This is a genomic window from Bifidobacterium sp. wkB344, assembly GCF_003688305.1.
In the GTDB taxonomy this organism is placed as follows: Bacteria; Actinomycetota; Actinomycetes; order Actinomycetales; family Bifidobacteriaceae; genus Bombiscardovia; species Bombiscardovia mizhiensis.
Window position 1 is genome coordinate 1 of record NZ_NPOQ01000024.1, and the last position, 389,556, is coordinate 389,556.

Sequence of the window (389,556 nt, forward strand, 5' to 3'; positions counted from 1 at the left end):
TCCGGTACGGCTACCTTGTTACGACTTAGTCCCAATCGCGGACCTCACCTTAGACGGCTCCCCCCCAAACGGGTTGGGCCACCGGCTTCGGGTGCTGCCCACTTTCATGACTTGACGGGCGGTGTGTACAAGGCCCGGGAACGCATTCACCGCGGCGTTGCTGATCCGCGATTACTAGCGACTCCGCCTTCACGGAGCCGGGTTGCAGGCTCCGATCCGAACTGAGACCGGTTTTCAGGGATCCGCTCCATGTCACCATGTCGCATCCCGTTGTACCGGCCATTGTAGCATGCGTGAAGCCCTGGACGTAAGGGGCATGATGATCTGACGTCATCCCCACCTTCCTCCGGGTTAACCCCGGCGGTCCCCCGTGAGTTCCCACCATAACGTGCTGGCAACACGAGGCGAGGGTTGCGCTCGTTGCGGGACTTGACCCAACATCTCACGACACGAGCTGACGACGACCATGCACCACCTGTGAACCGGCCCCGAAGGGAAACCGCGTCTCCGCGGCCGTCCGGCACATGTCAAGCCCAGGTAAGGTTCTTCGCGTTGCATCGAATTAATCCGCATGCTCCGCCGCTTGTGCGGGCCCCCGTCAATTTCTTTGAGTTTTAGCCTTGCGGCCGTACTCCCCAGGCGGGATGCTTAACGCGTTAGCTCCGACACGGAACCCGTGGAACGGGCCCCACATCCAGCATCCACCGTTTACGGCGTGGACTACCAGGGTATCTAATCCTGTTCGCTCCCCACGCTTTCGCTCCTCAGCGTCAGTGACGGCCCAGAGACCTGCCTTCGCCATCGGTGTTCTTCCCGATATCTACACATTCCACCGTTACACCGGGAATTCCAGTCTCCCCTACCGCACTCCAGTCCGCCCGTACCCGGCGCCGATCCACCGTTAAGCGATGGACTTTCACACCAGACGCGACGAACCGCCTACGAGCTCTTTACGCCCAATAAATCCGGATAACGCTTGCACCCTACGTATTACCGCGGCTGCTGGCACGTAGTTAGCCGGTGCTTATTCGAAAGGTACACTCACTCTCGCTTGCTCCCAATCAAAAGCGGTTTACAACCCGAAGGCCGTCATCCCGCACGCGGCGTCGCTGCATCAGGCTTTCGCCCATTGTGCAATATTCCCCACTGCTGCCTCCCGTAGGAGTCTGGGCCGTATCTCAGTCCCAATGTGGCCGGTCGCCCTCTCAGGCCGGCTACCCGTCGAAGCCTTGGCAGGCCATCACCCCGCCAACAAGCTGATAGGACGCGACCCCATCCCATGCCGGTAAACCCTTTCCCACACCATCATGCGATGATGCGGAGCATCCGGCATTACCACCCGTTTCCAGGAGCTATTCCGAAGCATGGGGCAGGTTGGTCACGCATTACTCACCCGTTCGCCACTCTCACCAGACAGCAAGCTGCCTGGATCCCGTTCGACTTGCATGTGTTAAGCACGCCGCCAGCGTTCATCCTGAGCCAGAATCAAACCCTCCACAAAAAACCATGAAGAAGGCCGAAACAGCCCACATCAATAATTGACGGGCCAGCTTCCATAAGGAGGAAACCAACCCACGAAAAACCCCGACACCAATTACACGCTCCCACGAAACCCCACAACAGGGGAAGGCACCGGACTGGCAATCAAAAAGCTATAAGTAGCACAAACACGCTCTTGAGTTCTCAAACCACCACCACACCAACAGCTCCAAGCCCTCCGAAGAGTTCTCATCACTGCCGGGCAGCAAGAAGTAAACTTACACGAACTTGGGTTGTCCCGCAAATTGGCATACTGAAATCACGGTGGAACCCAATGATTTCGCGGTTTCTACGGCGTGTCGGTTTTTGCCGACCAAGCCCCGCTCAATTGGCCTTCACCTATCCAGGAGCCCCGCGCACTCTTCAACGAGGCTCAAACCAATATCTTCAATTACTCATATTAGTAGATTTGGTTCTCCTCAAGAGGTATTTCTATCATGCGGATGAGCGCGTGCAGCCAGGCTGCGGTTCCTGCTTACTCACGCGCTACAAGCAGAGTGCTTTAACCGTTGCTGCGAACCGTTCTGGCTCGTCCCATTGTGGGCAGTGCCCTGACCGGTTAAAACGGATGAACCGATGCGGGCTCTTCAGTCCATCTGCAAACTGCTTAACCAGACTGCCAGGCAGATGACGGTCATATTTGCCGCTGATGAAATAAACAGGAGCCGCAAAAGAGGTTTGCCCGCTGAAATCGACCTGCTCCAACTCAGCATCCAAGCGTGCCCGTGATTGAGCCACCCCCTTAGCATGGTTGAGCAGTCGCGACCAGTTGTAGTAAGGCGAGCGCAGGTAAGTCATGATCCGTTCCAGAGATCCAAACAGCATGGCAACCCCGCCACGAGACAGCAGCTCATCGAGCATCAGCACCACGTCAGCAGCCCCACTCTCTCTGCTGACGATCGAACCGAGCCGGGAGCCCCAACTCTGTTGCCCCCAACGCCGTCTTAACCGAAGAGCGGCCCGCATGCTGACAACCTGTCCAAGACCGATATAACAGCGAACAAGCGAGGGATACCGCTTCACCATCTCCAGTCCCAGGACGCTACCCCATGAATGACCGATGAGGATCAGGGAATCCTGCCCGTAGACGTGAAGAAGCTCAAGCACGAATTGGTGAACGTCCTCAACCATCGAATCGATGGTCACTATCTCGTCAGGTGCAAAAGGATGGTAGGACAGCCCACTACCTCGCTGATCCAGGTTGATGAAGCGGAAATCGCGCTCCAAGGCTGCGTTGTAGCGCATGGTCAGCGGAATGCAGGCATCGCCCGGACCGCCATGGAGGTAAAGAATGATGGGAGCACAGCGAGGGGCTGGATTCATCGAGAAAACAAAGCGTGCGCCATTGATCTGCGTACCATATAATCGGGAGCTACTGGGAAATACCGCGATGCGACCAGTCATGGAGTCATTTTATCGGCATCTTTTCCGGCCTGTGTTGAATCACGTTCAACAAGCTCAAAACCTGTGGTATAAGTACGCACAGGGCCCGCATATCCGTTGATCCGCTCTATCAGCATGCTGACCGCCACCCGGGCATAGTCGTCAATCAAAGGATCAATCGTCGTCAAAGCAGGGTTGGAATAGCTTCCCTCTGGAGTGTTGTCAAACCCCACCACCTGAATATCATCTGGAATCGAACGACCTCTTTTTTGAACTTGATGCATCACTCCATAAGCAACCGCGTCGTTCAAGCAAATGATTCCATCGACATCGGGATGGTCATCCAGAAGGAAATCGGCTGCCTTAATCCCCTCGTCGGTCATCAGGCGTGGCAGGCTGACAATAAGATTGGAATCAACCTCCAGTCCGCGCTCCTCAAAAGCTTGGATATATCCCCTGACTCGGAGTTCCTGAGTCCCTTCCACCGCAGAAAAGACCGATCTGCGACTGTACTTGGCTGGCGCCCCGACCAGAGCCAAGCGTCTGCAACCCGCGTCAAGAAGCCGCCCCGTTGCGAATCGCTCTGCCTCAGTATTCGGCATGGTGACAAAGTCTGCCTTGCCATATGGGCGATAGTCCCCGGTCATCACCAGTGGGTAGGTCTGCGAGAGCAAAATGCCCTTGTCGCGCAAGGGCCGCTCAACGAAGAATATCCACCCATCTGCGGCTAGATGGTAAGTCTCATCGATAATGGTTCGAATACCCGACCCGCCAGAGCTATAGGTACTGACTACCACACCATACTTACGTTCACGGGCGGTTTCTATCACCTTGTCAGCCAGATAGGCCCCAAAGGGCTGGGTGAAATCGAATATTCCCAGCCCTAGGATGCCTGTTGCTCCTGTCTTGAGCGATCTGGCTGACATGTTGATCTGATAGCCCAATTTGGTCATGGCTGTTTTGACACGTTCCCGGGTCTCGGGACGCATACTGCCTGAATGATTCAACACATTGGAAACGGTCTTTATGGAGACGTTCGCCTCTTTGGCCACATCCTTGATGGTCACTCGTCTCCGCATTGCCGCTCCTTATGGATGCAACGATTACTCCCTATTCGAGAATATACGTGCCCCCCGCCGAAACGACGAGGGGCACAAGCGGAACATGCGAGGAAGACCTATTCTTTAACGGCACCAGCCGTCAGCCCGCTTACCCAATACTTCTGCAGGAAAAGGAAGGCCAAGACAAGAGGAATGACAGAGATAAAGGCTCCAGAGGTAATCAGGTTCCATACCTGCTCCGACCCTGAGCCCGCATTCGACTTGGCCTGCCACTGGGTCAATCCCACTGTAATCGGGAAAAGCTTGGTATCGGCAAGCACAACTTGCGGAAGAAAATAGTTGTTCCAGCAGTTGACTACGGAAAGCAGGAAAACCGTGGTTATGGCCGGGGTCATGATGGGCAGAGCCACCTGAATGAAGGTTCGGATTTCCCCGGCTCCATCAACCCTGGCCGCCTCCAGCATTTCGTCTGGCAGCGATCCCGTGCAGTACACGCGCATCAGGTATGTGCCGAACGGTGACAGCAGCGAAGGCAACAGAACCGCCCAGAGAGTATCGTTCATTCCTATCTGCGACATCAGAATGAAAGTGGGGATGACCAAGGCAGTGGTCGGAATCATCAGGGCGCCCAGCACGATATCGAAATAGGCATTTCTGCCGGCAAACCTGAACTTTGCGAACCCGTAACCGGCCATGACCGAAATAATGGTGGCCCCCAGTCCTCCGACAAAGGCATATAGGAAGGAATTCAGCAGCCATCGCCAATATATGCCCCCTTCGTAGGTGCTGAGCTCCTTGATATTGTCGAAAAGCGCGAAATGCTTGTCGAACCAAAGGGATCCACCCGTACCCATAAACAGTCCGGAATTGGATTTTGTCGCGGCCACAACCAGCCACCACACAGGCATCAGGAAATAGATGATGCATACGATCAACAGAAGATTCGAACCCACGCGATGTGGCTGGGCGATTCTACGAGCCGCATCCTTTTCCTTTAGCATGCTAATCCCCTAACCCAGACTGCTTGCGGGTAACCCGCATGAATATCACACTGAAAATAACGACCAGAAGCCCCAAAGCGAATGAGATCGTTGCCGAGTAGTTAATCTGGTTGTAGTTGAAGGCCAACGCCTGAGCATACATATTAGGCGTGTATTCCGGGGGTATGGCCGAGTTGGCATTATTGCGCAACACCATTGGCTCCGTATAGAACTGCAAGGTCCCAATCAACGAAAAGATCGTGACCATGACCAACGAGCTGCTGATCATAGGCGTTTTGATCCGAACAGCTATCTGCAGCTCCGAAGCGCCATCCAACCTGGCGGATTCGTATAGATCATGCGGTATGGCCCTCAGGGCAGAGTAGAGAATTACCATGTAATACCCTGTCCACTGCCATGTGACCATATTGACCAATGCTCCGAATATGCCGTTTGTACTTAAAAAATCCGGTGGTTGACGGCCGAATAAGGCAAAGATCGAAGTAAACGGACCCAGGTTCTTCGAGTAAATGAATCCCCACATCAGCGCCCCGATGACCACCGGGATGGCGTAGGGAAGGAAGAACAGAAGCCGGGAAGCAGATGCTAAGCGAGTCATCATGGAATCGATGACCAAGGCTAGAATCAGCGCCAAGCCAAGTTGAATCGGCACCATGACCAACGTATAGATCACGACCCTGCCCATGCCTTTAAGGAATATAGGGTCCGAGAAAGCCCGTCGATAGTTTTCCAAGCCGGTGAAAACACTTCCACGCACTTGCGTGTAGGTGAAAAGGGACACGTAAAAGGCATAAACTAGTGGGACGACCAGAAATACAATAAAAACGATGCCGAAAGGCAACGTGAAGAACCAACCCCACACATTATCCTTGCTCAGCCGGCGACGCCTTTTGGCAGACACATATTTTGCTGACATGATTTATCCTCCCGGGGGGAGCGATCAGCTCCCCCCATGAGATCCGACCAGACTTACTGAGATACCTTGAATCCTTGCTGCTTGGCATAGTCGCTTAGCGTTTGCTGCAAGGAATCCAGGCTCGTTGAAACATTCTTCCCATCTCGGAGAATGGCGGAAAGTGTCTTGGTCTGCTCGTCATTGGCATATGTTTGGAACGGAAGGAATTGATAGCCCTTGTACCCCTGAGCCACCGGAGCAATAATCTTGTTGATCTTTTGGTTGCCGAAGAACGGCTCCTGCCTATCCAAGAAGGCTGCCGAGCTGAGTTTCTTGGTCCATGTAGGATACAGGCCGCTGTCATTGACCGCGATATCCTGTGCGGCATCATCCCCAAAGAGCTCCATGGCCACCTTCGCTGCAGCCTCGGTATGCTTGGCCTGATCAGTCACAGCCATTCCCGAACCGCCGCAATTGACATCAGGATCTGACTGGTCCCAAACAGGGGCTTTGGCAATCTGCCATTGTGATCCCTCCTGCACTCCGCTGACACCATTGAGGTATCCGACCAACCAAGAGGCATGGATGATTGTCGCATAGGAACCGTCGACGTTCTTCTTATTCCATTCTGCGGTGTCTGTATCGTCCGTCGCAACAATGTCATCTTTGGCTAGTTTCTGCCAGAAGGAGACGACTTTCTTTACCTTGTCGGAATTAATCTTGATACCGACATTTTCAGGATCATTGGCTGAATACTTAAAGACTTTAGCGCCGTTCTGATCGTAGTAGGCGTAGTTGAACAGCGTGCCATTAGGCTGCCAGTTGCCTATATGTCCTGTGTAACCCTTCTGCTTGAGCTCACGTCCTGCTTGTTCATACTCATCCCAAGTCGTTGGCGGCTTGACCTGATACTTGTCGAAGATATCCTTGCGGTAATACATGACCACAGGACCCACATCCACCGGCACTCCGTAGACTCCTTTAGAACCTCCCAGTTGGACATCCTTCCAAGCGCCTGCTGTGTAATTGCTCCGGATCTTATCTACGCCGAACTTCGACAGATCCACCAAATGCTTTTCCACACCTGACGCGAATTGCGGCATAACCGCATACTCGAGCTGAATCACATCGGGAGCACCAGACTTGGCCTTAATGGTGGTGTTGAATCGAGAGTATGCCTTGGCAGACTGATCGGCGCTGGTCCAGCAGACCTGAAGATCATCATGTGTTTCGTTGAAGTGATCAACCAGCTTGCCGAATGCAGGGTACCAAGCCCACACAGTCACCTTTTCGGCATTGGGCTTTTTAACTGTATTGCGGCATTTGGCAGTATCGTTGGCTTTGGCATCGTTATGCACCTGGGATGCCTCGTTATTGGACGAGCCAGAGGGCGACCCGGGAGAACCGCAAGCTCCTGCTGCCAGCGCCATCACAGCTACCAGTACCGACGCACCCATGAGTCGTGCTGTTTTCATCTTTTCTCCTTTTTGAACTGTGCCGCCCACTTCCTTGTTGGGCGACAAACCTGATTCATGCGAACAACAGCATCGTCCAGGACACAGGAGGAAGCGTGACGCATCCCTGCCTGCCATTGTTTTCGATGACTGCGGTCCTGTTCCGGTAAGGGACCACCCTTTCTTGTTTCTGAGCCGTATTCGCGGCTTGTGAATCATCATCATGGAGGGTAAAGGCTTCGACCTGTGAATATGAGGCACTCTCGCCGAGATCAACGGTAAATTGATTGTCGCCTTTCACCGAACGATTGACGACGAACACCGCCAGCGTGCCGTCAGAGCGCTGAACAGCTACAGCATTGACATCGGCCACCGTGCCGTACTGGTTGGTATGGTGCTCAGAGCCTTCCAGCGGTGCAGACAATACCGTGCCACCTTTGGCATACCTTGCAGCATAAGCAAATGGATAGAAAATCGTCTGCCTCCAGGCGTCCCCGCCTGGTTCCGTCATGATGGGAGCTATGACATTTACCAATTGTGCCAAAGAAGCGGACCTAACAACGTCTACATTTTGCAGAAGGGTGATCAGCAGGTCGCCGAAGACGACGGCATCCATGACAGTATATGTGTCCTCAAGAAGGCGGGGAGCGATCGGCCAGTTGTCGATACCCTCTGGATTCTTCGATTTCTCCCCATCCTGATACCACACGTTCCATTCATCAAAGGAGATATAGACCTGATGATCACTATGCCGTTCGGCTTTCACAGAGTTGATCACTGCGGATACATCCCTGATGAAGGAGTTCATATCAACCCCGGAAGCCAGAAAACTCTCCATATCGCCATTGTGAGGCTGGTAATAGGCATGGCAAGAGATGAAATCCACATAATCATAGGTATGTTCCAGCACTGTTCGTTCCCATTTGCCAAACGAGTCCATGGCATGGCTGGAAGAACCGCAGACGACCAAATCCAGATCCGGGTCAAGCTGCTTCATTCCTGCTGCAGTCTTGGCCGCCATCCTGGCATAATCAATCGCATCGCAATGGCCTAGCTGCCAGGGACCGTCCATCTCATTGCCCAAACACCACATACGGATGTTGAAAGGCCGGTCTGCTCCATTCTGGCGTCGCAAATCCGACAGAGCTGTTCCAGAGGGAATGTTGCAGTACTCCAGAAGATCCAAGGCTTCTTGGATCCCCTGTGTCCCCAGGTTCACAGCCTCCATCAGCTCATTGCCGCCGAGTTCGGCAAGCCAGTCCTCCATCTCATGCAGGCCAAACTGGTTGGTTTCAGTGGAATGCCATGCCAGATCAAGCCGACGTGGCCGACTGGCAGGGTTACCGATTCCGTCTTGCCAACGGTAGCCTGACACGTAGTTGCCGCCAGGATATCTAATGGTCGAAACGCCCAGTTCCTTGACCAGATCGATGACATCCTGCCTGAATCCGTGACCATCGGCTCTCGGATGGTCAGGTTCGTAGATCCCCGTATATACACACCGACCAAGATGCTCAACGAATGAGCCGAATAGCCTATCATCGACCGTCGCTAACTGATACCTCCCATCCACATGCATATACGACCGTCTCTGACGGGTTTGCGCCATAGATTCCATTCCTCTGTTACCTCCATACCGAACGAAGCGAAACAACGTTGTCTTAAAGCCGGGAACCGATGCCAGTGCATCAGCGCCCTGATATTTAATACAACCTTGTACTTCTTAACTGACAATGTACTCTATATACGATTGCCTGACAAATCAAGTATTCTGAACTACTCTTTTCCTAACATACAGTGTTCAACATTTGAGTAGCCGCTCAAATGGATACTAACGTTGTATCTATTTTTTGCCTGCCACAGACGCAGTCATCTCGGCGGTAAGATCGCCCCTTCCTTGCGCCCATAATCACTGCCATATTCTTAAATATGAGAACGTTATCTATATGAAACAGAGCCTCTATAGAAATCGCATGTTTTATAGGTTTTATGAGTCGATAGAAGCATATATTTGACGATAGAACGTTTTCACAATATGCTGTTTTTAGTCGCGTCGATGATATGCCAGCGACGGACATTCACCAGGCAGAACCCGCGATTAAAGGGAAGGGGGCCTTGCACATATCAACGCACCCAGCCGATTATGACCTCGCCGTTGAGGATCAGACGGCCAATGCGTGAACAATGTAGTTCTCAGCATCACTCACTCGGATCCTGAACTATCCGAATCGAGCGATTGCTTTGCATTCCGATGGAAGAAACACATCATGGGAAAATATCAGACACTTCTAGCATTAACGGCGAGCGCGGGTCTGCTGATCGGAGCATGCGTTCTGCCGGCAGCCTACGCCGATGAAGCCAAACCAGCGCAAGTCCTCCAAGTCGATATGGGCAAGACAACCGGGAATTTCCTCGGCGGAGCTTCTGGAACCCTGTACGGTTTAGGCGACGAAGGATCGCCGACAGATGCCATTCTCGACGGCGCCCGTGTGGAAAATTCCTCACAGAAACCGCCAACGGGCTCCCAACACCCCAGCGGGGACGCCCTGGCCTTGGAGCGCCAGTTCTTTGCCAATGGAGGACAAGAACTGGCCGTATACATGCAGGATTATTACCCAGATTGGTCCTATAACCATGGTTCACGCCCGGGAGATGACCGATCATATGTAACCAATGTGCCTGTCAGCGATCCCAGATATGGCACCTACAGCGATCAGTCCAATGGACGTTGGGATTATAGCGAAGTCGTCGAAATCGTCGTCAATAAGATATTGTCCCAATCAGAGCATCCCGACCAATACACCTTCATCCCCTTCAACGAGCCAGACGGAGGCAACTGGTACTACACGGGCGATGATGCCCAGAACCCGCTGTTCAAAACAACTTTCCTGAACGACTGGGACGCGGACTACCAACTGATACAAACCATCTGGCAACAATACAAAACCGGCGAAAAACCAAGCAAGGTGCGCCCCACAGCAGCGCACGCCCGCATAGCCGGCCCTGGGGACTCATCCTTCAGGCAGAATAGATCAGCAGCTTTTCTGCGCCACACCAAGGAAGCGGGAACCCTACCGGATATCTTCGTCTGGCATGAGCTGGGCAAAGAAAGCCTGCAGAACTATCGCACCCACTACGCGAATTACCGTGCTTTGGAACACGACATCGGCGTGCCCGCCAGAAAGATCAACATCACCGAGTACGGAGAGCTACGCGACATGTCCGTACCTGGTCAACTTGTGCAATGGATGAGCATGTTCGAGGACACCAAAGTCCAGGCCGAGACCGCTTACTGGAACTATGCAGGCAACCTATCAGACAATATGGCCAATGCCAATGCTGCCAATGCAGGCTGGTGGCAGTTCAAATGGTATGGAGACCTGAGAGGAGATCAAACTGTTCAGGTGGATTCCGATCACCGCGACAAAATCGACTCGCTCCAAGGCATCGGGGCATTGGATACCGCCAACCATAAGGGAACAGTCTTATACGGAGGCGCCAACGACGAGAACGCCGATCAGGTGAAGAATACCGGAGCCAACATTCCAGTGACCGTGCAACTGACGGGATTAGACAAGGCAGGGTTTAGCTCCACAGTGGATGTCGAAGTGCGCGAGAATGCTTTTACGGGGCCAGACGGCATCGCTGCAACCCCCCGCGTGGTCAATACGCTCTCAAATGCTCAGGTACGCAATGGCACACTCGATGTCACCACGACCAGTGTGGACCGGTATGCCTCATATCAACTCGTCGTCACGCCACACCAGGACCGGTCACTTCGCACAGACGACCAATTGGGCCGAAATCTCCAAGTCACAGAAGCTGAACGGACCAAATTATCCGGCGGCGCCCGTGCTTATGACAAAACACCTTCGGGCAATGGGTGGAGCTACTTCATGACGTCCGGCAACGGTGATGTCGGCAACTTCAAGGATGGGGCCACAGCTGACTGGGAAGTCCAAACCCCTGCTGACGGCAAATACAGGCTGCAGGTAATCAGCGGAAACACAGGATTCCCAGGGACTAATAAGGTCAGCGTGGACTCCAAAGCCGTTGGCGAATTGGACTATCACTCCGAACTCGCCATGAAAGATGCCGCGAAATGGCTCTACAGGGGAAGCACTCAGCTGGAGATGAACCTTACTCAAGGACGACACATCATCAGTATCCATGGATCGACGGCCTTGGATAACACTCTTGACAAGTTCCTCCTTTACAGGATTCCCGAGGATCGCGATGGAACCAGTGATGCCGTAGACTACCCGGCTACGCAATTTCGCCTTGCTGGCGGAGCCTCGCTCGATTTCTCCAATGAAGGCAGTCGCGGGTTCGCCGAACTTCGATCAGGCCATGCTCATGCCTTCATCCACGGCTGGTCCCAGGGATACCACACGATCAAACTCGTCTATCGGACCGCCAAAGGAACACCGATTGCCCTGAACATGAATGGAAAAAACCTCCCGGGAATCACTGCCGCCTACTCAGGTCTGCAATCGACCAATCTTGAGGTGGCACTGAGTGAAGGCATCAACAGTCTGGACCTTTCGGGAACAGGCGTGAGTCTACGCGATGTTCAGGTCGCCGCATCCAAGGATCTGCGTCACTCTGCCATCTCCCTTCAGGCAGAGGATCAACAATTGAACGGCGGGGCGAGCGCGATCACTGAGAATTCGTCCAATGCCGAAAACCACCAATACGTGATCGGCCTGGGAAATCAGTTCACCACTGCTGAAAGCGGCCCAGCCGGATACGGCGATCGCACCCGTGTAGTGGTTGAAAATAGCAACAACAGACCAAAGGTGAATACGCACAATCCCGGCATCATGACCATTCCGGCAGGCACGGTTCCTCGTGGGGACTATATGGTGGCCGTCAGATTCTCCAACGATGCCTTCATCGGCAGACACGACTATAACCCGCAAATCGTGGACCTCGGACTGCAAATCCGCCAGGGGGATGGCCACGGCCCCGAACTTGCCAGAGGTTCGTTTAGGTATACCTATTCCGACAGAAGCTTCTTGAACCGTTCGCTGCAGGTATCCACGAATGGAGGGGCCCTATCACTGGGGAACTGGGATCCGGCTGGAACGGGCAGAGGCGCTGTCTCCTGGGGAGTGGCACCGAATATCGACTCCCTGATTTTCTACCCTGAAATCATCGGGACGCCGACATCCGAAGACCTAGAGTCCCACCCATCAGAACCAGGTTCAGTCACCATCCATGCCCCCGGTCTGGCTCAGGGCCGAATGACACTGCGTAAGGGCCAGAAATTGCAGTTGACCGCCACAGATTCGCAGAGATCATCTGATGCCGCCATCACCTGGTCCACATCGGATCCACGCATAGCAACGGTAGACCCCCAAGGCATGCTGTCTGCCCTTGAGGTTGGCAACTGCACGATCACAGCAAGTTCCGGAAGTGCCAGCTCGTCCTTCCGTCTTCAGGTGATTCCGGCGACATCCGCAGATGCGTCGACCGCGAACAATTCAAAAGCTAAGCCTAGGTCGAGCGCGAAAACAGCAGGACAAAAAGGTCAGGAATTCCGACTTTCATCCACAGGGTCTGCAGTTACGCTCATCCTCCTTACAACCATCGTGCTTGTAGGAACTTCCGTTCTGACTTTCATGATGGTCCAGCATTCTCACGGCAAACAGTCATGACATACTGTGCATGCTGTGAGGCTTGGTCGAATTAACGGCTTTCCTGTGGCCATTGCCCAGTGCGATAGCCACAGGAAGACCGGCATCGCCGGCAGACACACTTACAACCCGACAGAAACGACACGCTTAATTGACTCGATAACGTTTTCAAATTACTCTGTGTTTTAGGGATTGACCTTCGCGGTCATAGGGATATGAACATTCTCCAAGACCACAGAGAGGCGATCAGCAAATAAGCAGGGAAGGTTGTTTGCGGTTATCGGTCACCACGATCTCCACCGACACCCGACTTGGCTGTAATCATATGGCAGAGGACATCATGACACATGACTTTCAATGGGGCAATAATCGTCTATCCTTGTTTTTCCATTGGGATGACGACGCTCCAGTCAGCATAGGTCGGATTACGTCGGATGACGTGGACATGAGGATCGACGACAATCTGCCCCTTGTGGAGATCATGGCCGCTGGCTTCGGTCATTGGATTGCCTGCGAAAGGCTGGTCAGCACTTCAATCGGGGCTGGCATGCGATACGTTTCTCATCATTCTGACAAATCTGAAAACGGTATCAATTCGTTGCACGTACAAATGGAGAATCGTACCGCCGGTCTTCAAGCTGACGTGACCTATCAACTTCCTACGAATCAGACCATGTTTCGGACCTTTGTAACAGTGACCAACATCGGAAACCGCCCGATCAGCCTCGAATCAGTCACCAGCTGGGTCAGCCTGTTCGGATCCACGCCCGGAGAGCAGCAAGATGCAAGCAGCTGGAAACTTCTTCACGGCGCTTTCGCCTGGTTGGGCGAAAATCGCTGGCGCTCTGAAAATACCGAGGATCTCTTCCCTCAGCTCTCTCAGGAGCTGACCGGCAACAATCCACGCAACGAGTACAAAGCAATCTCCACAGGCACCTGGTCAACTGGTCGCCAGGCTCCGCTCGCGGTCCTATGCAACAAGAGCCATACAGCCACTTGGATTTTCCAAGTCGAGCACAACGGAGCTTGGCGATGGGAGGTTGGCGACTATACCGTCGATGGATACATGGCTTTATCCGGACCCACAAATGAAGATCACTCTTGGTCAAAATGCCTTGCGCCGGGACAAACCTTTACATCCGTACCAGCCTCGGTCACTCTGGCCTCCTCCTTTCAACCGGCCTACGATTCCTTGATCGCTTATCGGCGGACTTTCGGCACGCACGTGGCCAAGGACCAACATCCACTAGTGGTTTTCAACGACTACATGAATACCATCAACGGTGACCCGACCACAGAGAAGCTGCTTCCACTGATCGACAGCGCAGCTGAAGTGGGCGCCCAAGTCTTCTGCATCGACTGCGGCTGGTATGACGATTCCGGCGATTGGTGGCCTTCAGTGGGCGAATGGAAACCCTCCACGACGCGCTTCCCGGGGGGATTCGCCGAGGTGATTGATGCCATCGTCTCGCGTGGCATGGTTCCCGGCCTGTGGATGGAACCCGAGGTCGTGGGCGTGCGCAGCCCTATCGCCGCCGCACTGCCAAACGCGGCCTTCTTCCAACGCAATGGTCGACGTGTGGTCGAACAGGACCGTTATCTACTCGACTTTCGAACTGATGAGGCTCGCAAGTACATGGACTCGGTAATTGATAGGCTTATCGGCGAATTCGGCATCGGCTACTTTAAGTTCGACTACAACGTCTCTCCCGGAGCAGGCACCGACAATAAAGCCGATAGCCTGGGAGATGGACTTCTAGGTCACAACCGGGCCTACTGTGACTGGTTGGATGCTTTGCATGAGCGTTACCCAGACCTGATTCTTGAGAATTGCTCCTCGGGCGGCATGCGCGAAGATTTCATGCAGACCAGTCACTTCCGTGTCCAATCAACTTCGGATCAGCAGGATTATCGTCTCTATCCACCGATTGCAGTATCCTCACCGATGATGACCGTGCCGGAGCAGACGGCCAACTGGGCCTATCCCCAAGCTTCCATGAGCCTGGAGGAGATCGCCTTCAACCTGAACACCAGCATGCTGGGCAGATTGTTCATTTCGGGCTTTCTCAATGCCATGGATGAGGACCGGCGCAACCTGATCGCCCAGGCCGTACGGACCTACAAGCTTCATATACAGCCCATCGTTTCCAGAGCCGTTCCTTTTTGGCCCATGGGACTGCCCGGATGGACAGACAAGGCATTGGCCCTCGGTCTTCGCTATGACCAGAGCGCACTGGTGACGGTGTGGGCTCGAGACCCCGCCGGCAAAGAAAGCAATGTGGTTCTATCCTTGCCTGATTTCGCCGACTCAGCCGTTGACGTTCATACCATCTTCCCCACAGGCGAACGCTTCGCACCATGGAAAATCCTTTGGGACCAGAACAATGCCAAGCTGCGTTTGCAAGCGCCAGAGCGTCGATTCACGTCCCGAACCATATTGATCACGAGAAAGGAGGCCCAAGGTCAAAGTCGTCTTTAAGGAATTACCGGCAGGCATCAACACCTACAAACCGGGGGTTTCCGAGTAGCCATTCATGATGGGCAGAAGGTTCTACGAAGGATCGTGGAACATAGGAAAGGAATTTCAATGAAGATATTCAACACAACACGAGTCGGAGCGGCCATCGCCCTGACGGGTGCAATGGTTTTCTCTCTGGTCGGGTGCTCGAATCCCTCGACTGGCAGCAGTGACAGTGCCGATACAAGCTCTAAGGATTACTGGCCATCGGCAACGCAGAAACTCGACGGGGTTCAGCTGAAAATGTGGGTGGCTCAGAACTCCAACAAGATTCCGCTGAAGGTGGTCTCGAACTTCGAGAAGGCTACGGGTGCCAAAATCGATGTCCAGACCATTCCTGATCCGTACGAGCAGAATGTCCAGACGAAGATCACGACTGGAGATACACCCGACCTGGCCTTCTGGCAGCCCACCAAGTCCATGCTGGCTGGTTTTATCGCCCAAGATAAGCTGCAAAAGCTCGATAATGCACCTTGGGTGAAGAACTACACCCAAGGCATCGCCGATGCAGGTGGCGTGGTGGACGGCACCCGTTATGCGGCTCTTTTCTCCACCCCACCGGTTGAGGGCGTCTTCTACAACAAGGAAGTCTTCAAGAAGGCCGGCATCACCGAGACACCTAAAAACTGGAACGATCTAGTCGAGACTGCCAAGAAGATCAAAGCGGCCAATGTCCCCGGCGTGAACTCCCCCCTGTTCGAAATGGCAGGCTCACAATGGGGTACCCAGTATGCGGTATCCGTCCAACTGGCCGAGGCGGCTCAGAACGGCCTCTGGGACCGCATCAATACCGGAAAAGAGAAGTTCACCGACAAGACTGTTCAGACCGCAGTCGACAACTACAAGCAGCTCTTCGATGAGGGTCTCTATAACAAGGACGCGGGATCAGCCAAGGACACCGACCAGGCTGCAGCGCTCTGGGACGGCAAGACCGGAATGATCATCCAGGTCAATTCGCTGTTCAACGCCGTGGCTGCTCTGGCCAAGAATGATAAACAGGCCTTGGACGAAAGAATCGGATTCTTCCCCATTTCCAAGGATGGGAATGTCGGAACCATCATCCCCGAACAGAACAACGCGCTGGTGGCCTTCAAGAGCAAGGACAGCAAGAAGGAGGCCGCCGCTCGTCAGTTCATTAATTACTGGATGAGCACCGGATACGCAGACTTCGTCAAAGACCAGAAGATCATCTCCGTACTGAAAGGGGTTAAGTCTCCTAATTCGGTTCCTCAAGCCTTGATTGATTCCGCAGCTGCGATCAAGACCGGCGTAGGCTCCATGCAGTCTCTGGCCATAGCCAATCCTGACCTTTACATCAATTTGGCCGATATGGTCAACGGCACGAAGTCGCCCCAGGATGTGACCAAGGCGACCCAGGACCAGTTCGCTCAATTGGCTAAAGCACAGGGGGCCAAGAACTTCTAAAGGCTCCTGTCTTTGTCCTGCTTCCGGCAGCTGCTAGCACCAAGGCAACAGCCGGAAGCGGTCATCATGCACGACATCGGATGGGCATCAGGGCCGGCGCTCCTGATCCTGATGCCCATCTCATGGAAGGAAAAGCAGATAAGTATGGTAAACCATGCAACCGAGGGGGTCACACCTCACGGAGGGCGAAGAAGGAACAGATCGATCACCCCCGTCAATCCCATCAAAACGCTTATGAAGCAGAACTACCCGCTGCAATTCGTCATTCCGGCATTTGTGGTTCTGCTGATCTTCTTCTTCATTCCGACGATCATGAATTTCATCTACGCCTTCACCAACTGGTCGGCCTTTGGCAAGACGATTGATTTCAATGGGGTACGCAATTTCGTCGATCTGTTCCGCTCGGGCACCTTGATGCGAGACCTGCGCATCACCCTGGTCTACGCCATTCTCGTAGCCATATTCCAGAACACCTTCGGGTTGATCCTGGCGGTCTTTCTCGAAGAAGACACCCGCCTCAACAGGTTTGCTCGTGTCATGTTCTTCGTTCCAGTCATCATGTCGGCCCTGGCGGTCGGCTACATATGGCAGGCAGTGCTCAAATCTGACGGCGCCCTCAATCAGATACTATCCTTCTTCCTGGGACGGACAATCGACCTGGCTTGGCTGGGTAACACCACATGGACCATCGTTCTTGTCGCAGCAATCCACGGATGGAAATGGATGGGCTTGTCCATGCTGATCTTCCTGGCCGGACTCAAGACCATCGATTCGGACGTTCTGGAAGCTGCAAGCATCGATGGCGCCAGCAAAAGCCAGATATTCTGGAAGATCAAGTTCCCGCTGCTGGCTCCGGCATTTACTTTCAATGTCGCCACATCACTCCTGGGCTCCATGAATGGCTTTGACATTGTCCAAGCGACTACAGCAGGAGGACCTGGCGGATCTACGGAAATACTGAACATCTTTATTTGGAGAACCTTCGGTCAGGGACTCTACTCGCAGTCGACAACCATGAGCCTGGTTCTGTTTGTCATGGTGATGATCATCGCCATCCCCCTGATCATCTACCTGCGGAGAAGAGAGGCAAAGATCCTATGACATCGGCAACCTACACGCCGGATACGGCCACCCAGGCCCAAAGCAACACAACCATGAACAAGCGATCCAAAGCCGGCACCATCGTCCATGCAGTACTGGTGGTTCTGGTCATGCTGATACTTCTGGGTGTCCCTTTCTGGCTTCTCATTGTTACAGCCGGCAAAAGCCAGGCCGAGGCGATCCGCCCCACAATGAGCCTGCCCAGCCATTGGCAGCTTTTACAGAACTTCTCGACTGTCATCACCGATGGCAAAATGATCAAGGCTTTCTTCGGATCGGTGATCGTAACGGTGCCCTCGGTCTTCCTGGCTCTCTTGCTGGGCTCCATGGCATCCTGGGTACTTGCCCGTCGAGCCACCAAGCCAATGACGGTGGTGTATGCCCTTTCCATCTCTGGCCTTGTCCTGCCGCCGGCAGTGGTGACCGTTATGATGCTGCTGAAGATCATCGGCCTGTCAGGAACGGCTCTCGGAATGATCGGGGTCTACGTCGGAATCTACCTGTCTACGGTCATCTTCTTCGTCACTGGATTCATCCGGACGATACCGATCTCTCTTGAAGAGGCCGCACGCATGGACGGGGCCAGTCCTATGCGGATATTCTTCACGATCATCCTCCCCCTCCTGGGACCGACGCTTGCCACAGCAACCATTCTGGTCACCCTCTATATCTGGAACGACGTCTTCTACTCGCTCTTCATACTTTCCGGCAAGATGGATCTGCTACCGCTGAACCTTTACAACGTTGCCTCTGCAGGTCTGTACTTGAACAACTGGCATCTGATCTTCGCCTACATCATTCTGATGAGCCTGCCGCTGCTGATCATCTTCGCACTGGCACAGCGCAAGATCATTTCAGGCATCACCGGTGGAGCAGTGAAGTAGACCGAATGAGGAGGCCGGAAGCCGACGGCAGGGTATCAGCATGACACCGCCCGCGTCCGGCCTCCTCATGTACTATGAAGTGGCCGGAAGTCGACGGCAGTGGCAGTCGGCCAAAAGAACGGACGAACAGATGCCGGTTCGTCAGTCTGATTCTGCGGGTATGCATGAATTCCATTCGATGGTCAGGCATAAGGCGGCATATGGGTATGGGAGTTGCTATGGCTAGGACGGTCGATCACAATAAACCGGCATCCATCAAAGATGTCGCTGTCCTGGCCCAGGTTTCGGTTCCTACTGTGTCCCGGTATCTCAACAGCCCAGAACGGGTCAGCAAGGAAAAACGCGACAGAATTGCCAAAGCTGTGAAGCTCCTACGCTACCGCCCCAATCCTATTGCCAGAGCCTTGGTTAAGGAACGGACCAAAACCATCGCTGTTCTATCGACGAATACCACCCTGTTCGGCCAATCGCAGACCATCTTCGGCATCGAGGAGAGAGCACAAAAAGCTGGATACACATTGAATATCGGAGTTCTGAGCCCAGAGGCGGGCGAGCAGTCGCGCCAGCGCATCCAATCGATTCTGGACCAGAATCCGGCAGGCATCGTGCTCCTTGATTACGATCAGGTTAGCGACGATGCCTTCGCCTACGTTAACAAGGATCTGCCCATCATCCTCATTGCCGGCAACCGGAAATCGGATGTCACTCAAATTTCCATGCAGGAGCGCGACGGAGGGTATGCGGTAACCTCCTATCTGTTGGGGTTGGGACATAAAACCGTGTATCACGTCAGTATTCCCGGTGGTGCTGGCGGGTACAGCCGCCTAGCCGGTTGGAGATCCGCCTGTGAGGATGCCGGAGTGCCGGCGCCAGCACCCATAAAGGCTGATTGGGATCCTGAGTCCGGCAAGCGCATAGGGTCAGCCTTGGGACGAAAGCCTGAGGTCACCGCCATTTTCGCAGGCAATGACGAGATCGGCATGGGCATCATCCGAGGCCTCAACGATGTGGGCCGACGAGTGCCCGAAGATGTATCAGTGGCAGGCTTTGACGATCACCCCATTGCCAAGATCTGGAACCCCTCTCTGACGACGATCCACCAGGATTTCTTCAAGGCAGGGGAAAAGGCCTTTGATCTACTGAAAACGGAAATCGACGACATTGATCAAGGACGCGGCCGGACTGCTGACTGGAACAAGCTGGTGGAGCTGCCAGGCCACCTGATCGAACGCGAATCGACCGGAATCTTGAAAGCAGAGTGATTTCTGGGATCAGAAAACCCGTTCTCATGACATAGGCCTTTATGAGCGCCGGATTTGCGATTCCTTCCTCTAGGTGCCGGTCACATATGGCATTGCATATACGTCAACATAGATCGCAAATCAGATCAGGTTATGCGACAAATTCGACAATTCACGCATGCACTGCCATAAAAAAGCTCATGAATGATTGACTGGAATCGTGGCATAAAGGCGTGTCGATGCAGCTGAAGGTCGCTCGCCCACCCAGGAGGCGGATCACAGCTCAAATGCTCCGTCTACTTCGTGACCGGTCCATAGTCGTGACCGGGTGAAGCTTCGGCAGAGAACGGAAGAAAGTAGCGAACATGCTCAACATTAATCTGAGCGATGTGGTCGCCGTACTCAAGTCGCTGATTCCGCAGTTGACGGTCATCGGCGTCTTTCTGATACTGGCACTGCTGATCACAGTCGCAGTGAACAAGCACACCGTCAAAAACGTAGCCAACCGGAAGATGATCCACTCCCAGTCCTGGCTGGTGGCCTTTGTAGCTGTCGTTGTGGCTCTGGCGACCATGCTTCTAGGACCCCTGTCCAACCTGATCACCAAGTCCACCAGCAAACATGAGCTACAGCCTGCGACGGTGACTGCAGCCAGGAATTTGGCCAAGAATATCCAACGCGAGTCAATCACCCTGCTGCAGAACACCGATCATGCGTTACCTCTGGAAGAGCAGAAGGTCAACGTCTTCGGCTGGGCCTCGACCAACCCCGTCTACGGCGGCACAGGATCCGGCTCCATGTCGGCCGATAATCCCACCACCAGCCTGCTCGACGGTCTTCACCAGTCAGGTTTGAAGACCAACACTGAGCTGTCCGACTTCTATAAGCACTACCGTGCCGACCGACCGACCGTAGGCATGTTCGCCCAGGATTGGACACTGCCGGAACCAGACGCTACAAAATATTCCAAGAAGCTCATGGACAATGCTGCGCACTTCTCCGATACCGCCATCGTCGTCATCGGCAGAGTCGGCGGAGAAGGTGCCGATCTTCCGATGAACATGAAAGCCAAGGGCATCACTTACCATGACAACGATAAATCTGCTCCCGATTTCAAAAACGGCCAGAGCTTCTTGGAGTTGTCCAAGCCCGAGAAGGACATGATCGCCAAAGTTACCGGTACTTTCGACAAAGTCGTTCTGGTCTACAATGGCGCGAATGCGTTCAATCTGAACTTTGTGGGTCAATATCCCCAGATCAAGTCCGTCCTCTGGTGCCCGCCCCCGGGGCAAGCTGGATTTACGGCTTTGGGCGAAGTAATCAAGGGCACAACCAACCCTTCGGGAAGGACTTCAGACACTTTCGTGCGCGACCTGAGCGCAACACCGACTTATCATAATTTTGGTTCATTCACATATACCAACATGGATGACCATCAGGCTACCTACACTGGATTCACTGGCAAGCCACAGACCGTTACTCCCACTTTCGTCAACTACAACGAGGGCATCTATGTCGGGTACAGGTTCTGGGAAACAGCCGCCAAAGAAGGCCTGATCAACTACGACCAGATGGTCCAGTACCCCTTCGGATATGGCCTGTCATACACGAGCTTCACCCAGCGTATGAGCCCCATCAAACACGACAACGGGAAAATCTCTTTCGATGTGACAGTAACCAACAAAGGTGCAACGAGCGGCCGTGACGCAGTCGAAGTCTACTTCGATCCGCCATACACCGATGGCGGCATCGAGAAGGCCAGCGCAAACCTGATCTCCTTCAAAAAGACCAAGGTCCTAAAGCCTGGAGAGAGTCAGACCATTCCTATCTCCTTCAAGGATGAGGATATGGCCTCTTACGATGCCAACCAGGAGAAGGCCTACGTACTCGATCAGGGGAACTACGAAATCTCGATCCGCTCTGATTCCCATCGACCCATTATGTCGGACGCTATTGCAATCAACAAATCCGTCATCTACAACCAGAGCAATCCACGTTCAGTCGATAAGGTCGCGGCAACCAATCATTTCGGCGATTTGAAAGGCAACGTGACCTACTTGTCGCGTGCTGGTCATTTTGCCAACTATGCAGAAGCCACAGCAGCGCCAATGAGCACTGACATGCCCGAGCAAGCAAAGGCCAGGTTCCTGAATAATGACAATTATCATCCCAAGAAGCTGGATAAGGCCGATGACGCAATGCCCACAACGGAAGCCCGCAACGGCATCAGGCTTTATCAGCTGCGCAACAAATCCTATGACGACCCCATGTGGGAAAAGCTCCTGGACCAGCTCAGCGTCAAGGACATGGATAGCCTGATCGCTATGAGCGGGTATGGGACACAACCGGTCAAAGGCATCGGCAAGATCGAGCTAACTGATGCCGATGGACCTGCTGCGCTGAACAACAACTTCACTAAGGTCGGCTCTCTGGGCTTCCCGTCTTCAACTTCCATGGCCTGCACCTGGAATCCGGATCTGGCCTCTGAATATGGCAAGATGATTGGCACCATGGCCCATGACATGGATGTTTCCGGCTGGTATGCACCAGCTTTCAACATCCACCGCAGCGCCTTTGCCGGCAGAAACTTCGAATATTTCTCAGAGGATCCGCAAATCAACGCCGTCATGGGCTCCAACGAAGTCGCCGGAGCCAAGTCCAAGGGTGTCTATGCGTTCATGAAGCACTTCGCTCTAAACGAGCAGGAGACCAACCGCCTCAACATGCTAGCTACCTGGATCAACGAACAGACCATCCGCGAGATCTACCTGAAGCCCTTCCAAATGGCTGTGGTCAATGGCGGCGCTCAGGCTGCGATGAGTTCACTCAACTACATCGGCACAACCTATGCCGGAGCCTATGCGCCACTGATGAAGGATGTGCTGCGTGGCGAATGGGGCTTCCGCGGCATGGTGCTGACCGACTACTTCGGCGTCTACGGATATCAGAACGCCGATCAGCTGATCCGCAACGGCAACGACGCTATGCTGGCTACCACGGATGTAACCAACCACGTCAAGGACAAGAGCGCCACCTCGGTCAAGGCCATGCGCCAGGCTAGCCACAACATCCTCTATACGGTCGTGCACAGCTACAAGTACGCCAATGGCGACCCCAAGGTGCAGACCCCTGCCTGGCAGATCGCCCTCTACGTGGCACTGGTTGTGCTGGCCCTGATCTTCCTGGCCCTGGAGTACCTGGCCTTCAGAAGGTTCAAGGCACGTCGCAGCGCTGTGGATGTGAGCACCTTGAGCGATCTGGCGGACGACGCCCGGCAGACCCGCGCCCAGGATCCGGCCAGCATGGAGACCACACCGTCCGAGGACAGCTCCGACCAAGGGCCGACGGCCTGATCCTCCATCTCTGTTGATCTGCTCCTCGGCGGACGGACCTATGCACCGTCGGCCTAGGAGCGGATCGACACCCCCGTTGACGCCCAGGCAGCATTCATGCCAGGAAAACAACAGGTTATGCAACCCGCTCGAGCAGGCCTCGGCAGTCGGGGAATAATGAAATTCAGTACCAGTCCGAGGCCGATTGTGGAAGCAACGAGGGTTCCCGCCACAGGATCAGCCCCGTCACAGAGAGGGAACACTATGGAAGTCAAGGATCTGACAGTTCTGGAACGGGCATCGCTGCTCTCCGGAAAATCCACCTGGGCAACCCGTGCCTTGAAGAGGGCGGGCATCCCGAGCATGGTCCTGAGCGACGGCCCGCACGGCCTGCGCCGCCAGACCGGATCAGGGGACAATCTGGGCATGGGCAAGTCCAAGCCCGCCACCTGCTTCCCTACAGCCGGCACTGTGGCCTGCTCATGGGACCCGGAGCTGGCCAAGACCATGGGCCAGGCGCTAGGCAACGAGGCCAGAAGCCTGGGCGTCAACATGGTCCTGGGTCCGGGTATGAACATCAAGCGCAACCCCCTGTGCGGCAGAAACTTTGAATACTATTCCGAGGACCCCCAGGTGGCCGGTCATATGGCTGCAGGCCTGATCGAAGGCATCCAGTCCCAGGGCGTGGCCGCCACCCCCAAGCACTTCGCCATGAACAGCCAGGAGCTGCGCCGCCAGGCATCCGACTCCGTGGTGGACGAGCGCACCATGCGCGAGCTCTATCTGACCGGATTCGAGATCGCCGTGCGCCAGGCCCATCCCTGGGCCATCATGACCTCATACAACATGGTCAACGGCACCTATGCCAACGAGAATCCCCACCTGCTCAAGGACATCCTGCGCAAGGAGTGGGGCTTCGACGGCATGGTGGTCTCGGATTGGGGCGGCTCCAACAGTGCAGTCGCCGCAGCCGCCAATGGCTCCTCCCTGGAGATGCCTCAGGCCGGATATGACTCCGTACGCCAGGTTGCCAAGGCCGTGCAGGAGGGTCGCCTGGACGAAGCCGACCTGAACGCCCGAGCCGAAGAGGTGGCGCGGCTGGCCAAGCTGACCTACCACTCTGACATGGATCCTGATGGGAACCTGACCGCGGATCAGATACGGGACCACCATCAGGTGGCACGGAGCATCGCCGAGGGATCCGCTGTCCTTCTGATCAATCGGGAGGGACGCCTGCCACTGGCCGCCGGCACTAGGATCGCTCTGGTCGGGGATATGGCCAAAACCGCCAGGTTCCAAGGATCCGGATCCTCAAAGGTCAACGCAGCCAAGCAGGAGAGCATGCTGGACCTGCTCAGGCAGGGCAACGGCGACGGACTGGAGCTGGCCTCCTACAGCCAGGGCTACGAACGGCATGGCGAGAAGAACCGGTCTTTGATCGACCAAGCCGTGGCTGCGGCTGGCCAGGCTGACGTGATTATCGCATGCGTGGGCCTGGATGAACGCAGCGAATCCGAGGGCCTGGACCGCTCCCACATGGACATTCCCAGCAACCAGGTCGACCTGATCAAGGCCCTTGGTGCGACGGACAAGCCCCTGGTGGTCGTCCTGGTGGCAGGCTCCCCCGTCACCACCGACTGGATCGACCAGTGCGATGCCGTCCTCTACATAGGGCTGTCGGGGCAGGCTGGAGCCTCAGCCACCCTGAACATCCTGACCGGCCGAGTCAACCCCTCCGGCCACTTGGCGGAAACCTGGCCCAAGTCCTATGCCGACTGCCCCAGCGCCGACTGGTACCCCGACCCTGCCCACGAGTCGATCTACCGGGAGGGTCCCTTCGTCGGCTACCGCTACTACCTGACCGCCGACGTAGAGGAGCGCTTCCCCTTCGGCTACGGCCTGTCTTATGCGCACTTCGCTTACGCCGATCTGACCGTGGACGACAAGGGAGTCACCTTCACCCTGACCAATGATTCGGACAGGCAAGGTGCCACCGTTACCCAGCTCTACGTCCAGGCGCCCAAGGGTGGTGTGCTCAGACCGATCCGCGAGCTGAAAGGCTTCAAGAAGGTCAGTCTGGAGGCCGGCCAGTCAACCCAGGTCCGCATCGACTTTGATCAGACGACCTTCCGGCACTTCGATTCGGTCAGCAACTCCTGGCAGGTCGAGTCCGGGGACTGGACCATCATGATCGGGTCCGACGCGCGCACGATGGAGCTGAGCGGACACCTGAGCGTCCAGGGCACCGTCGACCCGCAGAGTCCCGACCCTGCCTTGGGCGCCTACCTGACCGGCCGGGTCAAGGAGGTCGACGATGCCGCTGTGACGGCCCTCTTCGGCCACCCGGTGGTCCGACAGGGCGCTGTCAGCACCTTCGGTGTCAACGATCCGCTCTCATCCTGGAAGGACTCAAGAAGCGCCTTGGCCAGGTTCGTGGCCAACTTCCTCGCCAAGAGCGAGAGCCGCCACGAGGCCAAGACCGGCAACCCCGACCTGAACACCCTCTTCCTGCTCAACATGCCCCCCAGGGCCATGGCCAAGATGACCAACGGGCTGATCGACACGGCCATGGTCGAGGCCATCGTCCGCATTCCCAACGGCCACCTATGGAGGGGGCTGGGCGGATTCATCGCTGGATTCTTCAGGAACATGGCTGCCAACCGCAGGACCGGAAAGGAGCTCAATCATGAGTGATCAGCACAGCCAGCAGGCCGGACAGCCGGCCCAAGGGAAGACGACAACGGCCTCGCAGTGGGCGATCGTCCGCTGGTGGCGGCGGTTCAGCGACCGGCACACCACCCTGGCCCAGTTCATCGTCTTCTTCATCCTGTCCAACGGGGTCACCGTCCTGCAGCTGGTGCTCATGCCCGTGCTCAAGGCCATCTTCAACGGCACCTCCCTGGTGGGCACCAACTTCCAGATCTGGCGCATGGGGACCGTCGGCGGCAAGCCCTACTACCTGTTCGACTACGCAGCCGGGTCCATCGGCCACGGCGGAGGGGGCGGCCTGGCCTACTTCCTTGCGGTGGAGATCACCCTGCTGATCGCCCAGATCATCAACTTCTTCCTCCAGCGCAACATCACCTTCAAGTCCAACTCCTCGGTCTGGAAAGCGGCCTTCTGGTACCTGGTGGCCTACGTGATCATCACCATCATCGCGGCGGCGCTGCAGGGCTGGTACAAGGACCCCATCTACGGCTTCTTCCAGCACACCCTGAACTGGGGCAGCCTGGGGACCACCATTGCTGATCTGGTCACTATGATCATCAACTCGGCCATCTCCTTCTGGGTCTTCTTCCCTATCTTCAAGGTCATTTTCCGTCAGGAGCCCACCGAATCAGAGGCGAGCGCCCAGTAAAATTCCGGCCCCACTCCCCCGGCTGTCAATGAACCGGCATGCATCGGCAGCCAGAGGGGCGGGGCCTTTTCCTCAAACCCATCATGTACAGTGGTCGCATACAACGGGCGCCGACGGGATTACGGCAACCCCGCCGACAACCCCGCCGACCCATTCTTTTGCGAAGTGATCGTTCATGACAGCTGACCGACCGGCCTCCACGAGCCCGCCCGTTCTCACCTTCATCGTCCCCGCCTACAACATGGCCCAGCATCTGCCGACCTGCCTGGATTCGCTCCTGAGCCGGGAGGGGGACGATCTGGAGGTCATCGTGGTCGACGACGGATCCACCGATGCCACAGCGCAGGTGGTGAAGTCATACCAGGCACGCCACCCGCACACTGTCCGCCTGATCAGCCAGACCAACAAGGGCCACGGCGGCGCGGTCAACACGGGTCTGGCAGCCGCCCGGGGCAGTTATATCAAGGTGGTCGATGCCGACGACTGGGTGGATCCGACCTCCCTGAGTCTGGTTCTGGACCAACTGCGCAACCAGTCGCGACGTTCGAATCCGGTGGACATGGTGGTCACCAACTATGTCTATGAAAAGGAAGGCCGCAAGCACAAGCGGGTCATCAACTTCCGCAGCGTCATGGACCCGGGACGGGTGCTGGACTGGAACCATCTGCGGCGGTTCGGGCTGGCCCAGTACATGATCATGCATGCCCTGATCCTACGCACCGAGGTGCTCCGCCAGGCCCACACCCGCCTGCCCGAGCACACCTACTACGTGGACTTCATCTACTCCTATCAGCCCCTGCCCTGGGTGCACACCCTGCTCTACCTGGACACGGATTTCTACCGTTACCACACCGGCCGTCAGGGCCAGTCAGTGCAGACCTCGATCATGATCGCCCGGGTTTCACAACTGCTGCTGGTCAACGGGCTCATGGCTGACTCCACGCCTGAACCAGGGACGGTTCCCCGTGGACTTTATCGTTATATGATCCACTATCTGTCCATTAACTGCGTAGTGACCTCGGTCTTCCTGATTCTCTCTCGCAAGCCCAGCAACTACCGAAACAAGGACATGCTCTGGCGAAGGCTGGAGCACCGCTCCCCCGTCATCGCCTCCGACGTGCGCTCCACCCTGCTCTGCAGGATGATCAACATGCCGGGCAGGCCGGGCCGCTTGGCCATCCGTCTAGGCTATAAGGCCGCCGAAGCCGCCATGGGCTTCAACTGATCGCCCACCCGCGGCAGGAGTACACAGAGGCTGAACCAGTGATGTTCGGTCCGCAGGGTCATCTCGCCCTGATAGCGGTGGGCTATGTGCCGAATGGACTTGACCCCGTAGCCATGCAGGCCATCCTCAGTCCTGGTCTTGGTGGTGGCCAGCTCGCCATTGCCTTTCCAATTCAAGGGCGATGCGAAGTAGTTTTCAATGCGAATCACCACGAATTGTCCCCGGGCATACAGGGCCACCTTGATCAGGCGGCGGTCGGGTTCCTCAACCTTCCTCAAAGCCTCAATGGCATTGTCCAAGGCGTTGCCGAAGAGGGTGGAGACATCCATGGGCGACATCCCCTCCAAGAGGGAGCCCTCGGCCACCATGGTCAGGGTGATCCCCTCTTCGGAGCAGATGCGCTCCTTGGTTGACATGACCACGTCCAGGATGGGGTTGCCGGTGTGCTGCTGCGACCCGTACCGCCCGACCGCAGCCTCCAGCTCTTCGAAATCCTGGGACTTGCGCTCAGGGTCCATCTGCGAGCGCAAGGCGGCGATCTGATGCTTGAGGTCGTGGGCGAGCCTGCCCATGGCCTCCAGATTTTCCTTGGATCGTATGTACTCCCGATGCTGGCTGTAAGCCCGGGCGTTGATGGAGGCCAGCTCGGCGCTGGTATGGCTCTCCCGCAGCTGTTCCTGCTGGGCGTAGAGCATGGCGAAGCCGCACAGATCCACCAGCGTGCGGATGTAGAAGACCTCCAGGCCGACCCGACCGGAGAAGGGGGTGTTGGTGGAGACGAAACTCAGGTTGGACATGGCGAAAGTAACCACAGCGATGACTGCAGCCATGAAGACGCTGCGTCCTGGCACAGAAGGCTGGGCATTAGCGAAGTTGCGCCGTTCCGCCACCCAGGCCAGCAGCCCTACGCCGCCATAAATCAGCACCAGCAGAATCAAGGATGCCGGGTCGTACAGGCTGTGGCTGGAAGGACGCATGAAGGAGTCCAGCTGCCAGTGCAGGGAGGCAACCAGCTCGGCCAGGACGAAGGCACGGGCCAGCAGATAGGCCCCATCCAACGGCCGCAACCCCGAAGCCAGCATGATGATGCCATACATACAGGCCACGGCCAGGCACATGCTGATGATCCAGAAGGCGATAGGCAGGGTGCCGGCCCAGTATTGGACCCCGATGAGCACGGCCAGACCAGGCAGAAGCACAACCGTCATTCTCAGGCGTGAGGTCCGCACGCCGATGGCCAGCAGATAGACCAAGCAACCCAGCCACTCGCTGATGCCCGTATAGAGCCGGGGGATGTCGGGCAGGGCATTGAGGATGTGGGTGCTGGTCATGGCCGACCTGCCACATAGGCGGTCAAAGCCGTCATGAAGGCCTTCTTGCGGGGTCGGCTGACCCGTAGCCGCTGGCCGGTAGACATGATGCAGTCCTGGTCCTCCATGCCCGTCACATGGGCTAGGTTGACCAGGTAACAGGAGTTGGAACGGAAGAATCCTTGCTGGTCCAGCTGGCCCTCCAGGCTTTTCAGCGTGCTGTTCGTGGTCAGTGAGGAATCCAAGGTGTGAATGACGCTGCTGTGGCGGACGGATTCGATGAAAACGATGTCCTTGAGGGGGATCCTGGTGGATCGGGCACCCTCGGTGATCAGGATGGACAGGTCCACGCGGCCGCGCACCTGGGCGATGGACCGGTCCAGCTCCTGGGAGAAGGCGAACCAGGGCAGGGGCTTAAGCAGATATGAGAGAGCGCCCACCTCATAGCCATTGATGGCGTATTGGGGGGCGGAGGTGATGAAGACGATGACCACCGACTCGTCACGGGCGCGCACCCTGCGGGCCACTTCGATTCCGTCCATAGGGGTCATCTGAATGTCCAGAAGGAGGATGTCATATACGGGTCGATAGCCATCCGCAAAAGCCTTGCCTTCGGTGAAGACGCTGACCGTCAGTTCTTCCTGACGTTCCTTGCGGTAACGGCTCAGGTAATTGACCATGGTCCGACAGCTGATGGAGTCGTCATCCACCACTGCGATTCTGATCATCCTGGCACACACTCCTTACCCCGTCGACCAAGGACCCATGGCCGCCGTTATCACCGTTCTTCAATGATATCGGAGATGTCCGCATGGCAGACCCCGCTTACCTGAAGCCGAACGCTGGCAAGCAGGGGGGTTGGCTTGAAAAATCAAACAAGTTTGAACTACTCGTTTTGTACGTTGCGAATGAATTCTCACTTGTGGACGGGAACGATTAGAGTCGAAACATGTCTACCTTCGCACCCTCTTCGTCCTGGAAACCCTCCACCTGGCTGGCCCGTCTGATGCTGCTGATGGCCGCGGCCGCCTGGGGGGCCGGATACACCTTCGAAAAGGTTGCCATGGAGACCCTGACCGTGCGCTGGCTGATGGGCATTCGCATCCTCTGCGCCATCGTGATCATGACACCCTTTTTGCTGCCCCGGCTGCGCAGAACCGGGGCCATACACACCCTGGTACCGGGGCTGATTCTGGGGGTCAGTTACTGGGCGGCCTTCAGCCTGCAGATGATGGGGCTGACCACCATCGCTCCGGGCCGCAACTCCTTCCTGACGGCCACCTACTGCATCTTCGTGCCCTTCCTGGTCTGGATCATGGCCCGCCGACGGCCGGCCCTGCGGCACTTCGTCGCGGCCGCCATCTGCATCCTGGGCGTGGCTCTGATCTCACTGCCGGCCCAAGGCGGGGGACAGGGGCTGGTTCTGAGCACTGGCGACCTGCTGACTCTGGCCGGCGCCCTGCTCTACGGGGTCAACCTGGTGATCACCGGTTTCCTGACCAAGAAGTTTGATGCCCCCACGCTGACCTACCTGGAGCTCCTCTTCGGCGGCATGCTCTTCCTGGTCTGCGCGCTGATCTTCGATCCCTTGCCCACTGCGGCCGACTTCACGCCCTCGACCCTGGGTTCCATGATGTATCTGACGCTGATCTCGACCCTGATGGCTCAGAACTTCCAGAACATTGCCTTCTCCAGGGTCCCCGCCGCCCAGGGTTCGCTGATCCTGTGCTCGGAGAGCCTGTTCGGCATGCTGGTCTCGGTACTGGTCCTGCACGAGGAGCTGACGGCCACCCATCTGCTGGGCTTCGCCATCATCTTCGCCGCCATCATCCTGTCCGAGGTCAGGCTTCACCCACGCCGGTCGTCGGCGGATTCCTCTGCACCTGTGTCCTCCTCCCGATAGGCTGCCCCAGGCAAGAGGTCATAGGGCATCTGCCGCTTGATCAGGTAGAAGACCAGCAGGAGCAGGGCCAGGATGCGCGTCGCAGTCTGAACCTTGCCGGTCCAAGGACCGAAGACAGCCAGGATGACTGCGGTCCGGCACAGATAGAAGAAGAAACGGGACCAGCCATGCCGCTGCTTGGTTTCGACGGTCATATGGGTGAAGGTGGCGCCCAGCGTCCGTCCCCGGCGGGGCAGGGGTATGAGCAGTTCAAAGATCAGCAGCATGCCCAGATCAACCACGGTCCCGAACACATCCAGAGCGGATGGGGCGATCAGCAATCCGCCAAAGCGATAGTGACCATCCAGCTGATAGGCACCCAGGCGATGGACCGCATAGGTCACGCCCATCCCCAGGGACATGGACAGGATGGTGGCCAGAAGCAGATCCAGAGCCAGGGAGACGGCACGATGTATGAACCCAGGGTTGGTGACCAGCTGGGCAGCGTCAGCCTGACGAGTAGGAACGAGCTTGTTGGCCACCATGGCCACCAGGTAGCCGATCAGAGCGCCTGAAGTGTTCCAGATCAGGTCGTCCACATCGAAGAGACGGTAGGCGCAGCCCACGATGCCGAAAACCCCGGTCAGCTGGGCCGTTTCGATGAAGAGGGAGACCAGGAAGGCAACCGGCAGGGCCAGGATGAAGCGCCAGCGGAAGACCCGCCCCATGATGAAGCCCAGAGGCAGGAAGAAGGCCACATTGAGCAGGATCTGCAGCATGGCCATCCGCCCGCCTGTGCTCAGGTCGGCCAGGAACTGCATGGGATTGAGCTGGGGGGTCAGATGATGGGTGGCGCAGAAGGCGGCTCGGTCGTCGGGCATGGGCCAGAGAGTGAAGAAGACCAGGGCCAGCAGATATAAGACGGTCAGGTAGGCCGCCATGGCGGCTGTCAGCCGGAGTCGGTGATAGCGGTTGTAGATCAGGGCAAGGATGGGCAGGGTCAGGATCAGCGAGGCCAGGGGCCAAAAGACCAAAGATATGCCGAAGGAGCCGCTGAAGTAGTCCAGGTATGTCGAGAGCACAATTCCAGTCTAAATCGCGCTTAAGCCTATCGCCCGATTGACTGCGCCGACGAAGAGCTCAGTCGTCGCCCAAGGTTACGTGGATGCCGCCAACCAGGGAGCTGACCAGGTTGTAGAGAAAGGCGAAAATGGTAACCAGAGCCACTACTAAGACAATCTCGAAGATAGAGAAAATGGTCACCGAACTCAGCACCGTCCCCAAGCTCAGCACCTGGCCCAGGTCGAAACCACCCGCATCTAGGCCTGTCTTGGAGATGACCTGGGTCAGGTTGTCAAAGAGTCCCATAGCGTTGAGCAGAATCCAGAGCAGGGCGGCGGCCACCACCTGAATGATGGCCCCGGCGATGGACAGCAGGAAGGTGACCTTGGCCACCGACCAAGGTTCCAACCGGGTCAAGGACAGCTGCATGCGCCGGGCCCGAGGCACGTGAGGACGCGTCGTCGAAGGGGCTTTGACCGGAGCAGCGGCAGCCGAAGCTGTGGTTCTTGCGGAACGCCCTGATGCCGTCCTGCCGGCAGCAGAAGCCGGGGGAGTGGCCGATGAGGGTTGGCGGGACTCGCCCTTTTTGGATTCATCAGCCTTGGTCTTGCCGGTTTTGGGTTTTGCTGTACCCTTCTTACCGGTACCGGCCTTGGCCTGCTTTTGATCATCCTGGCTCATCGGCACTCCTTGATCCTTGCATTCATCAGTCCGCGCATACCGCCGCAGGACCTGGACGACTTCTTACGAGGCTACCAGTCTTGTCAGACTGGTAGCGGACCTGCTCAGTCCTCCTGGGCCAGACCTTGGCCGTCGCCGGTTCCGGTGGTGGCGATGGGCTGATCCTTGGCCGCCAGGGGAGCGGCAGAAGCCACGTCAACCTGACCGCCATTCTCCTCTTGGTCGTCACGCTCGGCATTGCGGGCGATGGAGAGAATCTCGTCACCCTTGTCGGGCTTGGCCAGGGTGACCCCCTGTGTGTTGCGGCCGGTCCGCTTGACCTCGGCCACATCGGAGCGGATGACCTTGCCGGACTTCATGATGGCCATGATCTGATCGTCCTCGTTCACCACCAGGGCGCCGACCAGGGATCCCCGGCCCTCCACCATGGCGATGGCCTTGACACCGTAGCCGTTGCGGCCCTGCAGGCGGTACTCGCTCAGGGCGGTCCGCTTGGCAAAGCCCTCATCGGTGACCACCAGTAGATCATCCTCGGACTCCTTGGCGATCACGTCCATGCTCAGCAGTTCGTCGCCGGGACGGAACCGCATGCCCTGGACGCCGGCGGTCTGCCGTCCCATGGGCCGCAGAGTGGAGTCGTCGGCCGGGAAGCGCACGCTCATGCCCTTGCGGGAGACCAGGATGATCTCGTCGTCGGCATTGCAGAGGGCAGCGCCCACCAGCTCATCGCTCTGGGGCACCTCCTGTCCCTCCTCGTCGGTGACGGTGCCCAGCTCCATCAGCCGCACGGCGATCAGGCCGCCCTGACGGGGTGAATCATATTCGGTCAGGCGGGTCTTCTTGACCCTTCCGGTCCGGGTTGCCAGAACCAGATAATCGGCATCATCGTAGCCATGCAGGGAGAGGACCTGTTCGATCCGCTCGCCCGGGCCCAGCTGGAGCAGGTTGGCCACATGCTGCCCCTTGGAGTCGCGGGAGCCCTCTGGCAGTTCATAGGCCTTGAGCCGGTACACCCGGCCCTTGTTGGTGAAGAAGAGCAGCCAGTTGTGGGTGCTGGTCAGGAAGAAGTGGTCCACCACGTCGTCCTCGCGCAACCTGGCCCCGCGGATGCCCTTGCCACCGCGGTGCTGGGCCCGGTACTCATCGGCCTTGGTCCGCTTGACGAAGCCGGAGTGGGTGACGGTGACCACCACCTGCTCATCAGCGATCAGATCCTCCACGTTCATCTCACCCGAGTAGGGGACAATCCGAGTGCGCCGCTCATCGCCGTACTTGTCGACGATCTCGTCCAACTCGTCGCCCACGATGGTGCGCTGGCGTTCGGGGTGGGCAAGGATGTCGTTATAGTCGGCGATCTTGCGCATGAGATCCTCATGCTCGTCCAGGATCTTCTGCCGTTCCAGGGCGGCCAGACGGCGTAGCTGCATGGCCAGGATGGCATCGGCCTGGACCTCGTCCACATCCAGCAGCTCCATCAGGCCGGTGCGTGCTGTCTCCACGTCCTTGGAGGCGCGGATCAGGGCGATGACCTGGTCGATCATGTCCAGGGCCTTCAGATACCCCTGCAGAATATGGTCGCGATCCTCGGCCTCACGCTTCAGATAGCGGGTGCGCCGCTCCACCACATCCAGCTGGTGGTCCACCCAGTGGCGGATGAAGGCATCCAGGCTCAGGGTCCTGGGGACCCCGTCCACCAGGGCCAGCATGTTGGCCCCGAAGGTTTGCTGCAGCTGGGTGTGCTTGTAGAGGTTGTTGAGAACCACCTTGGGCACGGCATCGCGCTTGAGCACCAGGACCAGGCGCTGGCCGGTACGGCCCGAGGTCTCATCACGCATGTCGGCGATGCCCTGGATCTTGCCGTCGCGCACAGCCTCGCGGATGGAGGAGGCCAGCCGGTCGGGGTTGACCTGGTAGGGCAGCTCGGTGACCACCAGGCACATCCTGCCGCGGATCTCCTCGGTGTTGACCACGGCCCGCATGGTGATCAGACCGCGTCCGGTCCGGTAGGCCTGCTCGATGCCCTTGTGGCCCAGGATGGTGGCGCCGGTGGGGAAGTCAGGCCCCTTGATGATGGCGATCAGGGCGTTGAGCAGCTCCTCCTTGGAGGCCTCGGGATGCTCCAGGGCCCAGTGCACGCCCTTGGCCACCTCGCGCAGGTTGTGCGGGGGAATGTTGGTGGCCATGCCCACGGCAATGCCGGCTGATCCGTTGACCAGCAGGTTGGGGAAGCGGGAGGGCAGAACCGTAGGCTCCTGGGTCTTGCCATCGTAGTTGGGGATGAAATCGACCGTGTCCTTGTCGATGTCACGCACCATCTCCATGGCCAGGGGGGCCATACGGCACTCGGTGTACCTCATGGCGGCCGCCGGGTCGTCGCCAGGGGAGCCGAAGTTGCCCTGACCGTCCACCAGCGGGTAGCGCATGGACCAGGACTGGGCCAGACGCACGATGGTGTCATAGATGGCTGAATCGCCGTGGGGGTGGTACTTGCCCATGACATCGCCCACCACGCGCGAACACTTATTGTAGCCACGGTCGGGCCGGTATCCGCCGTCGTACATGGCGTAGATGACCCTGCGGTGGACCGGCTTCATACCGTCGCGGACATCGGGCAGGGCCCGCTCCACGATCACGGACAGGGCGTAGGACAGGTAGGATTCCCGCATCTCCTGCTGGAGGTCAATGGGCTGTATCCGCTCGCCTTGGAGAAGGCCATAATCAGTGCTATCCATCTCCTGGGGGCTGAGTGGCTCGCGAGACCCGTCGGGCAGGTTGAGGCCGTCCTGGTCCGAGCTGTTGTCGTTGTTGTTATCGTCTGCCAAAATCGATCCTTAGCTCAAATGGTGAAAAGGGAGAGGCGTCCGTCTCAGGCGTCGATGAAGCGGGCGTCGTGGGCGTTGCGCTGGATGAACAGACGCCGGGGTTCGACCTCGTCGCCCATGAGCATGGTGAAGGTTTCGTCGGCCTGTTCGGCATCATCGATGTGGATCTTCTTGAGGATGCGGTGTTCCGGGTCCATGGTTGTCTCCCAGAGTTCCTGGTAGCTCATCTCGCCCAGACCCTTGTAGCGCTGGATCCCTTCGCCCTTGGGCAGCTGTCGGCCTGAGGCCTTGCCCTCGGCCAGGACCCTATCGCGCTCGGCATCGGTATAGACGAAGCTGTGGGGCCCCTTGGTCCACTTGAGCCGGTAGAGCGGGGGCATGGCCACGTAGACGTAGCCGGCCTCGATCATGGGCCGCATGTAGCGGAAGAAGAGGGTCAGATTCAGGGTGGCGATATGGGCGCCGTCCACATCGGCGTCGGCCATGATGATGACCTTATGGTAGCGCACCTTGTCGATGTTGAAGTCCTCGCCGTATCCGCCGCCCACAGCCGTGATCAGGGATTCGATGGTGTCGGACTTCATCATGCGGTCCAGACTGGCCCGCTCCGTGTTGAGGATCTTGCCGCGCAGGGGCAGGATGGCCTGGGTCATGGGGTTACGGCCCTGGATGGCCGAACCCCCTGCGGAGTCGCCCTCCACGATAAAGAGCTCGCACTCCTCGGGGTCGCTGGACTGGCAGTCCTTGAGCTTATCGGGCATGCCGGCCGTCTCGAAGATGGACTTGCGGCGGGTGTTCTCACGGGCCTTCTTGGCCGCGATCCGGGCCCGGGAGGCCTCCATGGCCTTCTGGATGATGGACTTGGCCTCGCTGGGATGGGCGTCAAACCAGTCGCTCAGCCTCTCGGTCATGACCCGCTGGACGAAGGTCTTGGCCTCGGAGTTGCCCAGCTTGGTCTTGGTCTGGCCCTCGAACTGCGGGTTGGTCAGCTTGACGGAGACCACGGCGGTCAGCCCCTCGCGCACGTCATCGCCTGAGAGGTTGTCATCCTTGTCTTTGAGGATGTTTTTGTCCCGGGCGTAACGGTTGATCATGCTGGTCAGGGCCGCGCGGAACCCCTCTTCATGGGTGCCGCCCTCGGTGGTCGCGATGGTGTTGGCGAAGGTGTGGACCGACTCTGAGTAGGCGGTGGTCCACTGCATGGCCACCTCGGCGGAGATACCCAGCTTCAGGTCCTCGGCCTCGAAGTCGATAACCTCGGCCTCCACAGGCGTGGCCTTCCTGACCTTGACCAGGTAGTCCACATAGTCCTTGATGCCGTTGGCGTACTGGTAGCTGACGGACTGACCCTTCTGCTCCGGGGTCTGCTCCTCACCAGCCACCTCGTCACCGGCCTGGTTGTTGGGGCGCAGATCGGTCAGGGTGATCCGCAGACCCTTGTTGAGGAAGGCCATCTGCTGGAAACGACTGCGCAGGGTCTCGAAATCGTAGACCGTGGTCTCGAAGATTTTAGGATCGGCCCAGAAGGTCACTGAGGTACCGGTGCCCTCGTCCGGCCCCATGGCCTGATCCTTGGACAGGGGAGCCGTGGGCTTTTGGTTACGGAAACTCTGATGCCAGTGGTAACCCTGACGGCGCACCTGGACGTCGATCCGGGTAGAAAGGGCATTCACCACGGAGATGCCCACGCCGTGCAGGCCGCCCGAGACCGCGTAGCCGCCGCCACCGAACTTGCCGCCGGCATGCAGCTTGGTCATGACCACCTCGACGCCGCTCTTGCCCTCGCCTGGCACCTCGTCCACAGGAATGCCGCGGCCATTGTCATCCACCCGGATGCCGTTGTCGGGCAGGATAGTGACTTCAATATGGTCGGCGTACCCGGCCAGGGCCTCGTCGACCGAGTTGTCGACGATCTCGTAGACCAGGTGGTGCAGACCCCTGGGGCCCGTCGAACCGATGTACATGCCGGGACGGACGCGAACCGCCTCCAGTCCCTCCAGCACCTTCAGATCGCTGGCGTCGTAATGCTCGGGGGAGAGCGAGTCGTCCAGCTGCGCGTCGTCCAGCTGATCCTGGCCCGTCATGCCATCATCCTGAGGCTTGTCCTCCTCATGCTCCCGGCCCTCTTGCGGGGTCCGGGACGGGTCAGTGTTGAGATCTGCCACGGATAGTCCTTTCTGCACCCCCATCGTCGGCCACTGACGACAAAGCAGCTTCCGTTCGTGGTCGAGCGGGGGATCGAGTCATGGTCACCAGGTTCCAAATCGTCCATAAAGGGGCCTTGGAAGCGTTTGACCCTATAACCTATAGATTACCAGCGCTAGGGGACTTTAGGCTTACAGAAAGCTGGGAAGACGGTATTCGCAGATTATGGGTTCATCCGTAGGTGTCGCGCACACCTCGGCCGGGTGGATCGAACCGTGACCGGCGGAAGCTGTAGTTGTGGGGGCCGGTCACCCGGATCTGCTTGACCGGCATGCCCAGACGCTTGACAATGGTCGCCTTGAGCTGGGGGACCAGGTAGGTCAGCTGAGTGGCCCAGACCGTGGTCTGCGCCTGGATGACCAGCACGCCCTCCCGGTAGGAGACCACTCTCGAATGGGCGGCGATACCGGGGCCCACCACACTGTCCCACTGGTTGCGCAGCCTGGCCACCTTCAGATGGCTGGTCCACCCGCTTCCGGCAGCCAGGCTGGTCACCACTCCGCCCAGTTTGGCTGGGTCGCGGCCCGGCTTGCCGAATGCATACCAGGCCTTACGGGAGTCATCCTCCCGCTGCCGACGAGTGGCCGCCCGTCGCGTGCAGCCCTCGAAGACCAAGGCCGGCAACCGACGCTGGTCCAGGTGCAGGGTCTCAACCATGGGTGCCTTCATGACAGGTCGTTCCCCTCCGGCCCATCCGGCATATCCGAGCCGCCATCGACCGTTCCCCTTGTTCGCCGTAGATCCTGCATGGCACTGGCGATGGCCGGATCCTGAGCGGCCGGATCGGATGGCTGCGAGGGCCTCAACCTGGACACATCCACCAACCTGGCGCCCTGCAGGGAGGGAATATCGCTATCGGCGGCCACGGTGATGAGCACCTGGTCCTGCTGGCGGGCAAAGTCGAGAATCTGATCCCTGCGGCCCCGATCCAACTGGGCGAAGACATCATCCAGAATGACGATGGGCTCCAAGGAGCGACGATCCTTGACCACCTGCAGCAGAGCCAGTCTCAGAGCCAAGGCCAGGGTCCACATCTCACCGTTGGAGGCGAACTCCCGGGCAGGCATGCCGTTGAGAGTGAAGGCCAGATCATCGCGCTGGGGACCGATCAGATTGGTGCCCCGGGCCACTTCTCCCGGATATATCCGCTGAAAGTGACGACTGACTGCTTCGGCGACCTCGGGACCGGTCTGTCTATCGGATCCGATCTCCTCCAGGGAGGGCCGGTAGGTCAATCGGGCATCCTGATCAGGGCCTGCCAGCCGGCCATACAGATCACTGAAGGGCTGATTCAGGGCCTCTACCAGAGCCGCCCGTCGTCGACTCAGATCCAACCCGGTACGAATAAACTGCCCGGTCCATACCTCTAGGCCGGACAGTGCTGCGTCACGCCCATCGCCTGAAGGGTCACGGCCCGCCTGGGAGAGCTGCTTGAGCAGGGCGGCGCGCTGCCTGGCCACATGGCGAAAATCCTGCCGAACCTGGAAGTAATCGGCATCGAGCTGGCTGCCGGCCTGATCCAGCACGGCTCGCCTGGCTGCCGGCTCTCCGGAGACCATCAGCTGATCCTCAGGGCTGAAGGTCACGCAGGGCACCCGGCCTACCAGGTCACGCTGATAGAGGGAAGGCCCGCCGTTGATTCTTCCCCGATTGGCCCCCTTGGCGGCAATGGTCAGCTCATAGTCGGTGGCGGTTCCGTCCTGCTCCAGCCTGGCCCTGATGGTGGCCTTGGACTGCCCACGCTCTACCAGGGGCAGTGAGGATGAGGTCCTATGGCTGCTGCCAGTGGACAGGACCTCGACGGCCTCGACCAGGTTGGTCTTGCCCAGACCGTTGCGTCCCGCCAGAATGGACACTCCGGGCTCCAGATCGAGGACGCAGTGCTCCCAGGAACGGAAGTGATCCAGAACCAGACGGGAGATGTGCACGGCGATCGTTCCTCGAACCTACCCGGATGTCAGTTGTTGAAACGCATGGGCACCAGCAGGTAACGGTAGTCCATGGACTCCTCGGAATCCTGCTCCTGCTGGCCGTTGAACTCCACGGCTTTGACCGCCGAGGTCATTTTGATACGGACAAAGGGCTCAGCGATGGCGCCCAGCCCGTCAATCAGATAACTGGGATTGAAGGCCACCGTGATGTCTTCGCCATCCAGATCAGCCTGCAGAACCTCATGGGCCTGTGCTTCGTCAGCCGTGCCTGCGCTCAGGGTTACCTCGTTGCCGGAGAAGACCATGCGAATGGGGGCGTTGCGTTCGGCCACCAAGGCCACGCGCTTGATGGCGTCGATCAGATCCTGCCGGGCGATGACCGCCTGGATGGGGTACTCATCCGAAAAGAGGCGATCCACGGCCGGGAATTCCCCGTCGATCAACTGGGTGGTGGATATCTTGCCAGCGTTTTCCACGCCCATGATGGTGGGGTTGTCAGCCTCGTAATCCATGGTTACGTTCTGGTGCTCGTCCAGGGAGCGGGCGATGTCGCGCAACAGAGAGCCGCGGATCAGCATCGAGGTGGAGAAATCAGCGTCGCGGGGAGTCCAGGTGAAGCTCGAGCGGGACAGTCTGAAACGGTCGGTGGCGGTCATGACCACCTTGTCCCCGTTGATCTCGGTCTTGACACTGGTCAGGACTGGACGGCTCTCTTCCCGGGAAACAGCGACGATGGACTGGGAGATGGATTGGATAAAGGTTTCAGCATCCACCTGACCCATGGGCTCGGGAACGGCAGGGAGGTCGGGATACTCGCTGTCAGGCATCAGCTGCAGGGAAAAAGTGGATTTACCCGAGGTGATGGTCATTTTGGATCCCTCGGTTGATAGGTAAGTCTTCTCTGATGGCAGGGATTTGGTGATGTCCGCCAGCAGTTTGCCTAGCACCAGGGCAGTTCCGGATTCGTCGATGCCTGCCTCGATGTGGTTTCTCGCTGAAACCTCGTAATCGAAGGCAGAGAGCTTCAATGTTCCGTCAGAGGCCTCCATCCTGATGCCGGCCAGAATAGGCGAAGCTGGTCGGGAGGGGATGATGCGGGTGGTCCAAGCCACTGCATCCGAGAGTGCGGATGAATTCACTTCAACTTTCATGGGGGCCTTCTTGTCGACGAATGAACTGGACTCATTCTATCGAATAGGTCAGGTGATGTGGTTGGAGTGAAGAGATGTGCTTGAGTGTGATGGTGACTATTGCATAAATATACATAGAGTCATCGTAATAAGCTCGGTGGATGGTGTGGATAAGTTCCCAGATCCTTGCAATGCGGTGGATAGACCTCATTGAAGCGATGTGGATAAGTGGTGAGATTGATGTGAGTAAGAAGTCGAGTTATCCACAGGAGCGGATTTTTGCTTAGTTATGCACAAAACTGATGTGGTTATTCGCTGAAGATCCACCACTTGTCCCCGGAAAATCGGTGGGTTATTCCCAAGGTTTGCCCACATCCGGGGATAAGTAGGTGGATATCTTTTTCTGTCGATCCACACTAGGGTCTGCGTGTCGCATCAATTCTGAGGTTGTTTGAGCCGAACAGTCAGCTCCATGACATAGTTGTAAATCTCCCGCTTTTCCTGCATCTCGTTGGAGATACGCGTGTAGGCATGCATGACTGTGGTGTGATCGCGGCCGCCGAAGACCTCGCCGATGTCTACCAGGGACATGCTGGTCATTTCCCGTGCCAGATACATGGCAATCTGCCGGGCCAGGGCGATGTTCTTGGTGCGCGTACGGCCGACGATATCGTCAAAGGTCAGATGGAAGTACTTGGCCACCTGGGAGATGATGTCAGTGGGCTTGATCTCTACGTCCGTGGAGAAGAAGTCCTGCAGGGTCTGTTCAGCCAAGGCCGTGGTGACTGGCTGGTTATTGAGGCTGGCCACGGCTGTGACACGAGTCAGAGCCCCCTCAAGCTCTCGGATGTTCTCGGTGAAGCGTTCCGCGATCAGATCCAGGACCTCGTTGGGAATGCTGACCCCGTTCATGGAGGCCATCATCCTCAGAATGGCCACCCTGGTCTCCCGGTCTGGCGGCTTGACATCCACGGTCAGGCCCGAGTCAAAGCGCGAGATCAGTCGTGATTCGAAGCCTTTCAGGTTCTTAGGGGCCACGTCCGAGGCGATGACGATGCGCTTGTTGGCATCATGCAGAGCATTAAAGGTGTGGAAGAACTGGTCCAGGGTGGCTTCCTTGCCCCCCAGAAACTGGATGTCATCGATAAGGAGCACATCCACCTGCCGGTAGCGGCGATTGAATTCCGCGATCTGGCCCGAGCCTTGGGTGGAATTCTGCAGGGCGTCGATGAACTCGTTGGTGAATTCCTCCGAGTTGACATATCGGACCTTGAGCGAGGGATCCTTGACCAGGGCATAGTTGCCGATGGCGTTGAGCAGATGGGTCTTGCCCAGGCCCGAGCTGCCATAGATACACAAGGGGTTGAAGTCCTGGCCAGATCCTTCGGCAACGGCCAGGGCCACGGTCCGCGCGAAGCGGTTGGAGTCGCCTGGGACGAAGGTGTCGAAGGTGGCATTCTTGTTCAGGTGGGTCTGTGGGTCGCGCTCCACCCGGTTCTGGTTCATGGGGAAGCGGGGCACGGTAAAGGCGGGCCGGGATGCGGTCCTCTCCGCCTCGCTCGGCTGGTCAGCATCAGCGCCTGCTGTTGGCCTCATAGCGGGGGAGGGCTCGGACAGCTCGGCCTGCATATCCAGGGTCATGGGCACATAGGTGCCTTCGTGGAAGTCATTGACGGAGACAATCGGAGACTTGGAGGTTTCAGCAGTCTCGGTCCGCCAGTTCGAATGGGCCTCTGAGTCGGAAGAGGATTGGTTGGCGCCAGCCTGACGCTGGTAGTCGCCATAGGGATCCTGAGCAGGACTGGGGACTTGGCGGAACTCGCCGCTGCCCGGGGCGGAGCCCGCCATGGCGGATGTGCGTTGGTCACTCTGCTGATCGGCAGCCATCTGCTTGGCCATCTGCTCTGGGTAGACGATTTTGATGGCCGGGAACATTTCCTGGTTGGTGACCAGTTGCAATGCACTGAGGACGGGCTGACTGAGAGGCCCCTGAATTGCTTCCTGCGTAGCCTTGGAGGAGACCCGTAGAACGATGGTGGTGCCGAAGACCGCCTCGGGGGTGATGTCCTCCAGCCAGCCCTTGTCCCTAGAGGTCAGTGAGCTGCTGTAGCGGAGCACCTGCAGGACCGAATCCCAGATTCTCTTGGCCTGGGCAGCGGCATCCAGCGGATCCTGCGCCATCAGTGTGCTCCTCTCTTCTCGACGACGGATTGTCCCGTTCTTCATGCTTCTCTCAAAGTCGACAGTAGCCCATTGTTACACCGACTTTGCGCGGTTATCCACAGGATAGCGTGTTGTATCTGCGGCGAATGTGAATAACAGTGATGTAATTTGTGGATAAGTGAGGGGCCTCTTTCTCCCACCATGACAGGGTTTGCACGGGGTAAGTAGCAGTGCTCACGAGTTGGATGACGGAAGCCTGTTTGACTCCGTCCCGGCTCATGTGTACCGTGATATAGCTTGACTCATAACGAGCCGTACTCGAGTATGTCTACACACGGGAGCAACGAATTATGAAGAGGACATTCCAGCCCAACAATCGCCGTCGTCACATGAAGCACGGATTCCGCGCTCGCATGCGCACCCGCTCCGGTCGCGCTCTGATCAACCGCCGCCGGGCCAAGGGTCGTCGCACCCTCTCCGCCTGAATCGGATCCTAATTCCTTTTCAGAAGGTGGAACGGCTGAGGAGCCACCGGGAGTTCACGGCGGTGCTCAGGCGACGCCATCGGGTCAGCAGCCGGGATCTGGTCATACATTATTTGATACCCGGATCTGACCGGACGGTGATCCCGCTGCCGGCGACATCGGTTGCGAGCGAAGGGCGGCATGACATCCTGCCTACAGGCAGACGCCGCATGGGGCTCGCTATATCCAAAAATGTGGGCAAGGCGGTGACCAGGAACAAGGTCAAGCGCAGATTCAGGCAACTTGCCGGATCCAAGGAGGACCTGCTGCCATCCTCCTGTGATCTGGTCATGCGCGCCAAACCCAGCGCTGCTACAGCCACCTACCAGCAGTTGGAGGAGCAAGTGGACAGGCTCTTCCGTGACCTCATGCGCAAGAGCGGAAAGACTGCCGACGGTCTCGATGTACAGGGACAGGCAGATCCGCAGCTGGCCGGGTCAAAGCGTCAACCGGTTCAAGGGCTGGAAGTCAGCGAAGGAAGTAGGGCATGAGCGGCCTGGCCTCCCGGGCTCTGCAGGGTGCAGTCCGCTGGTATCAACGCCACATCTCACCCTTGTCGCCGCCTAGGTGCCGTTACTATCCGACTTGTTCCCAGTATGCTTTGACTGCCCTGCAACGGTTCGGGGCCTTGCGTGGAACTATTCTGGCCGTTCTGCGGCTATTGCGTTGCACGCCCTTCAACAACGGCGGAATCGATGACGTGCCCCGGAGATTTTCCATCTTCTATCGATTCTCGTGGTCCAAGGCCCATGAGGAGGCCCGGCTGACCCCCATGGCCCCAGACAAGGAGACGGCCTGACAATGTTCCAGAACAACGACACTTTCACTTTCGATACGGGCATATACGGCTTCTTCTATAAGATCCTGTACCCCATCGAGTGGCTCATGACCTACATCATGACCTACTGCCACAAGTTCCTGACCCTGATCGGGTTCCACAAGGGTCCCGGCGTGGCCTGGGCGCTCTCGGTAGTGATGCTGGTGCTGGTCGTCAACCTGTGCGTGTTGCCGCTCTTCATCAAGCAGCTGCGATCCATGCAGAAGATGCAGGCCCTGCAGCCCAAGCTGATGAAGATTCAGAACAAGTACCGTAACAAGAAGGATCCTGCCAGCCGAGAAGCCATGAGCCGGGAGACCATGAAGGTCTACCAGGACAATCATGCTAACCCCATGGGATCCTGTCTGCCCGCACTGGTTCAGGGCCCGGTCTTCATGACCATGTTCTACGTGCTGTCGGCTGTGCCCTTTATCGCCCGGGGCAAGCGGGCACCTCTGGGAGCCTTCAACAGGCAGGTGGCGCGAGAATTCGAAGAGACCACCTTCTTTGGGCTGCGGATTTCGGACAACTTCATGTCTGCCCAGGGTGCGGGTCGCATAGTCATTGTGGTCTTCATCGTGCTCATGTGCCTGGCCATGTTCTACTCGCAGTTCCATAATGTTCGGCGGAACATGCCCAGGTCGGCCATGCAGGGACAGCAGTACAAGATGCAGCAGATGATGGCCTTCATCTTCCCGGTCATGTACATCTTCTCGGGTATCTACTTCCCCTTCGCTGTGCTGATTTACTGGCTGACTAACAATCTTTGGAATCTGGGCCGAACCCTCTTCCAGGTCCGCCATATGCCTACGCCGGGCTCGCCTGCTGCGGAGAGCAAGGAGGAGCGGGATCACCGCCATGAGAATGCCCGCCGCAAGCGCCAGGGGCTGCCCTCCCTGGAGGAGGAGCAGTTGATGGAGGCCAAGCGGCTGGAAGAGGAAGCCCGCAACAACAAGAACGTCTCCCACCAGCGTTCTCAGCCCCATCGCAAACGTCGCGGCCGTTGATGCAGCTAGTAGCAGTGGTGGCCGACGTGGTGACCTGGCTTTCGGTCGGGCGGATACTGGAGTAGTCTGCAATCATCACATCCGTGTATCCTCAATACTGGACACTCGATTGGTGACCAGGAATCCAGTGGGCCTGAGGTTATGAATCGGATGTAAACGCGTGTAAGGAGAGCATAGATGTCTCAGTCTCTGGACCAGGGAAAGACCATCGAGCAACTCAATGAGGAGGCGGATGTCGCCGCCGACTATCTGGAGGGGTTGCTGGACATCGTCGATTACGAGGGCGATATCGAGATGGGGGTGCGCAACCACCGTCCGACCGTGCAGATTGTGGCTGACGACGATACGGACATCAAGCATCTGATCGGCAAGGATGGCGAGGTAGTCGACGCTCTTCAACAGCTGACGCGGCTGGCCGTGCAGCAGAAGATAGGGGAGCGCTCCCATCTGATCGTGGATGTGGACGGCTTTCTACGGCGCAAGCGTGAGCATCTTCGCGAGCAGGCCCTGGATGTGATCGATGAAGTTCGTGAGACCGGTGAACCGGTCAATATGAAGCCCATGAACTCCTTCGAGCGCAAGATCGTCCATGACATGGTTCGCGAGGAGGGTCTGAAGTCACGCTCCCACGGTGAGGAGCCTCACCGGTACGTCACCGTCTACCTGAAGGCCAAGAACGAAGACGAGGACCTGCCTGACGACGTTGAGGACGAGCCAGTCGGGTATGACGTCCTGCGGGACGCTGATGACGCTGATCAGGTCGAGGATTCGGCTGACTACAGGGCTGATGACGATCCTGCTGACGCGGACAGGGAGTGACAGTAGAGCCAAGTAGAGCTATGCTCCGATGAAGTATTTGTGATGTCGGCCTTTTTGGATTGCTCCATTGTTTGGTGCGGCCATACTGTGTAAGTCCGTTTTGTTATCGGTCTGTGTTGCGCTATTCGGCAGGTATGTTGTCTTGTCTGGCTCATGATGGTGCTTAGTTTGCCATGCTGCTTAATTCGGAATGCTCTTGGTTCGTGATCCTCTATAAGAGGCTTCCTTCTATGCTGTTTCCGTTAGGATATTGATGTGTGCCTTTGACGCTCTTTTGTGGTTGAAAACCATACGTTGGTAAATGGGCTGCCTTCGGAGTCCAGAGGTTTTCGATTCTGACAGGGTGAGATGCCGCTTGATACGAGATACAAGACAGTATGACGCTGTCAAGGTCTGTGGCTGTGATTAATTGTGTGCCGAATACAGATGTAAGGAGTTGAAATGGCTGTTGTGGATGATGAGCTGAACAATAGTCCCCTTTTGAAGCAGGTTCTCGGCGATGCTTTAGTACCCATGCAGCGTTTTCACGACAAGCTCCTACGTGAGGGCGTGGAGAGAGGCATCATTGGCCCCCGCGATGAAGACATTATTTGGGAGCGGCATATACTCAATTCAGCTGCCATTGTGCCTTTTGTGCGTGAACGATTGACTACTGATGGTCAGACAGCGACAGTGGCAGATATAGGTTCCGGTGGGGGCTTCCCTGGTATTGTACTGGCTGCGTGTCTTCCGCAGTGCACTGTGGTACTTGTCGAGCCAATGGAGCGGCGTGTGCTCTGGTTGCAGGAAGTCATTGATGAGTTGCAACTGGTTAATGTGTCAGTGCTTCGCAAACGTGCAGAGGATCTGGCTCCGCAATCCTCTCATGCATCAAATCGGCACAACAAAAAAGGTTCACATAGCCACCGTCATGGTCGTCGCCGAAGCGAGGAAGTGTCTAGTTCCGTTTCTGGCCACTGTTCTTCGACTTTGGTCACCACCAGGAATGGTGACAGTCAGCAAGTTGCGAATGAGACCGAATCCTCGGCTGTGATGGGCGGAGCAAGTCCGGTAAATATGGATTTCGCGCCTTCAGTTCCTCAGAATTTTGATGTCGTGACCTGTCGGGCTGTAGCACCTATGACCAAGCTCGCTGGGTGGACTCTACCTCTCTTGAGGTCAGGAGGTCAGCTTATTGCTCTTAAAGGTCGTTCGGCGCAAAATGAGCTTGATAAAGCTGCTAAAGAGATAAAAAAATATCATGGAGTGAATCCACGGGTTCGTCAAGCCCCTGTTGCACCCGGTCTTGAGGACACTCACGTGGTTCTTGTGGACAAAAGCTAAAGCACGATATTGATAGGACACAATTTAATGACTTCGTTGTCAGCGTCTTTGCTCAACAGCGAGATAAGACTCTGCTAAATTAGAGAATAAATTATCAATTCCTAAACAGAGCTGTGTCGAAACTGACCAGGAATGACCGATTCTGTCTACTAGATCGAACCTGCATTTGCCGGACTGCAACTGAACTGTCTGCCACCTAATCGGAAGGGATGACTTGCTCAGTTAAGGGGAGTACAAAGTATGTTTGAAATCCTATATGACTTTCTTAAGAATGGTTTGCAGTCCGAGGCTTTTAACAACTTTGATCCTCCAGTATCTAATCTGTCCGCAGAGCAAAGCCATCATAAGTCACATATGAGTATAATATTTGAAATAGTAAAGCTTGTTTTATTTGAGATGAAACACATCGCCCCGTCTCTTCCGACTGCTTTGCTATAAGGCTTATTTCATACTGGTTTTGTCTTTCAAACATTGTTGTGCCGATTGTATAGGGTTATAGCTTAGAACGGGATATACCGCCAACTTTAGGATGCTTAATTAGCCAACCCTGGTGATGCCTTCCTTTGATACTCAGTGACCTAAGAATTTACCTGTTTCATGTGCTAATTTGTCTTATTTACGCCCGCCCTGCAGTTTCTATTTACAGGTTCACATTGCATAAGTGCAGTTTGGTTTGTCTAACCTGTGTGTTGATCTGCGTTGTATCTTCATTAATACTCATAGAGCGCTGTCGATCTTTGCAAATGTATAAGCGAGTGCTTGATTAATCGGTTATTACAACCAGAAGTAATTTCTAAATCGGTTTCAACGCTGACTATGCCTTTTTGATGTCGGGTATGGAGGAATAGCTGAATTGAGCACAAGAGGCCATCCCCAGTTTCTAGTGCGTGCACTAAAGATAGTTTCACGTGAAACATTGCCTAATCAACATCTGTTTTAGTGTGTGGCATGTTGCGCGCTTCGCCACTTATAGTGTTACAGATTCACCCATTCACAAAGAGCTGAGGGTATGTTATATACGAGTAAGTCCACACAAGACGGCTATATCCTTCAGCATCTTGTATCTGACATTATTCTGCCTTGCTACTCTGAGTGGATGACTCCTAACTAGAGATCAGATGCATTGTTTCACGTGAAACCATTGACATGGAATTCAATAATCTTGATCACGGGTATTTGAGTATAAATGAAAGGGAATCACGATATCCTCTATATTTTAATTAGGAATGGTCCTTGAACTTTATTTTAGCTATTTTCTTTCAACCATATTCTCATGGAGTATAGGTGGAACACCTATCAGTATATTGATGCCAGTTCCTTAACAATGTAACAGCTTAAATTCATAATTTTGCGACCAGTGCTGTCTGCTCAATACGTGGTAGTCCTTGCTTGCGCATAAACCTCCTTAGAATGCAGAGTGGGCAGAACTGTGACACCGAACTGTGTAAGCTAACAAGCAACAATGAGATGGAACTTCCTGAACAATTGAGATGTTTCACGTGAAACACTATCTTGCAGTACAGTTGTATAAGGATTTGTCTATGAGTTTAATTAGACATTTGTAGCAGTGTTATTAAGACTTCTCAGTAGATGGACTAATCATTGATAATAACTATGAATAATGCTTCGTGCTGATGAGGCGTAGTTAATTTATTGATTCGCGGTTTTTAAAGTTATGCACAATTGAGACCTGACAAATGAATTATCCACATTGTGTTTTGTGGGTCATGATGTGGTGCAGGAAGAGGCAGAATTGTCAATAATCACAAGGCAAAGCTAATAATTTAAGGTGAGGGTCGGTGACAGATCCGGTATTGGACCTATCCACACTTATCCACAGTTATGAACAGAGACTGTGTGTAACCAGCGATTGGTTCTGACATGTCCAACTAGGACGGGAAAATTGATTTGTTATCAAAAGGAGGATGGTTCGTGACCGCATCGAAGAAGGTGAAACCCGTTTCGAGAAATACCTCGGATATCGGTGAGCAAGGTACGCCGAACGCATCAGGTATGGAATCGGCAACAGATATTCTGAATCGAATATTCGCTGACGGGACAGGTTCGGTGTCAGGTGCGGAAATGGCAGATCTTTCTGCACGCTATCAGGCTTTACGCCAGGCTGAATTCCCTCACCCTTCAAAAACTCGCTTCATCGCCGTTGCAAATCAAAAGGGCGGGGTAGGGAAGACCACAACTACAGTTAATTTGGCATGCGCCTTTGCTGAATTCGATCAGCGTGTGTTGGTCATCGATATGGATCCACAAGGCAACGCTTCTACTGCATTGGGAGTAGCTCATGAGTCCGGGACTCCATCAACGTATGATGTACTTGAAGGCCGTCTTGGGATTGACGACGTTAAGGTAGTTTCCCCTGAATTCCCCAATCTTGAGGTTGTCCCATCTTCCATTGACTTAAGTGGAGCTGAGCTGGAAGTTGCGGATATGCCCAACCGCAATCAGCTAATGAAAAAAGCAGTTGCTGACTATCTTAAAGTCTGCCATCAGCATTATGACTATGTTCTCGTTGATTGCCCACCTAGTCTCGGATTGCTAGTTCTGAACGCCATGTGTTCAGTCAATGAGGTATTGATCCCAGTACAAGCTGAATACTATGCGCTTGAAGGACTGCAACAGCTACTGCATACCATAGGGCTTGTTCAGCAAAGCTATAATCCTTACCTTGTAATCTCGACAATGTTGTTGACGATGTACGATAGGCGAACACTGTTAAGCAAAGAAGTGTTTGATCAGGTCAAGGAACATTATCCAGAGATAGTGCTTAATACGACCATTCCGCGTTCAGTCAAAATCTCTGAAGCTCCCAGCTTCCGGCAAAGCGTTGTCACCTACGACCCTAAAGGAGCCGGTGCTATTGCTTATGAGGAGGCAGCGTTAGAAATCGCCCAGAGATCCAACCAGGTACTGGAACATATTGCCAATAGAAGACAGGGGGAGTGAGGACATGACAAGCCGTTCACGGTTAGGCAAGGGCTTGGGGGCTCTATTCCCCGCTTTGCCAGGTGAAGATGATGAAAACAATGCTGACAATAATAGTCGGCGACAAGATAACAAAGTACCAAATTCAAGCAATAAGCAGCCGATTTTTCAAGGTTTGGGTGCGGAATCAAATGGACAAAAGCGCCTAGAGAAGGACGACACAACAAAAGGCAAGGCAAAATCAGAAAGAAGTACTCAGCATTCGGATCGTGCTGGCTCAGAGCTAGCGGATTCCGCAAAGTCCTCCAAGAGTGGTCGTAAACGTACCAACGCAGGACAAGAGCGAGTCAGTATTTCCAAGTCAATCGCCGACGATGTTTCACGTGAAACATTAACGTCGAAGAGGACCACCAAGCGTCGGTCTGTTCCCTCCATCAGCAGCTTGGAACACCCTAGTGATTTATTCTTTGGCCCTACGACGACGAATGTTTCACGTGAAACATCGTCGATGATGAAATCGAGTGATGCTGTCGACGATAGGACAAAAGAGGCTCGGCAAAGCGTTAACCGTGCAGTTCCTGTTGGCAATGATACTGAGCTAAATAAGGCAGAAGGCAATACCCAAGAGAAGCTGGAACCCGTCCAAGGCGGGTACTTGGCTGAAGTGCGTGTGGACGATATTAGGCCCAACGCACAGCAACCGAGACAGATCTTCGATGAAGATGAACTGTTGGAGCTGTCTCGCTCTATCAAGGAAGTTGGTGTATTGCAGCCGATAGTGGTGCGAAGATCGACTCTTGCAGACTATCCAAGAACAACTGGAGATAAAACAACCTCAGTTGTCAGCGCAGGCAGTAAATCAAAAGCTGTTGACGCTAAGACCGGTGAAGAGCGATCGGGACAGCATTTAAACCAGAGAGACGTGAATCTGCGGCAAACAACTCATTATGAAATCATAATGGGTGAGCGTCGTTGGCGTGCTACTAGGTTGGCTGGCCTAGATACCATACCTGCAATTGTTAAAACGACGAGCGATGACACCATGTTGCGTGATGCCTTGCTCGAGAATCTCCATAGAGTAGCTCTTAATCCTCTGGAAGAAGCAGCAGCTTATCAGCAAATGATCGATGAGTTCGGCTTGACTCAGGACGGCTTGTCTAAGTCAATTTCTAAGTCCAGACCTCAGATCACCAACACACTTCGCTTGTTGAAGTTACCCCCCAGTGTTCAGAAAAAAGTCAGCTCAGGTGTGTTGTCAGCTGGACATGCCCGCGCCTTGCTTACTTTACCGGATGAAAAGTCCATGACTGCTTTGGCAGATAAGATCATCGCTGAAGGATTGTCGGTAAGATCTACCGAGGAACTTGTCGCCTTGCAGACCGGACAGGCGAAGAAGAAAGCAAAAAAGCCTAGAGTAAACGCCTGGGCCGATAGTCCTGTACGCCAGGATCTGGAAAGTCACTTTGATACGAAGGTGGCTATTAAGGGGACTAAAAAGCACGGGAAAATAGAAATCGTATTTTCTTCGCCTGAAGATATGGACCGTATTGTTGGCATTCTCTTGGAGAAGGATCAAACCCCAAATAATGGCAATCGTTCGGGCGATAAAGGCTGGGTTTGATCCTATTCTTAGAATGCGACTGCAGGGGTCGCTTAACCAAACACTGCCGATAAGGCGAGCGATTGCTTCATAGCTCAAACAGGTCCCGTATGAGCTGATGAGCAATCGCTGCATTTGTCTTAAGACCAGAATGATTAAACCATCATTAGTAAGTGCCAGTCACTGTCCAGATATATCTGTGCTGAAAGGCTGTGCGCAATATACCTATGTTGGCAGACTGTTCGGTTCTGAATAACTGCTAACTGATCAGCCAAGTCGTGTTGTCGGTTAACTACATCCGGTCCGATCGGTATCTCAACTGGTTAGCTGTCATGGGTGGATGAGTGCGCCCAAGTGTGGGACATGTGGTGAGTCGTTGACTAAGCTGGTTATCTAGTTGGGCGTACTGGAGTGGTTGCTTATGTCTGCGCTGTGTGCCGGCTAAGAGGTAAGTCTCCGCTTAGATGTGGTTCTAGAGGAAGCAAGGTTCCTTTCCTGACAGGGGAGTAGCATACCTAAGCTAGCAAGGTCTGTAGGATTTTCGACGCGGCGTTGGGGGGGGGGCTGGGTTCTGTAATGTCTCCTTAGCAGAGAGTAGTTATATCAGCAGGAGACGGTAGAAAAAACTGTAGGGTCAGTGATGTTTCTGTTAAGCGGGCTATTTCGTCGTAACCAATAGACAATTAAGTGCAACTGAATAGGCTGCTGAAATAGTCGATAAACGAAGTGCCTGGCAATCTTAAACTGCCAGGCACGTAAATTCTTGTTTGCAGGGCGTATCAGGTCTTAGCGGTTATCCAAACTCGTAAGATACTCTTGGGCATCCAAGGCTGCACGGCAACCCATGCCAGCAGCAGAGATGGCCTGACGATAGACTTTGTCGGTTACGTCACCAGCGGCAAAGACTCCGGGTGTGGAGGTCTTGGTTGAACCGCCCTTGACCAGGATATAGCCGTCCTGATCCAGGTCGACTTGTCCATTAAAGAAAGCAGTCTGGGGGGTGAATCCGATGGCAACGAAAACTCCATTTGCTGGAATATTTGACTGCTGGCCAGTTGCTGTGTTGCGCACATCCAAAGAGGTTACACCGCTACCGTCACCGTTGATCTGCGTGACGACCGAATCAAGAAGGAAGTTGATCTTGTCATTGGCCTTGGCTCGGTCCACCATGATTTTTGAAGCGCGGAAGCCTTGGCGACGGTGAATCAAGGTGACAGAAGAACCGAAACGGGTCAGAAAGTCTGCGTCACTCATGGCAGAGTCTCCGCCGCCAACGACCACAATCGGCTTATTCTTGAAGAAAAATCCGTCACATGTGGCGCAGTAGGAAACACCTCGCCCAGAAAACTCGCGCTCTCCAGGAATCTCCAATTTTCGATATTGCGAACCAGTGGTGATAACGACTGCTCGAGTTTGGTATTCTTCACCGCCATCGGTAGTGATCCGTTTGATATCTCCACTCAAGTCAACTGAGACGACATCGTCGTACTCGATCTGAGCACCAAAATGTTCGGCCTGCTCGCGCATCTGATCCATCAGATCCGGACCCAATACCGCTTTTGGGAATCCAGGGAAATTCTCTACCTCTGTCGTGTTCATAAGCTGACCGCCGGGCGTTAGGGCACCAGCAATCACAAGTGGAGCATATCCGGCTCTGCCAAGATAAATGGCGGCTGTGTAACCTGCTGGTCCGGACCCAATAACAATGGCATCATGAACAGTTTGCTTCATAACGCTACTGTATCCATGCAGGATGACCGGGTCACACGCGGTGGGCGAAAAGGGCGCTACTTATCTCACAGTAGGTCTGTTTCTGACAGAAGCAGGTTATTCTTAAACTATGGAGAAAACCGTGATAGTGGCCATCGTAACCAATCTTGGGACGATTCTGGTGCTGATCTGGTTTATGCTCCGAGTTGATCGGTTACTGCGGGAGCATCCTAGTCATCAAACAGATGATAAGAGTGAGGATGACAGCTGGCATAGCTGGCGTTTTTGGAATCCTCCAAGCTCTGATGACAATGAAGACGAGTTGGACGCAGATTCTCCGGTAACAGATAAAAACCTTGTCGCTGATGATGACATGCCATTTAGGTCTACCGACCGGTATGCATCCTCAACTCAGGAAGAACTTGGTGAAAGTTCCTCGCGCGGATCGAACAAGAGCGAGGAAAGCAGCAGAGATGAGTAAGGCATATTGAGCAAGGCCGAGGACTGCCCAATTGTGGTAAGTAGGGTGCGGTTTTAATCGCTTGTTTGATCTTATGAAGTATGGCCTTTGAACAAGGATGGATCCCCTTGGATATATTAATCCACTGATTTGCAGGGTATCTAGGGTCTTTTATCTATGAGCCTTAGAGCGAGCGGGGACGGGGGCAAACCGAGTCAGCAAGATGGCTCAATAAATGAAATCTGATAGGAAGATGTGTTCTCAGCGAGGAGGATGAACAAATCGGGGCAAATGAACCGGGATAACTATGCCGGTGACCGAATGATAATTTGCAGGTGAAGACTCAACCCTCGCTCGAAGTTCTTGCTGGCATAGTTGAAATGGATTGATTCTCGACGCTATAAAAGCAGCAAAACCTACATGCAATTACGCGTACTTTGATAGAAAAACTTGGTATAATATCTTCAGCAAAATCAGGCAGCATCCGTAGTGATTGCAATCCTGCGGGGGTTGTCTTCTTTTTCAGTCGACCATTTCTTTATTCGACTCGCACTTTTAAGGTGCAGGATTCGCTGTCGGTCATAGGCCGTTATACCGTGTGAGACTCTCGCTGGAGTTCGTGCAGTAAGTTGATCACCCAGAATGTTTCACGTGAAACATTGGATACCGACCGCGATTGCATTCAAGGGTGTGAACGAATACCGTGGTTTCCTGTGAGTTGAGTCTCGGAGGACGACCAGTCATTGCAGCATCGGCAATCCATTGGTCTGCGTCGATTTTGCAAATCGGTTTGGTTGACAATATAAAACCGTGATCTGACTGAACATGCCCTTCGATCAATATCGGCTTTGGCTGAGTAGCAAAACAGAAGTGGAGAGTACATCAGAATTGGGGAGCTGGGCATATCGAATAGAAGGCGAGAAATAATCGATGATGAGTGGCGAACAATGAACCACTGCCATTGTATGGCTGGGAAAGAATGCTAATGAGAATCTGGTGCCCGCCCTGTATGCTATCTGCTGTGCCTGTATTGCAATCGGCGTATATTGCAGATCCGCCTGACGCATATTGTACAAATTGCACATCATGCATCAGGCGGACCTTGTACGTGCTGGCCGAACGATAGGCAGAACCAAAGGGGCTTTAAGGTCTCAATCGGTTCGCTTTTGATTCAAAACTGATTGAACCAATGCCGTGTATAGCTCTGGCAGATTGTAGCCAGCGGCCTGGGCTGACTGTGGCAGAAGCGATGTGTCCGTCATACCGGGCGCCACATTGGACTCCAGGAATTGCGGCTGACCTTGGGCATCAACGATGAAATCAGTTCGTGAAATATCGCGGAGCCCCAGAGCCCGGTGAGCGGTCAGTGCGGCATCGCTGACAGCCTGTGTGGTCTTGGCATCCAGTCGGGCTGGAACATAGAACTCTGTCGGGCCAGGTGTGGAACGAGCCTCGAAGTCGTAGGTGCCTGAGGGAGTCCAGATTTCAAGCGGAGGCAGAACCAGTGGGTGTCCGTCAAACTCGAGGATGGACACAGAGACCTCGGTGCCCGTGACAGCCTGTTCAATCAGGGCTACATCACCGTAGGCAAAGCAATTGATCAGCGCCTGAGTGAGCTGGCTCTGTTCAGTCACCATGGTGCAACCCATGGCTGAGCCACCCATGGTGGGTTTGATGAAGAGTGGAAGTCCTAGCGAACCTAGAAGCATATCAATAACGGGTTCGACACCCAGCTCGCGGAACATGGACTCTGGCAGCGTCACGGAATGCGGAGTGTGCAAGCCGGCCATGCGGACGACGTTCTTGGCGATGGGCTTGCTCCAGGCGGTCCGGGAGGCCTTGGCCCGGGATCCGATGTAAGGCAATCCGGCCATTTCCAAGACGTCACGGATGGAACCGTCCTCGCCGTTGGCGCCATGCAGCAAAGGCCAGACCAGATCAGGGCGGGTCGACTCGTCGGTCAGGTAGGGAAGGAGCGAGCCATCCATGTCGTGGACGTGGACTGTCCAACCGGCCTCCTCCAGGAATCCCTGAACTCGATGACCCGAGCTGATGGAGACATCGCGCTCATGGCTGAGGCCACCACAGATCACCAGAAGCGACTTATCTGCACGTTTGGTGGCCTTGCTGGCCAGGGAGGTGACATCGTCCATGGTGACTGGCGTGGCCTCACGGATGGAGCGATGTGAGGCCCGCCTGGCTTTTTTGGCCACTTCGCTGGCACCTGTGGCTGAAGTGGTGGCCGCAGTGCTGGTCGGGCTTGCGACCGTGGTCGTCTTCGTGCTCGCGGTTGTCTTGGCCTTGCCGGTTGCCACGGTTTTGCCGCCGGTCTGCTGCCGAGGTGTCTTGCTGTGCTTGGCCGCCATGATTCAGCCCCTTTTCTTGTCGTTGTCAGGCTCAAACAGCCGGACGGTGGCGAGTTCGTTCTCGATGACTGTGGACAGTCTGCGTATTCCTTCCCGGATCCGATCGGGGGTGGGGTAGCAGAAGGACAGGCGCATATGATCCGCGCCCTCCCCGTTATCGTAGAAGGCTGTGCCTGACACGTAAGCCACCTTGGCGGTGATCGCTCTGGGCAGCATGTCCTTGGCGTTGAGCCCCTGGGGTATCTTCAGCCAGATGTAGAAGCCACCCTTGGGCTTCAGCCATGAGCAGTAGGGCAAATATTCCTTCAAAGCTTCATCCATGGCATCGCAGCGTTCCTTGTACATTCCCCGGTAATCGTTGATCTGCGATTTCCAGTCGAAGTTGTCCAGATAGGTGGTGATGGTCATCTGGCTCATGTTGGAAGGACAAAGGATGGCTGACTCGTTGGCCAGAACCAGCTTCTGTCGGATGCCAGGAGGCGCAACCATCCAGGCCACGCGCATGCCCGGGGCGATGATCTTGGAGAAGCTGCTCAGGTAGACAATGCCCTCGGAGTCGTAAGAGCGCAGGGCCGGATAGGTCTGCCCGTCGAAGGCCAGTAGTCCATAAGGATTGTCCTCGACAATAAGCACATGGTACTTTCTGGCGATCTCGATGACTCGCGGCCGCCGCTCGACACTCATGGTGGCGCCGGCGGGATTGTGGAAGTTGGGTACAGTGTAGAGGAATTTGACCGCTTTGCCTTGACGGCGCTGCTCAAGAATGGTCTCCTCCAGAGCCTCGGGAATCAGTCCGTCTCCGTCCATGGCCACGTTGACCACATCGACTTGGAAGGACTGGAAGACACCCAAGGCGCCCACATAGTTGGGTGCCTCAGCCAGCACCACATCGCCGGGATCGCACATGATTCTAGTGATCAGGTCCAGTCCCGACTGGGAACCGTTGACGATGACCACGTCATCCGGCTGAACGTCCTTAATGCCTTCCAGCTCCATGATGGGCAGCACGTCCTCGCGCAGATGGGGATCGCCCTGTGCTGACCCATACTGCCAGGCCACCTGGCCCTTGCTCCGTAGCATGTCGCCAAGCTGGTCGGCCAGTTTATCGAAAGGCATCCGGCCCAGGTAGGGCATGCCGCCGGCCAGGGAGACCACCTCGGGTCGATTGGCCACGGCGAAGAGGGCACGAATTTCGGAGGCGCGCATCTGCTCGGCTCGTGCTGCATAGGAGCTATACCAGGGATCGTTCTTGATGACCTTGGGTGCGATATTGGGATCATCCGCCATGACTGACTTCCGCCTTCCTGCCGCCGTTGTCTAAGGAAACTGTATTACCTGCAAGGGCTTTGTTGGAGGAAAAATCCAACACATTACCATTTCGGTACACCCATGGTCGGAACCCCGCCTGGGATTCCTTCCCATTTTCCAGGAACTTTCAATCCTAGCTGCTTTCAGGATCGGCAACAGCAAGACAGCCGCAAGAATGGACTGCCAAGTGCTCCAGCCAGGGACGTGTGGAGGACCTGCTTAGAAGGCCTGGACGGACGTGAAGCGTAGGGAGTTGCCCGGCATGCCGTCCATGGGCACCCAGACGACCAGATCCTGGGTCGTGACCGGCTCACGCAGGGTGACCTGGGTGGTGCCCGAGGGATCGAAGCTGAAGTCGGCCAGCGGCTGCCCCTGGTTGGGCTGGGCCGCTGTGGAGTTCGCGTAGATCTGGGCATGGCCGCCGCTCTGGGGCATGACGATGGTCAGGCGGGAGACTTCCTCCGGCTTGGTCAGGTGCATGTACCATCCGAAGCCCTGCAGGCCGGCGGGCTTGTTCAGGAAGAGCTGCCGATCCGACTGATAGGCTGTGGTGTTCTTGGGCTTGGGCGGATTGGGAACCTTCTTGGCCACCTTGTCAGCATGGCTGACCTTGTCGGTACTGGCCTTGGCCTTGCCGTTGGTCTTGGCCTTGCCATTGTTGGAAGTTGTCGCCTCCTCGCCCCCATCAGTCCCACCGGGGAAGGGGACGTTGGACATGACCGGCCAGCCGCCCTCCTCCTTGCCGACGTTGGGTCGGGAGCCGGAGATGGTCGAGATCGCCCACACCAAGGCCACTACGATGATTGCGGCCGCTACGGCAATGACTACGGAGCGAGTCGTGAAACGGCCGAATAGACGCGTGTCGGCCATATCTGTCTCGTCATCCAGATCCTCGTCCTGGCTATCGTCCGGAAGTTCCGAATAGGTCACCGGCGCTGGCATGGAGTGAATTTCGGGCGTAAAGCTGGGGGGCAGAGGCTCCATGACCGTGGTCTGCTGCTCTTCTTCGTCAAAATCGAGCTTCTTGGAGGATCGGGGCGCTCGTTCAGCATCCTGATTCGAGTGATCATTCTGCCGCTCTTCGTATGCCAGATCGGTCGAGCTGCCGGCCACGCGTGCATGGGTTCTGTCGTGTGCCTCGGCGTCATCCTCGCGCCGGGCATGTGTACTCTGTGAGGGGGGCCGGCTGGATGCCGCCCTGGCCTGACGACCGCCGGTCTCATCACTTTTCTGGTCGCTGGACTTGTCGAAGTCCCACTGGGAGAAGCCGCGCTCCACGGGGTTGTCGGCGGTCACGCCGCTGCCGCTGATGGCCTCGGGCGGCCGATGTTGATCGTCTCCAACGGTCGGCATCCGCCCGGTCACTGCCTTGGACTCCTCGTCATTCAAGGCAGCGGGCCTGGCAGTCGTCGTCCTGAGTGCGCTCACATCCATGGCCGCGGTCTTGCGGGAGCGGCTGCTCAAGGAGCGCAGCCGTTGACGTTCGTCGAAGAGCGAGAAGAGGTCGGTGTCCGTGTCTTCGGGATTGAGCATCTCGATTTCGCTCCGGCCGGGGAAGAGCAGTTGGTTGGTCTTCCAGTGCGGCTCATGATGGGTCACAGTCTGTGCGGCAGGCAGGGCTGAGGAGGTCAGCCCATCGGGCAGGGGCAGCACATCCTTGGGATCCACCGGTCTCAGAGCCACGGTCTCGATGGATGCGCGGCCGTCCATCTCGGGCCAGATCAGATCGCTGTCGGTCAGCTCCTCAGGAGGGATCCAGGGGCTGAGCAGTGCCGACAGCTCAGCCAGGGTGACCAGGGGCACCGGCTTGGCCCCCTGATCATCAGTCAGTCCCAGTCCACGCATGCAGATGATCCTGAACTCCCCGGGTGTGTGCTTGGGGAGCGCTTGCAGGCTGGGCTGTCGTCCGTCTTGGTCGGGTCGGCGGGTCAGCATGGCGTAGAGCACGCCAGCCAGTTCGCGTATGGCATGCTCCTCGTCAGCCAATCCCGTCTCGTTCGGGACTGACGGGTGCGCAATCATGGGCGAGATGGGGGCATCGGCCAAGGTGATAGAGGCCGGCGCCAGCCTGATGGTACTGGTTGAGACGGCATAGTCGACCATGCCGGCGGCATGCAGGGTGCGCATGGCCTCGGTGACCTCACCCATGATGGTGCCTATGGCCCGATCGCTCAGCGTCTCGCCGGCGGGCCCGTGCATATAGTCCCTCAGGGACATGCCGGCATCGGGAGCGGTGACGATCAGGGAGACCCCGTCCCTGGTGTGCAGCTGGTAGACCGGAGTGAATCGGCGGTCCTTGCTCAGCGCCAGGCCGGAGGCGTTGACGTTGATCAGATCCGTGCAGGTCGAATCGCCGGCGATAAAGAGCTGGCAGTCCCTGTCCAGCACCTTGTCCTTGGCCCGCCAGACGCTCAAGCCGTTGGCACGGCGGAGCAGGGTGACCAAGGTGTATCTGCCGAGGATGGTGTCTCCGATATGCGCGTTCATGCTTGCCGAGCTCTCATCAGAAGTGGGGCGTCGCCTGTGGTTGGCGACGCCGTGGTGGACCGTGCTGTTCCTAGGCACAATCCTAACGGGTTGCGGGGCCGGAGGAGCCGGAGGGGGCCCGGCCGTCGCGGATTCTCCATCAGTGCCGGGCTCGCGGGTCTCTTCGAAGTTCTCCAGAGCCGCGTCCATGCCAGGCTGGGTGGAATCAGGAGAGGAGGAGTGCACCACCCTGACCGAGCGGTCGGCCAGCCGGGAGGGCCGTCCCTCCAATGCATCCAGGCTGCGGACCGGGTGCCGGGCCGTTCTGCCCAGACGGCGGGCCAGGTCGACCATGAGCTGGGTGAATTCCTCGGTACGCAGCGCAACCAGGGTCACGGCGTAGATGGCCGCTGTCAGCAGGGTGATGACCACGCAGATACAGAGCGCCTGCACCCAGCTCATGTGGCCCTGCCGGTCCTGGACCCAGGCGCCGACCAGGCGGGTCAGCGGAGTCTTGACCGTCAGGGAGGCTGCCAGAGCCAGGCCCGCCGCCAGGAAAGCCTTGGCGTACGTGCTGAGAATGCGCCGACCATCCAAATAACCCTGGAAGGGCCTGCGCAGCATGCCCGCCAACATGGGGAAGCTGAGGATGTTGCTCAGGGACAGGCTGAGTCCCACCAGGGCCGCCCAATAGCGGGGAGGGGCCAGACGGATGGATGCCAGGACCAGCACCACCTGGATGGTGTTGGAAACGGCCGCGAAGATGAAGGGATGCCGTCCGTCCTCGAAGGCGTAGAAGGTGCGCTGAATGAGCAGGAAGGCGCTCATGGGCACCAGCCCCAGGGACAGGCCTATCAGGGGCCCCGAGATCAGGACCGCCTCGTGGACGCCCACAGAGGGTAGCAGGGCACGGGTGATGGGCACAGGAATGGCCAGCATGACCGCAGTGAAAAAGAACATCATCAGCCCGACATTGCGCAGGGCCTGGCTCAGATCCTCGCGGGCATCCCCAATGTGGCCGTCCGAAACCGCCTTGGACAGCTTGGGGAAGATGGCCGTGCTGACGGAAACGGCCACCAGGGAGTATGGCAGGATGAAGAGGGTGTAGGCGTTCTGGTAGGAGCCGTTGCCGGCGATGTCCAAGGGGTTACCCTCCAGGGGGGCGCCATTGTTGATGCGGGCGTTGATCACGTTGGCCAGCTGGTCGATGACCACCACACCCATGCTCCAGGCGGCCACCGAGCCCATGGATCGCAGGCCGATGCCGCGTAGGCCCCAGCGCGGTCGGTAGCGGAAGCCGCTCATGATCAGGGGGATGAAGAGGACAAACGCTTGGAAGGCCACCCCTAGGGTCCAGGCTCCGGCAGTCAGAGCCACCTTGCCGTTGTCCCAGAAGCCGACCGGCTGGCTGCGGGCGTTGCCGAACAGGAAAATGAAGACCAGGAAGCCAAGGCAGCTGATCAGATTGGCGCCCACCGAGCTCCAGGCGTATGCGGTGAACCGGCCTTTGGCGGCCAGGATCTGACCCAGGACCGTGTAGAGCCCGTAGAAGAAGACCTGGGGCATGCACCAGAGGGTGAAGGAGTTGGCCAGAGCGCGCTGCGCGGGGTTCCACTTGGAGTTCAGATAGATGGTGGTCAGCACCGGGGTGCCCAGCATCAGCAGCAGGGTCAGCAGGGCCAAAAGGACCATGGCGACCGTGATCAGCTTGTTCAGCCGGTCAGCTGCGTCCCGCTCTTTGAGGGTGCGCACGATCTGCGGAACCAGGACGGCGTTGAAGATGCCGCCCGAGATCAGGGTGAACATGACCTGAGGGATCATGGCGCCGGTCTGGTAGGCATCGGCTGCGATCCCGGTGGTGCCGATGGCGGCTGCCAATAGGATGGTGCGGATCTGCCCGGTCACCCGGGAGGCCGCGGTGCCCGTGGCCATGATGGCGGAGTTGCGCCCTACGGAACTCATTCGTCCGGGTCCTTCGTGCGGTGGAACTGCCGCCAGAGCCCCAGGAGCCCAAGCAGTACGGCGAAGACAATGATGAGCAGGCCGCTCATGTCGCTCAAACGCAGATTGCTGGTGATCTGAGCCCGGCGCATCTGACCGAAGGGACGGCCCTGGCTGTCCAGCAGGCCGATGTCCACGTTGGCCCTGCCGGCCGTCGCCACTCTGACCTTAAAGGTCACCTGGGCCTCGGAGCGGGCGGGAATGACCACATCCGCCATGCGCGAGGTGACGATCTCCATGGAATCGGTGCGGGCGCTGATACGGGCGTGGACCGGGTAGGGATGGCTGTTGCTGACGGTGACAGGCATGGAAGCCGTCTCGCTGACCACGTTCAGGGACTCGCTGGGCGTGATGCTGATGCCATCCAGGAGCCGGCGGGATATGGCACCTGCCTGATCGGCCAGGCCGGCGGCGTTTGCGGTTCCGCCCAGGGACTTCAGGGCTAGATCGTCGTGGGTGGCGGTCAGCCGGTTCAGCCACTGGTGTGGATCCTTGGGCTGGCGTGCGGTGGTGTCAGCATCCTGTCGGGCCAAGGCCTGGCTGTCGGCCTTGCCGGCCGTGGCGCTGGCAGAGGGCTTGGCGGTCTGCTGATCGTCGGCCAGAATGGAGGAGGCGAACCGGTCGATGTCCGCCCTACTGGCGATCAGGGAGTCCAAGGTGGCTGCCGAGCTGTCGCCATGCTTGGCGCCGCCCTGACCATCATCGGCTTCGAGGGCCTTGAGCAGGCCAGATGAGCCGCCGGTGAAGTCGGGTGCTCGCATCAGATTGTCCATGGGTTCCAGATGGATCCAGGGAGCGTGCTCCAGCTCGGTCATGATCCTGTCCGCCTGCTGAGTGTCCTGATCGGCATCGAAGCAGACCAGGAGGGAGCGTTCGGCGTAGGGCTGTTCCATCTGATAGAAGGCGCTCTGGGCCATGAAGCGCGCCGTCTGTCCTGCCTGGGTCTGCTCCCCGGTGGCTCGGGTGGAGCTGGGGTTGCCCCTGGCCAGGTTGCTGAGTTCGCGCTGGGCCGACAGGACGGTCACCTGTCCGGCCTGGGTGTCGATGGTGTACTTGCCGGTGTGGGCGGAGGTGCCGGCTCCCACCTCGAAGCCTTGCGGGGCAATGACCGTCTGGTAGCCGGCGCGGCGGGCTGCGGCGATGGATTCCATGGTCCATTCCTGCTTGCCCTGCCAGGCGTATGTGCCGGAAGCGGCATCAGGATAGAGCTTGGTTGCGGTCTGGGCGTTCCAAGACTCAGGAGTGACCCCGGCCTTGGCATAGCGATCCTGGTTCTGGGAGGCGTATCCGGTGATGTCGAAGTCGGCTGGCTGAATCAGCCCCTGGATCTTGGGGCGGTTGGCGAAGGCTGACAGGTAGACCGGATCGCCCAAGGCCTGCAGGGACCCGTGCTTAGCCAGCAGCTGGCTCTGATCTTCCTGGCGGCGGCTCCCTTGACGGGTCAGTGTCACGCTCTGGTCTTTATCCTTGCCCGTGCCTGACTCGGATTCGGCACCGGGCTGGGTCATCAGCGCTGTCATGGTCTTGTCGTCAATATTCCAGTCCGAGGAGATCAGCGGCATGACCATGGTCAGCGACAGGGCGGGGGTGCCTGCAGTGGGCAGGCCATCCCATGTCCGGGTTAGAAAGGTGAACACGTCGCCCAGAACCCGATTCTGACCGTCGCTTAGGGAAAGCCGGATGGGTTTGGGCCCCCAGCTGGTCATCTTCTTGATCGCATCTTGATCAGCCGGCACATTGACTGCAACCTCAGTGCTCTGCCCGGCCGGGATTGTCGGTACGGTCTGTGTACCCAGCACGTCCGGGGTGGGGATGCGGGCGTGGCCTTCGGACCAGGCCTGCATGTCGGCCCGGGAGCTGAAAGAGTACAGGGCGCTGGTGGACACGCTCAGATGGGCATTTTCCATGGGCTGGTTCGCGGTGTTGGTCACCGTAGCGCGCAGGGCATAACCGGATTTGTCGGTTACCACAGGCGTCGACCAGCGCAGAGCCACCTCGGCCGAGTTCTGATGACTGGGGGCAGCCAGGGCCGGTGTTGAAAGCCCAGGGGTCATCACCAGGGCTAGCAGAAGGATGATCGCCGGTAGGATTCGAGCCCACCGGGCCCATCGGTTGAAGGCATGGGTGCGCTGGCTGGTGCGCCCGCTCGGGCGCAGGGGGGTCTGGATCATGGCTGTTTTTTGTACTTCCTCGCGTAGAGCCAGGCTATTTTACGCTCATTAGGGTAACTGAGCACCGAGGTCAGGTCGGAAAAGTCCACCCAGATGGCATCTTCGGCCTCATGATCAGGGTCGCCCTCCACGCTCAGGGATCCGCCGATCATCCGCAGGACGAAATGGTGGACCAGCTTGTGGACCCGTTGGTTGGTTCCGGTGAACCAGTAGTCGATGGTGGCGATGGAGTCGGTCACCCTGCCCAGTATCCCCGTCTCCTCGTGGACCTCGCGCACGGCCGTCTGCTCGGGTGTTTCCCCCTTCTCGATATGCCCCTTGGGCAGGCACCATTCCAGGTGGCCCGAGCGGGAGTGCCGGGCGATGATGGCCACCCGGTCGTGTCGGTCGAAGATCAGTCCACCCGCTGAATACTCGCGCACTACGGGCAGTTCCTGGGCATCCAGGGAGGCAAAGGTGGAAGGTCCTGAGGCATGCTTATGCCGAGGCATGAGGGCAGGCGTGGGTATGTCATCCTCGGTCTGTATGCGCTCGCGAACCCGCGGATCCAGACGTTCGCTTACGGTTTCCACAAGATGGTCCTGCCCCTGCTGTCCGCGGGCATGGGTGCCCGCAGAGTCGGCGCTATGTGCAAGCATGCGCGCCATGTCCGCGGGCGTAATCATACTCCAACTCTACGTAAGGTAATGTGCAGGTGGGGTAACGGTATGCTAGTAGGCGCATCAACTCCGTAGGAAAGGGTGAGCGTGGATTTCCAAGTCTGGCCGGAGGCCATCGAGCTCGGGCGCCTCTTCGCCGAGCAGGGATATGAACTGGCGTTGGTAGGGGGTCCTGTACGCGATCTGCTCCTGCACCGGCCCTCCCACGACCTGGACTTCTGCACCTCGGCCCGGCCCGAGCAGTTCGAGCCCATCCTGCGTCACTGGGGGTCGGGCTTCTGGGATATGGGGCGCAAATTCGGCACCCTGGGTGCGCTTCGGCGGCGTCCAGACGGCACCGAGGTCAAGGTGGAGGTGACCACCTACCGGCGAGACACCTACGATCCCGACTCCCGCAAGCCCGAGGTGGACTATGGGGACAACCTTGAGGGCGACCTTTCACGGCGTGACTTCACCGTCAACGCCATGGCCCTGCGGGTGCCCGACCTGGTCTTCGTAGACCCCTACCGGGGGGCCAACGATCTGGCCAAGCAGGTGCTGCGGACCCCGGTGGATCCGCGCCAATCCTTCGATGACGACCCCTTGCGGATGATGCGGGCCGTGCGGTTCGTGGCCCAGTTGGGATTCACTATTGCACCGGAGACAGCTGAGGCCATCACCCGCATGACCGATCGAATCAGCATCGTTTCGGCCGAGAGGATTCGCGACGAGCTGACCAAGCTCATGCTGTCCGACCACCCCGTCCAGGGCATCGAGGCCCTGGTGCAGTCCGGCCTGGCTGACATCGTTCTACCCGAGGTCCCAGCCCTGCAGCTGGAGATCGACGAGCATCACCGGCACAAGGACGTCTTCGAGCACACCCTGATGGTGGTGGACCGGGCCATCGCCCTGGAGACCGGACCTGACGGACCTGTGCCCGCTCCGGACCTGACCCTGCGTCTGGCCGCCCTGCTGCACGACATCGGTAAGCCTGCCACCAGACGCTTTGAGCCCGGTGGCAAGGTAAGCTTTCATCATCACGACGCGGTCGGGGCCCGGTTGGCCCGCAAGCGCCTCAAGGCCCTGCGCTTCGACCACCATCTGATCGCTGACGTCTGCGACCTGATCTCCATGCACCTACGTTTCCACGGCTATGTGGACGAGCGGTGGACCGATGCGGCCGTACGCCGCTACGCCCGGGAGACCGGTCCGCTTTATGAGCGGCTCAATCGCCTGACCCGGGCCGATGCGACCACCCGCAACAAGCGCAAGGCTCAGGTCTTCTCCTCCGCCATGGACGAGTTGGAGGACAGGGTGGCTCAACTGCGTCGGCAGGAGGATCTGGATGCCATCCGGCCTGACTTGAATGGACAACAGATCATGCAGATTCTGAACCTCAAGCCGGGACCGCAGGTGGGACGCGCCTATCAGCACATGCTGGACTACCGCCTGGATCAGGGCCCGGTCGACCAGCAGACAGCCGAGCAGGAGCTGCGGGACTGGTGGCAGAGCCAGGACCAGGGCCAGGCCTGACCTGCATTCTGCGGGTTCGGATGTCCGCATTATATGTGGAAGGTGCCTGCATGGTCATCAGGTGCCAGACTGGTATTAGCTGTGATTGTTGTACGGCCCGGACTGTTGCTTACTTGTGTGAAGTGTTCATGCTGCCTGTCGCGCGGGCTTGCTTTTGGCGGCTTTTGGCGGCTATGGCGGCTCCTGCAGTGAGTAGTCCTGTGGCAAGTAGAAGGAGCATGCCGTCGCCTCCGGTCAGGGGCAGGCTGGCGATGGGCAGGTACCGGTAGGTGTTGCCCTTGTCGGTTTCCTGCTGTTTGCCGTCCTGGGTCCAGTCGATGGCCACGGGCGCCAGCCCCGGCGTGTAAGGGGGAGTGGTCACCTTCCAGGTGCCGTCGGGGCTGGGCTTGAGGTCCTTGCCTGCGGCGAGGCACGTGCCCTGCTCCTGATTCTGGCCGAAGCATACGCTGGTGGTCTGCGGCTCTCCGGGGAAGCTGACCGGTCCCGGCCGGCTGGCCGGCCAGGCGTTGGAGGGGGCACGCCCCAGCTGACCGTTGCCGTTGTTTCCCCAGGTGTAAAGCTGGCCGTCGGAGCCGATGGCTGCGGAATGATACCATCCCAGGCCGGATTGTTTCCAGGCGAATCCCTTGGGCGCTCCCTGGGGCTTGCTGACCAGGGTCGGCGTCTGCCGGTCGGTGGTGGTGCCGTCGCCCAGCTGGCCGCTGATGTTCCATCCCCAGGCGTACAGGTTCCCATCGGATCCGGAAGCTACAGAATCCCCGTCGCCTAGGCTGGCTTGTGCCCAAGTGAATCCATTGGGCTTCGCGATCTGAATTGGCGTCTGCCGGTTGGTGGTGGTGCCGTCGCCCAGCTGGCTCTCGGAGTTTCTTCCCCAGGTGTAGAGGTTGCCATCTGAGCCGATGGCTGCGGAATGATGTTCGCCTAGGCCGGTTTGTTTCCAGGTGAATCCTTCTGGCGCTCCTTGGGGCTTGCCGATTTGCACTGGCGTCTGCCGGTTGGTGGTGGTGCCGTCGCCCAGCTCGCCATACTCGTTGTTTCCCCAGGTGTAGAGGTTGCCGTCTGAGCCGATGGCTGCGGAATGCCAGCCGCCGAGGATGACCTGTTTCCAGGTGAATCCTTCAGGAGCGTCTTGGGGCTTGCCTATCAGGACTGGCCTGTTCTGGTTGGTGGTGGCGCCGTTGCCGAGCTGGCCGTACTCGTTGTACCCCCAGGTGTAGAGGCCGCCGTCTGAGCCGATCGCCGCGGAATGAAAGCCGCCTAGGCTGACCTGTTTCCAGGTGAATCCTTTGGGTGCCCCATCGGGCTTGTTGACCAGGACTGGCCTGTTCTGGTTGGTGGTGGTGCCGTTGCCGAGCTGGCCACTACCATTGTCCCCCCAGGCGTACAGGTTGCCGTCGGAGCCGATGGCTGCGGAATGCCAGCCGCCGAGGATGACCTGTTTCCAGGTGAACCCGTCCGCCGCCCCTTGAGGCTTGTCGACCAGGGTCGGCCTGCTCCGGCTGGTGTTGGTGCCGTCGCCCAGCTGTCCGTCGTCGTTGCCTCCCCAGGTGTAGAGGTTGCCGTCTGAGCCGATGGCTGCGGAATGGTTGTAGCCCAGTCTGATCTGGTTGAATCTGATGCCTCGCTGTGCGGGCGGAGTCAGGGTCACCTCGGTGCCGCCGGTCTCGGGCCCATGGTCCGGGCTGATGGACCAGTGTTGCGTGTCCTCCCTGGTCCAGTGGGCGGTCAGGGTGGTGTCATGGGTGACTGGCTGGCTGAAGTCGTAGGCGACATCGCCTTGAAACCAGCCGTCGAACAGGCAGCCTTCGGCCCTCGGGTCCGGGTATGGGCGTTCCGCCTGCCCGTCCTGGGTGACGGACTGGCTGGGGGGCATGCCTGTGGGGGTGGGGCAGGAATCGTTTTTGGAATTGAAGCCGACTTGGTATTGGGGGGCGATGTACGTGTATTGCAGGTGATCGTCCGGCTGCGGCCCGTTCCGGCTCCAGCCGACCGTCACGTCCACGCCCCCCGGCTCATGCTTGGGCGTGGATACCTGCCAGGTGCCGTCTTGGTTGGCCGTGATCCCTGTGGCCTTGGCCTGGCCGAACAGGACGCTGGTGGGCGTGACGGCGCCGGGGAAGTTGACCATGCCCGGCCTATTCCAGCTGGTGGTGGTGCCGTTGCCCAGCTGGCCGTTGCCGTTGACTCCCCAGGTGTAGAGGTTGCCGTCCGAGCCGATCGCTGCGGTATGGTTGCATCCTGGGATCGTGTATTTCCAGGTGAACCCGGCGGGTGCGCCTTGGGGCTTGCTGACCGGGATTGGCCTGCCCCGGGTGGTGTTGGTGCCGTCGCCCAGCTGGCCGTTTTCGTTGCTTCCCCAGATGTAGAAGTTGCCGTCCGAGCCCAACGCCTCGGTATGCCAGTCGCCCAGGTTGACCTGTTTCCAGGTGAACCCGGCGGGTGCGCCTTGGGGCTTGCTGACCAGGGTCGGCGTGTGCCGATCGGTGTTGGTGCCGTCGCCTAGCTGGGTTCTGTAGTTCTGCCCCCAGGTATAGAGGTTGCCGTCCGAGCCGATTGCCGCGGAATGCTGCCAGCCTATGCTGACCTGTTTCCAGGTGAACCCGGCGGGTGCGCCTTGGGGCTTGTTGACCAGGGTCGGCGTGTGCCGGTCGGTGGTGGTGCCGTCGCCTAGCTGGCCGCTGAAGTTCCATCCCCAGGTGTAGAGGTTGCCGTCCGAGCCTATAGCTCCGGAATGATTGCAGCTAAGGCTGGCCTGTTTCCAGGTGAATCCTGCGGGTGCGCCTTGGGGCTTGTCGACCTTGATCGGCCTGGTCTGGTTGGTGGTGGTGCCGTTGCCCAGCTGCCCATACTGGTTGTTTCCCCAGATGTAGAGGTTGCCGTCCGAACCGAATGCTGCGGTACTCAAGTCGCCTAGGGTGAATTGTTTCCAGGTGAATCCTGCTGGCGTGCCTTGGGGCTTGTCGACCGGGGCCGGTGTGTTCCGCTTGGTGGTGGTGCCGTCGCCCAGCTGGCCGCGGCCGTTTTGGCCCCAGATGTAGAGGTTGCCGTCCGAACCGAATGCCGCAGAATGGTCCCAGCCTATGCTGACTTCTTTCCAAATGAACTTTTCTGGCGTGCCCTTGGGCTTTTTGACATGGACTGGTGTGGACCGGTTGGTGTTGGTGCCGTCGCCCAGCTCGCCTGCGCCATTGTCTCCCCAGGTGTAGAGGTTGCCGTCCGAGCTGATGGCCGCGGAATGAAGGCCGCCCATGCTGAGCTGGCTGAGTCTGATGCCGCGTTGTGCGGGCGGGGTGAGAGTGACCTTGGCGCCCCCGGCTATGGGCCCTTGGCTGGGGCTGATAGCCCAATGGCCGTCTCCCTTGGTCCAGTGGGCGGTGAGGGTGATGCTACCGGTGACGGGCTGGGTGAAGTCGTAGGCGACGTCGCCTTGGAACCAGCCGTCGAACAGATATCCGTCCCTGGCGGGGTCGGGGCTGGGCCGACTGGCCTGGCCCCCGTCGGGGATGGTCTGCCTACCAACGCTGCCGCCGCCTGCCGTGTCGAAACTGACCGTCCAGGCTGCGGAGGACCGGGCCTGGACGGCATCAGCATCGCCGGCAGTGTCGAGCGTGGGTGAGGAAGGCATCGGGGTCGTGTGGTTCAGGGGTGAGGACGTTGGCAGGGGCGAGGACATTGGTGGGGAGGAGGACGGTGATACGGCCTGCGGGCTATCATCCCCCTGCTGTTTGTCCAGGGTGGTGGGCGTGGCTTCTTCGGGTGGACTGCCGGTACTCCCGGCCAAAGCGGGTGTACAGGACAGGGCTAGGAGAAAGGCCAGGGCTGCTGCTGCCATGCCCGAACGCTGACGCATGATGAGTCGACCCCCTTCTTCGCAGAGCCTGCTACAGCATCCCCCGGACATCGCACTCAAAACTGTAGCAAAAAGCTGTACTAAGAAACTGTATCAAGTCCCCAAACACCCACGACCCCAAGGTGTTACACCTACTACCATACCATGCGCGCAAACGCCTCGCTCCCTGGGCGGGATGCCAGGCCGGCAACATAGCTGCGGTGTCAGGCCTTGGGAGCCTTGGGCAGGTTCTTCAGGGAGGATGGGTCAGCCAGGCAGCCCTTGATGGCTTTGATGTTACGGCCTACGACAGAGGTGCTGTCCTCGTCGTTCAGATCGGTAAAGGTTGCCCCGATGACCACATCGATCAGATCGGCGCTGCGGTCGTCCATGACCAGAACGGCATCGTTGAATTGGGATCCCACCGTGTAGCCGCGGTCAATGGCCGAGGCACCGAAGCGTATCTGGGTGCGCGCTGTCTCGGTCTTGCCCGGATAGTCTGCCACATCCTGCATGTTGAATCCCCGATTGCGCAGGGCCGACGCCAGAGCAGTGGCCAGACCGGACTTGTTGGTTCCGTTGAGCACCCGCACACGGATGTCGGGGTGGTTGACCAGCTTGGACTTGTCGGGCGGACAGGGCACAGCGACCCCATAGTTGGGCTTGGCGATGGTGGCGTGTTTGGCGGTATGCCCGATGGATCCGAAGATGATCAGACCACAGATGACCAGGATGACCACCAGGGCGCTGACGGCTATAGTGAAGACCATCTTCTGCCGCCGTCGTACGAACTGCCTGCGGGCCTCGCGTTCGTCGAGTGGTTCGGGATTCGTCATGTTGCCTACTCTACTGTCCATGGGTGACTCGCAGGGGGACCATCCTGGGCAGAACTGGCGAGTCAGCCTCAATGATTCTGTCTACGGCATTCTGCTCCCGCCAGAGTCTTATCAGTGTAGCCGCCTGGTCCAAGTGAGGAACCATGGCCACTACCGATGGGCCGGATCCCGAGACGAAAGCTGGCCCTGCCCCTGCCCGCCGGGCCAGATCCAGAGCCAGGAGCGAGCGTGGGTGAAGAGCACAGGCGGTTTTTTGCAGGTCGTTCAGGTCGCCGGGGGCGGGGCCGATCGCGTCGAAGGCCTTGTATACCTGGGCCGTGCTCAGCTGGTCTTCATAGGCGCCGACCAGCAGGCGGCCGGTCAGTCCGGCATTGCGCAAACTTCGAGCCTCCGCACCTGTCGGATCCAAGGGCTCCAGAACCTGGCCGAAACCCGAGCCGTGGCTGAGGCCACCATGCAGGCAGAAGGGCAGGTCTGCGCCCAGCCCGGCGGCGATCCCATCCAGATCAGCTGCGCCCAGCCCGAGCTCCCAGAGCCGGTTCAGGCCCAGCATGGTTCCGGCTGCATCCGTGGATCCCCCGGCCAGCCCGGCGCCCACCGGTATCCGCTTGATGATGCGGATGTCCACATCCGGCTGATGCCCGGTGGCCTGGGCCATGGCTAGGAGGGCCTTGACGGCCAGGTTTGCATGGGGATCAGCGTCATTGTCGGTCAGATCGCCCAGATGCTCGCCCTCCATGTGCAGCCTGAAGCCGCTGCCAGGCTCTCTTGGGCGCAGTTCCACTCTGTCCAGGATGCTTACGGCACTGTAGATGGTGTCCAGGCGGTGACGGCCACCCCAATCCGCCCGGGCGGGTCCGACCCGAAGCAGCAGGTTGATCTTTGCCGGGCAGTCCAGGGCGATCCCCTCCCTGCCGACGGCCGGGCTCACGCGGCCACCTCGCGGCCGGACCGCTCCAGGGCGGCGAATTCCGCAATGGTCATGGTCTCTCCGCGCCGGCTCGGATCGATGCCCGCCGCCTTGAAGGCTTCGGGGGGCACCAGGCCCTTAAGGGCAGCATGCAGGGTCTTGCGGCGCTGGCCGAAGGCTGCGTCGATCAGAGCGAAAACCCGAATCCGCGTGCGCTCGTCCTCGCCGATGTGCCCTTCCTCGTTACGGACAAAGCAGACCAGTGCCGAGTCGACATTGGGAGCAGGCCAGAAGACGTGACGCCCGATCCTTCCCGCTTGGGCGGCACGGCCGTACCAGGCCAGCTTCAGGCTGGGGGCGCCGTAGACCTTGGAACCCGGGCCAGCCGTCAGACGGTCCGCCACCTCCTTCTGGACCATGACCAGGAACCGGTTCAGATTGGCGAACCGGGCCAGGAGGGTCAGGATGATCGGAGTGGCTACGTTGTAGGGCAGGTTGGCTACCAGGGTCAGGTCGGCGCTTCTGCCCGCCTCGCCTGCCAGCTGAGGGGTCAGGGTCAGGGCATCCCGGTTGATCACGGTCAGCCGGTCCAGGGCTTCCGGCATGCGTTCGCTGACGGTCTGAGGCAGACGCCGGGCCAGTCCGGAGTCGATCTCGTCGGCGGTCACCAGGCAGCCCGCCTCCAGCAGCCCCAGGGTCAGGGATCCCAGACCTGGACCCACCTCCAGAACGGACTGACCGGGTTTCACCCCTGCCAGGCGGACGATCCTGCGGACAGTGCCTGGATCGATAACGAAGTTCTGGCCCAGACGCTTGGTGGGATGGATGCCCGCTTGGTCGGCGATGCGTCGGATATCGGCGGCACCCAGAAGGCGGTCGCTCTCGCTTCTAGTGTTCATGTCGGTTCGTTGCTCGTGAATGTAGTAGGAGGTCAGTACCAGTTGTACTGCTCGGAGTGGTGCCAGGCCGTGCTGGGGTTTCCGTATCGTTGGGCGATATACCAGAGGCCCCAGTCGATTTGAATGGCAGCATCGTCACGCCAGTTGGCACCGAATTGACTCATTTTAGAGCCCGGCAGGCTTTGGGGGATGCCGTAGGCACCGGAGAGGTTCTCGGCATCCCATTGCCATCCTGACTCCTTGTTCCAGAGTTTCACCAGGTCATCGAATTGCGAACCTGTCCATCCGCGCTGGGCGGCTGCACCCGAGGCATAGGCTTGGGCTATACCGGGTTCTGCATGCCAAAGGCCGCCTGGAGAGGGGCTTGGCGATGGCGGCGGGGCTGGTGTGTTTTCGGCCTGGCTCGGGGGGGCTGGCTTGGGCGTTGTATTCGAGCCTGATGGCTGCGATGCCTGTGGTGGCGTGGCAGTTGTCTTTCCCGACTGCGCATCCTTGCTCGGCGAGGCGCTTGGGGAGGAAGTGTCCTTGGCATGATCGGACCCCTTGTCCTTGGACTGCTGCCCGCTGCTCTGCCCCTCCTTTGGCTTGTCAGGGCCGACGGCCACCACCTGATCCACTGGCATGGCCACGGTCTCCTCCTTGACGACCTGCTCCGATTCTGCCTGTCCGTCCACATAGGTGACCTGGATGGTCTGCAGACGCTGGCCGGCTACGCCTTCCTGTCGGATCTGGGTCTGGCCTGGCGCCAGGTTCGGGTCGACCACGGTACGTGTAGCAAAGGCCAGGGGGATGGTCTTCTGGGTGTTCCCGTGGGTGACCCGACGGACACGCAGCACGGTGGCGCCCTGGTCGTGCTCCACGCTGACCCGGTCCTCCTTGCCCAGCACGATGCCCTTGGAGTCCAGGATGGAAGCGGCTGGGAGCTTGCCGTCGGGGGCCACCGAGGTCTTCCCGTCAGCTATGACCGTGACCGGCCCCGCCTGGTTGATGACCAGACCGCCGGTCAGCTGGTTGTAGACGTTGCCTATATCCACGGTGACCTTCATGGCCTGCTTGCGGTTCTCCTCGAAGAATCCCAGCAGCTGGTCCATGCTGGTGGCTGTGGTCCAGAAGGGCACCCGCTGGCCCTGGATGACGATGGTGGTCTGATAGGCGGAACGCACAGTGACTGCTGCATGGTTGTTCAGCTGACCTCCGGAGGTGGAATCGACCAGGTCGTGGGTCTTGACCTTGATTCCCTGCTGGTGCAGCAGGCCGTCCACGCTGTAGGCGTAGGTGGTCACCGTTTTGGTCTGCCCGTTGACGCTTAAAGCCACGCTCTTGCGTGCAGTGATGCCGAAGGTCAGGACCATGGCCAGAACGACCAGGAGCGCGCAGGAGGCCACGCGGATCCTTCTGAGCATGACAAAACGCCGCGGCGTCCAGCGTCTGGCCATGTGCTCGCCTCCCCGTTCCTGCCTTGTCTGTACCTGGCAATTCTAGCGGCGCGGGCATGGAGCCAAGCCAGACAATCCGCAAGGTCGGGCAAACATCCACATTTGTTACAGATAGGTGGCAACAAAAAAGCCGACCTGGCCGTCATCGGTCAGTCGGCTTCTCAAGACCCGGGCCCTGGGCCGACGGATCAACGTCAAGAGGACGGGAATGAAGGGGAATGATCCCGTCCTCGAATACGAACGGAGATGGTTGGGGAAAAAGCTCCGTTCGTACTTCGGAGAACGAGCCTCCGAAATGACTTACTCGAGGGAAGTATTTGTAATTATCCAGGTAATGTCCATTATTATAGCCTGTCCCGAGACAAAGCTGAATATGTGGAATAGGGGGGTTCATTCCTGGCGTAGAGCCTCCTGTCAGAGTCGAACTGACGACCTGCCGCTTACAAGGCGGCTGCTCTGGCCAACTGAGCTAAGGAGGCGGTCCCGGTGGTCCATTACAGCTCCGATACAGCTTCGGGCCGCGGTACGGAATGATATCGTACCATCACCATGCCAACAAGGGGACGCTGGACGCGAAATTTCTCTCGCCCTGCCAGGTTCAGTCCAGCGAGCGCGGTTGGCCGGAGGCGCCGATGGCGGGCATGGCGCCCTTGACGCCCACCTTGGACTGGTCCAGGCCCAGAGCCTTGAGCAGGCCCGAGCGGTAGTCCAGACCTGCTTGGGACAGGTTGCCCAGCTCCCAGTAACTGCCGTTGATGCGGACCGTGGGCGTGGTCATCTGCCCCTTGTTGGACCCGGAGGGATTCCAGAGCTCCTTGCGCAGGGGGGTGTAGGTGTCCATGGCCTTGATCCAAGCCCGGTAGTGGCCCTTGACCGCCTGGTCAGCAACCTTGGGATCAACCCCGGCCTTGATGGCCTGTTGGCGGATCTTGTCGTTGCTGATGGGGTGGTAGTCGGACTCGTCCGGCTGGAAGTCCTTGGCGTAGAGATTGGCGATGAAGGGCAGCAGGTGGTCCGGATCGTGCTGGGCCACGTAGATGGTGGCCGTGCCCGTCCTGGTCGAGTAGTTGTCGGTGGAGGGCCTGTCCATGAAGCTCATGGGATAGATGACCAGGTTGATCTGCCCGGCATCCACCAGACCGGTCAGGGTGGAGTCCAGTCCGCGATGCAGGGCGCCGCAGCCCGGGCACATGAAGTCCATGTATATCTCCACGGTCGGAGCCTTGGCCACCGGTTTGCCCAGCCCTTGGGAGCTGATCAGAAAGCCGCCCTGGTCATTGGCGGCCGAGGGCTTTTCCTTGACCTTGGCGACGGCCTGACGAGCCTGCTCCAGGTCCTGGGTCTTGACCGGGCGATGGCTGCGCCAGTACAGGAATCCGCCCAGAGCGATCAGCGCGACGAGCGCCACGGTGACGATGACGCCGATCATGGTCTGCTGGCGGCGTTCCTTGGCCTCCTGGAGCCGACGGGCCTCTTCCTGGGCCTTGAGCGCGGCCTTGCGGTTCTGCTTGCCCTTGGACATGACCTGGATCCTTTCCTTGGCGTACTGAGCATAGTGTAGCCGCCAGGGGTGGAGCGCGGCCTTAGGCGCGCAGGAGGTGGATGGGGGCCCAGTCCATGGAGGGCTGGGCGATCAGCCCGGCCAGGAGGACGGCAATGATCAGCAGCCAGATCAGGAGCAGGATCCACCTGCGGCGGGGGTTGCCTGGCGCCGTGGGATCCTGGCGGCCCATGGGGATGCGACCCGCCGCCAGCCGCAGGACCATGTTGCCGCTGTTGGCTTTGGGGGCTGAGCGGTTCTGCGTCGGCAGGGTCGTCAGCAGCCAGCCTGCCAGCGTCGCCAGGGCCATGGCCAGTCCGCCGGCGGACAGCGGCCTGGCCGCTGGCAGGGGGAGGGCCAGCAGGTGCTCGCCCAAGGTCAGGCCTGCGCGGACGGTGGTGAGGGCGCCCGCCCAGGTCAGCGGCAGAGCGACCAGAACCTGGACAAGGATCATGCCCGGCAGGCGCAGTAGGGCGGCCGCCAGGCCCTTGAGCAGGTGCCAGGGGAGGGCGGCCGCGTTAAGTAGACGGTCGGTGCTCCGCCGAGGGCCGTCGCGGCGCAGCTCGCGTTCGATCTGGGCTTTGATGCTCCATCCGGCAGTGCTCAGGGCCCAGAGAAGGATTCCGGCGGTTGCCAGGGCCGAAACCGGAGCCAGTGCTGTCAGCAGGGCAGGAAGCATTCCCAGCATGACCAGGCAAGGGGTTCCGGCCTTCAGGTAGCGCAGGCGTCGCATCTGGGCAGGGGGCTGGTCTCCCAACCAGTGGGCGTTTGCGTCATTGCCGTATCCGCTGGGCAGGGGCTGTGCCGGCGGTAGGGGATCCTGAACGGTAGTTGTTTGGAGATCTTGACGATCGGCTACAGGCTGGAGATCCTGCCAGGTCTGCGTTTGCTCCTGCTGATCCTGGGCTGCTGGAAGGGGATTCAAAAGGCTGGTGGGCTGTTCCGAGTCGGGCATAAGGGTCGTCTGCTCATCGGTGCCGTTATCTGTCAGAGGTCGTGACCAGGCCGTCCGCGGACTGTCTGGATCAGCCTGGGTGATCGGCGGCATGGGCATGGTGGCCGGCTCAACGACCTTGGTGGGCGCGTCGGCCTGCTCGTCAGCCTCCGAAGAGTCGTCGCCAAAAGGGCGCATCGCCCCCTGACCGCCCTTGTCGGGTTCCTGGTCGTCTTGCTCACCCTGCCAGGCCTGCGGATCCATGGCGTCCTGGCCGATGGCCTCCAGGAGTTCCTCGGGCGTGCAACGCGCCCCCCGGTCGGGGGAGAGCGCCGAGCGCAGGGCTCTCATGGTGCCCACGGGCAGCCCAGACAGGTCAGCGTTGCCCGAGGCTTCACGCTCCAGAACCGCCATCATGGGTTTGTCGCCGAAGACCGCCCGTCCGGTGGCCGCATAGGCCAGGACGGCGGCCGTGCTCCACCAGTCGGTTCCCTGATCGGCCTCGGCTCCGTCGATGATTTCCGGAGCGATGAAGCCGGGGGTTCCCATGACCAGCCCGGTCCGGGTCACATGGCTCTGCCCCTGGCCCATGGCGATGCCGAAGTCCACCAGCACTGGGCCCGAGACCGAAATCATCACATTGGTGGGTTTGATGTCCCGGTGGACGATGCCCGCCTGGTGGACGGCCGCGACGGCATCGGTCAGTTTCCGTGCCAGCCGTTCCAGGTCGTCGCCCCGATAGGGGCCGTTGACGGCCACGTCGTCGCGCAGGTTGCGCCCTTCGATCAGTTCGGTCACGATGAAGGCCAGGGCATCATCAAGTTCCATATCCACGATCCGGCAGACGCCCGGATGACGGATCCGTTGCAGGGCCAGGGCCTCGCGTCGCAGGCGCTCGCGGGCCGAGGCGCGGTCGCGTTCGTCGGAGCTGTCTGGAGATACCTGCTCATCCTCCTCCAGGGATTCCCGCAGGATCTTCATGGCGTAGTCCTGGCCCCCGCCATCCCGTGCGCGCCAGACAGAACCCATGGCGCCGCCGCCCAGGGGCTCAATCAGGGTGTAGCCCCCGACCAGCCTTCCCGGCTTCAGATCCAATCCCTCAAGATCGCTCATATCTCCATTGTGCTCCGACTGCTTGAAAAGGACCTGATTGTTGCCTCCTGCTGTTTCGCGTCCTCGGTCGCTGGGAATCTGGGAGCCTGATCGGAGCCATCGGCATAATGCGTAAACAGGCGTTGATACAATATTATCGGTGGGAAAACATCCAAAACAGCAGAAAGAAGGGGCTTCGTGGAAGCTTCGCGCTTTGAAAAAGGATCTGAGGCCTTGGCCGCTATTGACGGCAAGGGTGGTCAGGCCGTCATTGATTCTCTCCAGGATATAGCGCCGGACCTGGGCCGCTGGATTGTCGAATTCGCCTTTGGCGACATATACACCCGGAAGGGACTCGATCTTCAGCAGCGTGAGCTGGTCACCATAGGCAGCCTGGTGACGCAGGGTGATACGGCTCCGCAGTTGGCCGTTCACATACAGGGAGCCTTGAATGTGGGGCTGAGCAAGGCGGCCGTGGTCGAAGCCATACTCCAATGTGCTCCCTACGTGGGATTCCCGCGGGTCATCAACGCGATCAACGTGGCCAGGACGGTCTTCGAGCGCGATGCCAAAGATTCCGACAAGCCCGAGGATTGAGTCGGCAAGGGTTCACAGGTCGAATTCAGACCCTGGTGTATAGTGGGCATTGGCTCAAGGGAGAGTTTCTCTTAACCACAAAACAGAAAACCGTCGCATGGCCATACCGATGTCGGTGTTGACCCCGGGACGGAAACCACAGTGAACATCAACCCCTTCACTACGGATCGTTCGGCACGTACCTGCCGATGAAAGGATGAATAATGGCAGAAGTGGTATTCGACCACGTCACTCGTATCTACCCGGGCAACGATGAGCCCTCGGTCAGTGACCTCAGTCTGGACATTAAAGACGGTGAATTCCTTGTTCTGGTAGGGCCTTCCGGCTGCGGAAAGTCCACCACCCTGCGCATGCTGGCCGGCCTGGAGGAGGTCAACAAGGGCCGCATCATGATTGGCGACAAGGACGTGACGACCATGCAACCCAAGGATCGCGATATCGCCATGGTCTTCCAGAACTACGCCCTTTACCCCCATATGACCGTGGCCGACAACATGGGCTTCGCTCTGAAGATCGCCGGCACCCCCAAGGATGAGATCCGCCAGCGGGTGGAGAAGGCCGCCGAGGTGCTGGATCTGACCGAGTACTTGGACCGCAAGCCCAAGGCTCTGTCCGGTGGTCAGCGTCAGCGTGTGGCCATGGGGCGCGCCATTGTGCGTCAGCCCAAGGTCTTCCTGATGGATGAGCCTCTGTCCAACCTGGACGCCAAGCTGCGTGTCCAGACCCGTACCCAGATCGCCGCCCTCCAGCGTCAGCTCAACGTCACCACCCTGTATGTGACCCACGATCAGACCGAGGCGCTGACCATGGGCGACAGGATCGCCGTCATCAAGCTGGGCGTCCTGCAGCAGGTGGGTGCGCCTACCGAGCTCTACGATCGGCCCGAGAACGTCTTTGTGGCCGGCTTCATCGGCTCGCCCTCCATGAACATCAACATCCACCCCGTGGTCAACGGGCAGGCCAAGATCGGCGAGGACACCATCAGCCTGCCGCGCGAGGCTGTCGACAAGCTGACCCCCGACGACCAGGGCAAGATCGTCGTAGGTTTCCGTCCCGAGAATGCTGCTCTGGCCGGTGCCGACGAACCGGATGCCTTCTCTCTGAAGGTGGCCAACGTGGAGGATCTGGGCTCCGACGGCTACATCTACGGCAACATTCTGACTGACAACAGCGCGGCTGAGCAGGCCACCGTCATGTCCGATCAGAACAAGCTGACCACCATCCGTGTCAACCCGCGTGACCTGCCCAAGGTGGGCGACGTGGTCAAGATCCACATCGATCCTGAAAAGATGCACCTGTTCTCCCCGGCCAGCGAGCTACGGCTGAACTGAGTATTCCTGTGGCCCTGCGGTTCGGCCACGGTTTCCCGCCGACCCGCAGGGCCCGTATCGATTATTGATCATCTCCTTTCCTTGTTGACCGGGTGACCAGGAGCCCCGCGCGGCGCATCCGTGCGGGGCTCTTCCCGTATAGGATGGGCGGCGATGGGATGGATGAAGCATGACTAGCGTGAACATCAACCGGGCAACGGCCTCCTCTCTGGACCCTCGTGCCCTGAAAGCCACCTCGATAAAGACCACGGCCGATCCCTCCTCCGAGCAGGAGCCGGCCGCCCTGCATATCACGGCCACCAGCTCCAACCCCAGGATGTTCACCCTGCCCTGGGAGCGGCCTCTGGCCACCTGGCCCCGGGATCTGCTGGCCAACCTGCCCCGAGGCATATCACGGCACGTGGTGCGCTTCGTCCACGTGGGCGACGATGTCTACGCCATGAAGGAGATCACCCAGCGGGTGGCCGAGCGTGAGTACGAGCTCCTGCGCAAGCTGCAAAAACTGGAGCTGCCCACGGTCAATCCCATAGCCGTGGTCACCGGTCGGCACACTCGCGAGGGCGAGCCCCTTGAGGCCATGCTGGTCACCCAGCACCTGAAGTTCTCGCTGCCCTACCGTGCCCTCTTTGCCCGCAACCTGCGTCCGGACACGGCCGAGCGGCTGATCGATGCTCTGGCGGTTCTTCTAGTAAGGCTTCATTTGGCCGGCTTCTACTGGGGCGACGTCTCCCTGTCCAACGTGCTCTTCCTGCGCGACGCCGATGCTTTCTCGGCCTTCCTGGTCGATGCCGAGACCGGCGATCTGCACGCCAGCCTGACCGACGGTCAGCGCGAGTACGATATCGACCTGGCCAGAACCAACATCATCGGCGAGCTCATGGATCTGGATTCGGGCAACCTGCTGGCCGGCGAGGTGGACGAGGTCGGCGTGGGCAACCGGCTGGTGGACCGCTACCACTCCCTCTGGAGCGCCCTGACGGACGTGGACAGCTTCGATCCGGACGAGATGTGGAAGATCGAGCGCCGCGTCAACCGGCTCAACGATCTGGGCTTCGACGTGGACGAGCTGGAGATGAAGACCGAGGAGGACGGCAACCGGGTGCTGGTGCGCCCCAGGGTGGTCGATGCCGGCTATGCCTCCCGCAAGCTGCTGCGGCTGACCGGTCTGGATGTGCAGGAGAACCAGGCCCGGCGGTTGCTCAACGATCTGGATGCCTACCGGGCATCCACCTGGCGGCAGGGCGAGGACCTGGAGATTGTGGCCACCGACTGGATGCGCGAGGTCTTCGAGCCCACCGTGCGCATGATCCCGCCGGAATACCGCTCGCAGATCGAACCGGCCCAGTTCTTCCATGAGGTGCTGACCCACCGCTGGCTGATGGCCGAGAAGGCCGGCCACGACGTGCCCATGGCCGAGGCCGTGCAGAGCTACATCAGCGAGTCCCTGCCCGAGTACCGGCTGGACTCCGAGGACATGAAGACCATCAACGAAGAGGCCGATGCCGGGGTGGTCGATGACGAGATGAGTTGGCAGGACGCCCATGCCCAGGCTGGTCAGAGTAAGCAAACTGCCCGTGATCAGACTGACAAGGATGCAAGTGGCCATGAGGAGGGGGGCCATGACGCAGCCAACAGTGGGATGACTGGCCAAACCAGTGTTGGAGGCCAGACCGGAGCGGGCGCCCAGAAGGATCGTGACCGGGCAGGCGGGGAGGTGCCGTCGCAGCCGGCCTTTGAAGACGCCAATGGCGGCCGAAGCTCGCTGAGATCGGTCTACGCCCCTGGCAGCCTGGATGCGGCTGCCGACGAGGACGATCAGGATGATGCGGTCTGGGCCTCCAGTTGACTCTTGGGTTTGTGCGGCACCGGTCTGATGCATGCTGGCTGAGGCGCGCAGGCTGTTGCCGCTTGGGTCTGCCCGTCTTCAGATTGCCGGTGCCTGTCTGGGGCTATTTGGCTTGGCTGGCGGACCGTCGGCGTGCCATGGCTACGGCGTACAGGCTGATGCCGGCCGCCACCGAAGCGTTCAGGGATTCCACCGAGCTGGAGATGGGGATGGAGGCCAGGGCATCGCAGTTCTCTCGGACCAGGCGGCTCAGTCCCTTGCCCTCGGAGCCCAGGACCACCACCAGCGGATCGGTTTCGAAGCCTGTCTCGCCCACTGTGGTGGTGCCCGCGCCGTCCAGGCCGACCGCATAGTAGCCGCGCTCCTTGAGTCCTTGAATGGCCTTGGTCAGATTGACCACACGGGCCACGGGCAGATGGGCGGCGGCCCCGGCAGACACCTTCCAGGCTGCGGCTGTGACCGAGGCGCTGCGACGCTCGGGCAGAACCACCCCCGAGGCTCCGAAGGCCGCGGCTGAACGGATCACTGCCCCCAGATTCTGTGGGTCGGTGACCCCGTCCAGGGCGATGAACAGCGGGCGGGCGGCAACCCTGGTCGCTTGGTCGGCCCCTTCCAGGGCGGCCGCGTGTTTTTCGGCCCTGTCGACCAGGCTCTGCAGGGAGGCGTACTGGTAGGGCTGCACCTTGAGGACCACGCCCTGGTGGTTGCCGGACCGGGCGATGCGGTTCATCTCCAGACGGTCGGCTTCCAGCAGGTTGAGTCCCTCCTGTCCTGCCAGCCGCACGATCTCCCTGGTCCTGTCGTCGTGTTCCATCCGGGCGGCCAGATAGAGCTGGCTGGCCGGGACTCCTACGCGCAGGGCTTCCAGGACGGCGTTGCGGCCGATGACCAGGTCGTCGGAATCGGAGGTGAACCGGTCGGCCCGGCGGCGGGCCGCCAGGCGTGGGTCGGCCGCCTGTCTGCGCTGGGCCGCCTGCCGGGCCTTGTAGGCCTTGTGGTAGACGCGATCCTCGGCCTTGGGGGTAGGCCCCCGGCCGCGCAGTTTGTTGCGGTGCTTGCCGCCCGAACCCTTGGTCGGGCCTTTCTTGTTAGCCATGTCTTCAGTGTAAAGGCAGGCGGGAACCGGTTGGCTGTCTGTCAGTCTCAACATCTGCAGGGTGAAGACACGCTGTACCTTTATCGTTCAGGCCGCGCAGACCGGCCGTGCGGGTCATCCCAGAGCGGCTACCTGATCAGGATCTGGGAACTCCATCCACTCGACCGGGGACTGTCCCTTCGATGCCGGGGTGACGGCGATGTGGGCCATGGATGACCGGCCTGAAGCCCCATGCCAGTGTCTGACGCCAGCCGGGCAGAAGACCACATCGCCTGGTTCCAGTCTGCGCGGCTGATGGCCTTCCTCCTGCTCCCACCCTTGCCCGGCGGTGACGATCAGGAGCTGGCCATGCGGGTGGGTGTGCCAACGGTTGACGCATCCGGGTGCGAAGGTCACATTGCTGGCTGAGCATTCCGCGTCCGGATCGGTCAGGGAGCGCAGCCAGACATGGCCGGTGAAGTTGGGTCCGTCTGCCGAATCTCCCAATGGATAGGGCCCTGAATCCGGCTCAGTCCCGGCTTTAGATGGGGTTGCAGCGGTATCCTGGCTCTCGTCGTCGCTGTCGCCCTCACCATAGACCTCCTTGGCCAGGTCGAAAGCCGACCATGCCTTGGGCCATCCCGCATAGAAGGCCAGGTGGGTGATCAGCGCCACCATTTCAGTGCGGGTGACGCCATTGCCCTTGGCCATGGCCATATGGCTCTTCAACTGGGGGAAGAGCCCCATGCTCATCAGGCCTGCGCAGGTGATCATGCTGCGGTCCCGAGCCGAAAGTTCGTCCTCGCGGGACCAGACCTGGCCGAAGAGCACATCGTCGTTGAGGTGGGCGAATTGTGGTGCGAGCCGACCGAGTTGGTCGTGGCCCGCCGTTTGTTTGATTGCCATGGGTTGATCTCCTTGCCGTCATCTTGGCCGGGTCATTCCGGCAGGTTCAGCTATACCCCTTCGAGTGCGCTCGAAGTCAAGGTGATGGCGGAAGCGGCTGCTGGCAGTCAGCCCGAGACGTCGGCCTTGTAGAAGTTGACGTAGGAGCGGGAAGGGGTCGGACCGCGCTGGCCCTGGTAGTGGGAGCCGTTGTGCTTGGATCCATAGGGGTACTGTGCGGGCGAGGAGAGCTGGAAGAAGCACATCTGGCCGATCTTCATGCCAGGCCAGAGCTTGACAGGCAGGGTGCTCACGTTGGACAGCTCCAGGGTGATGTGCCCTTCGAAGCCCGGATCGACGAACCCGGCGGTGGAGTGGGTCAGAATGCCCAGACGGCCCAGGGAGCTCTTGCCCTCCAGCCGTGCGGCCAGCGTCGAGTCCAGCTTGACGTACTCCCAGGTGGATCCCAGAACGAACTCGCCTGGATGCAGGATCCAGGGTTCGTCCTTGGGCACCTCGAACTGCTCGGTCAGTGCGCCCTGGTCCTCTGCCGGATCCACGTAGGTGTACTGATGGTTGTTGAAGACCCGGAAGTAGCGGTCCAGGCGCACGTCCACGCTGGAGGGCTGGACCATGGCAGGCGTCCACGGGTCCAGATTCAGGTGTCCTGCCTGGTGGGCATCCAGGATGTCATGGTCGCTGAGCAACATGCCTAGGTATCTCCTTCAGGTTCGTTGATCGAGGGTCTCTCCTCTGACGGGAAACTATCCGGAATCCAGTCTAACCGGCCCTATGCCCGCTTTCTGACCTGGCCGGATTCACAGAGAATTTTCAGATAACACTATCGTCACTACAAGGTAGTTGTTCTTTACTATAGATATCGGCTCAAAAACCGAACGGGCGGTTGACCTCCGTCCGACAACTGATTTCCCTTTCTTCTCTCTCGCCCGGCGGTGTTCAAGCACCGCCGGGTTCTCTTCATTTTGGGGGAAGGATCAGTGCGCCGACGTTTCACGTGAAACCACCTGGCCAATGGCTCGATTGAGTTCGATGAGGCTTATTGCAGGACAGCAGGGCATTCGCAAAACCATGAGACGTCTAGTGTTTGATCGGGCCGGGCTTCTGTTCCTTGAGCTTCCATCTCCTTTGGATTTGAGACTCAAGGTCGGCTAATCTCCAAGATGGGCTCGAAAGTTCCGGGCACTCGCATTCTCTGGTTCAGATTCCTCTTCTCTGATGTCTGTATAAATTGTGTTTCGGTGTACGGCCCGAGTCGTAGGCACAGAATTGAAGACAGGAGCTGAAGATATGAAGATATGGAAGAACCCCCGTCAGTTATGGCTATGACGGGGGTCCTCCACCGGGGGGAGGGGCGGCGATCTTCTTGCCTTCGGCGGCTGAGGGAAGAGGGGGACTATCACAATGCCGAAAGCAGTCCGAACTCCGCTTCCTCCCCGGTTCGCGCGGCCGGGTGCCGGGCCTGGACCTGACCCATTCCCAAGGCTGGGAAGAGCGGACCGGGCCGTGCGGCTATCCGACCAAGTATGTGTGGGTCACACCAGCCTTACTCCTGGGGAGCCTTGGCTGACATGGCCTTGTGGAAGACGGCCACGATGATCAGGGCCAGCAGGGCGGCCAGCGCCATGACCCAGAACATGTTGGCCACCTGGGCCTGGATGCCGGTCTTGACGCCCGCCAGTGCATGCGACCCGAATTGGGGATTGGCCATGAGTCCGCTGTAGACGGCCATGCCGATGGAGGCCGAGGTGTTCATCATCAGATCTCCGATGCCGATGCCGCGTCCGTTCTGATCCACGGGCAGGGTGGCCGAGAAGGAGTCGTAGAGGGGCGTGTAGGACATGGTGATGCCGGCGATGAAGACCGAGGCCAGCGCGGTCAGGACCCAGAAGCCCGAGGTGAGCATCAGGGCCGAACCTGCAGCTCCGGCGATCATGAGCAGGGCAGACAGGATCAGCATGGGCAGGCGTCCCATGGCGTTCATGATGACTCCGGACAGGCAGCCCACCAGGGTGGCCACGATGTAGACGATGGTCAGGCAGAGGGAGACCTGGCTCAGGGAGATTCCGTAGATGCGGTCGCCGATCACGTTGTAGATGGGCACGCAGGCGAAGTTGAAGAAGTAGAAGACGAAGAGGGCCAGCAGGACAGCCATGTAGGCGCCGTTGGTCACGAACCCGCGGCTCAGGAAGGGGTTGGCGCCCTTCCAGACATAGCCGGCGAAAATCAGGATCAGGATGGCCAGCACTCCCAGCATCCAAGTGGCCGGGAAGGAGAAGTAGACGGCCACGAACCCGGCGATCAGCGCGAACAGGGCGATGCCGAAGACATCGATGCGCTCGCCCTTAATGCCGGTGTCAGGCGTGTATTTGAGCACCGGAGGGATCAAAAGAACGGAGACCAGCGGCACCAGGAAGAGGTAGCGCCAATCGATGGAGGTGATCAGTCCGCCAGCGAAGATGCCCACGGCAGAGGATGCGTAGTAGACAGCGTTGAAGATGCCCAGATAGAAGGCGCGCTCCTTGTCGCTCAGGTATTTCATGGCCATGACCAGGAAGACCGAGCCGGCCACCTGGCCACCCGCGGTCTGGATCATGCGGGCCAGGACCACGGCCCAGAAGTTCGATGCGCCGAAGAAGCCCAGGAGGCTGCCGATGATCAGGGCGCCCACGCCGAACAGGGTCATCTTCCGGGGGGAGATGTAGTCGCAGAGGGTTCCGTAGAGCATGCAGACCACGCCCAGGACGATGCCGGGCAGGGTGCTGATCAGCGAGGCGTTGGCGGACATCCCCAGGGAGTCGCCCACGTTCTGGAAGACCAGGTTGAAGGCCTGGATCATCAGGGTGCCCAGCAGGAAGATGGTCAGCATGCCCGGCAGGGCCCGCTTGGTGCTGCGGCGGTTTTCGTCCACGGTCGCTTCGGTAGCCTCGGTGGTGATGGATTCGCTCATGACTGCCGTCCTTCTATCGTTCGCTCTCGGTCTTGCGCACCAGGGTCAGAAGCCTGTCCATGAAGCGCCGGGTGAACCGCTCGGCGTCGACTGACAGGGCCACCTTGGTGTTCTTGACCGTGTCCAGAAGCCTGCTGGGGTCGCCGATGGTGCGGGCCCGCTGTGGCCCCTCGGTCTCGACCATCAGGTTGGTGGCGAAGGTGGTGACCAGGCTGGGGTCGATGGCCACGGCGGCGGCCAGGGGGTCGTGCAGGTTGCATCCGCCCAGGTAGACCCCGCTCTCCTTTTCGCTGATGTCGATGTAGTAGTCGGTCATGTCTGCCAGGAAGCGGCCGGCGCTGGTGCCTGTGGCGCGCAGGGCCTCGGTGTCCTCGCGGCTCATCAGCGCCTGGGTGGTCACGTCCAGGCCGACCATGGTGATGTCTGCGGTGGTGGCGAAGACCCGGTTGGCGGCCTCGGGATCCTGGTTGATGTTGGCTTCCGCGAAGGGTCCTACGTTGCCCGGCTGGGTCAGCGTGCCGCCCATCATGACAATGCTGATGCGGTCGACGATGTCGGGGGCCTTTTCCAGGGCGGCGGCGATGGTGGTCAGGGCGCCGGTGGGCACCACGACCAGCTCGCCCTTGGGGTAGCGGCGGACCGCGTCGATGATGAAGTCCACTGAGCTCTGCTGGCTGGCCTGCCGGTCGGTGCGTGCGGGGATTTCAATGTTGCCGGTGCCGTTGGCCCCGTGGAAGATTTCGGAGTCCGGCGGAACGCTGAAGGATTCGGCCGTGCTGGGGTGATCGATTCCCTTGAAGACCGGGATGTCCTCCCTGCCATACATGGCCAGCAGCCGCAGATCGTTGTCGACGCCTTGGTCGAGCACTACGTTGCCGTAGGTGCCGGTGATCCCGATCAGTTCGGCGTCTGGGGAACCCAGGACGTAGGACAGGGCCAGCGTGTCATCGATGCCAGTGTCCAGATCCAGGATGATCTTGCGGACGGTTTCCTTGCTTGCTGACACGTTGGTCTCCTTCCCAGAAGGATGGGCAGCCCCAACCCTCTGCTTACCTATGTCGTGCCTTCCCTAGGCTGATTCGTTACTGCCGTGAAACAAACAACCTGTTTGATGTAACGTTTCATCAAACTGTACGGAGCTAAACTACCTGCGGCTCGGAGGCTTGTCAAAGTGCGTCGCGGGGTGTTCGCCATCAGGGCAGAGACCTGCAAATCCATCGGTGATGTCTGCAGCTGCGAGTGGCCGGCCGCTTTTCCGCGCAACCGACGATAATGAGGGTATGACTTTAGCGACTCCTGAACGGTATGCGGCAATGCTCGATGCGGCCAGACGGGGGTCCTACGCCTATCCCGCCATCAATGTGACCAGCACGCAGACTCTGAACGCGGCCCTGCAGGGGCTGGACGAAGCACAGTCTGACGGGATCATCCAGGTCTCCGTCGGAGGTGCCGCCTACCTGTCCGGACAGCGCCTGGCCGACCGGGTGGCTGGCTCCATCGCCTTTGCCAAGTTCGCCCACGAAGTGATCGCCCGCTATCCAAGCATCACCGTGGCCCTGCATACGGACCACTGCGCCCCGCAATACCTGGACGAGTGGGTGCGTCCCCTGCTGGCCTACGAGAAGGACCAGGTGGCTCACGGTCAGGATCCGCTCTTCCAGTCGCACATGTGGGACGGTTCCGGCTTGCCCTTGCGGGAGAATTTGGCCACGGCGGCAGAGCTGCTGGAGCAGTCCCGCGCCGCCCACACCGTTTTGGAGATCGAAGTGGGAACAGTCGGCGGCGAGGAGGACGGTCACTCGGCGGCTATCGACCAACGGCTCTATTCCTCGCCCGAGGATGGCCCCAAGGTGGTCGATGCCCTGGGTCTGGGTGAGCGCGGCCGCTACATGGTGGCCTTTACCTTCGGCAACGTGCATGGGTCTTACAAGCCCGGTGTGGTCAAGCTAAGGCCCGATCTGCTGGGGCAGATCCAGGCCAGGACGGCCAGAGCCATATCCGATGGGGAAGTTGGCGGTATCCCCGCCCCGGACGCCCCTGCCGACAAGCCCTTCCTTTTGGTCTTCCATGGGGGCTCTGGCTCGCAGCCGGAGGAGATCGCCTCGGCTGTCGCTCACGGAGTGGTCAAGATGAATATGGACACCGACACCCAGTACGCCTTCACCAGGGCTGTGGCCGGGCACATGTTCGCCAACTATGACAAGGTCCTCAAGGTGGATGGGGAGGTCGGCGAAAAGAGCGAGTACGACCCTCGTTCCTGGGGGCGCCAGGCCGAGGACGGGATGGCGGCTCGTGTAGTCGAAGCCTGTCAGCAGCTGGGCAGTGCAGGACGGGCCATGAGATGATTGGTGATTTCCTATCCGAGGAGGGCCCTGCGAGCGGGGAACTTACGATCGGCTGCTGAGCCGTCGGGCCTTCTGATGCCAGGGTTGGTGCCTGGGTCGGTCTGTCTTCCGCTCCATACGTGGGGTTAGGCTCGTCTATGGATGGTCTGCCTTTGTTTTCCTTGGATGGCGACCAGCGGATAAGGAGCATCGTATGCCTGGAATCGTGATCGTCGGGGCCCAGTGGGGCGACGAGGGCAAGGGCAAGGCTACGGATCTGATCGGCGAGCACATGGACTACGTCGCCAGGTTCAATGGGGGCAACAATGCCGGCCATACCGTGGTTGTGGGCGATCAGGAGTACGCCCTCCATCTTCTGCCCTCGGGGATCATCCACCCGGCCATCACCCCAGTCATCGGCAACGGCGTCGTGGTCGACCCGGCCGCCCTCTTCGAGGAGATCGATGGGCTCCAGTCCCGCGGCGTTGATTGCAGCCGGTTGAGGATCAGCGAGTCCGCGCACATCATCGCTCCCTACCATCGGACTTTGGACAAGGTGACCGAACGCTTCCTGGGCAAGCACAAGATCGGTACAACAGGCCGCGGGATCGGCCCGGCCTATGCCGACAAGATCAACCGTGTGGGCATTCGCGTGCATGACCTGTTCAATGTCGACCACCTGCGCGACAAGGTGGAGGCCAGCCTGCACCAGAAGAACCAGATGCTGGTCAAGCTCTACAATCGTCGGGCCATCGAGGTGGAGGCCACCGTTGAAGAGCTGGCGGGATACGCCGAGCGGCTCAAGCCCTACGTGGCCAATACCTCGTTGATGCTCAACCAGGCCCTGGAACAGGGCAAGAACGTCCTCTTCGAGGGGGGGCAGGCCACCATGCTGGACGTGGACCATGGCACCTATCCCTTCGTCACTTCATCCAACTGCACAGCCGGGGGCGCCTGCACCGGCACCGGCGTGGGCCCGACCAAGATCGACCGGGTGGTCGGCGTGGCCAAGGCCTATGTGACCCGTGTGGGGGAGGGGCCCTTCCCCACGGAGCTGGACAACGAGCAGGGCGAATGGCTGCGCCGTCAGGGTCACGAGTACGGGGTGACCACCGGCCGCTCCCGCCGCTGCGGCTGGTTCGACGCGCTTGTCAGCCGCTATGCAGTGCAGATCAACGGCCTGACCGACATCGTGCTGACCAAGCTGGATGTCCTCTCCGGCCTGGAGACTATCCCGGTCTGCGTGGGCTACGACATCACCCGCTCCGACGGCTCCAGGGTCAGGGTGGATCAGATGCCCGTGGACCAGGCCGAGTTCCAATCCGCCCAGCCGGTGTACGAGGAGCTGCCGGGCTGGCGCGAGGACATCTCCGGCGCCAAGAGCTTCGAGGAGTTCCCGACCAAGGCCAAGGACTACATCCACCGCCTGGAGGACCTGTCCGGCTGCCGCATCTCGGCCGTGGGCTCGGGTCCGGGCCGCGACCAGATCGTGCAGATCCATTCTCTGATCGACTGAGGAAGATCCATGAGTTTGGCCCTGTCTGCCCGCCTTTCCCGGGGCGGTCAAGAGTCGGGTTCAGCGGCGTGAGTCACTGGCCGCTGATTTTAGGTGCGGGCCCCATGGTCTCCCTCAGTATGAATGTGGCTTTAGCAGTAATACGGCGGTGGGGCAGTTTATTTCCATTGGCCAAGCGAATAGCCATTTGTGCAGCTGTCCGGCCGTAGGCGTTTGGCTCATGACGCACTGTTGAAATGCCTAGGGGGCCGGCCAGTTCTCTGTCGTCAAACCCCACCACTGATATGTCATCCGGTACCCGAATTCCCAAACGGCGGAGTTCATGGACCAGGCATATGGCCACTTCGTCGCTGATGCAGCATACTGCTGTCGGGCGTGGGGCCAGTGCCAGAATTGCACTGGCTGCCAGCTTGCCGATGTCTCCTTGGTAGGGGATTGCAATCTCGTAGTCGTCTCTTCTGGGAATGGCTCCCTCTTCAAGCCCAAGGTGGTAGCCAGTTATGCGCTGGTCGGCATCCCAGACGAAGTCCTTGTTGAATTGTGTCCGTTTGAGATATGCGATGTTGGTATGACCGATGGCGATCAGGCGGCGAATTAGATCCCTGGTAGTGGTGACTTCATCGACTCCGATTGATGCATTACTGTAGCGGTCATCCAAATGCATGGTGTTGACACCCACGATGGGCATGCCGGTGCTGCGCAAGGTCTGCCCCTCTTGGTCGGTAAGGGCGAAGGACGAGATGATCATGGCATCGGCGTTGCGCTTGACTGGCATCGAAGAGAAGAATTCAGCGCGTTGTTTTTTATCTGCTACCCGATAAGACAGCAGGTCATACCCTTCTTCGCAGAGTGCTGAATAGACTCCTTCAGCAAGTTCGGAACTGTACCATCCTGAAAGGTGATTACCGACAATCAGCGCTATTCTGCCTGTCTTACCGCTGCGGAGCCTTGATGCTTCCTTTGAAGCGGTGAATCCGAGCCTTGCGCTCGCTTCAAATACTTTGGCTCTGGTGTTGTCTGAAACACGGTTCTTGCCTTGGAGCGCTCTGGAAACCGTTGACGCAGACACCCCAGCTTCCTTGGCTACATCATAAATAGTCGGCTCTCTCATCTCTTACGCCCCTTGGTTGGTGTCACAGTATGTCGCAGTGTTAGTACAACCGATTTTACAACGGTAACTTCTGATGAACAGAGACGATCAGAGCCGGCCAATGCCGCAATCAGTCATTGTTGTGGTTGGTGAGTCATCGGCAAGCATCCAGAAGGATCGATTTGACATGTGAGGAAGTGTTTTATACACTGTGTGCAACCGATATTACAAATCTATCAATATTAGGAGGATAGGTCACAGTTTATCATTTATTTAACATGAATAAAATCGGTTTTACATGTTCATCAGTGTTGTGAACATTTGAGGAGTAGAAACAATGATGAAATCAGTGATTAAGCAAGGTGGTGTGGCCCTGCTTGCAACAGGAATGATTCTTTCGCTTGCAGCGTGTGGGCCAGGTTCCACTGGCTCATCTGAGAGTAGCAATGAGCCGTCTTCAGTCAGTACGGATATGGGCTCGAAGTCGTATGAGCTTAAACTCTGGGACGGCGCAGGGCTCAAGACAGTAGACGATGCGCTCATCAAGGGGTTCCAGAGCAAATACCCTAACATTCATATCAAGGCAAACTATGATCCGGACAATGTTTCGGCTCAAAATGGACCGCGTGTCATCTCTTCCACCGATGCTCCGGATATAGCGCGCCTGACGGATGTCAACACTGCGGTCAGCGGTCACCATGTGATATCCCTCGAACCGTATGTAAAAGCATACGGATGGAAGGTCCCCAAGTCCCAAACGCAACTGTATAGGGCTGATGCCAAGGGCAGACTCGGTGATGGCGACTTATATGCGCTGCCCAATTCCTATTCGGTTTCAGGTGTGTATGTCAATACCAAGCTGACGGCTAAGGCAGGAATTGCCGATCTTCCCCGCACCTTGGATGAATTTGAATCGGATATGGGCAAAGCTAAGGACGCAGGCCTCATTCCTATGATGACCTATGCGAAGGACGGCGGGACATCATTCGCTTTCCAAGCGATGATGACCAACACTGACTCGGTGCAGTCGGTGCAGGACTGGATATTGCAAAAGCCAAAAGCTGATTTCAGGACCAAGGGTTCAAAGGAGGCGGCGCAAAAACTTCAGGATTGGAATAAAGAGGGGTATTTGCCACAAGGGGTCAATGCCATCGATGCTTCCACCGCCTTAAGCAGATTCACCGCCGGCGAGGGTGTGTTCTTCCCCAGTGGAAACTGGAATTTGGCAACGGTGGCTAAAGCCATGGGTGACGATGTGCAATTCATTCCCTTCCCGGCGAATTCTGCCAATGAGCAGCCAAGCATTGCAGCCAATGCGGGAAGCTTCTTCGGAATTCCTAAGAACTCCCGAAACAAAGACGCAGCAGCCTGCTTCCTCAATTACACGCAGAGTGATGAAGCCCGGCAGATCATAGCGAATGTCAGCGGGTACTACCCGAAGACAGTCGAGGGCCAATCCCTGCCCAAGGCGCAGAGTGCTCTTCAGCGCAGCATGTTTGACTATTACAAGGATGTTTTCGATTCGGGCAGATCGACTGACTTCATCAACAACGCCACAGCTGGAATCCAGTCAAGTGGGTTCATTCCCAATTTCCAGCTCTTGCTCGACAACAGTCTTACCGCTCAGCAGTTTACGGAAAAGATTCAGCAGGAGTATAGCCAAGAGGTGCGGCATTGAGCACGCATCTCACAAATCGGCGGCGCGCGAGGTCGGTATCGGCCTCGCGGGCTGCCGATGCCCTCCCGGCTCGTGGCAGGAGTCTGAGCTCCACCCTGGCAGGTTGGTTGTTTCTGCTTCCCGGGCTGGCCTTCTACCTGGTCTTTGTGTTCTGGCCGATTATCCAGACTGCCTGGTATTCCTTCTATGACTGGAACGGAATTGATGCCAGCACTTGGGTGGGCGTGAAGAATTTCGTCAAGGTCTTCACTGATCCTGTGTTGCTGGGAAGTATAGGGCACTCGTTCTACCTGGTTATCTTCTTCTCGTTGATACCCATTGTTTTGGGAATGATCATCGCATCCTTGATCCGTGATATTCGTGCCAAAGCTGTCAGCACTTTTGCTCAGGTCTGTCTGTTTTTGCCTCGTGTCATCCCTGGAGCGGCGGCGGCCGTGGCTTGGACCTGGATGTTGGCACAGGACGGCATCGTCAATCAGATGCTCAGTGCAATGGGGCTGGGGGAGCACGCCACCTCATGGTTGGGCAACCAGCACACCGCGCTGACGTCAGTCGGCGTTATTGGTTTCTGGTTGCAGCTGGGCTTCTGCGTCGTGCTGCTATCGGCCGGCATCGGAGGCATCGATAAATCCTTATATGAAGCGGCCAGTATTGATGGAGCAGGTTGGTGGAGCCAGCTCTGGCATATAACGCTGCCTGGGTTGCGCGGACAGATCGCTGTCTGCCTGACTATGACGGTTGTGGCAGCTCTGGCCAGCTTTGACGTGGTCTTCATGGCCACTCAAGGAGGTCCTGGCTACAGCACGATGGTACCTGGCGTCATGGTATATCGCCTGGCCTTTACGCAGAACCGGGTCGGTCTGGCTTCTGCGCTCGCCCTGGTGCTTATGGTGCTCGTGCTGCTTGTGGTGGGCCCGCTCCAGCGACTGGTGCAGGGAAAGGAGGAAGCGTGAAACAGTCACTCTCTGTGCGTGTGCTCGGGAACCTCACCCTGGCCGTGACTATCATCTTCTCAATACTGCCCTTTGTCAGCATGTTCTCGGCAGCCGTACAACCGCAGGGTTCCATGCCGCACGGGATCCAATTCACGGCACACCCTCATTGGGAGAACTTTGCAGCTGCCTGGAAGGTAGCGAATATCACCCCCTTGCTGATATCTAGTGCAATCCTTGTCCTCGTTGTAGTGCCGGTTGTGCTCATTTGCTCGGCAATGGGCGGTTACGCCATGGGTTCTCTCCATGTGAAGGGTGGATGGATCGCCTATGGCCTGCTCTTTGTCGGTCTGACTCTGCCCTTCGAAGTGCTCGTTACTCCTCTTTACTATGAAATCCAATCCATGGGGCTGCTCAATACCAGATGGGCGCTCATCTTGCCGATGATCGGGCTCAATATGCCATTTGGCATGGTCTGGATGCAAGCCTATTTCTCGCAGATGCCCAAGGATCTGATTGAGGCGGCAAGTATCGACGGTGCTAACCATTTCAGAATCTTCCGCAGTATTCAATTACCCTTGGTCGTTCCTGCCCTGTCTTCATTGGGCATACTGACCTTCTTGGCTACATGGAACCAATTCCTTCTTGCCGTCGTCCTCATTGACGACCCAACCAAGCGGACTATGGCCGGTGCGTTGCAGTCTTTCGTTGGTCAGTATTCCACTGATGTGGTCCTTTTGAATGCGGGCTCTCTGTTGATCATGGCGCCGACAATGATACTGTTCATTTTCCTGCAAAGATACTTCATCAAGGCCATGCTGGATGGATCGGTAAAGGGCTGAGAGTCGTGACAATAGATAACATGCATGATCCGGACTGGTGGAGGTCTGCCGTCGTCTACCAGATTTATCCTAGGTCCTTCCGAGATTCCGACAATGACGGCATAGGGGACCTGCAAGGCATTGAGAGTGGGCTGGAGTATCTGGCTGATCTTGGTGTGGATGCAATCTGGCTGAGTCCCTTCTATCCCTCTCCTATGGTCGACGGTGGTTATGATGTAGCCGACTATAGGGATGTGGATCCCCAACTGGGCACGCTGGCGGATTTTGATTCGATGATGGAGCATGCCCATTCCCTCGGCATCAAGGTCATCATCGATATCGTGCCTAATCATTGCTCGAACCAGCATCCCTGGTTCAGGCAGGCCTTGGAAGAAGGACCTGAATCTTCCATGAGATCCAGGTTCGTCTTTCGGCGAGGACGTGGGAGACATGCCGAGTTGCCGCCGACCAATTGGCGTTCTGAATTCGGCGGCAGCGCCTGGGAGCCCTGCGGATCCGGTTGGTATTACCTTCATTTGTTTTCCAAGGAACAGCCTGATTTCAACTGGGACAATCCAAGCGTACGGGAGGAATTCCTTTCGGTTCTTCGATTCTGGAGCGACAGAGGGGTCGATGGTTTCCGTGTGGACGTATCGCATGGGTTGGCCAAGGACCTTCATGATCCTCTTCGTGACAGACCGGATCCGGAGGTCATGGCGCCTATGAGCGATGACGGCAGCGATCCATTGTTCGACAGAGATGAAGTCCATGAGATTTATAGATCGTGGCGGACGGTCTTGAACCAATACGATCCTCCCCGCATGGCCGTGGGGGAGTCCTGGACTCCTATCACTGACCGGGTCTTTGCATATGCACGCTCGGATGAGCTTGGATCGGTCTTCGATTTCTCATTAGCAAAGGCTTCTTGGAATTTGGATGAGTATGCGTCAGCCATAACCAGGACATGCCGCGGTTTCAAGAAAGTCGGAGCCACGCCCAGCTGGGTCCTTGGCAATCATGATGTCCCAAGGCTGGCTTCGCGGTTGGCTCTGCCCAAGGGTGCCGATGAACTCGCTTGGGTGGCTTCGAATGGAACTGATCCCGTCGTTGATCGCGAGGTCGGGTTACGGAGAGCACGGTCTGCCGCGATGATCATGCTGGCTCTGCCGGGAACCGCATACATCTATCAAGGCGATGAGTTGGGGCTGCCGGAAGTCACCGACCTTAAGTCGACAGATATCCGCGATCCTCAGTGGGAACGATCCGGGCACCGAATCAAAGGGAGGGATGGATGTCGTGTGCCGATTCCATGGACGAGCGAGCATGACAAATCCTTCGGCTTCAATAAGGGTGCTGCCCCATGGCTACCGCAGCCTGCTTGGTTTGATGACTACTCCGTAGAGTCTGAAATGCGATCGGACAAGTCGGCTCGTTCCCTGATTAAAACGGCTCTGGCTTTGCGCAGCAAGTGGGTCGAAGATGATATGAATGTGAAGGTTAACGTTGTTGATGACGGGCTGACCCACACCTTAGAACTAATCTTGGCTTCCGGCTTGAGGAGCATGACTAATTTTGGTAGGTCGTCGGTGAGGTTGCCGGTCTCGGCCAAGTGTTTGTTGAATAGCAGTGTCGTTGAATCAGTAAATGGAGCGGTTTGGCTCGCGCCTGATGCCACGGTCTGGTATACGACAAAGATATGCGAGTGACAGATACGTGATGACGGATGTCGGCATAGAAAGGATGGGTATGCGTTCGCAGCTGGCAGGAGATCCATTGGGGCTGGCGCTCGTCAAATCCAGCGTAAGCAGGTCGATTAATGCTGAAAATCCCCGTGGCGAGAAAGGTCGGGGAGCCATGTCAGCAGGAGAGCTTGGCCCAGGCAGGAAGGGCAGCCCCTGCATCAGGAATCTGGAGCCAGGTTCGTCTGTGGTATTGGCTGATATTGAAGGTACAGGGGTCATTAATCATCTGTGGTTCACAGTGGCGGATAGAACAAGTGATGCGGATCGATATGTTCTGCGTGATCTTGTGCTGAGGATTTACTGGGATGATGAGCAGACTCCCTCGGTTGAGTGCCCCCTGGGTGATTTCTTCTGCTGTGGCTTTGGCCAGGTCTGTCGAGTCAACTCCCTGCCCATACAAGTGGTGCCGACAGGAGGGATGAACGCCTACTTCCCCATGCCGTTTGGCAGACACGCCCGTCTCGTTTTGGAAAACCAGCATGTGAATGTTGTGCCTGCCTTGTTCTACCAGATCGATTACTCGTTGCAGGACGATCCGCTGCCAGCGAGTACGGGGTATTTCCATGCCCAATGGCGCAGGCAAAAAGTAACTGTTCCTGGACAGGACTACGTCGTTCTGGACGGGGTCCGGGGCAGAGGCCAGTACATTGGAACCTATCTGGCCTTGAGTGTGCTTGAACGCTACTGGTGGGGAGAAGGTGAATTTAAATTCTATATCGATGGGGACGAGGCATATCCAACGATATGCAGCACTGGTACTGAAGATTATTTTGGAGGAGCTTGGAGTTTTGCCGTTTCAAGCGCTGAAGGGACCAGTGAGCAGACATACTGTGCGCCCTTCTGCGGGTATCCCTTCTATAGCAACCATGATTACTCGATTCGCAATCCCTATCACAATGATGATTGCCCTCCAATGCGGGGGTTGTATCGGTGGCATATACCAGATCCGATCCGATTCGAACAAGATCTACGCGTCACTTGGCAACAAATTGGGTCCGGGTTCCAAGGCGCTTTTGAACGAAGCGATGATGTGTCCACAGTAGCCTATTGGTACCAGTTGGAACCTCATGGCGATTTTCCTGCTCTTCCCTTAGCACGTGATCGATGGCCGCGTTGACGCGAAGGAAGAGCGCTGGAGAATAGAATCGCTGTATGGCACATGCTTTGTCTTCTGCAGACCATGGTTCTGGTTCCTTGGGCGGTCTGGAATCTCTGCCATATGTTCTGAGCTTTCCCCAGGCCCTGGGTACAGGAATCATCATCAATACGGCAAAACTGGTGCCAGCCGAGCTTCATAAGAGAATGGCGGATCTGATAGAGGATTATGAGTCGGCGCTTTCCCGATTCCGTAGCGATTCGTTGCTCGCTTCCATGGCAAAGGCTGATAATGGCGGAGAATTTGTTTTTCCTTCGTACTGCTGTCCTCTTTTTGAATTGTATGACCGGTTTTATGCCTTGACTGAGGGGCGGCTTGACCCTGCCGTGGGTGCTGACCTGGTGGCACTTGGTTACGGTCCGGATATGAGTTTCGTTATGCAGGCAGGCGCTTTGGGAAAATTGGGGCGCATACATGGTCGTCCAACCTGGGCTCATGATGTTCGGCGAAACGGAGCGACCTTGATAACGGCAGGTCCGATCCACCTGGACTTCGGGGCGATAGGCAAGGGGTTTCTAGTTGATCTGTTGGGCGCCTTCTTGGCGGATGCTGGCGAGTATGTGATCGATGCGGGGGGCGACATGGGGGTGCAGACGTCAATTCCGATCACTGTTGCCATGGAGGATCCCGATGATCAAGCAAATGCGGTGGGTGTCGTCTCGCTGTCATCGGGTGCTTTGTGTGCTTCGGCTCCCAGTCGCAGGCATTGGACCTCTCGCTACGAAAGGGATGGTGAAGCTGGTCTTATCAGTCTCCACCATATTCTCAATGCAATTGACGGTACGCCCGTGCGGCAGGTTCTTGCTACATGGACGCTTGTTGGTTCTGGCTCTTTTCCCGTTGCAGTTGCGGATGGACTGGCGACGGCTCTATTCCTGATGGATCCGTCGGTTCTGGCGCTTCATGTGGATTATTCCTGCGCTGTGCTTCGTTCGGATCGACGGTTCATCGTCTCATCCGCATTTCCTGGTGAGGTGTTCACCAACTTAGATAGTCATCCTATAGCGTCGCGATGAATCTGCCGTTTCGCATATTGGACTATCAGGCACCAATTCAGGTAGTCGGATTTATGGTCAGAGACATTGCGGATGGTGGTTTCATCTGCTGGAAGACGATGGAAGGAGGTTCGCTGCGATGACGTGGAAGTATAGTACGGCAAGTGTTAGTGCCCTGTCAGTTCGAATTATTAGCCCGTCTTCGCAGGCGGACTGATTCGTCGATCTTCGGATTGCGCGACCCCGCCGGAAGGCAGGGCCGCTAAGTAGATCAACTTCATCTCACCGGATCCTGCTCATGTCGGGATCTTTTCATAAATGCCGGTTAGACAGTTAAAGAAATCGGCTGGAGAGAAAGAGATGATGGTGATGGAGAAACACACAAACGAAGTGGAGAGTCCGAGCGCGGCGAGTAGACCAGCAGTCTCTCGTAGCTCGGTCCGCACAGTCATCGGGGCCTCCATGGTCGGCACGGCCATCGAGTTCTACGATTTCTACGCTTACGGGACGGCTTCGGCCAACTATTTCCCCAAGCTTTTCTTCCCGAAGACAGATCCGACTGTGGCCCTCCTGGCCTCCCTGCTGACCTTCGCCATCGCTTTCATTGCGCGGCCACTGGGATCCTTGATCTTCGGACACTTCGGGGACCGTCAGGGACGCAAGACCACGCTCGTGGTCTCGCTGCTGACCATGGGCTGTTCCACAGTTCTGATCGGCGTCCTGCCCACCTATGCCACATGGGGACTCTGGGCTGTGGTGGTCCTCTGCCTCTGCCGGTTCGTGCAAGGTATCGGCCTGGGCGGCGAGTGGTCTGGCGCGGCCTTGGTGGCCACCGAGAACGCCCCGGAGGGCAAGAGGGCGCTCTACGGCTCCTTCCCTGAGCTGGGCGCCCCCATCGGCTTCTTCCTGGCCAATGGGACCTACTTCCTGTTGGAGATGTTCTGCACCCCCGAGCAGATGCTGAGCTGGGGCTGGCGTGTGCCCTTCCTGCTCTCCGCCATCCTGGTGGTCGTAGGACTGGCCGTGCGCGTCTCCATGCAGGAGACCCCTATCTTCCAGATGGCCCTGGATCAGCAGAAGGTCGTCAAGACCCCGCTGTTGGAGGTCTTCCGCAAGAGCTGGCGCCAGGTGCTCCAGGCCACCTTCCTGGTCGCGGTCACCTACACCCTCTTCTATACCCTGGCTACTTGGTCCCTGGCCTACGGTACCAAGCCCAAATCCCAGGGCGGCGGCGGACTGGGCTTCACCAACCAGGAGTACTTGCTCATGCTCATGGTCTCCATCCTGGTCTTCGCCCTTTTCATCGTGCTGGCTTGCGTCTATGCGGACCGCATCGGCCGTCGCCGGGTGCTGATCGGCAGCTCCGTCATGCTGGTGGTCTTCAGCCTGGTCTTCCCCTACCTGCTCATGGCCCATCACAACACCTTCCAGGTCATGGTCTTCCTCTGCGTCGGGTTCGCCCTGATGGGCATTGCCTTCGGGCCCATCGGCGCTTTCCTGCCGGAGCTCTTTGACGCCAACGTGCGCTACTCGGGTTCCGGTATCGGTTATAACTTGGCGGCCATCGTGGGCGCGGCCTTCGTGCCTACCATCGCTACCTGGCTCTCCTCCCATTGGGGAGTGCGCTCGGTCGGGCTCTACCTGGCCGTTATGGCGGTCTGCTGCCTGGTGGCAGTGCTGACCTGCCACGAAACCAAGGATGTGGACTTCACCAAGTAGTTTTCGTTTTCTCCTGTAAGATTCATGGGAATCTCAACAAGATGGCGGCCTTAAGAGGCCGCCATCTTTTCTGCGATCCACCCTGGTCTTGATTGACATAGTAATGCCTAATCGTTTATACTGAACAAGCTATCTAAGCGTTTAGCTACCTGAGCAAGGAGGTTCAGATGAGATCGCGGTTGACGATGGTGGTAGCCGGAATAACGAGCATTGCTGCTATGGTTTCCTTGGCTGCATGTGGCCGTACAGCTGATTCTGGAGCAGAAAAGGACAACACGGCAGTATCTCATATCGGTGACTCCAAGGCCAGTGGTCAATTGACCATTTGGGCCATGGGCAACGAGGGTGAGAAGATGAACAGCTTCGTAAAGAAGTTCGAGCAGCAGAATCCCGATGTAAAGATATCCGTCACTTCCATTCCTTGGTCCAGTTACAAGGACAAGTTCCAAACGGCCATAGCAGCAGGTACTGGTCCGGATGTAGCCATGATGGGCAACACTGACATGGCTACCTACTCAAAAGCATTGTCCGCGGTGCCGGCTGACCTTGACATGAGCGATCTGAATGCCGGGCTTAAGGCCAGTGGCAAGGTCGGCAAGACTCAGCTTGGAGTGCCCATGTATGTTGACACCCGAGTGCTGTATTACCGTACCGACATTGCCAAACAGGCAGGCTGGGATCATGCCCCAAAGAGCTGGGATGAGCTCAAGGCTATGTCCAGCGATTTGAAGAAGGCCGATGGAGTGAAGTACGGATTCTTCATGTTCCCTACAGGGACTGACAGCTTCCAAGGCATGTCGCCTTTTGCCTTCTCGGATGGGGCCCAGTTTGTCAGCAAGGACAATAAGGCTTATACCTTCGACACTCCCGAGTTGAAAGACGCTCTGAAGTACACGACCAGCCTTTTCAAGGATGGGCTAGCGGATGTGAATGCTGATGTTACCCCAGGTTCCAACATGCAACAGTTCGTCTCAGGTGCAACACCGATGATGATCGAGGGCCCAACGGCTGCTGGTCAGATTGAGGAGCTTGGCGGGCCAGGCTTCGCAGACAAGTACGCCACTGCTGTGGTGCCTGCCAAGAAGTCGTCAACCTCTTTTGTCGGGGGTTGCAATTGGGCGGTTTTCAAAACATCGAAGAACAAGCAGTCAGCCTGGAAGTTCATCCAGTGGTTTGCACAGCCGCAGACCCAGGTTGATTGGTATAAGGCTACTGCCGATCTTCCCGCCTCAGGCAAAGCATGGAAAGACAAGGAACTTGCAGGTAATGCCAAGCTGCAGGCATTCGAAGAGCAGCTCAAGCATGTTCACTCCATGCCAGTCACCTTCACATGGGGCGAGATGGGCAAAACCGCAGATACCATCTATGAGAAAATGAACAGGGGAACCGTATCCGTCGAGGATGGTCTTAAGGAGTTGCAGCAACAGGCTGACTCCATAGGGACAGGAATGTAGCTCTGCTATGAATTCTTCGTCGCGTATCCGTGCAGAACGAAGACGATCCATGAAGGTGAGCGGGTCGTCGATGAGACTCGCTCGCCGCAGAAGGACTCTGGTCGCCTGGGGGTTCTCGCTGCCGTTCGTGATTGTCTTTGCTATATTTATGCTGATTCCTTTGGCTACTTCGCTGGTGATGTCGTTTACTGACATCACTGCCAGGGATATCCAAACACCCTTTAACGTCAACTTCATGGGGCTGAGCAATTACTTTAAGTTGTTCCGGGACCCCAGGTATTTGCATTCCCTAGGGACTACAGGCATATTCGTGGTTGTCGGGCTTCCGCTGACCATGGTTGTTGCCCTAGCCTTCGCAGTTGCGCTCAATAAGGGGCTCAAGCATGTCAACGCTTTCTTCCGTGCCTTGTTCTATGCTCCCGTGGTTGCAAGCACTGTGGCAGTCTCAGTGGTGTGGCGCTACATCCTGCAAAAAGATGGTCTGCTAAACACCCTTCTTGCAATTATCGGAGTCCAGGGCCCTGACTGGCTGCATGATACCAGGACGGCCCTGCCGGCCTTGATGGTCATGACCCTATGGCGGAACATGGGCACCCTGATGATCATCTTTTTAGCTGGTCTGCAGGCCATACCTGAAGAGGTTCTCGAAGCCGCAGAGATGGATGGCGCATCGGAATGGCGCAAGTTTCGCAGCATCACCCTTCCTCTGCTCCGGCCCACTCTTCTTCTTGGCGCCGTCCTGCAATCGGTGCTTTACCTGCAGTTCTTTGAAGAATCCTTTGTCATGACCCAGGGAGGTCCTTTGGATTCAACCCTTTCGGCTTCCTATTACATCTATGAAAAGTTTGGATTCGGGCAGTATGGTATGTCGTCGGCGGCAAGCTATGTGCTCTTCGCCATCATCGCCTTGGTGAGTCTGCTCCAGTTCAGAATTCTCAAGTCTGAGGATTAGGAGGGGAATATGTCAACCGCTGCAGTAACGATGTCGCCGGAAATATCAGAGAACAAACCGAGTCTATGGACGAGATTTCGAAAGGCCCATGGCATTACCTATGTAGTTCTTTCTCTGGTCGGCATAATCTGGGTCTTTCCCTTCTTCTGGATGGTTCTGGGGTCGCTCAAGACTCAGCGTGAAATTATGGCAGTACCGCCTACACTCTTGCCTAAAAACCCAACCCTGGGCAATTTCACGCAGTGGTTTACTCAGCTTCATTTCGGCAACTATTTTATTAACAGTCTTGTAGTGGCCGTGGTGACGATGCTGGGTAACCTGGTCTTTTGCTCCATGGTCGGGTATGCGCTGGCGAAGATCGACTTCGCAGGCAAGAACGTGCTCTTCCTGCTGGTCATGGTTACGCTGATGGTACCAAGTGTCGCTACTTTTATACCTTTGTTCGTGATCATTTCGAACCTGCATATGCTCAATAGCTATTTCGCGCTCATTCTGCCTTTCCTGACTCAACCCATTGGTGTGTTCCTGATGCGTCAGTTCATGCAGAGTATCCCTGATGCCCTCTTGGAAGCTGGTCGGATAGACGGAGCGGGTGAGTTGCGGATCTTCTTCCAGATAGTTTTGCCGCAGTGCAAGCCGCCTTTGGCCACGCTTGCCGTCTTGACTTTCCTATCTTCTTGGAACAACTTCCTATGGCCCTTGGTTGCTGCCCAGTCCAACAAAATGTACACCTTGCCCGTTGCTCTGTCTCTGTATTCCACGGGGCAAAATGCGACCAACTACAGTGTTCTGCTGGCTGGAGCCGTCCTTGTGGTCACGCCTATCCTGCTGCTGTTCGTCTTCCTTCAGAAATACTTCATACAAGGTGTGACCATGAGCGGCATCAAGTAAACATCAATTACCAGTTACAGATACAGAGAGGGAAGCAGCCTATGACAGGTGCCTTGCAATTTCCAGATGACTTTATCTGGGGGGCTTCCACGGCCGCTCATCAGGTCGAGGGAAACAATATCAACAGTAATTGGTGGGTTCGCGAGCATGCTGATGGGACTGACATCAAAGAGCCGTCAGGAGATGCCTGCGATAGCTACCATCGGTATGATGAAGATATATCACTATTGGCAAATTCGGGTTTGCAGATGTACCGATTCTCCATTGAGTGGGCTCGGATTGAGCCGGAGGAGGGTTGCTTCTCCCAAGCTGAGCTGATGCACTATGCCCGGATGATCGAATCTTGCAGGGCGCATGGCGTGGAGCCCATGGTGACCCTTCACCACTTCACCGTTCCAAGGTGGTTTGCTGCCAAGGGTGGTTGGAGCAATCCCTCCGCGCCGGACCTATTTGTTCGTTACGTTCGTTTTGTTCTTCCGATCTTGGATGGAGTCACCTGGATCTGCACTATCAATGAGCCCAACATGGTGGCCATGACTCAGGGAGGGGAGACCGGAGAGGATATGGCCGCTTCCTCCCTTCCGGAGCCGAGCGAGAAGATAGCGCGTATCATTCTGCAGGCCCATCTTCAGGCTTCTGCTCTGCTCAGACAGGACAAATCCAAACGTGTGGGCTGGTCAGTTGCTGCTCAGGCCTTTCACGCCATGCCGGGCTGTGAGCAGGAAACGAGCGATTACGCCTATTGGCGCGAGACTTTCTTCTTCGAGCATGCGGCCGGAGATGACTGGGTCGGTGTGCAGGCCTATCTGCGTACATTCATCGGCAAACATGGACCGCTGCCGGTCCCTGCAGAAGCTGAAAAGACTAAGAACGGGTGGGAATACTTTCCTCCCGCCTTAGGCATTGGCGTGCAGACTGCCTGGAATCTGACTGGCGGCGTTCCGGTCTTCGTGACTGAGAATGGTCTGGCCACTGATAGTGATGCCCGCAGGATCGACTACACTCACGATGCTCTTTTGGGTCTCAAGAAAGCCATGGACCTGGGGATTGATGTTTTGGGTTATCTTCACTGGTCATTGCTCGACAACTATGAGTGGGGTTCATACGATCCAACATTTGGTCTTATCAGCGTGGACCGCAAGACATTCAAGCGAACTCCCAAGCCTTCTTTGACTTGGCTGGGTCAGGTCGCCAGGACAGGTATGCTCAACGTCCCTCGTCCCTAGGAGCCGGACCGGTGGTGGCTCTGTCGATGATATGAGTCTTGACCTGTGTGTGCGGTTCGGTTAAGGGTGAGCCGTTGATGAGCTGCAGGGCCTTTCTGGCGGCCTCGGCTCCTATGTCTCTGGCCGGCTGGGCTACTGAAGACAAGCCGGCCAGAGCGGCCACATCCGAGGAGTCGAATCCCATGATCGAGACGACGTCGGGCACCCTGATCTCAGCCTGGCGCAGTTCAGACAGAAGAGCCAAGGCGCAATCGTCAGACCAGGCGCAGATGGCCGTGGGGGCTGGTGTCATGGAGGCGATCCGATCCGCTGCTGTCCTGGCAGGATGCTCCCTGTCCGGATCCATGGTGAGTACTCCGCAGTCTACCAAGTGGTAGCGGTCGATGGCTTTCTTGTAACCGATAATGCGCTGGTTGGCGCCCCAGGAGTACTCAGGCAAAGGGTTGAATCTGTCGAGAAAGCAGAACCTTGTATGGCCCAGTGATGCCAAGTGTTGCACTGCTTCAATTTCGGATTCGCAATCGTCTATACGGATGGATCCCTGACTGAACGATGTGGCACCTGAGTGGATCGCGACGATGGGCATGTCCAATTCTTGAAGGGCCTTGGTCTCCTTTTGCGCCAGAGTGAAAGAGACCACGATAATGGCATCGGCGTTGCGCTTGGCGGGAAGATTCCTGAAGAAAGCGGCGCGCTCCTCACTTGTTCCGGCTCGGTAGATGAGCAGATCGTAGCCATGGGTGCTCAGCACATCATAGACGCCTTCCTGAATGTTCCCATTGAACCAACCGGTTATCTGTTCTCCTATCAGCAGGGCGACTCTTTTGGTCTTTCCACTGACCAGTGCGGCAGCTGATTTCGACGCTGAGTAATTGAGCCTGGCCGCAGCCCTCAACACCCTTTTGCGGGTTTCAGGGGCGACATGAGGCTGATTACGCAGGGCTTTGGATACTGTGAAGGTCGACACGCCCGCTTCCCGAGCCACATCCTTGATTGTGGCTTGTCTGCTCATGAATCCTCCAGTAGTCCGAGCGAAAATGGCAAGCATATTATTTCCACCTTCGTCCCAGAATCAACGATCGTTTCCGGAGCAGAGATGCAAAGTACTCACTGCATACTATATTAGGCTTATCTAAACGATTAGGTAACACTGTTGGTTGCCGAGCTCAGGAGGACGGATGGACAACAAGGTTCAACTCATTACATATGCAAACAGGTTTGGAGGCGATACCCTGGCCTCCTTGACCAGAGTGTTGCGTACGTATTTTGACGGCGTGTATCAGGGAGTCCACATCCTGCCCTTTTTCACCCCCTACGATGGTACTGATGCAGGCTTCGATCCCATTGACCATCGTCAGGTGGATCCAAGGCTAGGCACTTGGGACGATATAGCGGAGCTGAGCCGATCGCACAAAATTATGGTTGACGCTATTGTCAATCACATGTCCTCGAAGTCCGAGCAGTTCCGGGAGGTCATGGCCAAGGGGAAGGCGAGCCCGTATTATTCGATGTTCTTGACCATGTCTTCAGTCTTTCCTGATGGGGCTGACGAAGAAGATCTGGCACGCATATATCGGCCGCGCCCGGGCCTGCCTTTCACCCACTATACCTGGGCAGGTGAAACCCGGCTGGTCTGGACTACTTTTACTCCACAGCAAGTTGACATCGATACCGATTCGTCCCAGGGATGGGCGTATCTGACATCTATACTTGATCGTTTGGCGGCCAGCAATGTCAGCTACATCCGTTTGGACGCCGTCGGATACGGAGCCAAGCAGGCGGGCACCAGTTGTTTTATGACGCCCAAGACTTTCAACCTCATCACTCGTATCAAGCAGGAAGCTGCCACTCGGGGTTTGGAGACTTTGATTGAGGTCCACTCCAATTATCGCAAGCAGATTGATATAGCCTCTAAAGTCGACAGGGTTTACGATTTCGCCCTGCCGCCTCTGCTGCTGCATTCGATCTTCACCGGAGATATCGCGGCACTGGTCCATTGGATCGAGGTCAGACCAATCAATGCGGTCACTGTCCTGGACACCCATGATGGGATCGGAGTGATAGATATCGGCGCTGACCAGATGGACCGTTCCCTGAAAGGGCTCGTGGATGATGCGGCCGTGGACCAACTGGTCCGGATAATTCACTGTAACACTCACGGCCAATCGGAAGCTGCTACTGGAGCTGCTGCCAGCAACCTGGACCTGTATCAAATCAATACGACCTATTACTCGGCATTGGCTTGCCATGACAGGGCCTACCTGGCTGCAAGAGCCGTTCAGCTCTTCCTTCCGGGGGTGCCTCAGGTTTATTATGTCGGGGCGCTGGCCGGCGCCAATGACATGGATCTGCTAGCGAGAACCCGCAATGGACGAGATATCAATAGGCACTATTACACCGAAGAGGAGATTAAGCGGAATCTGACTAGGCCGGTCGTTCGCTCCTTGAACGCTCTCTGTCGATTGCGCAATAAGCTGGATGCCTTCAATGGCACATTCTCTTATCAAATCGATGCGGCGCGTAGCGTGCTTCATCTTGTCTGGCAGGGGAAGACCAGTAAGGCTGAACTGATCTTCTGCCCATCCGCCGCTGTCGGCACCTTCCCGGCTCTGCGTGACCGGACGGAGACAGTAGGGAAAAACGGCAGAAGTGTCAACCCCCAATCGTCAGGCGACGATCCCTCTCTCGCCACCTTGGTCTGGTCGGATGCTCAGGGTTCGCACCTATGTCGTGATTTGTTGACAGATCTGGGCGAGTAATCCTTTTAGCCCTTTTCCTGGCATGGGGGGGGCTGAGATTGATTTTTCGTCACGTTATGTCAGAGCGGCTTCAAGGTAGGCGTATTCCCAGCTGGTCCGGAGTTGCTTGATGGTCAAAAGTAGTGCGGAAAATTGTGCGTCATTTTGTCCAATTGCTCGCAAGCGAAAGTGAATAGTCCATATTGTGAACCCGTCCGGCGCTCCGCTCTGTAATGGCGATATGGTGCCAGTACTTGGCTCCTGCGGGGAGCTGATTGATGCGAAACAAATGGAGAGGAGGCTTTCAGCGATGACTGCACAGTTCAATTGCTTCTTGGTATTGCTACGAATTATTAGCTCGTCTTCGCTGATGAGCTGATTCGACGCAGACTCGGATCCTGTCAGCGTAGGCAGGATCCGTAATCGCGATTTTCCGACAATAAGATTCAACATCCTGCCGATGGCGAGATTCAAGTTAGCTGATGAGGCCATACCTGTTCGTGTCGTGAATGTTGACCAATTGATTGTCGGAAAGGAGATGACGCGTATCGGAGCGGCTGATAGCCGCTTTTCGTCCGAACAATGAGTCGTGGAACTTATGTCAGCCATGTCACGAGTATGGTTGAATGCACAGAAGGTGCATCAGGCAGTTCGATTTCGGCAGACGGACAAAATCCTGCGTTGGGATCGATGAATAGCATCCACTGACTGGAATCAAGTCGTAGAACAATTATGCGTGAAGCGGTTGTAACCGCACATAAAGGAGTGTAGATAATGGCAGCACAGATCTGGTATGAGAAGGATGGGGACCTTTCGGTTCTGGATGGCAAGAAGGTGGCCATCATCGGCTACGGTTCTCAGGGACATGCTCATGCGCTGAACCTGCGTGATTCCGGTGTGGACGTTGTGGTCGGCCTGCGCGCCAACTCCAAGTCGGTGCCCTTCGCCAAGGAGCAGGGTCTGGAGGTCAAGACCGTGCCCGAGGCCACTAAGGAGGCCGACATCGTCATGATCCTGGCCCCCGACCAGTACCAGCGCAACATCTGGCGGGACGACATCGAGCCCAACATCAAGGAGGGTGCGGCCGTCGCCTTCGCCCACGGGTTCAACATCCATTACGGCTACATCAAGCCCAGCGCCGACCACCCGGTCTTCATGGTGGCCCCCAAGGGCCCGGGCCATATCGTCCGTCGTGAGTATGTCGCTGGCCGTGGCGTGCCCGTGGTCGTGGCCGTGGAGCAGGATCCCCGCGGCGACGCCTGGGACATCACCCTGGCCTACGCCAAGGCTCTGGGCGCCCTGCGCGCCGGCGCCATCAAGACCACCTTCAAGGAAGAGACCGAGACCGACCTCTTCGGTGAGCAGGATGTGCTCATGGGTGGTGTCAACCACCTGGTCGAGGCTGGCTTCGAGGTGCTGACCGAGGCTGGCTACCAGCCCGAGATCGCCTACTTCGAGGTCTGCCACGAGCTCAAGATGCTGGTCGACCTGATGAACGAGGGTGGTCTGAACAAGGCCCGCTGGTCCTGCTCCGACACCGCCCAGTACGGCGATTTCACCTCCACCGTGGTGGATGAGTCCACCAAGGACAGGATGCGTCACCAGCTGCAGCGCATTCAGGACGGCTCCTTCGCCAAGGAGTTCATTGATGACCAGGATGCCGGCGCCCCCAAGTTCAAGGAGCTTCAGGAGAAGTTCTCCCACGAGAAGATCGAGGAGGTCGGCCCCAAGCTGCGCGCCATGTTCTCCTGGAACAAGGACGTCAAGGATGCCGACGAGGCCCAGTCCTTCACCGGCAAGATCGCCCGCTCCCAGGTGCAGTGACCTCTAGGTTCTGAGCATCAGCTGCCATTTTCCTGACATCGCCGCAGACCAGCATTCGATATGAATCTGGTCTGCGGCTTTTTTTATTTGAGGCATCGGGGTTCAGCGTCGAGCCCGAGCTGCATGGTTCGTCGATCCGTACGGTAGTGGAATGCCTGCTGTTCGTACTTGCTCATACTGAGAATCTATTGTTATTGAATCGTTATTCTTTTCAGGGACAGCGGCTAATCGCGGATGTCAGAATGGATTTTGGCATAGGTGCTGATGTGATGATCAATCCTGAGTCATGACCCATCTATGAATACTTGTCGTGTGGACTCAAGGGCAGTCATCGAAGCCAAGCCAGCAGTCGGCATGACACTGCAGGCGGGATTGCGATATCCCGATGAGCCAAAGGTGGTGGAGCGCATGAAAACAATGAAAACATTGGTGTCGGTCATGGTGACCCTGCCGATGTTGCTGTCCTTCGCAGGAGGTACGGCATACGCCCTTGAGCGACCCGACGTAAAAGGGCAGGAAGCCGGATCACTGACCCCGGTTGCCTCCTATGACTTCAGCCAGGGAAACTTGTCGGATTCGGTCAATGGCTATGCCATGACCCTTCACGGCGGGGCATCCATCGGGGCCTTCGGAGACCGAAACGGGAACGAGGCGCTGAATCTGCAGAATGGCCAGTCGGATGCTGCAAAAAACGTTCAATATGCTCAGCTGCCTTCGGAGATCTTCGGATCAATAGGCAACGAGGCGACCATCGACTTCGCTGCCAAGTCGAGGCATGCCGACGACGGCAATTACTTCTCGCTGGCTATCGGCAAGGATGCTTCGCATTACCTTTTCTTCTATCTGAGCAAAACCAGCGCCAAATTGGCTGTTGCGGACAACGGCTGGCACAATGAGCCCTCCTTCAAGGAGCAGCTGGACAACAATGACGGAATATGGCATGACTTCCGAATCATCATCAAGGATGATTCCATGGCCCTGCTCAGGGACAATAAGTTGGTGGGAATCAAGACCAAGACGGGCATCAAGCTCTCCGATCTGGGGGGCTCCACCACCTACATCGGCAAATCCTTCTATCAGGGCGATGCCTATTGGAATGGCGCTATTGATGACCTGAAGATCTACAAGGGGGCCGATCTGGTCATGCCGACTGGGATAACCGTGACCGGAACCGGCCTGGTGAACGGATCCCTGGCCTTGACGGAGAACGATGAGCGGCAGCTGACCGCAACAATCACGCCTGAGAATGCCATCAGCCAGGAGGTGAGCTGGGCCTCGTCCAATCCCTCTGTAGCCACGGTCGATGCCAAGGGCAAGGTCAAGGCTGTGAAGGCTGGAACCAGCACCATTACCGCCACCAGCCGGGCTGGTGGACTGGTCAGTTCAGTCGACGTAACCGTCAAACCCTTGGATCCGGAAACGGCCGCCCAAGATGATGTGGATGCTCTGATCGCCGGGATCCCGTTCCAGGCGACGGGGAACCTGCCCTTGCTGGCCAAGGGACCCCGACATGATGCTGACGTCACCTGGACCTCTTCCGATCCTGGTCGCATCAGTCCGACAGACAGTAATTACCAGGCACCAGCCAATGGTGCAGCCGACCCCTATCGGGGCGCCGGAATCGTCACCCGACCCTCTTATGGGCAGGGCGATTCCAAGAAGGTCAGTCTGACGGCCACCGCCAAGGTGGGTAACGGGCGCACCGTATCGCGCAGCGTCGATGTCGTGGTCAAGGAAAAGCCACGGTCTGCGCCGAATGTCGGGTACGCCTCGGTCACTTTTCTCTCTGACGCGGACAAGACCGGAGGAAAGATCGGCGAGGCTCTGTATGAATCGGCGACCTCCACCGAGCGCAATGACTTCTTCTCCTTCAGCCCCATCAACAATGGCGACCCGGTCATCACTTCCAAGACGGACACCACCGGCCTGCGCGATCCATATGTGCTGCGCTCGCATGATGGCGACGAATACTATATGATCGCCACCGATTTGAAGGTCTCACGCCAGGGCTGGGGTCAGAACCAGCAATACGGCTCGTTGAAGATCGAAGCCTGGAAATCCAAGGACATGGTCAATTGGACGCGGACCAACGCCGAGGACGGTTCGGATGCAGGCATCGTCGTCAACTCCCCCAACCAGGGGATGACCTGGGCTCCTGAGGCATTCTGGGATGACGCGCTGAACGCCTATGTGGTCTTCTTCTCCTCAAGGGCCTATACCGACGGCTCACGCTCGACGGCCATCAACGGGAAGAAGGGTTCCCCGTACAACATCGTTCGCTATGCCATCACCAGGGACTTCAAGACCTTCACTCCGGCCAAGGACTGGCAGGACACCGGATACTCGCGCATTGACTCCACGGTTTTCAAAATCGGCAGCTACTACTACCGAATGACCAAAAACGAGGAGAACGGTGCCGCAGGATCCTACGTAGTGGATGGCAAGTCCACCTTCCTGGAACGGTCGAAGTGCCTGACCTGCACCACGTCCAGCTCGGATCCCGATGCTGATGAGACCAGCACCTGGCGGTTGCTCGACCAGCGGCTGCTTCCCTTTGAGGGGCCGGAATCCATAGCTCTGAACAAGGATGACGTCAACCAGAACGAAGCCGGTGACGCCATGGTCATCATGGCTGATTCGGGGGGTTATCAACCCTTCATGACCAGCAAGACGGATCTGAGCAAAACAGACTGGTCCCACAGGCTTTCGCAGACGCCGGGATGGTTTACTCAGAAGAAGCCCGGCAAGGGCGTCACCGGGTATGTCACGGATGATGGCATGCCCACCCCGAAGAGGCATGGGGCTTTCGTGGCTGTGCCTCGGAATGTTCTGGAAGCCATGCATCGGTACACCACGGCCAATCCCTCACATCTGGAACCGGTCGCCTCTACGACCCAGGCTGATTATGCCCCGGACAGCCGCAAGCTGAGCGTGACCGTCAAGGCCGAAGACCAGGGCGATGTGGCTGGCACCGTGAGTATCACGCAAAGCCCGGCATCGCGGCTGAGTCAGTTTTGGACGACCGATGTGCAACTGGATGCCGATGGGAAGGCGACGCTGATCGTGCCGGATGAGGTTTCCGGAGAGATCAGGATCGATTATCAGGGGTACACCGACAAACTGGTCAAGCCATCCTCGACCAAGGTGACCGGGCTGGTCGCCAAGGCTGCAGACAGTGGCGGGCCTGGCCCATCCGACACCCACCTCTCCCAGACATCGCCCATTGAACAAGTCAAGGCAGGTGGTGCTGGGTCGGTTTCACCAGAGCCAGGGCTTTCTCAAACAGGTGCATCTGTTGGCGTCATTGCCTTGGCTGCGCTCGCATGCGCAGTCCTGGCAATCTGCTGGTTGCGATCGGCCGGGTATAGGTCGGCATCCAGGCACTGACTGCTAGACCGGCTGTCCCTATGGGTTTTCGAGGGACGGCCGGCATTGGCAGTCCAAGACAAGAGGCTCCTGGAGCCAGCTGTTCCGGGAGCGTTCAAGAGCCACCGCAATGATGTGGTGGCATTACACAGGAAGAGGCCCGTTAATGAACGGACATGGAAAGAGGGCCCTGGGGCTGCTCCTAGGGTGTGTAACACTGGCATCGGGGTCGTTGCTGCCCCTTGCCGCATCGGGTGAGGAGACGGAGAAACCGCTAATCCATTATTCCTTCGACGCTGCCCCCAGCGGCCGGACCATAGCCAACGAGGGCTCTGACGGTCACAGTGACGCCACTCTGGAAGGCGATGCTTCCGTCAAGGATGGCCGCCTCGTGTTGACAGGCACCCAGGACGTGGTCATTCCCACCGGTGCCTTGAAGGATAAGCAGGACCTTACCGTTTCGATCTGGCTGAAGAATGATTCCGGCTCCATGAATACTTCAGCGGCCTACATAGGGAACGCAGATACCGCCAAAGGGTATTTCCTGCTCAACCCATCCAACCCTGCGGGGCGGGTCAAGGCGGTAATGACCACGGCGACCGCCAATCAGCCCAACCAGTCCCCATGGGGCACCGAAGTGGGTCCGGGATCCACCGGGGCTCCCTCATCCGGCTCCAAATCCACTGACGACATGGCTCTATACACCACAGTCATCAGCGGCTCCACAGGAACGATGAGCTCCTATCTCAATGGCGCTCCGCTGGGTTCTTCCTCCTACTCCATACCCCAAGGTGGCCTCGGCAATTACGGGGATCTGGTCGCCTACCTGGGCAAATCCTCCTATCCCGATCCCAAGAGCAGGATCGAGGTCGATGATTACGCCATCTACGATCAGGCCATGGATTCCGCTGGGGTCAAGGGGCTCTATACCAGCCAGGCCTTGGAGAAGGTCATGCCGACGGTAGCGGTCCCTGCTCAGGCGAGTGAGAACTTCACCCTTCCCACGGATCTCTCGGGCGTGCATCTGGACTGGGCATCCTCTTCAACGGCCCTGGTCGTGGCCGATGATGGGACGGTCACTGTCAACAGGCCTGCTCCCGGGCAGCCGGATGCGCAGGTGACGCTGACGGCCACTTTCAGCCTGAACGGGGTCACTCGCACCAAGGCCTATCAGGTTTTGGTTCCCCATCTTCCGAGTGATCAGGAGCAGGCGCAGGCTGATCTGGATGCCGTGGGCATCGAGAATGCCGACGATGTGCGAACCAATGTTTCCATACCTACGGTCGGGGAGCATGGTTCCTCCTTCACCTGGTCCGTCAAGGATCCGGGAACGGTCGGTGCGGTGATCGTCGATGGCGTCAACGGCTCTTCCAAGACTGTGAAGATCAACCGTCCCGCCGCTGGCAAGCCGGCTGCAACCGTGGTCCTGAGCTTGGAGGTCAGGCATGGCGACAGCAGGCTGGTCAAGGAGTTCACCCTTAAGGTGCAGCCCATGCCTGCCGACAACTCCAAGGATCAGGCCTATGTCTGGGCATTCTTCACCGGCGAGGGCGTCGGCGGCGAGAAGATCAGCCTGGCTGCGTCCAAGGGCAACAATGCCTTGGACTGGAACACGCTGAACAACGGTTCGCCTCTCTTCACCTCCAGCAAGGGCGAGCAGGGACTTCGTGATCCCTTCATCATGAGGTCCAAGGATGGTGACAAGTTCTACATGCTGGCCACCGATCTGAAGATATCCGGACGTCCCAATGCACCCGGAGGGCTGAGCGGTTTCATGGGTGCCCAGGCCAACGGATCCAAATACATTGAGATCTGGGAGTCGGATGATCTGACCCACTGGTCCCAGGAGCGGCATGTCAAGGTGAGCACCGACTATGCCGGGAACACCTGGGCGCCTGAGGCCTATTACGATGCCGAGATCGGCAAGTACGTGGTCTATTGGGCCTCCAACCTGTATCCGGGCACTGATCCGGCTGAAAGGACCGCGCTGACCTACAACCGGATGATGTATGTCACCACTGACGATTTCATCAACTTCTCCAAGCCCCAGGTCTGGATTGACGTAGACCGCAGGGGTCAGCCCGGCTCGGGATCCATCGATGCCACCGTGCAGAAGAAGGATGGCACCTACTATCGCGTCTACAAGGATGAGAAGACCATGACCCTGCGTCAGGAGAAGTCCAAGGACCTTCTGGCCAAGGTTGCCGGATCCTATCCCACTGCCGCATCCGGTGACGCCAACGGCTGGTCTCTGGTCGGGGAGCGCATCGGCGGCGGACAGGCCAACGGCTACGGCGGTACTTTCAGCGCCGGCGAAGGCCCATCCCTTTTCCGGGCGAACGATGGGGATGTCAACGGATACCAGTACTACCTCTTTGCGGATCAGCCCAATTACCACGGTGGTCCCAACCACTATGTGCCGATGGCCACGAACAATATATCCAAGGCCGATCAGTGGAAGGTGATCGGCGACAAGATGCCCGAGGCCAACTTCCCGACCAATACGGACGGCGGCAAACCACGGCACGGCACTGTCCTGCCAGTGACCAGGGCTCAGTATCAGAAGGTCCTGGAGGCCTATGCGCCCCATGTGGCGGTCGCCTCGGTTCCGGCCATGTCTGTAGAGACGAAGGTCGGTCAGGATCCCACGCCGAATCTTCCTGCCCAGGTGGAGCTGACCAAGGCTGACGGAAGCAAGGAGCAGGTGAAGGTGGCTTGGGATGCCGTGGATCCGTCCGCCTACAGCCACCCCGGAACCTTCCGAGTAAGCGGCATCGCCGCGGATGCTTCTCGGATGCCCGTGGAGGTCACGGTCAAGGTCCTCTCCAATGACGCCAGCCTCAAGTCTTTGACCGTGGCCGGCCAACCAGTGAATCTGGCGCAGGCCTTGGCGGGTACTGCCACGCTGGCGCTCGCCGACCTGCCTGGACTGACTGAAGCCGACATCGCCGCTCTCGCCAAGGACGATCAGGCTACTGTCGCCTTGACCTTGGATTCTTCTGGATCAGCTGAGAGGATGCTGACGATCACGGTCACAGCAGCCGATAAGGCCACCACAAGGACCTACAAGGTTAAACTGACCCAGATTCGCAGCGCCCAGCCTGCACCCGACAAGGACAACAGCCAGAAGCCGGGGCATTCATCAGCCGGCAATTCATCCGGCAATTCTTCCGGCAATGCGAACCCGCAGGCACAGGCCCGTCCCTCCCTTTCCGCCACAGGTGTGGACCTGTCGAAGGTTCCAGGCCTCCTGCTGGCAGCAAGCCTGGGTCTGGTTCTCATTGCCGTCTGCAGGTTCTTCGTCCGTCGACAGGGGTCGGCATCAGCCATGGATGGAGATGAGCGGAAGTGAAACGATGTGGAAGAATGATCGCCTGGATGATGGCGATTCCGACCGCCTTGGCCGGGTTGGCTTTCATCCCTGCAGCAGCAAGCGCTGTTGAGAGCCTGCCCACCGACGATTTGCTGGCCGAGTACTCCTTCGCCAGCAAGCCATCGGACGGGCACACGGTCGCCAATACCGCCCCTGGCAGCGCCTTTGGCGAGGCCCAGGTGCAGAACCCGGGAGACGATCTGTGGAAGGATCAATCCCTGGTTCTTTCCGGTGGGGACTGGAGCGGAGGGGGCAGCTGGGTTCGGCTGCCTGCGGATCTGCTTTCAGACAAGTCCTCCGCTACCGTCCAGATGGAGGTCAAGGCGGATCCCGACATGCTCAAGAGCTTCCACTTCATGTGGAACATCGGCAACGCCTCCAACCAGGAATACCTGTTCAGTTCCCTCAACTGCGCCTTCGGACGCCAGCCCCTGGTGGGCATCAAGGCGAAGGGGATCGAGCATCTGGTCCAGTCGGGCTCCTGCGCGGTCCGGGCCGACCAGTGGATGTCGGTGACGGCCACCTTGGACGGGTCGGACGGCATGGCCAGGCTCTATGTCGATGGCGAGGAGGTCGCCTCTGGCAAGGTTCCCGTCACCACTGCCGACATTGGCGACCAGAGCCTCAACACCATCGGCCACTCGCCTTGGAAGGATGTGAATTTCAAGGGCCAGGTGGCCAACTTCCGCGTCTACGGCAGGGCTCTGGACGCTGGACAGGTCAAGAGCATCAGCACTGTCGACGCCAACATCCACAGGAGCGAACTGGTGGACGGACGCATCGATGCCCTGGACTTTCATGACCAGAGCGTGGACGGCGACTACCTGGCACTTCCCACAGCAGGAGGCACGGTAACCTGGTCCTCATCGGATCCTTCGATCATCACTGATACAGGTATGGTCAACCAGCCGCCCTCCGGCGCTCAGGATCAAACGGTAACCATGACGGCTACCACCACAGTGCGTGGATTGACCGGCAGCAAGAGCTACCGCATCACTGTAAAACCGAGTACGAAGACCAAGGCCGAGAGGTTGCAGGAGGCGGCTGACGGTTACGTCATTCCGCCCCTGATCGCCTCGGGCACCAAGCTTCCTGGGGCTCCGGATCATACGACGCTGCAGCTGCAGGCCGCTTCCGGCATCTCCATCCATGACGGGGGCCTGGTCTCCATAGCTGGCGACAAGCCTGTCTCTGGACGGATCACTGCCAGAATCACCGCTGCAGGAATTGCCGACCCCATTGTCAAAGACTTCGAGGTGAAAGTTCTTCCCAAGTCGAAGGCCAGCACCCTCCTTGCCTACGACCGTAATGCGACCTCGGCGGATACAGCCAACAACGGCGATATCGCGCACAGCATGCATCTGGCCCTCAAGGACGAAGCCTCGGGGCGGTACCAGCCCTACAACGGCAACTATGGCATTTTCTTCCCGCTGGGTTACGCCTCGCAGCCCGTCAACCAGAATACCAGGGACTACGCGCGCAGCCTGAAGGATCCCTCGATTTTCATGATGGGGGATGGGTCCTACGGAATCCTCTCCGTGCGCACCAATCGGGGGTCGGATGTGCCGGACAGTCCTGGCCGCCTGCTCTTTGCCCGGTCCGCTGACTTGCTTGCCTATGAGGAGAGCCCGAACTCCGCAGGTCTGATTGACCTGGGCGAAACCAACGGGGTCAACAGCCCCTATGGGGTCTACGATACGGCATCCAAGACCACCATGATCGGGTGGTATGACGACAACGGAGTGCCCAAGTACACCAGCTTTGCTGAGCTCAAGGACAAGGATTCCGTGCATGGGCCTGTCCATGTCGGGCGGTTCGCCACGGTCGGCGGCAGTCAACCGGCGTCAGAGGTTCAAGGTATTGATGACTATCGCCACGGTTCGTCCATGGTCATTGACCAGGACCGTGTCAAGGCCCTGCAAACCCGATTCGGCCGTCTGACCAACACCGGCGTGGATGGTTTCAAGGACATCACCGTGACCAAAGGGAGTTCGGCTGACGGATTGAAGCTGCCGAAAACCGCTCGACTGACCTATTCCGACGGTTCCACGGGTTCGCTGCCCATCAGAGACTGGGATACCTCGCATCTTGACTTGGACAAAGTCGGGGAATATGAGGTCGCCGGCACCATCGGCCAGACCTCCTACAAGGTTCCTTTCGCCGAGGAGCGCGCTGATCCCTCCATCTACAAGTGGCAGTGGAAGCGGCAGGTGGACGGCCACGAACGGGTGGACACCAAGTACCTCATGATCGCCACCAATGACATTGAAGGAGACTGCACCTGGCAGCATGGCAGTCCCCATATGCCTCTGCGGATGGCCGATGCCATTGCCGATCTGGCTGACACCCCTGGCCAGGATTCCGGGTTGATTGATGCCAACGGGTACAACGCCAAGGAGCATATCATCCTTAAGGCGGGGGATCCCGATGCAGAGGGGCAGCCGATCATGCACAGCTTCTGGGCGCCTGAGATTCACGAGATCAATGGCAGGCTGACAGTCCTGTTCATGGCTGGATACGGAAACCAGTGGACCAATGGCAAGGCGGTTTATATGCAGCTCAAGCAGGATGCCGGAGGTCATGATCTCGACCCGACCGTCGCTTCCAACTGGGAGCGGCCGCGAGCCGTGACTCGTTCCGACGGGCGCCCTCTGGCCCTTGCCGCTGATGGAAGTGTCGGCATGTCCTTGGATATGAGCTACTTCCAGGATCAGAAGGGACAATCCTATTACGTCTGGCAGCAGCTGGGGGCCACCTATTTGGCCAGGATGAATCCTGCCGACCCTGCTCATGTCACCACCGACCCGGTGAGGATTGTCGCTCCTGATTATGCTTGGAACGCCACAATCGCCGAGGGGCCCAATGTAACCCTGCACCAGGGCAAGCTCTATCTCATGTATTCCGGTTCCTCGGTCGGCAAGACCTACACCACCGGCATGGCTGTGGCCGACGGGTCGGGCAATACCGACCTGACCAATCCAGCCAGTTGGAGCAATCTGAACTACCCCATCCAGAACTCCGGCATTTTCAACGGAAAGTGGCAGCTGGGCACGGGCCATGGCATGTGGAGCGAGGACGAGGACGGCAATCAGATCTACGTCTTCCACGCATACGCCAACAGGACGGATGGCTACCGCAACTATTCCGGGCGGGATACTTTCGTGCGCCGAGTCCATTGGGCAGCAGATGGTCTGCCCGTGCTGGACATGGATGCGAATGAAGAGCTCGCCCACCCTGATGTGAAAGTCCGGGTCAAGGTGGTTAATTCCTCGGTCAAAGTCGACAAATCCGGTCTTTCTGCTGCCTTGAAGAAGGCCGATGGTCTGGACCAGGGCAAATACGAGTCCGGGTCCTGGCTGGCTTTCACTGCGGCTCGAATGCAGGCACAGGCTGTCTATGACGATCCCAATGCCGACCAGGCGGCAGTTGATCAGGCGCTGAAAGGTCTTCAGGAGGCTATCAAGGCCCTGGTTCCCCTCAGCGGACCGGGCGGAAATGGAACGCAAGGCGGCAGTCTGGGACAAGGCACCAGTCTGATCTCTGCCGGTGTCAGCGGAAATGGTCGTCACGACCCTGGCCATGATGCATCAGTCGGGAGCGGCGGTTTGTCCTCCACCGGAGCGGATGTCGCTGCAGTGAGCCTGGCGGCCTTGCTTATGGTCTCGCTGGCCTTGATGGTGGCCATTCCGGTCAGAAGGTCGAAGCCATCGTCGTTGGCCTAGGCTTGGGCTTGGCCTGATGGCGCCCCGCGGATGGAACAGATCATCTGCGGGGCGCCTTCTGCTTCAGCGGGCGGATTCGGCGCCGGACACGTCCATGTCCTTGAGGCGCACGATCTTGGTGTGGTTGACGAACTTGAAGCCCAGGTAGAGGACCAGGACCAGAACCACGCTGAAGTAGGTCATGGCCATGTGCGACCAGTTCAGGCTGAGCAGGGAGGGGATGTCCTGTCCGGCGATGACGATGACGCAGAGTACCATGGCCAGGACCGGGCCCAGCGGATAGAGCTTGGAGTGGTACTTGAGCTCGCTCAGGTCGTGCCCCTGGAGCTTGAAGGCCCTCCGGAAGCGGAAGTGGCTCAGGGCGATGCCGATCCAGGCGATGAAGCCGGTCAGTCCAGTGGCGGTCACCAGCCACATGTAGAAGGACTGGCCGAAGATGCTGGAGGCGAAGGTGGCCAGGGACATGCAGACCGTGGCTACCAGGGCCGCCAGGGGGATGCCCCTCTTGGTGGTCCTGGCGAAGATGGCCGGGGCATAGTGGTCCTTGGCCAGTCCGTAGAGCATGCGGCTGGAGGCGTAGGCCCCGGTGTTGACGGCCGAGAGGATGGATGTCAGCACCACCGCGTTCATGACGCTGGCCGCCGAGGCCAGGCCGGCCCGCTGGAAGACCAGGGTGAATGGCGACATGGCGATGTTCCCGTCAGAGGCTCCCAGGAGGTTGGGGCTGGTGTAGGGGATCAGGGCAGCGATAACGAAGATGGACAGCACATAGAAGAGCAGGATCCGCCAGAAGACGTCGTTGATGGCCTTGGGGACCGCCTTGCCGGGGTTCTCGGACTCGCCAGCGGTCACGCCTACCACCTCGGTGCCCTGGAAGGAATAGCCGGCGATCAGGAAGACGCTCATGATGGCCGGGAAGCCTCCCACGAAGGGGGCGTCCTTGTAGGTGAAGTTCTTCAGGCCGACCGCCGGCTGGAACATGATGCCGCAGATCATGGCCATGCCGATGACCAGGAAGACAATGATGGTGGCCACCTTGATCAGGGAGAGCCAGAACTCGGTCTCCCCGAAAGCGGAGACTGTCAGGGCGTTGATCAGGAAGACGATGACCAGGACCAGCAGGCTCCAGATCCATCCCGGGGTGTGGGGCAGCCAGTACTGGATCAGCAGGGCGGCGGTGGAGATGTCCACGGCACCCGAGATGGTCCAGTTCAGCCAGTAGTCCCAGCCCATGGCGAAGCCCAGGGCCGGATCCACGTAGCGGGCGCTGTAGGCGGCGAAGGATCCCGACACCGGCAGGTGGGTGGCCAGCTCGCCCAGGCTGGTCATCAGGAAGTAGACCATGACGCCCATGGCTATGTAGGCCAGAAGTCCGCCGCCGGGGCCGGCTGTGGAGATGGTGGAGCCTGAGGTCATGAACAGGCCGGTGCCGATGCAGCCGCCCAGGGCGATCATGGAGATGTGGCGGGTCTTGAGGTTGCGCTTGACGCTGCCGTAGCCATGATGCTCTTGCCCGGCCCGGTCGGATTGATTGGTGTTCGACGCTGCATTGCTGGTGTTCTGCGTCATGATCCTCCTCCTTTTGGCTGGGCGACGCACCGGGGAGTCCGGGGTCGTGCTGAAATTGCGATTCCTGATATGCCGGCTGGATGCCGGAACAGATTCATATGGCCGGGTCCTTGAGCCGGTCCTCGAACGCTTAGGGAGTCTATGCCATTGGTGTGGCTTTCCAGCTCCCATGGTCATAATGTGTCATGCTAGTTGACAAATCTTTCATAGCGATTCCGGATCCCCGCTCAAATCCATCTCCTTCAGGGGAACGATACGGGTATGGTATCGGATCTTGTAGCCCAGGTAGAGCGCAAGCACCAGGGGCACGCTGATGTAGGTGACGCCGATCTCCTGCCAGTTCCAGTTGACGAAGGCCTCGATGTTCTGCCCGCCGATGACGATGATGCACAGAATCAGGGCCAGGATGGGCCCCAGGGGGAAGAGCTTGGCATGGTAGCGCAGCTCCTCAACCCGGTGGCCCTGGACCACCCAGGCGCGGCGGAAGCGATAGTGGCTGAGTGCGATGCCGATCCAGACGATGAAACCGGTGAGCCCCGAGGCGGCCACCAGCCACATGTAGATCCGCTGGCCGAAGATGCTGGCGGCAAAGGTGGCCAGGGAGACCACCAGGGTGGCGACCAGCGAGGCCATGGGGATGCCATGACGGGTGGTGTGCCCGAAGAAGGCCGGGGCGTAATGGTCCTTGGCAAGGGCGTAGAGCATCCGGGTGGAGGCGTAGACCCCTGAGTTGGCGGACGAAAGGACCGAGGTCAGGATGATGGCGTTCATGACGCTGGCTGCCGAGGCCAGGCCGGCCCTCTGGAAGACCAGGGTGAAGGGCGACATGGCGATGTCCCCCTCGGCGGAGCTCAGCAGATTAGCGCTGGTGTAGGGGATCAGCGCGGCGATGACGAAGATGGACAAAATATAAAAGAGCAGGATCCTCCAGAAGACGTCATTGATGGCCTTGGGAACCGCCTTGCCGGGGTTTTCGGACTCGCCAGCCGTGACGCCGATCAGCTCGGTGCCCTGGAAGGAGAAGCCTGCAATCAAAAAGACGTTGAGGATGGCGGGGAATCCGCCCACAAAGGGGGCATCCTTGTAGGTGAAGTTGCCTAGGCCCACGGCCGGGCGAAACATGATGCCGCAGATCATGGCCAGACCGATGGCCAGGAAGACGATCACTGTCACTACCTTGATCAGGGAGAGCCAGAACTCGGTCTCGCCAAAGGTGGACACGGTCAGGGCGTTGATCAGGAAAATGACCACCAGGACCAGCAGGCTCCAGACCCATCCTGGGGTGTGGGGCAGCCAGTACTGGATCAGCAGGGCGGCGGTGGAGATGTCCACAGCCACGGTGATGGCCCAGTTCAGCCAGTAGTTCCAGCCCATGGCGAAGCCCAGTGCCGGATCCACGTAGCGGGCGTTGTAGGCGGCGAAGGAACCGGAAGTGGGCAGGTGGGTGGCCAGCTCGCCCAGACTGGTCATCAGGAAGTAGACCATGAGGCCCATGGCTGCGTAGGCCACCAGCGCGCCTCCGGGTCCGGCCTTGGCGATGGTGGAGCCGGAGGTCATGAACAGGCCCGTGCCGATGCAGCCGCCCAGGGCGATCATGGTGACGTGTCGGGTCTTGAGGTTGCGTTGGACCCGGTCGTCGGATGCGGAGGGGTCGTCTTTCCCGCCCTGCCTGGTCGCCATGACTGCTCTTCTCCTCGAACTGACCTGAGAGCCCTATGACGACGGTTCCGGCCGGTTCCGCTCAGGCGGAATCCAGGCTGGTTGCCTGTCTGTGACACTGCACATAGCGCTCCGCAACATCTGGTTGCGACAGTCCCGGACCTGTTCGACCCGGGCCCAACGGGTCGGATGGGCGGATCCGAACCGTTTCGGCCGGACTTCCTTTCGCCGGGAATAGGCGACACCGCACTGTCTGATCCCGGTTACTGATAGGTTCGGCGACCTCTTCAGTGGCTTTGCAATTACGGGTAAGCATAGATGGATTCTCAGACAAGCAGAAATGGCTACCATCGTCTTAGGCAAGCGAATCGATGGTTGCCTGTCCGTGGCCGCCTTGCTGGGCGATCCCGGCTGTGCCGGTTGATGGCGTTAGGATGGGCGGGAATTCGCTAGGAAAGAAGGCAGTGACTGATGAAGGTCGACGATATCAAGATAATCGGCAATATCGGGGCGGGCACCATGGGGCATGCCACGGCGCTTCAGTTCGCCATGCGCGGCTATCCGGTACGGCTGGTGGACTCCAGCAGCCAGGCCCTGGACCGGGGGAGGGGACTGATCGAACATGATCTGGATACCTTCATCGGTGCTGGCCTGATCTCCAAGGATCAGAGGGAGAGCGTGCTGGACCGGATCCAAGAGGACACAGATTACGGCATTCTGGCTGATGCCGACTTCGTTGTCGAATCCGTCTTGGAAGACATGGAGGTCAAGCACCAGGTTTGGCAGCAGGTGGAGGCCATAGTTGGCGAGCAGACCATTCTGGCCACCAACACCTCGGGTTTAGGGCCCACTGAAATTGCCTCGGTGCTGCGTCATCCGCAGCGGTTCCTGGTGGCCCACTTCTGGAATCCCGCCCAGCTCATGCCCCTGGTCGAGGTGGTGCCGGCTGCGAACACCGACCAGGGCGTGGTGGATACCACGGTCGAGCTTATGAACCGCATCGGCAAGCATGCTGTGGCGCTGTCCACGGAATCGCTCGGATTCGTGGGCAATCGCATCCAGGCGGCTGTTATTCGGGAGTGCTTGAATATCGTGGAACGGGGCATTGCCACCCCGCAGGCCGTCGACGAGATCGTCACTTACAGCCTGGGCCGGCGATGGAGCATTCTTGGGCCCATCGCCAGCGCTGATCTGGGAGGATTGGACGTCTTCGACAACATCTCCAAGTACCTCTACGACGATTTGGACAACCGCCCTGGCGAGGATCCGGTGTTGAAGGCCAAGGTCCAAGCAGGGCAGCTGGGCGCCAAGAGCGGCCAGGGATTCTACTCTTGGCAGGGGGCCGAAAGCCACGCCATGATCGCCGACCGCGACAGGCGGTTGCTGGAGGCGCTGGTCGCTGACCGCAAGAAGGGTGACGACCGCTGAATCCTCCCGTTTATATCACTGTCGCGCTCGCCGCTGGGTCAGCTGGTAGGCCGTCAGAAGGACGATCAGCCAGATGGGCCCGGCGATGACGGCCACCCGGTAGCTGGACGAGAAGCACATGAGCACCACGATCATGGCCAGGAAGGCCAGGACCGCCCAAGGGGTCACCCGCGCAAAGGGCAGCTTGAAGTGCAGGGCGTTCACAGCGCTCTCACCGGTCTTGCCCGCCAGGTCGCCCGGCCCCTCGCCTCGTGCCACGGCACGCCGGAAGAGCATCTCGGTCACCATGATCATTGACCAATTGATGATGGCCGAGATCGTGGCGATGCTCATCAGATAGTTGAAGGCGAACTGGGGCCAGAGGAAGACCACGACCACGGCCAGGGCGATGATGCAGGCCGAGGTCAGCACTCCTGCGTAGGGCACGCCGCCCTTGGACAGGCGGCTCAGGTACCGGGGGGCATTGCCCTGCCGGGCCAGGGAGAAGAGCATGCGGGAGTTGGAGTAGAGAGCCGAGTTGTAGACGCTCATGACCGCCGTCAGGCAGACGAAGTTGAGGATGCCTGCGGCCGCGTGGACTCCCACCGAGTCGAATATCTGGACGAAGGGGCTGACGACCATCCCCTGCGCGTTCGGCTTGCCGATGGCATTCCAGGGAACCACGGCCATGATCACCCCAAGCGTCAGGATGTAGAAGACCAGGATCCTCCAGATGATGGCATTGGTGGCCTTGGGGATGGTCCGACGGGGATCGGAGGCCTCTCCGGCGGTGATGCCGATCAGCTCGGTGCCGCCGAAGCTGAACATGACCACCGCCAGCGACATGAGCAGACCGGTCCACTGGCCATTGGCCCCGTGCCGCATGAGTCCATTGGGCAGGAACCCGCCGCCTACAGTGAACCAGTTGGCGAAGGAGGCCCGCAGTCCGTTGGCCGTGGGCAGGGCCAGGATGATGACCGCCAGACCTCCGATGATCATGGCGACGATGGCCGCGATCTTGATGATGGCGAACCAGAACTCGAACTCGCCGAACTTGCTGACTCCCATCAGATTGGCGGCCGTGATGACTACCAGGAAGAAGGCCGCAGAGACCCAGGCGGGGATTGCCGGGAACCAGAAGTTGACGAAGGTGCCCACCACGGACAGCTCAACCATGGATACCAGCACGTAGTTCATCCAGTAGTTCCACCCAGAAACGAACCCTGCCCGCTTGGACCAGTAGCGGGTGGCGTAGTAGCTGAAAGCGCCGGACTTGGGGTCTTCCACGCTCATTTCGCTCATGGCCCTGACGATCATGAAGATGGCCAGACCGCCTATCAGGTAGGCGATGATGATGGCCGGCCCTGCCAATGAGATGGATTCCCCGGACCCGTAGAAGAGTCCCGTTCCGATGGCGCCGCCCAGCGAGATGAGCTGGATGTGCCTGTTCTTCAGGGTTTTGCGCAGATCCTTGCTCTGCGACTCCTTGGGTTGATCCATGGGGATGTCATTCCTTAGGTGGTAGTGGTCAGCTGAATGTGACCGGCTGACAGGGCCAACCCTATAGGAGCCGGCCCAAGCGGAATGAGCATGCCTTTGCATTGTGGAACAGAAGCGTCCGTCATATGAGACGGTCAATTCACCGGATGGTGACCGTCAGGTCCTACCATGGGCGTCGGTGCCTGCCGTCTGCTCCCGGTTATCGACACCTCTGTGGTATTGCTGTCCTACCGGCCTTGATGGGATGCCCCTTTCTGGACGGCGATAAGTAATGGGTTGTGAAGACAAGGAGGTGCAGTCGCATGAACCGTACGGGCAATGGCCCTTTGGCACAGCAGAATCAAGGTGACAGCGCCTCGGCAGGCGACGGCATGGAACGCGGTCTGAGCAACCGTCATGTACAGTTCATCGCCATCGGCGGCACCATCGGCACCGGGCTCTTCCTGGGGTCGGGCAAGTCCATAGCCCTGACCGGTCCCTCCATCATCCTGGTCTACATCGGGGTGGGGCTGATCATGTACCTGCTCATGCGGGCCATTGGCGAGCTCATGTATCGCAGCCCCGTCCAGCACACCTTCATCGCCTTCATCAGCCGCTACCTGGGCCAGGGGTGGGGGTCCTTCGCCGGCTGGTCCTACTGGATCGTGCTCATCCTGATCGGCATGTCCGAGCTGACTGCCGTGGGCACCTACTTCGTCACTTTCTTCGGCACCTTCGGCATTGATCTGAGTGCCTGGCGGGGTCTGATCGAGCTCTGCTTCCTGGCGGCCATGGTGTGCATCAACCTGATTGCCGTGCGGGTCTTCGGGGAGACCGAGTTCTGGTTCTCCATGATCAAGATCACTCTGATCCTGGCCATGATTGCCACGGCCGTGGTCATGGTCATCACAGGCTTCCACTACCCGGCCGTCCACATGCCGGGACAGGATCGGATCAGCCCGGCCGGCCATGCGGGCCTGGACAACATCACCACCGGCTTGAGCCTGGCGCCCAACGGGTGGATGGCCTTCTTCATGAGCTTCCAGATGGTCTTCTTCGCCTACGAAATGATCGAGTTCGTGGGGGTCACCGTCTCCGAGACCCAGAATCCCCGCAAGGTCCTGCCCAAGGCTATCAATCAGATCATCCTGAGGGTGCTGATCTTCTACGTGGGCGCCCTGGTTGCCATCATGCTGATCGTGCCCTGGCGCTCCTTCCGGCCCAACGCCGACGGCAGCTTCACCTCGCCATTCGTCATGGTCTTCCGCTACGCCGGGGTCGACTGGGCGGCCGCCCTGGTCTTCTTCGTGGTCATCACGGCAGCCAGCTCCTCGCTGAATTCCCTGCTCTATTCCGCCGGTCGTAACCTCTTCCAGCTGGCCGCCGCCGGCCACTCTCCGGTGATGCGCAGCCTGCATACGATTTCACGCCGCGGCAAGGTGCCTGCCCGGGCCATCATCCTGTCTGGGGTGTTGATCCTCTTATCCCCGGTGCTGCATTTGTTGCCCGGCTTTGAGAACACCTTCGTTCTGTTCACCTCCTGCTCCAGCGCGGTCATCATCTTCATCTACATCCTGACCCTGCTTGCTCACCGTCGCTACCGGACCAGCCCGGACTTCATGCCTGATGGATTCATCATGCCGGCCTACCGGGTGACTGGAGCCGTTGCCATCGCCTTCTTCGTCCTGATCTACCTCTCGCTCTTCCTGGCTTCCGATACCCGGTATCCGGCCATACTGGGATTGGTCTGGTTGCTGGTCTTCGGCGGCATCTGCCTGTGGAAGCATAAGGGCGAGCCGAAGTCGGTCGACTGACCATCAGCGAGCGTGGGCGCATTATATGGCCTCAAAACACTATAAACAAGTCTGTTTTTCCACTTGTGCTTGGGCTAGATTGATTTTCGGTACTTGTCAAATCGGCCTTCGTTTCTCGCAGGTTCGATAACGAGGGACTGACGAAGGAGATCATCGCCCATGGTTGCACAGGTCGGCAGGACGCGAATGGCCAGGATCACTGGCTCCCTGCTCTCATGCCTGCTGTTGGCTCTGATATTCCTATTCCTGCAGATCCCGCAGTCGGCCATGGCGGCGAGCGGAGCCACGGATTATGACAACTGGACCCAAGTGGCTGGCTCCGTGTCCCGTCAGCTGGATAGAGGGTGTGAGGACTACGCCCGGGGGGATCATGCCGGGGCGGCCTCGCAGTTCATGGGGGCCTACAACGTGGGCTACGTGGGTTCAGGATTTGTCTCGGTTGTGGAGTCGACCCTGGGGCAGGACAGACGTAACGCACTGGACGGGCAGTTCCAGGCCCTGCAGAGCCAGGCCTACGCCCCTGATGCCGGGCAGGCCCTGACCCAGGGCAGTGAAAAGCTCAAGGCCGACCTGGCTACTGCGGCTACCCAGCTGGATGCCACACAAGGGCTGGCCAATCCCCGTGCCTATGCCAAGGCCCAGCAGGAGCAGATCAAGGCTGACCGTCGACGGCTGGATGCGGCCAAGAAACATCGGAACACCGGCAAGGGCAATCGGACCTGGACCCAGGTGGCCCACGAGATGATGCCGATTCTCGATCAGGCGCTCGCCCAGGCATCCAAGGGACAGGGCCAGGCGGGATCCGATCTGGTCAACAAGGCCTATTACCAGTATTACGAAAAGCTGGGCTTCGAGAAGAATGTCATGAACGCCATCAGCGGCAACAGGGTCTCCCAGGTCGAGTACCAGTTCAAGGAGACCCGGATGGCCATGGTGGCGGGCAAGCCGGCCAAGACCCTGGTGAACGATCTCAAAAGCATGCTGGTCGAGGACGCCGCCATTCTGGATGGAGGCGCCGCGGATCAGGTCAATGGGTGGACGTCCTTCCTGACCTCCGCCTTCGGCCAGGCCTTCGTGGTCCTGCTGCGGGAGGGTCTGGAGGCCATCCTGGTGGTGGCGGCCATCATCGCCTACCTGGTCAAGTCCGGTCATAAAGACAAGGTCCGGCACATCTACTGGGGCATTGCGGCAGGTCTGGTGGCCAGCGGGCTGGTGGCTCTGCTCTTCACCCTGCTCTTCAACGGGAACGGCCCCCAGCAAGAGATCCTGGAGGGCGTGGTGGCTCTGGTGGCCATGCTCATGCTGCTCTACACCAGCAACTGGATGCTGTCCAAGTCCTCTGTGGAATCCTGGAACCACTACATTCAAAGCCGGACGGTGGCCGCTATCTCGAAGGGCAGTGTGATCTCCCTGGCCCTGCTTTCCTTCCTGGCGGTCTTCCGCGAGGGGGCTGAGACGGTCATGTTCTACCAGGCCATCTTCGCCATGGCTCCTGGTGGCTCACGGGAGATTTGGACCGGTTTTGCGGCTGCCGCCGTGGTCCTGGTCATCGTTTTCGTGCTCATCCGCTTCACCTCGGTCAAAATTCCCATCCGGCCCTTCTTCATCATCACCAGCCTGCTCATGGCGGTTATGGTGGTCATTTTCGCCGGGGGCGGCGTCCATGCCCTGATCGAGGGCGACCTGGTGCCGGCCACCTACCTGCCAGGTGTGCCCACCAGTGACTGGATCGGGCTGTATCCCTACACGCAGACCATAGGCGCCCAGATCCTGGCGGCCCTGGTCGTGGTCGTGCTAGCAATTGTGTCGACCCGCCGCCTGCACAAGCAGGAGCAGGCGCAGTCGAATCAGGACTCCGGCGGGTCGTCGTCGGCAACCGTCCATCAGACGGAAGCCGAGCAGGCCGCCGAAGGGGCTGTGCCCTCTGAGGTCACGGCATCCATGCAAACATCAAAGAGCGAAGGACAATCATGAAGAAGAGACAATTGACCGCCCTGGTCGCGCTGGTGCTCTCAGGCACCCTGGCCTTGGCGGGGTGCGGCTCCAGCGGGTCAGGCACCCGTGAGGCTCCCGCGCCTGAGGCTTCTGGCTCCTCCCAGTCCTCGGCGGGCAAGGGGGCCGGGTTCGAGGAGATCCCCATCCCGCCCGACGATCAGCAGAAGGGCCCCCTGAACATCGGCACGGTCTTCTTCCAGCCCATCGACATGGAGCCCGCCTCCATGGGTCTGAAGGCGGCCGATGCCAGCCTGCATTTGGAGGCTGATATCCACGCCCTGGCCAACAACAACCTGGGATATGCCAAGGGTGAGTTCGTTCCGGATCTGACCGTCAACTACACCATCCAGAACAAGGATGATCCCAACGATAAGCAGTCCGGCACCTTCATGCAGATGAACGCCTCGGATGGCCCGCATTACGGAGCCAACATCAAGATGGAGAAGGCCGGATCCTACAAGCTGACCTATTCCATCGACTCTCCTGAGAAGAAGGGCTGGATGCTGCACGTCGACCCGGAGACCGGCGTGAAGGGGCACTTCTGGACCGAGCCTATCGTGGTCAGCTGGGACTGGGACTACACGCCCCACCAGTGGTAAGCTGCTATGCACCATGCTTGAGCAATTTGTCACGGTCTTGCCGGGGACACTGGCCCCGGCCCTCTTGGTCATGATTTTCAGCGTGCTTCTAGGGGTGGGCGAGGGCCGCGATCGGCCGCGTTCCTCCTCCTGGCGGCTGATTGGCCTGGGGGTTGGCGTGCTGGGAGCGCTAGTTTTTGCCCTCCTGCGCGCCACCGTGATCATCAACCGGCGAACCATGGTCAACTACCCGACCCTGGTAGCCTGCGTTCTGACCGATCTGGCGGCTATTGCGGTGGTGCTGGTCGCCGATCGGCTGGTTTCAGACTGGCACCGCCGCCCTTGGGCCATGGATCTGGCCAACGCCCTGGCGGCCCTGGCCATAGCCCTGACCACCTTCCGTGCCCTGCCCGATGTCATCCTGCAGCTTACGGCTTTTGTGGAGCCGGGGGAGCCGGTGATGACCTCGGCCATGCTTCTGAGGGCCCTGGGCTTCCTGCTTGGTCTGGCTGCCGCTGTGATAGTGGCTGCCATTCTGAGGACCATGCATACTTCCTGCCCCCGGATAGCCTTCCGTCTGGCCGCCCTACTCATGGTGGTCTTGCTGCTGCTTCGGCACGGCGTAGCCCTGGTGGCCCTGATGCAGACCACCGGCCTGGTTCTTCTGCACGGCTGGGCCTTCCGGGTCATGGCCCTGGGATACAACGCCGACCTGATCCTGGTTCTTGCCCAGGTTCTGGTCTTCATCATTCCAGTCTTCGCCTGCCTGGTTGCAGGCTGGCGCATGCCGGTGACCGGAGCTTCTACAGCCGACGACCGCAGTCACCGGGCCTTCCGCCGAAGGGCCCTGGCATCAGCGGTCTGGAGCCTGGTGGCCATGATCGGTGTCACCCTGGCCCTCACGGTGGGTACTGCCAAGGCCCACCAGGTGCCTGTGCTCTCGCCTCCGGAGAAGTATTCCTTGACCTCCGATACGGCCACCATTCGTTTCTCCCAGGTGGAGGATGGCCACCTGCATCGATTCAGCTACCGGGCCAAGGATGGCACCGAGATGCGCTTTATCATCATCCGCAAGAATGGCGCGGCCTACGGAGTCGGGCTGGATGCCTGCGAGAACTGCGGGGATGCGGGTTATTACGAAAAAGACGGCAAGATCATCTGCAAGAAGTGCGACGTAGCCATCAACCTGGCCACCATCGGGTTCAAGGGCGGCTGCAATCCCGTTCCCTTGCCTTACAAGACCGGCCGGGGCGCCATACTGATCAGCACCGCCGATCTGGATGCGCTGTCTTCGCACTTCAAGAGCTGAAAAAGGGAAGGAGCGGTTGGTATGTTCTTCATGCGAATGATGCTGCGGTCATTCAGCCGCCAGTTCGGGCGAAGAATGCTCATTGCCGTCACGGTCTGCCTGTCGGCCTGCGTGGCTACGGCCATGCTGGGGGTGGTCTTTGACGTTGGCGACAAGCTCAACGCAGAACTGTCCACCTACGGATCCAACATCACGGTCCAGGCCAAGGCTGATGCCGTGGTCTCCGACCTCTACGGCGACCAGGAGGGCGGCCCATCAGGCGACGAGTCAACGCCGACAGCCTTCCTCAAGGAGTCCCAGGTGCCCAAGATCAAGACCATCTTCTGGGCCTACAACATCACCGACTTTGCCCCCCGCCTGGATCTGCGCGGCACCGTAGACCAGGTCGGCGCCCCCCTGGTGGGCACCTGGTTCGGCCGGACCGTCAAGGTAGACAGCGGCGAGAGCAGCACCGCAGGTCTGAAAGGCCTTCGGCCCTGGTGGAAGGTTCAAGGACGCTGGCCCAAGGACGAGGCTGGGTCCGGCGGCAGGACCGAGGCCATGATGGGCAAAGAGCTGGCTGCACGACTGGGTGGCCGTCAGGTCGGCGACCAGGTCAAGGTGGGTCTGGATGGTAAACAGCAGACCGTCACCATTGTGGGCATCTTCGACTCCGGTGATGCTGATGCCTCCTCCCTCTACCTGCCCACCAAGGCGTTGCAGGAGATGTCCGGCCTGACCGATCAGATCGATCAGGTGGAAGTCAAGGCCCTGACCACGCCCGAGAACGACCTGGCCCGCAAGGCCGCACGAAACCCAGCTGCCCTCTCCCAGGACGAGTGGGAGACCTGGTACTGCACGGCTTATCCGTCCTCCATCGCCTACCAGATCGAGGAGGCCATCCCCGGGTCCATGGCCAAGCAGGTCAGACAGGTGGCAGCCCTGCAGGGCGATGTCCTGCAGAAGACCCAGGCAGTCATGATCCTGATGACCGTGCTCAGCCTGCTGGCGGCAGCCATCGCCGTGGCCAACCTGATGGCGTCCTCCATAAGCGAGCGGTCCTCGGAGTTCGCCCTGCTCAAGGCCTTGGGCGCCACCGATGGGGCCGTGTCCAGACTGGTGCTGGCCGAGACGGCCCTGATCGCCCTGGCCGGAGCTCTGGTCGGCGCTCTGCTGGGTTCCGGCGTGGCCCAGATCGTAGGCAGGGTGGTCTTCGGCTCGGGTATCACCATGAGGCCCATGGTCTTTGTGCTGGTCTTCGTGCTGCTGGCCCTGACCGTGCTGCTGGCATCCATCTCGTCCATCAGATCGATTCTGCGGCTTCGGCCGGCGGAGGTGCTTCATGGCCGCTGATCGCCATACAAGCCATATGACCAATACCCGCATGTTCCTGACCATGCTCTTTGGGGCCGTCTTCCGTCGTCGGGGCCGGGCCCTGATGGCTGTTGTAGCCTCCCTGGTGGGTGCGGCCACCCTCTTCTGCCTGGCGGCGGTTTGTATCGAGGCTCCCAGGCAGATCAACCAGGAGATGCGCTCCTACGGGGCCAATCTGGTCGTCTCGCCCATTCAGGGGGGCAACCGGTCCGGCTCCGGCATCGAACAGGGCATGGTGGATCACACCACCCACATGGTGACTGCCAAGGCCCCGGCCCGGTACGCCACCTATCGATATGAGACGGTGCAGGTCAATGCCGGCGCCCGCGAGATGGCCGGCATCCACCCCGACCAGGTGCGTCAGCTCAACCGCCACTGGAGTGTTGAGGGATCCTGGCCGCAGTCCGGTTCAGTCATGGTAGGGCGGGATCTGGCAGATTCACTGGGGCTGACCACCGGCAAGCAGATAACTATTGGTTACCCCGCTGGAAAGGTCACCGCCACAGGCAAGGCCGGGGGGCAGGGTCGTGACTTTCGTGTGGGAGGCATTGTCGATACTGGCGGTTCTGAAGATCGGATCATTTACGCCGACCTGGCTGACCTGGAGCTCCTGACCGGGGCCAAGCGGGGCACTGATGTCATCGAATACTCGGTCAACACCATGACTTCGGGGCTGAAGACCATCGCTGCCAGCATCAACGACATGACCTCCATGGGGGTCAAGGCTCGACCGGTCACCAGGATCACAGCAGGCGACAGCCACACCATCGCCATGCTCCAGTCGCTCTTCTGGCTGGTTTCGGTGGTGGTGCTGGTCCTGACCTTTGTTGGTGTGGGGACCACCATGGCATCCATCGTCTCCCAGCGGCGCAGCGAGATCGGCCTGCGCAAGGCCCTGGGTGCCTCATCGCGGGGGATAGCCATGGAGTTTTTGGCTGAGTCGGCCTGCTACGGATTGGCTGGAGGCCTGATCGGTACCGCCCTGGGCTATGGCTTCGCCCGGTTGCTCTGCCTGTCCGTCTTCCAGCGGCCGCTGGGCTTCAACTGGTGGCTGGCCCTGGGCACGGTACTGCTGAGCGTGGCCATATCCATGATCGCATCCATCCGGCCGGTCCTCCGGGCTTCGCGTATCGACCCGGCCCTGGTTTTGAGGGAGGAATGACAATGACGCAGGCAAAGGCGAGCGAGTCCCAGTCGGGCGGCGACATGCTGCTGGATCTGGACCATGTTTCCAAGATCTACGGCGATCTGCACGCCCTGGATGATCTGAATCTGAGCGTCCCGCAGGGTCAGTGGCTGGCTGTGGTGGGGTCCTCCGGCTCAGGCAAGACCACGCTGATGAACATTCTGGGCTGCATGGACACGCCCAGCCGGGGCTCGGTCCGCCTGCAGGGGCGGCCGTTGGAGGATCTGAGCCAGTCCCAGCTGGCCGATGTGCGCAAGAACGTGATCGGTCTGGTCTTCCAGAAGTTCTACCTGGTTCCGCATCTGACCGCCCTGGAGAACGTCATGGTGGCCCAGTACTACCACTCGGTGGTGGACGAGGACCAGGCCATGAAGGCCCTGGATCGCGTGGGTCTGGCGGATCGAGCCCGACACCTGCCCAGCCAGCTTTCGGGCGGCGAGCAGCAGCGGGTCTGCGTGGCCCGGGCGCTGATCAACGAGCCCAAGCTGATTCTGGCTGACGAGCCCACTGGCAACCTGGACGAGGCCAATGAGCGGATTGTGCTGGACCTCTTCCGGCAACTGCACGACCAGGGGACCTCCCTGATTGTGGTCACCCACGATGCCTTGGTGGCCTCGTGTGCTCAGCGGGAGATCATGCTCAACCACGGTGTGCTGGCCGGCGAGCAGTGGAATGATGAGGAGGCCAAGCGGGCCTACCTGGCAGCCGGAGGTCGTCCGGCCTTCAGTGGGGCTCCTGGCGACACCGGGGACCAGGATATTCCCGTGGGCTTCCATGACCCCACTAAGATGGCCAAGACCGGCGGCTCCCTGCCGGAATCAGCTGCTGGTGCAGAAGGAGGGCGTTGAGATGGCCACAAGCAAGTCTCGGGGACTAGTCACGGCCTCGGCAACATTGGCGACCCTGGTGGCGGTCGGCTCCCTTCTAGGCGGTTGCGGAAGCCAACAGGCCAAGCCCATGGACGACGAGTTCGCAGGATCGAGCGCCGAGTCCAGCTCTGCTCCAGGGTCAGCGGAAGGATCAGGTGAGGCGGGCGAGGGCAAGCCCACGGCCATCTCCCGCGATGGACTGCCGACCGCTCCTGCTGATACGGGCAACTATCATGACGGCACCTACGCTCTGACGGGCAAGTACGGCCATGACGGGGCTGACAGCATCGATGTGGATCTGGACCTGTCGGGAGGCCAGGTGACACGGGTCCAGGTCCGGGGACATTCGGACTCGCCCATTTCACGTGGTCACATGGAACGCTTCGCTCAGGCTGTGCCTGGTGTGGTTCAAGGACGCCCGCTCAAGGACCTCAAGGTGCAGAAAGTGGCTGGGGCCAGCTGGACTTCAGATGCCTTCAACAAGGCCTTGGACCTGGCACGGCTGGAGGCTTCGGCGGAAAAATCTTCCTGAAAACTGGGCTGTATGGTGGCGGAAACAAAAAGGGGCGAGGATTCAACTCCTCGCCCCTTTTCAGGCCTTTATGCTACCGATCCCACCAGGGCCGCAGCGGATAGGTGTCCGTGCCGGTCTCAGGATCGGGCTTGATGCACTGGAACTGGTGTATCTGAATGTTGTCGAGCTCGAAGTTGAGCCGCGCGCCGGCCATGTACAGGCCCCAGAGCCTCGCCTTGGGCGCGCCCACCATGGGCTTGGCCTGGTCCCAATGCTCCTGGAGATTCTCGGTCCAGTGCTTGAGGGTCAGCGCATAGTGCTGACGCAGGTTCTCCTGGGTGATGACCTCGAAGCCGGTGTCCTGGATGGCCAGTTCGATTTCAGCCGGGCTGGCCAGCTCGCCGTCGGGGAAGATGTAGCGGTCGATGAAGCCGCCGGCCCGCTTGTGGTCGTGGGAGTTGGTGCGGGTGATCTGATGGTTGAGCAGGATGCCGCCCGGACGCAGCTTGTCCATCATCTCCTTGAAGTAGGAGGGGTACTGCTTGTAGCCCACGTGCTCCATCATGCCGATGGAGCAGATTCCGTCGAATCCGGACTCGGGGACGTCGCGGTAATCCATCAGCCTGACCTCGGCCAGATCCTGCAGTCCCTCCTGGCGAATCCAGTTCTGGGCCCACTCGACCTGCTCCTCAGCCAGAGTCACACCGATGACGTGAATGCCGCGGCGAGCTGCTGCGATCTCCATGGAGCCCCAGCCGCAGCCCACGTCCAGCAGACGGTCACCCTTGTTCAGGTGCATCTTGTCCAGGACCATGTTGAGCTTATGCCACTGAGCATCCTCCAGGCTGCCGTCGGCCTTCTCGAAGACGGCGCAGGTGTAAGTCATGGAGGAACCCAGGAAGAGCCGGTAGAAGTCGTTGGACTGGTCGTAGTGGTAGCTGACGGTGGCTGCGTCACCCCGGCGGGTGTGGGGGCGGATGCCTTCGGTCAGTCGCTTGGCCAGGGAAGGTCCTTCGATGGCCGGCGGCTCGGGCACGCGCACTCCGTGTGAGAAGACGGCCGCAGCTGCCCGGGCCAGCTCCATCTTGCTGGGGTGCTTGACGAAGTGCTTGAGCCCCATCAGTTCCTTGAGGACCTGGTAGGGGTTGCCTGGCAGCAGCTCGGGAGAATCCAGATCACCCTGCAGGTAGGCGCGGGCCAGACCAAGGTCGTTGGGATTTTCCGTGATGTAGTACATGGCACGGGAATTCTTGACTTCCAGATGCAGCGGCGCCTGGTCCTGCCCGAAGACCGACCCGTCGAAGGCGGTCACCTGCACAGGCGCGTCAGGGGTGAGGAAGAGCCCAATCATCTCGGCTACAGTCATCTTGCTTTTGGCCATGAAGCCCCCTTGTGTGACCCGGACATGACCGAACATGGCGGGTCTGGTAGTTAGTGGATACAAGTACTGTCTTCACCCTACCCCTGACACTGGTCCCTATCGGTGTCATGTTCGGTGAATTATTCCGCATGGGAAACCTTGCCTGGGTACAGACTCTTTGGTAAGGCTGAACATGGAGGCGAGCAGGAAATGACCAGCAGCGGATCAGCGTCGGCCCGGGCAGATGAGGCCTGGATTCAGGACACGCTTGCCAGGTTGGGACATTCGCGCTTCCGCGCTGGATTCTCTTTATCGGCCAAGGATCGCGCCTACGCCCGGGCCAAGGGCAGGGATACCATCGACCGCCATGCCCATGAGATGCTGGCCAAGCGTGTGGGGCCTGCCAACCCTTTGAAGGACGGCAAGCAGACCCCCTACCGCGGGCATCCGGTCTTCACAGCCCAGCATGCTACGGCCACCTGCTGCCGCGGATGCATCGAGCGCTGGCATCACATCCCGCGCGGCCGTGCTCTGACCGATGTCGAGGTGGATGCCCTAGCCAGACTGATCATGGCCTGGATAGAGCGCGACTTGGTCAATCATCCGGTCCGATAAATTACAACCGCCGGGTTTTGGCCAATCGAGCACGAGTTTCCAGACACGGCTCTTCTCTTTCATGATGATGGATAGGTTTACTCCCAGGGCGACGCAATAGTGCCGCGGTCCATATATTGGCCTTGCAGAAGCTTGAATTGGGGCTTGCGCTTAGGGTGTTTGAAGTGGTTGATGAGTGTTTTTACTGCCGTTTCAGTGACAAGCTGAACATCATTCTGCCAGGCCGAAAATGGCATATAGAGCGCATCTGACATCTGTTTTTCGCATGAGACCAATACTGAATATTGCTCCGGAATGGGTATGTGTCTGATTTCCATGAGGTGATGAAAGACCAGGGTTGCAGATTCATTCTGGATGATATAAGCGGTTGTCCCTTCCTGCATGGATAGGATACCATCAAGCTCGCTTTCGATTTTTTCCGTATCAGTGGTACAAGTGCGGATGCTGAGATTGAGGCCAAGGCGTTGGGAAGTCTTGTTGGCAGATTGGATAAATCTAAATGTGTCATTGAGTTCCTGGTCCAGAATGGGCTGGGGCAGGGTTATCAGGCAGATGTTGTTATGACCTTCAGACGCAAGCTTCTCGACCATGCTAGATGCTGCATGTCCGAAATCCGTGTCGACAACATCCAGATTCATCCTGTCATCGGGAACGCCAAGACAGACAGTCGGTATTCCTGACTTGGCAGCAAACAGGATTCGAGGGTCTTTCCTCCGCACATCCAGAAAAATGAGGCCATCCGCCTTGTGTGACTGGCAGACATTGGCTGTGGCCGTTCCATCCGGGTCGTTGACGATGAGCATATCGTAACCTGCGCTGGTCGCCGCCTTTGAGAGCCAATTGATATAGGCGCCCCTGGCCAGCTCGAAGTATGCACCTTGTCGGTTGCTGGTGATGACACCTATAGTGTTCGTTTTGGAGGTTGACAGACTTTGTGCGGAATGATTGGCCACATATCCTAGCTTGTCCATAGCTGCTCTGACTTTGGCTTCTGTTTCTTTCGAGACTGATCGAAAGCCAGTGAGAACAAAGGAAACGGTTGTTTTCGAGACGCCTGCCTCTCTGGCCACATCATTGATGGTGGACACTGTGCCGTTCCTTTCAACCATTTTGGGATTACCATTCATGATATCCCGCGGGCTTAGATAAGTCTTGCTTCAGAGCTGAAGAATGCTCGATTCCAGAATGGTGATTTGCTTAGGTTTCTGCAGTGGTATATAGTGATGTAAACCGGTTTGTAAAACCGGTTTACATAGTGGTTGTAAATCTTACTTCCACAATGAAGACTGAGCGGAATACTCAAGGAGGAGTTTATATGCAAAGGATAAAGTCGGCGATGATCAAAACGGCGGCACTGGTGTGCGTCTGTGCTACTACCTTTGGGGTGAGTGCCTGTGGTTCCTCGTCAAAAGGGGCTGGGGAAAATGATAAGACTATACAATTCTGGGACGACTGGACACGTCATACCAATGGATCTGAGTTCGATAAGCTGGTCAAATCCTGCGCTCCGGAAGGGTACACCATCAAGCGACAGTCCATTGCCACATCCGATTTGCTTAATAATCTGACTACTGCCGTCAAGGAAGACAATGGCCCAGATGTAGCAGTGATTGACAACCCCATGATTCCTTCGGCAGTTGATGCTGCCTTGGTCGCCGGCGGGGATGAAACCGGTCTGAAAGCAACGGGCTATGATGCCAACTTAGAGGCGCCAGGGATTGTAAACAAAGTGACCTACGGAGTTCCACTCGGTGGATCCAACACATTAGGCCTTATTTATAATCCCAAAATCATTAGTGAGGCAGGAGTCGATGTCTCTAGTATCCATGATTGGGATTCGCTGAATAAAGCAATTGAGGCTGTGGTTAATTCCGGTCATAAGGGAATTGCATTTTCCGGGATATCCGGTGAAGAGGGCGTATTCCAATTTTTGCCCTGGTTCTGGGGCGCCAAGGGCGATTTGAAGCATCCGGATTCACAGGCACGGACTGATGCTCAGAATCTGCTTGCGGGCTGGATAAAGAAGGGTTGGGCCCCCAAGTCCGCAACCACCGATACGCAATCGGCTGCTTGGGATCTTTTCCTTGCCGGAGACTATGGTTTCGTTGAAATTGGCACTTGGATGCAGGCAGAGGCTGACAAGGCAAATGCCAAAATGATCCCCATCCCCGCCAAGGACGGCGGTGTGGCCCCGGTCCCCACTGGTGGTGAATTCGCCATGGTGGCAACACACAAGAAAAATGCCAAAGAGCATTACGACAAGGCAGTAAAAGTGATTTCGTGTTTGTCTGAGCCTGACAAACTCTTCAAGGTTAATAACGCATTGAGCAATCTTTCCGCCAAGAAGAGCGTGCGTAGCCGCCAGGTAAAGGAGAACGCCGGACTAGCTCAGTGGGAAGCTTCAATCGAGAAAGCTCAGGGCCGTACTTCCGATCTCGGTCTTAAGTATGAAGAGACTTCCGCTTCTCTATCTGAATCCCTGCTGAATGCTCTCAACAAGCAATGAAGTGAAGCAAACATCCTCGGCGGTATCGGAGGTCTGATTGACTCCCGTACCGCTGTGGATTGGATATTGAAGACGTGTGTGAAAGGGACGGGACTCCATGGAACACGAATCGAGTGAAATGAGCGAGCTGTCAAGACGAACGAATCGTCGTAGTGGCATACTTCGCAGATTAGACGGGCGGATAGCGGCGATCGGATTCGTGCTGCCTTTGATTGTCTACCTATTAATTTTCTATGCAGCGCCACTCATCCAGAACATATCGATGAGCCTGCATCGTTATACTCGACGCACTTTCGTTACCGGCGATGCTCCGTTCGCTGGGCTGGATATTTATCGTGAGGTGATCACTTCATCTGAATTCTGGCCTGTGGTTCTGCAGACTTTGATCTTTGTGGTGGTTTCGCTGGTCTTCCAATATGTTATCGGTTTGGCTCTTGCGGTATTTTTCAACGATAACTTTAAATTGTCGGGACTTTTACGTGGCATCATGCTTATCCCCTGGCTCTTGCCTTTGATCGTTTCAGGGACCACATGGCAATGGATGATGAATCCGGATAGCGGAATTCTCAACAAATTTCTCGCCTTATTCGGTATTGCTCCAATTTGGTGGCTGCAAGCAGATCATTCGCTGTGGGCGGTAACCATTGCCAATATCTGGCTTGGCATTCCCTTTAACTTGGTCATTCTTTATTCGGGACTGCAGAATATCAGCGCCGATCTTTATGAGGCTGCCGCCTTGGACGGTTGCAATGCTTGGAACCGATTCTGGAATATCACGTTTCCGCTGTTGCGGCCGGTCACATCCATCACTCTGCTGCTCGGCTTCGTATACACCTTGAAGGTTGTAGACGTGATCTGGGTGATGAGCATGGGCACAGGAAGCTCTAAAACTCTGGCGACGTGGGCGTACTCCATGGCCTTCGGCAAGGGAACTTCTGCCACGATCAAGTATTCGCAGGCGGCGGTGTTGGGCAGCATCCTGATACTGGTCGCCCTGGTGTTCGGTTTCATCTACCTATGGGTGCAGAAGTCTCAGGAGGAGAACTGATGATGCACAGACATTCTGGTCTCAAAACTGCGCTGGGAATATTCTTCACGGCTATTATGCTGTTCCCCGTTTACTGGATGGTCAATATTTCTTTCACCGCAAAGGGGTCCATCAGATCCGGTGACCTGTTTCCGAAGGATTTCACTCTGGATAATTACGCCAGAGTGCTTGATATCCAGCTGCCTAATCTGGCCACCTCGATCATCCTGGCCCTGTGCTGTGTGATTTTGACCTTGCTCATAGCCTTGCCCTCGGCATATGCCCTATCGCTATTGCGTGTACGAGGCTCAAGAGTGATCAGTTTTCTGTTGATTGTTGCACAAATGATTCCCGCTGTTGTTGTAACACTGGGGTTCTATGAGATCTATAACAAGATCGGCCTGCTTGATACGATTCCCGGGCTGGTGCTTGCGGATTCAACAATTGCCGTTCCGTTCGCGGTTATGCTCCTGACTTCATTCATGGAGAGCATTCCCATATCCCTCTTGGAGGCAGCAGAAGTTGATGGCGCGACAAAGATGAGGCGGTTCATTAGCATCGTCATCCCACTGTCACGCAATTCCATTGTTACTGTCAGCCTGTTCGCCTTTTTGTGGGCATGGTCGGACTTCCTCTTTGCCAGTACTCTGGATGGTGGAGGCAGCAGGCGACCGATAACCTTGGGTCTATATGCCTATATCGGGGCTCAGACACAGGAGTGGGGACCGATGATGGCGACTGCTGTTCTCTCATCGATTCCGGCGACGATATTGCTGGTCTTTGCCCAGAAATACGTAGCGGCAGGGGTTACGGCAGGAGCTGTTAAAGACTGAGTTTGCGCAACCATGACGGATGGCACAAAGGAGACAAGGTGTACGAGGATTTTCAAATTGGACAGGATTACTTGGTCTGGACCGGGGACGGAGAGACGATACGTATTGAAGCCTGGGGACGGAACAGCGTTCGGGTAAGAGCCACTCGAAATGATGCCTTTAATCCTCATGATTGGGCTCTGCTGCCCAAAGACAAGGTGGTTGAGGCGAATCAACGCACGATAGATTATCAACACAAAATTGAGAAGACATCTGACGAGTCCTGCAGTATAAGTCTTGACCAGAATAAGGGAGAAGCGACACTGACCAATGGCTCCATCATTGTGAAGGCACGGTCATCTCATCATCATGTTGGAAGCGTTGGCTATGAGGTGTTCAGGTGCGAACTGAGTTTCTGGGACGACAAGGGGCGATGCCTGTTGCGCGAGGCCCCAGCAGGCGGGTCTCTGATGCTCAAAGCCAGACAGTATGAACCAATAGCTGGCGGGAGTTATGGTCTGAAAGTTTCGTTCATTTCGTCGCAGGATGAGCACCTGTACGGTATGGGGGAATATCAGCAGAATATCTTGGACATAAAAGGGTGTACTTTCGAGCTCGCTCATCGCAATTCTCAGGCCAGCGTGCCCTTTGTTGTTTCTTCTGCCGGGTATGGTTTCCTCTGGCACAATCCGGCCATCGGAAGGGCCGTCTTTGGAAAGAACAGAACAGAATGGGAGGCGCGCTCTAGTGATCAGATTGATTACTGGATCACCGCTGGTGACGACTACGCGCAGATCGAGTCACAGTATGCGGATGCCACCGGTCATGCCCCTGTTATGCCTGAATGGGGTCTGGGATTTTGGCAGAGCAAGCTGCGGTATTGGAATCAGGATCAGGTAATAAAGGTCGCGCATGGTTTTAAGGAAAGAGATATACCCTTGGATCTCCTTGTGGTCGACTTCTTTCATTGGCCCCACATGGGTGACTACAGGTTTGAGGATGAGTTCTGGCCGGATCCGGCAGCCATGGTCAGGGAGCTGGATCAACTAGGCATCAAACTCATGGTGTCCATATGGCCGCAGGTCTCGATCACCTCCGAGAATTTCGTTGAAATGAAGAAGCGGAATTACCTCACCAGCACCGAGGCAGGTTTGGACTTGGACATGATGTTCGAAGAGCCTAGCGTCAATTATGATGCGACCAACCCTGGTGCTCGGGAATTCGTTTGGAACCTCTGCAAGAAGAATTACTGGGATAAAGGAGTTCGTGCTTTCTGGCTGGATGAGGCAGAACCAGAGTATGGAGTATACGACTTCCGCAATTACCGGTACAGTCTCGGTAGTGATCTGAATGTAGGCAACATATATCCTCAGCTGTATAACAAGGGCTTCTACGATGGACAAGTAGCTGAGGGCGCCAAGGGACAGATCGTCAATCTGACCAGATGCGCCTGGGCGGGTTCGCAACGGTACGGATCACTGGTCTGGTCAGGTGATGTCGGTTCTACTTTTGAAGATATGCGCTCGCAGATCACCTGTGCCATACATATGGGAATGGCTGGCATTCCTTGGTTTACCACGGATATGGGTGGTTTCCATGACGGTATTGTCGATACGGAGGACTTCCGTGAGCTCCTTTCCAGATGGTGTGCCTTCTCATGTTTCCTGCCTGTGATGCGCAACCACGGTGATCGTAGCCTTCATTCTGCAGATGGCAAGGAGAGCGTGAAAACTGCTGGTGGATGCCGTCGTTCGCCATCAGGTGCCGACAATGAACCTTGGAGCTATGGACCGCAGGTTGAGCAGGTCTTCCGCAAGTTCATTAAGGCCAGGGAGGTGATGAGACCCTATACTCGAAGTCTCTTCCGGGAGGCGCATGAATGCGGTCTTCCTTTGGTTCGGGGGCTGTTCTTCGAATTCCCTGGAGACAGGATGGCGGCGGATATATCGGACGAATACATGTTTGGTCCCGATCTGCTGGTGGCTCCCGTCGTCGAAGCAGGTGCCAGGGCGAGGAAAGTCTGGTTGCCTGGTGATGAGGGTCTTCGTTGGCGTAACCTGCACACGGGTGAGGAATTAAGAGGTGGCCAAGAGGTACAGGTTCAGGCTCCGATTGATGTTATCCCAGTATTCGCGCGTGACGGGAAAGACCATGGACTCCTAGGTCTGGTCTAGATGAAGACTTTCCGTTCTTGTCTGAAGAGCAGAAAGAGCCGGCAAAAGCTGTGCTCCTCAACATCGATTTTGCTGAAAACAGTGGTAATGGGTATTTATATCTATGATTGGTGAGATCAAATTCGCGGATAAAATCGGCTGGTGGGCCACAATGGGAAACCATTCCTTGCCCACCAGCCGAATGCTGCGCTCGGCGCCTTCTCCAGATGCTGGCGATGCAAAACCCTTATCTTCATCCCGATTATCGGAAGAGAAGATAGCATCCTGTCTTCAATTTGGACTCAACTCCCACAACCTGAGCTAGTAGACGTTCCTCCGCCTTGAATGCGGTAGCTACTTCTTGTTTTTGGCTCCAGAGCGGGGAATGCCCAGAAGTTTGCGAGTCTCGGCAACCAGCTTTTTCGGTGTCTTGCGCACGCCGCTCTCTTCGGCATCCTTGATGATGGTCTTCACGTCCAGGTCGGGGTTATGGTCTTGTGTGGCCACCAGGTCGCGTGCCTCCTGCCGGTTGAGCACGGTGGGCAGGGTGCCGGGCATGGGGCGCCGGGCGGTCTCCGCCAGGAAGAGCACGGTGATCAGACCGCAAGTTGAGGTGAACATGATCCAATAGGCGGGTGCCAGGGACTTGCCGGTCGCGGTCACCAGTCCCTCCATGATGACAGGCGCGGTTCCGCCGAAGACGGCCACGGCCAGGTTGTATGACAGTCCCATGCCGCCGTAACGGGAAGCGGTGGGGAAGAGGGCTGGCAGGGTGGAGGCTAGGTTGGCCACGAAGAAGATGACCGGGATGGCCAGCAGAACCAGTCCACCGAAGACGGCACCCGTGGTCTCGTGCTCCAACAGTCGGAAGGCCGGCAGAGACAGGCATAGTCCGGTGATGGCTCCCATGAACAAGACCTTCTTGCGGCCAAAGCGGTCGGAAAGAGCCCCGGTGATGGGGATGCAGCAGGCCACTAGGAGCAAAACCGGCAGGGAGAGCAGGTTGGCCTGGGCCGTGTTGTAGTGCAGAGTGCCCGACAGGTAGGTGGGCATGTAGGCGGTCAGCGTGTAGCTCAGGGTGTTGGCCGCTGCTACCAGGATGAAGGCCATGAGTAGTTCCCGCCAATAGCCCCGGATCAGATCCAGCAGGCTCTTGTGCTGGCTCTTGGTCTTCTCGTCGCTGGCATCCTGGGCCTGACGGAAGGCAGGGGTGTCCTGGACCTTGGCCCGGAAGTAGACTGCGATGGCGGCCAGCGGCAGGGCAATGATGAAGGGGATGCGCCAGCCCCAGGCCAGCATGGCCTGCGGGGAGATGGAGAACTCAAGCAAAGAGACCAAAGCTGCTCCGAAGGCGTAGCCCAGGTAGGATCCCACGTCCAGCAGGGAGGCGAAGAAGCCGCGGTGCCTGTCCGGCGAGTATTCAGTGACCATGGTCGAGGCGCCCGCGTATTCGCCGCCGGTGGAAAAGCCCTGGATCAGCTTGAGCAGGATAAGAAGAATAGGTGCCAGGGGACCGACAGCTGCATAACTGGGCAGAAGACCGATCAGCAGGGTGGCTGCGGACATACTCAGCAGGGTAAAGGCCAGAATACGCTGGCGGCCGACCTTGTCGCCCAGCTGGCCCAGGACCACGCCGCCCAAGGGCCGAGCGATGAAGGTGACAGCGAAGACACCCAAGGAGAAGAGTCGTTGCACGGCATCGGATGCGTCGGACAGGAAGACACGGCCGATCGTCACTGCCAGGTAGCCGTAGACCCCCACGTCGTACCATTCCATGAAGTTGCCGACCACGGTGCCGGCGATGGCCCGCTTGAGGGTGGACCTATCCACCACGTTGATGTCGGTCAGATGCAGGCGTTCGCTCCAGCCCCGATGGGGTTTGGGATTTTGCTTACGGGCCTTACGCTTTGCCGCGGCCTGCTGCTTCTTCAGTTGCTTGGCTGCCTGTCGATCTCGCTGTTTCTGCTCGTGCTGGCCGCTAGCTGCAGCCGAAATTTTATCGTCCTCTGCCATTGTTCCTTCTCCGGCCATTAGGCCGTTGTTCGTTTCTCCCGCCCTTGTGATTTCCCTGTTTGCCTCTTCCTTTAGCGGTTTTCACAAAAATGCCATAAATACACAGCTTACCACGCAGTTTTCTTCACGGTGGAAGGTTGCAACTGCGCTACTGAACCTGGTAGTTAGTATTGCTGATCAACTAAATGAGGACAGGTACGAAGATGAGGCCGTCGTAACTTGTTTCTGGTGGTCGCAGTTCAGAACTTTTTTGGCTGTTGTCGTGTACGTAGTGGTATATTCAGCTTGTCAAGAACATCGCAGGGGAACGAAAGGGGTAATGATGTCTGCTTTCGCTAAAAGTTTGTTTAATGCCCTGCCCCGTATCGCGGGGGGGGGGTAGGCCATAAGCTAATCCATAATTCATGCATTCTCCTCCCTGATGCTTACCCAAATCAAGGAGACTGAAGAATGGGTTACAAAGAAAATATTGCCGCTCTCGCTTTTGATCACAGTGATGATGTCAATGTTGCTTACGGCAATGCCAAAAATCAGCTCAATATGATTCGTACGGCTAATTTGGAAGGGCCGGACAGAATTTTACCTGATGACTTTTCGCAGCAACTGACTAAGCTCAATACCTCCTTCAACCAGCAACTTCCCGATAAGCGTTCTGCAATTGAAGCAGAAGAGAAGAAACTGAAAACACAACATCTTATCTTCCTGCTTGTCAAGATTGCATTGATTGTGCTGGGCCTTTTGTTCCTTGTGAATGAGAATCTTCGAGTTCTTGGTCTCATAATGGTCATCGCTGGCATAATTTGCCACTTCGTTTTCAAATCAATTGATGCAAACAAATCAGCCGATCTCCTTGCTGAGTGGAATGGGTTCTTCGACGGTTTTGTCGACTCCATTGGGCACGGTGAAACACTGCATTCGCCTTCTACTGGTCTTTTCAAGAAGATTGATGATCTGTTTCTCAAGAGCCTTGATGATAATGCCCGTGGCTTTGAACAGCAGCAGCGACAGATGCAGAAGAACATGGAGGCTCAGGCTGAACAGTCTCGGCGTGCTTTGGCCGCACAGGCCGCGCAGACGCAGGCTATTCAGAAAGGCATGGCTGACATGAGCAGATCGATGCGGCGTCGTTGATGCATCATGCCTTCTGTTGATTCGGAGATCGTGTGCCCCGGCTGCGGGGCACCACTTTCGGCTTCGAGTAAGCAATGTCCTTATTGTGGAAGACCTGTTGTTCTAACCTCATTGAACTTTAAACAGGTTCGTCGAGCCACTTACAAGGACTCGGCACGATTCCTCGATAAGTACCAGGAGGTGCTGAAGGATTCGCCCAATGATCCGAAAGTGCTGGCTTCATTGGGGTATGTCCTTTTTGATAGGGGCCAGTACCAAGAAGCTACTGAGAACTTGGAAAAGGCTGTAGAAAATGGTTCCAACGATTCCGATGTTCTTTTCCATATTGCATTAAGCAGGTTCAAGTCTCAAAAACCGTTCAAGATAAAGCTCAAAGAGGCGGAGTCAATAATGGCGACTCTGGATTCTGCGATTGAGATGAATCCACATCCCCAGTATCTGTGTGCAAAAGCAATATTGATCAAACGACTTTTTGAGCAGCGCTACATCAGGTATTCACAATCATCCAAGGAGGTGATGGAAGCGGCCAAGCAAGGAGGACTGACTGATTCCGACAGCCAAGAGATGAATGAACTGTTGATGAAGTGACGATCGATGCTGAATTTTGTGATTCGGGAAAGGTGTGAATAGGAGTGAGTTTCGAAGACTACAGCGTTGCCATAGATAGGCGTAAGGATACGGCTATGGAGATCTGCGGCATTTTCGACGAGGATGAAGTGGGCAGGGTGGAACCGGTTTCCTACATCCAGCAAATGAACGGTCATATGATGATCACGGTCTGGATGTTCGGAAATAAAAAAATATACTCCGCCATGTTCGAACTTCAGCCTGATAGGGCTGGAGACGCAACGCCTCCTGGTCGCACTTTCTTTGACGTGTATCGGTTCAAGAACATAGTCGATATTCGAGTGGATGACTTTGGGTGCGTCATCAGCATGCGAACCGGGAAAAAGCTGGAACTGAAGTCAAACAGTTATGAAGGCTCAGAGTCCTTCTTGAATTCTGCCCATGGTCTTGTGAGTCTATGGGACGAGTATGACGACTGATTGCTGCTTGACCAGGTAATGGATACGGGTTGAACAGTGCATAAGAAAAAGGGGTGTACAGATGGCTGTATTCAAGCGCAACTCCAATGAAGCCGCTTTTGCAGGCGGTGAGAAGCACTTTGTCGACGTCATCAAGAACCGTTCAGATAACGACACACTCATATTCAAAAACCCCGAAGAAGACTTCAACAACGGGACCACATTGGTGGTAGGTCCTGGAGAAAAGGCCATCTTCGTCTATCAGGGTACGATCGAGCAAATTTTCGATCCAGGTAGTTATACCCTGACTAGTGCCAATTATCCTTTTATATCCCGTTTGAGGAACAGTCTGTCCGGCGGAGTCTCTTCGTTCCATTCGCTGGTCTATTTTGTTCGTACAGCGACCAGTAGGGAAATCAAGTGGGGCACACAGACACCTATCAAGGTCTACGACAAGGCTCTTGGTGACCAGTTCCAAGGGATTGGCGTCGAAACTGAGGTGAGGGCAAGAGGCGCTTATCGCATCAAAGTTGACGACTGTGGCATTTTTCTTACTCAATTGATCGGCAATAACTATGACCTGACCGATCAGGAGTCGATTACCGACTACTTCCGCAACCAGTTCCTTGGCCACATCGTTTCTATCTTGACCACTGAGCTGACCAAGTGGGAGGGGCCCCTAATCTCGGTGCCTGCCAATGCTGTAACCTATGCCAAGACAATAGAGGATGAAATCGCGCCTATTGCTGCTGAATACGGCATGAAAGTACTGAACTTCAGCATTTCCGCAATTGACATTGTCGACAATGAAGCCAGACAGGAAGCCCAGGAGCTGGTATCCAAGAACCGCGAGCAGTTCTATGGGCGTATGGCCCAGGGGCAAGGCGAAGCGGCATATGCGCAGGGCCAGCAGTCTGCGTATGAGACTTATGGCACCAACTATCAGCAGGCTCAGGTTTTGAATGCCATGAATGGTGCCGCGTCCAATCCTGGCTCTGACGGTGGAGCTCTCCTAGGGGCGGGTATGGGATTGACCATGGGAGCCGGCATGGGTCAGGTCATTCCCAACATGGTCAATCAGACGATGGGACAGGCACAAGCAGCTCCTCAACCGGCCTCCGTCGACCCTGTAGAGCGGTTGAGCAGACTGAAGGAAATGCTGTCAAAAGAGCTTATTTCCCAAGAGGAGTATGAGGCTAAAAAGGCCGACATACTCAAGGAAATGTAGGTGACTTGAATGAAGTATCTAGTTTCGATTTTTGCAACGGTCCTGACGCTCATAGGTTGTGCGGCTTTCATGGCCGAAATTGGTACCTATGGCTTTGCCCCTCCCGCTCAGTGGATAGTGATGCTCTTCCTGTTGCTGTTCACTATTCTGTGCTGGGTGGCTCAGTCGCGTAGCGATGAAGATGCTGCATTGAGGAACGAAAATCTTTATTACCGGCTGATAGCTGAGAATGTGGTGTTTCCGGCTGTTGGTTATCTGATTCAGGGTATTATCGCGATTTTCTACTTTTCAGCTTGGAATGCCCCCTGGTGGTCCGGGAACCTCACCTTGAGGCACATATTGCCCAGTGGATTCTTTGTCCCCCTTCTGGTCGAAGTTTTGCTCACCATCGTGGTCATTTCCTTGTGGGTCGGCAATATTACTGCCAACGTACATACGGTTCGTCAGCAGGTCATGAGGGATGAGAAGGTCGCCAATCGTGCACAGCTGAAATCTCAGGTGCTCTTCCTTGATTCGTGTTTGGACCCGAATGACAAGGAGGCGACTGATATCAGCAGTCAAATTCAGCGTAAGGTCGAATCCCTGCCTCTGGTGCCCGACGCGGCGACTGGCCTCTTCTATTCCCGGGCCATCAATGAAATTCAAGAAGCTACGGCTAAGGGCAGTGTAGATCTTCCTACTCTTCAACATATTCGAGACACGCTCAACAGAGTGCGCTGATAATTCTCGTCACACGAAGCGTCTCATACAATTTCGTGAGGCTCCGAGATGCCTGTTAGCGGAATCGTGACCCCGGATTATGCAGTGTGCATAATTGTGCATAGCGGGAACAGCTGTCATGGCTTAAAAAGCGAAGAGAACCCGACCGTCTTCAGGGACACGCCATAATGGGTGAACCTGCAGGACGGTCGGGTTCTTTGTTCTTAGGAAGAACCTAGCTCCTATCAGGCCTTCAGGAAGTCAGGATCAGCAAAGGCGGGGTTTGGATAGGTGTAGAAGCCTTGTCCAGAGTCCTTGCCGGTCTTGCCCTCGTCCATCATCTTCTGGATCTTATCCATGAAGGGCTTGAAGTCAGGGTTGTCGCCCTGCTGCTCCTTGGTGATGTTGAAGGCGGTCCGCAGCCCCACAACGTCAAAGATGGCAAAGGGTCCCATGGGGGCGCCCGTGCCGATCATCCAGGTCTTGTCCACGGTCTCCGGATCTGCAATGTCGTGGCCCCAGAGGTGGGCGGCTGCGTTGAGCAGGGGGATGAGAAGGGTGTTCAGGACGTATCCTGGCTGCTCCTTCTTCAGGACGATGGGAACCATGCCGATTTCCTTGGCATAGTCCACGATCTCGTTGAAGACCTTGGGGTCGGTCTGCTCGGAGCCCATGATCTCTGCGGTGTTGTTCAGCCAGACCTGGTTGGCGAAGTGCATGTTCAGGAACTTGTCCGGCCTGCCCGTGTCGGGTGCGAAGGTGCTGGGCACGTAGGTGGACGAGTTGCTGGTGAAGATGGTGTCCTTGGGCGCCAGTTTGGCCAGGCTCTGGTAGAAGTCGTGCTTGATGGAAGGCTTCTCGGGGACGGCTTCGATGACCAGGTCAGCGTTCTTGACGGCCTCGGCCATGTCCGAGCTGTACGACATGTTGTTCAGGCCTGCGTCGAACTGCTCATCAGTGGCGTTGATATCGTGCTTGTAGGAATCCCGCAGGTTCTTGACGCGCTCCTCTGCTGCCGCCACAGCCTGGTCGTTGATGTCGTAGATCGTCACTTTCTTGCCTTTGAAGGCTGATTGATAGGCGATCTGGCTGCCAAGCACCCCGCCGCCGGCAACCGTAACATTATGAATGTTCGTCATAGAAACCTCTTTCATTCGTGGTATCCATCCTCGGATACGCTCTTCCATAGTAGAGCCAGGTCTTGAACGGGGCCTGGCTCACAGATTCGACAGACAGACGATCAGGCCTTGAGGAAGTCCTCATCCTTGTAACGCGGGTTCGGATAGTCGTAGAATCCGTGGCCTGCGTCACTGCCGGTCTTGCCCTCGTCAAGCATCTTCCGGACCTTCTCCAGGAAGGGCTTGAAGCCGGGGTCGTCGCCTTTCTGTTCCTCAATGATGTTGTAGATGGTCCGCAGGCCGACCGCGTCGTAGGCGCCGAAGGGGCCAACTGGCGAGCCAGTGCCGATCATCCAAGTCTTGTCGATGGTTTCGGGGTCTGCTATGTCGTTGCCCCAGAGGTAACCGGCATCCTCCAGGAAGGGAACCAGCAGGCTGTTGAGGATGTACCCGGGCTGCTCCTTATGGAGAGGGATGGGAACCATGCCGATTTCCTTGGCATAGTCCACAATCTCGTTGAAGATGTCGGGGTCGGTTTGGTCGGAACCCATGATTTCGGCGGTGTTCATGCGCCATACGTGATTGGCGAAGTGAAGGCAGAGGAACTTAGTCGGACGACCGGTGTCGGCAGCATAGGTGCTGGGCACGTAGGTGGAGGAGTTACTGGCGAAGATGGTCTTCTCGGGGGCTACCTTGGCCAAGCTCTGGTAGAAGTTGTGCTTGATGGAGGGCTTCTCGGGGACGGCTTCGATGACCAGGTCGGCATTCTTGACGGCGTCAGCCAGGTCCGCGCTGTAGCTCAGATTGTTCAGCCCAGCGTCGAACTGCTCGTCGGTGGCATTGATGTCCCGCTTGTAGAGGTCGCGACGGTTCTTGATCCGCTGCTCAGCCGCTGCAATGGCCTCATCGTTGATGTCGTAGACCGTGACTTTCTTGCCCTTGAATGCTGATTGGAAGGCGATCTGGCTACCAAGCACCCCACCGCCGGCCACCGTAACATTCTCAATGTTCGTCATGAGAAACTTCTTTCATTATCGGGCGCCCCGCATTGGACGCAATGCTCATTCTAGTGGAGAGACACAGGCCTGATAGGAAGGAGTTTTGTGCCAAAAATGGCTATTTTCTAGGGAAATTGGGGTGAGCTCAGTTCCTTGCCGGTTGTAGATAAATATGTTGCATTGCTCACATGGCATTGCCCATATGGAGCGGTCCTGCCCGAGCTTGGCGCAACATCCGGGCAGCGAACCGCGCGCTTGCTACACGCACGATTCGCCTGCGCAGATGGCATTCAGAGAATCTGGCAGAACTCGATGGTCTCCTGGTTGGGGCCGATGACGTTGAAGTAGCGGATTCCGCGCTGCCAGAAGGTGGGAATGGACTGGATGGAGTCCTCTCTGATCTTCAATCCCATCTCCAAGGCATGCTCGTAAGCGGCATCGATATCTGGTGCGTCCAGAGCCCAGTGGTTGATGGCTCCGGTGCGCATGGGCGCAGGCTCGCCCTCCCAGGTCTCGATGGTTAGATGGCCCAGACGCAAAAAGGCGCAACGGTTCTCTCCGTTGGGGTAGATGCCGACCAGCTCGAACCCGAGTTTGTTGGTGTAGAAGTCGATGGTCTCGTCCAGATCGCGGGCGATCATGCCCGAGTGCTGAAAGTCAGTGGTGAAAGCCGACATGGTTTGCATAGTGATGCCTCCTCCTTCAAGGTAGGTGCTTGATAGCATGTTAGGGCCGTTTCAGAAGTTCTTGTCAATTCGGGAACGTGACCAATGCCTTGGTTATTTCACCAATCTTGCCTTCCATGAGCTCAGGAACTTGTTCCAGTTTCAGTTCGTGACTAATTAGGTCACTTATATTCAACCGCTCGGATCTTAGGAGACTGATGGCATCCATGCAGGAGAGGGGATTGATGAAGGATCCTTTTATAGTCAGTTCTTTCTGGTAAATATCATACGTGTTCATTGTGAAGTGGGCATCGGGAGCGCCCACCCCGAACATGAGGACCTGGGCGCCGCGCCTGCAAGCTTGGATAGCCTGGGCCTGTGTGGCTGGAAGGCCAACGGCCTCCACGACCAGATCGTAGGCCTCAACAGGCAGAGTCTCGCAGTCAGTCTTGTACGTGGCGTGGATGTTGCTCAAACGTCCGCCCAAGGCCAGTTTTTCAGCACTGATGCCAGCTAGATCCACCTGGACCAGGCCATAGCATTGAAGAATCTGGGCGAAGAGCTGTCCCATGAATCCGTCTCCGATAACTAGTGCCTTCTGGCTGGGTCGTAATTCCATGAGATTTACACCGTGGACCGCACAGGAGATCGGTTCCATCAGGGATGCTTCTCGCAGCCCGACGTCATCGGGTACTTTGTAGACCACCTCAGTAGGAGCCGAGAAGTATTCCGCCATTCCCCCGTTCCGGGTTACACCGATGGCTGATAAGTTACTGCAAAGCCCGGGTTTTCCACTTCGGCAGTAATTGCACTGGTGGCAGTAGATGTTGGGATCCACGGCCACTTCATCCCCAACAGCTAGCCCGGTTACTTGGTCTCCGACGTACTCAATTCGGCCTGAATTCTCATGCCCTAGAATGATGGGCGGATCAGCTTTAGCTGAACCAGGAAGACCCAGATACAGATCACGGTCGGTGCCGCAAATACCCGCATAAGCAGTGCGGATTAGGACTTCTCCGCTGCCAATGTGGGGCGTGGGCACATCCTCCAGGTCCAGTTCTTGTGGGTTTTTTAGAACAAGTGCTTTCATGACTCATCCCCAGGTTCCTGTGCTCCGGGTTGTGCGTTGTCGGCAGCTTCCTTGAAATCGGGTAGCTCTATCTGGATTTTGACATCCTCCTGGTGCCCCTGGGCTGCCCTGTCGAAAGCCTCCTGGGCCTGATCCATTCTGTAGGTTCGGGAGATGAAGGGCGTCAGGTTAATTTTTCCTGCTGAAACTAGATCAATGGACTTCTGATAAACATTGGCATACCTAAAGACGTTCTCTATACGGGTCTCCCTGGCCTGGACCTCGGTAATATCCATAGGGACGATTCCTTCGGCTGGGATGCCGACGATAACGGTAGTGTTGCCCGGCGCTCCCAGTTTCCAGAGCTCCTGATAGGCATTGAGGTTTCCAGATGCTTCGAAGACACGGTCTGCTCCCCATCCGTCTGTCTCATCCATGACTCGGTCCAGAAGGCTGTCTTGGTTGATGTCCACAGGAATGACTCCAGGGATTTGGGCAGCTAGGTTCAATTTAACGCGGGATGAGTCGGACACTAGGACGCGTGCGCATCCCCCGGCCATAGCCGAAGCCGCCGTCATCAGTCCAATGGTTCCTGCTCCACTCACTGCTCCGGTGTCGCCTGGTTTTATCCTGGCCTTGGTAGCAGACCACATTCCTACTGAAAGGGGCTCTAAGAGGGCTCCTTCCGCGTAGGACATATTCTCTGGCAACTTGTAGGTGAAGGCTGCGGGGTGAACAATTTTTTCGCAGAGGCAGCCATCAACGGGCGGAGTTGCAAAGAAACGGACAGAGGGGTCAATATTGTATAGTCCCAGCTTGGAGGCTTTGGAATTCATATCAGGGATTCCGGGTTCCATCGCCACCTTATCGCCGACCTTGAACCCTTTGACCCCGGGTCCGACTTCAAGAACAGTCCCTGAGGCCTCATGTCCGATGATCATCGGTTTTTGCACCACGTACTTGCCCACTCTGCCGTGTAAGTAGTAGTGCAGGTCCGAGCCGCATATACCAACGGTATGAGGAGCTATGAGCAATTCGCCAGATCCGGGTGCGGGTGGATCGGGGACATCCCGCACCTTGATGATGCCTTGTTTCTCTAAAACGACCGCTTTCATTTGCTGCTCCTTTAACCGGGCTAAAAAGGGGGTTGGATTTATATCGTCATTGACAACTTGCTTCCATACTATGCGTCACTGATGGGATGAATATATTGCCCTATACCCAATAGTGGTATTATTTTGACTTCTCATCTGATCTGCGGGGGGAGCGTAGCGCGAACAGGCTTTCGATAGCTTTGTTGCACTTGATAGTGTCAGATTGCAACGGAGGTTTACGTATACATGAGAGACAGCGCAGTTGATCGTGGGGCCCTTGAGGTTGTGGTGCCACGGGGAGATGAATCAATCCGTTGGCTGGAGCATGGCTACCCGTCCGCTCTGGCCCGGTGGCATTATCACCCGGAAATTGAAATTCATTTGATCAGAGAGAGTAGAGGCTACATGATGGCCGGTGACGGCATGGTCTCGTTTTCTCCAGGGCAGGTCTCGCTTTTGGGAAGCAATGTGCCACACAATTGGATTTCTGATCTGACTGCAGGCACAGTCATCTCGCATAGGGACGTGGCTTGTCAGGTTCATCCCAACCGTATCCAGGCTCTTGCACGGATCTTTCCTGAGGCTGGCCAGATTTCAGCTCTCCTGCAGCGGGGGCATCAGGCGATTGTGCTTTCCGGCCAGTCCGCCGTCCGTGTGGCCACGATACTGACCGACATGGGGAATCACCGTGAACTTGACCGCCTGATTGACCTCTTGGAGATATTCAGAGTCTTCGTGCAAGCTCCGAGCAACGAATGGTCCACCATGGTCACTCCGGGCTATGAGCCTGATGCTTCGGTAGATATGGCTAACCGGATCAATCAGGTTCTGGCCTATATCAATTCACATATTTCGGGTCAGATCAGCCTGAACGAGGCTGCAGAGGTTGTCTCGATGAGCCCATCGGCTTTCTCCAGGTTCTTTAAGAAGGCCGCAGGGATCAACTTTTCCGACATGGTCCGTAGGTTGCGCATCTCCCGAGCATCCCGCCTCCTGGTCACGACCGACTTGCCCATTGCCAGTATTCGAGCTCGAAGCGGATTTGGCAATGTTGCCAATTTCAATCGTCGGTTCAAGCAGGAGATGGGAACGACACCAAGAGCCTACCGGCAATCCCATCGGTACTGAGTTGACCAGCTTTCGATTCTGTTTGCATGGTTCGGCATTGTCAGATATTTACCAGGAGCCTACGGAATCATAATTTTGCTTATAGCAGGGGAGGGGCCGCTTGGACAAGCGCTTTTCAGCCGACCTTGATCGGCCTGCAAGTTGAGGATCTAACCAACCAATGATACTTATTTGTCAAATATTAATGCTGTCTTGCCTTTTTAGGCGTCTTGAAGAATAGGTAGGCACTGCGAATGAGCCATATTATGAAAGTCCTTTCAACGCCATATCGGAATCCGAGCCGCTCTGCTTACGCCAACGAAGTGCATCTGCCTTCATTCGCCATGTTGAGCATAGGGCATCAGCGATCAGGAAGGCTCATGCCATTACCGGATAAGCAGGCTTAATTGTTGAGTTTGCGGTAAGCGTCACGCATGCCACCGTCCATGGCATCGTCCAAGACGGCCGATTTCGTCGCTGACATCGTCATCTATTGAAATGAACAGATTGCGTCCGAATGATGGATATCGCTTGGGCGTTCGCGTCCTGGTGCTCTAGCATCATGGCCATGGAGAAAACGACATCACTGAAGCCTTGGTTGCCCAAGGGTGCCTTCTTCTATGTCGATGCCCGATGGCGTTGATGTTTTAGCCGGTTCTTCTTCTGATTCCTATATTTACCTCGGTGCTTGAGGTTGCTCTTTTATTATCTGCGGACATGTTGCCATAGGAAATCCGTATCCTTGGCCTGCTCAATCGGCACCGGGTGGGGTTTCACTGCCGTTTCCAAACCGCAGTATCTGAACTAGGAAGTGCCCTAATGACTATCAACGTAACTATCGAATCACGCCGATTCTCCAGCGACCTCGATGCCCTGGCCATCTATCACCGGCTGCGCACCAGATACCAGGAGGATCAGCTCTTCCTCCTGGAGTCCCTGAGCGGCCCCGATCCAGACCGGAACCGCTCGGTGATTGGCTTCGAGGCGGTGCTGACCGTAAGCGTGACAGACCACGTCATGACCATCGACCCTTTGGGCAATCCTCAGCTGACAGGAATCCTGAGGCCCTTTGACCGGATTGAGCAGGGAGTGGTCCATCTTCCGGTCTCCGGCATCCAGGAAGTCTTTGCAGTGCTGAGGCGGCTAGAATCCTCCTTCGCTATCAGCGGCGACCACGAAGGCCCCTTCGGGATGGGCTGGTTCGGTTACTTCGGGTATGACACCATCTTCATGATCGAGGATCTGGAGGAGCGCATACCAAGGGACGCGGCCTTGCCGGTCATCTCGTTGACTCTTTATCGGGGAATCATCACCTTGGATCTGAAGGCTGGCGGCTACTGCGCCACTTTGATTCATGCTGAAGAGGGTTCGGCCGAGTGCGGCATGCCAGAGGGCGGGGAAAATCTGCGAGAGCGCGGATCTTCTACACGGTCTGGTGCACAGATCCAGAATGCGGCAATTGAAAGCGGCGGGCACGGTCATGGATTCGCGTCGTTGGAAGAGGTGGTGGAGCTGCTCAATTCCGACGCATTGTCGGAGCAATCTTCTGAATCGCATGCTGACCAGGGTGGCATACAGGATGGCATAGGGCCGGACTATCCATATAAGGCCCATGACACGATTGACCGAGACCTCTTCTATCGGTGGTTTGCCAAGGGCAAGGAGCACATAGCCCAGGGAGATGTGTACCAGCTCCAGCTCGGGCATGAGATCCAAGTGGATTCTCATATCCCGCCCTTCCAGGTCTACCAGCGACTGCGTCGGCAGGACCCGTCCCCTTATATGTACTATTTTGTGACTCCCCAAGGGGTACATGTCATCGGCGCCAGCCCCGAGCTCTTCATCGGGCTGACCCCCGATGGTGACATAACCCTGAGGCCCATCGCCGGAACTGTCGGCAATCCCGGAGATGGAGAGGCCCGCCAGGCGGCCATCAGGCAACTGACCGGCGACCCCAAGGAGCGGGCCGAGCACCTGATGCTGGTGGATTTGGGGCGCAACGACGTAGCCAGGTGCTGCACACCCGAATCCTTGGAGGTGGACCGGCTGATGACCACCGAGGTTTACTCCCACGTCATTCATATGGTCTCGGATGTGGTCGGTCGAATCCGGCCTGGCCTGGACAAGTACGACGTCTTCTCGGCCGCCTTCCCCGCCGGCACCATGACAGGAACCCCCAAGGTGCGCGCCGTGGAGATCATCGAGGAGACCGAGGTCAGTTCGCGCGGGGTATATGCCGGAGCGGTAGGCTTTCTCGGATTTGACGGTCAGGTCCTGACGGCGCTGTGCATAAGGACGGCCTCCTACCATTCGGGCAGGTATCACCTGCGCGCCTCGGCCGGAATCGTCGAGGATTCTCAGCCGGAAAGCGAATGGCAGGAAACCATGAAGAAGATGAGTTCGGCCTATCTGGCCATCACCGGAAAGGAACTGGCCCATGAGAGTCTTGCTGGTTGATGCCTTCGACAGTTTCGTCTATGTGGTCAAGAACTACGTGGACCTGTTGGGCGCCGATACGACCATTGTCCGGGTGAACCACCTTGCCGAGGTGGACCCGCTCACCTTCGATGCGGTCATCCTAGGCCCCGGACCGGGCCATCCAGAGGACTGCGGCTACCTGGAGCTCCTTGACCGGGTTGCAGGACGGAAGCCGGTATTCGGCATCTGCCTGGGCATGCAGGCCATCGCAGTACATGCCGGAGCCCAGGTGGTCAGGGCCTCCAGCCGCCAGCACGGTAAGGTGAGCCGGATAAGAAACGACGGGAGGGGCTGCTTCACAGGGTTGCCCGACACCTTTGAGGTGACCAGGTACCATTCCCTGGTTGCCGATGAGACCTCGGTCGGGCAGGTCGCCGATCTGGAGATCAGTGCTCGCTCGCTTTTGGACGGGTATGTGATGGGCCTAAGACGGGGTAGATCGCTCATGGAAGGTGTCCAGTTCCACCCCGAGAGCATCGGCAGCCAGTATGGTCACCAGGTGATTGGCAACTTCTTCCGGGAGTACTGCGGCTAATTCGACAGGGACTGTCTCATCAGAACCGGACCGGGTTGTTTTCCTTGCAATCTGCTTTGCAACAAGCAAGTCCTGTGACCTGTCTGCGTAAGTCCAGCAAATGCTGCGGCGGATTCGATTTGGCAGCCCGTGACCTGACACTCACACGGTCAGGGAAACTTGTGCGACCGCTTTCTGAACTCATAGGTCAGGGAAGACAGAGGTGGGTGGCCGCACGCGTGTGAGGTTCGGCGGTCAGGACATTTCGCTGCGGCCCTGGCGCCAATATCCCATGAAAGAGACGTTGCGCCGGTCCATTCCTCGGTCTCTGACCAGCATGCGCCTCAGTTCGCGGACAGTGGCTGCCTCTCCGGCGATCCAGGCGTACAGGTCGTCGGCATGAATGGAGGCATCCGCCTGGGCGGCATCGGCAGTCTCCCAGAGCAGCTCCTTATCGATATCGACCTCTGTGAATTCCTTGGGGGCTTCAGCGGCTGCGGCCGTAGGTGAATGGATCGGCAGGTCCTCCATGAGGCTGCGCATGGCTTCGATAAGGGCATGCCCATGCCCGGATTCGTCGCAGGTCGTCCAAATGACGCGGATTCCTGCGTGCTCGGGCAGCGGAAGACGATCCTCTTCGGTCGGGACTTCGATCAATGCCACCCCGTCACCCTGCCAGTGGTCGCGGATCAGGCTGTCCATTATGGCCGCGATGGCTGGTACTGCCGTCTCGTCGCCTACCAGGAGAAGATGTCTGGATTGCCCCGGGTGAAAGTCCATCCCCGCAACCGGTTCTCCGGCCTGTGCATTAGGGCCGATGATGATGGCCTGGTCGCCAGGTTTGGCAGCCTCTGCGAAAGCTCCAGCCGGGCCGGCATGATCGTGGATGACGAAGTCCACATCGATTTGCTCGCTCCCCGGCCTGACCTTGCGAACCGTATAGGTGCGCAGGGGATTGCGGCGCTCTGCGGGCAGGGCTCTCCACTTTTGGTACCAGGCAAGCGGATCTTCGGGGGACGCTTCGAAGAATGAAGGGGCCGGAAGTGAACCGTCTGGGAGGGGCAAGAGGATTTTGATTCGTTCATCGTACCCAGCATCTGCAAAATTCTGTAAATCTGGTCCCTGAAAGACGATTCGTTTGAAATGGGGAGAGAGCGTCTCTGCTCTGGCTACGGTGACGCGGAAGGGGATCAAGGGTACAGGACGACTGGCTTGGTGTTCCATGGCTGGCTCTCTTTCGGTTGGGGTTTATGGGTTGACCTGGACGTCAAGTTGTCTGAGGATGGGACTCCGTTCAGGTTGTCACGGCTCGTGAGTCGGTGGTTTTGAGGCTTTCTGGTTGGGACGTTGGTGGTAGTGATGTGGAGAGCAGGACGAAGGGGTTTACGTCAAAGGTTTTACATCATTGGATTGTTTGATGTCGTCCTGTCGAGTCATTCCAGTGTACGTGTACATTACAAGCCCCGCCAGAGTGGGCTTCGAGGCTATGGAGGGGCGCTGGTGTCATCAGCGGGGTGCCGGTGGATTCATCCTTCACCATGGTGGATGCGATGTCGAATACTTCCGTGACCAGGCTCTCGGTCATGACCTCGTCGGGAGCGCCCAAAGCGACCCTCCTGCCATCCTTGATGGCCAGGATCCAATCCGAATATCTGGCGGCCATGTTCAGGTCGTGGAGAACCATGACCACCGTGACGCCCTCCTGCCTGTTCAGGGTGCTCAGCAGGTCAAGCACCTCAAGCTGGTAGGCGATGTCGAGGTAAGTGGTCGGCTCGTCAAGAAGGAGTATGTCGGTCTGCTGGGCGAGGGTCAGGGCAATCCAGGCGCGCTGGCGTTGGCCTCCGGACAGGCGGTCGATTGGACACCCCGCCATATCGGTCAGTCCGGTCAGGGCAAGGGCCCGTTCCACCGCCTTTTCGTCCTTGGTCGTCCACCGTTCGACGAAGTGGTGGTGGGGGTATCGGCCGCGAGCGACCAGGTCGGCGATGGTGATGCCGGCGGGTGCTGACGGGTTCTGCGGCAGCAGCCCCAGAATCGTTGCAACCTTGCGGGTGGGGATGCTGGTGATGGGCTCTCCATCCAGCATGACGGCCCCCGAGGCCGGTTTCAGTATCCTGGCCATGGCCTTGAGGAAGGTTGATTTTCCGCACCCGTTGGGTCCGATGATGGACCCCATCGTGTGTGGGGGTATATCCAGACTCAGGTCCTCGATGACCGCACGCCCGCCATAGGTGAGGCGAAGGTGCGAGGCGGTCAGCCTATGCGCGCTGCTCCAGGAGTCGTGTGCCGGGGGTGACGTCATGATGTTCAGAGCTCCTGTCTGCGGGTCATGAGGACCATGATCAGGATGAGGACGGGCCCGCCCACAATGCTGGTGATGATGCCGACCGGCACCTGGGTTGTGGGCAGATGTTGGGCGACGATGTCGGACCCCAGAACCAGGCAACCCCCCACCAGGCCCGACTGGGCAAGGACCGATGCTCCCCGACCGACCAGGACCGCGGCGATGGGGCCGGAGAGGAACGAAACGAAGGAGATGGGACCGGTGGTCGCCGTTGCGACAGCCAGGAGCAGCACACCCACGATGATCACCTCGAACTGGACACGGCTTACCCTGACTCCCAGTCCGGCGGCCATCTCCGGTCCCAGCTGCAGTGTGCTGACATTCCTGTCGAGTGCCAGCAGGAGCACGGCGCCGACCAGGGTTGTTGTTGCCAGTATGGGTAGATCGGACCACTGGGCATCGGCCAGGCTGCCCGTCAGCCACCGGGTTGCTGCCTGGATGTCCCATTGGTTGCTGCGAATCATGAGCCAGGAACCCAGAGCATTGAACCCTGCGGCCACTCCGATTCCGATCAGTATCAGCCGGGTCGGGTCGAACGAACCGCGCCAGGCCAGGGCCATGACCAGGAGGGCTGTCAGGAGACCGCCCATGACCGCCAGGCAGGCCAAGGGCATGCCCGACAGGCCCAATACGACAATGCCGAAGATGGCGGCCGTGTTGGCTCCTGCCGTGATGCCGATGATATCCGGGCTGGCCATCATGTTGCGCAGGAGGTGCTGGAAACCAATTCCGGCCATGCCGAATGCGATGCCGGCGGCGCAGCCGATCAGTGCCCTGGGCATGCGGAGTTGGAGCATCACGAATCTGGTCCCCTCGTCCCCCTGCCCCAGGAGTGCTCCAATCAGGTCGTTCATGGAGTATGTGCGATGTCCCAGAGCCAGGTCGGACAGCGCGAGAGCAACCAGGAATATCACAAGCAGGATGGTGACTGCCAGTGAACGAACGGTATGGGTCCGTCGTATCCGTTGCAGGTCGGTCATCGCATCGGGTCTATGCGATTTCTGAAGGAGGCAAGCATCCATGCCTATACCTCCGCGGTTCTTCTGCGCCCGGCCAGAATCACGAATACGGGAGCCCCAATCAGTGCCGTGACGATGCCGACCTCCACGTCGGATGGGCGGGTGATCATCCTGCCCACCACGTCGGCGCCAACCACCAGGAGGGGTCCGATAAGGATGCTCAGAGCCATGATTCGCCTGTAGTCGGGTCCTATAAGCAGTCGTGCCACATGGGGGACCACCAGTCCGACGAAGCCAATCGGACCCGCCAGTGCCGTACAGGAGGCGCAGAGGAGTATCGCCGCAAGCCAGGCCAGGCTGCGGACACGTCCGACGTGCATGCCCAGTCCTTCGGCCATCTGGTCACCCAGGGTCAAGGCGTTGATTCCGGGTGTCAGACAGAAAGCGAGTATCAGGCCAAGGGCGAGAAGAGGCAGGACCGGCATCATGAGATCGAACCGGGCGCCGGAGATTCCGCCCACCTGCCAGAAGCGATAAGAGCTGATGACATTGATGCGCGGCAGAAGGATGGCGGAGGTAAGGGACCCCAGTACCGAGCTGATTACGACGCCGGCCAGGGTCAGCCGCAGTGGAGAGGGGCCGGATGGGCCCAGGGAGCCTATGGCCCAGACGACCAGTGCGGTCGTCGCACTGCCCAGCAGCCCCACCCAGACATACTGGGCCGGGGTCGATAGGGAGAAGAAGGCTATGGAGCAGACAATCGCCAGGGCCGCCCCCGTATTGAACCCCAGAATCGACGGGTCCGCCAGTGGATTGCGAGATATGCCCTGCATCAGGGTCCCGGCCACCCCGAGCCCGGCACCGACCAGGAGGCCGAGGACGGTGCGGGGGATTCTCAGGCGGATGGCCGAGGCTGCGATGTCATCCGAGGAGGCGGACAGGGCGTGGAGGATGTCGGAAGGGCTGACGGAGCGGGAGCCGAAAACCAGGGACAGGGCGCAGACCATGACCAGGCAGACCGCCAGAATCAGCCCGGACAAGACCATGGGCCCGTTTCCGTTGCGATGCATGGTTGCTCGCCGACCGCATGTATGCGCCACCTCCCCCTCTTTCATCCCCTCACCTGCGGCCTGATCAGACCTTGGCGGCAGCCTCGCCCAGAAGTTGGGCGTAGGTGTCGGTCGTCTTCTGGATGGACAGGGCCGAGGGGTCAAGGGCATTGGCCATCTCGCCGTCACTGTCGATGACCACGACGGATCCGCGCTCAACTGCGGGAATCTTGGAGAGGAGAGGGTCCTTGCGCATCGCTTCAAGCAGGTCCGGGGTGCCGTAGGTAACGATGATGTCGACATCCTTGTACCTGTCGGCATGCTCGGAGGAGATCTCCTTGTAGAAGTTCTTGGTGCCCTTGGAGTCCTCCTTGATGGACTCCGGAGTCTCCAGGCCCAGGTCGTTCAGGAATTGCGGCCGGGCGTCGGAGGTGGTGTAGACGCTGAACTTAGAGAGCTTGGAAGCATCGAAATACATAACTGCCGCGGTCTTGCCCTTGATGGCCGGTTGGGTCTCTCCGGCCTTTGAGATGCGCTCCTCCAGGTCGGATATCAGCTGCTTGCCCTTTTCGGGTTCTCCGATGGCTTTGGCTGTGGACGTGATGACCTTGCGCCAGGGGTCGCCCCAGGCAACCTCTTGATAGGCGATTGTCGGCGCAATCTTGCCCAAGGTGTCATACTGCTTCTTGGTCATGCCGGAGAGCAGGCCGATGATTAGATCGGGCTTGGACGCGGCGATGGCCTCGACATCGATGCCGTCCGATTCGTCATGCAGTTTGGGCATATTTGCATCGTCCACATGCATGGCGTCTAGGGCATCCTTGGTCCAGGTCAGGTATCCTCCATCGACGGTCTTGCCGAAGGCATTCTTCTGGATGCTGACTGGCACGACCCCCAAGGCGATGAGGTTGTCGGGAGTGGCCCATCCGACGGTGGCGATGCGCTTGGGCTTGGAAGGTATCGAGGTGGTGCCGTAAACATGATCGATCTTGACGGGGAAGGAGCCTTGCCCTTCCGAGGCCTTTGACTGGCTGGACTGGCCTGCCTGCGAGCCAGATCCGCAGGCGCCGAGGAAGAATAGGGCGCTTGCCAGTATCAGGATGATTGCGATAGTGCGCTTGAATCGAGTTAGGGAAAGGAATGGTCGAATGTGCATGTGGTTCCTTTGATCGTGCTGTCGAATTGGCATGGTGCACCAGAGCCAGACACCAGATGTAGCATTGGCGCGACGGGAAGAAAAGAGTTGATTTCCCTGGTTGCATGTGTTAATTAGCGCGCTGCGAAAACGAGGAGACGGCAAGGAAAAGACGAGGGTTGGCTCAGATCGGCACCTTTATAGCCTTCGTCGAAACCATCTAGCAAAACCCTTGCTTTGCTGGCCTCTTGCTCTGCCGGCTGGCCGCGGATCCAGTCGGATGTCAAGGTTCGGCCGACGCAGGGTTCCGACTGCTCCAGGTCTTTCAGACCTTCACCCTTCACAGTGCCTTCCTTGGATTGCAGCAGGGCTCTGCTCGTTCCTTTATCTTTCTTTATTTTCGCTCTTTAGTCTGGCTCCTGCCACAAGGAAACGAATAGGAGCTGACCATGCGTTACATATTGAGGACCGAGGGGCTGACCAAGGTCTTCGGCCACAGACAGCGGGCCGTCGACCAAGTGTCCCTGCATGTTCCTGAGGGCGGAGTCTACGGGCTCCTGGGCCCAAACGGGGCCGGTAAGTCCACCACACTGAAAATGGTCACAGGCATGCTGCACCCCACTGGCGGATCCATGATTCTTGACGGACATCCCTGGTCGCGCCGGGACCTCTACGACATTGGCGCCCTGATCGAGCAGCCGCCCATCTACCCCAATCTGACGGCCCGTCAGAACCTCAAGGTGCGCACAACCCTGTTTGGCCTGCCTGATGAGCGGATCGACCAGGCGCTCTCCATTGCCGGACTGAGCGACACAGGCTCCAAGAAAGCTGGGCAGTTCTCACTAGGCATGAAGCAGCGCCTGGGGATAGCCAACGCCATTCTGACCAAACCTCGTCTGCTGATCCTGGACGAGCCCACCAACGGGCTGGATCCGCTGGGCATCGAGGAGCTGAGGGGAATGATCCGCAGCTTCCCGCAGCAGGGGATGAGCGTGATCGTCTCAAGCCATATCCTCTCCGAGGTGTCGATCCTGGCGGATCATATCGGCATCATCGCGGACGGTCGCCTGGCCTACGAGAATGAGCTGCACGCCGGGGAGGACCTGGAGGGGCTGTTCATGGACGTGCTCAGGAGGTCACGATGAGCAACATGAATGCCAACCAATTCGTCCAGCAGGATACGGCTGAAAGAGTCAGAACCAGGGGCAACGGCATCCCCTTTGGCAGGATCCTGGCAGCGGAGATCATGAAGGGCCGGTCGGCCGCGCCCAGGCGGATGGCCTTGGCTTTCCCTCTGGTGCTCATTGTCATCGTGGCTTGCTTCGCGTTCGGGCTGCATGTCTGGATGCCCTCCTGGGTCAACTACTGGTATGTCCTGCTCCTCCCAGCCATGACTGCTCTGATAAGCGTTGCCGTGGCCAACATCGACGGGAAGCAGCGGTGGAGGACCACTCTGGCTCTGCCTGCCGCGCCTGTTCTGGTCTGGTGGGCCAAGATCGTCTACTGCCTGCTTCTGATCGGCATCGCCACCCTGCTGGCTCTGGGTCTTTCGGCGCTCATGGTCGCCGTCTCCGGGGTCGGGGGACCGTCTGTAGTCGACTTCGTAGTCAGCGCCCTGATGCTGGTCTTGGCCTGTTCCTGGATGATACCGGCGGGATTGGCGCTGACCGCCCGGTTCGGCGTTCTGATTGGGTTCGGCCTGCCTTACATGGCGGACCTGCTGGTCTCGATCACCTTCTGGGGAAACCAACGGCTATGGCCCTTCCTGCCGCCCGCCGCCATGATCAACCTGCCGGTGCCCTTCATGAAGGTCATGCCTGATGGCGTGCCCTTGGAGACCGAAGACAACAGCCCGATCAAGGCTGCCTTGTCTGTCTTCGGTGGGCAGAGCCTGACGGCCTTGGTGGCCTGTCTGGTCTGGTTCCTGCTCCTGTCCGTCCTGACGGGAATCTGGTTCTCGCGGAAGGAGACCAACTGACATGACTAGGATGACAGTCGGCCGGGTTGTGGCCTCGGAAATCGTACGGTTGCACGGATCGGTGCTTATCGCTATCCATGTCATCTGTGGCCTGGCGGCCGGGCTCGCCTGCGGCGCTTACTTCGCCGCAGCCCCCTATGATCCTGGTCTGGAGACTGATGCCTTCTTTCAGGTCTTGGGTGCCCTCATGCCCCTGATGGTCGCCATTGTCGTTGCCATGAACATCGAAACCGAGCGGGAGGCCGGCGACATGGCCAACCTTCTGGGGGTTCCCAGCCGCCGACTGGGTCTGGCAGCCAAGATCCTGGTGCTTTGGCTTCTGGGCCTGCTGGCTCTGGCCCTGGCGGCTCTGGCTTTTTGCCTGCCCATGGCTATGGTCGGCGGACTGGATGCGCCAATCTCGGCCCTAGCGCTCGCCACCCTGGGCATGGCCGGTGGTTCCCTCTGCCTCTACCTTTTCTCCATGGCCCTGGCCCTGCGCTTCGGTAGAAACACGACTATCGCTATTGGGGTCCTCGGCACCGGAATATCCATCAGTTCCCTTGGCGGCCTCTTCAATGGTCTGTACAGCCATACCCTGTCAGGTGTTGGCAGCACCCCCGGAATCACCCGGTGGATACCATTCACTTGGCCTACCAGGTTCGGCTCCCTAGGAATCGAGCAGGTACTGGCCTTGACCATGCCGGGAGGTGAGGGTCTGCGTGCTTCAATCGGCGTGACGGCTCTGGATAATCTGATTCCCTGTCTGGTCTTCACCCTGACCCTGGGCTTGGCCCTCCTGCTCTGGATCGGCAGGTTCGAGGATCGTCGCAAGGTCAGCGATTAGACTGGGTCGCAGGGCATCCGGTCCGCAAGAAATCAGGCTTGCAAGAATCCCGGCCCACAAGGCGTTCATTCTCAAAAGTGGCTGGGCCGAGTCGGCAAGCGCAGAAAAGGAGCCAATCGTGGCTGACGTGCACGCCGAAGGTTCCCCAGGGGACGATAGGCATAGGGCATCCATCCTGGTGGTGGACGACGATCCCAGGATCACCACCCTGCTGATGGCCGCTCTGTCCAAGGACGGCTATGCCGTGACTGCGGTCAACGATTCCCGGGAGGTCGTGAGGATGGACCTGTCCTCGGTCGACCTGATCCTCTGCGATGTCATGATGCCTCACTTGGACGGCTTCGCTCTGTTGACCTCCATCAGGGAACGGGTGTCCTGCCCGATTATCTTCCTGACGGCCAAGACCGACGAGGACAGCGCGGTCCTGGCCTATGGCCTGGGGGCTGACGATTACATACGCAAGCCTTTCGGCATTGCCGAGCTCCGAGCCAAGGTCAGGGCGAGGCTGTCCCAGGGCAGTCGGCGTGGGCGTCCGCTCCTGCGTTTCGGCTCCTTGGACATGGATCTTCAGGCGCGGCAGATCAGGGTGGACGGGCGCAACGCCAATCTGACGGATGCGGAATACCGCATATGCGCACTGCTGGCCGAACATCCAGGGCGGGCCTACGCGCCCATGCAGATATGGGAGGCCTGCTTGGCCGCTGAGGATGACCCGGCCGCTGAGGATACGGACAGCGATGCCACGGCTGCGGTCAGAGTCCATCTGAGCAATGCCCGGCGCAAGCTCAAGGCCCTGGGGGTGGACCCCATCAGGACCATCTGGTCGGTGGGTTACCAATGGGCGGCCTGACCGACGGCGTGCCCGAAGCGCCGGGGGAGCAGAACCCCGACGGCAAGGGCCGGCCAAGCCGCAAGGGAATGCCCATCGTTCTGCTGATCATCAGATACTTTCTCTACGTGCTGCTGATTCTGGCTCTGCTGTTCGCCGGTATGTATATGGTCTGGATAAACCTGGGGACCAGGGGTGACTTCTTCTGGGCCAACTATGGCGAACAGCATCTGGAGGAGGTGGGGCACTCCATCGGCCGTTCGACTGCTATTGACGAATCCATGATTCCCGCTGCTTACTGGTACCGAACCTATGACCATCAGGTGCATCCCACGGGGGGAGATATGAAGGGCGGCATGGCCAGCGAAGCCGACCAGCTGGCGGCCGACCACTGGGAGCACAGGGCATCCATGCCATCGGAAGAGCGGGAGAAGAAGACGGGACGGCCTCTCGCCACTCGTGCAAGGCCGAATGCGACCTACCTCGTCTATGCCACAGCCGATGGGCGGCCATGCGTCCTGGCCTATCGGATCCAGCCGCAGTGGGTATCGAGGCAGGCCCGGGACCGCTATCCCAATCCCCAGAATCTTCTGCTGGTGTCTTGCGGGGCGGTCCTGCTGATCACCCTCCTGCTGATCGGGTTGCGGGCGGCCCATGTCATATCGTCCAAGCTCAAGGTTTTCAACCAGGTGGCTGACGACATAGGGCGGCAGGATCTTGACGCATCCCTGCCCCGCAGCAACGTGCTGGAGATCAACCGGGTGCTGGGGTCCTTCGATAGGATGCGCGCCACGTTGAAGGAATCCCTGGAGAAGACCTGGATGGCCCAGGAGTCCCAGCGTCGGCAGGTGGCGGCCCTGGCACACGACCTGAAGACGCCGCTGACCATCATGCGAGGCAATGCAGACCTGCTGGGGGAGACCGGGCTCAGCCGGGAGCAGCAGTCCTACCTGGACTCCATCGAGGATGCCATCCGTGAGATGGCTGACTATGCGCAAGCCATCAGCCAGGGTTCCGTGGGCACGGCTTCAGGGCGATCCGGGGTCATGGCGGTTGCTTTGAAAGATGCGGTCAACAACCAGGCCCAAGGCTACCTGAATGCCCGGAGTCTGCGGCTTGAGCGGGATGACCGTCTAGGTTCCGACACCGGTCAGGTTTCCGGTGACGCGGCTGACCTTACCCGAGCGATCATGAACATCATCGCCAACGCGGCCGACTACTCGCCGGACCATGGCTTGGTGACGCTGACCTGGAGGCTGGAGGGTGGTCAGGAGGGCGGGCGAGCCTTAGTGGTGACGGTGCGTGACCGGGGTCCAGGTTTCAGCAGCCGGGCTCTGGCCCATGCCACGGAATGGCTCTATCAGGCTGACAGCAGTCGGCACGGCTCCAGCGGTCACCATGGCATCGGCCTGGCTGCAGCGCGGTCGACTGTGGAAAGTGCAGGAGGCCGCCTAATCCTCGCCAATGCAGCCAGTGGCGATGGCGCAGCAGTCACTGTATTTTTGCCAGTGCAGTGAATTCAGCGGAGCTGATACCGGTCACAGCAAACTCGGTGTCCAGTTAAGAATTGCACAGTGGTAAAGATTAGCAAATAGTGTTAATCGTGGGCCAATAATTATGAAAACATCAATTGTTTAGCAATCGCTTTAGTAATTGATTACTAAAGTTCACCATTCTTTGGCAGATCTGTATGTTACAGATAACAGAAAGTATCAATCTGTAGGGATCTGCATGTAAAAATCAGATGACGCTGAACAGAGCGATCTGTCGCTGGAGTAGGCGATAATAGCACAGGGAAAAAGAAATGAATCCCGAGGTCAAACATATTCTATAGCGAAAGCCTGATCGACGGCAAAACGGTGGTTTCGGCTTGCATCAACGGCAGACACATAGGCGAAGAGGCCTGTCTACTGCAAGACAGCAGGCATCAGCGCAGGCAGTCATACCCGATCGGAGATGCCGATGCCCGTATGACGCCTACGCAGCTGTATGAAATTGAAACTATTTGAGATGACCGGAGGAGCCTCGAGATCGTCGTCAGGGCCTGGCATGAAAATACCGTAATACGGTTCAAAACGCACGGCCGACATGGAATATAGGTGCCGTATCCTCTTCTTTCTTTTTGTATCATCCTATCTGGTATGAGAAGCTCAGAGCGTACGTCATGTATCAGCCCACGCCCACTCGTTTAGGCTATTAACCAGCGGTCTGATGCCCGGTCCGGCTCCTTAAGCCCGTAGGCGATCAACATCGTCGTGATCATATAGTCATCAAAAAACAGATAGCTGATTGACTGTGCGGAACAGCGAGGGTCATGTCTTGACAATGAGCAATTCCAAGATTTATTCCCGCGTGCCCTGTGTAAGGTTCACGTGCTGTACTCCCAGCTAAACTTTACTGCTAGATATCCCGTGGTCAGTCTAGTAATGACTGCATATCATGCTGGAAACCAAGCAGCCAATAAATGTCATTAAAGATATCTTTAGAGGGCAAGACGATAGTTTGAATCGTCTGTTCCTTTGTTGAGGTGAGAACCTTGCTGCCGGTGGATCGTATTTTCCGCGCATATTTATATATAGCCAAATTATTCACATTGGTATCAAGTTTATTAACAGCAATACATATAGGAGAGTAGGATTGGCAGACAATATTTTCCAAAGGAAACCATTGATAGTTCTATTGGCCAAAACCATGATTCTATTTGACGAAGCGATTGATTTTATTCTCTGTGCCGCCATGACTATTGTCTGCTCCGGGGAATTGGCATGAATGACTTGTGCGACGAGCTCCTCGTTTTTAGCGTCTAAATGGTATGTTTTTTCGTCAAGCAGCATGATCGGCCGCCTTATGGACAACAGCCTTGCCAGGGCCAAGCGATAGCGTTCACCGCTACTCAGCAATACACCGCGTTGCCTACTGGGGTATCCAATCCATCGAAGGTGTCTCTCACTTTGGCGTGAGGTTCACCTTATTTAAGGCATTCCAGCAGCCTTCATCGGATACGCCGTTCTTGTTCATCGCCAAATTCGTTCTGGAAGAACCGGAATATATGGGGGCATCTTGTTCTACATAGCCGATCAGAGAACGTACATAAGAGGAGCTGAGAGTTGAAATATCAATGCCATTAAAGAGAACATGGCCATGATTTGGCTTATAGAATACCTTTATAAGGGCCAGCATGGTTGATTTGCCTGCTTCGGATGGTCCGACTATCGCGTAGACGACGCCGCCTTTCATATGCACACCCGCTTCATTCAGTTGGAGCCCGCCACGATTGTTCCGTGCGTCATCATACGGAATATCAGCATGGTCAAGATCGATGTCAATCTGATCGGAGTTGGTGACCTTCCTTTGGACCCTACTGGATACTGCTCATGCTGATGTCGCATCTTCGGTTGGCATTCTCATTATCGCTTGAATGCTGGAGTTCGCGCCCAACGCTCTGAACAGTCTGCTATATGTCGAAGAAAGTGTCGCCATAGGCGTGAGCATCATTTCTAGGTACATAGAAAAGTTACCAGTTGCTGAACAGTCATCACTCCTTTGGCCACTTGGAAAGCGCCGATTCCCGATACAACCATCAGGCACAACTGCATTAAGGCCATTCCTGATGGCCATATCAGTGACTGCTTCTTTGAAATTAGACGACCGGATGTGCACGCTTGCCTAGCTTCTCGCCGATTTTATTGGTCTCACGCTCCGTGGCGTCGAAAACCCTGATCCTTTTCAAACTCATCAAAGCATCAGTGGCTGCAGACGTCATATCTCCTATGGCCGTTTGAGCCCCTCTGGAGCAGTCTCGTAATTTTCCGGATAAGACTACCAGTAAACCGACGGTAACAAGACAGGTCGAAAGAGAGATAACGAACATGACGGGACTGATTATGACCATTCCCACACACGCGCCTATGAACACTAGTAAAGTGCCAAACACTTCTGGCAATTCATCGGTCAGTAATCGCTTCAGTTCATTAGTATCAGATGAAATAATAGAAATTACGTTGCCTGTATGCGACTGGTCCAGATCTTTGAACGGCAAATGCAGAATATGCATTACTAGAGACCGTCTCATATCGTTCAACAGCAGGTAAGCGTCAAAAGAAGTGATTGCTGCGCCGGACAGAAACACTCCTGCCAACGCTATTAGAGGGGCACTGCGGATCGCATGTTATGCTGCACGCGTCCAAGAATGACATTGACAAGCTGTGGCTGAGCCAGATTTAAGAGGGCGCTCGCTATACTTAGCAGACTAACCGTGAATAAAACACCCTTATGGATTTCAAAAGGCGTAGCACGTCTATCAAAGATGCGGTTTTCTCATTACTATTCCGCTTGTGTGGCGACATTTTCGTCCTTTGTTGGGGGTGGTTACTCACCGACTGCACGTGATATGACCCTCACAGAATCCTCGGAACGCGCGCACAGCGCCTGCACGCCTGTGACGAGGGCGCCTACGACAATAGCGAGGAGTGCGATGACCGCCCAATATCCCCATTGAACGCTTATCTTTGCGCTTCCCAGATATCGTTGCAGCATGAAGGCGGTGCCGCAGGTGCTGAGCAGTGTGATGACGAAGGCGAGCAGCACCGAGGTGACCATCGAAATGAGACCATCGAGGGCTCCCAAAATGCGCAACTGTCCGGTACTGGCACCGGATACGTATGTCAGCGCCAGATCCAGGCGTCGCCCTCGTGCGGTGATCATCAGTCCGGAGATTGCGCCCACCAAAGCGATGATGAGCGCAGGGCCGAGCATGGCCATCAGGTTCGTCAGCATGTGTGGGTTCACGTTCATGGAATGGCCGTTACTGGCGAAATTCTTGAGGCTGTCGGTCAGCGTATGCAACACACCAGAGAAAGTCATGAGCAACGACAAGCCGGCCGTCATGGGAATGATGGTCGCGTTCTGTCGTTGGATCCTCCCAACGGCCTGCTGCCTAGCGAGTTTCCAGGTGCTGAATGGCAGGGGGAGAAGATGCGTCCATCCTTTGGTGAACCAGTGCATGACATAGGGAGCCAGAACAGCCAATGCGAAGATCAGGAGGAACATGCCTCCCATGGAGAACCCAATGAATCCTGTCACCCTGGACTCTATGGGATTCCTGCCGGAAATGTGCGTGGCGAGCTCGCCAGAGTCTATCTTGCGTGTAGCTGTCCCCGGGATGATGAGCGCGCATATCGCTCCCACGAGCAACGATGCGCCTAGCAGAACACGGAATGCGTTCACTTGTCTCGGCGGGTTTTGTGACTGCCGAAGCGCCTCTATCGGCCTGATCTTGGATAGTGTGCGCACGGTCAGCACTGTGCCTGCAAGGACGGCGACTCCGGCAATGGCCAACCCAGTGCCGATGGATGCCAGCAGCTGGGTTGCTTGATACGTCAGTTTCAGCTCGAATGCTCTGGCCAGGAGGTCGAACAGATATGGTGCTGCCAGCGGCGTCAGGAGGGATGACGCTACTGCTGCCAAGATGAATAGGACGATGATGATAGCCAGATTCCCGAAGAGCAGCTGCCAGGGCGTGGCGCCTTGAAGGACCAGCAATGCTAGTTGGTGCCTGCGCTGGTTCAGAGCTGCGGTCACGACCCACAGCATCACGAACACGGCTATGACCACGCTGAACAGCATTGCTGGGCCGGAAAGGTTGGCGCCTAACCCGGCATCCGGTCCGTGGTAAGCGGCATCAATAGCCCTGCGCGCGGCGACGATAGTGCACACAGCGGTCTGGGAAACGATTAGTGACAGCCATACGCCGGCCCATACGGCCGGGGCTGCTTTCAGATCAGAGAGTGCGCCCCTCATATGCGGGCCCCGCTCTCCGTATCAGCGTTCAGCACGTGGCCATCACGGACCTCAACGATCTGGTCGCACTGTCCGGCTACCTCTCCACTGTGGGTCACTATTACTACGGTCCTGCCCGCATCCATAGCCAGGCTTTTGAACACCTGCATGACCTTGGCGCCAGATTCCTGATCCAAGGCTCCAGTCGGCTCGTCGGCGAAAATGATATCTGCATCGGAGAGCAGCACTCGTGCAAGCGCGACACGTTGCTGCTCTCCGCCTGAGAGCATCGTCACGCTCCTTTTTTTCTCGTTTGCCAATCCGAAGTACCGCAACATCTCATCCGCTTTTTGCTTGGGGAGTCGACGGCCGCGCAGGGTGAATGGCAGCGCGAGGTTCTCCTCCACCGTCATGCTCGTGATCAGGTTGTAGGATTGAAACACGAATCCCAGATGCCGACGCCGAAACCGAGTGAGCGCGGACGCTCGCATACGCGTGATGTCATGCCCTAGAAGGGAGATGCTTCCGGATGTCGCACGTTCCAACCCCGAAAGGCAGTACAGCAAGGTGGACTTTCCGCTGCCTGAGGGGCCGACAATCCCCGTGATTCTTCCGGGCTCAGCATGGAAGTCGACATGGTCGAGGATGGTGATCGAATCATCCTTCCTCGGAGTCACCGTCATTGTCAATCCATTTGAACTCACTGAAGCACCACTCATCACCGTTCTCCCATCATCGCCGTTCTCGCGACTTATAAATCTTCATCAGAATATTGCTATGGATGCCATACAAGGATGGCGCCCATAGACTTACATGACTGTTGTCCCTGCCGTCATCAGGGCAAAAATGACAGCCCATGCCATTTTGGTGAATGCGTCATCGCAGTGGCATATTTTTGTGGATTAGCTGCAGGTCCATCAACTCCAGATATTATCATGCCCACCGCCGTGGCATGCAAATATGCTGACGCCGCTATGATGAGCGGCTTCATCATTCATGGCGATATTACTATTCTGCAGATCGATAATGTTGTGCATTTTGTCCGTCTCTCTCCTCTCTTTCTCGTGTTTAGTGCTATTTCCAATGGTGTCTCCACTGAAAGGATCGTTAGGGCAGACGGCTGGCAAGAACTACCATGGTTGGCCTATAAGACTATTTACTGCTCAGATAACGCCAGCTGAGCCTGTCGAATAATCACAAGAGGGTCTTAAATAGGATTCTCAGGGCAGATAAGGGTTTTTATGCCAGATGAGCCCAAATTGATTAAAGCTTTTCTAATGAAGATCTAGTATTTTTTTTGGGGGGGGGGATTCGGCAACTAGGGCGCTGCCAAGTTAAGTGCAGCAAAGATACCGTCTCTGTCATGAGACAGGCCTGAGAATGCATACTGAAGCAAAGGCCTTGACGACTTCGGCCGTGTTTATGTATATTATTGGTTCAACTTGGCAAGCATCCACGCAGCGTTTTGGTCTGGCCGCCTCTGATTTCTTCCAACGGGCCTCTGAAGCGTTGACTACTCCGTGGCATAAGCAGGAGAGTGGCATGACTGGGTTGACCAGCGATCCCAAGCATGAGAAATCGACAGATACCGGCGTGATCCCGACTGCAGGGCAGGGCCATGAGCAGAGGCGCAGAGTGAATGGCCCCGTCCTCAAGGACCCTTCTATAGTAGGTGTCGATCAGGTTGCCCTTGCTCTGAATGTGGACCCCGACCGGGGCCTGGATGAGGCCGAGGCGGCGCGTCGGCTGGACAGGTTCGGTCCTAATGAGCTGGCTGGAGCGCCTCCCGTTCCTGCATGGAGGGAATTCCTTCAACAGTTCAAGGACCCCTTGGTCTATCTGCTTCTGGCAGCCACGGCCATTTCGTTGGTGCCCTGGGTGGTGGAACGCTCACATCCGGCATCAGGAGGCGGGGAGCCCCTGCCCTTTGATGCCATCGTCATCATGATCATCCTCATCCTTAATGCCGCCCTGGGGTACGCTCAGGAGGCTAAGGCCGAGCGGGCTGTGGATGCTCTGGCGAGCATGACGGCCCCGCACGCCTCGGTGCTGCGATGCGGCCGGGTGGTCAGCCTGGAGACCAGCAGGATCGTGCCTGGTGATGTAGTAGTCCTGGCTGAAGGCGATTCGGTCGGCGCCGACGGAAGACTGTTCCAGGCCGCGGGTCTGCGCGTGGCCGAGGCATCGCTGACCGGCGAGTCGCTGCCGGTGGGCAAGCGGCCCGGTCGGCTTGACCAGCCCAAGGCTCTGGGTGACAGAACCAACATGGTCTTCAACGGCACCGCAGTGACCCAGGGGAACGGGCGCATGATCGTCACCTCTACTGGTATGGACACCCAGGTCGGGAAGATCGCCGACATGCTGGCTGATACCCAGGAGGAACCCACGCCCCTACAGAAGGAGATGGCCCGCGTCTCCAAGCTCCTCGGACTGGCCGTCTGCTTGATTGCCGCCCTGGTTTTGGCTGCTTTGGCCCTGATGGAAGGCTTTCAGACAACCCAGGATCTGATTGATTCCCTGCTCATGGCCGTATCTCTGGCCGTAGCTGCTGTGCCGGAGGGGCTGACGGCCATCCTGACTGTGGTTCTCGCCCTGGGCGTGCAGCGCATGGCCAAGCATCATGCCATCGTCAAGAAGCTCAGCTCGGTGGAGACCCTGGGATCGGCATCAGTCATCTGCTCCGACAAGACAGGAACTCTTACACGCAATGAAATGACCGTTGAACGGGTGGTCGTCCCCTCGGGGCAGGTCAGGCTCACTGGCACCGGGTACGCTCCGGAGGGAACCATGCAGCCGTTCGAGGCCAGTGGGTCAGATGATCAACAACTGACAGATACCATTGGTTCATCTCTGGCTGAGGCAGTGGAAGAGACCCTGATGGTCGGGGCCATCGCCAACGACGGAGACCTGCATTGGCAGCCGGTCGAGGCCGAACCTGATTCCCAGGCCCAGTCTGGATCCGGGCAGGGTCACTGGCAGAGCGTCGGCGATCCCACGGAGGTTTCGCTGATTGTTGCCGCCCGTAAAGTCGGCGCTGATGCCAAGGCTGATAGCTACCGTCGTCTGGCCGAGATTCCTTTCACGTCCGAGCGCAAGCTCATGTCGGTTCTGGCTGCCCCGAATGATGACAACGAAAGGGAATCACGTCTCTTCTGCAAGGGCGCTCCCGACGTGCTGCTTGGCCGATGCGACCGGATTCTCGATGGCGGCCAGGTCAGACCTATGACCAGTGCCGATCGGGAAAGGATACTTGCTCAGGTCAGCAGTCTCTCGGCGGATGCCTACAGGACCTTGGGACAGGCTTTCCGGCCTGTATCCGACCAGGAGCTGTCGGCGCTGGCCGAAGCTGACGCGGGGGAGTGGCCGTCAAGCACGGTCGGGACGGATCAGACGGACCGGTTGCCTGAAAAGTCTCAGCATGCTCCTGCAATTCGCTTGTCTGCCGACAAGGTGATCCAGGAAAGCACCCATCTGGAGAGCAATCTGATCTGGACGGGCATGGTCGGCATCATCGATCCGCCCCGAACCGAGGTTCGCCATGCGGTGGATCAGGCCCATAAGGCCGGCATCAGAACGATCATGATCACCGGCGACCATCCGCTCACCGCAGCCAGAATCGCAGGGGACCTGGGCATCATCAAGCCTGGCCAGCCCGCCTGCACCGGCGAGCAGCTGGATGCCATGGACTCGGACCAGCTTCGGGAGACCACCTCCAAGGTCTCCGTCTACGCCCGCGTGGCCCCCGAGCACAAGCTGAAGATCGTCGAATCGCTCCAGGACCAGGGCAAGGTCGTGGCCATGACCGGCGACGGCGTCAATGATGCCCCTGCTGTCAAGACCGCAGACATCGGCGTGGCCATGGGCATCACCGGGACCGAGGTCACCAAGGAATCGGCCAAGATGATCCTGGCGGACGACAATTTCGCCACCATCGTCCAGGCCGTGCGAGAGGGCCGGGGCATCTTCGACAACATTCGCAAGTTCCTGCGCTACCTGCTCAGCTCCAACATGGGCGAGGTCTTCACGGTCTTCGGCGGCGTGGTCTTCGCTGGTCTTCTGGGCATATCGCAGCCCGGCATGGCGGGCGTGACCGTGCCGCTGCTGGCCACCCAGCTGCTCTGGATCAACCTCCTGACCGACGCGGCGCCCGCGCTGGCCATGGGCGTGGATCCGCAGACCGACGATCTGATGGACCGCCCGCCCCGATCCGTCAGCGACCGGGTCATCGACCGGGACATGTGGGTTGACATCATCTACATAGGCCTGGTCATGGCCCTGGTCACCCTGATCGGCATGGACATGCACCTGAGCGGCGGCCTCTTCACCGACAGGTCCGTCCAGGCGATCGGCCACGAGGCGCAGATCAGGGAGGCGCGGACCATGGGCTTCACCATCCTGGTCTTCGCCCAGCTCTTCAACGCGCTGGCCTCCCGCTCCTCCCGCAAGTCGGCCTTCCAGGGGCTCTTCAGCAACCCATGGCTCTGGGGCGCCATCGGCATCTCCATCCTGCTGCAGCTCCTGGTGATCTACGTGCCCTTCCTGGGCGAGGCCTTCGGCACCGTCCCCCTCCAGCCCCAGGCCTGGCTGGAGTGCATCGCGCTGGCTTCCCTGGTCCTGATCGCTTCGGAGCTGCGAAAACTACTCAACTGGGCGGTCAGACGGATACGGGCATGAATGCTTATTCCGATGCGGTGATTGGACTGGACAATGCCGCATCGGGATTGTCTCCTATGGCCTCATCCGTGGCTCGAACCTGTTCCTGCACCTGTCCCCGCTTATCCGCATACTGGCAAATATGGGGAACGATGAGCAACAGCATGCAATGGATGTTTTGTCATATTGGTGCGCGGTTGAACTGTTCTCGCCACAAAATTGGAGGGATAACCAGCTCATTGCTTTATCCTCCTCCCGCAACGACGACCAAAGGGTAAGCGTTTCTGAGCAGGAGCGACTTCCATGGAATGACATTCATGCTGATCTTCTCATCGGGCCGGTTGACAATGAGCATCGTTCCTATACAAACCTCTATAACGACCTGCAGAGCAGGAAAATATACCGGTTGCAGACAGACATGAACGCCCGGCTGACCAAACCTTTCTCATTCGCAGAGGATACGGAGAACTGGCTGCACGCACAGGCGGTCAGATCAGGACTCGACGAACAGACTATAACCGGTCTGCTTGGGGAGACGAACCAGCTATGGCTAGAGGTGGCTAAGCAGCCCGGCCCTCTGCCGGCAGGTACTGAACTGACGGATTCCATGATTTCGCGCCTGCTGCAGGTGGTGGAAAAGCTGTCAACAACGGCCAATCGGCCTGGCTCAGCCTGTGCCGTTTACCGCAAGGACTATGACCGTCGATTTGCGCGTCGCCCCGTCCACCAGGCGGTAAAAACCGACGAGAGCTCGGAGCAGCAAGAAGCGGTGGGACAACAAAATCGGTGGCTTAAGCATGAACGTTTTCGAATAGCAGTCGGGCTTTCCCAGCGTGTAGTCACGAATGCGCTGTTGAAGGCCGCCAAGCTTGTTCGAGAGCTCTCGCCAGCCGAGGAGACTGCTCAGGACGAGGTGTTGCAGGAGCTAGCCCATCGGCAAAGCAGGCGCGCTGGCGGTCCTTCTACCGTGGCTTCCCTTATGGAGTTCTGCGTAGGGGATGATGGCTATCTGGTCCCAAGATCATTGACGCTCTCTCAATATGCCAAGGCGGTTTCCTGCCTGTTCAATCATGAAGGCTGGCCTGATTGCCCGGCTGGGTGGCCGCATATCGAAGTATTTGACGATACGGAAAGCAAACTCAAGTCCGAATTCAATCGTCTGGCTGGTGAAGACTCTGGGGACGAAGCAGGCCGACCGATGTACAAGGCAGGTCCGGTCGGCAGATATGAGATCGAAAGCCTCATTGAGCATGTAGCGGATAGGATGGGACTGGATGACCGCGCGGTGAGTAGCTCTCCTCTTTTCGCTCACGCTGACGGCTCGCCTCTCATTAGGGATTATGTCAATTGCCATCTGGAAGCCAGCTCAGAATCGTTAAATGGCGAAATGATGGATTCCTTTTTCCTTGACGATCTTGAGGACCTTTATCAAAATGGGCCTGACATATTTTCTGAGCCGGTCAGACAGTATCTATCGATTGGTCATCCTCGACGGTTTAATCTGCAGAAGGACCCTGAGGGGCATCTGGTGGGCGACTTTACGGAACCTGCCGGCATGCCATTCGGACGATGGCCGAGTGCTTCCAATCAATTTCAGTCAACAGGTCAGCAGCTGGCCATCAATCAAATACGGGCGGCCCTGGAAGGATATGGCAGCTCTTCGCTGCTAGGTGTCAATGGCCCTCCTGGAACCGGCAAGACCACCCTGCTCAAGGATGTGGTAGCCGAGATTATTGTGGCCAGGGCTCGGCGGTTGGCAGGATTCTCCCGCCCCCAGGATATTTTCACATCCCGGAGGCTGGCCAGAGCAACTTCAGACGAGGACAAGGACTATGTCTACTGGACGCTTGATCCGTCGGTGACCGGTTTTGAGATTGTCGTTGCTTCCAGTAACAACAAGGCTGTTGAAAACGTCAGCCAGGATCTGCCCAGTGCCGATGCCATAGACGCCGAGTGGGAAACCTATCTTGACAGTGAATTCAAACAGGTTCCCTGTGGGTTCGCTTTTCGAGACTTTGCCGGGCAAATTGCCGATCGCAGGAGTCAGGATAAGGGGAGCGGCCCTGCAAATGCCTCATCCGCTTGGGCTCTTATATCGGCGGTCTTGGGGAATATGAGCAATAAAAACCGATTCCTATGGCCCTTCAAAAACGAGTTTATCTATAAGTCATTGAAATACATGCCAGGTGAAAGAGGCAGTAGGACCGATTGGGCAAAGGCCAGGAACGACTTTAATGTTGCGCTGAAGAAGGAAGAGAGCATCCGCGCCAGGAAAACTGCCCAGTACAACCTTATGCGTTCTTACTCAGACCTGTGCAATCAGCGATCCAATCTGTCAGCCGAGTTGAAAACCCTCAATGAACAACTTCATGGCATGAAGGCAAGCCGCTCAAGGTATGTCGGACAGGTTCAATCAATGGAGCGACAGATGTCGGATGCTGGCCAGGCTGCCAATAATGCGCGAGCTGCTTGGGAGCAGGCTGATAGCATTTGCCAGGTTCACTTGTCTTACTGGAAGTCGCATCCTCTAAGGTCGTTTTTCCACAGCTACGAAAGGCAGCAGGATGAGCTTCAGGTACGTACTGATCTGGAGCAGGCGCGTCGTGCGAAGCAGCATTTTGATGAGCAGGCCAGCAGGGTCCATCAGCGGTTGCAATCCTTCTATGGAGGGTTGGAAGTCGGTGATCGGAAGTTAGGGGAATGCCAAACACAGATTGCGAATTTGACCAGGCAACTTGCTGCCCTTGAACAGCAGATTGCTGAGGCCGAGCAGATTCAGTGGCCCAGGCCAGACATTGGCGATGATCATGTTGTGTGGATGGACCAGGAATGGAGCAAGGCGCGGACTGAGGTCTATATCAAGGCGCTGGCTCTTCATCAGCAGGCCGTCATGGGTGCTGCCCACCAGTTCATGTGCAATCTTTCCCTGGCTTGCGCTGTGATGCAGTCGAATGGTTTTACGGATGACGAGAGGCTGGTGGCTTGGCAGACTTTCTTCCTGGTGATCCCGGTCGTCTCCTCGTCCTTTGCATCAATATCCAGAATGTTTTCGGGGATAGGCAAGGAGGCGCTCGGCTGGGCGATTGTGGATGAGGCCGGACAGGCCCTGCCCCAGGCTGCTGCCGGTCTGTTGCAGCGCGTGAAACATGCGGTTGCGGTCGGAGACCCAATGCAGCTCCAGCCTGTGGATACCATGCCCAAGCCAATGCGAGAACTCCTGGCGAGCACCCATCACCTCCAGCGTCTGGGCCTGGAGTCCGAAAACATGCAGGCTTTGGTTGATTACCAGACGCCTTGCGGTCTGCTGGACGAGACCGATGACCACTGGCTAGGGATGCCTCTGGTGGTGCATCGGCGCTGCGATGAGCCCATGTTCTCCATATGCAACGATATGGCCTACTCCGGCAGGATGGTTCGCGTAGGGCCGGAGCATCAGCCATGTGCCTATCCGTCCGGGCCTCATGCGGGAGATGAGCTGCCGACCTCCTGCTGGTACGATGTGCCGCCGAATTCCGGCGAAACCGGGAGAACGCAATGGAGGCCGCAGGAGGGCTACGAACTACACAAGCGTCTGTGCGGGCTCTTCCGGGGCGGGATCGACCCCACCAATATTCTGGTCATCGCTCCGTTCAGGGCTGTGGCCAACCAGGTGCGTGACACCTTCGCGGATGCCTTGCGGCAATGCACTGGTTGCAACAGCAGCGAAGCCAACCGGCTGGCATCAAGCCAGGCCGGAACCGTCCACACCTCCCAGGGGCGGGAAGCCGACGTGGTCTTCATCGTTCTTGGCAGCAGGGCCGGCAAGCGTGGAGAAGGCTCTCGTTCATGGGTTAACGGGTCGCCCAACCTGCTCAACGTCGCTGTGTCGCGAGCCAAGCGCCGTGTCTACGTAGTCGGCAATCTCTCTGATTGGAAGAATGGAACCTATACGTCCAGGATTGCCAAGGACCTGCCGGTGGAGGCGAGTGCGCAAGTTTGAGTGAGTTGGAATGCAAATAAGTTAAATCTCGAAGCATCCGCATTTGATTGCAGAGCGATATATGTGTGTCATTCTTGCGGAGAAAAATAGAGTCGGTTTGAGAATGGGGAGGTTACCTTGTGATGGGATACAGGTTTCCAATTGTCAAGAGCCTCTATCTATATCTCATAACTTAATCAATGGATATCTGATCTAGCAAAGGGTTGCTCGGTGTAAATACAGGGATGGGACTCAGGTGGTGATCTATCCCCGTAATGACTTTAGTGTCGGGAAAGCACAACGCGAGCATTAATCGCGTGATCCTGTTCTCTCAAGGGAAGTTCAAGAATTGTCCATCAGGGCAACTGATAGCCGAGATTGTATGACAGCAGGGCTCCTCGTTTATGTACTCTGGGTGTATGAGTGAGTGTTCAAAGTTGTATCCTCCATTGCTTCAGGATGAACCCATCAGGTTCGTTGCTGACGATCGATATGGCCGGGGCGAGTACGTGCGGAACCTCGCATTAGGTTTGAGGCGGTCCACGGGGCCATGCCCTCTTGTTGTCGGTATTCAGGGTCCGTGGGGGTCGGGCAAGACTTCATTGAAGAACATGCTTGTCGAACAGCTTGTTGCGGCTCCTTCTGATAAGGTGAAAGGACAAAAGCAAGAACAAGAAAAAGTTATAGTTGTAGAGTTCGAGCCTTGGATGTACTCAGGTAGTGGTCGGCTTGTGTCCCTGCTATTCAGACAGATCTCCTATACAATATCGGGTTGGCAGGGCATCGTGAAACGCCATATTGCAAAGGTGAGCAAGACCACCTCAGACATTGCCGATTTCATGTCTGATATGGATGTCGCTAGTTTGCCGGCAGCGAATAAGACAATTGCGAAAGGGTTCAAAGAAGTTGCGGAAGTTTTGGACCCTAGCAGCAAGGATGTTGAAAGTCTCTCAAAACAACGTCGGAAGCTGCAGAAGAAACTGAATAAGTCGGCGACCAGGATCATCGTGTTCATTGATGATTTGGATCGCCTGATGGATGACGAGGTCACAGATGTGATGCGTGCTGTCAAGGCTGTGGGCGATCTGCCATATATGACGTATGTGCTGCTGTATGACAGGGATTCCGTCACTAGGTCGCTGGATAAGAGCTGCCACGGTAAGGGCGATGAATACTTGGAAAAGATAGTCCAGGTTCCTATTGGACTTCCCGAGCCCGTAAAAGAAGTTGTGCTGGACCGGCTGAAAGATGAGCTACACAATATCGTTGGTGAGCAGGATACCCCTCGCTCCTACGGAGGGTCCAGCGATAGTTCGTCCCGAATGCGAACTATCTATGAATCCTGCGTAATTCCATTTGTCAACAACATGAGGGATGTCAACCGTTTGATAAATGAGTTCAGTCTGCGTTATCAGGTGCTGAAAGATGATGTGGAGACGGAAGATCTGCTTGGCATCACCAGTCTGGAGGTGTTCAATCCCGACCTGCACGAGTGGATCATGGCGAGTAAGAACCAACTGTGCAATCCTGGATACCTCGAGCAGTTTGGCCACGATTTATATAATTCCATGGAAAGCAATAATGAGCTCGAAGAGTACATGGGAAGTATGCCATCGAGCAATACGCGCGCCAGGGAAAGAAACTTACAGGCCGTCGAATCCCTGTTCCCCAGAGTCGGATATGCAGTCGAAAAGGTCCGTGTTGCGGAAGATCGGCTTTTTTCACGGCTTTGGGGATATCGGAGCATATTCAAGGCTGAGCATTTCGACGCTTATTTCCGGCTTTCCATAGGCAACGGCCTCCTTCATGAGGATATCTATAAGAAGCTGCTGATCGACGATCCGTTGGACGAAACAGCCTTTAACCACGAACATTGGTATATCGTCAGTGACGAATATTTTGCCGGTAAAGCAGGGAAATACGCCGAATTGTTAGGTGCTGAACGCTGTGCCAAGATTATGAAATATTGTCTCGATCTCGAAGCAAAGTTCTACGAAGGCCAAGTTGTCACAAAATGCATATCACTTGATGTCGCGCTTAGTTTAATGCGTGCCGAGTCTACCGATGACTATATTGAAGCTATATTGAATACAATTGCAAATTCAAATTCTCCAGTGTCGATGTGGGTAGCGGCAGTATTGGTTATGGAGATGCAGGACAAACTTTTCCCCAAGCATCATCTAACAGGAAATGATACGGCTGGGAACAAAAATAATATCGATTGGCTGGCTCAATCTGTTAGTCGAAAATTTACATTTGAGGCAGGCGCCAAAGCACAGATATGGAAGAATAGTTTTAAAGCATTAAGCAATAAGCTCAAGCATCAAGAATTCAAATTGCCGAGTAAGCCGCTGTCTGGCCCCTTTATGCTAGCCTATGCGGAAATAATTCCAATTATATTTGATGATGACGATGACAAATATATAGCTTTTAAAGTATTCCATCAATTGGTGACAAATAACATATTTGTTGAATATGTGCTCGAAGCATTGACTCAAGAGTCTGAATCTGGATATGTCTGGGTTAGTCCGCTATTGAAATACCTACTTACTCCTGAATTGTGTCGGTCTTTTATAGATTCTTGGAAGGAGAATCCTGACTCCTGCAATGCGAGGGATATCGCAGCTTATGAACTGGCTTCTGGTAGTGGTGGTCTGGATGGTTCTGGATCCGAGTCTGTGCTTGTGCCTGCGGATAAGGTGAATGGGCTCATTCATCAGTGGATGGGGAGTAAGGCCGAGTAACGATTCCTGCCAAACTCGTTATATGCGAGGTGTCAATAAGGAACCAGAGGGCGTGCAGATCATTGAGAGTATTGGCGTTGAGTCCGCAGGTGAGGCTGATGGTCTCCTGGTGCCAGCAAATAAGTTTGGCGTCAACCTCGGTTATGAACCATCTAGATGCCTGTTCCGGGGGTCGATGTGACGCATATCAGCTTGCGCGGAATCAAGTGACTCAGTGGGTTCGGCCAGCACGATCGGTTTATGTGGAAGTTCTATTCATTAACATGTGAGCCAAAATCTAATTCCAGGTCTTTTCTGGCTCGCGTGGTGCTGTCTGTGCCATTTGTCATCTAATACGTAGATTTTGTCACCTTGCAGTATTAGAAGACAGTTGAATTTTAATGAAGTAGACAATTTGTCTGCGGCGTAATCGGCATTATAAATAGTATAAGTCACAAATAGTATAAGAGTGAATTTATTATTTAGTTCTCTGAGGAAAACTGGATCGTGTTTTGCGTTTTGTGGACATCGGTGGTGATGGTGCATGTGCGGCACAGGCTAGATGATCCAGTTTTCTCTCGGTCGCGGTGGATTGGAATATAAAATATAAGAATACGCCATCGCTATCTTGTGCGATTTGGTTATGGCCGAATCAACGGGCTGTGAAACATCGCTTCGGGGTGCGTGTCAAGTCGAATATAAACTGCGATAAACAAATGTAGAAAGCTGGTTACGTCGTTAAACCAGGTAGAAGTGTATTAGTTGAAGTTGTGTGTTTCAGTTTCGGATTCAGGAGGAAGATATAGGGCAAGGCGCAGGTTAAAGCTCATATGGGAAACGGATAGTTTAGGTAAAAACCACCCAAGGCATATATAGGTGAGTTTTGCGATTGGCTACCTCTCTTTCTATTTAAGCGTTCCCGCATACTCTGTATGCAGTAGGTAAGCTGTGCAGAAAGCTCATGTTAAGGCTTGTGAAACAGAATTAGTTATTCGTTATAAGAATGAAGGGCAAGCTGATGGACCAAACTCAATTCATCACAAGTTGAGTGACAAATCCAAAGTGCCCCCCGTGGGACTCGAACCCACAACCCACGACTTAAAAGGACGCTGCTCTAACCATTGAGCCAGAGGGGCAACAGCTCAACACTACATGTTTGTTCTCGATTTTTCCAGTTCGCGGCAAGCCGGTTCTCGGGCGAAGCAAGACCGAGAACCCGTACAGATCAACGAAGAATATCAACTTGAAACGCTACCTTTCCGCCCACTTAAGAAGGCTGTTGGGATGCGTGGGGGAGGGGTGGGGCAAACTCTGAACCTGCCGACGGGAGCCGTGCCGGACAGTAAACCAACCTGTCTGTCAAAAGCTTCTGCCAAAGCGTAGAGTGGCTTCCTACCCGTTGCGCAGTGAGTCGGACCATGTTTTGCCATCTGCAGATGGCGAAGTGGCGGCCGACGTTGATTCCCCGTATTCGGATTGAAAGAATCATCTCTGCGAGGCGACCTCTTGTCCTCGCAAGTGCGCTGAGGGAGGGAGCTCCGACGAAACATCCGGCTCAATACGCATCGCCGTATGTGCAGAGCGCCACAGGCTCATACTGGCATTCACCCGTTTGCAAGAGTTGGATACTGCTATGAAGCATGACACCAATCTTTCGGGCCAGAACGAGCCTTTCCCCATCCATGCATTAGGTCTGTGCAAGCAGGTTTCACCCAGGAAAGGGGAGGCTATAACTCTCTTGGAGAATGTGGAGTTCACTGCCTCCTGGAAAGCCATGACCGGGATTGTAGGGCCGTCGGGGAGCGGCAAATCAACCCTGCTCTATTGTCTGGCTGGTCTCGAACCCGTCAGCTCGGGCCAGGTGGAAGTCCTGGGTCGGCGCATCTCTGCTATGGGGCCTGCAGCGTCAGCGCGGTTCCGCCGTGCGCACCTGGGCTTCGTTTTCCAGTCCTATAATCTGGTGCCTTCGATGAGCGTGGAGGACAATCTCAAGCTGCCCTTCATTCTGCGCAAGACCCGCTGGCCGGAGGATCAGGCGGCCAAGCTGCTGGACAGATTGGGCATCAGGGGACTGCTCAAGGTCAATGTGACCCTCCTGTCAGGGGGCGAGCAGCAGCGTGTGGCTCTGGCCCGGGCGCTGATTTCGGATCCCGATATCATCTTCGCCGATGAGCCTACTGGCGCCCTTGACCAGGAGACCGGCAACGCGGTCGTCAATGAGCTCGCCGCCTTCGCCAATAGGCCTGGCCACGCAGTGATCATGGTTACCCACAGCCCGGAAGTCGCCTCCCGTTGCAACACTCTGGTGCATCTGTGCGACGGTCGCATAGCCACAGCCGACAAGGTTCCCATGCCGAAAGCGGGCATCTGATGCGACTTCTTCTGCGAGATTTCAAGAATGCCCCCCTGGCTTGGTCTGGCGTCATCCTCGTGCTGATCGCCTCGCAGACCATGGTCGGCCTGCTTGCCATGATGCTCTCTTCAGCCAAGGCCCTGGGCGATCTCCCCGGCATGGCCGAGCAAGGCCGCACTGCCTACCAAAACTTGATGATCCCCTTCGTGGCTCTTCTCGTTGCCACAGTATTGATCGTTCTGCAAGTAGTTTCGTCGGTGATCAACCAGCGCAGACACAACCTCGCCCTCCTAGCCCTGCAAGGTGCCACGCCCTGGCAGTTGACCTCACTGACCTGTCTGCGGGTGTCCATCTTGGCGCTCGCGGCCAGTGTAGTCTCGCTGGCGGCTTCTTTGCTGCTGGCCCGTCCCCTCTACGCCTGGGAGACCTCACAGTTCCTGATCGGCAGGCAGCCTTTCATCGCCAGCCACCAGCTTGCTTCCTGGGCAGCAGGAACCTCATGCGGAGTACTGGTGGCCTTGATCGGCACGCTGCTGACCATCCGAACCATCAGCAGGATCAGTCCCGTGGAATCTCTGCGTGCTGCAATCATTCCTCCCAAAACAGCGGGTTCTATTCGTCGTATCGCCGCTGCCTTGTGTTTGCTGGCAGCATTGGTAGTCATGCTGATGCCGATTATGCAAGCGCGGACCATGCCTGATGAGCAACTGGTCCGTTTGCACACCGCGGCACCCATCCTGCCTATCGCCATGGGAAGCACTTTCGGTTTCATACTCCTTCTCGTCGCAATCTGTTTGGCAGGTCCCTCCCTGCTGGGCACGGTCACCAGCGGCTGGACTAGGCTCGTCGCTCTTCGCCAGCCTTCATGGCTGGTTGCTTGTCGGCAAGCCAGTGCCCGCATGCGCAGTCTCAGCTCCACGGTCATACCTCTTATTGTGGGGGTTTCATTGCTGATGATGACTGATTCCTTCTATCAGACCAGCGCTGATTCCAGTCGTCTGCTGCCTCCCAACCTGGATGTCAGCAGCTCTGATTTCTCCATGCTCATTACCCTTCTGGGCCCCGCACTGGTCGTCACGCTGGCTGGAGTGTGCGCCGGATACCTGATTTCAGCCCACGGTCGAAGCCTGGATCTGTCCCTCATCTCGATTGCTGGCGCGGACCCGAACCAACTTGAAATCATGTCCGCTCTCGAAGGGTTCATCATGGCGACTACCGCCGTATTGATATCCTTCACCTCCAGCCTTCTGCCGGTCATGGCCTACGCTGCCGGATTCCGCAAGATCTTTGGCGCTGCCAGCATTGGCATACCTTGGGCTCACTGGGTGCTGGTCTACCTGCTTCTGACTTCGGCGGCATCACTGGCTTCCTGGGTCACGGTGCGCAAATCAGTAGGTCGTTCCCCTGCCGGTGTGATAGCACAGTACACTGGCGAATGAACCTGGGGATCCTCGGCATGACAGCGTGAGGGGGCGCGATGATGGGTATAGCAACCAACCTATTCGAGCTATTGAGCAATCAACGCTTGACTAGGTTCGTCATGCCTCTGCTGAGCCTGGTGTATACGCTTCTCTATGTCAGTGCCCCCATGTTTCCTCCAGTCTGGGCCGAGAACATTCCTTTGCCCGTTTGGAAGACGGCCATCGGCCTGATCGGACTCCTGTGTTCCTGCCTGCTGTACTGGAGCAGACAATTTCCCCTGCTCATCACGACCATAGAGACCCTGCTATACCTCGGCCTGTCATTTGCCACCTCGGACGATAGCTTCCTAATACCCCTGGTAGGCGCTCTCTATTTCTGTGTCTGCTTATCGTCAGCATCTAGGATTGCGGCAGGCGTGGGTGAGTCAGTTGTGGCCGTCAGTCTGGTCACCGTCAGCATGCATGCCGGGCACATGCTCTTTCTGGAATGGTCGGCCAGGATGGCTGTCATCATGGCGGTCGCGGCCGTTGCCGTAGCTGTCAGGTTTTACCGGATTCGACGCGAGACGCAGCAGCGTGAGGAGCAGGAGCGGATCCGCTCTGAGATGCTTGCCAGGCAAAGGGATCAGGCTATATCACGTGCCCAGGTGGCAGGGGAGTTGCATGACAGCGTGGGCCATGACCTCACCACGATCATCGCCCTGACCCAAGGATTTGCTGACTCGCTTGAGATCGAAGAGCTGCAAGAGGTGCTTAAGGACATCAATCAGGTTGCCAGGGATGGATTGGCCGACACTCGACAAGCCGTCCGTACCCTTGTCCAAGAGCATGATGCGCTACCTGAAGAGTCCGATGATGATGGGCGCAGGTTTGGTTCCAGGCTGCACACGCTCGACGAACTCGACACCGTAATCGCCCATGCCCGCGCAGCTGGTCTGGCTGTCGTGTCTACCGAAACAGGGCATCAGCGGCACGATCCCAGACAGGACAACCTCTGCTTCATCATCAGCAGGGAGGCCATCACCAACACGCTCCGGCACGCCTCAGCCCCGAGCACCATCGTCATTTCCCGCGACTATGGGCAGGACGGCACCCTCCGCATCACCATCCACGACGATGGGCATGGGAATAAGCATGGGCCAGCCTTGGGCGATCAGCAACCGGCTATTCATGATCATCAAGGAGTGGGCCTCAAACAGATTGGCGAGCAATGTCGACTGATGGGAGGGAGTCTGAGCTGCGGACTGGGCAAGAATGGAGGATGGACAGTAGAAGCCGTTCTGCCTGGCACTAGTGAGAAAGGGGGCAATGCTCATGATTGACCTGATGCTGGTCGATGACCTTGCGCTCCTCCGCAAGGGGTTGGTACGCATGATCGAGGCCGACCACGATCTACAGGTCGTCAGACAAGCCTCCAACGGTCAGGAGGCAGTGACCATACTTCGAGAGATGAAAGCAGCCGCACAGCCACTTCCTCGAGTGATCCTGATGGACGTTCGCATGCCGGTGATGGACGGCATCAGCGCTACTGCGGTCATTGCCAAGGAATTCCCCGAGATTCGTACGCTGATCCTGACCACCTATGACGAAGACGATTACGCCTTCACCGGTCTGCACGCAGGTGCCTACGGCTTTCTGCTCAAGGACGTATCCACCAGAGACCTGCACCGAGCCATTCACGCAGTGGCCGATGGGGACGCGGTGCTCACCCCCCGTGTCACAGCAGAGCTCATCAACCGCGACAGAGCCTATGCCCGGCATGAGGTCAGTGATCCGCAGGCCAGACAGCAGCTGGATAAGTTGACCCCCAGGGAGTACGAGATAGCCGGGCTCATCGCTCAAGGGCTCTCCAACCAGGAAATAGCCCAGCGTCTCGCTCTCGAAACTACCTCCGTCCGGCGCTACGTAAGCCGCATACTCGACAAGACCGGTCTGCGAGATCGTACGCAAATTGTCATCACATGGTTTCAGGCCGGAATGTCTGGCTGACGATCCCTGACCAGCTATTCAGGGAATTGGGACGAGAAAAGCAGGAAGAACAATAGATTTCAAAGTGACGTTTTCGTTGACCTGATAAAGCTGAAGCTAAGGACTAAAGCCCAGAACTTCAGTTTGGATGAACTTTTATTGGACCTTTGCCGAACAATCATTACACATTGTGATTCTTGCTGTATTGAGTTCCAACTATTGAGTTATGCACGCCATGTCCTGGCGACACTTGTTTGTTTTGGAAACCCCAGTTCCGTTGAATGCTGCTCTTGTAAGCTGAAGCACAAAGGGTGGCCAAGCACTCGACAGAGGAGGTGGATTATGAGAATCCATCTGGTGAGGTTGGACCGGCCGGGGGCGGTGGATGCCGAAATGATCTGGGAATATCTGCAGGCCTGCCGTTCTCAGCCTCAGGATGAAGCGGCTGGTCTCGGCCCCTTCGAGGACTGCCACAGCCTGGATGAGGTTCGTCGGTTTGGTCTGCCGGAGGTGGCTCGTCAGGCGCGTGGTGATGATCTGCCGCCGGGGTTTGTGCCAGCTCTGCAGTTCGCCGCCATGGACCCCAGCGGCAAACTGGCGGGGATGATTCAGCTGAGGTTGCAGCTTACGCAGGCGCTTCTGCGAGTGGGCGGCAACATCGGCTATTCAGTTCGTCCGGATTGTCGCCGGCTGGGCTATGCCGGGCTGATGCTGGATGAATGTCTTCGACAAGCTGCCACTCTGGGCATGAGTAGGGTCCTGATTACTTGTTTTCCGTCGAATCTGGCCAGCCGCCGGACCATCCTTTCGCGTGGGGGGCAACTGGAGAATGTGCTCCCCAGCAGATCTGGTCAGCCAGTAGAACGGTATTGGATTGATTTGTCTACGAAACGAACAGATCGGTAAACGCAATCTTGGATGCAAAAGCAGCTTTCATGTAATTGCTTCCTGGCTAGGCTCTCTGCAATGATTTTCTCCGGCTATGACGTATATGCGCATCCAGAACGCGAACTTATTTTAAGCTTATTTTGAGCGAATGCCGGTTAGTGTATATTTTGTTTTTATGCACATTCCGTGCATTATGTACGACGGCAAAGGAACCGCCATGGGACAAACAGCTTCGACACAGAAACCATCCGATAAGCCGCAAGACATTGCTGTCAGCTTTTTTGCCCTGGCATTAATTCTCGCTCATGTTATATCGTTTGTCACCGGTTCACGGTTCTGGGGTTTATGCACGTACCCAGCAGCTTGGCTGATAATGATTATCTTCATGGTGATAAGACACTGGCTGCGAAACAGTGAAGGCTAGCAACATTCGAGATAGCCAATACACGAAAAGGGCGAAATAGTGGGTTCCGTCGATAACTTGCAGAGTTTCGCATCATCGCCGTCGCTGTTCGTTCGCGCGGTCTACTGTTGTCGGCGGTCAACCTCCCCACTGGTGAGCATGAGCCTGGGGAACAAGCATCGCACTTTTCTCAATATCCGCTTTTGCTGATACTGGTATGACTTCTCTTACCAAAGTGCCGATTGGGAACAAAGTAGATGTACCCGTCCGCCCCTTGGTGGCCCGCTTGATAAATGGGAATATGCTGTTCCAGCTGCAGGTAAACCAGTAGTGGAATCAGTGTTTGTCAGTACGTGCTCTTGGACGCCATAATTTGTGGGACGGTGGCGGTTTTATGTCTGATCCAGCTTGTATTTTATTAGAAAATGCCTGAAATTCTGGGCTCATGGGTGAGGAAAGAATATGGATTAATAAGCTATCGTAGTTGAAGCAGATGGTCTCATGGCAAAGACTGTCGGAGCCAAAAATCACCAGAATATGCTGGGCCGGAATTTGAACTGATTCTTTCCCCTGCCTGCCCAGACTCAGCAAATTGAAATGGTCATGAATAGGCAAGCAACAATAGACGACACAACCCGCGCTTTACCACATCAGTATTGACGCTGAAAGGCTCTGGAATGGGCAATATCGAAGTAAGCGTATCGAACCTTACTGTTCGAATAAAGAACAAAACAATTCTCTCTCATCTTTCATTGGAGGTTGAAGAAGGGGCCTTCCATGGGGTCATCGGGCCAAATGGCGCTGGAAAGACAACCTTGTTCACCGTCTTGGAAGGACTGCAAAAACCGGTTGAGGGAACGGTCTCCGTTCTGGGCAAGACGCCCTATCCACGCAACTTGGCCCTGCTCCGCCAAATAGGCATCCAGCCTCAAAAGTCGTCCTTCTTCCCCAAAACGACGCTCCTTGAGCACCTTACTGCAGTGGCCGATATCTACCAGGTGCCCCGGTCGCGTGTGGACGATCTTATTGATGCATTGAAACTGGATCATGTGGCATCCAACAAGGTTGAATCATTGTCCGGCGGCGAACAACAGAGACTGGCCATCGCCACGGCTGTCGTCCACCATCCTCGGCTGCTCTTTTTGGACGAACCCACTGCTGCCCTCGATCCTGAGTCACGCCATGACCTTGTGAGCCTGCTCAAATCCAGTCAACAATTGGCCGCCACGGTTCTTTATACAACGCACCATCTGGACGAGGCGGAGCGGTTGTGCAACGTGGTCTCGATCTTGGCGGATAAGCATATTCTCGTGACGGCCAGTCCTAGCAAGCTTATTGCGCAAGCAGAGATGGAATCGACCATTCTTCTTCCGAATGCCTTGGATCAGGCCGATCATGTAGCCCGTCTCGTGGGAGCTGACTATGTAAAAGCCACACCCGACGGTCTAACAGTTCGCACCAGGGATACCGGAGTTACTTTCGCGAAATTGGTTGATTCAGGGATCAATACAAGCCAGGCGCAAGTCAAGGATGGGCGTCTGGAGGATGTCTACCTTCGCCTTCTCGAAAAGGAGAACGTCAAATGAACAGCTTCAAAACTCTATTCAAGTTGATGTTCCACTACGATATTCGTGACTGGTCCACTTTGGTTTTCACCTTTCTCTTTCCTATAGCCTTGTTGCTGGTCCTGGTCCTGTCTTTTAAGAGCTACGTTCCTGGAGTTGATATTGCCAGTCAAATCAGCGCCAATGTCATTGCGTTTGGTGCGGCCTACGTGGGTATTTTTGCCGGTGCTTCGCACCTTGCCCTCTGGCGCGAGAATGGCATGCTTCAGACGGTTCGCAATTTTCCTCTATCCTGGAATGTGGTTATCCTCTCCCAGGCTGTTGTGGGTATCGTCGTCCTCCTGGCGCAGGCTGTAGTGCTTGTCATCTTGGGAATGGTCATGGGAATGAGGCTGAAACCGACGTTTTTGTCGGGATTGCTTCCCTTGGTCCTGGGTTATCTTTTGTTCTTTTTCCTGGGTGTCATTATCGCCATGATAATTTACTCCATCGCAGGGGTATCCATCCTTGCGAACATCATTATTCTGCCCCTAGGCTTCATTGGCGGAGCTATGATGCCGCTCAATATGTTGCCGTCCTGGGTGCAGACCATCGCCCCCTATACGCCCCTATATCACATGAGGGAGGCCTTGTCGATGATGCTGATTGGATCGGGCACCTGGCCTCATGCCTGGCTCGGGATTCTATACCTGGCCGTGGGCTGCATGACCTTAGGGCTTGTTTCCATATACGGTTTTCGCTGGAAATAATACTGCTGGCGGTTATGCACCGTATCCCAAAACACTTCTCGTTTCTTGAATGGTAGTTGTGGCCTCGGTTTAGGGTAATTCCTGCGCGAACCTTTCTTCGCTGCCTGCAGCCGCCTCGGATATAAGAAGGATCTTGAGCATACGCTGACCCGTCAGTGTGAAAGAGACCGATAGATTCCTCGTGTCTTAGCGCGTCTGTGGCATTCTTCTGAGAGAATGGCGTGTATGGTCTGGCTGATTGTCCTGATATGGGTGCTGGTGGTGGCGGCATTCATCGTATTCGTCATGCGTCTGGCGCTTGGCGAGTCCCAGGACCGTGCCTTCTCCCAGTCTCTGAATGAGCGCGTGCACAGGGCCGCCCGCCGTCAGCAGGAGCGAGAGAATCAGCTGCCGCGTGTAGCAGGGGGGCACCTGTCTTTCGCCCCTGGATCGGGCGAGGATGCATCAACCGCTGAAGATTCCGAACATCCCTATCCGGTCTATGTCAATTCCTCCTCCGTGGTGGAGGTTCGAGGCATGCTGGCCTCCGATTCCACGGTCGAAATAAATCTGCCCCCGCCACCGAGCAACGATTCCACATCGTCGGTCAACCCGAGACAACAGAAGAATGCCGCGCAGTTGGCTTCTACGGCCTCTGGGCCTCCAGCTCCCAGGAGCTCCACCCTGCGATCACCCAGCCTTGAGCCTTCGCGTTCGCAGCGACGGGAGCCTCAGTCCACCACCTCCGACGTCATTCCAGCAGTCAAGAGCGGTTCGCAGGCGGGAACGAGCTATCCAAGCGGAAAGTGATCGCTGGTGGTGACCGTCCGTGTCCCTTTTCGCCTTTAGGCTGGTACCTATGACAACACAGCAGCTCCTTATTCTTATCGCGGTGCTGATCGTCCTGGTGCTGGCGGTGGTCGGCATTCTGGTGGCGGTCCGTAAACGCCGGTCCCAGGGGGATTCCACGCGCTCCGACAGGGTGCAAGAGCCTGATGCCTCCCCAGCGGATTCGCATGCATCGGGTGCTTCCCCCAATCCGGACACTTCTGCGGGTTCCGGCTCAGTCGATTCAAAGGAGTCCAGCCAGCCGTCCTCGGTTGAGCAAGCGGCATCGTCGGCGCAGGAGGAGCTGGCTCATCCGGAGGCCTCTGCATCCCGTATGACCAGACTCAAGGCCAGGCTGGCCAAGAGCCCCAACCCCTTCGGCAAGGCCCTTTTTGCCATTCTGACCAAGGACCATCTGAGCGAGTCCGACTGGGAGGATGTGGAAGACACCCTGCTCATGGCGGATGTGGGCGCCGAGGCCAGCGAACAGCTGGTGAAGCAGTTGCGTGACGATGCCCGTATTACCGGGCAGAAGGACCCTGCAACAGTGCGTCGTGGTCTTCGTCAGCGCCTGATCGATCTGGTCGACCCCAATATGGATCGAACTCTGGTGGCTGCCCGACCTCAGGCCAACAGGCCGTCGGTCATCATCATGGTAGGTGTCAACGGCACAGGCAAGACCACTACGGCGGGCAAGCTGGCCAGACTCTTCGTGGCCGATGGCAAGTCGGTGGTCATGGGTGCCGCCGACACCTTCCGTGCCGCCGCCGCTGACCAGTTGGAGACCTGGGGCGGCAAGGTGGGTGTGCCCGTGGTCCGCAGTGACCGCGACGGCGCCGACCCGGCCTCTGTGGCCTTCGAAGCGGCTGAACGGGCCAAAAATGATCAGGCAGATGTCCTCATTGTGGACACAGCCGGCCGTCTGCAGAACAAGGCCAATCTGATGGATCAGCTGGGTAAAATCCGGCGGGTGATCGAGAAGAACCTGCCCGTGGACGAGGTTCTGCTGGTCCTGGATGCCACCACCGGGCAGAACGGGATGATCCAGGCTCAGGTCTTCGCCCAGGCCATCGGGGTCACGGGCATCGTCCTGACCAAGCTGGACGGCTCAGCCAAGGGCGGCATCGTCGTTTCGGTCCAGCGTGAGCTGGGTGTGCCTGTCAAGCTGGTTGGGCTGGGCGAGGGACCCGACGATCTTGCCGTTTTCGACCCCGAATCCTTTGTCGACGGCATTCTGGGAGACGAATAGTCCGGCCGTTCGGCTGGTCATAAAGTGGTCATCCAATAGTCACTCGCAGGTAATGCGACGGTGACCTGACCGTCATCCTCTTCCTGTTTGATGAATCGGGAAGTGGAAGAGAATCTGACGTAGGCTGTCCGGAGGGAAGCCCTCTTTATTGGGGACTGCCCGTCCGGATGGGGAAAAGAGAGGTGTAGGCATGGATTCTGGAAATGCTGCATGGATGCTGGTAGCGGCATCCATGGTTTTCCTGATGACTCCAGCGGTGGCTTTCTTCTATGGGGGTATGGTCCGAGCCAAGGCTGTGCTCAACATGATGATGATGTCCACGTTGGCCATTGCCGTGACGGGCGTTATTTGGGCCTTCTGGGGCTGGTCGATTTCCTTTGCAGGCAAGGATATCGGTGGCATCTTCGGCGACCCAGTCACCGGCTTCCTGCTCAAGGATACGGTCACGGCCAAGGATGGGGTCTTCACCTCGCTTGATTCCGCAAACGCTGCCTACCCGCACACGGTGGACATCGCCTTCCAAGCCGCCTTCGCCATGATCTGTGTGGCCCTGATCTCGGGAGCCCTGGCAGAGCGAGTCAGAATCAGCACCTGGATGATTTTCGTGGCCCTCTGGGTCACCTTGGATTACGCGCCCATGGCCCACATGGTCTGGAATCACGGACTGCTGGCTGCCGATGGACCCATCTCCAACGCCATTGGAGCCCAGGCACATGACTTCGCAGGCGGTACGGTCATCCACATCAACGCGGCAGTAGCAGCCCTGGTCATTGTGCTCATCATCGGCAGGCGTATAGGCTTTCCCAAGGAGTCCATACGCCCCCACAATGTGCCCATGGTCATGCTTGGCGCCTTCCTGCTCTGGTTTGGATGGTTCGGTTTCAATGCCGGTTCTGCCTTCGCCGCCAATGGCACGGCTGGATATGCCTGGGTCTCCACGACCATGGCCGCCAGCGCTGCCACCCTGGGCTGGCTCTTTACTGAACGGATCCGTACTGGGCATTACACCGCCATGGGTGCTGCATCCGGCATGGTCGCTGGCCTGGTGGCCATCACTCCAGCGGCCGACGTGGTTTCCCCGCTCTGGGCCATGGTCATCGGCCTCCTGGCTGGTTTCGTCTGCTGCCTGGCCTGCGGGCTCAAGTTCCGTTTCGCCTATGACGACTCCTTGGATGTGGTAGGCATCCACGGTGTGGGTGGTTTATTGGGCACGCTGCTGATAGGCTTCTTTGGTACCGGCACGGGCTTCCTGGCCGGCGGCAATTTCCGGCAGCTGCTGGTTCAGTTCCTGGTGGCGCTGATTGCGATCATCTACGCAGCTGTAGTAACCGGTGTGATCGCCTTTGCACTGGAGAAGACCATTGGTTGGCGAGTCAGCAAGGATCAGGAGGTCATCGGCGTCGATCAGAGCGATCAGGGTGAGAGCGCCTACGACTTCGGGTCCATTCTGAACTGATCAGAAAGGAAGGCAGCATGAAACTCATTACCGCCATCGTTCAGCCCGGGCGGCTGGATCAGATTAAGCAGGCCCTCAACGAGGTCGGTGTGCACGGCATGACCATCTCGTCAGCCCAGGGCTATGGTCGGCAGGGCGGCCATAAGGAGGTCTACCGGGGCAGCACTGTCAAGGTGGACCTGGTTCCCAAGGTGCGCCTGGAGGTGCTGACCGAGGATCGCCGTGTTGACGAGCTGGTCGACACCATCGTCCAGGCTGCCGCCACCAACACCGTGGGCGACGGCAAGGTCTGGGTGCAGACCCTGGATTCGGTGGTCAGGGTCCGTACCGGGGAGACCGGCGTCGACGCCATCTGAGGCAGCCACCCGCTGACCAGTTTCGGCAGGATCCCGTCGCTGTGACCGATTTCATGGTCCGGCAGTCGGGGTCCTGCTTTTTCTATGTTTTTTCAGGCTTGGCTGGCCTGGTCGATTGTTCCCATCCAGACATCGGTACGCGTTCTCAGGCCATTGCAGATGGCCCTGACGCCGATGAAGAGGACATTGAGCACGGCCCAGAGCATGGCTATCCGCCAGGTGGGTGTCCAGTTCACAGCCAGAGCAGTCATGCCCAGCAGGCCGATCACGTAGATTACAGCCGTCAGGGAGCAGGTGGCTGCCAGGTAGCGATAGTCCCCAGCCCCGATCAGGATCCCGTCCAGTGCCCACATCCATCCGGCTACGGGCATGAAGACCCCTTGGACGATCATGCCCACGGTGATCAGCGACCTTATGGCTGGCGTTGGGCTAAACAGGGGAGCGGCGAAGAGGCCCAAGGCGATCATGACCAGTCCGACCAGCACTCCCATGGCCATGCCGGCCTTGGCTGACAGATCGGTCATGACCCTTGCCCGTGACCGCTGTCCGGCACCCAGCTCGGTGGCTACCAGTGATTGGCCGGCGATGCCTACGGCGTCCAGCATGTTCAGGCCGAAGTTCCAGGCCGAATTGACCCCCTGGTAGGCGGCCAACACCTGCTCGCCCAGGTGAGCCGCAGCCACCACGGTCATAAACAGGCAGACCCGCAGGGCCAGAGTCCGCAGGAAGAGCGGGAAGCCGTCGCCCATGCTGGCCGCCATGCCTGAGAGCCGGGGCCGCAGCTGGGCGCCTTCCCGACGTGCCCAGACCAGGGCGGGAATGGTCAGGAAGAGCCCCATGGCCCACTCGGCGATCAGGGTGGCCACGCCCGAGCCCAGAATGTCCATGTGCAGGCCGAAGACCAGAAGGACCTCCAGGGCGGTGTTGAGTATGGCGCCCGACACGGCGGCCACCAGGGTGATCTTTACCTTTTGCAGTCCCCGGAAGATGCCGTTGGCCGCGTAGACCAGGAGCATGGCCGGGAGGCCGAAGACCAGAGCGTTCAGATAGGTCTGCGCTGCCTGCAGGACCGACCCGCGGGCTCCCATCAGGCTGCAGATGGGCCGACTCAAAGCCAGGAGAACGGCACAAACGACCAGGCCGATGACGAAGGCCAGCCACATGCCGTCCACACCGGCCTGCATCCCCTCCCTGCGGCGGCCGGCGCCCATGAGTCGGGCCACCTGGGAGGTGGTTCCGTAGGCCAGGAAGATGCACAGGCCCACGGTGGTCAGCACCACGGTGGATCCGATGGAGAGCCCGGCCAGGGCCGAGTCGCTGATGTGGCCCACGATGGCGGTGTCGATCATGACGAAGAGCGGGGAGGCGATCAGCTGGCCGAAGGTGGGTATGGCCAGTCCAGCGATGGTCCGGTAGGTCGCCCGCCGTTCTTCCGGCGTGATTGATCCGGTCTTGGTTTCGGTGATGTTCCTCTGGCTGCGCATGGACGTCATGCTAATGCTCTGGGCTGAAGACACAACCTCTGGAAGTCAGTCCGTGGACGCCTTGCCGGTAGACGCCATATCACCAAACAGGCCCGAGTGCAAGCTGGATTGATGATGTGGAAGACTGTCCCCAAGTTTTACACAGAGTTATACCCATGAGGTGGATAAGTTGCGCACATGTCCTCTAGGACACGCCTTGAATGTGGATAACTTATTTTTCTATGCACATGCAGAGGCGACTCTGTGCTGCACCGGGTGGCTCGGTGCCTCCTGGTGAATGCCTTGGGTGAAATCCTCCTCTGAGGGCTGTTAAGGACGGTCTTCTTCGTAGAATCGTGGCTATGGCTTCCGACGACTACACCGACTACACCCATCCCGAACAGCATCCCACCGATCATGCACAGACCGGCCGTGACATGCTCTTCGACCGGGTGCCCCCGCATGACGACGATGCGGAGATGGCCGTCCTGGGCGGCATGCTCATGAGCAAGGATGCCATCGGTGAAGTCAGCCAGATGATCGACATATCCGACTTCTACCAGCCCAAGCACCAGACCATCTACGAGGCCATCGTCACCCTCTTTTCGGCCTCCCAGCCGGTGGATGCGGTTCTGGTGGCCAACGAGCTGCTCAAGTCCGGCGACTTGGAGAAGGTGGGCGGCACTGACTATCTGCACTCCTTGGTGGCCTCAGTCCCGACAGCCGCCAACGCCACCTACTATGCGGAAATCGTCCACCAGCGGGCCATCCTGCGCAATGTGATCGCTGCCGGCACCAAGATCGCCCAGCTGGGCTACTCGGCCGAGGGCTCCCAGGCCGAGGACATCGTCAACCTGGCCCAGGCCGAGGTCTACGAGATGAGCGTGGGCAGGGTCCGTCAGGATTACGAGGCCATCGGGCCGGTCGTCCATGACACCCTGGACCAGTTGGACAAGTTGCAGAACGGCGACATGGAGCGGGGCGTGCCCACCGGCTTCAAGAGCATCGACGACGTGACCCAGGGCCTGCAGCCCGGGCAGATGATTGTGGTGGCCGGCCGCCCCGCCATGGGCAAGTCCACCCTGGGCATCGATTTCGCCCGTGCCGCGGCCCTCCACAACAACATGACCACGGTGGTCTTCTCCCTGGAGATGAGCAAGAACGAGCTGGCCCAGCGCATCATCTCGGCCGAGACTGACATCCCCCTGGTGGCCCTGCGCCGGGCGGACGACATTACCCCTGAGCGCTGGAACACCCTGAACACCTTCTGGAGCAGACTCCAGGACGCCCCGCTCTTCCTGGACGATTCGCCCAACATGAGTCTGATGGAGATCCGGGCCAAGTGCCGTCGGCTCAAGCAGACCAACGACCTGAAGCTGGTGGTCATCGACTACCTGCAGCTGATGACCTCGGGCAAGCGGGTGGAGTCCCGTCAGCAGGAGGTCTCCGACTTCTCGCGCGCCCTGAAGCTGCTGGCCAAGGAACTGGAGGTCCCGGTGGTGGCGCTGAGCCAGCTCAACCGCGGTCCCGAGATGCGCAACGACAAGAAGCCCATGCTCTCCGACCTGCGTGAGTCGGGATCCATCGAGCAGGATGCCGACGTGGTCTTCCTGGTCCACCGGCCGGACTTCTACGATAAGGAGGACCGCCCGGGGGAGGCCGATATCATCCTGGCCAAGCACCGCAACGGCCCCACCGACACCTTCAAGCTGGCCTTCCTGGGCGAGAAGTCCAAGTTCAAGGACATGCCCCAGGACTACCAGCAGGGAGGGGTCTGAGATCATGCATTCCACGGATTCCAAGGCGCAGCCTGCCGATCAGCCTGGTCGTCCTCGTCGGCCGTGGCGCTCCCTCCTGGCCCTTCTGGTCGGCAAAGCGGTGCGCCTCGTTTCGCGTCTATCCCATCACGGCGGTTCGGCCCTGCCCGGCAAGGTGGTGGAGCGGATCGATCCGGGCTTCCTGGCCAGGACCCTATCGGGACTGCCCCGTGGAGTGGTTCTGGTCTCAGGGACCAACGGCAAGACCACCACCACCCGGATGGTGGCCTCCATGCTGGAGTCCCTGGGCCTCAAGGTCTTCACCAATCCAACCGGGTCCAACTTCACCCGCGGCGTGGTCTCGGCCTTGGTCTCTACGCTGGGGCTGTCCGGTCGGCTGAATGCCGATATTGCCGTCCTGGAGCTGGACGAGGCCTATGCGGTCCACTTCGTGCGACAGGTCAAACCCCGCTACGCCCTCCTGCTCAATGTCATGCGTGACCAGCTGGACCGGTTTGGGGAAATCGATACTACTGCCCGGCTGCTGGGTCAGGTGGCCCGGGCCACCAGGGGCACAGTGGTCCTCAACCGTGAGGATCCGCGCATCGCCAGCCTGGCCGCCCAGACTCCGGCCCAGACCGGTGTGGCCTACTTCGGGCTGTCAGACGATCTGCTGACCTATTTCCCCACCGATGACGACATGCATGCCTCGGATCAGGATGCCGATGGTGCCGCTACGGCCAGCACTTCCCGCCCGGTTCGCCCAGGTCACCGGCTGCCAGCCGAGGTGACCCTGGAACGGGTCATGGACCACAGGGCCGCCTTCCGCCTAGACGGTCGGCTTTTGGAGACCGATCTGCGTCTGGAGGGCGTCTACAACCTCTACAATGCGGCCGCCGCCCTGGCGCTGGTGAGGGTCGTCTTGGAGGATAGGGAACCTGATGATGCAGCGCTTATGGATGCCCTGTCCAAGGTGACCCCCGCCTTCGGCCGCGGGGAGGTTATTACCTACCAGGGCGCGCCGGTTGAGCTGGTCCTGGTCAAGAACCCCATGGGCTTCCGACTGGCCCTGACCTCCTTCGACTCTGCCGGCCAGGACACCATGATCGCCATCCGCGACGAGTATGCGGACGGGCGCGACATGAGCTGGCTCTGGGATGTGGACTTCACCTCGCTCAGAGATGCCGGCGTGGCCATGGTATCCGGCACCCGGGCCTATGACATGGCCCTGCGCCTGGCCTATGACCAGGTGCCCACGGAGGCGATCGAGACCGACCTGGATCGGGCGCTGACATCCTTCCTTGAGGTGCATCCCGGCCGACCCAAGCGAATCTACTGCACTTACACATCCATGCTCCGGCTCCGGTCCGCCCTCGGCAGGATCACGAGCGTGGACGATGCCGGGGTGGGCGCATGAGCGAGCAAATCAAGAGGAGCGAAGGAATGCCGCAGACGCAGGATAAGGCCAAGGCCGTGGGAGACCATCCGCCGCTGCAGATCCTCTCCCTCTACCACCGTGACATGAACATCTATGGGGATTCGGGCAACATTCTCAGCGTGACCCGCCGGGCTGAACTGTACGGATTCCGTCCCATGGTCCGCTATTACGACCCTGGCGATGCCTGGCCGGAGCGGATCGATATGATTCTGGGCGGCGGCGGTCAGGACCATGGCCAGGAACGGATCATCGACGACCTGCGGGAGCGGAGCGGACTTCTGCGTGATCTGGCCGGCCAGGATGTGCCCATGCTGATGATCTGCGGGCTCTATCAGCTCTTCGGACATTATTTTGAGACCTCCGACCATGAGCGCCTGGAGGGGGTCGGCATCCTTGACGTGCATACCATTGCCAAGCCCGAGCGGATGATCGGCAATCTGGTGGAACAGGCAGAGGACTTCGGCAGGGTGGTCGGTTATGAAAACCACTCTGGCCTGACCTACCTGGGGGAGGGGGCCCATCCACTGGGCATGGTGACCGAGGATGGCCGCGGCAACAACGGCAGGGACCACACGGAGGGTGCCCGATGGAAGAAGGTCATCGGCACCTACATGCATGGGTCGCTGCTGCCGAAGAACCCGGCCATTACGGATTTCCTTATCGAGGGTGCAGCCGACAGGCGGTACGGCCAGGACACCTTCGCCCAGATGAAGACTGCCATGGACGAGAAGAGCCGGAGCGAACTGGAGCGTCTGGATTCCCTGGCTGATCAGGCCAGCCGTATCGCTGCCTCCAGGCCCAGATGAAGAGGAACCTTAGGTTCCGTCTGCGGGTCCTGCACAGATTTTGATGAGTGATCGTAGGGTAATGCCAGGGGAAAGATGTTGCGGTTCCTCTTGCCACGGTGTCGAATCGGATTGGTCAATGATAACCAGCTAGACTGTAAACAGAGACGGCCGCTCGTCTCTTGGCGGTCTAAAGGGCCCGGTACTTCAAGGGCGTATGAATGCTGGGAGGCATATCATGTCGGATTTGCATATTGGTGATGGATTGCACAAGGTGCTTCTGGCTGGCATCGGAGCGCTGGCCACAGGCGTGGAGAAGGGCCAGGAGGTCATTGACAACCTGGTCAAGAAGGGCGAGCTGACGGTCGAGCAAGGGAAGATTCTTAATACTGAGCTCAAGCGCAACAAGCAAAACCGTCCCGCTCCAGCACCCGCACCTGCTCCTGCTGACAATGCACCTGCTGCTCAGGCCCCGGCTGCTGGCGCGCCCAGGTCTGCGACTCATGTTGCTCCTGCTCCCCGCCGTCCCGACCATGAGCCTCTGGCGCCAATGCCGGATCGTCGGTCCGGGTCCATCCCCATCACTTCCAATGATCCCATCGCAGGTCAGCAGGGCTGAAAGCAGTCAATTACTGTCAGCGTCGGTCGTTTGCGCCGGAATGTCTGCCGCTGGTCGGCCATGCGGATAAAGGACACAGGTGAGTGGTGAGTATGGATGCCATGAACGGACATGATGCCCCGGTACAGACCATTGGCCTCTTCGGAGTCGGCACGGGAGAGCGGCAAGGGGCAGCAGGAAGGATTCGTCACAGGCGTGGGAGGGCTCGCCGACTGGCCGAGATGATCCGCATCGTCAACCGGTTCGACATCATCCACGGCCTGACCCCGGTCACCATGCGCCGCATGTTCGAGGCGCTTGGGCCCACTTTCGTCAAAGTGGGCCAGATTCTCTCCATGCGTTCGGAAATTCTGCCGGAGGCCTTCTGCCGTGAGCTCTCAAAGCTGCGCGCCGACGCGGATCCCATCCCTTATTCTGTGGTGACCGGAACCCTGGCCGCCGAGTATGGCCGTCCGCTCGACCAGATTTTCTCCTCCATAGACCCTGTTCCTCTTGGGTCAGCCTCCCTGGCGCAAGTGCATCGGGCCCGCCTGGTCAGCGGTGAGGATGTGGCCGTCAAGGTTCAGCGCCCAGGGATCCAAGAGACCATGGCCCAGGACATTGACATTCTGCGCAGCATGGTCAAGTGGGCCTCCCGGTTCGTCCGCAGCACCCAGGTGATTGACATCCGTGGGGTGGTCGAGGAACTCTGGGAGACCTTCCAGTCCGAGGTCGACTTCCAGCAGGAGGCCGCGAATCTGGCTGAATTCAAGGATTTCTGCGACGCTTACGCCTACATCGACTGCCCGAAGCCCTATCCCGAGCTTTGCACCAGGCATGTGGTGGTGATGGAGTACATCGACGGGATATCCCTCTCACGGCCTGCACAGCTGGTGGCCCAGGGCTATGATCTGAAGGAGATCGGCACCAAGCTGGTCGACAACTATGCCACCCAGATCATGGACCGGGGCTTCTTCCACGCCGATCCACACCCCGGCAACATCATCATCCGTGATGGTTGCATAGTGCTGATCGACCTTGGGATGGTCGGCCGCCTGGACAAGGTGACCAAATCGGCTTTGAAGGACATGATTTTTGCAGTAGGCCGCGAGGATTCACCGGCCCTGGCCCAGGGACTGCTTCGCTTCGCCGGTACGGGAGAGGCCAGGGCCGAGGACTACCCGTATCTCCTGGCCGACCTGGATGCGGTCGTCCAGCGATTCGGCAAGCTGGATCTGGCCGATCTGGACATCGCCGAATATGTCAACGCCGTTATGAAGCTGGCCGCCCGGCATGGCATCAAGGTGCCGGGGTCGGTCACCATGGTGGCACGCTGCCTGGTCACTCTTGAAGGGCTCCTGGACGAGTTCCTGCCCGAGGCCAATATCGTGCAGATCATCACCGATCATGTCGTTTATAGCCAGGGCACAGGATCCATCCTCAAGGAGGAGACCCGGAAGCTGGGCATCCAGGGTGACCTGGCCCTGCATGGGCTTTTGGGTGCCCTGGCTGAGTCCCAGACCGCAACCAAGATGCTGACCCGGGGCCAGTTGCGCGCCAATGTGCAGCTAGTGGGTTCCGAGGAGCCTCTGCAGCAGCTGTCCGACATGGTCAACAGGCTGACCATGGCCCTCATTGTCGTTGGCCTCTATGTGGGCTCTTCGATCGTCTACTTTGCCCGCATCAAGCCGGTGGTCTTCGGCATCCCGGTGGTCAGCATGCTGGGCTATGTGGTGGCTTTCGTTCTTTCGGTCTGGATAGTCCTGGACATCCTGATCAAGCACCGGGCCCTCAAGCGTCGGCGACGCAACGGCGAAGCCTAGGCTGAGAGCCCGTTCATCCTATATGGATATAGATACTGTCTGATGCTGAATCAGCCGGCGAAGTCCTCTACGGTTTCAGGGGATTCGTGGTTCATGAAGGCGGATTTGCCGGTGTCCATGGCACGCAGCCGGTCCATCTCCTGGTCGGTTAGCTGGAAGTCCCAGATGTCGAGGTTCTCGCGCATGCGCTCGCGGTGGGTGGTCTTGGGGATGATGATGACCCCGTCCTGAACCAGGAAGCGCAGTGCCACCTGGGCTGCGGTCCGGCCGTGCGCTTGCCCGATTTCGGTCAGGGTCGGATTGGTGAACATGCCCTGACGTCCCTCAGCGAAGGGTCCCCAGGATTCGATCCGGGTGCCGTACTTGTCCATGTAGGTGCGTTCCTGGGGGCGCTGGTGGAAGACGTGGGTCTCCAGCTGGTTGACGGCAGGGACGATTCTGTTGAACTTGACCAGGTCCACATAGCGGTCGGCATAGAAGTTCGAGACGCCGATGGCCCGCAGGACCCCCTGGTCATAAAGGTCCTCAAGGGCGTGCCAGGCTGCGTAGTAGTCGTTGAAGGGCTGGTGGAGGAGGACCAGGTCCAGGTGGTCCGTGCCAAGCTTCTTCATGGACTCCTCGACCGAGGCCTTGGTCTTGTCGTATCCGTAGTTGGTGATCCAGACCTTGGTGGTCAGGAAGACCTGGTCGCGGTCGAGGCCGCTCTGGGCCAGGGCATCTCCAACGGCTTGCTCGTTTCCATAGGCCTGGGCCGTATCGATGGCCCGGTACCCGGTCTCCAAGGCATCCAGGACTGAGCGGCGGCACTCGTCCAGGTCGGCGATTTGGTAGACGCCGAAGCCTTCCATGGGCATGAGGACGCCGTTGTTGAGCTTGACGGACGGGACAGTGGTGGAAGAATCATTCTGCATGGTTTCTTGCTTCTTTCTTGACAGATTGCTTGATTGGGCTGGCTGAGGGGCAAAGCATGCCTCTACGATCTGCCGATTCAAGGATAGGAACTTGAAGCAGCTTGAAGTCAAGCCAGCAAAGCGCGTTCGATCCCCTGCGATGCTAGCGTGGACAGTGAAGTAGCTGATGGCTGGAGGCGATGATGGGGTCCAAGGCACGATTGGCCGGCAAGGTCGCACTGGGTCTGGGATTGGGGGTTTTGGGGGCCTGGAGCTGGGCTCTGGCTCCCGGCCTTTCGGTGGTTGCGGGCCGAAGAAAGCCTGTAGGCCTGTCCTTGCACCCCTATGCGCACAGGGGTTTGCACGACGCTGGCTCGGGGATGGAGACGACCAATCCCAACCCTGGTCAGACCGCCTACCTGCACCGTATCCATGACTGTCTGAAGATTATGCCCGACAGACCTTTGGGTAGGCACGCCTCCGTTCCGGCCAAATCCCACCGGTTGGTGGCGCCCGAAAATTCGCTGGCTGCCTTCGAGGCGGCCTGCAGGGCCGGTTACGGGATCGAGCTGGATGTCCATCTCAGCCGGGACGGTCAGGTGGTGGTCATCCACGATGGAGACCTGCAGCGGGTGGCGGGCGTCAATCGAGCGGTGGCTGATTTGACCTACGATCAGCTGCAGAGGATTCCCCTGTGCCCAAGCCCTGTCCAGGCTTTTGAGTCGGGCAAAGAGATTCATGACTCTGCCGACCACGACGGTGATCCCGAAACGGAGGGCGAGGACGGGGACGTTGACGATCCAGAAGTGCAGCATGTGCCTCTGCTGTCCGAGGTGCTCGCTCTGGTGGATGGCCGGGTGCCTCTGGTCGTCGAAATCAAGATGGACCGGGGCCTGGATCGGGAGCTTATGCGCCGGACCGATGCCCTCCTGTCCAGGTACCAGGGCCCCTATGTGATTGAATCCTTCAACGTCCTGGCCCTTGCCTGGTATCGGGTTCACCACCCTGGCATCACCAGGGGGCAATTGGTCGCTCCCTACCACGGTCGGGTGGATTCCTGCTCCTCGGCTCTGCGCTGGATGGCCGGTTCCCTTCTCTTCAATTGGCTGGGGCGGCCGGACTTCGTGGCCTGCGAGTGGCACAGTGGGCACTCACTGCCCATGCGTTTGTACCGGTTCCTAGGTGGAACGCCTATCGCCTGGACCGTCCGCTCCGAGCGCGCGCAAGAGGCTGCCAGCCCCGACTTCGACGGCATCATCTTCGAGTCGTATCTGCCCGAGAACTGAACCAGCTATACAGGCCTGAGGCCGCAGCGGCCAGGCCTATCGCCCAGAGGGCCGTGATCAGGAAGTAGCCGTAGGGGAGAGGCACAACGCTCATGTCTATCTGGTCGGACAACTGGTGGAAGATGACGGCCAGCACCCCCGCCATGGCCAGGGCTGAAAGAAGGATGGCCGAAAGAGCATCGATTACTGACTCCCAAATCGAAGAGCAGACCAGAGTTCCACGTGAAACACCGGCAGCCTGCATTCTACGATTCTCCTGGCGACGCTCATTGACTGCGATGGCGCATGCCTGGATCAGAAATATGGCCGTCAGGACGATGGCCCCGCTCGCCATCTGGGGCATGGCTCGCTGCACTTTCTGTGACCTTTGGATGTCGGAACGAATGTACTCCTTCTTGGTGCAGGCCTTGATGCCCTTGCTGTCCCATGAAGCGTTGAGCTTACTGATCAAATCGTTTGTCTGGACTCGGGGAGCGGTTCTGACCAGGGTGGTCAACCCACTGTTGTCGGGAGCCAGTTGCGACAGGCTGTCATCCATGATCAGGTAGTCGCCTGTCTGACCTGTCGGTGTCATGTCAACAATGGCGGTGATGGTCAGCGTGTGACGCTTTTCGTTTTTGTCGATTAAGGTCAGCGTGCGTCCGAGGGGATTCTTTTCCTGACCGTGGCCTTTCGATATGACGGCGACCTTACCTGGTCCCAGGTCTGCAGCCGAGCCTGTGATGAAAGCAGGACTGATCGTGTCAAGCGCCTTACCGCTTTTGTTGATGTGCATGGCGCTTATGAAAGGTGCATCGCTTTTGCTGTCTGTGTTACCTGCTCTTCTCCAAGATTCTTTGCTGTAGGTGACGGCGGATCCTACATCTGCGGACGAGCGAAGTTGCCGGTCCAAATCCCTGGTGTCTTTGGTATCTGTTGTGACCATGACTTCGGCAGCAACCGGCTTGTTTCGGCTGAGGGATAATTGCGCCCAGCTGGACCTTCCTAGGGCTATCAATCCGGTCACGATGACCAGCATCAGTATGATCGGCACCGCGATGGCGGTGGAGCTCCGATTTTCCTTCCGCGCCCTTTGCCGCGCCAGGAGACCTGCACCTCGGAAAGCCAGTTGGAAGGGGATGCCGATCAGGTTGGCGCACGCCGGAACCAGGACAGGAGCCAGGGCACCGATGATGACCAGCAGACAGCCGGTCGTGGCCAGGATCTGGATTTCAATGTCCATGCCATTGAAGCGGTGATAGACCATGGCCAGTCCTCCAGCCAGGCCAGCCAGGGCGATTATCAGGCGAAGAGGGCCAATTGATTTGGTTCCCGACCGATTTTCTGAGTCCTGCAAAGCCTCGATGGGAGAGATGGCGGTAATCCTTCTGGCGGCGAACCAGGTTCCTAAGAGGCCTGCCAGGAGTATCCCAGCGAAGGCGAAGATAATTCCCATGAGGTGGGGATGTGCGGTCATTTCCAAGGCTTCAAGACCTGAGTTGATCAGGGACTTGGCAAATGCGGGTACCAGCAGGCATCCCGCCGAACTGCCCAAGAGGGCGGCCAAACCTACAGGAATCATGAATTCCAACAAGGAGATGAATCTAACCGTCCTGGGAGAGGCGCCTGAAAGCCGCATCATGGCATACTCGCGACGACGGCGCTCGATCAGGAACCCTACAGAAGTGATGACGAGGAAGATGGAGACGAATCCGCATATGCAGGCGTACATTATGGATATTTGTGTAGCGCTGTCTCGTAAAGACAGGGTCATAGCGCGGTCATAGGAATTCATTGCGCGTGTATCTGGCATCCCGTCGCCCTTCCGAGCGGCAATGGCTACCTGGGCCCAGGCGCTGGTAAGGACCGAAGCGGCGATGACCGCCAGGACCATGACCGTGTAGGAGGACCGATGCTCATGCAGAAAGGATCGCACTAGGGAGGCCAGACCAGGAGTGCGTGCCTTGGTTCGATCTGCGGTTTGCGAGCCGCCCCCACCCATCGGTCCTGAGGTCCCGGTTTCTGCCAGTGATCCACCTAGGGAAAGGGAATTGCCCTCCATAGCGTGCTCCTTTCTCGCCCTTGAATGCTGCCGCTGTTCTTATTGCAACACCGGGAGATAGCCCACTCAGGGTGTTTTCAGGGTCAGACCAGGGGAGAACCAGGGTGGCAATGAGCGATTGTGTGCTTGGCGTAGGGTACGAGAGGGCAGGAAGAGCACGGACGGAATGGTCGCCCTGCCAAGTGCCATTAGCAAGGGCTGTCACAGAAAGCGATTGAAAAAAGGACCCGAACTGTGCAAAGTTCGGATCCTCGGCAGATTTGGGGTTTGTGCCCCTGTCAATTTAGTGGCTCAGTCGATGACGCCGTAAAGGCGGTCGCCGGCATCGCCCAGGCCTGGCACGATGTAGGCGTGCTCGTTCAGCTTCTGATCGACTGCGCAGACCACCACCTTGAGGTTGATGGAGGGGTCCATCTCCTCCTTGAGGCGGTTCAGGCCCTCGGGAGCGGCCAGAATGTTGATGGAGGTCACGTCCTTGGCGCCGCGCTCGGCCAGGTATTTGGTGGCGGCGATCAGGGTACCGCCGGTGGCCAGCATGGGATCCAGCAGGAAGCACTGACGGCCGGAGAGATCCTCCGGCAGGCGGTTGGCGTAGGTGATGATGTCCAGGGTGTTCTCGTCGCGCTTGAGACCAAGGAATCCGACTTCGGCCGTGGGCAGCAGCCGGGTCATGCCGTCAAGCATGCCCAGTCCGGCGCGCAGGATGGGAACCACCATGGGGCGCGGGGAGCAGAGCTTCTTGCCCACCATGGGAGCAACCGGGGTCTCGATGGGGTGATCCTCGATGTCCAGATTGCGGGTTGCCTCGTAAGCCTCAAGCATGACCAGTTCGCTGATCAGCTCGCGGAAGGTGTTGGAAGGAGTGTTTTTGTCCCGCAGTACGGTCAGCTTGTGCTCGATCAGCGGGTGTTCCAGTACGTGAAGTTCCATACCTCTCAGCGTAGCTCAGCGGGTCGGCTTCTGGTAGCGACCGGCAAGCCATGCTGTCTTTGATTTGGGAATGGAAATGAAAACGCCGAACCATGCAAGCGCCTGTCGGCGCAAACGCCGCTCGCAGCGGCAACAAACGGAGCCCGGGGCTTAGCCATGGTCCGGCGCAGTCCCCATTGTAGGGCATGCCGGGTCTTGATTGTGCTCACGGCGCGCTTACGCTTCCGGCTTGAAAGGGTGGCGGGTTCTACTCCAGCCGTCCTCGCCGCCAGAGTGATGCGCCCCGCATGAAGTCACGGGCCGTCTGATTGAGGGAGTTGACGGTGCGCTGTGCTGCGTCCACCTCCTTGGCCTCCTGACCGTCCAGCTGCCGGCTCTGGGCATCCCGGATGGTGGTCTTGATGCCGCGGGCGATCACGTCGCAGAAGGCTCCGGCCCGTTCCAGGGCTATGGCGAAGTCGCCGGTGAAGGCTCCGGAGAGGATGGAGTCGGCGGTTCGAATGATGTCGTCGGCCTCTGGGGCTTGGTCGACGCCGGCTATGGCTGATGCAGCGGTGTCGGTGGGTTCGCCCAGCCGCCACAGCCGACTGATTCCATCAGCGTCCTTACGCATCCAGCTGCGAAGCATGTAGAGCCGCCATAGGATGCCGGGCAGGGAGTCGGGGTCGCTATCGCTCCAGAGCTCGGCCACGACATCCACGCCCTCGCGGTCCACCAGGGTCAGAACCCGTTTTACGATGACGGGGTCGGCGCTGTGGTGGACCCGGTCCAGCAGGGAGGCGGCCGAAACGTGGCTCATCTCGCTGATCTGCTGCGGGTCCATGCCTCCGGAGAGCTGGTCGGCGATGGCCGGATCCAGCTGGCCTGGGCGTGAGGGTCGGGATGCTCCGGTGCCGGACGCCACGAATCCCGTGCGGGAGGATCGGATTGAGGATGAGCCGATTCTGGAGTTGCTGTCAGTAGACAATGGGAGTCACCTTCTGTATGTCGATGATGGTCGGATGATTGGGGTCGCCGGTCAGACTGAGGACGACGGCGTTGCCGGTGGGCATGAAGGGGGAGTCGTCAGGCAGCCGTTTGGACAGCGATCCGCTGGAGCACAGCCCGCGCAGCTTTTCGAAGATGCCGCCCAGAACCGGGCGATGCATGCAGATCATCGTGGTTCGGTTTCCTGTCAGCAGGTCGGCCATCTGCCTGTCCAACCAGCTGTGGGCCTGTTGGGGGCGGCGATGGTAGGAGGACTCCGTCAGGCAGGCCACCATCTCCATGGGCAGGCCTACCTCGTCGGCGTAGGGTCGCAACGTCTGCACACAGCGGATCCAGGGGGAGGACAGGAGGTGGTCGGGCGCGAAGCAGGCCAGCTCCCGAGCCAGGGCGTAGGAGGTGCCGGCGCCCCTGGGGGTCAGAGGACGATTCGCGTCCTTGCCTGTCCACTCCTTGCGTGCCACTGCCTTACCGTGGCGGACGATGATCAACTGACGAGCCCGGATGCCGCCCTGCTCCACCCGAACCACGAAGGCATCCAGTATGGTTCTGTCGCTGGGGTGGGTCAATAGTTTGCGGGCTTCGGAGGCTCCGACCCATCGTATCTGGTCGACTTCCCTGGAATCAGGCCGGTGGATGGGCCCCAGCAGTGCGCTCTGACCGGAGGCGTGTTCCGAGTCGGTCAGCGTGGCCATCCAGTAACAGATATGTTTGAGCCTGCCGCCCTTGCCGCCCCGGCGTCGGCCCTCGTTGTTCAGGGGATATTCGGCATCTCCCAGGTATGGCCCCAGCCGGACAAGACAGCCTGTCTCCTCGCCCACCTCGCGCACGGCTGCCCGCATGTGGGTCTCACGATTCTCCAGCTTGCCCTTGGGCCAGCTCCAGTCGTCGTACTTGGGGCGATGGACCAGACAGAGCTCCAGCTCGTCAAGGTCGGAGCGTGGGCTGGCTCCCGGGGCCGCCCGGCCGTCGTCGCTGAATTTCATCCATCCCTGGAAGCTTGTGCGCCACCGGTAGAGGATGGCTCCGGCTGCCTCGACCGTCCTGCTCATGGCCGGGTGCCATCCCAATCGTCTGCCTTGGCGGCAGCCCTGCGGGCCTGGAGGCGTATCATCATCGCCTGGCCCTGGGGGTTCGTGCGTGACGGTCGATCAGGTACTCCTGCGAGTCGACCAAAGGCTTGCCCTGGTCATCGCGGCTGTGGCGCACGTAGGTGCCGTCGGGCTGCATGTGCCAGGAGCTGGTGGTGTCGGCCATCTGCAGATCCACATAGTCGATCAATCCCTGCACCTGCTCGGGCGCAGTGATGCGAACCAGCGCCTCCACACGGCGGTCCAGGTTACGGTGCATCAGATCGGCAGAACCTATCCAGACCTCAGGTCCGGCCAGGGGACCCTCGCCGATCTGAGGGCCTTGGGAGTTGGCGAAGGCGAAGATGCGGCTGTGCTCCAGGAATCGTCCCAGGATGGAGTGGACTCGGATATTCTCGCTCAGTCCGGGCACACCTGGTTTCAGGGAGCAGATGCCGCGCTCCACGATGTCGATGCGAACCCCGGCCTGGCTGGCTCGATAGAGGGCGTCGATGATCTTTTCGTCTACCAGGGAGTTAACCTTGATCCGTATCCACGCAGGCTTGCCGTTCAGGGCGGTCTCTTCCTCACGGGCGATCCGCTGCAGCAGCCCGGAGCGGACCGTGCGCGGGGCTACCAGCAGGCGGTGGAAGGAGGACTTGGGTGCGTAACCTGACAGCTGGTTGAAGAGCCGAGTCAGATCCTGTCCCACCACCGGGTCGCAGGTGAGCAGACCCAGGTCGGTGTATTGGCGGGCGGTCTTGGGGTTGTAGTTGCCGGTGCCTACGTGGCAGTAACGACGCAGGCCGTCCTGCTCCTGACGAACCACCAGGGAGAGCTTGCAGTGGGTCTTCAGCCCCACAATGCCGTAGACCACATGGACGCCGGCCCGTTCTAGCTGACGAGCCCAGGCGATGTTGGCCTCCTCATCGAACCGGGCCTTGATCTCGACCAGGGCCAGGACCTGCTTGCCGGCGTGTGCGGCATCCACCAGGGCATTGATGATGGGCGAGTTGCCCGAGGTCCGGTAGAGGGTCTGCTTGATGGCCAGCACTCGCGGATCGGCCGCCGCCTGTTCCAGAAAGGCCTGAACCGAAGTAGAGAAGGAGTCATAGGGGTGGTGAAGGAGGATGTCATGCTCGCGGATGGCGGCGAAGATGTCCTGGGCCTGGCTGGATTCCACCTCGGCTATCTGTCGGTTGGTAGTGGGAATGAAGGGGCGAAACTTGAGGTCGGCCCGGTCGATGGACTGTAGCTCGAACAGAACCGTGCAGTCCAAGGGGGCAGGCAGCCGATAGACCTCCTCCTGGTTGACCCGGAGCTTGCTGGCCAGCAGCTGGGAGAGGAAGGGAGAGGCGGAGTCGGAAATCTCCAGGCGGATGGGCGGTCCGAACCGCCGCTGCAGCAGTTCCTTCTCCATGGCATTGAGCAGGTTCTCTGCGTCGTCCTCTTCTACGTCAATATCTTCGTTGCGGGTGACGCGGAAGGAGCGGGCCTCTTTGATGATCATGCCTGGGAAGAGGTATTCCAGGTGGGCGATGATCAGGTTCTCCATGGTGATGAACCCGTAGCGCTCCTCCCGGCCCTCTTCGTCGGTCAGATCGTCCACAGGAACCAGACGGGAGAGGTTGTCGGGAATCTTGACGCGGGCGAAGTGGGTCTTGCCTGAGGTCGGGTTCTCTACCAGGACCGCCAGATTCAGGGAGTTGCCTGAGATATAAGGGAAGGGGTGGGCCGGGTCGACGGCCAGCGGGGTCAGGACCGGAAAGACCTGGTTGCGGAAGAACTTGGTGAGCCGTTCCTGCTCTTGGCTGCTCAGCTGTGGCCAGCTCAGAAGGATGATGCTTTCGGCGGCCAGATCCGGCAGGATGTGGTCGATGACATAGTGGGCATGCTCGTCTTGGAGCTTATGCGCTTGTTCGGAGATGGCCCTCAGTTGCTGACGGGGGCTCATCCCGCTGGCGGCCGTCACAGCGATGCCAGTGTCCACGCGACGCTTCAGACCTGCCACGCGGACCATGAAGAACTCATCGAGGTTGCTGGCAAAGATGGCGGCGAAGTTGGCGCGTTCCAACAGGGGCACGCTCTCGTCTTCGGCCAGTTCCAGCACGCGTTTGTTGAACTTGAGCCAGCTCAGTTCCCGGTCAAAAAAGCGATCCTCAGGCAAGGGCGAGACCGGGTGATCCGAGTGCTTGGATACGTGCCGTGCCTGGCCGTCGGTCTCGGCAATATGCTCCGCGATCTGGCTGCGTAGCAAGGCCTTGGAGGGTGCGTCAAATTTCTGAACCATACCATAGCACTTTATTCGCAGGTGCCGTCCTCTGCAATCGTTGATAACGCTTGTGGATAAATAGGAACGGCCCCCCGCAGGAGGCCGTTCCCACAAGGTCGGTCCAGATGGAATCTCTGCACAACATCATCGTTGCAACGGTCAAGTCTTATACACCCGTTCAACGTATCGGTCCTAGTGGCCATACACTTTGTGGGCTTCCGTATTCTCGAACCGTCCTTGTATATGCCATTATGCCAGTTTTCAGGCCGCTGGCAAGCATACCTGGCAGTTGGGGCGAAGAAAGTGGTCTGCTTGGTTTTTTGTGCGATTGCGTGCATTACGACAGGCTGAATACGCCAAGTTTGGAGGAATCTGTTGCTTCCCTGTGATTATCTGAGGCCTTTCATGGATACGGGCTCAAAAATACTGCAGTTTCAGGCGTGTCGTAACCTCGATGAATTCGTGCACAGTGAGGACGAAGCGATGTGGAGGCATAGGGTCATTCGACCACATAAGCCCGAGGGGCTGGTGCCGATGCCAGGGGGCGGATGTACTGGTAGCCATGACAGCAATGAGCATAGGCAGACCGCCGATGATGGTAAAAGACGGCATAAAAGGGCGAGAGCCTGACTGGGCCCCGCATTCTTTAAATTCAGTTGGGTTGCCTACTGAACACCGACCAGGGAGAGTGATGGGCGCGGTCCGACAGTTTGATTTTCCAGGATCCTCAGGATCGGATCGCTTGCAAGGCGAGGATGCCGTTCAGTTCAAGCAACCCATCCTGTCCGATCGGCGGATTGCGGGTGATGATGCTGAATATGAGTCCGCCGTGACCGGTCTGGTCTTTCTCTCGGCATCTGGAGGAATCGGGCTGACAACCATGACGGCTCTGATGGCCAAACAGCTTCGGGACATGGCCTTGTCATGCGCTCTGGTGGATCTGGACCTGGATGGCGGAGGGATGGATGTCCTGGTCGGCATCGAGGGGGCGCCTGGCATGCGGCTTGGGCGAATCCACGCGCCCCTGGGCCGGGTGGATCCTCAGGCACTTCGTGAAGAACTGCCGATCTGGGATGGCATCCCGCTGCTCAGCAATGATCCTTGGAGTGCCCCGCCACAGGGCTGGTGGGACCTGGATGCGGCAGTCAGCGCAATGGCTGGATTCGCTGATCTCTTGATGATTGATGCCGGTCGGGGCCAGGGTCTGGGTAATCTGCGCTCGCTGAAAGGGTTGCCTTCGCTGTTGATGGTGGACATGACCGTGCTGGGCCTTGCACGGGCGAAGGCCCTTCTCCACGCTCTGAACGGCCGAAGAGGTTCTGGTGATCGCGTCCAAGACAGTCCATTGATTTCATGCAGGCCCCCCATGGCTCTGATTGGCATGATGCCCACACAGCACCGGGTCAGTCATGGCGTCGACCCGGAACAGGCGGAGGATTTTCTGGGCCGATCGGTGGACGTGGTTCTTAAGCCGCAACCGAAGCTGTCGGCATCCGTTCTGGATGGACGTGGCCTGGAACGGGTGCCGCGTGCCTACGCACGTGCCCTTCATCCTTTGGCTGAGCGGATCGCAGGCATGATCGTCGTCGGGGAAAGAAAAGGAGAACGGATCTCTTCGCGCGAATCGGTTCGGTCTGGGGCTGTCAAATGATCATAGGAAGTGGGAAAAGCAATGAAGATCCATTCCCTGACGACGATTCTGATCAGCCGCCCTCTTTCGGGTACTTGGACGGGCTGACGAACGATCCTGCGGTGACTGACATCGCAGTGACCGGTCAGGGCAATGTCTGGATCGACCGAGGCGCGGGCATGGAGGAGGTTCTGCTTCGACCTGGATTTGCAGGCCCTCGAGCTGTGAGGGACTTTGCCGTGCAGCTATGCGCTCAGCTAGGACGTCGCCTGGACGATGCCCGGCCTATGGCTGATGCTTCCAGCAGGGAGGGGATCAGAGTCCACGCCGTGCTGGCCCCACTCGTTCCCGAGGGTGCCGCCATTTCCATCAGATTGCCCAACAGACATCCGCCAGGGCTGGAAGAGCTGGCGGCTGCCGGGCTGTGTCCCGCCAGCTGGCTCTTCATCCTTCGGGCGCTGGTGGTCAATCGGGCCAGCATTCTGGTAACCGGAGGCACGGGTGCCGGCAAGACCACACTCCTACGGGCCCTGCTTGGTATGTGCCCGCAGGAGCAACGGCTGGTCGTCGTGGAGGAGGTCCGTGAGCTTGGACGTATCGCCGGCCACAGGAATATGGTTTCCCTGGCTGCCAGAGAGTCCAACGTTGAAGAGGCGGGGGGTGTGGGGCTGGTCGATTTGGTCAAGGCCACACTGCGCATGCGGCCCGATCGGATCATCCTGGGCGAGTGTCGGGGTGAGGAGATAGCTGATCTGCTGCGGGCTTTCAATTCCGGTCATCGGGGTGGCATGGCAACGCTGCATGCCGACAATGTGGAACGCGTCCCTGCCAGGCTGGCGACCCTGGGGTTGCTGGCGGGGTTGCAGCCGAGGGCCCTGGCTGCTCTGGCGCAGGGGGCGTTCGATGCTGTTATCCATCTGGAACGTTCCGGCGGCCACAGACATATCGCTCAAATTGGTCGACTGACAACTGCAGCCGATGGCCGGCTTCTTGGGGAGACCGTCTGTACATGGACGGGCCGAGGGGCCGCTATATATGGAACGGCTTGGTCGAAGTTCGCCAGGCGGTGGGGCATTGTGACCAGCGCCCAGGCGAGCGCTCCGTAGTTGAGGTGGATTATGAATGATGAGACCGTGGCCTGGCTGGCTGCAATGATGACGGCTATTGCCTGTCTGGTCTTGCTTGCGCCTAGCGGCAGCGCAGCCGCACGACTGAAGGCCATGTCAGTCAGGCCCTCGAGGCAGTCGGATCGACCCGGTCTGGCGGTGCTGGTCACTTCCCTGCTGGCCTATGTCGACAATGGAGGCGGTCTGGTAGAGGCTTTCGAGGAGGCATCCGGGCGGCGGTTCGCCACCCAGGAGGTCACACGGGAACGTGTCATGGTCATGTTGGAGAACCGATGCTTGCCTCAGGAACGGGGGCCGACTTTGACAATTATGGCTCAGGCTCTGATGGCCTGCTATGGGCTCAGCGCCATCCTGGGCTGCCGGGCTTCTGATGGGCTGCGGACCGTGGCAGCTATGCAGAGGCGGCGGGCGGCTCTGGATGAGGCCAGAGAAAAAGCCTTTGCTGTGCCCAGGGCCACGATCCGCCTCCTGTCGACCTTGCCGGTATTGACCATCATCATGGGGGAGTTCATGGGTGCGCGACCGTTGTCCTTCCTATGTCGCCCAGGCCTGGGAACTATATGCCTGATCCTTGGGGTGGCCTTCTATGTTCTCGGTCTGGTTTGGATACATCTGCTGATGAACGATCTGGGCAGGGAGGATCTATGGATCTGAAACCACTGATTGCCGCTCTGTCGACCATACTGGCCTTGCTGTTGGTGGAATCCGACGGCCCGGGTGATCGATTAGCCGATGAGCAGGTCTCCACGCCATCCTTGAGCCTGGTATTGGCCTTGTTGGGAGTCGCTATTCGCCAGGGGGCCTCCCTGCCCAGGGCCTTGGGTGTGGTTGGCGGGCTGCTGCCAGGTCCTTATGGGCTTCGGATGGTTCGCGTGGCTCACCTGCTCGGACGTGGCAACGGATGGGAACTGTCCTGGTCGGGAGCGATCGGGGATCCTGATTATGGGCAGTCCATGCGAGTCCTGGCTGACTGTCTGGAGCCGTCCTGGCGTTTGGGATCATCACCTCTGACGCGGATCGAGACGACCTTGCGCCAGTTGGATCACCATGCACGCAGCGTGCTGGCCCGGGCCACGGCGACGATAACCGTCAGGCTGCTGGTGCCGACCGGGCTGTGCATTCTGCCGGCCTTCGTGCTGATCGGAGTCATCCCCTGCATTGCGGCCTTCGTAGGCGGGATGTCCTGAGGGCATGGAGTCCATACTGACACAGTTGTCCACAGGCTGCCGATGCAGGTCCACTCGTCCACATGCATCTGACAAGGAGACAGAGAGGGTCTGGAACGGGCAGAGTGAAAGGTATCGGATGCCGATTCTCTGAGGAACGGCCATTCGCCGGGGCGGGGAAGACGAGGAAAGGCAAAGGTGAGAACGATGACATATTCACAGGAGGTTGCGACGGTCTTCCATCTGCAGACCAGACAGGCAGGAGGGCAATTGGTGCCAACTGAGACATGGCCTGCTACCAGTGCCGGATCCCGGTGGTTGCAAAGAATGAGGCAGCGTTCCAACCGGTTCATGACGGCTCTGTACATTCGCATCAGCCAAGCTATGGACTCTGCAGCGAGTGCTCTGCGTGCGCGGATGGGTGTGGTGCTGGCCAGGCCTGAATCGGGGGCCATCACTGCTGAATACGCCGTGATCATGGTGGCAGCTGCCACGTTGGCTGGCGTATTGCTGGCCATCGTCAAATCCTCTTCCACGCGTACTTTGCTGATGGGTTTGGTGAAGAAGGCGCTCAGTGCCGCTGGCTGAAAGACGGTCCGAGTGGAGACGACGGTGGCGATCCGATAACGGTACTGTAACAGCCGAGTTCGCCATCGTTCTTCCCGCCGTCATGGTTCTGGCTCTCTTACTGCTGACGCTGACCCAGACGATCAGAACCGGCATGGTTTGTCAGGATGCGGCTAACGCGGCTGCCAGAGACCTGATCGTCACCCGGGGCAAGGGTGACCCCCAAGGGCTGGTGCATCGGATGGTCGGTCCGCATGCCCAAGTGAAGTTGAGCCCATCGGACGGGCAGACGGCAGTCAGGGTGTCATGCCCAGTGGCTTCCGGCCCCATGGGCGTGCTGCCTGCGCAGGTCCATGGCGATGCCGTGGCCATATTGGAGGAATGAGTCATGTTCGGACATGTCAGGAGGACGCGCGTGGAGCGTACCGGTTCGTGGCTAGGAGGTTCGGATCCTGGCTCTGGTACGGTTTTGGGCACCATGCTGATGGCTCTGGTTGGCCTGGGTCTGGTTCTGGCCGCCCTGCTGGGCAATCTCATGATCTGTCGGACACATGCACGCACCGGTGCCGATGTCTCGGCTCTGGCTGCAGCTTCCGCCCTGGACGAAGGGCAGGCGCAGCCCTGTACTCTGGCTTCCCGGGTCGCCCGTCTCAACCGCGGGGTCCTGACAGACTGCCAGGTGGATGGGAGCGACGTGAAAGTCTCGGTGGGGGTAGACACCGGAGTCTCGATGATGCCGCGTCTGGTCCAGTCGGCCCGGGCAGGGCCTGAGCCCTGTGAATGAGAAAAGGAAGCGTGGTCGGAAGCCTTAGGAAGGAAAGCGAACGTGTCTAAAGAAATGGATAGCCTTAAACCATGGCACTAGCACTCTATCGGCGGTATCGGCCTGACACTTTTGACGGCATCATCGGTCAGAAGCAGGTCACCGTGCCCCTTACCCGAGCTCTGGATGAGAACCGGTTGACCCATGCCTACCTCTTCTCCGGTCCCAGGGGATGCGGAAAGACCAGCAGTGCCAGGATTTTCGCCCGCTGTGTCAACTGCGCCAAGGGACCAACCAGCCATCCCTGCGGCGAATGCGACAGCTGCAGGGATCTGGCCACGGGAGGTCCCGGTTCCATCGACGTGGTGGAGATTGACGCCGCCAGCCATAATGGCGTTGACGATGCAAGGGAGCTCAGGGAGCGGGCAGGCTTTGCCCCTGTGCGTGACCGCTACAAGATCTTCATTTTGGACGAGGCTCATATGGTCACCCAGCAAGGATTCAATGCCCTGCTGAAGATCGTCGAGGAACCGCCGGAACACGTCATGTTCATCTTCGCCACCACAGAGCCGGAGAAGGTGATTGGCACCATCCGCTCCCGCACCCATCATTACCCCTTCCGTCTCGTGCCCCAGGAAGTCATGGGGCCTTATCTGGAGGGCATCTGCAAAAAGGAGGACATCAAGGCCGAGCCTGGTGTCCTCAAGCTGGCCATGCGGGCTGGAGGCGGATCGGTGCGTGACACCCTTTCTGTGTTGGATCAGCTCATGGTAGGCGCTGACGAGCACACCATCACCTATGATGCGGCTGTAGCTCTGCTGGGGTTCACTCCTGCCGCACTGATCGGCGAAGCTGTGGATACGCTGATCAACCACGATGGTGCTGGTCTCTACGGGGTCATTCAAAAGGTGGTCGTCGGCGGGTTCGAGCCCCAGCGCTTCGTTGAGGATCTGCTGGCCCATGTCCGCGACCTGCTGGTGCTCAAACTGGCGGGGGACCGGGCTGAAAGCGTGCTGAGCGAAGATGGCGACGACGACCAGGTGGCCGATCTGCGTCGGCAGGCGGATGCTTTGGATCTGCAGGTCCTGACCAGAATGGCCGACATCATCAATGATGCGCTGGCGGGAATGAACGGGGCCACTTCACCCAGGATGCGCTTGGAGCTGTTGGCCGCCAGGCTGCTGGCAATTGGCTGCGGACCTATGGAGCAAGCAACGGTTGCAGGGGGAGCTTCCACCGGTGGTGCGGCCCCGGCGCCCGCCCGCAGCGGGTTCATTGGCGCTGACAGGTCTCAGCAGAACGGTCGGCCGTCCAAAGCATCACAATCTGGTCGTGCTGACGGTGCTGTTCGCCCTGAACAGTCTGGCGGGGCGGGTTCGTCGTCTGCTGCGACATCCGCCACCTCGGCGGGGTCGCGGAACATGGCAGGTTCCCATTCCGATTCTCCCGCTGAGGGAAGGCAAGAAGGCGAAGGGCGGCCTGATCATTCCGGCTCTGCCCAACCCGAGCGCAAGGAAGTCCCCTCCTCGCCGGCTCGACAGCTGGTGGCGCAGCATGATGCTTCGCGCGGACCGGAAACAGAGATCCCGACCGGCACAGAGCTGGACAAGCGCTGGGATGCACTGGTGGCTGCCCTGCCGGATGAAGTACGCCAGTATGTGGTGCGGGATCGTGTGCCTACCGTGGCCATGAAAGCAGACCCATCGGGCCGCCAGCGACTGTCTATGACCTTTGACCGTCCACTCAGCCAGCATGCTTTCGCCATGGCTGTGGCTGCACAGTCGGTTGATGGGGAGACCAAGGTGCCGCGTATCGTCATGGTCCGCGCTCGCCAGGAGTTCGGACAGTCCACCATGATTGCTCCATCGGGGACGGCTGCCAACGGCGAGACTGTGGAGTCCGTCAACAGGATGTCTCCCCAGCGTCGTGCAGAGGTCAAAAAGGAGGTGGCGCTAGCGCGAGCCGGTTTGGCCACCATGAACCTTGGAGCGGCGGTTATGCCTCATGCGGCCACGGAACAGGGGCATGCCCCTAGGGAGATGACGGCATCTGCTGGTCATGAGGGTGGGACTGGAGCATCGGCATCGGAGGGGAGGTCCACCTCTGGAGAAGCTGCAGGAGACGGGAACTCCGACGACGCTCACCACCCAGTCGGCGGTCCGGTCCAGTCGTCTCCGGAACCGTTGCCGTCGGCGGGCTTTGGCTCCACTGCTTCGACGGTATTGCCAGACGATGATCCCTGGGCCCACCCCATGCCAGGGACTCATGCGAAGCAAAAGGTCTGGCAGCCCGGTGAGGGCAGCGACGGATCCAATGGTCAGAAAGACCATGAATCCAAAAAAGTAGCTCTGCCGGACATGACCGATGACACGGATCCTTGGGCCGTGCCCGCTTCCGGAACCAGCGCCGCAGCCTCTGCAGTGTCCTCCGACAGTCAAGGCCATGAAGCTTCTCAGTCGGTTGATTCATCCGGTCAGGGAGGCGTCTCGAGCGCCACCTCGGCTCCGACATTGGGAGCTGGATCGGTTTCCGGTGAAGGGGCCATGGCGACTGGCGCATCAACCTTGTCGGATGCACAGAGTGACGATCACGGTTCCGATGCTGTCGGTGGCTCGGATGGCCCCCAGACAATGGCAAAGGTTACCGGAGCTGAGGGCAGGAGAGTGCCAGCAGGCTTCGCTGGTCCGTCCTCCAGTGGTTCCGATCAGGATGGGGCCTCGCCTGCTGCAGTCTCCTCCCAGGCTTCAAGGCCGTCAGTGGATCCCGAGGACGATGTCTATTCCATGGACGATGCCAGACTCGGGGCGGACAATGCCATGAACCAGGATGAACTGACCAAATTGTTCGACGTGACCAAGGTGGAGGACTTTGCTGCTGACGACCCCCAGAATCCGATCAACGTCCAAAAGCGCCGGCAGGAACAGGCGCAGCGACAGGGAGGTGAATGATGGCTGCTACCTATGATGGAGCCATTCAAGAGCTGATCGATGCCTTTGCTCAACTGCCGGGCATCGGTCCCAAGGGTGCGCAGCGCATCGCCTTCTACATTTTGGGAGCCGATCGGCGTAGCGCTCAGGATTTGGCCGATGCTATCGTCGCCGCCAAGGAGAAGGTTCGGTTTTGCGAGATCTGCGGCAATGTCTGCGAGACCAGCCCATGCCCTATCTGCCAGGATCCGCGTCGTGACCGCAGCATCATCTGCGTCGTCGAGGAACCCAAGGATGTCATGAGCATTGAGCGGACCGGAGAATATCGGGGCCTTTATCATGTCTTGGGCGGGGCCATCGACCCTATGTCCAACGTCGGGCCTGGCGATCTGCGCATTCCCGAGCTCTTGAAGCGGTTGGGGACGGATCAGGTCAAGGAGGTCATGCTGGCCTTGGACCCCAACATCGAAGGCGAGGCCACCACCACCTACCTGGGAAGGCTGCTGGGCCCTCTGGATCTGCGGGTCACCAGGTTGGCCAGCGGTCTGCCCGTCGGCAGCGATCTGGAATATGCCGATGAGATCACCCTTGGCCGGGCGATATCCGGCCGCCGCGATCTGTAAGGCCTGCGGTCACTGATTCGCGGCTTCCCCGGCTGCCGTCAATGTTTCGCATATTGGTGGAGGGGGTCTGATAGAACGGTGTCGTTCGTATAATCCATGTAATCAACATGTTGCAGATGATGGTCTAGTGGCTTAACCGTCGCGGGATGGAACAGCAGTGGCACTTATCGTTCAGAAGTATGGCGGGTCCTCGGTGGCGGACTCGGACTCCATCAAGCGTGTGGCCAAGCGCATCATTGACACCAAGCGCGCTGGCAATGACATCGCTGTGGTGGTTTCCGCTATGGGGGACACCACTGACGATTTGATTGACCAGGCCATGGATGTGGATTCCAATCCTCCTGCCCGAGAGATGGACATGCTCATGACGGCGGGTGAGCGCATCTCCATGAGCCTGCTGGCCATGAGCATCCATGCGCAAGGCGAGCGCGCCCACTCCTTCACCGGTTCGCAGGCAGGATTCATGACCGATGCCCGCTACGGCGCAGCCCACATCCGCCATGTCCGACCTCAGCGTGTCATGAAGGCCCTGGACCGAGGCGAGGTGGGAATTGTGGCGGGCTTCCAGGGGGTCAACCCCGATGGCGACGCCACTACCCTGGGTCGTGGCGGCTCGGATACCTCGGCTGTGGCCCTAGCCGTGGCACTCAAGGCGGATGTCTGCGAGATCTATACCGATGTGGATGGCGTCTTTACCGCCGACCCGCGCATTGTGCCCACCGCCCGTAGAATCGCCCGCATTTCATACGAGGAGATGCTGGAGATGGCGGCCGGCGGATCCAAGGTGCTGGCCTTGCGCTGCGTGGAGTATGCCCAGCGCTTCCGCATGCCCATCCATGTGCGCAGTTCCTTTTCCCATCGTCCAGGCACGCTGATCATGCCCGACGATGTCGATGCTGACAAGATTCCCAATTTGGAGACCGGCCAGCTGCCGGATCGCCCCGCCGCACGCGCTGACAAGTGACGGGATATGACGGAAGGAAGGACATGACCAACGGCGAATCCATGGGTGACCTGTTCCCGGACCTGAATGGCCCTGAGTCACCCATCATCTCAGGGGTTGCCCACGACCGCAGTGAGACTCAGGTCAGTCTGCGTGCTGTGCCCGACCGACCTGGCGTGGCCGCACAGCTCTTCACCATCCTTGCCGAGGGCGGCATCAACATCGATATGATCGTCCAGGCTGGGGCGGCTACCGGCACCGTGGACATCTCTTTCACGCTCCCGTCCGCTCAGGCTGATCAGGTGGTCCCCATGCTGGATGACTCCCGCGAGCAATTGGGGTTCCGGTCAGTGGACATCAATCCCGAGGTGGGCAAGGTGACCCTGGTGGGCGTAGGGATGAAAACCCATTCGGGCATCACCGCCACCTTCTTCCGGGCCTTGAGCGACCGACATATCAACGTGCTCATGATCTCGACCTCCGAAATCCGCATCTCCGCCCTGGTGCCCATCCAGGATCTCGACGAGGCGGTGCGGGCCATCCATACGGCCTTCCACTTGGATGCCGATCAGGTCGAGGCGGTCGTTTATGGCGGCACGGGTCGCTGAGCGAGAAGGAGAGAGCAATGACGGATAAGGCTGATTTGGCGAACAACGGACGTCGTGGCATCAATGTAGCCGTTCTGGGCGCCACAGGTCAGGTAGGCATGGTCATGCGCCGCATGCTGGACGAACGGGACTTCCCGGTGGCTGACTTGCGATTCATGGCCTCGTCCCGGTCTGCCGGAGAGCAGCTGCGCTGGCGTGACAGGACCATCACGGTCGAGGATGTTGAGCAGGCCGACCTGAGCGGGATCGATCTGGCCATCTTCTCTGCCGGTGGCTCGACTTCAGGAACCTGGGCTCCTCGCTTCGCTGAGGCCGGGGCCTACGTGGTCGACAACTCCTCCCATTGGCGGATGGATCCCGAGGTCCCCCTGGTGGTGTCTGAGGTGAACCCCGAGGACCTGGATCTTATCCCCCGGCGGATCGTGGCCAATCCCAACTGCACCACCATGGCCTGCATGCCGGTGCTGAGCCCCTTGGCCAAGGCATACGGTCTGCACCGCCTGATCGTCTCCTCCTACCAGGCCGTGTCGGGGGCTGGGCGTGCCGGCGTCCTTCAGCTGCGCGACGAGGCCAAAACCGCCGTGGAGCAGGGCGCTGACCGGCTGGTCTTCGACGGATCGGCCATCGAGTTTCCCCCGCCCACCAAGGTGGTGCGCACCATTGCCTTCAATGCCGTACCTTGTATAGGCGACTTGGTCGATGACGGCAGCGGGGAGACCGACGAGGAGCAGAAGCTGCGCAATGAGAGCCGCAAGATCCTGCACCTGCCTGATCTGGCCGCCTCCTGCACCTGCGTGAGGGTAGGGGTCTTCACGGCCCACGGTATGAGCATCAATGCCGAGTTCGAGCACGATGTGACCCCTGATCAGGCCCGTGACCTGCTGTCCAAGGCCCCCGGAGTAAGTCTGGCGGAAATACCCACTCCACTGGACGCAGCCGGCAAAGATCCCAGCTTCGTGGGACGCATCCGCCAGGACCAGGCCGTGGAAGGCAAGCGGGGATTGTCTATGTTCGTGGCCAATGACAATCTGCGCAAGGGCGCTGCCCTCAACGCCGTGGAGATCGCCGAGCTGATCGTCCGCAAGCATTTCGCCGACAGGATCTGAGATGACCGCTTTGTCTGTGGGGCACCGATTAGACTGGAGACCATGACCAGATCTTCCCAAGAAGTGCAGCGGCAACTGGATCGGATCGTGGCCCTGGGCTATCCGGATGTGGCGGACATCAGCGCCGCCGCCTTCAGAGCCTTGGCCCAGCCCCTGATCTCCGCGCTGGAGTCCACTGAGCTGGGCGAGCAGATCCTGCTCATCCCTACCAGGGAGCTGGTCTCGCCCGAGTCGCTGATCGCCCGGACCAGCATCAATCGCATGGCTGGTTTCACCACCATGCCCCCGCGCGACATTGCCAGCTTTCTGCCCCAGAACGGGTTCGAGCCGCCCGAGGGTCCCTTTTACATCGTCCTGGAGCCGCATACCGGGACCTGCTACACCAACCGCGAACCCGACGTGGCCCGCAAACTGATCGACTCCGACGACCGCCTCCCTCTGACCTTGGAGGAGGGGCTGGCCATCGCCACCCAGCATCCCGACTGGCTGGCGGTCAAGAACGGCTTCAACCTGCTGGGGTCCCACAGCGCCGATGGGCGCGTGCCCAGCATCTGGATGAGCCAGAACGCCCCCCGTCTGGGTTCGGTCTGGCCCAACTCGCGCCACACCTGGCTGGGTAACGCCTACTGCGAGGGTCGCCGCGGCGTCTCCCTCTTCCAGTGAATCTCTTCCGCTGAATCTTATGAATCGTATGCAGTGAGCACTCTGTCAGCGCTTGCATCGCGTGGTCTTTGCATTCTTGGCAACCTCGCCAATTATGCCTGACTCCGCGCGCTCGCCTTCCGCTGCGTCGTAATGCGGACCCGGACCGCATGTCCCGGCCCTCCTCCGGTAAGATAATGACACCCCCGGTACGGTTTCAGCCTGCCCGAACACCTATAGCCGGGTGACATTGTGGTTTCCGACGAACGAAAGAAGGAGGAGAGATGGATCAGGATCGTGCATCCGTGTTTGATCTTGCGGCCCAGGCCGCGGCGTCCAATGGAGGGAACAACGACCTGCTGCTGCCTCCCCCCAGGTTTGTGGGTTCGCCGCAGAAGCCCAGCGCCATGCCCTACACCAAGTATGTGGCCTACAACAAGCAGGTCCCCTTTGACTATCCGCAGCGCACCTGGCCGGGCAAGACCCTGAAGCGGGCGCCTCGCTGGTGCTCGGTGGATCTTCGCGACGGCAACCAGGCCTTGGTCGATCCCATGGATTCCGAGCGCAAGCTGAGATTCTGGAATCTGCTGATCTCCATGGGCTTCAAGGAGATCGAGGTGGGCTTCCCCTCGGCCTCCGAAACCGATTATGACTTCATCCGCCTCCTGATAGAGCGCGAGCTGATCCCTGACGACGTGACCATCGTGGTCCTGACTCAGGCCCGCGAGCATCTGATCCGCCGTACCTATGAGGCCCTGCGTGGAGCCAAGAGGGCTGTGGTCCACTTCTACAACTCGGTCTCGGTCCTGCAGCGGGAGGTCGTCTTCCACAAGGACAAGGCCGGCATCAAGCAGCTGGCCACCGACGCGGCCGAGCTCTGCCGCTCCCTGGAGGCCGATGCCGGGGGCACCGATCTTTCTTACGAGTACTCGCCCGAATCCTTCTCTGGCGCAGAGCCTGAGTACTCCCTGGAGGTCTGCAACGCGGTCATCGACGTGATCCGGCCTACGCCGGAGCACCCCATGATCATCAACCTGCCCAACACCGTGGAGATGACCACCCCCAACGTCTTCGCCGACGAGGTGGAGTACATATCCACCAACCTCAAGGACCGGGATGCGGTGGTGCTCTCCCTGCACCCCCACAACGATGAGGGCATGGCTGTGGCAGCCACCGAGCTCAGTCTGCTGGCCGGGGCCGACCGGGTCGAGGGCTGCCTGCTGGGCAATGGCGAACGCACCGGCAATGTCGACATTTGCACGGTGGGGCTGAACATGCTGGTCCAGGGGATCGACCCCCAGCTGGACTTTTCCGACATGCCCGGCATCCGTCGGACGGTGGAGTACTGCAATCAGATCGCCGTCTCCGAGCGTCACCCCTATGTGGGCAACTTCGTCTTCACAGCCTTCTCTGGCTCCCACCAGGACGCCATCAAGAAGGGTCTGGATGCCAGGCAGCAGGCGGCTCTGCGTGCCAACGCCAACCCCGACGACTTCCTTTGGCTGGTGCCCTACCTGCCCATCGATCCCAAGGATGTGGGCGGCAACTACGAGGCCATCATCCGGGTCAACTCCCAATCGGGCAAGGGCGGCATGGCCTACCTGCTCAAGGCCAACCACCATCTGGATCTGCCCAAGCGCCTTCAGGTGGAGTTCGAACGACTGGTCCAGAGCTATGCCGACAGGACCAAGCGCGAGGTCAAGGATGCCGACATCTGGCGGCTCTTCAAGGACGAGTACCTGCCCGTGGAGGCCGGCGGAAGCGTGGTCGGCGGCGAGTCCATGGCTGATCAGCGCGACGAGACCCTGCAGCAGTGGGGACGCTTCAAACTCCTGAATGTGGCAGTCACCTCCGGCGAGGACGGCTCCGACACTGTTCTCGATGCCACCCTGCTGGACCGGGGACTTGCCCCAGGCGATCCTGAGGAGCGCCGTCGTGTTCAGGGGCATGGGAACGGTCCTATTGCGGCCTTCCTGGATGCACTCAAGTCCCTGGATCAGACCGTTTCGGTTCTGGATTACGCCGAGCACGCTATGACCGCAGGCACGGATGCCCTGGCCGCCTCCTACGTGGAATGCCGGGTGGGCGAACCGGCCAGGTCCCGGGTGATCTGGGGCGTGGGCATCGATTCGTCCATCTCCACCAGCTCCCTCAAGGCCATCATCTCGGCCCTCAACCGCTTCCAGCGCGGCTAGCGGTCATAGGGGATAAAAAGCAACCCCAGACCAGCTAGACCAGCCTTACGGTCCGATCCGAGCGCAGCTGATTCGTCCGGATCGGACCGGTCTGTCCGGACAGCCTTACTGTTGGGATGACTCTGACCCGGAGTTGCCCTCGGTGGTTCCGCCGTTGCCGCCTTCGGCCCCGCCTCCATTGCCTGAGCCCGAGCCGCTGCCGGCTCCTGACTCCTCCTGCGGGACTGTCTGCTGCTGGTTGCGCTGCTGAGGCACGTATTCATAGTTGTAGTTGCGCCTGGGCGTATAGGAGTAGCTCGGCTTATACCCGGTGCCCCAGCTGCCGTCCGGTCCGCCGATCTTGCCATGGTCCTCGGCCGCAGGGAAGCGCTCCACCGGGCTGTTGCCCAGGGCCGACTTCATGTACTGGGTGAACAGCTGGACCGGATAGAACTCGTTCTGATAGACATCAGGCACCTTGAGGGCACTGCCATCCTGACCTTGGTTCCAGACGGCGAACGTGGTCAGAAGCGAGGGGGTGAATCCGATGAAGGAGATGGCTGTCTGATCGTTGGCTGTACCTGTCTTGCCGGCGATGGGCCGGCCCAGGGAACGTGCGTAGGAGGCGGTGCCGTACTGAACCGTGGTGGTCATGGCTTTCTGCAGCAGGGCCACCTGGTCGGCATTGAAGACCTGGTCCGACTGGATGGCCGCGGTGTAGAGCTCCTGATCCTTGGCGTCCTTGACCTGGGCCACCAGATGCAGCAGGGGTCGCTTGCCCCCGTTGGCCAGAGTGGCGTAGCCCTGGGTCACGTCATAGACCGAAAGAGCATCCAGACCCAGGGTGTCGAAGGTGGTCGTGTCGTCGATCTTGCCGGTGATGCCGGCCGTATGTGCCAGCTGGGCCGTCTTCTGGGAGGTCACGTGCTCGCCCAGATCCATGAAGACCGTGTTGACCGAGTTGGCGAAGGCCGAGTAGAGGTTGATGTACCCGTAGCTGACCTGCCCGGCATTAGCGACGGACTTGCCCACGCTGGAGAAGGTGCGTGGAGAGTTGCCGTTGAAGACCGTGTTGAGGCTGACCCCATCCTGGATGGCCCCTAACAGGGTGTAGGCCTTCATGGTCGAACCCACCTGGAAGGTGGCCTGGTCCACATTGTTGAGCTGGTGGGTCAGATAGTCGTCCCCCGCGTACAAGGAGATGATGGCACCGGTCTTGGGATCGACCGAGAGCCCTCCGGTCTGCAGGGTGGGTGGCTGGTGCTTGTTGCCGGTGGTTGGACTGGCCACCTGGAACATCAGATCCTGTTTGTCTTTCTGAATGGTGGTGATGATCCGGTAGCCGCCCGTGTCCAGGTCGTCTGCCGTGAAGGGGGCCTTTTTGCCGGAGGACAGCTCGTTGCGGACCATGCGCAGCAGGTAGCCGTTGGGCCCCTGGTAGACGTTCTCTGGCGAGTACTTGATGGTCTGCGGCATCTGGGCGCCGACCCGGTCTTTGTGGCTGATGTAGTGGTCCTCTTCCATGATGCCCAGCACCCGGTGGAAGCGCGATTCGGCCTGCTTGGGGTTGATCGCCGGATCCCAGGAGGCCGGGGCGGGGATGATGCCGGCCAGCATGGCCGACTCTGGCATGGTCAGGTCCTTGGCGTCCTTGCCGAAGTAATTCTGGGCGGCGGCCTGGATCCCGTAGGCGCCGCGGCCGAAGTAGATGGTGTTCATATAGTTGCACAGGACCGTGTCCTTATTCTCGGTCCTGGAGATCTTCAGGGAGAGGATGGCCTCGCGCAGCTTGCCCTTGTAGGAGGTGGTCTCGCCCAGATAGTAGCGCTCGGCGTACTGCTGGGTGATGGTGGATCCGCCCTGTCGGGTGCCCTTGGTCACGTTGTTGAGCAGGGCCCGGCCGATGCCCTTGAGGTCGATGCCGTTGTCCTTATAGAAGGAACGGTTCTCCGAGGCGACCACCGCATTGCCCACATACTTGGGAAGGACCGTGCAGTCGATGATTTCCCGATTCTGGTCGGCGTAGGTTCCGATGGGGGTGGTGCCGTCCGCATAGTAGACCGTGGTCTTTTGCGCCAGGGCCTGCTTCTCCGGCGGGATGATCTCGGTGGTCGGCTACAGGTAGGCGAAGGCCGCCGCCCCGGCGACCAGCACCAGTCCCAACAGGGCCAGGATCCACTTAAGCACACGATGTGACTTGCGACGTCGTCCCCGGCGGGGCCCGTTACCCCGGGGGTTCCGGTCGGCATGCCGCGAGGTGGGGATGTCGGTGCGATTGCCGCCCCCGCGCGACCCGGACTGGGCCCTGCGGGTGGGCGAGGTCGAACTGACTGAACGAGTCTGATTGGCCATGCCAACCACGCTATCCGGCAGGGCTGAAAACTGTTCGACCTAGGGCTGAACGTTCATCATTTTCGTACGTTTGTGCCCTCCCTGGAGGTCTGTCCTGCCGGCTGGCACGCATATGAGGCTCCATTCCATCATGCAATCCACCGGGAGAAGGTATGCTTAGGTTGGAAATAACTCAGTAAATCAGAGGAGTTTGTATGAGCATCCGTGTAGCTATAGCGGGCGTGGGCAACTGCGCTTCCTCGCTGGTACAGGGAGTCGAATATTACAAGGACGCCAAGGATGATGACAAGATCCCCGGCATCATGCACGCCAACTTCGGCGGCTACCGCATTCGTGACGTGGAGTTCGTGACCGCCTTCGACGTGGATTCCCTCAAGGTCGGCAAGGACCTGAGCGAGGCCATTTTCGCCTCGCAGAACAACACCTACAAGTTCTGCGACGTTCCCAACAAGGGCGTGGAGGTCCTGCGCGGGCCGACCGGCGATGGACTGGGCGAGTACTACAGCAAGATGATCACCGAGTCGGACGCCGAGCCCGTGGACGTGGCCCAGGTTCTGCGTGACAAGAAGGTCGATGTGCTGGTCTCCTACCTGCCCGTCGGCTCCGAGCAAGCTGACAAGGCCTACGCCACCGCCGCCATCGAGGCCGGGTGCGCCTTCGTCAACTGCCTGCCTGTCTTCATCGCCTCCGACCCCGAGTGGGCCCAGAAGTTCCGCGATGCCGGCCTGCCCATCGTGGGCGACGACATCAAGAGCCAGGTTGGCGCCACCATCACCCACAGGGTCATGGCCCGCCTCTTTGAGGACCGCGGCGTGCGTCTGGATCGCACCTACCAGCTGAACGTGGGCGGCAACATGGACTTCATGAACATGCTGCAGCGCTCCCGCCTGGAGTCCAAGAAGGTTTCCAAGACCCGTGCGGTCACCTCCATCGTTCCTCACGATATGGATCCCCACAACGTCCACATCGGTCCCTCCGACTATGTGGCCTGGCTGGATGACCGCAAGCTGGCCTTCGTGCGCCTGGAGGGCACCACCTTCGGCGATGTCCCGCTGAATCTGGAGTACAAGCTGGAGGTCTGGGATTCGCCGAACTCGGCCGGCATCGTCATCGATGCCCTGCGTGCCGCCAAGATCGCCCTGGACCGCCATCTGGCCGGCCCGGTGCTGGCGCCCAGCTCCTACTTCATGAAGTCCCCCGCTGTCCAGCATGAAGACAACGAGGCCCGCCAGCTGGTCGAGGATTACATCGCCGGCAAGGTGGAGGGCGACGAGAGCGCCCTGGATGCCGATGTCAAGGCCGCCAAGGAGAACGGCAAGGACGTCTGGCACGCCTGAGCCCGCAGATTCTGCCTGATTGATGTCTGGGGCGCCTCTTCCAAGGTCGCCCCGGAGGCATGAATGGCAGATGCTTGGTCTGGAAAGAGGCCGGCCGCTTTTCATAGGCGACCGGCCTCTTTGTATTCTGACTGGAACAGCGGCTTCGGATTTGCTGGCTCAACCTGGCGCCGAGTTCTTCAGTCTCAGACTCCCTTCAAGGATTCCCTCTGAATTGCCCCTGGAAGATCGTCAGGAGTGCAATCAGGGTTTCAGTCCTTGGTATGGCCTACCAGGGGAGCGATCCGTTTGTCCCAGGCATCCAGAGCTGAATTGATGACCTGGTGCATGTCGTAGTAGGCGTAGGTACCCAAGCGGCCGCCGAAGACCACCTTCGGCTGCTGGGCTGCCAGTTGCTTGTACTGGGTGTAGAGGGCGCGGTCGTCGCCCGTGTTGATGGGGTAGTAGGGTTCGTCGCCCTTGCCGGCGAATCGGCTGTACTCCTCCCAGACCACGGTGCGCTCATGGTTCTGCCGGTCGTAGCGCTCGGGGTTGAAGTTCTTGAACTCGATGGCGCGGGTGTAGGGCACGTCAGGATCCGAGAAGTTCATGACCGGGCAGCCGAAATGGTCGTCCTCGTCGTAGCGACGCTCCTTGAAGTCCACGGTCCGCCACTTGAGCTCGCCCAGGCGGTAGTCGAAGTAGCGGTCGACCGGGCCCGTGTAGACCACGGGGACTTGCCCCACTAGAGCATCCCTGTTCCAGGGCTGGGAGTCGTCGAAGAAGTCAGTTTTCAGGCTCACCTGGATGTGCGGGTCGTCGATCATCCGCTCGAACCAGGCCGTGTAGCCGTCCTTGGGCAGGCCCTCCCAGGTGTCCTTGAAATAGTGGTTGTCGTAGTTGAATCGCACTGGCAGCCGCTTGATGATGGAGGCGGGCAGCTGGGAGGGGTCGGTCTGCCACTGCTTGGCCGTGTAGTTCTTGATGAAGGCCTCATAAAGGGGACGGCCGATCAGGCTGATCCCCTGGTCGTTCAGGTTGCCCGGGTCGGTTCCGGCAAGTTCGCCAGCCTGCTCCCGAATCAGTTCCCGAGCCTGCTTGGGGGTGTAGTGGGCGTGGAAGAACTGGTTGATGGTGCCCAGGTTGATGGGTAGGGGATAGACCTCGCCCTTGTGGGTGGTGTAGACCCGATGGGTGTAGTCGGTGAATTCGGTGAAGCGATTGACATACTCCCAGACCTTGCGGTTGGAGGTATGGAAGAGGTGTGCGCCGTACTTGTGGATTTCGGCCCCCGTCTCCTCATCCATGTAGGAGTATGCGTTGCCGCCGATGTGGTCGCGCACGTCGATGATCCGCACCCGGGCTCCACTGTGCTCGACCGCCTGCTGGGCCACGGTCAGGCCAAACAAGCCAGCGCCTACAATCACCAAATCAGCATCCATGTCAGCCATTCGTCTTCAGCCATCCATCCCTTGTCGCTGTGATGCCGGGGTGCCTATTGTCTGTTGTCAGGGTCCGGCATGATCCGTGATCAACCGCTGGAGTACGGCGATCCTGTTGTTTACATGCTAGCGGACGGGCCTGGTTGGGGAAACGGCGGGCGGTGATGTCGACTCAATGCGCACCTGGCATGGAGGGCTCGGTGCTTTTCAGTGGACAAGTGGAGTCTGTCTGCTATCATGGTGACTTGCTCTCACGTGGCGTTATGTCACCCAATCCCCCCAGGGCAGGAATGCAGCAAGGGTAAGTGGCCTCTGGCGGGTGCGTGGGAGTTTTTCATAGATGTCCTGCCTGGGTTGGCTGAAGTCGTGAAAACAACGCGTTTGTCGGACCAGGTGTCGGCTGTCGACCCAGGGGTTGGTTAGAGTCTTGAGGTATGACCAACATGCACAAGCAGGGCGAAGCACAGGAAACCTGGTACCGGGATCCGAATGAGCAAACCGAAGCGGACGGCAGTCATGTTGACCGGGATCCTTTGACGTCTCGCCCCCGGATTTCAGCCTTGGTTCTGTGCCTGGTCGCCGGTCTGGCCTGCCTGGGTCTGACGGCTCTGGTCTGGTGGGCAGCTGTGTGGACTGTGCCTGGGCAGACCTATGATGACATGGCCCTGACCAACTTCCGCGGCTTCCTTGATCAGACGCCCCTTCTCGAGGCTTACTTGGGACTGTTCGCCATGCCTTATGTGACAGTGGTGATCTGCCTGGTGCTGGGCCTTGTAGCCCTGGCGGTTGTTCTGGTCAGGCGCCGGTGGTGGCTGCTCGGCCAAATCGCCGTTTATGCTCTGGTGGTCTACGGGGCGGCGCGTATACTCAAGCGCTTCCTGCCTCGCCCAGTGTTGATCCATTCTCAGGCTTCCACAGCCAATTCTGCCCCCTCAGGTCACACCATCCTGGCTTTGGCGGTGGTCCTGGCCCTGCTCTGTGTGGTGCCGCGTGTTTGGAGGGCCCCGGTCGCCTTGGTGGGGTTCGCCTTTGACCTGTCTGTGGGCTGCTCGCTGGTGCAGGGAGGTTGGCACCGACCCTCAGACGTGGTCATGGGCATGCTTATTCCGGTCGGTCTCTGTCTTATTGCTCTGGCCGTCACTCGCGGCACCGGGATGGACGTTCCTGGAACCAGGATGTCCTCGGCTTCGATCCAGATTGTCGCCACCTTGATGCTGGTAGCAGGGTTCCTGGGGATGCTCTATGCCTGCTATGTCATTTGGCAGGTCAGCCCTGGTCTGGAGATCGGCGCCCGGTGGACGGCCTACGGGGTTCATTGCTCGGCCGTCATAATGATGGCCTCCCTTCTGTCGCTGACCTTGGGGCTGGTTTTGGCGCTGAGGCAGGTTACGGCCTCGCCACTGACCAGAATGGGCCTTGTCGGTCGGCCCCCGGCTCCTCCTCAAAATGACTGAAGCCAGTCGCTGAGCATACTGAACGTCTCTGATTCATCCACCATGGACCCCAGGGATCCACACCCATGCACAATGACCCCTTGATTTGCATGGTGACGGAACCTCGTGAGTAAGATGGCGTGCGAAAGACCACAATATAAGGAGAGGCCATGGCATCCGGCAATAAGCTCGTCATTGTTGAGTCGCCAACCAAGGCAAAGAAGATCGGCGGGTACCTGGGCAAGGGCTACACGGTCATGGCCTCGGTGGGCCATATCCGCGACCTGGCCCAGCCATCGCAGGTCCCGGCCTCCCAGAAGAAGGCCTACGGCAAGTTCGGCGTAGACGTGAACGATGGCTTCAAGCCCTACTACATCGTGGACGACAAGAAGAAGCACACGGTATCCGAGCTCAAGAAGGCGCTGAAGAACGCCGACGAGCTCTACCTGGCCACTGATGAGGATCGGGAGGGGGAGGCCATTGCCTGGCATCTGGTGCAGACCCTCAAACCCAAGGTGCCGGTAAAGCGCATGGTCTTTCATGAGATCACTCCCGAGGCCATCAAGGATTCGCTCAAGCACACCAGGGACGTGGATGCCCACATGGTCGATGCCCAGGAGACCCGCAGGGTTCTGGATCGGCTCTATGGCTACGAGCTTTCACCGGTGCTCTGGCGCAAGGTGGGTCCGGGGCTGAGCGCCGGGCGTGTCCAGTCTGTGGCGACTCGGCTGATTGTGGAGCGTGAGCGTGAGCGCATGGCCTTTGTCAAGGCCTCCTACTGGGACCTGCTGGCGCGCCTGGTGCAGGAGGATGCAGGGGAATCGGCATCGTCAGGCGGTTTTCAGGCGCGGATGATCAGCCTGGGCGAGCAACGGCTGGCTGTGTCCAAGGACTTCACCTCCAAGGGTCAGCTGACGCAGGCTGCAGCCAAGGAGCAGGTCCTGCAGCTGGATGAGCAGCACGCCCGAAGCCTGGCTGAGACGCTGAAGAATCAGGACTTCACGGTGACGGGTATGGAGACCAAGCCCTACCGGCGGCGTCCCCAGCCCCCCTTCACCACGTCTACCCTGCAGCAGACGGCAGGCAACCGACTGGGCATGAGTTCCCGGGCCACCATGCGTGCTGCCCAGGGGCTCTATGAGAACGGGTTCATCACTTATATGCGTACCGATTCGGTCACCCTCTCCCAGGAGGCCATTGCTGCTGCCCGCAAGGGGGTCGAGCGTGAGTATGGGGCCGAATACCTGTCGGCCGAGTCCAAGCAGTATGTAACCAAGACCGCCGGCGCCCAGGAGGCCCACGAATGCATCCGGCCAGCCGGTTCCACCTTCCACAGGCCTCAGGAGCTGGCCGACCGTCTGGCCCCTGACCAGCTCAAGCTCTACACCCTGATCTGGCGGCGCACTCTGGCTTCGCAGATGGCCGACGCCACCGGGTCCACAGCCACCATTCGCCTGTCGGCGCAGGCGGGCAAGGAGGGCACAGCCCTTTTCCAGGCTTCAGGCACCGTCATCAAGTTCCCTGGCTTCCTCAAAGCCATGGGTGCAGGCTCTGAACAGACTGATGAGGATTCTTCCCTCCCTCCGGTTCGGCAGGGGGACGTGCTTCGTGCCGCCTCCCTAGAACCTGAGGGGCATGAAACCCAGCCGCCTGCACGCTACACCGAGGCCTCCCTGGTTAAGACCCTGGAGGCCAAGGAGATCGGCAGGCCTTCCACCTATGCCAGCATCATCTCGACCATCATCGATCGCGGATACGTCTACGAGCGCGGCCGTGCCCTGATCCCTTCCTGGCTGGCCTTTTCGGTAGTCAGGTTGCTGGAGACCAATTTCCCCAAGTATGTGGATTATCAATTCACGGCGCAGATGGAGAACGGCCTGGATATGATCGCCCATGGCAAGGAGCGAGGCAAGGACTGGCTGACCCGGTTCTACTTCGGCTCGGGCCCTGGCGCCGCTCAGAACGCTGACCAGGCCCATCAGGGCTTGCAGGAGCAGGTGGCCCAGTTGGGAGACATCGACGCCCGCAAGATCAACACCATCGAGATAGGCGATGGCCTGCAGGTGAGGGTCGGCCGCTACGGACCCTATCTTGAGGATACGGCTGACCTGGATGCCGACGGCAATCCCAAACGCGCCTCGTTGCCACCAACCATGGCTCCGGACGAGCTGACTGTGGCAGCGGGACATGAACTGATCGCTGCCAACGCTGGCGGTCCCCGTCAGCTGGGTAAAGATCCGGAGACCGGCGGTCGGGTCGAGGTGCGCAAGGGTCGATTCGGGCCCTATGTGGCCCTGATCAGCCCCGAAGAGGAAGCGGCCGAAGAGAAGAAGCCGACTGGTAAGACTGCACGGACGGCCAAGCGAACAGGACCCAAGCCCAAGATGGCCTCGCTCTTCAAAACCATGGATCCAGACACGGTCACCCTGGAGGATGCCCTGAAGCTGCTCAGCCTGCCCAGGACGGTGGGCAGCATCGAGCTGACCGATGCCAAGACGGGAGCAACCAGCCAGGCCACCGTCACAGCCAGCAATGGCCGCTATGGCCCCTATCTGACGGCCACCAAGGCCGACGGTGGTACCGAGACGCGTTCGCTGACCGACGAGGGGCAGATTTTCAGCATTGACCAGGCCGGGGCCAAGGCGCTCTTCGATCAGCCCAAGTACGGCAGACGTTCCCGGAGCGCGGCCAAGCCCCCTCTTCGTGAGCTGGGTACGGACCCTGACAGTGGCAAGCCCGTCACCATCAAGGACGGATTCTACGGTGTCTACATCACCGACGGGCAGACCAACAGGACCCTACCCAAGCAGTACACGGCCCAGTCCATCGAACCGGAGGTGGCCTTCCGTCTGCTGGCAGAGAAGCGCGCGGCCGGACCCACAAAGCGGCGCGGCCGGACCACTCGCAAGTCGACCGCACGAAAGTCGACTGCTCGCAAATCGGCCGCTCGCACCCGCAAAACCACAAAGAAGGCCAAGGCCACCAAGACTTCCAAGAGTACGGAGCATCAGGCATGAGTGATGGTTTGTTCATTTCCTTCGAGGGCGTGGATGGGGCAGGCAAGACCACCCAGGTCCAACGAGCACACGACTATCTGCAGGAGTGCGGCCTGCGGTCCCAGGTCACCCGCGAACCAGGCGGCACCCCGGTAGGATTGACCATTCGGGAACTCGTTCTGCATGGCTTGGCCGCCTTTCCCTCGGTTGCCGTGACCGGGGGCACCGATGTGGTTGACGCCTCCGACGATCTGGCCCCCAGGACCGAGGCTCTGCTCTATGCGGCGGATCGGGCTGAGCATGTGGCCCAGGTGGTGCGTCCGGCTCTGGATCATGGAGACATTGTGCTCTGCGACCGGTATCTGGATTCCTCAGTGGCCTATCAGGCCGGAGGCCGTGATCTTTCGGCGGATGTGATTCGTCGGCTGAGCCTGTGGGCCAGTCAGGGTTTGCTGCCCAAGCGCACCTACCTGCTGGATGCGGACCCGTCTCAGTCCAAGTCGCGTCTGGATCATGAACCGGATCGGCTGGAGTCGGCTGGTGAAGACTTCCAGCAGCATGTGCGTCAGGCATTTTTACAACTGGCTAAGAATGAGCCCGACCGATTCCTGGTTATCGACGCCACCCAGTCCATCGACCAGGTCTGGCAGATCATCCAAGATGATTTGGACAAGCTGATTGAGGGACGCGAGCCTGATCTGCCGCAGGTCGACGATGAGAATGATGACGCTGACGCTCAGGACGATGCCGACGACGCCGACGATGACGAATCGACGGCAGGATATGAGGACGATGATCAGGCTGCGGATACGCCCGATCAGGCACCAGAGGCTGATGATGAACAGGACGATCAGTCTATTGATGCGGAAACAGTCGGCGGGGATGCCGATGGCGATTCGATTCCTGTGGATTCCCCAGCTCGCTGGCTGCTCCGGTCCCGGCTCCTGCGGAAGACCCGATGAGTGTCTGGGGCGCCATTGTGGGCCAACAGCCCACGGTCGATCTGCTCAAGCGGACGGTGGCCGCTCAGGCGCAGGGTCATGACGAGGTAGCACAGTCCTGGCTGATCTGCGGCCCTCCTGGATCAGGGCGTTCCAATCTGGCCCGGGCTTTCGCGGCGGCCCTGATCAGTCCTGACCAGGGACTGAGCGACCAGCCCACCCGCGTCACCCAGCAGGTCTTGGCTGGAACCCATCCGGATGTGACCATACTGTCCACCAACAAGGTCACTATCGGCATCAACGAGGTCAGGGAGCTGATCATGACCTCGGAGCAGATGCCTTCAACCTCGCGTTGGCGGGTCATCATCATTGAAGACGTGGACCGGATGCTGGAGCGGACCACCAACGTGCTGCTCAAGGAGATCGAGGAGCCGGCTGAGCACACCATCTGGCTCCTGTGTGCACCCAGTGCCCAAGATGTGTTGCCCACCATCCGCTCACGGACCAGGGTGCTCAACCTGGCGGTGCCGTCCAACACTGCTGTGGCCGATTTCCTGACCGATCAGGTGGGTGTGGACCGGCCTCTGGCCGCCAAAGCCGCCCGCTTGGCTCAGGGACATATCGGCATCGCTCGTCTCTATGCCACCAAGAGTCAGGTTCTGGCCGACCGCGATGAGTTGGTGGTAGGTCTGCTGGGTCTGCGGCGCGCCTCGGATGCCGTGATCCTGGCCGCTCGGGTGGTTGATGCGGCCCGCGATCAGGCCACCGCCACCGTGGACGATGAGGTGGCCAGGGACGAGCGCGAGTTTCGGCAGATCAACGGACTCAGGGACAAGGAGCGTATTCCCCGGCAGCTGCGCGGGGCCTACCATGCCTTAGGGGGCAAGGATCAGGTCCGTCGGCGGGTCACCAGACTGACCCGGGATGTGCTGGACCGCAACCTGAGCACCCTGGCCAGCGTCTATCGGGATGTGGGCGTCCTGCAGAACGGCGCCGAGGAGAAGGCCGGCTTGGTCAATCTGGAGAATCGGGCGGCAATTGCCGATCTGTCCGTCAGACTCTCCAGGCAGGGGGCTATCGACCGCATTCAGCTGATCGCCCGAGCTCGCAGGAGGCTGGCTGCCAACGGTTCGCCGCTCTTGGACTTCGAGGCTCTTTTCTGTACCCTGCTGGTCTGAGTGCAAACCCAAGGGTTCATCAGGCGAAAGTGCCTGGTGAGGTCATGTCGCTGCTGCCGATCCTTGGCGACCAGGTTGATTCCCTGCACTCCAGTGCCGGCGGCAGAGCCACGTGGGATGGCAGAATGGACTGTCCCTTGGCGTCTACCAGCCTCAGGGCCTCCTGGACGATGCCCTCCAGGGGGGTCTTGACTGCGGTCACGGTCGGACTGCTGACCAGGCAGGCCGGGCTGTCCACGAAGGCGGCCACCTTGACTTGGTCAGGAACCCGGAAGCCCAGTTGGTTGCAGGCCATCAGAGCGCCCAGAGCCAGCGAGTCATCCCCGCAGATGATGGCATCGGGACGGTCGTTTCCCTCGCTGAGCATGGTTATGACGGCGTCGTGGCCGCGCTGCATGCTGCATGGACCGAACTGGATCCAGTCCGGCTGAGGAGTCATCCCCAAGGTGTTGGTCAGGGTGGAGAAGGTCGTGAAGAGTTCGGTGGCTGCGCTGGTGCTGAGTTTGCGGCTCAGATAGGCCACGGCGTGCGCGTTCTGTTCGGCCAGGTGGGCGATGATCAACCGCATGGAGGCGGCCTGGTCCGTGCCGACCCAGCTGGTGTGGTAGGAGACCGGCCTGCCGCCGACCTGAACGATGGGCAGCCCGGATGGCAGGTCGGCGGGCATGCCGACCGGATCGTCGTCCGGCGAAGGAACGACGATGATTCCTTCGACCTGTCGGGCCGCCATGGATCTGATGGCTGCCTCGCGCTCCTGGTCGCCCCTGACGGATATGACCAGCAGGTAGCGACCCTGTTCGGTCAGCCTTCTGCTGAGCAGATCCAGGATGGACCCGTCTAGGACTGCAGAGGTGCCGCACAGAACCAGTCCTATGGTTCTGCTGCGATCCGAGCGGAGCGCGCTGGCAGCAAAGTTGGCCGAATAGTTGAGCTTCTCGGCCGCAGCTCTGACCCGGCGGCTGATGTCGTCATTCTTGCGTCTATGGCCGGAAAGGACGCGGGACACAGTCGCCGTCGAAACTCCGGCCAGAGCTGCGACGTTGGCAATGGAAGGCTTATTGTCCGCCGTGTTTCCCATTGGTTCCCTCGAAGGTCCTCTCCACGGATGTCGGCTGCGGCTGGCGGTGGCGTTACTCGGCCTGGGTCAGCTTGGTGACCAAGGAATCGGCCACGGACTCGGCATCGTCGCCATCGACGGTCACGGTGACCTTGTCGCCCTTGGCGATGCCCAGGCTCATGACCATCAGAATGCTGCCGGCGTCCACGGGATTGCCCTCGCCCTTGGCTATGGTGACCTTGCATCCACTGGATGCGGCAGCCTGCGAGAATTCCGAAGCGGGCCTGGCGTGAATGCCTACCGGGTCGGTGATGACGGTGGAACGTTGTGCTGTTGCCATGATGACCAGCTCTCCTGAAGATATGGCCGGTCTTGTCGAACCGGCATGTCGAGTGATGAATACGCTGGTTATCTTACCACTGCACAAAAGGAATTACAGAAAACGATTACCGTTGAAAAACAGATGAATATGTGTATACTGAACATCGTTGCTTAAAGAACGTTTCCACCGCCGTTGTGGAGCTCGCCTCAGGGGGCGGCCTACACGCAGTGGCCAGGCACTAAGGAGTGCGACATGGAGATCCAAGGCGTGGGCATTGGCCGCGGCGTTGCCGTTGGCCCGGTTATCCATATGGCAGCCGGACTGGATGTGCCCGGTGATGAGACTAGGCCTGAGAACCTGACAGCGGATGCTGAATTCGGCAGGGTTGAATCCGCTCTGGCATCGGTCAACGAGGATCTGCTTGCACGCGCCAAGGCTGCCCAGGACGGGCAGGGGGCCAAGGATGCCGCTCCGATACTGACTGCTCTGGCACAGATGGCCCAGGATCCGGCCCTGAAGACTTCGATCCGATCCCTGCTGGACGGTGGCAAGACCGCCGAGCGATCCGTCTATGAGGCTTTCGCCGACTTCGAAGGCAAACTCCAGGCCATCGGCGGCTACATGGGGGAGCGGGCCAACGATCTGCATGACGTGGGCCAGCGTGTCATCGCCAATCTGCTCGGCGTACCGGCCCCGGGCGTGCCGGAAAGCGACAAGCCATTCGTCCTGGTCGCCCCTGACCGGTCCCCGGCCGACACCTCCAGCTTGGACATGACCAAGGTGCTGGCCATCGTCACCATCGAGGGCGGTCCGACCAGCCACACCGCCATCCTGGCCCGGTCCAGGGGGATCGTCGCTGTCGTAGGCGCCCAGGACGCAGCAGGGCTATCCGACGGACAGACGGTCATCGTCGATGCCGCAGCCGGTAAGGTGACGGCCGATCCCACCTCGGAACAGATCGCGAAGGCTGAGCAGGCCCGTCGTGAGGCTGATCAGGCCAAGGCTTTGCGAGGCCGTCCCGGTCAGCTCAAGGATGGAGTCAAGATCCCTCTCCTGGCCAATGTCGGTAAGCCCGCCGATGCTGATCCTGCCCTGGAGTACGGAGCCGAGGGCGTCGGACTCTTCCGCTCGGAGTTCCTCTTCCTGGGCAACGAGCAGGCGCCCGGCGTCGACGAGCAGGCCAAGGCCTACCGTGCTCTTCTTGAACGTTTCCCCGGCCGCAAGGTGGTCATCCGCCTGCTGGATGCCGGCGCCGACAAGCCGCTGCCCTTCCTGACCCAGGCCGACGAGCCCAATCCGGCCCTGGGGCTGCGTGGTCTGCGCACACTCAAGGTCCACAGCCAGGTCCTGGAGGACCAGCTGGAAGCCTTGGCCCGGGCCGATGCCGAGACCGATGCTGACCTGTGGGTCATGGCGCCCATGGTTGCCGACGAGCACGAGGCCGACTACTTCGTCCGTCTGGGCAAGAGCAAGGGGCTCAAGCGCGTGGGCGTCATGGCCGAGGTTCCCTCGATCGCCTTGATGGCCGACAAGGTGGCCAAGGTGGCCGATTTCGTCAGCATCGGCACCAACGATCTGACCCAGTACACGCTGGCCGCCGACCGCACACTGGGTTCGGTCGCCTCCTATCAGACCGCCTGGCATCCTGCCGTCCTCAGGGCCATCAAGCTCATCGCTGACGCCGGCCAGGCCAATAACATGCCTGTCGGAGTCTGCGGCGAGGCTGCTGCCGATCCGGACCTGGCCGTGGTTCTGGCGGGCATCGGCGTGACCAGTCTGTCCATGACGCCGGTCGCCCTGGATGATGTCCGCGCCGAGCTGGCCAAGCACACCATGGACGAGGCCAAGGCGCTGGCCGCCAGGGCTCTGGACGGAGAGTTCTATCATCCCCAGGGGTGGTGAGCAGTCGGCCGGATTCACACAAATCCACCGGATCCGGTGCAATCGAGCAAGTCAAACAGCACGAGCAAGGAGCAGACATGACGGATTTCCAAGCCTTCCTTCCCGACACATCCTTTGCCCTGGATGTACCGGCGACTGACTGGCGGGATGCCATCCGCAAGGCGGGCGACAGGCTGGTGGCCTCCGGGTTCACCACCGATGCCTATACGGATCAGATGATCGAGACCGTCGAGAAGATGGGCCCCTACATTGTTATCGCCCCCGGTCTGGCTCTGGCCCATTCCCGCCCTAGCGAGGCGGTCCTGGGAACCGGCCTGAGCTGGGTAAGGCTGTCCACGCCTGTCGAGTTCGGCAACAAGGCCAACGATCCGGTCTCCCTGGTGATCGGTCTGGCCGGACGGGATGAGCAGGAGCACCTGCAGGTGATGTCCGCCATCGCCGGTGCGCTGACCGACGCGAAAAAGACCCAGCAACTGGCCAAGGCCGGCACCCCTGACGAGGTCCGCGCCATTCTTCAATCGTGAACAAGAAGCAGTAAGAGCAAACAAGGAACAAAGGAGCAACTCATGGATATTCTCTGCGTATGCGGCAACGGCATCGGCACCTCGGTCCTACTCAAGGTCAACGTTGAGCAGGTGGCATCGGAGCTGGGCATGGATGTGACCGTGACCACCTCCGACGCAGGTAGCGCCAAGGGCACGGCCAACATGAACGACCTGGTGTTGACCTCACCTCAGCTGGCACCCGAGTTGGAGGGGACCACCACCCCGGTCGAGACCGTCCAGAATTTCATGGACAAGGACGAAATCAAGGGCATCCTGGAGCAGTACGCCGACTGATGCGCCCGGCGGGCATTCATCATCGCCAGGCCGATGGGACGCCCGCTCTTTCGAGTTGAGAACAAGAGAGAAATAGTAAGGACCAATAATGAATGTCTTCCTTGCGGTGCTGAACTTCATCAGCCAGGAGATTCTGAATGTGCCCGCCTATCTGATCGGCATTGTGGCGGCTATCGGCCTGATCGCCCTGAAACGGAGCGCAGGCCAGGTCATCTCGGGTGCCCTCAAGGCGGCCATGGGCTATCTGATTCTAGGCGCCGGCGCCACTGTGGTGACCAACGCCCTGGATCCCTTCGGCAAGCTGGTCTTCAAGGCCACTGGCGCCCACGGGGTCGTCCCCACCAACGAGGTGATCGTGGCCCAGGCCTCCAGCCAATTCGGCGCGGCCTCCGCCTACATCATCGTGCTCAGCTTCATCGTCATGATCCTGCTGGCACGGTTCACCCCACTCAAGTACGTATTCCTGACCGGCCACCATATGGTCTTCATGTCCACCCTGCTGGCCCTGGTCCTTTCGATCGGGTTCGGTAAGGGCAACAACCTGCTCATCGTGCTGATCGGCTCCCTGCTGATGGGCGTGATCATGGTGGCCATGCCAGCCTTCGCCCAGCCGTACATGAACCGGGTGACCGGCAGCGACAAGCTGTCCATCGGCCACTTCAACACCTTGGGCTACGTGGTCTCGGGCGCGGTCGGCAGCGCTGTGGGCAAGAAGTCGCGTTCCACCGAGGACATCGACTTCCCCAAGGGGCTGAGCTTCCTGCGTGATTCCATGGTCTCCACCACCCTGCTCATGGTCGTCCTCTACCTGGTCTTCGCTGTCTGGACCGCCTTTGTGGTGCCGGCCAAGGCCGCCTTCGCCGTCTTCCCGTCACATCCGGCCAACTGGGGAGCCTTCTTCATGGCCGCTTTCGCCCAGGCCTTGCAGTTTGGCATCGGCGTGAGCATCATCCTCTACGGCGTCCGCATCATCCTGGGCGAGCTGGTGCCCGCCTTCCAGGGCATCGCCAACAAGGTGGTCCCCGGCGCTCGTCCTGCCCTGGACATCCCCCTTGTCTTCCCCTACGGTGCCAACGCATCCCTGATCGGCTTCCTGTCCTCCTTCGCCGGTGGTCTGGTGGCTCTGGTCATCATCGCGGTCTGGCTTGGGCCCGTCTGGGGTCTGGCCCTGATCCTGCCGGGCATGGTGCCCCACTTCTTCGATGGCGGCGGTGCCGGTGTCTTCGGCAATGCGACCGGCGGCCGTATCGGGGCCGTGGTCGGCGGCTTCATCAATGGTCTGCTGATCACCTTCCTGCCGGCCATCCTGATGACGGTTCTGGGCAGCTTCGGCCTGTCCAACGCCACCTTCGGCGATGCGGACTTCGCCTGGTACGGCACCGTGGTCGGCAAGCTGGCCCAGTTGGGTATCCCTGCCGGTGCCGTGGTCCTGGTGGTCCTGGCTGTGGTGATCTTCGCCCTGGCCTGGATCTGGCAGGTCAAGGTGGTCAACACCGGATGGATGCCTGCCACCAAGCATGCTGAGTTCATCGCCAGTGTCGAGGCTGAAGAGAAGGAGGCCAAGGCTCAGGCTCGTGCAGCCGCCAAGGCCGCCCGTGCCCAGGCCAAGGCCACCGAGGCCGCCAAGGCCGAATAGGCATGTGCAAGCGCGCCCTACAGGCGCCAGGAGAAAGGTACTGTTGATTCCTTTCTCCAGACCAGCCTAGAGCCGCTCGGATCATTTCCACTTGGAAGGGTCCGGGCGGCTCTTACACTTTTTGCGCAGGTTGGTGTGCTTGATCATCTCAAATATCTTCCACGGATGAACTTGACCCCGTCACTGGAGCGGGCGAGAATCGAACCATGAGGATTATCACAGATTTCGGCACCATTCCCGATCGGTACGCCAAGCGCGCCCCGCAGTCCCTCACGCGCAAGGGACGTCCTGTAGTCTCCTTCCCCTTCCGGCTTGAGGATGTACCCCGGGAGGCTCGCTATCTGCATTGGATGCTGGTGGATCCTGATTCCGTGCCCGTGTGCGGCTTCCCATGGATCCACTGGTCACTGGCCAACCTGCCCATCGAGGCCTTGCACGCCTTGCAGTCTAAGGGAAACGAAAGCACCGTTCTGGCGATTCCGGAGGACTTCTCAAGAAATCTGCCCAATCTGATCCCCGGCGTGCCCCAGGGCCGGACATCGGCTGCCTCACCCTTGGTCATGGAGGAGGAGATCGCCGACGATCCTGCCGTGCTCATGCGCTACAACGGCCCCACCCCTCCCGATCGGGTTCACGACTATGTGCTGTCGGTCTGGGCCACAAAGGAGGCTCTGCCGAATCTGGAGGAGGGATTCTGGCTGAACGCCCTGGTTCATGCCGTTCATTCCGCCCAACCTGTGGTCGCGGCGGCCCGTGCCTGGCTGCCAGCTGATGCCTGAGCGCCTGGCTTAACGGACGCATCTGCTGGTATTGGGACGGTCTAGCACTAGAGTGAGGCCATGCCCAAAGTGCGCAGATGGCCGTCATCCCTGCCTGTGCACGCAGTCGGTTGGAACGGCATCCTCCGGCATTCGGACTGGTGATGACAGTTGACCGCAATCAGACAAAGGAAGACGCTTATATGCCCTGCACCACGCTTCTGATAGGTAAGCATGCCAGTTACGACGGATCCACCATCATCGCCCGAAATGAGGATTCAGCCAACGGGGAGTTCCGTCCCAAGCGCTTCGTCCTGGTCACTCCCGACCAGCAGCCACGGCACTATCGCAGCGTGATCAGCCACTTGGAGATGGATCTGCCCGAGGATCCCATGCGCTACACCTCGGTGCCCAATGCTGTGCTCGACCAAGGGCTATGGGCCGAAGCGGGCGTCAACAGTGCCAACGTGGCCATGTCAGCCACTGAGACCATCACCACCAATGAGCGTGTTCTGGGTGCCGATCCGTTGGTGGAATTCACCCCCTCCCAGGGCCATCCGGGTGATGAGGGCTACTTGGCCGAGGTACCCGGGGGCATCGGCGAGGAAGACCTGGTCACCATTGTTCTGCCCTATATCCGCTCGGCGCGGGAGGGTGTCCTGCGGCTGGGCTCCCTGCTGGAGCGTTACGGCACCTATGAGATGAACGGCATTGCCTTCAGTGATGTGGACGAGATCTGGTGGATGGAAACCGTGGGCGGCCATCACTGGATCGCCAAGCGGGTGCCCGATGACTCTTATGTGACCATGCCCAACCAGCTAGGCATTGACGAGTTCGATCTGGATGACGCTTTTGGGGAGCAGACCGACCACCTCTGCTCGGCCGACCTGCGGGAGTTCATCGCCGACAATCACCTGAATCTTGCTGTGGAGTCGGTCTCGCCCTTCAATCCGCGCGATGCCTTTGGATCCCATAGCGATTCGGATCATGTCTACAACACGCCCCGGGCCTGGTATATGCAGCGTTTCCTCAACCCCTATGACGAGATCTGGGACGGACCGGATGCCGATCATGCCCCCACCAGCGACAACATCCCTTGGTGCCGTCAGCCCGAGCGGCTGATTACCGTGGAAGACGTCAAGTATCTGCTCAGCTCCCACTACCAGGGCACGCCATACGATCCCTATGGGCGGACCGGCGACGAGCACACCAAGGGGCTCTACCGGCCCATCGGCATCAACCGCAACGACCAGCTGGCCCTGATCCAGCTGCGCCCCTATCGGCCTGAATCCTGCCGGGCCATCCAGTGGATGTCCTACGGGTCCAACGCCTTCAACGCCCTGGTTCCCTTCTATGCCAATGTGGATCGGACGCCCGACTATCTGGCCAACGCCACTGACCGGGTCTCCACTGACAGCCTCTACTGGTCCGACCGGCTGATCGCCGCCCTGTGCGATTCCGAATTCGCAGGCACCTCGGCGGCTGTCGAGCGTTACCAGCAGAGCGTAGGAGGCGAGGGCCACCGGCTGATCGCCGCCGCTGACGAGCAGGTGGCACGGCTGGAGGGTGCTGACCAAGGTACCGACAACGCCGAGGTGCGCCAGGTGCTGGAGGCCGCCAACCAGGACATGGCCGACCGTCTGCGCAAGGAAACCGATGATCTGCTTGGCCAGGTGCTGTATACCGTCAGCATGGGCATGCGCAATGGCTACCACCTGTCCGACAACTGAGCCATCCGAATCTACAAGGACCGCAAAAGAAGGAGAGCCCCATGACCGACTTCGACGATTACGTCAGACCATACGGCCTGTTTGACAAGATCGATGCCTTCGGCTATTTGAAGGATCTGCAGGAGCATCCGGATATGCCGCGCAAGCATGGCCGAGTGCTGCTAGTCACCGCAGATACCCCGCTCAAGGCATCACGTGGTGAGGGCAAGACCACGACTACCATCGCCCTGATTGATGCCCTGCGCGCCCAGGGAGTGGATGCCGCAGCTGTCCTGCGTCAACCCAGTATGGGCATCACCGCAGCCGGGTCCAAGGGTGGCGCCTCCGGTGGTGGCAAGTCTTCGCTGACGCATCCTGAGCTGGTGGATTGGGGTTTGTGCGGGGAGATGGCGGCTATCGAATCCGCACAGAACCTGTTGGTCTCCTTTGCTGAGAAGGCTGTGGACGAGGGTCGGCTGGACACCGTCCTGGTGCCCCGGGTCAGCGAAGTGCCTTCACGGTCCCTGCGGCAGATCACCGTGGACCGAGGCAAGGGCGATCTGCCCGAGCGGACCGTGCTGACGCCAACCTGCGAGCTCATGCAGATCGTCGTGCTCTCCCGGAGCATGGAGGAGATCGAACGGCGTGTGGCAGCCATGGTTGCGGGGACCCTGGACGGTCGCCCGGTCACCTTTGGTGAGTTTGTGGACCTGTGGCGGATCACCGGCATCCTGACCGATGCGGTCAAGCCTGCCTTCACTCAGACTTTGGAAGGTTCACCGGTATATGTGCATGGCGGGCCTTTCGCCAACGTCTCCATCGGCATCCCCAGCCTGGTGTCCGTGGAAATGGCCTGCGCCCGGCACGACGTGGTCGTCGTCGAGGCCGGTTATGGAGCTGATGCCGGTGCCCAGAAGTGGCTGGACATCGCCGCCCGTGAGTATGGGGCCCAGTGGCCTGCCGCCGCGGTGGTCGTCACCCGTGCCACCACCTGGAGGGACGATCCCAAGCTGAGCTGGCGCTATCCCTTCCATGTGCATCGTCTGGAGGGACTGGGCATCCCCACCTTCCCGCTGATCAACCTCTGGGAGGGCGAGGACGACCAGGTGGATTCCTTGCGGGAGACCGCCGACGGTCTGGGCTTCCGCAGGCCCATCGCGGGCAACCTCTTCCGTGACGGAGGCAAGGCCCTTGAGCCTCAGTTGGACGATCTGATCAAGGCCTTGCAGGAGCCTGCGAAGGCCCGGGCGGATACAGCCAGCCTGCATGATATGTCCGTGCCGGATCGGATTCGCTGGATCGCCCAGAGCGCCTACGGCGTGCCGGATGATCGGGTTATTGAGCGTGAGGGCTTCCAGGACAGTCTCCAGGCGGCCTCCGACCTCTGCAACAAGGCAGGCATCTCCCTCGAGGATCTGGTGGTGGTGGCGGTCAAGTCGCCGGCCACCATGACCGACGATGACCGGGCCGACCAGGACAAGCGCACAGTCACTCTGAAGAAGGTTGAGGCCCATACGGGGGCCGGTCTCCTGCAGGTGAACCTGACCACCTCCCTGACCACGCCCATGCCCAAGATCGTCTGAGCGGGCTATGCATGGATTCTGCAGACCTGTGACGCGCCGTGTTGCGGGTCTGCAGAAACCGTGTATAGTATCTACTTGGCTCTTGAAAGTGCCCTGCCCCTATAGCTCAGTTGGCTAGAGCAGCTGACTCTTAATCAGCGTGTCCGGGGTTCGAGCCCCCGTGGGGGCACAGAGTCAACGCCCAGCAATCGCAACGGTTGCTGGGCTTTTGCATTGCTCTGCGAAATCTTCTGAAAAGCAATTTTGTGTGACGTCTGTGTGACAAAAGTCCCGACCAAAGAAAAGTGCCGCCGAGGCAGGGTGTAAAACCTGTTTGCTAATCATTGAGTGCGTTTCTCAAATCTCCCGCCCGCTGTTTTTCCCGGCCACCGATCTCAGCTCTGGCGTGACATTCCCTGCCTGCTTGGTATGGAAGTCTGCACAGCAGTCGGTCATTCCTGACCTGTAGAAGAGCACGTGAATCTTGTGCTTACGGATCAAGCAGGCAGATGTGCCGGCGTGTGGGAGCGGCTTCAAAAAACTGCCAAGAGTGTGAAATCTGTCTGGGACATGGAATCCATGCGTGGTTTTCAATGCGCCATGATCTGCAGTGGTTGGGATAAAATACGGATGCCGGTTGAAGTGCGGTCGTGTTGATGGTGACACGCGGTTGGGTCTGGCGCTATATCGGATTTCAATGAATCACTTGAATCAATGGAGATCATGAGCGCTTCTCGGCCTAGTGCCATCACCTGTTTTTATTGAATGATGCCCGTGTCTTGGCCCCCTGTATGACCGGTTGGGGAAAGGGTGCCACGGCGGCATTGAGAGAGGGGTGAAGGGTCGAATGGAATATTCGCTTATGACCAAGCTTGCCGCAGAATGTGTCGGCACCGCCATATTGATGATCTTCGGCAACGGCGCCGTTGCCGACGTGGATCTGGAGGGCACCAAGGGCCACCATTCAGGCTGGCTGACTATCGCCATGGGATATGGCTTCGGAGTCATGTTTCCCGTGCTCATGTTCGGCGGGGTGTCCGGAGCTCACATCAACCCAGCCATGACTCTGGGACAAGCCGTCATCGGCATCTTCCCCTGGAGCCTGGTTCTTCCTTATATCCTGGCGCAGCTGATCGGTGCGGCCCTGGGTCAGCTGGTCGTCTATGCCTGCTACTTCCCGCACTACCGCCTGACCAAAGACCCTTTGCCGATTTTGGGCACCTTCTGCACCACTGACGCCTCGGGTTCACTGGTCAACTACTTCATCAATGAGTTCTTTGGCACGCTGGTGCTGGTCTTGGGAGCCCTCTGCTGCCTGCAGGGCCCATGGGGGTCTAAGGGGTTGGCCGCTGCCTCCATCGTTGTCGGCTTGATCGTCTGGGGACTGGTCACCTCTCTGGGTGGTCCTACCGGCCCTGGCTTGAATCCTGCGCGTGACCTGGTGCCGCGCTTCCTGCACTGGATTCTGCCCGTGCCCAACAAGGGGGACTCACGCTGGGGCGAGGCTTGGATTCCAGTGGTGGCACCCATCATTGGTGCCATTGTCGGAGCCGTGATGTTCAAGGTCCTCTTCGCCGCCTGATCAACAGGTAGCTTCAGGGTCCCGGGCTTCCTCTGGGAGGCCCGGGACCCGGCAGTTGAACACGCAAGTATAGACATCATATTGTCATGTTGTTATAATGTTTGCGAAATTCGATGTTGAAACTTCCGGAGGGAGGCATTCTCCCACGATCATTCGCTACGAAGCGGATGGGCTTCATCGTATGCGAGGAGGCAAATTGCTGGACGAGTATTTCCCGGAAGGCACCGTCATGTACAGGGATGGCGTGGCCGATTGGGTAGAAGCAGTGGATGTGGTTACTGCTCCGCTGGTTGACCTGGGAAGGATCAAGCCCTCTTATGTCGAGGCCATCAAGGCTTCGATACGCAAACCAGGTGGCACCTATATTGATCTGGGACAAGGCATCGCCATGGCCCACGCCAGGCCAGAGGCAGGCGTGGTGACCACATCCCTATCGGTGCTGAAGGTTGGCAGACCCTTTCTGCTGGCCGATTCACAGGACCACCCAATCAGCACGTTCTTCTGTCTGGCCGCGCAGGACTCGAACAGCCATTTAAGCCTGATGCAATCGCTGGCGACCTTCCTGAGTGACGGCAGGAATCAGGAACGGCTGGGCAAGGCCGCGAACGTTGACGAATTGAGGACGATTCTCAAGGAAGAAAGGTAATCAATATGAAGATTCTGACGGTTTGCAGCACTGGACTGGGGTCGAGCTTCATCACCCAGCTCAACATTGACAAGGCCTTGAAAGAGCTTGGTGTGACCGGTGTCGAGACCGACCATAGCGATTTGGGCTCTGTCAACAAGGGCGATGCCGATGTGATTTTTGTCGGGCGTGACATCGCTGATGCTGCCAAGGATCTGGGAGACGTGGTTGTTCTGAACAGCCTGATCGATATGAATGAGATCAAAGAAAAACTGGCCGAGGCTCTGAAGCGCCACGGTGTGGATGTTCCCCAAGGAGGGCAGGCGGCATGAACGGTGCGTTAAAAGTCCTTTTGGACATCTTCCGACAGCCTGCCGTCATCGTCGCGCTGATCTCCCTGATCGGCCTGACCCTGCAGCGCAAGTCTGCTACGGACGTCATGAAGGGAACTGTTAGGACGTTCGTGGGTTTTCTGGTTCTGACCGCAGGCGCAGGCGTGGTCACTAATGCCTTGACGCCTTTCGGAGATATGTTCCAGCATGCCTTCCATGTTCAGGGCGTTGTCCCCAACAACGAGGCCATCGTCGGCACAGTCCTGGTCAAATACGGCTCTATCGCTGCTCTGATCTTCTTCTTCGGGATGATCGTCAACATCCTTCTTTCAGCTACCTCATATTTCAAATATGTGTATCTGTCGGGCCACGTAGCCTTCTATATGGCCACGATGATAACCGTCATTTTCGTCACAGCCGGATTCCCCACCTGGCAAACCTTGCTTTGGGGATCCATCGCCCAGGGGCTGGTTGTGACTCTTTCCCCTGCAATTGTGCAGCCCTTCATGAAAAAGGTCACTGGCACCGATGATGTGGCCCTGGGACACACTGGTGGCTCGGGCATCGCTCTGGGTGGTCTGGTGGCCACGCTCACCCGCAGTAAGAAGCATCCCTCCAAATCGACCGAGGAGATCAACTTTCCCAAGAATCTGGGCTTCCTGCGCGATACCACGGTCATCGTGGCCCTGTCTATGGCCGTGATCTATGTGATTGTGGCACTCTTCGCAGGTTCTGCTTATATTGAGAGCAAGCTCAGCGGCGGACAGAACTTCATCGTCTATGTGATCATTCAGGCAGCTACTTTCTCAGCCGGCGTCTATATCATCCTGGCGGGTGTTCGTGTGGTCTTGGGCGAGATCGTTCCAGCCTTCAAGGGCATCAGCGAGCACCTGGTCAAGAACGCCAAGCCTGCCCTGGACGTTCCCGTCACCTTCACCTTTGCTCCCAATGCCGTTCTGATCGGGTTCCTGTCCAGCTTCGTCGGCGGCATCGTAGGCATGGCCATCCTGGCTTTGGCTGGTACGACCGTCATCATCCCCGGCGTCGTGTCTCACTTCATGACCGGCGGTGCCACAGGCGTGATCGGCAACGGCGCAGGCGGGCGGCGTGGAGCCGTTCTCGGTTCCTTTGTCAACGGACTGGCCATCACCTTCCTGCCCTACCTGCTCCTGCCGGTGCTGGGCTCCTTGGGCAAGGGAGCCGCCACGTATTCTGGTCCCGATTTCGGCGTTGCCGGTCTTTTCCTGGGGTATCTCGATAAGGCAGGCGGACAGATTGCCATGATTGTGGGAATCATTGTCGTACTGATCCTGGTCTATGTGGTTTCCTACTTTATGAACAAGCGCAAGAAGGCCATTTCGGCCGCTGCTGATGTAGCTGACAAGGCCAAGGCAGCTGCCTAAGGACGAAACCTGATCCTGTCTGAAGTAGACAGAGAAGAGATGAGCATGAAGGGCCATGGTGCTCGATGGGCTTTTCGCAATCGAAACCATGGCCCCTTTGCCACAGCCGGATTTTTCATCTTGGTCTGCAGCAGTGCGTAAAGGCGAAGCTTGTACTATATCGTGGAAGATGACAATCCTTGGTTGGCGCGTATGGTGGGATTGCAATTCATGAATGCAATGAAGTCGGGTGGGGGGTCGGTTCTGCAATGGTAGATGGAATTCCCAAGTATGTGTCCGTACGAGACCATTTGCGCGGAAGCGTCAAACGTATGAAGGATGGGGCGCAGCTGCCTACTGAGTCCGAACTCTGCGCACGGTACAAGGTCAGTCGCATCACGGTTCGCCATGCCATAGAAGATCTGATTCGAGAGGGGCTGATCGTTCGCAGCCAGGGCAAGGGAACCTTCAAGCTGAAGTCGCCCGCTTCCTCCCGTGAGGTGATCAACGGTCGCATCAGAGGATTCTGGCGCCAACAGCATGATCTGGGCAGAACGGTCAAGACCCGGGTACTGGGTGACAGGATCGTCAAGAATGCCGACATTGCATCAAAGCTGGGTCTAGAGGCTGATGCGGACCTGATCGAGCTGGAGCGATTGCGCTATGTCAATGGAGACCTGCAGCAATACGTCTGCACCTACCTGCCGAATGCCCAGTTTCCGGAGATACTTGAGCATGATTTCTCCGATGGATCCCTCTATGACTTCATCGAAGGTCGATACGATGTCAGACTCGCCAGGAATGAGGTTGTAGTTCGCATCGAGAATGTCGATTCACGGATCGCCGGGTACTTTCATGTGGACAAGGGTCGACCCGTGCTGGCTATGGACTCCACCGTCTTCGACGGATTCGGCTCGGTGGTGGCATTCGGTGTGGCGCTCCAACCGCCTGCATATTCCGAAATAGAGTTCGTCATCAACGGCGTGCCGGACTCCAGGTAATCTCCAGGTAATGTTGTCTGCTCCGGGAGGTCGGCAACGGCATCTGGCAATGACCATGAATGTTTGTCTGCCCTTGTATGGACTTTCATGTCGGTGCTCGAAAATTTCGGTCCGGTTCCTGTCTGTGTGTCATGCTTGTCGCGCTTGAACGGTTCACCCTGCCATGGATATGATTGACCATATATGCCCGATTCCTCGCAATGAGTGCATCGGAGATGGGAAGGCAGGTACGACCATGGGGCGTCTTCAAGGCAGGAAAGAGCGCGAGCCGTTTGTGCTCGAGCATGCCAGTATCGCGACCGGTGATGAACAAGGCACGGTCCAGAAGGATATGTCTGTTCTGGTGTCCGCGGACGGCCGGATAGAACAGGTCTGCACGACCCCGCTGGCCTACGTGCCTTCCGGATATCACCGGATCAACGCCACGGGCAAGTTCGTGGCACCTGGACTCATCAATGCCCATACCCATCTCTTTGCTGATGGCAAGCCCCTGTCTGGAGGTACAGATCTGTCGCCGCGTGTGGTCGACGCTGCTTTGAAAGTGGTGCACAGCCCCGCCGGCAAAGTCCTTATGGATGCCAGGATCAAGGGCAATGTCTCCACGCTGTTGAACTCGGGCGTGACGACCATTCGTACCCTGGGTGATGTGGGCTATGAGGCGGTTCGTCTGCGTGACAAGATTGATGCAGACGAGCTGACCGGCCCGCGCATGCTGGCTGCGGGCCCGCTCCTGGCGATTCCCGGGGGGCATGGAGATCCCTTCATTGCCCTATCCTGCTCCTCTCCTGAAGAGGCCAGGCGTCGGACCAGGGAGAACCTGGACCATGGGGTCAATGCCATCAAGGTGGCTGCGACCGGTGGCGTGACCGATGCAACCAAGCTTGGCGAGGCTGGCAGCCCGCAGATGACCGAGGAGGAAATGGCCGCCGTCTGCGATGAGGCTCATGAGTTTGGTGTGCTCGTCGCTGCGCATGCTCAGAGCCCGGAAGGAGTTAAGGCCGCCCTCAAGGCAGGCGTGGATACCATTGAGCATGGCAGTGCTCTGGATGACGAGATGATTGGGCTCTTCCTTGACAATCCGCGCTCGCTTCGCGGCTTCTCTGCCTTGGACCCCACGCTGTCCGCCGGGTTGCCGTTGGTCAAGATCAGCCAGCAGGAGCTGGGAATCAGCGACATAGTTCGTGGCAACTCCGAGCTGGTCGTCGACGGCATGGTCAAGAGCGCCAAGCAGGCTCATGAGAACGGCATTTCCGTCGGCGTTGGCACCGACACCGGCATGACCTTCGTGCCCCAGTACGGCACTTGGCGAGAGCTTGACTATCTGGTGCGGTACGCGGACTTCACTCCGGCACAGGCCTTCCACGCCGCCACCCAGGTCAATGCCCGAAACCTGGGCTTCGACAATGTCACTGGCTCGGTCGACACGGGCAAGGATGCGGATCTGATCGTCCTTGACGAGGACCCTGCCAAGAATGTGCGGACCCTGGCTGATCCCAAGCTGGTCATCGTTCGCGGCAAGCCGGTCTGGCGTCCTGAGGTCAAGCACTTCGAGGAGATCGATCGCTTGCTCGACAGCTTCTGACCGTTTGTCTTGGGGCCATTCAGAGGTCTGCAATAGTTTGGCTCGCTACCGGTTCCCTGATGACCGGATGGTATGTAAGCATGTCGGTATGCACAAGGAAGAACCGAGAGTGGACCAGGTCGGCCAGACCAAGGTCGTAGGAAGGTTGGCGCCTTCGCCGACTGGGCGAATGCATCTGGGCAATATCTATGCATGTTTGGCGGCCTGGCTTGGTGTCAGGTCGCAAGGGCCTGGCGGGGTTCTGCGGCTTCGCATCGAAGATATAGATACGCCGCGGGTCGTCAAGGATGCTGATCGTTGGATCATGGATGACCTGGCTTGGCTGGGATTGGATTGGGATGGTGAGGTGGTCTACCAGTCCCAGCGCGTCGATGCCTACAGTCAGGCACTTCAGCAGCTGGAATCACAGCGACTAATTGGCGGGCAGCCCTTGATTTATCCCTGCTTCTGCTCCCGTGCCGACATCCGAGCGGCATCGGCGCCGAATGAAGGCGATGGGTTCATCGTCTATCCGGGCACCTGCCGAGGACTTTCCCCCCAGGTGGTCAGTGAAAGGCTCGCTCGAGGGCAGAGGCACAGCCTCAGGATTGCAGTCCCTGATCAGCTTGACGAGTCGGATGCCATCTGTCGCTTCGACGATCTGATCTTTGGCCCACAGTCCTTCAACTTGCCCAGGCAGGTCGGCGATGTGGTCGTCAGACGTTCGGACGGTTTGGTTTCCTACCAGTTGGCGGTGACGGTGGATGACCTGGCCATGGGCGTCAATCAGATTGTGCGAGGGAGGGACCTGCTAAGGTCTACAGCCATTCAGATGTGGATCAGGTACCACCTGCAGCCGCAGGCTCCTCGTGTTCAGTACGCCCATTTACCGCTGATTGATGGTGTAGACGGCAGACGGATGTCCAAGCGCTTCGGATCGCCGGACCTGGGGTCGCTTAGAAGAGATGGTTGGTCGGCCAGGCAGGTGCTGGGGGTCTGTGGCTGGCTCCTGGGACTCTTGGAACGGCCCAGACCTGCCAGTGCGCAGGAACTGCTCGATGGTTTCACGTGGAACACACTGGCCGCTGACCGCAGGGACCGGCAACTGGACCTGAGCGAGCTGAATGTTTCTGTCGCAAAGCCAAGTCTGTAGGTTTTTCGATCCTGAATTCGCCGCTGGTTTCCGACATGTGCGTTCTTCCGCGCTTGTAGGCTTGCCAGTATGAGCCACTGGCTACCATGGCCTCAGTCAAAGCTTCCGGATTTTTAAGGAGGTAGCAGGTCATGGTCGCCTATATGGACCACAAGGATCTGGGTAATCGGCAGATCAGCCAGGAACGAGCCGGGCAGATTGCGGATGGAGTCAAGCGCGTGGCTGAAAGAATAGCCAAAGCAGAGGACTCCGCCGGTCGAAAAGAAGGTTCGGTGACGCTGCTGGCGGCCACCAAGACCCGTGATGTGGGCGAGATTATGGCGGCCATTGATGCCGGGGTGCGTCGGATCGGTGAGAACCGTCCCCAGGAGGTCACCGCCAAGGCCCAGGGATTGCTGGAACTCTGTCGGGACAGGGGACTGGCTCTTGGCACCGATGCGGCAGACAATGATTCACCCAGCGTGGGCTTCCATCTGATCGGGCAGCTCCAATCCAACAAGATCAATAAGATCCTGCCATATGTGGACACGGTCGAGTCGGTCGACGGGACCTCGTTGGCTCGGAAGTTGGCCACGCGGGCACTGGCTGCGGGCAAACCTGTGGGCATCCTCCTGGAGGTCAATGAGTCCGGCGAGCAGGCCAAGTCGGGATGTGCCCCCGACCAGGCCCTGGATCTGGCCTATGAGCTGGCTGCTATGGAGGGGATTCAGCTCAAGGGCCTGATGACTGTCGGCGCACACGTGGACGACGAAGCCGTTATTAGAAGCGGATTCGCCCATCTGCGCGGCCTGCGTGACCACATCAGGGATTCGGGGGAGACAGGCACCGACACCTGCACCATGCTGTCCATGGGCATGACCGGGGACATGGAGTATGCGGTGGCTGAGGGGTCGACCGAGGTCCGTGTAGGCACAGCCATCTTCGGACCGCGGGCTTTTATCTGACCAGCTGCTGCCTGTTTCGGAATCCGAACCTATCAAGCGGCCCGGCCTGGGTCTAGACTGTGCCCTATGAGAATCGCGCGTTTTTCCTACAAGGACACCCCACGATACGCCTTCGTGCAAACTGACAAGCAGGACGGCAAGGACTACCTGGTCGAGCTGAGCGGCTACCCCCTGACCGGCCAGCAGGTCGAGCCCACCGGCAAGCGCTACCCCCTGGACGATGAAGATGTGCGGCTCCTGGCCCCGGTCATCCCCTCCAAGATCTACGGGGCAGCCAAGAACTATCGCGCTCATGCCGCCTACATGGCCGAGCACGGCCAGTCTTCGAATCCGGAGCCTCCAGAGAAACTCATGCTCTTCATGAAGCCGTCCACCTCGGTCATCGGTCCTGACGATCCCATCGTCAAGCCTTCTTACAGCAATGACATGAACTACGAGCCGGAGGTTGCCGTCGTCATGGGCAGGATGGCCAGGAAGGTGAGCGTCAACGAGGCCATGGACTATGTGCTGGGCTACACCTGCGTCAACGACGTGACCCTGCGCGATCTGCAGAAGAATGATCCTATGTGGACCCGTTGCAAGGGCTTTGACACCGCCTGCCCTCTTGGCCCTTGGATCGAGACGGATCTGGACTATCGAGATGCGAGGATCTCCTTCAAGCTCAACGGGGAAGAGGTGCCTGAGGTCAGCGGTACCACTGCTAACCTGATCCACTCCATTCCTGAGCAGATCGCTTTCATCTCCAGCTTCGCCACCCTGCTGCCCGGCGATGTCATCATGACCGGGACCGCGCACGCCTCTGGTTCGCTGAAAAACAGGGACGAGGCCACGGTCCAGGTAGAGGGAATCGGCTACCTGCGCAATGTGGTCATTGACGAGTAGCCAGTACCTGGAGAAAGAAGCAATATGAAAACTTGAGTCGAATAGGCTCAAGTTTGGGAATAGGCGTCCTCCTTTCGCTGTTGTAGAAAACAGATGAACCCGTGATGGGGTCTGGTCGAGTGGTTCGGCTGGCCCCGCCGAAGAATGTTGGAGGATGCTCTATGAACGAAAACTTCACCACGATGGCTCAGCAGGCCATAGGCGATGCTATCCAGTCGGCCTCGGCGGCCGGCAACCCCCAGGTGGATGTGCTCCACCTGCTGGACTCTCTGCTGCGTCAGCAGTCCGGTGTGGTGCCTGGGCTGATCCAAGCGGCCGGTGGTGACAGCCAACGGGTCGGCGCCGAAGTCCGTCAGGCCTTGGTGGCTCTGCCGTCAGCCAGTGGATCCACGGCCTCACAGCCCGATGCCAGCCGTCAGCTCAGTGTGGCTTTGGCCCAGGCTGAGAAGGAAATGCAGGCCATGGGGGATGAGTACGTCTCCACCGAGCATCTGCTCATTGCCATCGCCCAGGGTCCCTCGCAGGCCGCTGATATTCTGAACCGGAACGGTCTGCAGGCCGATACCCTGCGCAGGGCCGTGCCCCAGGTGCGCGGCGGCGCCAAGGTGACCAGCCCCGATGCCGAAGGTACCTATAAGGCCCTGGAGAAGTACTCCACCGATCTGACCGCTCAGGCCAAGGAGGGCAAGCTGGACCCGGTCATCGGCAGGGATCAGGAGATCCGTCGTGTCATGCAGATCCTGTCCCGGCGGACCAAGAACAACCCTGTTCTCATCGGTGAGCCCGGTGTGGGCAAGACGGCCGTGGTCGAGGGTCTGGCCGAGCGCATTGTGGCCGGCGACGTGCCCACCACCCTGCAGGGCAAGAGACTGATTTCCCTTGATCTGAGCTCCATGGTGGCTGGCAGCAAGTACCGTGGCGAATTCGAGGAGCGCCTCAAGGCCGTTCTCAACGAGATCAAGAGTGCCAACGGCCAGGTCATCACCTTCATTGACGAGATCCATACCATCGTCGGTGCTGGTGCCGCCGAGGGGTCTATGGATGCGGGCAACATGCTCAAGCCCATGCTGGCCAGGGGTGAACTGCGCCTGATCGGCGCCACCACCCTGGATGAGTACCGGGAGAACATCGAGAAGGACCCGGCTCTGGAGCGCCGCTTCCAGCAGGTCTTCGTGGGTGAGCCCTCCGTGGAGGACACCGTGGCCATCCTGCGTGGCCTCAAGCAGCGTTACGAGGCCCACCACAAGGTGACCATCGGGGATGATGCCCTGGTAGCGGCAGCTACGCTGTCCAACCGGTACATTTCTGGTCGTCAGTTGCCCGACAAGGCCATCGACCTGGTTGACGAGGCCGCTGCCCACCTGCGGATGGAGTTGGACTCCCAGCCTGAGGAAATCGACGAGCTTCAACGCCGCGTCACCCGTCTGGAGATGGAGGAGATGCAGCTGAAGAAGGCTGATGACCCGGCCTCCAAGGACCGTCTGAGCAAGCTGCAGGCCGAACTGGCGGACTCCCGTGAGAAGCTGGGCGGCCTCAAGGCCCGTTGGGAGAACGAGAAGGCCGGCCACAACAAGGTCGGCGACCTGCGTGCTCAGCTGGATGCAAAGCGGGTCGAGGCCGACAAGGCCACCCGTGAGGGCGACCTGGAGAAGGCCTCCCGCATCCTCTACGGGGAGATCCCTGGCATTCGCAAGCAGCTGGCCCAGGCGGAGAACGCCGCCGAGCAGGCCAAGAACGCCGCCAATGATGCGGGTCCTGATGGGGCTGACATCGCCGGAGGTCCGGCCCAGGAGCCCATGGTTCCTGACCATGTTGATGCGGATTCCGTGGCGGAGATCGTCTCTGACTGGACCGGCATCCCTGTGGGACGGCTCATGGAGGGCGAGAACGAGAAGCTCCTGCATATGGAGGACTACCTGGGCAAGCGGGTGGTCGGCCAGCAAGAGGCCATCCATGCGGTATCCGATGCGGTCCGGCGCTCGCGTGCCGGCATCGCCGACCCCGACAGGCCCACCGGATCCTTCATGTTCCTGGGCCCCACTGGCGTGGGCAAGACGGAGCTGGCCAAGGCTCTGGCCGACTTCCTCTTCGACGACGAGAAGGCCATGGTCCGCATCGACATGTCAGAGTACATGGAGAAGGCCTCGGTCTCTCGCCTGATCGGCGCTGCCCCAGGCTATGTGGGCTACGAGGAAGGTGGACAGCTGACCGAGGCCGTGCGTAGGCGGCCCTACTCGGTGGTCCTCTTCGACGAGGTAGAGAAGGCCAACCCGGAGGTCTTCGATCTGCTTCTGCAGGTTCTTGATGACGGCAGGCTGACTGATGGCCAGGGCAGGACGGTGGACTTCAAGAACACCATCCTGATCATGACCTCAAACCTGGGCTCGCAGTTCCTAGTCCGGGACGACCTGGACGAGGAGGGTAAGCGCAAGGCCGTCATGGATGCTGTGCACGCCAACTTCAAGCCTGAGTTCATCAACCGGCTGGACGATCTGGTTATCTTCCATCCGCTGACCCGCGACGAGCTGGGCTCCATTGTGGACATTCAGGTCAAGCAGGTGGCCCAGCGGCTGACCGATCGGCGCATCACCCTGGATGTCACCGACTCCGCTCGGGAGTGGCTGGCCAACATGGGCTATGATCCGGCATTCGGTGCTCGGCCCTTGCGTCGTCTTGTGCAGACCGAGGTGGGCGATCAGCTGGCCAGGATGCTGCTGGCTGGCAAGGTCCACGATGGCGATACAGTCCTTGTGGACCAGACCGGTGGCGACCATTTGGAGCTGACTGCTTGGCCCACCGAGAATCTGGTCGATGACTCGGTCACGGTCGACGATGTAACGGCTGATGGCGATGCCGATGCTGATGCTGATGCCGACAATGGCGGACGTGATGGTGGTCGTGGCCGTCATGCCGCTCGTGGCGACGATCAGGGTCAGGCCCAGTCTCGCTGAGATCAATGAGGGTCGGCACCTGGGATCATCCCCGGGTGCCGACCCTTTTGGTATCACCTACTGTGCTTTATAAATTCAGTCCATAGCGGTCGCCGGATCCCGGCCCTCTTGCATGGATTCCCACTGGCTGTCGACGATGACTTGGGGGCGCCGTGCCGCAACTGTCGGAAGTTGGTCCGTGTCGATCAGGGCAAGGTGCAGCCAGCGACGACGCAGGTGCCGCAGCCGGTGCAGGCGACGAACGTTGAGCATGGCCAGAATGGTGGACAGGGCACCTGTTACTGCCGCGATCATGGGGTTGAGCATCCAACCAAGGAAGGGTTGGCAAATTCCGGTGGCGACGATCAGGGCGATGATGTTATAGACAGTGGACCAGGTCAGGTTCTGCCTGATGACCTGGGTTGTGGCTCGGCTCAGCTCGATGGCCCTGCCGGTTCCGTCCAGGTCGCCCTGGTGCAGGATGAGATCCGGTTGCATCGGGTCTGTACTGTCCGCGTCTGCTTGAAGCTGGGGACCCAGAGCGATGCTTACTCGGGCCTTGTCTGTCAGCTCGTGGTCAGCGGTTGTTGCAGCAGCCAAAGCCACTAGGCTGGTTCGGCCCCGTTCCCGGCTGGAGGTGGCGTTTTGACCCGTACGATCCGCGGGAACGCCCCTGCTGGTTCGGGTCAGGTCGTGATTGAGCCGATCCATGCACTCGCGTTTGCGCTCAGGAGTCAGCTGGGTGATCAACATATCCACGCCCGCCTGGCGGGCTGCACGCTCAATCCTGTCGTCCGGTTGGCGGCTCCCATCCAGGATCAGGCTGCTTACCCGCAGGGTGCGTAGATGGGTAGCGGTCCGGGTCAGGGATTCCGCGTGGACGCCCTGGCCTTCTGAGTCATCGGGGTCCAACAGAGAGGAGTCGTCCAGGATCAGGGTCCGCACCCGGCCCAGGCGGTTCATGGCTCGTGGCGAGGTGAAGAGCAGACCGTGAGCCAGGCCCGTCTCCAGGCTGGTTCGGAAGGCCATGGGGATGGTCATGGCTGCGACGGCGGGGCAGGCGATGGTTAGTACGCAGACGGCATTGCCTACAGCGTGGGCCAGGTGGGGTTGCGGTCCCAGCATGAGCCAGAGCATGAAGATCCAGACAGCCAGGATCATGATCATGGCGATGGCTGTGTGGACAATCCGATCCATCCTGCGCATGTCGGGGGATCGTTCGACCAGGGCCTGGGGGATGATCTTTGCGAGCCTGGCTGCGTAGGTGTTGTCGCCGACGGCATCAACGCGGATGGACAGGCGACCTTCCAGAATCTTGCTGGAGGCAAGGATCCGGTCGCCGGGTCCGCATGGCCGGGGTCTGTCGCCGCCTGTCAGCTCGCTGTCGTCCACCAGGGCCGACCCAGATTCCACAACTCCGTCAGCAGCGGGCCGTTCACCTGTGCGGACCAGAAGCAGATCGCCTGGGCGAATGCGGTCACGTGCAAGGATCTGGGCGGGGACTGACTGCGGATGCTCGGGATCGGCCACCAGGCCTGAATCTGGGCGGATCTCCGTCAGGTGGTTCAACGAGGCTACCAGGGAGGCTTCCATTCTGGTGCCGATGACCCGAGCCAGCAAGAGGAGGGTGATGACCACGCCGACCAGATCGAAGTAGGGGGATCGGGAGCCCTCCGGCAACTGGGATCCGGCCAGGCAGGTGACCAGGCTATACAGGTAGGCCAGGCTTGTGGCCAGCATGGCCAGGAGGTCGGGGCTGCAGCGGTGCTCGGTCATGGCCTTCCAGCCGTCCATGAGTATTCCCCGGCCGCAGTAAAACATGACTGGGGTTATCAGAATAGCCTGCACCCAGGGGCTGGTCAGCCAAGAGGGGAGTAAATCGGGGCCGAAACGATCGAACAGATCCAGAACCAGGACGGGCGCGGTGAGCAGGGCGCTGACGATGGTCGGCCTGAGCAGACGATGACTGCGGGAGTCCAGATCGGCCCCCCACCGGCCCCAATCCTCGGGATCGTGCCAGGGACGGTTGGCAGGAGAGCCCGCGCCTGCATTCTGGTCACGGACATGAGCCGACGGCATGAGGAAGTACCAGATGATCAGCCAGGTGACCGCACAGGCCACGACCAGATCGGCTATCGCCAGGAAGATATCGATACCCACGGATCTCCTTCGGTCTTGCTCCAACCCCTTGATATTCTCTATTCTGCCCGTCGTCGCGGCTTGGCACTGGCTTCAAGGCCGATTCCTTGCGGAAAAAACGAATTTTCGAACTACCGTCGACAGCCTGTCGGGCCGACACAGCCTTGGGGTCCAACGTTGGGGGTTTACTAGAACATATGTTCGATTCTACGTCATCGGTGGTCATGGTGGTGCTTCTCCTGCTGATCGGTATGGTTCTGGGAGGGTTGGCTGGGTATGTGCTGGGTCGCACCCAGGGCCGTAGAGCCGTCGGTATGGGGTCTGATAGCCAGGTGGATGAGCTGCGCTCGCAGCTGGATCAGGCCCAGGACCGGCTCCGTGGATCCGAGGCGGCCTTGGTGGAGGCGCGGACCAAGGTGGATGGTCTGAACCGCGAGCTTTCCTTTGTCAAATCCCAGCTGGCCCAGGCCCAGCAGGCCGAGCAGATCAGAATCGAGCAGGAGCGTCGCCGTGCCCAGGCTCAGGAGGAGGAGAAACGGCGCAGGCAGGCTCAGAATTTGGAGGAGGAGAGCAAGGTGCTCTCGGCCTTGGCTCCTGTACAGAAGAATCTGGATGCCCTCCAGCACAAGGTGGCCCAGATCGAGGAGGGCCGCAAGCAGGAGATGGGCTCCCTGGGGCAGCAGCTGAAGAGTCTGGGTGAGCAGCAGGGGAGGTTGGACAAGGAGACCAGCTCCCTGGCTTCGGCCCTGCGCAACAACAAGGTGCGCGGCGCTTGGGGCGAGGCTCAGCTCAGGAATATCGTCGAGTCGGCGGGGCTCTTGGAGCATGTGGATTTCGACACCCAGGTGGTGGTTACCGCCTCGGATGGCCGCGTTCTGCGTCCCGACATGGTGGTCCACCTGCCCGGTGGCAAGACCATCCCCATTGATGCCAAGGCCCCCTATTCCGACTACCAGCGGGCCTGCGAGATCCCGGACACTGCTTCGGATGACGAGTTGCACCGCCGGGACGAGCTGCTCAAGGCACATGCCCGGGCCCTGCGCGAACACGTCAAGGCCTTGGCCGACAAGGAGTACTGGAACGCCTTCGAAACGGCCCCGGACTTCGTGGTGGCCTTCATTCCCAACGACTCCCTTCTGCAGGCCGCCCTGGAGGTGGACCCCACTCTGATGGACGATGCCTTTGCCCAAAAGGTGGCCCTGACCTCGCCGGTGACCCTCTGGGCTGTGCTCAAGTCGGTGGCCTACGCCTGGCAGCAGCAGAACCTGTCCGAGGACGCCCGCACTCTCTTCACACTCACCCACGAGCTCTATGACCGCTTTGTGGTGCTGGGCGATCGGGCCAATAAACTGGGGCGCTCCATCACTGCCACGGTGACCGCCTACAACAAGTTCGCCTCCTCATTGGAGTCGCGGGTTCTGGTCACTGCCCGCAAGTTGCAGCAGATGGATCCTGCCAAGGTCATCGATTCGGTCGACATGATCGATTCCGATAAGGGCAACATCAGGGAGCTGACGGCTCCGGAGGTTCTTTCCGACCAAGGGCAGTGAGTACCGCTTAGGGGCCTCCGGCGCTAGTCTGATAAGCATGAACGAGGCAACGAAGAGACAAGAGGGTTCACCCTTCAGACCCACCGGGTCGCCGGATCTGATTGGGCGCGAATCCGAAACGAACCTGCCTGAGCCTGTCGACCAGCTCCGTGTGCTCCTTGCCCAGGAGATCGGCGGGCGTCCCTTCACCGAGCTCAGCGGGGTCACCTTCCACCACCGCGGAGCTGAACTGGCCGGTCATGTTCTCTTGGACACCCTGGAAGATGCAGGATATTCGGTCGACGACTTCGATGCGGTCGGGGCGCTGACCGCTGCAGCTGTGCCACTGGCTGATGCCATGCTCCATGCCGCGGCTTCACGTGGTCAGGATCTGGACGCTTTCGTCATGGACTTCGTCTACCCCTCCATCAAGGGCCCATCCATCGAGGGCAGGCGTGTCATCCTATTGGATGCCTGGCTGGGCCGAAAATCCTACGTGCAGACTTCATCCCTGGTCACCTTGGACAAGAACAACGAGCTCAATCTTGACTGCGGGATCATCCAGCGCCAGGGAGCGAAGACACTGGCCATTGCCTCGCTGGTGGGCGGCCGGACAAACGGCAGCATTCAGGTGGTCGATCCGGTGGACGGATCCCGGCAACGGCTGCCTTTCATCTGCGCCTACCAGGAGGATCAATTCGTCGGCGCGGCCGACGATTCCCCGGAGCGATCATGAGGGAACCTGACCCGGTGACCCGAGCGGCCATGGCCTCAGATGAGCCAGTCTTCCGACAGGTGGGTGTCGGCCCCTGGCAGGAGGAGCATCCTGGGCAGCCCCTGCCGACGGATCCGCGCTATGACCGCACACTGCTGGATCAAGGGGATCGCCGTAATGTCCTGGACCGATACCGTTATTGGAAGGTCGAGGCCATTCGGGACGACTTGGATCGCAGGGGTCGTCATGAGTTCGAGGTGGCAGTGGAGAACTGGACCCACGACTTCAATATTGGCTCCATGGTTCGTACAGCCAATGCCTTCGCCGCCAGCAGAGTCCATATCGTCGGACCTCACAAGTGGAACCGCAAGGGCTCGTTGATGACCGAGCTCTATCAGCACGTGGTTCACGATCCCGACATAGCAACCATGACGACTACCCTGCGAGAAGAAGCAGTCAGACAGGGAGAGTCCATGCCCCGTATGATCGCCATCGACAACGTCCCCGGGGCCGTTCCCATGGAGACCTACCACTTTCCCCGTCGCTGCCTGCTCATGTTCGGCGCCGAGGGACCAGGGCTGTCCGAGAAGGCCTTGGAGCTGGCGGACGATGTGGTTTACATCTCCCAGTTCGGATCGGTGCGCTCCATCAACGCCGGGGCTGCGGCTGCCGTGGCCATGCACTCCTGGATCAGTCAACATGCGGAGGTGGCGGGTCCATGATTGTCATCGACTCGCTGACCAAGCGCTACGGCTCCCACAAGGTACTGAACCGTGTCTCCTTCACGGCCAAGGACGGTCGCGTCACTGGGCTTGTGGGGCCTAAAGCCGCCGGTAAGTCGACCACTCTGCGCATCGCGCTGGGGCTGGTTCGCCCTGATGTAGGCAGGGCCTTGTTCGATGGCCATCCTTTCGTCCGGCTCACATCGCCCATGCGGCCGGTGGGGGCGGTATTGAATCCGCGCAAGACCCATTCTGCTTGCAAGGTCAAGGATCACCTGTTGGCCTTGGCTGCAGTCAATAGCATTGATCACCGTCGAGTGGACCAGGTACTGGAGATGGTCGGCCTGCAATCGATCGCGGACAGGCCGATGGGCTCCCTGTCTCTGGGGATGAGTCAGCGGCTGGCCCTGGCTACAGCCCTTCTGGGCGACCCGCACAACCTGGCTTTGGATGGGCCCCTTGACGGTCTGGATTCGGAGGGAAGCGAGTGGGTGAGGGGCATTTGGCGCAGTCTTGCCTCACAGGGCAGGGCAGTCCTCCTAAGCTCCCGTAAGATTAACGAGATGGCGCAAATCGCTGACGATCTGGTCATCATTGCCAAGGGGCGGATCCTCGAGAGGACGACCGTGGCCCGGTTCATCGGCGAACACTCCCGTGACTCCATTTATGCGGTGACGCCGCAGCCTGACCAATTAAAGGCCGCCCTGGCCACGGCTGCCGGAATCAGCATTACCCGTTTGCCACCGGACAAGAACTGTCCGCCGGATGCCGCCCGTTTCCGCATCCAGGGTGCGCCCCTGGCTTCCACAGCCTCGATTCTGGCCCAGGAGGGTGTGGTGCTCTATGAGTTCCAGCAGGAGGAAGTTTCGCTGGAACAGGCCTACAAGAGCGTCATCCACGGCAGAAGGGATGTGCGGCCATGAGTATCGAAAACGGTCGCCGAGCCCGTCGGAGTCGCCGAGATGTAGCCGCAGAACCTGATTACGCAACTCCACGGCATGGTTCCGCCTTTACCCGCTTGCGTCGAACCCCGGGGCTGTCCTTCCTGGATTCGCGTCGTCCGTCCGGTCAGCTGACACTTTCCGGGTCGATCCGAGGGGAGCTGCGCAAGATGCTCTCCCTACGCTCGACCTGGGCCCTGCTGCTGATCGTCATGCTGCTGCAGCCCTTGAGCACCGGCCTGATGGCTCGTGCGACCCGGATCTGGGCTGGCCCGGACCGGCAGATCGATGACCTTCCAGCCCGCCTCTTGTCTGCCTCCAGTGACGTTTTCTGGCTGTCCGTTGCTTCTGGCCTCTTCCCGGGTGTGATCGTGGCGGGCATTCTGGGGGTTCTGGTCCTTACGCGTGAGTTTTCCGGCGACACCATTGAGAGCACGCTGACAGCCAATCCTCGTCGAGGCATGGTCCTGATGGCCAAGGGCCTTGCCCTAGCCTTGCTGACTTGGTTGGCGGCACAGGCGGGCCTGTTGCTCAGCTGGCTCCTGGCCACTCTGCTTCTGCCAGGCAAATCTGGCGCCTTGCCGGCCTCCAAGCCTGGGCTGCCGCTGATTGATCTGCTGGGCGGTCCACTCGTGCTGGTCCTCTTTGCTTTGATGGGTCTGGGTCTGGGAGCCTTGAGCCGATCCAAGGCCGGCGGGATTGGCCTGTTCCTGGGGCTGACCGTGATCCTGCCGCTGGTTCTGGGCCTCATGTGGGGGTTGATCCTTCATGCCGGCTGGCTGCAGACCCTCTTCAGTCTGACTCCTGCCGGTCTGCTGGGCACCTTCCTCTCAGGTTTGGGCTGGGCGTCAGAGGCAGGCGTCGGATGGTGGCCAAGCTGGTGGCAGGCGGGCCTGATCATGGTGGTCTGGACGGCCCTGTGCTGTGCTCTGGGAACCCTGGTCTTTCGGCGCACAGACATCGGTTGACCCCGTCTTCTGCGTGTCATAGAGCACCCATATGATAAGTGGTATGCCAACTTTTACACGTGAAGAGATCAAGCACTTGGGTGATTTGGCCCGAATTGCCTTGACCGATCAGGAGGCCGACCGCCTCAAGGGCGAGCTCAACGTGATCGCCGATTCCATCACCAAGGTTCAGGAGGTGGCCGGCGATGATGTGCCCCCCACCGCCAATCCCATTCCTCTGGAGGCCTACCTGCGTCCCGATGAGGCTGAAGAGCCGCTGACCCAGGAGGCTGCCCTTTCGGGTGCTCCGGTCACCGAGTCGGGCATGTTTGTGGCCCCGCGCATTCTGGGTGAGGAGTGAGACGATGAGCGCACAGGAAGAATTGGTCAAGCAATCCGCCTCCGACATGGCCGCACAGCTGCGGTCGGGGCAGGTCTCCAGCCGTGAACTGGTCCAGGCTCATCTGGATGTGATCGAGGCCGCCGAGCCCAGCATTGATGCATTTCTGCAGGTCAGCGCCGATCAGGCCCTGGAGCAGGCCGACGCCTTCGACCAGCGACTGGCTCATGAAGGAGCCGAGGGGCTGCCGGAACTGGCCGGCGTGCCCATCGCCATCAAGGACATGATCGTCACCGAGGGTATCCCCACTACGGCCGCCTCCAAGATCCTTGAGGGATGGGTGCCGCCTTACGATGCCACTGTGATCAAGAAGCTCAAGGCCGCAGAGATGCCCATTCTGGGCAAGACGAACCTGGATGAGTTCGCCCAGGGTTCTTCCACTGAACACTCGGCCTTCAAGACCACGCACAACCCCTGGGACACCGAGCGGGTTCCGGGCGGTTCAGGCGGCGGCTCGGCCTCGGCTGTCGGCGCCTTTGAGGCTCCGCTGGCCTTGGGCACCGACACCGGCGGGTCCATTCGCCAGCCCGGATCCCTGACCGGTACCGTGGGTGTCAAACCCACCTACGGCGGCGTCTCCCGGTTCGGGGCCATCGCCATGGCCTCCTCCCTGGATCAGATCGGTCCGGTTTCCCGGTCCGTGCTGGATGCGGCCCTGCTGCAGGAGGTCATCGGTGGCTATGACCGCCGAGACTCCACCTCCATTCCCAAGCCGGTTCCCCCTCTGGCCCAGGCTGCTCGTCAAGGTCAGAAGCGCGACCTGAAGGGTCTCAAGGTGGGTCTGGTCAAGGAGCTGGGTGGCGAGGGTTATCAGCCCGGCGTCGAGGCCCGCTTCAACGAGGCTGTCTCACTGCTGGAGTCCATGGGTGCCGAGGTGGTCCAGGTCTCCTGCCCGCACTTCCCTTACGCGCTGGCCGCCTACTACATCATCATGCCCTCCGAGGTCTCCTCCAACCTGGCCCGTTACGATGGCATGCGCTACGGCCTGCGGGTCATGCCACCTGAGGGTGTCCCCCAGACGGCTGCCAATATGATGGCTGCCACCCGTGAAGCCGGGTTCGGTGACGAGGTCAAGCGCAGGATCATCCTGGGCATCTACGCCCTGTCCGCCGGTTACTATGACGCCTGGTACGGCTCGGCTCAGAAGGTCCGCACCCTGGTCATCCGCGACTTTGAGAAGGCCTTCGAGCAGGCCGATGTCCTGGTCTCGCCCACGTCGCCGACCACGGCCTTCCGCTTCGGCGAGAAGATGGACGACCCACTGGCCATGTATCTGAACGACGTAGCCACCATTCCGGCCAACCTGGCCGGCACGCCGGCCATGTCGATTCCCGCCGGGCTCAGCGACGACGGACTGCCTGTAGGCTTCCAGTTCTTCGCCCCCCAGATGCGCGACGAGGTCATGTACCGGCCTGCCGCCGCTCTTGAGGCGGCCCTGGAGGAGCAGTGGGGCGGGCCTATCTCCCGGAAGCTGTCCACTCCCTGGCTGGATGGTCTGGCTCAGGATTCGACCAAGTAGGCATCGGAAGGAAACGGAATCACAATGGCTGAAAAATTGATGAAGTACGCCGATGCCGTGGCCAAGTACGACCCGGTGTTCGGCCTGGAGGTCCACGTCGAGCTCTGCACCAACACCAAGCTCTTCTGCCCAGCTCATATCGAGTTCGGCGGCGAGCCCAACACTCAGCTGACCCCTGTCTCCCTGGGCCTGCCCGGCAGCCTGCCCGTGGTCAACAAGACCGCCATCGACTATGCGGTCAAGCTGGGCCTGGCCCTGCGCTGCAAGGTCAACGAGTGGAGCCAGTTCGCCAGGAAGAACTACTTCTACCCGGACATGCCCCGCGACTATCAGATCTCCCAGTATGACAAGCCCCTGAATGGCGAGGGCTACCTGGATGTGGAGCTGGATGACGGCAGCATTTTCCGCGTGCCCATCGAGCGGGCCCATGTGGAGGATGACGCCGGCAAGAATACCCACGTAGGCGGCGCAGACGGCCGCATCGAAGGCGCCGACCACTCCCTGGTGGACTACAACCGTGCCGGTGTGCCCCTGGTCGAGATCGTGACCAAGCCCATCGAGGGCGCCGGGGCACGGACCCCCGAGGTGGCCGGGGCCTATGTCCGGGCCATCCGCGACATCGTCCGGGCCTTGGGCATCTCCCATGCCCGGATGGAGCAGGGCAACATGCGCGCCGATGTCAACGTCTCCCTGCATGCCGGGCCGGACGCTCCTCTGGGAACCCGGTCGGAGACCAAGAATGTCAACACCTTCAAGGGCATCGAGAAGACGCTGACCTACGAGATCCGCCGTCAGGCCGCCCTGCTGGAGTCTGGTGGGGAGGTGCTGCAGGAGACCCGCCACTGGGATGAGTCCACACAGACCACTGCCGGCGGCCGGGTCAAGACCGATGCCAACGATTACCGCTACTTCCCCGACCCTGATCTGGTCATGGTCCATGTGACCAAGGACCATATCGAGGAGCTCAAGGCCCAGATGCCTGAGATGCCGCGCGAACGTCGCGCCCGCCTCAAGAAGGAGTGGGACTTCACCGACCGTCAGATGCAGGACGCGGTCAACGCCGATGCTGTGGATCTGATCGAGGACACGGTCAAGGCAGGCGCCACGGCTGCCGGAGCCCGCAAGTGGTGGCTGGGCGAGATTTCCCGCGAGGCCAATGCCCGCGGGGTCAGCCTGCAGGAGCTGCCCATCTCGGCTCAGGATGTCGCTGATGTGGAGCAGCTGATTGCTGACGGCAAGCTCAACGACAAGCTGGCCAAGCAGACCGTCTCCGGCGTCTTGGCAGGAGAAGGCAAGCCCGCCGAGGTCGTCAAGAAGCACGGTTATCAGGTGGTCTCGGATGACGGGGCTCTGGACGCAGCCGTCGATCAGGCCCTTAAGGACAACCCGGACATCGTGGCCAAGCTCAAAGGCGGCAATATGAAGCCCATGGGCGCTATTATCGGAGCGGTCATGCGGGCCACCAAAGGTCAGGCCGATGCCAAGGCAGTCAGCAAGATCGTCATGGAGCGCATCGCTAAGTCCTGATCAGGCCCGGTCCGCCGACCTGATTCCATCGGGTTCAGACCGGCGGACCTGCCCGGCTTCTCATGGTTTTCCCAGGGGCGAGGGATTACAATTGATTGCCATCGCAAGGTGGCGATCATGGAGGTGACGTGATGTCTATGAGCGGCAGGGGCAATGACCGACCGCAAACGCAAGCTGAGAGACCTGACGACGTGGCGAGCCGACAACTGCCCGACCGAATCGAGATCCCCTATATCCGGGGCGAGATGTTGCACCTGCGTCCGGCGGTCATCGCCGATCTGACGGCAATGGATCAGCTGGAGGCCTTCTACAATTCCACCGGCATCACCGGTAAGGGACCTAGTGCCGAACGAGCTGTGGTCAACGCTTGGGTGCGTAGGTCGGTGGCTTGGTCCAAGGGTCTGGCTGCCCGTGATTCCGGCGTGGGCGACCCCGAATCCCGCCGCACCCTGGCTTGGGCCATGGTCACTGATGCGGACACCGACCAGGATGGCTCGCCCGATGCCGATGCCACCAAGGGAGTCATCGGCATGATCTTCCTGATCGATGTGGATGGCTGGTCACGCTCAGCCAGGATCCAGGTGGTCCTGGGCAGGCACTTCCGCGGGCGCGGCTACTCCCGCGACGCCATGCCCAGAATCATGACTTACGGATACGCGGCTGCTCCTACGGGTCTGGGCCTGCACCGGATCTGGGTGGCTGTGCCCGAGAAAAACACACGCTCCATCTCCGTCTATCAGTCCCTGGGATTCATGATTTCGGGTACTTCCCGTGATGCGCTCTGGGACGCTGAGAACGGCAAGTATCAGGATCAGATCGTCATGGATGCCCTGGTCGACGAATATGATCCCATCCGTTCTTTGAATGCTTTCGGCATGCATGTCATCCGTGAAAATCCTGGCGTGGCCGAAGCCCTTGTTGCACATGGATACGCTGCGGATGAGGATGGCGGCATAAGCGGGTCCGAGGAGTCCACTCCGGCAGCTCAGGATTCGCAGGTATCAGGTGACCGGTCCCATCTGTCCCCGAAGGGTGACCCGCATTCAGAACAATCTGCTCAAGGCCATGCAGGACCAGATAGCAGGAATGATGACAAGGCAGTTCCCGGTCGGAAGGACGATGAGGATGCGGGGAAGGAGTCCGATTCCGACGAATCCGTTGCCGATCAGTCCGATGAGGAGCACACGGCCTCGGACTGGGCCTATGGGTCGGCTGAGACCAAGCGATCCAAACGCGCCTGGTGGCGTACGCTTGGCCATGGCCGTGATCGCGCGAATGGAGGTAGTCGATGAGTGCTGAGGATCTCGACAACTACGAGACCAACGCCGAACTGGCCTTGTACCGCGAGTACCGGGACGTGATCAAGCTGTTCACCTACGTAGTCGAGACCGAGCGGCGGTTCTACCTGGCCAACAAGGTGGACTTCAACGTCCGGTCCGCTGGTCAGGACGTCTACTTCGACGTCCGGTTGACCGATGCCTGGGTCTGGGATGTCTACCGGTCCAGCCGGTTCGTCAAGAACGTCCGCATCGTTACCTTCAAGGATGTCAATGTGGAGGAAGTGCAGAAGACAGACATCGATATCCCCGATTCGTTGGGTTAGGCATCGTGCAAGGGCGAGCATCATCACGTTTGTTCCACGCAATGGCGGGAATTCGTGTGGGAAGTCGATCGGAAACCTGGGTTTATGAAAGGCCCGGGTACAGTAATAATGATTTCATACGTTTTCAGGAGGATGGTATGGAGCACAAGCAGTCTGTAGTCGTCATCGGCGGTGGCCCCGCCGGCTTGACGGCAGCATGGGAGTTGGTCAAGGACGGCGGCGATAAACAATATGATGTCACCGTTTTGGAAGCTACTGAGCAATTCGGTGGTATTTCCCGCACAGTCCGGCACAACGGCAACCGCATGGACATCGGCGGACACCGGTTCTTCTCCAAGGATGACCGGATCATGGACTGGTGGAGGGAGGTTCTGCCCCTGCAGGGCGCGCCCTCCTATGACGATAAAAAACTTGGCCGCCATCACGATCTGGAGCCCGGTGGCCCCGACCCGGAAAAGACCGACCGGGTCATGCTCAAGCGTCATCGCGTCTCCAGGATTTACTGGAACCACCACTTCTTCGACTATCCCATCTCCTTGACACTCAACACACTCAAGGCCATGGGCTTCAAGCTGACCATGCAGGCCGGGTTCAGCTATCTGAAGTCCGTCGTCCACAAGCTGCCAGAAGACAACCTGGAGAACTTCTACATCAACCGCTTCGGTCGCAAGCTCTACTCCATGTTCTTCGAGGGCTACACCGAAAAGCTCTGGGGCCGCCATCCCCGTGAGATTAGTGCTGACTGGGGTGCCCAGCGGGTCAAGGGGCTCAGCATCATGGGTGTGCTCAAGAATGCTGTCCAAAAGCTGCTGCCCAAGAAGCGCGATGCCCATCAGGTCGAGACCAGCCTGATCGAGGAGTTCTGGTACCCCAAGCTGGGTCCAGGCCAGCTTTGGGAGACCGTGGAGCGTCGCAACGTGGAGCACGGGGTCCACGTGATCACCGATGCCCGTGTGATCGGACTGACCCAGAGCGAAGGCCACATGACCGGTGTGATCTATCGCAACGCTGATGGCAAGGAAGTGACCCTGCAGGCTGATCAGATCATCTCCTCCATGCCCATCAAGGACCTGGTGGAGGCCATCGCCCACGAGGAGCCCTCCACCGACAAGGAAATGGTCAGGGTGGCTCAGGGCCTGCCCTACCGTGACTTTGTGACTGTTGGCCTTCTGGTCCGCCACCTGCGCATCCGCAACACCACCTCCATCAAGACCCTGGGCGACCCGCCCATCGTTCCCGACTGCTGGATCTATGTGCAGGACCCTGGCTACAAGATGGGCCGTATCCAGATCTTCAACAACTGGAGTCCCTACATGGTCAAGAATGTGGACGGCACTGTCTGGATCGGCCTGGAGTACTTCTGCAAGGAGGGCGATGACTTCTGGAGCATGAGCGATCAGGAGACTACTGATTTCGCCATCAAGGAGCTGACCCGGATGGGTATCATCAACGGCCCTACCGACGTGCTGGACTCGCACCGGGAGCGGGTGGTCAAGGCCTACCCGGCCTACTTCGATACCTACGCTCAGATGCCGGAGCTGGTCAAATGGCTGGATTCCTTCGGCAACCTCTACTGCGTGGGCCGCAACGGTCAGCACCACTACAACAACCAGGATCACTCCATGGCCACATCCATGGAAGCCGTGGCCAACATCAAATCGGGACGTACCGACAAGACCAACGTCTGGAATGTCAACACCGAGAAGTCCTACCACGAGGAGAAGTAGGCAAACCTCAGCCTTCGTTTTCCTCCAAGCCTCCGACTGCAGGGTCGGGGGCTTGGTCATTTTATGACAGGGCGATGGCTGGGGGCTTCAGTGGCAGGCCCAGCAATTGCGAGAAGAAGGCCACGCTCTCGCGGACACGTTGACGGACCACCTCTCTGATCTGCGGGTGGCCGGCGGCTCCTCTGCCATTGCTGACGATAGACGAGAGCCCGTCGGCCATCAGCCAGGCTACAGTGCGGGTGCTGGCTGTTTGGATCAGCTGGGTCTGCGGCAGGTCTCCCCGGTCCAGCCAGCGGTCCAGAGCCTTGGTCAAAGGGTCGATGATCTGCTTGACGAAACCTTCCAGCACAGCGCTGTTGGTGCTCAAATAGCTGTACCAGTTGGCTTTGTCCGCGAAGATAACATCCATTTTCCAGATGGCCCTTATCAGATGCGGGCAGATGTCGTCCAATGCCTCTTGAACGCTCAGGTCAGGATCCTGCAGAATGTCGACTACATGGTCCACGTAGGAGGCCAGGTAGGTGCGAACGCAGGCATCTACCAGGTCGTCCTTGGATTTGAAGTAGTAATAGAAAACACTCATGCCTACGCCCTTGCCGTGGTTCATGGCGTGGATTACGTCGCGCAGGGAGGTGTTTGCGGCGCCTTTCCGGTCGAAGACCCGCATGGCGGTGGTTACGAATTCGCTCCGCCGTTGCTCACGCAGAGATGATCGGTCATTCATATGCCCAGTCTAGAGGCTTATCCATGAATTTTTGGACACGCAGGTTGTTCCTTGCACCGGTCGGGCACTCGTTGTAGGCTTATAGGAGTTCGACAAGCCGAGTCGGCATCGAATTTTCATGAGCGGTACCCCCGCACTATTCTCAAGCTATTTGCCTAGCCTAATTAGGCATAGCGAAGGAAAGGCATTACAACAGTGGCAACAAGCCAAGATATTCATTCCATGAAGCTGCCCGAACTCAAGGAATTGGCCAGGCAGCTGGGGTTGCGCGGTATTTCCGGCATGCGCAAGCCTGTCCTGATCGAGACGATCGAGGCGGCACGCTCGGGCGGCAAGGCCCCTGAGGGAGTAACCGTGGGCAAGCCCAAGGCTGCGGCCACCGTGGCCAAGGGGGGCCAGGCCGCCGAACAGCAGCAACCGACAAAGCAGGAGGCGAAGTCCTCTGCGGAGGGCGGACAGGAATCTACGGAGACCAAGGAATCCAAGGATGATCGTCCTGTCGGAGACCTCTTCGATGTTTTGGGCATTGACGATCATAAGAGCGGTCATACCGAGCACCGGAACCGCTTCCCCCATACTGTGGCCGACGAGGAGAACGTGGTCATATCCCGTCGCCGTCACCGCAGCACGGATTCATCCCGAGGCTCCCACACCAACCGTGGCCGGGGCGAGCGTGAACATGGTGAGGAGCGCGAAGGCTCCGGCTCCGGTTCGGTGCGCAATTTGGATGATATTCTGGCAGCACTGCCCTCACGGAATGACCGTCCTCGTCGGCGCAGCTACGAGGATCGTGGCGATGAAGGGCGCGACTACCGGCACAACGGCTATGATCGCCGAAACCGGGGCGATCGCAATGATCGCAATGATCGCAACGACCGACGCAACCGCAACAACCATCGCAGCAGCGGCCGGGATCGTGACTATGAGCCCAGGGAGAACTTCAAGCCCGAGGATCTGGTCCCCGTGGCCGGCATTGTGGATGTGCTGGACTCCTACGCCTTCGTGCGCACCTCCGGCTACCTGCCTGGCCCCAATGACGTTTATATCTCCATGGGTCAGGTCAAGAAGTACGGTCTGCGCAAGGGCGATGCCGTGCACGGTTCCATCCGTCCCCCTCGCGAGGGCGAGCATCGCAATCAGCGGCAGAAGTTCGTCCCCCTGCAGGCCATTGACACCATCAACGGCATGAGCGTGGAGGATGCAGCAGGACGCCCCCACTTCAACAAGCTGACCCCCCTCTACCCGCAGGAGCGTATGCGGATGGAGACCCAGCCCAAGAACATCACCGGTCGCCTGATTGACATCGTCGCCCCCATTGGCAAGGGTCAGCGCGGTCTGATCGTTTCGCCGCCCAAGGCCGGCAAGACCCTGACCCTGCAGTCCATCGCCAACTCCATCACCGCCAACAACCCCGAGGTGCATCTGATGGTGGTCCTGGTGGACGAGCGTCCCGAGGAAGTCACCGACATGGAGCGCACGGTCCAAGGCGAGGTCATCTCCTCCACCTTCGACCGCCCAGCCAGCGATCACACCACCGTGGCCGAGCTGGCCATCGAACGGGCCAAGCGTCTGGTGGAGCTGGGACAGGATGTGGTGGTCCTGCTGGACTCCATGACCCGTCTCGCCCGCGCCTACAACATTTCGGCTCCCGCCTCCGGCCGCATCCTCTCCGGCGGCGTGGACGCTCAGGCCCTCTATCCGCCCAAGCGCTTCTTCGGCGCCGCCCGTAACATCGAGAACGGCGGCTCCCTGACCATCATCTCTTCTGCCCTGGTGGAGACCGGGTCCAAGATGGACGAGGTCATCTTCGAGGAGTTCAAGGGCACCGGCAACATGGAGCTGAGGCTGACCAGGGATCTGGCCGATAAGCGTATGTTCCCCGCCATTGACATCAACGCTTCCGGCACCCGGCGCGAGGAGCTGATCACCGCGCCCGAAGAGTTGGCTGTGGTCTACCGGCTGCGTCGCCTCCTGGGCGGCATGGAGACCGAGCAGGCCTACCAGACTCTGGTACCCAGGCTGAAGAAGACGGCCACCAACCGGGACTTCCTGTCGGCTATCAACCAGTCCATGCTGGCTCAGAAGTGACTCGGGCCTGACGCCTGACATGTTTATTGGGCCCTATCCGCGATTCAGTTCGTGGATAGGGCCCAATGCATAAGCAGTGGCGAAACAAGACACCTGTTTAGGGCGATGATCTATTCGAAGCCTGTCAGCCAAGGTTTTTTCATAGTGTCGTCCCTGCCCCTGTCATGCTGCCATTTTGTTCTCCTGCCGATGGAATCTGGCAGCCATGGCGGCTCCCATGCCCAACAGGCCAGCTATGATCAGCAGGATCACGCCCGTGCTGCCGGTCAGGGGCAGGATGGCCAGCTGGTCGTAGGTGTAGGGCAGGGTCTGATCCTTTTGATCCACGCCTACCAGGCTCCATTGAATGACGGTATCCACCTGCCCGGGCCTGTAACGCGGTGTGACTGCCGACCAGGTGCCGTTCTGATACTGCGGGGTTCCCTCTGCGGACAGTCCGGCGAAGGTGACCGTCTTAACCTGGCTTCTAATCACAACAGCCTGTGGAGTCTTGCTGTTCAGGTCCGGTCCGGATTGGTCGTCGCCCAGCTGGCCGGCATCGTCGGCACCCCATCCGTAGGCCAGGCCGTCGGAGCCCAGGGCTAGTGAGCTCGGGTCGCCCGTGCTGACGGCAGTGAAGCTGAAATCTGTAGGCGCATCTTTGGGTTTGGCCAAGGATGTTAGGTCTGAGCCTTCTGTGGCATTGCTCCAGGTCAGGATCTGTCCATCGGAGCCCAGGGCGGAGGATGCTCCGATGCCGGCGCTGATCTGCGTGATGGCAAACCCCGTCGGCAGTCCGTCGGGAAGGGTCAATAGGGCAGGGGTTTTCTTGTTCTCGCCCTTGACCTGTCCCCAGGTCCAGATGCGTCCTTGGGAATCCAGGGCTAGAGCCTGGTGGTCTCCGGCGCTGATGGCGCTCATCTCGCCCGTCAATCCTTGAACGGCAGACGGGGTGGGATTGGCGCCGTCAGCGATCACTGGTAGGGAGGGATCGCCCAGCTGGCCGGAATCATTGGTGCCCCAGGCGTAGACTTGTCCATCCACGGTCATGGCTAGTGAATACCGGCTTCCGGCACTTATTGTCGTTGTGGCAGCTGGGATTCCGGTCACCATGGCAGGGCTGGTTCGCCCATCTGGTGAGACGGTATCGCCGCCGGCGTTGTCTAGGCCCAGCTGCCCATATTGGTTGGCGCCCCAAGACCAGACTCGTCCCTGGGAATCCAGAGCCAAGGCATGTCCGCTGCCGGCACTGATGGACCGGATCTTATCCGGCAGACCAGGTACCAGATGGGGCCGGCCCTGGGCATTCAGGGTGGAGTCGCCCAGCTGGCCAATGTCGTTGTTGCCCCAGGCGTAGACCTTTCCATCGGAACCCAGAGCAAGGCCATAATCCCGGCCCGCGCTGACTTGGGTGAAGACGAAGTTGGCCTCCGCCTTCTCGGGCATGTCCACTCGGACCGGCATGGTGCTGGCGCTGCCCTTGGAGATGTTCGCGTTGCCCAGCTGGCCGCTGTCGTTCTTGCCCCAGGCGTAGGCCTTCCCGTCGGATCCCAGGGCCAGGGACCAGTGGGAACCGGCACTGACCTGGCTGAAGCGAATGCCTCGCAGGGCTGGCGGTGTCAGGGTGACCTTCGTTCCGCCCACCTCGGTTCCATGGTCTGGTGTCATGGTCCAGTTCTGACTCTCAGGGCTCCAGTGGGCCTTGAGCGTCATAGAGTTGGTCACTGGCTTGGAAAAGTCGTAAGCGGTCTTGCCTAGGAACCAGCCATCAAAGCGGTAGCCGGCCTTGGTCGGGTCAGTGCCGGGACGGACTGCTCGCTCTCCCGCTTCCAGACTCTGGCTGGGCGGCGCTGGTGAATCGCTCTCCGACTGGAAGGTTACACTCACCCCGCCCGACAGGTAACGGAAGGGCAGGTGGACTTGGGTCTGTTCTTGGTCGTTCAAGGTCCATGTCAGGGTCACGTCCACCAGCCCTGGGGCGTGCGGCGGGGTGGTAGCCGTCCAGGTCCTGTTCTTTTGCGCCTTCACTCCGGTGGTGATATCTGTTGTGTCGAATTGGAGTCCGGTCAGTTTTGCCGGCCAGGGGAAGGCGACCGCGGAGGGCCGGTTATGAAAGTTATCGCCGCTGGTGCCTTGACCCAGCTGGCCCTCGTCGTCACGTCCCCAGCTGTAGGTCTGGCCGTCGTCGCCGATAGCCAGGTTAAAATCCTCGCCAGCGCTGATGCTGATCCAGTGCCGACCGGCAAGCTTTGGATCTTCCAAGCGTTCCGGAGTGGTCTGGGGGCTGTCTGCTGCAGAGGTTTTGCCGTCGCCCATTTGTCCGTAGGTGTTGTCGCCCCAGGTCCAGATATTGCCATCTGAATCCAGAGCTATGGCGTGATTGGAACCGTAATGGTGGCCACTAGCGATGGCGGTAATTCTGGTCCCCTGGGGGAAGCTGACCTGGACGGGGTCTTTGAACACCTCGGTCTTGCTGGCGCTTGACCCGTTGCCGATCTGGCCGTTTTCGTTCATTCCCCAGGTCCAGACCCTTCCCTGGTCATCCAGGGCCAGAGTGTTTTCGGAGCCGTCTGCGATGGCCACCACATGGACCTTGTCAAGGCCGTTGATCTTGATCGGCGTATAGTTGCCTACGACCGCGCCGGCGGATGGATCCAACTGGTGGTAAAGGTTGCTTCCCCATGACCATACCGTGCCAGCGTCGTCCAGAGCTGTTGAGTAGTTCATTCCTGCCTGCACAGCTATGATTTTGTGGTTCTTATCGAATCCCTGGATGAGGCTGGGCGTGGAGTCGCATATGCCGTCGCACTTATGGCGGCCGGTTTCTCCTTCACTGCAGGTTCCCCAGCCATAGACGTTGCCATCCGATCCTATGGCCAGGGTGTGATTGTGACTGCCGGTGACGGCCTTGTAGGTGAATCCGGCCGGCGCTCCTTCAGGCAGCATTACCTTGACCGGGTATTCCGAATAGTTATGCATGCCGCTGTCAGCCACATTAGGGTTGCCCAAGGTCTTCAGATAGTTGTATCCCCAGGACCAGAGGGTGCCATGGTTGTCCAGGGCCATGCTGAAGAACCGACCAGCGTTGACGCTGACGAACCGAAAATCCTTGTCATTGCGGACTTCTTCGGGCCGGGGCACCCTTATGGGCGTTGACTTGTTGACAACAGTGCCATCGCCCAGCTGAGCACCACCATTATAGCCCCAGGCGTAGACGTTGCCATCCGATCCCAAAGCCAGTGAGAACCGGATGCCTGCACTGACCTGGCTGAAACGGACACCGGAGGGCGGGGGCGGGGTAAGGGTCACTCCGGTGCCTCCTGATTCGGGTCCCTCTTGCGGTTGCATGGTCCAGGTCTGGTCGGCGCGGGCCCACTTGGCTTTCAGGGTCAGGTTCGCATGCACAGGAGCGGAGAAGTCATAGGCTACCTTGCCTGCGAACCATCCTTCGAGAACGAATCCTCGGCGGGTGGGTTCAGGACTGGGGCGCGCAACCTGGGCGCCATCAGCCACAGTCGAAGTTGTCGGAGGTGCAGACTGCATGTTGTAGTCGAAAGTGACTGTGTGGCTGGTGGTATTCGATGGGGAAGAGGCAGTTGAGGTCGGCTCCGAGGAACCTGTTGTGCCGGGCGAAGGCGAGGACGGCGAGGTGGGCGATGTGCTGGCGGCAGGCGCTGATTGTCCTGCTGTCACCGAACCAGAGCCATTGGACAGGGTGGGCATGCCCGACGGCGATGATGATGGACCGGGGGAAACCGAAGGAATCTGTCCGGGAGTATTGGTTCCAGTACCAATTGCTCCAGTTCCCTGAGTTCCGACTGCGGTCTCATTGGATTCCGGCGCTGCTTGACCGAATTGCAGACCAAGCATGCTGCAGACAACCAAGACGCAGCATAGGCTGACGAGCAGTGTGACGCGACGACTACGTACCATCTTCATGTGAAGGCATCCTCCCCCATGCGTCCGGCACTTGTATAGGCAGGTGTAGACGAACGAGACTCTCTCCCCAAGAGTCAATAATCCCATCCACTACAATAACACCAGTGTCACAGTGGTGGCAGGGCTTGTCGTAGTCGCCTAGGGCGCTTGATTAGACTGGTATTTTATGAGCGATGCGAAGATGGAAACAGTGATCGATGACCAGGTGCAGAGCGGGGGTCCACAGGCCCAGGCTGCCCGCCAGGTGGAGGAACTGCGTGCCGATGTGGACACCATCGATGCCGCCGTTGTCGCCATGCTGGCCGAACGGTTCAGGGTGACCCACCGCATCGGGTTGCTTAAGGCGCAGGCAGGATTCGCCTCGGCGGATATGCGCCGGGAGAGCACACAGATAACTGCCTTGCGAGACAAGGCTGATGATTACGGGCTGGACCCGGATCTGGCTGAGGCTTATCTGCATCTGGTGGCCGATGCCGCCAAGCGCGACCACGAACGGCTGGCCGATCAGGCCAACTCACACTGAGGAAATCCATCGTATGGTCATGGCCGACGGCTCGGATCAATTCCTATGCCGTCGGCCACAAGGTATCAGCGAGTGCTGGTTAGAGTCTGACGAGCCATTTCCAAGTAATGCTGTCTTGCTGCCAGGACAGTCACCGTTATGAAAAGTCCGACAAGCAGCACGATGAGCAGACCCTGGCTACCGGTCAGAGGCAGAATATCCTTGTAGGTAAAGGGCAGATTCTCGGTTTGAGGGTTGCCTTGGCCCACATTCCAGGTGATGTTGACTGTTGTTCGGCCCGCCTTGAAGGCTGGGGTATAGAAGGTCCAGGTATTCCACGATCCCCATGCGTCGGCTGTGCCGCTCCGGGTCAGTTCAAGAACTGCGGCAGTATTCGGATCCGTGCCGACTGTGACCGAGCTGATGGTCAATTGCGGCGGGCAAACCAAGGTGGCTGCCTTGACAGAAGTGCTGTCCAAATTGATTCCTAGCTGTCTGCTGCTGTTGTCGCCCCAGCCATAGGCCATGTCGTTGGAGTCGATGGCTAGGACTTGGCGCTCGCCTGCACTGATCTGTATGGTGCTGCCGTCCTTGCTCACCAGAACGGGGGATGCGCTGATGGATCCCGTGACGGAGACATTGCCCAGGGCGTTTTGACCGTTATTTCCCCAGGTGTAGATTCGTCCTTTGTCGTCGATTCCTGCGCAGAACCATCCTCCGGCGCTGATCTCGGTGGGTTGGAATCCATCGCTGCCTCCGTCGGGATCGGCCACCAGGGTTGGTATTGCGGCATCATTGGTGTCTCCGGTGCCCAGTCGTCCGTCGGTATTCGCACCCCAGGCGTAGGCTTTGCCGTCTCTGCCAATGGCCAGGGAGTGCGAGCCTCCCGCGCTGACCTGGGTGGCGAAGAATCCTGTCGATCCGTCCTCATATTGCATGGGTGACGACACCGACACAGGAGTGGCCTGTGAGGATTTGGCATTGTTGCCCAGTCTGCCGCTGTCGCCGTATCCCCAGGCGTAGGTTTTCCCGCTTATGCCGATGATCAGAGAGTGCTGATAACCCGCACTGACCTGTCTGACTTGGAACCCAGGGCTGGTGGCGCTTGCGTTGACGGCTACAGGAGCAGGGGCGTTCCCGGTCGTGTTACCGTCGCCTACCTGTCCGCCGTTGCTCCTGTCCCCCCAGGCATAGGCCTGATGATCCTTGCCGACGGCCAGGGAATGATAGCCTCCTGCGCTTACCTGGGTGTAGGCGAAGTCGGTACCTGCACCGGATGGCTTCTTCACTTGGACGGGCGTCGTATTGGTGCCGTCTGCAGCGCCCTTGCCAAGCTGCCCCCTGCTGTTGTCTCCCCAGGCGTATGCATTGCCGTCACTGCCGAGGGCCAACGAGAATCCATATCCTGCGCTTACCTGGGTGTAGGCGAAGTCGGTACCTGCACCGGATGGCTTCTTGACTTGGACGGGCGTCTTGCTGCTGTCCTTGCTACCGTTGCCGAGCTGTCCCGTGCTGTTGTTTCCCCAGGCGTAGGCGTTGCCGTCACTGCCGACAGCCAGGGTATGGTTTTTGCCTGTGCTGATCTGGGCGAAGCGGATGCCGCGCTGCGAGGGCGGAGTGATGGTGACCTGGTATCCGCCAGTGGATGGACTAACGGTTGGGTCGACAGTAGTTGGAGCCGAAGGCGTCCAGTGCGCGACCAGGGTCAACGGGTCCGTGACTGGCTTGCCGAAATCGTAGGCCACATTGGAACTGCCGTCATCCGCTTTGACGAACCACCCGTCAAAGAGGAAGCCCGTCTTGGCTACGGTCTGTCGGGGTACCAATTCGCCTTCCTCGATGTCCTTGCTTGTCCATGCAGCTCCAGTACCTCCCTCAGGGTCAAGTGTTATGCGTTTCTTGGTCCGATCGAAGGTGTAGTCGAATTGCTGTGTCTGCCTTGAGTCTCCGGTATCGTCGGCAATAGTCCATGTGATGGTGAAGCTGGAGGGGCCGTAGGGGTACGCGGGCGTAACAAAGGTCCAATCCTGGTTTGCATCCCAGGTGTCTTTGCCTGTCTGGGTCAGGTTCGTGGCTGGCTTGGTGCTGCTGGCCATGGTGCCGAAGATGACCTTAATCAGGGTGATCTGCGGCGACTGTGTGGTGCCAGGCACTGAGGTTGCCCCGGTTCGTCCGAGCTGGTTGTAGTAGCTGTATCCCCAGGTGTAGAGCAATCCGTCAGACCCGACGGCTGTCTGGTGATGGCTGGAGGTGGACACTGCGGAAGCCTTTACCGACTGGGCCAGGGTGATGGCTTTCGGATTGGTCTGCCATGCCGTATTGTCGTTCACGCCGTTGCCCAGCTGGCCGTAGCCCTCCTTGCCCCAGGTATAGATCCTTCCGCTGTCGTCTATGGCTTCCGATCCATCGTCGCCTGCGCTGATGGCGGTGATGTTGACGGGCTCGTCTCCGAAACTGATCGCGGTGGATCCTCTCGTGCTGACGTTGGTATCTGTAGTGGAGCCGATGGCGGTGCCGGAACCCCATCCATAGAGGTCATGATCCGTATCCAGTGCCAACACGTGTTGATAGCCCGCGCTAATGGCGATATAGAACCGGGTATCAGGCTGTCCGGTGCCCAGGTCTTGGACACGTGTCGGAGTCGGACTGTCATTAGGGGCGCCGTTGCCAAGCTGCCCCTTGTCGTTCTGGCCCCAAGTCCAGGCGTGGCCTTGACTGTCCAGGGCTGTGCCTGTGGCGAACCCTGCGCTGATGGCGGTTATGTTGGACAGCGCCGCGACCTTGGTGGGGGAGGGATGGCTGCCACCGTCTGAGCTGCCGTTGCCGAGCTGGCCTTTAGCGTTGTTGCCCCAAGTGTAGACTGTACCGTCCGAGGCCAGGGCTATGGCGTATGCCCGTCCCGCGCTGATTGCGGTGATTTTGGCATCGCCTGTCTGTGCCTTTACTGGTTCGTTGGAATTATCGGTAGTGCCGTTGCCGAGTTGTCCCTTACCGTTGTTGCCCCAGGTGTAGACCGTGCCGTCCGATGCCAGGGCCATGGAATAAGCATCGCCGGCGCTGACGGCTATGAAGATTTTTCCTTTTATGGCATCATTTTCGGTAATCCGCACAGGTGTCGCCGCCGTGCCTGAGCTTTTGCTGTTCCCAAGTGCACCGCTGGCCTGATTTCCCCAGGCGTAGACGTGTCCGTCAGAACCCACAGCCAGGGTGTGGTAGCGCCCGGCGCTGGCCTGGGCAAACCTCACTGCTCTGGGCTTGGGGGGAGTCAGGGTGATTTTGGAGCCCCCGGTGTCGTCGCCATGAAGGGTATCCGAGGTCTTCCATTTCATGTCTGACGAAGACCAATGCGCTTTCAGATTCAGCGGCCCGGTGACAGGACTGCTGAAGTCGTAGGCCACATTGGAGCTGCCGTCTGCCTCCTTGATGAACCAGCCGTCGAAGAGGGAACCTGCCTTGGTGACGGTGGGGCGCGAAGCCTGCTTGCCTGCGGTGACGAACTGGTCCGAGGCTGATGAGCCTCCGTCCGAATCAAAAGTGATCTTCTGGGCAGTGGGTGTGAATGTATAGTTGCCGATGCTTTGCCCCTGCTGTGCGGCGCCGCCAATGGACCATTGACCGTCGTTGATCCTGATCTTGGTGGTTCCGTAAGTGTGGTGCGGGGTAGTGACCGTCCATGGGGTATTTGAACTCCAGGTGTCGTCGCCTGCTGAGGTTCGGCTAATCGGGCTGTTGGTGTCGGTCTTGGCTACATCCGTCCTGCCGAAGGTCACCTTGGCCAGATCTATCTGGGGCGGGCCGACCGCTGCAGGCGTGGTCTGCGAACCGCTTTGAAGTCCCTTGCTACCCTGTCCCAGCTTGCCGTTTTTCGCTTCGCCCCAGCTGTAGGGGAGCCCGTCCGAGCCGATGGCCAGACTGTGCCGGCAGACATCGAATGCGGCGACTGTGATGCCTGTCAGGCTCACCTTGGTCATATTTGAATCTGATCTGGATTTTGTGGTTCCGTCGCCCAGCTGGCCGCTGGAATTGCTGCCGAACATGTACAGGCCGCCTGCAGAGTCGACTATCGCAGAGGAGTAGTCCCCGGCGCTGACTGAAACAGGCGTCGCCGCTCCCGTGGGCAGACTTAACAGGCTGGGATAGAAGGAGTGGACGCTGTCGGCATTGGCGTCATTGCCCTTGGTCAGGGGATAACCCCAGTAGTACACCTTGCCTGTATTGCTTAGTGCCAGGACGTGCAGGTACCCTGCATCGATGTCGGTGTAGACAGTGCTGTCTGGGTTGCCGGTCGAGTCGCCGTAAATGCGCGATGGAGTGTAGACATTGGAACCACTGCTGGTGCCGTCCATGGTGCCGATGCTGAGCTGGCCGCCCTGGTTGCGTCCCCAGGCGTAGGCATGTCCTTGGCTGTCCAGCGCCGTTTGAAAATCGTATCCGGCACTGATGGTGGTGAAGGTGACGCCGGATGAAGAGACTGCTGCTGGTGAAGAGTTGACGTTGACGCCCGTGCGCCCGTTGCCGAGCTGGCCGTATTGATTGTCTCCCCATGTGTAGATCGTCCCGCTTGAGGACAGGGCCATGGCATGCCAGTATCCGGCGCTGATGGCGGTGATGGTGGCATTAAGATTCGCTTTTACCGGTACTGAAGAATTCGTGGTGGACCCGTTGCCGAGTTCGCCGTGACTGTTGTCGCCCCAGGTGTAGACGGTGCCGTCCGAGGCTAGGGCCATGGAGAATGTGGTTCCCGCGCTGACGGATATGAAGGTCTTTCCCTTGATGGCGTCATTTTCAGTTATCCGCACCGGCGAGTTTTTGGTGATCGTGGTGCTGTCGCCAAGCTCGCCCTCGCTGTTGTCGCCCCAGGCGTAGACGTGGCCGTCCGAACCTACGGCCAGGGTGTGGTCGTGGCCGGCGCTGACCTGTGCAAATCTCACTCCTCTGGGCTTGGGGGGAGTCAGGGTGATTGCAGAGCCCCCGGTGTCGCCACCGCTGACGTCGGCTGTCGTCCACTGGGCGTCGTTGACCGACGACCAACGGGCCGTCAGCGACTGCGTGCTGGTGACCGGCTTGCCGAAGTCATAGGCCACATCGGAGCCTTTGAGGAACCATCCGTCAAACAGGTAGCCTGATTTGGTGACGGCAGGAGGGGATGCCAGATGACCTGAGGTTACTGTCTGGCTCAGGGCTGGCGAGCCGGATACCAGCGAGCCCCCGTCAGGCTCGAAAGTGAGGGTATATGAGGATGAATCCCTGGTCTGGGGTGACTTGTCTCTCGGTGAGCTGTCCCTGAACGGTCTGTCCGCCCTTTTGCTGTTGAACGGTTGGATGGACTTGAACGGTGAAGGATTGTTGCTGGCGAGCGGCGATGGCGAGGCGGCCGGAGCAGCGGCCACGGCCTGTGCTTCGCTGCTTGTACGGAGCAATGGACTTGCGCTATTGTCCGGACTGGGCGAGGGCGATTCTGTGGCAGATGCAGGTGTCATGTCGCCGGTGGTCGCGTATGCGCCTGTTGATGCTCCAATCAGCGCCAGCCCTATCATGGCTGTCAACGTCACCAGTCTGCGGATGCCATGAGCATTCCCCATTCGATTCTTCCTCCCCAAGCGTGCCGATTCCCCAGATCGTGGCCCCAAAATCTGCGTCGATGCACACTAGAATAAAGTCCCTCTATAACTTTTACTGTAGCATTACAACCTTCGAGCAGCCTAGAGTGTCGTGATCAGGATGTTGTAGGGGAAATTCGTTGCAAGAGGCATGCTGTTGATTATGGAAGCTGTACTTTTTGCATGAACGACGATGGCTTGACTGGCATTGCAGATTGTCGTTGTCACCAGTGACACGGATAAGAAAACCGAGGCGGTGCCTATGGCTGAACCGCCTCGGTTGTATTGGGGAATTGTGGAGCCTACTTGCGAGGCTTCTTGGCCGGGGGCTCGCCCAGCTGGCTGGCTGTCACCCGAATGCCCGCTTCATCCTCGCCGGCTCCCTTGGTCTCGGGCTGGGTGGTCTCCTCGACTAGATCCAGATCTCCGGTGACCCGGCCTGCTTCCGCTATATCGTCCAGGGCGGCCTTGACGGCTTCCAGGCCCTCCGGCGCAACGCTCAAGGAGGCGGAGAGGATGGGTGTTTTCATGGAGACCTTAGCCTCGGACTTGATCCGCCGCAGTGAAGCCAAGGCCATGCCTGCCCAGGCCAAAAGAGCTGGATCCTGGCCCTGGGCAGCTGCCCGGTAGGATTCCGAACGAGGCCAGGAGGCCCTGTGAACCGATCCGTCTCCCTGGTGCATCCATTGCCATGCTTCCTCGGTGGCGAAGGGCAGGAAGGGGGCCAGAAGACGGTCGAGAGCGTCCAGGACCAGTCCCAGGGTCGTGCGGGCACTGAGCACCTGGGCCTCATCAGGGGTCCTGCCGATGGCATCCGCAGTTCCGTAGGCCCGGTTCTTGGCCAGCTCGATGTAGTTGTCGCAGAAGTCCCAGAAGAAGGACTCAGTGACCTCCAGGGCCTTGGAGTGCTCGTATGATTCCAGAGCCTTGGTGGCCTGGTCGATCACCTGGGCAAGGCCGGCCAGGACCGCCCGGTCCAGCGGAACCGTGACATCAGCGGGGTTCCAGGTGGCCTCCGCTGCCTGGGTGACCTTATGATTCTCATCTTCACGCCCGATGGCCAGGGCGAATTTAACGGCGTTGAGGAGTTTGACAGCCAGGCGGCGGCCGATTTTCATCTGCCCCTCATCGTAGGTGGCATCCAGGCCCAACCGGGCGCAGGATGCCCAGTAGCGCACAGCATCGGCGCCATACTTCTTGATGGGTTCGTCCGGCACCACCACATTGCCTTTGGACTTGCTCATCTTTTTGTGGTCCGGATCCAGGATCCAGCCCGACAGAGTGGTGTCACTCCAGGGCAGGCAACCGTTCTCCAGATGAGCGCGGTCCATGGAGCTGAAGAGCCAGGTGCGGATGATGTCCTGGCCCTGGGGACGCAGGTCCATGGGGAAGGTGGCCTTGAAGAGGGCCTGGTCCTGCTCGCCCGGCTCGGCCCAGTGGGTCACGATCTGGGGGGTCAGGGAGCTGGTGGCCCAGGTGTCCATGATGTCCTTCTCGGCCGTGAAGCCGCCGGGCTGGTCACGCTGGGATTCCTCGAAGCCCTCGGGCACATCGCTGCTGGGGTCGATGGGGAGCCTGTCCTCGGCCGGGGTGATGGGATGGGCGTAGTCGGTCTCGCCGTTCTCTTTGACTGGGTACCAGAGGGGGAAGGGGACACCGAAGAAACGCTGGCGAGAGATCAGCCAGTCGCCGTTCAGTCCTTCGACCCAGTTGTTGTAGCGCACCCGCATGAAGTCCGGGTGGAAGTTGAGTTCCTTGCCTCGCTCCAGCAGCTCCTGATTCAGTTTCTGATCGGTGCCGCCGTTGCGCAGGTACCATTGGCGGGAGGTGACGATCTCCAGGGGCTTGTCGCCCTTCTCGTAGAAGTTGGTCATGCGCTTGGTGGGCTTGGGCTCGCCGTCCAGATCGCCGGACTCGCGCAGGGCGTCGACGATGATCTTGCGGGCTGAGAAGGTGGTCTTGCCTTCGGTCTGTTCGAAGATGCGCCGTCCGCCTTCATCGGTGATCCAATCCGGCACGTCCATGACGATTCGTCCGTTGCGCTGGATGATGGACCTGGTGGGCAGGTTCAGATCCCGCCACCACTGCACGTCGGTCACGTCGCCGAAGGTGCAGCACATGGCGATGCCGGCGCCCTTGTCCATCTCGGCGGCTGGATGGGCCAGAATGGGCACCTCCACCTTGAACAGGGGGGAGTAGACCTTCTGCCCGAAGTACTTCTGGTAGCGTTTGTCGTCCGGGTGGGCGATCAGGGCCCCGCAGGCCGCCAGCAACTCAGGCCTGGTGGTCTCGATGTATATTGGCGTGCCGTCAGCGAACCTGAAGGCCACCCGGTGGTAGAAGCCGTCATACTCGCGCGACTCCAGCTCGGCCTGGGCCACGGCGGTCTGGAAGGTCACGTCCCAGAGTCCCGGGGCCTCCTTCTGGTAGGCCTCGCCCCGGGCCAGATTCCGAAGGAAGGCCTTCTGCGCCACCCGGCGGGGATGTTCGCCGATGGTGTGGTAGGTCTGCGACCAGTCCACCGACAGGCCCAGCGACCGCCAGAGCTGCTCGAAGAGCTTCTCGTCCTCGGCGGTCAGCTCCTCGCATAGTTCGATGAAGTTCTGCCGGGAGACGGGTACCTGATCCTTGGCACTGATCTTCTTGCCCTTGGTCCCGTGGAAGGGGGGCTTGAAGTCCGGATCATACTTGAGCGAGGTGTCTACGCGGACACCGTAATAGTTCTGGACCCGCCGCTCGGTGGGCAGGCCGTTGTCGTCCCAGCCCATGGGGTAGAAAACGTCGTAGCCTTGCATCCGCTTGAACCGGGCGATCACGTCGGTATGGGTGTATGAGAAGACGTGTCCCACATGCAAATGCCCCGAAACCGTGGGCGGCGGCGTATCGATGGAGTAGACGCCGGAGCGCTCGCGGGTGTTGCGGAAGCGGTAGACGCCGGACTCATCCCAGTCGCGGCACCACTTTTCCTCCAGGCCATCCACGCCCACCCTGTCAGGCAGGGGGGTCAGATGGGCATTGACGATTCCTTGGTGTTCAGCAGACATACCAGCATTTTATGGACGAATGGTGACAAGGAGTCCCGGTCTCCTCAACCCTTGATATGCAGGTTCCACAGGGGCAGGTAGCGGTCCAACAGAGAGTTGGGCATACCCTGGAGTCGGGGAGCGCTCAGGACCAAGGGTGTGCGCTCATAAAGCCAGTCGCTGGGGGAGAGGTCGCTGACCTGTCGGGCGAAAGCCCGCAGCCGCTCGGCATAGGTGTTCTGGTCGGTACTGGCCTTGACCTGCTTCCAGGATTCCTGGACCTCGGTGTTGTCGAAGAGCATGGTGGCGTTGGGGTCGGCGAAGCGGCCGATGTCGTCATTGTCCATGACCAGCAGGGCCATGTCGTAGTCGTGACGGGTGAGCACCTGGTCGCGGAATGCAGCCTGATCCACCATGGAGACCCGGGTGGGGATGCCCACCGCCTTCAGTTGCGTGCTGATCAGATCGCCCACCTGGCTGCCGAATTCCTGGGGATAGACCAGGCGCAGGCCGCCGTGATAGTAGGACTGGGCATAGTAGGAGGCTCGACGAGCCGCTTGGACACGGTCGAATGGGAAGGCCTGCAGACCGGGATCATAGCCTGGGCTGAGCGGGTTGAGTGGTCCACCTAGCGCCTTGGCTGCGCCGCCTTCCAGATCGGCCAGCGCCTGACGGTCCAGTGCGTAGCGAACGGCCTCGCGCACATGTTGGTCGGACAGCAGGCTGGATGCCTCGTTGTTGAAAGCCAGGACCACATTGTTTGTGCTGGGTGTTGCTGTCGGAGCCTTGCCGGCCTGCTTAGCGGTAGCCGGATCCATGTCCACTACAGCGTCCAGACGTCCCTGGTTCAGATCTTTGACGGTCTGCTCGGGGCTGCCGGCATAGCTGAAGATGACCTTGTGGATGGCGGCCTTGTCCGGGCCCCGGTAGGACTTGTTGGTGGTCAGGGTCAGGCTGGTTCCCGGCTGCCAGTCATCCACTTGATATGGGCCTGATCCGGCCGATTGGGTGGAGTAGTTGACGTGGGCCTGGCGATCGTAGACAATACCGGCCCGACCGCTCAAAGCGGTCAGCAGATGGGCATCTGGGCTCTTCAGCCTGATCACTAGGGTGGCTTCATCCGGGTTGGTAACCCTGGCCAGGTCATCCAGGTCCTGGTGGCCCTGATACTGATGATCGAGGATCTGCCGCAGGGACCAGAGGGCATCCTCTGAGGTCACCTGGCGTCCGTCGGCGAAGCGGGCGTCATTGCGCAGATGAAAGGTGTAGAGCAGCCCATCGGCGGAGATCTCCCAGTTCTGGGCCAGTCCAGGAGTCGGTCGACCTTGGGCGTCGGGCCTGGTCAGGGTCTGGTAGACGTTGCCCATCAGGGCCTGGTCAGTGGCCTGGCCGGGCTCGGTACGGATGTCCAAGGAGACCGGAGCCTGCCGGGCCCGGATGCGCACTACTTGGCCCGAGCCTCCAAGGTTCCAGGGCAGCCGCCAGCCTCCCTGGCCAGTCAACAACGGCCAGGCCATGTAGGTGCCCGCGGTCAGGACCGCCAGTACCAGGATGAAGATGATTCCGGAGCTGATTCGTCTGTGTCTGCCGCTTGCCATGGTTTTGATTCTATCGAGAGGCCGGTCCGGCCAGGAGCTCGGCGCTGGGACATGTCTCGGCCAGTGGGCAGTGCAGGCAGTCTGGCTTGCGGGCGTGGCAGGTAGCTCGGCCGTGGAGGATCAGCCTGTGCGATAGATTGGTCCAGTCCTCGGGCGGGAAGCAGTCGCAGATCTCATGCTCGATCTTCACCGGATCGGGATGGGTGCTGCGCCAGTCGGTCCGCCATCGCAGGCGGCCGGTGACCCGGGTGACGTGGGTGTCCACAGGGAATCCAGGAATGTTGAAGGCGTTGCCTAGGACCACGTTGGCTGTCTTGCGTCCCACGCCAGGTAGGCTGGTCAGCTCCTCCATGGTCTCAGGGACCTTCCCGCCGTAATCCTCGGTCAGCATCAGGGAGAGCCCCAGCAGGTGGCGGGCCTTGGCGTGGTAGAAGCCTACCGGATGGATGATGGCCTCCAGCTCGGTCGGCTGGGCCTGGGCCATGGTTGCAGGGTCGGGGTAGCGCTCGAAGAGTTCGGGGGTCACCGAATTGACCCGCTTGTCGGTGGTCTGGGCGCTCAGGACCGTGGCCACCAGCAGTTCGAAGGGGTTGCGGAAGTGCAGGGCGCAGACCGCCTCGGGAAAGACTTGGCAGAGGATGCGGTATTCCTCGTGCATGCGGGTCAGGCGCTGGGCTTTGCTCTCCCTGCCTTGGTGGTGCTTTCGATTGGATGATGCATCAGTCACTATGATCGGTTTTCTTCTTCTTGGCATCTTTGGATTGTTTGGACTGGCTGTCATTTTGTTCGGCGGTATCCGGTTCGCTTCCTGCATCTGTCGTGGCCTTGGGAGCCTGGGCCGTTCTTCCCGATGAGGGCGGGTCGAACCGGTATCCCACATTGCGGACCGTGCCGATCAGGTGCTCGTACTCGCTGCCCAGCTTGGCCCTGAGCCGCCGCACGTGTACATCCACCGTTCTGGTGCCGCCGTAGTAGTCATAGCCCCAGACCTCCTGGAGGAGCTGTGCCCTGGTGAAGACCCTGCCTGGATGCTGAACCAGGTATTTGAGCAACTCGAACTCCTTGTAGGCCAGGTTGATGGGGCGGCCGTGTATCCGGGCCGTGTAGCTTTCGGTGTCCACAACCAGGTCACCCGAGCGGACCTGGCCAGTGGGCACCTGATCCTCCGCCTCTTCCGGCTGGGCATCCGGCTTGCGCGTCGGTGTCACGCGCTGACAGACCAAGCGCAACCGGGCCTCGACCTCGGCGGGTGATGCGGACTGAATGATCACATCAGCTACACCCCAGCTGGCATTGACCACGGTGAAGCCACCCTCGCTCAGAATCAGGATGATGGGTGTGGACAGGCCCGAGGCTCGGGTCAGGTTGCAGAGGGTCTTGGCCTCGGCCAGGTCGTCGCTGGCGTCGATCAGCAGCACGGTATCCTCGGGCATTCTTACCAGGGATGCGGCATCCAAGGGCAGGACGCGCACTCGATGGGAGAGCAGGGCCAAGGCGGGCAGAACCGATGCCGGGTCCTCGGCGCAGGTCATCAGGGTCAGATCCGTCACGGGGGTACCTTCTTCCCTGTCCGTTCGTCCATAGCGGTGGATTCGTTGAACAGTCGTCATCATTGTACAATCGGCCCGTCACAGGGGCTCCGAGTTCACAGGATGGCCTTGCCCTAGGATGTGACGTATGGCTCCCCGACGGGGACAGGCAGGAGGACCCATGGCGCAGACCGTAAAAGAAACCCGGGATGGGCGCGCGCCCGCCCTGACGCAGTTGCTGGCCCTGGCGGCCCTGATCCTGCCGGGCGTGGCGACGGGCTTGCTGGCCGCTCCTCGGGTCGCTCGATTGACACAGGCCGTTTTGGTCCTAGTGCTGGCATTGGTCCTGTTGGCCTCTTGGCCCCTGGTGGGTAAAGGCATCCGACCCGGTCCTGACCGAGCCATGTCCGGCCTGCTGACCTTGGTTGCTCTGGTGCCGGCCCTGGTCGTACAGGGGCCTGGTGCCCTCTGGGCCTGGCTGTCGACTGCGGCATTCCTGCTGGCCCTCCTGGCCGTGTTCATGTTTGTTCGGCAGATGCTGCGTCGGGACAGGCGGATGGTCATTCGGGGCATTTCTGCAACCGCCATGGGCGGGGTGACCGCCGTCGTTGCCTCGGGGTGGGTCTTCCTGCCAGAGCTGATCAGAGGCCTGCGACCTGACCTGATGCTGATCCTGGTGGTGCTTGTGGCCTTGCTGCTGCTGGTCGGGCTCATGACCTCGGGCTATCGCTGGGCCCAGGAGGCAGCTGATCGGCGTGGGGCCGTTGGTCTGGCGCTGATGTCGGTTCTTTTGGCCGGATCCATCGTGGCCCTGTCCGTCATGGTCTTGCAGACGACGTTCTGAGTCAGGCATTCATCAGGTGATCCAGAAGGATCTGGATGCCCATGACGATCAGAATAATGCCGCCAGCGATTCTGGCAGGCTTGCGCCAACGGGACCCGACCGCGTATCCGATGCGCAGCCCCAGAATGGAGGCAGCGGCCGTCACCAGCCCGATGACCAGTGCGGACAGCCAGATGTTGATGCCCAGCAGAGCCAGGCCCGCGCCCACACCGAATGAGTCTATGCTGGTGGCGATGGCCGCAGGAAGCATCTGCCGCCAGGAGAAATTCTCCTCGCCGTCCGCTCCTTCCTCCTTGCCGTAGACGCCCTCTCGGATCATGTTGACCCCGATGGCTGACAGGATGCCGAAGACAATCCAGTGATCCACAGCGGCCAGGGAGTTCTGCAGCATGGAAGCGGCGAAGTAACCTAGCAGGGGCAGCAGAGTCTGGAATCCGCCGAACCAAAGTCCGACCAGCCAATGATGGCGCGCCCGCAGTCGGTCCACGGACAGCCCCTTGCTGATGGAGACGGCGAAGGCATCAGAAGATACACCTAAAGCGATAAACAACAATCTCAAGAACACGGCATTCCTTGAAAGGGTTCATCCCTGGTGGGATGGGCCTCGACCAGGTCTCCTCAAACCCGCCTACGCCTCGGGAGCGTCGAGCGCGGAACTGCCGATTGGAGTCGGCTTTGAATTCGTTGAATGCCGTTCACATGCTACGCCATAACAATATGGACATAGATTTTACTTGTCAGCGCTGTGATAATCAAGCATGACAAGCTATCCGATCGGCCTGTTAGTGAGTTATGGTCACAGTCAGACTGCCCCCTGCCGCATGGACGGCGCTACTGATCCTGGTAGGTGACGGCGTAGAACTCGCCGTTCTGGTATCGGGCCATGTACACATCGCTGACCTTGTCTATGCCCTGCTTGGCCAGCTGCTCGTCGAGCCAGTCCTCGTCCCGGCCCATAGTATCCAGCACGTCCGGATTGACCCGGCCGTCCATGACCACTGGATAGCGCACGTCCTTGTCACCCTCGGAAATTATAGTCAGGCTGCCGTTCTGCTCGACAATGCCCCGCTTGACGTCACGAATGTCGTTGATGCCCTTGGTGCGCAGCTTGAAGTCCACCTCCTTGGCCGTCAGGTTGACCTTGAGGCAGTTCTGAACCAGCAGTTTGCCGTTCTTGATGATGGTAACCGGTTCGCCGTCGATGTACTTGCCCACTGCATGGATGTGGGTCTTGGCGTACCTGGTAATGAGGATCAGCGCCGCCCAGATCAGCAGGATGACGATGTACTGGGCCATGGAGATGCTGTCGCTGTAAATGACTCCGCCGATGATGCCGCCCAGGACGTAGTTCTGCAGCTGGTCCATGGGCGAGGTGGGCGCCAGATTCCCCTTGCCGGTCACATTGATGAGCAGCGTGATGAAGAGCAGCCCGACGATCAGCTTCAGGGCCACGTTGACGTAGAAATTGATATCCATGGGTCACTCTCCGATCACGGTGATGTCTGGGTGGTACAGGTCGGCGCGCTGCAGCAGGAACTCGGAGCCGGAGCTGTTGAATACCAGGGTGTAGTAGCCCTTGGGGGTCTTGATGATCATGTCGTTGTTGCGCGAGGTGTCGTTGATACTGATTTGCTCAGGCTTGACCTTGAGTTTGGCGGCGGACTTGTCGATGACCGTGGTAAGCTGACCGCTCTGCAGGCTGGCTGTGCGCAGATTGGTGTAGTCGCTGTACTGGATGGCCGCCGCCAGCAGAAGTAGGGTGGCCAGGATGATGGACAGATCCTTGTACTTATGGTTCCAACGGTGGCGGGAGTACATGAACAGGAAGAAGAGAAAGGCCAGGGCCAGAACGACGACCACGATGATCCTGATCATGGTCCAGTTGGTTTGCCCACCCTTGAGATATTGGTACGTATAGAAAGTCATAGCCGCTCCTGCCCTTGCGCGCGCACCCGCAATTGGCAATCGTAGACGGCCGGACGCGTTTTGGGAGGATTTGGGCATGCAAAACCCCGGTTCAGGCGCTTGATTGGGCCCTTGCCGGGGTGGTTGTGACCGCTAGTCGGCCTTGGAAGTCAGTGCTGTTCGGCCAGGCGCTGGCGTGCAGCCTTGATCTGGGTCTCGGCGGCCTCCGCGTTGGTCCAGTAGTCGCCGGGCATGACCTCCTTGCCTGGCTCCAGGGCCTTGTACTGCTCGAAGAAGTGCTTGATCTCCTGCTTGTGGAAGTCGGAGACGTCGTCGATGTCCTTGATGGCATCGAAGCGCACATCGGCGGGCACGCAAAGGACCTTGTCGTCCCCGCCAGCCTCGTCGACCATGTGGTAGAGACCCACGGCGCGGCATTCGACGATGCAGCCCGGGAAGACCGAATCGGGAATCATGACCAGGGCATCCAGGGGATCGCCGTCCTCGCCCAGGGTGCCGTCGACGTAGCCGTAGTCGTCGGGGTAGCCCATGGAGGTGAAGAGGGTGCGGTCCAACCTGATGTGGCCGCTGTCGTGGTCCATCTCATACTTGTTGCGGGAGCCCCGAGGAATTTCAACCAACACGTCGAATGTCTCTGCCATTGTCCTGTCTCCTTTTCGGTCTGGACGGCATAGGAATGTCTCATACACAGCATAACCGTCCCGGGGCACATTCGACCACAGTGCTTCGCTGACGCTCACGCCTGCTCGGCGGCCGCTCATACTCGATTCATGGGGTGGGCGAAGAGTGAGGACAAGTATGAACAAGCGCAGATGGACGGGTCTGCTGGTGGCCTTGGCTGCACTGGCGACCCTTGTGGGCCCGGCGGCCCCCGCCATGGCTGGCGGCGGATCAGGGCATTCCGGCGGCGGTGCTGAAGGCAATGGCCGGTTTTGGCAGGGCTGGACCTACAAGGATGACGACCATGGCTCCTTCGGTGGCTATGAGATAGGCAGCATCGACAGGGCCTTCTCCAAAATGGGGATTGTGGATGGCGGCAATGCCACCACTGCTCGGGTCAAACGCCAGGCTCTGGATGAGGCCAACGGCAACTGCCAGGCACGCTTTAACGAGGCCCATGCCGACGAATCCGGACAAAGCCACTGCCGGGTGACCGGCGTGGGTGTGGTCACGGGCTACCGCGGCTCTCAGCGGGTCTTCGATGGGGTGAGCATGGCCATCCATAGCATATGGATGGACAACTGGCGAAGTCAGGTGGCCAACCGCACTTTCAGCAATCGAGGGGTGAGCTATCGGACCGGCGAACCTTTTTGGGACCAGCCCGGAGACAGCCTGGACAAGTTCGCCGACATGTACGCCGGCAACGAGCACAGCATCTCCTTGGTGGTCTTCATGCTCAATGACTATGAGCCCAAACCGGCCGATCTGCCGCCGAATCCACCTGACAAGAAAGTGGATCCTGGCACCAGCGCGGATGGTATGACCAACCGCACCCGCATCGAGACAGGAACCGGTCGGGGCGGCCGCGAGTTGACCTTCAGCGATGTCTTCGATCCCCAAGGCAAGCAGTATCATGTCGGCGGGCAGAAGGTCAAAGACCTGACCAGCGGTGAGGATCTGACCAGCAAATTCACTTTCAACACCGCCGATGGGAGCCGACCGCCCGGCAATAGGGCCACAGCCACCTGGAAGGGCGGGGCTCTGCCCGAGGAGCATCAATGGGCATGGCAGCTGGACGTGACCGTCGAGCAGCCGGACATTGGGGTCATAGTGGACTGTGGAAAAGTGCATTGGAAGGGCAGCGTCCGTCAGGTTGACCAGTCGACCCCTGAGCGCCGCACTCCCACTTGGAAGCCCAGTCCCGACAAATCCTGGATTCTGCGCGATCCCGCCACCGGGCTCTGGAAGGCAGTCGTTGACCCTCAATGGACCAACAAAACCGGCGCTGACGGACATGCCTTTCTGGACGGCGACAGGGTGGGGTCAGTGGTCAATGCCACTGTTGAAGCCCATCTGATTGAGGCTCCTAATGTTTTTGCCCTGACTGACGACTGGAGCGCTGCCGACTATCTGGTTGATCCAGATGGCGCTCGGGCTATTCGCGTCTTCGAGGCCAAGGCCAAGGCGGATGCAGATGGGCACTACCGCCGCAGCAGCATCCAGGACATTGTGGACAAGGGCAGGGATGTGACCGACCGTTTCGAGATCAGCGTGACCGGCACTCGGGCGCGGGCACAGGCCAAAAGCGGATGGCTGAACGGTCTCAAGGGGATGGAGGATCCTAGGCAGGTCACCATGCTGGTTCCCTTTACAGTTCGCTTTGCCAACGGTGGTGGTGCAGCCAAGGTTCGCACGGATCTGGGCGGAACACCTGACCAGGAACTGACCTTTTGCCAAGCCCCGAACGGCCATGGCAGCCAAGGCGCGGCGCTGACCAACTCAGGCTCCCAGACAGTCAATACGCAGAGCGTACAGACCAACAAGCCGGGCATCTGCGGATACCTGCCTCCGGTGCGCAAGGATGTCATTTCGGAGGCCGGCCAAGGCGGGGAGCAGGCCAGTGTTGACGGCAAGGTGGTCTTTCCTGGTCAGAGGCTGGAGTATCAGCTGGATACCCAGCCCAGCCTGCCCGACAATCTGGCCTATCCTGTCAAATCAATCATCCTGACGGATGTCTACGATCGCTGGTTTTTGCCCGACAAGCAGACTCTTGAAGTGACTGATCTGCAGAGCGGCGACGTCATCGCCAAGACCGGATACGCCACAAAGTGGAAGGACAAGGAGCACAGCCTGCGGGTGACCATCACCGACCCCGCCCGGATCAGCCAGTGGCGTGCCGGGGGCAATCCCAGGATCCGCCTGCGTTTTGAAGGCAGGGTTGATCCGAAGGCTCCAACGGATCATCGTGTAGACAATCAGTGGGTACTGACGCTGAACAACTCGTTGACCCCCTCCAACCAGGTAAGCAATCCACCGGCCGACTTCCATCCCTCAAAGAGCGATGTAAGTGCGCATGATTCGGGCGTCAACATCGACGGCAAGGTGCTTTTTGTGGGCGACCGAGGGGTCTACCGGATCAGTCTGGACGCCCGTCGCAAAGACACCGCCTATCCTGTCTGGCGGCTGGGTATGACGGATGCCTACGACGCTCGGCACCTGGATATCAATTCCAAACATATCGAGGTTTTGGGTTCCGACGGCCGCGATTACACCAAGGCTTTCAATACCCAGGTGGAAAACGGTGTAGTCCTGGTCTTCGCCAAAACCGTGGATACCTATGTTCCTGCCACTGGCGTCACCCTCAAAGGGGATCCCCAGCCTACCGATCTGGCTGCCTATGCTGCTGCACGCGGTCATAATCCCCTCAGAGAGCCGGCTATTGACCAAGGACTGCTGGGGCGCACCTACGATGTGGTCCTGCCTTACACGGTCATCCGCGCAGAATCAGGTCATGTAGTACGTAACCAAGCGACCCAGATCGTCAACGACCTACATAAAGCGACCAACGTGGTCGCTAATCCGGTCAAGTTGCTCAATCCCGCCAAGGATGTGGTGGTCGCCGTGGGCGGGAAAAGCGCACATGGCGGCAGCATCTACCGCGATCGGCTCTTCCTCTATCGCCTGGACTCCAGTCTGTTGCCGGCCGGACGGGCCTACCCGCAGGTGAAAACCTGGCGGATTGAGGATCGGCTGGATCCCACGGTGGATCAGTTCACTGGCCATTGGGCCGTCTACGCAACCCAGGACCTTTACGAGAACGGGCACATCCTGATTCATCATGGACAGATCATGGCTGGTTCGGACATGTCTGCAGACATTCATGGCGATCCCTTGTTCACGATGACCGCGGACCCTGCAGGCCTGGTCAAAGTGGAAGCCACACCTCGATATTTGGCCTTGGTCAGCGCTTCAGGCGACCGCCCGGTCGGCTGGCGGGCCTACCTGCAATGCAGGCGGCTGAAGAACGTGGAACGTCATGAGAATCGATTCACTGAGTTCTATCAGGACAAGACTCTGGTCTCTAACACAGTCTGGACCAGAACGCCCGAAATGACCCCGGCCCTGCATATCGAGAAATTTGATCAGGCAGGCGGCATGCCCAAGGGTGATCGGGATCAGCCAGAGCAGGCTCTCCGGACTCATGACGATGTCGCCATTGTCTTCCGAATCACCAATGATTCTCCTCGCGATCCCAGCGATGGGACCGGAGCCATCTTCCCCGCCCGGCAACTCCATTTGGAGGATCAGACGGTCGTCGGTCAGGGACGGGTGACCGGGATCCGCTATCCTGACAACTGGTCGACCCTGATGCTCCGACCTGGCCAGTCTGTAGACGTGCATGCCACAGTGACAGGCATATCAGGTAGGCACACCGACAGGGCTCGGGTGGTAGGCAGTCCGCTAGTGCCCTGTCCAGTGGAGGATCAGGCTTCCCTGCCTCAACTGGAGAATGGCCAAAAGGCATCTGGGCGAGCGGATTCGCACGGAGTGGCAGTCGATGGTCGTCTTCTCTGTGCTGATCGAACTGTCGAATCCAACAGTGATGATTGGAACGCTCTGAAAGTCGCGCTGCCTAAGACCGGATCTGCGGTTGTGCTTCCCCTGTCCCTTGCCACTGCGGCGGTCATGACTGGGCTTCTCATCTTCCGTTTGGTCAAAAAGATGTCCGCCCTTAGCCGCGGATGGCAGTGACCAGGAATAGTGAGGACCCGGTGCGTGCATCTTGGTCTGTTGACCGGCCTAACGCGGTCGGTCAACAGACCAAGGTCAGTCTCGATCTGCCCTAGAGCAGATCGATCTGTGGGGAGACGATACCGGGCCGTTCTGGTTCCGTTGCGTTCTGGAATAGCCAATAGAGTATGGCCGGCTAGATTTGATCCAGCCGGTAGAGTGCAGCTGTTTCTTCTTGCAGGTACCGACATGACAATGCGGTGAGCTACGACTTATCCTTGTGCAATTTGCTGATCTAAATAGCTGAGAATAATATGATCAGCGCTTTTCGTGTTCGGATAAACCTACCAACCAGGATATAAGAGCACCTACTAGAACGAAAGATCCCAAGGCCACCAGGCCAGCTCTGCCTGTGGCGACGGTACCGAAGAGAGAATCGAACCATACCCTTATGTTGGGTGCGAAGAAACCACCGAAGCCTCCGACCATGTTGACGATACCGATGCCACCTGCCAAAGCTGCGCCGGTTAAAAGCTCGGTAGGCATTCTCCAGAAGATGGGTTGACTGGCGATTACTCCTGTGGCTGCGATGCACAGACATAGGATGGCCGGCAGTGGCTTGGCGAATGCGGATAAGGCGATAGAGCAACCAGTGATGAGTAGGATCGCGGCGACGAAGAGATGGTGATGGCCTATCTTGGTTGACCATTTGGGCAGTAACCAGGTGCCGATCAGTGCGCAAAGCCAGGGGAGCATGGATATCAGAGAAACTTCCATGCCTACCTTTTTGCCGATTAATCCTGAGACCTGAGAGGGAAGATAGAAGGTAATTCCGTAGACCCCCACTTGAATCATAAAGTACACGATTGAAAGAGCCCAGACTCGCCATGAACCAAGAGCTCCAGACATACTCGATTCCGTCTTGGTCTTGGTATCTGCTTCGCCATGAGCGATGGCCTCAGCCAGGATTTCACCCTCACCAGCATCCAGGAATCTTGCTGTCTTGGGGCTGTCATCCAGATAGAAGTAAGCGGCGATTCCCACAGCTATGGCAGCCACGCCTTCGATCAGAAACATCCAGAACCATCCGGGCATTCCAAGAATTCCGTGCATCTGCAGTAGCAGACCGGATACTGGCGCACCGATGATCATGGCCAGAGGAGCACCCATGTAAAACAGCCCTCTGATTTCGTCCTGCTGTTTCCTGGGGAAGAAGATGGTAGTTAGATAGATGGCTCCAGGAAAGAATCCTGCCTCTGCGACGCCAAGTAGGATGCGCACGACAATGAACTGTGTCTGATTATGCGTAAAAGCCATGCCGGTGCCGACGATCCCCCACAAAATAGTCAATATGGTCAACCATCGTCTGGCACCTACCTTGCGCATCATCAAATTAGATGGCGCTCCTAAGAAGGAATAAATAACGAAGAACAATCCCGATCCCAAGGCATACCCTTGGGCTGTGAGCCCAGTGTCTGCCATGTACGATTGCTGGGCGTAGCTGATGTTGCTTCGGTCGAAGAATGCCATGACGTACATGAGCAGCAGGAACGGAACTAAGCGTTTCGTGGTTTTAATGATGATCTTGTCGAGGCGTACCTGTTTCGCTGCGCTCGTTGGCTCTTTTGTCATATTGACCTCTTTGTACAGGAATGGAGTGTCGCATGTTTGCGGCATTTGTCCCATCTGGCCACGTGTCGCGATCCGCTGTGATCGGAGCGTTGAGTTAATGCATCTCTGTTCGTGTGGACCAGTGATTGACACCAGTATACAAGTATTGGGTAGTTGTCCCTATATGTGGAACAATCCAGGTTGTAGGTTGTAGCGCAAGAGTAAAACGTCTACCTATATATCGGTAATACGTTTCCCAAATATAGGGACGTTATTTCATGATTGGTACAGTGAATATGAGGCATCCGACGGATGGTTTTTTGAAATCCTAAGAAGAAGCCGATTCAATGACGAAGAACTGGAGGTTGCAATGTCGCTGTCTTCAACCAAGTTGCCAACGATACGATCCATTAGGGCATACAGCATGGGTGGTGCTGCGGCCAAAGTACATGGCCAGGGAGGAGGTGATTACCATGACCAGGGCAAAGGACACTGGATCGATGATCATATCGCGACGCCAATGAGCAAGTACAAAGAATATGAGCAATCCCGCCAGTCATTTGGATTGAATGTATTGGGGACTCTGGTCGTTGAAGTTGAGGCTTCTGACGGGACGACCGGGTTCGCTATCTCGACTGCCGGCCAGATCGGCTGTTTCATCGTGGAGAAGCATCTGAGCCGCTTTGTTGAGGGCAAAAAGGTCGATCAAATTAAGTTGATCCATGATCAGATGACTAATGCGACTCTCTTCTATTCAGGGGGCGGCGGTGTCGTCATAAATGCGATCTCATGTGTGGATCTGGCATTGTGGGATCTTTTGGGGAAGGTCGTTGGACTGCCTGTCTACAAAATTCTCGGAGGAGCAGTCCGGGATGAAATCCATTTTTACGCCACCGGCGCGCGTCCCGACCTGGCTAAGGAGATGGGCTTTATCGGTGGAAAGATGCCGACGCATTGGAGCTCGGCCTTCGGCGAGGAAGGCATCCGCAAGGACATAGCGATGCTTGCTGACATGCGCGAGAAAGTCGGATCGGATTTCTGGCTTATGTTCGATTGCTGGATGAGTCAGGATGTGAACTATGCGACTAAACTGGCTCGGGCTGCGGCACCATATGGATTGAAGTGGATGGAGGAGTGCTTCCCTGCTGCCGATGTACAGAGCTATCGCGAATTAAAGAGGAACATGCCTCCGGGCATGCTGATGACTACTGGTGAGCATACAGGCAATCTGAGTTCGTTTAAGGAACTTTCGGATGCCGGCGTCGATATTCTGCAACCTGATGTAGGTTGGTGTGGCGGTATTACATCCCTACTGGATATCGCTGCACTAGCAAGAGCTCATGGACAATTAGTGGTTCCTCATGGTTCGTCCGTATATTCTCACCATGCCGTTATCACCTTTACAAACACCCCCTTTAGCGAATATCTGATGACTGCTCCGAAGGCGGATCATGTCCGTCCCCAGTTTGATCCGTTGCTGAAAGGAGAGCCTGTTCCAGAGCACGGTGTCATTACTACCGATCAACTTGACAAACCAGGTTTCGGCGTCGAGTTGAATCGCGAATGCGCTCTGGAGCGGCCATACACGCACTGAGCAGCTACGGACGATATCGCGGTTCCGGTCGTGTCGGGAAAGAACTATGTGGAAGGGCATTTATGTCGTGCAACATACCTCATAACGAATTCAAAAAGGCTTTAAAGGAGCATCGTAAGCAACTCGGACTATGGCTGGCCTTCGGATCGGCGACAGCAGCTGAAATCTCGGCTGGCGCTGGATTTGACTGGTTGCTAATTGATGGAGAGCATGGTCCGAATACGCTGACTACCATTCTTGACCAGCTTAGGGCCGTGCACGGGTATCCGTGTACGCCGATTGTGCGTCCTGCCAGTCCGGATCCTGTACAGATCAAGCAGGTTCTCGACCTAGGAGCACAGACCCTCCTGTTGCCTATGGTCAATACGTCTGAACAGGCTCAGCTTATGGTTAAGGCGGTTCGATATGCTCCAGATGGAATTCGTGGTGTAGGGGCTGTCCTGGCACGATCGGGTCAATGGGGTCGAATACCCGATTATATGCGTGATGCAATTGATGAATTATGTATTGTTGTACAGGTCGAAAGCCGGGAGGCTTTGGAAAATATCGATGCCATAGCTGCCGTCGATGGTATTGACGGAATCTTCATTGGGCCTGCGGATCTTTCTGCTTCGCTGGGATATCCGGATGATGCTGGCAACTCTGTGGTCCAGGATGCTATACATAAGGCTTTTGATTCTATCCTCAGCCATGGCAAGGCTGCGGGGTCCCTGGCTTTCGATGACTCACTAGCGAAAAAGTATTTTGACTGGGGAGCAAGTTTCATCGCCGTCGCCGGCGATACCGATCTGTATGTGCGTGCCATGGAACGAGAGCTGGCATTGTTCAGATGAATAAGGCTGAGCGGGTTTTTCGTCCTCCTAGTTGAGATGCCCTAAAATGTGGTATATGGCAGAGACAAAGGCACCTGCGGGAACGCAGACCTTGATCCATGGGATTGTGGTGCTCCGAGCCGTAGCGCATGGGGCGCGCAATCTCAAGGAGGTAACTGGGCAGACAGGTCTGAGCAGAAGCAGTGCGCACAGACTGATACAAGCTCTTCGCAGCCAGCGTTTTCTCCGTGAAGAGAGCAATGGGGATTTGCGTTTGGGGCCTGCGCTGATTGAGCTGGGTTTCCAGGCCCGGGACGAGATATCAATTCAGGAGGTTGCCCGCCCGTTTCTGCTCGATCTGGCCCAGACTGCTAAGGATACGGTACATCTCGCTGTAGAGGACTCAGGCTCGGCTTTATATCTTGACAAAATTCACGGCAGCCGTGGCATTGAAATTCGCTCTTGGCCTGGCTGTCGTATGCCCTTGACTTTCACAGGGATTGGAAAAGCTCTTTTATTGGACGATCCTGACCGTTGGCAGTCCCAGTACATACAGGACAGAAATCTTCAAGATCGCAAACCTGAACATGATTATGCCAACGAGAAAACCTTTGCAGCGGCAATGAGGCAGTTTGCCAACCAGGGGTTTGCATACGATCTTGAGGAGAATGAGCCTGGTATCAGATGTGTGGCTGCCCCTGTTCGGGACGGTGCCGGCGCAGTGACGGCTGCGATTTCCATATCGGCTGCAGTTACATTTATGCCTGGTAAGCGTATGAAGGAGCTCGGGCGGCTTGTAAGACGCACTGCTGCGTGCATATCGGTACAGCTCGGATATGGTGGCGACGAGGATATTGCAGTCGAGACTTAGCAAGTAAAGCGGCCAGATTCCTTAGACATCGTGAGTTTGCCAAACATTGGTCAAAAAAATGATTGTAGGGGAGGCTAGTAGGGTCAAAAACAGCATGAATCCGTAATCAGGCGCAGGCATAAACTCATGAATCAGCAGTGAATCATCAGTTCGTTCCTGCCTGAGTGCTCAAATACGGACACCAGGCTAAGGGGAATTTGCGTTAATTCTCTTTAGCGTCCAGTAGCACCACACCCTGGGGCGGGTTGCTGTCGATGGCTCCCACCGTCTCATGCGGCAGATAGGGCTCCTCCATGGACAAGATTTCTTCAGGTGTGAGTTCCAAATCCAGCGCAGCTGCAGCATCGTCAAGGTGCCGGGCCTTTGTGGCGCCGATGATCGGTGAGGCTACGCCTTTGGCCCACTGCCAGGCAATGGCTACCCGGGCCATAGGTACGTTGTGCCGCTCTGCCACTTTCTGCACGCGGTCAATGATGGCCAAGTCGTTGTCTTCGGCCCGGTCATACTTGCCGCGCGAGACCTTATCGGTGGCGCTGCGCAGGGTGTCAGCGGTCCAGGTGGGCCGTGTCAGATGGCCGGCGGCCAGAGGGCTGTAGGGCATGAGCGAGACGTCCGTCTTTTTGCAGAAGGGAATCAGGTCCTTCTCATCCTCCCGGTATAGCAGGTTGTAATGGTTCTCCATGGCGCTGAAGGGGGTCCAACCGTTGTCATGGGCGACTTTCTGCATGTCCTGAAACTGGCTAACGTACATGGCCGAGGCGCCCAGCGCTCGCACCTTGCCGACCTTGACTAGATCGTTGAGCGCTTCCATGGTCTCCTCGATTGGCGTTTCATAGTCGAACCTGTGGATGATGTAGAGGTCCAAGTAGTCGGTACCCAGTCGCTTGAGCGTTCCATCAATCTCGCGATGGATGGCCTTGGATGAAAGTCGTCCCTCATTGAAGTAGACCTTCGAGGCGATAATCACCCGGTCGCGGCTTGTATGATTTCTCAGCGCCTTTCCCAGATATTCCTCACTGGTCCCGTCCGAGTAGCCGTTGGCCGTATCGAAGAAAGTGATGCCCAGATCCAGTGCGTGAGCAACCACCGCGTCAGTTTCTTCCTCATCCAGTGTCCAGTCGTGCATGGTGCCTGGTTTGCCGAAGCTCATGCATCCCACGCAGATCTTCGATATGTTGATATCCGTTTCGCCCAGTTGTGTGTACTGCATTTAAGCCCCCTTGGCCTTCCTTGGTGCAGATGCAATCATGCTAGCAAGTTCAAGTCGGTGGAAGTCTACTTATCAGGTAGCTGTAGTAGTTAGGACTCTGTGCGAGTGGCTCTTGGGCTCGGATATCGATTCAACGGTTTGAACTCGTGTGGTTCTCGTCTGGGTCGACCCTGGAGATCCGGATTTGAATTCGAAGTTTTCCGGCTGATGGGTATAGAGGTTCGGCCATCTGCATGATCAGAGCGATGGTCAGATATGGTGGTCAAAGCTGTGACTGTTGTTGTGAATTTGCCACTGATACCAGGCGCGCGTTAATGCAGTTGTCCATTTGTGGCTAATCCAGGCAAAGCTTGAATGGTATGGGGTAACGGGGCTGCAAATACCATTACAGAGAAAACCACAGCAGGTCTATCTCCATAGATGACCCAGTAAGCCAGGCCAACAACTGCATTCACTACTACTTCGAGGACGAGCTTATAGGTGCCATGCAGCGTGCGAGCAAAGTTGAGGCTACCCATATTGACTAGATGATTACTCGAGCTATGAGAAACAAAGCCCAGAGTATTTTCCCCATGTGTATGCTGCCCGAGGACGACACCGCTGAAAATGCTGACATTCCAACGCTCTCAACCAGAAATAGAACAGCAAGCACGAATCCAGCTGACAGTCCAGTGGCTGCTGATCCATATCTTCTGCAAGTATTCGTGCTGATAGAGCTTTGGCGTAACATACGATGAACGATAATCACGTCTTCCATCTATGGATTTCTTGTGGTACCTGCGAAAATAGGATTGGTCAATCTGCGTTATCGAATCGGCCGATTTCTCATGATTCTGGCCACTTGCCTGGGAAGGCAAACTCATTGAGGATCGCAAATACAGCAATCGAGGATACGCCAGGAGATAAGAACTTCCTAATCCCCGGGATTGCAGTCTCGTCCGTATAGAACTTCAGGATTCCAATATCAAGTGTCAAGTCTGTCGGTTTTTGATTCAGGTAAGTTCATTGATATTTCTCAGACATTGCAATGCTTCTGTTTTAATATGTGACTGCGTTCCAGTCGGCTGCGCGCGCCTGCAGGCTGACATCCTGATTAAATGAGCATGTCACTGGCAGCTGTGGTGCATGCCTTGTTCATATTTTTAGCAGTTGTTGGATGCGACATGCATGATCGGTCTCAAGACATGACTGTTTGTCTCGCCGGCAATCGTGCTTTGGTTATGAAACCTATATCTGGCGGCATAATCATCAGTGTGAGTTTACGGGTTCAATGATTGGTCTCAATGAGTTTGGCCGATTGATAGTTGTCTGATTCCATTGAGGTGATAACATCCCAATTATTGATTTCTGAATATTTCAAGTTTAGCTATGTATTTGCCGAAGATCCTTTGCCAAATTTCAATCGGTTATTCGAGTTTTCAACAATGATATGATTGTAGGCGAATCAAAATATCATTTGATGAAGGGGTTCATATGACGTGTCAAAAAGATATGAGTTGCATTAAATTTTCGAATCTATTGAATACTATGGCGAGCACTAAGATGAACACTAAGAGCTTGTGCGATCCTTATAAATATTCCGCCATGTATGACCAGCAAGTGCACCAATCGCAGAATACACATGGAAAAACGCAGAAACAACTTATGGTGCCGTGGTTCATCAACAATTCAACTCTCGGTTCAGAGCCCTTTTCAAGGAAGGAACCGAATTACAGTGCGAAAAGATGCTTCGGCAATCTGAAAAATGCTGCATCCCTGCTTTGGATTGCCGAGACAGTCGGCATTTGCAAATCAAAAGTTGCTGAAGCTTTCGAAAATGCAAAGAAGGAAAGAGACTGTCGACGGGCCTGCGGCGCGATAAGACATATTATTACCTGGTCGATGATCATGCAAGTCGTACACAACAAAACTGTTTAGCGTCAGGAAAACTGTCCATGTAGTTGTGTCTGGCGACCTGGTCAGGCCCCCTTTGTGTTTAGACGGAAAATGCCAAATCTAACAAAGGCTCGGAACTCAAACGATTTCGAGCCTTACTGGTAGCAGGGTCAGGATTTGAACCAGAGACCTCTGGGGTGTTGGGGGCTTGCCCCTGACCATTTCAGGTTTAATTCACCCGTAGGGTTCCACAAAGTGGAATGGCTTGCCGTGAATTAGCCTAAAATGCAAGGGCTAAGGAACTTGGCCCGCTTTTGTAGGGCTTGACAGATTGTCCTTATTGAAAACAACTTTGTCTTTGTTTGCCTCTTCAAACAGTCGTCTTGCCTTGTTGAAGTTTTCTTTATCTGGACGAATGAGTAAATCCGGAATAGAATCAACTCGTTCTTCTGTAGGATTCAATTCTCTCACCTTTGAGTTGAAGTAGTCGGCGAATAATTCGTATTTTTCACGGATATGTCTGTCAGTCTGGTTGTTGAGATTGTTGATAACGTGTTTACGTACTTGCTCAATAAACGGAATAAACCGGTTCTCGTCGCAATACTCGGGTACAAGCGTGTCGAGGTAAAAAACTGTTCCGTCATTTTTTACAAGTTCACCAAACTCTTTAACTGAATCTTCAAATCTGTTGGTTTTATCATCTTGAATGCCTTTGAGCAATACGTCTGAGTCAACAATTATACGCGGCCATATAGCTTTGGTCTCTTCGGCAATATATGCAGTGTTGATTGCCGGGCCGTAGCAAATGCTGGTATCGATTCTTGCATTTGAATCGGTGTTTTGGACTTTTTCATGAATGCATTTTCCATGTGTGATGGCACCGCGTGGGAATAGGCCATATGCCAGAAAGGCGTTCATTATGAACGCAGCGGTATTAAGGAAGTAAAAAACATCGCTGGAATCGACCGAGTGGAATTTCTGTGTCAAGAATAATGAATCAGAGAAAAAGGTTAGTTGTGTGTCACCTATGAAAGAGTCTGTTTGATCGGAATATTCTAAGTGTATTTGGTGTAGTGCGGTGTGTATCTGTGCTGCTATCTCTGCATTCTCAACGGATGCATTGACTAAATTTTTGAAACCAAGAATGTCTAAAAACAGCACAACTCTGTTTTCGTATTCAGGATTATTCATATACTAAGTCTATAGCAGAAGGCTTTCGTCGTTAGGAGGATGTTTAACCCACTTATTCGGACGTAGGCATGGTTCATACTATGTATGAATGAACTCTTGAAATTTCTCCAAAGATATTCCTCTGTTACGCAAATCTCATGGTTACTCGCTGTATCTTGACGGACTTTTGTGCAGAAGAGATACTGGATTGTGGATAACGGGGTAACCTGTTGCTGATTTGTGGAGTCCAATTAGGCTATTGGTAGTTATATATACGCAATAGCATCGAGGTCAATACTTATGAATGGATGCACGTTAATCAATGAAGTTGCCGAACAATTTGATTTATATCGCAAGACAAACTCTGGGGGTATCTATAGGGGGAGTCCCATACTACATTATTTGTGATTTAACACTTACTGTGAATGGGAAAAATGCAGTACGTGAGGATCAAACTCTTATTTTGAACATGGACAGCTCTTCTTCGCCGAATGTGGCGGAAATAGACGGTCATGATCCATATTGGTTCTCTGAATTCAAATTACAGTACATGAAGAATATATCGTTTGACGGTAAAATCATAGACCTTGATGGTGACGCTCGAGGTGAAAGGCCATATGGGAAGTACCATCTTTCAATCTCAAACATCCGAAAAGCTTGATTGACCTTCGGCGTGATGGACTCCCCGCCTCGGTTGCCCGGTATCTACGTTCGTCGTGTGATACACGATTCGAACTTGGACCGGGAATCAGAATCTGTTGCTATCGCTGATTTTTACGCTGTTATTGGGGTAAGGCTGAGCAAAGCAAAAGCCCGGAACCGTTGTGATTCCGAGGCTGACTGGTAGCGGGGTCAGGATTTGAACCTGAGACCTCTGGGTTATGAGCCCAGCGAGCTACCGAACTGCTCCACCCCGCGTCGGCTGTTCAACACAGCAGTTATCTATGTTACGGATTCCAGCGCACTTGTCAAGTCCGTGTGTGGGCAGGCCTGCGCTGGGCCATAATGGAGTCATGCCTATCACCATCCCCACCGGATTGCCGGCCAGATCCATCCTGGATTCGGAGCGCATCTTCGCCTTGGAAAGTCACGAGGCGGAGCGCCAGGAGATGCGTCCGCTCAAGCTGGTCATCCTCAACCTGATGCCGACCAAGGTGGAGACCGAGACCCAGCTGCTGCGACTGATCTCCAAGTCGCCGCTCCAGGTGGAGATCGACTTCATGAAGACTTCCACCCATCAGGCGGTGCACACCAGCATGGATCACCTGGTCAAGTTTTACGAGAATCTGGATTCCTTCAAGGACAACTGTTATGACGGTCTGGTCGTAACGGGCGCCCCGGTGGAGCAGATGGACTTTGAGCAGGTCGACTACTGGGAGGAACTGACCCGTATTCTGGACTGGGCGTCTACCCACGTCTTCTCTACTATGTATCTGTGCTGGGGGGCCATGGCTGGGCTCTACTACCGCCACGGCATCGCCAAGCGCAACCTGGATCGCAAGGTCTTCGGGGTCTTTCCCCAATATCTGCAGGATGAGTACTGCTTCATCACCAATGGTTTCGACGAAATTGCCCTACAGCCCCACTCCCGCTGGGCCGGGATGGACGAGGACCAAGTTCGGGCCTGTCCTGATCTGCAGGTGCTGACTTGGGGTCCCCAGTCGGGTTCAGGGCTTATCAGCACCCAGGATTTCTCGGAGATCTTCGTGCTGGGCCACTGGGAATACGACCGTGACACTCTGGCCCACGAGTACCAACGCGATATGGCCAAGGGCCTGGATCAGGTACCTTTCCCGGTCAACTACTATCCTCACGACGATCCGACATTGGAGCCGATCTTCTCCTGGCGTGCCCATGCCAACCTGCTCTGGCGAAACTGGCTGAACTGGGTCTACGAGACCACCCCCTACGACCTGAACCAGGTGCCGACCCTGCGGGCGGCGGGCCGACTGGGTACCGACCGATCCATCAGACACGCTCCCGGATGCCCACGCGCGGACGGATATCGGCCCCTAGCGGGTGACGGATATGGGCTCATTCCGGGCGCTGTTAAGAGTTGATGACGATTGCATTACATTCGTCATCAACCTGTCCACGCCGCGGTTCGGATTCGACCTGCGGCCACTATCTGTGACACACTAGATGAATCTGTGGTTACCGTGGCTCTTGGTGTGGGCTACACTACCCATACGGTGCAGCCATGAGTCGCATACGCGCTATAGTGTTCACTGTGTCGTTCAGGAGGCGATAGATGCTAGAGGCAATGGGAAGTGAAGCTTTCAGTCTGGCCATGGCCAAGCCGAGCGAGCTACCCACCATTGAAGATTTCCTGCCTCCTGAGATTCTTTTCCAGGGAACGCCCTTCGCTATGAACCGGATCATCCTGATCAGGTTTGTGGCCATGGTCATCATCCTTCTGGTGCTGGGAATCACTGCCGCAAGGGCCAAACTGATCCCCTCCCGCTGGCAGGGGGCCATTGAGTGGGTCATCGAGTTCATCCGCGACTCGGTCGTCTACGACACCCTGGGCGAGATTCGGGGCAAACGCTACGTGCCCATGATCACGACCATCTTCCTGACCATCTTGGTCTTCAACCTCTGCGGCATCATACCGGGCATGAACATCGCGGCAACAGCGACCATCACCATGCCCTTGGTCTTCGCCATCTGGACTTTCTGCCAGTATATGGTGACGGGCTTCCGTGAGCAGGGCGTCTGGGGCTACTTCAAGTCTGAGCTCTTCCCGGCTGGAGTGCCTTGGCCTCTCTATATCATTCTGACGCCCATCCAGCTGCTGGAGATGGTCATCGTCAAGCCGGCCTCTCTGACCATTCGACTCTTTGCCAACATGATCGCCGGCCATCTGCTGGTGGCGGTCAGCCTGGCCTTCACCCAGTTCTACATCATCGAGGCCAGCAACAAGCTCTTGGCCTTCGCTGGCGTAGGTTGGTTCGTTCTGGGCTTCGCCCTGACGGCCTTTGAAATCTTCGTTGCGGCCCTTCAGGCATACATCTTCGCCATCCTGACCACGGTCTACATCTCCATGAGTTACCCTGAAGAAGGTTGAGCGAAAAGAACAAGCCGCGGTCGACGTTTCAGGCGGTCGCAGCCCACATATTCGTCGGTTCCGTCCGGTAGACGGGGGTCGGGGCCGAACCACAATCCAAGAACCGGCAACGGTGGAGGAAAGGAAAATAAATGGACATCATCACACTTGCTGAGGTCTCCGGCAATCTGAGCATCCTGGGATACGGCATCGCAGCTCTCGGCCCCGCACTGGGTCTGGGCATTGCCGTCGGCAAGACCGTCGAGAGCATGGCTCGCCAGCCTGAGATCAGCGGGCAGCTGCGGACCACCATGTTCATCGGTCTGGCTCTGATCGAGGTGCTGGCCCTGCTGGGCTTCGTGGCGCTCTTCATCGCCTGAGCCGTGCGATTCCTGCATGATCCGGCTTCGATAAGGGAAAGGAGGAGCCAATGTACGCTCTAGCGGCAGGCAAGGGGATCCAGCTATTCATCCCCCAGCTCTATGACATTGTGTGGTCGCTGGTCATCCTGGTCATCCTGGCCGTCTTCTTCTACAAGTTCTTCATGCCCAAGTTCCAGGCCATTTTCGATGAGCGCTCGGCCAAGATCGAGGGCAATATTCAAAAGGCCGCCAAGGCTAGAGAAGAGGCGGATCAGGCCCGCAAGCAGTATCAGGACCAACTGGGCAAGGCTCGTGTTGAGGCGTCCCAGATTCGTGACGACGCCCGCGCCGAGGCATCCAGGATCGTGGCGGATGCCAGGACCCGGGCAGAAACCGAGGCCAACCAGATCACCGAGAACGCCCAGCGATCCCTCAAGTCCCAGCAGCAGCAGGCGCTGGTCTCGCTCAAGGGCGAGGTGGGCACGCTGGCTACGGCTCTTGCCGGCAAAATCCTGGGTTCGCAGCTTCAGGATGATGCCGTGCAGTCCTCCATGATCGACTCGATCATCGCGGACCAGGGTGGACAGTCCTCGGACAAGCGGCAGGCATGATGACTGATTGGCGGACGATGGGAACGTTGATTCCGCGAAAGGGGAGGTGACATGCGAGGAGAGACTTCGCTGAGCTCCGACAAGGAGACCAGGGCCAAGTATGCCCCCTTGCTCAAGAGCAAGGGAAAGGATGCCCTCCGCGTGGCCATGGAGCTCTATACCTTCGTGACCCTGCTTGATGCCAACAGACCCCTGGAGCGTGCGCTGACCGACCCCTCCCGTCCGGCTGAGGACAAGTGGCGTGTGATCGACACCATCCTGGCCGACAAGGCAGATCCTCTGACCGTGGATATCCTCCATGACCTGACTGATCATCAGTGGAGCCGTGTGGTGCACATTGCCAACGCGGCCGAGGACATGTCGGTGGACGCCACCGCTTATTACGCCGATGCTCTGGGCATCACCAACCAGGTGGCCGGCGAGCTGGCTGAGATCCATTCGGCTCTGCTCGGCATGCCTCTAGTGCTCTTCCGGCTCTCCGACGAGTACAGTGATTCCAAGGCGCGAGCCGACCTGCTCAGGGCGCTCTTGGATGGGCAGCATATGCATCCGGTTACCGAGCAGATGGCCCTGAACGCCACCATCGATCTGCGCGGGCGGCGCTTCCCTGACACCATCGTTTGGTTGGTGGATCGCTTCTCTGAGCATATGGATCAGATCATGGTCACCGTCACCACGGCGGTCTCCATGAATGACCAGCAGGTCAGCCGCTTGCAGGAGGTCTACGGGCGCAAGCTTGGTAAGCCGGTCCACATCAACTCGGTGGTCGATCCCTCGGTCCTGGGCGGTATGAAGGTCCAGTATGGATCGGTCTCTACAGACGGCACGGTGGCTACGCAATTGAAGCACCTGAAGCGGCGCATGGCCGTGGCAGGATGAGCGGAGAACCGGCAGACTTGAACAAGAACAGAAATAAGGAGTGATCATGGCAGAAATGACCATTGATCCCGCCGTGGTGCGCAAGGCGCTCGACCAGTTCGTCGAGTCCTACAAGCCGACGGACACCCCCACCCAGGAGGTGGGCTATGTCCGTACGGCCGGTGACGGCATTGCGCATGTGGAGGGACTGCCTGGTTGCATGGCCAACGAGCTGCTGACCTTCGAGGACGGCACGCTGGGACTGGCCTTCAACCTGGACGCCCGAGAGATCGGCGTGGTCATCCTGGGCGACTTCGCAGGTGTCGAAGAGGGCCAGGAAGTCCACAGGACCGGCGAGGTGCTTTCGGTGCCCGTCGGCGACGGTTATCTGGGGCGTACAGTCAACCCCCTGGGCGAACCCATCGACGGCTTGGGTGAAATCAAGAGCGAGGGCCGCAGAATCCTGGAGGCGCAGGCTCCCGATGTCATGCACAGGCATCCCGTCGACGAGCCCCTGGCCACTGGTATCAAGGCCATCGATGCTATGACTCCCATCGGCCGCGGTCAGCGTCAGCTGATCATCGGTGACCGGCAAACCGGCAAGACGGCTATCGCCATCGACACCATCATTAATCAGAAGCGCAACTGGGAGTCCGGAGACCCCAAGAAGCAGGTGCGGTGCATCTACGTGGCCATCGGCCAGAAGGGCACCACCATCGCTTCGGTTCGTTCCTCCCTGGAAGAGGCCGGCGCCATGGAGTACACCACCATCGTGGCCTCCCCGGCTTCCGATTCCGCAGGCTTCAAGTACATAGCCCCCTACACCGGTTCGGCCATCGGCCAGCACTGGATGTACGGCGGCAAGCACGTCCTGATCGTCTTTGACGACCTGAGCAAGCAGGCCGAGGCCTACCGGTCCATCTCCCTGCTGCTGCGTCGTCCGCCGGGGCGTGAGGCCTATCCTGGCGACGTCTTCTACCTGCATTCGCGTCTGCTGGAGCGCTGCGCGAAGCTCTCTGATGATCTGGGTGGCGGGTCCATGACCGGTCTGCCCATCATCGAGACCAAGGCCAATGATGTCTCGGCCTACATTCCGACCAACGTGATCTCCATCACCGACGGTCAGATCTTCCTGCAGTCCGACCTCTTCAACGCCAACCAGCGTCCTGCCGTCGATGTGGGCATCTCCGTCTCCCGAGTGGGTGGCGCCGCACAGACCAAGGCCCTGAAGAAGGTTTCCTCGACACTGAAGATCTCCCTGGCCCAGTACCGCTCTCTGCAGTCCTTCGCCATGTTCGCCTCGGATCTGGATGCGGCCTCCAAGGCCCAGCTGACCCGTGGCGCCAGGCTGACCGAGCTGCTCAAGCAGCCCCAGTTCACGCCCTACTCCATGGAGAAGCAGGTTGTTTCCGTCTGGATCGGCACCCACGGCAAGCTGGATGATCTGGATCTGGAGGACGTGCTGCCCTTCGAGTCCGGACTTCTGGACTATCTGGATCACAACACGGACATCCTCAAGACCATCCGTGACACGGAGGACTTCACTGACGATACCGAAAAGGCCCTGGACAAGGCCGTGGACGAGTTCGCCAAGACCTTCGTGACCCACAAGGGCCAGACTCTGGATGGCCACCAGGCCGACCAGGAGCAGGAACAACCGGTGGACGTCCAGCAGGAGAAGCTGGTGGCCGACGGCAAGAGCGGCGGCAAGGCCGGGAAGCGGTAGACCATGGCCTCACAACTCGCATTCAAGTCAAGGATCGCTTCCACTTCGGCATTGGAGAAGATTTTCAATGCCCAGGAGATGATAGCCTCCTCGCACATCGCCAAGGCCAGGACCGTGGCCATGGACGCGAAGCCTTACTCCGATGCGATCTTCGATGCAGTCCAGGCTCTGGTGGCCCACACGGACGACATCCGCCATCCCATTGTCAGGAAGGACGAGAAGAATCCGCGTGTGGCCGTGCTGGCGCTGACAGCCGACCGTGGCATGGCCGGGGCCTATACCTCCTCGGTCATCCGCGAGACGGAGTCGTTGCTGGCCCGTCTGGACCAACAGGGCCGACAGCCTCAGCTCTTCGTCTACGGTCGCCGCGGCGTCTCCTACTACCGCTACCGCAACCGCAGCATCGTCAAGACCTGGGAGGGCCACAGCGATCGGCCCGGTGTGGATGTAGCCAGGGAAATCTCCCAGGCACTGCTGGACACCTATATGACTCCAGCGGCCAAGGGAGGCGTCTCCGAGCTCTACATCGTCTTCACTGAATTCATCAACATGGTGGTGCAGAAGGTTCGGGTGCTGCGCATGCTGCCCCTGGAGCTGATCAGGCCTGACCAGGAGCAGCCCGAGGAGGCCATTGATGCCCCCGTGCCGGACGACGAGCATGGACGTCAGGGCGACCGCTACGCGGCCCTCTACGACTTTGAGCCCAGCCCCCAGGAGGTGCTGGATGCCGTTCTGCCCAAGTACATTCAGTCGCGCATCCATGAATGCTTGTTGACCTCGGCTGCCTCGGAGACCGCCAGCAGGCAGAACGCCATGCACACCGCTACTGACAATGCCAGGGGATTGATCGACGACCTGACCCGCAAGCTGAATGCCACCCGTCAGGCGGCCATCACGCAGGAACTTACCGAGATCGTCGGCAGCGCCGATGCGCTCAACAAAGAGGAAGAGTAGGAACGCCAATGGTTGCACAGCAAGAACAGCCGACCACAGCGAGCCGCAAGCCGGATTCGGCCTCCAAGGGGCGCGTCACCCGAGTCCAGGGTTCGGTCATCGATGTGGAGTTCCCGGCAGGTCATCTGCCGGACATCTACAATGCCCTGACCGTGGACCTGAGCAAGTCCTCGAACACCGAGGGCGAGTCGCTGACCACCATCATGCTGGAGGTGGAGCAGCACCTGGGTGATTCCACGGTCCGCACCGTGGCCCTGAAGCCCACCGACGGCCTGGTTCGTGGCGCCACCGTTACTGATACAGGCGGGCCCATCATGGTGCCCGTGGGCGACGTGACCAAGGGGCACGTCTTCGATGTGGCCGGCAACATCCTTAACAAGAAGGAGGGTGAGCAGATCAAGGTCACCGAGCGGTGGCCCATCCATCGCAACCCGCCTGCCTTCGATCAGCTGGAGTCCAAGACCCAGATGTTCGAAACCGGCATCAAGGTCATCGACCTGCTGACCCCCTATGTGGAGGGCGGCAAGATCGGTCTGTTCGGCGGCGCAGGCGTGGGCAAGACCGTGCTCATCCAGGAGATGATCCAGCGCGTGGCACAGAACCACGGCGGCGTCTCGGTCTTCGCAGGCGTGGGCGAGCGTACCCGTGAGGGCAACGACCTGATCGGCGAAATGGATGAAGCTGGGGTGCTGGAGAAGACCGCACTGGTCTTCGGCCAGATGGACGAGCCTCCGGGGACCCGTCTGCGTGTGCCCCTGACCGCCCTGACCATGTCGGAGTACTTCCGCGACGTGGAGAATCAGGATGTGTTGCTCTTCATCGACAACATCTTCCGGTTCACCCAGGCCGGTTCCGAGGTCTCCACCCTGCTGGGCCGCATGCCCTCGGCCGTGGGCTACCAGCCCAACCTGGCCGACGAGATGGGCGCCCTGCAGGAGAGGATCACCTCCACCAGGGGCCACTCCATCACCTCCCTGCAGGCCATCTACGTGCCGGCCGATGATTACACCGACCCGGCACCTGCGACCACCTTCGCCCACTTGGACGCCACCACCGAGCTCAGCCGTGACATCGCCTCCCAGGGCATCTATCCGGCTGTGGACCCGCTGGCATCCACCTCCAGGATTCTGGATCCGCGCTACGTGGGGCAGGCACATTACGACTGCGCCAACCGGGTCAAGGCCATCCTGCAGAGGAACAAGGAGCTCCAGGACATCATCGCCCTGATCGGCATCGACGAGCTGGGCGAGGAGGACAAGACCACCGTCAACCGCGCCCGCAAGATCGAGCAGTTCCTGGGCCAGAACTTCTACGTGGCCGAGAAGTTCACCGGTCGCAAGGGTTCCTACGTGCCTGCGGATGAGACCATCGAGGCCTTCACCCGCATCTGCGACGGCGCATACGACGACGTGCCCGAGCAGGCCTTCTCCGGCATCGGCGGCATCGACGACCTTGAGCACAAGTGGCACGATATGCAGAAGGAATACCGGTAATCATGGCGGACACGGGCAAGGCCTCCATGCAGGTCAACATCGTCTCGGCGGACAGGCCCATCTGGTCGGGTCAGGCGCGGTCGGTCACCGTGCCCGGCACCCAGGGGTCCATGGGCATCATGCCCGACCACGAACCGGTGCTGGCCCTGCTGCAGGAGGGCAACATCCGGGTTCAGGCCACCGATGGCGGTCGTCAGTCCTTCCATGTGGACAATGGATTCGCCTCCTTCGACAGCAACAAGCTGACTGTGGCCGTGGACCACTACCTGGAGGACGCTCATCAGGGACAGCAGTCCTGACCTCCTTCCTCTTCCGCCCGGCTGGTGCTCCTGCATTGGCTGGGCTTTTTTCTTTCTTCTTGGCCCGGAACAGCGGCTGATATATTGGCATCTGTGCGAATCATTGTTGCCGACTGCTCCGCCGAATACTCCGGGCGTCTCAACGCCAGCCTGCCGCCGGCCAGGCGCGTCCTGCTGATCAAGGCCGACATGAGTTGTCTGATCTTCTCGGAGCTGGGCTCCTACAAGCCCCTGAACTGGATGTGCGCCCCCTGCACCATCAGGGAGATCGAACCCGAGGAGGCAGGCAAAGACGGCGCGGGCACCAAGGCTGATCCCGTCGCCGGGACCGGACCGGATGAGGTAGCCGAAGCTGCTGCGCCCGATGCGCTGATCGCCCAGGAGCAGGATCAGGACCAGACTCGGCCTGTCCATAAGGTTCTGCGTGTTTCGGCCGTAAAATCCAGCGATGTGCTCACCATCAGGCTCTACCAGGTCTATGCCGACGACAGCTACGACCTGGGGACGGATCCGGGCTTGGTCAAGGACGGCGTGGAAGCGCATCTGCAGCGTTATCTGGCTGAACAGATCGACCGTATCGGCCCGGGAGCCACCCTGGTGCGCCGGGAGTATCCCACGCCCATCGGCCCAGTGGACATCATGGCCGTGGACGGCCAGGGGCGGCATGTGGCCATCGAGATCAAGCGGCATGGCGGCATTGACGGGGTGGAACAGCTGACCCGCTACTGCCGCCTGCTCAACCGCGACCCCCTGCTGGCCCCTGTCCGTGGAATCTTTGCGGCCCAGACCATCACCCCCCAGGCCAGAGTCCTTGCCGAGGACAGGGGATTCGAGTGTCTGATTCTGGACTACGAGGCCATGAAGGGCGCCGACAGCGATGAACTGACCCTCTTCTAAGGCAGTTTTCGGCCATAAATAACATGTATGTAAGATAGCTCACATATATGCTCTCTTAGATCCACAAGACTTGAAAGGCTACTAGATATTGGGGTTGACGGCCTGACACGCCACTACAAGTGGTATTGTGCTCGCGCCTGGGATTGTGTAGAGTGCAATCATCAGGTTCCAAGAAGAGGGCTATAGAGCTTGGAACATCACGGCTACATGTAAGGGAGAGGCGATTATGTCCATCACGGTCTACACCAAGGCGCACTGTCCCCAGTGTGATGCCACCAAGCGTCAGTTGACCAAGCAGGGGCTGGAATTCGAGCAGGTGGATTTGACCGAGGATCAGACCTTGATCGACCAGTTCATCGCCCAGGGATTCAAGCAGACCCCCATCGTAGTCACTGACCAGGAGACGTGGAGCGGGTATCGCCCCGATCTGATCAGGAAGGCAGCACAGAGCGCCAAGGTTTTTGCCTGATCAAGGCGCTCGGAGCCCGGTTCACGGATATGTGGACCGGGCTTTTTTGTTAGCTTGGTGAGCAGTAGGGTTGATCGAAAACACAGTGTGCGCCTACTTGGTTGGTAGATGCCAGGTAGGCAAGATCTGCAGGTATCGGCCAGTCTTTGCCGGCTAGGGCCACCCCGCCCGCACTGTCCAGTTGCTGTATGGCTCCAGTCTCATGATGAATCGCCGTCCGGGTGGTTGTGAGAGCGGATGATAACGCGGTATCCGGTATTCGTATATCGAAAAGCAAAGAAAGACGGCTCGCGTTCTCTAGGATTGTCGACTGTATGCCGCAGTGGGCGGGAAGCGGGCGAGCAGCAGTGAAGAGGAGACGATGAACAGGACGAAGGCAAGTAGGGAGGTGAGGGCATGAATTGGACTTTCATGGCGCAGAATCTGCACTTCTTCGTCAATGCGGCCTATGTAACGGTCTTCATCTCCTTCTTTGGCGTGGTGTTCTCCATGCTGATCGGGCTGGTCTGCGCCGGGTTGGAGGTCTTCAGGATCCCCCTGCTCTCGCAGTTGGCAAGGGTATATATCGAGCTGTCAAGAAACACCCCGCTCCTGGTTCAGCTCTACTTTCTCTATTTTGGGTTGCCCAAGCTCGGGGTCAACTGGAGCGCCCAGACTTGCGCCATCGTCGGGCTGGCCTTCCTGGGCGGTTCCTACATGGCCGAGGCCATGCGCGGTGGGTTCGAGGCTGTGCCTCAGGTGCAGATCGAGTCAGCCCGCGTCCTGGGATTCACGCGTGGGCAAACGCTGTCGAGGATCGTGCTGCCCCAGGCCCTGAGCAGCGCCATACCGGGCGTGGTAGCCAACATCATCTTCCTGATCAAGGAGTCCTCGGTGGTCTCGGCCATCGCTCTGGCCGATGTCATGTACGTCACCAAGGACCTCATGGGCACCTCCTACGACACCTACGAGTCGCTGACCCTGCTCATCGTCACCTACCTGGTCATCCTGCTGCCCATCTCCGTCATCGGAACCGTTCTTGAGCGGAGGTTCGACTATGCACGGCGTTGAGGTGCTCTTCCAGCCAGGGGTCATGCCCAGGCTCTTCCAGGGGCTCTGGGTGACCGTCTGGATAGCCGGCGTCTCGGTCCTGCTCTCCCTGCCCCTGGGGTTGGTAGTCGGGTGGCTGATGACCCGGCGCAACCGCCTGATCCGCTTCCTGATGAGGGTCTATCTGGATTTCATCCGCATCATGCCCCAGCTGGCCCTGCTCTTCATCGCCTTCTATGGGCTGTCCAAGGCATGGAACCTGAATCTGGATGCCACCGGTGCCTGCCTGCTGGTCTTCGTGCTCTGGGGTGGGGCCGAGCTGGGCGACCTGGTCCGCGGGGCCCTGGAGTCCATTCCCCGCACCCAGGTGGAGTCGGCCTACGTGCTGGGACTGAGTTCATGGCAGACCTTCTCCAGGATCATCCTTCCCCAGGCCCTGCGCCGACTGCTGCCGGCAAGCGTCAACCTGGCCACCAGGATCGTCAAGACCACCTCTCTGGCCGCCCTGCTGGGCGTCATCGAGGTCATCAAGGTAGGCCAGCAGATCATCGATGCCAACCGCTTCGCCTACCCCCAGGCGACCCTGTGGATCTACGGGGTGATCTTCTTCATGTATTTCTTCATCTGCTGGCCCCTGTCCCTGGTGGCCCGGCATCTGGAAAAGAGGTGGGCCCATGACTGAGGGGCAAACGACGGCGAATCAGCCACAGGATGACCAGGAGGAAGGGGCGGTGCTGACCGTCGAGCACCTGGTCAAGCAGTATCCGCAGGCGCAGAGCCCTGTGCTCAATGACATCTCCTTCCAGGTGCCCAAGGGCAAGGTCTTTGTGGTCCTGGGCCCCTCGGGCTCAGGCAAATCCACCCTGCTGCGGACCATAGCCGGATTGGAGCCCATACAGGGTGGCCGGATTCTTCTGGATGGTCAGGTGGTGGAGACCGGTCATCCCCTGGGTAAGCACAGCGGAGGTTCTGGCGGCCTGATGTCAGGCACCCGCAGCTCTGACCTGCGCACCAGGATCGGCATGGTCTTCCAGAGCTACGACCTCTTCCCCAACAGGACTGTTCTGGACAACGTGACCCTGGCGCCCGTCCTGGTCCAGAAGCGCAAGCGGGATCAGGCACGGCAGGAGGCTCTGGGGCTGCTGGACCGAGTGGGTCTGGCCGACCGTCGTGATGCCTGGCCTAGCCAGCTCTCGGGCGGTCAGCGGCAAAGGGTGGCCATCTGCCGGGCGCTCATCCTCCATCCCGAGATCATGCTCTTCGATGAGGTGACCGCGGCTCTGGATCCAGAGATGGTACGCGAGGTCCTCCAGGTCATTCTGGAGCTGGCCGACCAGGGGCTGACCATGATGATCGTCACCCATGAGATGGCCTTCGCCAGGGGCATTGCCGACCATATCGTCCTCCTGGATGGAGGCACCCTGGTCGAGCAGTCCGACGACCCGGAGGCCTTCTTCACTCACCCGGCCACTGACCGGGCCCAACGTTTCCTGTCCACCTTCACTTATGAGCGCAGGCGGGATCAGGAGCAGGATCAGAAGTCCTGATGAGGACTTCGCATATTCGTCCGGCGGCCTTCGCCGGAACCGTCCCCAGGGGCGGCCATAGGAAAGAGAACAGGAAAAGAGGGATCATGACCGCAAGGGTAATGAACCGATTGATACGGGCGGCGCTGGCCACGGGGGCGACGATCGCGATGATGGCTTCCATAGCGGCCTGCGGCCCTTCGGCGGCCACCCCCAGTGACGCTGGAAGCGGCTCGGCAAGCAACTCCGGCTCCTCGGCAGCATCCGGGTCTGCGCGCACTCCGGAGCAGATCACCAAGTCCGGGAAGCTCAAGGTGGCGGTCTTCACCGACAAGGCCCCATTCGGCTACGTGGACAAGGACGGCAAGAACCAGGGCTACGACGTGGTACTGGCCGAGCGCCTGGCCAAGGACCTGGGCGTCAAGCCCGAATACACCTCGGTGGACCCGGCCGCCCGTGTGGATGTGCTGTCCAGCAACAAGGTGGACGTGGTTCTGGCCAACTTCACCGTCACTGATGATCGCGCTCGCAAGGTGGACTTCGCCAAGCCCTATATGAAGGTCTTTCTGGGTGTGGTCTCCCCGGATTCAGCATTGATCAAAGATGTGAAGGATCTGGAGGGCAAGACTTTGATCATCGCCAAGGGGACAACGGCTGAGCCTTACTTCGAGCAGCACTACCCTAAGGTCAAGCTGCAGAAGTACGACCAGTACGCCGATGCCTACAACGCTCTGTTGGACCACCGTGGCGATGCTATGAGTACAGACAACACCGAGGTGCTGGCCTGGGCCAAGGCCAACAAGGGCTTCTCGGTGGGTATCACCAAGCTCGGGGACGAGGCGGTCATCGCCCCGGCTGTGCGCAAGGGGAACAAGCCCCTGCTGGACTACATCAACAAGGAGCTGGTCAAGCTGGGCCAGGAGCAGTTCTTCCATGAGGACTACCGCAAGACCCTGGAGCCGGTCTACGGCAGTGCGGCCAACCCCGACGAGATCGTAGTCGAAGGCGGCAAGGACTGAACTGGTCGTCTCGCTTATGACAGGGGCCCGTGCCCATCCAGTCGCATTTGGATGAGCACGGGCCCCTATTTGCCTGAGTTGGTGGATTGACAGGTCAGTAGGCGGCCAGGATGTCAACCACGAAAATCAGGGTCGAGTTGGCCGGGATCTTCTGCTGTTGCTGGCTGCCATAGCCCAGTTCGGGCGGAACTATCAGAAGAACCTGAGAGCCCACCGTCTGGCCGGCCAGACCCTGCTGCCAGCCCTTGACCACCTGGTCCAGGCTGAAGTCGCTGGCCTGCCCCCGGTCCCAGGAGGAGTCGAACTGCTTGCCGTCGGAGGCCAGCCAGCCGGTGTAGTTGGCGCTGACGCTCTGATGCTGGCCGACCTTGGCCCCCTTGCCTTTGATTAGGGGCTGGACGACCAGTCCTCCCTTGGGCTGGTAGCCGTTGAGATCCAGGGAGGGTTTGCCCTTGTTGTCAAGGCTGATCTTGGGCAGGTCGCTGGGCAGGTCGGTCACCTTCTGACCCTCGGCGCGGGTCAGGTTCTTGGACCGAGAGACGAAGGTCAAGGCCATGATATAGGAGCTGGTCGCCTGACTGCTGCTGCCGGAGCTTGACTCATCGATGCCCACGGCCACGGTGGAGTTGACCTTGAGGCCTTTGAAGGTGTCATAATATGCCGGGATGGATTTCTTGTTGATGACGATGGAGCACTCCGGGCTGCTCTTGTCCCAGGTGGAGTTGATCACCTTGCCGGTTTTTGCATCCAGGGCCAGGCTCCTGGTGCATACGCGATCCCCGTCGCGGATGACCTCGCCATCGCCCTTCTGGATGACCTGATGGGTCTGGTTCTCGACCTTGAAGGGAGTCTTGAAGCTGATGTCGGGCTTGCTGCCAGGTTTGCCGCTGGCTGATACGCCCTGCATGGTATCGCCCGAGTGCCCGTCCCCGTCAGAATTCCCGCCGCAGGCCGACAGTCCAAGGCATAGGGCCAGAGCGGTCATGGCGCCCAGCAGACGCTTGCTGCCTGATTGTTTTGCGATGATGGTCATAGAAGACCAGTTTAGGGCTTATGGGTGATTTCCCGGTGCCGGAAACCAGATCATAGGGAGCCGACGGTAGAATGTCGATAATATGGAGCAAGTACCCGAAGAAACCGATGAGATGACGCGGCCTGACAAGCCCTCGCGTCACAGCATGATCATGCGCGGCATCGTCACCCCCATCTTCGGACTGCTGGCTGTGGCCGCCATTGTGCTGGGCATTATGAACGCCACGGTCTGGAAGCCTTCGGCCCACGTGGATGCGCATGCGCGTACGAAGGCAGCCTATGTGGTGACCGATCCAGGTGTGCTTCCCTTGGTGGACAGCAGGGTGACCATGCGTGTGGATGCGGCTTCTACCGGGGCCTCCGGGTCCACAGCGCATAAGTCGCAGAAGCCGACCATCTGCATGGCCCTGACCACGGCTAAAGATGCGGCCGGCTGGACGGCCGGGCAGGATGTGGCCCGGGTGCGTGGCCTGGATGATTGGCAGACCCTCTCCGTTGGCAGGGACACCAGCCCAGGCAAGGCCGTCAAACATGATCAGGGCGTGGCCTTTCAGGATTCGGACATGTGGAAACAGGTTGCCTGTTCTGACAGCAGCGTGTCGATGTCTCTGAAGACTGACGACCCGCAGGCCGTCCTGCTGGTGGCGGTCCCCCAGGGCTCCCGTTCCCTGGGGCTGGAGATGCTCTGGCAGCGGGACAAGCTGCCTAATTTTGCCATGCCCTTCTACTTCGCCGGTGGGCTGCTGGCCCTGCTGGCCGTTCTTTCGGCTACGGTCTTCGCCATGGAGCCGGCCAAGCGCCGCAAGCAGTCCGAGCCCGAGCAGGAGTCTGAGGAAACTCCCGAGGTCAGTGTGGCCCAGGCCCTGGGAAGCGCCATTCTGCCTGGGCTTGGGCAACGGCGTAGCTCGACCTCGGGTCGGCGTCGGCGTCATGCCCGCGGCCAGGCGCGACAGGGGGATCCAGGTCCCCCGCCCAGGCCGCCCGTGGTGATTGATCCGCGCAATCGGAATCTGGTCGCCGACCAACAGGAAGATAGTGACGGCCGCACTATCAGCGGTGATCGGGGAGCCGACGATGTATCGTCCACCAGGGTCATCAGCAGCCAGGAGATGGCCTCTTACCTGGCCAGGCTTGCCCACGAAGGGGAGGAGGAGCGCCGATGAGTATGAATAAGCCGATGAACAAGGTGGCGGCTGCAGCGGCACTGGCCTTGATCTTGATCCTCCTGCCTGGACTGTCTGCCTGCGAGGGGCAGGTTCCCCAAGCTCGCCGGACCGAGCCTCAGAGCACCGCGACCACCGCCCCTGAGCCCAATCTGACCCCTGCCCAGGAGGCCCGCATACGCAAGAGCATCGGGGCTGTTCTGGACCAGGCCAACGAGGCCAAGGATCCGGCCGGGCTGGATCAGCGGGTCAGCGGCCCCCAGCTGGAGATCCGCACCAGCGAACTGACCATTGCCCAGGCCACCGGGCAGCTGGATCCCAAGACGACCATCCCTACCACCATCGCTCAGACGGTCATCCCCGGCGATCCGGGCTGGCCGCGCTCGGTCTTTTCGATTACCACCACCACACAGGATCAGCAGTCCAAGCGCCTCTTGGTTCTGGACCAGGAGTCCGCCCATGAGAACTACAAGCTCTGGGGGGTGGCCCGGCTCTTCCAGGGGGCCCAGCTGCCCAAGTTCCCGGTGGCCACCATTGGCGCCAGGATGGGGCAGGGCGACGATCAGGGTCTCAAGGCTACGCCGGTGGAGGCCGTGCGCCGTTATGCCGACCTCCTGCAGAATCCCCAGGGCAGCAAGTATGCCAAGGAGTTCGCCCAGGATGACTTCCGCAACTCTTTGGGCACGCTGACTCAGGTGGTTCAGCAGGGGATCGAAGCCAACAAGGGCAGCCAGTCGCAGACCTTCACCCCGGCACAAGGGCAGCTGCGGGTCATGCACTCCTCCGATGGAGGCGATCTGGTCGTGGCCCGGATCGATTCGGTCTGGATCAGGCAGGCGGGTGAGGGCCGCGAGTCCTCGCCGGCCTCGGATGCCGAGAAGGCCCTCTTCGGACAGGGCAAGCCCACAAGCACCATGAAGGTCACCTACGTCAACGTGATCGCCCTTTATATACCTTCAGCGGACTCGCATGAGCCCATCAGGGCCGTGGGCGCCGAGCGTGAACCCATCAAGGTGGAAGCGGTCTGAAGGGCGGGATTGCGCTGGGTGAACGCCCGATCCGTGGACTAGATTGGCTTCCAGGAGTATGCAATCGAGGGCGGGCCGAAGCTGCAGTCGGCAGCCGCCAGGTTTAGGAGGACTGACATGGCGAACAAGAACGGGCAGGGGCAGCCGGGTGTCTCGCTGGCAGGAGCGGTCGACCTGGGCGCGCTCAAGCATCAGGTCGATGCTCAGCCAGGCCAGCAGGGAGGCGCACCCGCTGCCGGCGGCTACGTGATCGATACCACGGAGGCCAGCTTCCAGGCTATGGTTCAGACCTCAGCTACCTTCCCCATTCTGGTCCTGCTCTGGGTCCCCACCGACGACCGTCTCTTCCCCCTGGCCACCCGTTTGGCCCAGGCCGTCAATGCCCAGGAGGGGCGCATTCAGCTCTCCCGCATCGACATCGCCTCCAATCCGCAGATCGCCCAGACCTTCCAGGTGCAGGGCGCGCCGGCCCTCTTTGCCCTGCTGGCAGGCCGACCCATGCCAATCCTGCAGGGGCTGCCCACCGATGAGGAGATGAACCAGATCACCGATCAGCTCATCCCGCAGGTGGTTCAGATGGCGCAGAAGGCCGGCATCACCGGCAGTGCCCCCTACCAGGAGACCAACGACCAGGGCCAAGATGAGCAAACCGGCCAGGCGGCGGCTGATGCCATCCCTCCTGCCCATCAAGAGGCCCACCGGCTGGCTCAGGAGGGCGACTATGCAGCTGCGGCCGAAGCCTATGGCAAGCTGGTCCAGGCCGACGCGACCGACGATCTGGCCAAGCGGGAACAGGCCAAGTGCCTGCTGATGGCCCGTTCAGCCACGGCCGATGTTCGCAAGGTCCGTCAGGCGGCTGCCGATGCCCCTGACGACCTGCAGGCCCAGTTGGATGTGGCCGATGTGGATATGATCGGCGGCCAGATCCAGGATGCCTTCGATCGCCTGCTGGACTTTCTGGCCGGGCACCGGGATCAGACCGATCCCATCCGCCGCCGTCTGCTGGAGTACTTCGTCATTCCTGAGCCGACCGATCCTCGGCTGGCCAAGGCCCGCCGCCGTCTTTCCACGCTGATGTACTGAACCGCTCCTGGGTCAGGAATCTCGGTTTTGGTCGAAGTTGGTCAGGAAGCGCGGTCCGCTGGCTTTCAGCTCCCGGTCGAAGTTGGTCGCCCAGTCGCCGAAGGGATGGTCGGCCAGCCCATCGTTGGAGAATCTTGGGTCATCGGTGATCTCCGTGGCGCAAAAATCGGGAATGGTCAGGTCGGTCACTGGCCCGGTCCGCTCCACCTCGGCCACCACCAAGGGTGCGTTTCCGTCCCCAAAGACATCCAGGTTCCACCAGTCCTCGTCCAGCCAGACTCCATACCGGTTCTTGACGATGGGAATGCCGCCTCGCAGGATCAGCTCCAGGGCGATGCCCGGATCGATGGCCCTTTCGGCCTCGTAGCGTGTGCCGCCGACGGAAGGTCCCTTGGCGGTCATTGAGGCAGCCTCGAAGTGGTCGCCTTCCTCAAGCAGGGTGTGGAGGGCATCGGTTCGGGTCGTCATGGGCACCACCGGGTCCACCTGGCCCTGCAGACGCACACGCAGGGCGAAGTTGTCCTCATGTACGTAGTAGCTCTGTACGATCAGGGTAGGTCGACTCTCCCCGAGCAGCTCCCGGGGAAGGTTTCGGCAGAAGAATCTGCGTTCGAACTCGAAATCATCCTCGTTCTCGTCCTCATTCATGGCCATGCATCCCATGGTACGGTAGGCCGGGTGCGGCCACCATTTGCCGTCCACAGCCCATTCGAGTTGTCCAGGTATGTGAAGGTCGCTTGTGATGGCCGGGTGAAGGAACTAGAGTGTGAATCATCCCGAGAGAAGATCATCCGGGAATGTTGGCGGCTTCGCGCCACCGCATGAGGATGCAATGGCGCAACCGGGGCGGTGACACGAAGCCATGCCATCACAATACCTACGAAACGCCTGAAATCTTGGGGCAACACGCCGGGAACAGGGGGAGCTGGACCGACACGTGAGGACGCGCATGGGTGCGAAAATGCGCAAAGTGTCCTAGTATGGTCTCTGTTGTCCACTGGAAAGTGGCTGTCGGGTTCGTAGCTCAGCGGATAGAGCGTCTGTCTCCGGAACAGAAGGTCGAGGGTTCGAATCCCTTCGAGCCCACCAAGATGAAATCCTTGCGGTCAAAGGCACAGGTTTTTTTATATATGACTCCCGTCTGTCATTATGTCCGGGATTATGATCATGGCACTCACTGGATGAAATAAGCGCATGCGATACGTCACGATATGTGTGGTGAATCACTAAGCTTTTGAGGAACATGACCCTTGGCCCGCTTGTGTCCTCGTTCTCAGGTGCCATAGTGAAAGGGTAAGACCGAACGTCGGGGAGGACCGACGCTTCCGCGTTGTGGCGGAGCCTCCTTTCCCCGGTGAAGCAAAGGAGTTCACATGGCCAATCGAATCAATGCAGGGGATGCTGTCCTTCACGTTCTGGAGCAGTGGGGGGTGCCGCGCATCTATGGCCTGCCCGGCGGTTCCTTCGACTCCATGATGAACGCCATCCACAACGAGCGCGAGCGCATCGACTTCATCCAGGTCCGTCATGAGGAGGCCGGGGCCCTGGCCGCCGCCGGTGAGGCCAAGCTGACCGGTCGGATTGGTGTCTGCTTCGGCTCGTCGGGTCCCGGGGCGGTCCACCTGCTCAACGGCCTCTACGATGCCCGTGAGGACGGTGTGCCGGTGCTGGCCCTGGTGGGCGAGGTGCCGCAGGCCTTTATGAACATGGACTTCTTCCAGGCCATGGACGAGGTGCCTATCTTTACCGATGTGGCCGTATTCGCTCGGGCTGCCACCAACGCCCAGGGGCTGCCGGCCCTGGTGGACGAGGCCATCCGCCGCGCCTATGCCAACCACGGGGTTTCTGTAGTCATCATTCCCAAGGATCTGGCCTGGGCTGAGATCGATGACCGCCCGGTGGCATCTGCGCCTAACTTCCGCAAGCCGGAGCCTCTGAAGCCCGCGGCCGACCAGGTCAGCAAGGCGGTGGAGATCATTCAGTCCGCCAAGGCGCCGCTGCTCTACTTCGGCCAGGGCGCTGCCGGGGCCCGTGATGAACTGGTCGCCATGTCCGAGCGCTTCAAGATGCCCATGGTCTCCACCTTCCCGGCCAAGGGGATCGTGGAGGACACCTATCCTGCCTACCTGCAGTCGGCCGGCCGTGTGGCCACCAAGACCGCTACGGAGGCCATCTACACCTCGGATCTGACGGTCTGGGTGGGTTCGGACAACCCCTTCGGATCCATGTTCGTCACTCCCAACACCAAGGTCATCCAGATCGATCTGAATCCGGCCAAGCTGGGCAAGCGCTTCCAGGCCAATGTGGTCCTGGCCATCCAGGCCGATGCCCGCGAGGCACTCAAGGCTATAACCGCCGCCGGCCAGGACCAGGAGGAGTCCGTCTTCTACAGGGCCTGCCTGCGCAGCAAGGAGAACTGGGACCAGTGGCTGGCCTCCTTCAACGAGGACACCCGCACGCCCCTGAGGCCCGAGCCTGTCTTCCACGTCATCGATCAGCAGCTTGAGGACAATGACATTGTCATCCCCGACGTGGGCAATGTGGACATCGACTTCCTGCGTCTGCTGCATCTGAAGCCCACCAACCGCTGGACCGTCTCCGGCAAGCACGCCACCATGGGCTACGCCGTGCCGGCCGCCTTGGCTGCCAAGCTGGAGCATCCGGAATCGACTGTTTACTCCCTGAGCGGCGACGGCGGATTCGCCATGCTCGGCGAGGAGGTACTGGCCCAGCTCAAGTACCATGCCCCGGTCATCAACGTGGTCTTCTCCAACCAGTCCTTGGGCTACATCGAGGCCGAGCAGCGCGACGACAGCCATCAGCCCCTGAGCGGGGTGGACCTGCCCGACACCGACTGGGCCAAGGTCGGCGAGGGCATGGGTGCCTTGGGCTTCACCGTGCGCACAGTGGACGATGCCCGTCACGCCTTCTCCGAGGCTCGTAAGGCCGACAGGTCTTCGGTCATCGACATCAAGCTGACGAAGGCCAGCCCTCTGGACACCCGTTACATGCGGTTCCCGGAGACCTGCTCGGATCCGGACCAGGTCGAGCAATTCGTCAAGACCTACGAGGCTGGCGATCTACGCTCCCTGGCCTACTGGATGGGTCAGGAGGCTCGCAAGGGCTGAGACGGGTACCGCTTGCGCCGGGCGGGCACTCCTATAGTGGACGGTGTCCGCCCGGGGCTTCGGCCCGGCATGGGTGCGGCGGACCTGAAGAAAGGACGGATCCATGGAAGATGGACCAGAAGAGATCGGTACGCCATATGCGCCTCAGGCTTTGGGGGCTTACAGTCAGGCTGTGAAGGCCGGGGGCTTTGTCTTTGTCTCCGGACAGCTGGGCATCGACCCGGACACCGGCGATCTGGTGGAGGGCACTGCGGCTGATCAGGCCACCCAGGCCCTGAAGAATGTCAAGAACATCCTGGATGCAGCCGGCAGCGGTATGGAAAAGGTGGTCAAGGCCACTGTTCTTATGCGGCGGGTTGAGGATTTCACCCAGGTGGACCAGGCCTACTCCCAGGTTTTCATCGGTTCGGTGCGGCCGGCCCGCGTGGCTTTCGGTGGCGCGGACATCCCCAAGGGGGCCTTGGTCGAGATCGAGGTTGTAGCTCTGGCCTGAGACAGGCCGGCTGCTGGTCGTCGCCGTCGCTAGACTTGGGGGCATGAGTCCTGAAGCACTTGCCCGTATCATCTCTTCGACCGCCGTCCAGATGGCCCAGTCAGGCCGCTTGGGAAGCCTGGAGCCCGACATGGTTCCTGATGCCGACCATCTGGCGGTCATGCGCCCCAAGGATCGCTCCCACGGGGACTGGTCCACCAACATCGCCATGCAGCTGGCCAAGAAGGCCGGCATGAGGCCTGTGGAACTGGGGCAGGCCCTGGCCGAGGCCCTGCGAGAGGCCGACGGGATCGCCCAGGTGGATGTGGCCGGCCCAGGCTTCATCAACATAACCCTGGATTCGGCCTCGGCGGCTGCTGTGGTCGATGCGGTCCTGGAGGCGGGCTCCGCCTACGGAAGCAACGATCACCTGAGCGGGCGCACGCTCAATCTGGAATTCGTCTCGGCAAACCCCACGGGTCCCATCCATATCGGCGGCACGCGGTGGGCGGCCGTGGGCGACTCCATGGCCCGGGTCCTGGAGGCCAACGGCGCCAAGGTGGTCAGGGAGTATTACTTCAACGATCACGGCACGCAGATCGACCGCTTCTCCCGCTCACTGGTGGCGGCGGCCCACGGCGAGCCCGTGCCTGCTGACGGCTACAAGGGCTCCTACATTGATGAGATCGCCTCACGGGTGGTCAAGGAGGCCGCCGACCAGGGGCAGGACATCCTGGCCATGCCCAGGGTGCGCGACGAGGACGGCGCCGAGGGGGACAGCCCCCAGCGCGAGGCCTTCCGTACGCGGGCTGTGCCCATGATGTTCGCCGAGATCCAGCAGTCCATGCGTGACTTCCGGGTCAATTTCGATGTCTGGTTCCATGAGAACAGCCTGTATGAGTCCGGCCAGGTGGACCGGGCCATTGACGAACTGCGGGCCAAGGGCGACATCTTCGAGAAGGACGGGGCTACCTGGTTCCGCTCCACAACCTACGGCGACGACAAGGACCGGGTGATCATCAAGTCCGACGGCCACGCAGCCTATGTGGCGGCCGACATCGCCTACTATCTGAATAAGCGGCGCAGGCCCAAGGATCCCTGCGACGAGGCCATCTACATGCTGGGTGCCGACCATCACGGCTACATCGGCCGGATGATGGCCATCTGCGCGGCCTTCGGGGACACCCCTGGTGTGAACATGCAGATCCTGATCGGCCAGCTGGTCAACGTCATCAAGGACGGTCAGGCCGTGCGCATGAGCAAGCGGGCAGGCAACGTGGTCACCATCGACGATCTGGTGGATGCCGTGGGTGTGGATGCCGCCCGGTACTCCCTGGCCCGCACCGACTACAACCAGAGCGTGGACATCGACCTGGACCTGCTGGCCTCGCACACCAATGACAACCCCGTCTACTACGTGCAGTATGCGCACGCCCGCTCGAAAAATGTGGATCGGAACGCAGCCCAGGCTGGCATCGACCCGTCCGCGGCCGACCTGTCCCTGCTGGACACTGCCGCCGATAACGAGGTTCTGGGCATCCTGGCCCTCTATCCCAACGTGGTTCAGACTGCCGGCGACCAGAAGGCCCCCCACCGGGTGGCCCACTACCTGGAGCAGCTGGCGGGGGTCTATCACCGCTGGTACAACCTGGAGCGCGTGGTGCCCATGGAGCCGACCGGCCGTGAGGATCTGGATCAGGACGAGGATAGGAATCCACAGCCGGCCCGGGCAGCGGCGCGTCTGAGGCTCAATGATGCCGTGCAGCAGGTCATCGCCAACGGTCTGGGGCTGCTGGGCGTCCAGGCTCCGGACCGTATGTAAACCCTTAAGGTCACCGGGAGGTCGTTGATGGAAACAGGGATGTGCGGGCTGGGGCCCGACGGGTTCTGGCCCGGAGCTCTGCAGCGGAACCACCAGGGCATGCTGACCATGCATGGGTGCTCCATGGAGGACCTGGCCAAGCGTTACGGCACCCCCATGTATCTGATGGACACTGCGATGATGGCTGAACGAGCCTCGGCCTTCCGTCAGGCGGCCTTGCGTGACCTGGGCGGTGCGACCACCAGGGTCAGCTACGCGGGCAAGGCCTTCCTGAGCAAGGAGACCGTGCGGATCATGCTGCGCCAGGGGCTGGATATCGACACCTGTTCCCTGGGTGAGATGCTGATCGCTCAGGCTGCCGGCGCCCCTGGCCGTCGTCTGGTCCTGCACGGGAACAACAAGTCCGACCAGGAGATCGACCTGGCTGTCAGGGAGGGCTATCGGGCCATCGTCATCGACGCGCCCGACGAGCCTGCACGAATCGCCGCTGCTGCAAGGGCCCAGGGACGTCGCGCCAAGGTCATGCTCCGGGTGACCGTGGGTGTGCACGCCGGTGGCCATGAGTACATTTCCACTGCACACGAGGATCAGAAGTTCGGCATTCCTCTGCTTCCCCAGGGCACTGACGTGGGCCTGCTGGACCTTGGACCTGAGCCTGGATCCTCCGGACAGGCTGGGGCAGTGGCTTCGGTGGCCGTGAAGAATGACACCCCCTTGGCTCCTGGCGATTCTGTGGTCTCCCCGTCCTCCTCGGCCCTGTATTCGGCTGCCAACGGGCCTGCTGAACCTGCTGATCCCGCCCGGATCAAAGCCATGTCCGCCCTGGCTGACGGACCGGCCATCGCCCTGCTCAAAGAGATTCGCTCTTACGAGCGAGAACTGGAGCTGGTGGGCATCCATACCCATATCGGCTCCCAGATTCATGACTCTTCGGCCTTCATCGAGGCCGCCCGGCGCATGATGCTGCTGCGGCACACCTTCTGGGCCACCGACGGATACCTGATGCCCGAGGTGGATCTGGGCGGTGGCTTCTCCGTGCCCTACACGCCGGATGAGGATCGGATGGACCTGGACCAGACCCTGACCAGTCTGGGAGCCGACATGGTCGCCATCAACCGCCGTCTGGGTATGCCGATGCCGGTCATCGCCTTCGAGCCCGGCCGCTGGATCGTGGCTCCCTGCGGCATGAGCCTGTACCGGGTGGGCACCGTCAAGCCCGTCCCCCTGTCTGACGGAAGCGTGCGCACCTACGTTTCGGTTGATGGCGGCATGAGCGACAACATTCGTCCGGCCCTCTACGGAGCCGAATACACGGCTGTTCTGGCCAACCGGGAGGGCAGTGCGGACCGGATCCAGGCCCGTGTGGTGGGTAAGCACTGTGAATCGGGAGACATCCTGGTGCAGGATGTGGCCCTGCCTGCGGACATCCGCCGGGGTGATCTGCTTTTGGTGCCGGTGACCGGCGCCTACGGGCGGACCATGGCCAGCAACTACAATCAGGCTCTGATCCCTCCCGTGGTGGGTCTGGACCAGTCCGGTGCCCATCTGATGCTGCGACGGCAGACCATGGATGACCTGCTGGCCTTGGATCAGGGATGATGTGCTTCGCCTTGGCGGATGCGGGTGTCGGATTGGCTTTCTAAGATGGAGCAACACCCTGCGACAGGCCCCGATGGGGCGGATGGAGGATCCATATGCCTGAACGCACGCAGCAGCAGGAGGCCGTCAGGCCCATCCGCATAGCACTTCTGGGGGCCGGGACCGTGGGTTCCCAGACCGCCCGCCTCCTGGTGGAGCAGAGCCAGGACCTGGCCAGTCGAGTGGGCCGTCCCCTGCAGCTGGTGGGCATCGCCGTCCTCCATCCTGACAAGGTCAAGGCTGATTGGATCGATCCGTCCCTGCTGACCACAGACTCGGCCGACCTGGTCACCCGGGCGGACATCGTCATCGAACTGATCGGCGGCATTGAGCCGGCCCGCACCCTGCTGCTCAAGGCCATCGAGTCCGGCGCCAGCGTGGTCACCGCCAACAAGGCCCTCCTGGCCCAGCACGGTCCTGAGCTCTACCGGGCTGCCGAAGAGCGGGGTGTCGACATCTACTTCGAGGCGGCCGTGGGCGGGGCCATCCCCATCGTGCGGCCCCTGCGTGAGTCCTTGGTGGGCGACGGCATCACCAGCCTGGTGGGCATTGTCAACGGGACCACCAACTACATTCTTGATGAAATGACCACCAAGGGTCTGCAATTCGATCAGGCCCTGCGCGACGCCCAGGCCAAGGGCTTTGCTGAGGCGGACCCCACTGCCGATGTGGACGGGCTGGATGCAGCCGCCAAGGCCGCTATCATGGCCACGCTGGCCTTCCACACTGATGTGCGCATGGATGACGTACCCGTGGAGGGCATCCGCGCCATCACCGCCGACGATATTGCGGCCGCACAGACCGAGCACCGGGTCATCAAGCTTCTGGCCGTGGCTGAACGCGGCGAACAGGGTATCTCCGCCCGGGTCTACCCGGCGCTGATCCCAGACAACCACCCCTTGGCCTCGGTCCATGGCAGCTTCAACGCCGTCTTCGTCACTGCCAAGGCCGCCGACGACCTCATGTTCTACGGTCGGGGCGCAGGCGGGGCACCCACCGCATCAGCCGTTCTGGGGGATGTGGTCACCGAGGCCCGCCACATCGTCCAGCATGGCATGGGTCCGGGAATCTCCATGTACGCCAACATCCCCATGGCCCCGCTGGATGCGTCCCGGGCCGCCTTTGCCGTCCGCTTCCTGATTCACGACAAGCCTGGCGTGCTGGCGGCCATCGCTCAGGTCTTCTCCGAGGCGGGCATCTCCATCAACGGCGTCAACCAGGACATCAAGCCCACCCTGCATGACCCGGGTTACAGCGGAGAGATCCAGCAGCTTCGCGTGGTCACCCACCTGTGCGATGAGGTGATCCTGCGGCAGGTGGTCGAGCGAATCTCCACCTTCGACTCGGTCACCGGTCAGGCCTCCATCCTGCGCGTCTTCGATCGGCAGGCCCAATGATGGCAGCTGCTGCAGAGGGTCCGTCTACTGTACGGGTACGTGTGCCAGCCACCAGTGCCAACCTGGGTTCAGGTTTCGATGCAGTCGGCCTGGCGCTGGACTACCATGACGAGATCGTCTTCACCCGTTCCGTGGATCCGGGCGACACCACCGCCTATGTCGTGATCAAGGGCGAGGGGGAGCGGACCCTGCCCCGGGACGAGACCCACCTGGTCGTCTCTACTTTCAGGCGGGCCTGTCAGGTCTTCGGACTGCCGAGGTTCGGCTTCATCATGCGCGCGGTCAACCGAATCCCCCAGGCCAGAGGGTTGGGATCCAGCGCCGAGGCCATCGTGGCTGGAATCGCGGCGGCTGCGGCCTTCGCCCACAAGGGCCCACTGCGCCGTGATGCCGTTTTCGCCCTGGCCGCTCAGATCGAGGGGCATCCCGACAATGTGGCGCCTGCCGTCTACGGTGGGCTGACCGTCTCCTATGATCTGGCCACTGGCGAGGGGGTGGGTTCCCTGCCCATAGCCGGGGGCGTGCCCTTGGAGGGTGGCTACCACACCCTGCGCTACAAGGTGGATCCGGCCATCAAAGCCACAGTCTTCGTTCCCGGCGCTCATCTGTCCACGCAGAAGGCACGGCAGGCCCTGCCCAACCGTGTGCCGTACGCGGATGCCGTTCACAACCTGTCACGGGCGGCCCTGATTCCTGGCGCTCTGAACCCTGGATCCCTGGATGACCAGGGAGCCGAGGCCAATGAGCAGGCTGCCAGATCCAACGCCCTGCTCTTCGTAGCCACCCAGGACCGGCTCCATCAGCCATACCGGGCTGGGCTCATGCCCTCATCAACCAAGCTCCTGCAGCTCCTGCGCCGTCAGGGTTACGCGGCAGCCGTCTCTGGAGCCGGGCCCTGCATTATCGTCCTGCATTACGGTGATGCCGAAAATGAGTTGCAGACCCTTGCCAAGGACTATCTGGATTCCGGCCGCTGGCGGATCCTGTCGCTGGACGTGGATCGCAAGGGGGTCCAGGTGGAAGGGGACCAGGAAGGCTATCGTGAACACTGAAGACAGGCATATCCCACTCATCCTGGCCTCATCCTCTCCCTCCAGGCGGCGGCTTCTGGTCCAGGCGGGCATCGACCCCATCATCCGACCCTCAAAGGTGGATGAGCCGGCCGTTCTGGCGGAACGGGCCCGTAAACTGGGTTGTCACCTGGAGGACCTGGATGTGCGCGAACGGGTCAGTGTTTTGGCCGAGGCCAAGGCTTCGGCAGTTCAAGCGACCATGGATGCCGTCAAGGATGCCGAAAGGCGCTCGCGGGGCGATCTGGTCACGTTTAGGCCTCTGAGCCAGGGCGATTCGGATGCATCCTCCAGGGATCCCATGAGCCAGGTCATTGGAGCCTGGGGCGGGATGATCGGTGTCGGGCGCGGACCCCTCCTGCTGGGGTGTGACTCACTGTTCAGCATGGACGGCGCCGTCATGGGCAAGCCTCACCAGCCGGAGCGTGCTCTGGAGCGGCTGATGGCCATGCGCGGCCGAACCGGCACCCTGGTCACCGGCCACTGTCTGATCGATCTGGCCACCGGCCGACGGGCCCGAGCGGTCAGCAGCGCTCAGGTGACCTTCGGAGACTATGACAGGGCCGTCATGCAAGCCTATGTGGCCACCGGCGAACCCTTGGAGGTGGCCGGCTCCTTCACCTTGGAGGGATTGGGCAGTGCCTTCATCCAGGGCATCCAAGGCGACCCCAGCGGGGTAATGGGATTGAGCATGCCCACCCTGCGCGCCCTGGCCCAGGAGCTGGGTGTCTCCTGGCCTCAACTATGGGCAGGACGGGTCATGCCCGAGCGGCAGCAGACCGCCGGATCGACGCATGGTCCTGAAGGACTGGTCGCCCCCGTGGAGAACGTCCACCAGCCTGGCGACGGGTGGGTGGACTGCGCCTGCGGCAGACGTCACTGGGGGCTCAACGGGGCTGCCGGCGTCTTGCTGGCCCGGCGTGATGCCGACACGGGCGCGCCGGTCAGTGTGCTTCTGCAGCACCGGGCCCGCTGGAGCGCCGAGGGCGGCACCTGGGGTGTGCCGGGCGGCGCCATCTCCGACGGGGAGAACCCCTTGGAGGGCGGTCTGCGCGAGAGCTATGAGGAGGCCAATATCCGTCCGGAGGACATTCAGGTGGTGGGCTCCTACCTGGAGGATCATGGACCCTGGGGCTACACGACCATCCTGGCCTTTGAGCGTCCCGGCCATCAGGTCGAGCCCCGCATGAATGACGATGAGAGCATTGCCCTGGAATGGGTGGATCTGGACAAGGTCGCGGACCTGCCCCTTTTGAAGGCCTTCGGTCAGGACTGGCCGCACTTCCGGCAACGCTTGGAGACTCTGGCGGCCGAAGGCTGAACAGAAGGCCCGGTCGGGTTGATCAGCTCAGGAGCATAGCGACCAGGGCGATGACCACGGGCGAGGTGATCGTGCTCAGCAGGATGCCGTCCCTGGCGAAGGTGGTTCCCACCTCGTACCGGGCCGCGTAGTTGTAGACGTTCTGGCCGGTGGGCAGGGCCGCCAGAACCACGCACCCGTACAGTTCCGCCCCGCTGAAGCCCATCATGAACCGGGCCAGCAGGTAGGCGATGATGGGCATGACCAGATTCTTCAGGATGACCGCACACAGGGTGGCACGACGGTCGGTGCCCCGGCCCATGGGCCGCGAACCCCGCAGGGACATGCCAAAGGCCATGAGGATCATGGGCACGGCTGACTGCCCGATCATGTCGATGGGCTTGTAGACAAAGTCGGGGATAACGAAATGACCGGCCTGGGCGCTGATGGCCGAAATCACTATGCCGCCTATGGAGCCGATGAGGATGGGCTGCTTCAGGGGCTGTTTGAGGATGGTCTTGATCGAGAGCTTGCCAGAGGTGGTCGCGTCCAGAACGGTCAGCCCAATTGGCGTGAACAGGGCCTGTTGCATGACCAGGATGGGCGCCACCAGTGTGGGATTGCCCAGAATATAGGTGGCCACAGGCAGCCCGATGTTGTTGGAGTTCAAATACAGGGAGTCCAGAGCGCCGATGGTGGCTTCGGCGGCCGGCAGGTGGAAGCTGGCTGCGTTCAGGGCCACGAAGAGCAGGCCCACAGCCGCCGCCGACAGGAAGGCCACGATGATGCTGGGGTGGAAGATGACCGACAGCTTCTGCTTGGAGAGGATGGCGAACATCAGGCAAGGCGTTGACACAAAAAAGGAGTACTTGTTCAGTACCAGCTGGGCCGTGGGACCTCCTACATGGAAGCGGGCGGCCACATAGCCCACGGCGATGACCACGCCGATGATGAAGAATCCTTCCATGGCACTGAGCAGTCCAGGCACTCCGGCATCCTCCTCGTCTCGCATGGTGGACGGTGGCCTCCCAGGCGGAGTGCCACCGCTTCTGTCGTCCCCATTGTGCCACCCGGGCCTCATGCTTGCGGCTGCAAGTCCACCTGCGATTCCCGGCCCGCTAGCATGGCATTATGGCCAAGAACACACAGACCGATATTGATCTTCTCGCCGGCGCACAGGGGGCTGAACCTGCACAGGCCCTGGCAAGGATATTGGAGTCCATGACCGCCCTGAACTCGGTCAGCGACCAGGAGAGCGCCCTGGCTGATGCCGTCCAGAGGGCCCTGTCGTCAAGGGCTGACCTCTTGGTCCGACGGTTGGGCGACACGGTCGTGGCCTCAACACAGCTGGGTCGCCCCCACCGCATCGTCCTTGCCGGTCATCTGGACACCGTCCCCGTGGATGGGAACCTGCCCCCGCGCTGGCTGGAGCCGGGCGACCCGGACATCCGCGCCGACCTGGCTGCCGCCCACCCAGGATCCAGGGTGCTCTATGGCCGGGGCACCGCCGACATGAAGGCCTCGGATGCCGTCTTCCTCCACCTGGCGCTCACCCTGCAGAAGCCGGTCTATGACCTGACCTTCATCTTCTACGACCATGAGGAGGTCCGGGCCGATCTGAACGGGCTGGGCCGTGTGGTGGCCGCCCACCCCGACTGGGTACAGGGGGATTTCGCCATCATCGGCGAACCCACCGACTGCACCATCGAGGCCGGCTGCAACGGAACCATGCGCTTCGACCTGATCACCCACGGCACGGCGGCCCACTCCGCCCGGGCCTGGATGGGCAGCAACGCCATCCACGCTGCCGCGCCCATTCTGGACCGGCTGGAGCAGTACCATCCGGCCACGGTGAAGGTGGATGGCCTGGACTATCGGGAGGGGCTCAACGCCACCATGATCGAGGGCGGCCTGGGCACCAACGTCATCCCCGACCTCTGTCGGGTACATGTCAATTACCGGTTCGCCCCTGACAAGAGCCTGGCCCAGGCCAAGGAGCTGATGATGGGTCAGGGGACGGGCGCTGAGCTGGGCAATGGCGAACACATGGCCCTGGGCGGAGTCTTCCAGGGATTTTCGGTGCGCATGTGCGACGAATCGCCCGCGGCCCGTCCTGGTTTGGACTCGCCTTGGGCGCGTTCGCTGGCGGACCTGGTCGCCCGAACCACGGGTCAGCAGCCTCGCGCCAAGCTGGGATGGACCGATGTGGCGCGGTTTTCAGCCCTTGGCCTACCAGCCGTCAATTTGGGGGCGGGAGATCCCCTGCTGGCCCACAAGGCCGACGAACAGGTGCCCCTGGATGACCTGGTTAGGCTGGAAGCCATACTGGTCGAATGGCTCAATGGACCTGATAGCCGCTGATCTGTGACATACTAGAGGACGGTGGTTCTGCCTGACCACTTGCAGCGTAGGCGTTGATCCCCCCGGACGGAGACCCAGTGATCCGTGCGGGCGTCGGTGTCCGCCTGCGTCAGGAAGACTTTTTGCCAAGGCGTTTCGATCGGGCGCACGCAGGTGCGCGGCTGCAGTGAGAGTGCAGCGTGAGGACGGATCGGAACCGTGAGAGCGGCGCGAGGCGGCGTGCCGCAAGGAGCATTGTGCCCGAAAAAACGAATACCGAGGATACCCAGGATAATAGGTCCGCTATCAGGGATGGGCAGGAACGGCAGGTCGACCAGACCGCTGGTTCCGTCACCCGTCGCCGCGCTGGACGGCGCGTGGTCAGAGTGGCCGGTGCTGCTGGTGCCGACGTGCCTGTGAAGGTCGAGGCCGAGAAGCGCAAGGCCTCCCGCAAGGCCAAGGAGGAAGACGACGAGTCCAAGTCCTCCGCCACCCGTCGCCGTCGCGCCCGCAAGCCCAAGGAGGATCAGGCGGCCGATCAGGACGTCCAGGTTGATGAGAGTGAGACTAAGCCGACCAGGACGACCACTCGTCGTCGCACCCGAACTGCTGCCCGCCGACGCACCGAGGAGCATACCCAGGAGGGTGAGGCTGATCAGGAGCGTCAGGAGCGTGCCATCGAGGCTGTGGAGGCACTGACCTCGGGCCGCAGTCAGAGGTCAGGTCGGAAGGCTGAAGGGCAGGATGAACGCCCGCGCGCCTCCCGCCCCCGTCCTATGACATCCCTGCTCTTCCAGGAGCCCGTCATCCCCGCCACCCGGCCTGAGCACGATGAGCGCGACGAGCGGGATGATGAGGACGAGGATGCCGAGCAATCGCCCAAGGCCTCTCGCCGGAGCAGGTCCAGGAACACTTCTGAGGGCGGTTCGCGCCGTTCCCGCAGGCTCAACGCTGAGGAGCGTAGGGCCGCCGACGAGGTGGAGCGCATCGAGGAGGATCTGGACCACGAGGGCATCACCTTCGTGAACGACGAGGACCAGGAGCAGGACGAGGATCAGCAGGAGTCCGGCACCCGCACCCGTCGTCGCCGCCGTACCAAGAGCGATGAGGAGGACTCCGAGAAATCCGTTTCCACCCGTCGTCGCCGTCGAGGGCACGAGCAGGACAAGGATGATGAGGACGAGGCCCCGCTGACTCGTCGTCGCCGCCGTCGCAGGGGTTCCAAGTCCGCCGAGGGCGAGTCGGAGGTGTCCGGCACTCGCCGTTCCCGCAAGCAGCAATATATTGACGAGATCACTGACGTGGAGGGCTCCACCCGTCTGGAGGCCAAGAAGCAGCGTCGGCGGGACAACCGCCGCGAGCGTTCGCGTCAGTCCCAGCTGGTCGAGCAGGACTTCCTGGCCCGCCGTGAGAACGTCAACCGTCTGATGGTGGTGCGTGAGAAGGAGCACCACACCCAGATATCGGTCATCGAGGACGACATCCTGGTGGAGCACTATGTCTCCGACATTCAGGAGGTCTCCACTGTCGGCAATATCTACCTGGGCCGGGTCCAGAACGTCCTGCCCAGCATGGAGGCTGCCTTCGTGGACATCGGCCAGGCCCGCAACGGTGTGCTCTATGCCGGCGAGGTCAACTGGGATTCCACCCGTCTGGAGGGCCAGCCCCGCCGGATTGAGCTGGCTTTCAAGTCCGGCGACCCCGTGCTGGTTCAGGTCACCAAGGATCCCATCGGCCATAAGGGCGCCCGGCTGACCTCGCAGGTCACGCTGGCCGGCCGTTTCCTGGTCTTGGTGCCCTCGGGCGGCATGACCGGTGTCAGCCGCAAGCTGCCCGACCGCGAGCGTTCCCGCCTTAAGAGCATCGTCTCTAGGGTGGCTCCCAAGGATATGGGCGTCATCATCCGCACCGCTGCAGAGGGGGCCAGCGAGGAGGCCCTGACCAAAGATCTGGAGAACCTGCAGCGTCAGTGGAGCAAGATCGAGGACAAGCGCAAGGAGTTCCTGCACGGTAAGCGCCCCAAGCTCCTGCAGGGCGAGCCGGACGTGGCCATCCGCGTGGTTCGCGATATCTTCAACGACGACTTCGCCAAGCTGGTGGTCCAGGGCGAAGGGGTCTATGAGCGGGTCCGCAACTACCTGGAGACCATGGCCCCCGACCTGGAGGAGAAGCTCGAGCACTGGGACCCGGCCGAGCACCAGGGCAAGGATGTCTTCGACCGCTGGAGCATCGACAGCCAGCTGCGCAAGGGCATGGAACGTCAGGTCTACCTGCCCTCCGGCGGATCCCTGGTCATCGACCGTACCGAGGCCATGACCACCATCGATGTGAACACGGGCCGCTTCATCGGCAAGGGCAAGTCCCTGGAGGAGACGGTGACCCGCTGCAACCTGGAGGCTTCCGAGGAGATCGCCCGGCAGCTGCGCCTGCGCGACATCGGCGGCATGATCATGATCGACTACGTGGATATGGTCATGCCGGCCAACCGCGACCTGGTCCTGCGCCGCTTGGTGGAGTGTCTGGCCCGGGACCGCACCAAGCACCAGGTGGCCGAGGTCACATCCCTGGGCTTGGTTCAGATGACCCGCAAGCGGGTGGGCCAGGGTCTGGTCGAGGCCTTCTCCGAAGAGTGCCCCACCTGTCATGGCCGAGGCTTCATCCTCCACGACAAGCCGACCATCTCCGCCTCTTATGCCGACCCCTATGCGGTCAAGGGCGGCGACCCCTTCGTCAAGACCAACAAGCATGGTCATGGCTCCTCTGCCAAGGAGACCCTGTCCACCGGCTCGACGCCTGCGGTCAAGGCCAAGCTGGCCAGGATCGCTGCGGCGGCCCAGGCGGCATCGGACGAGGACGAGGCTCAGGCTGAGACGGCGGATGTCGTCAAGGAGTCATAGACTGATTTCGTTTTGTCGGCGGAGCAGGCACATTTGACGACGCGGTGTGTTTGCTTCTATACTGGTTAGCTGGTGTCTGGACGGGTCCGTCAATTGCAAGGCAGGACTCGGATACCGGGCGCATACAGCTTTGGACAACAGGCAAGGTAGGGCTATGTACGCGATTGTGAAGGCCGGAGGCCATCAGGAGAAGGTCGAGGTCGGTGACCAGATCACGGTCAACCGTCTGGCTGCCAGGAAGGGCGAGTCGGTCGAGTTTCCGGTCGCGCTGGTTGTCGATGGATCCAAGGTGACCATGGCCGCCAAGGATCTGGCCAAGATCTCCGTCAAGGGCGAGGTCGTGGACGACGAGGCCAAGGGCCCCAAGATCAACATTCAGAAGTTCAAGAACAAGACCGGCGTGGCGCGCCGCAAGGGTCACCGCCAGAAGCAGACCGTGGTCAAGATCACGGCCATCGCCTGAGGGCCTAGGTCGAGGTAGGAAAGGAACCAGACATGGCACATAAGAAGGGCGCGTCCAGCTCACGCAACGGGCGCGATTCGAATGCACAGTACCTGGGCGTCAAGAAGTTCGGCGGCGAGGCCGTAGTGGCCGGCAACATCATCGTTCGCCAGCGTGGCACCAAGTTCCATCCCGGCCAGAACGTCGGCCTGGGCAAGGACCACACCCTCTTCGCCCTGACGGACGGAACGGTTCGGTTCGCCAACCGGCGTGACCGCAAGGTCGTTGACGTGCTTACCGCCTGATTGCCTTATCGGGGTCAGCCAAAGGCCATCCCTGTCATGGGGTGGCCTTTTTGCATATGTATGGAGATGCCGGGCATTCAGCTCTCAGGGGCCGCATGTCAGGCCGGATTGAGTACCATGGGCCCCTATGAGCGCATTTGTGGATCAGGTCACCGTCCATGTCAAGGGTGGCGATGGCGGCAATGGGGCTTCCTCCATCCGCCGCGAGAAATACAAGCCCCTGGCCGGGCCCGATGGGGGCGACGGCGGTCAGGGCGGTTCGGTCATTCTTCAGGCCGATGCCAACGCCACCAGTCTGCTTGACTACCGCTTCCTGCCGCACCGCCAGGCCGAATCGGGCACTATGGGTCTGGGCGGCGACAAGGATGGCAGCCGCGGCCAGGATCTGATTCTGCCAGTACCGGTGGGCACTGTGGTCTTCACGGCCAAGGGAGGCCAGGGCGAGCGCAAGCAACCTGGTGAGCGTCTGGCTGACCTGGCTCATGCAGGCGACAGGTTCGTAGCCGCCCAGGGCGGCGTGGGCGGCCTGGGCAATCGTTCCCTGGCCACCAAGGCCAGGCGGGCTCCCGGCTTCGCCCTGCTGGGAGACCCCGGGCAGGAGCGCGACCTGGTGCTGGAGCTCAAATCCATCGCCGACGTGGCTCTGGTGGGTTTCCCCAGCGCGGGCAAGTCCAGCCTGGTGGCGGCCATGAGCGCGGCCAGGCCCAAGATCGCCGACTATCCATTTACGACCCTGGTGCCCAACCTGGGCGTGGTCCAGGCAGGGGAGAGCCGCTTCACCATGGCCGACGTGCCAGGGCTGATCCCGGGGGCCTCCCAGGGCAAGGGCCTGGGACTGGAGTTTTTGCGACATATCGAGCGCACTGAGATCATCGCCCACGTCATCGATTGCGCCACCCTGGAGCCTGATCGGGACCCTATGAGCGACTACCGGGCCCTGGAGGAGGAGCTTTCCCGCTATGCCGACCGCTTGGAGCTTCCGTTGGGGGTCATCCCCATGGCCGAGCGGCCCAGGGTGATCATCCTCAACAAGGCTGATCTGCCGGAGGCCCGTGAACTGGCCGAATTTGTCCGTCCTGACTTCGAAGCCCTGGGCCTCAAGGTCTTCGTGGTCTCAACAGCCTCGCATCAGGGGCTCAAGGAACTGGGCTACTACCTGGCCGGTCTGGTGGACCGCCTACGCAGGCAGCTGCGGGAGCAGCAGGAGGCCAGGCAGGAGGAGCGCGTGGTCATCCGTCCCTTGGAACGTCGGCGCAGGAATGCCGACCAGTCCGGGGACTTCACCCTTGAGCGGCATCAGACCAGGTCCGGACAGACCTGGTTCCGGGTCTGCGGTGCCAAGCCCGAGCGTTGGGTTCGCCAGACCAACTTCGACAACGAGGAAGCCGTGGGATACCTGGCCGACTGCCTGGCCCGGATGGGTGTGGAGGACGCCCTACGTAAGGCTGGAGCCAGGCCTGGGGACGAGGTCCGCATCGGCCCTGGCGACGATGCGGTGGCCTTCGACTGGGATCCGAGCGTGGCGGCCGGCGCCGAAATGCTGGACGGCACCCCCCAGGTGGCCCGGGGCCGTGACCTGCGTCTGGAGGAGAGCCAGGGGCTCAACCGCCGCCGCACCAACAGCGAACGCCGCCGCCAGTACCACCAGATGATGGACGCCAGGCAGGCGGTGCGTCAGGTCATGGAGCAGGAGCGACGCCAGGGACACTGGGCCGATCCTTCCGTGGACGATGATCCCCACGACAGGCAGGGTCTGCTGGGGCGCTCGGAGGAGGCTGGACAATGACCGGCGGTGAGGAATCCGACGAGGCCGCGGTCCGCTCCCGGGTGGCTCAGGCCCGCACCATGGTGGTCAAGGTAGGATCCAGCTCCCTGACCGATCCTCACGGGCACTTGGATCTTGACCGCCTGCGTTCGTTGGTGGGTGCCCTGGCCTCTGCGGCCGTCAATGGTGCTCGCCTGGTCCTGGTCACCTCCGGGGCCATCGCAGCCGGCTTCGGCACCCTGGGATTCGACGAACGCCCTGATGACGTGGCCACCCAGCAGGCTACGGCCTCGGTAGGCCAGGGTCTGCTCATGGCTCAGTACGAGACTGCCTTCGCCCGTTATGGCCTGCGGGTTGGCCAGATCCTGATCACCGCCCGTGACACCACCCATGCCGTCCAGTACCGCAACGCCCGGCGCACGCTCTGCCGTCTGCTGGATTTGGGGGTCATCCCCATCGTCAATGAGAACGACGCCCTGGCCAGCAACGAGATCCGCTTCGGCGACAACGACCACCTTTCGGCCCTGATCGCCAACATCGTCAGCGCCGACGCTCTGGTCCTGTTGACTGACGTGGATGCCCTCTACACCGAGCCCCCATCCCGGCCAAGTGCCCGTAGAATCAGCTTCGTGCCCGATGTGGCGGCCATCATGGACCAGGTGGATGCCCAGGGGTCCGTCTCCGGGCTGGGGACCGGGGGCATGTCCACCAAGCTGGAGGCGGCACGAATTGCTGCGGCCTCCGGCATGCCCGTGGTCCTGACCCGCGCCGACCTTGCAGGTCCTGCCCTGGCCGGTGACAGGGTGGGCACCCTTTTTGCCCCCATCCGTCCGCGGGGCTCCTCGCACCGGCTCTGGATCAAATTCGCCTCCCGTCCCCGGGGCGGCTATCTGGTGGATCAGGGGGCTGTCGAAGCCCTGCGTGGCGGTCGTGCCAGCCTGCTGGCGGCTGGTGCCAGATCGGTCCAGGGTGAGTTCTCGGCCGGGGATCCGGTCTGGATCCACGATGAGTCTGGTCGCCAGGTGGCCAAGGGCCTGTCCGGCTACGATTCGGAGGAGGCTCAGGACATGCTGGGTCTCAACACCAAGGAACTCCGCCGCCGACTGGGTGCCCACTATGCCCACCCGCTGGTGCATCGGGACTCTCTGGTTCTGGTCTGAGCACAGCCCTGGGGGTGCTGGGCGGTACCATGGCAACATGACTATGGCGCAATGGCAGACCTTGAGCAGACGCATAGATGCGGTGGCCCCCAGTGCCACCCTGGCCGTGGATTCAAAGGCCAAGGCCATGAAGGCCCAGGGTATGAATGTGATCAGCTTCGGCGCCGGCGAGCCCAACTTTCCCACGCCTGACCACATCGTGCAGGCGGCGGCCCGCGCCTGTCTGGATCCGCGCAACCACCGCTATACGCCCACGGCGGGTCTGCCTCAACTCAAGCAGGCCATCGCCGACAAGACCCTGCGCGATTCGGGCTACCAGATCGACCCGGATCAGGTGGTGGTCACCAACGGCGGCAAGCAGGCCGTCTACGAGACCTTCCAGATCCTGTTGAACCCCGGCGATGAGGTTATTATTCCTGCGCCCTACTGGACCAGCTATCCCCAGATGGTTCTGCTGGCTGGCGGTCGGCCGGTCCCGGTGTTGAGCGGAGCCGACCAAGGCTATATCCCCAGCCTGGGGCAGTTGGAGGCAGCCCGAACCGAGCGCACCCGTGCCATCATTCTCAACCTGCCTGCCAATCCCACCGGGGCTGTCTGGCCCGCTGACCTGGTGGCTGCCGTGGACCGCTGGGCTATGGAGCACCAAATCTGGGTGATCAGTGATGAAATCTATGAACATCTGACCTACCAGGGGGCGCACACCCCCTATCCGGGCGCTCTGGTGCCGCAGGTACGCGATCAGCTGATCGTGGTCAACGGTGTGGCCAAGACCTATGCCATGACCGGCTGGCGGGTGGGCTGGCTGGTTGCCCCACTGCCGGTGGCCCAGGCGGCCGCCAAGCTTCAGGGGCATATGACCTCCAACGTGGCCAACGTCTCCCAGCAGGCGGCTCTGGCTGCCCTGACCGGCGGCCTGAAAGACGTGGAGGCTATGCGATCAGCTTTCGCCCTGCGTCGGCGGGCCATCGTGGATGCTTTGAATGCTATGGAGGGGGTTACCTGCCCTGAACCCCTGGGTGCCTTCTACGCCTTTGCCGACGTGACCGGTCTGCTGAATAGGCCAGTGGGCCCGCAAGGAACGGTCTGTGCTACCTCGGGTGAGCTGGCCGAGGTCATCCTGGAGCAGATCCAGGTGGCTGCCGTGCCCGGTGAGGCCTTCGGCGCGCCCGGCTGCCTGCGTTTCTCCTACGCGTTGGCAGACGACGACCTGGCCGAGGGCATGCGGCGCCTCGCGGACTGGGTCAGTGCCTGATTCGTCTCATCCGACTCTTGGACGAAATGCTGTCGGGGCAACACGGTTGGACGCAATCCGCCCTTTAGGCTAGACTTGCGATTTGGCGGTTTTTCCTCCCTGCCGAGTAAGCTGGTGGGAAGTTCCGATAGGGAAGTGGCGCAATTGGTAGCGCAACGGTCTCCAAAACCGTAGGTTGTGGGTTCGAGTCCCGCCTTCCCTGCCAAGGCTTGCAGCAGATGATGCAGAACAAACGAAGGACGGATGACCATGGCACAGAAGGATGGGGCTGAGGAAGCCAGGCCGAACTTCTTCATGCGTATCGGGCTCTTCATCAAGCAGGTCATCGATGAGATCCGCAAGGTGGTTACCCCCACAGGCAAGGAGCTGGTGGGCTGGTCCGTGGCCGTTTTCATCTTCGTGCTGCTGCTGATGATCTTCGTGACCGTGATGGACTTCGGGCTGGGTAAACTGGCTTTCCTGATATTTGGCTGAGCCGTGACAAGGTAGAAAGTGGAGTGATCCATGAGTGATGATCTGACCAGAGAGGGATTGGACCCCGATCAGGCCGCTGAGTCGGCCCCGTCGGCATCCAATGATGCCCCCACGCAGGAGGATACCCAGGTTCAGGATCAGCAGCTCGGAACCTCTTCGGAGCAGGCCGAGCAGGACAGCACACCTGCCGAATCCGCCCAGGCCAAGGACACTCAGGACGATTCTTCCGATTCCGACGATCAGGCCGACCAGGAGGATCCCGGTCAGCGTGCCGTGGACGAGTTCTCCAAGAAGCTGCGCACCCTTGAGGGCAAGTGGTACGTTCTGCACACCTACTCAGGCTATGAGAAGCGCGTCAAGGCCAACGTGGAGTCCCGTGTGGCCTCCTTCGGCTTGGAGGACAAGGTCTTCCAGGTGGAGATCCCCATGGAGGAGGTCGAGAAGCACACCGACAAGGGCAAGAAGGTCGTCACCCGTGTGCGTGTGCCTGGCTACGTGCTGATTCGCATGTGGCCCGACGAGAACGCCCGCCGCATCATCCGCGACACTGAAGGCGTCACCGGGTTCGTCGGCCCCAGCAAGGAGCCGGCTCCGCTGACCCGCAAGGAGGTCGTCCAGATGATGGCCCCCATGATTGCCTCCGAGGCGCTGAAGGCCGCTGGGGACAAGCCTGAGGCCGCCAAGAAGCGTACGGTGGAGGTCTCCTACGCCGTCGGCGATCAGGTCACCGTCACCGAAGGGCCCTTTGCCACTATGGCTGCCGTGGTTTCCGATGTGGAGCCCACCACCCAGAAGCTGACTGTACTGGTCTCCATCTTCGGCAGGGACACCCCTGTGGAGCTGGGCTTCGACCAGGTCGAGAAGATCGTCTGAGTGCCGTCGGCCGGTCCCCGGTCGATGCGATAATCGTCAAGCTTGTGCTTCCTCGTGGAGCGCATTTGGAAAGAACAGGTTGCGGGAGGGGACCTACGGTCTCCGACATCACCGCTTCGTAGAAAGAAGAACCAGCATATGGCTGCAAAGAAGAAAGTCGCCGCGCTGATCAAAGTGCAGATTGAGGCCGGCAAGGCCAACCCTGCACCTCCGCTGGGCCCTGCACTGGGCTCCCATGGCGTGAACATCATGGACTTCTGCAAGCAGTACAACGATGCCACCAAGGACAAGATGGGCCAGGTCATCCCCTGCATCATCACCGTCTACGAGGATCGTTCCTTCACCTTCATCACCAAGACTCCGCCGGCAGCTGACCTGCTGCGCAAGGCCGCCGGTGTCTCCAAGGGTGCAGGCAACCCGCTGACCACCAAGGTGGGTTCCGTCACCAAGGCCCAGGTTCGCGAGATCGCCCAGACCAAGATGGAGGATCTGTCGGCCCGTGACGTCGAGGCCGGTATGAAGATCATCGAAGGCACTGCCCGTTCCATGGGCATCACCGTCACCGACTGAAATTTTCGTTGTGAGCGGTAGGGCATACGCTTGCCCGCACCGCGACTGCTGATAGGAGAAGCAGATGACCAAGCGTTCCAAGAAGTACCGCGAGGCGGCCGAGAAGGTCGATCGCACCAACCTGTACACCCCCGAGGAGGGTATCGCCCTGCTTAAGAGCATGCCCAAGCGCGGGTTTGACGAGACCGTAGAGGCCGTCTACCGCCTGAACGTGGATCCTCGTAAGGCCGACCAGCTGGTTCGTGGCACCGTCAGCCTGCCCAACGGCACCGGCAAGACCGTACGCGTCCTGGTCTTCGCCCGTGGTCCTCAGGCGACCGCAGCCGCCGAGGCCGGAGCTGACGAGGTGGGCGACGACGAGCTGGTGACCAGGGTCGCCGGCGGCTACCTGGACTTCGATGCCGTGGTGGCTACCCCCGACATGATGGGCAAGGTCGGCCGTCTGGGCCGTGTCCTGGGTCCCCGTGGCCTCATGCCCAACCCCAAGACCGGCACCGTGACCATGGATGTGGCCAAGGCGGTCACCGAGATCAAGGCCGGACGTATCGAGTTCCGTGTGGACAAGAACGGCAACCTGAGCTTCCCCGTGGGCAAGGTTTCCTTCGAGCAGCAGGCTCTGGAGGAGAACTTCCACGCGGTCGACGAGGAGATCAAGCGTCTGAAGCCGGCCACGGTCAAGGGCCGTTACATCACCAAGGCCACCGTCACGACCACCATGGGCCCGGGCGTTCCCCTGGACATCGCGGTGCTCTGAGTCGGTTCGGCTGTATATTTCCAGGGCGGGAGACCTTCGGTTCCCCGCTCTTTTTATATCCTGGTTCGGCACCAGTCAGTCGGTGTCCGGGTGCGACCTGCGGATCCTGCCGATGATCAGGGCTGCCTGGAGGACGAAGGACTCGCGCGGGTCCATGGCATCCCAGCCGGTCACCTCAACGCAGCGCCTGAGCCGGTAGCGCACGGTGTTGGGATGGATGCCAAGCTTCTTGGCAGTGACCTCCAGCGAGTTGCCCGAGCGCAGGAAGGTGAGCAGGGTGGTCGGCAGGGGCCCGTCCGGATCCTGGCCGGCCAGGCTCAGGTAGACCTCCTGGTAGAGCTGGTCGGCAGCGTCCCTGTCCCCGTTCAAGGCTCGTTCGGGCAGCAGGTCGTCGGCGTGCAGTGGCCTGAGCAGGGCGGCAGTGATGGGGTCAGCCACTGCCGGGGCCGCCGCGTACGTGCTCAGGGCGGCTCGTATGGAGGCTCCTGCGCCGGAGATTCCATAGTGGAGAGGTCCCAGGCATACAGCTGATTCGTCAGTGAAGAAGCGCAGGATGGATGCGCAGAAGTCGGCCGGGGTGCCGGACCGGTTGGGGTCGACCAGGACCACCATGAGCCCCTCGTTCTCGCCCACCAGCGCCCTGCCGCCTTGACGGGCCACCGTGGTGTGGATGGGATGACGGGCGTTTTCCATGCCCTGCCCCTCATCGTTGCCTTGGGCTTCACCAACGACGGCGAAGCAGTCGAATTCGGTCGGCCAGCCCAGCCGTGCCAGATCGTCAACGGTCCGTGTATCCGCCGTTTGCTCAATCAAATGCCGGATGATCCTCGACTCCGTTGCGGCCTTGCGTCCGTTTCTTGCCTCGGCCAGGTCGGCGTAGAGAGCGGCTGCTGCGGTGGCGGCATGACGGGTGTAGACCAGCGTGGACCGTTCTCCCTCGGCCCCCATGGTTCGGCCCGCCTCCTCAAGCATATCCAGAATGACCTGGGTCAACTCCATGGCCCGGTGTGGGCCCAGGCTCCGGGAAAGCTCGGCTGGTACGGGGGAGGGGATTTCGCTGCCTTCTGTGCCTCGGGCATCAAGTCGGGAGAGCAGGTCATCCAGAGCTGTTCGAATGGCCCCTTCCAAGGTTCTGCGACCATCAGCGGGCAGGGACCTGGCCCAAGGCAGTGTCTCATCCAGATGGTCCAGTGTCTTCCGGAGAATCTGCTCCATGGCGGTATCGGAAGCGGCAGGTGCCCAGTGAGCTTGCTGCGCCTCAGCAGGGTCGTCGTCCTGCGGCCTGGGCCGCTTCGACTTGCCGATCATGACGGCCGGTCCATCAGGTTTTCGGCGCGGGCGCAGCGGCTCTGTCGGACCATGTCCAGGATCAGGAAGGGCACCACCATGTCCACCGGCAGCATGTGCCGTTCGAAGTTGTTGGCTGGGGCGGTGATCATGACCCCCATGATCAGCAGGAGGGGGAACCAGCACAGGATCCCGCGCCAGTGGCCGGCTGCCAGTCGGGCGACGATTAGCAGCAGGGCGGCCACCACCCAGAAGTTGGCCCGTGCCACCAGGCCCAGCAGGGGAGTGTCGGCCCAGGTTCTGACGAAGCCGGTCACCCCGTTGCGCCAGTCATGGCACCAGGCCGCCAGCCAGGAGCCTGAGTTCTGCACGTAGCCATTGTTCAGGTAGTAGGACATGGCCACGTAGGCGGGGTCACCGGGGTCGAAGTAGCCGTAGGACTCGGCCATGAAAGCATCCAGGTAGATCACCGGGTTGCGCAGTCCCACCTGGAGCCAGGCCCGGTTCAGCCGGGACAGTTGCTCGGGTGTGACGGTTCTCCAGCGATAGACGATCAGTTTGGGCTGGTTGCCCGAGGACTTGACCCGGTCGGCCTCCCAGGGGGTGTACTGGATGGCGGCATTGTCCAGATCCATGATGGGTTCAAGGTCGGCTCTTGCCTGGGCCGGAATCCCTTGGGGATTGCGTTGGGCCACCCGGGCGATCTGCTGCAGCTGGATGCTGCGGCTCTCCACGGGGTCACCCTGGATGACCGTCCCAGTGGCCGTCAGGGTCCCGGTCACCCCTGTGAACAGGACCAGGGGCAGCAGGAGTCCGATCAGGATGGTGGCCCATTGGCGACGGTGGACGATCAGGGCCAGGACCAGCTGGACCAGAACGATGTAGAGGGCGTACTTGGCACTGATCAGCATGATCAGGGTGCTCAAGGCCAGGGCAGGCCGCAACCGTGCCGCTTGGCTGGCATAGTGAGGCGAGTTCCTGTCCTCTGACTCCAGCTGATGCCAGATGCCGAACCACCAGATGAAGGCGAAGGCGAAGAGGGGGGACTTGGTCAGGCTGAAGGTGCTGAAGACCACAAAGGGGGAGAAAAGAAAGAAAAGCATGACCAGAGTGCAGGCCAGGGCTCCGACTTGTTCGGTTCCCTTGCCGCGCAGGAAGCGGTCGGCGGTAACGGCGCAGCAAAAGGCCGCGAAGATCACCTGCAGCCCTGCCAGGAGGACGATGCCGGCATCATAGGATCCGGTCAGATGGTTGGAGGCCATGATGGTCATCCCGTAGACCAGAGTCAGCACCATGTTGTGTTGGTCGGTCAGGAAGACCGGATGCCCCGGCAACAGGTAGTGGCCGATGGGGTAGACGTCCATCTGGGTGAAGGCATTGCTGCCGTAGGGGGGTTGATCGCCCTGCAGCTGGGCCAGGAAGTTGGCGCATTCCTGGGCCTGGGCGTACAGGTCGGCCCCGTATGCGGCCAGCAGGGTAAGAAAGGCCCAGGCCCAGCCCAGCAGGAGCAGGCGCATGATGGGCCGCCAGCCGCTGGTTTGCCGGGTGATGAAGGCCGCGTAGGCACGCATCCGTGGGCGCTGCGCCAGGGCGGTCAGCCGCTGTGGCATTCGTAGGGGTTCGCAACCCAGCAGAATCCGGCGGCAGGCCAGGACCAGAGCCAAACAGACGGCCAGGGTTCCCAGCATGATCAGCACCTGGAGCAGGCCCACCTCTGTTATCGAACCTTCCTGACGGTAGATGGGGCCCAGCCCGGTGCAGCAGGCAATCCAGAGGCAGGCCAGCAGGGCCAGGATCAGGCCGACGGTCCGGGATGCACGAGACCCAGGCCTGACGGTCTGCAGGGCCGAAGTCTGCGCAGGTTGCTCGCCTGCCTCTCTCGCTTGCGCCCTTCCGCTGTCTGCGCTCAAAAGAACCCCTTTCGCGGGCCATCCTGGTGTACGGTTTCCCCATTTTATCCAGTGCCCATCCGAGGATGCGCTCAGACCTGTCCAAGGGTCTCCTGTGAAAAGATACAAAAACCGGCCGCCGCTTTTGTGGATGGTTCGCTACCGGGGCTGACCCCTTGTGCCGTATAGTGGAACGCGTGCCTCATCAGAATATCAAGTGGCAGCCATCGGCATCGCTGGATAGTGGCGTACTCTCCTCGATCGTGGTGCTCGACACCGTCGATTCGACCAATACGCTCGTGGCTCATGCTCTGGAAGCCTCGACGTATTCGGATGCGCGCGACCGGGTCGAACGGCTGTTTGGGGGCGGTGAACCGACAACGAGCACGGAGACCGTGAAGGGATTGGCCTCTGGCACAAGGGGAAAAGCCGAAGATACGCCTCGAAAAAATGCCCGTCAGGGTGTTTCTACGACTACACGGTACGAGGGAAGAGTCGCAAGTAAAGGTATTCGGCGATGGCCGGGCGCCGGGGGTAGCACCATGCCGCTCAGCGTAGCGGTTGCCGATGCGCAGTCCCGGTGCCGCGGTCGTCTTGCCCGAACCTGGGTCAATCAGCCCCGATGCTCCCTGCTGGCCACGTGGGCTCTGCCGCTACCCACCAGCTTGCTGACTGGGCCCTTTGGCGGATGGATGCCCATGGTGGCGGGTCTGGCCGCTCTGGAGGGTCTGCAGGATGTGCTCGAGTACCACGGCTGCACGCTGACCGACGACGGCGACCCAGAACGGTTTCTGACGCTCAAGTGGCCCAACGATCTGTTCTGCCGCGGGGCCAAGTTGGGGGGCATCCTCTGCGAGCTGGTCCGGGTGGATCAGGACTGGTCGGCCCTGGCTGTCGGCATCGGCATCAACCTCTTCCTGCCCCGGCAGGCGCTGCCCATTGCGGAGTCCACCTCCCTGCAGCTCCATTACCGGGACCTGCCCGATTACCAGACCCTGCGCGACGACCTGGTCGATGCCATCAGCTGGCACCTGAGTGGGGAGATGGCCCCCCTTGGCCTCGACGGGTCGCTGGACAGGGCCTTGAACGGGCCGCAGGGGCTGCGTTCGCGGATTGCCGCGCTCAGCTGGACTCTGGGCAGGCGGGTCAGGGTCGTTCCCGTAGCCGGTGAGCCCGTGGAGGGCCGTGCCCTGCAGATCAATCCGGATGCCTCCCTGCGGGTGCGGCTGCCCGACGGCGGCCAGGTTGACGTGTCCACCGCCGACGTGGGCGTCCTGCCCGAAGTGGCTGCTGTGGGGGCCTAACACCATCCTGTTCATACTTTCCGTTAGTCCAATCACCCTTGATCAACCAGTGAGGAGAGGGGAATGAAAAAACTGCTGATCGCCAACCGCGGCGAGATAGCCCTGCGGGTTGTGCGCACAGCCCAGGAGATGGGTATCGCCACCGTGGCCGTCTACGCCGACCAGGATCGGGACGCCCCCTATGCCCAGATGGCGGATGAGGCCTACCTCTTGCCTGGGGACACCAATATGGAGACCTATCTGAACGAGGACCTGATCGTCTCCATCGCCCGCCGGGCCGGCGCTGACGCCCTCCACCCGGGATACGGCTTCCTGTCCGAGTTCTCCTCCTTTGCGCGAAAGGTGATTGAGGCGGGCATTACCTGGGTGGGTCCGGATCCGGAGGTCCTGGACGAGCTGGGCGACAAGATCACCGCCTGCAAGGTGGCCGAGCGGGCCAGGGTGCCCGTGGTGCCAGGCCTGACCGAACCCGTTACCGACATGCGCCCCCTGCTGGACTTCGCCGACGAGCACGGCTACCCGGTCATGATGAAGAAGGCTGATGGCGGCGGCGGCCGGGGGATCACCCTGATCAACGACAGCGACGAGCTGCGCACCTTCTACATGAACCACGATGCCCTTCAGGGCGGCGACCTGGGCGACTACTTCATCGAGAAGTTCGTGGACCGGGCCCGGCACGTGGAGACCCAGTCCGGCAGGGACAGCCATGGCCAGTTCACCGTCTATTCCACCAGGGACTGCTCGGTTCAGCGCCGCAATCAGAAGCTGGTGGAGGAGGCTCCTGCGCCCTTCCTGTCCGACGACGTGATCGCCCAGCTGGAGGGATTCTCCCGCCGCTTGTTCGACACTGTGGGCTATGTGGGCCTGGGCACCTGCGAGTTTCTGGTCACCCCCAGGGACGATGTCTACTTCATGGAGGTCAACCCCCGGCTGCAGGTGGAGCATACGGTCAGCGAGCAGGTCTGCGGACTGGATCTGGTCCGTGAGCAGCTGCGGATCGCCGACGGCGGCTCCCTGGACGTGGCGCCCCCGCCCCGTGGACACAGCTTCGAGTTGCGCATCACCAGCGAGGACCCGGCCACCAACCTGACCCCCAGCTCAGGAACCATCGAGTCGATTCAGTGGCCCTCCGGCCCCGGCATCCGCGTGGATTCGGGCGTCGAGGTGGGCGACACGGTCTCGCCCAGAGACGACTCCATGATGGGCAAGCTGATCGTGACCGCCCAGGACCGCCCGGCGGCCGTGGCCAGGGTCCGTCGGGCCCTGCGCGAGATGAGCATCAGTGGGGTCCCCACCCCGGCCGGCCTCTTCCAGAAGATCTTCACCAACCCCGAGTTCACCGCCGAGGATGGCCACTCCTTTGACGTGTCCACCAAGTGGCTGGAACGGGTCTACCTGAATGTGGAACCCGCCTCCAACGGAAGCGGCCAGCCTGCCTCGGTCTCCGGCGCCTCCGCCCAGGAACAGGACCGGGACAGCGATCCCATGGAGACCTACAACGTGGAAATCGACGACAAGCGGGTCAGGCTTGCCCTGCCCCAGTCGCTGCTTGGCGGCATGGGCGGCATGGGCGGCCACGGCGGTATTTCCCGGCCCCGGCAGCCCCTGCGCGGTCGCGGGCTGCGGGATCAGGAGCCGGGCGCACCCCGGCAGGATGCGGCCAGGTCCGGCGTCATCGTGGCCACCATGCAGGCGGTGGTCACCCGCATCAACGTGGCCCCCGACCAGGAGGTGGATAAGGGCGACCTGCTGGTGGTGCTGGAGTCCATGAAGATGGAGAACTACGTCTATGCCCCGGCCAAGGGTCGCGTGAAGACCATCGATGTGTCCGTGGCCCAGGGGGTGGATCCGGGCCAGACCCTGGTCACCCTGGATCTGGGCGGGGAGGAGCAGGCATGAGCGTCACCGAATCCACCTTGGGCGCCCAGCCGGTACGTCAGGGCATCCACCGGGCCGCCGCCCTGGCCAAGCAGGCCGAGGAGCACGCCCGCGACCGTCAGCATGCCAAGGGCAAGCAGACCGCCCGTGAGCGCCTGGACCTGCTCTTCGACAAGGACACCTTCGAGGAGGTGGGCCGCTTCGCCGGCGGCGACATCGCCGGGGACCGGGCGGGCTCTGCGGTCATCACCGGCTTCGGCCTGGTCTACGGGCGCAAGGTCGGCGTCTACGCCCAGGACTTCTCCGTTCGGGGCGGCACCCTGGGCCGGGCCGAGGGCGAGAAGATCTGCAGGCTCATGGACATGGCTCTGCGGATCAAGGTCCCCATCGTGGCCATGATCGACTCGGGCGGCGCCCGCATCCAGGAGGGTGTGGCTGCCCTGACCCAGTACGGCCGCATCTTCCGCAAGACCTGCCAGGCCAGCGGCTTCGTCCCCCAGATCTCCCTGATTCTGGGACCCTGCGCCGGCGGTGCCGTCTACTGCCCGGCTCTGACCGACCTGATCATCATGACCAAGGAGAACTCGGACATGTTCGTCACCGGTCCCGACGTGGTCAAGGCGGCCACCGGCGAGACCATCAGTATGGACCAGCTGGGCGGTGGCTACGTGCACAACACCCGTTCCGGCGTGGCCCACTACTTGGGCGAGGACGAGGCCGACGCCATCGACTACGCCAGGACCGTCCTGGCCTACCTGCCCGCCAACAGTGACCAAGAGCCTCCCCGCTATGCCTTCATCTCCGGCCACGCCGAGCGTCAGGCCGCCAAGCGACTGGCCACGGTCATCCCCGAGAACGACCGGCAGCCCTACGACGTGCTGGATGTCATCCACGCCATCGTCGACTACGGCGAGCTGGTTCAGGTCCAGGAGCTCTACGCCCGGTCCATCGTGGTGGGCTTTGCCTGCCTGGAGGGCCGGCCGGTGGGAATCGTGGCCAACCAGCCCATGGTGGATGCAGGCAGCCTGGATGTGGAGTCCTCCGAGAAGCTGGCCCGTTTCGTCCGTCTCTGCGACGCCTTCAACCTGCCGGTCATCACCCTGGTTGACACCCCTGGCTACAAGCCGGGCTCCGACCAGGAGCACGCGGGCATCATCCGCCGGGGTGCCAAGGTCATCTATGCCTATGCCAACGCCCAGGTGCCCATGATCACCATCGTGCTGCGCAAGGCCTTTGGCGGCTCCTACATCGTCATGGGCTCCAAGGCCATCGGCGCGGATCTCAACTACGCCTGGCCATCCTCGCAGATCGCCGTGCTGGGAGCCCAGGGCGCGGTCAACATCATCCACCGGCGCGACCTGCAGGAGGCCAAGGAGGCCGGCCGGGACGTGGATGAGCTGCGAAACAAGCTGGCCCAGGAGTATGAAACCACTACCGTCAACGCCAATCTCTCCCTGGAGATGGGCGAGCTGGACGGCATGATCGACCCGGAGCAGACCAGACCGGTCCTGATCCAGGCCATGGATCTCCTGGCGGACAAGCAACGTGTCAGGGTCAACGACAAGCATCACGGCAACCAGCCCCTATGAGCTTCCCCTCGTCATTATCAGCAATCCCCAACTCTCTATGAATAGGACATCATGACCAGTACATTCTTCATCAACCGTCTCGCCGAGCAACCGCACGCGCTCATGTTCGCCGGCCAGTCCAACCCCTGGACCGTGGCCCTGGCCGATCTGCAGGGCGATCCCGACATCGACAAGGCCCTGAGGGAGCGGATGGCGGCGGCCACCGACCTGCTCAGGGCGGTCAAGCCCGACCTGCTGGCCACCAACGGCCGTCAGCTGGACCTGTTTGGCTACAAGCCTGACCCGGTCAGGCTGGGGCCTGCTGCCGACGCGGCGGTCAGCGTGCCCGGCATCGCCCTGGTACAGCTGGGCGCCCTCATGGACATGGACCAGCTGGGTTACGACGCAGCCCAGGCCCGTCCTGTGGCCCTGCTGGGACACTCCCAGGGCATTATCGGCGTCCACATGGTTCAGGAGATCCAAGCTGCCGGATCCCTCAAGGCCGCCCAGGGTGCCATCGACCAGATCCTGGCCACCGCCATGCTGATCGGCGCGGCCGGCACCCGCCAGGCACGTCGCCTGGGCATCCACCGCCAGGGCGAGGCCACCCCCATGCTCTCGGTGCGCGGCGCCACCCGCCATCAGGTGGAGGTCCTGGTCGACCGGGTGCCTGGCGCTCGCGGCCCCATCAGCGTGGCCGTGACCAACTCGGATCGCAACCTGGTCCTGTCCGGCTATCCGGAAGATCTGGCCGCCTTCGCCATCGAGGCGAGCAAGGAGAGCGAGCATCAGCGCCAACTGCGCGAGGATAAGGTTCGTGGCGGAACCGCCTTCTCGCCGGTTCTGGAGTACCTGGATGTGACCCTGCCCTTCCACTCGCCGCTCATGAAGGAGGCCGTGGATCTGAGCGTGGACTGGGCCTCCCGCTGCGGTCTGGACACCGAGCGTGCCCGGGTTCTGGCTGAGGAGGTTCTGCTCAACCATGCCGACTGGGCCGGCCGGATCGCCGAGGTCATGGATCAGCAGGATGCCGCCTCCCTCTGGCTGGTGGATCTGGGCCCGGGCGAGACCCTGGGCAAGCTGGTCGACAACCTGGTCCAGGGCACCGGCGTGGGCGTGGTCGAGGCCTCCAACCAGGCCCGGCGCGCGCAGCTTTCCACTATGGAGGAGGATCCGGCCCGGACCCAGGACTGGTCCAAGCTGGCCCCCCGTCTGCTTGAGACCCCGGCCGGTCCCCGGGTGGAGACCGCTTTCAGCAGGTTGACCGGCAAGCCCCCGGTCATGCTGGCCGGCATGACCCCGACCACCGTGGAGCCCGAGATCGTGGCTGCGGCTGCCAATGCCGGCTACTGGGCCGAGCTGGCCGGCGGCGGCCAGGTGACTGCCGAGGTCTTCGACCGCCATGTGTCCCAGCTGGAGGATCAGCTTCAGGAGGGCCGCACGGTCGAGTTCAATGCCATGTTCATGGACCGCTACCTGTGGAACCTCCAGTTCGGCAGCCAGCATATCGTGCCCAAGAAGCGCGCCTCCGGCACCCCCATCGACGGGGTGGTCATCTCTGCCGGCATCCCCGAGCTGGACGAGGCCGTGACCCTGATCCATCAGCTCAACGAAGAGGGCTTCCCTTACGTGGCCTTCAAGCCCGGCACGGTGGACCAGATCCGCCAGGTCGTGGCCATCGCCCGCAAGGTCGCCCCCACTCACATTCTCATGGAGGTCGAAGGCGGGGCCGCCGGCGGTCACCACTCCTGGGAGTCCCTGGACGACCTGCTCTCGACCACTTACGCTGAGGTCCGTGCCTGCCCCAACATCGTTCTGGTGGCCGGCGGCGGCATAGGCACGCCTGAGCGGGCGGCCGACTACATCAGCGGCCAGTGGTCCCGCGCCTACCACCTGCCGGACATGCCCGTGGACGGTGTCATGATCGGCACAGCGGCCATGACCGCCAAGGAGGCCCATACCAATCCCGAGATCAAGCGGGCTCTGGTGGCCACCCCCGGCATCGACAGCTCCACCCCCGATCCGGACCCCTTCGCCCCCATGGGCGAGAAGTGGGTGCCCAGCGGCAAGTCCGTGGGAGGCGTGGGCTCCGGTCTGAGCCATCTGCATGCCGACATCTACGAGATGGAGAACTCCTCCGCTGAGTGCGGCCGTCTGCTGGTCCGGGTCATGAAGCACCCCGAGGAGCTGGAGACCCGCCGCGGGGAGATCATCGAGGCCCTGAACAAGACCGCCAAGCCCTACTTCGGCGATCTGGAGACCATGACCTACCAGGACTGGGCCCAGCGCTTCGCCGACCTGGCCTACCCCTGGGCCGACGACACCTACATCGACCGCTTCCTGCATCTGCTGCGGCGGATCGAGGCCCGTGTCTGCGAGCGTCAGAGCGGCGAGTTCGACTCCATCTTCGCCTCCAGGCAGGATGTGGCCGAGCCTGAGCAGGCGCTTCGTCGGTTGCATGAGGCCTATCCCCAAGCGGCAGAGCTCAAGGTGGTGCCCACCGATGTGGCCTGGTTCCCCGTTCTGGTGCGCGAGTACCCCAAGCCCATGCCCTTCGTGCCGGTCATTGACAACGATCTGCTGCGCTGGTGGGGTCAGGACCAGCTCTGGCAGTCCGAGGATCCCCGTTACGGCGCCGACTCGGTCAGGGCCATCCCCGGACCCATCTCCGTGGCTGGCATCACCACGGTGGACGAGCCGGTGGCCTCCATTCTGGGACGGTTCGAGCAGGCGGCCATAGACCGGGTGCGCGACCTGGACAGCAGTCCCGTCAAGGCCTACAGCCAGCTGGCAGGCGCCGTTGATGCGCAGGAGTTCATCCGCCGCAGTCCCAACATCTCCTGGGTGGGTCATCTGATGGCCAATCCGGCTTACGGGACGGCCATGGACGACCCCAACTACACCATCACCGCAACCGGCCAGGACGACCAGGGTGAGCACTACGACCTGGACATCCACCTGGACACCTACTGGGACGACGACCCCGACGGTGGCCTGGACCGGCATGCGGTGCGCGACATCGTCGTGCCGCTGACCATCAAGAGCGACCAGGTCGGCCTCTTCCCGGTGGTCGACCGCAGCCGCCTGCCCAAGGACGTCTACGCCATGCTGGCCGACACAGCCGGCATCGGCAACACCACCATCACCGGCGACAAGCTGGAGGCCATGCCTGTCATCGAGAAGGACGGCGACGACCCTGACCACCCCTTCGGTCTGGCCCACACCGGGTACACCCTGGCATCCAACCTGGGCTTCGACCATGAGGCGGCCACCGGAGGTGCCCTGCCCGATGCCTTGATCCCCTCCGGTTTCGCCCCCGACGCCCTGGTGGGTCCGGCTTGGCCGGCCATCTATGCAGCCCTGGGATCCGTCTATGTGGATGGCTTCCCCATCATCGAGGGCCTGCTCAACGCGGTCCATCTTGACCATCTGATCGAGCTGGAGGTCAGCGAGAAGCGCCTGCTGGAGCATACCGGCCAGCGGATTGAACTGACCAGCTGGGCCGAGCCCTACCAGGAGTCCTCCTCCGGCCGGGTGGTGACCATCCATGTGGTCCACGCCGCCCAGGACGGGACTGTGCTGGCCCGCGAGGTCGAGCGCTTTGCCATCCGTGGCCGCGCCTACAGTGACCAGCTGCCCCAGGAGGCTCCCGAGTACGGCGGCATCAGCGCCGACACGGTGGACACGCCCCGCAGGCTGCTGCGCCGTGTCACTGTGACCGCCCCCAAGGACATGACCGCCTTCGCACGCACCTCCGGGGATTTCAACCCAATCCACACCTCCAAGCGGGGTGCTGCGGTCTCCGGCCTGTCTGCACCGCTGGTGCATGGCATGTGGTTGTCGGCCACGGCCCAGTACGCGGCCCAGGCCACCGACGAGCAGGGCGTCCACTACGAGATCGCCGGATGGACCTACAACATGTATGGCATGGTCCAGCTGGGCGACAAGGTGGAGATCAGCCTGGAGCGTGTGGGCAAGGTCCGCCATGGCGGCCTGGTCCTGGAGGTCACCTGCAGGATCGACGGCCAGCTGGTCTCCCGCGGCACGGCTATTGCTCGTGCCCCCAGAACTGCGTACGTCTACCCCGGCCAGGGGATTCAGCAGCAGGGCATGGTCCTGGACGAGCGGGCCAAGTCTCCGGCCGCCCGTGAGACCTGGGAACGGGCCGATGCCCTGACCCGCAGCAAGCTGGGGTTCTCCATCCTGGCCGTGGTACGCGATAACCCGCACACCCTGACGGCCAAGGGGGTCACCTATCATCATCCGGAGGGTCTGCTGAATCTGACCCAGTTCACCCAGGTGGCCCTGGCCACCGTGGCCTTCGCCCAGACCGCCCGCCTGCGCGAGTCCGGCATGGACATCTGGCCAGCCTACTTCGCCGGCCACTCCCTGGGCGAGTACAACGCCCTGAGCTCCTTCGCCGGGGTCATGTCCCTGGAGACGGTTCTGGAGCTGGTCTTCCACCGCGGTTCCACCATGCACTCCCTGATCGAACGCGACGAGCAGGGGCGCAGCAACTACCGGATGGGCGCCCTGCGTCCCAACCAGTTCGGCGTGGGCGACTCCGGGGTCAAGCAGTATGTGGAGTCAGTATCCAAGGAGTGCGGCGAATTCCTGGAGATCGTCAACTACAACCTGGCCGGCCAGCAGTACGCCATAGCCGGAACCATCGCCGGTCTGGAGTATCTGCGTGCCGACGCCAACCGCCGGGCCAAGGAGGCAGGTGGCAAGCCGGCCTTCATGTACGTGCCCGGCATCGACGTGCCCTTCCACTCCACCCTGCTGCGCAAGGGGGTGCCCGAGTTCCGCGACACCCTGGATGCCCTGCTGCCCGAGCACATCGACTACTCCCGCCTGGAGGGTCGCTACATACCCAACCTGGTTGCACGACCCTTCCAGATGACCAAGGAGTTCGCGGCCTCCATCCTGGAGGTGGTCCCCTCCGAACGCATCAAGCAGGCGCTGGATGATCCCCAGGTCTGGGATCAGTATGCGGCCGACGACCAGAAGCTGGGCCGTCTGCTGCTGACCGAGCTGCTCTCCTGGCAGTTCGCCTCTCCTGTGCGCTGGATCGAGACCCAGGCGATCATGTTCGATGCCCCCGAGCAGGGCGGCCTGGGCGTGGAACAGCTGATCGAGGTAGGGCTGGGCCATTCGCCCACCCTGGCCAACCTGGGCACCAAGACCCTGAAGCTGCCCGACTTCCGCGAGCGTCACGTGAGCGTCTACAACCTGGGCAGGGACGAGAGCCGGGTCTATCTGACCGACACTGATCCCATGGCCCCGGTTCAGGATGAGCCCGCAGCTCCGGTTCAGGTCTCTAGCCCTGAACCTGCTCAGGCTGCTGCGCCCGCACCTGCATCGACTCCAGCTCCGGCTCCGGCCCCTGCAGCATCCGAGGATTCGGTTCCTGCTCCGGCCCCGGCGACCGGCGGTCCATCGGGTGCTGATGTAGCCGACCTGCCCTTCAAGGCCTCGGACGCCATCGCCGTCCTGCTGGCCTACTCCACCAAGATCCGTCCCGAGCAGATCGGGCAGACCGACACCACCGACACCCTGACCAACGGCGTCTCCTCCAGACGTAACCAGCTGCTGATGGACATCAGTTCCGAGCTGGGCGTGGCCAGTGTGGACGGCGCCGCCGAGGCCAGCATGACCGACCTGAGCGCCCTGGTGAACAAGGTGGCGCCCAACTATCGGCCCTTCGGCCCGGTGCTCTCCGACATAGTGCGTGAGCGCATCCGTGACCTCTTCGGCCCCTCCGGCCTCAAGCTGCAGCAGGTTGAGCAGCGGGTCTCCGACGTCTGGCAGCTGGGTGCGGGCTGGGTCTCGGCCACCGTGGCCAGCCTGGTCCTGGACACCCGTGAGGGTGCATCCTCGCGTGGCGGCGACCTGGCACTCCTGCCCACCGAAGCCGTCTCCACTGTGCCTGCGGCCAATGCGCTGATCGACCAGGCCGTTCAGCAGGTGGCCCAGCGTCACGGCGTCACGGTCTCCATGCCTTCTGCAGGTGGTGCTGCCGGCGGTGCCGTGGTCGACTCCGCCGCCCTGGATGCCTTCGCAGCCCAGGTGACCGGCTCTGAGGGTGTGCTGGCCTCTACTGCACGATTCCTCCTGGACAAGCTGGGGCTTAAGCCTCCGGTCGTCCAGCCTGGCGAGAATGAGGACGCTGCCGTCGTGGCTGCCGTCGATGCCGAGCTGGGCAGCGACTGGCCCGAGCAGGTGGCGCCACGCTTTGAGGCCTCGCGCGCCGTCCTCTTCGACGATCGCTGGGCCAGCGCCCGTGAGGATCTGGCTCACATCTACCACGAGCACGATGATGACCGCAGCCGCCTGAGCTTCGTAGGAGCCGGACGCGAGGTGCATGATCAGGCCGTCTGGTACGCCGAACAGGCGCGCAACCGTGGCGAGCAGGATCTGGCCCAGGTCTTCAGCGGCATAGCTGACCAGGCCATGACCCCTGCCGACTCGGACCAGACCGCCGCACGATTCGCCAAGGATGTGGCCGTGGTCACCGGCGTGGCCCCCAAGTCCATCGCAGGATCTCTGACTGCGGGCCTGCTGGAGGGCGGGGCGACGGTCATCGCCGTCTGCCATTCACTGAAGCCGCAGACCGTCATCTGGGCTCGCGACCTCTACCGTCGCCATGCCGTAGGTGGTGCCCGTCTCTGGATCGTGCCCGCCAACCTGTCCAGCTACCGGGATGTGGATGCCCTGGTCGACTGGGTCGGCAATGAGCAGCGCAAGACCACGGGGGCCACGACCACCGTGCTCAAGCCCGCCTACGAGCCCACCCTGCTGCTGCCCTTCGCGGCCCCCGCCATGCACGGGACCATGGCCGACTCGGGCCGGCTCTTCGAGTCCCAGGCCCGGCTCATGCTATGGAGCCTGGAACGCCAGATTGCCGGGTTCGCCGGCATCGGGGCGGATACCGACGTTGACCACCGTCTGCATGTGGTCCTGCCTGGCTCGCCCAACCGCGGCATGTTCGGCGGGGACGGGGCCTACGGGGAGGTCAAGGCTGCCCTGGATGCCATCGTCAACCGCTCCCGCCCCGAGCAGGACTGGTCCGGCCGGGTCACCTTCGCCCACCCGCTGATCGGCTGGGTCCGTGGCACCGGGCTCATGGGCGGCAACGATCCGCTGGTCCAGGTGGTGGAGCGCCACGGCATCCGCACCTACTCCACTGAGCAGATGGCTGATTCCCTGCTGGAGCTCTGCACTGTGCAGGCCCGCCAGCAGGCTCTCCAGGCCCCGCTTAAGGCCGACCTGACCGGTGGTCTGGGCTCCAGTCCGCTGGACCTCAAGGCCCTGAAGGCTGAGGCTGCCCAGGATGACGATCCGTCGACACCGGCTCCGGCCGGAAAGCCCGGGGATGCACCTGCAGATGCCGACAAGGATCCAGACCGGGTCATCAAGGCTCTGCCCACACCCCGGGTGCCCGCCCAGGCCCCGGTGGATATGCAGGATTGGCAGGGCGTGACCGCTCGGCCCGAGGATCAGATCGTCATTGTCTCCATCGGCGAGATGGGTCCCTGGGGCTCCGGCCGCACCCGCTTCGAGGCCGAGATGGGCATCCACTCGGATGGCCAGGTCGACCTGAGCGCCGCCGCCGTCCTCGAGCTGGCCTGGAACATGGGCCTGGTCGAGTGGCAGGACAGCCCCAAGCCGGGCTGGTACGACACGGACGGCGAGCTGGTGCCCGAGCAGGACATCGCCGAGCGCTACCACGACCAGGTGGTGGCCCGCTCCGGCATCCGTCCCTTCGACGACGGCATGGGCTCCGACTACCGCCAGGGCACCAACGAGGAGGAGGTGGACGTCTTCCTGGATCACGACGTGGCCTTCTCGGTGCCCACCAAGGACATGGCCGAGGAGTATGTGGCCCAGGATCCTGACCACACCAGCATCGCCCGCGACGAGGAGTCCGGCGAGTGGACCGTCACCCGCCTGCCCGGCTCCCGCATCCGCGTGCCGCGCCGGGCCACCATGTCCAGGACCGTGGGCGGCCAGTTCCCCAAGGGCTTCGACCCGGTCAAGTGGGGCATTCCCGCCTCCATGGTCGGGGACGTGGATCAGATCGCCCTCTGGAACATCGTGACCACCGTGGATGCCTACCTGTCGGCCGGATTCACTCCGGTGGAGATCCTGCAGGCCGTGCACCCCTCCAAGGTGGCCTCCACCCAGGGGACCGGCTTCGGCGGCATGGCCTCCATGCGCAAGCTCTACCTGGACCGCTTCCTGGGCAAGGAGATTCCCACGGACATCCTCCAGGAGGCTCTGCCAAACGTGGTGGCCGCGCACGTCATGCAGTCCTACATCGGCGGCTACGGCAACATGGTCCAGCCAGTCTCGGCCTGCGCCACGGCTGCGGTCTCCCTTGAGGAGGGCGCTGACAAGATCGCCCTGGGCAAGGCGGACTTCGTAGTCACGGGCGCCATCGACGACATCGGTGTGGAGTCGGTCATCGGCTTCGGCAACATGAACGCCACCGCCGACTCCGCCGAGATGTACGCCAAGGGCATCCAGCCGAGGTTCTTCTCTCGGGCCAACGATCGTCGGCGCGGGGGCTTCCTGGAGTCCCAGGGCGGCGGGACCATCCTGCTGACCCGCGGTGACATCGCCCTGCGTATGGGTCTGCCTGTGGCTGGTGTGGTCGGGTACATCCACTCCTTCGCGGATGGTGCCCACACCTCCATCCCCGCACCCGGGCTGGGGGCTCTGGCTGCCGGCATGGGCGGCAAGGACTCGGATCTGGTGCGCTCGCTGGCCAAGCTGGGCGTGAGCCCCGACGACATCGCCGTGGTCTCCAAGCATGACACCTCCACCAACGCCAACGACCCCAACGAGTCCGAGTTGCACAACACCCTGGCCCACGCTATCGGGCGGACGGACGGCAACCCGCTCTACGTCATCTCCCAGAAGAGCCTGACCGGCCATGCCAAGGGCGGTGCCTGCATCTTCCAGATCAACGGGCTCACCCAGCTCTTCCGGTCCGGGGTCATCCCGGCCAATGCCTCCCTGGACTGCGTGGATCCGGTCCTGAAGCGTGACGACCATCTGGTCTGGCTGGAGCAGCCTCTGAAGGTGGGCAGGATCAAGGCTGGGCTGGTCACCTCCCTGGGCTTCGGCCATGTCTCCGGCATCGGGGTCATCGTCAGCCCTGGAGCCTTCGAGGCAGCCGTGCTCCAGACCTCCGGCCAGGAGGCTCTGGACGAGTGGCGTCGCCGAGCCAACGACCGTCTGGCCGCTGGTCAGCGCCATCTGGAGGAGGGCCGCATGGGTCGGGCCCCGCTCTATGAGCCCATCGACAACCGCCGCTTCCATGAGGACGGCCACGGGTATGTGGGCCACGAGATTGAGAAGGCCATGCTGCTGGATCCCCAGGCCCGCCTGGGTGCCGACGGCTACTACGACCGGGGGTGAGAGCGGCGTGAACCAGCTGGACTTCCGTCTGAAGCAATAGGCGGGAGTCCGGTGAGGGAACAGTCATTGCGATGATCGGGGAGGTGGGCCAGACGGCTCGCCTCCCTTATTGTCTTGCCATTGGGTGCGGCTGTCCCTTGTCTTCAAGCCTTATGTACAAGGGCTCCCTTGCAGGTATGCGAGCTATCTGGTCGTCAGGACTTATTGGTCATTGGAGCTGTTGTAATGGCTGCGCATAAGGGATTTTGTCCGAATATTGCCTGCATGTTGCTCAACCGGCGGTGTGCTATTGCCAGGCTGCGATTGGAGCCTTTTCACAAAAAGGTATAAAAAGTAGATGGGTGACCCAGATTTTACTTGGGATTATTGCTGGGCCACCCAAATGGCCGAACTCGTCTTGGGGGAGTGTCCGGCCTCTTACTCGTGCGAAGTTTTAGTGCTCGTGATCGCTGTAATGGAATTCCTACTGCTGAGGTTTGCTGCCATAATACTCATGGCAAGAAGCCCGATTATCATAGCCACGCCGATATTTTCCCCTTCAGCTGTGGGCAGGACGCCTACAGTCAGGGGGAGTCGCTGGTTGTTGATGCCGCCGGATCGGTCGATCAATTGAACGATTAGCGGATGGCCACTGTCACCATAATTGGATGTATGCGGGGGTTGGGGTGACATCCCAAGTGTCATCGCCGTTTCGTATCAGTCAGGTTCTCTGCTTCTGCTCAAGGAGCATCTCAGCGGACACACCACTTGCAGGGAAAAGGAATTGCGGCGGTAAAGCGATTGACTGCATTGAGGGGATTGCCTGTTTCTAGTGGTCTATTCGGATTTGTCTTCTGGACATGAGTCCTTATGCCTGCAGCCAGGTCCTGGGAATGGAAGGCACCTATGCTGCATGGAGTGATTTGTAAGGAGTACCGTTTTATTATTCGGAACAAAGGCAGGCAAACCCCGCGTGTGCGCGATGTTGTCGCCCAGCTCTCACTAATTATTGACGCCGCACGGATAAGTGTCCCTCATAGGAAGCGTCAGCCAGTGAATAAGGGTAACTGGCACTGACCTAGCGTTTCCGCTCAGGAACCGCACTTATCGGTGCTCACTGCGCTCGCGGGCATAGCCATATTGCAGCAAGTTATCGTTCATGTCTAAGGAAATACAAGGAACATCGCGACACCGAAAGCGACACCGCACAACCCGAATATCGTAGCCCCAGCGAGTTGCTTCATGTAATCAGGCTTGTCCCAATTGTTTTTGAGGTCATCCGAACATGCTGACAGACAATGTTTAATCACCGATATCATTCCATTCCCTTTCTTAAGAAGGAGCTGCAAGATGCAAGACTGTCAAAATAGGTAGGGTCAAATCGTCGACGCTAAAGCAGAACAAGTCGTTGCATAGGTTATGGTGTAGCTCCGCATCAGCAAGCTAGCATCTGACCTTATCTGCAAACAAATTTCATCTCTTCGTTAGTCAAAGCAGAAGAACCTGGCTAACTTCTCGTCAATTATGTTTGGCTATAGTTCCTTTCCCAACTGTGGCCAACTGCTTGTTTCCCGCCGTTCTCGTTTTTGAGAACCGCGTAATAGATATCTACTGATGTTGCTGTAAATGCTATCAGAAGAATTGATGCTCATACTGTTATCGCCAGCATGATTTCAACTTTTGTGATCGATGTTCGGACATAGCGGAATTCCCATTCTCGAAAAATAAGGCTGCTGTGCGTGGCGAATTTGTCAATGCCAATTACCTCTGATTTTCGTTCTCTAACATCGGATGGCAGCACGTTATCCGTGTGATTCTCATTGCTCTGTAAAGATGGATAATCTTGCAGAAATCTGTCAGCCAAGTTCCGTGCAGAACGTTTATTCTTTCCATGCATATCATTCGATAAGGAGTGGTCACCGCGTGAGCATGGATGATCCCGTAGTACTCAGGCAGTCGCTGGTACGGGTAAGGTGTTCCTTGGATCCAGGGGATTGATCCATGGATACGCAGAGAAGCGATACTGGCGATGGCGCGATCTCTTGTTCAAGGTGGATGAACCGCCTGGGACTAGTCCAGCCGCCAAGGGATCAGAATTTCTGTACGAATCTTCATGGTTATTCGCAGGGGAGGGGTAATCAGCGCCGGTTTCCATGCCACCGAGGGGGTTCTCCCCAGTGATGTATACGTACGTTTATTGCCAAGTTCAACCGGGCGATGTTCGAGGTACTGCATGTTCCGACCGGCCCATGTGCTATGCTCTGTACCGAGCCAACGGCTTTGCGGGCGTAGCTCAATGGTAGAGCCTCAGTCTTCCAAACTGATTACGCGGGTTCGATTCCCGTCGCCCGCTCCACGGTAATCGTTGGTATTCCGACATTCTTGGCGGGTTTCCTAACCTCTTGAAGTGGGCAGGGTCGAGCCTGACTGAGTGAGATTTTCCCCAGTAATCGGCAATTTACGGGCTAAATGGGTACACGATAGGGTACACATCGAGGACTGTTGGATAGTGGCGGTTGCCAGGCGGGTCAACAGCGTTATGCCAGCGTTGTGACTCCTGCTACTGACGCAGTTGGGACGTTGCGGAGTCTTCGAGTTCTGATCGGATGATTTGCAGCAGGAGCCGATGGGGGGCATACTCGGGCCTATGGATGATGCCGGGTTTGGACAAGTGCTGGGGTTGGGACATGATCTGGTCGATCTGGAGAAGTTCGGTCGGCAGCTGGCTATGCCGGGCACGCGCATGACAAGCTTGTTCTCACCAAGGGAGCGGCGGCAGGCCGAGCAGCGGGCCCTGCTCAAGCATGACGACACAGCGGCGCACTTGGCCGTGCGCTGGGCCGGCAAGGAGTCGGTGCTCAAGGCCTGGTCGCAGGCGTTGGGATCTGAGCCATCACCCTATGGTTTGAATGATTTTCCTTGGAGCGGTGTGGAGATTCTGGATGACGGTCGAGGACGGCCGAGTGTCAACCTAGAGTCCTCCGTGGAATCCAGGCTTTATGATTCCTTGCCTCTAACCGGTGGTCAGTTCGATCAAATGCAGTTGTGCTGGCACATCGCTCTCAGTCATGACGGACCGGTTGCTTCGGCTGTCGTGCTTCTGTGCAGGTGCGTTTGAATCCGAGGCTAGTGACTGGAGTCTGTATTGAATTATGTATCGGTGAATCCGACGAGCGGTTAAGCGGAAGCGATCAATGCATAAAGCCATGATCTTGGTGAAGTCGCTGTTCCCTACTATGACGGTTAGGCTATTCAGCATCGTGGCTGAGAAATATACTTCCATACACCTTCTATTTCAAATGTGATAATGACATTTTTTGTCACAGTGGCTGTTTGATCTACTAAACAACCTTTTCGATCCGCGTTCATCTCAAAGGCGAGAATGGTATTTCTATATGCACAATGCAAATAAAGAAGCAGCAGCCCTTTAAGTTCGTTGCTGTCCGCAAACTTAAGGACAATCCTATCCACTCACGCTGGCTTCAAGTATCTCCTAAATAGAAGGACAGCATATAACTTGTAGGGTGATGATCTAAAACAATATGTCCCTAAGGACTCCGCTTGTTTATGGTTGTAAACTTGAACTGGTACTTCAATGATGTATCTCGATGGACGAGGTCACTGAAACATAAACGGCGGGGGCGTTGATTGAATTGATACCTTCGGATTTGGGCTTGAGCGTCAAGGCTATGTCGCTTTGGGGTAAGACGAACCGGCAGGATAATAGTTTTTGGTTACAGCTGTTCGTTCATCTGAGTGACTCTGCGGCGGTCGCTGAACGTCTCTGGCTTGAATGGGTGCCTTCTGGCACCAAGGAGATCATCATTCGTGATATCGGTGATCCTGAACTGGCGCGTAAGGCCAGTATGTTTATCACCGGTGTTCATGATATCGGCAAGGCGACTCCGGTTTTTCAGAGCAAGCCCCTGACGCATGCATCGGGTATGCGAGGTCTCTCGTTACAGCAGAAACCCCAGCAGGCGGGGCTGAAATTTCCAAAGCGCCCCCTGACAGAACTGAATAGACCAACCCACTCCATAGCAGGCCAACGGATTTTGGAGTCGTATTTGACCAAGGTTCAGCATTGGGATCAGGCCGTGGCCAGATCCTACGCCTGTGTCGTCGGGGGTCACCATGGTCAACCTCCCAAGCTGGTGGCTCTGCGCAAGTCCGATGAGGATGTGCGAATAGGAGTTGCCAAAGGTTACGAGGACTGGGTGACAGTTCAGCGCGAATTGATCAAGTTCATCGCGAATCAGTGCGGACTAACCGACGACGACTTCGCCAGATTGGCTGGACATAGATTAAAAATCTATGCTGAGTCTGTGCTTGAGGGGTTGGTCATCATGGCCGACTGGATTGCCAGCAACTGCAAAGATGACCTGTTCCCCTTGGTTCCACTTAATCCCCGAAACGATGATGCGCAGGCCCAGGAGTTGGCTAATTCAGTGCGTACCAAGGCTGGTTTGCAGGCTCGACAGGAGCGAGGTTGGCGAAATCTCAAACTGACACCGAAGTGGGAGCCAGTTCATGACCAGATCGGCGTCGAAGAGCGGTTCGCGTCTAGATTCGAGCTGCCGCCCGGTGCTCATCCGCGGCCAGTGCAGGAGCAGGCTGTACGTCTGGCGGAAACGACTTCTCAACCCGGAATCATGGTCATTGAGGCTCCCATGGGCGAGGGAAAGACCGAGGCTGCATTGGCCTGTGCGGAAATCTTGGCTGAACGGACTGGCAGAGGAGGTGTATGTGTAGCTCTGCCTACTATGGCCACCACCGATGCCATGTTCTCACGCTGTAAGAGCTGGATTGACCACTTACCGCAGCCTGCGGGTCGTTCTGAAAAATCCACTTCGCTCAGGCATAGCAAGGCAGCTCTCAATAAAGAATTTATGTCGATGGGGACTTCAGCTGCAAGCACTGCTACCTCATCAATTTTTGACGATGACAACCCACAGGTTTCTACTTCTGCTGCTCACCGAACTCCATATCGGCCTACTTACCCTGAGGCGGTAGTGAATGATTGGTTCCATGGGAGGAAGAAAGGCGTTCTGGCAAATTTCCTGATTTGCACCGTAGACCAGGTCCTTATGGCAGCACTAGAAATGAAGCATGTAAGTCTACGTCAACTGGCTCTAGCTAACAAAGTCGTGATTATCGATGAATGCCACGCCTACGACACATACATGCGTGAGTACCTCAAGCGAACACTGGAGTGGCTGGGAGGGTTCCATGCCCCGGTCATTCTTCTATCGGCGACACTGCCTACGTCACTGCGTAAAGAGCTGGTCGACGCTTATCTGGAAGGTTATGCGTCTGTGATCAACGGATCGGGTCGTTTCCAAAAGCGGGATGGATGCACGCTTCACCATTCCGTAGTTGCCGATGAGGATGATGCTGCCAACGCGCGTATTTCCGATGGACAGAAGTTAGCAGTTAGCAAATTAGTCGACTCGGCCGATATGGATGCCTATCCGCTCATCACGTATACGTCGGGGATAAATCGACGAACTTGTAAGGTGCGACCTTCGGGCCGTTCGGTCGACATTGACTGCCAGGTTATAGATGACGATATTGAGCATCTGACGAACTTACTACAGGAGAGGCTAGCCGATGGCGGTTGTGCGGCCGTGATCTGTGACACTGTGAGGCGTGCTCAGCTAACTGCTTCTGCCTTGGCAGAGGTATTCGATCCAACTGAAGTTAGATTGACGCATTCACGCTTCATTGATCGGGATCGCATGGATAACGAACGGAGATTGCGGGAGGAATTGGGGCCGAACGCGACTCTGGCAAATGGCAGACGTCGACGCAGACTAGTCGTAGTGGGCACTCAGGTCTTGGAACAATCCTTGGACATTGACTTCGACCTCATGGTAACTGATGTGGCTCCCATTGATATTCTTCTGCAACGTATGGGCCGTCTGCATCGACATCATCGTGGAGAAGAAGAGAGCGACCGCCCAGCCGGTCTGCAGAGGGCCTTCTGTTATCTGCGAGGCATTGGTTCCTGGGCCGCAGGTGGACCGACATTCTCAGACGGTGTGGATAGCGTATATGAGCCTGCTTCTCTACTCGAAGGCCTCGCTGTGCTATGCTTGTATGCGAATGGTGCTCACCGTCAGTTGAATCTTCCTGGTGATATTGCCTCATTGGTGCGGACTGCCTACGAACAGAAAAGAGTTGCACGGCGAATACCTCAGCAATGGCGACAAAAGTATTGCTTTGGTGTAAAGCGTCGCGCTGAGAATGAAAAAGATGAGATTCATAAGGCTAACGCCTATCTAATCACAGATTCCGCTTTTGCTGTTGATGATGAGTCGAGGACACTGGTGGATTTGTTTAACAAAACTGTAGATTCACAGGTTGATGAGGAAGCTCAACGAGCTGTTAGGGATATGAAGGATTCTGTGGAGGTGGTTCTTTTACGTCAATGCGCCGATGGTGTTGCTCTATTGCCTTGGGTGGGGAGTGAGAATGTTCCATGCGGGTCTCCGGTGCCTACTGACAAAGAACCCAGCAGTTTTCTGGCACAACTAATACTGCAATCTGCAGTCAGACTTCCACCATCCGTTTGCGAAAAGGCTAGGGATTTACTCGTAGAAGTAGATAAACGTGCAAGAGACCTAACTAATGCTTGGTGTGATTCAACTTTGTTACTTGGATGTCATCCATTGGTTCTCAAAGAAGTGAGTCTAAATGGTTCAGATAAAATGTTGTACACCACGACGATAGGTGGTTTTCAGATCGAATATTCTCGAGAAGAAGGGCTCACCACGGCGGCTGTTGATAGTGGTGAAAGGAGCTAGCTTATGTCAACCTTTGAAGTTCGCAGTTGTTGCGCTGGCTGAGAGATGGGTGAAATTTGTCAAAGGAGGTATGCATCAATGCACGATATCGGTGAAGCGGCCGAAGAAGGAAGGCCCAAATACAATCTCCTGGAAGAACCTTGGATAAACGTCATTGATACAGACGGTTGTGCTAGTGCGGTTTCTCTTCGTGATGTTTTAGTCAATGCTCATAAGATCAAGAAGTTCGCGAATGATATGCCTAATCAGGATTTGCCTTTGCTGAGATTGCTTGTGGCAATACTGTATCGAGCTTATGGCCGAAATTATGGTCCTGGATCGGGTGAAGTTAATATAGCGGATCTTCGAAAACTGTGGAAAAGAGAGTGGCAGGCAGGACATTTTAACACGCAAATAATTCTGGATTATTTTAATCAATTCTATGATCGCTTCAATTTATTTGACGCAAAACATCCCTTTTATCAAACACCGGAATTATCATACCCGGCTAAGAAAGAGTTTGATAGTGTAGGTGAGCTTGAGGGTGACGTACCCAAGGCTGATAAATTCGTGTTTTCTATGCGTCATCGAAACGATTTGAAAAAGCTGTCTTCAGCGGAAGCGGCGCGCTGGCTGCTGTTTTTTCAAGCATTTGACATAGCGGGCAACAAATCTCCGGTAGTAGGGGAGACGCATGTAACGAGTGGGAAAGTAGTCGCCCCTAAGTCTAGGGTTCAAACAGGGTGGTTGGGAGCTTTAGGCTGTGTTTACCTTGAGCAAGATTCCCTGTTTCGTACACTTATGTTGAATTGGTGCCTGTTTAATCCATATAGGAGAACAAGGGAAGATATCTGGTTTGGTAATCCTCAAGATCGTCCGGCTTGGGAGAGAGAACCTGCCGGTCCCGACTTGAATGATCATTATCATCTTAGCGGAATAGTTGATTTGCTTACGCTTCAATCTCGCCGAGTTCGCTTGATACCGGACCAATCTGGACGGAATGTAATCGGAGTCATCAGTTGCTACGGTGATGTCATACAAGCACACAACATGGATTCACTGGAGCCTATGTCAGCTTGGAGATATGGAACTGAGAAAAAACGCAAAGAGTTACAATTGCCGACTTTACCGCGTGTTCCAGTAACGTTTACAGCCGACAAAGCTATATGGAGACAGTTGCAACCATTGATTAGTGCCGGTAATAACGGTGCAGGTGAAAGCGAGGATACTCGCCCTGGGGTCATTAAATGGTTGGAATACCTGCTGGTGAATGGTTGTCTCGGCGATGATGCTTCTGGTAGCGTTCTCAAGTTGGCCCGCATTCACACTCAAGCTATGACCTATGGACAATATCAAGCAAATTATGTCGATTCAGTTGACGATTATCTTGATGCCAGTGTGCAATTGTTCCGATTAGACTCTGCAGCAGTAGATGTAATCGTGAACGCAGTTGAGCAAACTGAGAAGTCAGTCGATGCATTGGCAAAAATGGCTGGTTGTTTGGAAGAATCGTCCGGAAATCAGGCCAATGAAGATTCGGTGACTAAGTCTCAGCAAAAAAGATACAAAATAGCTTCCGAGGCTGTTAAAGAACGAGCATATGAATCACTGGATTCCTTATTCCGTGAGCGGATCAGCGATTACACCCCGGTGATGGATATTGAAGATTACAGACAAGAATGGTATGACGCAATACATCGTAATTTAATCGAAATAGGTTGGGAATGTCGCAAAAATGCTTCAGCCCCTTCGTTTGCCTCGAAATATATCCGGAGTTCGTCGAAGACGACCGAAGGTGAACGCAGGAAGAAAAAAACGGTAAGTTTGTCAGCTGCTGTTCTTTTCATGCGGTTCAAACACAAATTGAATGTTTATTTGGGGCCTCTTCCAAGTGATAGGCATAGCACCATCAAAAAAGATACGGAGGGCTAATTATGATGCAATCGAATACGAGCAGAAGTGCTTCATCTGTCCCGACTCGCAGTGATCGGAGGAGGGCATTAGGCAAGTATGTTAATCAGAAAATTAGAAGACTGCAGTCCGCATATATCTCTGGTTCCAGTTCCGACGCTAGGGGCCGCATGGCTTTGTTGAGGAAAGGCTTGGATACTGGAGCGGTGCGATGGTTAAGTGTGGGTATTGATTTATACAGTGATTGGCCGCGAGAGACCTTGGGTGATCCGACCGATGAAAGCGACTATTATATAAAACCTGAAATCAGAGCCATCGCTACTTCACTGCAGGTGTATGCACTGCATCAGCAATCAAAATCTGAAGCCATGGCATGGATGCCCGGCCGTATGGATACAACCGGAGCCATGTCCGAACAGGCCAACAATGTTGGGCCGCAAAATTTGCATAGTTTTGGTCATGCCTGCTTTGAAATAGATGGGAAACAAGACGACTTAGGGTCGAAAGTCACCCCAATCCTCAAACAATTGCAGTCCATGGAGGATTTCCCTGATTTTGACAATATTAGGCATCATTTATATTCATTGATACGCATGATGCGGGGCCAGAGTGTTTCGTTAGACTACAACAGCTTCGCTCGCGATTTGTATGATTTGCAATTTCCTAATAGCAGTTCTTCGGCCTTTGATAGGTGGGCTCGTGAGTATTTCAATGCTCAGGTAAATCAGACAAATGCTAAGGACCGATCTTCAGAAGAATAATCGCCATCATATAACAAATACAGTTCAACTATATGTTCTCACATAAGAGATCAAGGGCTGAAGACAAAGCTGATAGATAAAACAAGAATAAGGAGAAGATGCCATGTACATGGATATCTATGCAATTCAGAATGTTCCTCCGAGCAACATTAATCGAGACGAGACCGGCAATCCTAAAGCAGCCTTGTATGGAGGTGTTTTGCGTTCTCGAGTTTCTAGCCAGGCCTGGAAGAGGGCTATGCGGCACACATTTTGTGTGCGTATGGGCAAAGACCATATAGGGAAGCGGACTATGAATGCTGTTCAGTTGATTGTGGACTCCATGCTAGAACAACGCCCTAAGTGCGATGCAGAAAAGGCATCAAAATACGCGTCTGCGGTATTGAAAGCTATCGGTATAAAGACCAAACCCTCCAAGAGGGCTGGTGCTGCAAGCGGCAAACCGGTTACGGATTACCTGGTCTTCCTTGCCAATACTGAAATAAAGCGATTGGCTGCACTTGCTTTGGAATGGATGGATCAAGGCAAGAAACCCACGCAGAAACTCGATACTGATATGCAAAAGGAGATGGCGGACATATTTCATAATGAACAGGCGGTGGATATCGCTTTGTTCGGTCGCATGCTGGCAGATGCTCCCGATTTGAATACGGATGCCAGCGCTCAAGTTGCCCATGCCATTTCCGTGGATGCGATCAGGCCGGAGTATGACTTTTTCACTGCGAAAGATGATTGCTCGGAAAACGATAACGCGGGAGCAGCCATGATGGATTCAGTTGGATTCAACTCATCTACTCTTTATCGCTACGCAAATGTGAATCTTACCGCATTGCGAGAACAGCTTGGCAATATAGAAGTTACGTCAAAGGCAGCCTCAGTTTTTGTGGAAGCCTTCATTCGATCGATGCCGACTGGTAAGCAGAACTCATACGGTAACAGGACTCTGCCTGAGACATGCATCGTTGCATTCCGAGACAATCAGCCTATCAATGCAGTGGAAGCCTTTGAAAAGCCTGTGAAAGCTAGCGAAGATAAATCAATAACGCAGATAGCCTGTCTCCGACTGATTGACGAGTTGCATAGGATTGAAAAGGCTTATGATGAGAAGCCTAAACATACTTGGGTTACCAGCACCATTGTTTCACCGGAGGATTTGGAGTCGACTGAGAACTTGGTTAGTTTGACGACTTTGATCAATCAAGTCGGTGCTGAAACGAAGAATGAGCTGAAACAGCACGAGCAGAGTCGTTAGGATAGCCATGAGCGTGTTGTTACTGCGTCTGGCCGGGCCATTGCAATCGTGGGGGAGCTCATCGCGTTTCCAGACTAGACATACCGGTACAGAGCCTACAAAAAGTGCCATAATTGGTTTGCTAGCTTCAGCACAAGGCCGGCTTCGTGGCGACGAAATCGAAGATTTGTTACGTTTGCATTTTGGGGTGCGCATCGATCAGCCGGGAAGGTTGGTTAATGATATGCAGACTGCGGAGCAAAAACAGCAAACTGCCAATAATCATGTTGTCAAAATTGAAGTGAGCGAGGAAGACGGAAGCTTCAGGTATAAGAAAAAACCCAAGAAAAATAAGAGCAACAGATTAGTTACTCATCGGTACTACTTATCAGATGCAAAATTCCTAGTGGCGCTTGGTGCAGATTCTGCGCTTCTGGAAGGTTTAGACCAGGCCTTGCGTCATCCTCGGTGGTCTTTGTATTTGGGCCGCAGGGCCTGCCCACCGGATTACCCTGTATCGCTTGGTTTGGTGCAAGAAGAGCGTATAGATAAGGCTTTGCGTACTTACCGATGGATAGCGGCTGATTGGTACAAAAAGCGCCATCAGGGCCGTCAGCTGGAAGTGGTCTGCGATGAGGACTGCGCCCCTGATGCAGGCAACGGGGTGATTTCTTCCCAGGTCGACATTCCGGTGAGCTTCGGATCCGCTCGCAAGTATGCGGTCCGCACAGTCAATCGCTATAAGATTCCCAACCCGGATGGTCCGGATCCTGACGAGAAAGGTGCTGAAGCCGTCCTGGATCATGATCCGATGTCGTTCTTTTAGGAGGCAGGCATGTATATATCCAGAATACCGCTAAACACCGCGCGGTTTGCGGCCAGGCAACTGATCTCCTCGCCTTACAGGCTTCATGCCGCCGTAGAGAATGCCTTCCCGCCGGGTGTTGTTCGTAAGAGCGATGAAGGACGTATCTTGTGGAGATTGGATTTCTCCCGTGACGGAAACTCGACCTGGTTGTATGTGGTAAGTCCAGAACGGCCTGATTTTACCCACATCGTTGAGCAGGCTGGCTGGCCTACCCGAGCCGAGTGGGAGGTGAAGGATTACGAGCCCTTGATCACTCATATAGCCAAGGGGCAGGAGTGGGCTTTCAGATTGCGGGCCAATCCTGCAAGAAAGGTCTATAAGGACATGGGCAAACGGCCAAATCCTGCAGTGGTCGGCAAAGTGATGGGCCATGTCACTATAGATAAACAGTTGTCATGGCTGAAGAAATGCAGCGAGCGCAACGGATTTGCCCTCCTAGGCAGCTCTGAAGAGGAGGCTGGACTATCCTGTGTCGTTTCCCAACGCCGCAAGGAGCAGTTCGCTCATGGGAACAGCAAAGTCACCTTGATCACGGCCCAATTTGATGGACAGCTCCGTGTAACCGATGCTCAAGCTTTCCAGCATTGCCTGCGGCAGGGCATCGGCAGGGCCAAGAGTTTCGGATGCGGACTGCTGACGGTGGCTCCGATCCGATGATTTATGTATCAGTCTATGGGGCCTGCCGGGAGAACCGAGATTCCCGGCAGTCCCCCTCCTGAATTGGGTGACCTGGTGCGGGCCGAGGATAGGCTCTCCTTTGCTTATTTCGAGCACTGCGTTATCACTCGCGAGGGCTATGTACCAGATGCGCTTCCTCAACGAGGATGTCAGCTCTTGTACCATGCAGCAGCTGCGCGGACGTGAAGGAGCCCGAGTTCGGCAGGTCTACCGTCACTGGTCGGAACTGACTGGCGTAGCTTGGGATAAGCGAACCTATGATCATGAGGATTTCGATGCCGGAAACGAGATCAACAAGGCCCTGTCGGCTGCTCATACCTGCTTGTACGGTATCGCTCACTCGGTGATTGTAGCGCTTGGATGTTCGCCAGGTTTGGGATTCGTCCATGTTGGCCATGAGCGTTCCTTTGTCTATGACGTGGCTGATCTGTACAAGGCCGAGATATCGATTCCTGTAGCTTTTAAAACTGCTGCAAAGCAACCTGATGACATCGGGTCGGCTACCCGGCATGCCATGCGTGATGCCGTCTAGGACCTCTCGCTCATGCGACGGATGGCTCGCGATATTCCACGGCTGCTTGGGGCACCTGTTTCTTCCTCTTCCGATGAAGATGGTGGGATCTTGGAGCTCTGGGATGAGAAGGTCGGCGGCGTCCCAGCCGGGAGATCCTATGCAGATGAAGAGGAGGAGATGAGCTGATGGTGGTCGTCGTTTTAACGGCATGCCCGGTGGGTCTGCGCGGGGATTTGACTCGATGGCTCCTAGAGATAGCCTCTGGAGTTTTCGTTGGCCACGTCACCGCTAGGGTCCGGGACCGGCTTTGGGAACGCATCACAGGGCAAATCCGAACCGGCAAGGCCATTATGGTCTATTCCGCCCGCAATGAGCAGCATCTGAGTTTCAAGGTGCATCGCTCGGATTGGAACCCCGTAGACTGTGAGGGATTGGCTCTTATGGAGAAGCCTGCTGATGGTGGCGATGGCAGATCCGCAGGTGGTGGAAACCGATACCGTCGGACTGGTTGGAGCAATGCCAGCAAGTACAGACGTGCGGCAAGGTTCCGTCGCTCGCGCTCCAGCTGAGCGCAACCGGACTTGTGTACTTTTCAAACGAGCTTTACCGATGAGTGCTGAGCACTGATTACTGGGTGAGTGCATGGCTAAGGAGCTCAGTGTAGATGGTTTGAATTGCAGCGGCTGAGACGGGAATAGAGAGGGCTCGAAATGCAAACTCATTAAAAAATAGAGATCTTGTCTATTATATTGTTGGGATTGCAAGGATTTCTAAGTGTGCTCCCCGCATCCGCGGGGATGATCCCCTGCGGACGTTCGGATACATGCCGTTCGACCCGTGCTCCCCGCATCCGCGGGGATGATCCCAGCCATCTCATCATTCGGCCTTCCCGCTCTCAGTGCTCCCCGCATCCGCGGGGATGATCCGGGAAGCCGAAATCGGCTGCCTTCGTCTTTGTGGTGCTCCCCGCATCCGCGGGGATGATCCCACTGGGAACTCGGGCCAAGGGAGAAAGCATGAGTGCTCCCCGCATCCGCGGGGATGATCCTGCGAAACGAACCTACCTGGACATGTCACGATGGTGCTCCCCGCATCCGCGGGGATGATCCCGTGACGCCCTTGGAGGTCACTCTCATGACCGAGTGCTCCCCGCATCCGCGGGGATGATCCTGTGAGCTTCAACCTCGTCTCCTTTGCTATGATGTGCTCCCCGCATCCGCGGGGATGATCCTCTCAGTAGGTATACATGCTACCAATTCCGTCGGTGCTCCCCGCATCCGCGGGGATGATCCGGCGAGGTTGGCCAGGCTGGATGCGCCGCCCTGGTGCTCCCCGCATCCGCGGGGATGATCCGTCCCACGGGTGGGCGACATATGGGAGTTTTATGTGCTCCCCGCATCCGCGGGGATGATCCGTATGGCCTATATCCCTGATGATGTCTCCCAGAGTGCTCCCCGCATCCGCGGGGATGATCCCTAAGGGTGCTCCAGACAATCCCGACGAGGCTGGTGCTCCCCGCATCCGCGGGGATGATCCCGAGAGAGCAAGGGAAGAACGATGAAGGATATTGTGCTCCCCGCATCCGCGGGGATGATCCTTCACCTGTGTCTGTGGGTTGGTCTTCCAGTCGGTGCTCCCCGCATCCGCGGGGATGATCCCCTGCTTCCTGGTCCGCACCTTGTTCTCGTTCATGTGCTCCCCGCATCCGCGGGGATGATCCTCGGATGTGCAGTATCGGCTTATGAAGCGCCTTGTGCTCCCCGCATCCGCGGGGATGGTCCTTCCAGCAGATCGCTTCCAATAACAAATGGACCGTGCTCCCCGCATCCGCGGGGATGATCCCGGCGTAGACTCGTTCCTGCGGTACATGTATCCGTGCTCCCCGCATCCGCGGGGATGATCCTGTTCATGACAACCTCCTTGTTGTCAATGCCTCGTGCTCCCCGCATCTGCGGGGATGATCCCAAGCTGTCTCCCAATGACACGGAGCTGACCCTGTGCTCCCCGCATCTGCGGGGATGATCCCCGGATCAACGCCCAGGACAAGCCAGACAAGCAGTGCTCCCCGCATCTGCGGGGATGATCCTCGTTGTAGATGCGCACCGTGATATCGGTGTCGGTGCTCCCCGCATCTGCGGGGATGATCCGGCCGGATGCCGTCCCGGAGGCGTGGTCCTGGAGTGCTCCCCGCATCTGCGGGGATGATCCCAGCGTGGGCGCACTGATTGAAGGGGCGATACAGCTAGTCAACGCACTGGTGCTCCCCGCATCCTCGGGGATGATCCTTCACCTGTGTCTGTGGGTTGGTCTTCCAGTCGGTGCTCCCCGCATCCGCGGGGATGATCCCCTGCTTCCTGGTCCGCACCTTGTTCTCGTTCATGTGCTCCCCGCATCCGCGGGGATGATCCTCGGATGTGCAGTATCGGCTTATGAAGCGCCTTGTGCTCCCCGCATCCGCGGGGATGGTCCTTCCAGCAGATCGCTTCCAATAACAAATGGACCGTGCTCCCCGCATCCGCGGGGATGATCCCGGCGTAGACTCGTTCCTGCGGTACATGTATCCGTGCTCCCCGCATCCGCGGGGATGATCCTGTTCATGACAACCTCCTTGTTGTCAATGCCTCGTGCTCCCCGCATCTGCGGGGATGATCCCAAGCTGTCTCCCAATGACACGGAGCTGACCCTGTGCTCCCCGCATCTGCGGGGATGATCCCCGGATCAACGCCCAGGACAAGCCAGACAAGCAGTGCTCCCCGCATCTGCGGGGATGATCCTCGTTGTAGATGCGCACCGTGATATCGGTGTCGGTGCTCCCCGCATCTGCGGGGATGATCCGGCCGGATGCCGTCCCGGAGGCGTGGTCCTGGAGTGCTCCCCGCATCTGCGGGGATGATCCCAGCGTGGGCGCACTGATTGAAGGGGCGATACAGCTAGTCAACGCACTGGTGCTCCCCGCATCCTCGGGGATGATCCTTCACCTGTGTCTGTGGGTTGGTCTTCCAGTCGGTGCTCCCCGCATCCGCGGGG

282 protein-coding genes, 7 tRNA genes, 1 rRNA gene, 1 other RNA gene, 4 pseudogenes, 1 CRISPR repeat array and 1 riboswitch are annotated in these 389,556 nt (G+C 59.0%); of the genes and pseudogenes, 201 read left to right on the top strand and 94 right to left on the bottom strand.

Features of this window, described 5'->3' with window-relative positions:
• The 7 genes from CI601_RS06865 to CI601_RS06895 form a co-directional block, all read right to left on the bottom strand.
• Positions 1–1,501: ribosomal RNA gene (locus tag CI601_RS06865) — 16S ribosomal RNA — on the bottom strand; the annotation flags it as partial.
• Positions 1,502–2,025: 524 nt separating this feature from the next.
• Positions 2,026–2,943: an alpha/beta fold hydrolase gene (locus CI601_RS06870; RefSeq protein WP_121914837.1), complete on the bottom strand. Its 918-nt coding sequence runs from the start codon at positions 2,941–2,943 to the stop codon at positions 2,026–2,028.
• Positions 2,940–4,001: a LacI family DNA-binding transcriptional regulator gene (locus CI601_RS06875; RefSeq protein WP_121914838.1), complete on the bottom strand. Its 1,062-nt coding sequence runs from the start codon at positions 3,999–4,001 to the stop codon at positions 2,940–2,942. Before CI601_RS06875 ends, CI601_RS06870 begins: the two co-directional genes overlap by 4 nt.
• 98 nt (positions 4,002–4,099) lie before the next feature.
• Complete coding sequence (locus CI601_RS06880; RefSeq protein WP_024627137.1) at positions 4,100–4,984, bottom strand: carbohydrate ABC transporter permease; 885 nt, start codon at positions 4,982–4,984, stop codon at positions 4,100–4,102.
• Position 4,985: 1 nt separating this feature from the next.
• Entirely contained in the window at positions 4,986–5,900 is a 915-nt protein-coding gene (locus tag CI601_RS06885; protein WP_121914839.1) for a carbohydrate ABC transporter permease, read from the bottom strand.
• A gap of 53 nt (positions 5,901–5,953) precedes the next feature.
• On the bottom strand, positions 5,954–7,354 hold the full coding sequence (locus CI601_RS06890; RefSeq protein WP_121914840.1) for an ABC transporter substrate-binding protein: 1,401 nt from the start codon (positions 7,352–7,354) through the stop codon (positions 5,954–5,956).
• Between the two features lie 55 nt (positions 7,355–7,409).
• Positions 7,410–8,942 carry an alpha-N-arabinofuranosidase gene (locus tag CI601_RS06895; protein ID WP_121914841.1) on the bottom strand — a complete coding sequence of 511 codons (1,533 nt, stop codon included), beginning with the start codon at positions 8,940–8,942 and terminating at the stop codon, positions 7,410–7,412.
• Positions 8,943–9,600: 658 nt separating this feature from the next.
• On the opposite strand from CI601_RS06895, the gene CI601_RS06900 reads away from it, so the two are divergent.
• On the top strand, positions 9,601–12,993 hold the full coding sequence (locus CI601_RS06900) for an Ig-like domain-containing protein (protein ID WP_121914842.1): 3,393 nt from the start codon (positions 9,601–9,603) through the stop codon (positions 12,991–12,993).
• A gap of 352 nt (positions 12,994–13,345) precedes the next feature.
• Here CI601_RS06900 and CI601_RS08565 read toward each other — a convergent pair whose 3' ends face one another.
• On the bottom strand, positions 13,346–13,474 hold the full coding sequence (locus CI601_RS08565; RefSeq protein ID WP_259465348.1) for a hypothetical protein: 129 nt from the start codon (positions 13,472–13,474) through the stop codon (positions 13,346–13,348).
• Positions 13,475–13,666: 192 nt separating this feature from the next.
• Here CI601_RS08565 and CI601_RS06905 point away from each other — a divergent pair, with 192 nt between their 5' ends.
• From CI601_RS06905 to CI601_RS06945, 9 genes are all read left to right on the top strand, one after another.
• Positions 13,667–15,451, top strand: coding sequence for a glycoside hydrolase family 36 protein (locus CI601_RS06905; RefSeq protein WP_259465349.1), 1,785 nt, complete (start codon positions 13,667–13,669; stop codon positions 15,449–15,451).
• Between the two features lie 108 nt (positions 15,452–15,559).
• Complete coding sequence (locus CI601_RS06910) at positions 15,560–16,915, top strand: ABC transporter substrate-binding protein (RefSeq protein ID WP_121914843.1); 1,356 nt, start codon at positions 15,560–15,562, stop codon at positions 16,913–16,915.
• 234 nt (positions 16,916–17,149) lie between these two features.
• Positions 17,150–18,016, top strand: a complete 867-nt coding sequence (locus tag CI601_RS06915) for a carbohydrate ABC transporter permease (RefSeq protein ID WP_121914844.1) — start codon at positions 17,150–17,152, stop codon at positions 18,014–18,016.
• The gene (locus tag CI601_RS06920; protein WP_051354109.1) at positions 18,013–18,900 is read left to right on the top strand and encodes a carbohydrate ABC transporter permease; all 888 of its coding nucleotides are present in this window, start codon (positions 18,013–18,015) and stop codon (positions 18,898–18,900) included. The genes CI601_RS06915 and CI601_RS06920 overlap by 4 nt, the downstream gene beginning before the upstream one ends.
• 218 nt (positions 18,901–19,118) lie before the next feature.
• A complete protein-coding gene (locus CI601_RS06925; protein WP_121914845.1) occupies positions 19,119–20,162 on the top strand; it encodes a LacI family DNA-binding transcriptional regulator in 1,044 nt (347 codons plus the stop codon).
• A 344-nt stretch (positions 20,163–20,506) separates the two neighbouring features.
• Positions 20,507–23,494 (top strand): glycoside hydrolase family 3 protein, encoded by a 2,988-nt coding sequence (locus CI601_RS06930; protein ID WP_121914846.1) that lies wholly within the window; start codon positions 20,507–20,509, stop codon positions 23,492–23,494.
• A gap of 243 nt (positions 23,495–23,737) precedes the next feature.
• Positions 23,738–26,167: a glycoside hydrolase family 3 C-terminal domain-containing protein gene (locus CI601_RS06935; protein WP_121914847.1), complete on the top strand. Its 2,430-nt coding sequence runs from the start codon at positions 23,738–23,740 to the stop codon at positions 26,165–26,167.
• Complete coding sequence (locus tag CI601_RS06940) at positions 26,160–26,831, top strand: hypothetical protein (protein WP_198189407.1); 672 nt, start codon at positions 26,160–26,162, stop codon at positions 26,829–26,831. The genes CI601_RS06935 and CI601_RS06940 overlap by 8 nt, the downstream gene beginning before the upstream one ends.
• Positions 26,832–27,006: 175 nt before the next feature.
• A complete protein-coding gene (locus CI601_RS06945) occupies positions 27,007–28,056 on the top strand; it encodes a glycosyltransferase family A protein (RefSeq protein ID WP_121914848.1) in 1,050 nt (349 codons plus the stop codon).
• Here CI601_RS06945 and CI601_RS06950 read toward each other — a convergent pair.
• Together CI601_RS06950 and CI601_RS06955 are read right to left on the bottom strand one after the other, a co-directional pair.
• Positions 28,020–29,387, bottom strand: a complete 1,368-nt coding sequence (locus CI601_RS06950; RefSeq protein WP_121914849.1) for a sensor histidine kinase — start codon at positions 29,385–29,387, stop codon at positions 28,020–28,022. The two genes, CI601_RS06945 and CI601_RS06950, sit on opposite strands and share 37 nt — an antisense overlap.
• Positions 29,384–30,094, bottom strand: coding sequence for a LytTR family DNA-binding domain-containing protein (locus CI601_RS06955; protein ID WP_121914850.1), 711 nt, complete (start codon positions 30,092–30,094; stop codon positions 29,384–29,386). The genes CI601_RS06950 and CI601_RS06955 overlap by 4 nt, the downstream gene beginning before the upstream one ends.
• Before the next feature lie 221 nt (positions 30,095–30,315).
• Between CI601_RS06955 and CI601_RS06960 the strand changes: the two genes are divergently transcribed.
• Positions 30,316–31,269, top strand: a complete 954-nt coding sequence (locus CI601_RS06960; RefSeq protein ID WP_121914851.1) for a DMT family transporter — start codon at positions 30,316–30,318, stop codon at positions 31,267–31,269.
• Here CI601_RS06960 and CI601_RS06965 read toward each other — a convergent pair.
• From CI601_RS06965 to dnaA, 8 genes are all read right to left on the bottom strand, one after another.
• The gene (locus CI601_RS06965; RefSeq protein WP_121914852.1) at positions 31,215–32,330 is read right to left on the bottom strand and encodes a VanZ family protein; all 1,116 of its coding nucleotides are present in this window, start codon (positions 32,328–32,330) and stop codon (positions 31,215–31,217) included. The genes CI601_RS06960 and CI601_RS06965 overlap by 55 nt on opposite strands.
• A gap of 58 nt (positions 32,331–32,388) precedes the next feature.
• Positions 32,389–32,991 (bottom strand): DUF3566 domain-containing protein, encoded by a 603-nt coding sequence (locus CI601_RS06970; RefSeq protein ID WP_121914853.1) that lies wholly within the window; start codon positions 32,989–32,991, stop codon positions 32,389–32,391.
• Positions 32,992–33,095: 104 nt separating this feature from the next.
• On the bottom strand, positions 33,096–35,723 hold the full coding sequence (gyrA, locus tag CI601_RS06975) for a DNA gyrase subunit A (RefSeq protein ID WP_395948013.1): 2,628 nt from the start codon (positions 35,721–35,723) through the stop codon (positions 33,096–33,098).
• Between the two features lie 134 nt (positions 35,724–35,857).
• Positions 35,858–37,897, bottom strand: a complete 2,040-nt coding sequence (gene gyrB, locus CI601_RS06980; RefSeq protein WP_220702629.1) for a DNA topoisomerase (ATP-hydrolyzing) subunit B — start codon at positions 37,895–37,897, stop codon at positions 35,858–35,860.
• 292 nt (positions 37,898–38,189) lie between these two features.
• Positions 38,190–38,687: a DUF721 domain-containing protein gene (locus tag CI601_RS06985; RefSeq protein WP_121914855.1), complete on the bottom strand. Its 498-nt coding sequence runs from the start codon at positions 38,685–38,687 to the stop codon at positions 38,190–38,192.
• Positions 38,684–39,946 carry a DNA replication/repair protein RecF gene (gene recF / locus CI601_RS06990; protein WP_121914856.1) on the bottom strand — a complete coding sequence of 421 codons (1,263 nt, stop codon included), beginning with the start codon at positions 39,944–39,946 and terminating at the stop codon, positions 38,684–38,686. The genes CI601_RS06985 and recF overlap by 4 nt, the downstream gene beginning before the upstream one ends.
• 29 nt (positions 39,947–39,975) lie before the next feature.
• Complete coding sequence (gene dnaN / locus CI601_RS06995; RefSeq protein ID WP_121914857.1) at positions 39,976–41,100, bottom strand: DNA polymerase III subunit beta; 1,125 nt, start codon at positions 41,098–41,100, stop codon at positions 39,976–39,978.
• Positions 41,101–41,514: 414 nt separating this feature from the next.
• On the bottom strand, positions 41,515–43,260 hold the full coding sequence (gene dnaA / locus CI601_RS07000; RefSeq protein ID WP_121914858.1) for a chromosomal replication initiator protein DnaA: 1,746 nt from the start codon (positions 43,258–43,260) through the stop codon (positions 41,515–41,517).
• A 332-nt stretch (positions 43,261–43,592) separates the two neighbouring features.
• On the opposite strand from dnaA, the gene rpmH reads away from it, so the two are divergent.
• The 8 genes and pseudogenes from rpmH (at position 43,593) to CI601_RS07045 (ending at position 52,293) form a co-directional block, all read left to right on the top strand.
• Entirely contained in the window at positions 43,593–43,727 is a 135-nt protein-coding gene (gene rpmH / locus CI601_RS07005; protein ID WP_015022700.1) for a 50S ribosomal protein L34, read from the top strand.
• 26 nt (positions 43,728–43,753) lie between these two features.
• Positions 43,754–44,146, top strand: a pseudogene (gene rnpA, locus CI601_RS07010) (ribonuclease P protein component); the annotation flags it as partial.
• Positions 44,147–44,253: 107 nt separating this feature from the next.
• Positions 44,254–44,565, top strand: a complete 312-nt coding sequence (gene yidD, locus CI601_RS07015) for a membrane protein insertion efficiency factor YidD (protein WP_024627112.1) — start codon at positions 44,254–44,256, stop codon at positions 44,563–44,565.
• Positions 44,566–44,567: 2 nt separating this feature from the next.
• On the top strand, positions 44,568–45,590 hold the full coding sequence (yidC, locus tag CI601_RS07020; RefSeq protein ID WP_024627111.1) for a membrane protein insertase YidC: 1,023 nt from the start codon (positions 44,568–44,570) through the stop codon (positions 45,588–45,590).
• Positions 45,591–45,767: 177 nt separating this feature from the next.
• Positions 45,768–46,409, top strand: coding sequence for a R3H domain-containing nucleic acid-binding protein (locus tag CI601_RS07025; protein ID WP_121914860.1), 642 nt, complete (start codon positions 45,768–45,770; stop codon positions 46,407–46,409).
• Positions 46,410–46,850: 441 nt separating this feature from the next.
• A complete protein-coding gene (locus CI601_RS07030; RefSeq protein WP_121914861.1) occupies positions 46,851–47,732 on the top strand; it encodes a 16S rRNA (guanine(527)-N(7))-methyltransferase RsmG in 882 nt (293 codons plus the stop codon).
• 2,013 nt (positions 47,733–49,745) lie between these two features.
• Positions 49,746–50,693, top strand: coding sequence for a ParA family protein (locus CI601_RS07040; protein WP_183129819.1), 948 nt, complete (start codon positions 49,746–49,748; stop codon positions 50,691–50,693).
• A 4-nt stretch (positions 50,694–50,697) separates the two neighbouring features.
• Entirely contained in the window at positions 50,698–52,293 is a 1,596-nt protein-coding gene (locus CI601_RS07045; RefSeq protein ID WP_121914864.1) for a ParB/RepB/Spo0J family partition protein, read from the top strand.
• A 765-nt stretch (positions 52,294–53,058) separates the two neighbouring features.
• On the opposite strand, the gene trxB is transcribed toward CI601_RS07045, so the two are convergent.
• Complete coding sequence (trxB, locus tag CI601_RS07050) at positions 53,059–54,003, bottom strand: thioredoxin-disulfide reductase (protein WP_024627106.1); 945 nt, start codon at positions 54,001–54,003, stop codon at positions 53,059–53,061.
• Positions 54,004–54,130: 127 nt separating this feature from the next.
• On the opposite strand from trxB, the gene CI601_RS07055 reads away from it, so the two are divergent.
• Positions 54,131–54,463 (top strand): hypothetical protein, encoded by a 333-nt coding sequence (locus CI601_RS07055; protein WP_183129799.1) that lies wholly within the window; start codon positions 54,131–54,133, stop codon positions 54,461–54,463.
• Between the two features lie 1,130 nt (positions 54,464–55,593).
• Here the strand turns inward: CI601_RS07055 and CI601_RS07060 are convergent.
• The 5 genes from CI601_RS07060 to CI601_RS07080 form a co-directional block, all read right to left on the bottom strand.
• Positions 55,594–56,808: a D-alanine--D-alanine ligase gene (locus CI601_RS07060; protein WP_121914866.1), complete on the bottom strand. Its 1,215-nt coding sequence runs from the start codon at positions 56,806–56,808 to the stop codon at positions 55,594–55,596.
• 3 nt (positions 56,809–56,811) lie between these two features.
• Positions 56,812–58,095, bottom strand: a complete 1,284-nt coding sequence (locus CI601_RS07065) for a PLP-dependent aminotransferase family protein (protein ID WP_024627103.1) — start codon at positions 58,093–58,095, stop codon at positions 56,812–56,814.
• Between the two features lie 240 nt (positions 58,096–58,335).
• Positions 58,336–62,544 (bottom strand): murein biosynthesis integral membrane protein MurJ, encoded by a 4,209-nt coding sequence (locus CI601_RS07070; protein ID WP_121914867.1) that lies wholly within the window; start codon positions 62,542–62,544, stop codon positions 58,336–58,338.
• Positions 62,541–64,754, bottom strand: a complete 2,214-nt coding sequence (locus tag CI601_RS07075) for a DUF6049 family protein (RefSeq protein ID WP_121914868.1) — start codon at positions 64,752–64,754, stop codon at positions 62,541–62,543. The genes CI601_RS07070 and CI601_RS07075 overlap by 4 nt, the downstream gene beginning before the upstream one ends.
• Positions 64,751–65,392 carry an NUDIX hydrolase gene (locus CI601_RS07080; RefSeq protein WP_395948011.1) on the bottom strand — a complete coding sequence of 214 codons (642 nt, stop codon included), beginning with the start codon at positions 65,390–65,392 and terminating at the stop codon, positions 64,751–64,753. Before CI601_RS07080 ends, CI601_RS07075 begins: the two co-directional genes overlap by 4 nt.
• 108 nt (positions 65,393–65,500) lie before the next feature.
• On the opposite strand from CI601_RS07080, the gene CI601_RS07085 reads away from it, so the two are divergent.
• Positions 65,501–66,925 carry a CCA tRNA nucleotidyltransferase gene (locus CI601_RS07085; RefSeq protein WP_121914870.1) on the top strand — a complete coding sequence of 475 codons (1,425 nt, stop codon included), beginning with the start codon at positions 65,501–65,503 and terminating at the stop codon, positions 66,923–66,925.
• Between the two features lie 109 nt (positions 66,926–67,034).
• Here CI601_RS07085 and CI601_RS07090 read toward each other — a convergent pair whose 3' ends face one another.
• The 8 genes from CI601_RS07090 to CI601_RS07125 form a co-directional block, all read right to left on the bottom strand.
• Positions 67,035–70,775: an InlB B-repeat-containing protein gene (locus tag CI601_RS07090; RefSeq protein ID WP_121914871.1), complete on the bottom strand. Its 3,741-nt coding sequence runs from the start codon at positions 70,773–70,775 to the stop codon at positions 67,035–67,037.
• A gap of 203 nt (positions 70,776–70,978) precedes the next feature.
• On the bottom strand, positions 70,979–71,590 hold the full coding sequence (locus tag CI601_RS07095; protein WP_183129800.1) for a LytR C-terminal domain-containing protein: 612 nt from the start codon (positions 71,588–71,590) through the stop codon (positions 70,979–70,981).
• A gap of 10 nt (positions 71,591–71,600) precedes the next feature.
• Positions 71,601–72,521: a 4-(cytidine 5'-diphospho)-2-C-methyl-D-erythritol kinase gene (locus tag CI601_RS07100; protein ID WP_121914873.1), complete on the bottom strand. Its 921-nt coding sequence runs from the start codon at positions 72,519–72,521 to the stop codon at positions 71,601–71,603.
• Positions 72,518–73,399 (bottom strand): 16S rRNA (adenine(1518)-N(6)/adenine(1519)-N(6))-dimethyltransferase RsmA, encoded by an 882-nt coding sequence (rsmA, locus tag CI601_RS07105; protein WP_121914874.1) that lies wholly within the window; start codon positions 73,397–73,399, stop codon positions 72,518–72,520. Before rsmA ends, CI601_RS07100 begins: the two co-directional genes overlap by 4 nt.
• A gap of 32 nt (positions 73,400–73,431) precedes the next feature.
• A complete protein-coding gene (locus CI601_RS07110) occupies positions 73,432–74,835 on the bottom strand; it encodes a G5 domain-containing protein (RefSeq protein ID WP_121914875.1) in 1,404 nt (467 codons plus the stop codon).
• A 405-nt stretch (positions 74,836–75,240) separates the two neighbouring features.
• A tRNA-Thr gene (locus CI601_RS07115) sits at positions 75,241–75,314 on the bottom strand.
• 119 nt (positions 75,315–75,433) lie between these two features.
• Positions 75,434–76,357: a thioredoxin domain-containing protein gene (locus CI601_RS07120; RefSeq protein ID WP_121914876.1), complete on the bottom strand. Its 924-nt coding sequence runs from the start codon at positions 76,355–76,357 to the stop codon at positions 75,434–75,436.
• Between the two features lie 61 nt (positions 76,358–76,418).
• Positions 76,419–78,422, bottom strand: a complete 2,004-nt coding sequence (locus tag CI601_RS07125) for a serine/threonine-protein kinase (protein ID WP_121914877.1) — start codon at positions 78,420–78,422, stop codon at positions 76,419–76,421.
• Positions 78,423–78,599: 177 nt separating this feature from the next.
• Here CI601_RS07125 and CI601_RS07130 point away from each other — a divergent pair, with 177 nt between their 5' ends.
• The 3 genes from CI601_RS07130 to CI601_RS07140 all read left to right on the top strand — a co-directional run bounded on the left by CI601_RS07130 (position 78,600) and on the right by CI601_RS07140 (position 82,175).
• A complete protein-coding gene (locus tag CI601_RS07130) occupies positions 78,600–78,998 on the top strand; it encodes a carboxymuconolactone decarboxylase family protein (protein ID WP_121914878.1) in 399 nt (132 codons plus the stop codon).
• Between the two features lie 203 nt (positions 78,999–79,201).
• On the top strand, positions 79,202–80,329 hold the full coding sequence (locus tag CI601_RS07135; RefSeq protein WP_121914879.1) for an ABC transporter ATP-binding protein: 1,128 nt from the start codon (positions 79,202–79,204) through the stop codon (positions 80,327–80,329).
• A 169-nt stretch (positions 80,330–80,498) separates the two neighbouring features.
• Positions 80,499–82,175: a DUF4032 domain-containing protein gene (locus tag CI601_RS07140; protein WP_121914880.1), complete on the top strand. Its 1,677-nt coding sequence runs from the start codon at positions 80,499–80,501 to the stop codon at positions 82,173–82,175.
• A 103-nt stretch (positions 82,176–82,278) separates the two neighbouring features.
• Here the strand turns inward: CI601_RS07140 and rlmB are convergent, their stop codons facing one another.
• From rlmB to CI601_RS07165, 5 genes are all read right to left on the bottom strand, one after another.
• Positions 82,279–83,271 (bottom strand): 23S rRNA (guanosine(2251)-2'-O)-methyltransferase RlmB, encoded by a 993-nt coding sequence (rlmB, locus tag CI601_RS07145; RefSeq protein ID WP_121914881.1) that lies wholly within the window; start codon positions 83,269–83,271, stop codon positions 82,279–82,281.
• A 114-nt stretch (positions 83,272–83,385) separates the two neighbouring features.
• Entirely contained in the window at positions 83,386–84,156 is a 771-nt protein-coding gene (locus CI601_RS07150; protein WP_121914882.1) for a carboxymuconolactone decarboxylase family protein, read from the bottom strand.
• 107 nt (positions 84,157–84,263) lie between these two features.
• Complete coding sequence (gene dcd, locus CI601_RS07155; RefSeq protein ID WP_045925038.1) at positions 84,264–84,845, bottom strand: dCTP deaminase; 582 nt, start codon at positions 84,843–84,845, stop codon at positions 84,264–84,266.
• Between the two features lie 854 nt (positions 84,846–85,699).
• On the bottom strand, positions 85,700–87,103 hold the full coding sequence (locus tag CI601_RS07160) for an MFS transporter (protein WP_121914883.1): 1,404 nt from the start codon (positions 87,101–87,103) through the stop codon (positions 85,700–85,702).
• A gap of 13 nt (positions 87,104–87,116) precedes the next feature.
• A complete protein-coding gene (locus CI601_RS07165; RefSeq protein ID WP_121914884.1) occupies positions 87,117–88,109 on the bottom strand; it encodes a nucleoside hydrolase in 993 nt (330 codons plus the stop codon).
• A 274-nt stretch (positions 88,110–88,383) separates the two neighbouring features.
• Here CI601_RS07165 and fbaA point away from each other — a divergent pair, with 274 nt between their 5' ends.
• Positions 88,384–89,448, top strand: a complete 1,065-nt coding sequence (fbaA, locus tag CI601_RS07170; RefSeq protein ID WP_121914885.1) for a class II fructose-bisphosphate aldolase — start codon at positions 88,384–88,386, stop codon at positions 89,446–89,448.
• Between the two features lie 193 nt (positions 89,449–89,641).
• Positions 89,642–90,943, top strand: coding sequence for an adenylosuccinate synthase (locus CI601_RS07175; RefSeq protein WP_029678349.1), 1,302 nt, complete (start codon positions 89,642–89,644; stop codon positions 90,941–90,943).
• A gap of 73 nt (positions 90,944–91,016) precedes the next feature.
• Here CI601_RS07175 and CI601_RS07180 read toward each other — a convergent pair whose 3' ends face one another.
• Positions 91,017–92,054, bottom strand: coding sequence for a LacI family DNA-binding transcriptional regulator (locus tag CI601_RS07180; protein WP_110413628.1), 1,038 nt, complete (start codon positions 92,052–92,054; stop codon positions 91,017–91,019).
• Positions 92,055–92,373: 319 nt separating this feature from the next.
• On the opposite strand from CI601_RS07180, the gene CI601_RS07185 reads away from it, so the two are divergent.
• From CI601_RS07185 to CI601_RS07235, 11 genes are all read left to right on the top strand, one after another.
• Complete coding sequence (locus tag CI601_RS07185) at positions 92,374–93,711, top strand: ABC transporter substrate-binding protein (protein WP_183129820.1); 1,338 nt, start codon at positions 92,374–92,376, stop codon at positions 93,709–93,711.
• Positions 93,712–93,794: 83 nt separating this feature from the next.
• Positions 93,795–94,664, top strand: a complete 870-nt coding sequence (locus CI601_RS07190) for a carbohydrate ABC transporter permease (RefSeq protein WP_121915059.1) — start codon at positions 93,795–93,797, stop codon at positions 94,662–94,664.
• On the top strand, positions 94,661–95,485 hold the full coding sequence (locus tag CI601_RS07195) for a carbohydrate ABC transporter permease (protein ID WP_015022642.1): 825 nt from the start codon (positions 94,661–94,663) through the stop codon (positions 95,483–95,485). Before CI601_RS07190 ends, CI601_RS07195 begins: the two co-directional genes overlap by 4 nt.
• A gap of 20 nt (positions 95,486–95,505) precedes the next feature.
• Entirely contained in the window at positions 95,506–97,170 is a 1,665-nt protein-coding gene (locus CI601_RS07200; protein ID WP_232341854.1) for a glycoside hydrolase family 13 protein, read from the top strand.
• Positions 97,171–97,210: 40 nt separating this feature from the next.
• Complete coding sequence (locus tag CI601_RS07205; RefSeq protein WP_121914888.1) at positions 97,211–98,323, top strand: glycoside hydrolase family 172 protein; 1,113 nt, start codon at positions 97,211–97,213, stop codon at positions 98,321–98,323.
• Between the two features lie 35 nt (positions 98,324–98,358).
• Positions 98,359–99,378 carry an FAD:protein FMN transferase gene (locus CI601_RS07210; protein ID WP_121914889.1) on the top strand — a complete coding sequence of 340 codons (1,020 nt, stop codon included), beginning with the start codon at positions 98,359–98,361 and terminating at the stop codon, positions 99,376–99,378.
• A gap of 348 nt (positions 99,379–99,726) precedes the next feature.
• On the top strand, positions 99,727–101,076 hold the full coding sequence (locus CI601_RS07215) for an MFS transporter (protein ID WP_181414968.1): 1,350 nt from the start codon (positions 99,727–99,729) through the stop codon (positions 101,074–101,076).
• Positions 101,077–101,243: 167 nt separating this feature from the next.
• Positions 101,244–102,530 carry an extracellular solute-binding protein gene (locus CI601_RS07220; RefSeq protein WP_121914890.1) on the top strand — a complete coding sequence of 429 codons (1,287 nt, stop codon included), beginning with the start codon at positions 101,244–101,246 and terminating at the stop codon, positions 102,528–102,530.
• Positions 102,531–102,579: 49 nt separating this feature from the next.
• Complete coding sequence (locus CI601_RS07225; protein ID WP_121914891.1) at positions 102,580–103,482, top strand: carbohydrate ABC transporter permease; 903 nt, start codon at positions 102,580–102,582, stop codon at positions 103,480–103,482.
• A 9-nt stretch (positions 103,483–103,491) separates the two neighbouring features.
• Entirely contained in the window at positions 103,492–104,373 is an 882-nt protein-coding gene (locus CI601_RS07230) for a carbohydrate ABC transporter permease (RefSeq protein WP_181414967.1), read from the top strand.
• Between the two features lie 41 nt (positions 104,374–104,414).
• Complete coding sequence (locus CI601_RS07235; RefSeq protein ID WP_121914892.1) at positions 104,415–105,599, top strand: glycoside hydrolase family 1 protein; 1,185 nt, start codon at positions 104,415–104,417, stop codon at positions 105,597–105,599.
• Here CI601_RS07235 and CI601_RS07240 read toward each other — a convergent pair.
• Positions 105,580–106,611, bottom strand: a complete 1,032-nt coding sequence (locus CI601_RS07240) for a LacI family DNA-binding transcriptional regulator (protein WP_183129802.1) — start codon at positions 106,609–106,611, stop codon at positions 105,580–105,582. The two genes, CI601_RS07235 and CI601_RS07240, sit on opposite strands and share 20 nt — an antisense overlap.
• A gap of 166 nt (positions 106,612–106,777) precedes the next feature.
• On the opposite strand from CI601_RS07240, the gene gtfA reads away from it, so the two are divergent.
• The 5 genes from gtfA to CI601_RS07270 all read left to right on the top strand — a co-directional run bounded on the left by gtfA (position 106,778) and on the right by CI601_RS07270 (position 120,622).
• Positions 106,778–108,358 carry a sucrose phosphorylase gene (gene gtfA, locus CI601_RS07245; protein ID WP_121914894.1) on the top strand — a complete coding sequence of 527 codons (1,581 nt, stop codon included), beginning with the start codon at positions 106,778–106,780 and terminating at the stop codon, positions 108,356–108,358.
• Between the two features lie 753 nt (positions 108,359–109,111).
• Positions 109,112–110,161: a ketol-acid reductoisomerase gene (gene ilvC / locus CI601_RS07255; protein ID WP_121914896.1), complete on the top strand. Its 1,050-nt coding sequence runs from the start codon at positions 109,112–109,114 to the stop codon at positions 110,159–110,161.
• A 408-nt stretch (positions 110,162–110,569) separates the two neighbouring features.
• Complete coding sequence (locus tag CI601_RS07260) at positions 110,570–113,548, top strand: Ig-like domain-containing protein (RefSeq protein WP_259465351.1); 2,979 nt, start codon at positions 110,570–110,572, stop codon at positions 113,546–113,548.
• 145 nt (positions 113,549–113,693) lie between these two features.
• Complete coding sequence (locus tag CI601_RS07265) at positions 113,694–116,879, top strand: immunoglobulin-like domain-containing protein (RefSeq protein WP_121914897.1); 3,186 nt, start codon at positions 113,694–113,696, stop codon at positions 116,877–116,879.
• Positions 116,880–116,905: 26 nt separating this feature from the next.
• Positions 116,906–120,622: a family 43 glycosylhydrolase gene (locus CI601_RS07270; RefSeq protein WP_259465352.1), complete on the top strand. Its 3,717-nt coding sequence runs from the start codon at positions 116,906–116,908 to the stop codon at positions 120,620–120,622.
• Positions 120,623–120,685: 63 nt separating this feature from the next.
• Here the strand turns inward: CI601_RS07270 and CI601_RS07275 are convergent, their stop codons facing one another.
• Positions 120,686–122,191 carry an amino acid permease gene (locus CI601_RS07275; protein WP_121914899.1) on the bottom strand — a complete coding sequence of 502 codons (1,506 nt, stop codon included), beginning with the start codon at positions 122,189–122,191 and terminating at the stop codon, positions 120,686–120,688.
• 204 nt (positions 122,192–122,395) lie between these two features.
• Positions 122,396–123,871, bottom strand: a complete 1,476-nt coding sequence (locus tag CI601_RS07280) for an amino acid permease (protein WP_121914900.1) — start codon at positions 123,869–123,871, stop codon at positions 122,396–122,398.
• A gap of 96 nt (positions 123,872–123,967) precedes the next feature.
• Positions 123,968–124,146: riboswitch (Lysine riboswitch) on the bottom strand.
• Between the two features lie 175 nt (positions 124,147–124,321).
• Between CI601_RS07280 and CI601_RS07285 the strand changes: the two genes are divergently transcribed.
• Positions 124,322–125,278, top strand: coding sequence for a 3-hydroxyacyl-CoA dehydrogenase family protein (locus CI601_RS07285; RefSeq protein ID WP_121914901.1), 957 nt, complete (start codon positions 124,322–124,324; stop codon positions 125,276–125,278).
• 15 nt (positions 125,279–125,293) lie between these two features.
• On the opposite strand, the gene CI601_RS07290 is transcribed toward CI601_RS07285, so the two are convergent.
• Positions 125,294–126,757, bottom strand: a complete 1,464-nt coding sequence (locus CI601_RS07290) for an amino acid permease (protein WP_121914902.1) — start codon at positions 126,755–126,757, stop codon at positions 125,294–125,296.
• Between the two features lie 302 nt (positions 126,758–127,059).
• Here CI601_RS07290 and CI601_RS07295 point away from each other — a divergent pair, with 302 nt between their 5' ends.
• The 8 genes from CI601_RS07295 (at position 127,060) to CI601_RS07330 (ending at position 136,372) form a co-directional block, all read left to right on the top strand.
• Positions 127,060–128,550: an amino acid permease gene (locus CI601_RS07295; RefSeq protein ID WP_121914903.1), complete on the top strand. Its 1,491-nt coding sequence runs from the start codon at positions 127,060–127,062 to the stop codon at positions 128,548–128,550.
• 159 nt (positions 128,551–128,709) lie between these two features.
• A complete protein-coding gene (locus CI601_RS07300; RefSeq protein ID WP_121914904.1) occupies positions 128,710–130,524 on the top strand; it encodes an FTR1 family protein in 1,815 nt (604 codons plus the stop codon).
• Positions 130,521–131,144, top strand: a complete 624-nt coding sequence (locus tag CI601_RS07305) for an iron transporter (protein WP_024627065.1) — start codon at positions 130,521–130,523, stop codon at positions 131,142–131,144. Before CI601_RS07300 ends, CI601_RS07305 begins: the two co-directional genes overlap by 4 nt.
• A 13-nt stretch (positions 131,145–131,157) precedes the next feature.
• A complete protein-coding gene (locus CI601_RS07310; protein WP_121914905.1) occupies positions 131,158–132,432 on the top strand; it encodes a DUF2318 domain-containing protein in 1,275 nt (424 codons plus the stop codon).
• Positions 132,433–132,453: 21 nt separating this feature from the next.
• Positions 132,454–133,764: an ABC transporter permease gene (locus CI601_RS07315; RefSeq protein ID WP_121914906.1), complete on the top strand. Its 1,311-nt coding sequence runs from the start codon at positions 132,454–132,456 to the stop codon at positions 133,762–133,764.
• A gap of 16 nt (positions 133,765–133,780) precedes the next feature.
• A complete protein-coding gene (locus CI601_RS07320) occupies positions 133,781–134,947 on the top strand; it encodes an ABC transporter permease (RefSeq protein ID WP_183129821.1) in 1,167 nt (388 codons plus the stop codon).
• A 44-nt stretch (positions 134,948–134,991) separates the two neighbouring features.
• Positions 134,992–135,819 (top strand): ABC transporter ATP-binding protein, encoded by an 828-nt coding sequence (locus CI601_RS07325; protein ID WP_121915061.1) that lies wholly within the window; start codon positions 134,992–134,994, stop codon positions 135,817–135,819.
• A 1-nt stretch (position 135,820) separates the two neighbouring features.
• On the top strand, positions 135,821–136,372 hold the full coding sequence (locus tag CI601_RS07330; RefSeq protein WP_121914908.1) for an FMN-binding protein: 552 nt from the start codon (positions 135,821–135,823) through the stop codon (positions 136,370–136,372).
• Positions 136,373–136,445: 73 nt separating this feature from the next.
• Here the strand turns inward: CI601_RS07330 and CI601_RS07335 are convergent, their stop codons facing one another.
• Positions 136,446–137,735 (bottom strand): class I SAM-dependent methyltransferase, encoded by a 1,290-nt coding sequence (locus tag CI601_RS07335; RefSeq protein WP_024627059.1) that lies wholly within the window; start codon positions 137,733–137,735, stop codon positions 136,446–136,448.
• 189 nt (positions 137,736–137,924) lie between these two features.
• On the opposite strand from CI601_RS07335, the gene CI601_RS07340 reads away from it, so the two are divergent.
• Positions 137,925–138,329 (top strand): DUF4186 domain-containing protein, encoded by a 405-nt coding sequence (locus CI601_RS07340; protein WP_121914909.1) that lies wholly within the window; start codon positions 137,925–137,927, stop codon positions 138,327–138,329.
• A 77-nt stretch (positions 138,330–138,406) separates the two neighbouring features.
• Here CI601_RS07340 and CI601_RS07345 read toward each other — a convergent pair whose 3' ends face one another.
• Positions 138,407–139,417, bottom strand: coding sequence for a LacI family DNA-binding transcriptional regulator (locus CI601_RS07345; protein WP_183129803.1), 1,011 nt, complete (start codon positions 139,415–139,417; stop codon positions 138,407–138,409).
• Between the two features lie 227 nt (positions 139,418–139,644).
• Here CI601_RS07345 and CI601_RS07350 point away from each other — a divergent pair, with 227 nt between their 5' ends.
• The 4 genes from CI601_RS07350 (at position 139,645) to CI601_RS07365 (ending at position 144,848) form a co-directional block, all read left to right on the top strand.
• Positions 139,645–140,835 carry an extracellular solute-binding protein gene (locus CI601_RS07350; RefSeq protein WP_121914911.1) on the top strand — a complete coding sequence of 397 codons (1,191 nt, stop codon included), beginning with the start codon at positions 139,645–139,647 and terminating at the stop codon, positions 140,833–140,835.
• Positions 140,836–140,932: 97 nt separating this feature from the next.
• Complete coding sequence (locus CI601_RS07355; RefSeq protein ID WP_259465353.1) at positions 140,933–141,883, top strand: carbohydrate ABC transporter permease; 951 nt, start codon at positions 140,933–140,935, stop codon at positions 141,881–141,883.
• Complete coding sequence (locus CI601_RS07360) at positions 141,883–142,695, top strand: carbohydrate ABC transporter permease (RefSeq protein WP_121914913.1); 813 nt, start codon at positions 141,883–141,885, stop codon at positions 142,693–142,695. Before CI601_RS07355 ends, CI601_RS07360 begins: the two co-directional genes overlap by 1 nt.
• Before the next feature lie 38 nt (positions 142,696–142,733).
• Positions 142,734–144,848: a TIM-barrel domain-containing protein gene (locus CI601_RS07365; protein ID WP_121914914.1), complete on the top strand. Its 2,115-nt coding sequence runs from the start codon at positions 142,734–142,736 to the stop codon at positions 144,846–144,848.
• A 333-nt stretch (positions 144,849–145,181) separates the two neighbouring features.
• On the opposite strand, the gene CI601_RS07370 is transcribed toward CI601_RS07365, so the two are convergent.
• Positions 145,182–146,840: an MFS transporter gene (locus tag CI601_RS07370; RefSeq protein ID WP_121914915.1), complete on the bottom strand. Its 1,659-nt coding sequence runs from the start codon at positions 146,838–146,840 to the stop codon at positions 145,182–145,184.
• A gap of 450 nt (positions 146,841–147,290) precedes the next feature.
• Here CI601_RS07370 and CI601_RS07375 point away from each other — a divergent pair, with 450 nt between their 5' ends.
• The 5 genes from CI601_RS07375 (at position 147,291) to CI601_RS07395 (ending at position 150,944) form a co-directional block, all read left to right on the top strand.
• The gene (locus tag CI601_RS07375; protein WP_024627046.1) at positions 147,291–147,971 is read left to right on the top strand and encodes a hypothetical protein; all 681 of its coding nucleotides are present in this window, start codon (positions 147,291–147,293) and stop codon (positions 147,969–147,971) included.
• Positions 147,972–147,977: 6 nt separating this feature from the next.
• Entirely contained in the window at positions 147,978–148,559 is a 582-nt protein-coding gene (locus tag CI601_RS07380; RefSeq protein ID WP_121914916.1) for a zinc ribbon domain-containing protein, read from the top strand.
• Positions 148,560–148,603: 44 nt separating this feature from the next.
• Positions 148,604–149,017, top strand: coding sequence for a hypothetical protein (locus tag CI601_RS07385; protein ID WP_024627044.1), 414 nt, complete (start codon positions 148,604–148,606; stop codon positions 149,015–149,017).
• 61 nt (positions 149,018–149,078) lie between these two features.
• A complete protein-coding gene (locus CI601_RS07390; RefSeq protein WP_045925008.1) occupies positions 149,079–150,224 on the top strand; it encodes an SPFH domain-containing protein in 1,146 nt (381 codons plus the stop codon).
• 9 nt (positions 150,225–150,233) lie between these two features.
• A complete protein-coding gene (locus CI601_RS07395) occupies positions 150,234–150,944 on the top strand; it encodes a hypothetical protein (RefSeq protein WP_121914917.1) in 711 nt (236 codons plus the stop codon).
• A 224-nt stretch (positions 150,945–151,168) separates the two neighbouring features.
• On the opposite strand, the gene CI601_RS07400 is transcribed toward CI601_RS07395, so the two are convergent.
• The 5 genes from CI601_RS07400 to CI601_RS07420 form a co-directional block, all read right to left on the bottom strand.
• Positions 151,169–152,062: a 3-hydroxyacyl-CoA dehydrogenase gene (locus CI601_RS07400; RefSeq protein ID WP_121914918.1), complete on the bottom strand. Its 894-nt coding sequence runs from the start codon at positions 152,060–152,062 to the stop codon at positions 151,169–151,171.
• 101 nt (positions 152,063–152,163) lie between these two features.
• Positions 152,164–153,057 carry a 3-hydroxyacyl-CoA dehydrogenase gene (locus CI601_RS07405; RefSeq protein WP_121914919.1) on the bottom strand — a complete coding sequence of 298 codons (894 nt, stop codon included), beginning with the start codon at positions 153,055–153,057 and terminating at the stop codon, positions 152,164–152,166.
• 272 nt (positions 153,058–153,329) lie between these two features.
• Positions 153,330–153,716: a VOC family protein gene (locus CI601_RS07410; protein ID WP_395948014.1), complete on the bottom strand. Its 387-nt coding sequence runs from the start codon at positions 153,714–153,716 to the stop codon at positions 153,330–153,332.
• 73 nt (positions 153,717–153,789) lie between these two features.
• Entirely contained in the window at positions 153,790–154,794 is a 1,005-nt protein-coding gene (locus tag CI601_RS07415) for a zinc-dependent alcohol dehydrogenase family protein (RefSeq protein WP_121914921.1), read from the bottom strand.
• Complete coding sequence (locus tag CI601_RS07420; RefSeq protein ID WP_121914922.1) at positions 154,791–155,888, bottom strand: NAD(P)-dependent alcohol dehydrogenase; 1,098 nt, start codon at positions 155,886–155,888, stop codon at positions 154,791–154,793. Before CI601_RS07420 ends, CI601_RS07415 begins: the two co-directional genes overlap by 4 nt.
• A gap of 384 nt (positions 155,889–156,272) precedes the next feature.
• On the opposite strand from CI601_RS07420, the gene CI601_RS07425 reads away from it, so the two are divergent.
• The 3 genes from CI601_RS07425 to CI601_RS07435 all read left to right on the top strand — a co-directional run bounded on the left by CI601_RS07425 (position 156,273) and on the right by CI601_RS07435 (position 159,987).
• Positions 156,273–156,995, top strand: a complete 723-nt coding sequence (locus tag CI601_RS07425; RefSeq protein WP_259465354.1) for an AraC family transcriptional regulator — start codon at positions 156,273–156,275, stop codon at positions 156,993–156,995.
• Between the two features lie 798 nt (positions 156,996–157,793).
• Positions 157,794–159,431 (top strand): anthranilate synthase component I family protein, encoded by a 1,638-nt coding sequence (locus tag CI601_RS07430; protein WP_121914924.1) that lies wholly within the window; start codon positions 157,794–157,796, stop codon positions 159,429–159,431.
• Positions 159,412–159,987 (top strand): aminodeoxychorismate/anthranilate synthase component II, encoded by a 576-nt coding sequence (locus CI601_RS07435; protein ID WP_121914925.1) that lies wholly within the window; start codon positions 159,412–159,414, stop codon positions 159,985–159,987. The genes CI601_RS07430 and CI601_RS07435 overlap by 20 nt, the downstream gene beginning before the upstream one ends.
• A gap of 234 nt (positions 159,988–160,221) precedes the next feature.
• On the opposite strand, the gene CI601_RS07440 is transcribed toward CI601_RS07435, so the two are convergent.
• From CI601_RS07440 to CI601_RS07465, 6 genes are all read right to left on the bottom strand, one after another.
• Positions 160,222–161,190, bottom strand: coding sequence for a siderophore-interacting protein (locus CI601_RS07440; RefSeq protein ID WP_121914926.1), 969 nt, complete (start codon positions 161,188–161,190; stop codon positions 160,222–160,224).
• A 178-nt stretch (positions 161,191–161,368) separates the two neighbouring features.
• Positions 161,369–162,268, bottom strand: a complete 900-nt coding sequence (locus CI601_RS07445) for an ABC transporter ATP-binding protein (RefSeq protein ID WP_121914927.1) — start codon at positions 162,266–162,268, stop codon at positions 161,369–161,371.
• A gap of 5 nt (positions 162,269–162,273) precedes the next feature.
• Complete coding sequence (locus tag CI601_RS07450; RefSeq protein ID WP_183129804.1) at positions 162,274–163,290, bottom strand: iron chelate uptake ABC transporter family permease subunit; 1,017 nt, start codon at positions 163,288–163,290, stop codon at positions 162,274–162,276.
• Between the two features lie 44 nt (positions 163,291–163,334).
• Positions 163,335–164,339, bottom strand: a complete 1,005-nt coding sequence (locus CI601_RS07455) for an iron ABC transporter permease (RefSeq protein ID WP_183129805.1) — start codon at positions 164,337–164,339, stop codon at positions 163,335–163,337.
• Positions 164,340–164,403: 64 nt separating this feature from the next.
• Positions 164,404–165,474: an iron-siderophore ABC transporter substrate-binding protein gene (locus CI601_RS07460; RefSeq protein WP_183129806.1), complete on the bottom strand. Its 1,071-nt coding sequence runs from the start codon at positions 165,472–165,474 to the stop codon at positions 164,404–164,406.
• Positions 165,475–165,587: 113 nt separating this feature from the next.
• Positions 165,588–165,797 (bottom strand): hypothetical protein, encoded by a 210-nt coding sequence (locus tag CI601_RS07465; protein WP_121914931.1) that lies wholly within the window; start codon positions 165,795–165,797, stop codon positions 165,588–165,590.
• A gap of 105 nt (positions 165,798–165,902) precedes the next feature.
• On the opposite strand from CI601_RS07465, the gene CI601_RS07470 reads away from it, so the two are divergent.
• The 5 genes from CI601_RS07470 (at position 165,903) to CI601_RS07490 (ending at position 170,603) form a co-directional block, all read left to right on the top strand.
• Positions 165,903–166,598 carry a lantibiotic protection ABC transporter ATP-binding protein gene (locus CI601_RS07470; RefSeq protein ID WP_121914932.1) on the top strand — a complete coding sequence of 232 codons (696 nt, stop codon included), beginning with the start codon at positions 165,903–165,905 and terminating at the stop codon, positions 166,596–166,598.
• Positions 166,595–167,431 carry a hypothetical protein gene (locus CI601_RS07475; RefSeq protein WP_121914933.1) on the top strand — a complete coding sequence of 279 codons (837 nt, stop codon included), beginning with the start codon at positions 166,595–166,597 and terminating at the stop codon, positions 167,429–167,431. Before CI601_RS07470 ends, CI601_RS07475 begins: the two co-directional genes overlap by 4 nt.
• 1 nt (position 167,432) lies before the next feature.
• Positions 167,433–168,257 (top strand): ABC transporter permease, encoded by an 825-nt coding sequence (locus CI601_RS07480; protein WP_121914934.1) that lies wholly within the window; start codon positions 167,433–167,435, stop codon positions 168,255–168,257.
• A gap of 118 nt (positions 168,258–168,375) precedes the next feature.
• Entirely contained in the window at positions 168,376–169,107 is a 732-nt protein-coding gene (locus CI601_RS07485) for a response regulator transcription factor (protein ID WP_121914935.1), read from the top strand.
• Positions 169,095–170,603, top strand: coding sequence for a HAMP domain-containing sensor histidine kinase (locus tag CI601_RS07490; protein ID WP_024627014.1), 1,509 nt, complete (start codon positions 169,095–169,097; stop codon positions 170,601–170,603). The genes CI601_RS07485 and CI601_RS07490 overlap by 13 nt, the downstream gene beginning before the upstream one ends.
• 1,429 nt (positions 170,604–172,032) lie before the next feature.
• On the opposite strand, the gene CI601_RS07500 is transcribed toward CI601_RS07490, so the two are convergent.
• From CI601_RS07500 to CI601_RS07515, 4 genes are all read right to left on the bottom strand, one after another.
• Positions 172,033–172,329 carry an ATP-binding cassette domain-containing protein gene (locus tag CI601_RS07500; RefSeq protein ID WP_198217313.1) on the bottom strand — a complete coding sequence of 99 codons (297 nt, stop codon included), beginning with the start codon at positions 172,327–172,329 and terminating at the stop codon, positions 172,033–172,035.
• Positions 172,330–172,726: 397 nt separating this feature from the next.
• Positions 172,727–173,158, bottom strand: a complete 432-nt coding sequence (locus CI601_RS07505) for an ABC transporter transmembrane domain-containing protein (protein WP_121914937.1) — start codon at positions 173,156–173,158, stop codon at positions 172,727–172,729.
• Positions 173,159–173,454: 296 nt separating this feature from the next.
• Positions 173,455–174,885, bottom strand: a complete 1,431-nt coding sequence (locus tag CI601_RS07510; protein ID WP_024627010.1) for an ABC transporter permease — start codon at positions 174,883–174,885, stop codon at positions 173,455–173,457.
• The gene (locus tag CI601_RS07515; protein WP_259465355.1) at positions 174,882–175,547 is read right to left on the bottom strand and encodes an ABC transporter ATP-binding protein; all 666 of its coding nucleotides are present in this window, start codon (positions 175,545–175,547) and stop codon (positions 174,882–174,884) included. The genes CI601_RS07510 and CI601_RS07515 overlap by 4 nt, the downstream gene beginning before the upstream one ends.
• A 111-nt stretch (positions 175,548–175,658) precedes the next feature.
• Between CI601_RS07515 and CI601_RS08390 the strand changes: the two genes are divergently transcribed.
• From CI601_RS08390 to CI601_RS07535, 4 genes are all read left to right on the top strand, one after another.
• Entirely contained in the window at positions 175,659–176,045 is a 387-nt protein-coding gene (locus CI601_RS08390) for a hypothetical protein (RefSeq protein ID WP_144177819.1), read from the top strand.
• 454 nt (positions 176,046–176,499) lie between these two features.
• Entirely contained in the window at positions 176,500–179,538 is a 3,039-nt protein-coding gene (locus CI601_RS07525; RefSeq protein WP_395948016.1) for a cation-translocating P-type ATPase, read from the top strand.
• A 121-nt stretch (positions 179,539–179,659) separates the two neighbouring features.
• Positions 179,660–183,496 carry an AAA domain-containing protein gene (locus CI601_RS07530; protein WP_121914940.1) on the top strand — a complete coding sequence of 1,279 codons (3,837 nt, stop codon included), beginning with the start codon at positions 179,660–179,662 and terminating at the stop codon, positions 183,494–183,496.
• Positions 183,497–183,894: 398 nt separating this feature from the next.
• Entirely contained in the window at positions 183,895–186,219 is a 2,325-nt protein-coding gene (locus CI601_RS07535; RefSeq protein WP_183129808.1) for a P-loop NTPase fold protein, read from the top strand.
• 1,042 nt (positions 186,220–187,261) lie between these two features.
• On the opposite strand, the gene CI601_RS07540 is transcribed toward CI601_RS07535, so the two are convergent.
• Positions 187,262–187,334, bottom strand: a tRNA-Lys gene (locus CI601_RS07540).
• Between the two features lie 497 nt (positions 187,335–187,831).
• On the opposite strand from CI601_RS07540, the gene CI601_RS07545 reads away from it, so the two are divergent.
• From CI601_RS07545 to CI601_RS07600, 11 genes are all read left to right on the top strand, one after another.
• A complete protein-coding gene (locus CI601_RS07545; protein WP_121914942.1) occupies positions 187,832–188,569 on the top strand; it encodes an ABC transporter ATP-binding protein in 738 nt (245 codons plus the stop codon).
• The gene (locus CI601_RS07550) at positions 188,569–189,990 is read left to right on the top strand and encodes an FtsX-like permease family protein (protein WP_121914943.1); all 1,422 of its coding nucleotides are present in this window, start codon (positions 188,569–188,571) and stop codon (positions 189,988–189,990) included. Before CI601_RS07545 ends, CI601_RS07550 begins: the two co-directional genes overlap by 1 nt.
• Before the next feature lie 398 nt (positions 189,991–190,388).
• A complete protein-coding gene (locus CI601_RS07555; protein ID WP_183129809.1) occupies positions 190,389–191,294 on the top strand; it encodes a sensor histidine kinase in 906 nt (301 codons plus the stop codon).
• Positions 191,287–191,961 (top strand): response regulator transcription factor, encoded by a 675-nt coding sequence (locus CI601_RS07560; RefSeq protein ID WP_121914945.1) that lies wholly within the window; start codon positions 191,287–191,289, stop codon positions 191,959–191,961. The genes CI601_RS07555 and CI601_RS07560 overlap by 8 nt, the downstream gene beginning before the upstream one ends.
• Before the next feature lie 321 nt (positions 191,962–192,282).
• Positions 192,283–192,846: a GNAT family N-acetyltransferase gene (locus CI601_RS07565; RefSeq protein WP_121914946.1), complete on the top strand. Its 564-nt coding sequence runs from the start codon at positions 192,283–192,285 to the stop codon at positions 192,844–192,846.
• A gap of 1,062 nt (positions 192,847–193,908) precedes the next feature.
• Positions 193,909–194,817 carry an ABC transporter ATP-binding protein gene (locus CI601_RS07575; protein WP_121914948.1) on the top strand — a complete coding sequence of 303 codons (909 nt, stop codon included), beginning with the start codon at positions 193,909–193,911 and terminating at the stop codon, positions 194,815–194,817.
• The gene (locus tag CI601_RS07580; RefSeq protein ID WP_121914949.1) at positions 194,814–195,545 is read left to right on the top strand and encodes an ABC transporter permease; all 732 of its coding nucleotides are present in this window, start codon (positions 194,814–194,816) and stop codon (positions 195,543–195,545) included. The genes CI601_RS07575 and CI601_RS07580 overlap by 4 nt, the downstream gene beginning before the upstream one ends.
• A gap of 225 nt (positions 195,546–195,770) precedes the next feature.
• On the top strand, positions 195,771–196,334 hold the full coding sequence (locus CI601_RS07585) for a hypothetical protein (RefSeq protein WP_121914950.1): 564 nt from the start codon (positions 195,771–195,773) through the stop codon (positions 196,332–196,334).
• Between the two features lie 49 nt (positions 196,335–196,383).
• On the top strand, positions 196,384–197,601 hold the full coding sequence (gene ftsY / locus CI601_RS07590; RefSeq protein ID WP_121914951.1) for a signal recognition particle-docking protein FtsY: 1,218 nt from the start codon (positions 196,384–196,386) through the stop codon (positions 197,599–197,601).
• 190 nt (positions 197,602–197,791) lie between these two features.
• Positions 197,792–199,057: an ammonium transporter gene (locus CI601_RS07595; RefSeq protein ID WP_121914952.1), complete on the top strand. Its 1,266-nt coding sequence runs from the start codon at positions 197,792–197,794 to the stop codon at positions 199,055–199,057.
• Positions 199,058–199,074: 17 nt separating this feature from the next.
• Positions 199,075–199,413 (top strand): P-II family nitrogen regulator, encoded by a 339-nt coding sequence (locus tag CI601_RS07600; RefSeq protein ID WP_121914953.1) that lies wholly within the window; start codon positions 199,075–199,077, stop codon positions 199,411–199,413.
• A gap of 92 nt (positions 199,414–199,505) precedes the next feature.
• Here CI601_RS07600 and CI601_RS07605 read toward each other — a convergent pair whose 3' ends face one another.
• The gene (locus CI601_RS07605) at positions 199,506–200,897 is read right to left on the bottom strand and encodes an MATE family efflux transporter (RefSeq protein ID WP_395948017.1); all 1,392 of its coding nucleotides are present in this window, start codon (positions 200,895–200,897) and stop codon (positions 199,506–199,508) included.
• A 416-nt stretch (positions 200,898–201,313) separates the two neighbouring features.
• Here CI601_RS07605 and dnaB point away from each other — a divergent pair, with 416 nt between their 5' ends.
• From dnaB to CI601_RS07630, 5 genes are all read left to right on the top strand, one after another.
• Positions 201,314–202,654 (top strand): replicative DNA helicase, encoded by a 1,341-nt coding sequence (dnaB, locus tag CI601_RS07610; RefSeq protein WP_121915062.1) that lies wholly within the window; start codon positions 201,314–201,316, stop codon positions 202,652–202,654.
• Positions 202,655–202,658: 4 nt separating this feature from the next.
• Positions 202,659–204,050 (top strand): Mur ligase family protein, encoded by a 1,392-nt coding sequence (locus CI601_RS07615; protein ID WP_121914955.1) that lies wholly within the window; start codon positions 202,659–202,661, stop codon positions 204,048–204,050.
• A gap of 26 nt (positions 204,051–204,076) precedes the next feature.
• The gene (locus tag CI601_RS07620) at positions 204,077–204,877 is read left to right on the top strand and encodes a type 1 glutamine amidotransferase (protein ID WP_121914956.1); all 801 of its coding nucleotides are present in this window, start codon (positions 204,077–204,079) and stop codon (positions 204,875–204,877) included.
• 217 nt (positions 204,878–205,094) lie between these two features.
• Complete coding sequence (locus CI601_RS07625; RefSeq protein ID WP_024626988.1) at positions 205,095–205,475, top strand: phasin family protein; 381 nt, start codon at positions 205,095–205,097, stop codon at positions 205,473–205,475.
• Positions 205,476–205,567: 92 nt separating this feature from the next.
• Complete coding sequence (locus CI601_RS07630) at positions 205,568–207,277, top strand: AarF/ABC1/UbiB kinase family protein (protein ID WP_121914957.1); 1,710 nt, start codon at positions 205,568–205,570, stop codon at positions 207,275–207,277.
• A gap of 50 nt (positions 207,278–207,327) precedes the next feature.
• Here CI601_RS07630 and CI601_RS07635 read toward each other — a convergent pair whose 3' ends face one another.
• Positions 207,328–208,188, bottom strand: a complete 861-nt coding sequence (locus CI601_RS07635; RefSeq protein WP_121914958.1) for an aldo/keto reductase — start codon at positions 208,186–208,188, stop codon at positions 207,328–207,330.
• Positions 208,189–208,370: 182 nt separating this feature from the next.
• Here CI601_RS07635 and CI601_RS07640 point away from each other — a divergent pair, with 182 nt between their 5' ends.
• Positions 208,371–209,453 carry a glycerophosphodiester phosphodiesterase family protein gene (locus tag CI601_RS07640; RefSeq protein WP_183129810.1) on the top strand — a complete coding sequence of 361 codons (1,083 nt, stop codon included), beginning with the start codon at positions 208,371–208,373 and terminating at the stop codon, positions 209,451–209,453.
• Here CI601_RS07640 and CI601_RS07645 read toward each other — a convergent pair.
• From CI601_RS07645 to CI601_RS07665, 5 genes are all read right to left on the bottom strand, one after another.
• On the bottom strand, positions 209,422–211,494 hold the full coding sequence (locus tag CI601_RS07645) for an FtsX-like permease family protein (RefSeq protein ID WP_121914960.1): 2,073 nt from the start codon (positions 211,492–211,494) through the stop codon (positions 209,422–209,424). The two genes, CI601_RS07640 and CI601_RS07645, sit on opposite strands and share 32 nt — an antisense overlap.
• Positions 211,495–211,785: 291 nt before the next feature.
• The gene (gene upp / locus CI601_RS07650; RefSeq protein WP_015022561.1) at positions 211,786–212,424 is read right to left on the bottom strand and encodes a uracil phosphoribosyltransferase; all 639 of its coding nucleotides are present in this window, start codon (positions 212,422–212,424) and stop codon (positions 211,786–211,788) included.
• A 247-nt stretch (positions 212,425–212,671) separates the two neighbouring features.
• Positions 212,672–213,367, bottom strand: a complete 696-nt coding sequence (locus CI601_RS07655) for a hypothetical protein (protein WP_024626983.1) — start codon at positions 213,365–213,367, stop codon at positions 212,672–212,674.
• A gap of 13 nt (positions 213,368–213,380) precedes the next feature.
• Positions 213,381–214,460 carry an NUDIX domain-containing protein gene (locus CI601_RS07660; RefSeq protein WP_183129811.1) on the bottom strand — a complete coding sequence of 360 codons (1,080 nt, stop codon included), beginning with the start codon at positions 214,458–214,460 and terminating at the stop codon, positions 213,381–213,383.
• Between the two features lie 61 nt (positions 214,461–214,521).
• Positions 214,522–216,768: an RNA degradosome polyphosphate kinase gene (locus CI601_RS07665; RefSeq protein WP_024626981.1), complete on the bottom strand. Its 2,247-nt coding sequence runs from the start codon at positions 216,766–216,768 to the stop codon at positions 214,522–214,524.
• Between the two features lie 673 nt (positions 216,769–217,441).
• On the opposite strand from CI601_RS07665, the gene CI601_RS07675 reads away from it, so the two are divergent.
• The 14 genes from CI601_RS07675 (at position 217,442) to leuA (ending at position 231,047) form a co-directional block, all read left to right on the top strand.
• On the top strand, positions 217,442–218,401 hold the full coding sequence (locus CI601_RS07675; RefSeq protein WP_121914963.1) for a hypothetical protein: 960 nt from the start codon (positions 217,442–217,444) through the stop codon (positions 218,399–218,401).
• Entirely contained in the window at positions 218,398–219,486 is a 1,089-nt protein-coding gene (locus CI601_RS07680) for a CpaF family protein (RefSeq protein WP_121914964.1), read from the top strand. Before CI601_RS07675 ends, CI601_RS07680 begins: the two co-directional genes overlap by 4 nt.
• A 12-nt stretch (positions 219,487–219,498) precedes the next feature.
• A complete protein-coding gene (locus CI601_RS07685; protein ID WP_121914965.1) occupies positions 219,499–220,161 on the top strand; it encodes a hypothetical protein in 663 nt (220 codons plus the stop codon).
• Complete coding sequence (locus CI601_RS07690; RefSeq protein WP_121914966.1) at positions 220,152–220,694, top strand: pilus assembly protein; 543 nt, start codon at positions 220,152–220,154, stop codon at positions 220,692–220,694. The genes CI601_RS07685 and CI601_RS07690 overlap by 10 nt, the downstream gene beginning before the upstream one ends.
• A 306-nt stretch (positions 220,695–221,000) precedes the next feature.
• On the top strand, positions 221,001–221,261 hold the full coding sequence (locus CI601_RS07695) for a DUF4244 domain-containing protein (protein ID WP_081709245.1): 261 nt from the start codon (positions 221,001–221,003) through the stop codon (positions 221,259–221,261).
• Complete coding sequence (locus CI601_RS07700) at positions 221,248–221,625, top strand: TadE family type IV pilus minor pilin (protein ID WP_121914967.1); 378 nt, start codon at positions 221,248–221,250, stop codon at positions 221,623–221,625. Before CI601_RS07695 ends, CI601_RS07700 begins: the two co-directional genes overlap by 14 nt.
• Before the next feature lie 3 nt (positions 221,626–221,628).
• Positions 221,629–222,024, top strand: coding sequence for an Rv3654c family TadE-like protein (locus CI601_RS07705; protein WP_121914968.1), 396 nt, complete (start codon positions 221,629–221,631; stop codon positions 222,022–222,024).
• Between the two features lie 71 nt (positions 222,025–222,095).
• On the top strand, positions 222,096–224,951 hold the full coding sequence (gene dnaX / locus CI601_RS07710) for a DNA polymerase III subunit gamma/tau (protein WP_121914969.1): 2,856 nt from the start codon (positions 222,096–222,098) through the stop codon (positions 224,949–224,951).
• Positions 224,951–225,553 carry a recombination mediator RecR gene (gene recR, locus CI601_RS07715; RefSeq protein ID WP_015022549.1) on the top strand — a complete coding sequence of 201 codons (603 nt, stop codon included), beginning with the start codon at positions 224,951–224,953 and terminating at the stop codon, positions 225,551–225,553. The genes dnaX and recR overlap by 1 nt, the downstream gene beginning before the upstream one ends.
• Before the next feature lie 157 nt (positions 225,554–225,710).
• Positions 225,711–226,517, top strand: a complete 807-nt coding sequence (locus CI601_RS07720) for an aspartate kinase (RefSeq protein WP_024626971.1) — start codon at positions 225,711–225,713, stop codon at positions 226,515–226,517.
• Positions 226,518–226,540: 23 nt separating this feature from the next.
• Positions 226,541–227,104: an ACT domain-containing protein gene (locus tag CI601_RS07725; RefSeq protein WP_015022547.1), complete on the top strand. Its 564-nt coding sequence runs from the start codon at positions 226,541–226,543 to the stop codon at positions 227,102–227,104.
• Between the two features lie 17 nt (positions 227,105–227,121).
• Positions 227,122–228,210: an aspartate-semialdehyde dehydrogenase gene (locus CI601_RS07730; RefSeq protein WP_121914970.1), complete on the top strand. Its 1,089-nt coding sequence runs from the start codon at positions 227,122–227,124 to the stop codon at positions 228,208–228,210.
• A 42-nt stretch (positions 228,211–228,252) separates the two neighbouring features.
• Complete coding sequence (locus tag CI601_RS07735; protein WP_024626962.1) at positions 228,253–228,873, top strand: DUF5701 family protein; 621 nt, start codon at positions 228,253–228,255, stop codon at positions 228,871–228,873.
• 263 nt (positions 228,874–229,136) lie between these two features.
• Positions 229,137–231,047, top strand: a complete 1,911-nt coding sequence (leuA, locus tag CI601_RS07740) for a 2-isopropylmalate synthase (RefSeq protein ID WP_121914971.1) — start codon at positions 229,137–229,139, stop codon at positions 231,045–231,047.
• Positions 231,048–231,152: 105 nt separating this feature from the next.
• Here the strand turns inward: leuA and CI601_RS07745 are convergent, their stop codons facing one another.
• Positions 231,153–233,129 carry a transglycosylase domain-containing protein gene (locus CI601_RS07745; protein WP_310886181.1) on the bottom strand — a complete coding sequence of 659 codons (1,977 nt, stop codon included), beginning with the start codon at positions 233,127–233,129 and terminating at the stop codon, positions 231,153–231,155.
• Positions 233,130–233,141: 12 nt separating this feature from the next.
• Positions 233,142–233,378, bottom strand: coding sequence for a hypothetical protein (locus CI601_RS08570; RefSeq protein ID WP_259465357.1), 237 nt, complete (start codon positions 233,376–233,378; stop codon positions 233,142–233,144).
• Between the two features lie 194 nt (positions 233,379–233,572).
• On the opposite strand from CI601_RS08570, the gene CI601_RS07750 reads away from it, so the two are divergent.
• Complete coding sequence (locus tag CI601_RS07750; RefSeq protein WP_024626959.1) at positions 233,573–234,715, top strand: inositol-3-phosphate synthase; 1,143 nt, start codon at positions 233,573–233,575, stop codon at positions 234,713–234,715.
• 251 nt (positions 234,716–234,966) lie between these two features.
• On the opposite strand, the gene glf is transcribed toward CI601_RS07750, so the two are convergent.
• Positions 234,967–236,145 (bottom strand): UDP-galactopyranose mutase, encoded by a 1,179-nt coding sequence (gene glf, locus CI601_RS07755; protein ID WP_121914972.1) that lies wholly within the window; start codon positions 236,143–236,145, stop codon positions 234,967–234,969.
• 236 nt (positions 236,146–236,381) lie between these two features.
• Here glf and ffs point away from each other — a divergent pair.
• The 5 genes and pseudogenes from ffs (at position 236,382) to CI601_RS07780 (ending at position 242,684) form a co-directional block, all read left to right on the top strand.
• An RNA gene (gene ffs, locus CI601_RS07760) (signal recognition particle sRNA small type) lies at positions 236,382–236,472 on the top strand.
• Positions 236,473–236,570: 98 nt separating this feature from the next.
• Positions 236,571–237,590 carry a phosphatase PAP2 family protein gene (locus CI601_RS07765; RefSeq protein WP_121914973.1) on the top strand — a complete coding sequence of 340 codons (1,020 nt, stop codon included), beginning with the start codon at positions 236,571–236,573 and terminating at the stop codon, positions 237,588–237,590.
• Positions 237,591–237,739: 149 nt separating this feature from the next.
• On the top strand, positions 237,740–240,586 hold the full coding sequence (topA, locus tag CI601_RS07770; protein ID WP_121914974.1) for a type I DNA topoisomerase: 2,847 nt from the start codon (positions 237,740–237,742) through the stop codon (positions 240,584–240,586).
• Positions 240,583–241,236: pseudogene (tmk, locus tag CI601_RS07775) on the top strand (dTMP kinase); the annotation flags it as partial. The gene topA and the pseudogene tmk, both read left to right, overlap by 4 nt.
• Before the next feature lie 287 nt (positions 241,237–241,523).
• The gene (locus tag CI601_RS07780) at positions 241,524–242,684 is read left to right on the top strand and encodes a DNA polymerase III subunit delta' (protein WP_121914976.1); all 1,161 of its coding nucleotides are present in this window, start codon (positions 241,524–241,526) and stop codon (positions 242,682–242,684) included.
• A 19-nt stretch (positions 242,685–242,703) separates the two neighbouring features.
• Here the strand turns inward: CI601_RS07780 and CI601_RS07785 are convergent, their stop codons facing one another.
• Entirely contained in the window at positions 242,704–243,762 is a 1,059-nt protein-coding gene (locus CI601_RS07785; RefSeq protein ID WP_121914977.1) for a LacI family DNA-binding transcriptional regulator, read from the bottom strand.
• A 52-nt stretch (positions 243,763–243,814) separates the two neighbouring features.
• Complete coding sequence (locus CI601_RS07790) at positions 243,815–244,081, bottom strand: HPr family phosphocarrier protein (RefSeq protein ID WP_024626952.1); 267 nt, start codon at positions 244,079–244,081, stop codon at positions 243,815–243,817.
• A gap of 234 nt (positions 244,082–244,315) precedes the next feature.
• Between CI601_RS07790 and ptsP the strand changes: the two genes are divergently transcribed.
• The 18 genes from ptsP to clpB all read left to right on the top strand — a co-directional run bounded on the left by ptsP (position 244,316) and on the right by clpB (position 264,882).
• Positions 244,316–245,965: a phosphoenolpyruvate--protein phosphotransferase gene (gene ptsP, locus CI601_RS07795; RefSeq protein WP_121914978.1), complete on the top strand. Its 1,650-nt coding sequence runs from the start codon at positions 244,316–244,318 to the stop codon at positions 245,963–245,965.
• Between the two features lie 77 nt (positions 245,966–246,042).
• The gene (locus tag CI601_RS07800) at positions 246,043–246,489 is read left to right on the top strand and encodes a PTS sugar transporter subunit IIA (RefSeq protein WP_121914979.1); all 447 of its coding nucleotides are present in this window, start codon (positions 246,043–246,045) and stop codon (positions 246,487–246,489) included.
• Between the two features lie 42 nt (positions 246,490–246,531).
• On the top strand, positions 246,532–246,804 hold the full coding sequence (locus CI601_RS07805; protein ID WP_024626949.1) for a PTS sugar transporter subunit IIB: 273 nt from the start codon (positions 246,532–246,534) through the stop codon (positions 246,802–246,804).
• Positions 246,805–246,892: 88 nt separating this feature from the next.
• Positions 246,893–248,440 carry a PTS ascorbate transporter subunit IIC gene (locus CI601_RS07810; protein WP_121914980.1) on the top strand — a complete coding sequence of 516 codons (1,548 nt, stop codon included), beginning with the start codon at positions 246,893–246,895 and terminating at the stop codon, positions 248,438–248,440.
• A 206-nt stretch (positions 248,441–248,646) separates the two neighbouring features.
• On the top strand, positions 248,647–249,219 hold the full coding sequence (locus CI601_RS07815) for a YbhB/YbcL family Raf kinase inhibitor-like protein (protein ID WP_121914981.1): 573 nt from the start codon (positions 248,647–248,649) through the stop codon (positions 249,217–249,219).
• A 182-nt stretch (positions 249,220–249,401) separates the two neighbouring features.
• Complete coding sequence (locus tag CI601_RS07820; RefSeq protein WP_121914982.1) at positions 249,402–250,928, top strand: C69 family dipeptidase; 1,527 nt, start codon at positions 249,402–249,404, stop codon at positions 250,926–250,928.
• Positions 250,929–250,969: 41 nt separating this feature from the next.
• Positions 250,970–252,490, top strand: coding sequence for a formate--tetrahydrofolate ligase (locus CI601_RS07825; RefSeq protein WP_121914983.1), 1,521 nt, complete (start codon positions 250,970–250,972; stop codon positions 252,488–252,490).
• 95 nt (positions 252,491–252,585) lie between these two features.
• A tRNA-Lys gene (locus CI601_RS07830) sits at positions 252,586–252,659 on the top strand.
• Positions 252,660–253,316: 657 nt separating this feature from the next.
• A complete protein-coding gene (locus CI601_RS07835; RefSeq protein ID WP_121914984.1) occupies positions 253,317–254,051 on the top strand; it encodes an MIP/aquaporin family protein in 735 nt (244 codons plus the stop codon).
• 97 nt (positions 254,052–254,148) lie between these two features.
• Positions 254,149–254,697, top strand: a complete 549-nt coding sequence (locus tag CI601_RS07840; RefSeq protein WP_259465358.1) for a PTS sugar transporter subunit IIA — start codon at positions 254,149–254,151, stop codon at positions 254,695–254,697.
• 5 nt (positions 254,698–254,702) lie between these two features.
• Entirely contained in the window at positions 254,703–255,008 is a 306-nt protein-coding gene (locus CI601_RS07845) for a PTS sugar transporter subunit IIB (RefSeq protein ID WP_121914986.1), read from the top strand.
• On the top strand, positions 255,005–256,411 hold the full coding sequence (locus CI601_RS07850; protein ID WP_121914987.1) for a PTS ascorbate transporter subunit IIC: 1,407 nt from the start codon (positions 255,005–255,007) through the stop codon (positions 256,409–256,411). Before CI601_RS07845 ends, CI601_RS07850 begins: the two co-directional genes overlap by 4 nt.
• A 248-nt stretch (positions 256,412–256,659) precedes the next feature.
• Positions 256,660–257,391 (top strand): GntR family transcriptional regulator, encoded by a 732-nt coding sequence (locus CI601_RS07855; RefSeq protein ID WP_024626939.1) that lies wholly within the window; start codon positions 256,660–256,662, stop codon positions 257,389–257,391.
• Positions 257,392–257,626: 235 nt separating this feature from the next.
• On the top strand, positions 257,627–258,973 hold the full coding sequence (locus CI601_RS07860) for an amidohydrolase family protein (protein WP_121914988.1): 1,347 nt from the start codon (positions 257,627–257,629) through the stop codon (positions 258,971–258,973).
• A gap of 88 nt (positions 258,974–259,061) precedes the next feature.
• Complete coding sequence (gene gluQRS / locus CI601_RS07865) at positions 259,062–260,105, top strand: tRNA glutamyl-Q(34) synthetase GluQRS (protein ID WP_183129813.1); 1,044 nt, start codon at positions 259,062–259,064, stop codon at positions 260,103–260,105.
• Between the two features lie 131 nt (positions 260,106–260,236).
• On the top strand, positions 260,237–261,049 hold the full coding sequence (locus CI601_RS07870) for a YggS family pyridoxal phosphate-dependent enzyme (protein WP_121914989.1): 813 nt from the start codon (positions 260,237–260,239) through the stop codon (positions 261,047–261,049).
• 66 nt (positions 261,050–261,115) lie between these two features.
• Positions 261,116–261,931: a fumarylacetoacetate hydrolase family protein gene (locus CI601_RS07875; RefSeq protein WP_121914990.1), complete on the top strand. Its 816-nt coding sequence runs from the start codon at positions 261,116–261,118 to the stop codon at positions 261,929–261,931.
• A gap of 161 nt (positions 261,932–262,092) precedes the next feature.
• Positions 262,093–264,882, top strand: a complete 2,790-nt coding sequence (clpB, locus tag CI601_RS07880; protein WP_121914991.1) for an ATP-dependent chaperone ClpB — start codon at positions 262,093–262,095, stop codon at positions 264,880–264,882.
• A 75-nt stretch (positions 264,883–264,957) separates the two neighbouring features.
• Here the strand turns inward: clpB and CI601_RS07885 are convergent, their stop codons facing one another.
• Positions 264,958–267,021, bottom strand: coding sequence for a hypothetical protein (locus CI601_RS07885; RefSeq protein ID WP_121914992.1), 2,064 nt, complete (start codon positions 267,019–267,021; stop codon positions 264,958–264,960).
• Between the two features lie 176 nt (positions 267,022–267,197).
• Between CI601_RS07885 and rmuC the strand changes: the two genes are divergently transcribed.
• The 11 genes from rmuC to CI601_RS07940 all read left to right on the top strand — a co-directional run bounded on the left by rmuC (position 267,198) and on the right by CI601_RS07940 (position 278,630).
• On the top strand, positions 267,198–268,550 hold the full coding sequence (rmuC, locus tag CI601_RS07890) for a DNA recombination protein RmuC (RefSeq protein WP_121914993.1): 1,353 nt from the start codon (positions 267,198–267,200) through the stop codon (positions 268,548–268,550).
• Positions 268,551–268,587: 37 nt separating this feature from the next.
• On the top strand, positions 268,588–269,265 hold the full coding sequence (locus CI601_RS07895) for an orotate phosphoribosyltransferase (protein WP_259465359.1): 678 nt from the start codon (positions 268,588–268,590) through the stop codon (positions 269,263–269,265).
• Positions 269,262–269,966 carry a TrmH family RNA methyltransferase gene (locus tag CI601_RS07900; RefSeq protein ID WP_121914994.1) on the top strand — a complete coding sequence of 235 codons (705 nt, stop codon included), beginning with the start codon at positions 269,262–269,264 and terminating at the stop codon, positions 269,964–269,966. The genes CI601_RS07895 and CI601_RS07900 overlap by 4 nt, the downstream gene beginning before the upstream one ends.
• Entirely contained in the window at positions 269,963–270,889 is a 927-nt protein-coding gene (locus tag CI601_RS07905; RefSeq protein WP_121914995.1) for an ATP-binding cassette domain-containing protein, read from the top strand. Before CI601_RS07900 ends, CI601_RS07905 begins: the two co-directional genes overlap by 4 nt.
• Positions 270,886–271,875: an ABC transporter permease subunit gene (locus CI601_RS07910; protein ID WP_121914996.1), complete on the top strand. Its 990-nt coding sequence runs from the start codon at positions 270,886–270,888 to the stop codon at positions 271,873–271,875. The genes CI601_RS07905 and CI601_RS07910 overlap by 4 nt, the downstream gene beginning before the upstream one ends.
• Positions 271,876–271,918: 43 nt before the next feature.
• Positions 271,919–272,215, top strand: a complete 297-nt coding sequence (gene gatC, locus CI601_RS07915; protein WP_015022515.1) for an Asp-tRNA(Asn)/Glu-tRNA(Gln) amidotransferase subunit GatC — start codon at positions 271,919–271,921, stop codon at positions 272,213–272,215.
• Between the two features lie 4 nt (positions 272,216–272,219).
• The gene (gatA, locus tag CI601_RS07920) at positions 272,220–273,773 is read left to right on the top strand and encodes an Asp-tRNA(Asn)/Glu-tRNA(Gln) amidotransferase subunit GatA (RefSeq protein WP_121914997.1); all 1,554 of its coding nucleotides are present in this window, start codon (positions 272,220–272,222) and stop codon (positions 273,771–273,773) included.
• A 24-nt stretch (positions 273,774–273,797) separates the two neighbouring features.
• Positions 273,798–275,300 carry an Asp-tRNA(Asn)/Glu-tRNA(Gln) amidotransferase subunit GatB gene (gene gatB, locus CI601_RS07925; protein WP_121914998.1) on the top strand — a complete coding sequence of 501 codons (1,503 nt, stop codon included), beginning with the start codon at positions 273,798–273,800 and terminating at the stop codon, positions 275,298–275,300.
• A 245-nt stretch (positions 275,301–275,545) separates the two neighbouring features.
• A complete protein-coding gene (locus CI601_RS07930; protein ID WP_259465362.1) occupies positions 275,546–276,592 on the top strand; it encodes a GNAT family N-acetyltransferase in 1,047 nt (348 codons plus the stop codon).
• A complete protein-coding gene (locus tag CI601_RS07935; RefSeq protein WP_015022511.1) occupies positions 276,589–276,903 on the top strand; it encodes a DUF2469 domain-containing protein in 315 nt (104 codons plus the stop codon). The genes CI601_RS07930 and CI601_RS07935 overlap by 4 nt, the downstream gene beginning before the upstream one ends.
• A gap of 137 nt (positions 276,904–277,040) precedes the next feature.
• Entirely contained in the window at positions 277,041–278,630 is a 1,590-nt protein-coding gene (locus CI601_RS07940; protein ID WP_121915000.1) for an NAD(P)/FAD-dependent oxidoreductase, read from the top strand.
• A 61-nt stretch (positions 278,631–278,691) separates the two neighbouring features.
• Here CI601_RS07940 and CI601_RS07945 read toward each other — a convergent pair whose 3' ends face one another.
• Complete coding sequence (locus tag CI601_RS07945; protein ID WP_121915001.1) at positions 278,692–279,354, bottom strand: TetR/AcrR family transcriptional regulator; 663 nt, start codon at positions 279,352–279,354, stop codon at positions 278,692–278,694.
• Positions 279,355–279,549: 195 nt separating this feature from the next.
• On the opposite strand from CI601_RS07945, the gene rho reads away from it, so the two are divergent.
• Positions 279,550–281,442 (top strand): transcription termination factor Rho, encoded by a 1,893-nt coding sequence (rho, locus tag CI601_RS07950; RefSeq protein WP_121915002.1) that lies wholly within the window; start codon positions 279,550–279,552, stop codon positions 281,440–281,442.
• Between the two features lie 162 nt (positions 281,443–281,604).
• Here rho and CI601_RS07955 read toward each other — a convergent pair whose 3' ends face one another.
• Positions 281,605–285,114, bottom strand: coding sequence for an InlB B-repeat-containing protein (locus CI601_RS07955; protein WP_183129814.1), 3,510 nt, complete (start codon positions 285,112–285,114; stop codon positions 281,605–281,607).
• A 412-nt stretch (positions 285,115–285,526) separates the two neighbouring features.
• Here CI601_RS07955 and CI601_RS07960 point away from each other — a divergent pair, with 412 nt between their 5' ends.
• A complete protein-coding gene (locus CI601_RS07960) occupies positions 285,527–285,883 on the top strand; it encodes a chorismate mutase (RefSeq protein WP_121915004.1) in 357 nt (118 codons plus the stop codon).
• A 65-nt stretch (positions 285,884–285,948) separates the two neighbouring features.
• On the opposite strand, the gene CI601_RS07965 is transcribed toward CI601_RS07960, so the two are convergent.
• The 5 genes from CI601_RS07965 to CI601_RS07985 form a co-directional block, all read right to left on the bottom strand.
• Positions 285,949–291,444, bottom strand: a complete 5,496-nt coding sequence (locus CI601_RS07965) for an InlB B-repeat-containing protein (RefSeq protein WP_121915005.1) — start codon at positions 291,442–291,444, stop codon at positions 285,949–285,951.
• 320 nt (positions 291,445–291,764) lie between these two features.
• Positions 291,765–294,506, bottom strand: coding sequence for a valine--tRNA ligase (gene valS / locus CI601_RS07970; protein ID WP_121915006.1), 2,742 nt, complete (start codon positions 294,504–294,506; stop codon positions 291,765–291,767).
• A 44-nt stretch (positions 294,507–294,550) separates the two neighbouring features.
• Positions 294,551–296,083 (bottom strand): ABC transporter substrate-binding protein, encoded by a 1,533-nt coding sequence (locus CI601_RS07975; protein WP_121915007.1) that lies wholly within the window; start codon positions 296,081–296,083, stop codon positions 294,551–294,553.
• A gap of 10 nt (positions 296,084–296,093) precedes the next feature.
• Complete coding sequence (gene nth / locus CI601_RS07980; RefSeq protein WP_121915065.1) at positions 296,094–296,741, bottom strand: endonuclease III; 648 nt, start codon at positions 296,739–296,741, stop codon at positions 296,094–296,096.
• Positions 296,742–296,802: 61 nt separating this feature from the next.
• Positions 296,803–297,633, bottom strand: coding sequence for a response regulator transcription factor (locus CI601_RS07985; protein ID WP_121915008.1), 831 nt, complete (start codon positions 297,631–297,633; stop codon positions 296,803–296,805).
• A 160-nt stretch (positions 297,634–297,793) separates the two neighbouring features.
• Between CI601_RS07985 and CI601_RS07990 the strand changes: the two genes are divergently transcribed.
• Positions 297,794–298,456, top strand: a complete 663-nt coding sequence (locus CI601_RS07990) for a hypothetical protein (protein WP_121915009.1) — start codon at positions 297,794–297,796, stop codon at positions 298,454–298,456.
• Position 298,457: 1 nt separating this feature from the next.
• Here CI601_RS07990 and CI601_RS07995 read toward each other — a convergent pair whose 3' ends face one another.
• The 4 genes from CI601_RS07995 to CI601_RS08010 all read right to left on the bottom strand — a co-directional run bounded on the left by CI601_RS07995 (position 298,458) and on the right by CI601_RS08010 (position 301,023).
• A complete protein-coding gene (locus tag CI601_RS07995) occupies positions 298,458–299,021 on the bottom strand; it encodes a manganese efflux pump MntP family protein (RefSeq protein WP_121915010.1) in 564 nt (187 codons plus the stop codon).
• Positions 299,022–299,287: 266 nt separating this feature from the next.
• Positions 299,288–299,932 (bottom strand): DUF421 domain-containing protein, encoded by a 645-nt coding sequence (locus tag CI601_RS08000; RefSeq protein WP_220702627.1) that lies wholly within the window; start codon positions 299,930–299,932, stop codon positions 299,288–299,290.
• Positions 299,933–299,935: 3 nt separating this feature from the next.
• On the bottom strand, positions 299,936–300,382 hold the full coding sequence (locus CI601_RS08005; protein ID WP_121915011.1) for a DUF3290 family protein: 447 nt from the start codon (positions 300,380–300,382) through the stop codon (positions 299,936–299,938).
• A 149-nt stretch (positions 300,383–300,531) separates the two neighbouring features.
• Positions 300,532–301,023 (bottom strand): inorganic diphosphatase, encoded by a 492-nt coding sequence (locus CI601_RS08010; RefSeq protein WP_121915012.1) that lies wholly within the window; start codon positions 301,021–301,023, stop codon positions 300,532–300,534.
• A 157-nt stretch (positions 301,024–301,180) separates the two neighbouring features.
• Between CI601_RS08010 and CI601_RS08015 the strand changes: the two genes are divergently transcribed.
• Positions 301,181–305,074, top strand: a complete 3,894-nt coding sequence (locus tag CI601_RS08015) for an LPXTG cell wall anchor domain-containing protein (protein WP_121915013.1) — start codon at positions 301,181–301,183, stop codon at positions 305,072–305,074.
• A 297-nt stretch (positions 305,075–305,371) separates the two neighbouring features.
• Here the strand turns inward: CI601_RS08015 and CI601_RS08020 are convergent, their stop codons facing one another.
• Positions 305,372–306,685, bottom strand: a complete 1,314-nt coding sequence (locus CI601_RS08020) for an MFS transporter (RefSeq protein ID WP_121915014.1) — start codon at positions 306,683–306,685, stop codon at positions 305,372–305,374.
• Between the two features lie 349 nt (positions 306,686–307,034).
• On the opposite strand from CI601_RS08020, the gene rhmD reads away from it, so the two are divergent.
• From rhmD to CI601_RS08035, 3 genes are all read left to right on the top strand, one after another.
• Positions 307,035–308,258: an L-rhamnonate dehydratase gene (gene rhmD / locus CI601_RS08025; RefSeq protein WP_121915015.1), complete on the top strand. Its 1,224-nt coding sequence runs from the start codon at positions 307,035–307,037 to the stop codon at positions 308,256–308,258.
• Positions 308,259–308,320: 62 nt separating this feature from the next.
• Positions 308,321–309,091, top strand: a complete 771-nt coding sequence (locus CI601_RS08030; protein ID WP_121915016.1) for an HpcH/HpaI aldolase/citrate lyase family protein — start codon at positions 308,321–308,323, stop codon at positions 309,089–309,091.
• Between the two features lie 55 nt (positions 309,092–309,146).
• Entirely contained in the window at positions 309,147–309,941 is a 795-nt protein-coding gene (locus tag CI601_RS08035; protein WP_121915067.1) for an IclR family transcriptional regulator, read from the top strand.
• Between the two features lie 202 nt (positions 309,942–310,143).
• Here CI601_RS08035 and CI601_RS08040 read toward each other — a convergent pair whose 3' ends face one another.
• Complete coding sequence (locus CI601_RS08040) at positions 310,144–311,151, bottom strand: aldo/keto reductase (RefSeq protein WP_121915017.1); 1,008 nt, start codon at positions 311,149–311,151, stop codon at positions 310,144–310,146.
• Between the two features lie 1,542 nt (positions 311,152–312,693).
• On the opposite strand from CI601_RS08040, the gene CI601_RS08045 reads away from it, so the two are divergent.
• On the top strand, positions 312,694–313,068 hold the full coding sequence (locus CI601_RS08045; protein WP_147437947.1) for a hypothetical protein: 375 nt from the start codon (positions 312,694–312,696) through the stop codon (positions 313,066–313,068).
• Between the two features lie 252 nt (positions 313,069–313,320).
• Here the strand turns inward: CI601_RS08045 and CI601_RS08050 are convergent, their stop codons facing one another.
• Positions 313,321–314,217 carry a hypothetical protein gene (locus CI601_RS08050; protein WP_121915019.1) on the bottom strand — a complete coding sequence of 299 codons (897 nt, stop codon included), beginning with the start codon at positions 314,215–314,217 and terminating at the stop codon, positions 313,321–313,323.
• A gap of 301 nt (positions 314,218–314,518) precedes the next feature.
• Between CI601_RS08050 and CI601_RS08460 the strand changes: the two genes are divergently transcribed.
• Entirely contained in the window at positions 314,519–314,857 is a 339-nt protein-coding gene (locus tag CI601_RS08460) for a hypothetical protein (RefSeq protein WP_183129815.1), read from the top strand.
• 180 nt (positions 314,858–315,037) lie between these two features.
• Here the strand turns inward: CI601_RS08460 and CI601_RS08055 are convergent.
• Positions 315,038–315,114, bottom strand: a tRNA-Met gene (locus tag CI601_RS08055).
• Positions 315,115–315,209: 95 nt separating this feature from the next.
• Here CI601_RS08055 and metA point away from each other — a divergent pair.
• The 15 genes from metA (at position 315,210) to CI601_RS08130 (ending at position 328,485) form a co-directional block, all read left to right on the top strand.
• Positions 315,210–316,256, top strand: a complete 1,047-nt coding sequence (gene metA, locus CI601_RS08060; protein ID WP_121915020.1) for a homoserine O-succinyltransferase — start codon at positions 315,210–315,212, stop codon at positions 316,254–316,256.
• A 191-nt stretch (positions 316,257–316,447) separates the two neighbouring features.
• Complete coding sequence (gene atpB / locus CI601_RS08065; RefSeq protein ID WP_024626882.1) at positions 316,448–317,263, top strand: F0F1 ATP synthase subunit A; 816 nt, start codon at positions 316,448–316,450, stop codon at positions 317,261–317,263.
• 131 nt (positions 317,264–317,394) lie between these two features.
• On the top strand, positions 317,395–317,622 hold the full coding sequence (atpE, locus tag CI601_RS08070; RefSeq protein WP_015022486.1) for an ATP synthase F0 subunit C: 228 nt from the start codon (positions 317,395–317,397) through the stop codon (positions 317,620–317,622).
• Between the two features lie 50 nt (positions 317,623–317,672).
• Positions 317,673–318,215 carry a F0F1 ATP synthase subunit B gene (locus CI601_RS08075; RefSeq protein WP_024626881.1) on the top strand — a complete coding sequence of 181 codons (543 nt, stop codon included), beginning with the start codon at positions 317,673–317,675 and terminating at the stop codon, positions 318,213–318,215.
• Positions 318,216–318,266: 51 nt separating this feature from the next.
• Positions 318,267–319,094, top strand: coding sequence for a F0F1 ATP synthase subunit delta (locus tag CI601_RS08080; RefSeq protein WP_121915021.1), 828 nt, complete (start codon positions 318,267–318,269; stop codon positions 319,092–319,094).
• 46 nt (positions 319,095–319,140) lie between these two features.
• Complete coding sequence (gene atpA / locus CI601_RS08085) at positions 319,141–320,799, top strand: F0F1 ATP synthase subunit alpha (RefSeq protein ID WP_121915022.1); 1,659 nt, start codon at positions 319,141–319,143, stop codon at positions 320,797–320,799.
• Between the two features lie 3 nt (positions 320,800–320,802).
• Positions 320,803–321,753 (top strand): F0F1 ATP synthase subunit gamma, encoded by a 951-nt coding sequence (locus tag CI601_RS08090; RefSeq protein WP_024626878.1) that lies wholly within the window; start codon positions 320,803–320,805, stop codon positions 321,751–321,753.
• A gap of 8 nt (positions 321,754–321,761) precedes the next feature.
• Complete coding sequence (gene atpD, locus CI601_RS08095) at positions 321,762–323,246, top strand: F0F1 ATP synthase subunit beta (protein ID WP_024626877.1); 1,485 nt, start codon at positions 321,762–321,764, stop codon at positions 323,244–323,246.
• A 2-nt stretch (positions 323,247–323,248) separates the two neighbouring features.
• A complete protein-coding gene (locus CI601_RS08100) occupies positions 323,249–323,545 on the top strand; it encodes a F0F1 ATP synthase subunit epsilon (protein WP_121915023.1) in 297 nt (98 codons plus the stop codon).
• A 93-nt stretch (positions 323,546–323,638) separates the two neighbouring features.
• Positions 323,639–324,442, top strand: coding sequence for an endonuclease NucS (gene nucS / locus CI601_RS08105; RefSeq protein WP_121915024.1), 804 nt, complete (start codon positions 323,639–323,641; stop codon positions 324,440–324,442).
• 226 nt (positions 324,443–324,668) lie between these two features.
• Positions 324,669–324,911, top strand: a complete 243-nt coding sequence (nrdH, locus tag CI601_RS08110) for a glutaredoxin-like protein NrdH (protein WP_024626874.1) — start codon at positions 324,669–324,671, stop codon at positions 324,909–324,911.
• 396 nt (positions 324,912–325,307) lie between these two features.
• Complete coding sequence (locus CI601_RS08115; protein ID WP_121915025.1) at positions 325,308–325,961, top strand: amino acid ABC transporter permease; 654 nt, start codon at positions 325,308–325,310, stop codon at positions 325,959–325,961.
• Positions 325,948–326,622: an amino acid ABC transporter permease gene (locus tag CI601_RS08120; protein WP_121915026.1), complete on the top strand. Its 675-nt coding sequence runs from the start codon at positions 325,948–325,950 to the stop codon at positions 326,620–326,622. The genes CI601_RS08115 and CI601_RS08120 overlap by 14 nt, the downstream gene beginning before the upstream one ends.
• A complete protein-coding gene (locus CI601_RS08125) occupies positions 326,615–327,487 on the top strand; it encodes an amino acid ABC transporter ATP-binding protein (RefSeq protein WP_121915027.1) in 873 nt (290 codons plus the stop codon). The genes CI601_RS08120 and CI601_RS08125 overlap by 8 nt, the downstream gene beginning before the upstream one ends.
• Positions 327,488–327,573: 86 nt before the next feature.
• A complete protein-coding gene (locus CI601_RS08130; RefSeq protein WP_024626870.1) occupies positions 327,574–328,485 on the top strand; it encodes a cysteine ABC transporter substrate-binding protein in 912 nt (303 codons plus the stop codon).
• Between the two features lie 94 nt (positions 328,486–328,579).
• On the opposite strand, the gene CI601_RS08135 is transcribed toward CI601_RS08130, so the two are convergent.
• Positions 328,580–329,518 (bottom strand): FKBP-type peptidyl-prolyl cis-trans isomerase, encoded by a 939-nt coding sequence (locus tag CI601_RS08135; protein WP_183129816.1) that lies wholly within the window; start codon positions 329,516–329,518, stop codon positions 328,580–328,582.
• An 82-nt stretch (positions 329,519–329,600) separates the two neighbouring features.
• Here CI601_RS08135 and CI601_RS08140 point away from each other — a divergent pair, with 82 nt between their 5' ends.
• The 3 genes from CI601_RS08140 to CI601_RS08150 all read left to right on the top strand — a co-directional run bounded on the left by CI601_RS08140 (position 329,601) and on the right by CI601_RS08150 (position 332,791).
• Entirely contained in the window at positions 329,601–330,680 is a 1,080-nt protein-coding gene (locus CI601_RS08140; RefSeq protein WP_147437948.1) for a hypothetical protein, read from the top strand.
• Entirely contained in the window at positions 330,677–331,708 is a 1,032-nt protein-coding gene (locus tag CI601_RS08145) for a hypothetical protein (protein ID WP_395948012.1), read from the top strand. Before CI601_RS08140 ends, CI601_RS08145 begins: the two co-directional genes overlap by 4 nt.
• 117 nt (positions 331,709–331,825) lie before the next feature.
• Positions 331,826–332,791, top strand: a complete 966-nt coding sequence (locus tag CI601_RS08150; RefSeq protein ID WP_121915030.1) for a tetratricopeptide repeat protein — start codon at positions 331,826–331,828, stop codon at positions 332,789–332,791.
• 12 nt (positions 332,792–332,803) lie between these two features.
• Here the strand turns inward: CI601_RS08150 and CI601_RS08155 are convergent, their stop codons facing one another.
• Positions 332,804–333,445: a hypothetical protein gene (locus CI601_RS08155; RefSeq protein WP_024626865.1), complete on the bottom strand. Its 642-nt coding sequence runs from the start codon at positions 333,443–333,445 to the stop codon at positions 332,804–332,806.
• A 359-nt stretch (positions 333,446–333,804) separates the two neighbouring features.
• Between CI601_RS08155 and CI601_RS08160 the strand changes: the two genes are divergently transcribed.
• The 8 genes from CI601_RS08160 (at position 333,805) to CI601_RS08195 (ending at position 343,639) form a co-directional block, all read left to right on the top strand.
• Positions 333,805–333,880 (top strand) — tRNA-Arg (locus CI601_RS08160).
• 284 nt (positions 333,881–334,164) lie between these two features.
• A complete protein-coding gene (gene spxB, locus CI601_RS08165) occupies positions 334,165–335,919 on the top strand; it encodes a pyruvate oxidase (protein WP_121915032.1) in 1,755 nt (584 codons plus the stop codon).
• Positions 335,920–336,022: 103 nt separating this feature from the next.
• Complete coding sequence (locus CI601_RS08170) at positions 336,023–336,412, top strand: Rid family detoxifying hydrolase (RefSeq protein ID WP_024626863.1); 390 nt, start codon at positions 336,023–336,025, stop codon at positions 336,410–336,412.
• A gap of 43 nt (positions 336,413–336,455) precedes the next feature.
• Positions 336,456–338,213: an arginine--tRNA ligase gene (gene argS / locus CI601_RS08175; protein ID WP_121915033.1), complete on the top strand. Its 1,758-nt coding sequence runs from the start codon at positions 336,456–336,458 to the stop codon at positions 338,211–338,213.
• A gap of 27 nt (positions 338,214–338,240) precedes the next feature.
• Positions 338,241–339,812: a diaminopimelate decarboxylase gene (locus CI601_RS08180; protein WP_121915034.1), complete on the top strand. Its 1,572-nt coding sequence runs from the start codon at positions 338,241–338,243 to the stop codon at positions 339,810–339,812.
• A 95-nt stretch (positions 339,813–339,907) separates the two neighbouring features.
• Positions 339,908–341,248, top strand: a complete 1,341-nt coding sequence (locus tag CI601_RS08185; protein WP_121915035.1) for a homoserine dehydrogenase — start codon at positions 339,908–339,910, stop codon at positions 341,246–341,248.
• The gene (gene thrB / locus CI601_RS08190) at positions 341,248–342,300 is read left to right on the top strand and encodes a homoserine kinase (protein ID WP_121915036.1); all 1,053 of its coding nucleotides are present in this window, start codon (positions 341,248–341,250) and stop codon (positions 342,298–342,300) included. The genes CI601_RS08185 and thrB overlap by 1 nt, the downstream gene beginning before the upstream one ends.
• Positions 342,290–343,639, top strand: coding sequence for a Maf family nucleotide pyrophosphatase (locus CI601_RS08195; protein ID WP_121915037.1), 1,350 nt, complete (start codon positions 342,290–342,292; stop codon positions 343,637–343,639). Before thrB ends, CI601_RS08195 begins: the two co-directional genes overlap by 11 nt.
• A gap of 22 nt (positions 343,640–343,661) precedes the next feature.
• Here CI601_RS08195 and CI601_RS08200 read toward each other — a convergent pair whose 3' ends face one another.
• A complete protein-coding gene (locus tag CI601_RS08200) occupies positions 343,662–344,606 on the bottom strand; it encodes an AEC family transporter (protein WP_121915069.1) in 945 nt (314 codons plus the stop codon).
• Positions 344,607–344,749: 143 nt separating this feature from the next.
• On the opposite strand from CI601_RS08200, the gene dapE reads away from it, so the two are divergent.
• The 12 genes from dapE (at position 344,750) to rplA (ending at position 356,450) form a co-directional block, all read left to right on the top strand.
• A complete protein-coding gene (gene dapE, locus CI601_RS08205) occupies positions 344,750–345,979 on the top strand; it encodes a succinyl-diaminopimelate desuccinylase (RefSeq protein WP_121915038.1) in 1,230 nt (409 codons plus the stop codon).
• A gap of 236 nt (positions 345,980–346,215) precedes the next feature.
• A complete protein-coding gene (locus tag CI601_RS08210; RefSeq protein ID WP_121915039.1) occupies positions 346,216–348,855 on the top strand; it encodes an Rne/Rng family ribonuclease in 2,640 nt (879 codons plus the stop codon).
• A 154-nt stretch (positions 348,856–349,009) separates the two neighbouring features.
• Positions 349,010–349,318: a 50S ribosomal protein L21 gene (gene rplU, locus CI601_RS08215; protein WP_024626855.1), complete on the top strand. Its 309-nt coding sequence runs from the start codon at positions 349,010–349,012 to the stop codon at positions 349,316–349,318.
• A gap of 32 nt (positions 349,319–349,350) precedes the next feature.
• On the top strand, positions 349,351–349,602 hold the full coding sequence (gene rpmA, locus CI601_RS08220) for a 50S ribosomal protein L27 (RefSeq protein WP_015022457.1): 252 nt from the start codon (positions 349,351–349,353) through the stop codon (positions 349,600–349,602).
• Between the two features lie 127 nt (positions 349,603–349,729).
• Entirely contained in the window at positions 349,730–351,388 is a 1,659-nt protein-coding gene (gene obgE / locus CI601_RS08225; RefSeq protein ID WP_121915040.1) for a GTPase ObgE, read from the top strand.
• A complete protein-coding gene (proB, locus tag CI601_RS08230) occupies positions 351,385–352,527 on the top strand; it encodes a glutamate 5-kinase (protein ID WP_121915041.1) in 1,143 nt (380 codons plus the stop codon). Before obgE ends, proB begins: the two co-directional genes overlap by 4 nt.
• Before the next feature lie 43 nt (positions 352,528–352,570).
• Positions 352,571–353,779: a pyridoxal phosphate-dependent aminotransferase gene (locus CI601_RS08235; protein WP_183129824.1), complete on the top strand. Its 1,209-nt coding sequence runs from the start codon at positions 352,571–352,573 to the stop codon at positions 353,777–353,779.
• Positions 353,780–353,908: 129 nt separating this feature from the next.
• Positions 353,909–353,984: transfer RNA gene (locus CI601_RS08240), tRNA-Trp, on the top strand.
• A 44-nt stretch (positions 353,985–354,028) separates the two neighbouring features.
• The gene (gene secE / locus CI601_RS08245) at positions 354,029–354,253 is read left to right on the top strand and encodes a preprotein translocase subunit SecE (protein WP_024626851.1); all 225 of its coding nucleotides are present in this window, start codon (positions 354,029–354,031) and stop codon (positions 354,251–354,253) included.
• Between the two features lie 30 nt (positions 354,254–354,283).
• Positions 354,284–355,126 (top strand): transcription termination/antitermination protein NusG, encoded by an 843-nt coding sequence (gene nusG / locus CI601_RS08250; protein WP_024626850.1) that lies wholly within the window; start codon positions 354,284–354,286, stop codon positions 355,124–355,126.
• A 138-nt stretch (positions 355,127–355,264) separates the two neighbouring features.
• A complete protein-coding gene (rplK, locus tag CI601_RS08255; protein ID WP_121915042.1) occupies positions 355,265–355,696 on the top strand; it encodes a 50S ribosomal protein L11 in 432 nt (143 codons plus the stop codon).
• Between the two features lie 64 nt (positions 355,697–355,760).
• Positions 355,761–356,450, top strand: a complete 690-nt coding sequence (rplA, locus tag CI601_RS08260) for a 50S ribosomal protein L1 (protein ID WP_029678147.1) — start codon at positions 355,761–355,763, stop codon at positions 356,448–356,450.
• A 75-nt stretch (positions 356,451–356,525) separates the two neighbouring features.
• Here rplA and CI601_RS08265 read toward each other — a convergent pair whose 3' ends face one another.
• Together CI601_RS08265 and CI601_RS08270 are read right to left on the bottom strand one after the other, a co-directional pair.
• Complete coding sequence (locus CI601_RS08265; RefSeq protein ID WP_121915043.1) at positions 356,526–357,758, bottom strand: CdaR family transcriptional regulator; 1,233 nt, start codon at positions 357,756–357,758, stop codon at positions 356,526–356,528.
• Positions 357,755–359,647, bottom strand: a complete 1,893-nt coding sequence (locus CI601_RS08270) for a DUF6020 family protein (protein WP_121915044.1) — start codon at positions 359,645–359,647, stop codon at positions 357,755–357,757. Before CI601_RS08270 ends, CI601_RS08265 begins: the two co-directional genes overlap by 4 nt.
• 521 nt (positions 359,648–360,168) lie before the next feature.
• Here CI601_RS08270 and CI601_RS08275 point away from each other — a divergent pair.
• From CI601_RS08275 to cas2e, 15 genes and pseudogenes are all read left to right on the top strand, one after another.
• The gene (locus CI601_RS08275; protein ID WP_121915045.1) at positions 360,169–360,930 is read left to right on the top strand and encodes a biotin--[acetyl-CoA-carboxylase] ligase; all 762 of its coding nucleotides are present in this window, start codon (positions 360,169–360,171) and stop codon (positions 360,928–360,930) included.
• A 63-nt stretch (positions 360,931–360,993) separates the two neighbouring features.
• Positions 360,994–362,829 (top strand): biotin carboxylase N-terminal domain-containing protein, encoded by a 1,836-nt coding sequence (locus CI601_RS08280; protein ID WP_121915046.1) that lies wholly within the window; start codon positions 360,994–360,996, stop codon positions 362,827–362,829.
• Entirely contained in the window at positions 362,826–364,397 is a 1,572-nt protein-coding gene (locus tag CI601_RS08285) for an acyl-CoA carboxylase subunit beta (RefSeq protein ID WP_121915047.1), read from the top strand. The genes CI601_RS08280 and CI601_RS08285 overlap by 4 nt, the downstream gene beginning before the upstream one ends.
• 51 nt (positions 364,398–364,448) lie before the next feature.
• Positions 364,449–369,723 (top strand): annotated as a pseudogene (locus CI601_RS08615) (fatty acid synthase subunit beta domain-containing protein); the annotation flags it as partial.
• Between the two features lie 77 nt (positions 369,724–369,800).
• Positions 369,801–373,802: pseudogene (locus CI601_RS08620) on the top strand (beta-ketoacyl synthase N-terminal-like domain-containing protein); the annotation flags it as partial.
• 2,261 nt (positions 373,803–376,063) lie between these two features.
• Positions 376,064–376,137: transfer RNA gene (locus CI601_RS08300), tRNA-Gly, on the top strand.
• Between the two features lie 270 nt (positions 376,138–376,407).
• On the top strand, positions 376,408–376,899 hold the full coding sequence (locus tag CI601_RS08305) for a holo-ACP synthase (protein ID WP_259465360.1): 492 nt from the start codon (positions 376,408–376,410) through the stop codon (positions 376,897–376,899).
• A 526-nt stretch (positions 376,900–377,425) separates the two neighbouring features.
• On the top strand, positions 377,426–380,587 hold the full coding sequence (gene cas3, locus CI601_RS08310) for a CRISPR-associated helicase Cas3' (protein WP_147437949.1): 3,162 nt from the start codon (positions 377,426–377,428) through the stop codon (positions 380,585–380,587).
• 78 nt (positions 380,588–380,665) lie between these two features.
• Positions 380,666–382,498 (top strand): type I-E CRISPR-associated protein Cse1/CasA, encoded by a 1,833-nt coding sequence (casA, locus tag CI601_RS08315; protein WP_183129817.1) that lies wholly within the window; start codon positions 380,666–380,668, stop codon positions 382,496–382,498.
• A gap of 149 nt (positions 382,499–382,647) precedes the next feature.
• Positions 382,648–383,238: a type I-E CRISPR-associated protein Cse2/CasB gene (gene casB / locus CI601_RS08320; protein WP_229131901.1), complete on the top strand. Its 591-nt coding sequence runs from the start codon at positions 382,648–382,650 to the stop codon at positions 383,236–383,238.
• 103 nt (positions 383,239–383,341) lie between these two features.
• The gene (gene cas7e / locus CI601_RS08325; protein WP_121915053.1) at positions 383,342–384,490 is read left to right on the top strand and encodes a type I-E CRISPR-associated protein Cas7/Cse4/CasC; all 1,149 of its coding nucleotides are present in this window, start codon (positions 383,342–383,344) and stop codon (positions 384,488–384,490) included.
• A 7-nt stretch (positions 384,491–384,497) separates the two neighbouring features.
• Positions 384,498–385,295, top strand: a complete 798-nt coding sequence (gene cas5e, locus CI601_RS08330) for a type I-E CRISPR-associated protein Cas5/CasD (RefSeq protein WP_121915054.1) — start codon at positions 384,498–384,500, stop codon at positions 385,293–385,295.
• 9 nt (positions 385,296–385,304) lie between these two features.
• Positions 385,305–385,994, top strand: a complete 690-nt coding sequence (cas6e, locus tag CI601_RS08335) for a type I-E CRISPR-associated protein Cas6/Cse3/CasE (RefSeq protein ID WP_121915055.1) — start codon at positions 385,305–385,307, stop codon at positions 385,992–385,994.
• Between the two features lie 139 nt (positions 385,995–386,133).
• On the top strand, positions 386,134–386,547 hold the full coding sequence (gene cas1, locus CI601_RS08575; protein WP_229131900.1) for a CRISPR-associated endonuclease Cas1: 414 nt from the start codon (positions 386,134–386,136) through the stop codon (positions 386,545–386,547).
• Between the two features lie 167 nt (positions 386,548–386,714).
• A complete protein-coding gene (gene cas2e / locus CI601_RS08345) occupies positions 386,715–387,098 on the top strand; it encodes a type I-E CRISPR-associated endoribonuclease Cas2e (RefSeq protein WP_121915056.1) in 384 nt (127 codons plus the stop codon).
• Between the two features lie 207 nt (positions 387,099–387,305).
• Positions 387,306–389,502: direct repeats of the CRISPR family, unit length 28 nt; unit sequence GTGCTCCCCGCATCCGCGGGGATGATCC.
• Positions 389,503–389,556 lie beyond the last annotated feature (54 nt).

Bases quoted from the DNA above. Each gene is read 5' to 3' on its own strand.
- CI601_RS07510 (WP_024627010.1), bottom strand. From the start codon at position 174,885: ATGAGGGGCGCACTCTCTGATCTGAAAGCAGCCCCGGCCGTATGGGCC.
- CI601_RS07690 (WP_121914966.1), top strand. From the start codon at position 220,152: ATGGATCTGAAACCACTGATTGCCGCTCTGTCGACCATACTGGCCTTG.
- CI601_RS07790 (WP_024626952.1), bottom strand. From the start codon at position 244,081: ATGGCAACAGCACAACGTTCCACCGTCATCACCGACCCGGTAGGCATT.
- CI601_RS08570 (WP_259465357.1), bottom strand. From the start codon at position 233,378: ATGGCCAATCAGACTCGTTCAGTCAGTTCGACCTCGCCCACCCGCAGG.
- CI601_RS07940 (WP_121915000.1), top strand. From the start codon at position 277,041: ATGGAGCACAAGCAGTCTGTAGTCGTCATCGGCGGTGGCCCCGCCGGC.
- CI601_RS07280 (WP_121914900.1), bottom strand. From the start codon at position 123,871: ATGGCGACCAGGCAGGGCGGGAAAGACGACCCCTCCGCATCCGACGAC.
- CI601_RS07325 (WP_121915061.1), top strand. From the start codon at position 134,992: ATGCTGCTGGATCTGGACCATGTTTCCAAGATCTACGGCGATCTGCAC.
- CI601_RS08150 (WP_121915030.1), top strand. From the start codon at position 331,826: ATGGCGAACAAGAACGGGCAGGGGCAGCCGGGTGTCTCGCTGGCAGGA.
- CI601_RS08275 (WP_121915045.1), top strand. From the start codon at position 360,169: ATGCCGCTCAGCGTAGCGGTTGCCGATGCGCAGTCCCGGTGCCGCGGT.
- dapE (WP_121915038.1), top strand. From the start codon at position 344,750: ATGGCCAAGAACACACAGACCGATATTGATCTTCTCGCCGGCGCACAG.
- atpD (WP_024626877.1), top strand. From the start codon at position 321,762: ATGGTTGCACAGCAAGAACAGCCGACCACAGCGAGCCGCAAGCCGGAT.
- CI601_RS07535 (WP_183129808.1), top strand. From the start codon at position 183,895: ATGAGTGAGTGTTCAAAGTTGTATCCTCCATTGCTTCAGGATGAACCC.
- CI601_RS08145 (WP_395948012.1), top strand. From the start codon at position 330,677: ATGAGTATGAATAAGCCGATGAACAAGGTGGCGGCTGCAGCGGCACTG.
- CI601_RS07435 (WP_121914925.1), top strand. From the start codon at position 159,412: ATGAGAGTCTTGCTGGTTGATGCCTTCGACAGTTTCGTCTATGTGGTC.
- CI601_RS08005 (WP_121915011.1), bottom strand. From the start codon at position 300,382: ATGACTTTCTATACGTACCAATATCTCAAGGGTGGGCAAACCAACTGG.
- obgE (WP_121915040.1), top strand. From the start codon at position 349,730: ATGAGCGCATTTGTGGATCAGGTCACCGTCCATGTCAAGGGTGGCGAT.
- rplK (WP_121915042.1), top strand. From the start codon at position 355,265: ATGGCTGCAAAGAAGAAAGTCGCCGCGCTGATCAAAGTGCAGATTGAG.
- CI601_RS08075 (WP_024626881.1), top strand. From the start codon at position 317,673: ATGTACGCTCTAGCGGCAGGCAAGGGGATCCAGCTATTCATCCCCCAG.
- CI601_RS07565 (WP_121914946.1), top strand. From the start codon at position 192,283: ATGAGAATCCATCTGGTGAGGTTGGACCGGCCGGGGGCGGTGGATGCC.
- CI601_RS07125 (WP_121914877.1), bottom strand. From the start codon at position 78,422: ATGAGCGATCTTGAGGGATTGGATCTGAAGCCGGGAAGGCTGGTCGGG.
- CI601_RS06875 (WP_121914838.1), bottom strand. From the start codon at position 4,001: ATGCGGAGACGAGTGACCATCAAGGATGTGGCCAAAGAGGCGAACGTC.
- CI601_RS07400 (WP_121914918.1), bottom strand. From the start codon at position 152,062: ATGACGAACATTCATAATGTTACGGTTGCCGGCGGCGGGGTGCTTGGC.
- CI601_RS07175 (WP_029678349.1), top strand. From the start codon at position 89,642: ATGCCTGGAATCGTGATCGTCGGGGCCCAGTGGGGCGACGAGGGCAAG.
- CI601_RS08040 (WP_121915017.1), bottom strand. From the start codon at position 311,151: ATGCAGTACACACAACTGGGCGAAACGGATATCAACATATCGAAGATC.
- casA (WP_183129817.1), top strand. From the start codon at position 380,666: ATGCACGATATCGGTGAAGCGGCCGAAGAAGGAAGGCCCAAATACAAT.
- CI601_RS07875 (WP_121914990.1), top strand. From the start codon at position 261,116: ATGAGAATCGCGCGTTTTTCCTACAAGGACACCCCACGATACGCCTTC.
- CI601_RS07180 (WP_110413628.1), bottom strand. From the start codon at position 92,054: ATGAGAGAGCCGACTATTTATGATGTAGCCAAGGAAGCTGGGGTGTCT.
- gluQRS (WP_183129813.1), top strand. From the start codon at position 259,062: ATGCACAAGGAAGAACCGAGAGTGGACCAGGTCGGCCAGACCAAGGTC.
- CI601_RS06900 (WP_121914842.1), top strand. From the start codon at position 9,601: ATGGGAAAATATCAGACACTTCTAGCATTAACGGCGAGCGCGGGTCTG.
- ftsY (WP_121914951.1), top strand. From the start codon at position 196,384: ATGACAACACAGCAGCTCCTTATTCTTATCGCGGTGCTGATCGTCCTG.
- nth (WP_121915065.1), bottom strand. From the start codon at position 296,741: ATGCACGAGGAATACCGCATCCTCTGCCAAGTCTTTCCCGAGGCGGTC.
- CI601_RS07850 (WP_121914987.1), top strand. From the start codon at position 255,005: ATGAACGGTGCGTTAAAAGTCCTTTTGGACATCTTCCGACAGCCTGCC.
- CI601_RS08130 (WP_024626870.1), top strand. From the start codon at position 327,574: ATGACCGCAAGGGTAATGAACCGATTGATACGGGCGGCGCTGGCCACG.
- yidD (WP_024627112.1), top strand. From the start codon at position 44,254: ATGAGCGGCCTGGCCTCCCGGGCTCTGCAGGGTGCAGTCCGCTGGTAT.
- CI601_RS07675 (WP_121914963.1), top strand. From the start codon at position 217,442: ATGGGCGCGGTCCGACAGTTTGATTTTCCAGGATCCTCAGGATCGGAT.
- CI601_RS07265 (WP_121914897.1), top strand. From the start codon at position 113,694: ATGAACGGACATGGAAAGAGGGCCCTGGGGCTGCTCCTAGGGTGTGTA.
- CI601_RS07445 (WP_121914927.1), bottom strand. From the start codon at position 162,268: ATGACGTCACCCCCGGCACACGACTCCTGGAGCAGCGCGCATAGGCTG.
- CI601_RS07840 (WP_259465358.1), top strand. From the start codon at position 254,149: ATGTTTGCGAAATTCGATGTTGAAACTTCCGGAGGGAGGCATTCTCCC.
- CI601_RS07730 (WP_121914970.1), top strand. From the start codon at position 227,122: ATGACGGATAAGGCTGATTTGGCGAACAACGGACGTCGTGGCATCAAT.
- CI601_RS07030 (WP_121914861.1), top strand. From the start codon at position 46,851: ATGGCTGTTGTGGATGATGAGCTGAACAATAGTCCCCTTTTGAAGCAG.
- cas1 (WP_229131900.1), top strand. From the start codon at position 386,134: ATGTACCAGATGCGCTTCCTCAACGAGGATGTCAGCTCTTGTACCATG.
- CI601_RS07630 (WP_121914957.1), top strand. From the start codon at position 205,568: ATGGATGCCATGAACGGACATGATGCCCCGGTACAGACCATTGGCCTC.
- CI601_RS08035 (WP_121915067.1), top strand. From the start codon at position 309,147: ATGGCAGAGACAAAGGCACCTGCGGGAACGCAGACCTTGATCCATGGG.
- CI601_RS07060 (WP_121914866.1), bottom strand. From the start codon at position 56,808: ATGGCGGCCAAGCACAGCAAGACACCTCGGCAGCAGACCGGCGGCAAA.
- CI601_RS07530 (WP_121914940.1), top strand. From the start codon at position 179,660: ATGGGGAACGATGAGCAACAGCATGCAATGGATGTTTTGTCATATTGG.
- CI601_RS07645 (WP_121914960.1), bottom strand. From the start codon at position 211,494: ATGGAGGGCAATTCCCTTTCCCTAGGTGGATCACTGGCAGAAACCGGG.
- CI601_RS06885 (WP_121914839.1), bottom strand. From the start codon at position 5,900: ATGTCAGCAAAATATGTGTCTGCCAAAAGGCGTCGCCGGCTGAGCAAG.
- topA (WP_121914974.1), top strand. From the start codon at position 237,740: ATGGCATCCGGCAATAAGCTCGTCATTGTTGAGTCGCCAACCAAGGCA.
- dnaB (WP_121915062.1), top strand. From the start codon at position 201,314: ATGCTCTTCGACCGGGTGCCCCCGCATGACGACGATGCGGAGATGGCC.
- CI601_RS07990 (WP_121915009.1), top strand. From the start codon at position 297,794: ATGGCGCAGACCGTAAAAGAAACCCGGGATGGGCGCGCGCCCGCCCTG.
- CI601_RS07575 (WP_121914948.1), top strand. From the start codon at position 193,909: ATGGGCAATATCGAAGTAAGCGTATCGAACCTTACTGTTCGAATAAAG.
- CI601_RS07860 (WP_121914988.1), top strand. From the start codon at position 257,627: ATGGGGCGTCTTCAAGGCAGGAAAGAGCGCGAGCCGTTTGTGCTCGAG.
- cas7e (WP_121915053.1), top strand. From the start codon at position 383,342: ATGTACATGGATATCTATGCAATTCAGAATGTTCCTCCGAGCAACATT.
- dnaX (WP_121914969.1), top strand. From the start codon at position 222,096: ATGGCACTAGCACTCTATCGGCGGTATCGGCCTGACACTTTTGACGGC.
- CI601_RS07455 (WP_183129805.1), bottom strand. From the start codon at position 164,339: ATGCATCGCAACGGAAACGGGCCCATGGTCTTGTCCGGGCTGATTCTG.
- CI601_RS07855 (WP_024626939.1), top strand. From the start codon at position 256,660: ATGGTAGATGGAATTCCCAAGTATGTGTCCGTACGAGACCATTTGCGC.
- CI601_RS07815 (WP_121914981.1), top strand. From the start codon at position 248,647: ATGAGGATTATCACAGATTTCGGCACCATTCCCGATCGGTACGCCAAG.
- rpmA (WP_015022457.1), top strand. From the start codon at position 349,351: ATGGCACATAAGAAGGGCGCGTCCAGCTCACGCAACGGGCGCGATTCG.
- CI601_RS08000 (WP_220702627.1), bottom strand. From the start codon at position 299,932: ATGGATATCAATTTCTACGTCAACGTGGCCCTGAAGCTGATCGTCGGG.
- CI601_RS07615 (WP_121914955.1), top strand. From the start codon at position 202,659: ATGCATTCCACGGATTCCAAGGCGCAGCCTGCCGATCAGCCTGGTCGT.
- CI601_RS07750 (WP_024626959.1), top strand. From the start codon at position 233,573: ATGAGCATCCGTGTAGCTATAGCGGGCGTGGGCAACTGCGCTTCCTCG.
- CI601_RS06955 (WP_121914850.1), bottom strand. From the start codon at position 30,094: ATGATCAGAATCGCAGTGGTGGATGACGACTCCATCAGCTGTCGGACC.
- gyrB (WP_220702629.1), bottom strand. From the start codon at position 37,897: ATGACGGGCCAGGATCAGCTGGACGACGCGCAGCTGGACGACTCGCTC.
- CI601_RS07295 (WP_121914903.1), top strand. From the start codon at position 127,060: ATGAACCGTACGGGCAATGGCCCTTTGGCACAGCAGAATCAAGGTGAC.
- rpmH (WP_015022700.1), top strand. From the start codon at position 43,593: ATGAAGAGGACATTCCAGCCCAACAATCGCCGTCGTCACATGAAGCAC.
- nrdH (WP_024626874.1), top strand. From the start codon at position 324,669: ATGTCCATCACGGTCTACACCAAGGCGCACTGTCCCCAGTGTGATGCC.
- CI601_RS07040 (WP_183129819.1), top strand. From the start codon at position 49,746: ATGGAATCGGCAACAGATATTCTGAATCGAATATTCGCTGACGGGACA.
- CI601_RS07305 (WP_024627065.1), top strand. From the start codon at position 130,521: ATGAAGAAGAGACAATTGACCGCCCTGGTCGCGCTGGTGCTCTCAGGC.
- CI601_RS08285 (WP_121915047.1), top strand. From the start codon at position 362,826: ATGAGCGTCACCGAATCCACCTTGGGCGCCCAGCCGGTACGTCAGGGC.
- CI601_RS08020 (WP_121915014.1), bottom strand. From the start codon at position 306,685: ATGACAAAAGAGCCAACGAGCGCAGCGAAACAGGTACGCCTCGACAAG.
- CI601_RS07315 (WP_121914906.1), top strand. From the start codon at position 132,454: ATGTTCTTCATGCGAATGATGCTGCGGTCATTCAGCCGCCAGTTCGGG.
- nusG (WP_024626850.1), top strand. From the start codon at position 354,284: ATGAGTGATGATCTGACCAGAGAGGGATTGGACCCCGATCAGGCCGCT.
- rhmD (WP_121915015.1), top strand. From the start codon at position 307,035: ATGTCGCTGTCTTCAACCAAGTTGCCAACGATACGATCCATTAGGGCA.
- CI601_RS08155 (WP_024626865.1), bottom strand. From the start codon at position 333,445: ATGGCCATGAATGAGGACGAGAACGAGGATGATTTCGAGTTCGAACGC.
- CI601_RS07845 (WP_121914986.1), top strand. From the start codon at position 254,703: ATGAAGATTCTGACGGTTTGCAGCACTGGACTGGGGTCGAGCTTCATC.
- CI601_RS07090 (WP_121914871.1), bottom strand. From the start codon at position 70,775: ATGCGTCAGCGTTCGGGCATGGCAGCAGCAGCCCTGGCCTTTCTCCTA.
- CI601_RS07935 (WP_015022511.1), top strand. From the start codon at position 276,589: ATGAGTGCTGAGGATCTCGACAACTACGAGACCAACGCCGAACTGGCC.
- fbaA (WP_121914885.1), top strand. From the start codon at position 88,384: ATGACTTTAGCGACTCCTGAACGGTATGCGGCAATGCTCGATGCGGCC.
- CI601_RS07870 (WP_121914989.1), top strand. From the start codon at position 260,237: ATGGTCGCCTATATGGACCACAAGGATCTGGGTAATCGGCAGATCAGC.
- CI601_RS07355 (WP_259465353.1), top strand. From the start codon at position 140,933: ATGGAACACGAATCGAGTGAAATGAGCGAGCTGTCAAGACGAACGAAT.
- CI601_RS07380 (WP_121914916.1), top strand. From the start codon at position 147,978: ATGCCTTCTGTTGATTCGGAGATCGTGTGCCCCGGCTGCGGGGCACCA.
- CI601_RS07425 (WP_259465354.1), top strand. From the start codon at position 156,273: ATGATGGCCGGTGACGGCATGGTCTCGTTTTCTCCAGGGCAGGTCTCG.
- CI601_RS06950 (WP_121914849.1), bottom strand. From the start codon at position 29,387: ATGACCAGCACCCACATCCTCAATGCCCTGCCCGACATCCCCCGGCTC.
- CI601_RS08140 (WP_147437948.1), top strand. From the start codon at position 329,601: ATGGAGCAAGTACCCGAAGAAACCGATGAGATGACGCGGCCTGACAAG.
- atpE (WP_015022486.1), top strand. From the start codon at position 317,395: ATGGACATCATCACACTTGCTGAGGTCTCCGGCAATCTGAGCATCCTG.
- CI601_RS07160 (WP_121914883.1), bottom strand. From the start codon at position 87,103: ATGAGCGAATCCATCACCACCGAGGCTACCGAAGCGACCGTGGACGAA.
- secE (WP_024626851.1), top strand. From the start codon at position 354,029: ATGGCACAGAAGGATGGGGCTGAGGAAGCCAGGCCGAACTTCTTCATG.
- CI601_RS07185 (WP_183129820.1), top strand. From the start codon at position 92,374: ATGAAATCAGTGATTAAGCAAGGTGGTGTGGCCCTGCTTGCAACAGGA.
- gatA (WP_121914997.1), top strand. From the start codon at position 272,220: ATGAGCGCACAGGAAGAATTGGTCAAGCAATCCGCCTCCGACATGGCC.
- dnaA (WP_121914858.1), bottom strand. From the start codon at position 43,260: ATGGCGCAGGATCCGCTGGATGCCGCTGCCCAGGCCAAGAGAATCTGG.
- CI601_RS07270 (WP_259465352.1), top strand. From the start codon at position 116,906: ATGATGGCGATTCCGACCGCCTTGGCCGGGTTGGCTTTCATCCCTGCA.
- CI601_RS06870 (WP_121914837.1), bottom strand. From the start codon at position 2,943: ATGACTGGTCGCATCGCGGTATTTCCCAGTAGCTCCCGATTATATGGT.
- CI601_RS08565 (WP_259465348.1), bottom strand. From the start codon at position 13,474: ATGACCGAAGCCAGCGGCCATGATCTCCACAAGGGGCAGATTGTCGTC.
- atpA (WP_121915022.1), top strand. From the start codon at position 319,141: ATGGCAGAAATGACCATTGATCCCGCCGTGGTGCGCAAGGCGCTCGAC.
- CI601_RS08185 (WP_121915035.1), top strand. From the start codon at position 339,908: ATGCCTGAACGCACGCAGCAGCAGGAGGCCGTCAGGCCCATCCGCATA.
- dcd (WP_045925038.1), bottom strand. From the start codon at position 84,845: ATGTTGCTCAGCGACCATGACATCCTGGATGCCCACCAGGCAGGACAC.
- clpB (WP_121914991.1), top strand. From the start codon at position 262,093: ATGAACGAAAACTTCACCACGATGGCTCAGCAGGCCATAGGCGATGCT.
- CI601_RS07550 (WP_121914943.1), top strand. From the start codon at position 188,569: ATGCGACTTCTTCTGCGAGATTTCAAGAATGCCCCCCTGGCTTGGTCT.
- CI601_RS07965 (WP_121915005.1), bottom strand. From the start codon at position 291,444: ATGGGGAATGCTCATGGCATCCGCAGACTGGTGACGTTGACAGCCATG.
- CI601_RS07390 (WP_045925008.1), top strand. From the start codon at position 149,079: ATGGCTGTATTCAAGCGCAACTCCAATGAAGCCGCTTTTGCAGGCGGT.
- CI601_RS07140 (WP_121914880.1), top strand. From the start codon at position 80,499: ATGACTAGCGTGAACATCAACCGGGCAACGGCCTCCTCTCTGGACCCT.
- CI601_RS08050 (WP_121915019.1), bottom strand. From the start codon at position 314,217: ATGAATAATCCTGAATACGAAAACAGAGTTGTGCTGTTTTTAGACATT.
- CI601_RS06935 (WP_121914847.1), top strand. From the start codon at position 23,738: ATGGAAGTCAAGGATCTGACAGTTCTGGAACGGGCATCGCTGCTCTCC.
- CI601_RS07120 (WP_121914876.1), bottom strand. From the start codon at position 76,357: ATGTCCAAGGGCAAGCAGAACCGCAAGGCCGCGCTCAAGGCCCAGGAA.
- CI601_RS07660 (WP_183129811.1), bottom strand. From the start codon at position 214,460: ATGAGCAGGACGGTCGAGGCAGCCGGAGCCATCCTCTACCGGTGGCGC.
- CI601_RS08030 (WP_121915016.1), top strand. From the start codon at position 308,321: ATGTCGTGCAACATACCTCATAACGAATTCAAAAAGGCTTTAAAGGAG.
- CI601_RS07695 (WP_081709245.1), top strand. From the start codon at position 221,001: ATGAGGCAGCGTTCCAACCGGTTCATGACGGCTCTGTACATTCGCATC.
- rplU (WP_024626855.1), top strand. From the start codon at position 349,010: ATGTACGCGATTGTGAAGGCCGGAGGCCATCAGGAGAAGGTCGAGGTC.
- CI601_RS07905 (WP_121914995.1), top strand. From the start codon at position 269,963: ATGATTGTCATCGACTCGCTGACCAAGCGCTACGGCTCCCACAAGGTA.
- CI601_RS07025 (WP_121914860.1), top strand. From the start codon at position 45,768: ATGTCTCAGTCTCTGGACCAGGGAAAGACCATCGAGCAACTCAATGAG.
- proB (WP_121915041.1), top strand. From the start codon at position 351,385: ATGACCGGCGGTGAGGAATCCGACGAGGCCGCGGTCCGCTCCCGGGTG.
- cas2e (WP_121915056.1), top strand. From the start codon at position 386,715: ATGGTGGTCGTCGTTTTAACGGCATGCCCGGTGGGTCTGCGCGGGGAT.
- CI601_RS07460 (WP_183129806.1), bottom strand. From the start codon at position 165,474: ATGCACATTCGACCATTCCTTTCCCTAACTCGATTCAAGCGCACTATC.
- CI601_RS07620 (WP_121914956.1), top strand. From the start codon at position 204,077: ATGCCGCAGACGCAGGATAAGGCCAAGGCCGTGGGAGACCATCCGCCG.
- CI601_RS08080 (WP_121915021.1), top strand. From the start codon at position 318,267: ATGCGAGGAGAGACTTCGCTGAGCTCCGACAAGGAGACCAGGGCCAAG.
- CI601_RS06930 (WP_121914846.1), top strand. From the start codon at position 20,507: ATGCTCAACATTAATCTGAGCGATGTGGTCGCCGTACTCAAGTCGCTG.
- CI601_RS07450 (WP_183129804.1), bottom strand. From the start codon at position 163,290: ATGACCGACCTGCAACGGATACGACGGACCCATACCGTTCGTTCACTG.
- CI601_RS07415 (WP_121914921.1), bottom strand. From the start codon at position 154,794: ATGAAAGCACTTGTTCTAAAAAACCCACAAGAACTGGACCTGGAGGAT.
- CI601_RS07785 (WP_121914977.1), bottom strand. From the start codon at position 243,762: ATGGGAAACACGGCGGACAATAAGCCTTCCATTGCCAACGTCGCAGCT.
- cas6e (WP_121915055.1), top strand. From the start codon at position 385,305: ATGTATATATCCAGAATACCGCTAAACACCGCGCGGTTTGCGGCCAGG.
- CI601_RS07095 (WP_183129800.1), bottom strand. From the start codon at position 71,590: ATGACGAATCCCGAACCACTCGACGAACGCGAGGCCCGCAGGCAGTTC.
- CI601_RS07490 (WP_024627014.1), top strand. From the start codon at position 169,095: ATGGGCGGCCTGACCGACGGCGTGCCCGAAGCGCCGGGGGAGCAGAAC.
- CI601_RS07075 (WP_121914868.1), bottom strand. From the start codon at position 64,754: ATGATCCAGACCCCCCTGCGCCCGAGCGGGCGCACCAGCCAGCGCACC.
- CI601_RS07070 (WP_121914867.1), bottom strand. From the start codon at position 62,544: ATGAGTTCCGTAGGGCGCAACTCCGCCATCATGGCCACGGGCACCGCG.
- CI601_RS06880 (WP_024627137.1), bottom strand. From the start codon at position 4,984: ATGCTAAAGGAAAAGGATGCGGCTCGTAGAATCGCCCAGCCACATCGC.
- CI601_RS07900 (WP_121914994.1), top strand. From the start codon at position 269,262: ATGAGGGAACCTGACCCGGTGACCCGAGCGGCCATGGCCTCAGATGAG.
- CI601_RS08280 (WP_121915046.1), top strand. From the start codon at position 360,994: ATGAAAAAACTGCTGATCGCCAACCGCGGCGAGATAGCCCTGCGGGTT.
- CI601_RS06920 (WP_051354109.1), top strand. From the start codon at position 18,013: ATGACATCGGCAACCTACACGCCGGATACGGCCACCCAGGCCCAAAGC.
- CI601_RS07595 (WP_121914952.1), top strand. From the start codon at position 197,792: ATGGATTCTGGAAATGCTGCATGGATGCTGGTAGCGGCATCCATGGTT.
- valS (WP_121915006.1), bottom strand. From the start codon at position 294,506: ATGTCTGCTGAACACCAAGGAATCGTCAATGCCCATCTGACCCCCCTG.
- CI601_RS07440 (WP_121914926.1), bottom strand. From the start codon at position 161,190: ATGGAACACCAAGCCAGTCGTCCTGTACCCTTGATCCCCTTCCGCGTC.
- CI601_RS07820 (WP_121914982.1), top strand. From the start codon at position 249,402: ATGCCCTGCACCACGCTTCTGATAGGTAAGCATGCCAGTTACGACGGA.
- CI601_RS07580 (WP_121914949.1), top strand. From the start codon at position 194,814: ATGAACAGCTTCAAAACTCTATTCAAGTTGATGTTCCACTACGATATT.
- CI601_RS07515 (WP_259465355.1), bottom strand. From the start codon at position 175,547: ATGACGGTGACTCCGAGGAAGGATGATTCGATCACCATCCTCGACCAT.
- CI601_RS06940 (WP_198189407.1), top strand. From the start codon at position 26,160: ATGAGTGATCAGCACAGCCAGCAGGCCGGACAGCCGGCCCAAGGGAAG.
- rplA (WP_029678147.1), top strand. From the start codon at position 355,761: ATGACCAAGCGTTCCAAGAAGTACCGCGAGGCGGCCGAGAAGGTCGAT.
- CI601_RS07640 (WP_183129810.1), top strand. From the start codon at position 208,371: ATGGGGTCCAAGGCACGATTGGCCGGCAAGGTCGCACTGGGTCTGGGA.
- cas5e (WP_121915054.1), top strand. From the start codon at position 384,498: ATGAGCGTGTTGTTACTGCGTCTGGCCGGGCCATTGCAATCGTGGGGG.
- CI601_RS07240 (WP_183129802.1), bottom strand. From the start codon at position 106,611: ATGAGCAGACAAGCCACAATCAAGGATGTGGCTCGGGAAGCGGGCGTG.
- CI601_RS06960 (WP_121914851.1), top strand. From the start codon at position 30,316: ATGTCTACCTTCGCACCCTCTTCGTCCTGGAAACCCTCCACCTGGCTG.
- dnaN (WP_121914857.1), bottom strand. From the start codon at position 41,100: ATGAAAGTTGAAGTGAATTCATCCGCACTCTCGGATGCAGTGGCTTGG.
- CI601_RS07605 (WP_395948017.1), bottom strand. From the start codon at position 200,897: ATGCGCAGCCAGAGGAACATCACCGAAACCAAGACCGGATCAATCACG.
- yidC (WP_024627111.1), top strand. From the start codon at position 44,568: ATGTTCCAGAACAACGACACTTTCACTTTCGATACGGGCATATACGGC.
- CI601_RS08090 (WP_024626878.1), top strand. From the start codon at position 320,803: ATGGCCTCACAACTCGCATTCAAGTCAAGGATCGCTTCCACTTCGGCA.
- CI601_RS06915 (WP_121914844.1), top strand. From the start codon at position 17,150: ATGAAGCAGAACTACCCGCTGCAATTCGTCATTCCGGCATTTGTGGTT.
- casB (WP_229131901.1), top strand. From the start codon at position 382,648: ATGGCTTTGTTGAGGAAAGGCTTGGATACTGGAGCGGTGCGATGGTTA.
- CI601_RS08180 (WP_121915034.1), top strand. From the start codon at position 338,241: ATGGAAACAGGGATGTGCGGGCTGGGGCCCGACGGGTTCTGGCCCGGA.
- CI601_RS07835 (WP_121914984.1), top strand. From the start codon at position 253,317: ATGGAATATTCGCTTATGACCAAGCTTGCCGCAGAATGTGTCGGCACC.
- CI601_RS07135 (WP_121914879.1), top strand. From the start codon at position 79,202: ATGGCAGAAGTGGTATTCGACCACGTCACTCGTATCTACCCGGGCAAC.
- CI601_RS07210 (WP_121914889.1), top strand. From the start codon at position 98,359: ATGGCACATGCTTTGTCTTCTGCAGACCATGGTTCTGGTTCCTTGGGC.
- CI601_RS07370 (WP_121914915.1), bottom strand. From the start codon at position 146,840: ATGGCAGAGGACGATAAAATTTCGGCTGCAGCTAGCGGCCAGCACGAG.
- CI601_RS07505 (WP_121914937.1), bottom strand. From the start codon at position 173,158: ATGAGACGGTCTCTAGTAATGCATATTCTGCATTTGCCGTTCAAAGAT.
- CI601_RS07260 (WP_259465351.1), top strand. From the start codon at position 110,570: ATGAAAACAATGAAAACATTGGTGTCGGTCATGGTGACCCTGCCGATG.
- CI601_RS06945 (WP_121914848.1), top strand. From the start codon at position 27,007: ATGACAGCTGACCGACCGGCCTCCACGAGCCCGCCCGTTCTCACCTTC.
- CI601_RS07225 (WP_121914891.1), top strand. From the start codon at position 102,580: ATGAAGGTGAGCGGGTCGTCGATGAGACTCGCTCGCCGCAGAAGGACT.
- CI601_RS07705 (WP_121914968.1), top strand. From the start codon at position 221,629: ATGTTCGGACATGTCAGGAGGACGCGCGTGGAGCGTACCGGTTCGTGG.
- CI601_RS07600 (WP_121914953.1), top strand. From the start codon at position 199,075: ATGAAACTCATTACCGCCATCGTTCAGCCCGGGCGGCTGGATCAGATT.
- CI601_RS07110 (WP_121914875.1), bottom strand. From the start codon at position 74,835: ATGGCCAGACGCTGGACGCCGCGGCGTTTTGTCATGCTCAGAAGGATC.
- CI601_RS07045 (WP_121914864.1), top strand. From the start codon at position 50,698: ATGACAAGCCGTTCACGGTTAGGCAAGGGCTTGGGGGCTCTATTCCCC.
- gtfA (WP_121914894.1), top strand. From the start codon at position 106,778: ATGGACAACAAGGTTCAACTCATTACATATGCAAACAGGTTTGGAGGC.
- CI601_RS08120 (WP_121915026.1), top strand. From the start codon at position 325,948: ATGCACGGCGTTGAGGTGCTCTTCCAGCCAGGGGTCATGCCCAGGCTC.
- CI601_RS07725 (WP_015022547.1), top strand. From the start codon at position 226,541: ATGACCAACGGCGAATCCATGGGTGACCTGTTCCCGGACCTGAATGGC.
- CI601_RS07410 (WP_395948014.1), bottom strand. From the start codon at position 153,716: ATGTCGGCTTTCACCACTGACTTTCAGCACTCGGGCATGATCGCCCGC.
- CI601_RS07960 (WP_121915004.1), top strand. From the start codon at position 285,527: ATGAGCGATGCGAAGATGGAAACAGTGATCGATGACCAGGTGCAGAGC.
- CI601_RS06985 (WP_121914855.1), bottom strand. From the start codon at position 38,687: ATGAAGGCACCCATGGTTGAGACCCTGCACCTGGACCAGCGTCGGTTG.
- CI601_RS07290 (WP_121914902.1), bottom strand. From the start codon at position 126,757: ATGGATCAACCCAAGGAGTCGCAGAGCAAGGATCTGCGCAAAACCCTG.
- CI601_RS07560 (WP_121914945.1), top strand. From the start codon at position 191,287: ATGATTGACCTGATGCTGGTCGATGACCTTGCGCTCCTCCGCAAGGGG.
- CI601_RS06910 (WP_121914843.1), top strand. From the start codon at position 15,560: ATGAAGATATTCAACACAACACGAGTCGGAGCGGCCATCGCCCTGACG.
- gyrA (WP_395948013.1), bottom strand. From the start codon at position 35,723: ATGGATAGCACTGATTATGGCCTTCTCCAAGGCGAGCGGATACAGCCC.
- upp (WP_015022561.1), bottom strand. From the start codon at position 212,424: ATGGAACTTCACGTACTGGAACACCCGCTGATCGAGCACAAGCTGACC.
- CI601_RS07220 (WP_121914890.1), top strand. From the start codon at position 101,244: ATGAGATCGCGGTTGACGATGGTGGTAGCCGGAATAACGAGCATTGCT.
- CI601_RS07080 (WP_395948011.1), bottom strand. From the start codon at position 65,392: ATGCTTGCACATAGCGCCGACTCTGCGGGCACCCATGCCCGCGGACAG.
- ptsP (WP_121914978.1), top strand. From the start codon at position 244,316: ATGGAGATCCAAGGCGTGGGCATTGGCCGCGGCGTTGCCGTTGGCCCG.
- CI601_RS07335 (WP_024627059.1), bottom strand. From the start codon at position 137,735: ATGGCCAAAAGCAAGATGACTGTAGCCGAGATGATTGGGCTCTTCCTC.
- rmuC (WP_121914993.1), top strand. From the start codon at position 267,198: ATGTTCGATTCTACGTCATCGGTGGTCATGGTGGTGCTTCTCCTGCTG.
- CI601_RS08460 (WP_183129815.1), top strand. From the start codon at position 314,519: ATGAAGTTGCCGAACAATTTGATTTATATCGCAAGACAAACTCTGGGG.
- CI601_RS08305 (WP_259465360.1), top strand. From the start codon at position 376,408: ATGGGGGGCATACTCGGGCCTATGGATGATGCCGGGTTTGGACAAGTG.
- CI601_RS08170 (WP_024626863.1), top strand. From the start codon at position 336,023: ATGGAAGATGGACCAGAAGAGATCGGTACGCCATATGCGCCTCAGGCT.
- CI601_RS07065 (WP_024627103.1), bottom strand. From the start codon at position 58,095: ATGGCGGATGATCCCAATATCGCACCCAAGGTCATCAAGAACGATCCC.
- CI601_RS07420 (WP_121914922.1), bottom strand. From the start codon at position 155,888: ATGAAAGCGGTCGTTTTAGAGAAACAAGGCATCATCAAGGTGCGGGAT.
- CI601_RS07320 (WP_183129821.1), top strand. From the start codon at position 133,781: ATGACCAATACCCGCATGTTCCTGACCATGCTCTTTGGGGCCGTCTTC.
- trxB (WP_024627106.1), bottom strand. From the start codon at position 54,003: ATGAAGCAAACTGTTCATGATGCCATTGTTATTGGGTCCGGACCAGCA.
- CI601_RS08135 (WP_183129816.1), bottom strand. From the start codon at position 329,518: ATGACCATCATCGCAAAACAATCAGGCAGCAAGCGTCTGCTGGGCGCC.
- CI601_RS06890 (WP_121914840.1), bottom strand. From the start codon at position 7,354: ATGAAAACAGCACGACTCATGGGTGCGTCGGTACTGGTAGCTGTGATG.
- CI601_RS08100 (WP_121915023.1), top strand. From the start codon at position 323,249: ATGGCGGACACGGGCAAGGCCTCCATGCAGGTCAACATCGTCTCGGCG.
- CI601_RS07215 (WP_181414968.1), top strand. From the start codon at position 99,727: ATGGAGAAACACACAAACGAAGTGGAGAGTCCGAGCGCGGCGAGTAGA.
- CI601_RS07780 (WP_121914976.1), top strand. From the start codon at position 241,524: ATGAGTGTCTGGGGCGCCATTGTGGGCCAACAGCCCACGGTCGATCTG.
- leuA (WP_121914971.1), top strand. From the start codon at position 229,137: ATGGATCAGGATCGTGCATCCGTGTTTGATCTTGCGGCCCAGGCCGCG.
- CI601_RS07205 (WP_121914888.1), top strand. From the start codon at position 97,211: ATGCGTTCGCAGCTGGCAGGAGATCCATTGGGGCTGGCGCTCGTCAAA.
- CI601_RS08125 (WP_121915027.1), top strand. From the start codon at position 326,615: ATGACTGAGGGGCAAACGACGGCGAATCAGCCACAGGATGACCAGGAG.
- CI601_RS07765 (WP_121914973.1), top strand. From the start codon at position 236,571: ATGACCAACATGCACAAGCAGGGCGAAGCACAGGAAACCTGGTACCGG.
- CI601_RS07330 (WP_121914908.1), top strand. From the start codon at position 135,821: ATGGCCACAAGCAAGTCTCGGGGACTAGTCACGGCCTCGGCAACATTG.
- CI601_RS07285 (WP_121914901.1), top strand. From the start codon at position 124,322: ATGAAGGTCGACGATATCAAGATAATCGGCAATATCGGGGCGGGCACC.
- argS (WP_121915033.1), top strand. From the start codon at position 336,456: ATGAGTCCTGAAGCACTTGCCCGTATCATCTCTTCGACCGCCGTCCAG.
- atpB (WP_024626882.1), top strand. From the start codon at position 316,448: ATGCTAGAGGCAATGGGAAGTGAAGCTTTCAGTCTGGCCATGGCCAAG.
- CI601_RS07545 (WP_121914942.1), top strand. From the start codon at position 187,832: ATGAAGCATGACACCAATCTTTCGGGCCAGAACGAGCCTTTCCCCATC.
- CI601_RS07360 (WP_121914913.1), top strand. From the start codon at position 141,883: ATGATGCACAGACATTCTGGTCTCAAAACTGCGCTGGGAATATTCTTC.
- spxB (WP_121915032.1), top strand. From the start codon at position 334,165: ATGGCCAATCGAATCAATGCAGGGGATGCTGTCCTTCACGTTCTGGAG.
- CI601_RS08015 (WP_121915013.1), top strand. From the start codon at position 301,181: ATGAACAAGCGCAGATGGACGGGTCTGCTGGTGGCCTTGGCTGCACTG.
- recR (WP_015022549.1), top strand. From the start codon at position 224,951: ATGGCTGCTACCTATGATGGAGCCATTCAAGAGCTGATCGATGCCTTT.
- CI601_RS07800 (WP_121914979.1), top strand. From the start codon at position 246,043: ATGACGGATTTCCAAGCCTTCCTTCCCGACACATCCTTTGCCCTGGAT.
- CI601_RS07910 (WP_121914996.1), top strand. From the start codon at position 270,886: ATGAGTATCGAAAACGGTCGCCGAGCCCGTCGGAGTCGCCGAGATGTA.
- rsmA (WP_121914874.1), bottom strand. From the start codon at position 73,399: ATGAACACTAGAAGCGAGAGCGACCGCCTTCTGGGTGCCGCCGATATC.
- CI601_RS07585 (WP_121914950.1), top strand. From the start codon at position 195,771: ATGGTCTGGCTGATTGTCCTGATATGGGTGCTGGTGGTGGCGGCATTC.
- CI601_RS07665 (WP_024626981.1), bottom strand. From the start codon at position 216,768: ATGGTTCAGAAATTTGACGCACCCTCCAAGGCCTTGCTACGCAGCCAG.
- rlmB (WP_121914881.1), bottom strand. From the start codon at position 83,271: ATGGCTAACAAGAAAGGCCCGACCAAGGGTTCGGGCGGCAAGCACCGC.
- CI601_RS07395 (WP_121914917.1), top strand. From the start codon at position 150,234: ATGAAGTATCTAGTTTCGATTTTTGCAACGGTCCTGACGCTCATAGGT.
- CI601_RS06925 (WP_121914845.1), top strand. From the start codon at position 19,119: ATGGCTAGGACGGTCGATCACAATAAACCGGCATCCATCAAAGATGTC.
- glf (WP_121914972.1), bottom strand. From the start codon at position 236,145: ATGGCTGACATGGATGCTGATTTGGTGATTGTAGGCGCTGGCTTGTTT.
- CI601_RS08115 (WP_121915025.1), top strand. From the start codon at position 325,308: ATGAATTGGACTTTCATGGCGCAGAATCTGCACTTCTTCGTCAATGCG.
- CI601_RS07230 (WP_181414967.1), top strand. From the start codon at position 103,492: ATGTCAACCGCTGCAGTAACGATGTCGCCGGAAATATCAGAGAACAAA.
- CI601_RS06970 (WP_121914853.1), bottom strand. From the start codon at position 32,991: ATGAGCCAGGATGATCAAAAGCAGGCCAAGGCCGGTACCGGTAAGAAG.
- CI601_RS07200 (WP_232341854.1), top strand. From the start codon at position 95,506: ATGCATGATCCGGACTGGTGGAGGTCTGCCGTCGTCTACCAGATTTAT.
- CI601_RS08235 (WP_183129824.1), top strand. From the start codon at position 352,571: ATGGCGCAATGGCAGACCTTGAGCAGACGCATAGATGCGGTGGCCCCC.
- CI601_RS07310 (WP_121914905.1), top strand. From the start codon at position 131,158: ATGCTTGAGCAATTTGTCACGGTCTTGCCGGGGACACTGGCCCCGGCC.
- CI601_RS07625 (WP_024626988.1), top strand. From the start codon at position 205,095: ATGTCGGATTTGCATATTGGTGATGGATTGCACAAGGTGCTTCTGGCT.
- CI601_RS07945 (WP_121915001.1), bottom strand. From the start codon at position 279,354: ATGAATGACCGATCATCTCTGCGTGAGCAACGGCGGAGCGAATTCGTA.
- CI601_RS07825 (WP_121914983.1), top strand. From the start codon at position 250,970: ATGACCGACTTCGACGATTACGTCAGACCATACGGCCTGTTTGACAAG.
- CI601_RS07685 (WP_121914965.1), top strand. From the start codon at position 219,499: ATGAATGATGAGACCGTGGCCTGGCTGGCTGCAATGATGACGGCTATT.
- CI601_RS07975 (WP_121915007.1), bottom strand. From the start codon at position 296,083: ATGGCAAGCGGCAGACACAGACGAATCAGCTCCGGAATCATCTTCATC.
- CI601_RS08390 (WP_144177819.1), top strand. From the start codon at position 175,659: ATGGCGCCCATAGACTTACATGACTGTTGTCCCTGCCGTCATCAGGGC.
- CI601_RS08045 (WP_147437947.1), top strand. From the start codon at position 312,694: ATGAACACTAAGAGCTTGTGCGATCCTTATAAATATTCCGCCATGTAT.
- CI601_RS07275 (WP_121914899.1), bottom strand. From the start codon at position 122,191: ATGACGCAGAACACCAGCAATGCAGCGTCGAACACCAATCAATCCGAC.
- CI601_RS06895 (WP_121914841.1), bottom strand. From the start codon at position 8,942: ATGGCGCAAACCCGTCAGAGACGGTCGTATATGCATGTGGATGGGAGG.
- CI601_RS07300 (WP_121914904.1), top strand. From the start codon at position 128,710: ATGGTTGCACAGGTCGGCAGGACGCGAATGGCCAGGATCACTGGCTCC.
- CI601_RS08265 (WP_121915043.1), bottom strand. From the start codon at position 357,758: ATGATCGGCAAGTCGAAGCGGCCCAGGCCGCAGGACGACGACCCTGCT.
- CI601_RS07805 (WP_024626949.1), top strand. From the start codon at position 246,532: ATGGATATTCTCTGCGTATGCGGCAACGGCATCGGCACCTCGGTCCTA.
- ilvC (WP_121914896.1), top strand. From the start codon at position 109,112: ATGGCAGCACAGATCTGGTATGAGAAGGATGGGGACCTTTCGGTTCTG.
- CI601_RS07810 (WP_121914980.1), top strand. From the start codon at position 246,893: ATGAATGTCTTCCTTGCGGTGCTGAACTTCATCAGCCAGGAGATTCTG.
- thrB (WP_121915036.1), top strand. From the start codon at position 341,248: ATGGCAGCTGCTGCAGAGGGTCCGTCTACTGTACGGGTACGTGTGCCA.
- CI601_RS07635 (WP_121914958.1), bottom strand. From the start codon at position 208,188: ATGCAGAATGATTCTTCCACCACTGTCCCGTCCGTCAAGCTCAACAAC.
- CI601_RS07470 (WP_121914932.1), top strand. From the start codon at position 165,903: ATGCGTTACATATTGAGGACCGAGGGGCTGACCAAGGTCTTCGGCCAC.
- metA (WP_121915020.1), top strand. From the start codon at position 315,210: ATGCCTATCACCATCCCCACCGGATTGCCGGCCAGATCCATCCTGGAT.
- CI601_RS07375 (WP_024627046.1), top strand. From the start codon at position 147,291: ATGGGTTACAAAGAAAATATTGCCGCTCTCGCTTTTGATCACAGTGAT.
- CI601_RS07930 (WP_259465362.1), top strand. From the start codon at position 275,546: ATGTTGCACCTGCGTCCGGCGGTCATCGCCGATCTGACGGCAATGGAT.
- CI601_RS07895 (WP_259465359.1), top strand. From the start codon at position 268,588: ATGAACGAGGCAACGAAGAGACAAGAGGGTTCACCCTTCAGACCCACC.
- CI601_RS07350 (WP_121914911.1), top strand. From the start codon at position 139,645: ATGCAAAGGATAAAGTCGGCGATGATCAAAACGGCGGCACTGGTGTGC.
- CI601_RS07150 (WP_121914882.1), bottom strand. From the start codon at position 84,156: ATGGCAATCAAACAAACGGCGGGCCACGACCAACTCGGTCGGCTCGCA.
- CI601_RS08010 (WP_121915012.1), bottom strand. From the start codon at position 301,023: ATGGCAGAGACATTCGACGTGTTGGTTGAAATTCCTCGGGGCTCCCGC.
- gatC (WP_015022515.1), top strand. From the start codon at position 271,919: ATGCCAACTTTTACACGTGAAGAGATCAAGCACTTGGGTGATTTGGCC.
- CI601_RS07405 (WP_121914919.1), bottom strand. From the start codon at position 153,057: ATGACGAACATTGAGAATGTTACGGTGGCCGGCGGTGGGGTGCTTGGT.
- CI601_RS07735 (WP_024626962.1), top strand. From the start codon at position 228,253: ATGACCAGATCTTCCCAAGAAGTGCAGCGGCAACTGGATCGGATCGTG.
- CI601_RS07680 (WP_121914964.1), top strand. From the start codon at position 218,398: ATGATCATAGGAAGTGGGAAAAGCAATGAAGATCCATTCCCTGACGAC.
- gatB (WP_121914998.1), top strand. From the start codon at position 273,798: ATGGCTGAAAAATTGATGAAGTACGCCGATGCCGTGGCCAAGTACGAC.
- CI601_RS07430 (WP_121914924.1), top strand. From the start codon at position 157,794: ATGACTATCAACGTAACTATCGAATCACGCCGATTCTCCAGCGACCTC.
- CI601_RS07340 (WP_121914909.1), top strand. From the start codon at position 137,925: ATGACCAGCAGCGGATCAGCGTCGGCCCGGGCAGATGAGGCCTGGATT.
- CI601_RS07235 (WP_121914892.1), top strand. From the start codon at position 104,415: ATGACAGGTGCCTTGCAATTTCCAGATGACTTTATCTGGGGGGCTTCC.
- CI601_RS07480 (WP_121914934.1), top strand. From the start codon at position 167,433: ATGACTAGGATGACAGTCGGCCGGGTTGTGGCCTCGGAAATCGTACGG.
- CI601_RS07475 (WP_121914933.1), top strand. From the start codon at position 166,595: ATGAGCAACATGAATGCCAACCAATTCGTCCAGCAGGATACGGCTGAA.